The sequence below is a fragment of the Lutimonas vermicola genome (assembly GCF_038433205.1).
In the GTDB taxonomy this organism is placed as follows: domain Bacteria; phylum Bacteroidota; class Bacteroidia; order Flavobacteriales; family Flavobacteriaceae; genus Lutimonas; species Lutimonas vermicola.
In genome coordinates, this window is sequence record NZ_JBCDNA010000001.1 from 519044 (window position 1) to 980416 (window position 461373).

General features: G+C 37.8%; 401 protein-coding genes, 5 tRNA genes, 3 pseudogenes and 1 riboswitch (2 of these 410 only partly in view). Of the genes and pseudogenes, 195 read left to right on the forward strand and 214 right to left on the reverse strand.

The annotated features are described in order from the left end of the window. The 3 genes from AABB81_RS02365 to AABB81_RS02375 all read left to right on the forward strand — a co-directional run. On the forward strand, positions 1–159 hold the final stretch of the coding sequence (locus tag AABB81_RS02365; RefSeq protein WP_342158341.1) for a hypothetical protein. The gene continues 240 nt to the left of window position 1, outside the view; 159 of the gene's 399 nt are visible here — the last part of the coding sequence; the start codon falls outside the window, past its left edge; it ends in the stop codon at positions 157–159. Between the two features lie 86 nt (positions 160–245). After that, positions 246–398: a hypothetical protein gene (locus AABB81_RS02370; protein WP_342158342.1), complete on the forward strand. Its 153-nt coding sequence runs from the start codon at positions 246–248 to the stop codon at positions 396–398. A gap of 124 nt (positions 399–522) precedes the next feature. Further along, positions 523–1143 carry a TetR/AcrR family transcriptional regulator gene (locus tag AABB81_RS02375; protein ID WP_342158343.1) on the forward strand — a complete coding sequence of 207 codons (621 nt, stop codon included), beginning with the start codon at positions 523–525 and terminating at the stop codon, positions 1141–1143. Here AABB81_RS02375 and AABB81_RS02380 read toward each other — a convergent pair whose 3' ends face one another. Then, positions 1144–2388, reverse strand: a complete 1245-nt coding sequence (locus tag AABB81_RS02380) for a mechanosensitive ion channel family protein (RefSeq protein ID WP_342158344.1) — start codon at positions 2386–2388, stop codon at positions 1144–1146. Positions 2389–2464: 76 nt separating this feature from the next. Between AABB81_RS02380 and AABB81_RS02385 the strand changes: the two genes are divergently transcribed. Continuing rightward, a complete protein-coding gene (locus AABB81_RS02385; protein ID WP_342158345.1) occupies positions 2465–3319 on the forward strand; it encodes an ATP cone domain-containing protein in 855 nt (284 codons plus the stop codon). 563 nt (positions 3320–3882) lie between these two features. Next, the gene (locus AABB81_RS02390) at positions 3883–4269 is read left to right on the forward strand and encodes a DUF423 domain-containing protein (protein WP_342158346.1); all 387 of its coding nucleotides are present in this window, start codon (positions 3883–3885) and stop codon (positions 4267–4269) included. Here AABB81_RS02390 and AABB81_RS02395 read toward each other — a convergent pair. After that, complete coding sequence (locus AABB81_RS02395) at positions 4240–5496, reverse strand: glycosyltransferase (RefSeq protein ID WP_342158347.1); 1257 nt, start codon at positions 5494–5496, stop codon at positions 4240–4242. The genes AABB81_RS02390 and AABB81_RS02395 overlap by 30 nt on opposite strands. Before the next feature lie 287 nt (positions 5497–5783). Between AABB81_RS02395 and AABB81_RS02400 the strand changes: the two genes are divergently transcribed. Beyond that, entirely contained in the window at positions 5784–6458 is a 675-nt protein-coding gene (locus AABB81_RS02400) for a DUF2461 domain-containing protein (protein WP_342158348.1), read from the forward strand. On the opposite strand, the gene AABB81_RS02405 is transcribed toward AABB81_RS02400, so the two are convergent. From AABB81_RS02405 to AABB81_RS02415, 3 genes are all read right to left on the reverse strand, one after another. Then, positions 6455–8758 (reverse strand): type IA DNA topoisomerase, encoded by a 2304-nt coding sequence (locus AABB81_RS02405; protein ID WP_342158349.1) that lies wholly within the window; start codon positions 8756–8758, stop codon positions 6455–6457. The genes AABB81_RS02400 and AABB81_RS02405 overlap by 4 nt on opposite strands. Before the next feature lie 131 nt (positions 8759–8889). Beyond that, positions 8890–9324: a hypothetical protein gene (locus tag AABB81_RS02410; RefSeq protein WP_342158350.1), complete on the reverse strand. Its 435-nt coding sequence runs from the start codon at positions 9322–9324 to the stop codon at positions 8890–8892. 656 nt (positions 9325–9980) lie between these two features. Next, a complete protein-coding gene (locus tag AABB81_RS02415) occupies positions 9981–10433 on the reverse strand; it encodes a histidine triad nucleotide-binding protein (protein ID WP_342158351.1) in 453 nt (150 codons plus the stop codon). Positions 10434–10491: 58 nt separating this feature from the next. Here AABB81_RS02415 and AABB81_RS02420 point away from each other — a divergent pair, with 58 nt between their 5' ends. The 23 genes from AABB81_RS02420 to AABB81_RS02525 all read left to right on the forward strand — a co-directional run bounded on the left by AABB81_RS02420 (position 10492) and on the right by AABB81_RS02525 (position 33241). Then, on the forward strand, positions 10492–10989 hold the full coding sequence (locus AABB81_RS02420) for a nuclear transport factor 2 family protein (protein WP_342158352.1): 498 nt from the start codon (positions 10492–10494) through the stop codon (positions 10987–10989). Positions 10990–11516: 527 nt separating this feature from the next. Next, complete coding sequence (locus AABB81_RS02425; RefSeq protein WP_342158354.1) at positions 11517–11738, forward strand: hypothetical protein; 222 nt, start codon at positions 11517–11519, stop codon at positions 11736–11738. A gap of 4 nt (positions 11739–11742) precedes the next feature. Further along, entirely contained in the window at positions 11743–12240 is a 498-nt protein-coding gene (locus tag AABB81_RS02430) for a glutathione peroxidase (RefSeq protein WP_342158355.1), read from the forward strand. 53 nt (positions 12241–12293) lie between these two features. Beyond that, the gene (locus AABB81_RS02435; RefSeq protein WP_342158356.1) at positions 12294–12782 is read left to right on the forward strand and encodes an SRPBCC family protein; all 489 of its coding nucleotides are present in this window, start codon (positions 12294–12296) and stop codon (positions 12780–12782) included. Further along, the gene (locus AABB81_RS02440) at positions 12779–13312 is read left to right on the forward strand and encodes a CIA30 family protein (protein ID WP_342158358.1); all 534 of its coding nucleotides are present in this window, start codon (positions 12779–12781) and stop codon (positions 13310–13312) included. The genes AABB81_RS02435 and AABB81_RS02440 overlap by 4 nt, the downstream gene beginning before the upstream one ends. An 81-nt stretch (positions 13313–13393) precedes the next feature. Continuing rightward, the gene (locus AABB81_RS02445) at positions 13394–14158 is read left to right on the forward strand and encodes an SDR family NAD(P)-dependent oxidoreductase (RefSeq protein WP_342158360.1); all 765 of its coding nucleotides are present in this window, start codon (positions 13394–13396) and stop codon (positions 14156–14158) included. Positions 14159–14509: 351 nt separating this feature from the next. Continuing rightward, positions 14510–14611 carry a T9SS type B sorting domain-containing protein gene (locus AABB81_RS16060; protein ID WP_425287319.1) on the forward strand — a complete coding sequence of 34 codons (102 nt, stop codon included), beginning with the start codon at positions 14510–14512 and terminating at the stop codon, positions 14609–14611. A gap of 11 nt (positions 14612–14622) precedes the next feature. Beyond that, the gene (locus AABB81_RS02450) at positions 14623–15588 is read left to right on the forward strand and encodes a PorP/SprF family type IX secretion system membrane protein (RefSeq protein ID WP_342158361.1); all 966 of its coding nucleotides are present in this window, start codon (positions 14623–14625) and stop codon (positions 15586–15588) included. A gap of 131 nt (positions 15589–15719) precedes the next feature. Next, on the forward strand, positions 15720–16811 hold the full coding sequence (locus tag AABB81_RS02455) for a DUF7486 family protein (protein WP_342158362.1): 1092 nt from the start codon (positions 15720–15722) through the stop codon (positions 16809–16811). Positions 16812–17015: 204 nt separating this feature from the next. Beyond that, positions 17016–17972 carry an aldo/keto reductase gene (locus AABB81_RS02460; RefSeq protein ID WP_342159635.1) on the forward strand — a complete coding sequence of 319 codons (957 nt, stop codon included), beginning with the start codon at positions 17016–17018 and terminating at the stop codon, positions 17970–17972. A 621-nt stretch (positions 17973–18593) separates the two neighbouring features. After that, a complete protein-coding gene (locus tag AABB81_RS02465) occupies positions 18594–19715 on the forward strand; it encodes a vWA domain-containing protein (protein WP_342158363.1) in 1122 nt (373 codons plus the stop codon). Between the two features lies 1 nt (position 19716). After that, a complete protein-coding gene (locus tag AABB81_RS02470; protein WP_342158365.1) occupies positions 19717–21177 on the forward strand; it encodes an AAA family ATPase in 1461 nt (486 codons plus the stop codon). A gap of 89 nt (positions 21178–21266) precedes the next feature. Then, positions 21267–22370: an MBL fold metallo-hydrolase gene (locus AABB81_RS02475; protein ID WP_342158367.1), complete on the forward strand. Its 1104-nt coding sequence runs from the start codon at positions 21267–21269 to the stop codon at positions 22368–22370. A gap of 275 nt (positions 22371–22645) precedes the next feature. Continuing rightward, positions 22646–23125 (forward strand): Hsp20/alpha crystallin family protein, encoded by a 480-nt coding sequence (locus AABB81_RS02480; protein WP_342158369.1) that lies wholly within the window; start codon positions 22646–22648, stop codon positions 23123–23125. 550 nt (positions 23126–23675) lie between these two features. Further along, the gene (locus tag AABB81_RS02485) at positions 23676–24941 is read left to right on the forward strand and encodes an aminotransferase class V-fold PLP-dependent enzyme (RefSeq protein ID WP_342158371.1); all 1266 of its coding nucleotides are present in this window, start codon (positions 23676–23678) and stop codon (positions 24939–24941) included. A gap of 51 nt (positions 24942–24992) precedes the next feature. Next, complete coding sequence (locus tag AABB81_RS02490; protein ID WP_342158372.1) at positions 24993–25250, forward strand: VF530 family protein; 258 nt, start codon at positions 24993–24995, stop codon at positions 25248–25250. A 280-nt stretch (positions 25251–25530) separates the two neighbouring features. Continuing rightward, positions 25531–25800 carry a hypothetical protein gene (locus AABB81_RS02495; RefSeq protein WP_342158373.1) on the forward strand — a complete coding sequence of 90 codons (270 nt, stop codon included), beginning with the start codon at positions 25531–25533 and terminating at the stop codon, positions 25798–25800. Between the two features lie 7 nt (positions 25801–25807). Beyond that, positions 25808–26764: an aldo/keto reductase gene (locus AABB81_RS02500; protein WP_342158374.1), complete on the forward strand. Its 957-nt coding sequence runs from the start codon at positions 25808–25810 to the stop codon at positions 26762–26764. Positions 26765–26818: 54 nt separating this feature from the next. Beyond that, a complete protein-coding gene (locus AABB81_RS02505; RefSeq protein WP_342158375.1) occupies positions 26819–28039 on the forward strand; it encodes a sulfite oxidase in 1221 nt (406 codons plus the stop codon). A gap of 4 nt (positions 28040–28043) precedes the next feature. Beyond that, the gene (locus AABB81_RS02510; protein WP_342158377.1) at positions 28044–28505 is read left to right on the forward strand and encodes a monoheme cytochrome C; all 462 of its coding nucleotides are present in this window, start codon (positions 28044–28046) and stop codon (positions 28503–28505) included. A gap of 673 nt (positions 28506–29178) precedes the next feature. Then, entirely contained in the window at positions 29179–30519 is a 1341-nt protein-coding gene (locus tag AABB81_RS02515; protein WP_342158379.1) for a DEAD/DEAH box helicase, read from the forward strand. A 9-nt stretch (positions 30520–30528) separates the two neighbouring features. Beyond that, positions 30529–31839, forward strand: coding sequence for a DEAD/DEAH box helicase (locus AABB81_RS02520; RefSeq protein WP_342158382.1), 1311 nt, complete (start codon positions 30529–30531; stop codon positions 31837–31839). A 160-nt stretch (positions 31840–31999) separates the two neighbouring features. Beyond that, positions 32000–33241, forward strand: a complete 1242-nt coding sequence (locus AABB81_RS02525) for an alpha/beta hydrolase-fold protein (protein WP_342158385.1) — start codon at positions 32000–32002, stop codon at positions 33239–33241. Between the two features lie 7 nt (positions 33242–33248). Here AABB81_RS02525 and AABB81_RS02530 read toward each other — a convergent pair whose 3' ends face one another. Both AABB81_RS02530 and AABB81_RS02535 read right to left on the reverse strand, forming a co-directional pair. Continuing rightward, positions 33249–34328, reverse strand: a complete 1080-nt coding sequence (locus AABB81_RS02530) for a DUF1295 domain-containing protein (RefSeq protein ID WP_342158387.1) — start codon at positions 34326–34328, stop codon at positions 33249–33251. Continuing rightward, positions 34325–35107 carry an SDR family NAD(P)-dependent oxidoreductase gene (locus AABB81_RS02535; protein ID WP_342158388.1) on the reverse strand — a complete coding sequence of 261 codons (783 nt, stop codon included), beginning with the start codon at positions 35105–35107 and terminating at the stop codon, positions 34325–34327. The genes AABB81_RS02530 and AABB81_RS02535 overlap by 4 nt, the downstream gene beginning before the upstream one ends. Positions 35108–35432: 325 nt before the next feature. Between AABB81_RS02535 and AABB81_RS02540 the strand changes: the two genes are divergently transcribed. Then, positions 35433–36899 carry a circularly permuted type 2 ATP-grasp protein gene (locus AABB81_RS02540; protein ID WP_342158389.1) on the forward strand — a complete coding sequence of 489 codons (1467 nt, stop codon included), beginning with the start codon at positions 35433–35435 and terminating at the stop codon, positions 36897–36899. A 6-nt stretch (positions 36900–36905) separates the two neighbouring features. After that, positions 36906–37901 carry an alpha-E domain-containing protein gene (locus AABB81_RS02545; protein WP_342158390.1) on the forward strand — a complete coding sequence of 332 codons (996 nt, stop codon included), beginning with the start codon at positions 36906–36908 and terminating at the stop codon, positions 37899–37901. Between the two features lie 17 nt (positions 37902–37918). Here AABB81_RS02545 and AABB81_RS02550 read toward each other — a convergent pair whose 3' ends face one another. The 6 genes from AABB81_RS02550 to AABB81_RS02575 form a co-directional block, all read right to left on the reverse strand. After that, positions 37919–38821, reverse strand: coding sequence for a transglutaminase family protein (locus tag AABB81_RS02550; protein WP_342158391.1), 903 nt, complete (start codon positions 38819–38821; stop codon positions 37919–37921). A gap of 1 nt (position 38822) precedes the next feature. Further along, entirely contained in the window at positions 38823–41375 is a 2553-nt protein-coding gene (locus AABB81_RS02555; RefSeq protein ID WP_342158393.1) for a circularly permuted type 2 ATP-grasp protein, read from the reverse strand. Between the two features lie 10 nt (positions 41376–41385). Next, a complete protein-coding gene (locus AABB81_RS02560; protein ID WP_342158395.1) occupies positions 41386–44721 on the reverse strand; it encodes a transglutaminase family protein in 3336 nt (1111 codons plus the stop codon). A gap of 528 nt (positions 44722–45249) precedes the next feature. Next, on the reverse strand, positions 45250–45813 hold the full coding sequence (locus AABB81_RS02565) for a pseudouridine synthase (protein WP_342158397.1): 564 nt from the start codon (positions 45811–45813) through the stop codon (positions 45250–45252). A gap of 10 nt (positions 45814–45823) precedes the next feature. Next, positions 45824–48028, reverse strand: a complete 2205-nt coding sequence (locus AABB81_RS02570) for an APC family permease (RefSeq protein WP_342158398.1) — start codon at positions 48026–48028, stop codon at positions 45824–45826. Positions 48029–48294: 266 nt separating this feature from the next. Next, entirely contained in the window at positions 48295–48816 is a 522-nt protein-coding gene (locus tag AABB81_RS02575) for a 5' nucleotidase, NT5C type (RefSeq protein ID WP_342158399.1), read from the reverse strand. Positions 48817–49024: 208 nt separating this feature from the next. Between AABB81_RS02575 and AABB81_RS02580 the strand changes: the two genes are divergently transcribed. The 7 genes from AABB81_RS02580 to AABB81_RS02610 all read left to right on the forward strand — a co-directional run bounded on the left by AABB81_RS02580 (position 49025) and on the right by AABB81_RS02610 (position 57893). After that, positions 49025–49927, forward strand: a complete 903-nt coding sequence (locus AABB81_RS02580; RefSeq protein WP_342158400.1) for an EamA family transporter — start codon at positions 49025–49027, stop codon at positions 49925–49927. Between the two features lie 218 nt (positions 49928–50145). Further along, positions 50146–50559 carry an archease gene (locus AABB81_RS02585; protein WP_342158401.1) on the forward strand — a complete coding sequence of 138 codons (414 nt, stop codon included), beginning with the start codon at positions 50146–50148 and terminating at the stop codon, positions 50557–50559. Further along, on the forward strand, positions 50559–52010 hold the full coding sequence (locus AABB81_RS02590; protein WP_342158402.1) for an RtcB family protein: 1452 nt from the start codon (positions 50559–50561) through the stop codon (positions 52008–52010). The genes AABB81_RS02585 and AABB81_RS02590 overlap by 1 nt, the downstream gene beginning before the upstream one ends. A gap of 244 nt (positions 52011–52254) precedes the next feature. After that, positions 52255–53517: a cation:proton antiporter gene (locus AABB81_RS02595; RefSeq protein ID WP_342158403.1), complete on the forward strand. Its 1263-nt coding sequence runs from the start codon at positions 52255–52257 to the stop codon at positions 53515–53517. 71 nt (positions 53518–53588) lie between these two features. After that, positions 53589–54890 carry an MFS transporter gene (locus tag AABB81_RS02600; protein ID WP_342158404.1) on the forward strand — a complete coding sequence of 434 codons (1302 nt, stop codon included), beginning with the start codon at positions 53589–53591 and terminating at the stop codon, positions 54888–54890. 107 nt (positions 54891–54997) lie between these two features. Continuing rightward, positions 54998–55453, forward strand: a complete 456-nt coding sequence (locus AABB81_RS02605; protein ID WP_342158405.1) for a cold-shock protein — start codon at positions 54998–55000, stop codon at positions 55451–55453. A gap of 262 nt (positions 55454–55715) precedes the next feature. Beyond that, a complete protein-coding gene (locus AABB81_RS02610) occupies positions 55716–57893 on the forward strand; it encodes a DUF5916 domain-containing protein (RefSeq protein WP_342158406.1) in 2178 nt (725 codons plus the stop codon). A 23-nt stretch (positions 57894–57916) separates the two neighbouring features. Here the strand turns inward: AABB81_RS02610 and AABB81_RS02615 are convergent, their stop codons facing one another. Then, a complete protein-coding gene (locus AABB81_RS02615) occupies positions 57917–60109 on the reverse strand; it encodes an amino acid permease (protein ID WP_342158407.1) in 2193 nt (730 codons plus the stop codon). A 264-nt stretch (positions 60110–60373) separates the two neighbouring features. On the opposite strand from AABB81_RS02615, the gene AABB81_RS02620 reads away from it, so the two are divergent. Then, positions 60374–60739 (forward strand): dihydroorotase, encoded by a 366-nt coding sequence (locus tag AABB81_RS02620; protein WP_342158408.1) that lies wholly within the window; start codon positions 60374–60376, stop codon positions 60737–60739. Between the two features lie 75 nt (positions 60740–60814). Here AABB81_RS02620 and AABB81_RS02625 read toward each other — a convergent pair whose 3' ends face one another. Beyond that, positions 60815–61639, reverse strand: coding sequence for a DUF1853 family protein (locus tag AABB81_RS02625; RefSeq protein WP_342158409.1), 825 nt, complete (start codon positions 61637–61639; stop codon positions 60815–60817). Between the two features lie 525 nt (positions 61640–62164). On the opposite strand from AABB81_RS02625, the gene AABB81_RS02630 reads away from it, so the two are divergent. The 7 genes from AABB81_RS02630 to AABB81_RS02660 all read left to right on the forward strand — a co-directional run bounded on the left by AABB81_RS02630 (position 62165) and on the right by AABB81_RS02660 (position 71263). After that, positions 62165–63127, forward strand: a complete 963-nt coding sequence (locus tag AABB81_RS02630; RefSeq protein WP_342158410.1) for a fatty acid desaturase family protein — start codon at positions 62165–62167, stop codon at positions 63125–63127. A 74-nt stretch (positions 63128–63201) separates the two neighbouring features. Next, positions 63202–63393, forward strand: coding sequence for a cold-shock protein (locus tag AABB81_RS02635; protein WP_342159637.1), 192 nt, complete (start codon positions 63202–63204; stop codon positions 63391–63393). 175 nt (positions 63394–63568) lie between these two features. Continuing rightward, the gene (locus AABB81_RS02640) at positions 63569–64396 is read left to right on the forward strand and encodes an FKBP-type peptidyl-prolyl cis-trans isomerase (protein WP_342158411.1); all 828 of its coding nucleotides are present in this window, start codon (positions 63569–63571) and stop codon (positions 64394–64396) included. Between the two features lie 129 nt (positions 64397–64525). Continuing rightward, entirely contained in the window at positions 64526–66178 is a 1653-nt protein-coding gene (locus tag AABB81_RS02645) for a M28 family peptidase (protein ID WP_342158412.1), read from the forward strand. A gap of 106 nt (positions 66179–66284) precedes the next feature. Then, the gene (locus AABB81_RS02650; RefSeq protein WP_342159639.1) at positions 66285–67340 is read left to right on the forward strand and encodes an NAD(P)-dependent alcohol dehydrogenase; all 1056 of its coding nucleotides are present in this window, start codon (positions 66285–66287) and stop codon (positions 67338–67340) included. Between the two features lie 1337 nt (positions 67341–68677). After that, the gene (locus tag AABB81_RS02655; protein ID WP_342158413.1) at positions 68678–69952 is read left to right on the forward strand and encodes an alpha/beta hydrolase family protein; all 1275 of its coding nucleotides are present in this window, start codon (positions 68678–68680) and stop codon (positions 69950–69952) included. 84 nt (positions 69953–70036) lie between these two features. Continuing rightward, a complete protein-coding gene (locus AABB81_RS02660) occupies positions 70037–71263 on the forward strand; it encodes a multidrug effflux MFS transporter (protein WP_342158414.1) in 1227 nt (408 codons plus the stop codon). An 18-nt stretch (positions 71264–71281) separates the two neighbouring features. Here AABB81_RS02660 and AABB81_RS02665 read toward each other — a convergent pair whose 3' ends face one another. Continuing rightward, positions 71282–71464 carry a CPXCG motif-containing cysteine-rich protein gene (locus AABB81_RS02665; RefSeq protein ID WP_342158415.1) on the reverse strand — a complete coding sequence of 61 codons (183 nt, stop codon included), beginning with the start codon at positions 71462–71464 and terminating at the stop codon, positions 71282–71284. On the opposite strand from AABB81_RS02665, the gene AABB81_RS02670 reads away from it, so the two are divergent. Genes AABB81_RS02670 through AABB81_RS02680 form a run of 3 tightly spaced genes read left to right on the forward strand, consistent with a single transcriptional unit; the run spans position 71465 to position 73773 of the window. Next, positions 71465–72973: an exonuclease domain-containing protein gene (locus AABB81_RS02670; RefSeq protein ID WP_342158416.1), complete on the forward strand. Its 1509-nt coding sequence runs from the start codon at positions 71465–71467 to the stop codon at positions 72971–72973. 15 nt (positions 72974–72988) lie between these two features. Continuing rightward, entirely contained in the window at positions 72989–73588 is a 600-nt protein-coding gene (locus AABB81_RS02675) for an SOS response-associated peptidase (protein WP_342158417.1), read from the forward strand. Positions 73589–73599: 11 nt separating this feature from the next. After that, the gene (locus AABB81_RS02680; protein WP_342158418.1) at positions 73600–73773 is read left to right on the forward strand and encodes a hypothetical protein; all 174 of its coding nucleotides are present in this window, start codon (positions 73600–73602) and stop codon (positions 73771–73773) included. Positions 73774–73931: 158 nt separating this feature from the next. Here AABB81_RS02680 and AABB81_RS02685 read toward each other — a convergent pair whose 3' ends face one another. The 8 genes from AABB81_RS02685 to AABB81_RS02720 form a co-directional block, all read right to left on the reverse strand. Beyond that, positions 73932–74528 carry a 3-keto-disaccharide hydrolase gene (locus tag AABB81_RS02685; protein ID WP_342158419.1) on the reverse strand — a complete coding sequence of 199 codons (597 nt, stop codon included), beginning with the start codon at positions 74526–74528 and terminating at the stop codon, positions 73932–73934. A 279-nt stretch (positions 74529–74807) separates the two neighbouring features. Beyond that, complete coding sequence (locus AABB81_RS02690) at positions 74808–75566, reverse strand: sulfite exporter TauE/SafE family protein (RefSeq protein ID WP_342158420.1); 759 nt, start codon at positions 75564–75566, stop codon at positions 74808–74810. A 59-nt stretch (positions 75567–75625) separates the two neighbouring features. Then, complete coding sequence (locus AABB81_RS02695) at positions 75626–76240, reverse strand: nucleotidyltransferase family protein (protein WP_342158422.1); 615 nt, start codon at positions 76238–76240, stop codon at positions 75626–75628. Between the two features lie 171 nt (positions 76241–76411). Continuing rightward, complete coding sequence (locus AABB81_RS02700) at positions 76412–77083, reverse strand: YiaD family glycine zipper/OmpA-like lipoprotein (protein WP_342158423.1); 672 nt, start codon at positions 77081–77083, stop codon at positions 76412–76414. A gap of 14 nt (positions 77084–77097) precedes the next feature. Then, on the reverse strand, positions 77098–77604 hold the full coding sequence (locus tag AABB81_RS02705) for a lipocalin family protein (protein WP_342158425.1): 507 nt from the start codon (positions 77602–77604) through the stop codon (positions 77098–77100). Between the two features lie 66 nt (positions 77605–77670). After that, positions 77671–79650: an alpha-ketoacid dehydrogenase subunit alpha/beta gene (locus tag AABB81_RS02710; protein WP_342159641.1), complete on the reverse strand. Its 1980-nt coding sequence runs from the start codon at positions 79648–79650 to the stop codon at positions 77671–77673. 138 nt (positions 79651–79788) lie between these two features. Next, positions 79789–80274, reverse strand: a complete 486-nt coding sequence (locus AABB81_RS02715) for an Lrp/AsnC family transcriptional regulator (RefSeq protein ID WP_342158426.1) — start codon at positions 80272–80274, stop codon at positions 79789–79791. Positions 80275–80367: 93 nt separating this feature from the next. Further along, on the reverse strand, positions 80368–81486 hold the full coding sequence (locus tag AABB81_RS02720) for a M14 family zinc carboxypeptidase (RefSeq protein WP_342158427.1): 1119 nt from the start codon (positions 81484–81486) through the stop codon (positions 80368–80370). A gap of 287 nt (positions 81487–81773) precedes the next feature. Between AABB81_RS02720 and AABB81_RS02725 the strand changes: the two genes are divergently transcribed. Next, positions 81774–82166, forward strand: coding sequence for a helix-turn-helix domain-containing protein (locus AABB81_RS02725; RefSeq protein WP_342158429.1), 393 nt, complete (start codon positions 81774–81776; stop codon positions 82164–82166). A 57-nt stretch (positions 82167–82223) separates the two neighbouring features. Here AABB81_RS02725 and AABB81_RS02730 read toward each other — a convergent pair whose 3' ends face one another. The 5 genes from AABB81_RS02730 to AABB81_RS02750 all read right to left on the reverse strand — a co-directional run bounded on the left by AABB81_RS02730 (position 82224) and on the right by AABB81_RS02750 (position 86881). Further along, positions 82224–84677 carry a M1 family metallopeptidase gene (locus AABB81_RS02730; RefSeq protein WP_342158431.1) on the reverse strand — a complete coding sequence of 818 codons (2454 nt, stop codon included), beginning with the start codon at positions 84675–84677 and terminating at the stop codon, positions 82224–82226. A gap of 128 nt (positions 84678–84805) precedes the next feature. Continuing rightward, positions 84806–85366, reverse strand: coding sequence for a DUF4252 domain-containing protein (locus AABB81_RS02735; RefSeq protein WP_342158433.1), 561 nt, complete (start codon positions 85364–85366; stop codon positions 84806–84808). Positions 85367–85377: 11 nt separating this feature from the next. Then, entirely contained in the window at positions 85378–85899 is a 522-nt protein-coding gene (locus tag AABB81_RS02740) for a DUF4252 domain-containing protein (RefSeq protein ID WP_342158435.1), read from the reverse strand. Positions 85900–85926: 27 nt separating this feature from the next. After that, positions 85927–86385, reverse strand: coding sequence for a hypothetical protein (locus tag AABB81_RS02745; protein WP_342158436.1), 459 nt, complete (start codon positions 86383–86385; stop codon positions 85927–85929). Next, positions 86372–86881, reverse strand: a complete 510-nt coding sequence (locus AABB81_RS02750; RefSeq protein ID WP_342158437.1) for an RNA polymerase sigma factor — start codon at positions 86879–86881, stop codon at positions 86372–86374. The genes AABB81_RS02745 and AABB81_RS02750 overlap by 14 nt, the downstream gene beginning before the upstream one ends. A gap of 138 nt (positions 86882–87019) precedes the next feature. Between AABB81_RS02750 and AABB81_RS02755 the strand changes: the two genes are divergently transcribed. From AABB81_RS02755 to AABB81_RS02770, 4 genes are read left to right on the forward strand one after another with little or no spacing between them, the layout of a single operon-like run. Continuing rightward, a complete protein-coding gene (locus AABB81_RS02755; protein ID WP_342158438.1) occupies positions 87020–88543 on the forward strand; it encodes a S41 family peptidase in 1524 nt (507 codons plus the stop codon). 15 nt (positions 88544–88558) lie between these two features. Next, the gene (locus AABB81_RS02760; protein ID WP_342158439.1) at positions 88559–88936 is read left to right on the forward strand and encodes an RNA-binding S4 domain-containing protein; all 378 of its coding nucleotides are present in this window, start codon (positions 88559–88561) and stop codon (positions 88934–88936) included. Next, positions 88914–89510, forward strand: a complete 597-nt coding sequence (locus tag AABB81_RS02765) for a methyltransferase (RefSeq protein WP_342158440.1) — start codon at positions 88914–88916, stop codon at positions 89508–89510. Before AABB81_RS02760 ends, AABB81_RS02765 begins: the two co-directional genes overlap by 23 nt. Before the next feature lie 6 nt (positions 89511–89516). Further along, a complete protein-coding gene (locus tag AABB81_RS02770) occupies positions 89517–90014 on the forward strand; it encodes a phosphoribosyltransferase family protein (protein WP_342158441.1) in 498 nt (165 codons plus the stop codon). Here AABB81_RS02770 and AABB81_RS02775 read toward each other — a convergent pair whose 3' ends face one another. After that, positions 90015–90530: a shikimate kinase gene (locus AABB81_RS02775; RefSeq protein ID WP_342158443.1), complete on the reverse strand. Its 516-nt coding sequence runs from the start codon at positions 90528–90530 to the stop codon at positions 90015–90017. It abuts the gene before it with no gap. Positions 90531–90640: 110 nt separating this feature from the next. Here AABB81_RS02775 and AABB81_RS02780 point away from each other — a divergent pair. The 3 genes from AABB81_RS02780 to AABB81_RS02790 all read left to right on the forward strand — a co-directional run bounded on the left by AABB81_RS02780 (position 90641) and on the right by AABB81_RS02790 (position 92809). Continuing rightward, positions 90641–90716: transfer RNA gene (locus AABB81_RS02780), tRNA-Lys, on the forward strand. A 60-nt stretch (positions 90717–90776) separates the two neighbouring features. Continuing rightward, positions 90777–90862 (forward strand) — tRNA-Leu (locus AABB81_RS02785). A gap of 186 nt (positions 90863–91048) precedes the next feature. Continuing rightward, positions 91049–92809 (forward strand): hypothetical protein, encoded by a 1761-nt coding sequence (locus tag AABB81_RS02790; protein WP_342158444.1) that lies wholly within the window; start codon positions 91049–91051, stop codon positions 92807–92809. Between the two features lie 193 nt (positions 92810–93002). Here the strand turns inward: AABB81_RS02790 and AABB81_RS02795 are convergent, their stop codons facing one another. The 8 genes from AABB81_RS02795 to AABB81_RS02830 all read right to left on the reverse strand — a co-directional run bounded on the left by AABB81_RS02795 (position 93003) and on the right by AABB81_RS02830 (position 99041). Beyond that, positions 93003–93236 (reverse strand): hypothetical protein, encoded by a 234-nt coding sequence (locus tag AABB81_RS02795; protein WP_342158445.1) that lies wholly within the window; start codon positions 93234–93236, stop codon positions 93003–93005. Between the two features lie 233 nt (positions 93237–93469). Continuing rightward, positions 93470–93820 (reverse strand): hypothetical protein, encoded by a 351-nt coding sequence (locus tag AABB81_RS02800; protein ID WP_342158446.1) that lies wholly within the window; start codon positions 93818–93820, stop codon positions 93470–93472. A 518-nt stretch (positions 93821–94338) separates the two neighbouring features. Then, complete coding sequence (locus AABB81_RS02805) at positions 94339–94479, reverse strand: hypothetical protein (protein ID WP_342158448.1); 141 nt, start codon at positions 94477–94479, stop codon at positions 94339–94341. 171 nt (positions 94480–94650) lie between these two features. Continuing rightward, a complete protein-coding gene (locus AABB81_RS02810) occupies positions 94651–94854 on the reverse strand; it encodes a hypothetical protein (RefSeq protein ID WP_342158449.1) in 204 nt (67 codons plus the stop codon). Positions 94855–95099: 245 nt separating this feature from the next. After that, a complete protein-coding gene (locus AABB81_RS02815) occupies positions 95100–95363 on the reverse strand; it encodes a hypothetical protein (protein WP_342158450.1) in 264 nt (87 codons plus the stop codon). 136 nt (positions 95364–95499) lie between these two features. Beyond that, a complete protein-coding gene (locus AABB81_RS02820; protein WP_342158451.1) occupies positions 95500–95913 on the reverse strand; it encodes a hypothetical protein in 414 nt (137 codons plus the stop codon). 88 nt (positions 95914–96001) lie between these two features. Further along, positions 96002–97015: a pirin family protein gene (locus AABB81_RS02825; RefSeq protein ID WP_342158452.1), complete on the reverse strand. Its 1014-nt coding sequence runs from the start codon at positions 97013–97015 to the stop codon at positions 96002–96004. 76 nt (positions 97016–97091) lie between these two features. Continuing rightward, positions 97092–99041 (reverse strand): CHRD domain-containing protein, encoded by a 1950-nt coding sequence (locus AABB81_RS02830; protein ID WP_342158453.1) that lies wholly within the window; start codon positions 99039–99041, stop codon positions 97092–97094. A gap of 761 nt (positions 99042–99802) precedes the next feature. Between AABB81_RS02830 and AABB81_RS02835 the strand changes: the two genes are divergently transcribed. Continuing rightward, complete coding sequence (locus AABB81_RS02835; protein ID WP_342158454.1) at positions 99803–100012, forward strand: hypothetical protein; 210 nt, start codon at positions 99803–99805, stop codon at positions 100010–100012. A gap of 113 nt (positions 100013–100125) precedes the next feature. Here AABB81_RS02835 and AABB81_RS02840 read toward each other — a convergent pair whose 3' ends face one another. Next, positions 100126–100431 (reverse strand): hypothetical protein, encoded by a 306-nt coding sequence (locus AABB81_RS02840; RefSeq protein ID WP_342158456.1) that lies wholly within the window; start codon positions 100429–100431, stop codon positions 100126–100128. Positions 100432–100644: 213 nt separating this feature from the next. On the opposite strand from AABB81_RS02840, the gene AABB81_RS02845 reads away from it, so the two are divergent. After that, positions 100645–100718, forward strand: a tRNA-Arg gene (locus AABB81_RS02845). A gap of 66 nt (positions 100719–100784) precedes the next feature. Here the strand turns inward: AABB81_RS02845 and AABB81_RS02850 are convergent. From AABB81_RS02850 to AABB81_RS02860, 3 genes are all read right to left on the reverse strand, one after another. After that, positions 100785–101033, reverse strand: a complete 249-nt coding sequence (locus tag AABB81_RS02850) for a hypothetical protein (RefSeq protein WP_342158458.1) — start codon at positions 101031–101033, stop codon at positions 100785–100787. Between the two features lie 362 nt (positions 101034–101395). Further along, a complete protein-coding gene (locus tag AABB81_RS02855) occupies positions 101396–101587 on the reverse strand; it encodes a hypothetical protein (protein WP_342158460.1) in 192 nt (63 codons plus the stop codon). Between the two features lie 459 nt (positions 101588–102046). Beyond that, positions 102047–103057, reverse strand: a complete 1011-nt coding sequence (locus AABB81_RS02860; protein ID WP_342158461.1) for a DUF3500 domain-containing protein — start codon at positions 103055–103057, stop codon at positions 102047–102049. 486 nt (positions 103058–103543) lie between these two features. Between AABB81_RS02860 and AABB81_RS02865 the strand changes: the two genes are divergently transcribed. From AABB81_RS02865 to AABB81_RS02880, 4 genes are all read left to right on the forward strand, one after another. Continuing rightward, positions 103544–105019 carry an alpha/beta fold hydrolase gene (locus AABB81_RS02865; protein ID WP_342158463.1) on the forward strand — a complete coding sequence of 492 codons (1476 nt, stop codon included), beginning with the start codon at positions 103544–103546 and terminating at the stop codon, positions 105017–105019. Between the two features lie 714 nt (positions 105020–105733). Continuing rightward, complete coding sequence (locus AABB81_RS02870; RefSeq protein ID WP_342158465.1) at positions 105734–106444, forward strand: DUF6090 family protein; 711 nt, start codon at positions 105734–105736, stop codon at positions 106442–106444. A gap of 675 nt (positions 106445–107119) precedes the next feature. After that, positions 107120–107584, forward strand: coding sequence for a cupin domain-containing protein (locus AABB81_RS02875; RefSeq protein ID WP_342158467.1), 465 nt, complete (start codon positions 107120–107122; stop codon positions 107582–107584). A gap of 537 nt (positions 107585–108121) precedes the next feature. Further along, positions 108122–108847: a DUF6090 family protein gene (locus tag AABB81_RS02880; RefSeq protein WP_342158468.1), complete on the forward strand. Its 726-nt coding sequence runs from the start codon at positions 108122–108124 to the stop codon at positions 108845–108847. A 155-nt stretch (positions 108848–109002) separates the two neighbouring features. Here the strand turns inward: AABB81_RS02880 and AABB81_RS02885 are convergent, their stop codons facing one another. Next, positions 109003–109206, reverse strand: a complete 204-nt coding sequence (locus AABB81_RS02885) for a hypothetical protein (protein WP_342158469.1) — start codon at positions 109204–109206, stop codon at positions 109003–109005. Between the two features lie 139 nt (positions 109207–109345). On the opposite strand from AABB81_RS02885, the gene AABB81_RS02890 reads away from it, so the two are divergent. The 5 genes from AABB81_RS02890 to AABB81_RS02910 all read left to right on the forward strand — a co-directional run bounded on the left by AABB81_RS02890 (position 109346) and on the right by AABB81_RS02910 (position 114469). Next, positions 109346–110059: a DUF6090 family protein gene (locus tag AABB81_RS02890; protein ID WP_342158471.1), complete on the forward strand. Its 714-nt coding sequence runs from the start codon at positions 109346–109348 to the stop codon at positions 110057–110059. 445 nt (positions 110060–110504) lie between these two features. Beyond that, positions 110505–111179 carry a DUF6090 family protein gene (locus AABB81_RS02895; protein WP_342158473.1) on the forward strand — a complete coding sequence of 225 codons (675 nt, stop codon included), beginning with the start codon at positions 110505–110507 and terminating at the stop codon, positions 111177–111179. A gap of 29 nt (positions 111180–111208) precedes the next feature. Continuing rightward, positions 111209–111907 carry a DUF6090 family protein gene (locus AABB81_RS02900; protein ID WP_342158475.1) on the forward strand — a complete coding sequence of 233 codons (699 nt, stop codon included), beginning with the start codon at positions 111209–111211 and terminating at the stop codon, positions 111905–111907. A 421-nt stretch (positions 111908–112328) separates the two neighbouring features. Next, complete coding sequence (locus AABB81_RS02905; RefSeq protein WP_342158476.1) at positions 112329–113069, forward strand: DUF6090 family protein; 741 nt, start codon at positions 112329–112331, stop codon at positions 113067–113069. Between the two features lie 800 nt (positions 113070–113869). Further along, on the forward strand, positions 113870–114469 hold the full coding sequence (locus AABB81_RS02910; RefSeq protein WP_342158478.1) for a c-type cytochrome: 600 nt from the start codon (positions 113870–113872) through the stop codon (positions 114467–114469). A 476-nt stretch (positions 114470–114945) separates the two neighbouring features. Here the strand turns inward: AABB81_RS02910 and AABB81_RS02915 are convergent, their stop codons facing one another. From AABB81_RS02915 to AABB81_RS02930, 4 genes are all read right to left on the reverse strand, one after another. After that, the gene (locus AABB81_RS02915) at positions 114946–115302 is read right to left on the reverse strand and encodes a hypothetical protein (RefSeq protein WP_342158480.1); all 357 of its coding nucleotides are present in this window, start codon (positions 115300–115302) and stop codon (positions 114946–114948) included. Between the two features lie 59 nt (positions 115303–115361). After that, a riboswitch (SAM-I-IV-variant riboswitch) is annotated at positions 115362–115453 on the reverse strand. Between the two features lie 344 nt (positions 115454–115797). Continuing rightward, positions 115798–116262, reverse strand: a complete 465-nt coding sequence (locus tag AABB81_RS02920; protein WP_342158482.1) for a 5' nucleotidase, NT5C type — start codon at positions 116260–116262, stop codon at positions 115798–115800. Then, positions 116263–116556, reverse strand: coding sequence for a hypothetical protein (locus tag AABB81_RS02925; protein ID WP_342158484.1), 294 nt, complete (start codon positions 116554–116556; stop codon positions 116263–116265). 65 nt (positions 116557–116621) lie between these two features. Then, a complete protein-coding gene (locus tag AABB81_RS02930) occupies positions 116622–117533 on the reverse strand; it encodes a helix-turn-helix transcriptional regulator (protein WP_342158486.1) in 912 nt (303 codons plus the stop codon). 93 nt (positions 117534–117626) lie between these two features. Between AABB81_RS02930 and AABB81_RS02935 the strand changes: the two genes are divergently transcribed. From AABB81_RS02935 to AABB81_RS02965, 7 genes are all read left to right on the forward strand, one after another. Next, positions 117627–117947 carry an HIRAN domain-containing protein gene (locus AABB81_RS02935; protein ID WP_342158488.1) on the forward strand — a complete coding sequence of 107 codons (321 nt, stop codon included), beginning with the start codon at positions 117627–117629 and terminating at the stop codon, positions 117945–117947. Between the two features lie 153 nt (positions 117948–118100). Continuing rightward, positions 118101–118319: a hypothetical protein gene (locus tag AABB81_RS02940; RefSeq protein WP_342158490.1), complete on the forward strand. Its 219-nt coding sequence runs from the start codon at positions 118101–118103 to the stop codon at positions 118317–118319. Next, positions 118319–118807: a 5' nucleotidase, NT5C type gene (locus AABB81_RS02945; protein WP_342158492.1), complete on the forward strand. Its 489-nt coding sequence runs from the start codon at positions 118319–118321 to the stop codon at positions 118805–118807. The genes AABB81_RS02940 and AABB81_RS02945 overlap by 1 nt, the downstream gene beginning before the upstream one ends. A gap of 12 nt (positions 118808–118819) precedes the next feature. Beyond that, on the forward strand, positions 118820–119779 hold the full coding sequence (locus AABB81_RS02950; RefSeq protein WP_342158494.1) for a hypothetical protein: 960 nt from the start codon (positions 118820–118822) through the stop codon (positions 119777–119779). Between the two features lie 70 nt (positions 119780–119849). Beyond that, entirely contained in the window at positions 119850–121823 is a 1974-nt protein-coding gene (locus AABB81_RS02955) for a DUF2779 domain-containing protein (RefSeq protein ID WP_342158496.1), read from the forward strand. A gap of 129 nt (positions 121824–121952) precedes the next feature. Continuing rightward, the gene (locus AABB81_RS02960; RefSeq protein ID WP_342158498.1) at positions 121953–122168 is read left to right on the forward strand and encodes a hypothetical protein; all 216 of its coding nucleotides are present in this window, start codon (positions 121953–121955) and stop codon (positions 122166–122168) included. Between the two features lie 38 nt (positions 122169–122206). Further along, positions 122207–122638: a very short patch repair endonuclease gene (locus AABB81_RS02965; protein WP_342158500.1), complete on the forward strand. Its 432-nt coding sequence runs from the start codon at positions 122207–122209 to the stop codon at positions 122636–122638. 37 nt (positions 122639–122675) lie between these two features. On the opposite strand, the gene AABB81_RS02970 is transcribed toward AABB81_RS02965, so the two are convergent. The 7 genes and pseudogenes from AABB81_RS02970 to AABB81_RS03000 all read right to left on the reverse strand — a co-directional run bounded on the left by AABB81_RS02970 (position 122676) and on the right by AABB81_RS03000 (position 131260). Next, on the reverse strand, positions 122676–124466 hold the full coding sequence (locus tag AABB81_RS02970; RefSeq protein ID WP_342158503.1) for an McrB family protein: 1791 nt from the start codon (positions 124464–124466) through the stop codon (positions 122676–122678). Then, positions 124456–125898 (reverse strand): McrC family protein, encoded by a 1443-nt coding sequence (locus AABB81_RS02975; protein ID WP_342158505.1) that lies wholly within the window; start codon positions 125896–125898, stop codon positions 124456–124458. Before AABB81_RS02975 ends, AABB81_RS02970 begins: the two co-directional genes overlap by 11 nt. Further along, positions 125895–127595 carry an McrB family protein gene (locus AABB81_RS02980; RefSeq protein WP_342158507.1) on the reverse strand — a complete coding sequence of 567 codons (1701 nt, stop codon included), beginning with the start codon at positions 127593–127595 and terminating at the stop codon, positions 125895–125897. The genes AABB81_RS02975 and AABB81_RS02980 overlap by 4 nt, the downstream gene beginning before the upstream one ends. Positions 127596–127607: 12 nt before the next feature. After that, complete coding sequence (locus AABB81_RS02985) at positions 127608–128306, reverse strand: HNH endonuclease (protein ID WP_342158509.1); 699 nt, start codon at positions 128304–128306, stop codon at positions 127608–127610. Positions 128307–128316: 10 nt separating this feature from the next. Further along, positions 128317–129840 carry a DNA cytosine methyltransferase gene (locus AABB81_RS02990; protein ID WP_342158511.1) on the reverse strand — a complete coding sequence of 508 codons (1524 nt, stop codon included), beginning with the start codon at positions 129838–129840 and terminating at the stop codon, positions 128317–128319. Positions 129841–129845: 5 nt separating this feature from the next. Next, positions 129846–131048 (reverse strand): DNA cytosine methyltransferase, encoded by a 1203-nt coding sequence (locus AABB81_RS02995; protein ID WP_342158513.1) that lies wholly within the window; start codon positions 131046–131048, stop codon positions 129846–129848. Continuing rightward, positions 131041–131260 (reverse strand): annotated as a pseudogene (locus AABB81_RS03000) (helix-turn-helix domain-containing protein). The gene AABB81_RS02995 and the pseudogene AABB81_RS03000 overlap by 8 nt, the downstream one beginning before the upstream one ends. A gap of 317 nt (positions 131261–131577) precedes the next feature. On the opposite strand from AABB81_RS03000, the gene AABB81_RS03005 reads away from it, so the two are divergent. Both AABB81_RS03005 and AABB81_RS03010 read left to right on the forward strand, forming a co-directional pair. Next, complete coding sequence (locus AABB81_RS03005) at positions 131578–131769, forward strand: hypothetical protein (RefSeq protein ID WP_342158515.1); 192 nt, start codon at positions 131578–131580, stop codon at positions 131767–131769. Positions 131770–131827: 58 nt separating this feature from the next. Next, on the forward strand, positions 131828–132247 hold the full coding sequence (locus AABB81_RS03010) for a very short patch repair endonuclease (RefSeq protein WP_342158517.1): 420 nt from the start codon (positions 131828–131830) through the stop codon (positions 132245–132247). Here AABB81_RS03010 and AABB81_RS16065 read toward each other — a convergent pair. The 13 genes and pseudogenes from AABB81_RS16065 to AABB81_RS03075 all read right to left on the reverse strand — a co-directional run bounded on the left by AABB81_RS16065 (position 132204) and on the right by AABB81_RS03075 (position 152293). Further along, a pseudogene (locus tag AABB81_RS16065) lies at positions 132204–132926 on the reverse strand (DNA cytosine methyltransferase). The gene AABB81_RS03010 and the pseudogene AABB81_RS16065 sit on opposite strands and share 44 nt — an antisense overlap. Beyond that, positions 132905–133495 (reverse strand): DNA cytosine methyltransferase, encoded by a 591-nt coding sequence (locus tag AABB81_RS03020; RefSeq protein WP_342158521.1) that lies wholly within the window; start codon positions 133493–133495, stop codon positions 132905–132907. Before AABB81_RS03020 ends, AABB81_RS16065 begins: the two are co-directional and overlap by 22 nt. After that, entirely contained in the window at positions 133485–134969 is a 1485-nt protein-coding gene (locus AABB81_RS03025) for a DNA cytosine methyltransferase (protein ID WP_342158522.1), read from the reverse strand. Before AABB81_RS03025 ends, AABB81_RS03020 begins: the two co-directional genes overlap by 11 nt. Before the next feature lie 152 nt (positions 134970–135121). Further along, the gene (locus AABB81_RS03030; RefSeq protein ID WP_342158524.1) at positions 135122–137491 is read right to left on the reverse strand and encodes an AIPR family protein; all 2370 of its coding nucleotides are present in this window, start codon (positions 137489–137491) and stop codon (positions 135122–135124) included. Then, positions 137472–138479 carry a PD-(D/E)XK motif protein gene (locus AABB81_RS03035; RefSeq protein WP_342158525.1) on the reverse strand — a complete coding sequence of 336 codons (1008 nt, stop codon included), beginning with the start codon at positions 138477–138479 and terminating at the stop codon, positions 137472–137474. Before AABB81_RS03035 ends, AABB81_RS03030 begins: the two co-directional genes overlap by 20 nt. Beyond that, positions 138463–141219 carry a Z1 domain-containing protein gene (locus AABB81_RS03040; protein ID WP_342158527.1) on the reverse strand — a complete coding sequence of 919 codons (2757 nt, stop codon included), beginning with the start codon at positions 141217–141219 and terminating at the stop codon, positions 138463–138465. The genes AABB81_RS03035 and AABB81_RS03040 overlap by 17 nt, the downstream gene beginning before the upstream one ends. 4 nt (positions 141220–141223) lie before the next feature. After that, a complete protein-coding gene (locus AABB81_RS03045; RefSeq protein ID WP_342158529.1) occupies positions 141224–142705 on the reverse strand; it encodes an ATP-binding protein in 1482 nt (493 codons plus the stop codon). Between the two features lie 146 nt (positions 142706–142851). Beyond that, entirely contained in the window at positions 142852–143991 is a 1140-nt protein-coding gene (locus tag AABB81_RS03050; RefSeq protein ID WP_342158531.1) for an HIRAN domain-containing protein, read from the reverse strand. Between the two features lie 341 nt (positions 143992–144332). Continuing rightward, the gene (locus tag AABB81_RS03055) at positions 144333–145610 is read right to left on the reverse strand and encodes a DUF2130 domain-containing protein (RefSeq protein ID WP_342158533.1); all 1278 of its coding nucleotides are present in this window, start codon (positions 145608–145610) and stop codon (positions 144333–144335) included. A 254-nt stretch (positions 145611–145864) separates the two neighbouring features. Continuing rightward, the gene (locus AABB81_RS03060; RefSeq protein ID WP_342158535.1) at positions 145865–147274 is read right to left on the reverse strand and encodes a hypothetical protein; all 1410 of its coding nucleotides are present in this window, start codon (positions 147272–147274) and stop codon (positions 145865–145867) included. Between the two features lie 11 nt (positions 147275–147285). Next, the gene (locus AABB81_RS03065; RefSeq protein ID WP_342158536.1) at positions 147286–148422 is read right to left on the reverse strand and encodes a 3'-5' exonuclease; all 1137 of its coding nucleotides are present in this window, start codon (positions 148420–148422) and stop codon (positions 147286–147288) included. A 5-nt stretch (positions 148423–148427) separates the two neighbouring features. Then, a complete protein-coding gene (locus AABB81_RS03070; RefSeq protein ID WP_342158538.1) occupies positions 148428–150872 on the reverse strand; it encodes an Hsp70 family protein in 2445 nt (814 codons plus the stop codon). An 803-nt stretch (positions 150873–151675) separates the two neighbouring features. Beyond that, positions 151676–152293, reverse strand: a complete 618-nt coding sequence (locus tag AABB81_RS03075) for a hypothetical protein (RefSeq protein WP_342158540.1) — start codon at positions 152291–152293, stop codon at positions 151676–151678. Positions 152294–152657: 364 nt separating this feature from the next. On the opposite strand from AABB81_RS03075, the gene AABB81_RS03080 reads away from it, so the two are divergent. The 4 genes from AABB81_RS03080 (at position 152658) to AABB81_RS03095 (ending at position 155811) form a co-directional block, all read left to right on the forward strand. Then, positions 152658–153035: a hypothetical protein gene (locus AABB81_RS03080; RefSeq protein ID WP_342158542.1), complete on the forward strand. Its 378-nt coding sequence runs from the start codon at positions 152658–152660 to the stop codon at positions 153033–153035. Between the two features lie 71 nt (positions 153036–153106). Continuing rightward, positions 153107–153457 carry a hypothetical protein gene (locus AABB81_RS03085; RefSeq protein ID WP_342158544.1) on the forward strand — a complete coding sequence of 117 codons (351 nt, stop codon included), beginning with the start codon at positions 153107–153109 and terminating at the stop codon, positions 153455–153457. A gap of 10 nt (positions 153458–153467) precedes the next feature. Then, positions 153468–155288, forward strand: a complete 1821-nt coding sequence (locus AABB81_RS03090) for an adenylate/guanylate cyclase domain-containing protein (protein ID WP_342158546.1) — start codon at positions 153468–153470, stop codon at positions 155286–155288. A 370-nt stretch (positions 155289–155658) separates the two neighbouring features. Beyond that, positions 155659–155811, forward strand: coding sequence for a hypothetical protein (locus AABB81_RS03095; protein ID WP_342158548.1), 153 nt, complete (start codon positions 155659–155661; stop codon positions 155809–155811). A 166-nt stretch (positions 155812–155977) separates the two neighbouring features. On the opposite strand, the gene AABB81_RS03100 is transcribed toward AABB81_RS03095, so the two are convergent. Next, entirely contained in the window at positions 155978–156808 is an 831-nt protein-coding gene (locus AABB81_RS03100) for a DUF6597 domain-containing transcriptional factor (RefSeq protein WP_342158550.1), read from the reverse strand. Between the two features lie 39 nt (positions 156809–156847). Then, positions 156848–157588, reverse strand: coding sequence for an oxygen-binding di-iron domain-containing protein (locus AABB81_RS03105; protein WP_342158552.1), 741 nt, complete (start codon positions 157586–157588; stop codon positions 156848–156850). 727 nt (positions 157589–158315) lie between these two features. On the opposite strand from AABB81_RS03105, the gene AABB81_RS03110 reads away from it, so the two are divergent. Next, entirely contained in the window at positions 158316–159779 is a 1464-nt protein-coding gene (locus tag AABB81_RS03110; RefSeq protein ID WP_342158554.1) for an InlB B-repeat-containing protein, read from the forward strand. A 667-nt stretch (positions 159780–160446) separates the two neighbouring features. Continuing rightward, positions 160447–161355 (forward strand): hypothetical protein, encoded by a 909-nt coding sequence (locus tag AABB81_RS03115; RefSeq protein ID WP_342158556.1) that lies wholly within the window; start codon positions 160447–160449, stop codon positions 161353–161355. 671 nt (positions 161356–162026) lie between these two features. Here the strand turns inward: AABB81_RS03115 and AABB81_RS03120 are convergent. Both AABB81_RS03120 and AABB81_RS03125 read right to left on the reverse strand, forming a co-directional pair. Then, positions 162027–162854, reverse strand: a complete 828-nt coding sequence (locus AABB81_RS03120; RefSeq protein ID WP_342158558.1) for a hypothetical protein — start codon at positions 162852–162854, stop codon at positions 162027–162029. An 11-nt stretch (positions 162855–162865) separates the two neighbouring features. Then, on the reverse strand, positions 162866–163402 hold the full coding sequence (locus AABB81_RS03125) for a helix-turn-helix transcriptional regulator (RefSeq protein WP_342158560.1): 537 nt from the start codon (positions 163400–163402) through the stop codon (positions 162866–162868). Positions 163403–163624: 222 nt separating this feature from the next. On the opposite strand from AABB81_RS03125, the gene AABB81_RS03130 reads away from it, so the two are divergent. Then, entirely contained in the window at positions 163625–164155 is a 531-nt protein-coding gene (locus AABB81_RS03130; RefSeq protein WP_342158562.1) for a hypothetical protein, read from the forward strand. Between the two features lie 82 nt (positions 164156–164237). Here the strand turns inward: AABB81_RS03130 and AABB81_RS03135 are convergent, their stop codons facing one another. Then, positions 164238–166913 (reverse strand): zinc-dependent metalloprotease family protein, encoded by a 2676-nt coding sequence (locus AABB81_RS03135; RefSeq protein WP_342158564.1) that lies wholly within the window; start codon positions 166911–166913, stop codon positions 164238–164240. 810 nt (positions 166914–167723) lie between these two features. Between AABB81_RS03135 and AABB81_RS03140 the strand changes: the two genes are divergently transcribed. Both AABB81_RS03140 and AABB81_RS03145 read left to right on the forward strand, forming a co-directional pair. Continuing rightward, positions 167724–168602, forward strand: coding sequence for a universal stress protein (locus AABB81_RS03140; RefSeq protein WP_342158566.1), 879 nt, complete (start codon positions 167724–167726; stop codon positions 168600–168602). 671 nt (positions 168603–169273) lie between these two features. Continuing rightward, positions 169274–169477, forward strand: a complete 204-nt coding sequence (locus AABB81_RS03145) for a hypothetical protein (protein WP_342158568.1) — start codon at positions 169274–169276, stop codon at positions 169475–169477. 156 nt (positions 169478–169633) lie between these two features. On the opposite strand, the gene AABB81_RS03150 is transcribed toward AABB81_RS03145, so the two are convergent. After that, positions 169634–170713 (reverse strand): serine hydrolase domain-containing protein, encoded by a 1080-nt coding sequence (locus AABB81_RS03150; RefSeq protein ID WP_342158570.1) that lies wholly within the window; start codon positions 170711–170713, stop codon positions 169634–169636. Between the two features lie 493 nt (positions 170714–171206). On the opposite strand from AABB81_RS03150, the gene AABB81_RS03155 reads away from it, so the two are divergent. Continuing rightward, positions 171207–171473 (forward strand): hypothetical protein, encoded by a 267-nt coding sequence (locus tag AABB81_RS03155; protein ID WP_342158571.1) that lies wholly within the window; start codon positions 171207–171209, stop codon positions 171471–171473. A 41-nt stretch (positions 171474–171514) separates the two neighbouring features. On the opposite strand, the gene AABB81_RS03160 is transcribed toward AABB81_RS03155, so the two are convergent. The 4 genes from AABB81_RS03160 to AABB81_RS03175 all read right to left on the reverse strand — a co-directional run bounded on the left by AABB81_RS03160 (position 171515) and on the right by AABB81_RS03175 (position 174549). Next, positions 171515–171664 carry a hypothetical protein gene (locus tag AABB81_RS03160; RefSeq protein ID WP_342158573.1) on the reverse strand — a complete coding sequence of 50 codons (150 nt, stop codon included), beginning with the start codon at positions 171662–171664 and terminating at the stop codon, positions 171515–171517. A gap of 619 nt (positions 171665–172283) precedes the next feature. Next, a complete protein-coding gene (locus AABB81_RS03165) occupies positions 172284–173603 on the reverse strand; it encodes a hypothetical protein (protein WP_342158575.1) in 1320 nt (439 codons plus the stop codon). 204 nt (positions 173604–173807) lie between these two features. Next, on the reverse strand, positions 173808–174131 hold the full coding sequence (locus tag AABB81_RS03170; protein ID WP_342158576.1) for a hypothetical protein: 324 nt from the start codon (positions 174129–174131) through the stop codon (positions 173808–173810). A 67-nt stretch (positions 174132–174198) separates the two neighbouring features. After that, a complete protein-coding gene (locus AABB81_RS03175) occupies positions 174199–174549 on the reverse strand; it encodes a hypothetical protein (RefSeq protein WP_342158578.1) in 351 nt (116 codons plus the stop codon). 61 nt (positions 174550–174610) lie between these two features. Here AABB81_RS03175 and AABB81_RS03180 point away from each other — a divergent pair, with 61 nt between their 5' ends. Beyond that, a complete protein-coding gene (locus tag AABB81_RS03180) occupies positions 174611–174787 on the forward strand; it encodes a hypothetical protein (RefSeq protein WP_342158580.1) in 177 nt (58 codons plus the stop codon). Between the two features lie 221 nt (positions 174788–175008). Beyond that, positions 175009–176982: a multicopper oxidase domain-containing protein gene (locus tag AABB81_RS03185; protein ID WP_342158582.1), complete on the forward strand. Its 1974-nt coding sequence runs from the start codon at positions 175009–175011 to the stop codon at positions 176980–176982. Positions 176983–177133: 151 nt separating this feature from the next. Here AABB81_RS03185 and AABB81_RS03190 read toward each other — a convergent pair whose 3' ends face one another. Continuing rightward, positions 177134–178012 carry a PPK2 family polyphosphate kinase gene (locus AABB81_RS03190; RefSeq protein ID WP_342158584.1) on the reverse strand — a complete coding sequence of 293 codons (879 nt, stop codon included), beginning with the start codon at positions 178010–178012 and terminating at the stop codon, positions 177134–177136. 222 nt (positions 178013–178234) lie between these two features. On the opposite strand from AABB81_RS03190, the gene AABB81_RS03195 reads away from it, so the two are divergent. Then, the gene (locus tag AABB81_RS03195; protein WP_342158586.1) at positions 178235–179296 is read left to right on the forward strand and encodes a glycoside hydrolase family 53 protein; all 1062 of its coding nucleotides are present in this window, start codon (positions 178235–178237) and stop codon (positions 179294–179296) included. A 1146-nt stretch (positions 179297–180442) separates the two neighbouring features. Continuing rightward, entirely contained in the window at positions 180443–181513 is a 1071-nt protein-coding gene (locus AABB81_RS03200) for a flavin monoamine oxidase family protein (RefSeq protein WP_342158588.1), read from the forward strand. A gap of 49 nt (positions 181514–181562) precedes the next feature. Here the strand turns inward: AABB81_RS03200 and AABB81_RS03205 are convergent, their stop codons facing one another. The 4 genes from AABB81_RS03205 to AABB81_RS03220 form a co-directional block, all read right to left on the reverse strand. Continuing rightward, positions 181563–183098, reverse strand: a complete 1536-nt coding sequence (locus tag AABB81_RS03205; RefSeq protein ID WP_342158590.1) for a serine hydrolase — start codon at positions 183096–183098, stop codon at positions 181563–181565. 77 nt (positions 183099–183175) lie between these two features. Further along, complete coding sequence (locus AABB81_RS03210) at positions 183176–183976, reverse strand: aldose 1-epimerase (protein WP_342158592.1); 801 nt, start codon at positions 183974–183976, stop codon at positions 183176–183178. Positions 183977–184176: 200 nt separating this feature from the next. Continuing rightward, a complete protein-coding gene (locus tag AABB81_RS03215) occupies positions 184177–184986 on the reverse strand; it encodes a Cof-type HAD-IIB family hydrolase (RefSeq protein WP_342158594.1) in 810 nt (269 codons plus the stop codon). 96 nt (positions 184987–185082) lie between these two features. Beyond that, positions 185083–185466, reverse strand: coding sequence for a (deoxy)nucleoside triphosphate pyrophosphohydrolase (locus tag AABB81_RS03220; RefSeq protein WP_342158596.1), 384 nt, complete (start codon positions 185464–185466; stop codon positions 185083–185085). A 290-nt stretch (positions 185467–185756) separates the two neighbouring features. On the opposite strand from AABB81_RS03220, the gene AABB81_RS03225 reads away from it, so the two are divergent. From AABB81_RS03225 to glgP, 6 genes are all read left to right on the forward strand, one after another. Continuing rightward, positions 185757–186170 carry an HYC_CC_PP family protein gene (locus AABB81_RS03225; protein WP_342158598.1) on the forward strand — a complete coding sequence of 138 codons (414 nt, stop codon included), beginning with the start codon at positions 185757–185759 and terminating at the stop codon, positions 186168–186170. A gap of 107 nt (positions 186171–186277) precedes the next feature. Further along, complete coding sequence (locus AABB81_RS03230; RefSeq protein WP_342158600.1) at positions 186278–189991, forward strand: efflux RND transporter permease subunit; 3714 nt, start codon at positions 186278–186280, stop codon at positions 189989–189991. Then, the gene (locus AABB81_RS03235; RefSeq protein ID WP_342158602.1) at positions 189988–191205 is read left to right on the forward strand and encodes a TolC family protein; all 1218 of its coding nucleotides are present in this window, start codon (positions 189988–189990) and stop codon (positions 191203–191205) included. The genes AABB81_RS03230 and AABB81_RS03235 overlap by 4 nt, the downstream gene beginning before the upstream one ends. A gap of 4 nt (positions 191206–191209) precedes the next feature. Further along, complete coding sequence (locus AABB81_RS03240; RefSeq protein WP_342158604.1) at positions 191210–193705, forward strand: heavy metal translocating P-type ATPase; 2496 nt, start codon at positions 191210–191212, stop codon at positions 193703–193705. A 10-nt stretch (positions 193706–193715) separates the two neighbouring features. Continuing rightward, a complete protein-coding gene (locus tag AABB81_RS03245) occupies positions 193716–195488 on the forward strand; it encodes an efflux RND transporter periplasmic adaptor subunit (RefSeq protein ID WP_342158605.1) in 1773 nt (590 codons plus the stop codon). A gap of 1645 nt (positions 195489–197133) precedes the next feature. Beyond that, on the forward strand, positions 197134–198789 hold the full coding sequence (gene glgP, locus AABB81_RS03250; RefSeq protein WP_342158607.1) for an alpha-glucan family phosphorylase: 1656 nt from the start codon (positions 197134–197136) through the stop codon (positions 198787–198789). A gap of 118 nt (positions 198790–198907) precedes the next feature. Here the strand turns inward: glgP and AABB81_RS03255 are convergent, their stop codons facing one another. From AABB81_RS03255 to AABB81_RS03270, 4 genes are all read right to left on the reverse strand, one after another. Beyond that, the gene (locus AABB81_RS03255) at positions 198908–201670 is read right to left on the reverse strand and encodes an nSTAND1 domain-containing NTPase (RefSeq protein WP_342158608.1); all 2763 of its coding nucleotides are present in this window, start codon (positions 201668–201670) and stop codon (positions 198908–198910) included. A gap of 13 nt (positions 201671–201683) precedes the next feature. Beyond that, on the reverse strand, positions 201684–203510 hold the full coding sequence (locus tag AABB81_RS03260; RefSeq protein ID WP_342158610.1) for a hypothetical protein: 1827 nt from the start codon (positions 203508–203510) through the stop codon (positions 201684–201686). 18 nt (positions 203511–203528) lie between these two features. Further along, positions 203529–204341, reverse strand: a complete 813-nt coding sequence (locus AABB81_RS03265; protein WP_342158611.1) for a gasdermin — start codon at positions 204339–204341, stop codon at positions 203529–203531. A gap of 65 nt (positions 204342–204406) precedes the next feature. After that, the gene (locus tag AABB81_RS03270) at positions 204407–206458 is read right to left on the reverse strand and encodes a caspase family protein (protein ID WP_342158612.1); all 2052 of its coding nucleotides are present in this window, start codon (positions 206456–206458) and stop codon (positions 204407–204409) included. Positions 206459–207504: 1046 nt separating this feature from the next. Here AABB81_RS03270 and AABB81_RS03275 point away from each other — a divergent pair. Continuing rightward, positions 207505–208380 carry a helix-turn-helix domain-containing protein gene (locus AABB81_RS03275; RefSeq protein WP_342158614.1) on the forward strand — a complete coding sequence of 292 codons (876 nt, stop codon included), beginning with the start codon at positions 207505–207507 and terminating at the stop codon, positions 208378–208380. A 147-nt stretch (positions 208381–208527) separates the two neighbouring features. On the opposite strand, the gene AABB81_RS03280 is transcribed toward AABB81_RS03275, so the two are convergent. Next, positions 208528–208662 carry a hypothetical protein gene (locus AABB81_RS03280; RefSeq protein WP_342158616.1) on the reverse strand — a complete coding sequence of 45 codons (135 nt, stop codon included), beginning with the start codon at positions 208660–208662 and terminating at the stop codon, positions 208528–208530. A gap of 186 nt (positions 208663–208848) precedes the next feature. Between AABB81_RS03280 and lacZ the strand changes: the two genes are divergently transcribed. Then, positions 208849–212034, forward strand: a complete 3186-nt coding sequence (gene lacZ, locus AABB81_RS03285; protein WP_342158618.1) for a beta-galactosidase, LacZ type — start codon at positions 208849–208851, stop codon at positions 212032–212034. Between the two features lie 101 nt (positions 212035–212135). Continuing rightward, positions 212136–213065: a ketopantoate reductase family protein gene (locus AABB81_RS03290; protein WP_342158619.1), complete on the forward strand. Its 930-nt coding sequence runs from the start codon at positions 212136–212138 to the stop codon at positions 213063–213065. A 93-nt stretch (positions 213066–213158) separates the two neighbouring features. Here AABB81_RS03290 and AABB81_RS03295 read toward each other — a convergent pair whose 3' ends face one another. Next, positions 213159–213686: a hypothetical protein gene (locus AABB81_RS03295; RefSeq protein WP_342158620.1), complete on the reverse strand. Its 528-nt coding sequence runs from the start codon at positions 213684–213686 to the stop codon at positions 213159–213161. A gap of 19 nt (positions 213687–213705) precedes the next feature. Next, positions 213706–214059 (reverse strand): 4Fe-4S dicluster domain-containing protein, encoded by a 354-nt coding sequence (locus AABB81_RS03300; RefSeq protein ID WP_342158621.1) that lies wholly within the window; start codon positions 214057–214059, stop codon positions 213706–213708. Positions 214060–214120: 61 nt separating this feature from the next. Here AABB81_RS03300 and AABB81_RS03305 point away from each other — a divergent pair, with 61 nt between their 5' ends. Continuing rightward, complete coding sequence (locus AABB81_RS03305) at positions 214121–215179, forward strand: acyl-CoA reductase (RefSeq protein ID WP_342158622.1); 1059 nt, start codon at positions 214121–214123, stop codon at positions 215177–215179. Positions 215180–215189: 10 nt separating this feature from the next. Here the strand turns inward: AABB81_RS03305 and folE are convergent, their stop codons facing one another. Both folE and hisS read right to left on the reverse strand, forming a co-directional pair. Beyond that, positions 215190–215879 carry a GTP cyclohydrolase I FolE gene (gene folE, locus AABB81_RS03310; RefSeq protein WP_342158623.1) on the reverse strand — a complete coding sequence of 230 codons (690 nt, stop codon included), beginning with the start codon at positions 215877–215879 and terminating at the stop codon, positions 215190–215192. Positions 215880–215931: 52 nt separating this feature from the next. Next, the gene (hisS, locus tag AABB81_RS03315) at positions 215932–217296 is read right to left on the reverse strand and encodes a histidine--tRNA ligase (protein WP_342158625.1); all 1365 of its coding nucleotides are present in this window, start codon (positions 217294–217296) and stop codon (positions 215932–215934) included. Between the two features lie 138 nt (positions 217297–217434). On the opposite strand from hisS, the gene AABB81_RS03320 reads away from it, so the two are divergent. Then, positions 217435–218832, forward strand: coding sequence for a M20/M25/M40 family metallo-hydrolase (locus AABB81_RS03320; protein WP_342158626.1), 1398 nt, complete (start codon positions 217435–217437; stop codon positions 218830–218832). A gap of 38 nt (positions 218833–218870) precedes the next feature. Here AABB81_RS03320 and yidC read toward each other — a convergent pair whose 3' ends face one another. After that, on the reverse strand, positions 218871–220784 hold the full coding sequence (gene yidC / locus AABB81_RS03325; RefSeq protein ID WP_342158627.1) for a membrane protein insertase YidC: 1914 nt from the start codon (positions 220782–220784) through the stop codon (positions 218871–218873). A gap of 252 nt (positions 220785–221036) precedes the next feature. Continuing rightward, positions 221037–221681: a rhomboid family intramembrane serine protease gene (locus AABB81_RS03330; protein WP_342158629.1), complete on the reverse strand. Its 645-nt coding sequence runs from the start codon at positions 221679–221681 to the stop codon at positions 221037–221039. Between the two features lie 152 nt (positions 221682–221833). On the opposite strand from AABB81_RS03330, the gene AABB81_RS03335 reads away from it, so the two are divergent. After that, complete coding sequence (locus tag AABB81_RS03335) at positions 221834–222721, forward strand: lysophospholipid acyltransferase family protein (protein WP_342158631.1); 888 nt, start codon at positions 221834–221836, stop codon at positions 222719–222721. A 91-nt stretch (positions 222722–222812) separates the two neighbouring features. Then, positions 222813–223712 (forward strand): lysophospholipid acyltransferase family protein, encoded by a 900-nt coding sequence (locus tag AABB81_RS03340; RefSeq protein WP_342158632.1) that lies wholly within the window; start codon positions 222813–222815, stop codon positions 223710–223712. Between the two features lie 3 nt (positions 223713–223715). Here AABB81_RS03340 and AABB81_RS03345 read toward each other — a convergent pair whose 3' ends face one another. From AABB81_RS03345 to AABB81_RS03390, 10 genes and pseudogenes are all read right to left on the reverse strand, one after another. After that, positions 223716–224264 (reverse strand): DUF1697 domain-containing protein, encoded by a 549-nt coding sequence (locus AABB81_RS03345; protein ID WP_342158634.1) that lies wholly within the window; start codon positions 224262–224264, stop codon positions 223716–223718. Between the two features lie 4 nt (positions 224265–224268). After that, entirely contained in the window at positions 224269–225744 is a 1476-nt protein-coding gene (locus AABB81_RS03350; RefSeq protein WP_342158635.1) for an aminotransferase class V-fold PLP-dependent enzyme, read from the reverse strand. Between the two features lie 19 nt (positions 225745–225763). Next, a complete protein-coding gene (gene glmM, locus AABB81_RS03355) occupies positions 225764–227155 on the reverse strand; it encodes a phosphoglucosamine mutase (protein WP_342158636.1) in 1392 nt (463 codons plus the stop codon). A gap of 115 nt (positions 227156–227270) precedes the next feature. Further along, positions 227271–229121 (reverse strand): 30S ribosomal protein S1, encoded by a 1851-nt coding sequence (rpsA, locus tag AABB81_RS03360; RefSeq protein ID WP_425287332.1) that lies wholly within the window; start codon positions 229119–229121, stop codon positions 227271–227273. Between the two features lie 108 nt (positions 229122–229229). Beyond that, positions 229230–229541: pseudogene (locus tag AABB81_RS03365) on the reverse strand (DUF2853 family protein); the annotation flags it as partial. Between the two features lie 217 nt (positions 229542–229758). Next, positions 229759–230712, reverse strand: a complete 954-nt coding sequence (locus AABB81_RS03370) for an AAA family ATPase (RefSeq protein ID WP_342158637.1) — start codon at positions 230710–230712, stop codon at positions 229759–229761. 5 nt (positions 230713–230717) lie between these two features. Continuing rightward, positions 230718–232061: a peptidylprolyl isomerase gene (locus AABB81_RS03375; RefSeq protein ID WP_342158638.1), complete on the reverse strand. Its 1344-nt coding sequence runs from the start codon at positions 232059–232061 to the stop codon at positions 230718–230720. 1 nt (position 232062) lies between these two features. Continuing rightward, on the reverse strand, positions 232063–232896 hold the full coding sequence (locus AABB81_RS03380) for a hypothetical protein (RefSeq protein ID WP_342158639.1): 834 nt from the start codon (positions 232894–232896) through the stop codon (positions 232063–232065). After that, the gene (locus AABB81_RS03385) at positions 232893–234785 is read right to left on the reverse strand and encodes a peptidylprolyl isomerase (protein WP_342158640.1); all 1893 of its coding nucleotides are present in this window, start codon (positions 234783–234785) and stop codon (positions 232893–232895) included. Before AABB81_RS03385 ends, AABB81_RS03380 begins: the two co-directional genes overlap by 4 nt. A gap of 82 nt (positions 234786–234867) precedes the next feature. Then, the gene (locus tag AABB81_RS03390) at positions 234868–235149 is read right to left on the reverse strand and encodes a DUF493 family protein (RefSeq protein ID WP_342158641.1); all 282 of its coding nucleotides are present in this window, start codon (positions 235147–235149) and stop codon (positions 234868–234870) included. A gap of 86 nt (positions 235150–235235) precedes the next feature. Between AABB81_RS03390 and AABB81_RS03395 the strand changes: the two genes are divergently transcribed. The 5 genes from AABB81_RS03395 to AABB81_RS03415 all read left to right on the forward strand — a co-directional run bounded on the left by AABB81_RS03395 (position 235236) and on the right by AABB81_RS03415 (position 239735). Continuing rightward, entirely contained in the window at positions 235236–235769 is a 534-nt protein-coding gene (locus AABB81_RS03395; protein WP_342158643.1) for an AAA family ATPase, read from the forward strand. A 6-nt stretch (positions 235770–235775) separates the two neighbouring features. Continuing rightward, positions 235776–237677: a RecQ family ATP-dependent DNA helicase gene (locus AABB81_RS03400; protein ID WP_342158644.1), complete on the forward strand. Its 1902-nt coding sequence runs from the start codon at positions 235776–235778 to the stop codon at positions 237675–237677. Continuing rightward, entirely contained in the window at positions 237674–238618 is a 945-nt protein-coding gene (fmt, locus tag AABB81_RS03405) for a methionyl-tRNA formyltransferase (protein WP_342158645.1), read from the forward strand. The genes AABB81_RS03400 and fmt overlap by 4 nt, the downstream gene beginning before the upstream one ends. 191 nt (positions 238619–238809) lie before the next feature. Next, complete coding sequence (locus AABB81_RS03410) at positions 238810–239082, forward strand: HU family DNA-binding protein (RefSeq protein WP_342158646.1); 273 nt, start codon at positions 238810–238812, stop codon at positions 239080–239082. A 95-nt stretch (positions 239083–239177) separates the two neighbouring features. Continuing rightward, positions 239178–239735 carry a YqgE/AlgH family protein gene (locus AABB81_RS03415; protein WP_342158647.1) on the forward strand — a complete coding sequence of 186 codons (558 nt, stop codon included), beginning with the start codon at positions 239178–239180 and terminating at the stop codon, positions 239733–239735. Between the two features lies 1 nt (position 239736). Here AABB81_RS03415 and AABB81_RS03420 read toward each other — a convergent pair whose 3' ends face one another. After that, a complete protein-coding gene (locus AABB81_RS03420; RefSeq protein WP_342158648.1) occupies positions 239737–240564 on the reverse strand; it encodes an aminotransferase class IV in 828 nt (275 codons plus the stop codon). Positions 240565–240638: 74 nt separating this feature from the next. Continuing rightward, complete coding sequence (locus AABB81_RS03425) at positions 240639–241022, reverse strand: START-like domain-containing protein (RefSeq protein WP_342158649.1); 384 nt, start codon at positions 241020–241022, stop codon at positions 240639–240641. A 160-nt stretch (positions 241023–241182) separates the two neighbouring features. On the opposite strand from AABB81_RS03425, the gene AABB81_RS03430 reads away from it, so the two are divergent. Then, positions 241183–241256 (forward strand) — tRNA-Met (locus AABB81_RS03430). A gap of 76 nt (positions 241257–241332) precedes the next feature. On the opposite strand, the gene AABB81_RS03435 is transcribed toward AABB81_RS03430, so the two are convergent. Then, positions 241333–241767, reverse strand: coding sequence for a GNAT family N-acetyltransferase (locus tag AABB81_RS03435; protein ID WP_342158650.1), 435 nt, complete (start codon positions 241765–241767; stop codon positions 241333–241335). Next, positions 241764–242924, reverse strand: a complete 1161-nt coding sequence (locus AABB81_RS03440; RefSeq protein WP_342158651.1) for a THUMP domain-containing class I SAM-dependent RNA methyltransferase — start codon at positions 242922–242924, stop codon at positions 241764–241766. The genes AABB81_RS03435 and AABB81_RS03440 overlap by 4 nt, the downstream gene beginning before the upstream one ends. Before the next feature lie 106 nt (positions 242925–243030). On the opposite strand from AABB81_RS03440, the gene AABB81_RS03445 reads away from it, so the two are divergent. Both AABB81_RS03445 and AABB81_RS03450 read left to right on the forward strand, forming a co-directional pair. Next, positions 243031–243759 carry a class I SAM-dependent methyltransferase gene (locus AABB81_RS03445; RefSeq protein ID WP_342158652.1) on the forward strand — a complete coding sequence of 243 codons (729 nt, stop codon included), beginning with the start codon at positions 243031–243033 and terminating at the stop codon, positions 243757–243759. Further along, complete coding sequence (locus AABB81_RS03450; protein ID WP_342158653.1) at positions 243756–244430, forward strand: ZIP family metal transporter; 675 nt, start codon at positions 243756–243758, stop codon at positions 244428–244430. The genes AABB81_RS03445 and AABB81_RS03450 overlap by 4 nt, the downstream gene beginning before the upstream one ends. Before the next feature lies 1 nt (position 244431). Here the strand turns inward: AABB81_RS03450 and ppk2 are convergent, their stop codons facing one another. Further along, positions 244432–245253, reverse strand: coding sequence for a polyphosphate kinase 2 (ppk2, locus tag AABB81_RS03455; protein WP_342158654.1), 822 nt, complete (start codon positions 245251–245253; stop codon positions 244432–244434). Positions 245254–245281: 28 nt separating this feature from the next. Further along, positions 245282–247480, reverse strand: a complete 2199-nt coding sequence (locus tag AABB81_RS03460; RefSeq protein WP_342158655.1) for a RecQ family ATP-dependent DNA helicase — start codon at positions 247478–247480, stop codon at positions 245282–245284. Between the two features lie 153 nt (positions 247481–247633). Between AABB81_RS03460 and AABB81_RS03465 the strand changes: the two genes are divergently transcribed. From AABB81_RS03465 to lptB, 4 genes are all read left to right on the forward strand, one after another. Then, entirely contained in the window at positions 247634–248596 is a 963-nt protein-coding gene (locus tag AABB81_RS03465; protein ID WP_425287333.1) for a KpsF/GutQ family sugar-phosphate isomerase, read from the forward strand. A 56-nt stretch (positions 248597–248652) separates the two neighbouring features. Further along, on the forward strand, positions 248653–249480 hold the full coding sequence (tatC, locus tag AABB81_RS03470) for a twin-arginine translocase subunit TatC (protein WP_342158659.1): 828 nt from the start codon (positions 248653–248655) through the stop codon (positions 249478–249480). A gap of 204 nt (positions 249481–249684) precedes the next feature. Continuing rightward, positions 249685–250005 carry a YdeI/OmpD-associated family protein gene (locus AABB81_RS03475; protein ID WP_342158661.1) on the forward strand — a complete coding sequence of 107 codons (321 nt, stop codon included), beginning with the start codon at positions 249685–249687 and terminating at the stop codon, positions 250003–250005. Beyond that, on the forward strand, positions 250002–250748 hold the full coding sequence (gene lptB, locus AABB81_RS03480) for an LPS export ABC transporter ATP-binding protein (RefSeq protein WP_342158662.1): 747 nt from the start codon (positions 250002–250004) through the stop codon (positions 250746–250748). The genes AABB81_RS03475 and lptB overlap by 4 nt, the downstream gene beginning before the upstream one ends. An 87-nt stretch (positions 250749–250835) precedes the next feature. Here the strand turns inward: lptB and AABB81_RS03485 are convergent, their stop codons facing one another. The 3 genes from AABB81_RS03485 to AABB81_RS03495 all read right to left on the reverse strand — a co-directional run bounded on the left by AABB81_RS03485 (position 250836) and on the right by AABB81_RS03495 (position 255461). Next, positions 250836–251141, reverse strand: coding sequence for a hypothetical protein (locus AABB81_RS03485; protein WP_342158663.1), 306 nt, complete (start codon positions 251139–251141; stop codon positions 250836–250838). Positions 251142–251324: 183 nt separating this feature from the next. Then, positions 251325–252263 (reverse strand): PorP/SprF family type IX secretion system membrane protein, encoded by a 939-nt coding sequence (locus tag AABB81_RS03490; RefSeq protein ID WP_342158664.1) that lies wholly within the window; start codon positions 252261–252263, stop codon positions 251325–251327. A 6-nt stretch (positions 252264–252269) separates the two neighbouring features. Further along, positions 252270–255461: a T9SS type B sorting domain-containing protein gene (locus AABB81_RS03495; protein ID WP_342158665.1), complete on the reverse strand. Its 3192-nt coding sequence runs from the start codon at positions 255459–255461 to the stop codon at positions 252270–252272. 314 nt (positions 255462–255775) lie between these two features. Here AABB81_RS03495 and AABB81_RS03500 point away from each other — a divergent pair, with 314 nt between their 5' ends. Then, positions 255776–256327 (forward strand): lipid-binding SYLF domain-containing protein, encoded by a 552-nt coding sequence (locus tag AABB81_RS03500; RefSeq protein WP_342158666.1) that lies wholly within the window; start codon positions 255776–255778, stop codon positions 256325–256327. Positions 256328–256378: 51 nt separating this feature from the next. On the opposite strand, the gene AABB81_RS03505 is transcribed toward AABB81_RS03500, so the two are convergent. Next, positions 256379–257131 carry a CDP-alcohol phosphatidyltransferase family protein gene (locus AABB81_RS03505; protein ID WP_342158667.1) on the reverse strand — a complete coding sequence of 251 codons (753 nt, stop codon included), beginning with the start codon at positions 257129–257131 and terminating at the stop codon, positions 256379–256381. Between the two features lie 144 nt (positions 257132–257275). Between AABB81_RS03505 and AABB81_RS03510 the strand changes: the two genes are divergently transcribed. Continuing rightward, positions 257276–259132 carry a DNA topoisomerase IV subunit B gene (locus tag AABB81_RS03510; protein WP_342158668.1) on the forward strand — a complete coding sequence of 619 codons (1857 nt, stop codon included), beginning with the start codon at positions 257276–257278 and terminating at the stop codon, positions 259130–259132. Positions 259133–259157: 25 nt separating this feature from the next. Further along, positions 259158–261794, forward strand: a complete 2637-nt coding sequence (locus AABB81_RS03515) for a DNA gyrase/topoisomerase IV subunit A (RefSeq protein WP_342158669.1) — start codon at positions 259158–259160, stop codon at positions 261792–261794. Here AABB81_RS03515 and AABB81_RS03520 read toward each other — a convergent pair. Further along, on the reverse strand, positions 261791–262369 hold the full coding sequence (locus AABB81_RS03520) for a non-canonical purine NTP diphosphatase (RefSeq protein WP_342158670.1): 579 nt from the start codon (positions 262367–262369) through the stop codon (positions 261791–261793). The genes AABB81_RS03515 and AABB81_RS03520 overlap by 4 nt on opposite strands. Before the next feature lie 67 nt (positions 262370–262436). Here AABB81_RS03520 and AABB81_RS03525 point away from each other — a divergent pair, with 67 nt between their 5' ends. The 3 genes from AABB81_RS03525 (at position 262437) to AABB81_RS03535 (ending at position 263251) form a co-directional block, all read left to right on the forward strand. Then, positions 262437–262697: a DUF3604 domain-containing protein gene (locus AABB81_RS03525; protein ID WP_342159644.1), complete on the forward strand. Its 261-nt coding sequence runs from the start codon at positions 262437–262439 to the stop codon at positions 262695–262697. Beyond that, positions 262670–262813 carry a hypothetical protein gene (locus AABB81_RS03530; protein WP_342158671.1) on the forward strand — a complete coding sequence of 48 codons (144 nt, stop codon included), beginning with the start codon at positions 262670–262672 and terminating at the stop codon, positions 262811–262813. The genes AABB81_RS03525 and AABB81_RS03530 overlap by 28 nt, the downstream gene beginning before the upstream one ends. Before the next feature lie 75 nt (positions 262814–262888). Continuing rightward, on the forward strand, positions 262889–263251 hold the full coding sequence (locus tag AABB81_RS03535) for a hypothetical protein (protein WP_342158672.1): 363 nt from the start codon (positions 262889–262891) through the stop codon (positions 263249–263251). A gap of 55 nt (positions 263252–263306) precedes the next feature. Here the strand turns inward: AABB81_RS03535 and AABB81_RS03540 are convergent, their stop codons facing one another. From AABB81_RS03540 to rlmH, 4 genes are all read right to left on the reverse strand, one after another. Further along, the gene (locus AABB81_RS03540) at positions 263307–263765 is read right to left on the reverse strand and encodes a hypothetical protein (RefSeq protein ID WP_342158673.1); all 459 of its coding nucleotides are present in this window, start codon (positions 263763–263765) and stop codon (positions 263307–263309) included. A gap of 15 nt (positions 263766–263780) precedes the next feature. Then, positions 263781–264596 (reverse strand): class I SAM-dependent methyltransferase, encoded by an 816-nt coding sequence (locus tag AABB81_RS03545; RefSeq protein WP_342158674.1) that lies wholly within the window; start codon positions 264594–264596, stop codon positions 263781–263783. Between the two features lie 80 nt (positions 264597–264676). Next, positions 264677–265561 (reverse strand): DUF808 domain-containing protein, encoded by an 885-nt coding sequence (locus tag AABB81_RS03550; protein WP_342158675.1) that lies wholly within the window; start codon positions 265559–265561, stop codon positions 264677–264679. Between the two features lie 40 nt (positions 265562–265601). Beyond that, complete coding sequence (gene rlmH, locus AABB81_RS03555; RefSeq protein WP_342158676.1) at positions 265602–266075, reverse strand: 23S rRNA (pseudouridine(1915)-N(3))-methyltransferase RlmH; 474 nt, start codon at positions 266073–266075, stop codon at positions 265602–265604. A gap of 59 nt (positions 266076–266134) precedes the next feature. Here rlmH and nadC point away from each other — a divergent pair, with 59 nt between their 5' ends. Continuing rightward, positions 266135–266992, forward strand: a complete 858-nt coding sequence (gene nadC, locus AABB81_RS03560) for a carboxylating nicotinate-nucleotide diphosphorylase (protein ID WP_342158677.1) — start codon at positions 266135–266137, stop codon at positions 266990–266992. A gap of 8 nt (positions 266993–267000) precedes the next feature. Here the strand turns inward: nadC and AABB81_RS03565 are convergent, their stop codons facing one another. From AABB81_RS03565 to AABB81_RS03580, 4 genes are all read right to left on the reverse strand, one after another. Further along, positions 267001–267840: a sulfurtransferase gene (locus tag AABB81_RS03565; protein WP_342158678.1), complete on the reverse strand. Its 840-nt coding sequence runs from the start codon at positions 267838–267840 to the stop codon at positions 267001–267003. Positions 267841–267861: 21 nt separating this feature from the next. Then, a complete protein-coding gene (locus AABB81_RS03570; protein WP_425287321.1) occupies positions 267862–268512 on the reverse strand; it encodes a protein-L-isoaspartate(D-aspartate) O-methyltransferase in 651 nt (216 codons plus the stop codon). 152 nt (positions 268513–268664) lie between these two features. Further along, positions 268665–268985 (reverse strand): CCC motif membrane protein, encoded by a 321-nt coding sequence (locus tag AABB81_RS03575; RefSeq protein ID WP_342158680.1) that lies wholly within the window; start codon positions 268983–268985, stop codon positions 268665–268667. A gap of 1 nt (position 268986) precedes the next feature. Beyond that, complete coding sequence (locus AABB81_RS03580; RefSeq protein WP_342159649.1) at positions 268987–269244, reverse strand: DUF2752 domain-containing protein; 258 nt, start codon at positions 269242–269244, stop codon at positions 268987–268989. Positions 269245–269335: 91 nt separating this feature from the next. Here AABB81_RS03580 and AABB81_RS03585 point away from each other — a divergent pair, with 91 nt between their 5' ends. After that, the gene (locus tag AABB81_RS03585; RefSeq protein WP_342158681.1) at positions 269336–269875 is read left to right on the forward strand and encodes a Smr/MutS family protein; all 540 of its coding nucleotides are present in this window, start codon (positions 269336–269338) and stop codon (positions 269873–269875) included. 5 nt (positions 269876–269880) lie between these two features. Here the strand turns inward: AABB81_RS03585 and AABB81_RS03590 are convergent, their stop codons facing one another. Further along, positions 269881–270399: a hypothetical protein gene (locus tag AABB81_RS03590; protein WP_342158683.1), complete on the reverse strand. Its 519-nt coding sequence runs from the start codon at positions 270397–270399 to the stop codon at positions 269881–269883. Between the two features lie 112 nt (positions 270400–270511). Between AABB81_RS03590 and AABB81_RS03595 the strand changes: the two genes are divergently transcribed. Beyond that, positions 270512–271648: a cysteine desulfurase family protein gene (locus AABB81_RS03595; protein WP_342158684.1), complete on the forward strand. Its 1137-nt coding sequence runs from the start codon at positions 270512–270514 to the stop codon at positions 271646–271648. Positions 271649–271709: 61 nt separating this feature from the next. On the opposite strand, the gene AABB81_RS03600 is transcribed toward AABB81_RS03595, so the two are convergent. Then, a complete protein-coding gene (locus tag AABB81_RS03600; protein ID WP_342158685.1) occupies positions 271710–272546 on the reverse strand; it encodes an FKBP-type peptidyl-prolyl cis-trans isomerase in 837 nt (278 codons plus the stop codon). A gap of 117 nt (positions 272547–272663) precedes the next feature. After that, positions 272664–274433, reverse strand: coding sequence for a translational GTPase TypA (typA, locus tag AABB81_RS03605; RefSeq protein WP_342158686.1), 1770 nt, complete (start codon positions 274431–274433; stop codon positions 272664–272666). 181 nt (positions 274434–274614) lie between these two features. Between typA and AABB81_RS03610 the strand changes: the two genes are divergently transcribed. Further along, positions 274615–275430: a Cof-type HAD-IIB family hydrolase gene (locus AABB81_RS03610; protein WP_342158687.1), complete on the forward strand. Its 816-nt coding sequence runs from the start codon at positions 274615–274617 to the stop codon at positions 275428–275430. On the opposite strand, the gene AABB81_RS03615 is transcribed toward AABB81_RS03610, so the two are convergent. The 10 genes from AABB81_RS03615 to AABB81_RS03660 all read right to left on the reverse strand — a co-directional run bounded on the left by AABB81_RS03615 (position 275431) and on the right by AABB81_RS03660 (position 284013). Continuing rightward, entirely contained in the window at positions 275431–275850 is a 420-nt protein-coding gene (locus tag AABB81_RS03615; RefSeq protein WP_342158689.1) for an acyl-CoA thioesterase, read from the reverse strand. A 5-nt stretch (positions 275851–275855) separates the two neighbouring features. Then, complete coding sequence (gene hisIE / locus AABB81_RS03620; protein ID WP_342158691.1) at positions 275856–276449, reverse strand: bifunctional phosphoribosyl-AMP cyclohydrolase/phosphoribosyl-ATP diphosphatase HisIE; 594 nt, start codon at positions 276447–276449, stop codon at positions 275856–275858. Then, positions 276446–277201, reverse strand: a complete 756-nt coding sequence (gene hisF / locus AABB81_RS03625) for an imidazole glycerol phosphate synthase subunit HisF (RefSeq protein WP_342158692.1) — start codon at positions 277199–277201, stop codon at positions 276446–276448. Before hisF ends, hisIE begins: the two co-directional genes overlap by 4 nt. Before the next feature lie 19 nt (positions 277202–277220). Continuing rightward, entirely contained in the window at positions 277221–277949 is a 729-nt protein-coding gene (gene hisA / locus AABB81_RS03630; protein ID WP_342158693.1) for a 1-(5-phosphoribosyl)-5-[(5-phosphoribosylamino)methylideneamino]imidazole-4-carboxamide isomerase, read from the reverse strand. Between the two features lies 1 nt (position 277950). Continuing rightward, the gene (hisH, locus tag AABB81_RS03635; RefSeq protein ID WP_342158694.1) at positions 277951–278535 is read right to left on the reverse strand and encodes an imidazole glycerol phosphate synthase subunit HisH; all 585 of its coding nucleotides are present in this window, start codon (positions 278533–278535) and stop codon (positions 277951–277953) included. A gap of 1 nt (position 278536) precedes the next feature. Next, on the reverse strand, positions 278537–279670 hold the full coding sequence (hisB, locus tag AABB81_RS03640) for a bifunctional histidinol-phosphatase/imidazoleglycerol-phosphate dehydratase HisB (protein ID WP_342158695.1): 1134 nt from the start codon (positions 279668–279670) through the stop codon (positions 278537–278539). Continuing rightward, positions 279667–280737, reverse strand: a complete 1071-nt coding sequence (hisC, locus tag AABB81_RS03645; RefSeq protein ID WP_342158696.1) for a histidinol-phosphate transaminase — start codon at positions 280735–280737, stop codon at positions 279667–279669. The genes hisB and hisC overlap by 4 nt, the downstream gene beginning before the upstream one ends. 5 nt (positions 280738–280742) lie before the next feature. Continuing rightward, positions 280743–282041, reverse strand: coding sequence for a histidinol dehydrogenase (hisD, locus tag AABB81_RS03650; RefSeq protein ID WP_342158697.1), 1299 nt, complete (start codon positions 282039–282041; stop codon positions 280743–280745). A 9-nt stretch (positions 282042–282050) separates the two neighbouring features. Beyond that, a complete protein-coding gene (gene hisG / locus AABB81_RS03655) occupies positions 282051–282911 on the reverse strand; it encodes an ATP phosphoribosyltransferase (RefSeq protein WP_342158698.1) in 861 nt (286 codons plus the stop codon). A 220-nt stretch (positions 282912–283131) separates the two neighbouring features. Continuing rightward, complete coding sequence (locus tag AABB81_RS03660) at positions 283132–284013, reverse strand: patatin-like phospholipase family protein (RefSeq protein ID WP_342158699.1); 882 nt, start codon at positions 284011–284013, stop codon at positions 283132–283134. Positions 284014–284134: 121 nt separating this feature from the next. Between AABB81_RS03660 and AABB81_RS03665 the strand changes: the two genes are divergently transcribed. From AABB81_RS03665 to lysA, 5 genes are all read left to right on the forward strand, one after another. Then, positions 284135–285121 (forward strand): sialidase family protein, encoded by a 987-nt coding sequence (locus AABB81_RS03665; protein WP_342158701.1) that lies wholly within the window; start codon positions 284135–284137, stop codon positions 285119–285121. Between the two features lies 1 nt (position 285122). After that, positions 285123–285683: a hypothetical protein gene (locus AABB81_RS03670; protein ID WP_342158703.1), complete on the forward strand. Its 561-nt coding sequence runs from the start codon at positions 285123–285125 to the stop codon at positions 285681–285683. Between the two features lie 77 nt (positions 285684–285760). Beyond that, the gene (locus tag AABB81_RS03675) at positions 285761–286975 is read left to right on the forward strand and encodes a hypothetical protein (RefSeq protein ID WP_342158705.1); all 1215 of its coding nucleotides are present in this window, start codon (positions 285761–285763) and stop codon (positions 286973–286975) included. 93 nt (positions 286976–287068) lie between these two features. Next, on the forward strand, positions 287069–288298 hold the full coding sequence (gene pepT / locus AABB81_RS03680; protein ID WP_342158706.1) for a peptidase T: 1230 nt from the start codon (positions 287069–287071) through the stop codon (positions 288296–288298). Between the two features lie 100 nt (positions 288299–288398). Then, positions 288399–289610: a diaminopimelate decarboxylase gene (lysA, locus tag AABB81_RS03685; RefSeq protein ID WP_342158707.1), complete on the forward strand. Its 1212-nt coding sequence runs from the start codon at positions 288399–288401 to the stop codon at positions 289608–289610. Between the two features lie 29 nt (positions 289611–289639). On the opposite strand, the gene AABB81_RS03690 is transcribed toward lysA, so the two are convergent. From AABB81_RS03690 to AABB81_RS03700, 3 genes are all read right to left on the reverse strand, one after another. Next, the gene (locus AABB81_RS03690; RefSeq protein WP_342158708.1) at positions 289640–290833 is read right to left on the reverse strand and encodes a serine hydrolase domain-containing protein; all 1194 of its coding nucleotides are present in this window, start codon (positions 290831–290833) and stop codon (positions 289640–289642) included. Positions 290834–291286: 453 nt separating this feature from the next. Beyond that, entirely contained in the window at positions 291287–292777 is a 1491-nt protein-coding gene (locus AABB81_RS03695; protein ID WP_342158709.1) for a S10 family peptidase, read from the reverse strand. Between the two features lie 33 nt (positions 292778–292810). Beyond that, the gene (locus tag AABB81_RS03700; protein WP_342158710.1) at positions 292811–294868 is read right to left on the reverse strand and encodes an HD family phosphohydrolase; all 2058 of its coding nucleotides are present in this window, start codon (positions 294866–294868) and stop codon (positions 292811–292813) included. A gap of 267 nt (positions 294869–295135) precedes the next feature. Here AABB81_RS03700 and AABB81_RS03705 point away from each other — a divergent pair, with 267 nt between their 5' ends. Genes AABB81_RS03705 through AABB81_RS03715 form a run of 3 tightly spaced genes read left to right on the forward strand, consistent with a single transcriptional unit; the run spans position 295136 to position 298035 of the window. Continuing rightward, positions 295136–296311, forward strand: a complete 1176-nt coding sequence (locus AABB81_RS03705) for an acetyl-CoA C-acyltransferase (protein WP_342158711.1) — start codon at positions 295136–295138, stop codon at positions 296309–296311. A 32-nt stretch (positions 296312–296343) separates the two neighbouring features. Further along, the gene (locus AABB81_RS03710) at positions 296344–297114 is read left to right on the forward strand and encodes a C40 family peptidase (RefSeq protein ID WP_342158712.1); all 771 of its coding nucleotides are present in this window, start codon (positions 296344–296346) and stop codon (positions 297112–297114) included. A 45-nt stretch (positions 297115–297159) separates the two neighbouring features. Next, the gene (locus AABB81_RS03715; RefSeq protein ID WP_342158713.1) at positions 297160–298035 is read left to right on the forward strand and encodes a hypothetical protein; all 876 of its coding nucleotides are present in this window, start codon (positions 297160–297162) and stop codon (positions 298033–298035) included. 84 nt (positions 298036–298119) lie between these two features. Here AABB81_RS03715 and AABB81_RS03720 read toward each other — a convergent pair whose 3' ends face one another. Then, positions 298120–299385, reverse strand: coding sequence for a tetratricopeptide repeat protein (locus AABB81_RS03720; protein WP_342158714.1), 1266 nt, complete (start codon positions 299383–299385; stop codon positions 298120–298122). A gap of 45 nt (positions 299386–299430) precedes the next feature. After that, positions 299431–301959 (reverse strand): DNA gyrase subunit A, encoded by a 2529-nt coding sequence (gyrA, locus tag AABB81_RS03725; RefSeq protein WP_342158715.1) that lies wholly within the window; start codon positions 301957–301959, stop codon positions 299431–299433. Between the two features lie 224 nt (positions 301960–302183). Here gyrA and AABB81_RS03730 point away from each other — a divergent pair, with 224 nt between their 5' ends. Continuing rightward, the gene (locus AABB81_RS03730; RefSeq protein WP_342158717.1) at positions 302184–304718 is read left to right on the forward strand and encodes an ATP-dependent Clp protease ATP-binding subunit; all 2535 of its coding nucleotides are present in this window, start codon (positions 302184–302186) and stop codon (positions 304716–304718) included. Between the two features lie 54 nt (positions 304719–304772). On the opposite strand, the gene AABB81_RS03735 is transcribed toward AABB81_RS03730, so the two are convergent. Further along, complete coding sequence (locus tag AABB81_RS03735) at positions 304773–305345, reverse strand: HdeD family acid-resistance protein (RefSeq protein ID WP_342158718.1); 573 nt, start codon at positions 305343–305345, stop codon at positions 304773–304775. Positions 305346–305770: 425 nt separating this feature from the next. Here AABB81_RS03735 and thrA point away from each other — a divergent pair, with 425 nt between their 5' ends. The 4 genes from thrA to AABB81_RS03755 all read left to right on the forward strand — a co-directional run bounded on the left by thrA (position 305771) and on the right by AABB81_RS03755 (position 312165). Next, positions 305771–308215 carry a bifunctional aspartate kinase/homoserine dehydrogenase I gene (thrA, locus tag AABB81_RS03740; protein WP_342158720.1) on the forward strand — a complete coding sequence of 815 codons (2445 nt, stop codon included), beginning with the start codon at positions 305771–305773 and terminating at the stop codon, positions 308213–308215. 8 nt (positions 308216–308223) lie between these two features. Beyond that, complete coding sequence (locus AABB81_RS03745) at positions 308224–309165, forward strand: homoserine kinase (RefSeq protein ID WP_342158721.1); 942 nt, start codon at positions 308224–308226, stop codon at positions 309163–309165. After that, positions 309165–310460, forward strand: coding sequence for a threonine synthase (thrC, locus tag AABB81_RS03750; protein ID WP_342158722.1), 1296 nt, complete (start codon positions 309165–309167; stop codon positions 310458–310460). The genes AABB81_RS03745 and thrC overlap by 1 nt, the downstream gene beginning before the upstream one ends. Before the next feature lie 82 nt (positions 310461–310542). Further along, the gene (locus AABB81_RS03755; protein ID WP_342158723.1) at positions 310543–312165 is read left to right on the forward strand and encodes a M1 family metallopeptidase; all 1623 of its coding nucleotides are present in this window, start codon (positions 310543–310545) and stop codon (positions 312163–312165) included. A 7-nt stretch (positions 312166–312172) separates the two neighbouring features. On the opposite strand, the gene AABB81_RS03760 is transcribed toward AABB81_RS03755, so the two are convergent. Next, positions 312173–313639, reverse strand: coding sequence for an aminopeptidase P family protein (locus tag AABB81_RS03760; RefSeq protein ID WP_342158725.1), 1467 nt, complete (start codon positions 313637–313639; stop codon positions 312173–312175). Positions 313640–313760: 121 nt separating this feature from the next. On the opposite strand from AABB81_RS03760, the gene gcvT reads away from it, so the two are divergent. Together gcvT and AABB81_RS03770 are read left to right on the forward strand one after the other, a co-directional pair. Further along, the gene (gene gcvT / locus AABB81_RS03765; RefSeq protein WP_342158726.1) at positions 313761–314843 is read left to right on the forward strand and encodes a glycine cleavage system aminomethyltransferase GcvT; all 1083 of its coding nucleotides are present in this window, start codon (positions 313761–313763) and stop codon (positions 314841–314843) included. A gap of 22 nt (positions 314844–314865) precedes the next feature. Then, on the forward strand, positions 314866–315525 hold the full coding sequence (locus AABB81_RS03770) for an ion channel (RefSeq protein ID WP_342158728.1): 660 nt from the start codon (positions 314866–314868) through the stop codon (positions 315523–315525). Between the two features lie 78 nt (positions 315526–315603). On the opposite strand, the gene AABB81_RS03775 is transcribed toward AABB81_RS03770, so the two are convergent. Beyond that, the gene (locus AABB81_RS03775) at positions 315604–316170 is read right to left on the reverse strand and encodes a 1-acyl-sn-glycerol-3-phosphate acyltransferase (RefSeq protein WP_342158729.1); all 567 of its coding nucleotides are present in this window, start codon (positions 316168–316170) and stop codon (positions 315604–315606) included. A gap of 60 nt (positions 316171–316230) precedes the next feature. Between AABB81_RS03775 and AABB81_RS03780 the strand changes: the two genes are divergently transcribed. The 7 genes from AABB81_RS03780 to AABB81_RS03810 all read left to right on the forward strand — a co-directional run bounded on the left by AABB81_RS03780 (position 316231) and on the right by AABB81_RS03810 (position 323971). Then, entirely contained in the window at positions 316231–316776 is a 546-nt protein-coding gene (locus tag AABB81_RS03780) for a DsrE family protein (protein ID WP_342158730.1), read from the forward strand. Positions 316777–316782: 6 nt separating this feature from the next. Continuing rightward, entirely contained in the window at positions 316783–318099 is a 1317-nt protein-coding gene (gene rmuC / locus AABB81_RS03785) for a DNA recombination protein RmuC (protein WP_342158731.1), read from the forward strand. Between the two features lie 65 nt (positions 318100–318164). Then, entirely contained in the window at positions 318165–319151 is a 987-nt protein-coding gene (locus tag AABB81_RS03790; RefSeq protein ID WP_342158732.1) for a TonB-dependent receptor, read from the forward strand. Further along, the gene (locus AABB81_RS03795; RefSeq protein WP_342158733.1) at positions 319148–320227 is read left to right on the forward strand and encodes a DUF3179 domain-containing protein; all 1080 of its coding nucleotides are present in this window, start codon (positions 319148–319150) and stop codon (positions 320225–320227) included. The genes AABB81_RS03790 and AABB81_RS03795 overlap by 4 nt, the downstream gene beginning before the upstream one ends. A 51-nt stretch (positions 320228–320278) precedes the next feature. Continuing rightward, entirely contained in the window at positions 320279–321250 is a 972-nt protein-coding gene (locus tag AABB81_RS03800) for a YheT family hydrolase (RefSeq protein ID WP_342158734.1), read from the forward strand. 133 nt (positions 321251–321383) lie between these two features. After that, the gene (locus AABB81_RS03805) at positions 321384–322424 is read left to right on the forward strand and encodes a putative type IX sorting system protein PorV2 (protein WP_342158735.1); all 1041 of its coding nucleotides are present in this window, start codon (positions 321384–321386) and stop codon (positions 322422–322424) included. Between the two features lie 374 nt (positions 322425–322798). Continuing rightward, on the forward strand, positions 322799–323971 hold the full coding sequence (locus AABB81_RS03810; RefSeq protein WP_342158737.1) for a lipoprotein N-acyltransferase Lnb domain-containing protein: 1173 nt from the start codon (positions 322799–322801) through the stop codon (positions 323969–323971). A 91-nt stretch (positions 323972–324062) separates the two neighbouring features. On the opposite strand, the gene AABB81_RS03815 is transcribed toward AABB81_RS03810, so the two are convergent. After that, positions 324063–325973, reverse strand: coding sequence for a polysaccharide biosynthesis protein (locus AABB81_RS03815; protein WP_342158738.1), 1911 nt, complete (start codon positions 325971–325973; stop codon positions 324063–324065). Between the two features lie 170 nt (positions 325974–326143). Between AABB81_RS03815 and AABB81_RS03820 the strand changes: the two genes are divergently transcribed. Next, positions 326144–326551 carry a four helix bundle protein gene (locus tag AABB81_RS03820; RefSeq protein WP_342158739.1) on the forward strand — a complete coding sequence of 136 codons (408 nt, stop codon included), beginning with the start codon at positions 326144–326146 and terminating at the stop codon, positions 326549–326551. 49 nt (positions 326552–326600) lie between these two features. Here the strand turns inward: AABB81_RS03820 and wecB are convergent, their stop codons facing one another. Then, the gene (gene wecB, locus AABB81_RS03825; RefSeq protein ID WP_342158741.1) at positions 326601–327677 is read right to left on the reverse strand and encodes a non-hydrolyzing UDP-N-acetylglucosamine 2-epimerase; all 1077 of its coding nucleotides are present in this window, start codon (positions 327675–327677) and stop codon (positions 326601–326603) included. A gap of 110 nt (positions 327678–327787) precedes the next feature. On the opposite strand from wecB, the gene AABB81_RS03830 reads away from it, so the two are divergent. Beyond that, complete coding sequence (locus tag AABB81_RS03830; protein WP_342158742.1) at positions 327788–328162, forward strand: four helix bundle protein; 375 nt, start codon at positions 327788–327790, stop codon at positions 328160–328162. A 23-nt stretch (positions 328163–328185) separates the two neighbouring features. Here the strand turns inward: AABB81_RS03830 and AABB81_RS03835 are convergent, their stop codons facing one another. From AABB81_RS03835 to AABB81_RS03940, 22 genes are all read right to left on the reverse strand, one after another. Further along, entirely contained in the window at positions 328186–329313 is a 1128-nt protein-coding gene (locus tag AABB81_RS03835; RefSeq protein ID WP_342158743.1) for a DegT/DnrJ/EryC1/StrS family aminotransferase, read from the reverse strand. 25 nt (positions 329314–329338) lie between these two features. Then, positions 329339–329935 carry an acetyltransferase gene (locus AABB81_RS03840; protein ID WP_342158745.1) on the reverse strand — a complete coding sequence of 199 codons (597 nt, stop codon included), beginning with the start codon at positions 329933–329935 and terminating at the stop codon, positions 329339–329341. A 26-nt stretch (positions 329936–329961) separates the two neighbouring features. Beyond that, on the reverse strand, positions 329962–330567 hold the full coding sequence (locus tag AABB81_RS03845) for a sugar transferase (protein WP_342158746.1): 606 nt from the start codon (positions 330565–330567) through the stop codon (positions 329962–329964). Continuing rightward, positions 330560–331813 (reverse strand): glycosyltransferase family 4 protein, encoded by a 1254-nt coding sequence (locus AABB81_RS03850; protein WP_342158748.1) that lies wholly within the window; start codon positions 331811–331813, stop codon positions 330560–330562. Before AABB81_RS03850 ends, AABB81_RS03845 begins: the two co-directional genes overlap by 8 nt. Next, positions 331810–333612: a heparinase II/III domain-containing protein gene (locus tag AABB81_RS03855; protein WP_342158749.1), complete on the reverse strand. Its 1803-nt coding sequence runs from the start codon at positions 333610–333612 to the stop codon at positions 331810–331812. The genes AABB81_RS03850 and AABB81_RS03855 overlap by 4 nt, the downstream gene beginning before the upstream one ends. 119 nt (positions 333613–333731) lie before the next feature. Next, the gene (locus AABB81_RS03860; RefSeq protein ID WP_342158751.1) at positions 333732–335846 is read right to left on the reverse strand and encodes a bi-domain-containing oxidoreductase; all 2115 of its coding nucleotides are present in this window, start codon (positions 335844–335846) and stop codon (positions 333732–333734) included. A 3-nt stretch (positions 335847–335849) separates the two neighbouring features. Then, a complete protein-coding gene (locus tag AABB81_RS03865; protein ID WP_342158752.1) occupies positions 335850–336320 on the reverse strand; it encodes an acyltransferase in 471 nt (156 codons plus the stop codon). Further along, positions 336304–337440, reverse strand: a complete 1137-nt coding sequence (locus tag AABB81_RS03870; RefSeq protein WP_342158753.1) for a glycosyltransferase family 4 protein — start codon at positions 337438–337440, stop codon at positions 336304–336306. The genes AABB81_RS03865 and AABB81_RS03870 overlap by 17 nt, the downstream gene beginning before the upstream one ends. Before the next feature lie 71 nt (positions 337441–337511). After that, positions 337512–338753 (reverse strand): glycosyltransferase family 4 protein, encoded by a 1242-nt coding sequence (locus AABB81_RS03875; protein ID WP_342158754.1) that lies wholly within the window; start codon positions 338751–338753, stop codon positions 337512–337514. Next, a complete protein-coding gene (locus AABB81_RS03880) occupies positions 338740–339864 on the reverse strand; it encodes an O-antigen ligase family protein (RefSeq protein ID WP_342158756.1) in 1125 nt (374 codons plus the stop codon). The genes AABB81_RS03875 and AABB81_RS03880 overlap by 14 nt, the downstream gene beginning before the upstream one ends. A gap of 157 nt (positions 339865–340021) precedes the next feature. Continuing rightward, positions 340022–340969: a glycosyltransferase family 2 protein gene (locus AABB81_RS03885; RefSeq protein WP_342158757.1), complete on the reverse strand. Its 948-nt coding sequence runs from the start codon at positions 340967–340969 to the stop codon at positions 340022–340024. A 12-nt stretch (positions 340970–340981) separates the two neighbouring features. Next, positions 340982–341920 carry a sulfotransferase family protein gene (locus AABB81_RS03890; RefSeq protein ID WP_342158758.1) on the reverse strand — a complete coding sequence of 313 codons (939 nt, stop codon included), beginning with the start codon at positions 341918–341920 and terminating at the stop codon, positions 340982–340984. A 26-nt stretch (positions 341921–341946) separates the two neighbouring features. Then, positions 341947–342789, reverse strand: coding sequence for a glycosyltransferase (locus tag AABB81_RS03895; RefSeq protein ID WP_342158759.1), 843 nt, complete (start codon positions 342787–342789; stop codon positions 341947–341949). A gap of 47 nt (positions 342790–342836) precedes the next feature. After that, positions 342837–344009 carry a glycosyltransferase family 4 protein gene (locus tag AABB81_RS03900; RefSeq protein WP_342158761.1) on the reverse strand — a complete coding sequence of 391 codons (1173 nt, stop codon included), beginning with the start codon at positions 344007–344009 and terminating at the stop codon, positions 342837–342839. Between the two features lie 307 nt (positions 344010–344316). Then, on the reverse strand, positions 344317–345747 hold the full coding sequence (locus AABB81_RS03905; RefSeq protein ID WP_342158762.1) for an oligosaccharide flippase family protein: 1431 nt from the start codon (positions 345745–345747) through the stop codon (positions 344317–344319). A gap of 430 nt (positions 345748–346177) precedes the next feature. Beyond that, positions 346178–346933 carry a class I SAM-dependent methyltransferase gene (locus tag AABB81_RS03910; protein ID WP_342158764.1) on the reverse strand — a complete coding sequence of 252 codons (756 nt, stop codon included), beginning with the start codon at positions 346931–346933 and terminating at the stop codon, positions 346178–346180. A 7-nt stretch (positions 346934–346940) separates the two neighbouring features. Then, positions 346941–347585 carry a hypothetical protein gene (locus AABB81_RS03915; protein WP_342158765.1) on the reverse strand — a complete coding sequence of 215 codons (645 nt, stop codon included), beginning with the start codon at positions 347583–347585 and terminating at the stop codon, positions 346941–346943. Between the two features lie 742 nt (positions 347586–348327). After that, positions 348328–349650 carry a GntP family permease gene (locus AABB81_RS03920; protein ID WP_342158766.1) on the reverse strand — a complete coding sequence of 441 codons (1323 nt, stop codon included), beginning with the start codon at positions 349648–349650 and terminating at the stop codon, positions 348328–348330. 128 nt (positions 349651–349778) lie between these two features. After that, positions 349779–350912, reverse strand: coding sequence for a glycerate kinase (locus tag AABB81_RS03925; RefSeq protein WP_342158768.1), 1134 nt, complete (start codon positions 350910–350912; stop codon positions 349779–349781). A gap of 8 nt (positions 350913–350920) precedes the next feature. Then, entirely contained in the window at positions 350921–351598 is a 678-nt protein-coding gene (locus AABB81_RS03930; protein ID WP_342158769.1) for a response regulator, read from the reverse strand. Continuing rightward, a complete protein-coding gene (locus AABB81_RS03935; RefSeq protein WP_342158770.1) occupies positions 351564–353633 on the reverse strand; it encodes a tetratricopeptide repeat-containing sensor histidine kinase in 2070 nt (689 codons plus the stop codon). Before AABB81_RS03935 ends, AABB81_RS03930 begins: the two co-directional genes overlap by 35 nt. A gap of 63 nt (positions 353634–353696) precedes the next feature. Next, entirely contained in the window at positions 353697–353840 is a 144-nt protein-coding gene (locus AABB81_RS03940) for a hypothetical protein (RefSeq protein ID WP_342158771.1), read from the reverse strand. 269 nt (positions 353841–354109) lie between these two features. Here AABB81_RS03940 and AABB81_RS03945 point away from each other — a divergent pair, with 269 nt between their 5' ends. Next, complete coding sequence (locus AABB81_RS03945; protein WP_342158772.1) at positions 354110–354775, forward strand: hypothetical protein; 666 nt, start codon at positions 354110–354112, stop codon at positions 354773–354775. A gap of 162 nt (positions 354776–354937) precedes the next feature. Here AABB81_RS03945 and AABB81_RS03950 read toward each other — a convergent pair whose 3' ends face one another. Genes AABB81_RS03950 through AABB81_RS03965 form a run of 4 tightly spaced genes read right to left on the reverse strand, consistent with a single transcriptional unit; the run spans position 354938 to position 358923 of the window. Next, positions 354938–356044: a DUF3419 family protein gene (locus AABB81_RS03950; RefSeq protein WP_342158773.1), complete on the reverse strand. Its 1107-nt coding sequence runs from the start codon at positions 356042–356044 to the stop codon at positions 354938–354940. 21 nt (positions 356045–356065) lie between these two features. After that, positions 356066–357130 (reverse strand): hypothetical protein, encoded by a 1065-nt coding sequence (locus tag AABB81_RS03955; RefSeq protein ID WP_342158775.1) that lies wholly within the window; start codon positions 357128–357130, stop codon positions 356066–356068. Further along, positions 357106–357843 (reverse strand): long-chain fatty aldehyde decarbonylase, encoded by a 738-nt coding sequence (locus AABB81_RS03960; protein ID WP_342158776.1) that lies wholly within the window; start codon positions 357841–357843, stop codon positions 357106–357108. Before AABB81_RS03960 ends, AABB81_RS03955 begins: the two co-directional genes overlap by 25 nt. Positions 357844–357870: 27 nt before the next feature. Further along, entirely contained in the window at positions 357871–358923 is a 1053-nt protein-coding gene (locus AABB81_RS03965) for a GNAT family N-acetyltransferase (RefSeq protein ID WP_342158778.1), read from the reverse strand. Between the two features lie 294 nt (positions 358924–359217). On the opposite strand from AABB81_RS03965, the gene AABB81_RS03970 reads away from it, so the two are divergent. Next, positions 359218–360591: an MBL fold metallo-hydrolase RNA specificity domain-containing protein gene (locus AABB81_RS03970; protein WP_342158780.1), complete on the forward strand. Its 1374-nt coding sequence runs from the start codon at positions 359218–359220 to the stop codon at positions 360589–360591. 58 nt (positions 360592–360649) lie between these two features. Here AABB81_RS03970 and AABB81_RS03975 read toward each other — a convergent pair whose 3' ends face one another. Further along, on the reverse strand, positions 360650–361903 hold the full coding sequence (locus tag AABB81_RS03975; RefSeq protein ID WP_342158781.1) for an NAD(P)/FAD-dependent oxidoreductase: 1254 nt from the start codon (positions 361901–361903) through the stop codon (positions 360650–360652). 125 nt (positions 361904–362028) lie between these two features. On the opposite strand from AABB81_RS03975, the gene AABB81_RS03980 reads away from it, so the two are divergent. After that, a complete protein-coding gene (locus AABB81_RS03980) occupies positions 362029–362553 on the forward strand; it encodes a glutathione peroxidase (protein ID WP_342158782.1) in 525 nt (174 codons plus the stop codon). A 434-nt stretch (positions 362554–362987) separates the two neighbouring features. On the opposite strand, the gene AABB81_RS03985 is transcribed toward AABB81_RS03980, so the two are convergent. The 11 genes from AABB81_RS03985 to AABB81_RS04035 all read right to left on the reverse strand — a co-directional run bounded on the left by AABB81_RS03985 (position 362988) and on the right by AABB81_RS04035 (position 372812). Then, entirely contained in the window at positions 362988–364475 is a 1488-nt protein-coding gene (locus tag AABB81_RS03985; protein WP_342158783.1) for a cryptochrome/photolyase family protein, read from the reverse strand. 3 nt (positions 364476–364478) lie between these two features. Beyond that, positions 364479–364607, reverse strand: coding sequence for a DUF2256 domain-containing protein (locus tag AABB81_RS03990; protein WP_342158785.1), 129 nt, complete (start codon positions 364605–364607; stop codon positions 364479–364481). 36 nt (positions 364608–364643) lie between these two features. After that, the gene (locus AABB81_RS03995) at positions 364644–365810 is read right to left on the reverse strand and encodes an FAD-binding domain-containing protein (protein ID WP_342158786.1); all 1167 of its coding nucleotides are present in this window, start codon (positions 365808–365810) and stop codon (positions 364644–364646) included. Then, positions 365762–366049, reverse strand: coding sequence for a TIGR03643 family protein (locus AABB81_RS04000; RefSeq protein ID WP_425287323.1), 288 nt, complete (start codon positions 366047–366049; stop codon positions 365762–365764). Before AABB81_RS04000 ends, AABB81_RS03995 begins: the two co-directional genes overlap by 49 nt. Beyond that, a complete protein-coding gene (locus AABB81_RS04005; protein ID WP_342158787.1) occupies positions 366046–366447 on the reverse strand; it encodes a DUF2452 domain-containing protein in 402 nt (133 codons plus the stop codon). Before AABB81_RS04005 ends, AABB81_RS04000 begins: the two co-directional genes overlap by 4 nt. 12 nt (positions 366448–366459) lie before the next feature. Then, positions 366460–366624: a Lacal_2735 family protein gene (locus AABB81_RS04010; protein WP_342158789.1), complete on the reverse strand. Its 165-nt coding sequence runs from the start codon at positions 366622–366624 to the stop codon at positions 366460–366462. Positions 366625–366797: 173 nt separating this feature from the next. Then, entirely contained in the window at positions 366798–367325 is a 528-nt protein-coding gene (locus tag AABB81_RS04015) for a hypothetical protein (protein ID WP_342158791.1), read from the reverse strand. Positions 367326–367592: 267 nt separating this feature from the next. Beyond that, on the reverse strand, positions 367593–368246 hold the full coding sequence (gene fsa, locus AABB81_RS04020) for a fructose-6-phosphate aldolase (RefSeq protein ID WP_342158793.1): 654 nt from the start codon (positions 368244–368246) through the stop codon (positions 367593–367595). After that, complete coding sequence (locus AABB81_RS04025; protein WP_342158794.1) at positions 368243–370291, reverse strand: transketolase family protein; 2049 nt, start codon at positions 370289–370291, stop codon at positions 368243–368245. The genes fsa and AABB81_RS04025 overlap by 4 nt, the downstream gene beginning before the upstream one ends. 885 nt (positions 370292–371176) lie before the next feature. Further along, positions 371177–372346, reverse strand: a complete 1170-nt coding sequence (locus AABB81_RS04030) for a baeRF7 domain-containing protein (RefSeq protein WP_342158795.1) — start codon at positions 372344–372346, stop codon at positions 371177–371179. Positions 372347–372365: 19 nt separating this feature from the next. After that, entirely contained in the window at positions 372366–372812 is a 447-nt protein-coding gene (locus AABB81_RS04035; RefSeq protein WP_342158797.1) for a DUF2267 domain-containing protein, read from the reverse strand. Between the two features lie 264 nt (positions 372813–373076). Here AABB81_RS04035 and AABB81_RS04040 point away from each other — a divergent pair, with 264 nt between their 5' ends. Together AABB81_RS04040 and AABB81_RS04045 are read left to right on the forward strand one after the other, a co-directional pair. Continuing rightward, a complete protein-coding gene (locus AABB81_RS04040) occupies positions 373077–373844 on the forward strand; it encodes an exodeoxyribonuclease III (protein ID WP_342158798.1) in 768 nt (255 codons plus the stop codon). A 63-nt stretch (positions 373845–373907) separates the two neighbouring features. Next, entirely contained in the window at positions 373908–375851 is a 1944-nt protein-coding gene (locus tag AABB81_RS04045) for an erythromycin esterase family protein (protein WP_342158800.1), read from the forward strand. A gap of 28 nt (positions 375852–375879) precedes the next feature. On the opposite strand, the gene AABB81_RS04050 is transcribed toward AABB81_RS04045, so the two are convergent. From AABB81_RS04050 to AABB81_RS04065, 4 genes are all read right to left on the reverse strand, one after another. Next, a complete protein-coding gene (locus AABB81_RS04050; RefSeq protein WP_342158802.1) occupies positions 375880–376512 on the reverse strand; it encodes a phosphoribosyltransferase in 633 nt (210 codons plus the stop codon). A 15-nt stretch (positions 376513–376527) separates the two neighbouring features. Continuing rightward, positions 376528–377172, reverse strand: coding sequence for a dienelactone hydrolase family protein (locus AABB81_RS04055; RefSeq protein WP_342158803.1), 645 nt, complete (start codon positions 377170–377172; stop codon positions 376528–376530). A gap of 5 nt (positions 377173–377177) precedes the next feature. Beyond that, on the reverse strand, positions 377178–377528 hold the full coding sequence (locus AABB81_RS04060; RefSeq protein ID WP_342158804.1) for a hypothetical protein: 351 nt from the start codon (positions 377526–377528) through the stop codon (positions 377178–377180). Between the two features lie 72 nt (positions 377529–377600). Continuing rightward, the gene (locus AABB81_RS04065) at positions 377601–378008 is read right to left on the reverse strand and encodes a hypothetical protein (RefSeq protein WP_342158806.1); all 408 of its coding nucleotides are present in this window, start codon (positions 378006–378008) and stop codon (positions 377601–377603) included. A 157-nt stretch (positions 378009–378165) separates the two neighbouring features. Between AABB81_RS04065 and AABB81_RS04070 the strand changes: the two genes are divergently transcribed. Then, positions 378166–378834 (forward strand): BON domain-containing protein, encoded by a 669-nt coding sequence (locus AABB81_RS04070; protein ID WP_342158807.1) that lies wholly within the window; start codon positions 378166–378168, stop codon positions 378832–378834. A gap of 81 nt (positions 378835–378915) precedes the next feature. Further along, positions 378916–379815: a non-homologous end-joining DNA ligase gene (gene ligD / locus AABB81_RS04075; protein WP_342158808.1), complete on the forward strand. Its 900-nt coding sequence runs from the start codon at positions 378916–378918 to the stop codon at positions 379813–379815. A 222-nt stretch (positions 379816–380037) separates the two neighbouring features. Here the strand turns inward: ligD and AABB81_RS04080 are convergent, their stop codons facing one another. Beyond that, on the reverse strand, positions 380038–380241 hold the full coding sequence (locus tag AABB81_RS04080; RefSeq protein WP_342158809.1) for a dodecin family protein: 204 nt from the start codon (positions 380239–380241) through the stop codon (positions 380038–380040). Positions 380242–380613: 372 nt separating this feature from the next. On the opposite strand from AABB81_RS04080, the gene AABB81_RS04085 reads away from it, so the two are divergent. From AABB81_RS04085 to AABB81_RS04100, 4 genes are all read left to right on the forward strand, one after another. Beyond that, the gene (locus AABB81_RS04085) at positions 380614–380997 is read left to right on the forward strand and encodes a hypothetical protein (RefSeq protein WP_342158810.1); all 384 of its coding nucleotides are present in this window, start codon (positions 380614–380616) and stop codon (positions 380995–380997) included. Between the two features lie 196 nt (positions 380998–381193). Beyond that, a complete protein-coding gene (locus AABB81_RS04090) occupies positions 381194–382138 on the forward strand; it encodes a sodium:calcium antiporter (protein WP_342159651.1) in 945 nt (314 codons plus the stop codon). A 217-nt stretch (positions 382139–382355) separates the two neighbouring features. After that, complete coding sequence (locus tag AABB81_RS04095) at positions 382356–382850, forward strand: DoxX family membrane protein (RefSeq protein ID WP_342158812.1); 495 nt, start codon at positions 382356–382358, stop codon at positions 382848–382850. Then, positions 382847–384439 (forward strand): Gfo/Idh/MocA family protein, encoded by a 1593-nt coding sequence (locus AABB81_RS04100; protein WP_342158813.1) that lies wholly within the window; start codon positions 382847–382849, stop codon positions 384437–384439. The genes AABB81_RS04095 and AABB81_RS04100 overlap by 4 nt, the downstream gene beginning before the upstream one ends. 293 nt (positions 384440–384732) lie before the next feature. Here AABB81_RS04100 and AABB81_RS04105 read toward each other — a convergent pair. Then, a tRNA-Ser gene (locus tag AABB81_RS04105) sits at positions 384733–384817 on the reverse strand. Positions 384818–384949: 132 nt separating this feature from the next. Between AABB81_RS04105 and AABB81_RS04110 the strand changes: the two genes are divergently transcribed. Continuing rightward, a complete protein-coding gene (locus tag AABB81_RS04110) occupies positions 384950–385702 on the forward strand; it encodes a sulfite exporter TauE/SafE family protein (protein WP_342158814.1) in 753 nt (250 codons plus the stop codon). Here the strand turns inward: AABB81_RS04110 and AABB81_RS04115 are convergent. Beyond that, positions 385692–385964 (reverse strand): acylphosphatase, encoded by a 273-nt coding sequence (locus tag AABB81_RS04115; protein WP_342158815.1) that lies wholly within the window; start codon positions 385962–385964, stop codon positions 385692–385694. The genes AABB81_RS04110 and AABB81_RS04115 overlap by 11 nt on opposite strands. Positions 385965–386174: 210 nt before the next feature. On the opposite strand from AABB81_RS04115, the gene aroC reads away from it, so the two are divergent. After that, positions 386175–387239 (forward strand): chorismate synthase, encoded by a 1065-nt coding sequence (aroC, locus tag AABB81_RS04120; RefSeq protein ID WP_342158816.1) that lies wholly within the window; start codon positions 386175–386177, stop codon positions 387237–387239. On the opposite strand, the gene AABB81_RS04125 is transcribed toward aroC, so the two are convergent. Continuing rightward, positions 387234–387977, reverse strand: coding sequence for a lipopolysaccharide kinase InaA family protein (locus AABB81_RS04125; protein WP_342158817.1), 744 nt, complete (start codon positions 387975–387977; stop codon positions 387234–387236). The genes aroC and AABB81_RS04125 overlap by 6 nt on opposite strands. A gap of 1607 nt (positions 387978–389584) precedes the next feature. Continuing rightward, entirely contained in the window at positions 389585–390400 is an 816-nt protein-coding gene (locus AABB81_RS04130; RefSeq protein WP_342158819.1) for a hypothetical protein, read from the reverse strand. A gap of 171 nt (positions 390401–390571) precedes the next feature. On the opposite strand from AABB81_RS04130, the gene AABB81_RS04135 reads away from it, so the two are divergent. The 3 genes from AABB81_RS04135 (at position 390572) to AABB81_RS04145 (ending at position 392974) form a co-directional block, all read left to right on the forward strand. Next, a complete protein-coding gene (locus AABB81_RS04135; protein WP_342158820.1) occupies positions 390572–391504 on the forward strand; it encodes a peptidylprolyl isomerase in 933 nt (310 codons plus the stop codon). A 99-nt stretch (positions 391505–391603) separates the two neighbouring features. Next, positions 391604–392428, forward strand: a complete 825-nt coding sequence (locus AABB81_RS04140) for a hypothetical protein (RefSeq protein WP_342158822.1) — start codon at positions 391604–391606, stop codon at positions 392426–392428. Between the two features lie 3 nt (positions 392429–392431). After that, a complete protein-coding gene (locus AABB81_RS04145; protein ID WP_342158823.1) occupies positions 392432–392974 on the forward strand; it encodes a YfiT family bacillithiol transferase in 543 nt (180 codons plus the stop codon). Between the two features lie 15 nt (positions 392975–392989). Here AABB81_RS04145 and AABB81_RS04150 read toward each other — a convergent pair whose 3' ends face one another. Further along, positions 392990–393544, reverse strand: coding sequence for a thioredoxin family protein (locus tag AABB81_RS04150; RefSeq protein WP_342158824.1), 555 nt, complete (start codon positions 393542–393544; stop codon positions 392990–392992). A 136-nt stretch (positions 393545–393680) separates the two neighbouring features. Between AABB81_RS04150 and AABB81_RS04155 the strand changes: the two genes are divergently transcribed. From AABB81_RS04155 to AABB81_RS04170, 4 genes are all read left to right on the forward strand, one after another. Continuing rightward, the gene (locus AABB81_RS04155) at positions 393681–394139 is read left to right on the forward strand and encodes an Mpo1 family 2-hydroxy fatty acid dioxygenase (protein WP_342158825.1); all 459 of its coding nucleotides are present in this window, start codon (positions 393681–393683) and stop codon (positions 394137–394139) included. Then, positions 394139–394477, forward strand: coding sequence for a tRNA-binding protein (locus AABB81_RS04160; protein ID WP_342158826.1), 339 nt, complete (start codon positions 394139–394141; stop codon positions 394475–394477). The genes AABB81_RS04155 and AABB81_RS04160 overlap by 1 nt, the downstream gene beginning before the upstream one ends. A 31-nt stretch (positions 394478–394508) precedes the next feature. Further along, positions 394509–397421, forward strand: coding sequence for an FAD-binding and (Fe-S)-binding domain-containing protein (locus AABB81_RS04165; RefSeq protein ID WP_342158827.1), 2913 nt, complete (start codon positions 394509–394511; stop codon positions 397419–397421). Between the two features lie 169 nt (positions 397422–397590). Continuing rightward, entirely contained in the window at positions 397591–398220 is a 630-nt protein-coding gene (locus tag AABB81_RS04170; protein ID WP_342158828.1) for a tRNA (guanine-N1)-methyltransferase, read from the forward strand. 280 nt (positions 398221–398500) lie between these two features. On the opposite strand, the gene AABB81_RS04175 is transcribed toward AABB81_RS04170, so the two are convergent. The 7 genes from AABB81_RS04175 to AABB81_RS04205 form a co-directional block, all read right to left on the reverse strand. After that, on the reverse strand, positions 398501–399130 hold the full coding sequence (locus AABB81_RS04175) for a WbqC family protein (protein WP_342158829.1): 630 nt from the start codon (positions 399128–399130) through the stop codon (positions 398501–398503). Positions 399131–399147: 17 nt separating this feature from the next. Further along, positions 399148–400692 carry a signal peptidase I gene (gene lepB / locus AABB81_RS04180; RefSeq protein WP_342158830.1) on the reverse strand — a complete coding sequence of 515 codons (1545 nt, stop codon included), beginning with the start codon at positions 400690–400692 and terminating at the stop codon, positions 399148–399150. Positions 400693–400781: 89 nt separating this feature from the next. After that, a complete protein-coding gene (gene dapB, locus AABB81_RS04185; RefSeq protein WP_342158831.1) occupies positions 400782–401480 on the reverse strand; it encodes a 4-hydroxy-tetrahydrodipicolinate reductase in 699 nt (232 codons plus the stop codon). A gap of 20 nt (positions 401481–401500) precedes the next feature. Next, a complete protein-coding gene (locus AABB81_RS04190) occupies positions 401501–402088 on the reverse strand; it encodes a DUF5683 domain-containing protein (protein WP_342158833.1) in 588 nt (195 codons plus the stop codon). Further along, positions 402089–402985 carry a ParB/RepB/Spo0J family partition protein gene (locus AABB81_RS04195; protein ID WP_342158834.1) on the reverse strand — a complete coding sequence of 299 codons (897 nt, stop codon included), beginning with the start codon at positions 402983–402985 and terminating at the stop codon, positions 402089–402091. Continuing rightward, the gene (locus AABB81_RS04200) at positions 402969–403751 is read right to left on the reverse strand and encodes a ParA family protein (RefSeq protein WP_342158835.1); all 783 of its coding nucleotides are present in this window, start codon (positions 403749–403751) and stop codon (positions 402969–402971) included. The genes AABB81_RS04195 and AABB81_RS04200 overlap by 17 nt, the downstream gene beginning before the upstream one ends. Positions 403752–403931: 180 nt before the next feature. Continuing rightward, the gene (locus AABB81_RS04205; protein ID WP_342158836.1) at positions 403932–404813 is read right to left on the reverse strand and encodes an SDR family oxidoreductase; all 882 of its coding nucleotides are present in this window, start codon (positions 404811–404813) and stop codon (positions 403932–403934) included. Positions 404814–404971: 158 nt separating this feature from the next. On the opposite strand from AABB81_RS04205, the gene rpmH reads away from it, so the two are divergent. Both rpmH and carB read left to right on the forward strand, forming a co-directional pair. After that, positions 404972–405130: a 50S ribosomal protein L34 gene (rpmH, locus tag AABB81_RS04210; protein WP_342158837.1), complete on the forward strand. Its 159-nt coding sequence runs from the start codon at positions 404972–404974 to the stop codon at positions 405128–405130. A 139-nt stretch (positions 405131–405269) separates the two neighbouring features. Continuing rightward, entirely contained in the window at positions 405270–408119 is a 2850-nt protein-coding gene (carB, locus tag AABB81_RS04215; RefSeq protein ID WP_342158838.1) for a carbamoyl-phosphate synthase large subunit, read from the forward strand. A 70-nt stretch (positions 408120–408189) separates the two neighbouring features. On the opposite strand, the gene AABB81_RS04220 is transcribed toward carB, so the two are convergent. Further along, the gene (locus AABB81_RS04220) at positions 408190–409095 is read right to left on the reverse strand and encodes a DMT family transporter (protein WP_342158839.1); all 906 of its coding nucleotides are present in this window, start codon (positions 409093–409095) and stop codon (positions 408190–408192) included. Positions 409096–409207: 112 nt separating this feature from the next. Between AABB81_RS04220 and AABB81_RS04225 the strand changes: the two genes are divergently transcribed. Further along, complete coding sequence (locus AABB81_RS04225) at positions 409208–410380, forward strand: GlmU family protein (protein ID WP_342158840.1); 1173 nt, start codon at positions 409208–409210, stop codon at positions 410378–410380. 3 nt (positions 410381–410383) lie between these two features. Continuing rightward, positions 410384–411067: an SIR2 family NAD-dependent protein deacylase gene (locus AABB81_RS04230; RefSeq protein ID WP_342158841.1), complete on the forward strand. Its 684-nt coding sequence runs from the start codon at positions 410384–410386 to the stop codon at positions 411065–411067. Here the strand turns inward: AABB81_RS04230 and AABB81_RS04235 are convergent, their stop codons facing one another. Further along, positions 411068–411541 (reverse strand): DUF6495 family protein, encoded by a 474-nt coding sequence (locus tag AABB81_RS04235; protein WP_342158842.1) that lies wholly within the window; start codon positions 411539–411541, stop codon positions 411068–411070. 133 nt (positions 411542–411674) lie between these two features. On the opposite strand from AABB81_RS04235, the gene rpsF reads away from it, so the two are divergent. The 5 genes from rpsF to AABB81_RS04260 all read left to right on the forward strand — a co-directional run bounded on the left by rpsF (position 411675) and on the right by AABB81_RS04260 (position 417147). Next, positions 411675–412022, forward strand: a complete 348-nt coding sequence (gene rpsF, locus AABB81_RS04240) for a 30S ribosomal protein S6 (RefSeq protein WP_342158843.1) — start codon at positions 411675–411677, stop codon at positions 412020–412022. Then, complete coding sequence (rpsR, locus tag AABB81_RS04245) at positions 412022–412318, forward strand: 30S ribosomal protein S18 (protein WP_224926970.1); 297 nt, start codon at positions 412022–412024, stop codon at positions 412316–412318. Before rpsF ends, rpsR begins: the two co-directional genes overlap by 1 nt. A 13-nt stretch (positions 412319–412331) precedes the next feature. Continuing rightward, positions 412332–412784: a 50S ribosomal protein L9 gene (gene rplI / locus AABB81_RS04250; RefSeq protein ID WP_342158846.1), complete on the forward strand. Its 453-nt coding sequence runs from the start codon at positions 412332–412334 to the stop codon at positions 412782–412784. 105 nt (positions 412785–412889) lie between these two features. Continuing rightward, positions 412890–416030, forward strand: a complete 3141-nt coding sequence (locus tag AABB81_RS04255) for a TonB-dependent receptor (RefSeq protein WP_342158847.1) — start codon at positions 412890–412892, stop codon at positions 416028–416030. 205 nt (positions 416031–416235) lie between these two features. After that, the gene (locus AABB81_RS04260) at positions 416236–417147 is read left to right on the forward strand and encodes a sterol desaturase family protein (RefSeq protein ID WP_342158849.1); all 912 of its coding nucleotides are present in this window, start codon (positions 416236–416238) and stop codon (positions 417145–417147) included. 173 nt (positions 417148–417320) lie between these two features. On the opposite strand, the gene priA is transcribed toward AABB81_RS04260, so the two are convergent. The 3 genes from priA to AABB81_RS04275 form a co-directional block, all read right to left on the reverse strand. Next, positions 417321–419744 (reverse strand): replication restart helicase PriA, encoded by a 2424-nt coding sequence (gene priA / locus AABB81_RS04265; protein ID WP_342158851.1) that lies wholly within the window; start codon positions 419742–419744, stop codon positions 417321–417323. A 219-nt stretch (positions 419745–419963) separates the two neighbouring features. After that, positions 419964–420563, reverse strand: a complete 600-nt coding sequence (locus AABB81_RS04270) for a glutathione peroxidase (RefSeq protein WP_342159652.1) — start codon at positions 420561–420563, stop codon at positions 419964–419966. Positions 420564–420565: 2 nt separating this feature from the next. Further along, positions 420566–423766, reverse strand: a complete 3201-nt coding sequence (locus tag AABB81_RS04275; RefSeq protein WP_342158853.1) for a cytochrome c biogenesis protein CcsA — start codon at positions 423764–423766, stop codon at positions 420566–420568. Positions 423767–424090: 324 nt separating this feature from the next. Between AABB81_RS04275 and AABB81_RS04280 the strand changes: the two genes are divergently transcribed. Both AABB81_RS04280 and AABB81_RS04285 read left to right on the forward strand, forming a co-directional pair. Then, entirely contained in the window at positions 424091–426550 is a 2460-nt protein-coding gene (locus AABB81_RS04280; RefSeq protein WP_342158855.1) for a PKD domain-containing protein, read from the forward strand. Between the two features lie 4 nt (positions 426551–426554). After that, positions 426555–431240: a cytochrome c3 family protein gene (locus AABB81_RS04285; RefSeq protein ID WP_342158857.1), complete on the forward strand. Its 4686-nt coding sequence runs from the start codon at positions 426555–426557 to the stop codon at positions 431238–431240. A gap of 210 nt (positions 431241–431450) precedes the next feature. On the opposite strand, the gene AABB81_RS04290 is transcribed toward AABB81_RS04285, so the two are convergent. Then, entirely contained in the window at positions 431451–434453 is a 3003-nt protein-coding gene (locus tag AABB81_RS04290) for an MFS transporter (protein WP_342158858.1), read from the reverse strand. Positions 434454–434572: 119 nt separating this feature from the next. Between AABB81_RS04290 and ccsA the strand changes: the two genes are divergently transcribed. Then, the gene (gene ccsA / locus AABB81_RS04295) at positions 434573–437416 is read left to right on the forward strand and encodes a cytochrome c biogenesis protein CcsA (protein WP_342158859.1); all 2844 of its coding nucleotides are present in this window, start codon (positions 434573–434575) and stop codon (positions 437414–437416) included. 363 nt (positions 437417–437779) lie between these two features. Here the strand turns inward: ccsA and AABB81_RS04300 are convergent, their stop codons facing one another. Next, on the reverse strand, positions 437780–440956 hold the full coding sequence (locus AABB81_RS04300; protein ID WP_342158860.1) for a cytochrome c biogenesis protein CcsA: 3177 nt from the start codon (positions 440954–440956) through the stop codon (positions 437780–437782). Between the two features lie 135 nt (positions 440957–441091). Here AABB81_RS04300 and AABB81_RS04305 point away from each other — a divergent pair, with 135 nt between their 5' ends. Both AABB81_RS04305 and AABB81_RS04310 read left to right on the forward strand, forming a co-directional pair. Next, positions 441092–441814, forward strand: coding sequence for an OB-fold nucleic acid binding domain-containing protein (locus AABB81_RS04305; RefSeq protein WP_342158862.1), 723 nt, complete (start codon positions 441092–441094; stop codon positions 441812–441814). A 10-nt stretch (positions 441815–441824) separates the two neighbouring features. Beyond that, positions 441825–442538: a hypothetical protein gene (locus AABB81_RS04310; RefSeq protein WP_342158864.1), complete on the forward strand. Its 714-nt coding sequence runs from the start codon at positions 441825–441827 to the stop codon at positions 442536–442538. 137 nt (positions 442539–442675) lie between these two features. On the opposite strand, the gene AABB81_RS04315 is transcribed toward AABB81_RS04310, so the two are convergent. The 7 genes from AABB81_RS04315 to AABB81_RS04345 all read right to left on the reverse strand — a co-directional run bounded on the left by AABB81_RS04315 (position 442676) and on the right by AABB81_RS04345 (position 451792). Then, positions 442676–443764: a cytochrome c3 family protein gene (locus tag AABB81_RS04315; RefSeq protein ID WP_342158866.1), complete on the reverse strand. Its 1089-nt coding sequence runs from the start codon at positions 443762–443764 to the stop codon at positions 442676–442678. A gap of 22 nt (positions 443765–443786) precedes the next feature. Continuing rightward, complete coding sequence (locus tag AABB81_RS04320) at positions 443787–445751, reverse strand: hypothetical protein (protein ID WP_342158867.1); 1965 nt, start codon at positions 445749–445751, stop codon at positions 443787–443789. Beyond that, positions 445748–446596, reverse strand: a complete 849-nt coding sequence (locus tag AABB81_RS04325; RefSeq protein WP_342158868.1) for a cytochrome c3 family protein — start codon at positions 446594–446596, stop codon at positions 445748–445750. The genes AABB81_RS04320 and AABB81_RS04325 overlap by 4 nt, the downstream gene beginning before the upstream one ends. Positions 446597–446673: 77 nt before the next feature. Continuing rightward, positions 446674–447759, reverse strand: a complete 1086-nt coding sequence (locus tag AABB81_RS04330) for an NHL repeat-containing protein (protein WP_342158869.1) — start codon at positions 447757–447759, stop codon at positions 446674–446676. 199 nt (positions 447760–447958) lie between these two features. After that, positions 447959–448522, reverse strand: a complete 564-nt coding sequence (locus AABB81_RS04335) for a cytochrome c3 family protein (protein WP_342158871.1) — start codon at positions 448520–448522, stop codon at positions 447959–447961. Positions 448523–449072: 550 nt separating this feature from the next. After that, the gene (locus AABB81_RS04340; protein WP_342158873.1) at positions 449073–450767 is read right to left on the reverse strand and encodes a cytochrome c3 family protein; all 1695 of its coding nucleotides are present in this window, start codon (positions 450765–450767) and stop codon (positions 449073–449075) included. Then, positions 450764–451792, reverse strand: a complete 1029-nt coding sequence (locus AABB81_RS04345; RefSeq protein ID WP_342158875.1) for a 6-bladed beta-propeller — start codon at positions 451790–451792, stop codon at positions 450764–450766. The genes AABB81_RS04340 and AABB81_RS04345 overlap by 4 nt, the downstream gene beginning before the upstream one ends. Before the next feature lie 362 nt (positions 451793–452154). Between AABB81_RS04345 and AABB81_RS04350 the strand changes: the two genes are divergently transcribed. The 11 genes from AABB81_RS04350 to AABB81_RS04400 form a co-directional block, all read left to right on the forward strand. Continuing rightward, the gene (locus AABB81_RS04350) at positions 452155–452769 is read left to right on the forward strand and encodes a hypothetical protein (protein ID WP_342158876.1); all 615 of its coding nucleotides are present in this window, start codon (positions 452155–452157) and stop codon (positions 452767–452769) included. Positions 452770–453206: 437 nt separating this feature from the next. Further along, entirely contained in the window at positions 453207–454115 is a 909-nt protein-coding gene (locus AABB81_RS04355) for a 4Fe-4S dicluster domain-containing protein (RefSeq protein WP_342158877.1), read from the forward strand. A gap of 2 nt (positions 454116–454117) precedes the next feature. Next, positions 454118–455473: an NrfD/PsrC family molybdoenzyme membrane anchor subunit gene (nrfD, locus tag AABB81_RS04360; RefSeq protein ID WP_342158878.1), complete on the forward strand. Its 1356-nt coding sequence runs from the start codon at positions 454118–454120 to the stop codon at positions 455471–455473. Continuing rightward, complete coding sequence (locus AABB81_RS04365; RefSeq protein ID WP_342158879.1) at positions 455460–456029, forward strand: hypothetical protein; 570 nt, start codon at positions 455460–455462, stop codon at positions 456027–456029. Before nrfD ends, AABB81_RS04365 begins: the two co-directional genes overlap by 14 nt. Positions 456030–456061: 32 nt before the next feature. After that, the gene (locus AABB81_RS04370) at positions 456062–456475 is read left to right on the forward strand and encodes a c-type cytochrome (protein WP_342158880.1); all 414 of its coding nucleotides are present in this window, start codon (positions 456062–456064) and stop codon (positions 456473–456475) included. A 46-nt stretch (positions 456476–456521) separates the two neighbouring features. Further along, the gene (locus tag AABB81_RS04375; protein ID WP_342158882.1) at positions 456522–456830 is read left to right on the forward strand and encodes a DUF6787 family protein; all 309 of its coding nucleotides are present in this window, start codon (positions 456522–456524) and stop codon (positions 456828–456830) included. Positions 456831–457354: 524 nt separating this feature from the next. After that, positions 457355–458413 (forward strand): hypothetical protein, encoded by a 1059-nt coding sequence (locus AABB81_RS04380; RefSeq protein WP_342158884.1) that lies wholly within the window; start codon positions 457355–457357, stop codon positions 458411–458413. A gap of 82 nt (positions 458414–458495) precedes the next feature. Further along, positions 458496–458873 (forward strand): hypothetical protein, encoded by a 378-nt coding sequence (locus tag AABB81_RS04385; protein WP_342158885.1) that lies wholly within the window; start codon positions 458496–458498, stop codon positions 458871–458873. A 17-nt stretch (positions 458874–458890) separates the two neighbouring features. Beyond that, complete coding sequence (locus AABB81_RS04390) at positions 458891–459796, forward strand: DUF5777 family beta-barrel protein (RefSeq protein ID WP_342158886.1); 906 nt, start codon at positions 458891–458893, stop codon at positions 459794–459796. 138 nt (positions 459797–459934) lie between these two features. Next, positions 459935–461080, forward strand: coding sequence for a multiheme c-type cytochrome (locus AABB81_RS04395; RefSeq protein ID WP_342158887.1), 1146 nt, complete (start codon positions 459935–459937; stop codon positions 461078–461080). 83 nt (positions 461081–461163) lie between these two features. Next, positions 461164–461373, forward strand: partial view of a hypothetical protein gene (locus AABB81_RS04400; protein ID WP_342158888.1) — the 5' portion only. It continues 171 nt past the right edge of the window; the window shows 210 of its 381 coding nt (coding positions 1–210); it begins with the start codon at positions 461164–461166; the stop codon falls past the right edge of the window.

The following is a 461373-nucleotide window of genomic DNA, read 5'->3' on the forward strand; positions in this document are numbered from 1 at the left end:
TTAGCATGCGACTCAGGGCATCTTTTTGTATTTCAACTTGAACAGCCGGTATTTCTTTTTACAGAAATACCAAATGCAGAAAAAAGAGATTTTTATTACTATAATTTTTATTCTTTCATGGAAAACTCAGATATTTTCCAACCTCCCCAACAGACATAATTGATTGATCATTTATGATCTGCCCTTTATTTCAAAAAGGCAGCATGAAGCCATTTGGTATGCTTTTTAAACCAATTCATTTCTTTATGTATTCAATAATAGACGCTTGTGAATTTAAAAAAGTACCCGTTTCTGTCGGGTTAACCGATAACGACATGATCATGCTCCTTCATGATGAGGATTTTGATGATGTTGCCATGTATCTTGCGGGTGCAAATCAATTGATGGAGGTTTATTAAAGGGCAGAGGCAAAATGCTCCATGTTATATGCAAGTTAAGTTTTAAAGGTATCCGGGCTTCTTCAAGCTCAGAATTTGGGCGTATTGAATATTTTTTTACATTTATCAAGTAATACATATACATATGAACAGTTTTTCCCCCAACCAAATGAAGGCCATAGAGGCCGCGATTATCGAGTTCCAGGACAATGGTTTCAGAGGCACCAGTATGAGCTCCATTGCCAAGGCAGCCGGTATCAGCAAAAAAGAGTTAAAAACCTATTTTGAAAACAAAGACGAAATCTTTAAGTATGTTTTTCTCGAACTATATGGACGAATTTCGCCTCAACTGCAGGATATTATGGATGGCGACATGACCGTGATAGAAAAAATCAGGCATTTCATCCATAACTATGTGTCTTTTATCAATGATTATAAATTCCTTCCTTTAGGTTTGATTCGTAAATCAAAATCAAAGACCGATTTTGCAAAGGAATTCATAGTGAATTTGAGAATGCCTGATCCAACAATTTTTTATTATCAGATTGAGAATGAAATTGAAAAAGGGCGCATTAGAAAGATTAACCCTAAGCAGTTAATGATCAATATTTTTGCATTGAGCGTGTTTCCTCATGTAGCCTCTCCATTAATGAAAGACTTTATTAATGCAGGAAATGATGAATTTGAATTGATTAAAATAAAAGGAGCTACCCAAGTGGCCAATTTTATTATTGACGCCATTCAAATTCCTCAAAATATAAGCTGATTAGTCCGAAGTTTTGAATTCACTGATCAATTCGAATACTTCCAGGTCAAAGTAGGGAACCGCTGCTATGATGTAATCAAATATATCTGCCATGATGTATTCATAATTTTCCCATCTTTTATCTTTGCTAAAAGCATAGATTTCAAGTGGGATCCCTTGAGGTGTTGGTGCAAGTTGCCTTGTCATGATCATCATATTTTTATTGATGGCTGAATGATGTTCAATATACGTTTCTATAAATTTTCTAAAAACCCCTATATTGGTCAGGTTCCTGCCATTGATCAAAAGGTCTTTATTCACATTATTTTGTTCATTGTATTTGTCAATATCAGCAGCTCTTTTGTCTATATAATCTGAAATTAATTCTATTTTTTTAAGAGCTTCTACCTTTTCTTTGTTTAAATATTTTATACTGCTTTGTTTAATGATTACAGCCCTTTTAATCCTGCGACCTCCCGAATCTTCCATGCCTCTCCAGTTTTTAAAAGAATCGGATATTAAGGCATAGGTAGGAATCGTGGTGATGGTCTTGTCAAAATTCTGAACTTTTACAGTGGCAAGATTGATTTCAATAACATTTCCATCTGCACCAAATTTTTCAAAAGTGATCCAATCTCCATTTTGCACCATATCATTTATTGAAACCTGCAGGCTCGCTACAAAACCCATGATGGTATCTCTGAATATCAATAATATAACCGCTGAAGCTGCACCAAGTGTCGTGATGAATTTAAAGAATGGGATACCTGTGACAATTGCGAAAGCCGAAAGTAATCCGATTGACCAAACAACAATCAGAACCACCTGTACATAACTGTTGATAGGTTTGTCTTTTAGTTCATCTTTTGTGTTTAGATAGTCCCTTACAGCTTTTATAAAACTCCTGATGATCCAAATGGTTATGAGTATACTCAGCACCAGGAGCCCTTTGACAATTATATTCTCCAAATAGTCAAAATCAGCCAAGGCAATCGGCGTGAATTCAAGAGCAATAAGCAAAGGAATTATATGGGCCACATTTCTCGGTACTTTATTTATAACCAAAAAATCGTCAAAGCGGGTTTTTGTCTTTTCAGAAAACCTTGTAAAGAGATTGAGCAAAAATTTTCTGATCAGCAAATCAGCAATAACGATAACGATCAGCATAACAAGAAGCAGCGCGGCCATATTTAGGTATTTGGCCCCGGCTTCAGATACGCCCAGTTGTAAAAAATATCGATAGAAGAAATGTGAAATGTCGGTCATATGATTTTATCAAAAATTGAGGTGCAAAAATACGACGAAACACTTGAATAAAGAAATAGTTTGTTATATTAGGTGTATGAAGCGTTCGGTCAAAATAAGAAAGTATTCGGGTGAACTTGTAGACTTTGATGAAAGCAAGCTTATTTTGTCTTTGAAGAATGCAAAAGCCGACGATGCCTTGGCCAGTAAAATCGTTCAGAAAGTGAAAAGCGAACTGTATTCGGGAATGACCACCAAGGAGATTTACAGCAAAGCTTTTAAAATATTAAAAAGCCAAAGAAGGCCCAGTGCTGCCAGGTACAGGCTAAAAAAAGCTCTTATGGATTTAGGGCCGTCCGGGTTTCCTTTTGAAAAATACATCGGACATATATTTGGCCAAAACGGGTATGCAACACAGGTTGGTATTGTTATTCAGGGTAACTGTATAGCCCATGAAGTTGATATTCTGGCTTCTAAAAAGGATAAGTGTTATATTGTTGAGTGTAAATACCATAATGCACAAGGGAAGCCCAATGATATAAAAATCCCTTTATATATTCACTCCCGGTTTAACGATATTCGCAGGAAACTTGAACAGGATGAGCCAGATAAAAAAACAAATTATCAGGGGTGGATTTTTACCAATACAAGATTTACCCTTGATGCCATCACCTATGCAAAATGCAGTGGTTTAAACCTTGTAAGTTGGGATTATCCCGAAAATCAGAGTTTAAAATACAGAATAAATAAATCAAAATTGTTTCCAATAACGGCGCTAACGTCAATTACCAAAAGAGAGAAAGAGGCCTTTTTAGAACAGGGGATTGTTTTGTGTAAAGATATTTATGAGACCCCTGATTTATTGGATAAACATGGTTTCTCAAAAATGCGCTCCAAAAAGATATTGGACGATATTGCAGACTTGTGTGAGAATGATGCCGAAGTTCATTAATTTAGTATGTTTTCATCAGCATAATGAAATATGCAGGAGCGATGCATTCTATAAGAAACAAACTCCATATGAAATGAATGACAAATCCATAAACTGAAAAAGTTTTTAATGTCCATAATGCCTGTGTTCTGACCATCTGATTCTTTTTGCATTTTTAAACTTTGAAAATTGAACATACCTTCTTTCTTCTGTTGCCAATGTGTTGATATCTGATTTCATAATCCTGTAATTTGATGGTTTCTACTATAAAGACGTTGGCAATGCTTTATCTGTTACGATATAATTACCATATTAACTGTATTTTAACGAAAAACGCAAACAAATTCTAAATAAAATAATTATAAGTTAAATCTATTCAAATAGAATTGAAAATATTTATACCATTATTTAATCGTTTCATGTTTAAATATTTGATATTTTCAATGTATTGGTATATAAATGGTTACAGGATAAAATTTTATGCCTTTTTCAACGTTCTTTTTTACATCAAGGGGCAGATAGTAATGTGAAGTCACAGTAAAATATTAAGCGTCTGCCTCAATGGGAAACTATAATTTAAAACAATGATGATGATTCTGATCGTAAAATTATTCGGTGCCGTTTTTGGTTTTTTTGGTGTAATATTCGGAGCTTTTGGGGCGCATCGGCTAAAACGTATATTACCACCGGAGGTCTTGCATAGTTTTGAAACCGGAGTCAAATACCAGTTAATTCATGCCGTAGTCTTGCTTTTTTTGGGATTTCATTTTGATTTCATTGATTTTACAGAAAGAATGATTGCTTCTTGTATGATTATTGGAGTGCTTTTATTTTCTTTTAGTATTTATGGTCTGTGTTATGCTAAGGCCAAAAGGTTAAATCTAAAATTTCTCGGTCCCATCACTCCCGTAGGCGGCTTATTATTGATGAGTGGCTGGGGATTACTTATTTACTATATTATTGTTGGTTAGGTTTTTTAGTTCTATCCATTTTGAAAGGTACTTTGTGCTTTTCATCGTATGATGAGAAAGCATATTTCCAATAAAGTTTGATGCCCTGTGAGCCTGGAGTTTATTTGACAATTCTTCCAATTTAAATGCAAGGCGCCTTTCAAAGCTGTCTTTATCAAAATTTTGACTGATTAGATCGAAGCCCTTTTTTTGGGCATTATCCCATAGCAGTTTATCCTGATAAAGCAGGACCGCCTTTGAGGCATAAGCCCCGGGTTGATCTTCAATAAAACCATTCCATTCTTCAGATGCAGACATGCCTTCTGAACCTATTGACGTCGTGACGCTGGGCGTGCCATAAATCATGGCGTCAAGAAGCTTTCCTTTTTGACCGGCTCCAAATCTAAGAGGAGCCAGGCAGATTCTGTAATTGACAAAAGCCTCCCTTTTATGCTCTATCCATCCTTTGATCAAAAATCCGGTATTCTTATTGTTTAATTGCGTAATGGCCTCACTGGCATAGGCACCGTAAATGTGCAGTTCTGCCTGGGGCAATTCATTTCTGATCAGGGGCCAGATTTCACTTTGTAAATAAAAAACGGCATCGAGGTTCGGTTTATGCTTGAAATTTCCTATACACATAAAATTCAAGCGTTGATCATAACCGGGAATGGGATGCATATTAACATCTTTTTCAATGCCTTTTAAAAAGGGAAGGTATAAAAGCAATGATTCAGGAATGTTGAATACATTTTGCAATAAGTCCACTTCAAATTTTGAAATAATCAGGGAAAGATCGGATCGAAATATACTCGCTATTTCCCTTTTGGCTGTATCATTTTGGATGAATTTCATCCAATCATCGCTTCCCTGCTTTATCGCCATTTCTCTAGATTTTCTGAGAAAATGAAGGTCTTCTGTGTCTAATATCCTGATGGCACCGGGACAGGTTTGCTGTACCCTCCAGCCGTATTGTTCTTCAGTTAAAAACCGATCAAAAATTACCATTCCCGGATTCAGTTTCTTGAGATCAGCATCAAAACTGCTACTGTTGAGTTCAATGTCAATACACGACACAGGCAATTCAGAAAAGTCATATGACAAATCACTTCTTGAAGCTGCTGATGCAAAGCTAAGTTCATAGCCTTGTTTTAATAAAAAATCAATAAGCTCAATCATTCTGGACCCCGCAGCAGTTGCCAGGGGTTCGGGCCATATAAGACCAATGATCAATACTTTGTTGTTCATTTTTTATGTTTCTTAGATAGTTTAAAGATAAGCCAGTCTTGTGGCCTGACAAACTTATTTGAAAAGATTTACCAGGTCCTGTTATCACTTTAACTGAGTATCAGTGTACGCTTTGATTGAGTCAAAAAAACATGTACACACCATTGTGTTATTCAGAATATCAAAATAGCGAAAACATCAATTCTAGTTTTTGAGCACAGCATTGACAACCGAAAGGTTTATAAAGTATTTGCCCAATTCGTTTCTTCGTCTAATTTAATATCTTTACAAGAGATAAATCTAAAGATATGCCGCTCAACGAAGAGATACTTTCATTTTTAAAAGAACTCAGGAAGAACAACAATCGAGATTGGTTTAACACCCATAAACCAAGGTTCCAGGCAATACAGTCAGAGGCTAAAGGATTTTACGAGGAAATCAAACAAGGCATGATGCAGTTTGATGAAATAGAAAATTTCAAAATGTTCAGAATTTACAGGGATGTTAGGTTCTCTAAAGATAAAACTCCGTATAAGCCTCATTTTGCAGGGTCATTCAGCCGTACCGGAAAAAGGTTAAGAGGCGGGTATTACTTGAGAATCAGGCCAGGGGAATCTTTTTTGGCAGGAGGGTTCTGGGCACCAAATAAAGAGGACCTGTTCAGGATAAGAAAAGAGTTTGAGATAAGCGACGTGGAAATCAGAGAAATACTGGAAGCACCTGATTTTAAAAAATATTTTGGCGGACAATTGGAAGGTGATGAATTAAAGACCGCGCCAAAGGGGTTTCAAAAAGATGATCCTGCCATTGACCTGATTAGAAAAAAAGGATTCATTGCAGTTAGGAAATTTTCTGACAGTGAAGTTTTATCTCCTGATTTCTTAAAGGAGGTCCTCAAATCCTTTAAAGCGCTACGACCCTTTTTTGATTATATGAGTGAAGTGCTTACCACCGATCTGAACGGGGTTTCCACGATTGATTAAACCGCTTCTTTCTCCGAAAGAATCTGATAAACAAGTATGGGGGTCAATGGTTTACCCAAGGCCAATTTTCGTAATTTATCAAATGGAAACAGAAAATCACATCCATTTTTATAATGACTGCAGCCATAGGCGGTTTTGCCTTTTAGAAGCACTCCAGTTTTACATTTTGGACACTTTTTCTGAGGCTTGTCTTGTTTTATTTTAACTGTATTGGCACCTCTCAGCATCAGGCCAAATTCTTGATCAAAACACAATTTTCCATTTACTTTTTGCCCCTCTTTTAAAAAGCCCTTCAAATGAACTGTCTCTGATTTTTTGAGTAACCTGAGGTATTGGTTTTCAGATATTTTTTTGCCCATATACCTGAATGGCAGTAAAAACTTACAGCCATTTGTAAAATTGCTGCAACCATATGCCTTTGCTCCCTTAACAAGGGTTCCTTCGGCGCATTTTGGACAGATATGGCCAATGAGCGGGGAATCCGAATTTTTAGGATTTGATGTCTGTTCAGAAGGGCTGTCATGGCTGAGTGAAATAGATCGTGACCTCGTATCTGATCTTACTTCATAGACCAATTGATCAACCATTGCTTTCATCTGTTTGATAAAAGCGCCGGCAGGATATTCACCTCTTTCTATTTCTTTTAATTTCTTTTCCCAGTTTCCCGTGAGTTCAGCCGATTTCAGCAGTTGATTCTCAATCGTTTTGATGAGTTCAATCCCCGTAGTGGTCGGAAGAATTTGCTTTTTGTTCCTAAGGATATAGTTTCTCCTAAAAAGGGTCTCAATAATGCTTGCCCTGGTTGAGGGTCTTCCTATTCCGTTTTCTTTCATCAAATCGCGCAATTCATCATTATCAATATCTTTGCCTGCAGTCTCCATCGATCGTAATAAACTGGCCTCGGTAAATTGATTTGGAGGTTTGGTTTCCTTTTCGAGAAATGAAGGAGTATGATCTCCTTTTTCACCTTTTGCGAATTCGGGAAGCAAAGAATCTTTTGAATCAGTTTCCTGGTCTGTCAGTTGAAACACCGTTCTCCAACCCTGATTCAAAATCTGTTTACCACTGGTTTTAAAGGAATATGTATCTACCTCTCCTGTTACGTGCGTATGAGCTACCTCACAATCAGGATAGAAAGAGGCTATAAACCGTCGTGTGATGATGTCATAGACTCTTTGCTGTTCTGAAGAAAGATGCATTTCTGTACCCGTGGGGATCATGGCATGATGATCAGTAACTTTTTTATCATTAAAAACCTTTGAAGATTTTTTGATTTTTTTGCCTAAGACCGGTTCACATAGCTCCTTGTATTTGGTCAATTGATTCAGTATCCCGGTAATCTTTGGATAAATGTCATTTGACAAAAATGTTGTATCGACCCTGGGATATGTGATCATTTTCTGTTCATATAACTTTTGAGCAATGTTCAGGGTCTGTTCAGCTGTAAAGCCAAACTTTGTATTGCAGTAGACTTGTAAGCCGGTAAGGTCAAAAAGCTTTGGAGCATATTCCTTCCCCTTTTTTTTATCGATAGAAACTACTTCAAAAGGCCGGTTTTTCACTTTTTCGGCCACAGTTGTTCCATCTTCCTTTTTGAGAAATCTACCTTCTTCATATCTGAATACAGTGTCTCTATAGGTTGTTTGTAACTCCCAATAGGGTTGAGGCCTAAAGTTTAAAATAGCCAGATAACGTTCGACAACCATAGCAAGGGTTGGAGTTTGAACCCTTCCGACCGACAGCACCTGTCTTTCTTTTCCATATTTTAAGGTATAAAGCCTTGTCGCATTCATTCCGAGTAACCAATCGCCAATGGCCCTTGAAAAGCCCGCATGGAACAACTGATCATAATCGGCAGCGGGTTTCAGCTTTTCAAATCCTTGCTTGATGGCCTCTTCAGTAAGGGATGAAATCCAAAGGCGCTGAGATTTACCTCTGTACCCTGCTTCCATCATCACCCAGCGTTGTATCAATTCTCCCTCCTGACCTGCATCCCCGCAATTGATTACCACTTCTGCTTTGTCGAACAGGCTTTTGATGACCTTGAATTGTTTTTGGATTCCGGCATCCTTATTCAATTTTATGCTGAATTTCTCAGGAAGCATAGGAAGGTTATTCAGATCCCACCTCTTCCAGTAAGGCTTATAATCATTGGGCTCGAATAAAGTACATAAATGGCCAAAAGTGTAGGTAACTGCATAGCCGTTTCCTTCAAAATATCCATCACGTTTAGTGTTGGCTTTCAACACTTTCGCTATTTCTCTTGCTACACTTGGTTTTTCAGCAATGCAAACTTTCATTTGAATCATTTAACAGGCCTGCAAATTATAAAAATGAAAGGGAATATCATCAATGAAAACACATATTTAAAGTCATAGAAAAAGCTTATTCAATTTGAATAAGCGTTTGGGACATGTCACTGTTTTACTAATCAACTTAATATACCCTGAGCTTGTGTCTTTCTTGAATACCATACCAAAAAAGCACCAACAACAATGACCATGACGGTCATAATTAAGCCCATTGGACCATAAACTTCAATCGCATTGCTCATTAAAAGGTTATAGGTCATTTGTGCCAGTATGCTCACAAACGAAATAATAAACACCGGGATGGCAAGTTTTTTTCTAAGCAAAAGCAATATACAACCAAGGGATCCTCCAAACACGGCCAATGCAAATGCCGCGGTAACCCAGGCAGGAATGTTTTCATAAAGAACCTGCTCTTCGGGAGGCAGGGCAAAAAGTTCTTCCGCTGTCATATAAGCGATTGTTAAATACTCATAGACACCCATCAGATTCCAAATGAGCGCCACAATACCGATAATCCAGAAAGATGTTGTGGGTTTATTTTTTGATTCAGTCATGATGATTATAGTTTGGTTTATACTATTAAATATAGATAATAAATTTAAAATGAGTAGAATAGAGCTCAGAAAAACCAATTAATTGTAAAAAAAAAACCTACTCAATCATAGAATAGGTTTTACTAAGGCGGTATGTTATTTTTATAATCCATAATGTCTGTGCTCTGACCATTTAACTCTTTTTGTATACTTGCAATTACCAAAATACAAATGCTCCCTGGCCTGTGTGGTTGATATGTTATAATTTGTTGTCATGGTATTTTGTTTGTAGTATTAGACTTTGATTTTGTGATTAATGACCGAAATTTCTATACTCTGACCATTTAATTCTTTTTGTGTTTCTGAAATTAGAAAAAGTAACATATTTTCTTGATTCGGATTCTGTCGGTGTGCTTAAAAAAGTTTTCATAATTGTTGTTTTTAATTGGTTTATACTATATAGACGCCTCAGATGTATTATTTGTTACAGTACTATGTTATGCCGAGTACTATATTAACAATAATTTAACATTGAAGACCCCCTTTTATAGGATTGGAAGAGGAGTTCTGCTTTGCTGTTGTTAAAAAATATGAAATGGGGCAACAACAAAGATCATGGGCATTTTCAGCTTGAATCGACCTGGGCAGATGTAGTGATTATTGGGTAAAATTATAAATTAATATATACGATCGACCATCGGGCCCAGCTTGTTGCCTCCCAATAAATGCATGTGAATATGGAAAACCGATTGTCCTGCATCTTCGTTTACATTTATCGATAATCTGTAACCCGATTCAGCAATGCCGTTATTCTTTGCAAGCTTAGCTGCGAGCAAAATCATTTTTCCTAGTAGGAGGGTGTCTGTTTCGTCTGCGTCATTGATCGTGTGAATTTCTTTTTTGGGAACAATCAATAAATGAACCTTTGCTTGTTCCTTCAATGGAACAAAGGCAATAATTTCCTGGTCTTCATAAACAATCGTTGCCGGAAGTTCTCTGTTGATAATTTTGATAAAGGGTGACCCTTCTTTAATTTTTCTTGCTTTTTCCTTTTGATAGGATGATGATTGGCCCATGACCAGCAAAGGAGACAAAAGGAGCAGAAAACAAAATCGTTTGAGTAATTTCATCGTATTGATATTTGGTTAACTTTGAATCAAGACTAAGGTAAACTTTAAATGAATCATTATGAAAATCGCAAGAATATTTTTTATCAGCCTTATGTTGATGCACTATTCGACATGTATGTATGCGCAAAATAAACAGGCAAGTGAAGACAGCCATGCAGTTCAACTTGTGATTGATAAGCTTTTTGATGGGATGAGGGAAGGCGACAGTGCCAAAGTGGCTTCAGTTTTTGGTGAAGAAGTGAAGATGTATACTTCCTTTATCGATAAGGACGGCACGAAGAAAATCAGAAAAGGAACCCTGAAACCATTTTTAAAGGCTATCGGAACACCTCATGATGAAATATGGGATGAAAAGATATGGGATACCAAAATCACTATTGAAGGCGGAATTGCCCAGGTTTGGACGGATTATGCTTTTTATGTTGGTACAGAGTTTAGCCATTGTGGTGTGGATGCCTTTCATCTGATAAAAAACCCTGAGAACCAATGGAAAATAGTCCACCTCATGGATACCAGAAGAAAAGAGGATTGCCAGGTTAAAAGCATTGGCCAATAGTTGCGAGTCGATACTGTAAAACAAATTCAATATTTTTTGAAGATACAAGGCCAATTCCTTAGCTCATAATTTCGATCGAATTCAGACAAATAATAAAAAAGATTTCATCAATGCGCATTTTGGAAGAAGTTTCAGCCTTTAGAAGAGTCTATTTCTGCGCGGATTCCCTTATTTTTTGACGCATATTGTTTTGTCCTTTGGTTAAATTAATGTTAAATGTGGCTCCTAAGGTTAACAATATCAAAAGATCCCAGTCTATATTTATGAATCATCACATTGGGAGTTTTTTGTTAATATGGTAAGAACCCGTGGCCTTTCTGGTCCATGGGTTCTTCGGTTTTTGGCTTGCCGGACCTGTTTCATAGATAAATTCTATCAGGTCATAAGTATTTCCGATGATTTTGGTAGGATAATTGCATATTCTATAAGTATATTTAAATTGCAGAGTTGGCGGAATGTTTTTAAACCGTTTTAATGTTGACAAATGCCTAATAAAAATAAATAAATATAAACTTAACCCCCAAATTATGGAAATTATCACACAAGCCCTGGAATTTGAAAACCGGAAGTTGTCGTTAAAATCCACAAACGACAGAATTTTAGCATCAAGAGAAGTCAAGTCATTAATATTAAGTCTCAATGAGATTTATAAAGTCAATAAGGACCAAAGTATAATGGATCTTATGAAGAGGCTTACAGCGATAAAGAGAAAAGTGGAATCGCGATTAAGGACCCGCGTCACTATTTGATAGAGTGGTATATATTGTGAAGGAGATCCCAAAAAATTTATACGACATTCAGTTAAAAACCCTTCAAGGTGATGTATTTGATTGGAACAGTTGCAAAGGCAAAAAAGTTCTTATTGTAAATACTGCCTCTGAATGTGGTTTTACGAAACAATACAAAGAACTTCAGGAACTTTATGAATTATATAAGGATAAGCTGGAAATCATTGGGGTACCTTGTAATCAATTTGGGAAGCAAGAACCTGGTGATGCTAAAGAGATTCAGGAATTTTGTGAATTGAATTTTGGAGTTACCTTTCCTCTAACGGAAAAACTCAGAGTTAAAGGGGATGACAAGCATCCGCTGTATGCCTGGCTAACTTCTAAAAAGCATAACGGGGTGAAGAGTTCGTCCGTAAAATGGAATTTTCAGAAGTATTTACTTGATGAGAATGGAAATTTAATTGATTTTTTCTATTCGATTACAAAACCGATGAGTAAGAAGATCGTGAATAAACTTAGCTGATTTGTATAGTTAATACCTGTTGATCATAAAACCAATAAATTTCTATCATTGATATGAATTTCGAGAAGCAAGGTCAGATTTACCAGTTATCGGCTACGATACAAGTACCCATTGATATCGATGAAGCTTGGGAGTTTTTGTCAGATCCATCGAATCTAAAGGTGATTACGCCTGATTATATGGGATTTCATATTTTATCAGCAACTGAGCCGGTTATGTACTCCGGACAGATTATAAGTTATACGGTTTCTCCTTTGTTGGGCGTGAAACTGAATTGGGTTACAGAAATTACCCATGTTGATGACAAAAAATATTTTGTGGATGAACAAAGAATAGGTCCGTATGCAATGTGGCATCATAAACACTTTTTAAAAGAAATTGAAAACGGGACTGAAATAAGGGATGTGGTGCACTACAAACTACCTCTACCACTGATTGCAAACCGTTTTCATTCCATTTTGGTTAAACCGAAGTTGAAAGAGATTTTTAAATACAGAAGCAAGGCATTGGTTTCTATGTTCGGCAAATACCATAAATCATGAGCAAATTTATTTTATTATTGATCCTTATTCAAACATCCATGCAAGAAAAGATGACCATTTTTGATTTTTCACAGGAAACAAGTTCTAGCGGATGGTATGTTGTAAATGATGGTGTGATGGGAGGTCTGTCGAAAGGCCAATTCAGTAGAGAGAATGATATGGCTGTTTTTAAAGGAGATGTGTCAACCGATAATAACGGAGGTTTCACCATGATTCAAAATCAATTTGAAACAATTAAAACAAATAAATTCAAAGCTTTTACGATCAGGCTCAAAGGCGATGGTAAAGACTATCAGTTCAGGGTTAGATCAGATAAGAATCAACAGCATTCTTACGTTTATCAGTTTTCGACTACAGGTGAGTGGCAGGAAATATCTGTTCCATTTTCAAGCCTTGCCCCGCGCTTTAGAGGCAGGTCACTAGAAATGCCAAATTTTGATGGGGCCAAAATAGAAGAAATAGCTTTTTTGATTGGCAATAAAAAAAAGGAATCTTTTAAACTACTCCTTGACCGTGTTTCAGTAGAATAACAATTCAACTATATAGTTCTTGTTTTCTGGAACACCCTGATTTTCAACTTTCACATACCGAAATTTCTGTATATTTATGAGATGATTCATATCGACCTTAAAGATCAAAATATTCTCGTAACAGGAGCATCCGATGGCATTGGAAGGGAAATCGCACTTTATCTTATGCAAATGGGAGCAAAGGTAGCAGTGCACTATTCTCGCAACAAAAATGCCGCCCAGGCTTTGATTGACCAGTTCCCTGATTCCGGTTCACGTATGTATCAGTCGGATTTTTCCAAACCCTTGGAAATTGAAGGATTTTGGAACGAAGTATTAAATGATTTTGAGCGCATTGATTCCATTGTGCTCAATGCAGGTGTTTTTTTAAAGCAACCATCTGAAGCTTCTCTAAAAGATTGGTATACGATTTGGCAGGAAACGATGCATGTCAATTTGGATGCACCGGCCTTACTTACTAAGATGGGGATAGACCATTTTAGGAAACAACAGGGAGGAAGGTTCATTTATATGGCAAGCAGAGCTGTTTTTAGAGGTGAAACTGAAGAATACATGGGCTATGCTGCCTCAAAAGGTGGATTGGTATCTCTGGCAAGAAGTGTTGCCCGGTCATTCGGAAAATTGAATATCAAATCATTTATCATAGCCCCCGGATTTGTTAAAACAAAAATGGCTGAACAATTTATCGCTGATTATGGAGAGCAAGCAGTCTTAAACGAATTAGCCTTAAACAAAATGACTGTTCCCAAAGATATTAGTCCCTTAGTGGCTTTGATGTGCAGTGGAGGCATGGACCATACCACAGGTGCTACGATAGATCTCAATGCCGGGAGTCATATTCGATAAATTCCCGGTTTTTACAATTATTTTTAATGGTGAATGCAATAATCTTCCTGAAGAAAAATCAAAATATTATCAGATTATTGATCTAAATCAGTACTTTTAAACGTGTTATAATTGCTTTGAAAATGAAACTCTCCAGATATGTCTCGGTTCTTTCTTGGTCCAAAAAGGTATTGAATTAGCTCAGATCAAGGTCTTGGGTGTACAAATTAATTTTATGCTAACAGAGTACTTAGTTGTAATCCTTTGGAATTACAAAGGATTTTATTCCAATTGGGGTCAAATATTTGTATTTACGATAAATTCGGTAAATTGGTCGGCCAATTGGTTGGGGCGAGCTAAGGTTGGTATGGATTGTTTAATGGAAAACCTTTGCCTTGGTCAGATTATTGGTATAGCGTACAACTTGAAGACGGTAGGATTCACACAGGTCATTTTAGTTTAATCAGAAGATAGGAATTAAGTTTATGAAAAAAATAATGATTGTAATTTTGATCATTTTTGCCGGTCATGAAACGTTGGCTCAGGAGACCTTCCCTATCTATTCTGATTATTTATCAGATAATGTATATTTAGTGCATCCTGCGGCTGCAGGCATAGGAAATTGCGGAAAGATAAGGTTGACATACCGCCAACAATGGGTTGGGGTTGAGGATGCACCTTCTTTGCAAACCTTAAATTTTCATACGCGTCTTACAGATAAAATGGCGGTTGGTGCCATTCTGTTCAATGATGAAAATGGATACCATTCTCAGCAGGGCTTTTTAACAACATATGCCTATCATATAAATTTCGGCAGGGAAGATGCCATGAATCAGCTTTCATTTGGGCTGTCGTTTATGTATAGTCAAAATTCGATCAATCAGACTGATTTTATAATACCGGATCCAGGTATCTCCCAGGGTGTTGAATCTACAGGCTACTACAACGCTGATTTTGGACTCGGATATCACTATATGGACTCCTTTGCTTATTTTACAGTTAAAAACCTTTTGTTAACCCCAAGAGATCTCGTGAATAACAGATTTGAATCAGATAATCTAAGACGATATTTATTGACCCTTGGATATTATCTGGGCAGAGGGAAAAGTTTACAGTTTGAACCTTCAGTGATGTTGCAGTTTATTGAATACACCGGCGAAACCTTTGCTGACCTGAATTTAAAAGCCTACAAAAACATTGGAGAGAAAAGTCAGATCTGGGCAGCATTGTCTTATCGACAAAATTTTGATTCGAACCTTGAGAGTTTTAAAATGATAACACCCATTATCGGGATCAATCACAAACGGTTTATGTTCTCTTATACCTATTCAAGCCAAATAGGTGACATAGTCTTAGAAAATGGAGGAAGCCATCAGGTCACATTGGGTTATAATGTTTTTTGTAAAAAACCAAGGGCTACGGCTTGCCCGAATCTGAATTCTACATATTAATTCTATAGGTTTTAATGATAAAAGTCATGTCTTCTTTTTTATGAAGGGGCTACATTTATAGATGGTACCACATTTGGCTTCATTTTAAATTGGAGTGCCGCTAGTTTCGATTATCATTAATTATATATAACATGTCTTATTTCAATTATTTAAGATCAGCCCACAAATTGGCGCTGATCATCGTTTTCGGTGGATTATTAAATTTCGGTTTCACATTGTCAAATTCGGATGTAATTATTCAAACTCCTAAAACTGATCAGGTTGACGGGGAGGTTATCTGGCATGTTAAGGCCATACACCCCGAAGGCTACTTTTTAGATATAAAGGCCATGGACCAACAAGGGAATAAATATGATGTTAAAGCCATTCAGGACGCTGATCAGACAAAACTGTTGGATATTAAGGTTTTGATAAGGGGGGATAAAATTCCAGTAAAAATTCTTCAAAGTGATGGCCGTTTTATGCCGGTTAAAGCGATAACAAAAACCGGTGAAATTTTAGATATTAAAGCGTTTAATGCCAAAGGAGAAGAGCTGGATGTTAGAGGGATTGGTCATTCCGGAAATATCATCCATATCAAAGCGATAACCAAAAACAAGGAATTTTATGGTGTTAAGGCTATTTCTCCTGCGGGTCAGTTGAATGATGTAAAAGGGGTTAAAGTAACAAAAAATGCTGTTGAAGCCAGTGTAAACGGAGTTCTGATTCATGCACATGTAAAGGCGATAAGTCAGACAGGTTGTTCAGGAGACAGTTTTATATGGCACATCAAAGCCATTCATCCCGAAGGCCGGACACTTGATGTAAAAGCTGTTGATCAGCAAGGGAATATATATGACGTAAAGGCAATTCAAAATTCTAATCAAAGAAGTATACTTGATATTAAAGCATTTATAGGTGACGCCTTGCAGCTTCCTGTAAAGGTTGTACTGAATAAGGATTCAAAAAAAGAAATAAAGGCGATTGGGGAAGATGGTATGCTTTACGACATCATGGCCATTGATAAAAATGGAGATAAACTTGATGTTATCGCCAGCAACAGGTCGGGCAACTTGATCGATATTAAAGCCGTTCAGAAAAACGGAGATCTTTATGGGATCAAGGCATTTTCATCTGAAGGTGAACTGAATGATGTAAAAGGAGTCAAAATGTTTATAGAGGATGTTGAAATGGAAATTAATAAAATAAAAATCTATGCGCATATCAAAGCACTGCCCCAGTAATACAGTTTTTTTGGTTTCGTTAGACTGACATAAAAGGCCCTTTCATTTTTTGCGATTTGAAAGGGTTTTATTGATGTGTGTAAAGATTATAATTCTTATTTTTACTCATGACAATAAAAAAATATAAGGGATATACTTATTGGAATCTCTACAACACATAACCCAATATAAATTATGGATAAGGATCAAAGCAGGTATGAAAAGATGACATATAACAGATGTGGGAAAAGCGGTCTGCTTTTACCTAAAATTTCCCTTGGATTATGGCATAATTTTGCCGGAGTTGACGTTTATGAAAATTCCAAGGAAATGGTGCTAAAGTCATTTGATATGGGTATTACCCATTTTGATCTTGCAAATAATTACGGCCCGCCTCCTGGTTCGGCCGAAGAGACTTTTGGCAAAATTCTTCGCAAAGAACTTTCTGCATACAGGGATCAGATGATCATTACGTCGAAAGCAGGGTATTTGATGTGGCCCGGGCCCTACGGAGAATGGGGATCACGAAAATACCTGATCTCAAGTTGCGATCAAAGCCTAAAGCGCATGGGACTCGACTATGTAGATATTTTTTACAGTCACAGGCCTGATCCTGACACGCCGCTTGAGGAAACTATGATGGCTTTGGATCAGATTGTGAGATCCGGGAAAGCTTTATATGTAGGTATTTCTAATTATGACCCAAAACAATCACAGGAAGCTTTTGACATACTCAGGGCATTGGGAACGCCTTGTATCGTGCACCAACCTTCATACAGCATGTTTAATCGCTGGGTTGAAGATGGATTATTGGATGTGCTTGAAGAGAATGGCGTTGGTTCGGTTGTATTCAGCCCCTTGTTTCAAGGATTGCTGACAGATAAATATTTGAATGGTATTCCCAAAGATTCCAGAGCCGCTAAATCACATGGATTTTTGCAAAGTTCGCAAATCACTCCGGAAAAAATTGAAAAAATAAAAGCCTTAAACCTAATAGCTCAAGACAGGGGGCAAAAAATGTCACAACTTGCACTGAGCTGGGTCTTGAGAGATCCTCGGGTTACAAGCGTCATTATTGGGGCCAGCAAGGTAGCTCAAATAAAAGATGCAGTTGCCATTGTCGATCACCCTGATTTTTCTCAACAGGAACTGGAAAAAATCGAAAAAATCCTTCAATCCTGATCAAATATTTATGAGAGATCACGGTTTATAGTTTTGTTCATTTGACCTGTCACGCAGGTCATGTGGCCTGTCAAGCCACTCTAATTCAGGTACTGTTAATAAGCGTGTTCCGGCTAATTAAAAGGGTTAATGGATACTATCCGTTATATAATAAAATGGAGTTGATTTCATAGGGTTCAAGGCAACCAATTTCTGTGAATCCGCCAAAAAAATCTTAAAATCGTTTTTTGTATGCTTTATTATATTTTTACCTGATTTGGAGTAAAACTGTCAGATATGCCTATTTTAAATCACCGTAGAAGAGCCCCCATTCTTAATTAGTCTAAGCAGGCATCTTCTTATATACAAGTTTTAAAGTGTCAGGAAGCTGTTGGATCAAGGCAGCTTTATAAGTCCGTATATGAAATTACAAGGATTAATCCGTATCTTTGTGAGACTATCAAGAAAAGGGATTAAAAGTTTATTCAGAGTTAAGGCTCTGATATATAGGGTTTTAATCTATTCCAAATCATATATAAAAGAAATGTCAGAATACTGCAAAGCGTGGTTTTTAGTAACATTTTTTATAAGTTGATAAAGTAGGTCAAGTTTAATTGCTCAGAGAAACAGAGAAATTATTATATGAAAAGAAAGAAAAACAGCGTAGGTTTTCAATTTGAATTGTTTCAGGAGGAAACGAAAAGCCCTTTTGACAAACTATTTGATATATTCAAAGAGTTGATTACGCATACTTCGGGAGATTTTGACGAAGCGATGGATTGGCTGGAACAACTGGACCAAGAGTATCAGTTAACAGATGAAAACTACACTTTGGATGATTTTGTAGAAGACCTCAAAGAGAAAGGTTATATAAGGGAAGAAGCGAAGTCAGATGGAACCTTTGATAAAAAAATAACCGCTAAAACTGAAAGGGCAATTCGAAAAAATGCCTTAAACCAGATTTTCGGGCAAATAAGAAAGAAAGGTGCGGGTCATCACAAAACCAATAGCAGCGGTTTAGGAGATGAACATACGGGAGACCTGAGGGAATTTAGATTTGGTGATGCTCTGGAAAACATAAATATTACCGAAAGTTTAAAAAATGCCCAGGTGAATCATGGTTTCGGAAATTTTGAACTTACTGAAAATGACCTGATTGTAGAAGATACGCATCACAAAGCTCAAATGAGCACTGTCCTGATGATTGATATAAGCCATAGCATGATTTTGTATGGGGAAGACAGGATTACCCCGGCAAAAAAAGTTGCAATGGCCCTGGCCGAATTGATTACTACAAGATATCCCAAAGATACCCTTGATATATTGGTTTTTGGCAATGATGCCTGGCCTATTCAACTCAAGGATCTTCCATACTTGCAGGTTGGGCCCTATCATACCAATACTGTAGCAGGTCTCCAATTGGCTTTGGATTTATTGAGAAGGAAAAGAAACACAAATAAACAGATTTTTATGATTACCGATGGCAAGCCAAGTTGTGTCAGGATGCCTGATGGGAGCTATTATAAAAACAGCAATGGCCTCGATGATTTCATCGTGGATAAATGTTATCAAATGGCTGCTCAGGCCAGGAAGTTGCATACGCCTATTACTACTTTTATGATTGCCCGGGATTCTTATTTACAGACCTTCGTGGATGAGTTTACCCGTTCAAACAGAGGTAAGGCTTTTTACACAGGCTTAGATGGATTAGGTGAAATGATATTTCACGATTACGAAAACAACAGAAAAAAAAGAATACGATAATATGGATGTTAGCATAAAAACTTTAGGAGACCTTAGAAAACAAGGATATCAAAGCAGGAGTATCAAATCTGAACTAAGAGAGAATCTCATTGAGAATATTCAAAAAGGTGAAGCTTCCTTTACCGGGATACACGGTTATGATGAAACTGTCATTCCCCAGTTGGAAAGGGCCATACTCTCTCAGCACAATATTAACCTTTTGGGTTTAAGAGGGCAGGCAAAAACGAGGTTGGCAAGACTAATGGTACAGCTTCTGGACGAATATATACCTGTGATTGCTGGCTCTGAGATCAATGATGACCCCTTGATGCCTATCAGTAACTTTGGAAAAGAGCAGGTCGCCTTATTAGGTGATAAGACTCCCATCTCATGGATTCACAGGGACAAAAGGTTTTATGAAAAACTCGCAACTCCTGATGTGACCATTTCTGATTTAATCGGTGACATTGATCCGATCAAAGCGGCGAATTTAAAATTGAGTTATGCTGATGAAAGGGTCATTCATTTTGGGATGATTCCTCGAGCTAACCGTAGTATTTTTGTAATTAATGAATTACCAGATCTTCAATCCAGAATTCAGGTAGCACTATTTAACATACTGGAAGAAGGCGATATACAGATAAGGGGATTTCAGCTGAGATTGCCTTTGGACCTGCAATTTGTCTTTACAGCAAACCCTGAAGATTACACCAACAGAGGGAGTATTGTGACACCGCTGAAAGACAGGATTGGATCTCAAATTTTAACCCATTATCCTGATTCAATTAAAGTCGCGAAAACCATTACGGCCCAGGAAGCGAAACTTCAGGATAACCGGGTTTGCGAGATCCACATTCCCGAACTGGCTAAGGATTTGGTGGAACAAATCGGTTTTGAGGCAAGAGACAGTGAATTTGTAGATAGTAAAAGTGGTATAAGTGCAAGAATGAGTATTACTGCCTATGAGAATCTTTTGAGCACTGCAGAACATAGATGCATTGCTTCCGGATCGGGCTCAACAAGCATTCGTTTTGCCGACATACTTGGGATGATTCCTTCGATTATTGGCAAAGTTGAACTCGTTTATGAAGGAGAGCAGGAGGGTGCGGCTTTTGTTGCGGAAAAATTGATTGGTTCTGCATCGAAAACATTGTTTGATACTTATTTTCCGGCGATCAAAAAATTAAAGCACGAAGATGATAAAGACGTTTATGACGACGTGTTACAGTGGTTCTTTGAGCAAAGCGCTTTTGAATTGATGGATGACGGGACCGAAAAGGAATACAGCGAGGCCCTGAATAGCATTGGTGCCCTTGATAATCTGCTTACAACCTTTATGCCTGAAGCTAAAGCCAAAGACAAGCTTTTTATCAAAGAGTTCGTTCTTTGGGCGCTTGTAGAATACAAAAAACTGAATAAAAAGAGAATTGTAAAAGGTTTTGAATTCAAGGATTCTTACGGGGCTTATTTATCTAATTTATAAATTAACCGAATCCAATCACCTGTAATGAGGTACCATAAACTGCATTTGATCATTTTTTTACAATCCTTTAACAGGAATTACATCTTGCTATGATTTCTTCTGTTTTATTGTTGATATTGGGATTTGGCGTTCCATTTGGCTATTATTATTTAAAAAAGAACCCGCAATTTGGAGGTAAACTGACGAAGGACGAAAAGCTGCGCCTGCAACAATCTGAACACTGGAAAAATGGCATATTCCAGAATCTGTCAAAGACGACCATGGACATGAGTTTGGCATCTTTACCCAAACTGATTCGGGAAAGCATGCAAGGCAGAAAAACCAGAATCCCAAAAGAAGCTATACCGATTATACCCTTTGATGCTCATAAGTTTAAGCCGGATGGTGTTCCCAAGTTTGTTTGGTACGGACATTCTGTACTTTTGCTTCAGATCGACAATAAAAACCTACTTATAGACCCCATGTTTGGGTCGGATGCTTCGCCTGTGGGCCCGATCAGGACAAAAAGATTTTCAAAAGACAGTTTACATATAATAAATAAACTTCCTCCAATTGATGCGATTTTGATGACTCATGATCACTATGACCATCTCGATTTTGGAAGTATGCGCCTGCTGAAACAAAAAGCTGATCGTTTTCTGGTACCACTCGGAGTAGGAAGGCATTTGGAACATTGGGGCGTAGACAAAAACAAGATCACTGAAATTGATTGGTGGCAAGAAATAAAGCTTTTTGATTTACAACTTGTATTGACACCATCGAGGCATTTTTCGGGCAGAGGAGCCTGGGACAGGGCAAAGTCTTTATGGGGTGGCTGGGTGATTAAAAGTGCGAAACACAGTGTGTACTGGAGTGGAGACGGTGGCTATGATGACCATTTCAAAGAGGTTGGAGAGAGATTTGGTCCCTTTGACTGGGGTTTTATGGAATGCGGACAGTATAATGAAAGGTGGCATCAGATTCATATGTACCCTGAAGAGGCTGTGCAGGCTGCCTTAGATGCAAAAGTAGCATATGCTATTCCCGTGCATTGGGGTGCATTTAGCCTCGCTTTGCATCATTGGAAGGAACCCGTAGCCAGATTTATAACAGAAGCCGGTAAAAAGGATCAACCTTATTTAACACCAGAACCGGGCGAAATTGTGAGTATAACCACCGAGAAGACCAGTTCATGGTGGGAGCCTTTGAATTGATCATTTCGATAACTGACTATGCTTCTAATCAAAAACTTGTCGTTTTTTCGTTTCTACGATATTTGTTTCTTCAAAGAAAACACAAAACTTATTTCGGTATCCAATTACTGCATTTTAAATGCCATTTTGACATTCAAAACAACATAAAAGCGACATAATGTCAATATTTTGTGTGAAACTCATGGATTTTGAAGAAAAATAGCTTTTGGTATTCGAGTTGCTATAAAGTTATCAAACGTTAAGACAAAAGTTTAACCTATAAAATAGAATAAAAAATGAGCAATCTAGTGTTAACCAAAAATGGAAACATCGTTAGAAGTATTCAACCTGGTTTAGGGAACTTTCCGGCATGGACTTCTTTTATAGATGATTTGTTTAAAGAGGAATCAGGCTATATTAAGAATGCGGATTTTAATAAAGGAATCACTTTACCAAAAGTAAACATCAAGGAATCTGTTGATTCCTATACTTTGGAAATGGCCGTTCCCGGATTTAAAAAATCTGATTTTGTGATTGATTTGGAAAACGAAAATCTGACCATTTCAGCTGATATTAAGACCGAAGAGGAGGAAACAAAAGAGGATTATACCAGAAAAGAGTTTGGTTATTCATCTTTTAAAAGAACTTTTATACTTCCTGAAACGGTTGAAGAGGACAAGATAGAAGCTGCATATACTGATGGTATTTTGAGCTTGAACATTCCAAAAAAGGAAGAGGCAAAACCCAAGCCTGCCAGAACGATTAAGATATCGTAATTCTTATAAAAGAACATGAAAAAGGCCATCAGATAATTTCTGATGGCTTTTTTTGTGTTTTCTTGGAGTCGTGTTGTTTATCCCTTCTGCAATGGGAGCATTTTCCTGGTATTCCAAAGAAGGTTTAAGCCGAAAAAGAATCCCTGTATCACATCAAATTTACAACTCGTCTCAAATTATCTACAGTTCGGCCAGTCTGAATTTCCCAGGACGTCTTCCCGGCATTAATTTGTGGTATAATATTTAAATACATATATCATGAAAACAGTAATCAATAACGGTACGGCAAACGAAACAAGGTATGTGCATTTTTCTGCTTTTAGCGAAAGTAAAAGAATCAGATGGTCAAATTAGAGAAATTACGGATATTAAAAACCATGACCCAATGAATAGAAAAATGAATTAATGATTTTATCAAAAATCAAGTCTGTGGAAAAAAAATTATTCCACCGTAAAAAGCCTTAACAGTGTTGTTAAGGGTTTTTTTATGATTGGATGTTGATTCTTTAGCCCATTGATATTTGATCAGATTATTTTCTATCTTTAAACAATGGACAAAAGGGCTTTTTTAAAACAACTCTCCCTATTAGGTGTTGGAACGTCGCTCTCATTGATGGAAGGGCTCGCCAAGAATTTTGATGCGGTTTCGCATATAACACCCGTCGAATTGGCTTCAAATGAAAATTTTTGGGAAAGTATTCGCAAGGGATACCTGTTAAATAAGGATTATATCAATTTAGAGAATGGCTATTATTGTATGATGCCCCAAGAGAGTTTTAATGATTATCTCGAAAATGTGAGGACCGTCAATTTTTTGGCATCAAGGTATATGAGGACGGTTCAGCCTGACAATCAAAATACAGCCAGACAGCAACTTGCAGATTTGGCAGGCTGCTCTTTTGATGAAGTCGTAATTACACGTAACACAACAGAATCGTTGGATTTGGTCATCGCAGGCCGGGATTGGAAAAAAGGGGATGAGGCTATATTTGCTGAACAGGATTACGGCGCAATGATGGATATGTTCAGGTTGATGGAAGAGCGCCATGGAATCGTGTCAAAAGTAGTTTCGATACCGAATCATCCCAAGAATGACAAGGAGATTGTTGAGTTATATGCCAATCAGATCACCCACAAGACAAAGATGTTGATGGTCAGCCATGTTGTGAATATAACCGGTCAGGTATTGCCGGTCAAAAAGATTTGTGATATGGCTCATAAAAAGGGTGTTGAAGTCATGGTCGATGGGGCACATGCCTTTGCCCATCTGGATTTTAAGATCCCGGATTTGAATTGTGATTATTATGGAACCAGTTTGCACAAATGGCTGAGTGTTCCTTTAGGTGCCGGATTATTGTATGTAAAAAAAGATAAAATCAAGAATTTATGGCCCCTGTTTGCCGAAACAGCATTGCCAAGGGATGATATAGACAGGTTGAACCACAGGGGCACAACTCCGGTTCACGTGGAACTTGCTATTCCCAAGGCTATTGACATCTATAAAATGATCGGTGGGGAAAGAAAAGAGAAACGACTAAAATATCTAAAAGAATACTGGACAGCAAAAGTAAAAAGCATACCTGGTATCATCATAAACACTCCTTTTGAACCTCAACGATCCTGTGCCATTGCGAATGTCGGCATCAAGGATATGCATTCAAAAGAAATGGCAAATACCTTGTTTGAGGTATACAATATCTGGGTTGTTGCCATTGATCGTCCAGGTGTTCATGGTTGCAGAATAACCCCGAATGTGTTTACATCAACAGATGAACTTGATATATTTGTAAAAGCTTTGACAGAAATGGCCGGCTAAACTCCCGGAGACGGTTACATTCTATTCACCCGGTAAGAAATCGCATAAATAATGAATGATAAAAGTTATTCTAAAAACGAACAGCCCAACAATCCTATGCATGGGGTAAAATTAATCACAGTTCTGGAAGAATTGGTAGGTCACTATGGTTGGAAAGATCTTTCATTGAAAGTCAACATCAATTGTTTTAAAAAGGACCCTTCGATAAATTCCAGCCTTAAGTTTTTAAGAAAAACGCAATGGGCCAGAGATAAGGTGGAGCGGCTTTATCTTGAATTAGAGGAATCAAAGAATATTAATAAGGATTAAATAACAAGCATGGATGGATTGGATATAGTAATGGTCATAGCAATAATACTGTTTGCACGACTGGGGGTAAGGCTTGTAACGGGCTATATAAAATCCAAAAAGAATGATAAAGATGAGTCTGGATAAATGTATTAAAATATATTAATTCACTGATTAAGATAGGTTTATCTGTATGTAAAAACCCTTGCGCTAAACTTTAGAAGACGGGGTCTTTAATAAACTAGCGCTATAATATTTGGAAGAGAAATAGTATATTTAGACTCATATAAAATCAACAATTATGGGTATAGCAGAGAACATCAAGCGCTTTTTTAAAGCAAAGGAGAACAAAGAGCCGGCAGGAGATGCTCCAGAAGGTGTTTGTCCTAATTGCTGGGGCAGACAAGAATGGGAGGGGAATTATTACAAATTGATGAAAGCCAAAAATATTACACCCGAGCACAATACGTATAACAGTTTTATCAATGAAATCGCTTCTAAATTAGATAAGATTACCCTGAAAGAAGACAGTTATGAATGTACAACCTGCCACGTGAAGCAAAAAAAATAAACCCGGGTTGAAAACATCAAAAATCGGTTTAGGCCTTGCTGCCCTGGGGCGTCCTCAATATATCAATCTGAGGCAAGTCATTGATGATGATAAGTCTCAGGAGTATTACAGAAATAATGCGAATCAAATGTTGGATTTTGCCTATGAGCAGGGAGTCCGTCATTTTGATACGGCACCGTCTTATGGCAAGGGAGAATTGTTTTTACAGCAATGGTACGGGCAAAATTCTTATAAAGATTTGATGTTCAGTACAAAATGGGGCTATACCTATGTGGCTAATTGGGATCTGGGATACAAAGAACCCCATGAGATTAAGGAGCATAGCCTAAAGAAGCTTCAAGCTCAATGGACTGTGTCAAAACACCTGTTACCGGCATTGAAAATATACCAGATACATTCTGCTACTTTTGAAAGTGGTGTACTCGAAAATTCTCAGGTATTGGATGAGCTTTTTAGAATTAAAAAGGAAACAGGCTTAAAAATGGGTATATCGACCAGTGGAGATCGTCAGCCTGAATTACTGGAATTCGCATCACGCATAAGAATTGAGAACGAGCTTCTTTTTGATAGTTTTCAAGTAACGTTTAATATTTTGGAAACAAGCACCAATATCGCTTTAAAAAAGCTGATTGAAGGAGGAAGAACAGTTATTGTAAAGGAGGCCCTGGCCAACGGCAGGATGTTTAGAAATGACCATTATAAGCATTACGAAGAGTTGTATACTTGTCTGGAGCGTTTGTCTGAAAAGTATCAGGTATCGGTCGATGCCATTGCCTTAAGATTCATTATTGACTATCTTCAACCTGAAGTTGTTTTGAGTGGAGCTTCAAATGTCAAGCAACTAACTGAAAACCTGAAAGCATTAAACTTTGAACTGAATCATCAGGAACTGGCATCTTTGAAAAAGTTTGCCGTTGATTCGAAGTCTTATTGGAACGAAAGAAAGCATCTGCAATGGAATTAAAGCTTGATTATAAAAATAGATAAAGAGCTATGTTGGATATAAATTTGTTATGATATGAAGAGAAGATCATTTTTAAAAAAAGCAGGTTATGGCACCTTGGGATCCATCGCGGGAATACCTGTTGTTTTTGCCTCAAACATACCAAAAGGGTATGAACTTATTGCCTTTCAGGATCCGGATCCTTTCAAAATGTTTGGCCTTAACAGTTCAATGGTCGTTTTAAATAATAAACCATATAATATTGAAGCTCAGGCACATTTGCTGGATGATAAAGTTACGCCAAACGACAAGATGTTTATCCGTAACAACGGTCTTATGCCAAAAGAAATTAATGCCGATGACTGGGTACTGACTATTGATGGTGAGTCGGTGAACGAAGTGAAATCATATTCTTTAGCTGAGCTCAAATCGAAATTCAAGGCCTATACCTATCAGCTTACATTGGAATGCGGTGGGAACGGAAGAAGTGAATTTGACCCACCGGCCAAAGGTAATCAATGGACCGTAGGAGCCGTACATTGTGCCAGGTGGACCGGGCTCAGGCTAAAGGACCTGCTGGCAGATGCAGGGCTAAAGGATGATGCTGTTTATATTGGCTACCATGCGACGGATATACATTTAAGCGGAGACGCAAATAAGGAACCGATCAGCAGAGGGGTTCCGGTGCACAAGGCGCATCAAAATGAAACGCTGCTCGCTTATTTAATGAATGATAAACCCATACCACCGGTACATGGTTATCCCTTGCGTTTGATAGCTGGTGGCTGGCCGGCCTCGGCCTCAGGCAAATGGATCAACAGGATCAGTGTGAGAAACATAGAGCATGACGGAACTAAAATGAAAGGCAGCTCATACAGGGTTCCTAAATACCCTGTTTCCCCGGGCCAGGAGGTTGCAGATAGTGACATGAAGATTATCGAATCCATGCCCGTTAAATCTTTAATTACTTTTCCTAAATCGGGGGCAGTATTTAACAAGTCAACAATATTACAAATTAGGGGTCATGCCTGGGCCGGGGAATTAGAAGTGGTCAAAATGGAATATTCTATTGATTTTGGATCGACCTGGAATCCATGTTCTCTTGAAAAACCAGTAAACAGGTTGGCATGGCAGCATTTTGACGCAGAGATCACGTTTCCCGAAATGGGTTATTATGAAGTTTGGGCAAGGGCCACTGATGCTGAAGGAACAGCTCAGCCCATGCTCGTTCCGGGTTGGAACCCAAAAGGCTATTTAAACAATGCATGTCATCGTATAGCGGTTAAGGTACTATAAGAGAATGGGAAGTAATAAAAAATATTTTATTGACAGCAATCCAAAGAGGTGGAAACCATTTGGCTTTATTTTTATTGCCATCCTTGTTGTTGTGTTTTTAATTGTCTCTTCAGTACATTTTTTTTCAGATAAAACCCCGGAGCAGGTCCCGGATCCTAAGCAAGAGCCTGATAATGAAATTGTAGATGGTATCCACTTGCGAACCGGCTTAAAGGAAGGTGATGGATTATCAACCGTTATCACCCATTGTACCGCCTGTCATTCGGCACAATTAATTATTCAAAACAGAATGAACAAAGAAAGGTGGAATGCTACCATAAGATGGATGCAGGAAACCCAAAATTTGTGGGACCTGGGAGCTAATCAAGATGTGATTGTCGATTATTTGGTGAAAAACTATCCTGTATATAGTAAGGGCAGGCGTGAGAATCTTAAAAATATTGAGTGGTATGATTTGTCTGACTGATTTATTCGAGGCATCTACCGGCTTGAACCTGATGTTATTGCCAATACGCATCAAAGATTAGGAGCACTTATTTAATGCCTGATTATAGAAAAAATGAACTTTTTTTTATTGAGGATTGACATTCTGTTTTTTGATCAAGCTATAAAAAACAAGTTTTAATATTGTTAATTACTTACCTGGCCAGGAGCGTATTGAATCATGGCAAGAATTTGGTTAGGCTGTAAAACCTTTATTTATATAGATTTATACTATTTAAGTATCAAAAAATAAAATGAATAAAACGTGTTTATATCGATTTTAATAAAAAGTAAAAATAAATGTTATTTATATTAATATTTATATTATTTTTGCACGCTCAATTAAAATTGAAACTATGAAAGTCAATACAACAAAGAAAATAGTAAGTTCTAAAGAAGGTGTTCAGACAGTTCTCTTTAGCGATTCGAAGGCAATCAATTGGAATGTCAAACGAAGATTCAGATAATAAGTTAAACTCGAGGCTCCTTTTAAGGAGCCTTTTTTTATCATAATAGTTATAAGTATTATTCCAGGTTGTAAAAACTTATCAATACTTCAACCCTTGACCTTACGTTAAAAAGGCTTCAGTAAAAATCTTTATCCGTGCTTTGTCAATTGAAGGATCAGGGTGACTATCTTTGCAAAAAATAATTTTATGTCAAAACAATTTTCCCAATTGGGAATCATTGAACCTCTTATAAGGAGTCTGACTGATTCTAAAATTTCAATTCCAACTGATATTCAACAGAAAAGCATCCCTTTGTTTTTAGAGGAAAAAAATGATTTAGTTGGATTGGCTAAAACGGGAACAGGTAAAACGGCAGCCTTTGGTTTACCATTGCTTCAGCTTGTAGATCAGGATCAGTCCCATATCCAGGGTGTAATTCTTGCTCCTACAAGAGAACTTGGACAACAGATATTCAATAACCTGGTCTCTTTTGCCAAATACCTCCCGGAGATCTCAATTGCTTCTGTTTGTGGCGGTGTTCCAATTAAACCACAAATAGAACGATTAAGCCAGACCACACATATAATCGTTGCAACACCGGGCAGATTAATTGATCTGATTCAAAGAAAGGCTGTAAACATCAAACACACCGGTTATTTGGTATTGGATGAAGCGGATGAAATGCTCAGTGCTTTAAAAGATGGTTTAGACCTTATTATTGAAGAACTGCCAAAAAACAGAAGAACTTTTTTGTTTACGGCAACCATGCCAGGGGCCATTAAACAGTTGATCCAGAATTATATGTCAAAACATGTCATGCAGATAGAGGCTGATATGGAAACTGTTGGCCATCAAGGGATCGATCATCAATTTGTAGTGGTACAACCCATAGAGAAACTGGACGTACTGATGCATTTCTTGAATTCAAAATTAGGGCAAAGAGGCATTATATTTTGTAAAACAAAAGCAGCTGTGAATAAGCTGGCAAAGAATCTGGCTATACATAAATTTTCATCGGGAGCACTGCATGGAAGCTTGTCTCAAGGCATCAGGGACCGAATCATGGCGCAATTCAGAGAAGGGCATATAGATATACTTGTTGCCACGGATCTTGCTGCAAGAGGTATTGATGTAAAGGAAATTTCATACGTGGTCAATTATCATCTGCCGGATGTTTATGAAACCTATGTACACCGGAGTGGCCGAACCGCAAGGGCAGGGGCCAAGGGGATTTCACTTACTGTGCTGCAAGAAGAAGAGCTCTTTGAAATCGCAGATTTTGAAAAGGAACTGGGTATTATATTTAAGAGAATGGCCAAGGCAGATGCTAAAAGCCTTGAAGAAAATAATGCCCTGCTGTGGGCAAAGAAAATATTCAAGACCAAACCTAATCATGAGTTTTCTCCTGAAGTTAAAAAGCAGGTTCATACGATTTTTCATCATTTAACAAAAGAGGAACTGGTAGAGAAAGCGCTGGCCCATTATTTAGCTCAAAGCAAATCGGCCCAAGGCCCGGTAAAAAAATCCAAAAAGAAAAATACCCGTTAAATCAAAGCAATGTCAGATACCATTAGAGAACAGGAAGCCATTTTGAACAAGTTGAATATACATCAACTCAACCCAATGCAGGAGGAGGCAATCCCAACAATAGAGCGGGTAAAAAACACGATTTTATTGTCGCCGACAGGAACGGGTAAAACCCTTGCTTTCCTGTTACCCATTATCAATAACCTGGATATCACCTGCAAAGAAATTCAAGCACTTATCCTGGTGCCCTCCAGAGAGCTTGCGATTCAAATAGAACAGGTCATCAGGAACATGGGTTCAGGATATAAAGTAAATGCTGTTTATGGTGGCAGGCCGATTTCAAAGGATAAGATAGAATTAAAACACACTCCGGCTATTCTTGTAGGGACACCCGGAAGGGTAGAGGATCACTTCAGAAGTGACCGTTTCTCCAGGGAACATATTCAGACCCTTGTTTTGGATGAGTTTGACAAGAGCCTTGAAACCGGGTTCGAATCGCAGATGAAAGCTATTATTAAGCAACTGCCCAACGTAAAGAAACGAATTTTAACTTCGGCTACACAGGGGATAGAAGTACCTGAATTCGTAGGCCTGCATAGACCTACCGTAATTAGTTATCTAGAAGATGCCTCCACGAAGCTTTTGGTAAAAAATATCATTTCGCCTTCAAAAAATAAGTTGAACAGCCTTTTATCTCTTCTGCATTATATCGGGAATCAACCTGGAATCGTTTTTTGCAACCTTAGAGAGAGTGTCGAAGAAGTAAGTGGGTTTTTGCATAAAAATAATATCAGTCATGGATGTTTTAGCGGGGGAATGGAACAAAGGGATCGGGAGCGCAGCCTTATAAAATTCAGAAATGGGACCTATCAGCTCATCGTGGCAACAGATCTTGCTGCAAGAGGCATAGATATTCCTGAACTGAAGTATATCATTCATTATGAGTTGCCAAGAACGCCCCAGGAATTTACTCACAGAAATGGTCGTACTGCAAGAGTCAATGCTAAAGGAACAGCTTATATCCTGAGTTGGGAAAAGGAATACCAACCTGATTTTATCAAAGATGTGGCTATCGAAAACATTGATGGTGTTGGGAAGCGAAAAGCACAGTTCTGGCAAACTCTGTTTATCTCAGGGGGCAGAAAAGACAAGATTTCGAAAGGAGATGTCGCAGGATTATTCTTTAAGCAAGGAAACCTTAGCAAGGATCAATTGGGGGTGATTGAATTGAAACAGGATTGCACTTTTGTAGCGGTACCTCTCAGCCTGGCTGAAGATCTGGTTGCACAACTCAACAATAGCCGGCTTAAAAAGAAAAAAGTCAGGATTAGCATTGTTTAAAGTCGGGTCGTTTTACCTTCGACTATTTGAATATGAGCATTATGCTGCTCTTTATTTCTTAGTGAATACTAAAAGCCGTTAATTATTTTTTGAAAAAACATTTTTAGGAATGAAATTTGCTATTTGTTCACTTTATCCATAAAAAACCAAACTTTTAGTTATGTTAAAAAAGATACCCAGGCTGCTGTTGATATTGATGTTGTTGGGAGTGCATCAAAATTCATGGTCTCAGGCGAATTTCAAAGTTCAGATAGGTCAAATAGATAGCCTGTATTCGGAGGTTCTTCAAGAATCGAGGGAAATTTACATTCAATTGCCCGAATCTTTTAATCCTCAAAGTGATGTTAAATACCCTGTCGCCTATATCATAGATGGAGATGTTATGCTCAATGCGCTGCATACAGTTCACAGTTATTACAGTGGTGGGTTTATACCTGAAATGATTCTTATAGGTATTTCGAATGCTGAGAACAGAACCAGGGACCTGACTACATCAGAACTTTCTGAAAGAAGGGAACAGGTTTACAGCGAGGAAAATGGAGGAGCAGAGAAGTTTACTCAATTCATTGAATCAGAATTATTCCCGTTTGTTGAAAATAATTACCCTGCCACCAATTACAGAACCCTGATTGGGCATTCCTACGGAGGCCTTTTTACCGTGAACACCCTATTAAAACATCCTGATTTATTTGCAAATTATCTTGCTATAGATCCAAGTATGGATTGGGATGACCAGAAATTACTCAAGGAGTCTCAAGAAATATTAAGTCAAAAAAGTTTTAACGGAAAGTCTTTGTTTGTATCACTGGGAGGCCAATTACACATGGCTGACACCGATATTACCATAGATAATGTCATGAAAGATACTACTGAATTTACACTGTTCGCAAGGTCCAATATAGAATTGTCGAATATCGTAAACTACAATAAACACAACGGCCTTGGTTTTTATTGGAAGTTTTATCCAAATGATTTACACGGAACCATTCCCTTGCCTTCGATCATGGATGGCTTGATTGAAGTTTTTAGCTGGTATCAAATGGAAGATATCAATAAATTCAACGATCCTGAAACACCAAAAGAGGTTTTATATGATATTATAAAACGCCGCGAAACAAAACTAAAAGCCCACTTTGGTTATGCGGTAGCTCCATACCCCGATTTTTTATTCAATATGAGTGGATATATGAGCATGGATATGGGATATCCTGAAAAAGCACTTATGTATTTTCAATTGAATACTGAATACTACCCTGACGATGCCAATACCTATGACTCACTGGCGGATTATTACGAGGCTCAAAACGATACAGGCAATGCCCTGAAAAACGTTTTAAAAGCCTATGAATTATCCGGTTCAGACTACCATAAAAAGCGTTTGGAGCAATTAAGAGCCAGGTAAACTCTTTTTAATACAGGAATGGAATGACCCTGTATTTTACTTTTTGGGTGTAGGCTTGCCAAAGCTCACCATATTTTTCAGCACACCTTTTATCATCATCTATTTGTCTGGGAAGCAAAAGGGCAACATAATATATAGGGTAAAGCCATACCCAAATTACTTCGGGATACCCAACACTTAAAGCGATGGCAGTACCCATTAAAATTTCTCCCAAATAGTTAATATGACGGCTGAGTCCCCAAAAACCATTTACCAGCAGGGTTTTGTTGCCATCTGAAATCATTTTGGGTTTAATGCCTAAAAACACCTTCTCAGGGGCTGTCTTAAACACATATTTTTGCATATTGGCACCACGAGCGAGCGACCAGCCCAGTAAAAAAAGCAAGGCATAACAAACGAGCAGCCACAAAGGTGTGTTGGGATCAGGTAAATTCACAGTGGCCCATATGGCGATCAAATAGAAGTAGGGATAAAAGGCAAGGCATCCCCAGCCCAATTTGAAACCTACCCGTTCTGCAAAAAAATCATAGGTGTATAAATGGACTTTTTCAAAACTCAAATAGTCAACTATAAAATAAGTCAGCATAGCAGCACTTAATATCAGGCCAGCAGGTACGGATCCGAATTCTGAATAACGATGGGCAATAAAACTCAGGATATTCAATTCAAGCATCACTGCACCTATAAGGTACAACCACATTTTTGCATCGATTCTTCCATTTTTGAACTGCGGGTTTTCCAGACGTCCTAAAAAGATGTCAGATACCAAAGACTTGCCGGTTGAAGCATATGGGAGTACAATCGACAAAGAAAAAACAAGCCCAAAAAAAACGGCGCCTGCCAAACTAAACCATCTGACCTCATAGAGCCAGTCGTAGGCAACGAGTTCAAAATGACCGGCTGCCAACCATAAAATGACTGTGCTGAGCAATACCAGTCGGCCATTTAATTTATAGCTTAATAATTTGCCGGTTGTTGAGTGCCGCACATAGCCTGTAACCCATTTTCCGGGAAGAAAATAATGCAGTAAAGTGATTAATGCATAAATGATCCATGGAGTAAAGAAGCCGAGTATTTGTGTTTTCATGATAAATCTTTTGTGTTTTTATCCATAATTGAAATGGCCCATTTTCTGGGAAATATCCTATTCATAAAGAACTGAGCCAGTTTATTTGTCATACCGGGAATTGTTGTGGGGCCCTTGCCGAGTGCATTTAATGTATCTTCCGCCACTTGTTTTGCCGATAATGTACCCGGAGCATCTTTTGTGTTCTGGGCATTTTTGTAACCTGGTGTAGAAATGGCACCTGCACATGAGGCAAGTACATCTATGTCATGTTTCTTTAATTCATTCCATAAGCCTTCTGCCAGAATGGAGTTAAAGGCCTTTGATGCTGCATAAGTAGCAATTTTCGGACTGCCCTGCGTTCCGGCCAGGGATGACATCAGCACGATACCGCCTTTTTTTCTATCAATCATTTGTTTTGATACAAGTTTTGAAAGCAACAGTGGTGCTTTTACGTTGACATCGACAATTTGTTCAAGGCTTTCTTCTGAAATATTTTCAAAATACCCGATAGGGGCGTACGCTGCATTGTAGACCAGTAACCCGATAGCTTTGCCGTGTAGACGATGTGTTTTTTTTACTGCAACAAAATCCGACAAATCCAGGGTATAAACTTGTATCTCTACACGATAAATTTCCTTGAGTTTGCGTGCCAGGGCCTCCAATTTATCCAGTCGCCTTGCAATTAAAATCAGGTTGAGGCCGCGTTTTGCCAAAGCTTCTGCGAAAGCCGCGCCTAAACCTTCGGATGCTCCAGCAACCATTGCCCATGAACCGTATTTTGCTTTGAAATCAGCCATTGTTTAACACGTGAATATAATAATTTGACTGATTACAATTAGTAATATTATGGTTTTCTTTAATGAACTTTGTTAAAGCATACAATTATCAGATGGTATGGGCAAAGTGATTCTGCAATCAATATTGAAATTATTGATACTATATATGAAAATATCTTAGATTTTTAAATTTAGTATATTTAACTCAAAATCAGATTGTATGTTGCAATTACAAAATTATGCTAATGGATTCTGAAGGGTAAATTATTTATTGTAAAATGGAGTTTTTGTAATACATAATTTATCATTTTAACTAAAAACATATATATTTACTAAAAAATTAAAATTGAAAAAAAATAATAAGTTCCCTATATTTTCTTCCTATGAATTAGATTCAAGGTTCTATGATGAATTGTTTGACGCTAATCAAGAAGTAAGAGAAATTTATAAAACCTTGTATAAATTATTTGGAGAGTATTCAATAGATGAATTTGACCGATTGAATAACCAGGCAAAGGATTCTTTTTTTAATTTGGGAATTACTTTTCAGGTGTATGGTGAAGATAAAGTTCAGGAAAAAATATTTCCTTTTGATTTATTTCCCCGAATAATATCTCACAAGGAATGGGATATTATCGAAAAAGGGGTTTTGCAAAGAAGTAAGGCACTTAACATTTTTTTATGGGATGTCTATCACGATCAAAAAATTATTAAAGACGGCATTGTACCGTTGGACCTGATCAGTTCATCCGTTAATTTTTTACAAGAAATGGTAAATCTGGACCCTCCTGAAAGCATTTATAACCATATCTCGGGTACAGATTTGATAAAACACAAAGACGGAAATTATTATGTATTAGAAGACAATATAAGATGTCCGTCAGGCGTGAGTTATGTGATGGGAAACAGAACGGCGGTTAAGCATGCTCTCTATGGGGTTTTCAATAAATATAAGGCGCATACAGTTGTTGATTACGGTGCCAATTTGTTGGATATCATGGAGTCGGTCAAGCCAAAGGGAGTTGATTCCCCGGTTTGCGTTATTATTACTCCGGGGGTATATAATTCTGCCTATTATGAGCATTCATTCTTAGCGAAACAAATGGGTGTCGAACTTGTTGAAGGCCGAGATTTGTTTGTTGAAAAGGATTTTGTGTACAAAAGAACGATTTACGGACCGGAAAGGGTAGATGTGATCTACAGAAGGGTTGATGATTTATTTATTGATCCTCTGGTGTTTAAATCAGATTCTCTTTTAGGTGTCCCGGGCTTGTTTTCGGTATATAAAAAAGGAAATGTCTGCCTGGTGAATGCCCCTGGAACAGGTGTCGCCGATGATAAGGCAGTGTACACATACATGCCCGATATCATAAAATATTATTTAGGCGAAGCTCCAATTCTCAGTAATGTGCACACCTATCATTGTAGTCGTAAAAAAGAGTTGGATTACGTTTTGCAAAATGTTGATAAATTAGTGATCAAACCAGTTGATGAATCAGGTGGTTATGGTATTTCTATAGGAAACAAACTCAGTAAAGAGGAAATCGAAAAAGTCAAACAAGTTGTAAAAGAAAACCCTCGAAAGTATATTGCCCAACCCATCATGTCATTATCGACCCACCCAACGTATATTGAAGAAAATGAATCTTTTGATGCACGTCATGTTGATCTTAGGACCTTTACGCTGCTGGGAAAAGACAAGGACTACGTTTTAAAGGGAGGGCTTTCGCGAGTGGCACTTAAAAAAGGAAACTTAGTGGTTAATTCATCTCAAGGTGGAGGGTCAAAAGACACCTGGGTTTTAAAAAAATAAAAATTTATGTTAGCAAGGGTAGCCAATAATTTATTTTGGATGGGACGTTATATTGAACGTTCCGAACATCTGGCCAGATATTTAAACGTCAACTATTTTTCATCACTGGATGCTCCGGATGAGCTGTCTCAGTCTCGACAATTTGTATTGCGGTCTATTTTATATATGGCTGATAATGAAATAATTGAAAGTGAACTGGATTTGCAGGAACAGGTAGTGCTATTTGATGTCGGCTTGAATCCCGAAAAGCCTAACTCAATTATTAACATATTCAAATATGCACATGAAAATGCAAGAAGCTCACGGGATTTGATTTCAACGGAGTTGTTTGAGACAATCAACAGAATAAATCACAGAATTAAAAATTATTCGGTAGAGAGCTTTGTAAAAAATGGTTTATATGATTTCACCTTGATGATCACAAAGTCAACGGCTGAGATTAGAAGTAAAATAAAAGGAACCCTTTTGCACGATGAAGTTTATGCGATTATCATGCTGGGTGTTTATCTTGAAAGGGTCCTGCAGGTTACAAGAATTATAAATTCCAAATACAGTGATGTTTTAGCCGAGCAAAAAAGCAATCCTGATTTGATAGGAAACAGCTTTCAATGGTCAACCCTGTTAAAATGTGTCTCATCCTATGATATGATGAGACGCTATTATAAAAAGACACCTTCTAAAGTTACAACGCTGGAGTTCTTAATACTGAATTCAAAATGCCCGAGATCGATCAAAAATTGTTTGAACAGAATTTATTATTATATGTCTATCATTACGAAGCATCACCTTGTTGCCAATAACTCGGCTGCATTTTTAATCGGAAAAATAAAATCTGAATTTGAGTATAAATTGATTGAAGACATAGATGATCATCTTGAAGAATTTATTACAGAATTGATTCATAAATTGGCTGTGATTGCCGAAAAACTTGAAGAAGATTATTTTAACGTCCATCAGACACTCTCGTCAAGTTCTGGTAAAATTGCAGAAGCGAATCAATAGGTTTTTTCGTTACGCTGTTACAATGATTTTAATAAAGCAGGGCGAATGTCCACAGAAACTTCCATCTCGTTTTTACCTGTGCTGTAAATAACTCCTTTCAGGGGGGCCACATCATAATAATCTCTGCCATGCGCAACTACAATGTGCTGGTTTTTTGGTATATGATTGTTTGTTGGGTCAAAATCAATCCAGCCAAATGTGGGGATGAAAACCGAGAACCAGGCATGAGAAGCATCCGTACCGACTAATTTCTCCATGCCTTCGGGAGGAATTGTTTCTATATAACCGCTTACATAGCGTGCCGGTAATCCCATAGATCTTATACATGCAATTGCAATTTGAGCAAAATCCTGACACACGCCTTTTTTTTCGAGCATTACCTCATTCAGTGGCGTTGCTATATTTGTAAATCCGGAAACAAAATCAAAATCTTCAAAAATGCGCTGCATCAGTTCAAAAGAGGCTTCGAACATAGAGCGGCCGGGTCGAAATGATTTACGGGCATATTTTTTAATCTCCCCTGAATAATTTGAGATTAAAGGCGATTCTAAAACAAATTGTCTTGCGTTTAATACATCGAGATCAATTCCCTTCATTAATTCAATGGCATCTTTTATCGCTACTTGTTTAGCTCTTTTTAAATCATCAGGGTCATGCTGCAAATGGTAGTCCCGATCAATTCTGCTTTTGGCCTTGACAATTAATTCTTTATGATGCTTCTGAATTGAAAACCTGGTGATCGTATTGTGAAAAAAATCTTCACGATCGGACAGGTCTGTGGGTATTGGGCTGATATCCAATTCATAATCAATCAGTATTTGGCCAGGAAATGATTTTGGCTTTAAGGTGGCTATATTATGACAAAATGAAACCCCGTATTCGTAGGTGTATTTTGTTATATGTTCGATATCAAAAATCATGTTATCTCCTAATTTTTTGATTGACCAATTGTCTTTGCTGATAGGAATGATTAAAATAAGTATCCGAAATCGCCAGGGAAGTGGCGTGTAATAAATCACTCAATTCTGATAATAATTCTTCTAATTTCAAACGCATCTTAGTATTTTGGTCAACTGCTGTCAGTTCAGCAAGCTGCACGTCCTCAATTTTCTTCAGGGCTTCAAATATAGTCCTTTTACATGCTGTCAGGTCATCGGAATTCCTGACCGGCAACAAATCAATATCTTTTTTTAACCTCTTGATTTGATAGGTTAGTGACCTGGCATATTCTTTGTCAAACAAAATAAGGTTTAGCACATTTTCAAGACTTAAAAATGACCGGTAACTATAGCGATAAATATTAAGACTTTCATGACTGTTTAACAGGGATTCCAAAATATCGTATTCTAAATCTTCTTCATATTGTACGATGACAAGAGACCTGAACTTTGCTATGGTCATCATTGCCTGTTCCATCTGCAAACCAATAAAATACAATAAGAGTCCCTGCTTAACAAGCACACTTTCTTCAATTAAAGCCATGAATGCAATGAGCCTGGTTAATATTCTGTCAAAAAACTTGGTATGAATTACAATGGAATAATTATCCAGTGATTCATAATCGGTCCAGACTTTTTGGATACTCTCAAATACCCGCCACATATCTCTGGACCACAAATTACGAAGTGAATAGAATGAATTACTAAAACTTGACAAGGTTTGAGCGAATGACCCGCTTTTGTTGGTATCGAAGATAACCGCTTCAATTTCTTTCAAAGGGTTTTTCATCGCTTTACCATCCTTATCATCCATGAATCCCGGAAAAGTAGAAGTGATGTTTGTGATTGACTTGAAAAGAATCTTTAAATTTTCAGACTGAGACTCACTATCATTGTATTGCACATTATTCATTTGGTTCATCACCATCCTCATGTATCTTGCAGTCACAATGGTCCGCCCTAAATAACGACCCGACCAAAATAAATTTTCTGCTGTATTACTGGGTACATCCTCAAGTCCATAAGACTGATTTGACGATGACTTCTGCCATGAATAATGCTGTATATTATGCTGTGCTTTATCGCTTACTACCCAAAAATCTTTACTGGTTCCGCCCCGTTGATTGGAAACGATTAATTCTTCCCGATTGGCTGCAACCCTTACCAAACCACCGGGCATCACACTGTATCCATTATCTTTCGCAATCGAGAAAGACCGGCAAACGATATTTCGCGGTTCCAATTGACCCTTGACAAAATTTGGTGCAGATGAAAAATGTATTCTTTCCTGTGCAACAAATTTATACGGATGGGTCAAAATTTCAAGTTTCAGTTCGTTCATTTCTTTTTTACTAAGAAATTCACAAAAAAAGATTCGTTCCCTGTTCGGACGATCTATTTTTTTGATCACTAAAGACGGCAGATGTGTTAAAACATAATTTCTTTCCTTTTCCTGTCCACACCACCACGATGCAATTTGAGGCAACAAAAGGTCTTCATTAAGAAAATGCTTGCAGATGTTGTTCATAAACGGAATTAAGGCAGGATTCTCAAGAATACCACTGCCGACAGGATTTACGATAGTTACATTTTGAAGCCTCACTACTTCCATTAAACCCGCAATTCCGAGATAGGAGTCTTCCCTTAACTCGAGAGGGTCAACAAATACGTCATCAACCCTTCTTAAGATGACATCAACCTGTTTTAAGCCGATGAGTGATTTCATCCATAACTTTCCATATCTAACAATCAAATCATTTCCCTTAACCAAAGGTAATCCCAGGAAAGAGGAGAGGTAGGAATGTTCAAAATATGTTTCATTAAGCGGCCCGGGGGTTAAAATAACAATAGTCGGGTTTTCTTTATTATCAGGGGCAGCATGAAGCAACAACCTGTTCAAATCCCTGAAGAACTGCGAAGGTTGCTTTACATTGATTTCATTGAAAAATTCGGGAACAGTCCTGCTTATCGAGAATCTGTTTTCCAAGGCATAACCCATACCTGATGGCGCCTGTGTACGATCGTTGACTACCCACATTTGGCCATCAGGGCCCCTTGCCAAATCAGCCGCATAAATTAATAATTGTTTGGAAGTTTTATATTGAATTTGATCACAGGGCCTCAAAAATCCCCTATGGGCATAAATCACCTCAGGAGGAATAATCCCCTTGCTTAACAACTCGCGTTTTCCATACACATCCTTTAAAACCAGGTTTAAAACCTCTGAACGTTGCTGAATCCCTTTTTCAATGGTATTCCACTCATTTTGATGGATTATAAATGGAATGATGTTCAAATTCCAAGGACGGTTTAAACCTTTTGGATCGTTGTAAACATTATAGGTAACCCCATTCTCTTCAAGCAACCAGTCTATATCTGCCTGCTTGGAAATCAAATCCTTGCTGCCAATGGCTCTTAAGTTGCCTAACAGCGTTTCCCATTCGGGTTTTATTTTTGATTCATCAGTGAGCAATTCTTCATAATTACTAAAATCCAATAAATAATTATGAAATAAAGTATTTGTTTTAACTGACATTAATGTTGTCTTATTTTTTTCTTAAATCAAGCGTGTTTGGAAATTCATTATTCACAGGAATCACCTTGTATCTAAATTTTTTACTGCTTCCTTTTTCAGAAACGCTGCGGCTTATATCTTCAATATTTTCTGTAAGGCTTTCTTCAATCACTTCAATTTCGCCCTGGGTATGTCCAAATTCCCAGAACCGGTTAATTCTCCTCGATTCTGCCTCATAGCTGTTTACAGGATATGTTTCATATGATCTCCCACCCGGATGTGCCACGTGATAAACGCAGCCGCCTATAGATCTTCTGTTCCATTTGTCAACAATATCAAAGGTCAGGGGAGTATCTACACCAATGGTCGGATGCAGGGCCGAATGAGGGTCCCAGGCTTTATATCTTATTCCCGCAACAAACTCTCCTTTTGTCGCCGTCTCTTTCAATTGAACTTTTACTCCGTTGCAAGTTAGCACATATCTTTCATTTGTGAAATTGCTAACCTTTACCTGAATACGTTCCAAAGATGAATCGACGTACCTTGCAGTTCCTCCGCCGGACATTTCCTCTCCCAAAACATTCCACGGTTCTATGGCAGCCCTCAGCTCTAAATGTATATTATTGATCGTGACCATTCCGTGAAGCGGGAACCTGAACTCAAAAAATGGATCAAACCAGTCTTCTTTAAATCTATAGCCGGCTTTATTGAGTTGCTTAACAATATCCTTTATATCTTCTCTAACAAAATGTTCAATTAAAAATTTATCGTGTAATTCTGTTCCCCAGCGCACCAGATCATGTTCATAAGGTTTTTTCCAAAACCAGGCCACTAAGGTTCTAACCAGTAGCATTTGCATTAAGCTCATTTTTGGATGCGGTGGCATATCAAAGGCCCGGAGTTCTAAAATCCCCAAGCGCCCTGAGGAAGAGTCAGGGGAATATAATTTGTCGATGCAAAATTCGGCCCTGTGCGTATTTCCCGTAAGATCTGTTAATAAATGCCTGAAAAGCCTGTCTGTAAGCCAAAATGGAACTTCACCATCCTTTGGGATCTGATCAAAAGCAATTTCAAGCTCATATAGATTTTCTAAACGGGCTTCATCAATTCTTGGAGCCTGACTCGTCGGCCCAACAAAAGAGCCTGAAAATAAATAAGACAGGCCAGGGTGATGCTGCCAAAACGTCAATAAACTTCTCAACAAACTCGGTTTTCTAAGCAATGGGCTGTCTTTTGGAGAAATTCCTCCCAGCGTTACATGATTGCCTCCACCGGTACCTGTATGTTTGCCGTCGAGCATGAATTTTTCAGTTCCCAATCTCGATTCTTTCGCATGGCCGTACAATTTGAATGTATTCTCGGTTAATTCTGTCCAGTTCTTTGCAGGGTGCACGTTCACTTCAATGACACCAGGGTCGGGTGTTATTTTCAACGAATCCAAACGATTGTCTTTAGGGGGTTCATATCCTTCCAGAATAACAGGAATTTTTAATTCCTTTGCAGCGGCTTCGATGGATGCTGTTACATCTAAAAATGCTTCAGCCGAATCTAAAGGCGGAAGAAAAATATAGAGGATTCCATCTCTTATTTCGGTACAAATTGCTGTCCTTACAAAATATTTTGGTTTATCGGTATCCGGCCCATTGTCAAGATAATCCCTGTACCTTTTTGACACCAGTCTTTTAAAGCTGGGCAATGCCTTTTTTTTAGCAAAAAGATCTGGCTCATAAACCGGAAAAACATCGTATTCAGGGTTTGAAACAAGTGATTCCAAAGGCAATCGAAAACCGATAGGAGAGGTGCCGGGTGTTAAAAAGACATGATTGCGTCTAAACTTCCATTCGCTGCTAAACCATTTGTTTTGAGTATAGTTCAAAGGGAGTACATAACCCGAAGGTATTGATGTTCCCTTTTCAAGAATTTCTGTTAATTTTTCCTGGATGAGAGAATCTGTTTCATCTTTTGAAGGGTCTATGTCAACAGGAAGTTTACCTGCTTCCCACAAAAGGTAAAAAGCATCTTCATACGTTGGCATGATATGATCAGTTGCAACATTCAGGTATTTTGTTAAAACCTGGAGAAATTTTAAATCAGAGTTCTCAGGAACTTTGGGATGGTCATTAAAAGTCGCCAAAAGCGATTTATCGTGCCAAATTATTTTACCGTCCTTGCGCCAGCAAATTTCAATTGACCATCTCGGAAGTGGTTCTCCGGGATACCATTTTCCCTGAGCGTAATGCAAAACACCACCCTTTCCAAATTCATTGAGTAACCTGCCGGAAAGATCTTTTGCCAGTGCTCTTTTATGTTCTCCGTCGGCGGCGGTATTCCACTCGGGTGATTCCATATTATCAATGGATACAAAAGTGGGTTCGCCTCCCATCGTAAGCCTGACGTCTCCTTTGTCCAATTCTTTTTCGACTTTGAATCCAAGTTTGTAAATATCCCTCCATTGTTTATCGGTATATGGCTTGGTTACCCTGGGTGATTCAAAAATGCGCTTGACGGAATTTTCATAAAAGAATTCGGTTTCACAAACATCTGTTAAACCTTCAACAGGGGCTGCACTTTCATAAGAAGGAGTGCATGCCAGAGGAATATGCCCTTCTCCTGCCAGCAAGCCGGAAGTGGCGTCAAAACCAATCCAACCCGCACCTGGCAAATATACTTCAACCCAGGCATGCAGATCAGTAAAGTCTTCTTCAGGCCCCGATGGTCCATCCAAAGATTTTTCATCCGATTTTAATTGAACCAAATAACCTGAAACAAAACGTGCCCCAAAACCAAGATGGCGCAACACCTGAACAAAGAGCCATGCAAAGTCACGGCAAGAACCATTTTTTTGTTTTAAAGACGCTTCACAGGACTGAACACCCGGTTCCATCCGAATATTATAACTCAGGTATTCATATATTTTTCTATTGAGGTCAATTAAAAAATAGATTGTTTTCCGGGGTGTGGTATCAATATCTTTTAAAAAATCCTGTAATAAAGGTCCCGACTCATCGATTTCCAAATAGGGTTGCAACTCTTTTTTAATGGTTTCCTTATATGTAAATGGATATTCCTCAGCATATTCTTCAACAAAGAAGTCAAATGGGTTGATGGTTTTTAAATCAGCTATGATTTCCACATCAATAGACAACTCTTTCGTTTTTTCAGGAAATACCAGGCGGGCCAAATAATTGCCAAAGGGATCCTGTTGCCAATTAAAAAATTGATTTTCCGGTTTTATCTTTATACTGTATGCTTCTATCGGAGTTCGGCTATGCGGAGCAGGCCTAAGCCTAAAAATATGGGGAGACAGCGATACGGACCGATCATATTTATAAACTGTTTTATGCGAGATTACTATTTTTAATGCCATACCTGATGTTTGCTAATACTTTTTGTTTGAAAATGATTTATCTGCCTGCTTCAGTGCCCGCTGAAACCTAAATATCCAACTGTTCCTATTTCATACAATAATACGATAAGAATCAATATTATTATATTTAAATTTTCAAGCTATCCCCAATCTTAGTCAATGTCAACCAACAGGAGAACGCATTAAAAAAGTTATTCGAAACAATACAACAAAAATACCATTTTATTAAAGATAATGTTTTAGATTTTATTATGCATTGTCATTTCTGGCAAAGAAATCCTGTTTTAACTTTAATATTTTAAAATGGATGATCAGGGCAGGGCGGCTTATATCATAATTCGAGTTTATTCTGAAAAGGTTAAGTTGCCATGAAACGCCATATTTATCCAGACACATCCGAATTTTTTGCCAAAGTCATAATCCCCTGAACCTGCGTAATTTTCAAAAGGAACCATAATCTGCCCTCCATTTGAAGAAAGTTAATCGAACAAAATTACTGCCAACAAAGAAATTTAAAAAAGTATATCGCTATATATCCGTTATTCTTTGAACCGCTCCGGGAGCCATATCGCCGAGGTCAATAGCTCCAATTCTCACCCTGATCAGGCGCAGCGTTGGGTACCCAACGACTGCAGTCATTTTTCTTACCTGCCTGAATTTCCCTTCTGTTATGATCATTTTGATCCATGAGCCGGGTCTGTGCCTTTCTAAGCGTATGGCCGGATGAGCAGCCGGTAATTCGGGTTCGGATTGCAAGAGATAAACTTTACAAGGCTTTGTACGGTAACGAGTTCCTTTGAATCCAATTTCGACACCCTTGCTCAGTATGTCAATATCCTTTTGACCTATCAATCCGTCAAGCTGCACCAGGTATTCCTTTTCAATGCCGGAGCGATTGATCCTGTCACTGAGTTTGCCATCTGTCGTCATCAGCAAAAGGCCCTCTGATTTTTTATCCAGCCTGCCTATTGGCATTATGCCAGGAGCAAAATCATGGAGTTCGCCGAGAAATGATTTACTTCGTATTTCTTTGGGGTCATTTGACTTCAGCTGACTCAGCATCCCGTAAGGCTTGTTGACTTTATAGTGCATATGGCTTGTATCAGGCAATTTCACTTTGAAAATCCTCCGAATTAACAAAATCCAGATCTAACACATTAAAATTATTAGCTGCTTTAACCAAAAGGGTAGAACCTATGGCCTCAAACAGGTGGTTGGTTTTTAATACAAATTCTGCCTGCTTCTCTATTTGAAAATTTGGTATACCTACGAGTGTCAGGTCCGTTGTTGCTGACTCTTCCTTAATAATGTCATAAAATGCTCTCTGTTCAACAGCATTGTTGATGATTTTGATAACCACATTTACACGCAAGTCATCCACAAGTTCCGAAATTTTATGCTCTATTACAGACACTTCTACATTGTTGTTGTTTACAAAAAGAACCCTGATATGAGGATTGTCCCATCTGGGAGAAGCGATGATAAATCTTGCTATGTTTAGCATCATCTCTGCATTTTTACTATCTGTTTCACGCCACCAAAGGTCGACGGTATCATAGTTGCCAAACTTGTTTTTTAAGTCAAAATCAAGATACAAGAGGTTGTAGTCGAGATGCAGCAGGGTTTGAGTCATTTTAGAATATTCCTTGGAGTTTTCCAGTCCTTTTGGCCAACCCATCATAATGGTATTGGGTTCAACTCCTGAAAATCCAAAAGTCGATGCGATATTGGTAATACCATCATAAATATTACTCACTTTTAACTGTCTTCCGAATATTCCCAGTTCTTTAAAATCCTCATTCACCACGACTTGTTCGGTTCTTTTAAGAGGCTTGTCATCCTTCTTGTCAACAATCAGTTTGAAATTGGTGACCATTCCGGTTCTCCCCGAAACAGTTTTGCACAACTCCAATAAATAATGCTGATGATCACTTTGCCCGCTGAAAAGTATGATATTAGGGTTCCAATTTGAATGTTCATCTATTTGGGCATCAATTTTCTTGAGTCCTTTATTGACAATATTTTCCCATACGCTTCGCCATACATCGTTGGACTGAAGTTTTACCTCCTTGCGCTGCAAGCCAAAATACAAGGCTCCAATAACAGCTAAAGACCCAAGCATGGCAGTGGTGTCCAATTTGAACATCACCGCAAAACAGGCAATAAAGCCCAATAAACCGATCCATCGCTTGATCTTAAAAGAAGGTTGAAAATCAGGGTTGGCCCAGCTTTCGAGGAAGTAACAAATATTGATAAAACCATAAGCCGTTAAATAGAACATGGATACCAGTCTGGCAATGACATCAAGTTCACCTATTAAAATCCCGATCTCAGCAATAACAAAAACAAGCAAGAGCGCATTTACGGGTTCGTTATTGATCCCTTTTCCCTTACCAAAAATCTTTGGGGTTACCAGGTCCTGTGACATGGCCTGCAATATCCTCGGGCCTCCAAGTATACCTCCTATAGCAGAGGAGAGGGTGGCTCCCCAAATTCCGGCCACTACCGCCGGGGCGAACAAAGCGATTTTCATTAATATATTGTAATCGGTTTTTAGCAATTCAGGATCTACTGTAAAAGCCAAAAAAATAGCCAGTGACAGATAAACCAGCAAGCCTACACCGATAGCCATAAGTGTGCCCATGGGTATCGACTTTTTAGAATCCTTAAGATCCCCGCTCATCGCTATCCCGGCTGTAAAACCGGTGACTGCGGGAAAAAATATAGCAAAAACAACTTCCAGTGGAACCGAATTTTCAGAAGGAATCAGGTTGACCGATTCGGGGGCAAATTCAGTGGTCCCTAAAAAAATAGACAATATGGATAAGATGATGGCAGCCAGTATAAAAAATTGGGCCTTTAAGGCGACCGAAGTACTGATGAGTGCCAAAATGGTGAGCGAAAGCAAGGCAAAACTGGCTGTGATCCTAAAATCATTGATGGTCATGCCCAGGTCAAAATATTCATTAAAACTTTCTGAAAACCCAATGAGATAAAGGGAAATCGAAAAGGCAGTTCCCACAAAAATAGCAATCCCTATGGAACCTCCTATGGGTATGCCCATACTGCGTGATAAAACATAATAGATACCTCCGGCACCAATTTTTTTATCCGTGGCTACCGATGAAACGCTTAAGCCAGTGGTAACCGCTATCACATGGGCGATAAATATGATCGCAATAGTGCCAAAAAGCCCTGAATTACCAACGACCCATCCCAGGCGCATATACATGATCACCCCTAAAATGGTTAAAATGGATGGGGTAAACACCCCCGCAAAAGTTCCAAACTTCTTTGTTGCAGACATAAATAAAAAATGCTAACAGCTTATAATAAGCGGGTCAATATAACCAATCTTTTTTTATTAGGGCAGGGCTAGAGATTTGAAATTACTCTATTGGCCGATCAATCTTTGGGATATTCATCACGGCTTTCCAAGCGATAAAGGGATTACTGGAAAAAGGCGCTTTAAAAACTTTGATTGATAAAAGTTGTCTTATGGAAGAAGTTTCCAAAGAACATCAATTTCAAGATACCCGACATAAAAATAGAAACGTTGTTTTGATTAACAGTTTATAATAATTTTTTCGCTATTTCGTGCCAGCTGCTTATTCGTTCATAGCCGTTTTCATGAACATTGTGAGGAGAGTTGAACAAAAGGGTGTCACCGTCGAATTTATCTAAATTAAGCGTGCGGTCATCGATAAGCAGATCTCCTTTTAAAATAAATTTATGACCGCACATAATACGGTATTCCCAGCCAATAAAAGGGAAATACTCATCAAGCCAGTCACTTTTTTCACGCAGGGAATTCGGAAATTGAGTTGCTGCCGTTGCGATATATACCTCATGCTTTAAAGAGAGGTCTTTTAATACCGAAATACTGTCTTTTATGGGTTCTAGACTTCGAAAGAAGCCATCGGTACGGGCATGTTTCCGTATACTGTCCTGATGCATTTCAGGTACATTTTGCCAGACTTCACCGCTTTCAAAATGTGCCAGCGACAGGGATTTTTTGAATTCTTCATTATACATTTCAATATGCTTGCCATACGTATCAGCAATCACATCATCCATATCCACAAATATAATCATTGTTTATTTTTTTTGAAAAATAAGCCAATAAATGAAAATTTCCAACCATTGGTTTAAAAATTTAAAGGCTTTTACAGGAATTCCATCATCTTTCTAAAACAGTGAACATATACAGTTTGCCATTAAAAGAAGTTAAGAAATAGCTGCAGGTCGATAGGAAGCCTTAATTCTGGAATTATTGATTACTTTCGACAAAAAAACCAAAGCCTTGAAAAAGCCAAATTTCAGAGTACTCATCCTGTTGGCATTCTTTGCCATTTATGTGATCTGGGGGTCTACTTACCTGCTTAATAAAATCCTGGTCAGTGAAGTCGCACCGCTTTATTTGGCCTCAATTCGATTTATAATTGCAGGTTTTTTAATATTTCTTATCGCTAAAGTATTAAAATATGACATAACTGTTTCCCGAAGACAGTTTATCAATACCGTGATTGCGGGGTTCTTCTTTCTGAGTTACGGAAATGGCGTTTTTGTCTGGGCGCTAAAATATGTTGACAGCGGCTTTGCAGCGCTTTTAGCGGCCACGCAGCCATTGTTTATTGTATTGTTATTGCGGGTTCTCTACGGGCAGAAGGTCCTGCCAAAAGCAATCATTGGAATAGTTTTAGGGATTTTTGGGATGATACTCCTTGTGAACCAGCAGGAGTTGAATTTTTATGAAAACAGTGTTATCGGAATTTTAATGATATTCACGTGTATTTTAAGTTGGAGTTACGGAAGTGTTTTTGTCTCAAAAAATGAACTCCCGGTCAATCATTTTGTGAGTACGGGTTATCAGATGATTACGGCGGGATTCTCATTGCTTCTCGGGAGTTTGATAGCGGGAGAAACCTGGATCCCACCTTATCAATGGAGTGGATCTTCTCAAATAGCCATGCTGCTTTTAATCTTATTTGGCAGTATTGTGGCCTTTACTTCATTTAATTATTTACTCAAGGTTGTCTCTCCTGAGAAAGTAGCGACCTCAGCTTACGTGAACCCGGTGATTGCACTGATTCTCGGTTGGTATTTTCTGGATGAGGGCATCACAATTCAATCTGTTGTCGCTGCCATTATCCTATTGACCGGCGTGTATTTTATCAACAGGCAAAAGCGTCTGTTCAAGAAATAAATTTAATACCCGGCAGGTTTCGCGCATTCAAAAAATCGCTTAAAAATTCACAATTATAAAACAAATCAAACCAGGAATTTGTGACTGATGCGAGAAATGTTCTGCGATAACAGGAAAACCTTTGATTAAGGTCATTGCGGATGTAGAAGTATACGTATAACTTTACTTGATCATTTCAGGGATACGCATTATCCCGGCTCAATTAAAGTATCAGTTAAATGAAAATAAAATACCTTCCACATACAGCAGACATCAGAATGTTGATCGAGGGGGAGACATTGCAGGAACTCTTTTTGGCCGGTTTGAAGGGAATGAACCATATCCTGAAGGAAGGCATCTGCAAGGATGTCAATGCTTTTGATTCCACTGCAAACATCAGAACTATTTCAAATGACCAGACCAACCTGCTGGTGGATTTCCTTTCTGACGCATTGACACATAGCTATATAAATAAATCGCTGTATTGTCAAATGAAGGTGCTGCACTTCAGTTCGTTTGAAATCAGTGCAGAACTTTACGGGCAATCGATAAATGAATTTGATGAAGAAATCAAGGCAGTGACCTACCATGAAGCCCGTATAAGGAAAAACAGTAAAAACCTTTGGGAAACCATAATCATATTCGATATCTGATGAAAAAAGTAAAGAAAGACGACATCGTCAAACTGACGGATTATCTTTGGGAAATTCCAACATCCTTTAGAAATGACATGATTGTTCCGGCCAGGATCATCGCGTTTGAGCCTTTGCTCGATGCCATCATTGAAGACAGGTCACTTAACCAACTTGTCAATGTAGCCACCTTGTCTGGCATTCAAAACGCTTCACTCGTTATGCCTGATGTCCACGAAGGCTATGGCTTCCCAATCGGTGGAGTCGCAGCAACACTGCTTCCAGACGGGGTTATTTCGCCGGGAGGAATTGGCTATGACATCAACTGCGGGGTAAGGCTGCTGATGTCCCAATTGAACTATGATGACATTAAAGACAGGGTAGAGGCACTTTCAAAAGAGATATATGCCAAGGTTCCTTCCGGGATGGGCAAAGGAGGTAAAATAGAACTTACTGCCGATCAAATGGATCAGGTACTTACACAAGGTGCAGAATGGGCCATAGACAACGGTTATGGAATTCATGAGGACCTGAACTTCATCGAAAACAGGGGGAAATTAGAACCTGCGGACCCAGAAATGGTTTCAGACATGGCTAAAAAAAGAGGAACAGATCAATTGGGCACCATAGGGTCGGGAAATCATTTTGTGGAAGTAGATTATGTAGAGGAACTCTATGACCAAACTGTTGCAAATGCATTCGGCTTAAAAAAAGGTCAGGTCGTGATACTGATTCATACCGGTTCCAGGGGCCTGGGGCATCAGGTAGCTACCGATTATATCAGAATCATGATGCAGGCCATGACAAAATATGAGATCATGGTTCCTGACAAAGAACTTGCCTGTGTTCCTTTTAATTCTGACGAAGGACAGCAATATTTCAAAGCCATGTGCGCAGCGGCAAATTATGCCTGGTGCAACCGGGAGATTGTTTCCTGGGAAGCGAGGACGGCATGGCAAAATATTTTTGGAGAAAAGGCAGGAAATTTAAACTTGCTATATGATGTAGCACATAATATTGCCAAAATAGAAACCTATACGATCAAAGGCTACAAAAAGGATGTCGTTATACATCGCAAAGGAGCGACAAGAGCATTTGGACCTGGGTTTAAGGAGTTGCCCCAGAAGTATCTCGAGGCTGGCCAACCGGTAATTATTCCAGGCAGTATGGGAACATATTCATATATACTTGCAGGAGCTGCAAAAAGCAGGGAATTGACTTTTGGTTCTTGCTGTCATGGGGCCGGAAGACAAATGTCAAGGACTGCCGCCAAAAAGCAGGTTAACGCCCCGGTATTAAAACAAAAATTAAGGGAAAAGGACATATTTTTAGAAGCCGGGTCGTATAGGGGAATCGCAGAAGAAGCTCCCATAGCTTACAAGGATATAAACCTCGTTGTAGAAACAGTACAAGCTTCAGGAATTGCAAAAAAAGTAGCTAAATTAAGGCCAGTGGCTGTGATAAAAGGATGATCCTTATCAAAACTCCGCTGTGAGAAGCATAATTTCTAACCAATGTTTAAGACAATTAATGTAATGCACGTTTTTTTGCAAATCCAAGTAATCATAAAAGTGGATATTCATTCTGTCTTTTAAAAAAGGATCAGGGAATTGTATCGAGATTTTTATTGCAGACTTTTGTTGACTGTTTTTAAAAAAAATGGCTTATACAATTCAAAGGATTCATCTATCTTGCATTTGGAATAAAATTTAAACCATGGATTACTTTTTTATTATTGCTATACTTGTTAGTATTTCAGCTGTTTTTGGTTATATCAATGTAAGGTATTTAAAGTTGCCCAACACCATTGGCCTTATGCTGATTACCATCTTGTTCACGCTTGGCGTATTTGCCTTGAGCTATTACAATTCAGCCTTATTGGATGCCGAAAGATACATCATTACCCATATTGATTTTAAAGAAGTTCTTTTAGATATTATGCTGAGTTTTTTGCTCTTCGCAGGGGCTTTGCATACAAACTTCGCTCAATTGAGGGTACAGCGCTGGCCCGTTTTTGTATTTTCCACGGCCGGGGTATTGTTGTCAACTTTTTTAGTAGGGTTTTCTATGTTTTACCTTTTGCCATTGATAGGGATGGAGATAAAACTTATATATTGCTTGTTATTCGGGGCCTTGATCTCTCCAACAGATCCAATAGCGGTTTTGAGTATATTAAAGCAGGCGGGTGCCCCTAAAAAACTTGAAACCAAAATTGTAGGTGAATCTTTATTTAACGATGGCGTAGGCGTTGTTGTTTTTTTAACCATTTATAACGTGGCTCGATTTGGAAGTGATAAAGTAGAAGCCATGGATATTATCACTTTGTTTAGCCAAGAGGTTTTTGGCGGTGTTTTTCTTGGACTTGTTTTAGGCTGGGTTACCTATAAGTTAATGAAATCAATTGATGATTACGATATTGAAGTCATTATTACCCTTGCCACGGTTATGGGTGGTACCGTGCTTGCGCATAAATTTCATTTATCGGCACCCTTAGCCATGGTAACGGCGGGCCTGGTGGTTGGAAATGATACGGTTAGAAATTCTGCCATGTCAAAAATTACCGAAAGTTATGTCGATAAATTCTGGGAATTGATAGATATCCTGTTGAACACGGTTTTGTTTGTTTTAATAGGGATGGAGATGTTGGTGCTTTCGTTTGAATTAAATTATTTTATAGCAGGAATCATCGCCGTACCCGTGGTGCTGATCTGCAGGTATTTATCCTTGATCCTGCCCGTGAAATTTTTTGAGAAGCGGCTCGACTTTGTTCCGAGAACAAACCTGATCATGACCTGGGGAGGTTTACGTGGAGGAATTTCAATAGCCCTGGCCCTGGGACTTACTCAAGAGATGCATCGTGATCTGTTTTTGGTCATTACCTACATCGTTGTTGTCTTTTCAATCCTTGTACAGGGGCTTACAGTTGGCCATTTAGTAAAAAAAGTCACAAAAAACCTTGATCCTGTTTACCTCGATTGATTCTTTAAAGTATGAATATTTAGCAGGTTCATGCCTTGAAATCCTTTACATTTGAATGCTTAAAACCTGAGATGTCAAATTCAAATAAGTTTTCTTTAATTAATCCGGCGAAAGCCCCGTTTTTCTATGGCTACGTTGTCTTATTCATAGGCAGTATAGGCGTGCTTGCCAGTATTCCCGGCCAGACTGTGGGCGTATCGGTATTTACAGATCCTGTTAAGGATGCTTTAGGGCTGAGCAGAAATCAGTTTAGCAACGCTTATATGATTGGAACGTTGCTCAGTGCTTTTTTTGTTGCAAAGGCAGGTGTGCTATTCGACGCTTACGGAGCCCGGTATGTAGCTTTTTTTGCGAGTTTTTTTCTAGGGGTATCCCTGCTGTTGCTCTCTGTTTCTGTCGAAATAAGTGAAGGCCTTCAATCCATTTTAAGCCTAAACTCCTTTATGGTGCCTTTTGTGGTGATGACTATTCTGTTTTTCTTTATCAGGTTTTGTGGTCAGGGAGTTTTAACCATGGCATCCCGCAATATGATCATGATTTGGTTTGATAAAAACAGGGGCAAGGTCAATTCGATAAGCAGTATAACAGTTTCATTGGGGTTTTCAAGTTCCCCGATTTTTATCAATAAACTTATCGATGATCACGGTTGGGAAATGAGCTGGCAAATTTTGGCTGTCTGCTTATTCATTTTTAGTTTTTTGGTGATCCAATTGTACCGAAACAGACCCGAAGATTTTAACTTAAAACCCGATGGGGTACACAAGAAACGCAGATCCATAAAAACTGAAAAAGCTGAATCAAATTTCAGTTTGGAACAGGCAAAAAAAACACGGGCGTTCTGGATGTTTGGTTTGGCATTGGCATTCAATAGTTTTTTTATAACGGGATTTACCTTTCACGTAGTATCTATTTTTGCAAGCCAGGATTATTCCAAATCACAGGCTATTGCGGTTTTTTTACCTATCTCGGTTATCGCAATAACAGTGTCTACTTTATGTAATATTCTAAGTGATTATATCAGTCATAAAATCTATCTCTACATCATGTTGGCAAGCGGAGTCTTAGCTTCTTTGGGACTGTTGTTTCTGTCTCAAACATTTGGTGTTTATATGTTAATGGCCGGTTTGGGTATATTTGGCGGCTTGTTTGCTGTAGTCAATGCCGTAACCTGGCCAAGGTTTTTTGGCAGGAAACACCTCGGAGCAATAACTGGAAAGGTCATGAGTTTTTTAGTTATCGGAAGCGCCGTTGCACCAAGTTTGTTCAGCTATTGTTTTACCAGCCTGGGGTCATATCGTTATATTAGTTATGTGACATTAGCTTTCCTTTTATTCCTGCTTATAGGGTCGTATAAAGTTAAAAATCCGCAATAAAAAGACTTTTTTTATCTCATTTAAGTTGCAAATTCTAAAATAATCTGTCAAAAAGCCTTAAAAAGTGATATCTTTGGGAAATAATTATAAAACATCTTACATTACGAATGGCAAAATCACAACAAACATTTAATAAAAGTGAAAAGGAGAAAAAGCGTTTAAAGAAACGTGAAGATAAGAGAAAAAAAATGGAAGCTCGCAAGGCTGAAGCAAAGGAAAGTGGAAAAAAGGGAATTGAATTTGCATACGTAGATCACAACGGCCATTTAACCGATACGCCTCCGGATCCTTCAAAAAAGATTAAAGTTGATGCCAAAAGTATTGAAATAAGTATTCCAAAAGCTGAAGAAGGGGAAGAAGTTGATCCTGTAAGAAAAGGTTCAGTTTCATTTTTTGATTCATCCAAGGGCTTTGGGTTTATCATTGATACAGAAAACAATGAAAAATATTTTTGTCATGTGAGCGGTTTAATTGATGAAATTGCCGAAAATGACAAAGTTTCCTTCGAACTTGAAAGAGGCATGAAAGGCATGAATGCTGTAAAGGTTACCTTACTTAAATAAGTTCTATCCTTTACCTATTTCGAGCACTGAATCATCATATTATTAGATCATTGTATCCATTTATAATAGCATCTCAATATGCCTTTAAATAATGGAAAAAATACTTCATAATCTTGATGTTGATGTCAAATTGAATTTACTATATTTATACTAAATTCAATTTGTATATATGTATAGTTTCTATACAAACGGCTGTTCAAATGCCTGTAAGAAGTTCACGAAACAAAATCAACCTTTTAAGACATATTTTCGCTTCTCAATTTTGGAGAAGATATTTTTCCTGCTGTTTGTATCGGTCTTTTTTTGGCCGGCACTGGCACAAAAAAAGAATGCAGCATATCGATTGCATATCCGGGAGACCAATTCGCCGGTTACCGTAGATGGCGTCATAGATGAAGCTGCATGGAAAGAAACAGATGTAGCCAGGGATTTCTTTATGGTTTTGCCTGAAGATACAGGCAAGGCCAATCAGCTTTCTGAGGTAAGAATGACCTATGATGCCAAAAACATTTATTTGGCGGCTACTTTTTATACTACAATTCCTGATGCTTATGTTGTTGAATCCCTGAGGCGTGATTTTTCTTTCGGCAAAAATGATAATTTTTTAATTTTTATAGACCCGTTTAACAATCAAACCACGGGATTTTCTTTCGGGGCGAATGCGGCAGGCGCACAATGGGATGGTACGATGAACAATGGTAGTTCGGTAGACCTTAACTGGGATAGTAAATGGATCTCCGAAGTAAAACGAGACAAGGATAAATGGGTATTGGAAATGGCTGTGCCTTTTAAATCCATTCGGTACAAAAAAGGAGTTATGGAATGGGGTATCAATTTTAGCAGGTTGGATCTTACATCAAGCGAAAAATCGAGCTGGACACCCGTTCCAAGACAATTTCCGACAGCTGCTTTAGCTTATGCAGGCGTATTGGTATGGGATAAAGCGCCACCGGTAACAGGTGTTAATTTTTCTTTAATACCCTATGTACTGGGAAGTGTAAACGGTAGCAATATCGACGGAAACAAGACAGATTATGAAACCAAAATTGGTGGGGATGTAAAATTTGCACTGTCTTCATCGCTTAACCTGGACCTGACGATAAATCCCGATTTTTCTCAGGTTGAAGTGGATCAACAAATTGTTAATTTAGATCGTTTCGAATTGTTTTACCCTGAAAAACGACAATTCTTTTTAGAAAATGCCGATTTGTTTGCCAATTTTGGTTATGCCACAATCCGTCCTTTCTTTTCAAGGAGAATAGGGCTGGAAATACCCATAAATGCGGGGGTGAGGCTTAGCGGTAATTTAAATGAAAATTGGCGCATGGGCCTTATGGATATGCAGACGGCCAGTAACAAAGATACCGGTTTACCGAGTCAGAATTTCGCAGCGGTTTCTTTCCAGAGAAAAGTATTTAGCCAGTCGAGTATCGGGCTTTTATTTGTAAATAAAGAATCGACAAAATACCCAGAGGACACTGATGAATTTTATGATCTGTATCCCAAGTATAACCGGAATCTGGGTTTGGAATATAATTTAGCTTCCTACAATAATTTATGGACAGGAAAGGCTTTTGTTTTTAAGTCATTTTCACCGGATGACACCGGAAATGGATTTACCCAGGCAGCCAATCTTGCGTATAAAACCCAAAACTGGAATTTCGGTATTCAGGAGGAATACGTCGGAGAAGACTACAGGGCAGAAGTAGGCTTTGTTCCTCGTAATAATTATTTTAAAATTAACCCTTTCCTGGGTTATTTGTTTTACCCAAAAAAGAACAATACGATTTTAAGTCATGGTCCAAAATGGACCAGTATTTATTACTTTGATGAGGACTTTAAGAATACAGACTATTTAAATTTACTTCAATATTATTTAAATTTCAGAAACAGGAGTTCTTTTACAATGACCTTAATTGACGAATATGTGGAGCTGCTCGAGCCATTTGATCCAACCGGCACGGGTAAACCCGAACTTCCTGCCGGTTCAAAGCACCATTGGAATGCCTTGAGGATGAATTACAACTCAAAACCTCAAAGTTTATTTACCTATAGTGTAGGAACCCGTGTTGGTGCCTATTATCAAAACGGTTCCTGGTTTAGCCTTAATAATGAATTGGGATACAGGTTTCAACCCTATGTGAGTCTTAGCTCAGTAGTAAGTTATAATAATATTAGCATGCCGGCACCATGGAACACAACCGAATTTTGGCTTGTTGGCGCAAAAGCAGACATTACTTTTACCAACAAATTGTTTTTTGCAACGCTTTTCCAATACAATGAACAGACCAAGAATTTTAATTTAAATTCACGTTTCCAATGGCGTTATAAGCCCGCATCAGACCTTTTTATCGTTTATACGTATAACGATTTGCAGCCACCTTTGTCGCAGACCACACAGTCACTTACCATTAAACTGGTGTATTGGTTCAATAAATAAACGAACTATGTTACTTTGGTTTTTTATGCTAAAATACTCTCATGTCCTGAGTCTCTAACAAAAAGGCAGGAACTGCTTGTCTTTACTGACATTTCTTTGACGAATTCAAATTTGAGGTCTTCATCCATCCCAAATATATTCAGGTCAGCGGTTGGCGCCTTTTTTACGACTTCATAGAAGTCACCAACAAATACCTCTCTTAAGGTTTTCGGCAAGCGCGCAAGATTGGTCAATGTCTTCAAAAAATCCTTGGCGTTTTCTTCCTCTTCAGGATCATTTACCACCGTAATCAACCTGATACGCGCCCCCCAATTCATTTTGAGTTTATAGGCCACAAGAATTGACAAATCCAGGTTTCCTATGTCCCAACCTAAATTCCAATTGCCTTTTCTGTCACTCACCCAAACATTAATCGTATTCCGCTGGCCTAATAAGGCCGTAGGGTGCGATAAATATAAAAGCACTCCAATCTCCAATCGAATGGATTCCTTCATTACCGGTCTTAATTCGTTTTCATAGTCGTCGTGATCCTGCATATTCAAAAAAACAATATTGGGCTTAAAAAAAGCACCTTGCAGGGCCTGGCTCCCGTAGTTTATTCCTTTAGCAAATTCATCCGTATGAATCACTGAAGAAGATGAAAAGACTTCCTTTTGTCTAAAAGCGGCCGAAATGCCTTCTAATTCCTCTGCTAAAGTACTTGTTTCAGAAAATGGCTCAATACCCAGCAATTTAATTGAACCTTTTGGCTTTGCAATATTTCGCAAGAATTCAAAACTGCCTTTTAAGCCGCTAACATCCCTCACGGGGACCATTAAATTGGCTTTCCAGGCACGCTGTTGCATTTTTTTCATGCCCCAGGTATGTTTGGCGGCCCATTCGGCAAACGAAACAAAAAGGCCGGAACGGACATCTTCAAAAGGGGTTTCAAGATTTTGCCTGGACAAATACCAATACACCATCAGAACGATCATGATAGAGATCAAACTAACAGAAGGGTTGATAATAAACATGGCAAAGACTGAAGATAAAAGCCCGAACCAGGGTACCCATTTATGAATTTTAAAGACCGGCCGATAGCTTATTAATCCCAGGTTCTGCTCAATGATAACCACAATATTGATCATGGCATAAGTAATCAAAAAGAACAGTGTCACCAATGGGGCCACAGCATTGATATTTCTCAGCAGTAAGGTCAAAAAAATCAAGATTCCCGTCACCAGCATCGCATTTCTGGGCTGACCGTTTTTACTTTGCCCGTGTAAAAAATTAGAATAGGGCAGGACCTTGTGTTCGCCCATGGCAAACAGGATCCTGGACGATCCCACAATCGAGGCAAGGGCCGAAGAAAAAGTGGCGCCCAATATCCCTGCAATGATCATAGGCCCGTAATAGGCCTTATCAACCATGATATAGTAGTCATTGAGTAATTCACTTTCTGATGCACTTCTGGCAATCCAGAAGGCCAGGAGCATATAAATAACAAAACTTACCCCAATCGCCCAAAGCGTCCCGCTGGGGATACTTCGCTTTGGGTGTTCCAGTTCCCCGGACATATTTGCACCTGCCATGATGCCTGTGGCGGCCGGAAAGAATACGGCAAACACGACCCAAAAATTACTGCCGGTAAATCCGTTTTCAATGGAACCCTTGAAAGATCCCCACCTCAAAGCCTCGCTTGTAGGGATTTGCATAGAGCCATTATAAGCCGCAGCAACAATTGAAATCAATGATAATACAATAATACCCATAATGATGAACTGGGTTTTAATGGCCAGGTTTGCACTGATGTACGCAATGGTAAAAAGAACTGTAAACACAATGATATCAACTAAAAACGCATTATGGTCAGGGAAAATACCTAACCATCCCTCTCTGAAACCAAAAATATACATCGTGACAGCCAAACCTTGTGAAATATACCTGGGGATTCCCAGGCTTCCCCCAACTTCCAGGCCCAGTGCCTGTGAAACAATGGCATAGGCACCGCCTGCCCCTATGCGTATATTCGTGGTTATGGCCGACATGGAAAGCGCCGTACAAAGCGTGATCAAAAACGAAATTACAATGATCAACCAGGCTCCGAGAAGCCCCGCATTACCTACTACCCAACCCAGGCGAAGGTACATGATAACACCCAGTATGGTAAGCAGGGTAGGCGTAAAAACACCTCCAAAGGTTCCGAATTTTTTTATTGATTTTGGTTCGTTATTCATGGTCAGGACCTGGCTAATTTGTAGTATGAATTTACTAATTTAAATGAATAAATTTTTTTTAATTCAACTTGAACCATATTATTTAAAAAAACCGAAACAGTGATCTTGCATATGCTTGTTGTTTTTATATGCGAAATAGCTTTATCTTTCATGAGTTAGATTACTACCCTGAAATCGCTTTTTTACAGTAATATTTTCTCGTTTACTATTGATAATTTCCTTCTTATTAATTATATTTATAACAGCATTAACGTAAATCTTTTTATGATGAAGACTAAAATTTTATTAGCTCTTTTAATGAGTTTTTTTTCGGCTGTAGTATATTCCCAAAGTGCTGATTCAGGCATTCATGTTGGAGATGTTTTTACTTTAGGAGAAGTTCCTGACAATAAGTATACATCCATTGATTTCCCCAGAACCAACTTTATTATAAAAAAAGGAGGGATTGCTAATTACAAGAATATGATAGGGGAAAAGGTAGAAGTTACAGCAATAAAAGAAAAAAAGGATGGAACTGCAGTGGCAACCATTAAATTAGCGTCTGAAAAGTTCTTTTTTAACAGTCACAAATATGTAACTGCAGATATTAATGAAGCCCTTAGAAAAAAGGAATTATTAAGGATTAACTAAGGAATTTTACGAGTTTTACATAGAGTCATTTCTTTTTTAGGGTTCTTGAAACAGGCCATATTTTTTTATTTTACATCAAGTGGATGAAGTCCACCAAACAACGAAAAACTTTTGAATGTTGCCATTTGGAAATTTTATCCAGCACAGAGGGGCTTTTTTTTCATTGAGGATGGGTGCTATATTTTTTATAAATTGATCATAGCTGATCCAATCTACCTTTGTATGCACTTCTAATAACCAATCGACTTTAACCGGAATGTGGAACTTACAAAGTGAAAACTGTTGGGTTTCGGAATAATGAATGTAAAATCCTTTTAAGCATTGACTGTTGACCAAGTCGAAATTGACATTTGTTCGGTAGGGTGCAAATAACTGGGCTTTAAAAAGAACCCTTTGAAGCACGTCATCTGAATGTATACGCAAACGATCTAAAAAGGGTTTTGCATGTTCATTATAAAGTACAGGTAATTGTTTATCCCTTAATTTATTGAGTTTTTGAACTAACGTATCTTTCCTGTTTGGACCCGTCCAATGGTCTATTTCACTGTTGCCAAGGTTAGCGTCAAACAGGTAAAATTTGTAAATGATTTCCAAATGAATCGGAATGTCATCCTGCTGCAGCAGGCAGTCTATTTCACCAATCGTTATTTTTTCGTTCTGTATCTGAAAATTTTCCAAAAGAATTTTAATGTTCTCGTGTTGTTGTAATTCATCAATTACAAATTGTTCTACGCGTTTTCCTAAAAGTAAATTTTCTGAAATGGTTTTATTAAAACGATGCACAAGCAGGCCGGGGAGTTCCAGTTGAGCTAAGCCATAAATCCTTTGCTTTTGCCAAAGTAAGGGAGTATTGAGATAACCTTGATACTGTAGTTGGATATGCTTAGACGTTGATTCCATGAATTGCTAAAGTATGTGATTTGCAGTACTTGTCAGAATATCTGCTAAAAATAAAGTTCAGAAATATTCAGCTATATTTTATTATGACCCCCTGTAAACTGGTATATAATTTGATCTTCAATTCTTTAACAAATAATTAAAAATACCAAAGCTTATTTAGTCTACCTTTGTAGGGTTAAGTATTTTTAGACAGCTTTCTTTTTTTAGTTGGGTTTAATTGTAATCAAACCGTTTGCTTTCTTCATTTTTTTAATGGTATTGTTAGATGCTCAATCGTTCGTATTGATAATAGAGCTGCATTTCAACAACAAACATGTGGGTAAACATACATAGTCTCTTGATGGAGTTTTATGCTATTGCCTTAGAGGAACAATCAAAATATATAATTACATCGATAATCCAAAATTTTCAAGATCCATTCATCCCGACTTTTCAAAAACGCTGAGAAACAGGGTAAATGTTTATTTTAAAACCAATAATAAGAGTCGAAATGCCAACTCAAATATGGTTGTAAAGACGGTTTTTATGATGACCTTATTTTTTGCACCCTTAATGATTCTTTCTTCGGGTATTGTAACATCGACTTTTCTTCTTTTCTCCTTGTATATTACAAGTGGACTGGGAATGGCAGGAATAGGCATGGGTGTTATGCATGATGCCATTCACGGTTCTTATTCAAAAAACAAAAAAACCAATAAACTTTTAGGCTATACATTAAATTTAATTGGAGCCAATGCAGATGTTTGGAAAATCCAGCACAATGTATTACATCATACCTATACCAATATTGATAAGGCCGATGATGATATAAGCCCCCCTTTGGTGTTGCGGTTTTCACCTCATGCCAAACATTATTGGATGCACCGGTTCCAACATATTTATATTTGGTTCTTTTATGGTATGTCAACGGTATCATGGATAACCTCCAAAGATTTTGTGCGCCTGAAAAGATATAAGGATATGGGTTTTTTAAGCGAAAAACACGCGTATCAAAAAGCCTTGGTTAAGATGACCGCCTGGAAAATGTTTTATTATAGTTATGCCCTGGTGTTACCGCTGGTGATGCTGCCTCAAAAATGGTCATTAATTGTATTGGCATTTTTAAGCATGCATGTTGTTACCGGACTTTTGATAAGCGTAGTATTCCAGATAGCACATATTATGCCTGCAAATAAATTTCCAATGCCCGACGAAAAGGGTATGATGAATGAAAATTGGTATGGACATCAATTTGCAACGACAACCAATTTCTCGCCAAAGAGTAAATTGTTATTTTGGCTGATAGGGGGTTTAAATTATCAAGTTGAACACCATGTGCTTCCTGATGTGTGCCACGTGCATTATAAAAGTTTAACCAACATAGTAGCCGATACGGCGAGAGAATTCGGTATGCCTTATCACGTAAAAAAAAGTATGGCCCACGCCATCATAGATCATATCAAGATGCTTCGTGTGCTGGGTAAAAAGCCAATAATCAGCAATTTATAAAAAGAAATAAAAAAACAGAAATAATGATAAAACAATTTATACATAAATTAATCAACACAAAAAAAGTAAATATTATGAAAGAAGGTACAGTAAAATTTTTCAACAGTTCAAAAGGATTTGGTTTTATTAAAATCAATGATTCAGAGGAAGAAATTTTTGTTCATACATCAAATCTAAATGAAGATATCAGAGAAGACGACAAAGTAAAGTTTGACGTAGAAAAAGGCGAAAAGGGTTTAAGCGCCGTTAACGTGAGCGTGATATAAATCAACGCAATCCTGTATAAAGAAAACCATCAGCAATGATGGTTTTTTTTGTTTTAGATACTTTATCCCTAAACGAAAAAGAGGTTGATATCGTCCATGCTTTTTAACACATTTTTAAATGAATAAGAGATGTAATTAGGTATATTTGCCGCCGTAATTATAAAAAAACTATCAAATGAAATCATTATTTATCACCTTATTCGTTGTTCTTTTCATTTCATGTAACGATGACGACTCCGCTCCGAAAGATTTCAGAGCAGCAAATGAGCAGGAAATAGTCGATTATATCGCAAACAATGGTTTAGATGCTACAAGATCAAATACAGGCCTGTATTATATTATTGATGAAGAAGGAGAAGGAGCAGAGATCACAGCTTCATCAGATGTTTCTGTAAGGTATAAAGGGTATTATACCAACGGAACCATCCTTGACCAAAATACTGATAACGGTATATCGATCAATCTGCAGCAGGTTATCCCGGGTTGGACAGAGGGTCTTCAGTATTTTCGAGAAGGTGGTAGTGGCATGCTGCTGATCCCTTCTCATTTAGCTTATGGCAGTAACAACTACAATGGGGTACCTGGTGGATCGGTTCTTATATTTGATATTGAAGTGATTGACTGGGATGTAGAAAACAAGGAGGAAATTCTTGATTATGCCTCATCTAACAATTTAAACGCCACAGAATCTGATACGGGATTATTTTATGTTATTGATGAACCCGGAACCGGTGCTCAACCGCTAGAAAGTTCAAACGTAACGGTGGCTTATAAAGGATATTTTACCGATGATACTGTTTTCGACGAAAGTGATGCTGACGGAATCTCCTTTAACTTAAATGGGGTAATTCCCGGTTGGACAGAAGGAATACAGTATTTTAAAGAAGGTGGCAGTGGTATATTATTGGTGCCGTCATCATTAGCCTATGGGAGGTTTGGCAGTCAATCCATTCCAGGTGGTGCCGTACTGATTTTTGACGTCAATTTAAAATCGGTCAATTAAGAGCAGGAAAATTCCGGTTTTTAAGTTTGTGTTTTTTTGAAAATCTCAGTTGTTAACACTTAGTTATTGTTTTTAACTCAGGGTTTTATGTTATTCTCTATATTTAAGGCAAGATTTAAAACCCAAACCATGATTTTATCAAGAAAAAACACTTGCCTGATTTTTTGCCTGGGCCTTCTTTTTTTTACTGGTTGCGAAAAAAAAGAAACTGTATTAAGCGATCAAAATTTAGCCAAATTTTCAGAATCAGTGCAAGCTGAGGATATCAGGTACCATATTGCTGTACTTGCTAATGACAGCCTCAAAGGAAGACTTCCGGGCACTCCTGAATACGATATAGCGATGGCATATGTGGCTGATCGATATAAAGAGCTGGGAATTACACCCTTTGGAAACAAGGAGGGAAGCACGTATTATCAAACATTGATATTACGAAACTCTACAATTGACACTGCACAATCTTTTATGATTTCAAATGGCAAGGATAGTCTGCAAGTGGGTACAGATTATTTTTTTCTTGGAAATGCCAATGAAAAAGAAAGTGAATTTTCAGGAGATCTTGTCATGGCCGGGTTTGCCATACAAGCACCTGAATATGGCTTTAACGACTTTGAAAACCTTGACGTAAAAGGAAAAATTGCGGTCGTGTTTCTCGGTGGACCCAGTACTTTACCTGCCAGTGAAAGAGCTTATCTTAGCAATACAGTGACGAAAATACAAACACTGGATCGATTGGGGGCAGAAGGTGTTTTGTTTGTAATGCCAGGCGATAGCAATCGTTTTAAAGGTATTTACGACAGGATGTCGCAGCGAGGTATCCATAGTGTTTTAATGCCTGACGGGAAGGCATTGGGAAGGTCTGATTTTGGGGATCATTTAAAATTTGGCGGATTTGTTAGTGAGTCTTTTTTATCAGAACTCACAGGGATCAGCGATGAAAACTGGAAAAATTACAGAGAAAATGCTGCTGCACTGGATCAGCCGTCTGCAAATGTTCAATTAAGCGGTAAAGTCGTATCAAAGTTCATAGAATTTGATAGCGCCAATGTTCTGGGGCTGTTAGAAGGAGGGGAGTTAAAAGATGAATATATTGTTCATACGGCCCATTTAGATCATATCGGTATTGGTAAAGCCATTGATGGTGATTCTATATATAACGGTGCTCACGATAATGCTTCAGGAATAAGTGCGATGATTGAAATTGCCCGTTTGTACAGTAATTTGCCTTCAAAACCAAAACGTTCGGTGATTTTTGCGGCTGTTACCGCCGAAGAAATGGGCTTATTGGGGTCAAAGTACCTTGCTGTAAACCCACCGGTTGATCAACAAAAAATCATAGCCAATGTCAATACCGATATGCCCACTTTAATTGCACCCATATTGTCGGTAGAACCCCTGGGAGCGGAGCAAAGCAGTATTATGGAAGTTGTTGAAAGGTCGACACAGCAGTTAAATTTAAGCATAGATCCCGACCATGCCCCTGAGGAAGTCAGGTTTGTACGAAGCGATAATTTGAATTTTGTCTTAGAAGGCATTCCTGCCTTACGCATGAAATATGGCTTAAAAACAGAAAGTTCAGAAACGGGCCTGGATTCTGTGATCAAGGCGTTTACAAAACTGCATTATCATAAACCTTCAGACGAATTAAACGATGAAACGTTTAATTTTGATGCTGCAAAAACCTATGTAAGACTGCAGTTTATGAACAGTTACCTGATCAATGTCGCAGCCGAAAAACCATCCTGGAATGAAGACTCCTTTTTTAAGAAATTTGAGAAATAAAATTTGAATTTCTGCCTTTATTTTGACATTATTTGATTTTTTGATTTAGTTTTTGTAAATTTTACATCACTAATTAATTATTCTAAACAATCTAAACATAAATATGATGGATACCAAAACAGTAAAAGCATACGGAACAGAATCTGCACAAGCCGATTTAAAACAATTCAACATTAACAGGCGTCTGGTTACGGCAAATGATATAGAGATCGATATTCTTTATTGCGGTGTCTGTCATTCCGATTTGCATTTTGCTCGCAACGACTGGGGCATGACGCAATATCCCGTGGTACCCGGTCATGAAATTGTAGGCAGGGTAACCAACGTAGGCTCTGGGGTCACAAAGTATAAATTAGGGGAATTGGTCGCTGTTGGATGTTTAGTCGATTCATGCAGAACCTGCCAGAACTGTAAAGATGATTTAGAACAATATTGTCCGGAGTGGGTTGGTACTTATGGGGGTTTTGACAAACATTTAAATTCCCCGACACATGGTGGTTATTCAGAAACCATTGTTGTAGATGAAGCATTTGTATTGCGAGTGCCTGAAAATCTTGATCAGGCAGGTATCGCGCCAGTTTTATGTGCAGGAATAACAACCTGGTCACCATTGAAGCACTGGAATGTTGGAAAGGACAGTAAGGTAGCCGTTGTTGGCTTAGGAGGTTTGGGTCATATGGCCATTAAATTGGCTCATGCACTTGGTGCACACGTCACCTTGTTTTCAAGATCAGCCGGAAAGATAGAAGACGCCAAAGCTTTAGGTGCGGATGAGGTCATTATATCCACCAAGGAAGATCAAATGGAAAAAGCCATGGGTCGTTTTGATGTCATTATTGATACAGTTCCCTATGCGCATGACCTGAATCCTTATGTCAATACCTTAAACACAGACGGAACCCTGGTTGTCGTAGGGTATCTCGGACCCCTTGATCCGATGCTGATGACTGTACCCATGATCATGGGGCGTAAGTCGGTTGCAGGATCATTGATTGGAGGAATTGCAGAGACTCAGGAATTACTGGATTTCTGTGGAAAACACAACATTACTTCGGATGTTGAAGTGATCAATATTCAGGATATTAATGAAGCCTATGAACGGATGCTTAAAAGTGATGTGCATTATCGGTTCGTCATCGATATGAAATCCCTAAAACAATGATGCATCCAGGCCTCTGGAGATGAATTAGTTAAAGGTATTTGGCTATTTACCTGTAATTGTGAACGAAATGCAATTTAATGCCTTTTTGTTGCTATGGCTTTGATATGGCAATGTGTGAGGGTGTGCGCATTTTTTGATAAACACTTAAAAAATGGTAAAACTGCGGAGCCGGTAAAAATTGCTGACCAATACGACTTATTGGAAATGACGGTTTATAAAGGAGGTTCTGGAAATCAATAAATCGAACCTGCCTCCAGAAAGACAGGCTTGTTAGATTGCACACATTCAAGCATTGTAGCATTTTGAAAAATGAATATCGATTTAAACCCGACATCAATTGAAATGGCAGAACTTTCAAAATAAATACTTAGTAAGATTGGGAAGTTCCGCAGAGACGCTCAAGGAAATCACCCAACCGCACTTTGTATTTATAAAGAAAGGGCTGTTAATTCAATTGCAGTCTTGATTTTTCTATCTTTTGTATCAAGACAAAAGATAAAAATTAGATTAAAATATAAATGTTGATTGGACTAAACTTTCCAAGCGGTAAAGAAATTTAAATTATTCACTCATTAGCTCCGCTGAACCCCTGCTTGCCGGCAGGCAGGTTCGATTTCAAGCATTGAAGCATTATGCTTTTGAATATCGAATGTCGAACAGGGAACTCTGAATTTCGAATTGTTCTACCAACTATAATGTTTCTGAGGATTGAGTCACTGCACGTCAGCAATACTACAATTGTTCTATAAAATTCAACAGCTGAGATTTGAATTCATTCATGCACTCACGAATTCAAGTATTCCTAAATTATTTTTTTCATCTCGCATTTCACCTTTAACATAATATCATCGCCGATATGGAGCTGAAGCTACCATATCTGATATTATGTCAAATAGCGCCTTTCAGTCGCTATACGGGAAATACTACAATTGTTCTATGGGATTTGATTCTAATAATCCTAATTAAATTTCATATTCCGTATTTACTCACTCATTAATATTGTTTTAAGTGTTCGTGAATCTTCAATTGGCTAATAATTGAAATCGATTAAAGAATTCGTTAATCTCAGAATTCTCTTTAACATAAAATCGTCAACGTTCTGTTCCTGAAGGAGACAGAACTGATTTTATGTCAAATAGCGCCTTTCAGTCGCTATACGGGAAATACTACAATTGTTCTATAATTAATATTATGTTAAATAGCATTTATGAGAATAGCTCCTATCCTTGTTTAAATCACCTTGTTTTAATCGTTCACTATTGGCTATGTTCATTAATATTAAAAGAAAGTGTTACATTTAAAAAGTACGGACGTCGTATAGACAACTCTTTTGCACTATGAAAAATATATCACTGTTAATCGCATTACTTTGTTTTCAACTCGGTTTTATGCAACAAACTGATCCTGCAGGAATATATCGTGGGCAATTTCAACATGGGAATTTTCAGTCGGATATTGAAATTGATCTGAGTTTGGTTAATGATCAGTATCAGATAAAATTCAATAGTTTCAGTCAAAATGCTTTTGGAATCCCCGCCGGAGATATTAAAATATCCGGTGAAACCCTGGAATTTGCATTACAAAGCGATTATTATCGCTATGATTTCTCTTTAGCTAATTTGGGCGGGTCTCGTTTGACAGGCACTTTAAAGGTCGATGATAAACAATACGATATTCAACTGGATAAAAATGGCCGCGATCTTTCAAAAACCATTGAATCTAAGGATATTAGGTTCAGGTCACAAGGCTTACTTCTTTACGGGACCATCTATTACCCTGTAAAACCTAATGGCAAGGCCATTTATCTGGTCACTTCGTCCGGTGGGCAGGATCGAAGTTCCTCCAGAGCTGAGGCCATTTTGTTCTCGCAAAAAGGTTATATCAGCTTTCATATAGATAAACGCGGTACCGGTATTTCAGACGGTAACTGGCAATTAGCCAATATCCCTGAACTATGTGAGGACGACCTGCATGCCATTGAATTCCTGCATCAATCAGAAAAGATTGAATATACTGATATAGGCATAAAAGGAAGTAGCCAGGGTGGCGCAAAGGTGCCCTATTTATTAAAAAAACAGCCTCAACTGGCTTTTGGTATCGTGGTAAGTTGCCCGGCATCTACCCTTTTGGAAAGTGATCTCAATTTCTGGAGAAACAGGAATATCGAGGCCATTGGCATCAAAGATGTCGACGCTGCTATGAGTATGCAAAATACTGTATTTCAATATATCGCGGGCAATATATCTAAACAATCACTTGAAGAAGATATTGAAAAGAATTCAAGTCAAAACTGGTTCAATAAAGTATGGGTTCCTGAGTTGGATCAGGTTGATTTTGATGCAAAACTAAATTATTCACCACTTCCCTACTTTAAGGATAATACATCAGCCATGCTGATCATTGAAGGAACAAACGACGGGATTATCCCGGCTCAAAGTTTAAAGACCATCAAAAAAACCATTGGCAGAAAAGGAAACAGGAAAAATAAATTTGTCGCGCTTAAAGGAGCCGACCATTCAATGATGTTTAAAGGAAAATCTGATTTTCCTTATTGGTCCTCACTTCATCCTGATTATATGGAATCCATGTTAAAATGGATCGGGAAACTATGATGCATGATCACTCGTGTAATTGAATTCATCTGATGTTTCTCTGTCCTGATATGGCGAACCATTAATTTGACGTATTTTTGCCGGATGAAAATCCAGAAACCTTCCCAGTTCGAATTCGTTACTTTAATGGCTTCTTTAATGTCAATCGTGGCCCTGGCCATTGACGCTTTGCTCCCGGCCCTCGAATATATTGGATTTTCAATTGGCACAACCGAATCAAGCGATACACAATTATTGATTACCATGATCTTTCTAGGTCTTGGTATTGGCCCGCTGTTATTCGGCCCTATTTCGGACAGTCTTGGCAGAAAACCTATTGTTTACATGGGTTTTGCTGTTTTTATAGTGGCCAGTTTGATCTGTATTTACTCCGAGAGCCTCTTTTGGATGGTGATGGGCCGTATTCTGCAAGGCGTTGGATTATCAGCACCCAGAACCATTAGTATCGCCATGGTTAGAGATAGTTACAGCGGCGATTATATGGCAAGAATCATGTCGTTTATTACGGTGGTATTCATCCTGGTGCCTATTGTGGCACCGGCAATGGGAAAATTTGTACTGGATCATTATAACTGGCAGGCCATATTCTATATACAGCTGATATTTAGTATTTTGGTTTCTATTTGGTTTTGGAAAAGACAACCTGAAACCCTCCCCGAGGAAAAACGCGTCAAATTCTCAGGGCATATTTTCGCTGATGGCTTAAAGGAGTTGATCAAACATAAAAGAACCATTGGGTATACCCTGGTTTCAGGCTTTGTTACCGGGTCTTTTATGGTGTATCTGAGTGCTTCTCAGCAAATATTTCACAGCCAGTACGGTCTAAAAGAAGAGTTTCCTTTTATTTTTGCCGGCCTTGCCATTTCCATAGGATCGGCTACTTTTCTCAATGGAACACTGGTGGTCAGGTACGGTATGGAACGCATTATCAATTTGTCGATTTTATCTTTTTTTGGAATCTCCCTGCTGTATTTGATCCTTTTCTACAATACATCCAACCCTAACGTGATTGTTCTTCTGGCCTTTTTTGCCATGCAGTTTTTTTCAATTGGTTTTCTTTTTGGAAACCTGAGGGCAATGGCCATGGAGCCTATTGGTCATATTGCAGGCATAGGTGCTGCCATTACAGGATTTATATCTACGATGATGGCAGTTCCGATAAGCATCTATATCGGCAAATTTGTCGATCAAAGAGCACTCCCTCTTTTTATAGGTTTTTTAATATGCAGTTTCTTGTCCATTCTCGTTATTGTGTACCTGAGGATTGACGCCAAAAGGCAGCGACAAAAATTGATCAGTAAATTGTCTTAAAAACAATCGATGCCTCCTTTACTGTCCCAGATCCCTCGCCTCAAAATAAGATAGATCCCCATCATTGAAGGCCACATTGATCTCTATCGGATTGCAGCATACTTCGCAATCTTCAACCAGTTGCTGATTCAAAACTGAAGTATCCAACAAGATCGAAATCTGTTCCCAGCAATAAGGACATTGAAAAAAATGTTCTTCCATGTGAATTATCTTTATAAGAATTTCTCAATATCTAAAATAAGTAAAAATTTCTTTCTTATTTTAGGAGGAAATTATTTTACCTGCCTTAAGACACCTGATTTTATGGAGATCAATCGCTTAAAATTCGCCATCATTGATGTTGAGACAACCGGTATGGGGGTCCAGGGCAACCGTATTACCGAAATTGCCATTCTGGTTCATGACGGAACAAAGGTGATCGATGAATTTCATAGCCTGGTGAACCCCGAAACTGCCATTCCATTTGCCATCACCAGGTTGACGGGGATCAATGATCAAATGGTTGCTCATGCGCCAAAGTTCTATGAAATTGCCAAAGATGTTATTGAAATCACCAATGATTGTGTTTTTGTGGCGCATAATGTTAATTTCGATTACAATGTGATCCATAAAGAATTCGCTGATCTTGGTTTTCCGTTCAGGAGAAAAAAACTGTGTACCGTTCGCCTCTCCCGAAAATTGATACCGGGCCTTCCCTCCTACAGTTTGGGTAAATTGTGTTCTTCGATAGGCATACCCTTACATGACCGGCATCGCGCCATGGGAGATACCAGGGCAACGGCCTTGCTTTTCGAGAGGTTGATGGAGCTTGATCATGAGCTAAACGTATTTGCTTCTTTTTTAAAAATTGGTTCTCGCCAGGCTACCTTGCCACCGGGATTGCCAAAAGACGTGTTTGACCAACTTCCTGAGCAAACGGGTGTGTACTATTTTCGCGATCAGCAGGACGAGATCATTTATATAGGTAAAGCGCTGAATATCAAAAAAAGGGTGCTTAGTCATTTTTATGATAAAAAGAACCGTGAAGTAGCCATGTGTCAGCAAACCGTAAATATTACCTTTGAAATAACCGGAAGTGAGCTTTTGGCACTCTTACTGGAATCATCAGAGATCAAAAAACACTATCCTGTCTATAACAGGGCGCAAAGAAGGAACAATGAAGGCTTCGCCATTTTTAGTTATGAAGACCGCTCAGGACTGTTGCACCTGGCCTGGAACAATTTAAAAAGTGTTCCGGCTCCAATCATGAAATTTTACAATACCACTGAGTGCAGGCTCTTTATGGAAAAGCTTTGTGAACAATTTGACCTGTGCCCGAAATATTGTCATTTGCAGTCAAATGTAAATGCATGTTTTCATTATCAGATCAAAAAGTGCAAGGGTATATGCCGGGGTGAGGAATCATCGGAAAGTTATAATCAAAGGGTCAACGAAGCCATCAGGTATATGAGCCATGACAGCAAAACCTATGTGATCAGTCAAAAAGGGAGGACTCAACATGAGAAATCATTTGTGCTCATTGAAAACGGTATTTACCAGGGTTTTGGATATATTGACCAGGAGCAGCAAATATGCAGTTTATCGGAACTCAGGGAATTTCTAATCCTGAAAAAAGATAACAGGGATATACAAAGAATCCTTAGAGGGTTTAGAAATAAAAATGAGAGTAAATTCTCGGTGTTGGAAGAAGAATCGGGCTTTGTAATTTAATATCACATAAGACTCATGTGTTACCAGACTAAGATCACTAAAAAGAAGGAAGAGATGCAGCGTCACTTTGACGCAGGCATAAAGGGGCTTGACGAGTTTGAACCCTCTGAAGTCATCAAAGCTTTTGATTTTCCTAAAACACCTGTCATTACCGATGAAGACGAACATTTAATCCAATTGTATCAGTGGGGGCTCATACCCTATTGGGCTGATGCTTCCTGGAACAGGAATTACACCTTAAATGCCAGGATCGAAACCCTTGACAGCAAACCTTCATTTAAGAATATAACAGCTAACAGGTGTTTGATCCTGATCAACGGTTTTTACGAATGGCAGCATGTCGGGAATTCAAAAATAAAATACGAAATTGGTTTTAATAATGAGCTTTTTGCGCTGGCGGGTTTATATGATCACTGGGCCGACACCAAAACATATACTGTGGTAACCACCGAAGCAAAGGGGGTTATGAGAGAAATTCACAACAGCAAGTTAAGGATGCCTGTAGCCTTGTATACCCAGCACGAAATGCGGGCCTGGCTGCACAATCAGGAAGTGGTTCCTAGATATGATTTCACAACAAATCCCGGTTTATACCAGCAGCAAACCTTATTTTAAACAGCAATACCATGAAAAAAACACACCTGTTATACTTTGCCATTTTGGTGAGCAGCATTCTTTTGATCATCAATATCTCGGCACTTGATTTTAATGATCTTCAAAAAGGTCCTTATACCGGAATCATTGGCAACACGCTTTTGATATTGGTAATGATCGTAACGCTCAGGGATATGAAGGTTTGAACCTGTCTCTCTGCAGGTATAGGGATGGGGAAATTTTTGAAGGCCAAGGGACTGAGTAAAATAATAAGGCTCTTACAGCATTATTATTTAAATAAAAAACCCTCGCAGTTAAGTACTGCGAGGGTTTTGATTAAAAATAATTCAAAATTACTACAAAATTACAATTCTTTTATTTCAATGTTTTTCCATTTCACTTTGATACCCCCTCCGGAATGAATTTGAAGGGCGATGGAACCTTCTCCGGCACCAATTTTATCGTCTGTGATTGTAACCATTTCAACCCCGTTTAAATAAGATGTTAAAGTATCTCCGTTTACCACGATTTTCATCTTGTTCCATTCCCCTTCCTTTAAAACTTCTTCCTTGGCAGCCTCAGGTTTGATCAACCAGCCTCTTCCGTAAGACTCATAAACACCACCGGTGTGCAACCCTTTTGGAGCAACCTCTACTTGCCAACCACTCACTTTTACACCTTCGATGGTTGATCTGATAAAGACGCCACTGTTCCCGTCTGCTTCTTGTAAAAATTCAAGATTTAGTTCAAAATTTTTATAGTGCTTTTCGGTCGCCAAATAACCATATTCTTGATCAGGGCCACTTTCACATACCAATAATCCATCTTCAACATACCACTTTTCGGTTCCATAGGCCTTCCAGCCGGAAAGGTCTTTTCCATTGAATAAATTCGTTTGCGCTGATACTGCAGGTCCGATACCCACACAAATCAACAACAAGATCATACTCACTTTTTTCATCTTTTTATTTATTTAAATTAATTATTATGTTTCAGGTATTTCATCCTGATGTGTTTACGCTGTGATTTTCTAAAAACCATCCTCTTTTTCTGTTCAGCACGGCTAGAAACATGGTTTAAAATTACTCATAAACTGTTTCCTGAAAAATTAAATTCGCCCTACAACATATATAGTGATACAAAGGTATTGACTCATGATATAAACGAACCGAAACCAGCGTTAAAGCGCAAGCCAAATTGATAAAATGTTTCAGGCTTGCTTCTGCTGGAAAATAACATGTTATTTCAATAAAATGATCAAGGCGCCTGCCGCAGTTACGATCAATACCAATTTTCTGTAAAGATCATTATTGATCAGCTTTACCAAACGGATCCCCAGAAAAAACCCAATGAGAATTGCCGGCGACAGGATAAGGTTCAATGTTAAGGTTTCTGCATTGACTGTTTTCCAAACCAGGATGTGAAAAGGAAGTTTAAAAACATTGATGATAAAGAACAACCAGGCGGCGGTTCCAATAAATTCATTTTTTGGCAGCCTCATGGCCAGAAAGTAAATGCTGGCAAAGGAGCCGGCAAGGTTACCAATCATGGATGTGATCCCGGATAGCAGCCCCATAGAACCTGCAAAGGCCCAGTGTTTAGGGATGCCAAAGGTCTTTGTCCGGTCCATCCAGATCATGACCACGACAGTCAGTAATATAAAAACCGCCATGACTTGTTTAAAAATCGCTTCAGATATATCATTGCCCCACCATACGCCCAGCAATACCCCAACGGCCATCATAGGCAACAGCTTTTTTAAAAAATACCATTGTGTGTGCCGGTGGTAATAAATCACGGCAAAAATATCTGCTGTGATCATCATGGGCATGAGGATCCCGGTTGATGCCTTGCTGCCAAAAACCAAAGCCATTAGGGTCACAATAATAACACCCAGGCCTTTGATTCCTGATTTTCCCATACCCAGCAACAGCGTAGCCATTAGTGCCAGGCCAAGGTCAAGACCAGTAATTTCGAAGTTATCCAGAATTGTCAGCAAGCTTTTGGAGATTTGTTTCGCAAAGTAATCAAATAAAATTGAAGACAGGTTTCCTGTGATTATTTTCCATGGGTACTGTAAAATCTCTCATACCTCTCTTTTGTATCAAGATCAATGTCACCATAGGGGGCATCCATTCGAATTAGCTGGTCAAGATGCTTTTTAATGATAGATTTGGCCCCGGTGTCTCCCTGTAAAGATTGGAGTTCCCCGAAATATGCGCTTCCAAAAACTGTCGGGACGCCAAGGTCGTTTTTGTAACAACTTGCAATAATTCTTTTATTATTTATACAACTGTTAATAAGCTTATTATAATGATCTAAGTCAATTAAAGGTTGGTCAGCAACAGCAAGGAGTACCCCGTCATACACAAGTTGGTTTTTCCCTATAAAATCGATGGCTTTTGAGATGGACGACCCCATTCCCCTGGTCCAGTCATCATTGCGGATCAACCTTATATTTGTGGTATCAATATTTTTTAAAATCTCAGTTTCATAAGCCCCAAGCACCAGAAACAGGTCGCAGGCATCTGACTGCCTGAGTTGGCTGAGAACATGGCCTAAAAGAGTTGAACCTTGCCATGGCAACAATTGCTTGATTGCCTCCATTCGCTTAGAGTCCCCTGCTGCCAACACAACAGCTGCCACTTTCGGATTAAATATGTTGGCACTCATTTCAAAGTTTTCTGTTTACAGGCTTCTAAAATTCCTTTATTGGGAGAAATTAATCTCTTACATATAAAACATACCTTTATAACATAGCCATCAGTGGGCATCACAGGCCATTAATTTGGGTTCGCGCGAATAATATTAAGGTAGTTTGTATTTCTTAAAAAATTACTGCAATTAGTTAGCCTGTGCTTTTGCATCCTCAATCATTTGTTCATTGGCAGCAACACCTATCTCGACCCGTCTGTTCTTAGCCTGACCTTCTTTTGTGTTATTTTCAAACCTTGGACGCGTTTCTCCAAAGGCTTTCACCATAAAACGATTTGCCGAAACACCTTTAGCTTTTAAATAAGACGCTACCGCATCCGCCCTTCTTTTAGAGAGTTTCATGTTGTAATTATCATCTCCGGTACTGTCAGTATGCCCCTCAATCATGAGCTCGGTATCCGGGAATTCTATAAACACTTCAGCTACTGCATCCAGGTTTTTTTTCGCTTCAGCTGTAAGATCCGCGCTGTCAAAGGCAAAATTAACGCCACTTTTGTCATCAAAAATGATCTGAATTCCTTCACCAACACGTTTTACTTCTGCTCCGGGCACTGCAGCTTCTATTTTATCGGCTTGCTTGTCCATTTGGTTTCCAATCAATGCACCGGCTCCGCCTCCAATAGCTGCGCCGATAAGCGCTCCGCCAATGTCACCCCCAATAAGGCCCCCGACCAGGGCTCCTGTAGCGGCTCCTATTCCCGCACCTCTCTGGGTTTTGTTTGAATTTTGAATTGCAGTACAACTCAGGTTTAAAGACAGGATCACTGCCAGTGATAATCCATATAATTTTAATGTTTTCATCGTGTATCTGGGTTTTATAAGCTGAAATCTTCTGAAACTTTTGTATACGTGAGCACGACATCAAATTCATTCCCTTCATAGGTTGTCTCAATACGCATGGTCATTGTGTTTTCTTCTAAAGAATCTATGGTTGACCTGTAGCCGCGATTTGCCGCATCAATCGGTTTGTTTTTTTCATCTACATACTTAAATTGAAACTGATAGGTCCCGTCTCCCGGTTCGTAAAAAGACCAGTGAATCCTCGTTGATACGGCCTCACATTGAGAGCCGCCGGGAAGCGTATACTTTCCCGAGCCGTTATTTGGGATAAACACCCATTCACTTTCTTTAAAACAGGCAGAATCAGCCATATCAAAGAGATTGGCTTTATACAAACCTTTTTCGCCAACAAACCTTATGTTGGTCACTTTCCAGGTGCCTTTAAGCGTTTTTTTGCTCGGTTTTGCCTCGGTATTCGATTGGGTGGATCCACATGAAGCCATAAAAAGAATCACAAAGGAGAAGAATAATAGTTTTTTCATGAGTCGGGGTTTAAAGTTAAGCTTACGAATTTACGAAATATATCTCTTCAATCAATATCTAAGTACTCAGTAATCCAGTAAATCCTTAAGGGCAGTTTCAAACCTTTTATCCGGCAAATAAATATCCTCAAGGTTCTTGGCAAAAGGTATGGGCATCATTGGAGCAGCTACCCTGATCACCGGGGCATCCAAATATTCAAAGCAGTTTTCACTGATCAAGGCTGATATATCTGAAGCAACACCGCCAAAAATCGAATCTTCCTGCAGTATAATCACCTTACCGGTTTTTTTAACAGACGCATAGATACATGCCTCATCCAGGGGCTGCAAGGTTCTTAAATCGATAAGATCGGCCACCACATCAAGCTTTTCTATAGCAGACAGCGCCCAGTGGATTCCGGCTCCATAACTAATAATCGTCACCTCATCACCCTGCTTAATCAGAGCTGCCTGACCCAGGGGAATGGTGTAATAATCATCAGGAACATCCTGGTAAACAGACCGGTAAAGTTGTTTATGCTCAAAAAACAAAATAGGATTTGGATCTTCTATCGAGGCACAAAGCAGCCCTTTGGCGTCATAAGGGAAAGCCGGATACACAACTTTTAAACCCGGGGTTTTGGTAAACCATGCTTCATTGGTCTGGCTGTGAAAAGGACCTGCCTGTACGCCTGCCCCACAGGGCATCCGCAAGACAACATCAGCTTCCTGCCCCCAGCGATAATAAGATTTAGCCAATAAATTGACCACCGGATTGAATCCGGAGCTTACAAAATCGCCAAACTGTAATTCGACTACCGATTTTATCTTCTTGACTGAAAGCCCATAGGCCGCTTCTATCACAGAAGACTCGCATATAGGGGTATTCCTTACCCTTTCTTTCCCGAAGGCATCCATAAAACCTTCCGTGATTTTAAAAACACCACCATAAGATGCGATATCCTGACCCATGATGACCAGTTCCTCAAATCGTTCCATGCTTTGATACAGGCCTTTTGAAATCGCATCGACCAATCTGATTTTTGAAGTTTTATTTCCTGGCCTTAACTCTTGTATTTCAAATGGTTTAAATACATCATCTAATTCTTTATTTAAAGAGGATGTTACCGCTTCTTCTTTAAAGACAGCTGCCAAATTTGTATCTATTTCGCGGCTAAAGAGCTGTTTAAAATCAACTTCATCGGCCTCTGATAAAATATTGATTGATTTGAGATACGCTTGAAAATTTTCTATTGGATCTTTTAGCGACCATTGATTCAGAATCTCTTTTGGAACATATTTTGTACCACTCGCCTCTTCATGGCCCCTTATCCTGAAAGTTTTAAATTCAAGCAGTACCGGCCGTGGATTGGCCCTGAGGCTCATGGCCAATTCCCTTACTTTACCATATACTTCAACAATGTTATTACCATCAATAATATGGCTTTCCATGCCGTAGCCCACACCTTTATCGGCAATGTGTTCGCACTTAAATTGCTCATGAGCAGGTGTTGACAAGCCATAGCCATTATTTTCAATACAAAAAAGAACCGGTAATTGCCATACGGCAGCTATATTAAGGGCCTCGTGAAAATCACCTTCACTGGTAGCTCCCTCTCCCGAAAACACAGCGGTAACCTTTCTTTCCCCTCTGAGTTTATGACCAAGGGCAATCCCGTTGGCAACACCAAGCTGGGGCCCTAAATGAGAGATCATTCCTACAATCTTATACTCTTGTGTTCCAAAATGAAAGGATCTGTCCCTTCCTTTTGTAAACCCTCCCTTTTTACCTTGCCACTGCGAAAAAAGCCTGTGAAGCGGAATGTTCCGGGACGTAAACACACTGAGGTTCCTGTGCATGGGCAAAATATATTCATCTTCGTGCAGCGCGAGGGTCACCCCTGTGGAGATAGCTTCCTGACCAATTCCCGAAAACCATTTTGAAATTTTACCCTGTCGCAAAAGAATGAGCATTTTCTCCTCAATCATTCGAGATTTGAGCATTGCTTTATAAAGATCAAGAAGTTGCGACGCCTCTAGTTTGGGTCTGCTGTAGTCAAATCTCATAGAAAAAGATATCTGGGTCCTGTCAACCAAAATTACACCCAAATATCGAATATTTTATGATGAATCAACCATAATAAATAAAAAATCCTCCTCATTACATACATAATGAAGAGGATGTTTTTTACACTGTTTCTTTCTTTAGAAAGCGATCTCCTTGAAGATCTGGTGCATCAACCTTTTTTTGTCGTTGATCACCTCTTCCAATGAAATAGAAGTTTCAGTTCTTTTGATACCTTCAATCCTGTCAAGCCTGAATATAATTTCCTTGGCATGCATGGTGTCTTTCGCTCTGATTTTGCAAAAAATTGAGAATTTACCAGTAGTCAGATGCGCCACTGTTACCTCTGCTATTTTTCTAACTTCTTCTATAACAGATTGTGTCGTTGAAGAATTTTCCAAAAACAATCCAACATATGCTATAAACGTATAGCCCATTTTGTTATAGTCAACACTTAGAGTTGATCCTTTTATCACCCCTTCATCTTCCATCTTTTTCACCCTTACATGAATCGTCCCGGCAGAAACCAAAAGATTCTTTGCTATATCCGTAAAAGGTGTTCTGGCATTTTCTATCAAGGCTTCTAAAATTTGATGATCAAGCTCATCCAATTTGAATTTTGACATAAGTATTTTATTTGTTTAATTTGCAAATATGATAAATAAATGTGAAATAAATACCAATCTTATTAAAAAATGTGTCCTTTTAATGGACTATATTTAATTTAATTTGTTTTTAACCCAATTCTCCACATCATTTTGATCAGTAAAATCAAGGCCTTTACCGTCTAATATCTTATCGGCACTATAAGCACTTAAATCGGTAAGTTTATCGACGCTTGGAACAAACCGGACCTTGCCATGCTCGAGTTTTTCAATAAAAAGAATACCTATGTCTGCATCTTTATCATCAACCTTTACGTTTTTTATAATGATATCGAGGTATTTTTTTTCATTATCAGGGATATCAAAATACTTATGATGATCAATTTTTTCTTCCCGGGTGGATATATATCGCATACCTTCAAGTAAAGCCATAAAAGTAGCGCGCCTGGCTTCCTTCCTTTTATAATCGCCTTTGCTATGACCAGATTCTATCAATATCGTGTTGTGGCCCATTTTTTGAAAATTATCCCCTGTGGCGGTAGGATAGAATTCATCAGTATAGCGGCCAATACTTCCGGGAATCAATTGCTGTAGGAATTCATTCATGGCTGCAATTACCCGCATGGTCTCCTGCCTTCCTGCTGTTAATGTGCGCCGGTCATCTACCGAAGGCGCAAGAAAAGACAATGTAGCAGGCCGGTTTTCAGGTCCTACGCTAAAGATGGTCCTCTGATCATGAAGGTTAAAGCAGTATTCAGGGTTTACGGCTTTCAGCACTTTTTGAAGCAAACGGCTTTCAATTGCCCTTTTCTCAATAACATCCCGGTTAAGGTCAATGCCCTGGGCATTGATACGGGTGTATGCTTCTGCCCCATCAGGATTCAACATAGGAATGCAATGTATCGTGCATTCCTGCAATATATGTGAAGAGAGCCAACTCAGCGTTCCGGGATCAGAAAAGAATTTGATCAGGTCAAGCAAGGCCCTCGTGCCGGTACTTTCATTGCCATGCATCTGGGTCCAGAGAAGTAGATTCGTTTTCCCTTCGCCGAAGACCAGGGTATAGATATCACGTCGCTCAAAAGATTCACCAATTTTTTTTACCTTAAACCCGTCGCTCAAGCCTGCGAGATAGGGTTGCATCTGCCTTAAAGTAAGATAGCGCTCTTCGAGCCTTTTCTCGTGATGTATCCTGTACCAGGAACTTAATTCCTTAATGTCAATCTTTTTCATTTTACAAATGTAAACAAATAGTTATTTACAATTGTAAACACAACATTCAGCAGAGTTAATTACAAATGTAAACATAAAAGCCTGGAAGCTGCCAATGGTTTACTACAGCGGATAAAAAATATTTATTTTATATTTTTTATCTATATATAATATTGTTATTCTGTACTATATAACTTATTACTTAAATTATATATTTAATTATTTTAACAAGAAAAACTATAATTGATGCTCTGTTTTTGCACATGGCAGCCAGATTATTTACATTTGTAATCTTAAATAAGTTTACAATGATAAACAATTCTCAATTTGCTTCCAGGCTTACTACGATCATGACTTATTATCAATTGTCGGCTTCCGGGTTTGCAGATAAAATCCAGGTACCCCGATCGAGTATTTCCCATTTATTATCGGGTAGAAATAAACCGAGTTTGGATTTTGTCCTAAAGGTGATCAAAGAGTTTAAAGAAGTCGAGTTGTACTGGTTGTTAAATGGAAAGGGGACTTTTCCTGCCTCCACCTCGCCTGCTCCCGACAAAGGGCAAATAGATGAAAGAAAAGGCGGCGATACACCGGACAGCGCAATTACGGCTCACCACAGAACAATTGATCGATCTAAAAAGGCATTGGAAAAAATCGTTTTCTTTTATACAGATGGTACTTTTAAAGAATACATGGCATAAAAAAATCCTGAAAAGCAATTTTTCAGGATTTTAGTTTCTTTATCAGGATCGGCCTGCTTACTCCAGTTTGGTGATCCCGTCTTGAACAATTTTAGACAAGGCATCCTTATTTTCATAGGCTGACTGGCTTTTCACCTCAAGCACCTGCTGTAATACCTGCTTTGCAATTCTATCGGCTCCGTACTGTTTGTATTGAATCCCGAATTGCACAAATGAATCAACCAGGTTCTGCGTGGCCTCCTCGTTCGAACTGGCAGCTACCCACTGAAACCCTTCTTTATATGTATTTTGTTTATCCCTGTCTTCTGTAAAAAACATTCCTTCCATAAGATTGTCTGCAACAAATGGGATTTCCGATTCCGTTTGATCCATAATGTAAACAGGGATCAAGGCATCCTTAAGGCTCTTTTTAATCAGTTCATCATTGACAGAGGCCGCATATTGCATGGCAGCAACTTTATCGACAGCATACAAGGCCTGCAGGGAGCTTACCTTGATCGCATTTGAATTGCTGCTTAAACCATCTTTATACAACTCAGTGTATTCCGCTCCTTCCAGCTTGGATAATTTAGAGATGGCTTTAGCCCTGACCAAAGTTTTTTCATCCTCAGATGCAAGCTTTTCGATAGATTTAATCGCCTTTTTCGCATTGGCATTGCTGAGCTCGATCTTGTCAATAGCCATGATCCTCAGGCCATAAAAAGAGTCGTTTAAAGCATTTTGCAGGGTGGCATAGGCCAATTCATTTTCCTGCATACCAACCAGCCCTTCTATGGCTTCCCTTCTGTCTTCATATTTTTTACCAACTTTATAAAGGTGTGCAAGGTTTTCAAGTGATTTGTCGTCCTTGATCTCTGCCAGCAATGTCCTGTCGGCATCAACATTGACCAGATCAGGTTTATTCCCGTATTTAAACGAAAAAGACTTGCTTTTTTCATCTACCCATACCTCGTATCGTTTGGCTGTTTCTCCTTCAAAAACCTCAATGGCAAGAGGAAATTGAAAAAGGTTTTCCTGGGTTTGCTCAATCTGAACAGTTACGATCTTGGCTTCTTCACTGTAAACATAGGTTACGTCCAGTTTTGGGTGGCCATTGCTAAAATACCATTGGTTAAAAAACCAATTCAAATCCTTGCCACTCACTTCTTCGAAAGCCAATCTCAATTGATGAGCTTCTCCAGTGCCATACTTATGATCATTCAGGTATTGTTTTATACCTGCTTTAAAAGCTTCATCCCCCAAATAGTTTCTTAACATATGTAAGATGGTACCTCCCTTATTATAGGAAACAGCATCAAACATATCTTCTCTTGAATTGTAATGAAACCTGACAAGATCCTTTAATTCGTTGTCCGGAGACAAATAACCTGCTATTTGCACGTGCCTGTGGGCATCTGCATAATCTTTGCCGTATTTGTATTCAAACCAAAGGTATTCACTATAGTTGGCAAAAGATTCATTAACCGTAAGGTTGCTCCAGCTTTCAGCAGTAACCAGGTCTCCGAACCAATGGTGAAAAAGTTCATGTGCAATTGTGCTCTCCCAGCTGTTTTTATCAACCAGCTCACCTGTAGTTTGATAAGCCATTTCCTGATGTATAACGGCAGTCGTATTCTCCATGGCTCCGCTTACATAATCCCTGCCTATGATCTGTGCGTATTTTGACCAGGGATAAACCACCCCTGTATAGTCAGAAAAGAAATCCATCATCTCAGGGGTAAGCCCGAATATGCCCTTGGCATAAGGCTCATATTGTTTTTCTACATAATAGTCAACGGCAATGTCTTTCCATTTGTCTTGAACCACGCTGTACTCCCCTACACCCATAAAAAAGAGGTAAGGCGCGTGTTTCTTGTCAAACTTCCAGTAATCAGTACGCGAACCGTCACTGTTTTTCTTCTGCTCCTTTAAAATACCGTTCGAAAGTGTAACATATTGATCCGGCACGGTCATATAGATCTCCTGGGATGTTTTTTGATTCGGGCTGTCTATGGTCGGGAACCAACAGCTGTTCGCTTCAGTTTCTCCCTGTGTCCAGATCTGTGTGGGTTTCTTTGGATCGGTATCCAGAGGGTCCACAAAGTACAAACCTTTCGCATCTTTGATCGCTATACTACCCTGCTGGGTTACTTCTTCGGGCCTGGCAGTGTATTTGATATAAACAGTATACTCATCTCCTTTTGCATAGGTATTCCCTAATGAGATCCTGAGTTTATTCCCGTCATAGTCATATGTAAGATCTTTTCCGTTGGAAGTAACCTTATGAATAAGCATGGCCTTCGCATCGAGTTCCAAATCACTTACATGATAAAAATGCGGTGTCAAGGTGATCCAGGCCTCTCCGGGCATCTGGGATTTTTCAAAGTCAAAGCTCACCTTTAACTTGGTGTGAACAAGGTCGTTAATCTTTTCCCGTTCGGCTCTGTATTGTGTGTTGATGGTTTCTGTTTCCTGCGCAATACCTGCACCCAGGCTTAGAAAAAGGCATAGCAATAGTAATTTGAAGTTCATAGACTGTTTAAAATTAATGGATTGAGCGACAAATATAATTGAATTAAAGGTAAATTGCTCGTTAAAGAATGGTTAAAAAAAGGCCACTTTAGTTACTAAAGTGGCCTTTTAATATCTTTTGATCGGGATTAATCCATATCAATATCACCGAACAGGTCAGCTAATTGTGACAGGGCATCACCGGCTCCTTCTTTATCGATGTTCTTAAAATCCTCAGCCATTTTCATGATCTTTTCGGGCTGCATCTTATTTCCAAGCACCCTGGCAAGTGCAAATCCTTTGCTGTTGTCTGAAGCGAACAAAATAAACTCATCGATGGCATCGTCACTACCCTGATAATTGATCACAATATTGATGTTATCGTGTTTCATGCGCATCAATTCATTGTAGTTATCGCTTTTAAGAATCTCCTTTACCTGCGCATATTCTGTTTTAAAAGCTTCTTTGTTGGATTCAGTGATCTTAAAGGCAAGCACATTAAGTTTCTTGATGGTAGCCATAGTGGCCTTTGTTTCCTCAGAAGCCGCATCTCCAACTTTTAGCAGGCTGGCGGGCAGGTCAATGGCGATAAAATTATCGTTCTCCTGCTTTTCTACATAATATTGCTGAACCGTGGGTTGTTTGTTGCACGCTGCAAAAAGCAGGGAGGCAAAAAACAGTATTGAGAGTGTTTTGATTGTGTTTTTCATCGTGTCGTGTTTTATTTTTTACTGGCTTTTTCCAAGTGTTCTCCTCCCGGAAGATCCATTTTATCTGTTAATTTGGCAATCTGATTCAGGTCTATATCTCCTGTCAAAGAAATGATCACAGACTCTTTGGAGGTATTGTCACTGTCTTTTACAAACATAAACAGTTCGCTTACAAAATCTTCTGTTTTCCCTTCCTTAACGTAAATGGTCACGTTGCTGTCGCCATCTTTTACCCGCATCAATTCCTCGAGGTTGGCTGTTTTTAAGTAATTTTTAGCAGCGGCTTCCATTTGCTTTGCTACTTCCATGCTTTCAGTGGCAAAGACCTTTAAAGACTCAATGTTCTTGATCAATTGCATGTATTCATCATCCGATTCAGAACCTATCTTGCTCATTAAAGAAAAGGCCTTTTGCGTTACGACAACCGAGGTTACGCCTTCGATGTCTTCAAACTTGTCGAATTGTGATTGTGCGCTGGCTATCCATCCTGACATAACCATCACTGTTACTAAAATAATTCTATTGATTTTCATGTTCTTATTGTTTATTAGACTTGTTTATTAATTAAATATTTTCTTCTGTGTACTCTCAAAGGTTCTTAGCTGGGCCATTGCTTCAGTTCCTCTGTTAAAATTATCCAGTTGCGCGATGGCACCCGTACCTTTATTTAAGCTGCTTGAAATCAGCTCAAGCGCCTTCTGTGTTTCCATATAGGCCAGCCTGGCTTCTTGCTTTTCGGTTTCGTTTTGTTGGTAAACACCATAGATTCCTATGAAGAAAACCAGCATTGCCGCTATGGACAACCATTTGATGCTTATTGTTTTTTTAGTTAATTGAATACTTCTTGTAGAAGTCTCCAGGGAACTGTCAGCAAAGAAATTAAACATCTCCTTGTATTCGCTTAAATGAGCCGGAACTTCCTCTTGGGAAAAGTACTCCTTTAAGACTGCTTCTTCCTTGATTGAGGTTTTTGCCTCAAAATACTTTTCAAGTAATTTTTCGATTTTAGCCAATTCCATAATTCTGTTTTTTAATAAAATTTTCCCTTAATGTTTTCCTTCCCCTCGACAGGGCTACCCTAATCGCTGTAGGTTCCATCTTCATGATCTTGCCTATTTCATCGTATTCGTAATTTTCGACATCCCTAAGCTGAATGATCATTCTTTGTTTTTCAGGCAAGTCATTCATCAAACCTTTCATGATACTTGCGCTGTCTCTGTATTCTATCTTTGTTTCAAGCTCACCCGATTCGTCCTTGTAATTACTGTGAACCAGCGTGAGGTTTGAAGCTCTTTTTGACTTTAACTGGTCGAGACAGTAATTTTTGGTCATCATCATGGCATACGCCTCAACATTATTATAGTTTTCGATCTTACTTTTATTCTTCCAAAGCTTGAAATAGAGTTCCTGGGTCGCATCTTCCGCTTCATCCGTCGACACCAACAGCCTCTTTGCTAATCGAAAGACCTTGTCTTTAAAAGGTAAAACCGTTTCTAGAAATTCTTTTTGGTTCATTGATTCTAAATAAAAAAGCAATTTATCAAATCTGCTACACCTATAACACGAGCTGGCATGTATTTTGTTACATTCATTTTAAAAAAAAGTAAAAAAAGCAGTATTTTTACGACTTATAGAAAAGAAAAAAGAAAAAAAATGATAAAAGATTTCTCAAAATGGGCCTTCCTCCTGGCCTTTTTAGTATTTGTAAGCTGTAGTGATTCCAACGATATACCGGATAATCCGAATCCGGGAACACAAACAACTCTTAAAGACCCGGTTAATAATTTTATCTGGAAAGGGATGAATTCCTGGTATAACTGGCAGTTGGATGTGCCAAACCTCGCTGATTCCAAAGACGATATTCAGGAAGACTATATCAATTTCTTAAATGGTTATACTGATTACAGAAATCTGATGTATTCGTTAAGTTACCGGCATATTTCATTAGTAGGAGCGGCAAATGCCGTCGACCGGTTTTCCTGGTTTGTTGACGATTATGAGGTTCAGGCGAATGCATTCCAAGGCATCAGTACCCGTTTCGGCTTTACGCAAAGAACCATACAGATAAACGAGGCCGGAGATATTGTGATCGCCATATTATTGGTTGAAAATGACTCTCCTGCGGCCCGGGCCGGAATGAAAAGAGGCGACATTGTAAATGCCATCAATGGAATTATATTAAACACCGGAACTGTAGACGCCGCATTTGCCGGTCTTTCGAATGAAACCGTTACCCTTTCTTTTGTTTCAGAAAATGACGGGGTGCTTACCCAGTTAGACGACAAAACCATGACTAGAGCTGTAGTTACTGCTAACCCGGTTCATGTTCAGAAAATTTTCAATGATATTGGTGGAAAAAAAGTAGGATACCTGCTGTATAACAGCTTTGACGACTCCTGGAATGATGAATTAAATGAAGCCTTTGCTATTTTTAAAGCTGAAGGCATCAATGAATTGGTTCTAGATTTTAGATTCAATGGTGGGGGTTCAGGTTTAGCCACAAACTATCTGGCGAGTATGATTTATGGTCAAGGGGGTACCGGACTATTTTATGAAACAAAATTTAACGCAAAGCATTCTCAGTATAATTCAGGAGAATTTTTTCAGAATGATCTCATCATTCAGAACTCGAATTTAGACGTCATAGGAGAAGAACCGGTCAACAGGCTCAATACGCTGGATCGTTTGTATGTCTTGACTTCAGGCAGTACGGCATCTGCCAGCGAACTGATCATCAATGGCTTAAAACCCTATATGTCGACTGTAAAATTGATCGGAACGACAACTTATGGAAAGAATGTCGGGTCCATCACCTTATATGACTCACCTGATACAGATTTTCTGAGTAAGGATGAGGCAAATACGGCCCATAAATATGCCATGCAGCCTATTTGTATCCAGGTATTTAATAAAAATGGGGAAAGTGATTATACCCAGGGCTTTCAGCCGGATATAGAAGTAGATGATACCTATAACTGGAATGCTATTTTGCCTTTTGGCGACAGAAATGAAGCCCTTTTAAAAGTGGCCCTGGATGACATCAGCGGGATCGCTGCCAAACAGACCTTATCTAAATATCAGCTGCAGGCCAGGGAAATCAAAATGACTTTGCCGGAGGATAGATATGATTCTGAAATGTATTTTGATCATCTCATCAAAAAGCAATTAAAACCTTAGATATTTACCTAAACTATGCGCATAGACAAGTACTTATGGTGTACCCGTTATTATAAAACGAGAAGTATAGCGACCGAGGCTTGTAAAAAAGGGCACATCAAACTTGATGGCGCTAATGTAAAACCTTCAAAGGAGGTGTTTTCGGGCGAGAAACTGACCATACGCAAAGACCAGATCAATTACGAGATCCTGGTACTGGATGTACCCAAAAGTCGCGTGGGGGCAAAATTAGTCGACCTGTACAGAAAAGACGTGACCCCTGAGGAAGCTTTTCAAAATCAGGATTTACTAAAATATTCAAAGGAGTATTATCGCAAAAAAGGAACGGGCAGGCCTACCAAAAAGGATCGCCGCGACATAGACACCTATCATGATGAAGATCCCGAAATATGACGAAGCTTTTTGGAGCGAAAAATACCAGGCCGGTGAAACGGGCTGGGACCTGGGACGAGTCTCTCCTCCTATTAAAGAATATATAGACCAACTAAACGATAAAAGCATATCGATTTTGATCCCCGGTGCAGGCAATGCCTATGAGGCTGCCTATCTCTTTAAGCAGGGTTTTCAAAATATTACGGTGCTCGACCTGGCTAAAAAACCTCTTGAGAATTTAAAAAAGAGGGTTCCTGATTTTCCGGGGCATCAGTTGGTGCATGAAAACTTTTTTGAGCATACGGGGCAGTATGACCTCATCATTGAACAAACTTTTTTTTGTGCATTAGATCCTTCTTTAAGAGTTGATTATATTGACAAAATGAAATCATTACTTAAAGACAATGGGAAGCTAGTAGGCTTGTTGTTTGACTTTCGCCTCACCGACGAAGGGCCTCCCTTTGGGGGCAGTACAGATGCCTATACCATAGATTTTCAAAAGCGATTTAAGCTAAAGACCCTGGCTCCCTGTTATAATTCCATAAAACCTAGACTTGGGAGGGAACTTTTTATTAATTTTGTGAAGACAAACTGATCCCAGATGCAAAAAACCATTATCCTAAACAATGAGCAGATCCGCCACAAAACAAAGCGGATTGCTTATCAGATTTATGAATCAAACATCAATGAAAGCGAGGTTATCATTGCCGGAATAAATGGTAACGGATATATTTTGGCTCAAAAGATCAAAGAAGAACTCACTGAGATCTCTCCGATCAAAGTGACGCTTTGTGAAGTCATCATGGATAAAAAGAAACCCCGAAATCCAGTGACAACCAGCCTTCCGGTTACTGAATACAAAAATAAGTCGCTGGTTCTGGTCGACGATGTGCTTAATTCAGGCACCACCCTGATTTATGCAGCGAAGTTATTTCTCGAGGTTCCGTTAAAAAGGTTTAAAACTGTGGTTTTGGTAAACAGGAACCACAAAAAATATCCAATCAAAGCCGATTTTAAAGGTATTTCCCTGTCTACATCCATGCAGGAACACATCTATGTGGAATTCAAAGGAAAAGAGGCTCAGGCAATCTTAGATTAGCTAGCGCTGAATTATTTCAAGCAATTCATGGACCAGCTCAGTGACCGATTTGTTGTCCACAGGTAAAATAACTGTTGCCTGCTCATAAAAATTCCTTCTTTCAAACAGGTGCTTGGCCACAAATTCGTTCAATTGTTCTTCGTCTAAAGAAGCAATCAGGGGGCGTTGGACCTTTTCGTTTCGCAGTCTTTGGCAGATGGTTGGAATACTTGCCTTGAGATAAAATGAGCGGGATGCTTCTTTGATCACCTCCATATTGTCTCCATAACAAGGTGTACCGCCACCCAGGGCAAGCACCACGTCGTTTTCGTCAGCAAGCAATTGTTTTAGGTATTTACTTTCCTGCAGCCTGAAGTAGATCTCTCCTTTGGCCTCGAAAATCTCTTTTATCGAAAGTTTTTCCCTGGCTGTGATATAATCATCCAAATCTGTAAAGGGCAGACCGAGTTCCATGGCAAGCTGCCTGGCTACCGTTGATTTACCACTGCCCATATATCCAATGAGTACGATCTTCATAAATTACTGATTAATAGTGTTGTAAATTGTCGGCAAATATCTTTATTTTTTTTTTAATGAAAAGGCTTGTATAATTAATAATTGAATGTATCTTTGCCACCGAATTATTTGACCTGGTAGCTCAGTTGGTAGAGCATCTCCCTTTTAAGGAGAGGGTCCTGGGTTCGAGCCCCAGCCAGGTCACCAAATATTCTAAATTTTATCCCGCTGTGGCGGGATTTTTTTTTAGATTTGTACCTCTACAATGCACATGTGGTGAAATTGGTAGACACGCCAGCTTGAGGGGCTGGTGTTCGCTTTAGAACGTGCTGGTTCGAGTCCAGTCATGTGCACTTTAACTTATCTGACCTTGGCTGCATCAAGTAAATTCATATTTGATTTTTGATCGCTTCGTAACCGTCAGTAAAATTATCCTTTCATAATCTTTCCAATTCTTTTTAGCCGATTACAAAATTGGTGCATCCTATCAACTAAAAAGTTGAAACTTTAGCTTACCTTTAAGTTAAATATTGTTCGGGATGAAATTTTTCGAAGAGCTAAAACGCCGGAATGTCTTTAAAGAAACATTGGCATATCTGGTTGTTTCATGGCTTTTGATACAAGTGGCCACTAGTATTTTGCCAATATTCAATGCTCCTGATTGGGTCTTAAAATCACTGACGTTCTTTTTGGCAATGGGGCTACCGGTATGGGTGTTTTTTTCGTGGGCCTATCAGGTAACCCCTGAAGGGTTAAAAAAAACGGGCAGCAAGGCACATGATCAAACTATCGCTTCAGCCACCAATAAGCGATTGAATATTATTATCCTGATTACCCTTTTTATTGCTATAGCGGTGTCTTTTTTAAACAAAACAGGCCCTGAGCCTCCTTCCATAGTTGTTGAGAATACTAAATTGATATCTGAAAATACGATTGCCGTTTTGCCGTTTTCAGATTACAGCCCGGGTAAAGACCAGGCATGGTTTACTGATGGTATGACAGATGCCCTGATTACTGAACTATCAAAAATCAGTTCCTTAATTGTACGACCGCGAACCTCCGTGATGCAATACAAAGGCGCGACCAAAACCATCCACGAAATCGCCAGTGAACTGAATGTAAAACACGTTATCGAGGGTTCTGCAGTTAAGTTAAAAGACAGCATCAGGATTACCGCCAGATTGATCAGTGCAACGGATCAGAATTTATGGGCCAATAATTACGATGCTGAAATGAAAGATGTACTGCTCCTTCATCATACTATTGCCCGGGCGATCACCAAAGAAATCAATATTGCCATTAGCCCGGCTGATTCAGCAAGGTTTAAAGTGCCGCTACTGGTTAATCCGGGAGCACTTGAAGCTGATTTAAAAGGCGTTAAACTTGCCGAAGAAAGCAGCACTATAGAGCAATTAAAAGAAGCCGTTAGCTACTTTAAACGTGCAATACAAATTGATTCGACCTATGCTGATGCATATGCCCACCTCAGTGCGGCATATTCAGATTACCCCTATTTTTGCGAAAACACACCTATGGAGGCACTTAAGCTTTCTGAAATCCCAAACAAAAAGGCTCTTGTGTTTAATCCGGAATTGCCAATGGCCTATCTGAATAAATTTCATTCCTTGTATTTTGTTCAATGGAACTGGAACGAAGCTCTTGATATTTTATCAAAAGCTGAATCCCTGGCCAGAAATGATCTTAATGTTTTACGTTATTTTGTGTATTATTACGTTCTTTCAGGAAAATTTTCAAAAGCTTTTGAAGCCATTGAAAAAATTGGACAAATAAGCCCAAACGAGCCTATGTTTTGGACGGGGAAATTATTCGTACAGTTTCATAGCCGTGATCTGGAAGGTGCGATTGGTACGGCTGAACAGGGATTGAAACTTTTCCCATCGGATAATCACTTGAAAGAATTGAAAATGTGGTCGCTCTCGCTTAGCGGAAGGCATAAAGAAGCCGTTGAAGTAGCAAGAAACATGATGGCTGATGAAAGTAGGTTAAATCCAACTCACCGGGGAGAGATTGGCTCTGTTTTTGCCAGAGCCGGCTTAAGGAATGAGGCCTTGCAACAACTTGAAATTATTCAAAACCTTCAGTTAAATTACATAGATCCGGTATCATTAGGCTTGTTATACTTGGGTCTAGGAGATCATGATATGGCAATGGAATATTTTGAAAAAGGTTACGAAATCCATTCCGGCTGGATGCCATTCTTGAAAAGGGCACCTCCTTTTGACGCCATACGGGGTGATGAGCGTTTTCAAAAACTGATTCAGGATTTAAAATTTCCGTAAAATATTGTCTTTTCCAATCATTAAACCCTTACCTGTATTTATTAATTACATTAAGCTAAACTCATTCTAAAGTCAATTTATCATTGAGTTGCAATGGTTGTGCCATATTTCGGGCTTGGGCATTTTGAAGGGTTTCAGTGGGTGAACCTGCTAGAGGTTAAGGTGAAAAAAACTATTCGTGAGATTGAATCCTTCAACTCTTTTTTTGAAGAAAAGCGTTGTATAACAAAAATAATGCGGCCCCTGCCATACTTCCCAGCACGGTATAGATCAGATCAAATTTATCTTTGTCGCCTCCAAACAAAGGGTCAATATATTCTTTTGCAAGACCGATTAAAAAGGCCAGGAACACGCCAAAAAAAACAGATTTTAATTTGTTGTTTGTTTTCTCATGGGCCAAATAAGAGATCAAACCGCCAATGAGCAAGCCAACAATGAAATGTTCAAAATATCCAGTTGCTGAAATTTGAACATAGCCTTCAACGCGGTGAATAAATTCAAATATGTTTCTTATTGTTTCGATGTGTCAAATATAGGCTAATATTACCTGTTATTTAAAAGGCCGGGGCTGAACTTTAACAATCCCAAGTAACACAAAACCCGGCTTATAGAAATCTATAGCCGGGCTGTAATTCATAAAAATAATGCGCCTAAAATATTTTATTGAAAATCAGCGTCGTTTTCACCTTCTCCAATCGGTTCTTTCCCGGTTCTTATATATCCAAGTTTTGACTTTTCAGAATAACTAAAATAAATGGGTTTTTCATTTCTTAAAATGTCAATAATGCTGTCATACATCGATAGCTGGTATCGCAAGTAGACTAATTTGGAATTTACATCGTAATAATTATCGGGCAGGCTTTTGTTATCAGGATAGAAACTTGCCTGCAAAACATAATCGTCATCATGATAACATTTTATGATAATTCTTGGGTAAATAAGGTTATTTCCGGTACGTCCTGCTTGAAAGTGAACCCAATAATGGTTTATTTCGCTAACTACTAATTTCATTGTGTCTAGGTTTAGATTAAATAATAAGTGACAAGTTAAAGATTATTTTACAAAATATAAATAGTTTTTGAAAAATGGGCATAATTTTTATTTAAAGAAGTCATCGTCAGTAGTCAATGCCCGGGAAAAGAAAAACCCAAATAAAATTTATTCGGGTTGTAAAATGTTCCTATTCGTTAAAGAGTTCAATCCTGGAAGGTCAACCTTCTACCACAGTGTTTACATCATTGATTAAGAGAAACGGAAGTGATATGATTAGGATAAGTGATAGGAATATTGCGGCTATTAGCTCAAAAATATGTTTCATGTTATTTGTTATTGTTGCCTCAAAGGTATGGATAAAATACAAATAATAAGCTGATTAATGTCAGATAATGAGTTAGTTACTCAAATAACCGTGTTTTTTCACTCAGATACTGCCCTAAATGTCTGATTCCTGCTTCCTAAAAATTAATTATGAGATAAAAACCAAAACAAAAAATCCAACCCTCATTTAAATATTTAATAAGCAGCGTATTTTAAACCCATAAAATCACCAAAGATCCGGATATGGCTATAAGTGTAATAAAGATTTCAAGATACTCTTTGCCCTTAATAAATTTCATGATTTTTGAAGTTAGTCCGCTGTTTGATTCGTAATTTGAAAGTGATGCCCCCATGATTTAAATTTTTTAAGGTATAAAAATACTGTTCCTTTCTAAAAAGAATTATGATAAAAATCAGCGAATCAGTACGATAAAATAGCTGATGCTTTTTGGAGAAATAGTAACCTTTAAGAGGGTTATATATCAATTAAAACAAATAGGCCACTTCTTTTGGGGCTCTCTTTTTTAAAGGAAATACAACGCTGGCGCCAATGACACCTCCAAGAACGGTGTTTCCAAAATCCTGAACTGAACGCTCACGGACAAAGGGTCAATCAACTCTTTGGCCAGGCCAATGACCGTTGCTACACCGGTTCCTATGGTCCAGGATTTAAATTTGTTGTTGGTTTTTTTATATATAAAATAAGACGTAACGCCTCCGATGGCCATTCCTGCTATGATATGCTCAGGATATCATTTATTGGCATCTTGTACATGGGAAGTACAAAAACATAAAACAACAATCATCAGCATTACATTCTTCATCTTTCAGGTGTCTCTATGTATTAAAAATACAAAACAATTCCCGGTACGCTATTTTTCAGGGTTGACTAATTCACTGTTGATGAAAAAAATCAGTGCAAAGGGGCCGGGCAATTGATCAAGGCCAGCCGGATGCATATTGACGCTCAACACTAGGATCTCGACAGGCGGTACATTTCCTTTAAAAGTTCATTGGGCTTTAAATTACCTGTAAGCTCTGTGAGTACTGAATCATGTTTAAAGATGAGAACATCATACTTAAAGTATTGCCCCGTTTCTTTTTCTTTGATCCTTTTGATTCCCTGAATCACGCCTTCTATAAAGACAATATTCATCATCCGCCTGAACTGATCGGCGCTTAAATTGGGCTGCCCGTTGTCTTTGGTCACAACTGAAAAATAATTAGCGTAATTCATCCCTTCAAAATTATGCAATCATAGCGCAAGGTGTTGATCAGGTTTGTACCATTTTTTAAAAAAAATATTTAGATCCAAACACAAAAAAACCAGGTGAATTCCCACCTGGTGTCTATATAAAATACCTTTATCCAATTTATTCTGCAGGGAATGCCATTACACTTATCTTTCTATGGCTTTGGTTTTGCATAAGATCCCATGAGCCGTTTTTTGACATTTTGTAAAATACTTCAATAGTATGTTCACCGGCCGGAATTTCAGTCTTTCCATGAAGGTTGACGCCAACGGCCCTGTTAGTCCCTCTTGGGTTCGGTACATGATATTGCACCAGCGGCTCTCCGTTGACTTCAATTTTATAATACAGGGAACCTTTATGGCCCTTTAGTTCCTTCTCTTTTGACGTACCTGAAAATTCTAAAGATGCTGCGATAAAAATGGCACTTTTTGTTTTCTCATTGATCTTTAGGCTCATTGGATGTGACAGCCTGGTCCAGGTATTGGTCGGTTCGGCTTCTACCCTGCTATTCCATGATTTACTGTATTGTTTCATATCCCTCCATTGAAATTTATTGAGGGATAAAGTTAAAAGGACTACAGCGTTTATTTAGTGACAAAAGTCATGGAGCAGGCCATGCGTATTATTTTTCTACCACGGTTCCGTCGGCAAAACGAGCGAAACGCCCTCGGGTTTCCGGATGCACATGATCATAGCTTGGCCATGGCCAACCACCAAATTGTGTGGCCTGAAAAACATTCATGGTATTTTGAATTTCCTGAGCCGTATTCATCACAAACGGCCCGTGTTGCACCACAGGCTCTCCGATGGGCCTTCCCTGCAGCAGCAGCAAATAACTCTCATGATCACCATTTTCAACGAGCCCTCCCAGTTCAGGGTCCAGTCGAACGGCACAATAATTAGGCACATCCTTGCCTCCGACTTTGATCGAAGCTCCTTTATACAAATAAAGCCTTCTGTTAACCCCTTTTGAAGCCTTTGGAAGGTTCCAGCTTGCATTGGCTTCCATTCTGATGGTCCAGATGGCGACTTCATTTTTAGGATCAGCTGCCCATGAATCGGGAGCGGGATCCAAAGCTTTTACGTTTTCAACCTCACCGGCAATCACATCGATTTCGGTAGTAAGTCCTTGATCGTCTTTGTGTTTGTATACAGGTATGTCTTCTTTCCACAGCATGGCAAAATGAGGATCTGCCATTTTCTTGGCTTTTGGAAGGTTCAGCCAGATCTGAAATAATTCAAAAGGGTTATCGGCCTCCTTATTCAACAAAGGGAACATTTCGGAGTGCTGCACTCCTTTTCCGGCCGTCATCCATTGAACATCGCCGTTTCCAAACCGGCCCGCTGCTCCGATAGAATCTGAATGGTCAACCATACCCTTTCTGGCAATGGTAACCGTTTCAAAACCTCTGTGCGGATGCGCAGGGAAACCGGGTACGGTTTGCCCGTGATACATCCTGAAACCATCCTTTACATTAAAATCATTCCCAATGTTACGGCCTTCCAAAGACACGTCAGGGCCCATTTGATCGTTGCCCGGCGGGTAAAAATCTTCATGGTGAACACAAAAAAGAAAAGGATCGCTTGTTTCCCATGGGAATCCAAGAGGTGTGATCTGTATAACAGGATTGTTCATAGTATGCTATTTTAAGTGTAAAGATAAATAAAAAAACCCCGGAATTACCGAGGCTTTTTTGCGTTAATCAGGGGGATTAGTCAATAATTGTAAGTGTTCCTACCATACTTGCATGAAACTCGCAGATATAATATAAGGTATCAGGCGCATCCATGGGTACGGTAAATGTTATTGTTCCGGTGGCAGCTCCATTGTTGGTCACACCATTATCATAACTGTCATCTGTTCCCAGGGTCGCTGTTGTTTTTATGAGAAAAGGATGACCGGGAGCATTGACATTAAACGTGTAGGTCTGACCTCTTTTAAAAGTAAAATCGGGATTTGATTCATTGTCCAGGCCTTCTCCTGTAAAAAGATAGGCTGAATTGCCACTGTTTCCAACTGCATAGGTAACTGCTCCAGCGTCTCCGCCTCCGTCTTCACCGAAGTTAGATCCTATATTGCCTTGTGCCACTATAGTCGCCAGATTCCCGGCACTTAAGTGTACATTGATATATCCGTCAAAAGATTCAATAGTATCATATCCAAACGATGTTCCATCGTCCAGTTGCGCTACATGCGTCAAACTCATTCCTGTATCTCCGTTTACCGGGTTAAATGAAAAGGCTATTCCTCCTCCTTCAGCGACTGAGTTGTTATGAATATGAGCCGGGTGAACGCCACCTGCAGGGGTATTCATGACATTGAGCATAGCCAGGGCTTCACCGCTCTTTCTTTCATAGAAGGTCACAGACCCTGATATACCCTGAACATCTTTTTCGCCTAAGTCATACATGATGGACATTCCAGTTAATTCATTCTGGCCAATATCACCCTGGGCCACAATAACATCAAGGTCTGCAGGACTTAGATGCACATTGATGTATCCATCAAAATCAAGGAGTGCTTCGTAACTGATGGCCGTACCATCATCAAGAGCTGCTATATTGGTGTAACTCATTCCTGAAGTTCCGTCAACCGGGGTAAAACTTACCGCGATTCCTCCACCCTCTGCTGCCGAATTATTATGGATATGTGCAGGATGAACTCCGTTTTCAGGCGTATTGGTCAACACGAGTTTTGCAAGTGTTTCTCCGTTATTCCTCTTGTAGAAATATACCATGCCAGAAATTCCCAGGGCATCTTTCTCCCCTAACATATACATCATTTCAGTTCCGGACAAGGCATTCCCGCCTATATCACCTTGAGCCACTATAGTTGCCAATTCTTCTGCACTCAGATGTACATTCACATAGCCATTAAACTCTATCAAATCTTCATAAGAAATTGAAGATCCATCATCCAGTTGATCTATATGGGTTTTACTTGTACCTGTTGTTCCATCCACAGGGTTAAGGGAAACTGCTATATTTCCTCCTTCCAAGGCGTTGCCATTATGAATGTGTGCAGGGTGTATTCCTTCTGCCGGTGTATTTTCTAATTGAATAACCGATAATGCTTCACCGCTTACCCGTTCATAGAACGTGATTGTACCTTGAATTCCAGGTGCCATTTTTTCATTTAATTCATATGTTGAAGAGACTCCTGTAAGTACGTTTATACCTATGTCACCCTGGGCCACTACTGTCCAAAACAATTCTCCTTCATCACGGTGGACATTAATAGCTCCGTCTATCGCAATCAGGCTATCGTATGTTACGGCAGTTCCGTCATCTAAAGCTGTAATGGTGATACTGCTTTTTCCCGTTGAACCATCTACCGGTCCCAGTGTTAATACAATTTCTCCGTCCTCTGCCGCAGAATTCACGTGAATGTGCGCCGGGAGTTGTTCACCTGAGGGCGCATTCGAAAGATCCAGATCAATAGTAACCGAATTATCTTCGTTTTCTGTAAACGTTGCGGTTCCTGAAATTCCATCTTCTGAAGATGATTCGAGGTCGTACATCATTATACGTCCTTCAAATTCAGGTAAATCAGGAGTAATTGGCGGATCGATCATCATATCGTCATCGTCATTACTACAGGCCGTTAAAGTCGTAAGGGAAATAAGTAGGATCAACAACCGGGATTTTGCTAAAATGTTCATTATATTTTTATTTAAAATTATTTTTATGTTTAAAAAAACATGTTAGGGGATTTATGGGATATCCCCAAACATGCTTCAAATTTCAATTCAACTAAAGGCGCCTGACAACTCATTCTTGTAAAAATCAAACCAAAACCAAAATTATGAAGCGATTATAACCATTCTGACAGCCCGTCTAAAGACTTCAAACAATTACAACAAACAACATGTAAAGAACAGGTTATCAAACACATTTAATTAAATCTGTACAAATGTCTAATGGCAATCTAAATTACCTTTGCACGTTTTAGACTGAGCGTTTTACCATTATGGTATAACTTAAACTCCATTCTGAAAAAACATCTCAAATCCATTACTTTAATTATTGTTCAACAAATATACATATATACTTGAACAAAACAAACATTTTAAGCAAAATGTTTAATCTTTTTTAATATTTATTAAACATAAAGGCTTTTGGACATGTACATGTGGAAGATAAATACCAAAGAAAAAGCCCGAATGAAACTAATCATCCGGGCTTTCTGGTCTAATTTTTAACTTTGTAAAAATGAACTTTAAAAATTTCCCCTCAAAAATCTTTAAAGTACTCAAAGGTATCCTTATCAAGAATTAAAATCCATGATATATGTCATTCAGTAAAGGAAAAAAACAATCATTTTAGAGACATGACACTTATGAACAGTAGTTTGTGAACAACTAAGTTCAGGGATGTATACGATAAAAGGTAATATTTACGTTATTACATGAAACAAGATACTATGTCTAAAAATTCACACTTCCGCATTCTGGCAGGAATTATCCTTATAACAAGTATACTTTCTGTCATGGGTTACATACAAGGTTTTGAAATTGTAACTTTTTCGCTTCTGGGCATTGCCGGGGTTTATTTTTCGTTTTTCTTTATTAAATATGTCTACGCTCAAAAAGATTATCCTGTAATTCCTAATAAGGACCAACAGGAACTCTAATAGCTCTTTTTTTTTAAATTCACGAGATGGCTTAAGAGGCTTGTCTCTCCTACTCTTTAAATGTATATGAATTAGCAGCAGTTGTACGTTTAGATAAATGACCTATTTTAGGGTCATTCAATCCTATCGAGGTAATCATAACGTATGGGAACCAAATTCATATCAAAGATAACGGTACGAAATTCGCCTTTTGTATTGTACTTGACCATCACGACATTATAATTCATCTGAGGTTTCATTTCATGGCTCAATTCAAGTGCTTTCCATTTCTTTAAGGTTTTTACTTCCACGATATCAACTTCAGCATTTTCAAGTTTAATAAGGACTTCTTCAGCTTTTTTTTCGGTAATTCGAATCTGGGAGACCAGCGATAGTGGAATAAATAAAAAGCTTACCAGCAATAATAGCGGCTTGATCATAATGAGGGGGGTTTATGATTCACATTATAAAGATAATGATTTTTCAAGGTATAATTATGCCCGGGTTTACCAAAAAGAATTCCCAGGCTTTATCTGAAAAAATTATAACATAATAGTTTGTTTTATTTGGAATGTCAGTTTATATTTGCACCCGCTTAATATCAGCAGTTATTTGTGTTCAAGTACCAATGGTTTTAAGTAAAAATCAAAAATGGTCGCGTAGCTCAGCTGGATAGAGCATCTGCCTTCTAAGCAGACGGTCACAGGTTCGAATCCTGTCGCGATCACAGATGAATGATCTAAAAGCCCTGCAATATGCAGGGCTTTTATTGTTTGGACCAACCGTCAAAACTTCAGTTTTGTAAGGGAGGGCCAAACAATAAAAGAGAACCGACGACAGGAGGATCGGCTTTTAGATCATTCTCAAAATGGAGGGCATTCAGGATCACGGAGTAATCCCTGTTGTTTGAAGTGAGAAGGGAGAAGGAAAAGACGGATAAGGGCTTTTCATTCTCAAAATGGATAGCATTCAGGATCACGGCAGTAATCCCTGTTGTTTCAAGTGAGAAGTGAGAAGTAAAAGACGGATGAGGCCTTTTCATTCTCAAAATGGATAGCATTCAGGATCACGTTAGTAATCCTATTGCATATATGATTTGAGATTGAAGATTTGAGATTTGAGAAGTCTTACATCCGTTGAATCTTCGATTTCATGCATTATGGCATTCAAGCATTCACGCATTAGCTCCGCTGAATCTTCGATTTCACGCATTCAGGCATTGTAGCATTGTAGCATTGAATATAGAATACCACTCCTTCCGGCATGGCAGTTCAAACAAGGAATGTCGAATTTCGAATTGATCTGCTAAGGACAATACCTTTATGTGCAGGTACTGCTCGCCGGCAATAACACATTAAGCAACAGAAGTCATCTCACTAAAGGAAGTAAAGCAGGAAAGCTGTATCAGGCTATAAGGACGCATTCTTCGCAGTCTTTGACCTCACCGTAATAGGTTTCACGGTATTTGTGAAGGGTTTTCAATGGAAGACCAATGAGATAGAGTTTTATGTAGGTTACCTGGGTGGTAAGTTTTCCCATCGTTGAACTGTATCGTTTTTCGGTTTTTGTTATTCTTTTAACTTTCAATAATTTCATATCGTTATTAATAATTTAGGTCATAACATAAAATATTCTTGACTAAATACAAGATTAGCATGTTAAGGTTTTGTTAAAGCTTTGATTGTTCTTATCATTTGCTTGGATTAACTAATTAGATATTTGTGGCGTATCGTATTTGAATATCGAATAGCACACCTACCGGCGTGGCAGGTCGAACAAGGAATGTTGAAGTAGGGTTTTGATTTGAGATATAAGATTGGAGATTTGAGATTTAAGAAGCATTCATGCATTAGCTCCGCTGAATCTTCGATTTCAAGCATTGTAGCATTGATTATCGAATACCACTCCTAACGGCGTGGCAGGTCGAATACCACTTCTGCCGGTGCGGCAGGTTCGATTTGAAGCATTGTAGCATTGTAGCATTGCAGCATTGAAGCATTGAAGCATTGTAGCATTTGAATATCGAATGCTTCAATACTTAAATCACCTCTTTTACTAATGACTCTTATCCAGATAGTGCTCTTTGATAAGGTCTTTGCCAAAATCACCATCAAAATCGCGCCAAACGGTATGGATATGATTTGCGTTGCCCACGGTATTGTCAAACTCGATCAAAAAGGTTTGGCCCTGGATACGGTAATAATGCCCTTTTCCTAATTCTGTAGCGCCGGCCCAGCCGAAGCGGATCTCATCAAAGTCTTCTTTTTCTATCTGTTCCATTCGCTCCCTGGCAAGGGGCTCAGGCATGGTAGAGAGGTATTCATATACCAGTTTTTTTAAGTGTTCCTGCTGTACTTTGTTTAGTTCCCTCATGGCTATTCCAACCGGCATTAACGGGCCTACTTCGGTAGAATTGGAAGTCACGATTTCAAAATAGGACCGGGTACTGAAAATCGTTTTTACTCTTTGTTCCGAACTCATCGAATTGATGAGTTCGATCCCCATATCATCTTCCGCAGCAAGCGTTCGTTGGCCCTTTCGGCTTCCTGAAGGTATAACGGCCGGATTTGCCCCTAAGAAACGCGGTGTCATGCTCACCTCATTGCCTGATATCGTAAAATTAAGTGACAGGTGATGGCCCTCGAATGACCAGGCCCATAGTTTATCTTGAAGAGGATCGCCGTAAATGGCCACAAAATACTTTTCCGGATCCCTCATTTTTTTATCCTGCCCCATTTCAGCCAACACATTTTCAAGGTCAATAATGCCCATGACCTTTTTAAAACCAGCATCACTCAGGTGTTGTTTTAACATGGTAAAAGCATGCTCTTTCTGCTTTTGATTGAGCTCTTTGAGCATGATCCCGGCTCGCGGCCACATGCTTCCCGGCAAAAAGTGCCATATATCCCTTGACAGGTCATCAAAAGGAAGTTGAACTTTTTTGACTTGTTCTGTATCGAGTGATTTGAGAAAATCTTCTACCGGTGACTTTTTAATGTGATTAAAAGCTGTTGCCACAATTACCAATACGGTTATCATGGCGAGGGTTTCTTTTTTTATTTTCATGTACTATTATTAATTATATAAATACCTATGATGCCTCAAATTACTACAAAATATTAGATTATGAGGTGATCCTGGATGAAAGTGGTGTTTTTGTTTCCAAACAGGGGTGGTTTTTTATCTAAAGGTTTATTCATTTATGATTATGGGCATATTAATTATTGCAGCATTTGAATATCGAATGTCGAACTCTGAATATCGAAGTGGAGTTTTGATTGGACCTGCCCGCCGCAGGTAGGGATCGGAGATTGTTTATTTTTGAAGTATTAACTACGCTGAATCCCTGACTGCCGGCTGTCTGGTTAGATTTCTCGCATCTGGGAATGAATAAGGGCTTTCCTTTTTATCGTAATATCATTCTTTATCCATAAAATCCAGTGTTTTTTTGAAACCTTATCTCCTCTAAAGACGTCATAAAGGATCATTGCAGGATATGTGTTTATTACCAAAACTTTCTGCATGTATTACTGTCATTAAAAACCAAATATCATGAAAAAGTATTTATTGATTCTGGCTTTTGCAATTGCTTTTATGGCGAATGGTCAGGAGATTCGTAAAACAGGACAGTTTACAAAAGAAACGAGTCCCTTTGAGGTAACCAAAAAGCTTGAAAGTATGGGAAAATTTATTTTCGGCCGTATGAAGGTGCCTGAAAGAGCTGAAGTTCCTGAAGGTAAAACGGTTGACCTTGCCATTGGAATATTTAAGAGTCGGAATGCCCCCGCAAAGGATCCGTTGGTGCTTTGTGCAGGAGGCCCTGGACTTTCTTATCTCGACGATTTTGTACCCGGGTTTGCCGGTGAACTTGGCGATCTTTTTCTCGAGGATCGCGACGTAGTGATCGTGGAATCACGTGGCTTAAAATATTCTGATCCTTTCCTTATCATTCCTGATATAAAGGCCTTGCAACTCTCTCTTTTAGACAAAAATATTTCGGCAGATGAGACCATTGACCTGTATCTGGATATTTTAAAAAAAGCGTATGATCGTTTTACTGTTCAGGGGATCGATCTTTCTGCGGTCAATTCTAAAGAGATCGCCAATGAGATCGCTTATGTAATGACCCAATTGGGATATGATAAATTCGCGATGTTTGGAAGTTCCTATGGTTCTGAAGTAGTTCAGAACATGTTGATGTATCATCCAAAACGCGTGTCGAGTGCAGTGCTCAATGGAGTTGTTGATATCTACCGTTCTGGTTACGATATGCATTCCGGAATGGTTGAGGCCCTGGAGGAAGCTTTCAGTGCAGTGGACAATAGTCCGGTGCTTACCGCCGCCTATCCTGACCTCAAAGAAAGGTTTCTTAACAAGGTATCGGAACTCAATGTGAGGCCGGATACATTAAATTTGATGTATGGGCCAACGGGTGAGGAATATAAGGTCTTGCTCAATGGTGACAGGATAGCGCTTTGGCTGTTTTACCAGATGTACTTCAATACCCAATTGCCGAAATCACTTGACAGGATAAGCCGGGGTGACTATACCGAGATCATCAGCAATCCGGGCCTGATCTTTCCTATACCTGAATTCAGCACGGGTTTGTCTCTTAGCGTTTTTCTATCAGGAACCTATGATGTTAAGCCAGAGCATATAATGGAGGGCTCAGAATACGAAGAGCTGATCAAGGGTGCAAGCTTGTCAACATTCGGGCCTTATTTTTATAAAGAGGCCATAAAAGTATGGCCGGTGCAGCAAAGAAGTTCACCACAGAAATTTTACAGCCAGGCACCCTTGCTCTTACTCGGTGGGAAATTTGACCATTTGTGTAAACCTTCGTACGCCACTCAGTTAGCCGAGGAGCAGGGCAACGCCACTTTGTTCCTGTTTGATGATGTGGTGCATTCACCTGTCGACAAAGGGCCTTGTGCCATAATGATGATGAAAGAGTTCTACGACGATCCGTCAAAAGTTCCGGATAATTCGTGTATGCAGGCTTTTAGCCACGAGTATCAGGTCCCTTAATTAATTTTATACAAACCCGGATGATACGTCATCCGGGTTGTTTGTTTTTAACCTTATAAGGATTACTGTTCTTGAATTGCCCATCGCCTTTGGGGTTCCATAATGCTGCCTTCAAATAAAGGTCAACCGGACCTTATCATTTTAATGCTGTAATATTAATACATGAATGAATGCTTGAAATCGCAGATTCAGTGGAACTAATGCGAGGTTTTGTTCTACGTTTTTGATTTGAAAGAGGAATTCGTAAAATATTCTTCTTTACTCTTTTGTCTTGAAACAAAAGAGCCAAAAATTCAAGACTCCCATTCTTTAGTTAAATTACTAATCCTCGCAGCCATCCATTGCGAACTCGTCCTATCGTCCTCAAACAGCGCAATTCCAAAATGTCTGCTTGCGGTTGTAATTTTAAACTAAAATCATGGAGGTCAACCTCAATTTGAAATTCGAAATTCAAAGTTCCTTGTTCGAAATTCAATATTCAAAACCACTTCTTAAATCTGAAATCTGAAATCTCCAATCTTAAATCAACATTCTTCAATCTTCTATCAAGAGCCAAATCGACATTCAGAGTTCCCTGTTCGAAATTCGATATTCAAAACCACTTCTTAAATCTCAAATCTCCAATCTCCAATCTCCAGTCATGTAAAAGTTCCTTATATTTAACATTCAACTAACGACTAAATGATAAATTTTTTTAGACGAATCAGAAAAAAAATGGCAGATGATAATAAACCAATGAAATATGCCAGATATGCCATTGGTGAAATAGTACTTGTGGTGATCGGGATATTGATTGCCTTGCAGATCAATACCTGGAATGAGGAGCGGAAGACAAAAATCATTGAAATTAAGACCTTAAAAGAAATTCGTGCTAATCTGAAGCTGGATTTAGTTGAAATCAACAGTGATATTGCCATTATGGACTCTATCAGCAATGACGGGGAAGCAGTTATCGATTATTTAAAAACCCGTAACGAACCTTCTACTTCCTTTAAGTACGATGTTCAGGTATCAAGAGTAAACCCTCATTTTGACCCAAACCGGGGAGGTTATTCTCTTTTAAATTCAAAAGGCATTGATATCATTTCAAATGACAGTTTGCGAGGATCGATTTCAAAATTGTATGAATCAAGTTATCCCTATTATGCCAAGTATGAAAATGAACGTATTTTGAAGTTAAATATGATTATACTCCCTAAATATGTCGACTATTTTTCGTTTCAAATGACAGGAAAGAATTTCTTTAAATCAATAGCAGAAATATCACAAAAAGACTTTTTAGAATTAAAAAATGATGCCTCGTTTATGCATGTTTTAAACCTGGCCATCAATGAAAATAAAATGGTTCAAGACCGAGCCCAAAGAACCGCAGGTTATATCAATGATCTTATAAATCAGATCGATGAGGAATTGGGAGATGATTAGGGTTTTGTTCTAGTTTTATTTTTGAAATGAGAATTTGTGAAATATTCTTCTTTACTCTTTTACTCATCCATTTTCTATTTGTATTAAGGAATTCGTGAATTCGCTGTCGCTTCATTTGTATTGAAACAAAAGAGCCAAAAATTCAAGACTCCCATTCTTTAGTTAAATTACTAATCCTCGCAGCCATCCATTGCGAACTCGTCCTATCGTCCTCAAACAGCGCAATTCCAAAATGCCTGCTTGCGGTTGTAATTTTAAACTAAAATCATGGAGGTCAACCCCACTTCGACATTCAGAGTTCCCTGTTCGACATTCGATATTCAAAGGCATAATTCTGCAATGGCTTCAAAAATTCTTTACGCGCTTTTCAAACTACACTGACGTAAAAGCTTCGATCTAATCAACAATTTCGTAGGCGAGTTCACTTCTTAAATCTGAAATCTGAAATCTCCAATCTGAAATCTGAAATCTCCAATCTTAAATCTCAAATCAAAATCCCACTTCGACATTCAAAATTCCCTGTTCGACATTCGATATTCAACTACTTCCATGCCTGCATGCTGCCTCGATAAGTATTTAACCTTATTCATCTGGGATTTCATACCATTCGTCCTTGTTGGTTTTTAAAACTATCGTCATAAGCGTACATTTGATCAAAAATAAAATCTATCCAAAATGAAACTAACCAAACTTTTATGTATGACACTTGTATTGTTCTTTGCAATCACAAGCGTAAGTTGCGAACAAAAACCTAAAGAGGCGCCGGCTCCACCTGAAGCCCCTGCTGCTCCGGAAGCAACGGAAGCTTCAGAACCCTATGCAGTTGATGAGGCGATGAACCCATTGAATGTTTACAGGGACAAGACCAAAGTATTCGCTGACTCCTTAAATGTACAGATGTATGAATTAATTTTAGAGCCGGGGGATTCATTAGGCCTTCACTCGCATCTTGATCATACCATTTATGTGCTTGAAGGAGGAACCGGAACCATATGGGTTGGCGGAGAAGAGAAACGTGAAGTTAGCTTTGTTGCGGGTCAGGGATGGCTTAGCGGACCGCTTACAGATGCCGCCAAGAATACGGGCGATACCAGAATAAGGGTTCTTATTACAGAGGTCTTCAGGCCTAGAATGCAGTAAATTTGCTTTAATAATTTAATGGCATAAGTTGTAACAAAATTGCAGCTTATGCCTTTTTTTTTATATTAAAACCGCGAATCTTCTATTGTAAGGTTGATTTTGATTCTCTGCAGGTAAGCTAATGCTTCAAAAATCTTAAATCAACAATCTCTGCATGCCAGTCCAATCTTCAATCAATATTTCTTTACTCTTTTGTCTTGAAACAAAAGAGCCAAAAATTCAAGACTCCCATTCTTTAGTTAAATTACTAATCCTCGCAGCCATCCATTGCGAACTCGTCCTATCGTCCTCAAACAGCGCAATTCCAAAATGCCTGCTTGCGGTTGTAATTTTAAACTAAAATCATGGAGGTCAACCCTCAATTCGACAGCATTTTATACATCAGCTATCTTTACGAAGGGAAATCGAACCTGCCACAACGCTTACATAAAACATTGAAGCATTGTAGCATTGTAGCATTACATAAATATCTTTCCTTATATTTATCACCCAACGAACAACCAAATGATTCCCGTATTTAGAAAACTCCGTAAAAAAATGGCTGATGATAACAAACCTATGAAATATGCCCGCTATGCGATTGGTGAAATTGTACTTGTTGTAATCGGGATATTGATTGCCTTGCAGATCAATACCTGGAATCAATCAAGACTTCAAGTGAAAAAGGAGATAGAAATCCTTAAATCCTTTCATAGTCAGTTCCAGGATGATCTGGCTGAGTTTGAACAAAGCCTCTCCTTTTATAGAGGGGCAAAAAATTCGATTGAGATTATCCTTGATCATATTGAAAATGATTTGCCCTACCATGATTCTCTAAAAAACCATTTCTTTAAATCGACTCGGTTTTATGGTGATTCAGATTTAGACAACAATATTTTTGAAACCTTAAAATCTATTGGTGTAGACCTGATCTCTAATACAGATATCAGAAAAAGAATCGTTCAGTTATATGAAGATGATGATGAATGGATAAATAATTTTGAAAAAGCTTACCGGGATTTTTTGTTTAACGCAAGTGAAAACATATTTAATACTCGATTTAGAGATTTCTGGAATGGAGATTATAGGGATTTAACCTTCCAGGGAGAAATGATTCCTTTGGATTATGAACGATTAAAAACAGATCAGGAATATTTGTATTTCATCAGAACCCAAAAACATCATATCGGATGGTTGATAGAAAAACCTATAGAATCGTCTAAATCAAAAGTATTGGCTTTATCAGAAGATTTGGAGAAAGAAATAGAAAGATTGGGGAAATGAATTGATTTGTTGATGTAGAAAAATCCGCAAAATATTCTTTTTTGTCCTTTTACTCATCCATTTTCTATTTGTATTAAGGAATTCGTGAATTCGCTGTCGCTTCATTTGCCTTGATGCAAAAGAACGAAACCGAAGAATGAGGTTCACGAACACCTTTAAAAATAATAATGAATAGTGAGTAAAAGATCAAGGCTGATTTTGTTTTTCTGTGCATCTCTCTGATAATTTTTACTCCACCATAGCCCAAGCCGCTTCGCTTCCGGAGCTATTGCTTCTCCCCTTCTAAAATTATCAGGATGCAAGACGAAAAACAAAATAGGCTGTTTCCATCCAATGAACAATTTCGTTGGGGAGTTCACTTCTTAAATCTGAAATCTGAAATCTCCAATCCCTGCCTGCCGGCAGGCAGGTCAAATCTCAAATCATTTAAAAGTTTCTTATATTTATCACCCAACGAACAACCAAATGATTCCCGTATTTAGAAAAATCAGAAAAAAAATGGCAGATGATAACAAGCCCTGGAAATATGTGAGATACGCTATTGGTGAAATAGTACTTGTTGTAATCGGGATACTCATTGCTCTTCAGGTTAATAATTGGAATGAAAAAAGAAAATTCGATAAGGAAGGAATTGAAATAAAGCAAGAATTATATGACGAATTTTCAGATAACAGAGTCGTTCTTGCAGAGAGGATCAAATCACTGGAATCTGCCAATGAACATATAGAAGCTTTATTCTATTATATGGACAGCCCCATTGAAATTGTGCAAACAGTTAATATGGACAGTATCATTGGATTCTCTTTAAAATACGGAAACTTTAACCCGTCAAATAGTACTATTCAAGAATTAATCGGTTCGGGAAGGCTAAATTTAATTTCTAACAAATCACTTAAAAAGAACCTTTATCAATGGTTACAATTGTTAAAGGATGCTGATGAAGATTTTAAAAATCAGGATCAGCAAGCGTCAACGTTGCTCATTCCCTATTTATACAAAAGGGTTTCTATGAGAAACATAAATCATTATGGCGGGATTCGCACGGATCAAAAATCAACACTTTTTACCGGTGACTATGATGTCATATTTAACGACCTTGAATTTGAAAATTTATACGAGGGTAAATTATTTTGGAACCGCACGCTGTTAAATCATTACAAGAATTTAGATACTTTGGCGAGTGAGATTATGAAGCAGTCGAATGGGTTGTAAATGGTTCTTGTATTTAGAAAAATTCGTGAAATATTCTTCTTTACTCTTTTGTCTTGATAACATTCTTTTGCTCATTTTTTTACTCATCCCCATACTATTGGTTCAAGTATTCGTGATGTGCTTCGCACCATTCACTCCCGCAACTGCATGCATGTTCTCCCTTTCAGGTCGAACGCACTTCCGTTGCTTCGCTCATTATTGCTGGCGTGCAGTGCCCCTATTTAATCAACAATTTCGTTGGGGAGTTCACTTCTTAAATCTGAAATCTGAAATCTCCAATCTTCAATCAAAACCCTAATCGACATTCAAAGTTCCCTGTTCGACATTCGATATTCAATTTTAAAAATGCTCAAATGCGCAAATGCATTAGATCATAATCTTTCCTTATATTTATCACGCAACGAAGAACCCAATGATTCCCATATATAGAAAAATCCGTAAAAAAATGGCAGATGATAACAAGCCCTGGAAATATGCACGCTATGCTATTGGTGAAATCGTACTTGTTGTGATCGGGATTTTGATTGCCTTGCAGATCAATACATGGAATGAAGAGCGGAAAAACAAAAAATGGGAACAACAATTCCTTAACGATCTGAGAAATGAACTTCAAAATGACCGTCAGCAATTAACCGAAGTAGTTGAATTTCAAAAAACAAAAAAAGAAGCATCTGCTGAGATCATGGAAATTCTAAAGGTTCCAAACCCTTCAAAAAAACCATTGATCGATTCCCTTTTCCATTATATCATCTCAGGAAACCGGACTTTCTTTCCTACCTCAGGAGTATATGATTCTGGTCTTTCTGCGGGGAAAATTGAAAACCTTCAAAATGATGACTTGAAATACATGATTATGAATTTGTATAATCATTATTATAAAAGATTGGTCTACAATGGTGAAATCTATGATCAAAGAGTGGAGAAAATAGCATGGGAGCGAAAAGAGTATTTTGACAAGAATGCGCAAAAAATCCGTTCCTGGGATCAGATAACTTCATTGAAATTCTATACTCACATTGAATTTCTTGATACAGAAACCGGCGTTTATGTGACCTTAGCTGATTCGAATCTGCAAGAAATCAACAATATTATAGCGCTAATCAACAATGAAATACAATGATTCCATTCTTCAGAAAAATCAGAAAAAAAATGGCAGATGATAACAGGCCCTGGAAATATGCAAGATACGCTATTGGTGAAATCGTACTTGTGGTAATAGGGATCTTGATTGCCTTGCAGATCAATACCTGGAAAGAAGAACAGAAAGCTAAAAGGGTAGAATTCGTCATGCTTACCGAGTTAAAAAAAAATATTGAAGCAGATATACAGGAAATGGATAGTACTTTAATAAGTGTCAATCATCGCATCAGATCTTCTAAAATTATTTTAAAAAGTTTCTCAAACGATAACAGCTATCACGACTCTCTCAATTCTCATTTTGGATGGACTATGGTATATGACAACATGTACTTTCATACAGGTGCCTATGAATCTTTAAAATCTTCCGGAAGTCAATTAATTAATGATGAATCCTTACGATTTGAGATCAGTAATTATTACGATTATTCTATTAATCGCTTGAAATATAGTTTAAGGGAGATCAGGGATGATTTTTATAATTATATGCTCGGTTATTTACGAAAGGAATTTACATTTTTTACCAATTCTGGTCCAACAGCTCATCCACGAGATTTTGAAGCCTTAAAAGAAAATGAAACCTTCGGTTTATCATTGGGTATTTATTTAGATGTTCAGGTTCAACTTAGAGATAACCTTAAAAGAACACTAAAACCGTCAAGGGAATTATTGGAAAAGATTGATGCAAGGATTGAAAGAATAGATTCTTAATATGATCTTTTTCTTTAGAACAATTCGTAAGATATTATATTCTGTTCCTTTTTTGCTCCTCCAAAAAAGAACCAAAAAAGGAGGTTGCTTTTACGAGGTGTTTTTTAGTCTTTTCTATCGAACGCCTAAAAACCGTTTAAAAAGCGCTAAATTTTTTCCAAGGCTTCAAAAATTCTTAACGCGCTTTTTAACATACACTGACGTAAAAGCCTCAGTCAAATTAATAATTTTGGTTTGGCAGAAAAATTCGAAATTCAGAGTTCGACATTCGACATTCGATATTCAATTTTAAAAATGCCACAACGCTTACATAAAACATTGAAGCATTGAAGCATTGTAGCATTACATAAATATCTTTCCTTATATTTATCACGCAACCAACAAATCAATGATTCCATTCTTCAGAAAAATCAGAAAAAAAATGGCAGATGATAATAAGCCTTTGAAATATGCCCGCTATGCGATTGGTGAAATCGTACTTGTGGTGATTGGCATATTGATTGCCTTGCAGATCAATACCTGGAACAATGACCGGATAGAAAAGCGCCAGGAACAATCTGTGCTAAAGGGCCTGCATAAGACTTTTTCAAATAATCTTGAAAATCTCAACTTTGTCATGGCTACTTCCCAGGTAGCTTTTGATTCAAGTAAAAAGTTATTGTCTTTGATCGGGCCCAATGCTTCAGGCTATACGAATGCTGAATTGGATAGTTTGATCGGCAATATGATCAATTACAGCACCTATGACCCGTCTACGGGTACATTGGATGAAATTATCAATTCAGGTAAACTCGACATCATTCAAAACCAGGAATTAAAAGCGAATATCTCAGACTGGTCGGGTATGCTGAACGATGCCAAAAAAGATATTAAAATTGCCAATGACCATAGCTTTAATGTGCTTGTGATCTATTTAAATGACAAGATCAACCTTAAAAATGTGCCCGTTCCCAAAAGGATCAGCGAAAAGACCCGGTTGAACATTACAGAAACCTCCCTTTTTCCAACCAATTATGAGGTTTTTATGAGGTCCAAGGAATTTGAAAACCTGGTTGATTTTCATGCATTGAATATCATCTATTTAATGAGTGAATATATAAATATCAAGGAATATCTAGAGCTTAATTTGCTGTTGCTGGAGGGGGAGATTCAGGGGAGTTAATGGGGTGATATATTGTTTTTTTTGTTTTTAAAGAAATGTTCGTGAAATATTCTTCTTTACTCTTTTGTCTTGAAACAAATGAAGCGATAGCGAATTCACGAATTCCTTAATACAAATAGAAAATGGATGAGTAAAAGAGCCAAAAATTCAAGGCTGATTTTGATTTTCTGTGCATCTCTCTGATAATTTTTACTCCACCATAGCCCAAGCCGCTGCGCTTTGAGGGCTATTGCTTCTCCCCTGCCAAAATTATCAGGATGCAAGACGAAAAACAAAATAGGCCGTTTACGATTTAATCATTGATTTGAGTTTAAGACAAAAACTTCAAAATTCAGAGTTCCTTGTTCGACATTCGATATTCAATGCTACAATGATGCAATGCTACAATGCTTGAAATCGAACCTGCCTGACGGCGGACAGTGATTCAGCGGAGCTAATGCATGAATACTTCTTAAATCTCAAATCTCCAATCTTAAATCTCAAATCATTTAAAAGTTCCTTGTTCGACATTCGATATTCAAAAACCACTTCTTAAATCTCAAATCTCCAATCTGAAATCTGAAATCCTGTTCGACCTGCCACGCCGGTAGGAGTGGTATTCAAAAGCACTTCTGAAATCTCAAATCAAAACTCTCCAATCTGAAATCTCAAATCAAAACCCAACTCCCCCCTCCCTGTTTGATTCGGTAAAAAATAAGCAGGCTTGGGACAATTATCCGGCCTTTTCGTCCTATTCTATGCATGACTCCCTCCTATTTATGCTAAATTAGAGCTTATCAAAACTATTTAAATTCATCAATATGAAAGCTAAAACTCACCTGTTTACTATGGCTCTTGTCGCCTTTTTACCCTTATTGATTTTATCCTGTAAAAAGGAGCCTTCAACTGCTCCTGAAGTAGTTGCTGAAAGTCCTGAGCCCTCTGAAGAAGATGTCATTGCTCATGGAGAATATCTTGTGGGTATCATGGGATGTCATGACTGTCATTCACCAAAAAGGATGGGAGAAATGGGTCCGGAGATCATTCCCGAACTCATGTTGTCTGGTTATCCTTCAGACAGGCCCGTTGTAAAATTTGACAATGAATTGATCAAACAAGGTTTCCCTATGCTATATCCTGATCTTACCGGTGCCGCCGGACCCTGGGGAGTGTCTTTTGCGGGTAATTTGACCCCGCATGAAACTGGGATCGGAAACTGGACCGAAGCGCAATTTAAAAGAGCGCTGACCCAAGGAAAATCGAAAGGTATGGAAAATGGCCGTATGCTGTTACCGCCAATGCCATGGCCAGGTTTTTCCATTTTAAAGGATGAAGACGTTCATGCCATATATACTTATTTAAAAAGCATAAACCCGGTTGAAAATGTGGTTCCTGCGCCTGTGAGTCCGGAGAATATGTGAAATAATATGTTTTATTCATTTTTTTTGCTCCTCCAAAAAAAACGAACCAAAAAAAAGGAGGTAGCTTTTACGAGGTGTTTTTTAGGCTTTTCTATCGAACGCCTAAAAACCGTTTAAAAAGCGCTAAATTTTTTCCAAGGCTTCAAAAATTTATAACGCGCTTTTTAACATACACTGACGTAAAAGCCTCAGTCAAATTAATAATTTTGGTTTGGCAGAACAATTCGAAATTCAATATTCCCTGTTCGATATTCAAAAACCCACTTCTTATATCTCAAATCTTCAATCTTAAATCTCAAATCATTTAAAAGTTCCCTGTTCGACCTGCCACGCCGACAGGAGTGGAATTCGACATTCAAAAACCACTTCTTAAATCTTAAATCTGAAATCTCCAATCTCAAATCAACATTCTCCAATCTGAAATCAAAACCCCACTTCAACCTGCCACGCCAACAGGAATGGTATTAAATCTCAAATCAACAAATCCTCTCCACCCTATACCCCTTGGGTTCATTCTTATCAGGAATGATGTTCCATAACCCGTTATTCGGATTGATGTCTGGCGGATCTGTAATGGTTTTGATGACTTTTCCTTCGAGTTTGATCTTAGATTTGATTGACATACTTCCCTTATCCCCTATTTCAGAATAGTCAAACTCCCTTTTATCCAATTGTTTATGGAGCGCTCCAAGATAACTTGCTCTGGCGGTTCCCCAGCCACAGTTTCCTGCTTCTGCATTAAAAGCTTCAATGATTTCCTGATCGGTTTTTTGATCGAATTGCTCCATGTACTTTTCATACAATTGGATGGGTAATGGTTTTTCGTTTTTCATGATATAAAGTTTTAATCATTAGACTTATATCATTAGGAGCACAAAAAGCAATTGGAATGTTTTGGTAACATTTTTCCTTTGTTAAGGCTCATTGTAAAAGCACCGTGGTGTTACACTCGGTTGCTGTCTGTTAGGACTCTTAATGATGGGGTAAAGATAGTTTGTTTTTTCTTTTTAGAAATATGTATAATTTATTTTGTTTTTAGTCGATTGGGAAATTCGTAAGATATTCTTCTCTGTCCTTTTGCCTTGATGCAAAAGAACGAAAAGATCAAGGCTGATTTTGTTTTTCTGTGCATCTCTCTGATAATTTTTACTCCGCCATAGCCCAAGCCGCTGCGCTTTGAGAGCTATTGCTTCGTCCTTGCTAAAATTATCAGGATGCAAGACGAAAAACAAAATAGGCCAATTCGATCCAATCAATAATTCCGTTGAGGAGTTCACTTCTTATATCTCAAATCTCCAATCCCTGCCTGCCGGCAGGCAGGTTAAATCTTAAATCAACTTAATCCCTTCTTTTCTTACCAGATAGTCCACAACTTCTTTCCAGGATTTAAAGTTGCCGTCTTCTCCAAAATGGATATGTTCTCCTTCAAATTGATCAACTCCTCTTTTGGTTCTGTCATCGATGATATAATCGCCTTTATTTAAGTTCTTGTGATGAGAAAGGATCAATTTCTTATAAGCGATTTCAGGTAAATGCTCTTTGATCCATACTAATTTATCTCTCCATGCTGAGGGGTTTTCCCAGGGAGCCGTTGACAGAATATACAGGTCAAAATGCTGATGCAAAAAGGTTACAGCCTCAATGGCGCCTGGCATAGGGTCCATTAGTGAAAATATACCCGGGATTTCATCTTTGTCTTTTTCAAATTGCTTTAACAGCGCCGGATCCACTCTAGTCAAGGCAGAACGAAAGTCAACCAGGACATTGTCCATATCGATATATAGTATCTTCATTTAAGTGTATTTACATATTTCATTTGCGTATTCTTCGGCAAAATCACGAGGAGAAAAAGTCTTGCCGTCTGGTGGTTCGTTAGGAAAAATAACTGGCTCTTCACCGTACATCATATAACTTCCCATAAGATCATCTACCTTTGATCCGAATCTGCATTCGCCTGAAAGAAATTCTCTGATGATTTTTTTTGCCTCATTCACAGCTTCTTCATAGGTGTCATAACTGCCATGTTTATAGGCTGAAGATTCGTCCCAATGATGGTTGTTGTCAAATACTTTTACGTAGAATTTCATAGATCTTTTATTTAACTCCTATAATATAACATGTATAACCGCCATTCCATGTCGTTGTTCGATCTTTATTCGTTGTATTTTCTCAACGCACTATGTAATATGCGCTTAATTTTAGTCACCAGCCATTCAGGTTCTAAAACCGTTACAAGGCTCCCGTGCATCAATATATTTTGAATCAGTTCAAAATTGGGTTTGACTTTGATTTCAATCCTCACTTCTTCTTTGTTGTCAAGGAGTATTTTTTGTGAGCGGTGTAATTTTAGAGACTTGATATATTTGCCTTGCTGTGGATCAAAGGACAGTATCACCGGCTGCAGTTCTTTATCACTGATCTCTACCCCTATCACCTGCTCAAAGATTTTATGCGGGTCTTTATTGGGATCGCGTACAAAGGTTTCGGTCGTGATGTTTAAATTCTTGATGCGGTCGATGCCGAATTTCCAAAAGTCATCTTCACCGTGGGCTATGCCCACCACATACCACCTGTTGAGTGATTCCCTGAGCCCGTAAGGCTTGATGCTGTACCGGGTAATATCCCCGGTCTGGTAACTCAAATGATCAAAAGTGATCACGCTTTGATCCCTGATGGCCTGAAGTACCGGTTTCAGGATATGTATCCCTCTCAGGTTTCCGATACTGTCGAACGAAATATGGCGCAGGTTGTTCTTTCCTTCTTCCAGGTTGTTGACCAAAAGATCAGCCGTGTTGACGATCTCCAAAAAGTGCACAAATGATTCGATGTCTTCCAAAAGGCTTTCTTCATAATCAATATAATAGCCATTGTGTTTGCGGTCATAGGGTATCTCGATCAGGAATTCATTGCGAATAGTCTGCAAGTCGCGTTGCAGGGTTCTTTTGGTGATCCTGATATCGTGCTGGTCAAGCGTTTCGTTGATTTCTTCAAATGACGTAAAGGCTTTGCTTTTTAACTTTTCAATGATAAACTGATAACGTCTGAACTGCAGGTATTTTGACATGGTAAGTGATTGAATTTTAAAGTTAATCATTAAAGCGACATGTCCTGACGTTGTGGGAGATTATTTTACACATGAACTTAAAATCCCCTTAGTATGAAAAAGATACATTTTCTGCATTGCCATTTGGCCGGATTCAGTTTTTACGATGGCGTGCTTGCCTTCGAGAAACTCAAAATCGGCACAGAATTACAATTGAAACAGGACCCTACCAACCATTATGACAAGTATGCGGTTGAAATCTATTACAAAGAACACAAGCTCGGTTTTATCCCCAGGGGCATGAACAAATCGATCGCCAAACTCTTAATGGTAGGCATCAACTGTTTTGAAGCCCGCGTACAATGGGTTGATGGCGAAGCCCATCCGGAGAATCAGGTAGGGCTTATAATTTACGTGGTGGGAAAAGAAGCTTAGAAAAAGAATCCTATTTTAAATCGTGAACGAACAAGTTTATGTTTTAAAAAATACCCTCATAAGGGTATATAATACTTTGATGAATATCATCTATACTTAATTACATTTTAATATCTTTAAACGGTATGCAACTAATTATAATCCCTATAACATATGATAAAATTAGAAATAAATGACAGTACCCTAAGGTACTTACGAAAACAACATAAAGACTGGTCAGACGCTAAAATAAAGGAAGAAGCCCAAAAGATCTTCGACAAGTATGTTGAAGATAATAAAGAGCGGTTGGAAGAAGAAGCAAAGAAAGATAAAGAAGCTTTCGACAAATCTGTTGACATGGAATTTACCAAGCTTTTGATGAATCAAAATTAATGAAAGAGGCAAACAAGAAAATTGTATTTATTGATATGGACGGTGTGCTTGTCGATTTTGGGCAGGCAATTAAGGATATGCATAAAACTTATCCTGAGTACAAATCTAAATATAAAGAAAAGCCCGATTTAATTCCTGGGATCTTTAAAGATCCTAAACCCATAACAGGTGCTATAGAATCAGTGCAGCAATTGGCAGCAAGTAGAAAATATGATCTATATATATCTACTACTGCAACCTGGGAAAATCCAGAGGCAGCCATGCATAAAAGACTTTGGGTTGAAAAATATTTTGATCAACTATTTAAAAAGAAAATGATCATCACACACCGAAAAGATCTGTTACTGGGTGATTATTTAATCGATGATCGAACAGCAAATGGTGCGGCTGATTTTAAAGGTGAGTTGCTTTCTTTTGGATGGGCTTATGAAAAGCAGGCATGGAATGATTATAGGACCTGGAGTGACATTTTAAAAAGGTTAATGTGAAAAAACAAATTTATGGATTCTGACAATAAATCTTATTTGATTAAACGTAATTCTATTTTTACTAATAGTAAGGTTATAAAAAAGTTCAACTCTTCTAAAAAAGGTTACTCGGATATAAGAATAGATCACAGAAATTATTTTCCGCTTTCTAATAAATTAAAAAAGGGGGATATTTTGTACGTTGCTGAAACTGGAGGTGGTATTTATGCAAAAGGAAAAGTTCTTGAGGAACCAAAAGAAGAAGTCTTTGATAATATTGAACAAGTTTTGGATTTTTGTCAAAATAGAAATCGACCCGCATATTGGATGCCACAAATAATTAATTTTCATGAAAAATTAAAAGCTAAGTCAAATACAAAACTTAGATTCATTGAGTATTTTATTGAACAAGAGTTGTTAGATATGGTAATTCCATTTAATGGACCATTAAAAGAATATAAAAAAGGGCGCAATACATTTATTGAACTTAAAGAAAGAGATCTTTTATTTTTAAAAAATCCTGATTATAGATTGGATAAACTAACTACTCTTAATCCTAAGATACCATCTGATTTACGTTTAAAGGTCTACTTATTTATGAACAAAAAATATTCGATTGGTCACATGGTAGATATTGATCATTTTGTACCAAAAAGTGTTGGTGGCCCAGGGAATATTATAGAGAATCTTGTCCCCATTGGATTAAGTTTAAATAGATATAAAAGTGATTCAATACCAAGAGGTTTTTTTCAAATAGCGAGAGATGAATTTCCTGAAATGAAGAAATCAATTGATAAAATATTAAAAGATACTAGTTTGTTCATAAAAAACTCAAAATTCTCCAATTCTAAAGAAATTGCAACAAAAATAACTGCCTTGATAAATAAAAAAGACATTAAAGATTCTAGAAATTTCTACTTTAAAGTTTTATCATCGTTTCATAATGATTATGCAATGTTAATTGATGAATATAATCTTAACGAAAATCTATAGACTTCAATTCAAATATTACAGAAGAAATATAAATGGATTATTTATCCCATAATTAACTTACATCATCCAAATGAAAAGAACCCTTCGATGCTTGACAAAATCACGATTCAAATTAGGCCTGGAATGTCCTAATAAATTATATTATACACGTAAGAAGGAATATGCCAACCAAAAAAATGAAGATCCTTTTTTAAAAGCCCTGGCCGAAGGTGGTTTTCAAGTAGAAGAATTGGCGAGAATGCATTATCCTGACGGTGTTCTAATCGAAGGAAACGATGGTGATTATCACGATCTTCAAAAGAGAACGCAAGAATTACTACAAAGAGATAAAGTCACCATATTTGAAGCTGCTTTTTTAATTGATGGCTTATTTATCAGAACAGATATTTTGGTAAAAAAAGGCAATGATATAGAACTTATTGAGGTTAAATCTAAATCATACGACCCTTTTGACGAGAATCTATTTATAGGAAAAAAAGGAGGCATGGTGAAACCCTGGAAACCTTATTTATTTGATGTGGCCTTCCAAAAGCATGTCATTCAATTGTGCTACCCTGACTGGAGCATTACAGCCTTTTTAATGATGGCCAATAAAAGAAAAACGGCTTCTATTGATGGTTTAAATCAGCTGTTTAGAATAACCAAAACGGCGCAAAACAGAACCGGAATTGACAAACGGGTAGATTCACTTGATGAGATTGGTGATTCTGTTTTAGGAACGATTTCAATTGACGGCATTCTTGATGGGATTTATAATAATAAGTTTAAGTATCATGATAGCCTGACATTTCTGGAATCTATTAACGAGCTCAATAAAGCCTATCAAAATGATGTCTATTTTAATTGGCCCACCAGTTTTTCAACATGTAAAGCCTGCGAATTTAAATCAAGTCCTGAAGATGATGAAAAAGGCCTGAAATCTGGTTTTAAAGAATGTTTTACCAAACAACACCAATGGGGGAAAAATGAATTTGCCAAACCCAACACATTTGACATCTGGGATTTTCGAAAAGGTGGTGCTTTATTAGATGAAGGCATTCTTTTCAAAGAAGACCTGACAACGGAAAATATTGGTTATATAGAGCAAGCCGGTCAACTATCCAGAACGGAAAGGCAATGGATCCAAATTGAAAAGGACCTAGACAATGATGCTTCCAGTTTTATAGATACAGATGGCTTACAACAGGAAATCGGATCCTGGAATTTTCCATTGCATTTTATTGATTTTGAAACCAGTACCGTTGCCCTACCCTTTAACAAAGGCAGGCATCCTTATGAGCAAATTGCGTTTCAATTTTCTCATCATATCTATCATGAAGACGGCACAATTGAACATGCCTCTGAATACATCAATGACCAAGCCGGCGTCTTTCCAAATTTTGATTTTCTTAGGGCTTTAAAAAAGGTTTTAAGTAAAGATCAAGGCACTATATTTAGATATGCTACGCATGAGAATACCATCTTGAATGCCATTTACACCCAACTTTCAACCTCACAGGAAGCAGACAAAGATGCGCTTATGGCATTTATTCAGGAAATCTCTCATTCCAAAAAAGACAGCGCTAATGTTTGGAGAGGCGAAAGAGATATGGTAGATCTGTTAGTAGTCATTAAAAAATATTATTATAACCCCCACACAAAGGGTTCTAATTCAATCAAAGCAGTTTTACCTGCTGTTTTACACTCAAGTAGTTTTCTTCAAGACAAATATGCCAATCCTATTGGCAATATCAATATCAGCAGCAAGAATTTTAAAGACGATCATGTTTGGTTAAGAACAGAAAATAATAAGGTTGTAAACCCTTATAAAATGCTACCTAAAGTATTTGATAACTGGACAGAAGAAGAAATAGAGATGTCACTTTCCGAAATTGAGGATATTGATAATGGTGGCGCTGCCTTAACGGCTTATGGCAAACTTCAATATACGGATATGAGTGCAGAGGAACGTAAAGAATTATCAAGCGCTTTGTTGAAATATTGTGAACTGGATACGTTGGCTATGGTCATGATTTATGAGTATTTTAAAAAACTTATTGAATAATTAATGCATGCTATATAATCTTTAATTATCTTTAAAATATAACAAGAATCTATAGAGTTTCTATTTTTAGAACACCAACAGAGTTTACTCAACCACTGTGGTTCAATGATTCGGCAAATCAGCAAAATTATGAGTTTTAAAAGGCCTTTTGAACACTTGTCAATTCACGAATTGTATCAGAAATTAAAACGCGTTATTGATTATTTTGAATCGGGTAATGAAATCACTGATCATTATCTGGATTTGTATTTGATTCTTAAAAAAAGGATTGAGTACTTGGAAAAAAACCTTCCTAAGAATGAATTAACAATTGAAGAGAAATGGAAAAGGATGTATGAGGAGTGATAATATTTAATCGGAGATTATAGTTAACTTTGAATATCATGGCAGATGTTCATAACAAAGAGACCCGAAGTTATAATATGAACAGAATTAAAGGTAAAGACACTAAACCTGAAATTCCGATCAGGAAACATTTGTTTTCAAAAGGGTTTCGCTTTCGTTTACATGATAAAAATCTTTTAGGAAAACCAGATATTGTTTTAAAAAAATACAAAACCGTAATTTTTGTTAATGGATTTTTCTGGCATGGCCACAGAAATTGCAAATATGCAGTTATACCAAAAACAAGAACTGAGTGGTGGAAAGAGAAAATTAAAAATACTAAATCCAGGGATTCTCTGCATCAATCTGAAATAGAAAAATCAGGGTGGAACTTTATTATAATATGGGAATGTGATCTGAATAAAATGAATATGTCTGGTACTCTGAGTAATCTTACTTCTCTATTGAGGAATAAAACCTCAGAAAAGTAATTGGTCAAGTATCTTGAAACCTACGGGATACAAGTAACTACTCAATTCTAAGCGTTCCATCAAATTCATTTTTAAATGTCTCTAATTTTACCGTTTTTAAACATTTATTAAGAAGCTCCTTAACTTTATTGAAATCATTCATATAGTATTCAAGTAAAAGAGGAATGATTGAATGATTCATGATTTCAAAAATGTCGTTAAAAGTTTTATCCATAAAGTAGGAATGACCTAAAGTGAAATCAGCTCCCCTCTCAAAGTCTCCATCAGGTTCGATAATCTTAGAATTGATAGCTGCCATGACATCTTTTAATTTAACATCTTCAACCAAAGATAAATCCGGGTATTTAGGAATGAACCTAAAACGTCTTCTTAACGCGATATCTAAGGCCGCAATGGACTTGTCAGCAGTATTCATAGTGCCAATAATATAGAGGTTTTCTGGTACACCAAAATTTCTCGAAAACCCCCATTCTTCAGTAAGGTCATCTTCAGGCGAAGGAGCGTTAGGAAGCATTAAACGCATTCCTTTATCTTGGACTTTTGAAATTCGTTTATCGTCTTCAATCAATGTGATAAGTTCTCCAAACACTCTTGATATATTAGCCCTGTTAATTTCATCTATTACAATTACGAAATTATCATCGGGATTGTTTAAGGCATTTTCACATGCTATATAAAAAATACCTTTTTTTCTTTTAAACTTTAATTTTTCGTTTGATAAATCAGGAGCGATTCCTAACACAAAATCCTCATAACTATAGCTTTGATGAAATGTTACAAAATAAATCCGTTTATACTTACCATCATTTCCAAAAGAGATCTTCATTAATTCACTGAACTTATTCTCAAAAACTTTCCGCTCTTTCTTACTGTCAGTATCGTAATCTTTGGGGTCATTATTATTGATTATACTCAATGCAAAATTTACCATATTATAGGTCTTTCCGGTCCCAGGAGGCCCATATAAAATTTGATTTTTAGGTTTTATAGCCGCAGATATCAAAGGTTTATCAAATGAATCTTCAGGCATGTTGAAAAGATCATCAAAATTGAATAAATCAGGATTCTTAAACTTGAAAAATTCATTACTCAGCCATTTTCTTTTATCCTCCTTTTCTGCAGTACTTTTATTAATTAAATTTTCTTCCTTTATTTTGTCAAATACAATGATTTGTAAAATCCCATAATATACGTCAGTATAAAGGTTTCGTGGTATTCCAGTAATTTGTCTTATGAATCTACAATAACTATCATAATCGTCGTACTTTATATCAAAGCAATAATTAAAGACCCTCCGATGTGCTGGGTAATACATAGGGAAATTGTAAGGATCCTGAATGTTTTTAACCATCGCATATATATAAACAAAATGAGCATAATCAGTGTACTCTTTTGGGAAATTTAATTTTTTAAAAGCGTTCAATGATGTGGATTCAATAATTTTATTGAATAAGTCTGCAACATTCATAACCTTGTTATTAAACGTTGTCTGCTTTCCGGATCTAAAATGCATAACCCGGTTTGAGTGTCCTCCAATATTAGTGATTGCAAGAAGCTTTATAAGTTCGTCCAACAGAGCTGTATCATCCACCGTGAAAATATCATTTTTTTTGATTCTATTAATTAAATCACAAATGCCATCGTAATTTTCTATACTTTTCTTATTTGAATGAATTTTTTTTTCTATCGAATATGAATTATTATTTTTAACAAAGTCATATACTTTATTAAATAATTCAGGATAACTGGTTTTGATTTCCTCAAATGTTCTTGGTGTACTTTTTGCAATATCTCTTACCTTATTTAAAAAATCTTGTTTAGCTCCCATGGTTTTCGAATATTGATATTATTTTTGACTTTAACTCTTCTGTCAGTTTTTCAAAACATCTTGTCAATGAAAAATTGCGGTATTGTTCACTACTTAGATTTTGCCAGTCTTTAAGAATAATGTTAATCTGTTCAGCTCTCAATAAGATTTCTTTACCATCTGCCAGCTTGTCTTTCATTATATATTTTTCGGACTTTTCCTTTTTATATTTTAGATATAAAGGATAAAAAAGAATGATTTTATCAATCTTAAAACGGGTTGCATAGGCAAGCATCTGATAGAGATCTCCTTCTTTAATTCCGTCTTTTGTTAAATTCTTGTATTTCGTATCCGTAATAAATTCTTCATGATTAAATCTGATGATTCCATCTGGTAATAGGGAAGCTGAATAATTTTCTTTTCCATCAACATCAGTAAATAGAAAGTTCGACTTAAATGTATCCTCGCCAATGTATTTAGTTGCGCTTGGATTTATTTTCGTTAAACGCTCAATATGCTTTTTAATAAACCCATAAACGAAGTCCTGATACAAGTCATCTGTTTTTAGTAAAAAAGCAAAGACCTGAAGAGTTTCCTTGTTCCTATTAATGATGCTCCCGGCAAGAAAAAGTTTACAATAGTCGAGTATGGTTTGCATATGTCCAAAGAAGGAATTGAAACGAATTGACTCACAATCTCTTGCCTCATAATATTTATCCTCTACATCATCCAAAATTAATATAATGGCTGTAAGGTATTTTTTAGTTTCTTTTACTTTTGTTAGCAATAAAAGTAATCTGCATACATATTTTATTATTCTATTAAATTGGTTATCAACTTCAAGAGAATTGAAACGACAATCAAGTTTATGATGCCTTCCTTTGGAAAAATTCCCCATGAGGTACTTTTTAAAATCAAGACTCCCTCTCATATAATTCAGCTCTGATTCCTGATCCTCAAAGGAATGGTAAGTGCTAACGGATAATACCTCAAGAGCATGTTTTGCGAACAAGTAAATTAAAGCCTCTAAAAAATCATTATTCCTTTGATGAATATCATTCCTAAGATTTGGAAATTTAAATTTATTCGAATAACTAAGCCACCATAAAATATGTGTATGAATTGAATTAATAGAAGCTTCACTAAGTTCTTGATACTCTTGTTCCTGATCAAATATTTTAGGTAATAGATGAATTCTTTTTTTCTTCCAGTTCACAACACCAACATAATTGTTGGACTTGGCAAAAAGCTTTTCCTTTTGACTTACGCCTCTTGTAACTTCAATAAATTTCTGATCAGTCTTCTTTTCAGATACTCCTCTCCAGTTTTCTGTATTCCTATTTTTCCATACAGTGTCCAAAAATTTCTCAAAGGATGAAATCTCTTTGTCATTTAATTTCAATTCACGTGCAGCACCGTGTTCATAAAGTTCTATGGAAGATTCATCTTTCAATTTTGAGAGTTGTTAGGTGTTATACTTAAAGTTCCATCAAACTCATCTTTTGTTACCTCTAATTTTTGTGATTTTAAACATTTATTGAGAAGCTCCTGTACTTTGATAAAGTCATTCATGTAATATTCAAGTAAAAGAGGAATGATAGAATAATCCATAATTTCTTTTACTTCTGCGAATGATTTATTCATAAAATAGGAATGGCCTAAAGTGAAATCAGCTCCCCTCTCAAAATCTCCATCAGGTTTAATGATTTCAGAATTAATAGCTGACATTATATCATTCAGTTTATCATCTTTTACAAGTGATAAGTCAGGATATTTAGCTATGAATCTGAATCTTCTTCTTAACGCTATATCTAATGCTGCTATTGATTTGTCAGCAGTATTCATAGTGCCAACAATGTAGAGGTTTTCTGGCACTCCAAAGTTTCTTGAAAACTCCCATTCATTGGTGGGATCATCTTCTGGTGAAGGAGCGTTAGGAAGCATTAAACGCATTCCTCTATCTTGAACTTTTGAAATTCGTTTATCGTCTTCAATCAATGTGATAAGTTCTCCAAACACTCTTGATATATTAGCCCTATTAATTTCATCTATTACCATTACGAAATTATCATCAGGATTGTTTAATGCATTTTCACATGCTATATAAAAGATACCTTTTTTTCTTTTAAACTTTAATTTTTCGTTTGATAAATCAGGAGCGATTCCTAACACAAAATCCTCATAACTGTAGCTTTGATGAAATGTTACAAAATAAATCTGGTTTTTAGTTTGGCCCCCACCAATTTCCTGTTCCATCAATTCACGAAACTTATTCTCAAAAACTTCACGCTCTTTTTTAATGTCTGTACTGTAATATTCTGTCTCCTTTTCATTAACAATTCCCAAGGAAAAGTTTACCATATTATAGGTTTTTCCAGTTCCAGGTGGTCCAAATAAAATTTGGTTTTTTGGATGAGCAAATAATTCAGGATTCTGATCTTCTGAAGTCTGGATGTTTGTTACGTTAGTTTTTGATAATAATTCTTTTAGAAATTTTATGTAGTTCTTACTTCCTAATATTGCGCTTGGCATTCTCCTACTTTTAGAAAGACTGAAGGTAAAGAAACTACCATTTTTAATTTTAAGATTTGAAGAGAGCTGTTTAATTAATTGAGGTATTTCATTAGAATTTAGCTTAAATACATACTTTTTAAATTCTTCAAAATATTTTCCTTCATACTCAGTGAGTGCCTCGATTAATTTATCCCTATCAGATCGGAATGAATTTTTAAAATAATTATGCTGACTACCATTCTTTTTAATAAACCAGTCTGCAAAGTCCTCTTTCAGATTGATTTCATTATTGGCCTTAATTACATCAATATAATACTTTGGCTGGTGATCAGAAACAGAATCGTCTCTTTCAACATGGACAAAATCATTAACTTCTGCTTTTTTTAGCTTAAAATAATTGGCCATTCGACTTAATCGAACTTCATTGTTTTTTTTGTGGCCATTTTGCTTCACATAAAAATCAAAGGTTTTTTTTAAATTTTTATCGTAAAAGTTGTAAACCTTTGGGTATCCATCTGTAAAGAAAACTTTAGAATCTACTTCTTTAGATGGCGTTGTAAAACCACCTCCCAAATGTGATTTTGTTTTTCCTATATCAGTAGGTGTGAGTGTTTTTTTAAATTCTTTTTTTTCCATAATAAATATATTTTATCCCAAGATTCCTTTTATTTCCTTAATTGAATAAGGAGGTTTTCTCTTATGAATCATTGCATGGCAATTAGGACAAACTGGAATTAAGTCGTTAATCGGATCGACTTCATATGATTCTCCTATTTCTGATATAGGTTTAATATGATGAACATGGATAAATCCCTTTCCAATATCACCATATTCATCACTGAAATCAAATTCACACGCTGAGCAAAATGCTCCATAATGGTCAATGCATTCATCTCTTGCTTTCGTATTACGCTCATATTTATTTACTAAGACAGTCATTTTGGTGCCTTCACTGTAACTATTTTGAACATCATCATTTACTTCATCTGGCAATAAAGTATTAATAGGATAAGGGATGGGTATTCCTTTTTTTTTTAAATCAATTTCATATTTTATTGAAACTCCAGAAATTATTTTATTAATAATTACTTCGTCATCCACAACTGCATTTTTATCGTCAAAATAATTGCCAAATTGAGTTAAACGATATTCCCCATTGGCAGCATGGGAAAATGGAAAGTCATAAAGTATATCAGTATTTTTGTCAATAAATGTAATATTTTTAGGTGGATGACCAAAAAAGGTTGGAGGATCTGCTTTTTTTGGAACTGTTATATATTTATCATGCATACCTGCCTCACCTAGATTAGAAGCGTATAGCCTTTTAACAAAAGATGTCTGACTCATAATTATATTTTTAAATGAATTTTTTAATGACTTTAGCAATACTTCTTGCCATTATAGGTGGCACAGCATTTCCAATTTGCATATATGTTTTTAAATAAGCACCTAAAAAAACATAATCATCCGGAAAAGACTGTATTCTTGCTGCTTCTCGTGGAGTAATGCTTCTAACTTGTCTTGGATGAATATGAGAATGGCAATCCATTTTTAAATGAGCTGTAATAGTTCTTGAAGGTTTATCTTCAACTAGTTTAAAATATTTATCCTTAAAAATGTGATTGCGGTGTTTGTAAGGCATAACATGCTTAATCTTTTCGCTAGTACCGTCTTCACCTTGTTCCAGAGTACTATAGATTTCATAATTAATTTCGTTGGTATATCTAGCCTTATGATTGAAAACGTAATCAATTTTTCTGCCTTGATTAATCAATTTTAAATAAGAATTTTCATTCCCTTCAAATCTATTTACATCCACTTTTTTACCGGTAATTTCATCATCAACTTCTGTCATATTTTTAATACGAGGGGCTTCAAGCTCCTTAATATACTGTAAAGCATCTCTTAAAACATGGCCTTGATTATCTTGATAACTCTTTTCAATTTCTTTGAATATATCTGATGGCGTTATATTTTTTGTCTTGGATATATCGTCCCTGATAGCAATAAATATCAACCGCTGTCTTTTTTGTGCAACACCAAAATCATTCGATACTAATACTTTGCAAGCAACGCTATAAGAATATGTTTTATTACCTATGTTAGCTTTGATACTTTCGTAATCTTCAACCACTTGTTCAGCATATGGAAGCATACCTTTAACATTCTCCATTACCACAAACTTGGGTGCTATTTTTTTTACTGCTTTTAAGTAATACTTATACAATTCATTTCTTGAATCATCAATTATTCTTTGTTGATTCGCAGTACTAAATCCCTGACAAGGTGGTCCACCAATAACAACATCTATTTCTTTATTAATGTAATCTTCTATATGATCAACTATATTTCTGATATCTCCTAAAATGACTCTGTCCTCTTGTACTTCAGGATGATTATATTTGAATGTTTCAATGCAAACATCTTCATAGTCATTTGCCAAATCAACTTGATACCCTTCCTGGCTAAACCCAAGACTTAATCCGCCAGCACCGCAGAAGAAATCAATAGTTTTAGGACCAGTTTTTTTTTTGGCTTTTTCTTGAGTTATTTTCCTCTTAACAGGGTCTAATTTGTTCAATAAATCACCGATCAATTTTTTGTGTTTAATGTTGTAGTTGATCGCTGTAATGAATTCGCTACAAAGAGGTGCTTTTAGAACTTTTAGTAATTGATTTTGTTCATATTCCGAATTTGATTCAATTATTTCAAGCTCTTGTAGTCTTTTAATAGTGTCATCTGACACATCTGAATTTACTGAAGAATCAACGAGATTATTCTTTTGAGCAAAAACATTTAAAAGTTTAATGAACAGATTAACTTTTTCAATGAAAAACTTCCTTTCTCTAGTGTTTTCTATTTTGTTTATATACTGAAACATCTTACTTATTTTCCTAAAACTTTTTTAATACTCTTTGCTATTGCCTCTGCCATTAATGGTGGAACCGCATTTCCAATTTGCTTATATTGTTGGGTTCGTGAACCTTCAAAAACAAAGTCATCTGGAAAAGATTGTAATCTGGCTGCTTCACGAGGAGTTATTGTTCTTTCTTGTTTATGATCAGGGTGTATAAACTGATTACCGTCTTTATATAAATGAGCAATAATTGTTCGAGCAGGTTTGTCCCAGAATTGAACCACATAACTATTATTAAAAACTCTTTGTTTGATATGATTTAAAGATGGCTTTTTTTCTAGCAGCTCTTTGAATGTCCATTTGTTTTTGCTCATAGCCAAATATCTTTTACGGTCCTTTTCATTATGAGTTCTGGCAACATGGTCTAATAATACCTCATCGTCCTTTGATCTGACTTTAGACAAATAGTCATTCCAAGATTCTACTTTGTGCTTAATTATCTTTTTACCTTCTCCCGGCTTCATTGCAGGAAGATCGGATATCGCTTCTTTTACCGTCACATATTTTTGCTTATTAACTCTTTCTTTCTCAACTGATAATGGGTTGAAATGAGTTTTTATTATCCCTTCATAAATTTGTTCTGGTTTAATTTTTATTCCTTTTTTTACTCCAATTAGTATGACCCTTTTCCTTATTTGAGGCACTCCATAGTCACAAGAGTTTAAAACCATTTTCGCTGGGTCTTTGATTAGATTATATTCTTTACCAAGTCTTTTTAAAATGACATTAACTGTTTTCTCTTTTCCAAGCTTTGCACTTAACAAACCAGTAACATTTTCAAAGACAAATATTTTAGGTTTAAAATGATTTAATATCTTCTCATAACTTTCAAAAAGATAATTTCTTGGGTCATCTTGCATGCCGTTATCATCTTTGGCTCTTCCAAGTGAGGAGAAGCTCTGACATGGTGGTCCACCGATCAATAAATCAACATTTCTGTTTTTGATCTCATTCTCTATTTTTACTATTATGTCATCATCTGTGATGTCATTTTCCAGTACACTAATCTCATCTTCAGCATAACCATAATTTTTCATTCTGATTCGAAGGCTTTCACATGCATAATGATCATATTCAACGTGAGTTAGGCTTTTAAATCCTTGTTTATAAAAGCCTTCACTCAATCCGCCACAACCTGCAAACAGGTCAATAAATGTTAATTTCTTACTCATGTTCAACTAAAAGTTCTTTTGCACTGATATTTAATATTTCAGCAATTTTATATAAGTCTTCAACACTTAGCTGTCTTCCCTTTTTAATCATAGGAGTTTACCATATTAAAGCTTTTCCTTAGTTATTCAGCAAGCCAGATATGTTTGATACCTTTTTCTTCTAAAACCTCTTTTATTCGGTTCGTTAATACTAGTAATACAAGTTCTTTTATGAAATTCGAATATCTCAAAATATGAGATATAAATTTTTAAATCAAAACGTTTTTATCAACAAACTTGTTATAATCATAATACCGCTTCAAAAACCCAATATTCATTCTCCTTTACTCCCCTAAATTAAACTTTATTTATTACTTCATCTCTGAAACTGCTAGTCTATTTATTTCGATTTATAAACAAAGAACGTACCCTTAACTACAATTACTTATGTTTGAAACTTAACAAGAATCTTCAGAGTTTCTGCTTTGCAGAACACCAACAGAGTTTACTGAACCACTGTGGTTGAATGATTTGGAAAATCAGCAAAATTATGAGTTTCAAAAGATCATTTGAAGACATTTCAATTCAGGAATTATTCCAAAAACTAAGAAGCATTATTGATTATTTTGAATCAGGTTATGAAATCACTGATGATTATCCGTATATGTATTTGATTCTTAAAAAAAGGATTAAACATCTTGAAAAAATCTACCTAAAGATGAATTATATTGAAGATCAGTGAAAAAGGATCTATAATTAGTGAGTCAATTAACCCAGAATTATAGCTAACTTTGATTATCATGACTGATGTTCATAGCAAGGAGACTCGAAGTTTTAACATGAGCAGAATAAAAGGCAAAAATACCAAGCCTGAAATTCTGGTTAGAAGACATCTGTTTTCAAAAGGATTTCGCTTTCGGTTGCATGATAAAAATCTTCCTGGAAAGCCGGATATCGTTTTAAAAAAATATAAAACCGTAATTTTTGTTAACGGTTGTTTCTGGCATGGCCATAAGAACTGCAAATATGCTGTTATCCCTAAAACAAGAACTGAATGGTGGAAAGATAAAATAAATAAAACAATATCAAGAGATTCTTATAATCATAGCACTGTAATAAAAGATGGTTGGAATGTGGTCATAATATGGGAATGTCACTTAAAACCCGATAGAATAACTAAGACGCTAGAAGATCTTGTACTTGAGCTTCATTCTTTGTGAAAAGTGAAGCAATGCCTGTTGCAATCCTTTCAGCCATTAAAGGAGGCACTGCATTACCTATCATTCTATAATTAGGGCCCATTGACTCATTAAATTCAAAGTCTTCGGGAAATGACTGAATTAATGCCGCTTCCGCAACACTGATTGATCGTGCCTGTTCTATATCAGGATGAATGAACAAAAGACCATCTCTATCCAAATGAGCCACAATTGTATGTGAAGGCTGATCCCATTCCAAATTTCTATATTTATTGTGAATTGAATTTTTACCAATTACTTGGTTATAAAAACCTATTCTGTCCTCACTACTTCTTTTATTCATTCCATTAATTAACCACTTTCTAAAAATACCAATGTCCCTTTTATTGTGAAATCGAGGAATATGCTAAGTTTTTAAAATTTCACTTTTAAAAACAGGAAAATGTGAGACTTTTCTTTTATTAATTATTTGGATATTATTTGAAGGTTTAAAATCAGGTAGATGACCAATTACATGCCTCATAGTTTTAACCTCGCATGATTTTAGGTTATTGATCTCATTGTAAATGTCTTCCAGCTTAATATTAGAATTTTTATTATCCCTGTTTATTCCAATTATAATAACTCTTTTCCTGTTTTGAGCAACGTTAAAATCACGAGCATTAAATAATGCTGTTTTTAATTTTTTTGGTACAAGTATATATCATATCGACAATTATCAAATGCTTCAAAGATCCGATCTGTGACTTTCCTCCCACCCGGAGCAGCACTGAGCATACCTTCAACATTTTCAAATACAAAAACAGATGGTCTAAATTCATCAACTACTTTTATAAAGCTTTCAAATAAATAATTTCTATAATCATCTTTTACTAACTTGTTACTATGAGACCTCCGAGCCATCGAATAAGCTTGACAAGGAGGTCCACCAACCACTAAATCTACTTTAGTGTTTCTTACCAGCCCTTTAAGTCCATTTTTTATTATACTAGCATGATTAGTTTCGCTAAAACTATTCAGAGATAAATCACTCCAATTACCGTTAAGGAGTTCATCAGTTCTCTGTATATCGAAATGTATAACTCTTTTTAACGCTGTATTTTTTGAGTGATTCCATTTTTTCTCAAGTCTTGATCTTAAAGTTCTTACCATTGGAAGTTCCCATTCAACATGTGCAAGTCCTTTGTATTTTCCAGATTTAAGGAACCCTTCAGTCAGGCCACCGCAACTAGTAAACAAATCAATTATAGTAAGTTTTTTATTTTTCATTCTCATTTATTCTATCAAGTACTGATTTGAAATTTTCAGCGATTAAAGAAGCCATTAAAGGTGGGACTGCGTTGCCAATCTGTTTAAATTGATTTCGTGTGGTCCCTGTGAAAAAGTACCAGTCAGGAAACGATTGAATTCTTGCTGCCTCTCTTGGAGTTATACTTCTAGGAATATTACCCGGATGAACATAAGAATTCCCATCTAATTCAAGATGAGCAATAATTGTTTTTGAAACACTTTCTGCGTCAAGTTTAAAATACTTATCTACGAATCCTTTTACCCTCCTATTTCCTTTTGCATCGATTTCCACTCCGTAAATTACTTTTGAAAGCGCTTTTTTATTTTCGGGATCATTTAAATACTTCCCAGGTACAAGATTTTTAAAAATAAATAAATCTCTTTCATTATGATATCTCGATTTATGATTATAAAGCCGCTCCGGAAATTCTAACCTTTCTTTGTAAGTATTTATTAATCTTACATAGGATTGGCTGTCTTTTTCGCCAAGAAGCTCTTTATAAGGTCCATCAGACATGTTCTTTCCAAAGCAATTTATGTTAGAAAAAGATAATTCTTTTTCTTCAGAATAATTATTTGGTTTAGGATTGGCTTTAATTTGTGGCAAGTCTAAAATAACTTCTTTAAGTTTTATGGCCTCTTTCTTAGCGTTAATAATTTCTTCAAAAATTCCTTCCACTGCAATTCCATATTTTTCAGAAAGGTCTTTTCTCAACCCAATAAAGAAAATACGCTCACGGTTCTGTGCAAGACCAAAATCTTTGGCGTTTAATATCGCGGATGAAGTTTCATAATTATTTTCACCTCCTGTATCGCGCAATGATTTTTCAATAAGATCTCTGTAACCAGATGCTGATGCCAGCCCCTTTACATTTTCAATTAGTATCAGCTTAGGGGATAATTTTTCAGCAAATTTTAAATAATGCTTAAACAACTGATTTCTAGGATCATCTATAAACCCCTTGGTGCGTTCTTCCAAACTGGCCTTTTTTGATCGTCCAATCATTGAAAACCCCTGACAAGGAGGCCCTCCAACTAAGACATCAACATGATTAATTCCTGCAAGTATTTTCCTTATCCCTTTATTATCTTTTACAGATGGTGCCTTCTTACGAAGTTCCAACTCAATTCCAGTTTCTATAACCATATGCCCCTGCATATCATAACTCACATCACCATTACCAAGATGTTTATATAGTTCCTTGATATCACCAAGAATAACTCTTTCCTCATTTGTATCAGGATGTGTTTTCAAAAGATTCTTCTTTAAGGTATTTAATGCGGGCTCAGCTATGTCATTAGCCATTTCCAAATGAAAGCCTTTATTACCAAAGCCAATTGTAAGTCCTCCAGCACCGGCAAATAAATCAATGTAAGTGTAATTTTTCATAAAGTGGTTAAAAGTAAATGCATTCCTATAATCAGAAAAATAAAAACGGTTATAATTCCCCATAATAATGAGAAATATTTTTCAAAAGTATTTTATTAAAGCATAATTACATTAATTGGTAATAATGAAGCGAAATTATCTGAAATCATTGAATGAAAATGACAGGAACTCTCTAATTATTTAAATGAAATTATTGGCTTGAAATTATAAATACACTAGACTTTTACAAATTTTTTGACCTTATCCAATGCCTTATCCACAATCTGTAATCTGTTTAAATCAATTGTCTCCTTTTTCCTTAATTTAGTCTGAATAGCCTTAATCGTGCTTATTTCCTTATAATTAAGTTTTTGGGTCTTTTCCCCTATCGCTATAACTATTTTCCATGATTCACTATCCATATCTTTTAATCTGTTAATAATCTTTGTTGCATCCTCTAAAACGATATCAGTTTCATAACTCAATTTCTTAACGTCTTCAAAACTTACATTTCTTTCCTGCAATACTTGAATAATTTTCACCCCTTTTTTAACTTCAATATCAGATAAAGCACCCTGGCTCTTTATTTTTCCACTTATGTTTGCGGCAAAATTTATTTGGGGTTTTGTAAGACAATTAACTTTTGAAGTATATAACCTTAATCCATCCCAGAACTTAAGGCCCAACGAAGTTATCCTCTCTATATTATTATATTTTTCCATTTCCTCAACTTCATCTGAATCAGAATCATATCTTGATTTATAATCTTTGTCAGAAATTAAATATTTTTTCACCACATCTAGATCTAATGGATGTTGTTTTAATTTTCTGAGTTGTTTCCATGTGTCTTCCTTCTTCGCGGCTTCACTAATTAAAGCAGTGTCTAAAGACATGAAAAATTCATACACAAATTTCAAAAGTTTCTTTAATTCACGCTGTAAATCTTCGTGAATAAACTGTTGCTTCCATATCTTTTCAAGATTTATTTTATTATTTGTAACGTCATGAAAATAGGCAAGGGAATAACTGACAGTGTGTGATTTAATATTTGTATCACCAATCGGGTTCTGATTCTTTCTTCCAAATAATTTATCTGTGGTTCTAAAGAGAATTGCATTCGCCACAATATCTTCCCAATAGACCCGTCCAGGCTGTTTCTTGCCAAACTGTTTTTTGATACTTTCCATGAAAATATTATAGTTTTTCTGAGAACCCTTGGATACATGATAAGGCATCTTGTCCCACAAGTTGGAATATTTTGCAATTTCAGATTTTATGATCATCTGATTTTTAGGATACTTAAGTTTGAACGCTTTCTTCTTACCTAATGTCGGCTCTTTATTTTCAGCTTCTCTATACTGCCCTTTTACGCGTTCGAAAAACCATATACTTTGTTTATTTCTGTCTCCGGAATCTATGGCATATGTTGTTCTTGACAAATCTTCTAATCGTTGCAAAAATGGATTATTTGAAGTAAGATCAAGTTCTGAAACCTTATTCTGACTATTCGCAAACCTTGAAATATTTGGTACCGTTTCATTTTTTTTTATTTCATCCTTTATTACAGTTAGCTTCATCTGAACAAAGACTTTTGACAAATCCGCTTCCTTATATTTTTTATCTGTATGAAAAAGAGATGCTGTTGTTTGACCGCCGTTCACAATCTGAAAATCTTTTACAGATGTAATTACTTTCTTACCATCGATAATTTCAGTCTGAACTTCAAGAGATGTTGCTGCAAGACCATTATTATAAGGAAGAAACAAATGTGGCTCAAAACGAATTGTATCTCTTATTCCTCTGTTTATTTTTCCAGTCGCCTGTAGAAACGCGCGAACATTACTTTCAAGTAGCCTTGTTCCATAATTTCTATATAACCCAGAAAGAATCGTCCCTGGAACTATCGCAAGATAGCATTCATACAGATCATTTTTAGATGGCATTTCAAGACATGGAATAACCTCTCCCATTGTTTCACGAAAATCTATTTCAATTGGTTCTCTGTTTCCCTTGGATTCAGATAATCTATGCAGACGTTCAATATCCCAGATATTAAAATTGATTAATATCTCTTCAAGATTCTTGAATTTATGGTTTTGAGGTGGATCATGTGGGATATCTCCGTTACTCAATACAAAAATATTGACCCTGATAATATCATTACGGTTCTTTTTTAATGTTTCTGCAAGTCCATAAGCTTCTGAGGAAGGTTCTAAATCTTCCAAATGCCCTTTCAGCGCAGCATTTACAAATTTTGAAGCCTGACCTATAAGCCTTTCAAATTCAATTTTAGGCAAACGATATAATTCATTTGTGTCTCTGAAGTAAGAAATAAAAATATCAATGTTCTCGTAACCTTCTTCAATCGCATAACCATTAATTTTATACTCAATATTTTCAAATCGGTTCTCTTTGATAAATGGACATAATCTTATTCCTTCTGTTTCACCTGCATCCGCAAGTGTTTCCATAACAAATTCCGTAAATTTATTTTCCTTGGAATCTCCAACTTCATCTGAGTAAACCAATGATTGAACTTCATGATAAAGGTTCTTTATAAAAACCTCGAGTTCAAAATTTACATTTTTACTTATTGATTTTCTCATTTAAAAAATTATTTTTTAGAAATTGAGTTTCAATTAAAAAATTCACACAACTGTCAAGGGAAATTTCATAAGAAATTTTTGATATTCCTTCAGATACCTTAGATGAAGTAATTTTTGGAAAATTTTCGCTTATTTCAAAAACCATTTCTTCCATCACTTTATATCCTGTCGTATTATAATTATCAATCATTTCTTCTGAAATACCTGCTTTTTTTAATCTTTTGTTAAATATTATCAAGAGCTCATAACTATCTTTGAAATGATCCTGAATATTAATAATTAAATTTTGAAGACTGTAATTTTTATCAGGGACTTCATTCAGATGATAAAAAACAAGGAAAAGTCTGTCCAGACCTTTTACATCAAGCTGACGTTCATTTGAAATTTTAATAACGGGAACATTGGCAATTGATGTCTTAACTTCCACTGCATCAGAATTATGATAAAAATCCTGATTTGTGCCACTTGGTCCCTCCCAAGCTCTTATCGTTTCTTCCATGTCATTACCTGATTCGATCATTTCCTTAATAAAAAGTAATTCCCCAAACAAGCCTCTTTGTCGCTCTGGAGAAAGAATATTATTTGAATATTTTCCAAACAATTTCTTCCAGTATCTTATTCTTGACGAAATTATACCAATTGCTTCTTGAGAAGAACTAACCTCTTTTATATGATTAACAATATCTTCTGTAAATACAACAAAAATATCCATCAGATCAATATCGAGAAGTATAATAGTAAGCTCTTTCTTTTTACCTGATGAAGCTAGTATTTGAACTTCAACACCTGTAAATCGTTTGAGATCATTACTACCAATTTCAATAGAAAATGGAATTTCCATTGAAAAAAATATCGCTCCTGAAACTGAAACAGTCCCTATATAGCATTTTAAATTCAAAATATCCTCAATCGGATCTTTGATAACGTCATTCCTGAGGGAGGCTGACTGACGGCTCCATATTTTTTTAATATCAAACATTGTCTTCATCTAAATCATCATCATTTTGCGTTTCTTCAAAATCATCCAAAAACGGTCTTGCTGCAAACTCAACCTTGTCTTCATTTTCAATTTTTGGAAATATTATTGCCCAGCCGATTAATGGAATATTATCATCAAGAGTCTTTTCCTCTTTCGTGTCAAGCGGATATATTACAAGTAAAGATTTCCCGGCTTCAGCTCTTATTTGTTTAAGTTGTTCTTCTTCATACTCGCGTTTTCCTATATCAAGATCAATAGTTTTGTCATCAACACCCAATATATTATTACGTGATATGGTATAGGTTTCCCTTCCAAACTTGTTAGTGTTTGTTCTTTTCGGAAGGCCACCTGGAATTTCTTCAACACCACAGTTAAAATAAAACGGATTTTCAGCCAGTGAATTTAATGCCACCGCAACGGTCCATTTTTCTAAATTACCGTGTCTGTTTTGTTTTCTAATATAGCCATTCAAAACATCAGCTCTGGCTTTTGGAAGATCGGTTCTAAATCCGGTTAAAAAATCAATGATTAATTCAGAATCAATTTCTTTCCAAATTAGCCTATTAAGCTTCCTGGATTTTGCCGTAAACATTTTTTCAGGGCCGCCCATTCTAATTAAAAGATTCCTGAAATTGTTAAAATTTGCCGTAACTGTTTGTTGATTCTTTAATAACTGATAAGTCTGAATGATCTGCCCAGAAAAACCTACTTGTATTTTTTCATGCTCCTTCATTTTACCAGCACCTGTAATGCTGAGCATTCCTGAATGAGTTCTTATTTTAAGTCGATAATCAACAGGCTTCTTATTTTCTGCTGACATATTATCAAAATCAGTTTTCATTTCTTCTGAAGCGAGCGTTATATGCTGATACCAGTTAATCAGTTGTTCGGTTGTGAAGAGTCTGCACAGATCTGCATAGCCCGGTCTATAACCAAACCACCTTCCCATCTGCATCAGAGAATCATATAATCGGGAAGCTCTTAAATAATAACTTATGGAAAGGCCTTCCAATGTAATTCCTCTCGACAACCGATTACCTCCAACAGCAATAACAGAGAGTCCGTTTTCATAATTGTCATACTTAATATCTTCTATATTATGATATTCAAGAGATCTGGTGCTTTTTGTTCCATGAACTGCTCTGACGTCAATTTTCATAACTGCATCTATCAAAGTTTTTTTAACTTCTTCCCATGAATGTTGTGTGATTTTTCTGTCTGTATAATTTAAATTTTTTAAGACATTATCTGTTGTAGGAACAAAATCATTTTCATATAATTCCTGCAACTCTTTTAAAACACGACCTTGTCCTGATCGAATCTGGAGTTTATAATCTCTGACTATTTCATTTACGAGCCAGGCTATTCTGTCAATCCATGCAACATAAAGTGCCACATGAATAAGCATGGAATTATGCTTATTCTCCTGCTTACGCAATCTCCTTACCGCACAAGTAATTATAAAGGATTTAATTGCTTTTTTCAGGGTTTCCGGGATATCTTCCGGAAGATTCTCTTTATTATTTTTATTTATTCTTTTGGGAATGTGTGGCTCCTGATCTTCAGCAGGTCTGATAATATCCAATCCTTCATACTCTTCTCCAGTCTCGTTATTTACATATCCAAATACTTGTGTCGCCCCAATATAATTAGAAGGGGGAGGAATATTAACTATAAAGTCCCTTGGGAAAAGGTCCTCCCCGACCTTTAATTTAATATCTTTTACCATAGATTCAAGGTTTTCGCTCCAGGAAGAAGGAATAAAAACATTTGCATAAGGAGTAGCCGTATATCCAATGAAGGTGTTTTGATTAAAAAGATTTAATAAGGTTCTTATGAGCCTGTTAATAGTTCTTACATCAATTTCATTTCCCGAATTTACTGAAGCATTATCAGCTTCATCATCAATTACAAGCAAAGGAACATCAAAAACTTTAGCGTCCCCGTTTTCATCTTCCTTTGCAAACTGATATAACCATAAGATTAGATTTTCAAGTATACTTTTATTTTTCTTTATTACTAGTACAGTTGGGCTTTGACCACTAATGGGCACATTCAACCGGGTAGCAATATTCCGATTAAAGTCTCCTTTATCATCAGAAGAAGTAAAGGAATAGATTTGAGTCTCCGCTTTTATATGACCAACGCCGGTCTTTATGTTTCTTTGTCTAAGTATAAAATCCGAACTGTCTCGTCCAATAAACCCGTCATCAATTCGATTCTGTGTTTGTGCTCTAAGGCTATTATGAATACCTGCGATCACAATAATGAGTCTGTATCCTGCATCAGTGGCTTTATTAATTAACCCTGTATAATTCGCGGTTTTCCCAGATTGGACATTACCAACAACCATCCCCCTTCTATCCCATCTTCCTTTTATTTTTGGATTTACACATTTATCAAGAATCTTGTCTGTGAGATCATCGAGATCATTTATAGGGAAAGAAGGATCTTCATTTGTTTTATATATTTTATATCTGCTCCATAAATCAAAATTGATTTTAGATTTTTCATTATACAGCCATGGTTTTACATCTTCCGCAACTAAAAGTGTAGCTTCTTTTGAATAAATTTCAAAATCATCTTCCAACTTAGTTAATAACTCATCTCTATCAATAAGGTCAAAACCGGGCATAAGAAATATATTTTCTACCTCCGTAGAAATTATTTCATTTGTCACTAACTTTCTATCATACCTCTGTAGTAAAACATGGGCTATATTCCTGGCACTATCAAATATATTATTCACTATCTTAATTTAAATGTTCAATGAGTTGGGGAAACTCATTAAAAGGTTGGATATTCAAAATCTGTTTTATCGCAAGGTCTTTGCTTATACCTGAAATTTTTAAAGATTCAAACATTCTTGAGGCCAGTTGAATTGTAGCTGAATCAAGCTCCTTATTAAGATCTCTTAATTCAAGACTTTCTGGCTTTTCACTATAATTTTGTATAATGGCTTCTACCGGGGTAGTATCTCCTATTAATTTTAAAATAGAATTAATATGTTTTTTGGTAATGAACTCTTCTTCCAATGACTTCTTAATAACCGGATGTTCCTTATTTATATAATAATTCACTGCCCCGTCTCTATTCTTTGATGCCTTCCAAACGGAGTGGAAATGGATCCCGGTCAGGGAATCATCTAACAGAATTCTATTACCTCTGAATTTATAGATTTTGGCCGCCGACTGTCTGGTCATCCTACCTAGTCTCATCAAGTCTCTCCTTACCCTTATTGATGGTGAGGCTGTCGCCTTCTTTATATCGATTTTCCATTCATGGTCTAGTTCATTAGAAATATCAATTAGAACACGGGCATTTTTATAATGTTCATTTTTTGAAAACAATCCCAGCCAATCACCATAAAGCAATAATCTTTCATTTCGATAAATATAAAAGCCCTGATATTTGTACCAATCCTGTGTTTTTACTTTAGCCCTTGTTTCAGAATCTATTTTTGATATGTGAGGAAGAACATAACATTTGACATGTACGGAGGTATTGTCCAAAAATTCATCACCAATTAGCTGAGAACCATCTTCATTCTTCATAAAAGGGTCCCAAGGATCAATTAAATTACCGTTAACCCATATTTTGAGCTTCTTTTTTTCAATATATCTGTGAAAAACCAGGCTTAAATGGTCTTCCATTAAAGAGAATTCTTCCATGAATACTGTCCTCGCTGCTTCATTTTCAGTGTGTGAATTTCCTGCAAGCCGGTCCAATTTTTCCCACAACACCATTGTTCCATTGTCTCGCTGTGAAATAGAGTCAAGATGCCTCTTTTCAGAAATAAAATCAAGCAGGGTCCATTTACCCGTCTCATTAACAAAATCCAGATCCCAACACCTTTTAAGGATTGAAAACCCGTCTCTTTTTGTCGCTACAGTCAATGCTTTACATTGTGAGAAAGAAGAAGTCTTTAATCCAAGGCCAAATCTACCTAAATCTGAAATTTCACGTTCATCATTTGGATTTTTACTTCCTGGAGTCATTGCCTCAATCAACTTAGAGGTATCCATACCCACACCATCATCTTCAATCTTTACCCACGAATCAGATCCTTTCCATTCATAAGAAATCCATATATTTTGAGCTTTCGCTGAAATACTATTATCAATAATATCAGCTACAGCCGTTTGAAGATTATAGCCAAATGCTCTAAAAGTATTTATCATCGCACTTGCCTTTGGAGGAGTCTCCTCAGAGATAAAATCAGTTAAATCATGCATCTTTTAAAAAATATAAGTTTTCAACATTTGTACACGTGAATTTTTCTAATTATTTATTTTATAATAACATACTTCGAAAGTTTAATAGCTTTTACATAAATATTTCTTTTTAAGAGAGATTAGATTTAAATTCATTCCCAGCAATGCTAATTATACTTTTGTAGATATAAAATATCTCTTTTCTGATCCTTTTTAAAAGAAACCAATACAGTTAATTTATTAGAGTTTCTATAAAAATATAATCTACCATCATCTCTCTGTCCTGTATTAAAATGAACTTCCCACCATTTATCCAAAGTCGTGATTTTCTTGCCTTTGAATTGGTGGTCCGTATTTATTTTGATTATTTTATCAATTGGATTTGTAAAGTCTTCAATCTCACTTTCAAGAATATCCAGAGATCCGTCCAGGAATTCTACATCAGGTAATACGACCTCTATTATATTTCTAAATTGATTGGAATAACGGTTTAATATCCTTTTTGATTTCTCCTCTCGCTTTTCAAGACTTTTAACCTTTTTGTCTAAACGCTGATTTACAGTTTTTAGAGCATCTATTTCTTCTTCCTGTAACTCAACATATTCATGTTCAACTATTTTTTTATACTTCTCCTCTAAAACCGGAAAATTGTCTCTAAGTAATTTTTCGATTAAAACTGTATCTATACTTTTTTCCAGAAGTATAAACCACGAATACATTTTACCATCATTTCCCGGACGATAACTAATTCCAGTTCGCTTATAGTCAATCTTATTTTTATCGAATAGACTTATAATCTTATCAAGTGTAAAATCTTCACATTCTAACAAAAGATAAAAATTTTCGTTTTCACTTGTTGTGAATAAAAACTCAATTTCTTCTTTATTGAAATGCAGTTCATTATAAATAGATGATTCTATATTTAAGGTTATTTTAACGCCATAGATATCATTTGTGACATCACATTTTAATCCAGCTATAACTGCCTCAGGTTTGATAGCCTTTGAATCAATTAACGGAGCTAAAATTGCTGCCCGATATCTTCCAACATAGCCCAAAGAACTACCATCCATTCTTTGAACATGAATGGCATTTTGATCAATTAAATTTTCGGATTCTCTTCTAAGTTTGACATTTTCACGTAGATGACACTTCAATACTGCTTGATTTCGAGACTCATAGTTTAAACCAGCTGTCCACATACTTATTGCATGAGAATCAGGTTTTGACAAATCTTTATCTTTTAAAATAACGTCTTCATTCTTTTTAAAAAATGAATTAATTTTATTTAAAAATGACAACTTCATTCAACTAGTGGCTAATATTTTGATGCAATTAATTATTGTGTTTTTTTATTTATTCAATTTATTTAATCTTTTCTAAGATCTTAAACATACCATAGTTTCGTCTCAAAATCCATGAGATATATCATCTAACTCATATCAATTTCTTAACAAATCAAAACCCTTAAAAACTTCTCATAGCAATTATTGAAGTTGTCTTGTTCAATTTTAGAATGTGAATATGGCAATTTAATTCAACAATAACAATACCCTCGTGAGGGTATTGTTATATTTCACCGAATAAAATTTATAATAAATTGAAGAAGTGGGTGTACTGGAAATCGTAAAGCAATCAATGGTTTGTTTTATTCCGCCTTATCCGTAAGCCCATCAAATTTTGCTTTCATGGTAGGGTTTCCGTGGGTTAATTTTTTAATCGTTAAATCATCTGCTTTGTTATTAGCAAGGCGTAAGTTGTTTTCCGACGATAATAATGCTTCTTTTGTTTTTTGAAGATGAATTATAGTTTTGTCAATTTCATCAATAGCTGTTTTAAATTTACGACTGGCTAAATCATAATTTCTGGCAAACCCTTCTTTAAATGAGTTTATTTTATCTTCAAAGTTGGTAATATCCACGTTTTGACTTCTTATCAAACTTAGTTCTGCTTTATATTCCATGGAGTTCATTGCAGCATTACGAAGAAGCGTAATGATGGGAATAAAAAACTGTGGGCGAACTACGTACATTTTATCAAACCTGTAAGAAACATCAACGATCCCGGTATTATAATATTCGTTATCCGACTCCAAAAGCGAGACTAAAACCGCATATTCACAGCCCTTTTCTTTTCGGTCTTTGTCGAGTTTTGCAAAGAAATCCTCGTTCCTCTTTTTTGTCGCAGTTTCATCATTTTCGTTTTTCATTTCAAACATAATTGAAATGATTTCATTACCCGGTCCATCAGTTTCTTTATAAATATAATCACCTTTAGTTCCACCCCTTGAATCATTGTCTTTTTCAAAACAGGCATTTTGAAAAGCTGTTGCCCTGAGCTTATTAAATTCAATTTCGCAATGTTGTTCTAAACTTTCTCCAAGCATTTTAGTTGAGAGTTTGAGCTTCATGTCTTTACGAAAAGCAATTTCGTCATCTTTCATTTGGATGATATCATCTTTTGTCTTTAGCTGAGCAATAAATTTTTCGTTTAACGATTTTTCAAGTAACTGTTTTTCGATTTCTTTGTTTTCTAAACTGTTAGAAAGGGAATCGCGTTCTTTTTCGATTGCTTTGATCGCTTCTGACACAGAGAGTTTTTTCTCAAGCTCAGCATTCTGAAGTTTTGACTTCATTTCAGAGATCTCAGATTCTTTCTTTGCTAATTGCACAGCAAGTTCACGTTCAATCCTAGCATTCAATTCAGTTATTTCTTTATCTTTTTTTGCAAGATCTTCTTGTAATGAATTTTTAAGATTAGCTTCAGCCAGCTTAATAGCACTTTGCTTATCCTTTTCAGCCAGGTCTAATCGACTTTTCAATTCTTCTTCAAATTGATGATCTCGAACCTGCTTCAGGATATCAGCAAATCCAGCTTCATCAACTTTAAAAGCTTTTTTACAGTTTGGGCAAATTATTTCGTTCATGTTTTGTTTATATTAAATTTACAACGGTTAGTATGTAAAAAGTAGGCGATTTCGAAGCACTAAACTTTCGGTTGAACACAAAGTTTGACACGAGCCAAAACCCTTGATTTTACTACTGTCTCGCCTATTTTTTTATATACATTGTTATGCCCTTTTTTCATTTTCACGTTCTGGTTGTAGCGTTGGCAAAGACATACTCTTTTGCAATTTTTGGCTTGTGTGTCGGCTGGTGTGAATTGCAAATGTGTATGGCTTTAAGCGTTGGCAAATAAGTCATTTTCTGTTTTTCGGCTAATTATATACTTCTTTCCTTTTGCTTCAATGCTAATTCTATCGGAAAACTTCTCTTTTATTATTTGAACTACATCATCCTTTTTAGAAATATTCTTTTCAACTGATAATGGCGATAATATTTTCTTTAATTCATTAAGCCTATCAGTTTTAATTTCAAAAGAGCCTTTTTCCTCATCCAGTATTCTTAAAAGTATATCTAATATCTGTTTTTGTACACCAGAATAGTCAGATGTAGAAGACTTGACTTGTTCTTCTAAAACTTTCTCTTTTTCAGTTACTACTTTTCCGATAATTTCATTTTTATCTTTTTCCTCACTTAATTTAAATTGTTCTGTCTTATCATGTTTTTTGCAAACATTAATTTCTTCTTGTGGAGGCTTCACTTTTTTCTTAAATATTTTTAAGTCAACCCGATCGTATAAATCATCATAGAATTTTTTATATCCAAAAAATGAACCAGTCAAATAAATTGCAAGATTTAATTCATTGATGAATTTCTTATCCGTTCTTATTTCGTGAATTAACCTGCCTGTTGCTGAATCCTTAATTGTGTCACGTTCAGCTAGGTCATTCTTAAATTTTAAAAATATTGCGGAAGCGAAGTATTGCCTTAAACCGTTAGATGTTAATTGCTCGGTAAATTTCGTTACGTCATTGGAATCAGATATAATTTGGGCAATTTGAACAAATGATTTTTCAGATAATGCTTGTTTGTTATTCTCTAGAAATGAATGGAAACTACTGCCTTTGAACGAAGTCTTACCTTTTGAATGAGCGAATATTTCTCCAATGTCATAAAAATACCCTAAATCTGAATTAGGGAAAAATTCATAACGGTCGTATGCTAATAAATGAATAAAAAAATCATCTTTAAACTCACTAGATTTAATTGCATTAATTCTTTTATGGTATGATGATTCAACTAATTCCTTTTTAAGTAATGGTTCATAATCACTTTTGACTTTGCATAGAATCCAGAAAGCCTTAGAACCTCTATATCTTTCTTGAATATCGATTTCCTCTTCTACTTTATGAACAATGTTTTCAAATCGAGCATCTTTAAAATCCAGTTTATCATCAAACTTCATTTCAAATGAATTCTTGGCAGCCTTTGTTAGAGGAATGACTTCTGTTACATATTTTATTTCTAACCAAATGTTGTCAATTAAAACATTTTCAAAACTTATTATTAAATATTCTTCATCACCCACAAAATAGGGCATAGACAGAAATTTATCATAAATTTTTGAGTTGATTTCTTCGGCATTTCTATTTACTGTATTTACTATCTTATTAGAAATCAATGGGATTTTACCGAAGCGATAAAGCGAAGTGAATTCTTGTTTAGTTAAAATATATAAATTGTCCATTTTCAAATTATTTAGAAATCAAAATCAATATCTGTGTTTGCAGATTGATTTGAAGTTTTTAGGTCAATTCTCTGACAAGTTGATTCGAATTTTGAAACCAATCTGTGCAGATAACCTGAGTAAGTAATAAATAGATTCATTTTACTCCGAGTAATCGCAACCATAAATAAAGTTTCTTCATCTCTTCTGGAAATGCTTGTATCATCAGAAAGAAACGGAAGAAACACATTGTCAAAGTCCATTCCTTTAGCACTATGGTAAGTCATTAAAATGGTGTTTCTATTTCGTTCTGCATTTTGAAATGAACCATATCCATTTCCTACGTACTCTATTTTCAAACCTTGATTGCGAAAGTGGTTGTTCAATGAATTGTAGTCGGGTTTGCCCCAATTGTTTTCTTGTAAAGCCCAAGTAGTTTTACCATTCTGTCTTAAAAGACGATTCGCAAAATCAATTATGCAATCATGTTTAGGAAGTAATACTGCTGCAGAATACCCTTCTGAAGTTGCGTTTGATGATTGTTCCCAAACATATTTTACCTCTTCGTTTTCATCATAACCTTCACCCAACCTTACGCTAACATCTTTTTTAGTCATATCTCTACGTGAGCCAAATATATCCATGTTTGGCAAAAGGTTGGAAACTGCCTTCATTATAGACCTTGTAAGTCTATAAATTCTCGTAAGGACAAAAGGTCTAGCATTGATAATATTTCCAATTTCTGTAGTTGTAACTGTGTTTTCGTAAATTGACTGATTAGAATCACCCGCAACATATACATGTTGGCTTCTTTGCTTCATTTGACTGAGCACATCAGCAGGTAAATCTTGAACTTCATCACAAAATATATAGTCATAACTTCCATGCCCTTTTTTGAATTGATGATAAGTCATAACTGGTATTGACGGCATTCCAAGTTCTGCCATTCCTGTTTTAAACATATCAATTAGTGAGTGAGTGTAAACTACCACACATACGTTTGCATTAGGATTACTATCCATTTTCTTTCTCAAAGCATGAATTAGCATGACGGACTTACCACTTCCTGCAAATCCTTTTATCCAAATGTTTCCTCTTGAGTTAATTTCTTTATCGACAAAATCTTTTTGGTCATCATCCAGTTTGTCATATTTTATCATCCAAGCCATATCTGTTAGTATTTTTGAAGCCCTTCTTCTTGTTTGAATTGCGTTAAATTATCAGAGTTGTACATTTTATCTAAATTTTCTTTTGGTTCGCATTCATCAATGTGTTCGGCATAATCTTTTTTACCTAATGCCCTGGCACAAGATGAGAACCAACTATAATCCCATTTTTCCATTTTATTACTTTCAAACTTTTGTTTCCATCTATCAAATGCCTCTTGTAAAAGTTTTTCGCCATCTTTCTTTTTACCAGCTTTTATATATTCCTGACCTAAACTATATGCAGATGGATTATGTGTTGGATTAGTTTCTTGTGCTTTTTCTAGGTATTCTTGATATTTTTTCTTGTCTGTAAGTTTGTATTGCATAGCTATGTTAAAAGCTGTTGTCGAAGATGGTTCTTTGGACATTGCTCTTTCATAAAACATAATAGCTTTATCCTTCTTTCCTGCATTGCTGTAATGCAACCCTATATTGTTAAGATTTCCTTTTCCTGGAAACATTTCTTCAATTTGTTCTAATGTTTCGGCAGCTTTAAAATCCATTCCAATTTTTTTGTATGCTTTGTGCAAGGTTTGTAATGCAGATAAAGATGGCTCACCACCGTTTCGCTCACATTCTAGATTAAAATCTCTTTCAGCTTTATATTTTATTCTTTCCTCCGTAGTCATTTCTTTATTGGCAAATGGGCTTAGAGGTTCTACCATTATTTTTTTACTCCCAGCTGATGCTCTTATTAAAAGCATTTTATCTGCATTGATTTCAATTTCTAATTTTACGGATGTTGATTTTGGAAAACCACCTGATTCTGGATTGAATAACTTAATGTTGTACAAAAGTTTGTTTTTACTGCCTACACAAATAGGTAGTTCAATTACTTCTTGTCCTTCTTTTTGTGGTGAAAGATTTTCAATTATTTTAATGTCTGATGGAATAACTGTACCAGCTTCTACGATTGAATCTACTATTTCCCTAAATCCATCTTTGGTAATTAGCATTATAGGTTCACTAGTAATGGGTTGAATTATATTTTTTCCAAAACCATTATAAATTAAAGAATGGATTGCTGCACCTGAAGAAACGTGGGCTTGTAAATCATTTGGTATTAAAATATCAGATTCGGGAAAATAACTACTAACAGCTTTTTGAATAAATGGATTCTTTGAGCTACCACCGATAAATAGAACGTAATCAATATCTGCACTAGAAAGATTAGCCTTTTTTAAGGCTGTTTTTATTGGCGTAAAAACACTTACAAATTCAACTTCCTTCTCAATTCTCTTGGTTGGTAGATTGCTATTTTCTTTTGTAAATACGGAATTAATACCAGCAAATTCTTTATAACTCAATTTGGGTTCTTCAATGGATAGGATTCCTTTTCTAGTTTCGATTTCAATTTTTTTACCTAAAGAAATATAGTCTTTTGTTAAAGCCAATTCGGATAGAACTTTGGTTGTGGTTTGCAATGAAATATTATCGCTTAGTTTTATTTTTAGTCGCTCTGCTGCTGCAAGTAATTTTGGAATGATTAATTCATTTAATTCTCTAGTTCTGAAATCTTCAGAACTAAGTCCTGTTCCTTCTAATAATTGATGTAATAATACATCTACAGCAATTAACTTGTCTATGTCGTTTCCTCCAAGTTTTTCAAACCGTGAGATTGCAATATTTTTGGAATATATTCCATTATTATCTTTCCCTAATTCAAGTATTGAAATGTCGCATGTTCCAGCTCCAAAGTCGAATACAAGTACATTTGGAAAATAATCTTGTGGAATTTTAAGATGTTTTCCTTCAACTGAAGATTTGGATACATAACTTAAAAATGCAGCATTTGGCTCATCAATAAGCGATTGTTTGTTTATCATGAAACCATTGCTTTCCAAACTGTCGACCAAGTCTCTTCGCTGGTTGGCCTCAAAAGAAGCTGGAATGCTGACAGCATACTGAATATTTGATGATAAAGAGTGAGTGTTTATATAACGCTCAATTTGAACTTTTAAATATTTGAAAAATATTTTTGAAACGTCTGTTGGATTTAGAATTGTTAGTTTATTGTGATTTTTACCAAGTTCACTATTTGGATACTTACAACCAACATCCTCTCCAAGTTCCATTTTAAATGAATGCCAAAGATTTTTTCCTTGTCTTAATTTGAACTTTAGTTGTGCTGCACCTTCGCCAACTATAAGGTTGTTATTGTACCAAGCAATGACAGAAGGAACTTTATAAGATGAAAAAATTGCACCATCTGATAGTTTTTGATTCAATTCAATAGGTTTTACAATCAGCGGTTCTTTATCATCTCCTAAAACTGCGATACTCACAACAGTCGTAGATGTCCCAAAATCTATTCCGACAAAAGTTGTGTTCTGAATTGTTGCATTTTTTTCTGATAGTTTTCCAGTAGTTAAAATTGGAAGCAAATTATTAATTGTTAATTCTGTACTCATAATTTATCTAGTTCTATCGAGCGTTGGCAAAAAACAGCTCTTTTGGTTTTTTCTGCGTTGGCTTTCATGTCGGCAAAAACCAAATGTGCTGTTTGTGCGGCTGTTTTTTTTTTAATTGGGCATTACACTTTTTATCACATAAATTCTCACTTAATACAAGCTCACTAAAAGTGATAAAAGGCAATTTCATTTTTCTATCTCTAAAAATACCCAAATCCCCCTCCCCAAACCATGAGTTATATCGCATCTCCCATACCCAACTCAGGGTATTTTCATAATCATTGGAACTTCTCATAGCAATTGTTGAAGTGTTCTTGTTTAATTTTCAAGCTGTTAATATAGGTTTTTTGTTAAACATAAGGTATACCCTTATGAGGGTATTTTTTAATTGAATATCGAATTCCCCGCCTGCCGGCGTGATAGGATGAAGTAGGGTTTTGATTTTGAGATTGGAGATTTCAGATTTAAGATTTAACCTGCCTGCCGGCAGGCAGGGATTTAAGATTTGAGATATAAGAAGTATTAATGCATTCAAGCATTGTAGCATTGAATATCGAATGTCGAACAAGGAACTCTGAATTTCGAAGTTTTTGTCTGAAACTCAAATCAATGATTAAATCGTAAACGGCCTATTTTGTTTTTCGTCTTGCATCCTGATAATTTTAGCATGGAAGAAGCAATAGCTCCGGAAGCGCAGCGGCTTGGGCTATGGTGGAGTAAAAATTATCAGAGAGATGCACAGAAAAACAAAATCAGCCTTGATTTTTTGGTTCTTTTGCATCAAGGCAAAAGGACAAGACAAATCACTCCATCCCCACTTCCAACAAACTATCCACAAACCTATCCGTTTCCCTGATAAAATCAGGGCCTATCCTTTTTTGATGTAAAGAAAAAATATACTCGATCGAATCTCCCTTGAATTCGTATTTACCCCGCTTATAATAGGATCCTTTCCATGCTGCGGGATCGTTGATCCTTAAGTTCTTTCGTGCAGCCATGGTCCTGTCCAGGTGGATCGTGTTGGTATCCACCTTGAGTTCCTTTCCAAAAAGGCCTTTTCTGTTAAATGTTGCGATTGAATTTTCTTTAGCATCAAAGATGACCAGTATATAATCCTGATCCGTATTGAAATTGACATCGGTATAACTTTCCTGATAGGAAAACAGCAGAAAAACACCAATCCCAAGTATGAGTTCTCCCAGCATCAATGTTGAATAAGCTACCCTTTTGATCAAAAGCCTGTCAAGGATATATAGGACGATTAAAAATATGGTGATCGGAATTACAATGACCGCATATAAGGGATCAATAGTAACAGCAACGTATAAGGAATGAAGGGATATCAATATACCTAAAAAGGTAATGATGGTTAACAAAGTAATCGGGTAAACTAAGTTTTTAAGTACGGTCTTGAATTTCACGAGTGAATGCAATTAGCTACCTCTAAAAATACCCATATCTCCCCGCCCAAACCATGAGATATATCAGGCCCTCCAAAACCATGTCATTTGAGGTATAAATACCCTTTTAAAGCCAAAACAACCCTTCTACCGAAGGATGGATAAGGTGAGATATTATAATACAGTGGATAATGGTGGATTGATTGGAGAATGGAGAGTTTTGATTTAAGATTTCAGATTGGAGATTTGAGATTTAAGAAGTGGTTTTTGAATGTCGAATGTCGAACAGGGAACTTTGAATTTCGATTAGGCTCTTGATTTGAGATTTCAGATTTAAGAAGTGAACTCCCCAACGAAATTATTGATTCGATCGAAACGGCCTATTTTGTTTTTCGTATTGCATCCTGATAATTTTAGCCTGGACGAAGCAATAGCTCCGGAAGCGCAGCGGCTTGGGCTATGGTGGAGTAAAAATTATCAGAGAGATGCACAGAAAAACAAAATCAGCCTTGAATTTTTGGCTCTTTTGTTTCAAGACAAAAGAGTAAAGAAGAATATTTTACGAATTTTTCTTTCAAGAAAAAAACAAAAAACCTTAATTACAGCATTAGCTCCGCTAAACCCCTGTCTGCCGGCAGGCAGATGGCGATTTCCCATACTAATCCACCAGCCTTACAGCCTGAACCGAATCCGAATTCACAAAGAATTTAGTTTGATAATTATAATAGGCCCTTCGGATAGAAAAACCATCTCTTCGTCCTAGTTCGTTTGATTGGATTCAAAAATAGAAGTACATTAACTCTAATTAAATTATAAATCTTTCAAATTTAACTCATGACAACAATCAATGTTAGTACAGATTCGTCTGGAAATGTTACCTTATCGAATAATGGAAATGCCACTTCTCCCCGCAAGGGTGAAGTTCAATGGAATGTTACAGGATCCTTACTTAAAACTATAGCTATAAGGCCTTTTATTCAGCCAAATACAAATCAAACTGACATTTGGAGTACGCCGCCAGCCCCTTTCCCTAATAATAATCCGCCTGATAATGTATCTATCAATTGGCAGGGAACAGTATTTGACAATGATGGCGAAGAGTACTATTATTTAGATTGGACAAAAAAAGATAATTCAACTGGTACAATTGACCCTAAAATAACTGTAAGGGCTACCAATCGTTAAAAGGAATGATATGTTTCTGAAGAGAAAAGCCTATTATCTGATAATAGGCTTATTTTGTGTTTTTATCAATTCATCTGTAGCGCAGGACCAACGAGTAGCTGACAGTCTAAAAATTATATATGATCAAGATGTATTGAAAGATTCAGCTAAATTGGAATTACTTTCACAAATTACTTTTAATGAGTTGAATGATTTCAACCTATCCTTAAAATATGCTGAAGAACTTATTGACCTTTCGAAATCAGCCAAAAATGACAAATATTTATTTGACGGTTACTATGCAAGTGGAAACACCTATAAATCAATCGGAGAATTAGACATTGCCCTTACTAAATTCTTTAGTAGTGTAAAAATAGCTAACAAAATAAATCACCCTGAAAGAGAGGGGATTGCCTATATGGCTATTGCAGATGTTTATTCAATTATGGGGGATTTTACTAATTCTGAAAACTATTATTCAAAGGCCATAGCAAAATTAAGGCAAAAAGCAAAATACTCAAATTTATTGGCAGCTGCTCTGTTAAATGCCGGAGATGATGCTTTTCTTAACAACCAGTTTGATAAGGCCCTGGGCTATTTTGAAGAAGCAGGAATTATATATGAAAGAATTGATTCGAAAATAGGCATGGCTTATAATTTGGGAAATATTGGAATGGTTTATGCCAAGCAGGGTGAAGACAATTTGGCTGAACAAAATATCAACGAAGCCATAGTAATTTTGGAAGAAATAAAGGACTATGCTCCCGTTTCGGTATACCTCAATTACATGTCTGATATCTATGCTAAAAAGCAAGACTGGCCGCAAGCATTTTCTTATGCAGAAAGAAGCCTTGACCTGGCTATGCAATATGGCCTTAAAGATCAGATTAGTAAGGCATATTTGCAGATTTCTGAACTCAATGAGTTGCGAGGAATGGCTGAAGAGTCATTAAAGAACTATAAAAATCATATCGTTTACCGGGATAGTGTGACCAATATTTCCTCTATTCAGGCAATGGCTAACCAAAGAACCAATTATGAAGTGTCACAAAAACAAATCGAAGTTGACCTGCTTGACCAACAGAGAAAAAACCAACAACTGATCTCCCTGGCTTCCGGAATAAGTCTTTTACTCATAATCGTTGTCGCCATTGGCTTATATCGCAGAAATAATTTTATTAATAAAGCCAAACTTCTCGTTGAAAATGAAAAGAAAAGATCAGATTTACTTTTGCTGAATATTCTGCCTGAACAAACAGCTGAAGAACTTAAGGATAATGGCAAGGTTCAAGCCAAACGCTTTGATTCAGTAAGTGTTATGTTTACCGATTTTCAAGGCTTTACGGCCTATTCTGATAAACTATCTCCTGAAGAGCTGGTCGATAGCATAGATTTCTATTATTCAAAATTCGACGATATCATTGAAAAACATGGTCTCGAGAAGATCAAAACCGTGGGAGATGCCTATATGTGTGCCGGAGGACTACCCTTTCCTACTGAGGATCACCCTGGTAAAATGATTGAGGCCGCTCTTGAAATCGCTGAGTTTGTACATGAATCAAAAAAGATAGATCCTGAAGCCATGACCCGATTCGACATCCGCATCGGGATCAACACAGGGCCCGTTGTAGCTGGTATAGTGGGTAAAAAGAAATTTGCCTATGATATTTGGGGAGATACAGTGAATATTGCCTCACGTATGGAATCAAATTCAGAACCCGGTAAGATCAACATTTCAGATAATACCTACCAACTCATCAAAGATCAATACGAATGCACCTACCGAGGGGAGATTGAAGCAAAGAATAAAGGAATGATGAAAATGTATTTTGTAAAAAGATTGTTGATGTGAGAAGTGGTTTTTGAATGTCGAATATCGAACAGGGAACGTTGAAATGATTTGAGATTTCAGATTGGAGAATGTTGATTTGAGATTTAACTTGCCTGCCGGCAGGCAGGGATTGGAGATTTCAGATTTAAGAAGTGGTTTTTGAATGTCGAATATCGAACAGGGAACTTTGAATGTCGATTAGGGTTTTGATTTAAGATTTCAGATTGAAGATTTGAGATTTAAGAAGTGAACTCGCCTACGAAATTATTGATTAGATGGAAACGGCCTATTTTGTTTTTCGTCTTGCATCCTGATAATTTTAGCAAGGACGAAGCAATAGCTCTCAAAGCACAGCGGCTTGGGCTATGGTGGAGTAAAAATTATCAGAGAGATGCACAGAAAAACAAAATCAGCCTTGATCTTTTGGTTCTTTTGGATCAAGCCAAAAGGTCAGAGAAGAAATTATTTTACGAATTCTAGTTTCACCTCCATTGACTCTAATGAATCCCTGGCTGCCGTCGTTACAGGTCGAACAGGGTTTTGATTGGAGCTTGGAGAGTTTTGATTGGAGATTGGAGATTTGAGATTTAAGATTTAAGAAGTATTAGCTCCGCTGAATCTTCGATTTCACGCATTCAAGCATTTTAGCATTGTAGCATTGTAGCATTGTAGCATTGTAGCATTGTAGCATTGAAAATCGAAGTTTCTTTTTAACCATCATAAAACCCTAAACTTGAATTACCTATCAAAAGGCCTCTTTTCCCTTTAAAAATACTTGGTTTTATACCGGCTATTGTTTTAAAGTCATGTATAAAATGTGCCTGATCATAATAGCCGCAGTAATATGCTACATCGGTTAAATCCATTTTTTTATATCCGTTCAAACAACGTATTACTTCATTGATTCTGGTGATTCTAAAGTAATGTTTGGGGCTGATACCGACCTTGTTTTTAAATTCTCGTTCTAATTGACGTTTACTAATATAAAGTTGATTGGCCAGCTCATCTATTTTGATCACATTTGAATTTCGGATGAGTTCAGCGGCCTGGTTAATATAACTCATGTCTATCTTATTGCTCTGAAGATTCCTTAGCAAATAACCTTCAGCACGTTTGATCATATTGAGAACATTTTTCTCTTCTTTTATCCTGTGGCTGAAATCACGAAATTCCTGACCTATGACCATAGACATATCTTCAAATCGTTCCTTAAATTCTGATGCCGGTACGCCAAAGACATTATAGATGCCTTCAGGTTTAAATCGAATAGCAAATACATCTACATGATTTTTAAATTGTATCTCATACGGATTGGTAAAAAGTCCGATGATCATATAATCTGGTGTTTGAGACCATTGGTCATCTTTTTGCAGGTCGCAGTGTAAATCATTGAGGTGGAAAATCAATTCCAAACAACCATTTGGAATCAATTGCATGGATATGCGCTGGGTAGCATTTACATTAAAACTGCCTTCCCAATACAATTCAACAAATGGCTGGAGACGCTCGCACGGACTATATTCAATAACTTGATTACTCATTATTCCTTCTAATCTTATTCTAAAGATAGCAGATTTAAACTAACTCTTAGCTTTTTCCTGGGTATCATAGATTTCTTTCATGATGTAATTTAGATCCAATAAAGCCTGGCTGCAGTTACCCACAAATGATGAGCCATGCATAGTAGCAAGGGTTTTTGGCTTCAGATCTGCCAATGAGCTTAGAATCTTTGCTGTATTGTGTGTATAGGGTGTATATTCCATCAAAGGTCCTTGTTCATATTCGAGCATGGATTTTTTGTGAGAACCCAAAATATCTTTATCTGTTATATCGATTACATTTCCATTCTGATGAAATAAGTCTGAGCAAAGCAGTGTTCCGTTAGTCTCTTCAAAAAGTACTCCAGCATCCCATCCATGGGGTAAATGTGGTGTTCTGATAAAACGATAATTATGCTTCCCAGTATTCAAAATAGCATTACTAGCCATGGCATGTGCGGGTCTGATTGAAAAATCTCCCATATTTACAATGGCTCCAACTTCACTGCAAACAGGTTTTGCATTGGGTGCTACCTGAAGCCAATCATTGAGCGCTCCACACTCATCAACCTCAAAATGACTAAAACCGATCCACATGATCTTTGAAGGGTCAATTAGTTTACTCACGGCTTCAAACACTACCGGAAACATTTGTCTCATTCCTGCGTGATAGAGCATTGGCTCATCATCTTTAATTAGAAAATGGTTGAACTGTAAATTAAATTCTTTGACATAAACTGAAATTCGAAACACATCTGGGGCAATTTCTGAAACATTGATCATACTAGACTTTTTAATAGTTAATATATACTTCGCTATCTATATTATATGGTACAAGGTACTACTATTCAATTGCTTGTGATTGTAAAAAAGCGACATTAAGATGATTCATGCATGATCATTGTAACATTGTAGCATTGATTTAAGATTGGAGAGTTTTGATTTCAGATTTCAGATTTGAGATTTGAGAAGTATTGGCTCCGCTGAATCCCTGTCTGCCGGCAGGCTGGTTCGATTTCACGCATTCAAGCATTCAAGCATTGAATATCGAATATCGAACAAGGAACTTTGAATGTCGATTAGGCTCTTGATTTCAGATTTCAGATTTAAGAAGTGAACTCGCCTACGAAATTATTGATTAGATCGAATCGGCCTATTTTGTTTTTCGTCTTGCATCCTTATAATTTTAGCAAGGACGAAGCAATAGCTCTCAAAGCGCAGCGGCTTGGGCTATGGTGGAGTAAAAATTATCAGAGAGATGCACAGAAAAACAAAATCAGCCTTGAATTTTTGGCTCTTTTGTTTCAAGACAAAAGAGTAAAGAAGAATATTTTACGAATTTTTCTTTCAAAACAAAAAAACAAATAAACTTGATCAATATCACTATTAAAACTGATACGCATCATTGCCAAATCACAAACCTCACACTAACTTCATGTCTCTATAATCATACCATTCTTTTTGCTTATCAGATCATTTATGAATAAGAATGGTCGCTAAATCATGTGGTATGAAAAATCTAATGCATTTAAAATTAACAATTTACGCTTTACTATTTGTAGTGCTGACAACCTGTAGTGATGACGATCCGGTTTACTATCAGCTTACTACTCAGGTGACTCCTGACCAAGCAGGAACCATTGCCCCTGCTTCAGGAATGTTTTATGAAGGAACCGAAATTGAACTCAAGGCGACCCCCAACGCGGAGTATGTTTTTAAAAACTGGACCGGGGATGCCAGTGGTGATGACAACCCTTTGAAAATAATCATTCTTGAAGACAAAAACATCACGGCTGTTTTTGAAAAAGTAAATTATGCATTAACGATAGATATTATTGGAGAAGGAACCGTAAATCAGGAACTTGTCCTGGCTAAATCTTCCTCTACAGATTATGAATCCGGGGCAACCGTTGAGCTCACAGCAGTTCCTGATGATCAGTGGAAGTTTGTGGAATGGAGCGGAGACCATACAGGCAGCGAAAACCCCATTCAGCTGACCATGGATAAAGCCATGAGCATCACAGCGAAATTCGAAAAGGTATCGTATGCCTTGACCATAGAGACGGTAGGAAACGGAACGGTAAATGAAGAAATCATTCAGGCAAAATCGACTACTGATTATGATTCCGGAACAACGGTTCAGCTCACTGCCATACCTGACGCCGGCTGGATGTTTGTTGGATGGAGTGGTGACCATACTGCTACCCAAAACCCGATTCAGATAACGATGGATCAAGCCATGAGCATCACAGCGAAATTCGAAATAAATATGTCAATTCCAATATCCATTTGGGTATTTGGAAGTGGCTCTGTGGAAAAAGAATGGGTCGGAGATCCTGCATTGGGCAATTCAGACATAAGACTTACTGCATATGCGAAAGAAGGATCCTATTTTGTCTATTTGCATGGAATCTTTGATAACGCATTAGGGGATTTTCTTACTACTAAAAACCCGATAGTATTTGATTTAAATGACGCTTTAATGTTTCAGAATGCAGATCACCTTTTTCTTTATGCAATTTTTAAGGAAGGAGTCGCAGACAAAACCTACATACCGGATGATCATTTTGAACAGGCCCTTATTGATCTCGGATACGATGATCAATTGGATGATTACGTGTCAACCCAGGTAATCAGCAGGATTGAAGAATTGGATGTGTCAAACCTAAACATCCAGGATCTCAGTGGTATTGAAGATTTTTTGAGTTTACAAATGCTTACTTGTAATCAAAACAAATTAAAGAATATAAACCTATCGAACAACCATCATTTATACAAATTATTTCTACAAGACAATGAACTTTCTGATCTTGACCTTTCAGCCTTGAATAGTATTTTGTTCTTAGACATTAGAAACAACCCGTTGACTTGTGTACAGTTGAATGAAACGCTACTTGAACAAATAGAAAATCCCGGCTTAGCGATCTGGATGAGAGATGAAGACGTAGAATTTTCTCTGGACTGTGGTTACTAAAATGTAAAGGTTGTATGTTATTGTAGCATTTTTGGAAACAAATACCACGCCCAACGGCGTGGCAGGATGAAGTAGGGTTTTGATTTCAGATTTCAGATTTCAGATTGGAGATTTCAGGTTTCAGATTTCAGATTTAAGAAGTGAAGTCGCCTACGAAATTATTGATTAGATGGAAACGGCCTATTTTGTTTTTCGTCTTGCATCCTGATAATTTTAGGATGGAAGAAGCTACATGTTGATTGAAGATTTGAGAATGTAGATTTCAGATATAAGAAGTGAACTCCCCTACGAAATTATTGATTAGATCGAAGCTTTTACGGCAGTGTATGTTAAAAAGCGCGTTAAGAATTTTTGAAGCCTTGGAAAAAATTTAGCGCTTTTTAAACGGTTTTTAGGCGTTCGATAGAAAAGCCTAAAAAACACCTCGTAAAAGCAACCTCCTTTTTTGGTTCTTTTTTGGAGGAGCAACTGCGAAGCACATCACGAATACTTAAACCAATAGTATGGGGGTGAGTAAAAAAGGAACAGAAGAAATTATTTCACGATTTTTCATTAAAAACAAAAGAACAAATAAACTTAATTAAAGCATTGTAGCATTAAACCCCCAAACTTGTAACCAATCCACTCCTTCTGTTGTCCAATTACAAATACTACTAAAAAATCAAAAATGAAATACCCTAAATACCTGTTAACGGCCCTGTTAATAATACCTGCTTTATGCTTCGCCCAGGCAGAACAGCAATTCAATGGGGTCAATATGAAGGAATCCCTGTCAACAGTACAAACCAAACTCAAAGACATCGCAGCTGCTTCGAAAGTGATTACGGTGCAACATACTGTTTTTCCTTTGGCAAAAGACAAAGAGCAGCACCTGGTTTGTTCGGATGTCAAAACCGCAACCGGTACCATCAGCAAGGCGGTATTTACTTTTGCAGATAACCAGCTCACCAATATTGAAGCCCGGGGGAATGTGCAGCAAAGTCTTGCCGCCAAGCTAAAAGATACCGCCATCAATTATATGGACTACGAAATCTACCAAAAGCAAAAGTTATTTATCAATCCCAAAAAAGATATCGCCTGGATCTTGACAGATGAGGCCCTGTTTTCGCATTTATTCACCTGGGAAAACCCAGTTCTGGATACGGCAGAAGGTTTGGCCCTGCCCAATACCGGATTGGTCCCGGCATTCTTACAAATGGGTGCCACTTTTGAGGAACTGGAATCCTCTCTTGAAGCGAATAGCACCTTTACCCTCAAAGAAGCATTAGACGGATCTGACCCCAATGCACAATACCAGATCAACTGTTTTGGCGTCAATTACCTGGGCTTCCCCAGAAAAGCCGAAGCACGTTTTGGGGATGACAAACTTAACGTGGTATGGATCCTGTTGGGAAAAGCAGAAGAAGACAGGGTAAGACATGCCCTTATCAAACAATACGGCCCGGCCATTTATAAGGATGACGTTTGGGAAGTATTTCACAACTGGCAGGTAGCCCTTAGAAAAGACAAACCCGAAATACTGCTTATGGAACAGGAAATTAGCCTTGATTATAAGAAGAGCTATTTTAAACAATAGCATGAATTTGAGATTTGAGAACGTTGATTGGAGATTTCAGATTTAAGAAGTATTCATGTATTGATGCATTAGCTCCGCTGAATCTTCGATTTCATGCATTGTAGCATTGTAGCATTGTACCATTGAATACCGAATTTCGAACAGGGAACTTTGAATGTCGATTAGGCTCTTGATTGAAGATTTAAGATTGGAGAGTTTTGATTTGAGATTTCAGATTGGAGATTTGAGATTTCAGAAGCGGTTTTTGAATATCGAATGTCGAACAGGAAACTTTGAATGTCGAATTGTTCTGCCAAACCAAAATTATTAATTTGACTGAGGCTTTTACGTCAGTGTAGTTTGAAAAGCGCGTCAAAATTTTTGAAGCCTTGGAAAAAATTTAGCGCTTTTTAAACGGTTTCTAGGCGTTCGATAGAAAAGCCTAAAAAACACCTCGTAAAAGCAACCTCCTTTTTTGGTTAGTTCGCCTTATTTGTTATTTGATAAATTGGAGCTCATGAATCTCCTTCCGTCGATTTCGTTTTTTGGAGGAGCAAAAAAGGAACAGAAGAAATTATTTCACGATTTTTCATTAAAAACAAAAGAACAAATAAACTTAATTAAAGCATTTCAGCATTGAAGCATTTGAACATCTAATATCACTGCCGGCGAAGCAGGTCGAACAGGGAGAACTACTCTATTGGTGCATGGTCGCTTTTATTCAACAATTCCTGACCCAGCAAATAAGCCAAAGTCATCCCATAGAGAAAATTAGATATCCCCACCTCTATTCCATGCACCAATCTTATATTTGCGGGCATAAACTCACTGGGCGGGATCAACGGTGCGATGCCTCCAATAACTGAAAACACCAGTCCTATGATCAGGGCCTTTTTGAATTGTGGCAACTTTAAGGTTCGCAGCATCAAGATGGCTACAAGCACAAATAAGAGTCCTCTTGGAAACTGGGTTAAGATCATCACATCCGCCGCTGGCAGTTTCCCTTCATAAAAAGACATAAGGTCAGGATATGTGGCTTGTAAGATCATTCCGGCACCAATATAAAATATCAAATAAATAAAAATTCCCAGTACGCTCCTCCAGATCCAGCTGAATACAGATCGCCCTTTGAATCGCAGTGATTCTGAGCTTCCCTCCCACTTATTGAGGACCAGCACAAATAATGGCGCAAAAATAGCCACTATAAACAGGCCTTGAAACATTTCTTTGGTGGTCTCTGCCCGGTCGGTTACGTTAAAAATATATGCTTCAATTAATAAGTTGAAGTGGCCAATGATATAATAAATAAAAAATACCGAAAGCACCAGTTTCAACCCTCTTAAACTTGAATAGGACACATAAAGGCCCAATAGGATTACAATTAAGATAGCAGAAACAACACCCCATAAATTGATAGAGCCAAGGGAGTTTCTTGACAAAAACAATGCATCAAACACAAGGTATAAAACAAGTATTATTATTGATGCCAGCAACAATTTTATATAATAATTAAGTTTCATGATAATTTATTTTAGGTTAATGCTGAGATTGTATTTTTACACCATTTTAAGGTGGTTTTGTTCGACTCAATACCGTGTTCAAAGGCGAGCCTGCCATGCAAAGGCATCTTGTTTGATTCTTTGCCGTAAAAAGTTTGAAGATCTTGAATATATGTTTCCAACAAGTCGTGAAAAGAACGAAGAAAGATAATTTTCTGTTCTTTGTTGATCAGGTTCTCCATAAATGCAAACCGAAGTAAAAGTTCATCTATTTTCTTTTCGACTTCTTTTTTTTCAATGGGTTTTATCAACCATTCTTTAAGCCTTAAAAGCCCCTTTTGAGTAATTTGAATTCTTGTTTTTCCCGTATCTGGCTGTAAAATTTTTTTTGCCAGTTCAAATTTCTCCAACCTTTTGATGGCAGGATAAATCGTTCCGGGGCTATTGCTGTAATTGCCCATTGCTGTTTCCTCAAACACCTTTCGAATACCATAACCTGATAAAGGCTGGTCATAAATCAATCCGAGTATGGCAAAATCTAATAGCGTTGGTTTTATATCTTTTTTCATAATAGTACGATTCGTACTACGAATATAGTACGAATCGTACTAAAAAACAAATTTATTTTTATACATCCTTGTTTTTGTTGCTTACACAAGCAAAACGGACCACCTAGCACCTGAAACAAGGCCTTCAAAAAATCAAAATCAACAATAGCAATGACCCAGATCAATGTAAAGATCCTGCCCGGGTTCTACCTTTAAGGCTATAGAACGTTTAAATCAACAGTCATGAACACACTAAAGCATTTCGTATCGCGGTTTTTTATCCTGTTTGCATTGTTAGGCTTGCTGATCTCGCACAACAGCTGTGTTCCGGACCAAAAAGACAAAGGCCTGTTTTGGTCTCAGGGCTTCCTTGAAAAATATGATGGAACCACATGGAAGCTTATTGAAGAGGAGATGCGCATTTATGTAAGGCTTAATGACGACATCGACAAGGACCTGGAACTATGGATGTCTGATCTGGAATTGGCAAAACTTATGACCCGTAAAGAATGTTTTTATCACAGTCATGAGACGCTGAACACCGAAGAAGTAGAAGTTCTCGAAATTTCGGAAAACAAACTGGTATTCACCTATCTTGATGATGAAACCTATACCTTTAGCATGGACGGAGAACGCCTGAAAGTGGAGTTTGAAACCCTGGACAATGTCAAAAAAACCGTCTATTTTTCAAAGACCACCGAAGATGTTGATGACCTGGATATTTGCCCTGAAGAAAAAAGCAAAGATGCTTTTGATTGGAAGTTTTTGAAATAATTACCCTATTAGCCGTGCTGAATCCCTGCCTGCCGGCAGGCTGGTTCGATTTCACGCATTCACCCATTCAAGCATTTCAGCATTACCGCACCAAAACCCTCTCCATAACAAACCCATCACCATTAACAACCTTTAGAAAATAAAGACCTGCTTTTAGCTGCGCAGTTTGTATGCGTTCTTTGAATTTTAAAGAATTGCTTTGATAAGACTTTTGCAATACGATTCTGCCCAAGGCATCATATAACAATACATCTACCCTATCTGATATTAGATCAAAGCTGAGTTGAAAACTCTCATCAGCCGGATTTGGGTATAGATTAAAGCCTTTTAAATTGAATTCTTTGGCACTGAGCACTTCTTCGTAACTGCAAACCCTCATGCCCCAATTGACCAAGTGACCAATGTCAGCTGGTCCTGAATCAATTAGTTTTAATTTCCATGGACCTAAAGTACTTTCACCGGCAAAGGAGCTCAAAAGCTCGGAGGCTTTGATCAGTCCGCTAATTCCCGGAGCCGAACTACTGCATCTGATCCCTTCTCCTGCATCGCTAAAGACCGCTTGTATATTGTCGCCATAACCAAAACAAGCTTCTTTAATTAATAGGATTTTTGTTCCCTGAGGACTTTCAATTTCCAAGCTTAAATCCCATATAAATGGATGTTCTATATCAACGGTTATACTGATCTCTTCTATGTTCAAATCTGCTTCGATATCAAGTGTTGAAACAATCCCCTGAAGGTCATTGTCAGGAATCATCATTGGCACATCTGAACTTGCTGTATATTCACAGAAACGATTGTCCTCTCCTATTGAAAAAGGCTTTTGATTCAGGGCAAAGAAAAAATTGTCAACTGCCTCGACCATCAGGTAACAAGACCCGGCAGTAAAATAAGGCACCTTTATGCTTTCCGAGCCATCATTATCCGTATCAGCTACAAGCGTGGTTGGAAAAGTAAGGCCTCCGTCTGTGGACAATAAAATATTGACTTTTGAAACATCCACCCCATTGGCATCAGTGCCGGCTACATCCCATGCTACTAATTGATCTGAATTTTGTTCCCAAATCAATCCTGCAGTGTTTTGTGAAGTCACCACAAACGGCCCTGCAGCGTCTGATACACTAACTTTAAGCTGATCAATAGCCACTTGCCCGCCCTCAGGATTGTTATCCCTAACGGTCACACTAAAATTCAGTTCTCTTGCCACCGTTGGGGTGACTTCCCAGGTTGTCGATAAAGCACCATTTCTGAGTTCTTTCAGAGCGGGTAAATACCTGGTATTGCTCTGCTCAGGAGGATATGACCTGTACAAAGCGCCAATTCTGTCATTCTCCGTTGGCGGAACCCTGTTTATTTGATTGTCAATTTGTTCCCAACAATAACTAAGAGGATCTCCATCAGCATCCTGACCCTCTCCAACCAATTTAAAGGCAGTGCCCTTTGGGATGATAAAATCAGCTCCAGCATCAGCAGTGGGTGCATGAATATTATCCTTGAGCTCAGTCATTTGTGCACAGCTTTCACCTACTCCTGAAATATGGTTCCAGATCTCTTGTATACTTATCGAATGAAAATACAGATCACTGCGCAACTGTACATTTTGCGGCGCACATAAACCTGCATAGGCCATAATGGTAGAACCACTTCCGGGCTCAACTGCAGTCGGATCATTTCGATTGATACCACCACAATCTAATGAGTCTCCGTTAAAGGTATGGTTTGCCCCAAACTGATGGCCCAACTCATGGGCTACATAATCAAAATAAAAAGCATCCCCTGTGGGATGAACTGTTCCTGATGCCCCTTGAGCTTTAACTGATGTGACACAAACTGAAGGATTTTTTGCTCTACCTCCTTCTTCCATTGTACCCATGACATGGCCTATATCATAGCCTCCAGAACCAATAATTTGGTTACATATGTTTTGGTTTTGATTCAACATATTGGAAATATTGTCTTCAGTATAAGGACTGTTGTCATTAAAAAAAATAAGTAGATGATTATTTTCGACCAACTGAAGTCGCACGGCCAGATCCTTTTCAAATAAATAATTAATACGGGTCATCGCAGTGGTTATAGAAGCCATTACAATCTCTATTTGCTCTTGTCTGGTTTTGTCCTGGGCATTCTCAGCCTCAATATGGTACTGGGTATATTCTCCAGTAACTGCCATAGCCAATCGATAGGTGCGTAACTTGCTGTCATAGCTTTTAAGCGTCGCCATTCCTTTATTTAAGGCTGATTCAACTTGCTGAATTTCACAATTAAATCCTTGTTTTACTCCCGTGATATCGCCTCTCTTATACACCTGATAAAACTTATTATTAGCTTGATTTTGAAGCTTTAATGGGTCTATATACTGAACCTTTCCTTGATAATCAGTAATCATGGCATGAAGTCCGAGTTCATTGATACTAAAATTGATCTTTAGGGAAGGATCATCAACCCCTCGACCTGAGTAGGATTTATTATTCGGAAATTTTTCAGCCAATGCCGGATGCATGACAGCTGTCTCGTGTACCCAAAAAGAAACTAATTCACCACTCTTAAGAGGAAACTGAACTTGAGTCTCAGATTTTAGACTACTGCTTTGATCTTCCAACCCAGAGTAGAGTTTATTCTTTAAACTGCCCAGTTTCAATTCAAAGGCCTGATACTCTTTTTTGACTTCAAAGTCCTTTTGAACCTCCAATTCTGATAGGCTCATAGTTGTTTTGGTCCATAGGTCTCTATCCTGCGCCATCAAAGAACCAGACATCAATATGTATATCAAAAAAATAAATGCGAAGTAATTTTTTACCATATATATACTTTACTATTTCCTTTTCATTTTTAAGACCTTTAAAGTAGTAAATATGGAACAACTAGCAAATACCTTGGGGAGGTAATTGTAATAATGACTCCTTGATTTAAGTTTTTATTCTAGCATTGTAGCATTGAATATCGAATATCGAACAGGGAACTTTGAATTTCGATTAGGATTTTGATTGAAGATTGGAGAATGTTGATTTCAGATTTCAGATTGGAGATTTGAGATTTGAGAAGTATTCATGCATTGATGCATTCAAGCATTGTAGCATTGTAGCATTGTAGCATTGAATATCGAATATCGAACAAGGAACTCTGAATTTCGAAGCTTTTGTCTTAAACTCAAATCAATGATTAAATCGTAAACGGCCTATTTTATTTTTCGTCTTGCCTCCTGATAATTTTAGCCTGGACGAGGCAATAGCTCTCAAAGCGTAGCGGCTTGGTCTATGGTGGAGTAAAAATTATCAGAGAGATGCACAGAAAAAGAAAATCAGCCTTGATCTTTTCGTTCTTTTGGATCAAGCCAAATGAAGCGACAGCGAATTCACGAATTCCTTAATACAAATAGAAAATGAATGAGTAAAAGGATAAAGAAGAATATTTTACGAATTCTCATATCAAAACAAAAACGTAAAATAAAAACCCAGCATTTAATCATGCTCTATTGCTCAAAATCAATCATTTCATTGACTAACGTCAATGTTCACGGTTTACTCTTTTATTATATTTCACCCAAGTAACCTTAAAAGACATCAGGATGAAAAAAATACTATTTGCCACCGACTTTTCAAGCAATGCCAACAAGGCGTTTAGTTTTGCGTTGAACATGGCAGAAAAGCATAAGGCTGATCTGATCATGGTCCACGTTTTTAACTTAAAAGCCGTCTGGACATATCCGTATACAGGTGATCCCATTGAGATGAAAGCACAGGCCGCAAAAAGCTGGGAACGAAGCCTGAAAGAGTTTTTTGAACATTATGATAGCAAGGTTAAGGCCAGCTATTTCGCTGTTGAAAATCATACTGTTGTTCAAGGGATTCTTTCGGTCATTGAAAAACAGAAGCCTCAATTGGTGGTTACCGGAACCAGGGGGAAAAGCACTGTTAAAGAACTATTGCTGGGCAGTACGACTAAGGCCCTGGTAAAAAAGTCGCCAGTTCCGGTTTTGGCCGTTCCCAATTATGCCGAATTAAAGGACTACGATAAGGTTTTATATACCTCCGATTTTCGAGAGGTCGACCTAAAAGCCCTTCAGGACCTTGTTGACCTGGTCGGCCCCTTTGAACCAGAGATAAAAGTCTTGCACATGAGCACCGATAATGAGTTCGAACATCTTGAAAAACTGGAATGGCTCAAAGAGCTGATCAATGACAATGTAACCTATCCTGCCATTTCATGTGACCTGATTTTGTGTGATGATACTTTTACCTCCCTCAACAGGTATATGAGCGAGAACGATTTTGACCTGCTTGTCATGCTTGAAAAAGAACGCGGCGGCATTGTTGATAAAATGTTCCATCAGAGCCTTGTCAATAAAATGGAATTCCGGACCTGGATTCCGCTGCTGAGCTACAATGAGCATTATTTAAGCCAAACAGGCCGCGAGGATGTTAAAAAAGGTAGTGTGAAGCAGTGATTTTATACATTGATTGAAGATTGGAGAATGTTGATTTGAGATTTCAGATTGGAGAATGTTGATTTGAGATTTCAGATTTCAGATTTGAGATTTAAGAAGTGAACTCCCCAACGAAATTGTTGATTGGAGGAAAACGGCCTATTTTGTTTTTCGTCTTGCATCTTGATAATTTTAGCATGGGAGAAGCTACATGTTAATTGGAGATTTCAGATTTCAGATTTCAGATTTAAGAAGTGAACTACCCTACGAAATTATTGATTGGATCGAAGCTTTTAAGTCAGTGTATGTTAAAAAGCGCGTTAAGGATTTTTGAAGCCTTGGAAAAAATTTAGCGCTTTTTAAACGGTTTTTAGGCGTTCGATAGAAAAGCCTAAAAAACACCTCGTAAAAGCAACCTCCTTTTTTTGGTTCTTTTTTTGGAGGAGCAAAAAAAGGAACAGAAGAAATTATTTCACGATTTTTCATTAAAAACCAAAGAGCTAAAAAACTTAATTAAAGCATTGAATCATTAGCTTCGCTGAATCTTCGATTTCACGCATTCAAGCATTGTAGCATTGTAGCATTGTAGCATTGAACATCGAATATCGAACAAGGAACTCTGAATTTCGAATTGGCTCTTGATTTGAGATTGGAGAATGTTGATTTGAGATTTCAGATTTCAGATTTAAGAAGTGAACTCCCCAACGAAATTATTGATTGGATGGAAACGGCCTATTTTGTTTTTCGTCTTGCATCCTGATAATTTTAGCCCGGACGAAGCAATAGCTCTCAAAGCGCAGCGGCTTGGGCTATGGTGGAGTAAAAATTATCAGAGAGATGCACAGAAAAAGAAAATCAGCCTTGATCTTTTAGTTCTTTTGGATCAAGCCAAATGAAGCGACAGCGAATTCACGAATTCCTTAATACAAATAGAAAATGAATGAGTAAAAGAGTAAAGAAGAATATTTTACGAATTGCTCTTTCAAAACAAAAACCCAGAATAAAACCCATTATAAACTCCGTTGAATCCCACCCTACAGACAGGTCAGATTTCAATCCTTTGCGACCAACTCGGCGATTTGCCTTGTAACCTTCGTTGGAGAATTACAATCGCAGTTGGTCAATCCGATGACATAAATATCTGAATCGGGAAGGTAAACCCCCATTGATTTGAAACCAAAAATGGAGCCTCCGTGTTCCCGGCTTAGCATACCGTCATTTGTCTTAAGATGCCAGCCATAGCCGTAATTGATAGGCTCTCCATTGTTCAAGCTATAATTTATAAAAGCCTTTTCAGTTGTTTCCTCACTGATTAAAACATTGTTTTTTATCGCCTCCTGCCATAGAAACATATCATCAACCGATGACATTAATGAACCCGAAGCATAAGGTATTGTAAAACTTATGTGCCGGGTGTTTATATACCCATCTCTCTGACTATATCCTGAAGCCCTGCGTTGAATGACCTTTTTGTGACTTGCATACTGAGATGACGTCATCCCCAGTCTTTTGAAAATGTGTTCCTCGATAAACTCAGCATAAGCCTGTCTGGATACGCTTTCAATGATATAGCCTAAAATGACATAGCCTGAATTGTTGTATTTAAAAGCCTCGCCAGGAGCAAAATCCATGGTTTCGTTTTTAAAGAAATCGATGAGCTCCAAAGGGGTCAGGTCCTTGTTTGCAATGTCATTGAGCCCCTTCATGCTGGTAAAGCTTTTAATTCCGGAAGTATGTGTCAACAAATGGTGCAGGGTTATTTTATGCCCCTGCGTGGGATAGTCGGGAATATATTTGGTGATCTCATCATCTACCTGCAATTTCCCCTGATCCGCGAGCATGAGGATGGCAATCGCGGTAAACTGCTTGGTCATGGAACCTATTTCAAAAACATTGTCTGTTTTCATGGGAACACCCTGTTCAAGGTTTGCAAGGCCAAAGGCTTTTTTGTAAATAATTTCTCCGTTTCTGGCAATCAAAAAGTCAGCACCGGGCACATCCGGCGCATATTTTTCCAGCAATAAACTATCTATTTTCAATTCTGCATCTTGTGCATAGCCTGAAAACGAAATAGTAAGTGAGAGAACGGTTATTACTGCTAAAAGGTATTTTAAATAAAGTGGCTTTGTCATTTTTTTATATTAATAAATGGTTTCACCGTTTGACAACAAAGCACAAGCATTGGTTACAAATGAAGCCTCATTGCTCTTTCTTTTGCAAAAACCTTGGGAACAATGAATATCGAATGAGGAACAGGGAATGTCGAAGTAGGGTTTTGATTTGACCTGCCTGCCGGCAGGCAGGGATTTAAGATTGGAGAACGTTGATTTGAGATTTCAGATTTCAGATTTAAGAAGCGGTTTTTGAATATCGAATGTCGAACAAGGAACTCTGAATTTCGAAGTTGGGTTTTGATTTGAGAATTGAGATTGGAGAATGTTGATTTGAGAAGTATTCATGCATTGATGCATTAGCTCCGCTGAATCTTCGATTTCAAGCATTGTAGCATTGTAGCATTGAATATCGAATTTCGAACAAGGAACTCTGAAATTCGAAGTTAGTTTCTGATTGAAGATTAGAGAGTTTTGATTTAAGATTTCAGATTGGAGATTTGAGATTTAAGAAGTGAACTCCCCAACGAAATTATTGATTGGATGGAAACGGCCTATTTTGTTTTTCGTCTTGCATCCTGATAATTTTAGCAAGGACGAAGCAATAGCTCTCAAAGCGCAGCGGCTTGGGCTATGGTGGAGTAAAAATTATCAGAGAGATGCACAGAAAAAGAAAATCAGCCTTGATTTTTTGGTTCTTTTGCATCAAGGCAAAAGGACAGAGAATAATGTTTTACGAATTATTGTTTCAAGAAAAAAGAGTAAAGAAATATTGATTTGAAGATTTTTGAAACATTCCTGCATTCAAACATTACAAAACCATTACCTGTAATTCTCCATAAACTCATCCAGTGTCAATGCCGGTTTTAGGTTTCTCGCCAAATAATGCTCCTGATAAATCTTGTAACTTCGTTTGGCAAAACTACTGACCTTTTTGGTCGAATCTAGATCATCTTGTAATTGTGTTTTCATAACAGAAGTTTTTAGAGAGGTTAACTTTTCTTAAGGCTTACATATCAAGGTATTATTCAATATTACAAAAATTATGGTAGCTGACCAAAATTTTTATAAAAATCAAACTGCTTGACAATTCTCAAAATGGATTTTAAAAGGTTCATCAAATAAATTTGAGATATATTACACTTTTTGCAACCTAAGCAGCTTTTCCATGAAAAGAACTATCCTTGTCCTCTTGCTTGTTGATTCTGATATAAGGACAGCTATGCCCTGAAATTGTTGGTGCGATCAGGAAAAAAGAACTCAATAGTGCCTTAGAAGTATTCAAATTCTATAGTGATCATTCTTGCAGGCAAATAAAAAACCGGCCGAAGAAAACTACAGCCGGTTTTTCAGAGGGGAAAAGTAACTTTTAGATCATCAGAGGGGAAAAGTAACTTATTTTGTTCAAATCTACATTTGATTTCCAACACTCAAAATGACCTGGGTCAATATAATCTATGATTGTGGTCAATAAATGCATTTTTTTTTTTGATCAATGCAATACCGAATGGAAAAACAGGCTCTAAAAGTTACGGTTTTTTTAGTGAACCATGAGTCATTAAAGTTTATACAAATGAATCTGCCTGTATCATTACTCCTTCCAAAAAGGAATATAATCAGTTGGCTTAAAAATAAGCGTGTCTTTCCCGTTCAGGCTTTCGTAAAACAACACGTCAATGCGTAAGCTGTGTTCTCCCCTGCTCAAAGAGCCAACGTCCAAAATGGTCCCAAGGCCTTGATTTTTTCTTTGCAGATGATCATAAAACCTGTAGTTCACGTTTTGAATCAGGCTGTCGTCCACAAAAAGACGAAATCTTTGGCTATGACAATCCAAAGCTTTGGCGGCATTCATAGTGTCGCGTGCCATATCCCTTTTGCCCAGGAAAAAAACACCCTTTTTAGCGGGTACCAGATCAGGGCACAACAATTTGATGACTTGGTCATCGGTACGACCATTATAGGGTAAAAACAATTCTATAAATCCATTGGTAACGAATTTTGAACCTATGCTGGCAGAAAATATAAGGGTGCTTCCATCCCATGTATCATCATAATAGTCATTACCAAGGGTTTCGGGATCACGGCGCTCGGGCAGGTAAGAGTGGGTTTCAAAACTCATTGATGATATCATCGTAAAAATCAGCATATAAGGAATTAAAAACAGTACTACTTTGCGTCCGTATCTGTTGTCTATGAGGTTGTAGTACAATGGCCTGTACACAAATGATAAAGTAATGATGCTAAAAAACCTATAGACGGGATAATACAATGTTGCAATGCGCTTTCGTTTTTTGATCCATCCCAATGTTATAAAATCCAGACAATAGACAATTCCTCCGATGAGGTACAAAATGAACACCGGGATCAACAGTACCAGCCATCCATTATGTAAATATCTCTCTGTATACTCTATGGAAAGCGCCATAAAAATAATGCCGATGACAAACAGTCCTGTCGAAATAAGAATAAAAATGATCAAAAAAGTAAAACCAAAAACAATACTGCAAAGTTGTTCAAGTCGCTCAATATAAGAATCAAAACTAACAATCTTTTTTTTGAGAAAATGGTCAAACTTAGGGCTGAAATTTAGTTTCTTAAAATCAATTTCATTCGAAACATAGCGTATGCCTATGGTACTGATCCACAAACCCCTTAATAAAACATGTAAGACCAAATTGATCATCAAAACGTACCAGGCGCCGAGAATAATCTGAAACGGAAGGATAAGTGTTTGGAAATAATCGTTCCCCGTGGTCAGCAGATAAATTTGATATTCGAAACTGCCAAGGTCATCAAAAGCACTGGCCAACAGGAATATTGCGAAACCGGAAATCAGCAATTCCAGCTGCCAGCTTTCCTGTTGCAGAATTTCCAGCCATTTTACAAATGATTTGTTTTTGTGATTATCCATTGGCTCTATTGGCATTGTTCCTCTAAGGTACACATTTTAGGATACTTAAAGGTGGCCATGGTCCGTTATTAACCCACAAACATTTGTAAACATTTATACAGCGGAAGAAAAAGGTTTTATAAAATCGACGCATCGAATCTACCACGATGCCGAAAGGCCTTCTAGCATATCTTTTGGCGTGTTAAAAAAATGATCAAAGCTATTTTAATTACCCTTTTGACGTTTTGAAACAACGAGCCAGTAATATATCACAATGGTATAAAAGATACCTCCGAAACCCATAAGCAGCGCCAGTGCCGGAGAGAATAGCAAAACGATAACAGCGGTAAAATAATAGAGCCCTACGCCTTGAATGCACTTTTTGAGCCGGCGTCGTTCCTCCTCTTCGTTTGGCCATAATCGGCTGCCTCTGAAGAAATTCTTATAGGCAGGATGAATAAATTTTTCTGTCAGGATAGCGAACCACAGGATCAGCGTAATGATCACTAAAATCGTACTCCCAACATCGGTAAACAGTAGTATGTTCATAACAGATACAACACGGAAAATTGCGTGCCCGTATATAAAACTCTAAATATCAGGATTTAGTATGAATTCAATAAATTAATATAAAATCGAATAGCACAGCCTGCAATTTATATTTCGATTCGGTACTTTCAGGATCGCCTATCCCTGCATTTAATTTTTTGGTTTCCATTTCACTTGCGAATTCCTCAGGAAGATCGATCCAGCCCTTTTCCTGGTAAATTCTTAGCATATTGCTTCTAAAATGGTACACATTGATATTGTCATGATCCAGGTCGATAAAAAAGTCATAGGCATTGCTAGGGCAATCATGCTGTTTGCAACCGCTCATATGAACAATATTGTCGGCGATCTGAACAGGCGTCTCTGTGTTATAGTTTAAAAGCAGTGCTATATAATTAAACCTGTCGAGCTGTTGCAAACGATCGGCCAGTACTTTATTTTCAAAGAGTTTCTCCTGAGCTGCATATTTTCAGTTAAAGGTGACTAAAAAACCCAGAGGTACATCCGGGACTTCCATTCCAGGCTCCTCTTTTGCCGCTGGTGGTGCCATTTCCTCCTTTTGCTGTACTTCAGGCTCAGATGGCAGTTCTGTTTTGATCTTGTTACAACCTGCAATGAGTATTATAAAAACTGCTAAAAGGGTTGTTTTTTTATGAGCTATTGTTTTGATACAGCTCAGCCTAAAGATAAGGATTAAATTAAAAATTGGTAGAGAAATGATATATAGACACCTGGCATACAATTCATGGACTCATCATATGATTTTCAGGTCCGGGTAAAAATTCCTGCTATTCGGACAGTTTAAAAGGACGTTCGTCCTAATTCCTTTTTCCATGAGAACAGGTTTAAATATATTTATTAAAAAATCAGCACCGTGATGTCATATATAAAAAATAGTGTAAAACTCCTCTTATTACTTCTTATGATAAGCTGTCAAGAGGAAAACCGTCAACAAGCATATAATCTGGATTTTATAAGAAGTAGAAATGTGAATTGCGGAACCCCAAAAGCGTCACTTGCAAGTATTTTTCCTTTCACCTCTTTCAAAGACACGCTCAATACCATAGATCATCCGCGTTACCTTGAAGCCGGTAAACCTACAGGCCTGGATCGTATTCTCCCAAATGATAATCGTGTTCCTGCCGGGGAATTGAGTAACAATAACCTGCAACTCGACCTTGAAGTGAAATGGGGAGATTTCAGAATGGAAACACCAGACAGGCCGGGCGTTAAACTGGTAGCCATTGGAGAAGTTGGAAAACCGGCTACAATACCTTCTCCTCTTGTGAGGATAAAAAAGGGTAGTATTATAAATGCCACGATTCACAACACGCTTAAAGATTCTACCATCACCCTTTATGGTTTTCAAAAAAGACCCTATACTGTCAAAGACAGTTTGTTTATTCTTCCCGGAGAAACCGGAAAAGTAAGCTTTGAAGCCGGAGAACCGGGTACTTATATGTACTGGATTCAATTGGGAAAGGGAAACAAAAAGGAGTTTTTTGGCGAAGAATCAGAACAACTTGCCGGTGCATTTGTTGTAGATCCGGAAGAAGGTTCTCCATCAGACAGGATCTTTGTGATCAATGCTTTCAGTAATAAGCATAAACAAAAAGACGGTAAGGATTTATGGGTGGAATCATTAACTATTAATGGTCTTTCCTGGCCCTTTACCGAAAGGATAGAACCCGAGGTGGGTGACATACTGCAATGGAAGGTAATCAATGCTTCGAACAGGAACCACCCTATGCATTTACATGGTTTTTATTTTGATGTCCTGGAACGGGGAAATGTTCAAAGCACAAGTATTTTGGATAAAGAACAAATACCCAAAGTGGTCACCGAAACCATGAGAGGAAAAACCACCATGCAAATGCGCTGGGAAGTAATGCGGCCCGGGAATTGGTTGTTTCATTGTCATTTGTCTTTTCATGTGTCTTCTGACATCCGTTTGCCTGATGCTGAAAAGCTTGATCCTGAAGGAACTCATCAGCACATGGCAGGTCTTGTTATTGGAATCAAAGTAAAAGATGGTGCTTCTGACCTTTTTTCAAAAGGGGCTCCAAAAAACCTAAATTTATATGCAACCAAATCGACTGACCAGTTCAGTACCTATAAATTTTCTGATCAAAATACAGATAAAGCCTTTACACCCGGCGACCTTCTGGTGCTAAATCAATATCAAACTACGAATATAACAGTCAAGAACACAACGGATGAACCCACTTCAGTGCATTGGCACGGGCTTGAAATAGACAGTTGGTCAGACGGGGTACCCAACTGGAGTTCTTCTGACGGACGCACTTCCCCGGAAATTGAGCCCGGTGATTCATTTTCCTACAAACTGTCTGCGATGCGCCCCGGAACCTTTGTCTATCACAGTCACCTGGATGATATCAAACAGCTCACAAAGGGTCTGTATGGCCCGATGATCGTTATTGGCGAGAACGAAGTATACCACCCTGAATTAGATCATTTTTATATGATGGGATGGAAAACCAGCTTTCCCGGAAAGCCGGAAGACCTGGATCTTAACGGATGGGAGGAAGTTCCCGATCAGCTGGCAAAAATTGGTGAAACGCACAGGCTGCGGCTCATCAATATCGCACCGGCCGGGAATGGTTGGGTAAGAATGACCAAAGATGACGAGATCGTTCCTATCAAAGCCATGGCCAAAGACGGAGCAGAATTTCCCCTGCCCCAGCAAATCGAGCTTGATGTATCGCCAAGGTTATTTGTTGGAGAAACAGCCGATTACAGTTTTACCCCGACCGAGCCCGGCGTATATACTTTTAAGGTTAATTATATGATGGCCCGCTGGGAACAGACCTGGATCGTAACTGAACAATAATAAATTCCGGTATTACATCCTTTTCAAACAATGATCAAAAATTTAAAACGTCCTACACTCTTTTAGGCGTAAGGGCCAAAAAAGCATTGTTTATCCTGTTGCTGATTATTGGGATCAATTTGGTAAGCTAAGCCATTATGGAGCCTTCTGTTTAATCTTTGTTTAACTGTTTTATGTATTCCTCCAAATTGGCCTTGATCTCAGGATCCAAATCCGGTTCCCTGATCTCCTTATACGTTTTCAGGGTGTCAAATAGAATTCGGGCCACAAGATAACGCGCGCTGGCTTTATCGTCTGCAGGGATGGTATACCAGGGTGCATGGGGTTTTGAAGTATGGTTAATGGCTTCCTGATAGCAATGTTGGTACTGATCCCATAGCTTTCTCTCTTTAAGGTCACCCGGAGAAAACTTCCAGTACTTCTTTTCCTTGATCAGCCTTCTTAACAGGCGGTTCTTTTGTTCCCCTTTAGACAAATGCAAAAAGAATTTAAAAATGATGGTACCATTTTTGGCGATATGATCTTCAAAATTATTAATTTGATCGAAGCGCTCTTGCCAGAAATTTTCTTTGATATCTTCAACCGATTCAATTCCCGGAATATTTTCGCTCATGATGTAACCCGGGTGTACCCTGGTAACCAAAACATTTTCATAATGGGTACGGTTAAAGATCCCGAATTTTCCTTTGGCAGGAAGGGCTATATAATGACGCCATAAATAGTCATGTGCCAACTCGAGCGGGGTGGGTACTTTAAAACTATGCACCACTATCCCCCGGGTATTGAAATCTTTGAACACTTCCCTGATCAAACTGTCTTTACCGGCAGTATCCATACCCTGGATGCAAATAAGCACTGCGTATTTTCCATGGGCATAAAGAGTATCCTGAAGCTTGCCCAATTTTTTTCTCACGTGTCTCAGCTCTTTTTCAACTGATTTTTCGTCAGTTTCAAGATGCAGCAAGGTGGGCCTGTTGATTAATTCAATTTGGGATTTGACTTTATAATCGTCTATTGTAATACTTTTCATGTGGATATCTGTTGTGACCTTACAGGATCAATGTAAATATAAGGATTATATCCTTTTTGAATTTTGTATCATTAAATAAAGCTTGTCTTGTGATCATAGTGAACGATTTTATTTTTTGATTTGACAGCATTAATAAAAGTAATTTGTACATTTATTCTGTAACACGGGTTAGATCCTTTATTGCCGATCAATTCAAAACAAAAATTTCTAAAAAAAAGAATCATGAGAAATTCACAAAAGCAGTTCGTTTTAAGGGGCACGATCATCAAAATTTGTTTTATTTTCTTAATGACCTTGCCTGTACATGCACAAAATTATATGGTAGGGGCCGATTTATCTTTTTTGAAAGAAGCTGAAGACAATGGCTTTTTATTCAAAGAAAACGGGCAAAGCAAACCTGGTTTGGAGCTGTTTAAGGAGCATGGCTATACCTGGGTGCGTTTACGATTGTTTCACAGCCCGACAACCTTGCCAAATAGCCTTGAATACACCCTGGAAATGGCGAAGGAAGCAAAAAAGCAGGGTTTTAAATTTTTGCTCGATTATCATTATTCGGATACATGGGCAGATCCTGCACAGCAGTCTATTCCAAAAGACTGGGAGGGGAAATCCCAGCCGGAATTGGAAGAAGCCGTATATGAATACACAAGGACCACAATGATGGCATTTCGGGATGCAGGAGTTTTTCCGGATATGGTACAGGTTGGCAATGAGATCAGCAATGGCATGTTGTGGCCAAATGGAAAATTACCTGAGAATTGGGATAATTTTGCTGCTTTGGTTCAAGCCGGCATCAATGGTGTTTATGCAAGTTGCGGCAACAACCCCTGCCCTGAAATAATGATTCATATTGATAAAGGCGGGGATCTGGATTACACAAAGTACTTCTATGACAAAATTGATTCCTATCATATACAGTTTGACCTTATCGGACAATCCTATTATCCATGGTGGCACGGCAGTTTGCTGGATCTGCGAGAGTGTTTGAACTTTACCGCCGAAACATATAAAAAAGATGTTATCCTGGTCGAAGTAGCCTATAACTACAGTCCTCAGGAATACATTGGCAAAAATGCACCCTTTCCTGAAAGCCCCGAGGGTCAAAAAGAATTCTTGGAGGAAGTAAATCGAATTATTTTGAATATACCCAACAACAGAGGAAAAGGCATATTCTGGTGGGAAGCTGCTGCTCCCAACAAGGGGTTCTCATCCAGGACTTTTTTCCGAAACGATGGCAATGCCTTACCGGTTATAAGCGTATTTGATAAGTTTAGCAGGCATTAAATGCAGTGGTTGTGGGAATGTGGTAATGCTACAATGCTACAATGCTACAATGCTATAATGCTTGAAATCGAAGATTCAGCGGAGCTAATGCATCAATGCATAAATACTTCTCAAATCTCAAATCTGAAATCTCCAATCTTAAATCTCAAATTAACATGTTGCTTCGTTCATTATTGCTTACGTGCAGTGACTCAATCTTAAGAAACATTATAATTGGCAGAACAATTCGAAATTCAGAGTTCCTTGTTCGAAATTCGATATTCGATATTCAAATGCTACAATGCTTCAATGCTACAATGCGTGAAATCGAAGATTCAGCGGAGCTAATGCATCAATGCATGAATACTTCTTAAATCTGAAATCTGAAATCTCCAATCTTAAATCTCAAATTAACATGTTGCTTCGTTCATTATTGCTTATGTGCAGTGACTCAATCTTCAGAAACATTATAATTGGCAGAACAATTCGATATTCAGAGTTCCTTGTTCGAAATTCGATATTCGATATTCAAATGCTACAATGCTTCAATGCTACAATGCTTCAGTGCTACAATGGCTTCAAAAATTCTTTACGAGCTTTTTAACATATACTTGCTTAAAAGCTTCGATCTAAGGGATATTATGTTGGAAAATTAATGTGACATTTGACCGGCCGGCCTATTTTGTTTTTCGTCTTGCATCCTAATAATTTTAGCAAGGGAAAAGCAATAGTCCTCGAAGTGAAACGGCTTGGGCTATGGGGGCGTAAAAATTATTAGAGAGATGCACAGAAAAACAAAATCAGCCTTGATCTTTTGGTTCTTTTGTATCAAGACAAAAGGACAAAGAAATATACTATTCAATAATGGAACTAATGTAAAATTTTATAGTCAACATTTATAACGATTGTATAACAATTCGAAAATCAGCAGAGTGATTGCTTCATTACTTCAATAATGAATAGAAAGAAAAGAAAAAATTTAAACTCATGGTTCTACCACTAAGCTTCGAGGGGAAAAGACAAAGGTTCGAACCATTCGTTTAAATGATGCTTTAAAAACGAGTGAGTTAGTGATTTATTGTTATCGCATGTTTAGGGGTTTTATACTTTTGTGTGTACAGCACAAGAATTTTATTGATCGTATCTTTATCGTCCAGTATAAGAAACATGAAACATACAGAAGCAGACATTTTGATTATTGGGGCCGGCCTTAGCGGTTTATCCCTGGCGCATTATTTAAGGGAGCATAAGGTTTCGACGATTGTACTGGAGGGCAGACCGCGTATAGGGGGAAGAATACTTACAACATACAAGAATGAGACTCCTTTGGAACTGGGTGCAACCTGGCTGAGTTTACAGCATACTGAACTCAGGCAATTGCTCAAGCAATTGAATCTGGAGACCTTTGAACAGGAGCTTGGAAAAACTGCTTTCTTTGAACCCAACGCCAGCAACCCGCATCAGGTAGTTGCATTACCGCATAATCAGGAACCCAGTTTCAGAATCAAAGGAGGCAGCTCATCGTTGATCAGGGCCCTTCAGGACTCCCTTGATTCAAATCAAATTAAACTTGATCACAGGGTAAGCAAAATCATTGAGGAACCTGATGCACTGCGGGTGTTAACCCGGCAGGAAAATTTTAAAGCAAAGGCTGTGATATCAACCCTTCCTCCTTTTTTATTTACTTCAAGTATTGATATGCAACCTGCACTCCCTCAACATTTTACAGATATTTCATCCCGTACACACACCTGGATGGGAGAGTCGATCAAAATCGGGCTTTCCTATGCACAACCCTTCTGGAAAGAAGACGGGTTAAGCGGGACGATTTTTAGCAACCCGGGTCCTATTCCTGAAATGTACGACCACTCCAATTTCGAAAATTCAAGGTTTGCATTAAAAGGGTTTTTGAATGGGGCCTGCTTCTCCCTTTCAAAAGAGGAAAGGCTGGAGATGGTATTGAATCAACTTGAAAAGTACTACGGATCAAAGGTGAGGGCTTATATGAATTATCAGGAAATGGCCTGGCAAAATGAAGTATTCACCTATGCCCCGTATAAGGAGCATATATTCCCCCACCAAAATAACGGACATGAAGCGTTTCGACAGCCTTATTTAACAAACAGGCTCTTTATTTCGGGCAGTGAAACATCCAGGCATTTTCCGGGATATATGGAAGGAGCAGTTCGAAGTTCTTTGCGGGTGCTGCACCAACTAAAAACCTTTCAGCATATTTGATGATCCGCCAATGAATTCCTGTGTTTTAAGATAGCATACAGAATGTTATTTATTCAATCTTCCTGGGTTTGAGCTCTTCGAAAAAGAAGTCATCATTAGGAACATCAAAGTCAAAACCAAGCACCTCTTTTTTTTCATTACTGTTGAACCTGATAGTCCCAAAGCTAAACCAGGCATGATCTTCATCCCAATTGATCAGGTAGGTATCGTAGTTCCAATGGGTTAAAGTAGCTGATAACAGAGGGTGGTGCTCAAATACGAGTTTGAGTTTGTTATCTATCTTAAGGATGCTGATCTGACCTACAAGGTCAGAGTGGTAATCCCCTGAGATCTCCATCTCAGAAAGTGACGGTTTGGTGTGCAACTCCCTTTGCGCTATCCTGTCTGAAATCCGGGTATCATTAGCCTTGTACGTATTTGCCCGATCTAAATAATAAGAAGACCAATCTTTGGTTTCTTCACCTAAATACTGATCCAAACCGTAATAAGTAGCAGCCATTATAGGGCTGTTGGTTCCGTTGGTAAGCACAACAATCCCAAGGTTTTCTTCAGGGATCATGGTTACGGCAGTAATCATGCCGTCATAGCCTCCGGTATGGCTTACACGCATTTTTCCGTGGTAATCCCCAAGGCTCCATCCAAGTCCGTATCCTCTAAAATGACTTCCATAGGGATTGGGTTTTGTATGATCAACAACAAAGTTGTTATGAGGGGTCCACACTGTATTTCTTGTTGCTGCCGTAAGAAGGGTATCTGCGCCGTGAATACCATTGTTCATGTTAAAAATCATCCATTTGGAAATATCGGCTACGCTTGAGATAAGCCCACCGGTTGCAGCGACTTCTTCCCAATCGGTCCAGTCAATCGCTATATTCTTGTCTTCCTTACGCATATGAGGCATAGCGTAGTTGCCCTTTCTTTCTAAATCACTGAGTGAATAAATACTGCGGTTCATCCCCAGGGGTTTTAAAATTCTTTCCTCAACATTTTCACCCCAGGTTTTCCCTGTTACGGTCCTGATCAGTTCTCCTGCTGTAATATACATCAGGTTCGAATAACCGTATCCGGCTCTGAACTCATAGGCTTGAGGCACGTATTTAATATTTTTGATCATCGCTTCGGCAGTCTGGTCTGATTTATACCAGATATTGTCACCGCTAAATGTTCCCAGCCCTATCCTGTGGCTCAGCAGGTCTCTAATAGTGGTATGCTCACTTACCCAATCGTCATAAACGGCAAAATAAGGCAGGTATTTCTGCACTTTGTCATCCCAATCAAGTTTTCCCTCCTGGACCAGCATCCCGATAACGGCTGAGGTAAAGGCTTTGGAATTAGAGGCAATCGCATAGAGCGTAAATTGATCCGGACCATCCTCTTTGCCTACTTCTTTTACGCCGTAATTTCCAATAAAAACCAACTCACCGTCTTTTACGATTCCAATGGATGCAGAAGGCAGGTCCCAGTCTTTAACCATTTTATCGTAATAAGCATCGAGGCTGTCAAGATTTACACTTGCTTTTGTTTGTGCAAAGGAGGTGTTCGTAACAAGAAGTAAAAGGGCAATAAGGCATTTAAAGGTTTTCATGGTAACTTAATTATTGATGGTTTTGGATTGTAGCAATTTAGGAAAAATGTAAGCGTAATAAAAATAGCAATCAATGATTATCGGTAAGGTTTTATCAACACTTCAAAAACATCCATATCCGAACATTTCCTGAACAGGTTTTCTCCCAGTGCTTTTTCCCCTGTATACGGATAGGCTGTAATAGGTTCAATGCAGACCATGTTCGGAACTTCTGTCCACAGCATAAAGTTGTTGAATCCCTTTGTGGTTATTTTGATGTGATAACCTTCTTTTTTGATCAGGGATAATTCGTCGGTATTTAATGCAGGAAAAGCAATCGAACCTACGTCCAAAATATCCTGAAGGCTTATTTGTTTGGATCCCGATTCAAATATTTCTGTATGCTGCCCCGAAAGCTTAAAAGCAGGGTGGTAACCCAGCATAAAAGGCATGCCTGGTTCCCCTTTAATTTCAAACAGGATCGTTAAGGCATCGTCTGACAATCTGAATTTCTTTCTAAACTCAAAACTATAGGGCCAGGATAAGCTTTCTTTTGGAGATTTTTCAGGATACTTTGAGTTCTTAACAGTTGTGTTTTTGACGTATTTTTTCTCAAAGTCCAATGAGTCAACAGTTTGATTTGATACCCTGTAGCTCAATTCCCTCAACAAACCGTGTTGATCCTGTATCGCACCGCCTCTGGGGGTATTCACGATAAAATCATTAGCTTCTGTGGGTCCGATAATGGGAAACATCTCGGTATCGGCATTGCGCCATCCCCTGTCTCCTTTTTGATGGATCAATTCTTCCCCGTCTTTACTGTAACTGATGAGCTCTCCCTGGTCAACCACTACGGTTGATTCTTTATCCGGGCTGGTAATGACTAGTTGTGAAGACATGATGCATGCGTTTAGAATACATACAAAGATAGCATTGAAAAACCTTCTTTTTCAATTTTGCAGGCGCTAATTGTTGAAATTTACAACAAGAGATCTCGATTGCCCTTTAAACCATTTTTTTAGGGATGGCACAAAGTCAACACAAAACTCCTGGGACAGGGAATTGACCTTTCTTTGCCCTTTTTCATCACAAAATAAAACTAGGAACTAAGCGCTCCTTCCAAAAACAAGGCCACCCCGTCGTCAATATTTCTCGCTGTTTTATGGTCGGCCACATCTTTGGCTTCGGTAATGGCATTTTCAACCGCAACCCCTACTCCTACCGCGCTTAACATGTCAACATCATTGTAGTTATCGCCAAAGGCCATCACGTTGTGAAGTCCCAGGTCAGGATAATGAAGATCCAGCAAGGTTTCTAAAGATGTTTTTTTGGTTATGCTTTTGGGAGAGATTTCCAGATAGGTAGGTTTCGATCTGTAACCTACAATCTGTTCCTTATAATTATTTTCGATAAAAGCAACAAGCCTATCCAGTTCTGCGGGATCTCCCATACACATGATCTTATGCGCCCCTTTACCTTCTTTCTTCCATTGATCAAGTGTCATTTCTATGGCCTGGGTAACCGGTATGACCTTGGTATTAAAGCTTTCGCGATTGGCCCAGAAATCCATTCCGGGAACGTACCATTCTCTTCCGTGATACAAACTGCTGTGGATTTGAGTCCCTGAACAGAAATCAACCAGGGCCCTAATGACATCCATATTGATCTCAGTACTGTGCAGGACATCGTCTCCATCTATGATCAAACCTCCGTTATAACAGATCAACGGAAGATGTGTAATGTCTAACTCCTGCTGCAAATGCTGCATGGCCTGAGGCATTCTGGACGAGATTAAAATAAAAGGTATCGGAGAAAGGTCCTTGATCACTTCAATGCTCTTTTCGGATAATTCCCTGTCTTTATTCAATAAGGTTCCGTCGATATCAGAACAGATCAATTTTGTTTGCATAAAATATAATTAAGTGGAGCTTATAATTGGAAGTCTTTAATGTTATAAGGCGCTTGAAATTTTTTGCAAATATAGGGTATAGAATCGTATTGATCTTTATAAAATTGTCCGTAATTTATCCACAAGCTCCCGGTCGGCTTCGGCGAGTTCATAATCACTTATTTCCTCTAAGCTCAGCCAGGCAATTTGATCGTGATCATTGAGTTCAAAATCACCCTCAGTGACCACTGATTCAAAAGCCATAAGCTCAATTTTAAAATCTTTATAATCATGAGTAATGGTAACCAAATGCTTCAGGGTTTCGGTTTTGACCTTGAACTCTTCATATAATTCCCGTTCTACTGCCTGCTCAGGAGTTTCATACAGGTCTATTTTACCCCCGGGGAATTCCCATTTCCCTCCATGAACCTTGTGTTTGGCCCTTCGGGCAAGGAGGAATTTATTTTCCTTTTTTATTATAGCGGCTACTACCTGTGTCATCTTTTTCTTTGAAATTTAATCTTTATAATAAAAATAACAAAACTTGTCTTAATCCCGGAAAAAAATCAATACTATTTTGAATGCCGGTTCCCTGCCCCAAAGCCAAGCTCTCACAAATCAGGATCCAGGATTTTGAAAAGGTTCCCTTATAGTGGGTTTTCATGATTCCCTGCCTGGTTTTTGGATGCTCAATATCTTTATTTAAAATACGTTATACATATAATGCATGGACCTTGATTTTAATTTAAATCATTGCATGTATCTAAATTTATTGTAATTTTGTTTGACGTATGAAACAAGTGATCCATAAAGTAACTGCGATAAGTATGGCCTTGGTGGTTTTAATTTCCACCATGTCCTTTACCATGCATATGCACTATTGTGGAGAAACTTTAGTCGATAGCAGTTATTTTACCGAAGCTGAAAGCTGTGGGATGGAAGCGTCTCAAAATCAGTCATCTTCAGACTGTGAAGTAGTCAAAACAAATTGCTGTACCGACAAACAGCTTACCCTTGAAGGCCAGGATGAATTAAAGTTGGTCAATGAGCTTCATCTTGATCAGCAGGTTTTTTTAGCCACTTTGGTCATTACGTATATTGATCAGTTCGAAACCTGTGAAGAAAGGCCTTCAGCGGACAAGGACTATCACCCCCCACCTCTTGTTAAAGCCATATACAAGCTTGATGAGGTATACCTCATTTGATTTTTAAACAATCAGACTGTTTGATCTTGCTGAATTGATTTGGTAGGGTCATTTGATGTATCCGATGTTTTACACATCCTTGTCTCATTGTTTAAATACCATAACTTATGCTAAACAAAAGCATTAAATTTTTAATCGAAAACAAACTTGTTGCTTTGTTACTCCTCCTGCTATTTACAGGTTGGGGTATTGTACATGCTCCCTTTCAATGGGATACCGGTTTTTTGCCGAGCCATCCGGTTGCAGTGGATGCTATCCCTGATATTGGGGAAAACCAGCAAATCGTTTTTACCAAATGGGAAGGCAGGTCGCCCCAGGATATCGATGACCAGATCACCTATCCCCTTACCACTTCTTTGCTAGGGATACCCGGCGTAAAAACGATACGCAGCAATTCCATGTTCGGGTTTTCAAGTATCTACATTATTTTTGAAGAAGATATTGAATTTTACTGGAGTCGAAGCCGCATTCTTGAAAAGCTGAATTCCTTGCCAGCCGGATTGCTTCCCGAGGAAGTAAGTCCTTCATTGGGCCCCGATGCCACAGGGCTTGGGCAGATATTCTGGTATACCCTCGAAGGCAGGGACAAAGAAGGAAATACAACAGGGGGCTGGGATCTTCATGAACTCAGAAGTATTCAGGATTACTATGTTAAAAATGCACTTTCATCTGCAGGCGGGGTGTCTGAAGTAGCCTCAATTGGAGGTTATATACAGGAGTATCAGGTAGATGTAAACCCTGAATTAATGCGTCAATACAATATTAGCCTGGCAGATGTGGTCAGTGCCGTAAAAGAAAGCAATAAAGATATCGGTGCCCAAACGCTTGAGATCAACAATGTGGAATACCTTGTCAGGGGGCTGGGCTATATCAAATCAGTGACAGATATTGAAAATGCTGTAGTGAGTTCCAAAAATTATACCGCCCTGCGTATCAAAGATATTGCCAGGGTTGCCCTGGGCCCGGCAGCAAGAAGGGGGATCCTTGATAAGGAAGGCGCTGAAGTCGTTGGTGGGGTCGTAGTGGCCGGTTACGGGGCGAATCCTCTTGACGTGATCAATCATGTAAAGGATAAAATTGCCGAACTCAGTCCCGGTTTACCTTCAAAGGTACTTCAGGATGGCAGGACTTCACAGGTAACGATTGTTCCTTTTTACGATCGTACTGAATTGATATACGAAACACTGGGAACGCTTAATGAGGCACTGAGCCTGGAAATTCTAATCACTATCCTGGTGATCGTTATCATGGTATTTAACCTGAGGGCATCGATACTGATCTCCGGTTTGTTGCCCATAGCTGTTTTAATGGTTTTTATTGCGATGAAACTATTTGGGGTGGACGCAAATATTGTCGCCTTGTCGGGAATTGCCATCGCCATCGGAACCATGGTTGACGTCGGTGTCATCCTGTCGGAAAATATGATCAGGCATTTGGAACAGAACCACTCCGATAAACCCATTAACACAGTAATATATGAAGCGACAAAAGAAGTTTCAGGGGCTATTTTAACGGCAGTCCTCACGACAATCATCAGTTTTATACCGGTCTTTACGATGATTGGGGCCGAAGGAAAACTGTTCAGGCCGCTGGCTTTTACAAAAACCTTTGCCCTTGTGGCTTCATTGCTTGTTGCCTTGTTTTTAATACCGCCTTTCGCCGCTTTTTTGTTCAAAAAAAAGAATATCCATAAAACCGGTAATTACCTGTTGCAGGCGATCCTTGGACTGATTGGCGTATTTGCGCTTGTACAAGGTTACTGGCTGGGATCCATTTTAATCGGTTTTGCGCTGATCACAACAGGCAGGTTGCAAGAGAAAATTTCAGAAAAAAACTCCAATCTAGCCAAGATACTGATGGTCGTCTTGGCGATCATTTTATTGCTGACCGAATACTGGAGGCCTTTGGGTGTGGATCAGAACTTTTTCGCTAACTTTTTGTTTGTTTCTTTGATCTGCCTGGGTCTGTTGGCTGTTTTTACTATTTTCAAAAGTTACTATACCAGCCTGCTATCCTGGGCACTCGGCCATAAACTTATTTTTCTTTCACTTCCTTTACTGATTGTTTTGGCAGGGTTTGTCATCATGAAAAATACCGGAAAAGAATTTATGCCTTCCCTGAATGAAGGATCGTTTTTGCTCATGCCTACGTCTATGCCTCATGCAGGGGTGGAAGAAAATAAAAAAGTATTGCAACAACTTGATATGGCTGTAGCCGGCATACCAGAAATATTAACAGTTGTCGGCAAAGCCGGAAGAATTGAATCGGCCCTTGACCCTGCCCCAATGTCAATGTATGAAAACATCATACAGTATAAACCTGAATTTATATTGAATGAGCAAAAGAAGCGACGACGCTTTAAGGTCAATAGCGAAGGGGCCTTTGCTTTAAAAGCAGGTGGCTTTGCAGCCAATCCCAATAATTTTAAGGGCCCTGCTGTTTTGAACCGCGAGATTAGCTATAAACAGCTGATACCGGATAAAAACGGCGCTTTCTACAGAAACTGGAGGCCTGAGATCAAATCACCTGACGATATCTGGAACGAAATCGTGAAAGTGACCCGGTTACCCGGGGTAACTTCTGCCCCAAAATTACAACCGATTCAAACGCGACTGGTCATGCTTCAAACCGGAATGAGGGCTCCGATGGGCATCAAAGTAAAGGGTCAGGACCTGGAACAAATTCAGGCATTTGGAATGGCTTTGGAAAGTATTTTAAAAGAAGCAGAAGGTGTTAAAACAGAAGCTGTTTTTGCCGATCGAATTGTTGGCAAACCTTATTTACTTATTGACATTAACCGGGAAAGGATCGCCAGGTACGGCATCAGCATTGACAAGGTACAGAATGTGCTCAAAATAGCCCTGGGTGGCATGGCATTGACACAAACGGTTGAAGGACGTGAACGCTATACGGTCAGGGTTAGGTATCCACGTGAATTAAGAGAAAACCCTGCCGATCTGGAACATGTCTACATCCCTGTAGAAAAAGGAAACCCGATACCTTTGAGCGAACTCGCCAGTATTCGCTATGAACAAGGGCCCCAGGTGATCAAAAGTGAGGATACTTTTCTGATTGGTTATGTCTTGTTTGACAAGATGGAAGGGTTTGCTGAGGTCAGCGTGATTGAAAATGCCCAGAGGCGGATCAAGGAAAAAATCGACAGCGGGGCATTAGTTGTTCCTAAAGGTGTGAATTATCAATTTACAGGGACCTATGAAAATCAGGTCAGGGCCGAAAAAACACTTTCTGTGGTCGTGCCTCTGGCCCTGTTGCTGATATTTTTGATCCTCTATTTTCAATTCAGGTCTGTAAGCACATCTCTAATGGTGTTTTCGGGGATCGCTGTTGCCTTCGCCGGTGGATTTATCCTGATCTGGTTATACGGCCAGCCATGGTTCCTGAATTTTAGCTTCCTGGGTCAAAACCTTCGAGAGCTTTTTCAAATGCACAGCATTAACCTCAGTGTTGCCGTTTGGGTAGGATTTATTGCCTTGTTCGGTATCGCAACGGATGACGGCGTCGTCATGGCCACCTATTTAAAACAGACCTTTGAGAAAAACAAACCTGCGAATAAAAATGAGATCAGGGCTTCGATCATAGAGGCAGGCTCAAAACGGATCAGGCCCTGTTTGATGACAACGGCAACCACAATCCTGGCCTTATTGCCGGTTTTAACATCTACCGGTCGAGGAAGTGATATCATGATCCCGATGGCCATACCTGGTTTTGGCGGCATGCTTATCGCGCTGATTACGCTTTTTGTCGTGCCTGTGCTGTATAGTATAAAGGCTGAGTTTCAATCTAAAAATAACAGATCATGAAAAATATTTTATGGATACTTTGTGTACTTAGTATACAAAATGGCCTTTGGGCGCAGGATCTCGAAACACTGATCAGCCTGGGTTTAGAAAACAATCCTGAGATCAAGCAATACCATATACAATATGAGATCGCCAATGAAAAGGTCAATGAAGTCAATACAATCCCAAATACGGAATTTAGTTATGGCTATTTTATCAGTGAACCTGAAACCCGGACCGGTGCCCAGAAAATGAAGTTTTCTTTAAAACAGATGATTCCCTGGTTTGGGTCGATAACAGCAAGGGAAAACTATATCAATTCCATGTCGGATGCAAAATATGAGGAAATTGCAGTTGCACAGCGAAAATTGATCGTCTCTATCTCCAATGCCTATTATAACATGTACGATTTACAGTCTAAAGATCTTGTTATTCAACAGAATATTGACTTGCTGAAAGTCTATGAAACGATGGCATTAAACGCCGTAGAAACCGGAAAGGCATCTGCTGTTAGCGTGCTTCGTTTACAGATGAGAAAAAATGATTTAACAGAACTTAAAGGAGTATTGCATCAAAAATACCTGTCTCAGCAAGCTGCTTTAAACAGCCTTCTGAACAGGGATCTCTCTGTGGCTGTTGTTTTGATTGATGATCTGCCCATGCCGGAGCATGACTTTGATGTGATGGCCTCTGACCTTGAGATGCATCCGGAATTGCTGAAATACGACAAGCTATACGCCTCTGTAGTGCAATCTGAACTGTTGAATCAAAAAGAAAAAAGCCCTATGATCGGATTTGGAATTGACTATATCCCGGTTGAGAAAAGACCCGATATGGATTTTGCCGATAATGGCAAAGATATATTTATGCCCATGGTTTCTTTGTCGATCCCTATCTTTAATAAGAAATACAAGTCAAACAGTAAACAAAACGAACTAAAGCAACTTGAAATAGATGCTCAAAAACAGTCTCAGTTCAATAAACTTCAGCAGCTGATGGATGAAGCAATAAACGAACGCATGGCCTCACGCCTTAGTTATGACACACAACTCAAAAATCTTGAACAGGCCGAAAACGCAAAAAGCATACTCCTCAAAAGTTATGAATCAGGCAACATTGATTTTAACGATGTGCTTGATATTCAGGAACTGCAATTGAAGTTTCAAATGGGGCTGATCAATGCCATTAGAAACTATTACAGACAAACAACAATGATTAATTATCTAAGCAAGTAAAAAAATGAAACATATATATAGTATTGAGGGAATGACCTGCAATGGTTGCCGCACCCATGTTGAAAAATCCCTTTCTGAAATAGATGGGGTGGAAAAGGTAAGCGTTGATCTTGAAAAAGCGGAGGCTGTCATTGAAATGAAAGGCCATATTCCCTTGGATATCTTTAAGGAGGCTTTGGCACATGACGGAGGTCGGTATAGCATTGATCTTCCCGGGATGGTTTCAACAAACGGGACTGCCAAAATAAAACTCCCCAAAGGAAAAGGAACAGGCACTTTTTATTGCCCCATGCATTGTGAAGGTGAAAAAACCTATGACCGGGCTGGTGACTGTCCGGTTTGCGGGATGGATCTTGTGGAAGAAATACAACTGAATCCTGCAGACGACATCAAATACACATGTCCGATGCATCCTGAAATAATACAAGATCAGCCCGGTAGCTGCCCCATTTGCGGTATGGACCTTATTCCGATTGAGCCCGATATAAGTACAGAGGAAAAAAACTATCTGAAATTACTAAGGAAATTCTGGTTATCTGTTGCCTTTACCTTACCTATATTCCTGATTGCGATGTCGGAGATGATCCCTGAAAACCCTCTTTTTAATCTTTTTGATCAGAAATACTGGAACTGGATTCAAATGCTGCTGTCATTGCCTGTTGTATTTTATACCACCCGGATGTTTTTTGAAAGAGCCTACAGGTCGATAAAAACCTGGAACCTGAATATGTTTACCCTCATCGGGATAGGTGCCGGAGTGGCCTGGATCTTTAGTGTGTTCGCTTTGCTTTTCCCTGATCTGTTCCCTGTACAGTTTAAAACAGAAACAGGAACGGTTCATGTGTATTTTGAAGCGGCTACCGTCATCCTTACTTTAGTTTTATTAGGACAGGTGCTTGAAGCAAGGGCCCATAGCAAGACCAACACCGCTGTAAAGGAACTCTTAAAACTGGCACCCAATACGGCATATCTTGTTGAGAACGGCATGGAAAAAGTGGTCGGTCTTGATCAGATAAAATTACAGGATATCCTGCGTGTAAAACCCGGAGATAAAATTCCGGTCGATGGATCAATTACAGAAGGATCGACGACCATCGATGAGTCTATGGTTACAGGGGAACCGATTCCTGTTGCTAAAACCACAGGGGATTATGTCAATAGCGGCACGATCAACGGCAACCAGTCTTTTTTAATGAGGGCTGAAAAAATTGGAGCTGATACCCTCCTCTCACAGATCATCAAAATGGTGAATGAAGCCAGCCGAAGCAGGGCGCCCATTCAAAATTTGGCAGATAAGGTTTCGGCTTATTTTGTGCCTCTTGTCGTGGCCATTTCAATAGTTACTTTTGCCGTTTGGGCATTATGGGGCCCTGAACCTGTTTATGTATTTGCCCTAATCAATGCCATTGCCGTACTCATTATAGCCTGTCCCTGCGCACTTGGGCTGGCGACTCCGATGTCTGTCATGGTGGGTGTTGGACGCGGGGCACAGAATGGCATCCTGATCAAAAATGCTGAAGCCCTTGAGAAAATGGATAAAATAGACACCTTGATTATAGATAAAACCGGAACAATTACCCAGGGGAAACCATCCGTAGAACATATAGCTGCTTTTGATAATGGCCATGACGATGATATTTTACAGCTTATGGCTTCATTAAACCAAATGAGTGAGCATCCCCTGGCAGAAGCTATTGTTAGTTTTGCTAAGAAAAAGAAACTAAAGCTGTTTCCAGTTGACGATTTTAAGGCCGTTACAGGAAAAGGGGCTCAGGGTATGATCAATGGAAAACATATAGCGATTGGCAATGATAAAATGATGGCAGCAGCAGGCGCCTCCCTGTCTGAACTACAGCAAAAAGCTGCGTCACAATTTCAAAACCAGGGTAAAACAGTTTCATACATCAGTATAGATGGCGTTGCAAAGGGCTATGTAGTGATCAGTGATGCGATTAAAGATACAAGTGCACAAGCCATTAAAGAACTTCAGGATCATGGAATAGCAGTTATGATGTTAACAGGTGATAATAAACATACGGCTAAATATGTGGCAGATACCTTGCAATTGTCGTCTTATCGCGCTGCCTGCCTGCCTGAAGACAAACTCAAAGAAATCGAAAAATTACAAAGCCAGGGACATATAGTGGCCATGGCCGGGGATGGTATTAATGATGCACCTGCATTAGCGAAAAGCGATGTAGGCATCGCCATGGGTACAGGAACGGATGTGGCTATAGAAAGTGCTTCCATTACCCTGATCAAAGGGGACCTTCAGGGGATTGTAAAGGCCAAAAACCTGAGCCACGAGGTCATGAAGAACATCAAACAAAACCTGTTCTTTGCCTTGGTGTACAATAGCATTGGAGTGCCGGTTGCTGCCGGTGTGCTCTACCCCTTCTTTGGTATATTATTGTCTCCCATGATTGCGGCACTTGCCATGAGTTTTAGCTCTGTTTCTGTGATTGCCAATGCCTTAAGATTGAAAAATGTAAAGATTTAAAAAAATGAATATGAAAAAATATATAGCTTATTTCGCAATATTGATTATTGGCTTGATATTAGGAGTGGTTCTCTCCGGAAATTTTAAAGAGGACGAAACACACAGCCATGAAAAAGTAGCTGCTGAAACACAAATGTGGACCTGCTCCATGCATCCTCAAATCATGCAGCCCGAACCCGGCAATTGTCCGATCTGTGGAATGGAACTGATTCCGGCCATAAGTGGTGACGAAGGACTTACGGCAGACCAATTCAAGCTCAGTAAAAATGCCCTGGCACTTGCCAATGTGCAGACTTCGATCGTTGGCGATGCCGACGACACGGCAAACAGCATAAAATTATCGGGGACAATTGTTGAAAACGAAGAAACAAATGCGGTTCAGGTTAGTTATTTTTCGGGAAGGATCGAAAAACTCAATGTCAGTGCAACAGGTACCCAGGTTCGAAAAGGTCAATTATTGGCCAGTATCTATTCACCCGACCTGATGGCTGCCCAACAAGAGTTGATTACGGCTTTCTCGTTAAAAGATAGCCAACCGGGTTTATACGAGGCCGTGAGAAACAAATTAAAGTTATGGAAGCTCAGTGATGCCCAGATCAACCAGATTGAATCATCAAAAAAAGTCAAGGAAAATATTGAGGTTTATGCCACAGTATCCGGAACGGTGCTCGAAAAACTGGTTGAACAGGGTGACTATGTAAAACAAGGACAGGCTTTGTTTAAGATAGCCGATCTGACTTCAGTCTGGGCCGTCTTTGATGTTTATGAAAATCAAATAGAAATGTTTCAAAAAGGACAGGAGATAACCATTCTGACACAGGCTTATCCGGGAAAATCATATAAAGCCAAGGTTTCTTTTATAGATCCGATACTCGATCAAACTTCCAGGACCCTGAAGCTAAGAGCGGTTTTGCCGAATACACAAAACCTTTTCAAACCCGGTATGTTTGTCGAGGGTAATATTGATGGTATATCTTCAAATACCAAAAATCAATTGACTATCCCTGCAAGTGCCGTCCTCTGGACAGGAGAGCGATCTGTGGTATACATAAAGACAAATCCAGGCGAACCTGTCTTTGAAATGAGGGAAATCAAAATGGGCAGGAATTTTGGCAGCTATTACGAGGTGCTCCAGGGCCTGAATGCCGGTGATGAAATAGTGACAAACGGGGCCTTTACCATCGATGCGGCCGCCCAGTTAAAAGGAAAGAAATCGATGATGAATAAAGAAGGGTCTGCAGCGGTACCTGAACATAAGGAACATGGACAGCTGCAGGTCAATGTTCAAAATACGGGCACAGGTGAAAGCCCTGCTCATAAAAGAGTCGAAGTTTCAAATGACTTTAAAAAACAGTTACAATCGGTCTTCAATGAGTATATAGGCATCAAAGAAGCCCTGGTGGAGGATGATGTGAATAGTGTAAAACAACATAGTTCGCTTCTGTTACAAAACCTGGACAAAGTAGATATGAAATTACTCTCAGACCCAGGGTCGCATCAGCATTGGATGACAGCAGAAAATGAAATGCGTCAGGCTGCCGATGCCATTGCAGCTTCAGGCGGCATTAAAGAACAAAGACATCACTTTAAAGAATTATCGGCTGCCATAACCAGCGCCGTCCAGATGTATGGTATCGGCCAGGTTGTTTATAATCAGTTTTGCCCCATGGCAGATGATAATAAAGGGGCTTATTGGTTGAGCAATGATAAAAATGTCCTGAATCCTTATTTTGGAAGTGCGATGCTGGCCTGTGGCAGCGTAAAGCAGGTTATTCAAGAATAAGGGAGACAGAAAAAGTGAGAAGGGAGAAGGGAGAAGGAATTTTGATTTGACCTGCCTGCCGGCAGGCAGGGATTGGAGATTTCAGATTTCAGATTTAAGAAGTATTCATGCATTGATGCATTAGCTCCGCTGAATCTTCGATTTCACGCATTGTAGCATTGTAGCATTGAATATCGAACAGGGAATTCTGAATTTCGAATTGTTCTACCAAGTATAATGTTTATTTGTATCGAGGCACTGCACGTAAGCAATAATGAACGAAGCAACGGAAGTGAGTTCGACCTAAAAGGTAAAATATCGAACAAGGAATTTTGAATTTCGAATGTCGATTTGAAAATTGACCTTCCTAACGAAATTATTGATTAGATCTGAGCGGCCTATTTTGTTTTTCGTTTTGCATCCTGATAATTTTAGCCTGGAAGAAGCTACATGTTAATTTGAGATTTAAGATTGGAGATTTGAGATTTAAGAAGTGGACTCCACTACGAAATTGTTGATTAGATAGGGGCACTGCACGTCAGCAATAATGAACGAAGCAACGGAAGTGCGTTCGACCTAAAAGGTAGAATATCGAACAAGGAATTTTGAATTTCGAATGTCGATTTGAAAATTGACCTTCCTAACGAAATTATTGATTAGATCTGAGCGGCCTATTTTGTTTTTCGTCTTGCATCCTGATAATTTTAGCCTGGACGAAGCAATAGCTCCCAAAGCGAAGCGGCTTGGGCTATGGTGGAGTAAAAATTATCAGAGAGATGGACAGAAAAACAAAATCAGCCTTGATCTTTTCGTTCTTTTGGATCAAGCCAAAAGGACAGAGAAGAATGTTTTACGAATTTTTCATTCAAAACCATAGAACTAAAAAACTTAATTCATGCATTGTAGCATTTGAATATCTAATACCACTCCAGCCGGCGTGGCAGGATGAAGTAGGCTATTGATTTAAGATTGGAGATTTCAGATTTAAGATTTAAGAAGTATTCATGCATTGATGCATTAACGCATTGTAGCATTGTAGCATTGAATACCACTCCTATCGGCGTGGCAGGTCGAAGTAGGATTTTGATTTGAGATTTAAGAAGTGAACTCCCCAACGAAATTGTTGATTGGATGGAAGCTTTTACGCAAGTGTATGTTAAAAAGTGCGTAAAGAATTTTTGAAGCCTTGGAAAACCCGCCTGCCGGCGAGGCAGGAATTTAGCACTTTTTAAACGGTTTTTAGGCGTTCGATAGAAAAGCCTAAAAAACACCTCGTAAAAGCAACCTCCTTTTTTGGTTAGTTCGCCTTATTTGTTATTTGATAAATAGGAGCTCATGAATCTCGTGCCTCGATTTATTCGTTTGCCTATTATCATATATTTTGGAACTCATGAATCTCCTTCCTCGATTTCGTTTTTTGGAGGAGCAACTGCGAAGCACATCACGAATACTTAAACAAATAGTATGGGGAGGAGCAAAAAAGGAACAGAAGAAATATTGATATGAAAATTTGAAGATTTTTGAAGTACTAACGCATCCACGCATTAGCTCCGCTGAATCTTCGATTTCAGGCATTGTCGCATTGTGACATTGAAGCATTTCAACAATTAAGGATTGCTTAATTACACCAATATTTATTACATTTGCCACTTAATTTTTTTTAAACATGGAAACACTTACAGAAAGTAAATACAGCACATGGTATCATCCTTACAAACCTGCTGCTGCCTATAATAAAAAAGTCGCCTATTTCAGTATGGAATTTGGTATTGATCAGGCGTTTAACATTTATTCAGGAGGCCTTGGTTTTTTAGCAGGTTCTCATATGAGATCTGGTTTTGAGCTAAAGCAAAACATGATCGGCATTGGGATGTTATGGAAATATGGCTACTATGATCAGGCGAGAAATGACGATCAGACCCTTAGGACCGATTTTAATGAAAAACACTTTGATTTTCTTGAAGATTCAGGTATTGAAGTAGAAGTTCAGCTGCATGACAATCCACATGTAAAGGTAAAGGCCTATGTGCTAAAACCTGAGATTTTTGGTACCGTTCCGATGTACTTTTTGAGCACCGATGTTGAAGGCAACGACCATCTATCGAGAACGATTACCAATCATTTATACGACGCCAACGAAGTTACACGTGTGTCTCAAAGCATCGTCTTGGGTATCGGAGGGGCGAAAGTAGTTGAAGCTTTAGGCGGATCGGAAGTTTATCACTTAAATGAAGGGCACGGACTGCCTGCTTTTTATTACCTTAGGGATCAGGGAGTAAAGAAGAACCAGATGGTATTTACAACACATACACCAGAAAAGGCCGGTAATGAAGAAAGAGATGCGCGTCATTTGAACAGGTGTGGCTTTTTTGGAAGATTCCTTTCTGAACAGGAATTACAGAAAGAAGCAGTCAATGGAGGTATGATCAATTATACGGTTTCTGCACTGAGAATGGCAAAAAAGGCCAATGCAGTATCAAAATTGCACGCCAAGGTTGCTAAGGATATGTGGAAGGATTATGAAGGCACCTGCCCTATTATCCCAATTACCAATGCCCAGAATCAAAATTTCTGGCAGGATAAAACCATTAAAAGGACCTGGGAAAGAAAACAGGAGAAGGCCTATAAGAAAAGAAAGTTGGAAGTAAAACAGGATTTTTTCAATGAGGTAGCCAAACAGACCAATAAAATATTCGACCCGAATGTCCTGACTTTTGTCTGGGCCAGGCGTTTTGCAGGATATAAAAGGGCAGATCTTTTGTTGCATGACCTGCAACGTTTTGAAAGACTAATCTCCAATGAAAAATATCCGGTACAGATTGTTTGGGCGGGTAAACCCTATCCTTATGACTTTTACGCTATCGATATTTTTAACCACCTGGTGAATTATACAAAGCAAAAATCTAACCTGGCCGTATTGGTGGGTTATGAGATTAATTTATCGAGAAAAATGAAATACGGTTCTGACGTTTGGTTAAATACGCCGCGAATTACAAGGGAAGCCTCAGGAACCAGTGGAATGACAGCTGCCATGAACGGGTCAGTAAACGTATCGATCAACGATGGCTGGATTCCTGAATTCCAAAAAAATGGTAAAAATTGTTTTGTGCTTCCTGAAGTAGATTACAGATTGCCTCACTGGGACCAGGATAAAATGGATGCAGACAATTTGTATGATTTGCTCGAGAACAAAGTAATCCCTATGTATTACGACGCACCTGAAAAATGGCAGGAAATCGTATTCAATGGTATGGATGATGTGATTCCTGATTTTACAAGCCGCAGAATGGCTGAGCAGTATTACAAGAAGTTGTTTAAGTAAAAAAGAGTTTTTTTACTAAAGTTTAAAACCGGAAATCAATTTAGATTCCCGGTTTTTTCTTGCTATAGAATGACTTGTTATTTTGATGTACTTCACGCTAACCGAATCTCATTCTCATCTAAGGAAGCGTTTTTGGGAAATTGTAATAATTTATTTTTTCATAAGCCTTAATATCATAAATCTCCGGGAATGTGGAATAATTATGCCATTTAATAGATTTATAAACTATGGTGTCTTTTAAAATTTCAGGCGGCAACAACCATTTTCTATAGGTTCCGTCTAAGGACCCTGAATAAACAAACTTCTTGTTTGCTGAAAACGCGACCGAAGTCACAGTTCTGGTGTGGCCTTTCAATTTTTTTATAAGTTTGCCTTTATCATTCCAAATGGCAATGGAATGATCTTTAGACCCTGTTACTATGAGTGTACCATCTTTTGAAAACGAACTACTCATGATAGTATCCTGTTCTAAACTAAAGGCCAGCTTAGATTCTTTCGGAAGTAAAACTCTGCTTGTATCTGCGAACCAAATGATGCCAATACCATTGTCTGTAGCTGTAAATATTTTATGCCTTCTCGGAGAAATAGCTATGGATACAACACTATCGCCCAATTGAATATTGCCTTTATCATATATGACAGGTTGTATTTTTAAACTATCATTATGCCTTATGGTTCCGTTTAAATTCCATTGCACTATTTTATCGTTGTTCAGGGCACTTAACATCTTATAACCAATGATCTCATAATTAATGGGTGCAATACTGTTTATCCTTAATGGCCTGCTATTATACCTTGAATTTAACACATCTATATTCAATGGTTTATAAGCTTTGTTGTTACCAATATACTCAGCCCTTCCATTGTTGTACAAAACCATTGCCTCAGAAGTGTCCAGAGGAAATACAATCTGAAGAATCGAGTCGTTTCTATTATTTATTTTCCTGACAATAGCTTCATCTCCACTCCAGATTCTAAACGCAGCATCCTCTTCATCATCTGTAAAAATCATATTTAAAGCCTGAGGTCCTGATAAGGTATAATCCTTTGCATGGTTATTTGTACGATCTGACGGAGTCGATTCAAAATCGAGAATCTTGTATAAGGCATGATTTTCTTTTAAAAGGCCTTCTCCGTGTTTTTGTATTGAATCTAAAGCATTCTGCCTGAGACTATCAATTTCTTCAAACTGTCCCTTGATATACTTGTTCAAAAACAAAATATTTGTACTCCATCCATAAGACCCGTTTTTCAAATCCTGATAAAGGTCTTCATTTTCCATTTTACTAAAATTATACATTGTTGTTCCATCCAACAATAAGGCCTTAGTAGGATCTGTAGCTTTTAGATTCGTTGCATCTTTTAGTTTTAAACCGGTTGACTCAATAATTCCTTTCAAAACTAATTTATCATTCAAAATTTCTTTCATTTTGAATTCCCGTTGCAAAAAGTAACCACCAATCAATAGTCCAATGATAATGACACCCAGCACACCAAAAATCAAACGCCTTTTATTTCGTTCTTTCTGCTTCAGTTTTTTCTTAATCTTTAGGATTTCCTTCTTACTGTCTTTGAGTAGCTGCTCTTCATCAGGACTTAAATCTGAGCCCAGTTTCTTTTCATAGGGTTCAATAAATAAAAGTTGCTTAGCCGTAAAGAATTCTTTAAAATCACCCTTTAAAGAGGCTTTACTTTTGATCAGTCTTTTTACTTCAAGCAATGAAATATCATCTTCGCTCCTCTTTTCTGTAATTCTTAAGGCAAGGGAATCATGGGCCAGTTCATACAAATCTTCTTCATCAGATTTTTTGATGATACGGCTTTTTGTGAATGCTTCAACCGAAGCATCAATCAGTTTTTTATTAACATTAGGTAAACGGTTGATCAATTCAATTTTTGAAATAGGTTCCTTGGTGCCTTCCAAGGTGCAAAAATTGGAAAGTATCGACCAAACCATTTCAGAAGTAACTTTGTTTTTCTTGGTGCTGAATTTACCGCTGATCTGTTTTACCTGTTCTTCTAAAAAATCTTTTAATACATCATCAATATCTCCAATTTTCTTAAGGTCATCCATCGATATTTCAGCATCTGTCTCATGCTTTTCATCACCCGTTTTGTTCATGTACAATTTATCCAGGAATACCTGAAGATAAGGCAATTGAATAGTCAAAGTTTTTTCCTTTCCCTTTAATTTCTCAAAAATTTCTTCGGTTATTTCCTCAATTTCGTCATCTTTAATTCTAACCAGGGAATCCTTATAGCTGTTGATTCCATGCATAACTTCACGGACCTTATCAATATTCATTGGCTCAACCCGGAGCTTTCTTCTCAAAAGTTGGGGTACCTCTTTTTCAAATTCATACAGGTAACCTAAATACTCTTCCCTGATACTCAGGATGATTTTGACCGGCCTTTTAATGGATAGGATTTCCTTTATGGCTTTGATAAACTGTTTCTGTTCTGATTTTGAGCCAAGTACATAGAGTTCCTCGAACTGGTCAAATATCAGGTAAATGGGCCTGAAAGAAGCCTTATAGACGGCCTCAATTTTAGCTGAAAGATCTTTAATCCCATCCTTATTCTTATCGTCATAGCTAAACATGCCATCGCTTTCACTGCACAGGGATTTGTCTAAGGCTGAAACGATATTCGTCCCCCTTCTGATATTGAGCGATAACCAGTCATACGAATTGAATTTATTCGCCAAACCACATTGTATCAAACTTGTTTTACCTGTACCTGATGTACCATAGACCACGAGGATCCTGGTTTTAAATATCATTTTGTATAAGGCATCAATTTCTGTTTTTCGACCGAAGAAAAAATCTTTATCTTCTTTTGTATAACTATCCAAAAACTTAAAAGGGTATTTCTTTCCCATGTATAGTATATATTTAAATATTAATTAAATCCTCCGCGATCATCTCATCTTCCTGAGGTTCAAACTTAAAGTTCGTGCCAAGCAATGTATTCATGGCTTCCTCAAACTGCTTCGTTACCAAATCTAAACGGATTTTTTTCTGAAGTCTGTTTTTCTTGTCCTCGTCTTCAATTTGTTCAACCGTTTTTGCTGCTGCAGCCTTGTAAAATATGGTTTTCTCCTCTTCACTCTTGAGCGAGTAGTAATTGATTCCACTTTTGCCATTACTCGACTGATAAAAATATAATTGAAAACCGGCAGCGTTGATAAGGGCATTAAAATCAAGTAAGAAAGGAAATAAATTGATAGCCTTATTCTTGTTCCTGAAGATTACAGAATAGGTCAAAGCCGGTGAGTTATCATATTTAAGAACACGAATAAGGTTTTCCGTTTCCTTTTTCTCCAAGATCGTAATGTCTTTAATATACTTTGCGGCTGAATTACGGGACTCTTCATATTCTATCCTTTTAATGGTGACTAATTTATAGTTTGCGAAAAAATTGAATCCAGTCAAGAAACCTGCCAATGCCATTTCCGCATTTCGACAATCACTGAGTTCGTATATTCCATTAACTGAATCTTCCAGGCTTTCAAGACTGCTGCAGGCTTTGTTAAATTTACTGTCTGAATCCAGGTACATTTTTACATCTCCCAAATGATCCTCTTCGATGGGAAAATCAAGTTTATTTGATTGGAAAATTTCGATCAATAGTTGAAATAAGTTGCGAAGCTCTACAAGTTTAAGATTTCGGTTTGCACAAAAGAAATCTCTTATCAAAGCCTTATCTGTGTCAATTTTTGGGTTTTTTGTTTTTTCGTCCCATAAAATTGATATAAAGAGGTAATTGATCAATTGCAATGAAATCCTGTATGTGCTAAAACAATGCGTCATATAATCTTCTGTTTTAGCTTTGGCGTCCGATTGTTTATCAGCACCAATAGCAAACAACCTCCTTAATTCAGATCCAATGACCCAGACAAAACTATCTTCAAGTACCCCTTGGGCATTTTTAAGATTTTCAGGCTTGAGCTCCCATTGATCTTCATTACCTGAGGCTACTTTTTTAAGAAATGCAGCTACACTGCTTTTTAACTTTATCTCATCTATGAGCTGCTTGGTCAATACCTGGTTAAACACATAGTTCTTTATATCAGGATCAATTTGATCAAAAAGATTCTTGTTTTCCTCACTTTCAGATGAAATAAAATAAAAATTGTCTTCCAGTTCCATTTCTTTTAAACTACCACCTCCCCTAACCGTGAAATCTATGCCATCAATTCCTTCTTTTGTATTTAAAAGATCGTTTATTTGAGTTTTTGTAAGCTCAAAAGCCTTGTGAATTTTAACATAATCATTCCAATTAGCGATTTTGGTCATTTTCTGGTAGAATTTTTCAGAAAATTTAGTAGCTAATCCGTCGTTGACAGGTTTATTGGTTCCTATACAAATTGGAACAATGTTTTTCAAATTTTCGAGCGTGCTTTCGGAGGCACAACCATTGATAAAGACACCTTTAAGATTTTTACAATTTTTTAAATGCTCAACTAAACTTGAAAAATTCCCGTCATTTAGTTGAATTCCGCCTTTGTCGTGATGCCCGCTAAAATGAAACCAGGTTAATATATCCTGCATTTCATCAATTTTATCCATTAGAGACTCCAATGAATTTCCTTCAAATATTTCATATTTAAAATCTTCTCCCATCTGAAGTTTGCCCATTATATTTTGAAAATGATCTTTTTCAATTTTTATGTGCTCTAAATCTTTATTAGGATCATCAAATACACCGATTACATACATAGTTTATAGCATTTTAATTTAAATATCATCAGAACTTATTTCAATAAGCAAGGCTCCTTGATCCATATCGTCATCAAGTAAATTTTGTTTTGTTGTATCAGGGCCAATACTACGTGCATTTTGGATCAACTCCCCTGCCACAATTTTTCCATCTACAATTTGGATCTCTTTACAGGAAAAGGCAAACGTTAAGGGATAATCCTTTTTAAAACTTATATCATTTGAGGCTTCTTGAGAGACCCTCACCTCTATCTTTGCATTGGCAATGGATTCTTCAATGGCCGGAAGCGATAAATTAACACCATTGTCACTTTTATCGTAAACGGATATGTTAAAATCTTTTGAAACGATTGCATCTATGATAATCGCCAATTTCGAATCAGGGCTCTTCAAGGAGATAAATTTTTCATTAATCCTGATCTCATTCTCTTCAAGAAACCTCCCTAACTCTACCTGATCAAAATAATTTCGACTTACGTTAGAAAATGACAGACTAAATTTATCATCTTTTTGAATTTCTCCCTCAATCGCACCCGGTGGCACACCAAAAGCACCCAAATAACTTTGCAGTAAATCTAAACCAAGACCTACTTTAACCTTCTTGCTTTTCTTCATTGAAAAACCTGCCAGCTCTTCGGTTCTTATTTCTACCGGATCTCCAAAATCTCCATCTATCAGTGATTTGAATTGGGTAAAATAACGCGCTTTTTTACTTGAATCTATTTCCAATATGGTTAAAGGTTGCATACCTGTTTGAGGGATTCTCAGTGGATTCGCATCAAAGAGGATTCTTAATTCATCCGTAAATTCATTTTTACAAAGGCGTGCCATAAGTTTTATTATAATTTATTTTACACATAAAATAACAGGTTTCTAATTTGTTATCAGCTTTATCATTACTCCATCGTCACATCATGCGCTTTATCATTTTCCAATTTTAATGCCTTTTTGGGGTAAAGCTTTTCAATAAAAGGGAATACCTGCTTATTCTTGATGTACCAGGAAAAATTTGATTCAAGTTCTCCGGAAATTTTATTCACTGAATCGTTTAAAAGTATGAGTTCAGCACTGTATATGGCATTCTTTACCGGATTCTCAATTTCTTCGATACTACCTCCCCCTCTTGATTCACCTCTATGGGTCAAAGGAGCCAAAAAACCATCCTGGCTCAATGAAGCGATCTCCTGTGTGATCTCTCCATAATTATTGACAAGAAATTTCAAATAGACCCTTTCTTCCTCCCAGTTATAGATTTCCTGATAAGGATCGATTTGCATATAATTTTTAAATATTTTTGACTTACCCGGTAAAATCTCAAAGGTCTTACCGTCAACTGCACTTATTTCATGCAATGAATGATAAGCTGCAAGAAGGGTTACATATATATTGTCGTTCGACTCATTGCTAACTTTTATGTCATATTTACTGCCTAAGCAGTTGCCGCTAATCCTACCCTGTGGCTTCATTTCAAAACAGCCATTGGTTACATCACGGTATTCGGTGTCATCAGTTTTTACTTCAATGCTGACCGGTATCTCTTGAAAATCATCCTGAATCTCGAGGTTTTTAAAATGGAACCAATTGCAAATTGTGGGCAAATTATTCTCAAAATAAGATATAAGACTATTTGTTTGCCCCTTATTTTTCACAAGATCAAATTGACGGTTCAGGGGCTGATACGTTGCATCAGGAAAGGAAAAGTAAAGCAACCCGTTGAATATATTCACATGATAATCGCACTGCCCTAAAACAGTTGAATAATCAATACTGTCATCTTTTTTTAAAATTGATTCGATCTGTTGAAAAAAAGTGTCAGGCCCATCAATATGATGAATTCCGAGAACAGGTTTCTTTTTATGAATCGTTTCCCTGATCACTGCATATATTTTTTTCCTGTCTATATTGACATGTTCTATGTCGCCCTGATCGATGACTGAATCAATTAAATTTACATCCTTTATTTTAAGGTCAGTGGTTTGGGATTTTGATGTTCGAATGGTTACTGTATCCCCGGTAGCTACCCCGTGCATCTTTCCTTTACTGAACATCCAGCCAGTTTTATCATTGTATTGAATAAAACTTTTACCCTTCTTCATTTTGTCTCCATTGAGTCGTAACCAGCTGGTAAGTTGGTCGTATTTTCGATCTCCTAAAATAGAAATGGTCGGCGTCTGTTTTTCATAAGTCGTACTTCTAACGTGTAATTCAATTTGCTTCAATAAATCAGCATAACTGATAGCGCTGTTGCTGCTTTCCAGTGTTTTTATGAGGCTGTTGGTAAAGGTTCCTCCTCCATTGTACTCCCATGCCCGTTCACTTGACAGACAAGCCGAAAGCGTTACAATATTGTTATCGGGAAATATTTGATTGAAATCCTTTGTTCTAAGTTCATCCGCTGTCGTTTGCTTGCTAAAAATAAAGTCCTTGTAATCTCTTTCGTCAAAAGGCCTTATCGAAGCAGCTTTCATTTTTCTGTCCTTTTCCATCGATCTTGTCATATCGCCTGAGTGACAACAATCAAAAACTGTCAAAATATGAGCCCCTTTTACACATTGGCCGAATATATAACGAAGCTCCTTATTGGCAAGTTTGTTATCTTCTTTTGGATTTTCAGGGGGATAGCAATAAAGGGTTTGAATAAGGCCATTATAATTATCGTAAAACAAGTCATTTGAAATCTCATTTACACCATGACCGCTAAAATAAAATAACAAGGTATCCTGTGATCCTAATTTTTTAACCTGTTTTTGTAACTGTTTGATGATGTTTTTTCGATTACCCTCTTCATCTGTTAAAACCATAGGATCAACTATTTCATCATAAAAAGAGTTGTTTAAATTGGTCAAATAATGCTCTATTTTTCTGACATCATTAACACATCCGGAGAGGTCTCCGGGTTTAGGATATTTGTCAACTCCCACCAGGAAGGAATACAGTTTACGGGGCATTTTGAGGGGATTTTAATTGTTTGTATATCTCTTAATTAGACCAAAAAGTCAACAATGAAACATCATCACAGTGACCTAAAATTAATAAAATCTTTCTCAAACAATTGATAATAGACTTGTCTAAATATATAAAAAAATATAGAAACGCAGTTAAAGCAACAATTTATGAAAAACAATAAACATTAAAAAAAGACTAATATCATAGATGCTTTTTACAAGATTCATTGATTTATACTTGGTACTTTCCAGAGAAGGCAGGCATTTAAAATAGGTTATATAAGCTAATAACGGCAGAAAAAAAAGATGTAAATATCATTGCCAATAAAAAAACCGTCACAACTTAAAACACGTTGACTGTTGTTAACTTTGTTTATCTCTTTTTTAGAATAATTACACAAAAAAACCTGACAGAAAGATCTGTCAGGCTAGGTTAGTTTCAAAACTTTTCCCCCGAGTATTTTGAAACGCATTTCGAAATTACAAAAATATTTCTATTCTGTTCAATTTACACAATAAAAATGTTTGAAAAATATGAACAAAATTTTTCAGATTGATAAACTCGCTATTTATCAAGGCATTAAGGGTTTGATAATCCAATACCTGCAGGCACTTTAATAGTGTTTAGATGAGAAAACAATAATAAAAAACGCCTGTTTATAAAAGGTAAAACTGTACTTTTCTGTTAATAAAAGTGCGAAATTTAACTCGTTTGATTTTATTTTAGATTGACGCTGACTATAGATGAGATCGTCTTGTCTAACTTTATCGAAGCTTGTTTAACTTATATAACTATATCCTGTAGCTCCCATGTTAGCTTACATAATAAAATTCAATTGTCAGTAATCTGCTGCTGTATACCTAAAGCTTATAGTGTCAAAATCAATTATGATTCAGTAAATGATACGACATTTGAATCTGCAAGCTACATTGGTGTATGTGAATTCAGGTAAAATAATAGTGGACTATGGCTTACAACCAATCTAAAAACAATCACCAGTATCAGCCTTCTTTTTATTTTCATTATTTTTATCCATTGATATGATCATATGAAACACTATTTTTCAATAGGTGAACTCTTAACCGATTATCGCAATGACAGGGATCTTTCTCAAATGGACCTGGCTGTGCTTATCAACGTCGATATTCGGACAATCCAGCGATGGGAGAAAGATATAACCCTAATTAAAGCTGACAAGGAAAGGGAAATTGCCGAAGTGACTTTACTGCCTTATCAGCTGATCAGAAATTTAAATGCAAACATCCCTATTCCGACTTTTTATGACTTTAGGATACGAAAATACTCACTGACTGAATTAAATAATGAATTACCTGATGCTCGTTGGTTTAAAGAAAGAGTGAAAGAATTCTCAAATAAAATTCGCACTATCGACCCTCGTAAGGATATGGAAATTCTAAGAAAGGACCTGCTTTTCCAAAAAAATAACCTGGAACCCATTTCCAGAAATACTTTGACACGGGCCATTGAACTTTTACCTGAATTGAATTTAATGATCATGGATGATTATGGAAATTATTCCGGGCATTCCATAGTATTACCGCTCAAATCGGCGACTTACGAAAAATTTAAGAAAAGGGAAATTTCAGATACTGACTTTACTATAGACGATTTGGCAAATTATAAAACACAGGAAAATCCTGTATTCTTTAATTATGATATCACTGCAGATTGCAACGACAATCTGTTTTATTTAGCACATGATTTTCTTAATTTTTTTAGAAATATCCCTCATGATTCTTATGAATACTGCTCATATACAATGAGATATGATTCATTTAAACTCAACGAACAACTAGGCTTAGAATTATTATGGAAGGGTGACGTTCAACGAGACGCACTGGGTCTGGAATACCATCCTCGCTTATACACCGGGAATTTTAAAGCTTACCTTTCGGAGGATTAATTTAAAAAAAAAGGCCTTCATGTACTTGCAGGCGCGGTTAAACAATACTTATACTAAATTCAAAATCTTTGAATATGGAAAAAAAGTCCGTTTTTCTTGTTAACTGAAGATGTACTCATTATTAATTTTTCTAAAATTTTTAGTTTTTCAGAGCTTAATGATCTCTTTCAGTTTTACTTCTTCACCTACATTCATTTTTTCACAGTTCAGATCGTACAAATAGTGGTAAAATTCTATATATTCTACCAATTGTTTATCAATTTGAAATATGTTGGGTTCCATAGTTCTGATGTTATACAACTTTTTCGGTTACAATAAAGTTAATGATAAATTATAAATCAATTTGGTTCCCGGCGCTTCTTTATTTGTCTTTACATCCCTATCTTTGATGAACATCCAAACTGTATCTCAATTTTACACTCGATAATCATTACTTATAAACCATAAGGTCCTAAGATCAGTTTACCTATGAGAATTTCAATGCTTTTTATCCTGGTAATCCTAGCAATATCTTGTTCTGACAAACATCCGCTTGAAGGCCAAAAAATTAAATCAAATGGTATTGAAGACTGGGAAAACCCCGAAGTATTTTCCAGGAATAAAGAAGAGCCGAGAGCCGCATTTGTTCCTTATAGCTCAAAGGAACAAGTACTTGTAAACAATTCAGGGGCCTCCCCTTTTTATACATCTCTAAATGGGAAATGGAAGTTTTATATTGCGGATAAACCATCCGACCGCCCTTCTTATTTTTTCAAAACAGATTACGATGATTCCAATTGGAAAAGTATTGATGTGCCATCGAACTGGGAGCTGCAGGGTTTCGGCTATCCCATTTATACCAATAAAAAATATCCGCACGAGAAAACACCACCTAAAATTCAATCGCATTACAACCCTGTGGGTTCATACAGAACTTCTTTTACAGTAGATTCAGAAATGATGGGCAACGACTTGTATTTGCACTTTGGAGCCGTAAGTTCTGCCATGAATATCTGGATCAACGGCGAAAAAGCGGGCTATAGCGAAGGCAGCAAAACCCCTGCCGAATTCTTGATCAATGAGTACATCAACGAAGGTGAGAACTTACTGGCCGTGGAGGTCTTTAAATGGTCTGATGCCAGTTATCTTGAGGACCAGGATTTCTGGAGGCTTTCCGGGATCACCAGGGATGTATTCCTTTTATCGCGAAGCAAAGACCATATTGTAGATTTTGAAGTCAAAGCAGGGTTGGCAAACAATTATACCACCGGAACATTTGAGCTTAAAGTGGACATTAAAAAAGACAGCAAGAAGGAACTAAACCTTGCCATCGAGTTAATAGCTGCTGACGGGGATAAAATAATTGACACTGAAAAAAGTGTTGTGTTGAAAGATGATAAAACCACCGTTATATTTTCTGATCAACTAAAAGATATTGAGACCTGGAGTGCAGAACAGCCGAATCTTTACCAATTGGTACTCCAGTTAAAAGACGATCAGGGTACAGTACTTGAAAGTATAGGGAATCAGGTAGGATTTAGAAGCATTGAGATCAAAAAAGGTCAATTTTTGGTCAATGGACAGTACGTGTACTTCAAAGGTGTCAATCTGCATGAACATCATGACAAAACGGGTCACTATATAGATGAAGCCACCATGATCAAAGATATCAGGACCATGAAAATGTATAATATCAACGCGGTCAGGACTTCTCATTATCCCCAACCCGAGCGCTTTTATGAGTTATGCAATCAATACGGTCTCTATATTGTAGATGAAGCCAATATTGAATCTCATGGTATGGGTGCCGTACACCAGGAAAGTTTTGATACAATTCAACATATAGCCTATCGGCCCGAATGGAAAGCTGCCCATATGGACAGGATCAAAAGTATGGTGGAAAGGGATAAGAATCACCCTTCTGTGATTATCTGGTCCATGGGGAACGAATGCGGTAACGGACCTGTTTTTTATGATGCTTACCACTGGATCAGACAACGTGACCCAAACAGGTATGTGTTGTTCGAACAGGCCGGTTTAAAACCGAATACAGATATTGTGGCTCCCATGTATGCCAGAATTGATCAACTGGAAGCCTATGCTTTAAAACATGAGGACAGGCCTTTTATACTTTGTGAATATGCACATGCAATGGGTAATAGTGTGGGGAATTTTAAAGAATACTGGGATATGATCAAAAAGCATCCGGTTCTTCAGGGTGGGTTTATTTGGGACTGGGTTGACCAGGGTCTGATCAAAACTTCTGATAAAGGAGTAGCATACTGGGCCTATGGCGGTGATTTTGGTCCTGCAGATGTGCCTTCTGATGGAAATTTCTGCCTGAATGGATTAGTTGACCCCGACCGAACTCCAAAGCCTTCATTGGAAGAAGTAAAAAAAGTACATCAGTTTATTGATTTCACTTTGACCCATGGTAATAAGGGACAGGTAAAGATCGCAAACAATTATCACTTCACAAATTTGGACGAATTCAAATTTGAATGGGAATTACTGGGCAATGGGATCAAAAAGGCTTCAGGAGCACTTCCGAATATTGACTTGAAACCAGGGCAAAATATTGACATATATATTTCTGAAGTTGATGATTTTGCTGAAACAGAAGAGCTTATTTTGACTATTGCTGCCTACAGTAGAAATGCTGATGGCTTGGTTCCTCGAGGGCATAAAGTGGCCTGGGAGCAATTCGTTTTACACTCACCAGAACCTGTCACCTTTGCCAATTCAGATAAAAAGGTGATTCTCGGTGAAAGTGAAACCAGTATCACCGTGAGTAGCAGTAGCATCAAACTTGTGTTCGATAAATCTGACGGTATCCTTAGTGAATTGGTGATCGACAACGAGAATTTACTTCATAAAGGAAAGGGGTTTACACCAAATTTTTGGAGGGCTCCGATTGACAATGATTTTGGAAATGACATGCATAAACGGACCAAAGACTGGCGTTATGTAAGCAAACACAGAAAACTTAGCCGGCTGACATCAGGTATGAACCAAGGAAACGCTGTTGTTAAAGTGGATTATGAACTTTTCAATGCAACTGAACAGAAAATAGCAGACTTCCATGTAAAATATACCATCAATGGAGAAGGGAACGTTTTGGTTGATTGTAATTTAAACAAGACTGATGGAAATTGGGCCGAAACCCCCAGGATTGGTTTAAACATTGAATTGATCGGTGAAATGGAAACGCTCAGCTGGTATGGCAGAGGGCCTTTTGAAAGCTATTGGGACAGGAAAACCGGTGCCCCCATTGGGATCTATTCCGGTTCGGTATCAGATCAATACTGGGCCTACCTTAGGCCACAGGAAAACGGCAATAAAACTGACGTGAGATGGATAAAACTAAGCAAACCGGTAAACGGCCATGGCCTTTTGATCAAGGGAATCCCTACTGTTGATTTTAGTGTTCATCATCAAATTATGGAAGACTTTGAATCACTTGAAAGAACAGACGGCAGGCATCGGGATGGCGACATCGTAAAGAACAGGCACACTATCGATGTACAAAACAGGAATCTGACGAGCCTTAATATTGATTACAGGCAAATGGGCGTTGGAGGTGATAACAGCTGGGGTGCCAGAACCCACCCTGAGTATTTGCTCAACGGAAAAAATTATACCTATTCATTTATAATGATTCCCATGATGAAATAATAGAATTTATCGAAAACACAATACAAGTGTATCACTGGCTTTACTGATGCACTTTTTCATGATATAATAATCTCTTACTTTTATAGACCTAAAACTAAACTATGAACATTGTAATCATCGGAGCAGGTGGCGTGGGAGGCTATTTTGGAGGCAAACTGGCCTTAGCGGGATATCCTACTACTTTTATTGCCAGAGGCAAAACACTTCAGGAGATCAAACAAAATGGCCTGCAGGTAAATAGTATCTTAGGGGATTTTCACGTCTATCCTCGTGTTACGGATAATTATGAAGCGGTCAAAGAGGCTGACCTGATTTTGTTATGCGTTAAATCCTGGCAAATTGATGCTATTGCCAGAGAAATAAATCCTTTACTGCCATCAAAAGCCACGGTGCTCCCCCTCCAAAATGGTGCGGATAATGCCGATCGATTATCATCTATCCTACCTCCCTCCTGCGTCATTGCAGGGTTATGTAGAATTGTTAGTAAAATTGAAAGTCCGGGAGTGATCAATCATTTTGGTTATGAACCGGAGATCGTGTTTGGAGAAGTTAACAATAAACCCAGTCTAAGACTTGAATTAATTAAGGTGGCATTCGATAAAGCCGGTTTCAAAAATCGAAGTTCCAACACGATTCAAAGGGATATCTGGCTAAAATTCCTGTTTATCGCCTCGATCAGCGCGATGGGAGCCTTGACCAGAAGTGTGCTCGGCGTGATGCGCGAAGACAAATTCTTACGTAAAAAATTAATCGAAACGGCGTCTGAAATTGTATCTGTGGGCAGTAATTTAGGCATAGACATCAATGAAAAGGACATTGAGAGTTGTTTTGAGATTATTGACCGAATCAATTATGATACAACGATGTCATTGCAAAGAGATATGATGGAAGGAAAACCAAGTGAACTGGATAATTTTAACGGATACATTGTGCGCCAAGGTGATATACTCGGCATTGAAACACCCGTTAATGATTTCATTTACTACAGTTTAAGGCCGATGGAAGAAAAAGTGCGAAGTGAAAGGTTCTGAAGCGCTCGCAGTTGAGGCGATCAGCTCCGAGGCGATCAGCTCCGAGGTGATCAGCTCCGAGGCGATGAGAAAACAGACAGTGAGTAAAAGAACCTATTCAAAGGACTTACCTGCCATGGGGTCAAAAATTCCTGAAAAAACAGCGTCAAAACTGTTGAGCACGTTAAGATTGGTATTGTTTCTTTTGATCAGGCCGTCCTTCCTGAGGATATACTGTTCAAGTGTACCCCTGGGGTTGCTTTGACGTATACCATTATAATAAACTTTTTCTATAAAATCGGGGAACACAATTTGTTTGACACTTACTCTAAAGCGACTTCCAATAAAATCAACCACAACAAAGGCCTCATAATCGTGCCGGGCATATTCCGGCAGGTTATCCGCATATAATCTATACTTGCTTGTCTTGGCAGACGTACCGAATTTCAAAATGTCAAGATCAGAAGTAAAGTCATTAGCCTTAAGCATCCTGCTTAATTCGGCCTTATCCTGGAGCCCATACCATTTTTGCCATACCAGTTTATACTCAATCACATAGAAATTACCCAAAGAATCCATCTTGTGAAACTGAGAAAACCCCTGGAAGGACAGAAATAAAAGTAAAAAAAGTATTTTTTTCATGTTTGCCACTATCCAGTTTCTAGGGTTCCTGATGCAAAAATTTCATTTTCGACAAAAGTTCCTCATCGGTTTCAACATGATCATCATCAGGGACACAACAATCCACGGGGCACACAGCCGCACATTGGGGTTCATCGTGAAAGCCTTTACATTCGGTGCATTTATCAGGTATGATATAATACACTTCATCGCTTACCGGTTCCTGCTCAGTTTCGGCATTCACTTCCTTGCCATTGGTTAAAATTACGTCTCCCTTCAACGCCGTGCCATCGGCATAACGCCATTCTTCAGCAGCTTCGTAAATCGCATTATTCGGGCATTCAGGTTCACATGCCCCACAATTGATACATTCGTCCGTTATAATTATTGCCATTGTTTTTTTAACTAAATTTGCGCACAAATATAATGTTTCCGCAACTATTATCCTATCACGCATGACTGTCGAAAAAAGAATTGAAGCCTTTACAAAACTTGGTGAGTTTTTATCTCAGTTTCAGCCTGACGGCATCGCACAAAACGATAAAGCAGTTCTGAATGAACTGTTTTTTGAGCCATTTAACATGCAGGTCAACCGTGCGTCAGAATTCAATGGATGGTTTACCAAAAACAATGTCCTGTTTGCTTTTTCAAAATGGTCTAATATACTAAATGACAAAAACTTAAGAAAATGGACTTCGTCTTATAATTTAAGTGAAATTAAACCTAAAAAAATTGGGGTAATCATGGCGGGAAATATACCTCTTGTTGGATTTCACGATTTTATGACGGTCCTGATTTCAGGTCATGAAATTATTGTTAAACAGTCGAGTTCTGATGCTCATTTTCTGCCCTTGATCGCTAAATACCTTGAATACGTAGCCCCTGAATTCAAGGGCCGTATCTCATTCACGGATGAAAGGATCAGAGATTTTGATGCAGTTATTGCGACAGGAAGCAATAATACAGCCAGGTATTTTGATTATTATTTTGGCAAATACCCGCACATCATCAGGAGGAACCGAAATTCAGTTGCCGTGCTCACGGGAAATGAATCCAAGGAGGATCTGGAGAAATTAGGGGAAGATATTTTCAGGTATTTTGGTTTGGGATGCAGGAGTGTTTCAAAACTGTTTGTGCCCAGGGGCTATGACTTTGACAATCTCTTTGAGGCGATATATAGTTATAGAGAAGTACTCAATTATGATAAATACGTTAATAATTACGATTATAACAAAGCGGTTTACCTGATGAGTCAATATCAATTACTGGAGAACGGATTTTTGATGCTAAAAGAAGATAACAGCTATGCCTCCCCCATTGCCACGCTCTTCTATGAATACTATGACGATAAAAAAACCTTAGGGCAAAAACTGCAGGCCGATAAGGAATCAATTCAATGCCTTGTGGGGAAATCAGGGGAATTGAAAATGGTTGATTTCGGAGAAACGCAAAACCCCCAATTATGGGATTATGCGGATGACGTCGATACAATGAAATTTTTACAAGACCTGTAGACTGATCAGCTTAATCAAATTTTGTATCTAACTGGATATAATCAAGTAATTCCCTTTTAACAGATTCTTCCTGGAATTTACCTCCAAATTCAGAAGTAACCGTGCTGCTGGCGATATCACTTACACCCCTCGAATTCACGCACAGGTGTTTAGCATCAATGATGCATGCCACATCCTTTGTGCCCAGAGCTTCCTGAAGGGCCTGAACGATCTGCATATTCAATCTTTCCTGAACCTGAGGCCGTTTGGCATAGTACTCAACAATCCTGTTCATTTTAGAAAGACCGATAACTTTTCCTTTTGAAATATAGGCTACGTGGGCCTTCCCGACAATAGGAAGCAGGTGATGTTCACAGGTTGAATACAAGGTGATGTTTTTTTCAACCAGCATTTCACCATATTTATAATTATTGTCAAAAGTTGACAATTTTGGTTTTCTTTCAGGGCTAAGACCCCCAAAGATTTCCTTAACAAACATCTTGGCTACTCTTAAGGGAGTTCCTTTTAGGCTGTCATCGCTGAGATCCATACCCAGTGTATGCAATATATGTGCAAAATCTTTTTGAATGAGTTCTATTTTTTCATTTTCAGACAAGGCAAAAGCATCCTCACGGATCGGGTTCTTTGCAGAACCTGAAATATGACCGTCACCTATTTCGTCAATGATTTCGTTTATTTTATCATTTCGTCCTTCAAACATATGCGTAGTTATTTAATGTGCAAAAATACAATATTGCTGCGAATTACATAATTTATAAACTGATTAGTCGTATTAATTCTTCCTGATTACAAGTATTTTGCTCTCCTGAATCCATACGCTTTAATTTAAAAGCTCCTTGTTTTATCTCTTCTTCACCGACCAAAACCACATAGGGAATCTGTTTGCTGTTTGCATAGTTCATTTGCTTTTTAAGCTTGGCTGCCGAAGGATACATCTCCGATCTTATTCCTTTATTTCTGAGTAATTTCATCGATTGCATGACATACTGGGCCTCTTGCTGACCAAAATTAACGAACATGACCTGAGGCCTGGGATTCGGTATCTCCTTAAAAAGTCCAAGTTCCTCCATCACCAGATAGATTCTGTCGAGGCCGAAGGAAATACCAACACCGCTAATATCTTTTAAGCCAAATATACCGGTAAGATCGTCATACCGGCCTCCACCTCCAATGGAACCCATGTTAACACCGGTTGCCTCCACCTCAAAAATGGCTCCCGTATAATAATTCAAACCTCTCGCGAGCGTAAGGTCAAGCTTTAATGAAGATGAAAGCAGGCCCAGATGAGCAACCTGTTCTATCACAAAAGACAATTCCTTTATTCCTTTTGAACCTTCTTCAGATTCGGATAATAATTCAGCCAGGGAAGCTAATTGTTCCTCATTACTGCCTTTTAAGTCAAAAAGAGGCATCAATCTGCTTAAAGCAACTTCAGGAATCTCCTTGGACCTCATTTCTTTTAAGACTCCTTCAATACCAATTTTATCAAGCTTGTCAAGGGCTACTGTAAAATCGATTAATTTATCTTTGGCTCCTATAAGCTCAGCTATACCAGATAGAATTTTTCTGTTGTTGATCTTTATAACCGCGCCTTTTAATCCCAATTCTGTAAATACCTTGTCATAGAGTTGCACGAATTCGACTTCCTGCCATAAACTATTACTGCCTATAACATCGGCATCACATTGAAAAAATTCTCTGAACCTTCCCTTCTGAGGCCTGTCTGCTCTCCAGACAGGTTGAATCTGGTAGCGCTTAAAAGGGAAAATAATCTCGTTCTGATGCTGCACCACATACCGGGCAAATGGCACCGTAAGGTCGTATCTAAGTGCCTTTTCAGAAATTTTACCTGTAAGTTTTACTGAATCTTTTTCTTTATATAGCAGGTCGTCGACCTTTCTCAGGTAATCGCCGGAATTCAGGATCTTAAAAATCAACCTGTCACCTTCTTCCCCGTATTTTCCCATCAAGGTAGCTGAATTTTCAAAAGAAGGGGTTTCTATCGGTTCAAAACCGAACAATTGAAAAGCACTTTTAACAGTTTCAAAAATATAATTCCTTTTTGCCAACTCAGCAGAAGAAAAATCTCTTGTCCCTTTAGGAATAGTAGGTTTCATTTTATTTTTTGATTAAATTCTTTTAATAAACGCATGTATTATACTTCGAATGGGTGCAAATATCCGAAAATATTTTCTTTAAATATCTTTTTGACCGCCCTATGCTAATCAAAAGAAGATTTTTATATTGCAGTATATATGAAATATGCCATAAGCTTTATTCTGATCTTTTCTCATATCTGCCTTTCTGCTCAATACAGGCAGGTTAAATCATTGGATGGAGAGCCGGTTAAGGTGGAAACAATTCTTCAGCAATACATTCAAATCCCCTCAGTAAGTGGTCAGGAAAAGATGGCAGGTGATTTTCTTAAAACGATATGTCGCAACAACGGCCTTTATATAGCTGAATTTGGAAATGAGGATGGTAATTACAACTTCGCGGCCTCGGTGTTTCCTCTGAGTTCGGGAAAACCAAATATTATCTTTCTCAATCATATAGATGTGGTTCCCGAAAGCAAAAGCGATGACAGGGATCCTTATTCGGGAGCAATTAAGGATGAGGTGGTCTATGGAAGAGGCGCCATTGATAATAAGGGTGCAGCGATCATGCAACTATACGGGATCCTCAAATTACTCAAAGAAGAAGATATCAGCAATAGTCCGTATAATATTAGCCTTTTAGCCGTTTCCTGTGAAGAAATACAATGTGCTGGAGGAGCTACCTACGTGATCGAGCAACATTTATCAGAATTAAACCCGGCAGTTATATTTGGTGAGGGGCCCTCAGAGTTAACATCCCTGATGGAAGGAGACTTTAAACAGCCTGTTTTTGGAATTTCGGTAGTTCACAAAAAACCTCTTTGGCTCGCATTGGAATTGGAATCAAAAACCGTCGGGCACGGCTCTATTACGCCCCTTACTTATGCAAACAAAGAATTAGTAGCCGCTCTGGAAAGAATTACAAAAAAGAAACCAAAAGCTATTTATAACGATGTCAATATCAAATTTTTAAAGGATATGGCAGCACATCATAAAGGTGCTAAAAAAATGGTATTGAAACACCCCCGGTTGTTCAGGCCGCTTCTTACAGGGCAGTTAAGATCGCATCCGGAATTATTCTCGCTTTTTACCAACACCATCACCTTGACCAATATCTATAGCAACAGTAAGGCGGTAAACAAACTTTCTTCTCTTGCCGGGGCACATCTGGACTGCCGGTTGCTGCCAGAGACCAATGAGCAGGAATTTCTGTACATGATCAAAAAGAGACTCAAGAATGACAATATTAAGGTCACGGTATTAAAAACATTGCCCGACAACCAAGCAAGTGATCCTGAAACGGTCTATTTTAAAAACCTTTCAGAGGCCATTAAAAATAAATATCCTAGCTCTATGACTATAGATATGATGATGCCAAACATAAATGATCTTGGTGCCTTCAGGGCCAAAGGAGTTCCTGCTTACGGAACCCTGCCCATTTTCTGTGATGTGGAAGAAATTCGAAGCGTTCATGGAAAAGATGAACACCTGCATCTGGATTCACTCTATAATGGAGCCGATGTATATTGTGACTTCCTGAAACGTATGACTCAGTGATGCAATCATCATGAAGCGCATCATTAAATCAACATTAATTATTTTTTCTTTACCTGCTGCTCCTGAGCCTGCTTCATAGCATCATCAAGACGCTGGCGGAAGGCGCTCTTTTTCTTTTCAGGTCGTTTTTTATTTTCCTGAATCTGGGCATGGATCTTATCTTCATCGATAATAAAATGCTTGATCACCAACATAATGACAATAGTAAGCAGGTTTGATACAAAATAGTACAAACTCAAACTACTCGCATAACTATTAAAGAAAAACATCATCATGATAGGTGAAAACCACATCATCATCTTCATCATTTTTTGCATATCAGGCATTCCTTCCTGTGTAGGTTGCTGCATGTTCATTTGCTGACTTTGAGTCATCTGCATATAGAAGAAAATGGCAACGGAAGCAAGTATTGGAAATAAACTGACGTGATCACCGTAAAATGGTATTTTAAAGGGTAAATGCAAAACTTCATCATAGGCTGACAAGTCATCCGCCCATAAAAAACCATGTTGCCTGATATCAATATTGGCAGGGAAAAACCTGAAAAGGGCAAAGAATACCGGCATTTGAATCAGAGCAGGTATACAGCCGCTTAATGGATTTACGCCTGCTTTTCGTTGAATAGCCATGGTTTCCTGCTGACGCTTCATCGCGTTTTCTTTTCCTTTGTGTTTTTCGTTGATCTCCTGCATTTCAGGCCTCAGTACTTTCATTTTTGCACTGGACAGGTATGATTTATAAACCACGGGCGACATAATGATCCTAACAACAATGGTCATTAAAATGATCACCACTCCATAGTTTCCAATAAACGAGCTTAAAAAGCCAAATACAGGGATGAATACATACTTGTTGATCCATCTGAATATACCCCATCCCAAACTGACAATCCTGTCTAGCTGCTTGCCCTTATACGAACTCAACACTTTGTAGTCTACAGGCCCGTAATACATGTTCATATTGTAATCCAGCTCTCCGTTTTTAGCCTGCAACGGGATATAAGCTTCATACTTTTTCGTGTAAACCGTATCTATATCCTCATCTTTTACAAGGTTCTTTGAAATAAGTTTAGCAGATTCAAACTTGTCTTCAGCCAATAAGACAGACGTAAAAAACTGCTGTTTAAATGCCACCCAATTTAGATTATCAACCTCTTCCTCATCCTCATCGCTCATGGCATTCATATACTCGAATTCTCCATTTTGCAAGTAACGAAGATCAGTATATTGATTTTCGTATTTGACGCTTTTTTCAGTTCGAAAACTCTTTAACTGCCATTCAAGGTTCATCAACTGTGAAGTGTTGATCGCCCTGTCCATCCCCTGACTTTTTATGGCAAAATCAAGCATGTAATCATCGGGTTTCAGTTCATATCTGAATTCCAGGTAATTATTGGCTGAAACCTTCAATTTCATAGACAATACCTGATGATACCCATTGGATGACAAACTGGGTTCAAAATACAAATCCTTGGTTTGAAGATTTCGATTGTCCTGAGTGGCAAAACTAAGGTTTAAAGAGGCATTTTGGTCCTTTATGATATATAGTGGCAATTTGTTAAAAGTCTTGTACTTCTTCATCAAGACTTCCACAATCTGCCCTCCTTTATTGGCTACGGTAATTTTTACCAGTTCATTCTCCAAAACAGTTTCGCCTCCCGAGGCCGAAGGCAGGCCTGCACTATAGGCAAATGCTCCCAACCTGTTTTGCGTTTGAGCAAAGGCAAGTGAATCAGAAGAGTTAACCGGTTCCTGGGCAGCTTGTTGTTCCACAACAACATCTGTGGGCTGCACTTCAGGGCTCAACTGGTCGATTGAATCCTGAACCTGTTCAGCTTTTTGTTTTGCTATTTGCTCAGGAGTAGGTTGATTCGTATAAAAATAATATATCATGATTGCGCCAAGCAGCACAAATCCTATCAGAGAATTAAGATCGAATTTTTTTTCTTCCATTTTTGGTTTTTTGTCCTGACATGCCCTATTCTGCCACTTTTAAGAGAATAGCAGGTTCCTGGCACAGGTTTTATAAATGTTCGGCAAATGTAGTAAAAACGAGGAAATTAAAATTTATAAACAGGTATAATTTACAATCAAAACGAAGCTTTATAAAATGCTTGGTTTCCATAAGAAAAATATACCCTGAGCAACACGGCTCAAACCAATCCGGATAAGCCTAAAGAAAGTTGAAGATAATCTTTAACTCATTTAATTCTTTTCGAGCTTGTCTTTAAATATAAACATCAGGATAATCGGCACTGCCAAAAGGATAACTATAAGTCTGTTATCCACCAAAATACTGGGATAAAATATAATCGACAATACATAACCTCCTATCGCCCCTCCTATATGAGAACTGTGACCAATATTTCCCCATTGCTTCTTCATTCCAAAAATGGAATACAATAAATACCCTACGCCAAAAACATAGGCTGGGATCGGAATGGGAATAAAAAACATATAAAGGTTCATGCCGGGATTCAGCATGATAGCAGCATACAGAACTCCCATTACCGCTCCGGATGCTCCCACCGCACTGTAATAAGGTTCTTTTTTATGAAAACTCAAGGCAAAAAGACTCCCTGCCAGTAATGATCCAAAGTATACTGCTAAAAACTTTGGAACTCCTATATATTTGATTACCGGATCTGCAAAAAAGTACAAGGTGAGCATGTTGAAGAACAGGTGGGACTGGTCAACATGCAAAAAACCGGATGACAATAACCGTATTTTTTCACCTTTGACAATAGGGCCAATTTGAAACTTATACCGTTCAAAGAAGCCTCTGTCATTAAATCCTTTAAAGGAAACAACCACATTGGCAACGATGATCAAGATTACTGCTACATTCATAAATGTTCTCTTTATTTTTCTTTCCTTTCAGGCGTTTCCTCTGAAACAGCTACGAATTTATCGATTAATGTTGAAACTAAAGTCCATACCATCAAATTTTTTAAGATCATTGAAAATAAAAAAATACGATATTTGCAGTTTAAAATCAAATCATGCAATTTATTGTTTTTATACTTGCCTACCCCTTGCTTTGGGTGATTTCAATACTTCCGATGCGCGCTCTTTATCTCATATCAGATATGAGTTATCTTTTTCTCTATTATATCATTGGATACCGTAAAAAAGTAGTTAGAAACAACTTAGAACTGTGCTTTCCAAAGAAAAACAAGCGTGAATTACGTGATTTAGAAAAAAAATCCTTTCGCCATTTTGTAGATGTGTTTATGGAATTCGTAAAATCGTTCAGCATCACTGAGAAAGAGCTGACTCAGAGATTAACACTCACTAATCCCGAAATTCTTGACAAGTATTTCGACGCGAATAAAAGTGTTGTATTTATTTCGGGCCACTATGCAAACTGGGAATGGGTGCCCTTCATTGTAGAGTCGAGATTGAACTATCACCTGAATGTTGTCTATAAAAAACTTGCCAATACCCATTTTGATAAACTGGTAAGGCGTACAAGAAAAAAATTTGGTGTATCAGTCTTTTCTACCAAAGATTTTTATCCTGAAATACTAAGGAATATAAAGAACAATAAAATAGGTGCCTATGGATTTATTGCAGACCAGTCACCTAAATGGAACAAGGTAAAATACTGGGGTAATTTTATGGATATTGAAATACCGGTTATTACAGGACCAGAGTCAATTGCAAAAAAACTTGACCTGCCCGTATTTTATTTTAAAACAGAGAGGATACGTCGAGGTGTCTATGAGTGTAGTTTTGTTCTACTTGAAGAAAACCCGAAACATGCCACCCCTTATGAACTGACTAACAAATCGACAAAAGAACTGGAAAAGCAGATAAGAAAGGCTCCTGAATTTTATTTTTGGACGCATAAACGATTTAAGCATATAGGAAAAAAACTGTCTGAATAAGCCGTTGAGCCTGCAGAGCTCAATACCTGTTTCTACTTTATTTTTTATTCTTAGTCGCTTGTCAAATATTTAAAATATATTTGCTCGTTATATGATACATTTTCTTGTTTATATCCTGGTTTATCCGCTGATCCTGCTTTTCTCAATCTTACCCTTCCGGATCTTGTATTTCGTTTCAGATACCTTATATCTCATCCTGTATCATGTCATTGGATATAGAAAAAAAGTAGTGATGAACAATCTGGAGATCGCGTTCCCGGAGAAGTCAAAAGAAGAGCTCACTGAAATCATGAAGAAGTTTTACCATCATTTTCTGGATATTTTTATGGAGATGATAAAGACCTTCAGTATCTCAAATGAAGAAATCCTCAAACGTTTTAAATTGACGAATCAGCAAGAAATGGATGAATTTATGGGCCGAAACAAGAATGTATTGCTCATGAGTTCTCATTATGCCAATTTCGAATGGTTGTTCAGTCTCAATCTCAGGGTTAAGCATCATGGTTTTGCAGCCTATAAAAAATTGAAGAACAAATATTTTAACAATTATATCGTGCGGTCGAGGAGCAGGTTTAACACCACCCTTATTCCTACAAAACAACTGATAGCAACTTTAGCCGAGAATGACAAAAACAAACTAAGCTGTATTTATGGCATGCTGGTTGATCAATCACCAAAACTGGGCAAAGCTTATCACTGGTCTACCTTTTTTGGAGTGGAAGTACCCGTAATCACCGGTACTGAAATGTTGGCGAAAAAATATGATTATGCCGTTATTAATATTGAAACAACAAAGGTAAAACGAGGTTTTTACGAGACAAAAATGGAGATTCTGACTGAAAATCCCAGAACCGTTCCCGACTTTGAAATCACTGATCTGTTTATGAAAAAACTGGAAGCAAAAATCAGAAAAGCACCTGAATTTTACTTTTGGACACATAAACGTTTTAAGCACATGCGGGTTCCTGAACATAAAAACACCCCTGATTAAATGCTATTCGAGTGCCTCCAGCAACTTGCAAAGGTTTTTCATGGTATTGTGATTCCGTGCCGTAGCCGGCAATTTTAATTTTTTTTCAAAAATACTGCCGTGCAGTTTGGACCTTCCGTATCCGTTGGGGTAATGGACATAGATCACCTCATCGTGTAAGCTCATTTTTTCCGGAAACTTCTGATCATTTTGAATCGCAGAAAATGATTCCACGTCCGGTTGTCCCATAAAGTGAATGTAATACAGCTGTTTTAAATCAATTCCGGCGATTTTTGCAAAAGGGTTATTTGAAAATAATTCTTGAAATTCCTTCTTAGCGATTACTTTTACTTTTAGATCAAAACCAAAAACTTCAAGCAGCTTGATTGCTATCATTTTTTCGAGGTCACTACTGCTTTTTATGTCAGATTCAAAAACCAAATTGCCACTTTGAAGATAGGTAGCGAGGTTTTTTAATCCGAGATTTGAAAGTGCACTTTTAAGGTCGGCCATTTTCATAGGATGGTGGCCGGAAACATTAATGCCTCTCAATAATGCAACATAAGCTTCCAAATTGCTAAGTTTCTATATTGAACCATTTATTTACGAGATCTTTTTCTCTTGAACGAAATGATTTATGTAAAAATTCATTGGTTTGCACATCGTAAGCATAATCCTCTGCCCAGGATTCAAAGTTGGCTGCCAGTTCCTTGATTGAATCGCATATATAGGCTACTTCGGCATCTGTTGTGGTTGGATGAACCGACATCCTGATCCATCCCGGCCTTTCAATGAGGCATCCCTGATCCATCTTCTGTAATAATTCATTGGACTGTTGCTGGTCTACATGTAACAAAAAATGGCCATAAGTACCGGCGCAGGAGCAACCTCCCCGCGTTTGTATTCCGAACCTGTCATTTAACAGTTTTACACCAAGGTTGTAGTGTAATTTGTCAATATAAAAAGAAAACACCCCCAATCGGTCATGATGCTGTGAGGCGAGTAAGGTCAGGTTTTCAATGGGTTCTAAAACTTCGAATACCTTTGCTATCAATTCTTCTTCCCTGTCATGAATATTTTGCACACCCATTTCTTCCTTGAGCTGTATGGCCAAAGCAGTTTTTATCGTTTGTAAAAATCCCGGTGTACCACCATCCTCCCGTGTTTCAATATCTTCAAGGTACCTGTGTTCGCCCCATGGGTTGGTCCAGTTTACCGTTCCTCCCCCCGGATTGTCGGGAATCATGTTCTTATACAGCGATTTATGAAAAATCAGCACCCCTGAAGTTCCGGGGCCGCCTAAAAACTTGTGCGGAGAGAAAAAGATGGCATCTAAATGCGCCTCCTGGTCTTCAGGATGCATGTCGATCTTTACATAAGCCGCCGAGCAGGCAAAATCCACAAAACAAACACCTCCGTTTCGGTGCATGATTCTCGCAATGCGATGATAATCAGGCTGAATTCCGGTAACATTCGAACAAGCCGTTACTGACGCGATCTTCAATGTTTTATGTCTGTATTTGTCTAGCAGCACCTGAAGATAATCGTAATCGACGAGCCCATCCTCGTCACAGGGAATGATTTCTACATCCGCAATGGTTTCCAGCCAACTGGTCTGATTGGAATGGTGTTCCATATGCGTAATAAAAACAACAGGCTTTTTTTGTTCAGGAATTGCATCGGTTAGTTCTCTAAAATTCTCAGAAATCTTAAGGCCTAAAATTCGCTGGAATTTATTGATGACTCCGGTCATCCCGGTACCTTCTGAGATTAAGGCACAATCCTTCCCTGCGTTGACATGTCTTTTGATGATCTCTCTGGCCTCATGGTAGGCAAGCGTCATTGCCGAACCCGAGAAAGTAGTTTCAGTATGGGTGTTGGCTACAAACGGGCCAAAGTCATTTAGCATTTTCTCTTCAATAGGCTTGTAGAGCCTTCCGCTGGCAGTCCAATCGGCATAGACCATCTTTTGTCTGCCATAAGGAGATTCAAAGGTCTCATCAATGCCTATGATCCCTTTGCGAAACTTCTCAAAATACTTTTCTAAACTCATTATTTATCTTTCTGCCAAACTAACCATTGGCAATTTCCTTTATTTCATTCATGATACGCTGTGCGAGATCATGGGCATCCTGCTGTGAGACACTCTCTGTATAGACCCTTATAATAGGCTCTGTATTTGATTTCCTCAAATGCACCCATTCTTTTTCAAAATCGATCTTTACCCCGTCAATGATGCTAATATTCTCGTTCTTATAAATTGAAGCCATACGTTTTAAAATACCATCAACATCGATCTGTGGCGTTAGTTCAATTTTGTTTTTACTCATAAAATAAGCCGGATAGGAATCTCTAAGGGTCCGGCAAGAGACCTTCAAATGAGCCAAATGACTTAAAAATAATGCCACTCCAACTAAAGCATCCCTTCCGTAATGGGCTGCAGGATAAATAACGCCTCCATTGCCTTCGCCCCCAATAATGGCTTTATTCTTTTTCATGAGTTCAACCACATTCACCTCCCCTACGGCGCTCGCTTCATAAATACCTCCGTGTTTTAGGGTCACATCCCTTAAAGCCCTGGAAGACGAGAGGTTGGAAACCGTATTACCCGGTGTTTTTGACAATACATAATCAGCACAGGCAACCAGGGTATATTCTTCACCAAACATGCTGCCATCTTCATTGACAATGGCCAGACGGTCAACATCGGGATCAACAACAATCCCAAGATCTGCTTTTTCGCGTACAACCCATTTCGATATTTCAGTCAAATGCTTTGGCAAAGGTTCAGGGTTATGCGGAAATTGACCGGTTGGCTCACAATACAAAGGGATGCATTCAACACCCAAGGCCTTGAGCAATTGAGGAATAAAGATTCCTCCTGTTGAATTCACGGCGTCTACAACTACTTTATACCCCGCATTTCTTATGGCCTCCACATCGACAAGATCCAGGTTTAACACTTCGTTGATATGCTTGCTGATAAAGTCTTTGTTTTTAACATAGCTTCCCAAATCGTCTACTTCAGCATATTGAAAATCCTGCGATGCGGCCAGTTCCAAAATTATATTTCCTTCTTCTCCATTTAAGAATTCCCCAGCCTCATTGAGCAATTTTAAAGCATTCCATTGTTTGGGATTATGTGAAGCGGTCACAATGATGCCTCCATCTGCCTTTTCAAGAGGAACGGCAACTTCTACTGTAGGTGTGGTTGACAATCCAAGATCCACAACATCGATTCCAAGGCCCACAAGGGTATTAGAAACCAGGCTACTGATCATTTTACCGGAAATCCTTGCGTCTCTTCCTATGACAACTTTGGTCTGCTTTTTTAAGCCGTTTCTTCTTAACAGCCATGTTCCATAGGCTGAAGCAAATTTTACGGTATCGAGTGGTGTTAAATTATTGTCGGTTTCACCGCCAATGGTTCCACGGATTCCCGAGATAGATTTTATTAAAGTCATTTGGTGTTTTTAAGAGATACAAATATACCTTTTACCTAAAATTAGACAACAAAAAAACCGTTCAAATTTTGGATACCAAAATAGGAACGGTTTAGTGTTTTAAAACAAAGTCAGCTTATTTCTTACCCGACTCCATTTTCTTTTTAAGATCAGCTAATCCTGAAATATCACCTAAAGTGGTTTTTTCAGCTTGTTCAGACTGCTTATGCGCTGCCTTCACATTTCTTTCTTCCTGTGCTCTGAATATAGCAGAGTGAGAAACGACCAATCTTCTGTACTCCTTATTGAATTCAAGAACCTTGAAATCAACAGTATCACCTTTGACAATCTTAGACCTGTCTTCCTTATCCATATGACGTCCCGGCACAAAAGCCTCAACACCATCTTCGAAGGTAACAATAGCACCTTTGTCATTTACTTCTTTAACCGTACCTGAGTGAACAGAGTCAATCGTGTACTTTTCTTCGTGCTTATCCCAAGGGTTTTCAGTAGTCTGTTTATGACCTAAATTTAATTTACGTCCTTCAACATCCAATTCAAGAACTTCAACATCAAGCTTGTCTCCTACTTTTACGAAGTCAGATGGGTGCTTGATTTTTTTAGTCCATGAAAGGTCTGAAATATAAACCAAACCGTCTATTCCTTCTTCAAGTTCTACAAAAACACCAAAATTGGTATAGTTTCTCACAGTACCGGTATGTTTAGAACCAACAGGATATTTTGTTGTGATATCAGTCCAGGGATCCGGTTGCAGTTGCTTGATACCAAGCGACATTTTTCTTTCTTCCCTATCAAGTGTAAGAATAACTGCTTCGACAATGTCTCCAACTTTCACAAAGTCCTGTGCGGATCTTAAATGAGTTGACCATGACATTTCAGAAACGTGAATCAATCCTTCAACACCTTCACTTACTTCTATAAAAGCTCCGTAATCAGCAATAATCGCTACTTTACCTTTAACTTTATCACCAACTTTCAGATTTTCATCCAAAGCTTCCCATGGATGTTTGCTCAATTGCTTCAATCCTAACTGAATTCTTGTTTTCTCATCATCGAAATCAAGGATAACAACATTCAGTTTCTGATCTAATTCAACGATCTCACTCGGGTGATTAATTCGGCTCCATGACAAGTCTGTAATGTGAACCAATCCATCTACTCCTCCAAGGTCAACAAATACACCGTAAGAAGTAATGTTTTTAACAACACCTTCAAGTACCTGTCCTTTTTCCAATTGACCGATAATCTCTTTTTTCTGTTCTGCAAGATCCGCCTCGATAAGCGCCTTGTGAGACACAACAATATTTTTGAATTCGTGGTTGATCTTCACAACTTTAAATTCCATGTTTTTGTCTACGAACTGATCGTAATCTCTAATTGGCTTCACATCGATTTGTGATCCTGGCAAGAAAGCTTCAATTCCGAAAACATCAACGATCATACCTCCTTTGGTTCTGCATTTCACATAACCGGTAACGATCTCCTGAGTTTCATGCGCCTTATTAACCCTCTCCCATGCTCTGATCACTCGTGCCTTTCTATGAGAAAGTACCAACTGACCTGTGCTGTCTTCAAGCTTGTCAACTTTAACTTCAACAGTATCCCCCTCCTTTAGATTTGGGTTATATCTGAATTCATTTAAAGAAATAACACCCTCAGATTTAGAGTTAATGTCAATAATTGCTTCACGATCGGTAATACGTACAACAGTACCGTCAATTACCTGACGTTCTTCAACAAACCCAACTGTGTTTTGCAAAGCCTTGTCAAACTCATCTAGCTGAGATTGGTCAACGGCCTCAATTCCTTCTTCATACATCTGCCAGTCAAAATCCTCTAAGAATTTTCCGGCATCAATTTTTACTTCAGCTTTATCAGCAACTGCTTCTGTGGTTTCCTTTACTTCTTCCACCTGCGCTTCAGTATTTTCTGTTACTTTTTCTTCAATCACTTCTTCTTTTTTTATTTCTTTACTTGCTTTTTTTGCCGTTTCAACTTCCTTTACTTCTTTTTCAGCAACCTCAACAGTTTTCTCTTCCTGAATAACTTCATATACTGCTTCAGACCCAGTCTCCTTTACCAACAGATAGTAAAATAAAGCCCGGTACTTCTTTTTGTTACTGGCACCCAATGTTTCAATCACTTTGGCAATTGCAGCATCCAATGTTTCATCGTCTTTTTCAAGACCCAGTTTTTTAATCAGGAAATTCTTTTTGATGGTTTCTAACTCAGCTTTGTTTGAAGACGAGACCAATTCTGCATCTTCTTTGTAGATAGAAGGCCCTAGTCCTTTGGTTACTGATCTTAAAAGCTCTGTGTTTAGTTCTATACCTAGCTTTTCGGCTGCGCCAGTGTACAGTTCAATTTTTTCTTGTAGTTTAGACATATTGTCTTATACTTTGTATCTTAAGTTTTACAGATTTATTCACGATTAAAACACTAAGAGAAATGAATATTCATTTAGCTACTCCTTTTGTAAATCTGATTTCGTTCAAAAGGCGTGCAAATATACAAACAAATTATTATTTTAACAATAGCTGATAAAAGATACTTTTTCTTTGTCAGGAACTTAAAAGTAAAAATCTGAATTTCAACAATTTAAGTTAAAGAAGTGAATTGATAATCTGAGTTTCATCGATTCCTTCAGCTTCCGCTTTGTAGTTTTTAACGATTCTGTGGTGCAAAATTCCATGGGCTACCGCCTGTACATCAGCGATATCGGGTGAATATTTTCCATGTATGGCAGCATAGGCCTTGGCTCCTAAAACCAGATTTTGAGAAGCACGGGGCCCTGCACCCCAATCGATATAATTTTTTATGATTTCAGGGGCATTTTCATGACCTGGCCTTGTTCTCGTTGCCAGTTTTACGGCATATTCCACAACATTGTCTGCAATGGGTATCCGTCTTATCAAATGCTGGTAGTCAATGATATCCTTATGTGAAAAAACGGGGTTTACCTTGATGTCTTCATCATTAGTCGTGTTTTTTGCCACGAACACTTCTTCTTCAAAGGTAGGATAATCAAGGTATATTGAAAACATAAACCGGTCAAGCTGGGCTTCAGGCAAAGGATAAGTCCCTTCCTGTTCTATAGGGTTCTGGGTTGCCAATACAAAAAACGGCAGTTCCAGGTCAAAGCTATGCCCTGCCACTGTCACTGATTTTTCCTGCATAGCTTCGAGAAGGGCTGCCTGTGTTTTAGGAGGTGTCCTGTTGATCTCATCAGCCAAAATAATATTGGCGAATATTGGTCCTTTTATAAATTTGAAATGCCTGTTTTCGTCAAGGATTTCACTTCCAAGTATATCTGAAGGCATCAGGTCTGGCGTGAATTGTATTCTTTTAAAGTTTAAGCCTAAAGCTTTTGCCACTGTATTTACCAGCAGCGTTTTTGCCAGCCCCGGCACGCCAATGAGCAAGGAGTGACCTCCGCAAAGAACCGAGAGCAACACGTGATCCACTGCGTCATGCTGGCCAACAATCACCTTTGCAATTTCCGCCTTTAAGAGCGCATAGTTTTCAACGAGGCTATTGATTTTTGCAACGTCCGACATGCTTTTTAGTTTTTAACCCAATTACTCTTGAAATCACACTCGGTATAAACATCGTTGATATTCACATAAGTGTCCATGATCTTTTCATTTGACCATTTTTCAATCGACTCTGATTTCTTTTTTTGCAGGGCCAGTTCCATAATCTTAACGTAGTCCTGTGCCAGATCCGCGGTATGCGCCTCTGTACGGCTTTTTAACAAAAGAATTTTATACATCTTTAGGCCTTGTCTGGTCTGATCTAAAAACACCTCACTGATCTCCCCTTCTTTTAAATTACTGACCTTAGCATACAATTCAGGATCCATTCTGGTCAGGTCAAAATGCGTGTCGCCTGAAACAGGATTCATAAGTACTCCTGCGCTTAACCTTGTGTCTTTGTCTTGTGAATATTTCAACACTGCTTCTTCAAAAGGAATTTCCAACTTTAGAATCTGTTCTCTATACAGATTTAAAGAATCCCTTATCGCTTGAGCAACTGCATCATCTGCTTTTGGCTGCATAAGGATATGATACACGTCTCTTTGTTTCCCTTTAATCTTCTCAACCATTAAGATATGGTATCCGAAATCAGATTTAAAAGGTTGAGAAATTTCTCCTTCCTCCATACTAAAAGCTGCTTCCTTAAACTCCTTTACAAACGGGCTATTTCTTTCAATCGAATAAAAACCGCTGTTTTGAGTAACTCCGGGATCATCAGAGTAAAGGATAGCTTTCATTTTAAAGTTCCCGCCTTCCTCGACCTCTTTTTTGATTTCCTTTAACCTTTCAATAGTCTTGTCAACTTCTTCCTGAGAGGGTTCTATATTTAGAACGATTTGAGACAATTCTATTTCCGCTCCGATTTCGGGTAAATTCCCTTCAGTTTCCAGACTGTTGAAATACCTTTTAACTTCTTCAGGAGTAATATCAATATCAGCGGTTAACTGCTGCTGCATTTTTTCGATCAGCAGGCCTTCCTTTTCAACCCTGTACAGCTCGTCTCTCAGTTCCTTCATATTATCAAAACCATAGAGCTCAAGCATTTTTTCGGGAGAACCCAGCTGTTGTGTAAAATAATCTGTCTTTCGTTGGACCTGTTGCTGTATTTCACCTTCATTTACAACAATACTATCAATTACCGCGTGATGTGCCAATAATTTTCTGTTCATGATCTGCTCCAGCATTTCACAGTCGGAAATTTCAATCTGACCACCACTTTGCTGAATCAGTTCCTGTTTAAAGGCATCTATTTCTGAATCCAGGACGATATTGTCTCCAACTACAGTGGCAACCCCGTCAATTTTTACTTTTTCCTGAGCTCCCATATGGATCCCGTAAGCTAAAAAAGCTATCATTAAAATTCTCTTCATCCTAATATTGTTCAAATTGTTTATTGTTAATCGCATCAATCATAATGGTCTTTTCTATGTCATTCATCAACTCCAATTTTCTTTTGTGCAAGATCATTTGCTTGATCGTTGGAACCACGTAATTCTTTGGTGCAATTTCATTCCTGTGACGTATGTCCTTAACAGCCAGCAAATATACTCCTAATGAATCTTCTTTTTGAATAATTTGGTTCTTTTTTATATTTTTTTCCTCCTTTAAAAAAGCAAGTTTTTTTTCAACATCCTTATAACTCACCCATATGCTGTCATTAAATGAAAACGAATAGAATTCCAGTTCTCTTTCAATCAGGATTTCAAGATCTTCCTGATCCTCTGATTTGAACAACTTGAGTATTTCTTTTCTATCATCCAGATCTTTGTTAAAATGTATGTATTTTAACTGCATCAAATCTTCATTAAGTCTGTACACATTTTTATTTGCCTCATAATATTCGTCGATATCCGCATCAGTGATCACTGTATCGAGTTCTTGCTGCAATAAAGCTTTTTTGTATTTGTCGATCAATAATTCCTTTTCATAATTCCTGACCAGTTCTTCTATTTCACCATTTTCATCCTCAACGTTTATTTTGGCCTTGTTCAACAGCAATTCTTTTGTGGCCCACATTTTAATGTAATTATTGCGGAACAGGATGCTGTCCTGAGCCGTGAGCCCGGTCGGTAAAGCCCTGCTCAAATCTTCCTTCGTCAAATATTTGTCATTCACCCTGGCAACGGCATTAACATCAGGGGCTTCTTGCTGACATGCCAAAAACCCTGTACTGATCATCATATATAGGAACAATCTAAAACTCATTGAGATGCCAGCCTTTTTTTAAGTTCTTTATAATTTCTTTGATTCACCTTTACTTGATACGCCTCATGCAGCTCCTTGACCCATTCCTTTTCAAGGTAATTCTGATAATCATTCATGACTTCACCGCGGGTTTCCTTTAAATCCTTCAATTCGGGTTCAAAAATCGTGTCAACATCAATGATGGTGAAATCCATTTTGCCTTCTTCAAAAATATCAGAAACCCCCATAGAAAAAACATATCCCTGGGGTAATTTAGCACTTCCTTCTTCCAGCTTTCCCTTGCTGAATAATACATGAATCGTGGCTCCTTCATTTACCGTGGATTTTATGCTGTCTGCAGGTATGTTCCGGAGCAACATATCCCTGACTAGCTGTGCTTTTTCAAGTCGTGTGCAACTTGCAATGGTGAGCTCAGCTCTTTTTTTCCACACATAGTTATTTCGGTTGGCCTCAAAGTAATTTACAAGTCCTGTTGAGTCTTTTTCAGATCTTTCCCAAACCTTTTTCTGAAGGAGTTCAAACAGTAACAATCCATCTTCATATTCCTTATAAGTCAAAGCAAATTCTTTATTGGTTTCGTCCAAATGATCCTTAAAATAATCAATAATCATCTTGTTGGTGAATTCCTCATAAAGATCCTCTTTGGTTCTTTTTTGAAATGTTTGGGCAAAAGTGTAAAAATCATCACCCGAATAAATTCTTTCTTCAACACTTAACAAGGTGTCCGTATTGTTTTTGAAATCAATTAATAAAGGATATTCCTGAAGTTTTGCTTTATAGGTGACGACCTTGTACTGAGCAGCAATTTTTTGAGCCAGGGATCGCTCAACATAACTGGATCGGCTTCCGTTTTTTACCTTTGATTCCAGTTTTGCATGAAGTTCATCATACGATCCGATCGGATACTTTTTTAACAATTTTAATATATGCCAGCCATAATCGCTTTCAAAAGGTTCAGAAAAATCTCCCTCCTGCTCCAACCCAAAAGCCACATTTTCAAATGATTCAATCATTCTTCCAGTTCCGAATCTTGGCAATACGCCCCCTTTTTGGGCCGAACTGATATCATCTGAATGATCTTTGGCAATCGTTGCAAAATCATCACCTTGTTCCAATTTATTATAAATGTCTGTGATTTTATCCTTCGAATTTCTAAGAACGGTGGTGTCATTTTTTACCATGATATGCGCTACCTGAACTTCCCCCGGCGACATTCTCCTGTCATTAACCTTTACTATATGATATCCGAACTGTGTTCTAAAGGGTGGGCTTATATCGCCAATTTTAGTAGTATACGCAGCATTTTCAAAGGCATAAACCATAGAAAAAGCTGAAAAATAACCTAGACCGCCATTGTTCATTTGAACTGAAGGATCTTCTGAATACAATTTTGCAATACTGTCAAAACCGGCCCCATTGACAATTTTATCACGTGCCTCCGTTATCCTCTGATAAGCTATTAAAGTATCTGCATAAGCAGCATCCGGCTCGAGCCTGATCAAGATATGGCTCGCGTTAACTTCTTCTTTAGTTCTGTCATAAGCTTCCCTGACTAAAACCTCAATAGCTTCAGGGTTTTGTAAATAGGGTTGCACCAGCTGCTCCCTGTACTTAGACAATTCAGAAACGTAAGACGAAACCGTATCGAGTTTTATGTCTCTGGCCTGCATCAGCTTTAACTTAAAATCCACGAACAACTCAAAATAATCATCAAAGTCCTTTCGCTCATCTTCAACTACAATATCTTTATTCTTTTCAAAGACCCTGATAAATTCCGAACTATAAACATCATTTCCATCAATGCTAAAAAGAACCTTTTCCTCATCCTGCCCACTAACGATTCCACTGATGAACATCGCAGACAGGATGATTACTTTTTTAATCATCATTTTCAATTGTTTCCTTAGTCTTTTTGAATTCTCTTGAATGGTCAAAAATATTTTTTATTTTTCAATTGCCTTGTTAAAAATATCACAAAGATATCACTCCTTCTATTTTTGATACCTCTTGATAAATAACGATTATTTCATCGGGTGAAGTCATTTTGACTAAAATAGTCAAGCTGACATATTTTCCTGTTTTTGAAGGTTTGGAATTGATTACAGCTCCCATGTTATCAAAGATATTTTCTATCTGTTTAAATTTTTCATCGGTACTGGGAATGATAAATTTATACATGTATTTGGTAGGGAACTCCGTCGTCTCTATCAGGCTTTTTTTTAATTTATCATAAAAATCAGACTCTTTACTCATGACTAAATATTTGATTTTAAAAGTGTTCAAATTTACAATTATTATTTTCTTAATTTTGGAATTGTTTAAAGAATAATTCTGATTCCTTGAAACAACAAAGAATAGTGATAACGGGAGGTCCCGGTACCGGAAAATCAACCATCATCGAGCAATTGCTGCAGATGAAGTTTACCTGTATGCCTGAGATTTCACGAAGCATTACAAAAAAAGCGCAGGAATCAGGCATCGATCAATTATTCCTTAAAGACCCTTTGCTGTTTAGTGAATTGTTACTTCAGGGAAGGGTTGAACAATACGAGACAGCTAAAACCCAGGCATACGAAAAAGTTTTTTTTGACAGAGGGATCCCTGATATCCAAGGGTATATGGATTATGCAGGCACAAATTATCCTGATGAATTTATTGATAAAAGCTTTAAATTCAGATACAGTCATGTGTTTATGTTACCTCCGTGGAAGGGGATTTACAAAACTGATAATGAACGTTACGAGTCCTTTGAGCAGTCACTCATTATTTATCAACATCTGATTGAGGCCTACAAGAAAATGAATTATGACATCATTACTGTTCCGGAAGGAAGTATATCAAAAAGAGTGAACTTTATTTTAAATTCACTTTAAAATCAAATGAGCAAGGCGATAGAACTTTTAAAAAAGCACTGGGGATTCAATTCTTTCAGGGAATCTCAGGAGGCGATCATAAAAGAGCTCCTGGATAAAAAAGATGCCTTTGTGCTGCTTCCGACAGGAGCCGGTAAATCTTTGTGTTACCAGTTGCCTGCTTTATTGTCTGATGGCGTATGCCTGGTCATATCTCCCTTGATTGCCCTGATGGAGGACCAGGTTAAAAGTTTAGAAGCAAAAGGCATAAAAGCTTTGATGCTGAGCTCCAAGCTCAACAGGCACGATACCATTGTTGCCTTTGACAACCTTCAATTCGGTAATTATAAGTTCCTGTACCTCTCTCCTGAGAAATTACAGTCTGAATTTATACAGGAAAAAATCAGTCAGTTACACGTAAACCTTATCGCTATTGACGAGGCGCATTGTATTTCTCAGTGGGGCCATGACTTTAGGCCTGCCTATTTAAAAATACCGGTATTGAATGAAATGCATCCTCATACCCCAAGAATAGCCTTGACGGCGACTGCAACTTCTTTGGTTAAAAGCGATATCATTGAAAATCTAAACCTAATACATGCCAAGGTTTTTTCAGGATCCTATTACAGGAAAAACCTGCAGATCAATATTGAAAAAACAGCAGATATAAGAGGAAGGATACTGAAGTTGGTTCAATCAGTCGATGAGCCCATTATTATTTATGTAAGCACTCGAAAAAGCACCTTAGAGTACCGGCAACTTTTGAATGCCAAACAAATCAATGCCACAGCTTATCATGGGGGCCTTACCTATAAACAGAAAACCAGTGCCCTTGATGAATGGAGCAATGAAAATTCGAAGGTAATGGTTGCTACCAATGCATTTGGCATGGGCATCGACAAGTCTAATGTGAGAATGATCATCCATGCCCACCTGCCCAACAGCATTGAAAATTTCATGCAGGAGATAGGCCGTGCGGGCCGTGACGGCAAAGATGCCAAAACCTATCTTCTTTACAATGAAAATACGATTTGGGAAAGCAAAAACATGATCCAAAAATCTACGGTGAGCCCTGAGTTTTGCAAGATGGTTTATGCGAAACTTAATGATTATTATCAAATCGCCAACGGAGAAATTCAAGAGAACCTCTTTAGTTTTGATCTGCAGGAATTTGCGGTAAGATATCAATTTAACCTCTCAGAGGTTTACCATGCTTTGAATCATTTACATCATGAAGATATCATCTTTTATGACCAAAACCCGAATAAATCATCGAGAATTAAAATCGTTGAGAATGCTTCCAAGCTTTATGAAATTCAGTCCGCTCAAAATCATCAAGGCAGGGTCCTGCAACTATTACTCAGGACCTATGGAGGTATTCACGAACAGTTCACCCCGATCAATGAAGGCTTACTTGCTGTAAAATCAGGGCTTGATAAGAAATACATTATCAAAGCTTTACATACGCTGGAAAAGGATAAAGCCATTATTTATGACAAGTCATCCAGTGTCTTTACATTGAGGTTTTTGGTTCCCAGAGAAGACAATTTTATCTTTAATACCATTAAAAAAAATATTCAACAACGCAACCAAATTAAAATAGAGAAATTGAAGGCCATACAACAAATGGTTTCCAATGATTTTATCTGCAGACAAATCCAACTGCTACGCTATTTTGGGGAAAAACTGGATCAACCATGCGGTGCATGTGATGTTTGCTTAAGAAAAAATTCGAATCAAACGGTTGATCACAAAGAATTGGCTGACAAGGTTTTGAGATTATTGGATCTATCGAAAGCTTTGGACATTAATGAAATAAGCACTGCGCTTTCCATTGATAAAAGAATGATCATAAAAACTCTGGAATTATTGGTGGAAAAAAGAAGCATAGATTTAAATTTGCAAAACAAATTCTATATTATTTCATGAAAGAACTTCGTATTATTTTTATGGGCACCCCCGATTTCGCTGTTGCCACTTTGAAGGCACTGGTAAAAGAGCATTACAACGTAGTAGCCGTGATTACTGCTCCTGATAAACCAGCAGGCAGGGGCAGAAAATTAAATCAATCTGCCGTAAAGAAGTACGCTATGTCAAACGGGCTGGAGGTTTTGCAACCCGCCAATTTAAAAGATCCTGAATTTTTAGAAAAACTCAAAAGTTATCATGCAGACATTCAGGTCGTCGTAGCATTTAGAATGTTGCCCAAACTCGTATGGGACATGCCGAAGCTTGGCACCTTTAACTTACATGCCAGTTTACTGCCAGACTACAGAGGTGCTGCCCCAATCAATTGGGCCATTATTAATGGTGAGCACAAAACCGGCGTGACAACTTTTTTTATAAATGAACAGATAGACACGGGCGCCATCATCAAACAGGAAGTTACAAACATCCCAAAAGATGCTACTGCCGGGGAACTACATGATATACTGATGGAACTGGGCAGCAGAACCGTGGTGGAAACATTACAAATGATTGAACAGGGCAAGGTGCAACCGATACATCAAAAAGAAGGGGAATTTAACCCCGCACCCAAACTAAATAAAGAAATTTGCAGGATTCAATGGAACAATCCTCTGGAAAAGGTATACAATCATATTCGCGGACTCAGCCCTTACCCCGGGGCCTGGACCATACTCGACAACGATGGACAGCAAACTGAGGTAAAGATCTATAAAGCAAATATGATTCCTGAACAACATCAACTGCTCCCGGGAAGTGTTGTGGCTGCAAAAAAGAACCTGCGCGTTGCCGTTGCAAATGGCTTTCTCGAAATCACAGATTTAAAGATGGCGGGGAAAAGAAGAATGGATGCAATCAGCTTGCTTAATGGATATGTATTTCACAGGGAATCTAAAATGTTCTAAACACAATACGTATAGGCACTTAGGGCATATTTTGATGTTTTTTTTTAGGTTTATCAACAAATTGAGCTTAATTATCAACAATATAGGGGTTTTTAAGTGGTAAAACTTGCGTAAACCCTTATAAAATCTATATTTGTTCTGCTATTGAAAGGCAAAAAATGAATATTTAACCAATTTTAAAATTTTTAATTATGAACAAATCAGATTTAATTGAAGCAATGGCTACTAATGCTGGGATCTCAAAGGCTGCTGCTGGAAAAGCTTTAGACGCTATGATGAAGAGCATAACGGGTGAACTAATGACTGGTGGTAGAGTATCATTGGTAGGTTTTGGTTCTTTCTCAGTTTCGGCAAGAGCTGCAAGAGACGGAAGAAATCCTCAAACTGGTGCAACTATCAAAATCCCTGCAAGAAAAGTAGTAAAATTCAAAGCAGGATCTGAATTAAAAGATTCAGTGAACTAATCAAGTTCTAAAAAATTATCATATTGAAACCCTCCATTTTTGGCGGGTTTTTTTATTAGCATATTTTTTGTACATTTAGTGACAACCAATTTAATATGACAACGTTAAAACCTACTAAAGGTAAATTACTTATTGCGGAGCCGTCCATTTTGATGGACAGTTCTTTTAACAGATCAGTCGTGTTACTTACTGAACACAATGATAACGGATCAGTTGGTTTTATTTTTAACAAACCTTCACCTTATAATATCAGTGATCTTATTCCCGATATCGATTCTTCCTTAAAAGTATACTTTGGAGGCCCGGTTTCGGAAGATAACCTCTATTTTGTGCATAAAGTCCCTGAGTTAATACCCGATAGCATTGAAATATCTGATGGTATTTTTTGGGGAGGTGATTTTGAAGCCATTCAGTCACTTTTAAAAGACGATATTTTATCGAAACACGATATCAGGTTCTTTCTCGGCTATTCAGGCTGGAGTCAAAGACAGTTGGAAGAAGAATTGCAAACTACTTCATGGCTTATCGTTGAAAATGAGTTTAATAATCTTTTTAAGATCAACCCCATTAGCTTCTGGAAGAATGAGCTGCTTAAATATGGCGGTATTTATCAGCTGTGGGCCAATGCCCCTAAAGATCCCGGTTTAAATTAATTTATACCTGAATAAATGAAGTAAAATACTTTATTAATTCTTTGGTTTTTTCCTTTGCATAACTCTTTTTTCGATAACGGTCAACAGACTGAATCTCCTGTATTGAATTCGTTAGAAATACCTCGTCCACTTTAAGTAGGTCAAATGGCGAGATACTCATCTCTTTAACCGTAAATGTATCGTGCTTCTCAATAGCCTCTATCAGTTTTTTTCTCATGATTCCGTTGATACAACCCGTGTCGAGGGATGGAGTCATTACCTCATTGCCTTTTATCAAAAATATATTGGCGTTCAGGGCTTCAACCAACTCTTTCTTTTCATTGATCAAAATACAATTTTGGTAATCGTTTTCCTTCGCGTATATACTGCCCAGGACATTGATCAACCGGTTATTTGTTTTAATGGTAGACAAAAGCCCTGATGCCAAAGGAAAATCCTTAAACAATTCTATCTCCACTGCTCCCTTGTATGTTTCTTTTAAAGGGTGCACTTCTATAAGAAAATCAACTTCATTTGTTCTGGGAGCATAGAGGCCCCCATCCTGCCTGAAAACATTTACCCTGATCCTGGCCTGTTGATTCAGTTTGTTTGCATCTAAAGTCAACCTGATCTGGTTTTCATAGTATTCAAGGGTGAAATTCATGGGAATTCTCATCCTAAGCATCCTCATTGATGACATGAGCCGAAAATAATGATCCTCTAAAAAATGTATTCTTCCATTGGCTGATTTTAAAGTGTCAAAAATTCCGTCGCCATATTTAAAAGCCCTGTTATCAAGGCTTAACTTAAAATTTTCCCTTGAAACCAAACTTCCGTTTTGATTGACCATATTATTTATATTTAAGAGGCAAAAATAAAAAAAGCCTTGATAAATCAAGGCTTTTCCATTTTATTTCAAGTCGATTATCCTCCGATAACGTGTTTTAATTCAGCAATTTGATTTTCCCAAAACATTTTAGAATCTTCCACTTCATCCTCCTCCGCAAAATCAATAACCAAAAGTGATACATCTTTAGTGAGATCATCCACTTCAATTCTCAATTCAAAATAAGAATCTTCATCCTCATCCTCTTCCCACTTAAACCTAATAAACACATCTGTTTTTTGGGCAAGCCGATCAGCAACTTCCTCAGAATCGTTCCACATAAAGGTATACTTCTTTCCTCTTGAATTTACATTATCTGCAAACCATTCTCCCATACTGTCGGGAGTTGAGATATACTGAAACAAAAAACTAGGAGAAGCATGTATAGGAAATTCTAAGTCTATTCGTACTTTGCTTGACATTCTTGATTTTTTTTATGTGGGCAATATATAGATTATCTATTTCTAAAAAAAATATTTTATTTAAATATTTTTGGCCTCTTTACTTGCCGCAAATGAATTTGTTTTTATATTTGCAAACTCAAATTTGATAAGCATTTTCAGCTTAACTGCAAAAGGTATTGGCGAGGTAGCTCAGATGGTTAGAGCGTCGGATTCATAACCCGGAGGTCTCGGGTTCAATTCCCGATCTCGCTACTAAAAAAAGACTGTGAATTACAGTCTTTTTTTGTTTCCGTCGGTTTTTGGTTTATATGAGATTACTGAGGGCTGTTTAAGCCAACTTTTTAAACATGACAAAATGAGGACCAACCTGAGGGACGTCAAAAACTTCTCCCCGTATTTCATATCCTAATTTTCTGTAAAAATCCAGGGCATTTACCCTGGCATTGCACCAAATTACCTCTGCACCTTTTGATGTAAGGAGTTTTTCGGCTTTTTTCATAAGCATTGTACCATATCCTTTTCCCTGAAAAGCCTTTGAGGTTCCCATGCCCCTTAGTTGATACTGAGTGCCTTTAAAATCATCTCTTGAAGATTTCATGAAACTCGCTATACAAACCAGCAGATCTGATTCGAAAAGGCCGAGGTGTACAGTATCGACCTTGTGATCTCCATCCATTTTATGGCTTAGGGTCATACCTTGCCTTAAGACAGTCTTTCTTAACTTATAGGTATCTTCCGCCTTTATTTTGCTGATTCTTGTCATGATTGTTTACTTGTCTTTCTGCTACCCGAATACATCTCATATTTTACAAATTTACATTCCAGTTTTCCATTGAAAACCTTGATTTTTCTTGAAGTTCTCAATCCCACATTTTTCAGGCCTTCTTCAAAATCCGAAGTGATCAACCAGGCAGAAGTGTCAGGATAATGCTGTTTTAGCGTATCCCCGATCTGTTTATAAAAAACGGGGACATTTACCTCCAGGCGCTCTCCGTAAGGAGGATTGAATACGACAATAACATTCCTATCAACGGGGCTTGTTTCTTCAAAGAAATTTTTTCTTTCAATCTTTATAAACTCTTCAAGAGAAGCATTCTCTACATTGCTTTGAGCCTTGCGAACTGCAGAAGGAGCCTTATCAAAACCGATAATCTTCTTATCGGTGTTTCTAATTTTCTTCAACAATGAGTCATGGATCAAAGCAAACAGCTCTTCATCAAAATCGGGCCATTTTTCAAAGGCAAATTCTGATCGGTTTATATTGGCCGGTATATTATTCGCAATCATTGCGGCTTCAATTAAGATCGTACCGCTACCGCACATAGGATCCACAAAATTTTGGGTTCCGTCATAACCTGTCAACAGGACCAGTCCGGCTGCTAAAACCTCGTTGATGGGGGCAATATTCGTATCGGTGCGATATCCCCTTTTATGCAGGGACTCCCCCGAGCTATCAAGGGAAACCGTACAGGTATTCTTCTGAATATGAATATCAAACTGAACATCGGGATGCTTAAGGTCAATGCTTGGCCGTTTTTGGTATTTTTTCCTGAAATAATCTACGATAGCATCTTTACTCCTCAAAGACACATAGTGTGAATTTGAAAATATTTCTGAATGCACAGAAGAGTGAATTGCTAAAGTGGCGTTCTCGTCTAAATACTTTTCCCAGGAAATCCTTGAAAGATTTTGATAAAGGTCGTCTTCTGTCCTCAAAGTAAATGTCTCAATGGGCACCAATATTCTTATTGCGGTTCTAAGCGCCAAATTGGCCTTATACATAAATCCTTTATCCCCTTTAAACTGAACATTCCTAACACCCTCCCTTACGTTCTGAGCGCCTAAATTGCGTAGTTCACGTGCCAATACCGATTCAAAGCCATACAGGCATTTGGCCAACATATCATAATTTTCATCCATACCACAAAAATACAGTAAAGAAATTAGTCAAAGAACATTTCTTTTAAAAACTAAAAGTTTACTTATCAATTGCTTAAATTTTCTATTTTTGTTTGATTTTAAAATTATGCAAAAAGAAAAAGAATGGTTTGAAAACTGGTTTGATACTTCTTTTTATCATATCCTTTATGACTACCGGAATGATGATGAAGCCAGATTGTTTATGAGTAATGTCGTAGGTTTTTTGAAGCTGTCTAAAGGAAGTAAGGTTCTTGATCTTCCCTGTGGCAAAGGCAGACATTCTTTATTTTTGAATGAACTGGGCTTTGAAACAACTGGAGCCGACCTGTCAGCAAACAGCATAGCATACGCCAAACAATTTGAAAAGCAGGGGCTTTCATTTGAAATTCATGACATGAGGAACCCCTTACATGCAAAATATGACGCCATTTTCAATCTTTTTACAAGTTTTGGATATTTCAACCAGGAAACAACGAATATCAAGGTTTTGAAAAATTTTAAAAATGCATTGCAACCCGGAGGTCATATTGTTGTCGATTTTTTAAATTTGGAAAAGGTAATTCAAGAGTTGGTCCCAAAGCAGCATTTTTCGAAAAAAGGGGTTGATTTTACTATAAGGAAACATGTTTCTGATGATTTTATCATTAAAGAAATCGATGTGGATTTTGAACAGAAAACCCATCATTTTATTGAAAAGGTTCAAGCCTTGAATCTTGAAAAGTTAAACTTTTTTGCCGCGTCTGCAGGTCTTGAAATTCAACATGTTTTTGGTGATTATAAACTCAATCCATACGATATCGAAAATTCTGACAGATTAATTCTAGTGATGCAATGATTTATATAGTCCTCATCGTACCCGTTATTGTCGGATTTGCTTTGGTACAGCTTCTTCAGCCGAACTCAAAGCACTTACAGTTATTTCTGTCTTTTAGTGGCGCCTATTTATTATCAGTTACCGTTTTGCATTTAATTCCTGAGGTTTTTACCCATCAGCAGCCTAATATAGGCCTGTTTATCCTGTTGGGAATCGTATTGCAAACCGGATTAGAATATCTTTCAAAGGGAGCTGAACACGGGCATATTCATGGTCATGATTTTAAAAACCGCATTCCATGGCTGTTGCTTGGAAGTTTGTGTTTACATGCCTTTCTCGAAGGAATGCCCTTAGGGCTGGGTGAAAATCAGAATTTATTGTATGCCATAGTCATTCATAAACTGCCCATTGCAATTATCCTGGCAGTTTTTCTCAAGAATTCCTCCTTGTCAAAGAGGTATGTGTTTCTGTTCCTTTTCCTCTTTGCGGTTATGAGTCCTCTCGGGAGTTGGGTTTCGGGGAATTTTTCTTTTTTTCACAGCTATGAAGATCAAATCAATGCTTTGATCATAGGCGTGTTTCTTCATATTTCAACGGCCATTCTTTTTGAAAGTTCTGAAAATCACAAATTTAATTTACAAAAATTCATCGCTATTCTTATAGGGTTTGGTCTTGCCTTTTTAAGTATATAGTCTAATACTTTTGAGGGACGATTGTCTGATTGGCGAATGGAGTTCTTATATACCCTTTGTCATCCTTTCGCGGAGGCAACACGATTTCTTCCCTTTCGACCTGCTTATAATCTATCTTGCTTAACAGATGGCTTATGCAATTTAGCCTGGCACTTTTTTTATTGTCGGCGGGTACCACATACCAGGGTGACTGTTTCGTGTCGGTATATTTAAACATCTCGTCCTTTGCCTTGCTGTACTCCAACCAATGTTCCCTTGACTTTAGGTCCATTGGGCTGAGTTTCCAGCCTTTCATCGGATCATTGATTCTCGATTTAAACCGCCTTTCCTGTTCTTCATCGGAAACTGAAAACCAATATTTAATCAATATGATTCCCGACCTGATCAACATTCTTTCAAATTCAGGACACGAACGCATAAACTCATTGTATTCAGTTTGATTACAGAATCCCATCACATGTTCTACTCCGGCGCGGTTGTACCAACTGCGGTCAAAGAGGATCATTTCACCGGCACTGGGCAAATGAGGCACATAACGTTGGAAATACCATTGGCTTTTTTCTTTGCTTGACGGTGTTCCCAGCGCTACTATCTTGCATACTCTTGGGTTAAGGCTTTGAGAAATCCTCTTAATGACACCCCCTTTTCCCGCGGCATCCCTTCCTTCGAAGATCACAACGACTTTCAAGCCCTGATGCTGTATCCAGTCTTGGAGCTTGACGAGTTCAATTTGAAGGTTTTGCAGTTCTTTCTCGTAAAATTTAGTACTTAACTTTTGGCTTTTCTTGTTATTGTTTTTTGAATTACCCGATTCGTCGATCATAAATAAAACTCTTCTTCTTTACATTTGATTAATTTGCTACTTCACTTATAAATTTGATCCTCATTAACCGTAATTCCTCATCGTCATAGTCTCCGTCAAATTCGTCAAGAGCCAATTGAATCTTGTCACTATCGGCCTCCATAAAATACTCTAATATTTCCTCTTGCTGATCCTCATCAAGTAACTCGTCAATACAATAATCAATATTAATTTTTGTTCCTGAATAAATGATTTGTTCCATCACTTTCACTAATTCAGGCATTTCCAGGCCTTTTGAATGAGCGATATCGGCAAGCGGTAATTTTTTATCGGTATTTTGAATGATATACAATTTTAAACCGGAATTGACCCCTGTACTTTTGACGATAAGATCATCGGGCCTAACGATGTCATGCTCCTTGACATAGTTGGCAATCAAATTAACAAATTCCTTTCCGAATTTCTTGGCCTTGCCATCACCTACCCCATGGACATTAGCCAGTTCTTTAAGATCTACAGGATATTTAAGGGTCATATCCTCCAAAGAGGGATCCTGAAAAACCACAAATGGCGGTACACCAAGCTTTTTTGCAACGCTCTTTCTCAGATCCTTTAACAGACCCATTAATTCTTCATCAACTGTTGATCCGGCTCCCTTTTGAATCGATACTATGTTCGCATCATTCTCTTCACTATACACGTGATCTTCAGTCATTAAAAAAGAATGCGGTTCCTTGATAAATTGTTTTCCTTTCTCAGAAAGCTTTAACACACCATATTGCTCAATTTCTTTTTTAAGCAATCCGGCAACAATCACCTGTCTGATCAAAGCCATCCAATGTTTCTCATCCTTATTTTTACCAACTCCAAATATCTTCTGCTGATGCGTTTTATGAGAAATCAGGAGGGCATTCTCCTTTCCTATAAGTGTATTGATAATCTCTTTGGACCTGTATTCCTCTTTTGTGTTTTTGACCACCTCGAGAAGCATCTTTACTTCGTCCATGGCCTCGGTTCTTTTTTTGGGGTTTCTTACATTATCGTCCATGTCGGCACCTTCACCATTCACCTCGTCAAATTCTTCTCCAAAATAATGCAGAAGAAATTTTCTTCTCGACATTGAAGTTTCGGCATAGGCCACGACTTCCTGCAGCAATGCATTTCCGATCTCCTGTTCGGCCACGGGTTTTCCGGATAAGAACTTCTCCAGCTTTTCTATGTCTTTGTAAGAATAATAAGCAAGGCAATAGCCTACACCTCCATCTCTTCCGGCTCTTCCGGTTTCCTGATAATAACTTTCCAGACTTTTAGGGATATCGTGATGAATCACAAATCTTACATCGGGCTTATCGATTCCCATACCGAATGCAATGGTGGCTACAACCACGTCAATATCTTCCATCAAAAACATATCCTGATGCCTTGCCCTGGTTTTGGCATCGAGGCCAGCATGATAGGGCACCGCTTTAATACCATTTACCTGAAGGATCTGGGCAATCTCTTCCACCTTTTTCCTGCTCAGGCAATAAATGATACCCGATTCTCCCTTATAATTATTGATAAACCTGATAATGTCCTTTTCGACTTCTGAGGTCTTGGGCCTTACTTCGTAAAACAAATTTGGCCTGTTAAATGAGGCTTTAAATGTTTTGGCATCACTGATTCCTAAATTTTTAAGTATATCCTCCTGAACCTTCTGGGTTGCCGTTGCGGTAAGACCAACGATCGGAAAATTGCCGATCTTGTGGATGATATTCCTTAAGTTACGGTATTCCGGTCTAAAATCATGCCCCCATTCAGAAATACAATGAGCCTCGTCAATAGCGAAAAAAGAAATTTTTTGTTTCTTTAAAAATTCAATGTTTTCTTCTTTGGTCAAGGATTCCGGAGCTACGTATAGCAATTTGGTGATTCCATTTTCTATATCACTTTTTACTCTGGCCACTTCGCCTTTGTTTAAAGACGAATTCAAAACATGGGCGATGCCGTAATCGGAAGATATCCCGCGTATGGCATCCACTTGATTCTTCATCAGGGCAATCAACGGGGACACTACAATAGCCGTACCATCTAAAATAAGCGCAGGCAATTGATAAATTAATGATTTTCCACCCCCGGTAGGCATGACAACAAAGGTGTTGTTTCCTTCAATAAGACTTTCAATCGCATCTTCCTGTAAACCTTTAAACTTACTGAATCCAAAATATTTCTTCAAATATTCCCGTAAGTTAATTTTTGTTACTTTCATCCTCTTATTAATCTATTTTTGAATATTTTTGCAACTTTAGCGCTAAAATTATTGAGGGGGAATTTTATGAAGGTAATTTAACAAATGTTTCCTTAAATTCAATCATACCATAAATATAATATATTATTTTTAAAAAATAAATACAAACACTTGATTAAGAATAAAAACATATTGCAAACAGCTAAAGAAACAATTCTTATTGAAGCTGAAGCAATAAAATCGCTGGCCGACCTCGTCAATGACGACTTTGAAAAAGCAGTGATGTGCATCTATAAATCTGAAGGCCGCGTGATTGTTACCGGTATCGGCAAAAGTGCCAATATAGCCTCTAAAATTGTGGCTACCATGAATTCGACGGGAACCCCTGCCGTATTCATGCATGCTGCAGATGCCATTCACGGGGACCTTGGAAATATTCAAAAAAATGATGTGGTTATCTGTATCTCCAAAAGCGGAAATACTCCGGAGATTAAAGTTTTATTGCCGCTGATAAAGAATTACGGAAACAAGATCATTGCCATTACAGGTAATGAGCAGTCTTTTTTAGGCGAAAATGCCGACTTTACATTAAGTTCTTTTGTTGAAAAAGAAGCCTGTCCTAATAACCTGGCGCCAACAACCAGTACTACGGCTCAATTGGTTATTGGAGATGCGCTTGCCATATGTCTGCTGAATTTAAAGGACTTTTCAAGCAAGGATTTTGCCAAATATCATCCCGGAGGTACCCTGGGGCGTAAGCTGTATTTACGGGTAAAGGAACTTGCCGACAACAATGAGGTCCCAAAAGTAGAAAAAGGCGCTCCGGTGAAAGATGTCATCATTGAAATATCAAAAAAAAGATTGGGTACCACTGCAGTTGTTGAAAATGGATTGATTCTGGGAATCATAACAGATGGTGACATCAGGAGGATGCTGGAAAACACAGTGGATATTAGCAATTTGGAGGCTAAAGACATCATGAGCAGCAACCCGATAATCGTTGAATCGGATACCATGGCAGTACATGCACTTGATATTATGCAAAAGAATAACATTACACAGATTTTAGTCACAGAAAAAGGGAAGTATTCGGGTGTAGTGCATTTTCATGATTTATTAAAAGAGGGAATTATCTAATTCAAAAGGGATTCATGCAAAATTTAAAGGCTCCGGCCTATTCAAAAAACTAAGTTATGAGTGAGGAAACCGAGGAAATGTCTTTTTTAGGACACTTGGAAGTATTAAGATGGACTTTGGTAAGATCTTCTTTAGCCATCATTGCTTTTGGAATGGTAGCCTTTATGATGAAAGATTTTATTTTCAATTCCATTTTACTGGCTCCAAAAGACCCTCAGTTTTTTACCTACAGGTTTTTGTGTACTGTTTCTAAAAGTTTTGGCACCGAAGGATTCTGTATTGACGAAATTCCTTTTATTGTTCAAAGCAGGACAATGGCGGGTCAATTTTCGGCTCATATCTGGACCTCAATTGCTTTTGGTTTCGTCATGGCCTTTCCTTATATCATATGGGAAGTTTGGAAATTTATTAAACCCGCACTTTACGAAGCTGAAAAGAAAAGCGCTAAAAGTTTTATCATCATCACTTCATTTCTTTTCTTTTTGGGGATTTTATTTGGTTATTATGTAATCACCCCACTGTCTATCAATTTTCTTGGGAGTTACCGCGTGGCTGAGGAAGTGAAAAACAATTTTGACCTGAGTTCATATACAGGCTTGCTTAAAGCTTCCTGTTTGTCTTCAGGGTTTATTTTTGAGCTCCCTGTGATTATCTATTTTCTTACAAAAATGGGTCTTGTGACACCTGAATTTCTCAGGACCTACCGCAAATACGCCTTGGTGCTTGTATTGATACTGGCAGCCGTTATTACGCCTCCGGATATTATTAGCCAGGTTATTGTTGCTATTCCTATGATCATTCTATATGAAGTAAGTATAAAAATCTCTAAATTTATCATCGAGAAGCAAAAGAAAGAAGAAGAGAAATCCCTGGTGAAGAAATAATTGATGGATAACGATGATAGCATAAGATCCTATATTACCAGGCAAGAAAAATTTAATGACTTGCTTATAGAACTGAGAAAAATTATCAGGAAATATCCTTTTGAAGAAACGTTGAAATGGGGAATGCCGACTTATGTATAGCTTAAAGGCAAGGAACATCTTTTACACGATGCTCAGAAAGGGAAGACAAAAGCCATGAGATAAATGCGTTTTAAAGATATTAGCGATATTAACGAGTCTGTGATTGGTCAGTATGCACAGGAGACAAACGGATTAGTCCTTGAAATAAGTAAGCCTGTGAAAAAAGTGCTGTTGCCGGGTGAATTGTCAAACTATCTAAAAGAACATTCATCTGTAGCAGATTCATTTTTCAGACTATCGCCAGAAAGACAGAAGGAATACGCGGAATATATTTCCAGCGCAAAAAGAGAATATACAAAATTTGAAAGGCTTAAGAGAATAACCCCTTTGATCGTCAAAGGAACAGGGCCAAATGACAAATATAAACGGGAACAGAAACTATGATCTTACGAGCAGATAACATAATGAAAATGTACGGGAACAGAAAAGTGGTAAAAAACATTTCCCTGGAGGTAAAGCAAGGTGAGATCATCGGTTTACTGGGGCCAAATGGTGCAGGTAAAACAACCTCGTTTTATATGATTGTTGGCATGATCAAACCCAATGAAGGAAAAATTTACCTTGATGACAATGAGATTACCCATGACTCTATGTACAAAAGGGCTCAAAAAGGGATAGGCTACCTTGCACAGGAAGCCTCTGTATTCAGAAAACTCTCTGTGGAAGATAATATCCTGTCGGTATTACAATTTACTGATCTGAGTAAATCAGATCAAAAAGAAAAACTTGAATCACTGATCGCCGAATTCAGCCTCGGGCACGTTCGAAAAAACAGAGGGGATCTTTTATCAGGAGGTGAAAGACGGAGAACCGAAATCGCAAGGGCGCTGGCATCTGATCCTAAGTTTATTTTACTCGACGAACCCTTTGCAGGTGTTGATCCTATTGCTGTTGAAGATATACAAAGTATCGTGGCACATTTAAAAGACAGAAATATTGGCATTTTAATCACAGATCACGATGTACAGGCTACACTCACCATAACAGACAAAACATACCTCATGTTTGAAGGAGGTATCCTTAAAGAGGGAACCCCTAAAGAATTAGCTGATGATGAATTGGTCAGGAAAGTATATTTGGGAGAGAGTTTTGAACTGAAAGAGAGAAAGAAAAAACTCAATTTGTAAAAAAACCCTATTACCAGAAGGTAATAGGGCATACATACAAACAAATCTGAAAAATTTATTAAAAATTTTCCCAGATGACTTTAAGCTTTAATGTTCACCTGTTTCTATTCCTATGATTTTACCGCTCTCACTAATCAACAAATAATGGGACCAGGTTCCTTTTTCTACTTTAAATCTATACACATTGAGATCCTTAATTTTTACATAAGTTACTTCATTAGAAATTTTGTAATTCGAATAATCTTTCAATGATTCCTTCACCTTTTTCGGCGTTTTCTCTTTTGTTGTTTTGTAAACTTCCTTTTCTGTCTTTTTACCCTCCTGAGCGAAACTACCCTGCACGCTAAAGAGCGCAAAGACAAAAAGCATGATAATGATTTTAAAACTTTTCATGTTAATGGTTTCTTTTTAATGTTATACAATTAATTAATGGGGAGTTGATCATTTTTGTTTCACGGAAGATCATCCAAATGTTGAAAAACTCAATATAACGAACAACAATAAAAACAATATTATCTTTACCTTTTTCATAGCTCCAAAATTTATATTCCTTTAAACAATTTTCTTTTTCTAGCACTACCATCTGGGACTTCCTCTGCGCGATTCAAAATCATATCCCAGTGTCAACATATGAGTCCCTCCATGATTTAACTCATTTGCTTCATTAATATTGTATTGAAATGCATAACCAACGTAAAATTCTTTCTTTTTTAGCCCTAAAAGAGGCACAACTGCCAGAGGCTCAAAGCTTTGGTCATTTATAAAACGGGTACTAAACCCGGCCCAATAATACCCGTCATCGGTGTTTTTCTTGGCCTTGACGTTGATATCTGATGTCGATCTGCTATCACTTTCAAAATATTTAAAATACAATGAAGGTTCAATTTCCCAATCTCCCTGGCTTAATTCAAATGTATATCCTGTATAGATATAATAATTCCTCAATTTCACCGGTTCGGATTCGTCAAATGCCTTGGTGTTTTTATTCAAAATATTTGCTGCATTAAAACTAAAATAGAACCCTTCCAGTTTGTAAAGAACTGCGGCGTCAAAGTTCGAATTATGCGATGAAATATCTGCTCCAATGTTAGGATCGTCATTCGGATTGTCAAAATCTGAAACATCAATTTTAAACTGTGTAAATTTGTAAGACAGTCCAAATGAAATATACTGTGCATTGGCAGCATTGATCGTGAGGTGATGCGCGAACGACAATTGCCCGCCAATTTGCGACGTATTCCCATTTTTATCAAGATAAATCACCCCTCCTAATCCTGAACGTTCCAAAATATGGGCGTCATACGACAAGGTCTGCGTATTTGGTGCATCACTCAATCCTACCCATTGGAAAGCACTGGTCAATCTCAATCGGTTCATTTCACTGTCTCCAGCATAAGCCGGAGAAATCAAAAACGGATTCTCCACTAAATATTGAGTATAGGGGGTCAACTTAAACTCTTGAGCGTTGGTCCACCCTGTAACAAACAATATGATAACTATGATTATTTTTTTCATAATATATTATCTAACTAAGCTGAAATTCCCTTTAAATTCTCTGTTGTCTGAAGATTCATTCAAACGAACTATGTACCAATAATCCCCACTTGGAAGAGGTTTACTTTTATAACTTCCATCCCAGCTACTGGTATTACCATCATAACTTGCTATCAATCTTTGGTATCTGTCAAATATCTTCACAGTTATTTTCGGATAGGTCTCAATATTAATTGGATACCAGGTATCATTGATGCCATCTCCCTGCGGCGTGAAAAAGTCTGGTATTTCGATATCAAGGAATTCTAAAAAGACCGTTTTTTCCTGAATACATCCTCGTTGGTCTTTAACGTAAAATTTATAATCCCTTGATTCCCTGATTGTATTAAGGTCCAGGGTGTTATTGGCCCCAAAATCATCATCAGAGTCAATACTGTACTCATAATCAGGTCTGCCACCACTTGCAACGATCGCATATTCATTGACGTCGGTCTCCACGATATCAAATGTAATCGGGGTATATTCCTCTATAACAACTTCAACGGGTATATCGGTACAACCATATTCCTTATGCGTCACAGAAACCATGTGTTTTCCCTTGGAGACGTTCTCAAAAATCCCTGATTCCTGGGTAAGATTGCCATCCAAAGTATAGGTTACATCATTCTGATAGATTGGGTCAACAGATGCAGTGATTATATTACTGGCTCCCTCACATGTAAAATCTGTATCTGCTTTTAATTCCAAATAGATCAATTGCTCTATTTCTACTGATTTTTGCGAAATACAAGTATGGAAAGGGTTTTCTTTCTTAACCCATAGGTCATATGTGCCTTTTTCCAATCCTGTAAAACTCGGGTTTGCTTTAAAATTAGTTCCATCCAGACTAAAGGTTACATTATAGCCCTGGTTATTGGTAAGGTCAATATTAACCCTTCCATCTTTTTCACCAACGCAAATTACATCCTCCAGTGAGATCCTGTATTCTATCTCAGGGTCGAATCCTACGTCAACACTGGTAACTGAAGTACAGCCATTGGCATCTCTAACTGTTATATCATAGCTTCCTTCTGTTGCTACAAAAAATTCATTTTCAAGCTGATAATTTTGCCCTCCGTCAATGCTGTAATCATATGGTGGTGTTCCTCCTGCTCCTAAAGCTTCAAGGCCTCCGTTCATGATCTCTCCATTACAGGTCGTAATATTGTATAATTTGGTTGAAGTTGATGTCAGCAAGGTAGGTTCACTGATCGAAAAAGTCGAAACATCAAAACAACCGTCGGCGTTGGTTGACCTTACTTCGTAATTACCAATATCCAAATTGGTAAAAACATGTGAGTTATTGGTTTTAACAATAGAGTTTACCACACTTCCATTTTGAAAAATTTCAAAAGTATAGGATGGAGAATCTTCGTTAATCGTGATTTCAACATTGCCATTACTGTCTTTACACAATGCATCCGAAGGGGTAACTGTTACATCAAGACCCAAAACAGTAACTGTTCTTATGGTCTCTGTACACCCTGTTCTTCTTTGAGTGGCTGTGTACACACCTGCACCTGTCACCGTAACGTCCTTGGTATTGCTAATGACATTTCCGGCTTCATCGGTCCATATATAAGTATCATAACCTTCATCTCCGGTAAACGACAGGGTATTGTTACAGAAAAACAGTTCACTGTCAAATGAACACGAACTGGTGTCAACAAACAGATCCATGGATCCAACGTTACCAAGTCCACAACCATTGATACCATTCAATCCCGGTTGTCCGGAAACATTTTGTCCTGATGTTTCACCATCATAATAAGACGATATACTGTTTTCCAACAGGTTTGTACAGGCATCGGAATAATCAAAACATTCGTTTGAAGCCGTTACCTGATAGCGAATACTATGAGATGTTGAAAGTGATTTACGTTCAACAAGTGAATTATCCACGTTAAATCTCAATTCTCTTGAAGCCTGGTTAAATGTGTACGTCACTCCGGCCGGAAGAACTATAGAGCTTTCATCCAGGGTCACGTTTATGGGTAATGTATTTAGTATATACGTATTTTGGGCATTATCGGTTCCTATATTTTGAAAATCTATATTATACCAGACAGTTGATCCCAGTGGTACCGGTGATTGATGTGTAATGCGGTTATTAGATGTGTCTTCAACGCTCGTGATCACCTGAAGATTAGGTTCTATGATATTAATGGCAAAAGTGTTTAAAAAGGTATAAATCCAGTCATTCCCATCATTACTGCTTACTCTAACGGTAGCTCCTGTTTCACCATTTCCAATTAAAGAGTTTCCTGGATTCAAATCTGTTAAATTTAATAATTTCTGATCCCATCCAAGGTTGTTAGTACTATTCAAATTTCGGTTCATAACGTGCTCACCGTCCTTAGTAATTTTACTGTTAAAAAAATTATTAATATCGTTTTCATTATCATAAAGTGCTGTAAATCCAGCATTACCATCAGATTTAAAAAGAAGTTGGTCCCCATACCAACCTAAATCACCTTCAAGAGCAACAACGCCAACTCTTCCTTCTACAGGACCAGAAGGCGGTGTTGTAAAACCTGAATATGAAAAGTCTACAACATCATTTGGTGCATCAGTTACGGCAGAAAACCCGTCAAACGTAGAAATATATTTTCTTGATTCCGTCGGATCTTCATATACAATTACCAAAGACCAACCTGCTGATAGGTTATAGCCTTGTGTTGAACTTACGTTAGCAACAAAGTATTCTCCTGACGGATTATTCAAATTACTTAGAAGACTTGTTACATCCTTATAATATATTCGATCTATGGCTACATCGGCCTGCAAGTCTTGGTAATTTCCACCTGGGACTTTAAATTTGACCTCTGAAGGAGATGGTGTCGCAGGTGAAAAATATGCTCCCCAATATAATCCGGCATAAACCACCCTGTTACACGTGTTTGTCGAAAAGGAGGCACTACTTGAGTTAAAAGTTGAGGCATCATTGTCAATATCAATAAAGACCATATCAATAAAGTTGTTTTGAGTATCTCCGTTGTAGGGAGTATCAACCGACTCTCCTAAAATTGAATTACCAATAATAGTAAGGTCACCGTTGATCCCGGCTGTCTCATACCTTTTTACAAAGGGTACGGTGGTTTGGGCTAACCCGGTGAAAGCCGTCATACAAAAAGCAAGAAATAAAAGCCTTAGGAAGTTGGTTTGACTATCTGTTTTCATAACATTTATTTAATTAAACGATAACGTTGAAAAAAATAATGACAAAACAGGGAGAAGATTTATATCATTATAACATAACAAACAGAATAACACCAAAAAGTCCAATAAATTGTATGCAGGTCGCAGTTTTTTCAACTCTGGACATGTGATTGGAACTTTAGTAAGCGGTTTTTTTTATGATTCTATTGATTTACAGATCTTTTCATTAATCGATATGGAGAAGTCTTTAAAGCCTTAAAAAAATAATTCTCAGTTGGCTTTTCTTCTTTAAAATGGTTAAATTTGATTAGTAATAACCCCCTAACTTATAATTTATGAAAACATTAAGTATTAAAAAACTCCGGGCCATAGCCTTAACTTTAATGATAAGTGCATCTATGGGCCTAAATGCTCAGGTTGGAGGCTGGAAAGCTGACCTGATCGAGAATTCTGAAAAAGCTTTAGCGACTATGATAGAAAGAGCTCCAAAACTTCAATCCTTCAAAGATAAATCTTACGGCTATGCCGTGTTTCCAAAAGTGACCAAAGGAGCTGTTGGTATTGGCGGTGCCGGTGGGCAAGGAATCGTTTTTAAAAATCACGTTCCAACCGGGCATTCTACTTTAAGCCAGGCGACCATTGGTTTTCAACTAGGTGGACAGCAATATATGGAAGTCATATTTTTTGAAAATGAAGAAGCTTATAAAAAATTCACCAATAAGAAAGTGAAATTTGATGGTCAGGCTTCTGCAGTGGCGATCACAGCAGGTGCCTCCGTTGACGTGGCCTTTAAGGGCGGAATGGCTGTTTTCACTCAAACAAGAGGTGGACTGATGTATGAAGCGTCTATTGGCGGTCAGCATTTCTCATTTAAACCTAAGGAATAATTAAATATATATAACTATTTAAAAAATAAGGGTTTATATGTATATATTCCCTTATTTTTTTATCCTGTTCTCAATAACCGATAACAATACATAGAATAAAATTGTCAATGGAATGGCTACTGTTTGTAAAGTAAGTAACATGACAAGTGTACCTATTAGGAAAATGTATTTCGATTCATTTCCTTTAAACCCATAATTTTTAAATTTTAAGGAGAAAAGAGGGATTTCTGCATTCATCATATAACAGCCTGCTATTGTTATGGCCAGCAGGACATAAAAATTTTGTAGTAATTGGTGGAAAAATAATTGATCCGAATAATAAAGTATCAACGGAAGAGAAACTACAAACATTGAAAACGCAGGAGTTGGTAAGCCTATAAATGAATTTGACTGCCTTTCATCAATATTAAAATTAGCCAGGCGGTAAGCGGCTGCTAAAGTGATCAACAGTCCGGTAAAAGGAAGAAAGTAATAATAAGTGTCCTGATAGTCACGCCAATCTCCAACTTCACAGCTTAACTCCATAAACCACTGTCCCTTAGTAGCATATAGCATCAGTTGAAACATAACGATTCCTGGAACAACACCTGAGGTCACTACGTCTGCAAGTGAATCCAATTGTTTTCCCAGTTCACCCTCTACATTAAATTTTCTCGCGAAAAAGCCATCAAAAAAATCAAAAAAGATTCCCAAAAACACGAAAAGGGCAGCCAAAACGAGCTCATCAGTTGCCGCCATGATAACGGCTATCATACCTGAAAACAAATTCATCAGTGTAAACAGGTTTGGTATGTGCTTTTTCATTCTTTATCAGGTTTATGCCAAGTAAAAATAATAAATTAATGCACATAACAACTCTTAATTACTGTGTTAATAAAAATTTGAACTACTATTTCATTTTAATGGTGTAATTACTACTTTAGCACGGCTACATAATCCGAAATCTTAATGTCAGACCAAACTTCATATACAGAAGACAATATTCGTTCCCTAGACTGGAAGGAACATATCAGAATGCGTCCCGGTATGTATATTGGAAAATTGGGAGATGGATCCGCTCCGGATGACGGTATTTATATCCTTATCAAAGAAGTGCTTGATAATTCTATTGATGAATATGTCATGGGAGCCGGCAAAACCATTGAGATTTCTGTAAAAAATAATCAGGTTTCCGTCCGGGATTTTGGAAGGGGCATTCCTTTGGGAAAGGTCGTCGACGTTGTTTCAAAAATGAATACAGGAGGAAAATACGACTCAAAAGCTTTTAAGAAATCCGTTGGCCTGAACGGGGTTGGAACCAAGGCGGTTAATGCATTGTCTTCTTATTTTAAAGTTCAGTCTATACGCGACAATCTCACGAAGATCGCTGAATTTGAACAAGGAAACCTTGTGAATGAGTCGGCTCAGGAAGCCTCCAGTTTGAGAAAGGGAACCAAAGTTTCCTTTGTTCCCGACAGGGAGATATTTCCACATTACAAATTCAGGAATGAATATGTAGTGAAAATGATCAAAAACTATGTATACCTCAATACAGGACTTACCATCATGTTTAACGGAGAAAAATACCGCTCTGAGCATGGTTTAAAAGACCTGCTAAATGAAAACATCTCCGAAGAATCCAAACTCTTTCCCATCATCCATTTGATGGAAGATGATATTGAAATTGCGCTTACCTATAGTAAATCTCAATATAGCGAAGAATACCACTCCTTTGTAAACGGTCAACATACCACCCAGGGAGGGACACATCAAAACGCTTTCAGAGAAGCCATCGTGAAGACGATCCGAGAATTTTTCGGGAAAAATTTTGACGCTTCTGATATTCGGAAATCGATTGTATGTGCCATCAGTATCAAGGTAATGGAACCTATTTTCGAGAGTCAGACCAAAACAAAATTAGGATCTACCGAAATGGGAGGGGATTTGCCTACGGTAAGAACCTTTATCAATGATTTTGTTAAAAGACGCCTGGATAATTATCTGCACAGAAATCCTGAGACCGCAGAACGTATACAGAGAAAAATCGTACAGGCTGAAAAGGAACGCAAGGAACTCTCAGGTATTAGAAAAATTGCAAGGGAAAGGGCTAAAAAAGCGAGCCTTCACAATAAGAAATTACGGGATTGCCGCATTCATTTAAGCGATATGAAGAAAAATAATCGCCTGGAAAGCACCTTGTTTATTACCGAGGGAGATTCTGCGAGTGGTTCGATTACAAAATCCAGGAATGTCAATACCCAGGCTGTGTTTAGTTTAAAAGGAAAACCCTTGAATTCATATGGTCTAAGTAAAAAAATCGTTTATGAAAATGAAGAATTCAACTTGCTTCAGGCCGCGCTTGACATAGAAGATGGAATTGAAAACCTGCGTTACAACAATATTGTTATTGCCACTGATGCCGATGTTGACGGTATGCATATCAGGTTATTACTGATCACATTTTTCCTTCAATTTTTCCCTGAAGTGATCAAGGAAGGGCATTTATATATTTTAGACACACCCCTTTTCAGGGTGAGGGACAAAAAGGAAACGCATTATTGCTATTCTGACAAAGAAAAACAAAAGGCCATGAATCAATTGCGCGGCAAACCTGAAGTAACCCGATTCAAGGGACTTGGAGAAATATCACCCAACGAATTTGTTCATTTTATCGGCAAAGACATCCGGCTCGACCCCGTCATGCTCAATAAGGAAACTTCAATTGAAAAATTGCTTGAATTTTACATGGGAAAAAACACTCCTGAAAGACAAAAATTCATTATCAACAACCTCAAGGTCGAATTGGACCTGATCGAGGAGGTATAAATTAATATCGGTACAGTAAACATCAATGGCTGAATACGAAGAGTTAGACGAAAATAAAGATCAAAACGAAGATACCATCACGAAAATTGGTGGGATGTACGAAGACTGGTTTCTGGATTATGCCTCTTATGTTATTCTCGAAAGAGCGGTTCCCGGCATCAATGATGGCTTTAAACCCGTTCAGAGAAGGATTATGCAATCCATGAAAGATCTTGATGACGGGCGTTATAATAAAGTGGCCAATCTAGTGGGCCATACTATGCAGTACCATCCTCATGGTGATGCAAGTATCGCCGATGCCATGGTACAGCTCGGGCAAAAGGAGTTATTGATCGACATGCAGGGGAACTGGGGAAATATTTTAACCGGAGACCGAGCAGCCGCTTCCAGGTATATTGAAGCCAGGTTGTCAAAATTTGCCTCGGCGGTTGTATTCAACCCGAAAACCACCAAATGGCAGGCTTCCTATGATGGAAGGAGAAAAGAACCCATTGATTTACCGGTAAAATTCCCGCTGTTACTCGCCCAGGGTGCTGAAGGAATCGCAGTAGGCCTCTCTACAAAGATCCTTCCTCACAATTTTCTTGAATTGATTCAGGCCTCTATCAAAATTTTAAAAGGCCAGAGTTTTTCCATATTCCCTGATTTTTTAACAGGTGGAATTGCGGATATAACGAATTATAATGAAGGTAAAAGAGGTGGCAAAGTCAGGGTCAGGGCTAAAATATCCCAAAAGGATAAAAACTCTCTTGTTATCACGGAGATTCCTTATGGCACTACGACGTCATCGCTTATTGATTCTATTTTAAAGGCCAATGAAAAAGGAAAGATCAAGATCAAAAAAATAGAAGATAATACAGCCAAGGATGTAGAGATATTGATACACCTGCCCGGTGGTGTTTCTCCCGACAAAACCATTGATGCGCTATATGCTTTTACCAGTTGTGAGGTATCCATTTCTCCTATTTGCTGTATCATAGAAAACAATAAACCTGTTTTTATTGGCGTAAAAGAAGCACTCAGGCATTCAACAAATCATACCCAGGACCTGTTGACTCAGGAACTTGAGATCCAATTGGCTGAATTGGAAGAACAATGGCATTTCTCGTCTTTGGAACGAATTTTTATAGAGAACAGAATCTATCGAGATATAGAGGAAGAAGAAACCTGGCAAGGTGTTTTAGATGCTATTGATGAAGGTTTAAAGCCTCATGTCAAGCACCTTAAAAGAGCCGTAACTGAAGAAGATATTGTCAGGCTTACTGAAATCAGGATCAAAAAAATATCAAAATTCGATATAGACAAGGCAAAGCAGTTTATTGAAGGTTTGGAAGAAAAGATTGCCCTTGTAAAAAAGGATTTGGCGAATATCGTTGAATATACCATTGATTACTTCAAAGACCTGAAAGACAGATTCGGCAAGGGTAAAGAACGAAAAACGGATATCAGGATTTTTGAAGATATCGTTGCGACCAAGGTAGTGATGAGGAATTCAAAATTATATGTAAACCGGGCTGAAGGTTTTGTGGGAACCTCCTTGAAAAAGGATGAATTTGTTGCTGATTGTGCGGATATAGACGATGTTATCGTTTTTCGAAGTGACGGAAAAATGATGGTCACCAAGGTTGACAGTAAAACCTTTGTGGGAAAAAATATCATTCATGCAGCAGTCTTTAAGAAAAAAGACAAAAGAACCATATACAATATGCTCTACAAGGATGGTAAATCAGGCTTTACCTATATGAAAAGATTCGCTGTTACCGCCATTACCAGAGATAAGGAATACGACCTTACCGCAGGATCCAAGGGGTCTAAGGTGCTCTATTTTACAGCAAACCCAAATGGGGAGGCTGAGATCATTACGATCAATTTAAGGGCCGTAGGGCTTATTAAAAAGCTTAAATGGGATGTTGACCTTGCAGAATTGGCCATTAAAGGAAGGGCGAGTCGCGGAAATATCGTAACCAAATATCCAATCAAAAAGATCGAATTAAAAGAAAAAGGGGTTTCGACCTTAAAACCAAGAAAGATCTGGTTCGATGAGACGGTCCAAAGGCTCAACGTTGATGAGCGTGGTGACCTCATTGGAGAATTCACTGCCGATGACAGGCTGCTGATCATCAATCAAAAAGGTGAAGTAAAAACGATTATCCCCAACCTCAATACACATTTTGAAAGCGATATGATCGTGCTCGAAAAATGGAACCCGAATAAACCGATATCAGTTGTATATTTTGACGGGGAAAGAGAACGTTATTATGTCAAGCGTTTTATGATAGAGCATCCCGACCGGGAAGAGAAATTTATTTCTGAGCATGCAGGTTCAAAACTGATGATTGTCGGCATGGATTACCGTCCGATGGCTGAAGTGATTTATTCAAAAAGAAGCCTCGAAAATGAAATTATAAACTTTGAAGAATTTATTGCGGTAAAAGGGATTAAAGCTCTTGGAAATCAATTGACCACAGAGAAAATAAAAGATATTAATTTGCTGGACCCGCTTCCTTATGAAGAACCTGTTCTCGAAGAAGTTGAACTCGTGGAAGAAGAAATTATTGAGGCGCCTGAAAATTCAGCCGGGGACACTTCAGGATCGGAAAATGATGAAGACGATGATGATGGTGAAGATGATGATGATGATGGGCAAATCACCTTATTTTAGACTTGATTTTTAAGGAATTCAACTAATTTTTTAACCGCCAAACCCCTGTGAGAAATGAGCCCCTTTTCATGAAGGTCCATTTCTGCAAAAGTTTTATCAAATCCCCTGGGCCGAAAAACCGGATCGTAACCAAATCCCTTGTTTCCTGAGACGGATGTTTCGATAAATCCATCACATATTCCCTCAAAAAAAAATTGCCTGCCACCCAGATACAAGGAAATTACTGTTCTAAATCGAGCTTTCCTGTTTTGAATACCCTGCATGGCACCTAATAATTTTTGCACATTATCGTTAAAAGTGGCCTCCTCTCCTGCATATCTCGCCGAATAAACACCCGGAGCACCATTAAGGGCTTCCACTTCCAGCCCAGTATCATCGCCAAAACAATCATATCCGTATAAATTTTTAACATGATCTGTTTTGATTTTGGCATTTCCTTCTAAAGTGGCAGCTGTTTCTTCAATTTCTTCATGACACCCAATATCCTCCAAGGTTAAAATTTCTATGTCCTTGGGCAATAGATCCTGTACCTCATTTAATTTATGTTTGTTGTTTGTGGCAAAAACAAGTTTCATGATTTATAATTTCTGATTGTATCAAAAGTAAGCATAAATTCATTCTTTTCTTTACTCAATTTATCCTCTGGAAGCTCCTTTTGGACAACTTCATACTAAAACTCCTTATAAGTTTGGGTTAATAGGCAGTACCGATTCTCACACCTCACTTGCTACTGCTGATGAAGATAATTTCTTCGGGAAGGCCGCCAATGTCGAGCCCGGGAAAGACAGATGGAATCATCCTTTACTCTATGAAAAAATTATTAAAAGAACCTTTGCTGCATTTTATGCTTTTGGGATTTTTGATTTTCGCTCTCTATGGAATCTTTTTATCAAATTATATTGAGCCCGGACTATCGCAAGAATCCAAAAAAAGACGCCGAACAAATACTTTCTGAGTTTGCCATTGGCTCCATTGCCGCATTTTGGAAGAGACAAAGAATCATGGCTTTTTGGGCTTAAACTTAATTTATGCTTGTCAATATACCTGTATTTCCTTAATTTTATAAGTAAATTCAATCTTTCAACACAGGCCTTATGAAAAATTCCATCTATTTTTCTGTGATCATTGGGTTTACTTTTTTAATCATTCGCTTTATAGGCCTGTTTCTGGAACTTAGTTATAATGACTTGTTTTTATACATAGGATTGGGTGTTTTATTGCTTATTACCCTGCCCATTGTACTTTTGGATCGATACCGGTATCACAAACAGAAAGAGATGATTATTAGGTCCTTCCAACACAAAAAGATAAACCGAAAAGGAAAAGAAACAAAAGAAACTGAGCCACACGATTACCCTTCTTTCAGGAAGCAAAAATCCGGCTTAACCTGGGGAGGAGGAAATATCCATGGTTCAAGTGCCAAACGCAGATCTAAAAGAGGTTTCTTGAGGCATTGAAGAGCTCTCATCGCCTCGGAGGTGAGCACCTCACCTCTCATCGCCTCACTTGCGATCACCTCAGTTCTAAATTCAATTGTTTTCCCTCCTCTTTTGCCTTATTGTCCAGCTTGGTTCCATAAGCAATTCCTATTGCCATGCCCAGGGGTAAACCAAGCCCTATTAAAGAATGATTCCCGGAGCCTGATCCCAAAGCACCTCCCACTGCAACGCCCAGGGCTATTCCAATTCCTAAATATCTGTTTCTGTAATGATTTTTTGCCACGAGTTGCAACTCTTTCTCAACCAGTTTTAGAATGCTTAGTCTGGACTTTCTCAATTGAATGTTTAGTTCCTTTTCTGAAGCGGAGATTGAATTTATCTTATGAATATGATTATTGATTGTATCTATAATTGCATCCGGTAACTCTTTATTATTCAATTCCTTGATGAGCAAATCAAATTGAAGAAATTTTTTATGCAGTTTTTTGTTTTGAATGAGATCAGGTCGAGTAATTAATTCGTGAATATTCATTTCGGTTCCCTTAGTTTAACTATTTATTGATCTTGTGGCCTTTATCGCAAAAACCATCGGTATTTTGTTTTCCAAATTCTTTATCCTGTATTTATTGGGTTCATACTCAACAGTCTCCTTAAAACAATCATAAGGTGAATAATCATATTCATCAAATAAATCAATACTGAGGCCATTTTTAATAAGGCTGTTTATAATGTCACTCAGACTGTGATTCCACACGATGCATTCCTGGCTTATCTGAGCCTCTCTGTTGGCATAAGTTCCATCTTCAGTTTCAACAATGGCCCCAGAATTAAAATAATTATATTCGATTATTTCAAAATCATCGTCAAACATCCAGACTACCGGGTGAAATTCTACAAATACAAAATGACCCCTTGGCTTTAAAAACCGGGAAACAATTCTCGCCCATTTATCCAGATCAGGCAACCAACCGATAACTCCATAACTTGTATAAACAATATCAAACTGCTCCTCTAAATGGTTGGGCAAATCGAAAATATCACAACATATGAAACTTACATCAACTTCACATTTTTCTGCAAATTCTTTAGCCTTTCGGATAGCTTTATCCGATAAATCCACGCCTGTTACGATTGCACCTTCCCTGGCAAGCGAGATCGTATCTTGCCCGAAATGACATTGAAGATGTAAAATACGTTTATCCTTTATGTCTCCTAAAAGTCCAATTTCAATAGAATTCAACGACGATTTTCCTGATAGAAAACCATTCATATCATAAAATTCAGAACTTATATGAGCATCTACCCTATTGTTCCAGGACTGCCTGTTAATTTCTTTATAATTCTTTTCAGGTTGAGATTTCATTGACTATATGTATTCAAAATAAAAGGTCTTTTAAACTCCCAATATGTCTGTATTTTTCACAAAGTAACGCATTACAAAATCTATCCATCGACCACCATGGTCTTTATTTTTTTAAAGCCTTCCACTAAAATGAAGGCCACAAACCCTACAATTAAACCCATCAACAATTCAGCAATTATAGAAGGTAAGGCATGGAAAAAATCATGAATTTCTGGAATATTATGGACAAACATTCCTCCTCCTACAAGCAGCATGGCAATGGTTCCCACAACAGCCAGTAACTTTATCAATTTGGGAAGCGAATAAACCAAACCCTTACCCAAAATCACAAAGGAAGATTTTACAAATTGACTTTTACCCCTGGCTATTTGTATAAACCTCATGCCCATATCATCCATGCGCACCATCAAAGCCACAATTCCATAAACCCCGATTGTGGCAAATATTGCCACAATCGAAACCACCAAAATTTGCTCTAAAACAGGCTCACTTGTTACCGTTCCTAACGCGATCATGATGATCTCCAAAGACAAAATAAAATCAGTAATAATGGTAGATTTAATCTTATCCTTCTCAATAATTAACAAGGCCTCTTCGCTGACTACCTGAACCTTTTTCTTCTCCTTGTGCTTTTTATAAAAAAAAGTGTGTACGATTTTCTCAACACCCTCAAAACTCAAATAAACACCTCCAATCAATAAAATTGGCACAATCAGTTGCGGAGCGTAGGCACTGAGTAAAAAGGCAAAAGGCAAAATGATTAATTTATTCAGAAAGGAACCTTTTGTGATGGCCCATAACACAGGTAGCTCCCTTGAAGCCCTGAAACTGGAAGCTTTTTCGGCGCCTACTGCCAGATCATCCCCAAGAACACCTGCGGTTTTCCTGGTCGCAAATTTAGCCATCAAGGCTACATCATCCATCAAGGCCGCGATATCATCCAAGATTGCAAAAATTCCGGTCATTGAAGTTTTATTATATTTTTAATGCAATTTAAATATACTATTATTCGTGATGGTAGGGCTCATTTCTCAGAATAGTAAAAGCCCTGTAAATTTGCTCCACCACAAATAACCTGATCATCTGATGCGAAAAAGTCATTTTTGAAAAAGACAGTTTCCCCTGAGCCTTTTTATACACGGTCTCTGAGAAACCATAAGGACCACCGATGACCAGGACCAATTGCTTAACCCCGGCATTCATCTTTTTCTGCATAAACTTTGAAAAACCCATGGAGTCATAGCTTTCTCCTTTGTCATCCAGGAGTATCAACTGGTCTGAACCACTTATACTGCTTAGTATCAACTCTCCTTCACGATCTTTTTGTTCCGTTTCAGATAAGTTTTTAGCATTTTTAAGATCCGGGATAATTTCCAATTCAAATTTGATATAATGCTTTAAACGACTCTGGTATTTCTGTACCAAAAGCTGGAGGTTTTTGTCGTCTGTTTTACCAATGGCCAATAACTTGATTTTCATTAAAGTGATTGTTTCGGTAAATATAAAGACTTATTTTTGCAATGCTAAAATCTATTCCAATGATCAGTAAAATTCAAATGGCTAAAGAGCTGGAAGGTATTATAAAAAATGGAATTCGCGAAGATATTGGAGAAGGTGACCACAGTTCTCTTGCCTGCATCCCGAAAGATGCAAGGGGCAAGGCCAAACTTTTGGTAAAAGAGGAAGGCATCATTGCAGGAGTTGAATTTGCTAAAATGATCTTTAAGGAAATAGATCAAGACCTTGAGGTGGAAACTTTTCTTGTCGATGGTGACAAGGTTTATGTTGGGGATATTGTTTTCTTTGTTACCGGTAGCTCACAGTCAATTCTAAAAGCTGAAAGGCTTGTTTTAAATGCCATGCAGCGTATGAGTGCCATTGCCACAAAAACTAAAAAATTCGTCGATATTTTAAAGGGAACGAAAACTAAGGTACTGGATACGAGAAAAACAACTCCCGGGATTCGCGCCATTGAAAAATGGGCAGTTAAAATAGGCGGTGGTGTGAATCACAGGTTTGCTTTATACGATATGATCATGTTAAAGGATAACCATATCGATTTTGCGGGTGGAGTTGACAAAGCCATCAAAAAAACCAAGGACTACTTAAAAGAAAACAATTTAGATCTTAAGATTATCGTTGAAGCAAGAAGCCTCGATGAGATCAAACTCATTTTAAACCACCAGGGCATTCACAGGATACTTATTGACAATTTTAGTTATGAAGAGACTGAACAGGCAGTAAAATTGATTGCTGGGCAGTGTGAAACCGAATCATCAGGCAGTATCACTTTGAAAACTGCAAGAATATATGCCGAATGTGGCGTTGATTATATCTCTTCGGGTGCGCTTACACATTCTGTAAGTAATATGGACCTCAGCCTTAAGGCCATTTAAAGACAAAGTTACTTCTCGATTGGAAGTTCATGCATACTTCCCCATTCTGTCCAAGAACCATCGTAAACAGACAGATGTGTGTATCCGGAGAGTTCGGCCCCGAGAGCCAAAACACAGGCCGTAATTCCTGAGCCACAGGAAAATGTCAAATTTTTGTTTTCAGTCACCGTTGATACAAAAAGTCTTTTAAGCTCTTTGCCATCAAGCATCCTGCCATCCGTTAAAAGATCTGTATACGGAAGGCTTATTGACTTGGGAATATGTCCGCTGCGCAAACCTTCCCTGGGTTCCTCTACCATGCCTTTGTAACGATTCTCAGCTCGTGCATCAATCACCAGTTCGTTGTCGTCTTTAAGGGTTTGAAGCACATCTATATGGCTTTTGAAAAAACCCTCTTTGTACATCCCTTTAAAATCTCCCGTCTCATAAGCTTGATCACTCTTTGGTTCAAGGACCAAACCAGCCTCTTCCCAGGCTTTTAAACCACCATTGAGAACAGCCACATTATCGTGTCCCATGGATCGAAACATCCACCATGCCCTGGCACTTGAATAGATACCGTGTTCATCATATATCACGATGGCACTTTTTTTACATATACCCAGACCTCTTGCCTCCTGGTTAAAGGCCTCCTGACCGGGCCAGGTATTCGGATAAGGAGCTGAAGTATCACTAAAAACATTCTTAATATCAAAGAAACGAGCTCCGGGAATCCTTTCGTTTTGTTCCTTATTCACATCACCCGCTACTGCTTTGGGTAAAGTAGCATTTAATATCACTAAATTCTCGGCCTGAAGATGGCCGTTAAGCCATGATGCTTCAATTAAAGGTTTTTCGATCTTAATCATACTTTTGCACAAATGCTTTACTTATGAATTCTTTTCCTTCAACATAGGAACAAACCGAAAATCACCATATTCCAACTTCTCGAATTTCTGCTCCCCGGTTCTTGTAAAAACCGTCATCACCTGCACATTATCACCCACGGGAATAACCATCTTTCCTCCTATTTTTAACTGACCCAATAAAGCTTTAGGAACATAAGGTGCTCCGGCAGTAACAATAATACCATCAAAGGGAGCATGTTCCGGAAGTCCTGCATAACCGTCGCCATGCACCAGTTTTTTAGGAACATATCCTACCTTAGGCAGGAATTTTTTTGCCTTGGTATACAATTCCTTTTGCCTTTCTATACTGTATACCTCTGCTTTTAATTCGATCAAAACCGCTGTTTGATATCCGGACCCTGTTCCAATTTCAAGAATTTTATCGCCTGATTCCACTTCTAACAATTCTGTTTGAAATGCTACTGTATAAGGTTGTGAAATGGTTTGGTCGGCACCAATTGGAAATGGTTTGTCCTGATAAGCAAAATCTATAAATCCCGAATCCATAAATAAATGCCTGGGCACTTTTGACAAGGCATTGAGGACCATTTTATCTTTGATCCCCTTTTTTCGAATTGTTTCAACCAACTGGTTTCGCAATCCCTTATGCCTGTTCGAATCATTTATAATCATAGCGTAAAAATAGATAAATATTTGACTTAAAGAAATTGACTTTCATGTTTTTTTAAGAAAACTTTCAAAATATATTTTAGTTTTATTAACTACTCTATTTCAAGTTTTTAGATTATATTATATCATTAATTACTATAACTATTATTTCCCAATCAATACTCCCCTGTCATGTTGTTAAACTCCTCAAACAAAATCTGGTATTCACCCGTTGAAAAAATATAAATATGCCAGATCATCGAAATAACCCCGATGACAATTCCAATTATAGAAGTAGTTTTTCCTGTTTTAGCATTATTGATCCCATCAAATATTTCGGGATCATCCTCGTGAATACTGATGGCTTTGTTAGCATTAACAAGTCCAATAATCCCGAGGATAACCCCAATCACACCCCAGCAACAGCAAGCTGTTATGATTGAACTGATCCCCAATATCAGGGCACTTTGAGAATAGGGTAATTTTTCTTTATACATATTAGATTAATTTAAGAATATAGTTTACAACTATGATGACAATGTTTAAAATGAACAGCCATTTTAGAATACTATGCCCTTTTGAAAAATTAAATCTCAGGTGAAGACCTAAAAAAATCATCATTAAGAACAAAGTATAAATAGCCGGATATAATAAAAACGCATGTTGAAAATCGCCTTTTAACACAAGTACAACGGATCTTTGAAAACCGCAGCCAAGACATTCCATTCCCATCTCCTTCCATTGACAGGAAAGCATATGATCTTCAAGAAATGAAATAAAACCCACCTTTTATTAAGAATTTGAACGGCGAACCAAAATTACAACAATTCCCTATATATTTGTGTCTATGAAATTAAAAAACCGTTTTAATATAGGAGATCAGGTGAGTGTCATTAACGATACAATGACAGGAAATATCGTTGGTATAGATCAGGATACCATTGAGATTGAATGTACAGATGGGTTTTTATACACGTTCAATGCTGCTGAACTCATATTGAGAAAAGAATGGGTCCCCATTATCAAACATGACATGAAGGATGAGGTAAAGGAGTCTAAAAGCAGCCCGAAGAAAAGTTTTAGATCAAGAAAGGGAACCGTGGTTAAGGAAGTTGATTTACACATTCACGAACTTGTTGATTATGAGAAAGGCATGAGCAATTACGATAAATTGTCCTTGCAACTGAGAACTGCCCAAGATGAATTGGAAAGAGCGATTTCAAAAAACCATCAAAAGATTATTTTTATACATGGACGCGGAGAAGGTGTCTTAAAAACTGAGCTTAGGGGGCTACTGGCGAAATATCCGGTTATATTTCATGACGCCTCATATACTGAATACGGACAGGGCGCAACGGAAGTACTAATCTTTCAAAATAAAATATAAACAGGCTAAGATGCCGGGCCGGTTTGGACCGTCCCGAATAAAAAAGTCTCATCAAGTTTGAGTTCCTGATCATCTACAACGAGCACTACATCGATAAGCACGATATAATGCTGCCAACCCGTGATATTCAATCCTTCAGCATCATATACCGGTTGATTTTCAACCACTATGCTTCCTGAAGTGCCCCTCCAGTCTTTAACGACCTCAGGGGTAACCGGAGGCACGGCAGCACAGAAATAATCATCCGTGACCTGTTCACTAAAAAGTCTATAGGTAACCGTAAAATCGCCCGTTTCTGTTACTCTGACCGGAGCCACTATATCCTCGTCTTTTCTGATTTGCTGATTTGTTAAAGTAACGATAAGCGCCTCTCGCTGTTCACCTGTACTCAGGCGGTACAAAGTATATTGTGTGGTTCCGCATATATTGACCTCATCTTCAAATTCAAAACTTGAAATATCCAGGTCACCATCATTACACGAAAATCCTGCAACTAACGCAAAAAACAAAATTACCTTCTTCATCTCACTTAGATCAAATAACTCATTAAACTTCCTGACACATAGAGCCACAAAAGTAAAGGTTTTATAACCATTATAAAACTTAAGTACTAAGAAAAATAATTACTTTTGTAATATGAAAAAAATCTATTTCGACAACGCTGCAACAACCCCAATCGACAAAGATGTGGTAACAGTTATGACTGAGCACATGCTCAATAATTTTGGAAATCCTTCTTCATCTCATGAATTTGGCAGAAAAGCTAAAGTGATTGTTGAAACTGCACGCAAGTATATCGCATCTGTGTTCAATTGCTCTCCTTCTGAGGTCATTTTTACGGCAGGAGGAAGTGAAGCTGACAACCTTATTTTGTTCAATGCCGTTAAGAACCTTGGAGTAGAACACATCATTAGCTCGCCTATTGAGCACCATGCCGTACTGCATACTATTGAAGCACTTCGCAGGGATTTTGGTATTGAAGTAACGAATTTATCCATTGACCGGTATGGAGAAATAGATGATAAGGAACTGAGACAGCACTTGCAAAACTCCAGGAAGAAAACCCTGGTCAGCCTGATGCAGGTAAATAACGAATTGGGGAATATCCTGGATGTAGATAAGGTTTGCAGGATTTGTCATGAAACGGGAGCTTTGTTTCACTCAGACACCGTTCAGGGCATCGGCCACGTTCCCCTCGATTTAAAAACAACTCCAATTGATTTTATCACAGCAAGTGCTCATAAATTCCACGGACCAAAAGGTGTTGGCTTTGCCATCGTCAGGAAAGGCCTTAGCATTGAGCCCATGCTATATGGGGGAGAACAGGAAATGGGATCCCGGGCAGGAACAGAGAACACACATAGTATTGTCGGACTTCACAAGGCCCTGTCTTTGGCCATTGATCATTTTACTCAGGATAAAGCTTATATTTTGGAGATAAAAAAATACTTTATTGAACAACTTACCAGTAGAATTCCAGGAATTTCCTTTAATGGGCTTTCAGCTGACCTGGATCGTTCTGCATTTCATATCCTGAGTGTTCGGTTTCCGGTTGAAAAACCCATGCTTTTGTTTAACCTGGACCTTAAAAGAATCGCTGCCTCTGGCGGAAGTGCCTGCCAAAGCGGAAGCAGCAAAGGATCGCATGTATTATCGGCAATTCTCAATGAGGAGGCATCCAGGCAAACTTCAGTAAGGTTTTCCTTCAGTAAATTCAACACAAAGGATGAGGTTGATCAGGCCATTCATGAGATCTCAGAAATACTCGCTTGATAACAAACAAAAAAGGTTGTGAAAATTCACAACCTTTTTTTATATCTATTGACAATACCTATTAACTATCAGCATCCAGATAGTTTGGTATCCCGTCTCCATCAGTATCATCATTGGTTGGGTCACCATCGCCATTGGTATCTTCCTCCCAGGTAACCGTGCCGTCGCTGTCATCATCGATATCGAGGTAATCAGGGATTAAATCACCGTCTGTATCGTCATTGGTTGCATCACCGTCACCGTCCACATCTTCGTCATTGTTTGAAACGAAGTCGCCATCTGTGTCAGAAATGACAACTTTTCCCATATCAAGAAAATAATATATCGGCGTATTAGACGGAATGGATACAGATCCGGAATTCCCATATGCCAGACCTGATGGCATAAAGAAAAAACCATTTCCGGTATTTTCATAACCAAAAGATTCATCCGGGTAGTTTACTTTTTCACCTTCTTTAAAATAAGTTGCTCCATAACGAAACCCCGGAATCGTTTGGGGCAAATTAAACCATGATTTTGAAGCTGTATAACTGGTGTTTTCATCAAACTTGGTGCTGTCTAACATAAAACCCCTGTAAAGTATTTGAACAGAATCATTTCTCGAAGGACTAATTCCAATACCCTCCTGATCCACGTAATAATAAATCTTATAATTGATGTCATTATAAACAACAGCATCTGTAGACACAATATCATACAGAGGTGTTTCTCCGTTCATAATGGTATCAATCTGCTTTTCTTCAGTATAATAATGCGACTGCAGGAACTCTATTAAAACAGCATCATCAATAAGTGCCTGTGCCACAGGATCATGGGGTTCTTCTTTTGGATCGTCATCGTTATTACAAGCAACAATAGCCATCCCAAGAAAGAAGAGGAATACATATTTCAATTTCATTTTCATCATTTTGACGGGCAATTTACAATTTTAAAACTTTTATAGAAAAGGACCATTTAATTTTTAACAAATTATTAATTCATCTTAATCTATTACAATCAAATCCCAAATTATACATTATCTGAATTCGATTTTTCTCATTCTAAGACTGAGAGGCGTGATCTCGAGATATTCATCATCCCTGATATACTCCATGCATTCCTCCAAAGAAAAGTCTACTTTAGGGAATATCTTGGCACTTTCATCAGTTCCTGATTTCCTTACGTTAGTCAGTTTTTTCCCTTTGATCAGGTTGACGCCCATATCTTCTTGTCGGCTGTTTTCGCCAACTACCTGTCCTTTATAGATTTCCTCATTTGGATCAATAAAGAACTTTCCTCTGTCTTGCAACCTGTCGATGGCATAAGCCGTGGCTTTTCCTGGCTCAGAAGATACAATCGCACCATTATTGACTTCGCTAAACTCCCCTTTAAAAGCATCATAACCTCTTAACCTGTGATTGATGATAGCTTCCCCTTGGGTAGCAGTCAAAATTTTATTTCTTAAACCGATCAGCCCTCTGGAAGGGATGTCGAATTCTAAGTGCTGTAAATCTCCTTTGGGCTCCATGATGTGAAGATCCCCTTTTCTCATTGTTACCAAATTAACGGCCTTGCTAGCCACCGCTTCAGGAACATCAATGACCAAAGTCTCATAAGGTTCACTTTTAACCCCATCAATATCTTTGATGATGACCTTTGGTCTTCCCACCTGAAGTTCGTAACCTTCTCTTCGCATTGTTTCAATCAGCACAGAAAGGTGTAATATACCCCTTCCAAAAACGATGAACTTATCTTCGCTTTCGGTCTCTTCAACTCTTAATGCCAGGTTTTTTTCTGTTTCCTTAAACAACCTGTCTCTAAGGTGGCGTGACGTTACATATTTACCTTCTTTACCGAAAAATGGTGAATTATTGATGGTAAATAACATACTCATGGTAGGCTTGTCTACTTCAATCCTTGGCAAGGCTTCAGGGTTTTCCAAATCAGCGATTGTATCACCGATATCGAAACCTTCAAGCCCTGTAATCGCACAAATATCACCACTTCTTACCTTGTCAGTCTTGGCTCTTCCCAAACCTTCAAAAGTATGTAATTCTTTAATTCTTACTTTTTTTGACGAGCCATCGGCTTTACAAAGCATATAATCCTTTCCTGCTTCCAAATCACCTCTAAAAACCCTTCCAATAGCAATTCTTCCTGTAAAGGCCGAGAAATCAAGTGAAGTGATTTGCATTTGAGGAGTTCCTTCTCTGTAAGGCGCCTCCGGAATATTTGCTATAATAGCATCCAATAAAGCAATAATATTATCAGTTTCCTCCTCCCAGGAAGTGTTCATCCATCCGTTTTTGGCAGAACCATAAATCGTATTGAATTCCAACTGATCTTCTGTTGCATCAAGGGCAAACATCAGATCAAATACTTTTTCGTGAACCAAATCTGGGGTACAGTTTGGCTTGTCTACCTTGTTTACCACAACGATAGGCATCAATCCCAACTCTAATGCCTTGCTTAAAACAAATCTTGTCTGAGGCATAGGCCCTTCAAAGGCATCCACCAGAAGCAATACGCCATCGGCCATTTTCAAAACCCTTTCCACCTCACCACCAAAATCGGCGTGACCGGGCGTGTCGATCACATTGATCTTGACACCTTTGTAATTTATCGAAACATTTTTCGATAAAATGGTAATTCCCCTTTCTCGCTCAAGGTCATTACTATCCAGGAGGAGGTCAGTACGTACCTTCCTGTCATCAAGTATTTTGGCCTGATCGATGATCTTATCAACTAAGGTAGTCTTACCGTGGTCAACGTGGGCGATAATAGCTATATTTCTGATTGATTGCATATGTGTTTTTTTGAAAGTGCAAAAGTAATCCTTTATTTTGATTGTCAGTTCATTTAAATGAATAATAATTCATTTGAAATAGCTTCTTAATACTTGATAAGTTTCTTGATAAAAAATCGTTATTGAACATTGAAAATGAATGGATAGCATTATTTTTACCAACTAATTTTCAACGAGAACTATGGATCTTTCTAAGGTTAAAATGGTGGTTACTGATATGGATGGAACCCTGCTGAATTCAAAAAGCGAAGTCAGCGGCCAGTTTTTTAAATTATACGAAGCGCTTAAACCCCATCAAATTCATTTCGTAGCTGCCAGTGGAAGACAATACAGCAGTATCCACCAGAAGTTAAGTGCCATAGCCCAAGAGATCACGATCGTAGCCGAAAACGGAGGATTTATTAAACATGGTGACATCGAGCTGGGATCAATACTGCTCTCTCCTGAACACGTCAAACTATTGATCCCGGTATTAAGGGAAGTTCAAGGGCTTTATACCGTCCTTTGCGGAAAAAAATCAGCCTATATTGAACAGGATGAAGCCAAATTCAAAAATATCCTTCAGGAATACTATACTAAATTTGATGTGGTGGATAATTTGATGGATTTGCCTGATGATGATTTTTTTAAGGTGGCCATTTATCATTTCGAAAGTTCTGAAACCTATATTTATCCTGTGGTAAAACATCTTGAAGGAATTTTACAAATCAAAGTATCAGGGACCAATTGGGTAGACATTGCTGATCCGGGTGCCAACAAAGGTGAGGCAGTTAAAATACTGCAACATAAATATGGAATCACCAAGGAGGAAACCATGGTTTTTGGCGATTTTAACAACGACCTTGAAATGATTGATCAGGCATTTTTTAGCTATGCCATGGCAAATGCGCATGACAATGTAAAGAAGGCAGCCAGATTTATGACAAAAAGCAACAATGAAGCAGGTGTGGAGGAGATTTTGCAGCAACTCGTCAAAGCAAAAGACGCTAAAAATTAATCAGCTGGGCCGGCCCGGATGTATCAGGTTGAGTATATCGCTTTTTATTCTGGTGGGCCTTAGGGTTTTTGCATCTATCAGGCACCATGTTGAAGCTGCTTTTAAAAGAAGCGTATCTTCTTTGTAAATTGATACATGCCGAACCGATTTTACACCTTTTGATTCCCCTACCCATGTAACCAGGGTAAGCTCATCATGCAAAACAGCCTGATTCATATAATCCAGTTCATGCCGCAGGACCACCCAAAAATACTTATCCTTTAATTCATTTTGAGAAAGCAGGTTCCAATGTTTTTCGGATATATCATTGACCCATTGTAAATACACCACATTGTTTACATGCGACAAGTTGTCAATATGGGCTTCCTTCACCTTTAACTTGTAGGAATATGAGACACTATGTTCAGGGCTGTATTCCATGGGCTCTATTTGTGCCTGCCTAGGAGCACTTTTTCCACATCTTTTAACGTGTATCCTTTAGCTTGCAGTAAAATTAAATAATGAAATAAAAGATCTGCGGATTCATCCAAAAATAATTTTTCATCGTTATCCTTGGCTTCTATGACCACCTCTACAGCCTCCTCTCCTACTTTCTGTGCGATCTTATTGATTCCTTTTTTAAACAAGGAGGCCACATAAGATGCTTCCGACGGCTCTTTTCTTCTTTTTTCAATCACGCCTTCAAGGGTGCTTAGAAAACCGAATTGTGATTCATTGGATTCAGCCCAGCAGGTATCGGTTCCTTTATGACAGGTTGGACCCTGAGGCCTGACACTGATCAACAGGGAGTCTTTGTCACAATCATTTTTAATATCAACCAGAGAAAGAAAATTTTCGCTTTCTTCTCCCTTTGTCCATAACCGCTGTTTGCTTCTGCTGTAAAAAGTCACCTTCTTAGTTTCAAGGGTCTTCTCATAAGCTTCCTGATTCATATAGCCCAGCATTAAAACATTTTTAGTCTGCACGTCTTGTATGATGGCCGGAACCAACCCTGTCACTTTATCAAATTTTATAGTCATAATCTTACATTTACCCCATTGTTGTTAAGTTCAATTTTAAGATCCCTTATTTCGATCTCCTTATAGTGAAAAACACTTGCCGCCAAGGCCGCATCCGCTTTTCCAAGGACAAAAGTATCACAAAAATGCTGAATAGTTCCTGCACCGCCACTTGCTATAACAGGTACCTTGACCATTTCGGATATTTTCTTTAAGGTCTCGTTAGCGAAACCATTTTTGGTGCCGTCGTGATCCATGGAAGTAAAAAGAATCTCCCCTGCCCCCAACGAAACAGCTTCTTTGATCCAGTCAAAGAGATCGAGCTCAGTTTGAACCCGGCCCCCAACAAGAAATACTTTCCACTGTTGATCAATCAATTTTGCATCTACGGCCAATACAATGCACTGACTGCCAAATTTATTGGCGAGTTCCCTGATCAATTCAGGGTTCTTAACAGCTGAAGAGTTAATCGACACTTTATCGGCTCCTGCTCGCAATAACATATTTACATCTTCAATACTTGAAATTCCTCCTCCTACAGTGAATGGTATATTTACTTTTCTGGCTACCTTTTCAACTAATTTTACAAGGGTTTTACGTTTTTCCTTCGTGGCGGTAATATCCAGGAAAACCAATTCGTCTGCGCCTTCTCTTGAATATCTGTCGGCCAGTTCCACAGGATCCCCGGCATCCTGCAACCCGACAAAATTAACGCCTTTTACGGTTCGTCCATCTTTTATATCCAAACAAGGTATGATTCGTTTGCTAACCATTTAGTACTTCTTTATTGAATTAGGTTGATGATAAAATAAATTGTTCCAATTGCGCCATGCTGATCCTTTGTTCATAGATAGCCTTGCCGATAATGGTTCCTTCACAACCCATATTGGCCAGCTGACCTAATTCGTCGAAATGTGATATCCCACCTGAAGCGATCAGGCTGATGCCGGGTACTTGTGCCAGAATCCTGCTGTAAAGCTTGAAGGATGGCCCCTGAAGCATTCCATCTTTTGAAATATCCGTGCAGATCACGTATTTGATCCCTTCCTGCTGATAGGTATTGATAAAAGGTATGACTTCTTCTTCAGAAGATTCAATCCAGCCCGAAATAGCGATTTTCTCATTGAGGGTATCTGCCCCCAGAATAATCTTGTCGGAGCCATAAGCTTTTAACCAGCCTTTAAAAACCTCAGGCTTCTTAACGGCAATGCTGCCTCCTGTGATTTGTCTGGCACCACTGCCAAAAGCAATTTTCAAATCCTGATCAGACTTGAGCCCCCCGCCAAAATCTATTTCCAAATTGGTTTTGGAGGCAATTTGCTCAAGGACCTTATAGTTCACAATGTGCTGGCTTTTAGCGCCATCCAGGTCAACCAGATGCAAATGACGTATCCCAACTCCTTCAAAGGCTTTAGCCACCTCCAAAGGGTTTTCATTATAGATCTTTTTTGTGGCATAGTCTCCTTTTGAGAGCCGTACACATTTGCCTTCGATGATATCAATTGCCGGGATTATTCTCATGCTAAACCGCGTTTATAAAATTCTTCAATATTTGTTCTCCAATGTCTCCGCTCTTTTCGGGATGAAACTGACAGGCATAAAAATTATCCTTATGAATGGCTCCTGCGTATTTGATACCGTAGTCGGTATTTGCAATAGAGTATTCGTTTATCGGTACATAATAACTGTGCACATAATAAACATACGCCGCTTCACTTACCTGATCAAATAAATGCCCTTTTAGATCAACAATCTGATTCCAGCCAATATGGGGTACCTTTAAATCAACATTGAATTTTTTGACCACTACCGGAAATATCCCAAGGCAGTCGGTATCATTTTCCTCGGAGTGCTCACACATAAGCTGCATTCCCAAACATATTCCCAACACGGGTTGTTTTAACAAGGGGATCACTTTATCCAGGCCGAATTTTTTAATCTCACGCATGGCGCTCTGTGCCTCTCCCACGCCAGGGAAAATCACCTTATCAGCTTTTTGAATGGCATTCAGGTCGTTTGTGCACATCGCAGTATAGCCTAATCTTTCAAGCGCAAACTGGACAGACTTGACATTTCCGGCTCCGTAATCAATAATAACAATGTTCATCTTACAACAATCCTTTAGTGCTTGGCAATATCATCTTTTCCGGGTCTCTTTTTAAAGCAGCCTTGATCGCCTTGGCAAAAGCCTTAAAAATAGCTTCTATCTTATGGTGCTCATTTTGCCCTTCTGCTTTGATATTTAAATTGGCTTTGGCTCCGTCTGTAAAGGATTTAAAAAAGTGATAGAACATTTCAGTGGGCATGTCACCTATTTTTTCCCTTTTAAATTCCGCTTCCCATACCAGCCAGTTCCTACCTCCAAAATCTATAGCGACCTGGGCCAGGCAATCGTCCATGGGCAAGGTAAATCCATAGCGTTCCATACCCCTTTTATCCTGAAGTGCAAGGGCAAAGGCTTCTCCAAGTGCTATGGCGGTGTCCTCCATGGTATGGTGTTCATCCACTTCAAGATCACCCTTTACGCTTATCTCCAGGTCCATATTGCCATGTCGGGCAATCTGGTCCAGCATATGGTCAAAGAACCCCAATCCTGTCTTGATACTGCTCTTTCCTGTTCCATCAAGATTCAACTTGACAAAAATATCAGTCTCTTTGGTTTTTCTCAAAATCTCAGCCGTTCGCGCTTTCAATTTAAGAAATTCGTAAATTTCCTTCCAGCTTTCAGTTTCCAGAGCGATAAAACTCATGATTTCACGATCCGAGACCAAAGTTTCCCCTTCCCCAAGATTTGTGTGGTTGTTGACAAAAATACCCTTGGCATTAAGGTTCTTTGCCAGTTCCATATCGGTCATTCTGTCGCCTATTACAAAAGAATTTTCCAAGTCATAGCTTTCTGAGAAGTACGCTCCTAGCAATCCGGTTTGTGGTTTTCGGTTTGGCGAATTGTCTTTTGGAAAACTTCTGTCAATGAATTGTTTTTCAAAATAAACACCTTCACCGGCAAACGTATCCATAATAAAATTGTGGACAGGATAAAATGTGTTTTCCGGAAAAGATGGCGTACCCAATCCGTCCTGGTTGGTCACCATGACCAATTCATAATCAAGTTCAGTGGCTATTTTTGATAAATAGAACAAAGCCATTGGATAGAATTCTAGTTTTTCAAAACTGTCGATCTGTTCATCTTCAGGTTCTCTAATCATCGTACCATCTCTGTCTATAAATAATACTCTTTTCATGAGTTCAAGTTTTTATTTGTGTCCAAATACAGAAGGCTTTTCATCAATCTTGTGTTCTCCTTTGAAGTCCCTACCGTAATCCTAAGGCAGTTTTCACATAAGGGCTCTTTGCTGCGGTTTCTAATGATCAATTCTCTTCCAATAAGCTGCTGATACCTTTTATCGGCGTCATCCACCTTGACCAAAATAAAATTACTGTCCGAAGGATAAATTTTTTCAACAAATCCGATCTTGAGTAAATCATTTGCCAGCTGTTCCCTGTTGCTTACTATTTGAAGAATCTGCTGCTCCCTTACTTTTTTATTTTCCAGGTACTTCAAGGCAGTGGTTTGTGTTAACACATTGACATTATAAGGCATTTTTACCTTTTTTAGCAGATCGATAATCCTGCTGTCTGCATAGCAAACCCCCAGCCTGATGCCGGCAAGTCCGAAGGCTTTTGAAAAGGTTTGGCTTACAATTAAATTATTGTATTGATCAAGCTTAGTGATCCAGCTTTGTTCTTGAGCAAAATCTATGTATGCCTCGTCAATAACCACTATTACTCCCAGCTCCAGCAAGGCTTTTATATCAGCTGCCTTCATAAGGTTTCCTGTAGGGTTGTTTGGCGAACAGATAAAAATCGCTTTGGTAGAATCGTCCATGGCTTTGGTGATCGCTGCGACATCGAGTTGAAAATCAGTTGTTAAAGACACTTCCCTGCACCCAATATTGTTTAGGTTTGACAATACTTTAAACATCCCGAATGTAGGCGTGTTTATAATGATATTATCTTTCCCGGGCTCAAAAAAAACGCGGAAAATCATGTCGAGAACTTCATCGCTTCCATTGCCCAGCAAGATGTTCTCCACGGGTATATTCTTAATCTCTGAAATTTTTTGTTTTAGCAGTAACTGATTCGGGTCAGGGTAGCGATTCAGGCCATTGTCATATGGATTCTCATTGGCATCCAGATAAATCAATTCACGGTCAAAGTCTTTGAATTCATCCTTTGCCGAAGCATAAGGTTTTAATTCCCTTACCGATCCCCTTGCCATCTCTAATATGTTGATTTTCTCCCTTGACATAACCCTTAGTTTTTTGTGTTGTCACTGATGCTGTCCAACCGTAAAGTCACTGCATTTTTATGCGCAAAGAGGCCTTCTGCCTCAGCCATAAGCTCAATAGCGGTTCCGATTTGTACAAGGCCTTCTTTAGAGATTTCCTGAAAACTGACCGTTTTTTGAAAGGCCTCCAGGTTTACACCACTAAAATTCCTGGCATAACCATTTGTGGGCAAGGTATGATTTGTGCCTGATGCATAATCTCCTGCACTTTCAGGGCTGTAGTTTCCTACAAATACTGAGCCGGCATTTTTAATCATGGGTATAATCCTGGCGTTATCAGTTGTACTCAGAATAAGGTGCTCTGGTGCATATAAATTGATCAGGTCAATGGCATCTTTTTCAGAGCTGCAATAAATCAATTTTGAATTTTCGATGGCCTTTGTTGCAATATCTTTTCTCGGAAGTTTCTTTAATTGCTCATCCAGTTCCTTCTCAATCTCTCCTAACTTCTCCATAGACCTGCAAACCAATACAACCTGACTATCAACGCCGTGTTCGGCCTGAGAAAGCAAATCGGCAGCCATAAAGCTTGCATTTGCGCTGTCATCGGCATATACGAGCAACTCACTCGGACCGGCAGGTAAATCAATGGTGACACCAAATTTCATTGCCATCTGTTTTGCTACTGTAACATATTGATTACCGGGCCCAAATATTTTATAGACCTGTGGTATCGATTCAGTGCCAAATGTCATGGCGGCTATGGCCTGTATCCCTCCGACTTTGAATATTTTCTTGATACCGCACAAATCAGCCGTATAGAGCACAGCAGGATGAATGTTTCCTTCTGCATCGCAAGGCGTGCACATCACTACTTCTTCGCATCCGGCAATGTTAGCGGGAACTGCGAGCATCAGAATTGTCGAAAATAATGGCGCTGTACCTCCCGGAATATACAAACCAACTTTTTCAATCGCTCTTTTCTCCTGCCAGCAGATGACCCCTTTGGCCGTTTCAATCTTTTTAGGAAGCACTTGCTGTGAGGCGTGAAAGGCCTCTATATTTGATTTGGCAAGTTCTATGGCATTTTTAAGTTCCACACTCAAAGTGTCCTTTGCATGGTCAATTGCCGATTGATCCACCTCTAGCCGAGATAAGTCAGCCTTATCAAACTCCTTTGTGTATTTTTTAACTGCAAGGTCACCCTCATCCGCAATTTCCGTGAAAATCTTTGCTACAAGGGGTTCAAGAGAAGCATAGCTTTGCGTAGGCCTTTTTAAAATAGCTGCCCAGGTTTCTTTATCAGGATCAAGTATTTTTTTCATGTTGCCGGTTTAAATGACCATTTTTTCTATTGGTGCTACCAGAATTCCTTCGGCGCCAAGTTGCTGTAACTCATCTATGACTTCCCAAAATTTATTCTTTTCAATCACCGTGTGTATTGAACTCCATCCCTCTTCTGCCAAAGGAAGTACCGTCGGACTTCGCATACCCGGCAAGATCGAAATAACTTCCTCGATCTTATCATTGGGAACATTCATCAAAATATACTTAAAATTTCGAGCCTTCAACACTGATTGCAGCCTAAACCGCAGCTTGTCCAAGGTTTCCTTTTTCTTTGCACTGATCAAAGGCGAGACCGCCAAAACAGCTTCCGATTTGGCAATGACTTCAACTTCCTTTAAGTTATTCTTAAATAATGTACTCCCGCTGCTTACGATATCGCAAATCGCATCAGCCAAACCAATATTTGGTGCGATCTCAACGGACCCTGATATGTTGTGAAGTTCTGCTTCTATACCCTTTTCCTTGAGAAATAAATTCAAGGTATTTGGATAAGAAGTTGCGATCTTCTTATGATTCAGATCATGAATATTATTATACTCGAATGTTTTTGGTACCGCAAGCGAAACCCTGCATTTTGAAAAAGAAAGCCTTTCGAGGATGTCTATGCGTCCGCTGTCTTTTTCGACCAGTAAATTCTCACCTATGATGGCTATATCCACCACCCCATCGATTAAATACTGAGGGATGTCACTGTTTCTCAAATAAAGGATCTCCATGGGGAAATTAGATACAGTCGCTCTTAATTGATCCAAGCCATTACTGACCGATATCCCGCATTCTTTCAATATTTTCAGGGAATCTTCATTGAGCCTTCCCGATTTCTGAATGGCAATTTTTAATCTTTCCATTGTTATAAATTGTGTCTAAGCATCAAAATAGGTCATAAAAAAACCCGCCTGAATGCTCAAACGGGTTCAAATATTTTGACTTTAAATCACAACATCTTCAGCTCGCCTGAGTGCAAGTATAAAAATGATGGTGATGTAAAGTGATTGTTCTCATTTTGTTAAAATATGCAACAAAAGTAAACATATATTTTAAAAATACCATAACGAACCTGAAAATAATTTAGTTTTCCCTTTCTGCCGCATATATAAATCCTTCAGTCCACCATTTCTTCATTTTCTCCTTTTGAAAAACCAAGGTATTCGATGTTAAAATTGAAGGTGTGTAATACAAATTGAGTTTTACATGATGATCCTGTGCTTCAAGTATTCCTATAGAAATATTGTATTTTTCTATGTGAATCTGCATATAATTAAAAAGATTTGTAATCAGGCTAAAAGGATTTTTCGAAGGCATTCTGTTGAGTTGAGAAACCTCGGTTTCTAAAATGATGGCATCTATTTCGGTTGCTCCCCTGTATATCGCCTCTTTTATGGGCACCATGTTGGCAAATCCGCCATCAGCATATTCATAATTGTTCTTCACCATTAAACTCATAAATGGGACAAAATTGCTTGAAGCCCAAATAAAATCTCTGAAATCATCAAATGACTCTTCATCCAGGCTCTTGAACTCCACCCGGTTCAGGGTTAAATTTGATACTGTTACCAATAGTTTCTTGCCTGATTCCTTTACTTCCTGCAAATAAGAATTTTTGACATTTTTAGCGATCATATCCTTCAAATGATAGCTTTCACCGAAAGTCTTACTTCCGCTTAAAAAATTTCTGATCGTATTGAAATGATTAATGCTTACAGTGGTATGTCCTTTATATTTTTTTATTTTAAAAGGGCAATTGCTAAAAATCGTCTTCTGGTCTACATTTGAATAAATGTCTTTAAGTTCTGCTACTTTACCTAAGGCAAGATGCGTCAGCATCAAACTTCCCGTGGAAGTACCCAGGAAAAGGTCATAATTATTTTTCTTTTCTTCAATTAGATACTGTGCTATACCACCGGCAAATGCACCTTTACTTCCACCTCCAGAGATCACCAATGCCTTCATTTATTTTATTTTAGTATAGCCTGATAAATATAAAAAAATTACTTTTGAAAAATCTAAGCCTAAACTTATGATTAATTTTTGGAAACTACTTGTATTGATTTGCCTGTTACCCAACCCAACAATGTCACAGCAAAAACCAAGTATTGAGTTTCATAAGTCGTTCAAGCTACCTCATATCAGTATAAGAGCCATCGAGGTTACTCAGGATAATACAGTCTGGTTTGCAGGCTCAAAGGGGCGATATGGACGAATTATCAATGACCAGCTGGAATTAGACTCCATAAGCCATGAAGGAGTTTATCCTGAATTCAGGTCGATTGGATATAACGGGGAATTTGTATTCCTGTTAAGCATAGAAGACCCGGCCTTGTTGTACAAAATTGATCCCAAACAATCCTTGGACCAAATTGAACTCGTGTATAAAGAGGAGGATCCGAAAGTTTTTTATGATTCACTTACATTTTTTGACAACCAAAATGGAATCGCAATGGGTGACCCCACCGAAGACTGTTTATCAGTGATCAAAACATCTGACGGAGGTAAGAATTGGGAGAAACTTGGCTGTGATAAACTTCCCGGAATTACCGATGGGGAAGCTGCATTTGCTGCGAGCAACACCAATATTGCCACCTTTGGAAAAACGGCCTGGATCGTAACAGGAGGGGCTAAAGCAAGAGTTTTTAAAAGCGATGACCTTGGACAAAGCTGGCAGGTGAATAAGACGCCAATGGTTCAAGGCGGAAAAATGACCGGAATTTTTACCACTGATTTTTATGACGGCCAAAGAGGCATTATCATGGGGGGAAATTGGGAAGACAAAAAGAATGGTCGGGCCACCAAGGCAATTACCGCAGATGGAGGCGAATCCTGGAACCTGGTTGCCCAAAATGAGTTGCCTGGATATATAAGTTGTGTCCAATACGTTCCTGAAGGAGATGCGAAAAAAATTCTGGCTATTTCAAGCGAAGGGATATTTTATTCTGAAGATGCCGGAATATCATGGATAAGGATAGAGACAAAAGGATTCTATAGCCTTAGATTTGTCAATGACCAAACGGCATGGCTCTCCACATATGAAGAAATTGCAAAGATCAAATTACATGACTGATATGAAACACCTACCTGCCTTAATTTCTATACTATTTTTAATGATAGGTTGCCAGAACAGTAAATTCGAAAAGGAATTTGACTGCGACACGCCTATGAAATATACCCAGACAAAAACGTATAAAGACATATTGAAACATTTTGAAATTGATGTTCCAAAAAACTGGAAAACAGAACTTTATTATGATGAATATCAATCATCACTTTATACTGCAGATACCACTAAAGAATTACGTGAAACCTTTATTCTTGATATCGCCTGGCATCAGGGAGAATTGGTTTTAAACAAAGATTTTGAGGTAAGGGTCGCTCAAAATGCTTCGAGGAATTTAAATCTTGTCCCTGTTAAATCAGGATTCGGAGATTACCTTGGACACCCTGCTTATTACCATATCGCCACAGGAAAAAGCGAGGATCTCAGCTGGCATTATCTTGAAATTTTTGTTCAGCATAAAGTAGATGAATACTATACTTTTACTGCAAAAATATATGGTAATGAATTTGTAAATGAAAGGATCTGTTCTTCCTTTAGTATTTTCGGGGATTTAATTTTTCTTGATTAAAATATCCCTCCCTTTTTTACGTTTTATTATCGCTATGAGTCGTTTTATTCTCTCCTACTAATAATAAAACAATTGTTATGAAAAAGAAAACTAGCCTTATTGCTGGTTTGGTATTGCTGTTCCTTGTTATTTTTTCATGTGAACAAGAAGACCAAATTGGTGCTTTCAAATCAACAGATTCAGGAAATTCAGCTACTAAAAGTACAAATGATCCGATCAACTTACTCCTTGACAGGGAGGATGTTGAGGATTTGGATTGTGACGAAACCATAAAAAGAGATCTTATGGCTGGTCAGCATATCTATGTTGGAGATGTACTCATCAGAAAAGAAAATGATGAGTTAGTTGTTACCTATGACCTGACATCAACTGATTGGTCATTAAAAGAATCACATGTCTTTATAGGCGACATTAATGACGCTCCCTTTACGAACAATGGAAACCCTAAAATTGGTCATTTTCCGCACCATGAGGATCACGGCCTCGTCAAAGAATATTCTTATCGAATGAATCTGGATGGTTTAAATGATTGCTTTTCAGTGATTTCACACGCTGTAGTGGTTCTAATGGAAGATGACAGTGAAACTGCCAATGAAACAGCATTCGGATTTGGAGACAATGTATTTGACGGAAATCGTTGGGGATGGTATTTGGATGTTTGCAAAACAGATTGCGAATCCAATGAAGAGGGTGAAGAATTTGAAGAGGAAGATGAGGAAGAAGCATCAGCCGTAACAACCGTTGAAGTAGAGGTTGACGAAGGTAATGCAACTTATGATAATGATCCGGCAGGGTCAGGAAATGACAGGATTGATGATTATGGTTGCATGGATGCTTATGCATTTGATCAAAATAATCAAGGTAATTCTATATGTTTTTATGAGGATTTCAGTAGTTGGGGCTGGAGTAATTATACAGGAGTCAACCCGGATCATAATGAACCTGTAGGAATCACCTATACCTACCCAATCTTTGCAAGTGCCTTTCAATGTGATATCACCAACAGTATTGAAATAGGTTCAATAAAAATTCATGTTTCAGGAGGTGATGGAAGGCTGGTGGCAAACGTAACTGTTTCTTTGACGAATACTCAATTAGTGATTAAAGAATTTAATTTTTTCGTAGGTGAATCTGCCTATCCTTTAGATCAAAGCGGACAAGAATCCATTGACCCTCAAGATTTTGATATTTCACTCAGTGGTTTAAATACGTCATCATATAGCGTGAACAATATAGAATGGTACGATGCCAGCTATTTTATCAGTCATATAAAAGTCTGTCCAAAACCCTGATTAGAAACATAAAAAGTAAAAAGATCGTTGTAATAACGATCTTTTTTTTATCATTCTGGTTTAGAATAATTATTTTTGGACAAACTTTAGAAAATGCAAAACATTACCGAAAGATTCTTAAAATATGTGAGCTTTGACACCCAGTCGGATGCAAACAGTTCAACGACTCCAAGCACCGAAAAACAATGGGAAATTGCCAGGTATTTAACTGAAGAACTTAAACGGATTGGCATGGAAGATGTCAGCCTGGATGAGCATGCATATATCATGGCAACCCTCCCTTCGAATGTTGATCATCAGGTTCCTGTTATTGGCTTTATTGCCCATTTTGACACTAGTCCTGATTATACAGCGACGGATGTTAAACCACAACTTCACAGAGATTATGACGGGGAAGATATCGTATTGAATAAAGAGGAAAATATTATCTTGTCTCCCTCCTACTTTGAGGATCTCTTGATGTATAAAGGGCAGACGCTGATAACCACTGATGGCACGACCCTTTTAGGTGCTGATGATAAAGCCGGCATCACTGAAATTGTGACTGCCATGGAATACCTGATCCAGCACCCTGAAATTAAACATGGAAAGATCAGGGTCGGTTTTACGCCGGATGAGGAAATTGGCAAAGGTGCACATAAGTTTGATGTTGATAAGTTTGGAGCAGAATGGGCCTACACCATGGATGGAAGCCAGGTTGGAGAGCTGGAATATGAAAATTTCAACGCTGCCGGAGCGGTAGTTACGGTACATGGAAAAATAGTGCATCCGGGTTATGCCAAAGGAAAAATGATCAACTCAATGTTGATCGCTACAAAATTTATCAATGCCTTGCCCGCAAACGAAATCCCTCAGGAAACCGAAGGTTATGAAGGTTTTTTCCATCTCTCGGAGATCAGTGGATCTGTGGAAAAAACAAAGCTGGAATATATCATCAGAGATCATGATCTCGGCCTTTTTCAGCAAAGAAAGAAGCAAATGCTCAAAGCAGCTCAAAACATAAATGAGTCGCTGGGTTCTGAAGCCATTGAAATTGACATCAAAGATCAGTACTTTAATATGCGCGAAAAGGTGGAACCTGTGATGCATATTGTTGATATAGCTGAACAGGCCATGAAAGACCTGGATATCAAGCCTTTGATTAAAGCGATTAGAGGGGGGACCGATGGTTCACAGTTGTCGTATAAAGGATTGCCCTGCCCGAATATTTTTGCAGGGGGACATAATTTTCACGGCCGTTATGAATACATTCCGGTCGAATCAATGGTTAAGGCGACTCAGGTTATTGTTAAAATAGCCCAATTAACTGCCAAAAAAGTATAAAACACTAAAATTTCACGTAAAAGTGTTATCTGTTATTATTTATTAAAAATTTTGATAATGATGTCAGTATACTACTTTTGCCCACTTAAATGTTATTACTATGACCAACGAGTTTTTGATCTCGCTCACTAAAAAATATGAAAGCCCTTTGTATGTATATGATGCTGAAAAGATCATTTCCCAATACAACAAACTTACAAATGCATTTGCATCAGTTAAAAATTTGAAGATCAACTATGCGGTAAAAGCACTATCCAATCTAAGCATTTTAAAAGTTTTTAAATCACTCAATGCAGGCCTGGACACCGTTTCGGTGCAGGAAGTGCAATTGGGATTAAAAGCAGGCTTCGATCCCAAGGACATTATATTTACCCCTAATGGCGTATCTCTTGATGAAATTGAGCAGGCGATGGATCTTGGCGTTCAAATCAACATAGATAATATTTCCATATTGGAGCAGTTTGGACAAAAGCATCCGGAGGTCCCTGTTTGCATCAGGATGAACCCTCATGTGATGGCTGGAGGCAATCAAAAAATCTCTGTAGGCCATATCGATTCCAAATTCGGAATATCCATTCATCAGCTGCCTCATATCCTTAGGGTGGTAGAAAATACAGGTATGCTCATAACCGGGGTGCATATGCATACGGGATCAGACATTTATGATATCGATGCCTTTTTACGCGCCACCGAAATACTCTTTAATGTTGCCTTGTCTTTTCCTGATCTGGAATATATAGATTTTGGCAGTGGTTTTAAAGTACCCTATAAAGAAGGAGATATTCAAACCGATATCGATGAACTGGGAGAGAAACTATCCAAAAGGTTCAATGCATTTTGCACAGAATACGGCAGGAATCTTACCCTTATGTTCGAGCCCGGAAAATTTCTCGTCAGCGAAGCCGGTCAGTTTCTGGCACAGGTCAATGTTGTAAAACAGACAACATCAACAGTTTTCGCCAGTGTAGACAGCGGCTTAAACCACCTGATACGACCGATGTTTTACGATTCTTATCACCATATAGAAAATATTTCAAATCCTGAAGGAAAGAAAAGGTTTTATACCGTAGTGGGATATATCTGTGAAACAGACACTTTTGGAACCAATCGTCAAATTTGTGAAATCAAAGAGGGCGATATCCTAAGTTTTAAAAATGCAGGTGCATATTGCTATTCCATGGCTTCCAACTACAACTCACGATACAGACCGGCTGAAGTGATGGTGTACAAGGGCAAAGATTATCTGATCAGAGAAAGAGAAACGATTGAAGACATCATCAACAAACAGGTACTGGTGACAATTGATCTGTAAATACTCGAGGTCTAATCTCGGAATTGGCATCAATTATTTGACGGATCAAAACTACTGTCAACAATCTGTTTTACTTTTTCATTCAGCGTTTTCATGGAATTATAATTGGAATGCTCAAGGGTAATTACCACCAGCTCATCATCAGGATATTGCATGAGGGAAGAACTGAATCCATTCCATTTTCCGTTGTGATAGACCACTTTACTGTTCTCATCTTCTTTGATCCTAAACCCAAAACCATAAGGAACTTTTCTGTTGTACCTGGTTTCACCTCTGGTATACATCAGGTCCAGTGTTTTTTTCGAAATGATCTTACCCGAATTTAATCCTTCGATCCATTTGAACATATCTTCTGTAGTTGAATACACATTTTTATCTCCTACAATGGCATCGTTGACCGTACCCCCTATTTTAGCGTGCCACCTTCTTCTGTAGATTCTGAAACCATCAAGTTGACCTTCTTTGATCGAATCCATTTCATACCTGTAAACAAAGGTGTTTTTCATATGAAGTGGTGTAAAGATTTTATCGTCAACAAAATCCCCAAAATTTTTATTGGTAACCTTTTCAACTATTGAAGCCAATACAAAATAGCCCGTATTCGAGTAATCAAAATTTGCTCCAGGGCTAAAAAACCTTTGAACGTCATGCTTACTGAGCATATCCATCATCTCTTTGTTGGAAGGAGCGTGTTCTTTTTTCCATTTATGTTCGGCGAGCCAAAAGTATTTGGGTAAACCTGAAGTATGGTTCATCAATTGTCTTACGGTAACTTCCTTATAAGGAAAATCAGGAAAGAACTTGATGACCTGATCATCAAGATCCAGTTTTCCATCTTCATACAAGATAAGAATTGATGCAGCTGTAAACTGTTTGCTAACCGACGCAAGTTGAAATACCGAATGATCGTCGATCATTGATTTTTTCTTAAAGTCGGCATATCCATAGTGATTCTTAAAAATCACCTTGCCCTTTTGAGCTATAATCACACTTCCGTGAAAATCATGCCTTTTATTGAAACGGTTAAAGAGTGAATCGAGTCTTTGATTCACTTTATGAGTAGTTGCCTCCGGGTAAAACTCCAGTGGCATATCCTTGTTCAAAGTTTCTTCAGTGTTGACATCTCCATAGCTTTTATCCTTTACAGAAGTCGAAACACTGAAACTATTTAACACAAAGAAAATAATAAGCAGGAAATACTTAATATTAACACTCCTTTTCATATAAATTTGTTATTGTTCTTTTTAAAGACTCGAAAAATATAAAAAATCATCTACACTGCAAAATAACAGTGGTTTATTTTTCGCGCCTCATTATTTTAATTGACTGTCCCCTAAGACTTTGACCCGTAATATATTTATCTTTCCAGGCTAGAAAATCAAGACAGCGTCATTTAACGTGATTTTAAACGTAAAAAACTTCGTTTTATTGAGTAAAGAGGTTTTACTGACCTACATATGAACTGATTAGCCCTTTGCGCCTTCCTTTTCTGGAAATGGTCTTCATCCTTCTATTTTAAATTTGATCCATTGGTTTATTTGCTCTTCCAGGATAGTAAGAGGAATACAACCTGATTGTAACATAATGTGATGAAATTCCCTGTTGTCAAAAGATTTACCAGGCTTCTGTTCTGCCCTGCTTTTCAAGAAGTCAAAAAAAGTTTACCTGTTTGACTTTTATTGATATTTAGCTGAATTTCCTTTAGGCAATGATCTTTCAATAAAGTCTCTAAGATCATTATTAGCTGTTTGGAGATCTTCTTTTCTGAGATACATCATATGGCCGCTTCTGTAACCTTTAAATTGCATCCTGTTTTGCATAAGGCCACTGGGATCCAATTGCCACATCGTGTATTTGGCGTTAAAGTATGTGGTCGCACCGTCATAATAACCCGATTGAAACAAAACATTCAAATAAGGGTTTTCTGCCATAGCCTTTCTCAAATTTTCTCGGGTATTATTGTCTCTCGTATCCCATGGGTGCACATCGCCAAACATATTGTACTTGACATCAGTCTTAAAATTCAGGTGTTGTCTGATATAATAGTTGATAGCCGGGGTGAATGAATGAAGCCATGATGTCAATTCGGCACTGTAATCAGGTTTGACTCCTGCAAGTGTTTTGTCTATCCCTAAATATCTGGAATCAAGCCTTCCTATAGTATGTCCTTGTTTATCTCTTAACAATTCCTTCCAAAAGAAATTTGTTGGAACATCCAGGTTGTGACGTATTATGGATTCGCTGGATAACCCGGAGTAATAAGACATGGTCTTGGCTACTTTTTCCTTATCAGAAATCGACAAAGCCCCTCCTTTAGCCAAAGCAGGCATTAAAGAATTCAACGCATACTCTTCAGCCTCAGGCAGTACATCAAGCAAATCTTTTTCCTGAAGTTCTGCGGCCAACATTTTATGATACCATGCAGCAGCCGTAAAATACGGGAGCTTCAAAGCTGAGGCTATAGCCGGATCAGATTTAAAATAATTATAATCAGCAGGTGATACCAAGATAACACCGTTTAAATACATCCATTGTGCTTCCTGAAGTTCCAGCGCCAAACCCGAAACTCTTGTACCTCCATAGCTTTCCCCAATTAAAAATTTAGGTGACAACCATCTGTCATGTCTGTTGACAAAAGTATTTAACCAGCCTGCCAGATACTTAATATCTGCATTGATCCCAAAAAATGTTTCCTTCTTAACTTCTTCTCCACTTACAGGAATTGTTCTGGAATAACCTGTATTAACAGGGTTTACATAAACAATATCAGCAACATCAAGAACTGAGTACTCGTTATCTCTGATCCCATAGGGTTGTTGTGGATATCCCTCATCATCGATTTTTAAAACCTTTGGCCCCGTATAGGCAATATGCATCCAGACCGAAGCCGATCCCGGACCGCCATTAAATGAAATAACCAATGGCCGATCAGCCATTTTACCTGAATTGTTTCTTTTATAATAGGTGTAAAATAAAGTAGCTATGGCTTTGCCGCTTTCATCCCATACCGGTTGTGTTCCGGTAGTTGCCGTATAGCTTATTTTTTGTCCTTTAATTATTGACGAATGGTTGGTGACGACAATTGTATCCAAAGGTATTTTAATATCTTGTCCAAAACTGATCTGAAACGCAAAGACAAAAACAAGAAAAAATTTAGGTAATTTCATTTGATTTAAACTATAAAATTTAATTCGTGATCACTATTCGGGATACTCAATACGAAGGTGATAAATATTGTTTAATTTCTTTTTGATCACTTTTTTAATCGTTTGAATCTCCTTAAATGTGATATCAGAATTCATGTACTGCCCCTTGCTCATCTGTCCGTTGATAATTTTCTCCACCAAGTCATCAATCAATATGGCAGTAGGATCCTTAATGCTCTTGGATGCAGCTTCACAGGCATCACACATCATTAAGATTGCCGTTTCCTTGGAAAACGGGATCGGTCCCGGATAGGTATAATCTTTAGGATCCACCTGGTCAGGCGTAATGTCATTTTGCTTTCTGTAAAAATAGTAGACCATGGTTGTGCCATGGTGGGTCCTGATAAAATCAATAATCCTGTCAGGTAACCTGTTCTTTTTAGCTATTTCAATGCCCTTTAGCACATGGTCAATTATGATTGTTGCAGAATCATTCGGTGGCAATTCATTATGGGGATTAACGCTGGTTGTTTGATTTTCGATAAAATACATAGGGTTTACCATCTTTCCTATGTCGTGATACAGGGCTCCTGTTCTCACCAGCATGGCATTGGCTCCTATCTCATTGGCCGAAGCCTCTGCAAGATTGGCCACCTGCATAGAATGCTGAAAAGTTCCGGGTGCTTTTTCATTGAGTTCACGCAACAATTTTGAATTGGTGTTTGACAATTCCAATAATGACACATCCGACACCAGGTTGAAGGTTTTTTCATAAATCAGGATCAAAAACAAAGATAAAAACGAAAGAACTCCATTCAAGGCGAACAGCACAAAATACCCCCATTTAAGCTCCTGGGCATTTCCCTCCTGAATAATGGAAAAAGCCAAATATGACAACATATAAACCCCGGTAATCTTAATGATGGAAAAAAACAAATTCGCCCTTCGGTGAAGCTCTGATACGGTGAGGATGGTTACAATACCTGCTATGATCTGAAGAAATATAAATTCAAAACTATTGGGCACGATAAAACCAAGAATCAAGACCGTAACAACATGGGCAAACAAACCCAGACGCGCATCAAAAAAGGCTTTAAAAATGATAGGCAAAATAATGACCGGTACAACGTAGATATAATTCACCCAATACTTCTGCACTATGGTGACCAAAAACACGATCAGGAGGATATTGAAAAAGATAAACGTAAGTTTTGTATTGTTTTCCCAAATGCTTTTTCGATAACGATGCAAAAACAACATCAGCATGAGCAATACCAAAGCCACAAGTATGGTATATCCAAAAACAATCCAGTTATAATTGGACTTGCTCCAAAGTTGAGAATCGTATTCACTTTTCAGCGAAATAAGAATCTCGTATTTTGAGCCTTCAACTACATCTCCTTTTGCGATAATGCGTTCGTTTTCTGTGACCAGTCCCTTATTGACCGTAATCCCTTTTATTTCTTCATCAATCACTTTTTGAGTGAATTCCTCATCATAAAAAATATTGGGCTCTAAAATATCAAAGAACAGTGTCGTAAAACTCTGTTCAAGTTTTTCATATCTGGTGTTTTCAAAATATTTTTGAATAGCAGGAACCAGCATCTCTGTAGTAAAAAGATTGTCTGAAAGAATATCTTCCGCTTCATTTCCCCTTCTTAAGGTAATGATCGTGTTTTTTAAGACTTTATCGTTGTCGGATTTATTGAGAAAGCCTGTTTTATATACAATTTCAAGAAATTTTAGCCCAAATGTCTTAATGCGACTCTTCCCCAATCCTGACGCAGCTGAATCCTCCTGAATCATCAGAATCTTTGAATTATATTGCTCTTCTACTTCTTTGACGACATCCTCATCGATCGTAAAAAACAACTTTTTATTCGCCTCAATTTCCTCAATTTCTTTCTGAATATCTTCATCCGTTTTTAGAATAGCGAAGTCAAAAGGGGCATAGAGGTTTTCGTATTGCCATGGTTTCCCTTTCTGGATATTGTATTTAAACTGTCCTCCTTTAGGGAACAGGTATACAATGGTTACGGTTGTGACTATAAAAAGAATTATTTTATAGACAAGGGCGTGATTTTGATAATATTTATTGAGAAAATCCTTCATGCAATTCAATTACGATTTCAAATGTAAAAAATAATACTTCAAAACTGGCTTATTTCACCAACTTATCTAAAGTCGTTCAGCTTTCTTCCAGAAAGAATTGAATTTGAATCAAATGATTCGCCTTTCACATGTTAATTCCTTCATACCAAAACCTCGTTTTCTTTGGCGCTCAACTCTATAATCTCACCAAATTTATTTACTTTCGCATATAGGCACATTAATCTGATTTGACAACATAAGTCAAGTTTCCATAAATAAAAATTCATTATGAAAGAAGTTGTGATTGTTTCGGCTGTAAGAACCCCAATTGGCAGTTTTCTTGGAAGTCTTTCAGAAGTTCCGGCAAGTAAACTTGGTGCTGCTGCAATCAAGGCGGCCCTTGAAAAAATAGATCTTGATCCTTCAAAAGTTGACGAGGTTTTCATGGGTAATGTTGTTCAGGCGGGTGTGGGTCAGGCACCAGCGAAGCAAGCGGCTCTTTATGCAGGAATTCCCGACAATGTTCCTTGTACCACAGTGAACAAAGTTTGTTCTTCAGGGATGAAAGCAATTGCTTTTGCTGCTCAGGCCATAAAATGCGGAGATGCGGATGTTGTTGTAGCAGGAGGAATGGAAAATATGAGCCTGATCCCACATTACATGCATGGGCGGAAGGGACAGAAATTCGGCAATATCCAAATGGAAGACGGCCTGTTAAAAGACGGCCTTGTAAATGTTTATGATGGAAAACACATGGGTAATTGCGGAGATGCCTGTGCCGTGAGATATGAGTTTAGCAGAGAAGATCAGGATGCCTTTGCCATCACATCTTATGAACGATCTGCCGCTGCCTGGAAATCAGGGAAATTCGACAATGAGGTCATCCCAGTTGAAATTCCCCAAAGAAGAGGTGAACCATTGACAATAAAAGAAGACGAAGAATATAAAAATATTAAAATTGAAAAGGTCCCTAATTTAAGGCCGGCCTTTAATAAGGACGGCACTGTGACCGCTGCAAATGCATCTACACTTAATGATGCTGCGGCTGCCCTTGTGATCATGAGCCGAGAGAAAGCCATTGAGCTGGGCATTAAGCCATTGGCCGTCATCAATGGATATGCTGATGCTTCGCAAGAGCCGGAATGGTTTACCACGGCTCCGGCCAAAGCCTTGCCCAAAGCATTGTCTCATGCCAATATCAAAGCTGAAGATGTTGATTTTTATGAATTAAATGAAGCTTTTTCAGTGGTAGGACTTGCCAACATAAAACTGCTTAATCTTGATGCAGCAAAGGTAAATGTGCACGGGGGTGCCGTGTCTCTGGGTCATCCATTAGGATGTTCAGGAGCCAGAATCATAGTGACATTGATCAATGTACTCAAACAAAATAATGGTAAGATTGGAGCCGCGGGAATTTGTAACGGAGGTGGAGGCGCCAGTGCAATGGTTATCACCCTGGTTTAATATTTCTATTCAAGTATCTCTAATAAGTTTTCATGGAATTCGGAATCTGCCATTTAAATTGTATCGCCCTTAGAAAAGAACCCTCTGATCAAAGTGAAATGGTTAGCCAGCTGCTTTTTGGAGAAACCTTTGAAGTATTGCTTGCAGAAGGAGACTGGATCCAGGTTCATTTGGATTATGATTTTTATGAAGGATGGGTCAGCAGCAAACAGATCAAAGAATTAGACGGAGAAGTCTATCACAGGATATCGAAAAAGAGCCCTTGTTTTTCGGATGAGATGGTCACTTTTATCACGAATCAAGATGATCAGTTCCAACTCATAACCCTGGGTGCTGTTTTACCTGAATATAAAAAAGGCTCGTTTTACCTCGATGAATTCCATTACGATTTTGACGGTGAGGTCATCAACGGTAAAATGCCTAAGTCAAATCTGGTTCGTACGGCATATAAATTTTTGAATGCACCCTTTCTATGGGGTGGAAGGACTCCTTTTGGGGTAGATTGTTCGGGTTTTACACAAATGGTGTATAAAATCAATGGATATCAATTATTCAGAGATGCACATCAACAGGCGAGCCAGGGTGAAGTATTGAGCTTTATTGAAGAATGTGAACCGGGTGATTTGGCTTTTTTTGACAATGAGGAAGGTGAGATCATTCATGCCGGGATCATATTGGACAATAACTACATCATTCATTGCCATGGAAAAGTCAGGATAGACCGTATTGATTCAAGCGGCATCTACAATGTTGATACAAATAGGCATACCCACAAGTTACGGGTTATGAAACAATTATTTTAAAATCAATCACAGGCTCGATCAAAGCCTTCAAGTTAGATTATAGTTATGGATATACGGAAACGTACCCTTTTTATCATTTCGGCTTCTTTGATCGCAATCTTTATTGCATGGAAAGCTTATTTAAACTATTCGAATAAATTCGTTTCAGTCTCACCCGGTTTAAGCGAAATTTCGGGAATTGAATTCGATAAAGAGGGAAATCTTTGGGCGATCAATGACAGTGGTAACAGCACAGAGATCCATCAAATTGATTCATTGGGTAACGTCAACAGGTCCATCAAAATCACAAATGCGAAAAATATAGATTGGGAAGATCTTACACAGGACGATTTTGGTCATTTCTTTATCGGGGATTTTGGCAACAACAATAACGAAAGGCGCGACCTGACCGTTTATAAAATTGAAAACCCTATCGATATCAAAACCGCTGAAACCGAAGCTGAGATCATTCGGTTTAAATTTTTTGATCAGGATCTTAAAAACACAAGCGACAGTATTAAAAATTTTGATTTGGAGGCCTTTGTATTTTATAAAGGACGCCTGTATATGTTCACCAAGAACAGAACCAAACCCTTTGATGGTTTTACGAATCTTTATCGAATGGAAGACTATGCTTCCAACCAAAAGGCAAAAAAAGTAAGCCGTTTTAAAACCTGCCAGGCAGGAAAATACCAATGCTGGATTACCAGTGCCGCCTTGAGCCCTGACCGCAAAAAGCTGGCATTGCTTGGGTCCAATAAAATTTGGATTTTTAAAAACTGGAAGGAAGATGATTTTTTTTCAGGAGAGCTTAAAGAAATTGACCTGGGTCTTATCACCCAAAAGGAAGCCATCACGTTTTTAAATGACTCATTGCTTGTGATTGCCGATGAAAACTACAAAGGCATTGGAGGAAATATCTATACCTACACCATTGATTAGCATCAGGCTGTCATATAAGTAGAAATCAAAAAAAAAAGCTATCGGTCATAAGACCAATAGCTTTCACTATAAAGTGCAACACTTTTATTTCAAAGCATCGTATTGTGCTTTCATGGCCTGAAACTTCTCATCCATTTCAGTATTCTCATATAAGCTCATCAACGTTCTGATGGTATCAATATCATCAGGTCTGAGTTCCAGCGCTTTTTCGTAATAAGGAATAACAGTTTTGTATAAATCCACTTGTTTGGCCTTCACTGCATCATACTTATCAAAGTCATTAAGGTTTTTGTTCATTTCCTCTACCAAAGCTTTGTCCTTTTCTAAATGGGCTGAACCTAAATTGATATAGGCATCGACATAATTCGGATCAAGCTCAATACATTTGGTATAGTATTCTTTGGCTTTTTCAAAATCACCCTGCTCACCTGTAATTACTCCAAGGTTGAAGTAAAGCGCAGCATTTGTTGGGTCTAATTCAAGTGCTTGATTCATCAATGCGGCAAATTCATCTTTATTGCCCAATTTGATCTGAAGGTTGGCTTCTGTCAAAATAAGGTTTACATCGTCAGGAGCGACTTCTCTCGCTTCTTTCACCGCTGCAATCGCCTTTTCAGTGTCCCCCATTTCCACATGTACAAAAGCTATATTCTTAACTATTGTTGGCTGCTTGGATTCTGAAGTGTTGACCAAAGGGTCGCTGTGGGTTCCTGCTTTCACCATCAGATCCATATTGGTTTTACCGCCCATATTTTCTCTTTCTCCCGAATCGACGTTAATAGCAGTATATTCTGTGGTTATACCTGTATATCCCAAGTCTTTCAAAGAAGTGAAATAGTCAAGGGCCAGAGGATAATCTTTATCTAAATACGCAGCATTTGCAGCATATTCCAAAAAGACTGTATCCGTCTTACTCAAATGATAGACTTCATACAATTCAGTCTTGGCTGCCGTATAGTCTTTGTTTTGATATGACTGAATTCCTTTGGCAGAAATTTCGGAAATCAAAGTGTTCATCGTTGGTCGAGCCAATTCTGAATACTTTGAAGAACCCATTTTATCTTCTTCCTCAAAAAGTGCATTAAATGATTCTGCTGCAATGTTAAAGTTCTCTATACTTGGGTCAGTTTTTGCCAAACCGGCGTATGACTCACCTTTTAAATAATAAAACTTGGCTTTCGTTTTATCATCTGCACCGGCAATTAAAGCTTCTGCTTTACCTATGTCAACAATAGCTGCTGCATAATCATTTTTCTTTACTGCTTTTTCAGCAGCTTTCAATTCATCTTTTTGAGCATAAGTTATTGTACATATAAATAATGCCACCAACAACAAGATTTGATTTTTCATTTTAAAACTAACTTAAATTATTATTGATTTACTGAGCGTGCAAAATTAATCATTTTGATCATTATTTTCATGATTTTCATCAGTTTTTATTTCATTGTCAGGTGCTTCGATCTCATCATCATGATCATCTTCATCATCCTCACTTTGAACTTTGGCCACTGCTGCAATCGAATCATTTTCTTTGATGTTGATCAGTTTTACTCCCTGAGTTGCTCTTCCCATGACTCTCAGATCAGACACACCAATTCTAATGGTGATCCCAGATTTATTGATGATCATCAAATCATCCTCATCGGTCACGTTTTTAATTGCGACCAATTCACCGGTCTTCTCAGTAATATTAATGGTTTTGACGCCTTTTCCTCCTCTGTTGGTAATTCTGTAATCATCCAGTTTGGATCGCTTGCCATAGCCCTTTTCAGAAACCACCAGAATATCAGAATCATTATCAGGAATGGATACCATTCCAACAACTTCATCCTTATCGTCTCTCAGAGTAATTCCCCTTACACCAGAAGCATTCCTTCCCATTGGACGGGTTTTACCTTCTTCAAAACGAATGGATTTACCTGATTTGGCAGCAATCATGATTTGACTTTCGCCATTGGTAAGTTTGGCTTCAAGCAATTCATCTCCTTCCTTGATCGTTATGGCATTAATCCCATTTGTTCTTGGTCGGGAATACTGCTCCAGTGACGTTTTCTTGGTTTGCCCTTTCTTAGTCACCATGACTACATAATTACTGTTTACATATTCCTCATCTTTCAAATCCTGCGTGACTACAAAAGCTTTAACCTTATCGTCGTTTTCAATATTGACAAGGTTTTGAATAGCCCTGCCCTTCGACGTTTTGTTGCCTTCCGGGATTTCGTAAACGCGCATCCAAAAAACTTTTCCTTTTCTTGTAAAGAATAACATGTATTGGTGATTGGTAGCTACAAAAAGGTGTTCGAGAAAATCTTCGCTCCGTGTTGCCACGCCTTTTTGGCCCCTGCCTCCCCGGTTCTGTGTTTTGTATTCAGAAAGATCAGTACGTTTGATATAGCCTGCATGGGAGATCGTAACAACAACCTGTGAATTAGGAATCATATCTTCGATGTTCAGTTCCCCGCCAGCATATTCTATAACAGACCTTCTTTCATCTCCATATTTTTCCTTGACCTCCAGTAATTCTTCTTTGATGATTTCCATTCTCCTGGACTCACTTGATAAAATATCCTTGAGATCTATGATCAATTTCATGATATCTTCAAACTCGGCTCTTAATTTATCCTGCTCCAGACCGGTCAATTGTCTCAACCTCATTTCGACAATCGCCTTGGCTTGAATTTCGGTCAATTCAAACCGTTCAATCAATTTATCCCTGGCTTCATCTGCATTACTTGACCCACGGATCAATTTGATTACTTCGTCAATATTGTCACTGGCAATGATGAGTCCTTCAAGAATATGAGCCCTTGCCTCCGCTTTTTTCAATTCAAATTCAGTACGCCTGACGACGACTTCATGCCTGTGATTTACAAAATGTACAATCAGGTCCTTCAGGTTTAAAACCTCCGGCTTACCTTTTACCAGGGCAATATTATTTACACTAAAAGAAGTTTGAAGCGCCGTGTATTTATACAACTTATTCAATACGATATTTGGAATCGCATCTCTTTTTAACACATATACCAGTCTTCTCCCTTTTCTGCTCGTTTCATCCCTGATGGAAGCAATCCCGTCAATTTTATGATCATTGATCAAGTCAACCGTTTTCTTTAACAGGTCAGAACCATTTACCTGATAAGGTAATTCAGTTACCACGATGCATTCTCTGCCATTTACTTCTTCAAAATTTGCTTTAGCCCGCATCATAACGCGCCCTCGGCCTGTTAAAAAAGCCTGCTTTACTCCCTCATAGCCATAAATGATACCACCGGTAGGAAAATCGGGTGCTTTAATATGCTGGATCAATTCCTCAATCTCTATGTCATTATTTTCAATATAAGCCACTGTTCCATCAACAACTTCACTCAGGTTATGAGGGGCCATATTCGTTGCCATACCCACTGCGATACCCGAAGCTCCGTTAACCAGCAAACTCGGTATTCTTGTCGGGAGCACAGTTGGCTCCTGTAAGGTATCATCAAAATTCAACCTGTGGTCTACAGTATCCTTTTCTATGTCGGCAAGCATATCTTCAGAGATCTTTCTCATCCGAACTTCTGTATAACGCATCGCAGCGGGGCTGTCACCATCAGGAGAACCGAAATTTCCTTGCCCGTCTACCATTTCATAACGCATACTCCAGTCCTGGGCCATTCTTACCATCGCATCGTAAACTGATGTATCACCATGGGGATGGTATTTACCTAAAACCTCTCCCACCACTCTCGCTGATTTCTTGTGGGCTCCTGTCGCTTTAATTCCCAATTCATGCATTCCAAATAAAACCCTTCTGTGAACTGGTTTTAAACCGTCACGAACATCGGGCAAGGCTCTCGAAACAATTACAGACATTGAATAATCAATGTATGCTGATTTCATTTCCTCCTCAATATTAATTGGAATTATTTTGTCGTGTTCCGCCATTTTCTATATCCGTTTTTAATCGTGTTTTTTTAGCTGGAGCAATATACAATTATTCTTATTTTTAGGGAGCCCACGGCTCCTTTTTATTAAGATTAGTTATTAACAATAGTGCTTAATTATTTGACTGAATTTTAGTAACTTAGTATGAAGTTAAAAGTTGCTAATAACTTTTGTAATGAATTAGTTAAAATTTCTAGTAAATTTACATCATAAACAACAAGCATATGGACGATAATTTTTCACCAAAAGTAAAGGATGTGATTGCCTATAGTAAAGAGGAAGCCTTGAGGTTGGGCCATGATTTTATAGGCACTGAACACTTGATGCTTGGTATTTTACGCAAAGGAAAAGGCGAAGCCTATGATATATTAAACACCTTCGAACTCAATTTTTCTGCTTTACGAAAGAAAATAGAATCGCTTCACGAAAGCGGTTCAGCGGTTGCTGAGGTCAATGACAAAAAAAGCCTTCATCTCACGAAACAAGCGGAAAAAGCATTAAAAACAACCTTTCTGGAAGCCAAATTATACAAAAGCGATGCCATCAGCACGGCACATTTATTACTTTGCATTTTAAGAAATGAAAATGACCCAACAACCAAGGTCTTGCATAACTTTGATGTTTTCTATGAAGACGTGAAAGAGGTTTTTCAGGAATTATTTGCGGGATCCAAGGAAGATGATATCACTGAAAGCCCGGTGGCAGAAACGCCTCCTGAAGATTTTAACGAACCCCAGAAAAATCCCTACCAGGGATCAAAAGGCAAGGTCGTGAAAAAATCAAAAACACCGGTGCTGGACAATTTCGGAAGGGATTTGACCCTTCTTGCAGAAAACGGCAAACTCGATCCCGTGGTGGGCAGAAAGCTTGAGATAGAGCGTATCTCTCAGATCTTAAGCCGAAGGAAAAAGAACAACCCTATTTTAATCGGAGAACCCGGAGTTGGTAAATCAGCAATAGCCGAAGGCTTAGCACTAAGGATTATCCAGAAAAAAGTTTCAAGGATTTTATTCAATAAACGAATTGTATCCCTTGATCTGGCAAGCCTCGTTGCCGGAACAAAATACAGGGGACAGTTCGAGGAACGCATGAAAGCCCTGATGAATGAATTGGAAAAAAATGATGACATCATCCTGTTTATTGATGAGATTCATACCATTGTCGGAGCCGGAGGAGCTACAGGGTCTTTGGATGCTTCCAATATGTTCAAACCCGCTCTTGCAAGAGGTGATATACAATGTATTGGCGCAACCACTCTTGATGAATTCAGACAAAACATAGAGAAGGACGGAGCCCTGGAACGCAGATTTCAAAAGGTCATCGTAGAACCTACCAGCGTTGAGGAAACCATACAGATACTGGAAAATATCAAAAATAAGTACGAGGACCATCACAACGTAGAATTTACCCCTGAAGCAATTAAGGCCTGTGTAACCCTTACAAACAGATATATGACAGACAGGTATCTGCCGGACAAGGCCATTGATGCTTTGGATGAAGCGGGTTCCAGAATCCATATTACCAATATTGTGGTTCCTAAAACAGTACTCGAACTCGAGAAAAAACTGGAAGAAATCCGGGAACATAAAAATGACGTTGTAAAGAGTCAGAAATACGAAGAAGCAGCCAAGTTACGCGACGACGAAAAGCGCATCGAAAAGGAACTTGAGATTGCTCAGGCCAACTGGGAAGAGGAATCTAAACTTCATAAAGAAACGGTCACTGAAGATAACGTAGCAGAGGTGGTTAGCATGATGACCGGTATTCCCGTAAACAGGATCGCAGAAGCTGAGAGCAAGCGACTCAAAGACCTTCCTGATCTTATAAAAGGAAAAGTAATTGGCCAGGACGAAGCCGTGAGCAAAGTTGTTAAAGCGATTCAAAGAAATCGCGTAGGGTTGAAAGATCCTAACAAACCTATCGGCTCATTTATCTTCCTGGGTCAAACAGGTGTTGGTAAAACACAGCTCGCCAAAATACTGGCAACCGAATTGTTTGACTCACAGGATGCACTTGTACGAATTGACATGAGTGAATACATGGAAAAGTTTGCTATTTCAAGATTGATAGGAGCGCCTCCAGGTTACGTGGGATATGAAGAAGGAGGACAACTTACTGAAAAAATAAGACGCAAGCCTTATGCAGTTGTGCTTTTGGACGAAATTGAAAAAGCCCATCCGGATGTGTTCAATATGTTGCTTCAGATCCTTGATGATGGCTATATAACAGATAGTTTAGGCAGAAAAATAGATTTCCGCCACACCATTATCATCATGACCTCAAATATTGGCTCAAGACAGTTGAAAGATTTTGGACAGGGTGTCGGATTTGGTACAAGCGCGAAAAAAACCCAGGCAGACGCGAATGCAAAAAGCGTTATTGAAAAGGCATTAAAAAAGAGCTTTGCCCCTGAATTTCTAAATAGAATAGATGACGTGATCATTTTTAATGCCCTTGAAAGGGAAGACATTCATGCAATCATCGATATTGAGTTGGGAAAATTATTGTCTCGTATTTCAGGTTTGGGTTATCAGCTTAAACTTAGTGATGACGCCAAAGACTATATTGTAGACAAAGGTTTTGACAGACAGTATGGTGCGCGCCCTCTTAAGCGAGCTATCCAAAAATACATTGAGGATGCCCTTGCGGAAGAAATTGTAAATGCCAACCTGAATGAGAATGATACAATCTATATGGACCTTGATAAGGAGAATAAAAAACTCACCATTAAAATTGAAAAAACAAAAGAATCCAAATAAAACTAAAAGGGTGGCTCAAGAGCCACCCTTTTTTATATATCAGGATAATTTTGTTTATAAATCCTGAACGTTTGTTTTTAACTTCCTCAGTTTAAAAGCCAATGCAATATTCGCAACTCCAAAGAGCACAAGCGTAAAGGCAAGTGTATAGACCAGATAACTGGCACCTATCAAAGGGTTAATTATCGACATCATGGCAAAGATGACAATTAATATTCCAAAGGTAAGGATCCATCCCCAGCCTTTATCTCCAATGGCCTTGATCTTAAAGGAAACAGAGATCATATTAAAACCCCTGAACAATAACCAAAACCCAATAAACAAAGAGAAAAGAACCACGGTTAACCCCGGATACTTAAGCAGGATAAAACCAATGATCACATCCAGGACACCTCCTGCAAGGTAAAGACCGAAATTATCGATATCATCTTTGTTTGTTAAGGCAAAAAAGACACTAAAAAGACCACTGACAAAAATAAGAGCACTGAACAAAGTCGCCAGGCCAATAAAACTCTCAACAGGAGTGCTGAACATCCAGTAAGCACTAATGAGAAGTAAGATCCCAAGGATTAAGAATACCCACCAATTCTTGATGGTTCCAGAAACTTTTGAAATAAGATTTGACATAATTAATTTTTTAAGGTTCCGTTAAAGATACTTGAATATCACATAAATAAAAAACCATGGCACCGATTTGCCTCTACAATAGAGCCAAATTCTCCAAATAGGCCTTTTTTTTACCTAAAACTTAATAAGAGATTGCTCTGAATCGTATCAAATTTGTAAGCAATACTTTTATAAACCCCATTTTCTCAAATTATTTGTAATATTCTTTAACAATTAAAAAAAGTGCTATATATTTGTCGACATGCAAAAAATAGTTGACATAAACTCTTCCTTTCGCAGTCTCACATCAACTGCTACGTTCACTATTTTCACCCTATAGGGGTTGTTATTCATATATTTCTACGTCAGCGACAGGTCATTTTACAAGAAGTAAATAAAGGGTCTGTCAAATTAAAAATACATTTTTAGCTTATAAAATAAATACAATGATCGTATCAAAATTTGGGGGAACTTCAGTTGGTTCTGCCGAAAACATAAAAAAAGTAATTCATATTGTCCAGAAAAAAAGTCAGAAAACTGCCGTTGTGGTTTCGGCCCTTGGAGGCATTACCAATTTATTGATCAAAGCTTCTGACCTGGCATTGAAAAATAATGAAAGTTACCAGGAAATTGTGGATCAAATCGAGCAAAGGCATTTCAGTACAATAGAGGGCCTGTTGCATCATGACAACCAAACAGTCTGCAAAGCTGAAGTGGCCAAAAGACTGAACAACCTTAAAGAGGTACTTCACGGTGTGGCCTTGCTGAATGACCTTTCCAACAAAACATCAGCCAGGATTATCGGTTTAGGTGAACTCCTTTCTTCTTTTATCATTTATCACGCCATGCTTCAGGAGAAGTTGAACGTAAAACTGATCGATAGCAGAGACATTATTAAAACAAATGATCATTACCTGAACGCTCAGGTTCATTTTACCGAAACCTATGACCTGATCAGCAAGAGCCTAAGCAGTAAAGACAATAATATTTTCCTGCTTCCCGGGTTTATAGCTTCCAACAAAAATGGAGAAACCACAACGCTTGGAAGGGGTGGTTCAGATTTTACTGCTGCCATTGTCGCCAATGCGATATCCGCCAGCACCCTCGAGATATGGACCGATGTCAGTGGTATGTACACTGCAAACCCACAATTGGTAAAACAGGCCTATCCTATTGAGGAAATTTCATTCCAGGAAGCCATGGAATTGTCGCATTTTGGTGCTAAAGTTCTTTATCCGCCTACCATACAGCCTGTATTGGACAAAAGGATCCCGATTCTGATCAAAAACACCCTGGCTCCTGAGGACAAGGGAACGCTGATCACCGAAAAATCTTTGGTCACAGGCTCAATAGTCAAAGGAATCAGTCATATCGAAGACATCGCATTATTGACCCTTGAAGGCAATGGAATGGTTGGTGTTCCCGGGATTTCCAAAAGGCTTTTTGGGGCCCTGGCCGAAAATCAGATCAACGTAAAATTCATTACGCAGGCTTCCAGTGAGCATTCTATTTGTATCGCAATTGATATAAGTGAAAGTGAACTGGCCAAAAGAGCAGTCGATGATGAATTTGAATATGAAATCATTCAACACAAGATCAATCCTCTTATCATTGAAGATGAGCTTGCTATTATAGCCCTCGTGGGTGACAATATGAAATCTCACCAGGGGATCAGCGGAAAAATGTTTTCAGAACTGGGAACAAACAACGTCAATATCAGGGCCATTGCACAGGGATCAACAGAAAAGAACATTTCTGCCGTTATACGTAAAAAAGATGTAAAGAAAGCGCTTAACACGCTTCATGCGGCTTTTTTTGAGGATCAGATCAAACAAATCAATCTGTTCGTCGTGGGAATTGGAAATGTTGGCAGTAAATTATTAGATCAAATTTTATCACAGTACAGTTATTTATTAGAAAAGCTGCATTTACAATTAAGGGTTGTAGCAATAGCCAATTCAAGAAAAATGTTGTTTCGAGCTGAGGGTATTGACCTCAATGTCTGGCAGGAACAATTGGACAGCCAGGGAGTGGTTTCGGATATGAAAACATTTATGACAGAAATGAATGCACTGAATTTACGAAACAGTGTATTTGTTGATAATACAGCCAATCATAAGGTTCCCGGCTTCTATGCCGAATGTTTGTCGAGCAGTGTTGCCGTAGTGGCCTGTAACAAGATCGCCTGTTCCTCAAATTATGACAACTACAGACAATTGAAATATTTATCGAGAAAATACAAGGCCCCTTTCTTGTTTGAGACCAATGTGGGCGCAGGCCTTCCTGTGATAGACACCCTGAACAATCTCATTGCCTCGGGTGACAGGATCACCGAAATACAAGCGGTTCTGTCGGGTAGTTTGAATTTTATATTCAACCATTTCGATGCTGAGCACTCATTTTATGAAGTTGTCAAACAAGCAGGTATCGAAGGCTATACCGAACCGGATCCGAGAATTGACCTGAGCGGCGTCGACGTGATGAGAAAAATTCTGATCCTGATGCGTGAAAGCGGCATGCCATGCGAATTGGAGGATATAAAAAACGATTCCTTTCTCCCGAAAGCGTCACTTGAAGCAGGATCGGTTGCAGATTTTATGGAAACATTAAAATCAGGAGCCGGACATTTTGAAGCGCTGAGGAAAGAAGCGGAGGAGCTAAACTGCAGATTGAAGTATTTGGCCAGCTTTAAAAACGGCAGTGCAAAAGTTGGACTGCAGCATATCCCTAAAGACCATCCTTTTTACAATTTGGACGGGAAAGACAATATTGTGCTTTTTTACACGGACCGATACAAAGACCAACCCTTGATCATCAAGGGCGCAGGCGCAGGCGCAGCAGTAACTGCCTCAGGTATTTTCGGAGATATCATAAGAACCGGCAATAAATAATCGAAACCATGGAATTAAAAGAAATAGAAATCTTTGCCCCGGCAACCATAGCTAATATTTCATGTGGTTTTGACGTTATGGGATGCTGTTTGGATGCTATTGGTGATATCATGATCCTGAGAAAAACTCAAGAAAAAGGCATTCGGATCTCCAAGATCATAGGGGGAGAACTTCCTATGGATCCTGAACAAAATGTAGCAGGTGTAGCCATCATTGCCTTACTTAAAGCATGTGAGGTGCAACCCGACTTTGGTTTTGATATTGAAATTCATAAAAAAATTAAGCCGGGAAGCGGCATTGGCAGCAGTGCAGCAAGTGCAGCAGGTGCTGTTTTTGCGGCAAACGAACTTTTGGGAAGGCCTTTTACGAAGCACCAATTGATTCCATTTGCTGCCGAAGGCGAACGAGCAGCCTGCGGGTCGCCAATAGCCGACAACGTTGCTCCTGCCCTGCTCGGAGGCTTTACGCTTGTCAAATCAACCGATCCGATTAAGGTCATTGAACTACCCTCTATAAAAGGGCTCTATGCCACGATCATTCATCCTCAGATCGAGATTAAGACATCCCTTTCAAGAGATATTTTACCTCAAAACATCAGCTTAAATAATGCAGTAAAACAGTGGGCAAATGTAGGCGCATTTGTACATGCCCTTCATATGAATGACCATGAATTATTTGCTGATTCGCTAAAAGACTATATCGTAGAACCCCACAGGTCCAAATTGATTCCCAAGTTTAACGAGGTCATAAAAGCATCGGTTGGGGCCGGAGCACTGGGGGGAGGAATATCCGGGTCAGGACCTTCTATCTTTACCTTCAGTAAAGATATCCATATCGCTAAAAATGTGGATCATGCAATAAATGAAGTATACAGTAAAACAGAGATACCTTTCTATTTATACACCTCCAGGATTAATGATAAAGGAGTTAAAATTTTAAAGCAACAATAATGCAATTCTACAGTTTAAACCATCAATCACCGAAAGTCAGTTTCAAAGATGCTGTAATCAAGGGTATTGCACCCGACAAAGGTTTGTATTTTCCATCGAGTATCCGTGCGATTGACAATGATGTTTTTACACATATTGATTCTTTCACCAACGAAGAACTTGCTTTTGAAATGATTCGTCAGTTTGTTGGTGAAGATATTCCTGATCTTGAACTGAAAAAAATCATCAAAGACACGCTTTGTTTTGATTTTCCATTGGTTCCTATCGAAAAAAATATATTCAGCCTTGAACTTTTTCATGGCCCCACTATGGCTTTTAAGGATGTCGGGGGAAGGTTTATGGCACGATGTTTATCCTACTTCAACAAAGAGAACAGTAACGAAGTGACCGTCCTTGTTGCCACCTCAGGTGATACGGGCGGAGCTGTTGCCAGTGGATTTTTGGGAGTCAAAGGGGTCAGTGTTGTAATTCTATACCCCAGTGGCAAAGTAAGTGAGGTACAGGAAAAACAGCTGACCACCATGGGGCAGAATATTCGAGCACTTGAAGTAGACGGCACCTTTGACGATTGTCAGGCTATGGTCAAAGAAGCCTTTATGGATAAGGATATCATTGAAAAAATTCAACTCACCTCTGCCAATTCGATCAACGTAGCCAGATGGCTGCCACAAATGTTCTATTTTGCATTTGCCTATAAACAACTTAAGGATCGTTCAAAAAAACTGGTCTTTTCAACCCCCAGCGGGAATTTTGGCAATATCTGTGCGGGTATTATGGCGCAGCAGCTTGGTCTGCCTGTAAGTCATTTTATCGCTTCGACCAACGCCAACAAGGTGGTTCCCAATTTTATGGAAGACGGGAAGTATCGTCCCTTACCCTCTGTCGCTACCATTTCTAATGCGATGGATGTCGGTGACCCCAGTAATTTTATTCGTATCAGGGAAATCTATGGAGATGATTTTGACCTGATCAAAAAGAACCTTTCCTCTTTTTCATTTTCGGATGAACTCACAAAAGCAGCCATGGAAAAAGTGTATCATGAATCTGGCTATGTGATGGACCCTCATGGAGCAGTTGGATATCTTGGGCTCAAACAATACATGAAAAATCACCAGGATACTCAGGGTATTTTTCTGGAAACGGCTCATCCTGTTAAATTCCTTGAAGTAGTTGAACCCGTTATCGGCAAACACATTGAGTTCCCCGAGCAGATCAAAAACATCATGGACAGAACCAAAGAAGCAGGTTTTATCTCAAATTATCAACAGCTTAAAGATTATTTACTGACGGGGTAAATAAATGTAATGAGAAATGCAGCTATGCTTCCTGCTTACAATCTGATTAAATTCTTATATTTATATCGTAAAATCCTGTGAAATGAAGTCTTTCTGGTTTCTTGTACTTTGCCTTCTGCCAATATCTCTTTTAGGACAGGATTTTAACCGAAAGGACAGCCTAAGAGGGAGCATTACCAAAGAACGGGCCTGGTGGGATCTGTTGCATTACAACATAGACGTGACCGTCGACATAGATCATAAGTCATTATCCGGAAGCAACACAATCAAATACCGCGTTATAGACAATGCTTCAGAACTCCATATTGATCTTCAGGAACCCATGAAGATCAAGAGCATCAGGCAGGAAGGCAAATTTCTGGTCTACAAAAAAGAGTTTTCGGCCTATTTTATAAAATTGATCAAACCTCAGCCAAAGGGCAGTATACAAGAAATAACCGTAGATTTTGAAGGCGTTCCTCCTGAATCAGCAAACCCGCCATGGGATGGAGGTTTTGTATGGCAAAAAGATAAAAATCAAAATCCATTTGTCGCCAATGCGAATCAGGAAACTGGTTCCAGTATCTGGCTTCCGTCTAAAGACATTCCTTATGATGAACCGGACGACGGAATGCAAATAAAAGTCACAACCGCTTCGGGATTGGTGAGCGTATCAAACGGCAGGCTGCTCGACAAGGTCTCGAATGCAGACGGAACAGATAGTTATATATGGAAAGTAACCAATCCTATCAACGGTTACTGCATCAATATGAACATTGCTGATTACGTTCATTTTGAAGAAACATATACGGGAGAAATGGGGCCTTTGGATCTTGATTACTATGTGCTGAGTTACAATTTGGAAAAAGCAAAGGAGCAATTTAAACAGGTCCCAAAAATGCTCGAAGCCTTTGAGTATTGGTTTGGGCCCTACCCGTTTTATAAGGACGGCTATAAATTGGTTGAGACACCGTACCTTGGGATGGAGCATCAAAGTTCTGTAACCTATGGCAATAAATATCAAAATGGCTATCTTGGAAGGGATCTCAGCGACACGGGCGAGGGATTAAAGTTTGATTTTATCATCATTCATGAATCGGGACACGAGTGGTTTGCCAACAGCCTGACAAATTATGACGTGGCTGATATGTGGATACACGAAGGCTTTACAACATACAGTGAAGTCTTGTATTTAGACTACCACTTTGGTACAGCATCAGGGAATACATATTTAATTGGCTTTAGACAAAGAATATCCAATACAAGCCCGGTAACAGGGGTGTATGGGGTCAATCAGCGTGGTTCGGGCGACATGTACAGTAAGGGAGCAGCAATGATCCATACGCTGAGGCAGGTTATGAATGATGACGATAAATTCAGATCCCTGTTAAGGGGAATCAATAAGACTTTTTATCACAAAACCCTTAGCAGCAAGCAATTGGAAAAGTATATTATGGACCAGACCTCATTAGATCTAAGCGGGTTTTTCGATCAGTATTTAAGATCTACTGAAATTCCTTTAATCCAATGTGAAAAGAAAAATGGCAGCTTCAGGTATCGTTACAAAAAAACCGTCAAAGGCTTTAAGATCCCTGTTCGGTTTTACGTTGATAAAAAAGAAGTCTGGCTTTCACCTTCCGAAGAATGGCAGCACTACAATTTACCATCCAAAAATTCAGATATACATATTGACCCTAACTTTTACATCAAGGTATCAATAAAATAAATTGGTTTTATTCTTCTGCATCAAGATCCGGGAGTTGAAATTTATCGAAGATACTTTCCTCGGCCATCATTTTTTCAATGTCTTCTGATTTTCTTGGTGCAAGCGCCGAATAATTAACCGGGCCATTTTTAGTCACCAATACATCATCTTCAATTCGAACAGCAATCCCCCACCATTTTTCGTCACATTTGCTTCCTTCAGGAATATAAATCCCCGGTTCAACCGTAAGGATCATATTTTCTTTAAAAGATCCCCTGTTATTTAAATCATGTACATCCAGGCCTATATGATGTGAAGTCCCATGCGGGAAATAGGTATAACCGTGGTGCAAAGAATCTGTGATCCCCAAGGCTAATAATCCCTTATAGATCACATCCCTGGCTACCATATCTACTTTTTTATAATCATTGCCTATCACCATGGAAGCAATTCCGGCTTCCTGGGCATCATATACGAGATCGTAAATAATCTTTTGTTCTTTAGTAAATTTGCCGTTTGCAGGGATAGTTCTGGTTACATCTGCCGTGTAGCCACGATATTCAGCTCCCAGATCCATCAAAACGAGTTCATTTCCAACATTCAGCTTATTGTTATCAACATAGTGTAAGACACAACCGTTGTTTCCGGCCCCAACGATAGAAGGATAACCTTCGTATTCTGAACCGTATTTTTTAAAAACCATTTCGTGAATGCCCTGGGTTTCAGTTTCAGACATACCCGGATGCATGGCTTTCATTACTTCGATCTGACCCACACATGAAATCTCAACAGCCTTTTTAATCAGCTTTAATTCTTCCTTGGATTTGATCTCACGAAGGCCTGCCATCAAGGTACGCAATGATTTAGTATCGACAATTGACTGGGCTGCTGCAGATTCGGCGTCAATTTTGTTTTCTGCAGGCATGGGAATCGTGTTAATGCTTGATTTAAACTGCTCAATGAGTGCATACAAATTAGGCTGTTCACGTCCTTTCTTTCTCACATCATCTTCAAATTCTTTAAACATGACCTTGTCAAATTTTGAAAAATCTATGGGATCATCGATAAAAGCCTGTCCTCCGTAAACGTTTGAAAAACCAAGTTGTTCCTTAGCTCCTTTTACCCCTGTTCCTTCTCCATTATATATCTTATAGCGCGCTCCTCTCTCATAAACATAAAGCGTTTCATTAAATGTTTTATCTCCTTGTTGCTGATTTTCAGAAAATATCACCAGAACAGAATGAGGTTCCTTTAATCCTGTTAAATAATAAAAATTAGGATCTTGATGGTATACAAAGTCAACATCATTTGCCCTGTTCCTGATGGCATTGGAAAAAAAGACGGCAACACTGTTCTCTGGCATTGAACTTCTAAGGGCCTCCCGCCTTGATTTATGAAAATCAGCAGACAGATAATCAGTTGGGACATCTGATTGGGCCATAAGGTTGATTACAAAAAACAGCAGCACAATGTTCAGGATTAATTTGGTTTTCATAGGGGTATTTTTTAATGGAGAAAGATATAAAAATTTCAGGTAACTTAATTCGGGCTAATTCGGGCCAATTATCATTCTCTTTTTGTACAGATTTTATAAATTAGCATAAATTTTGAGAAACATGAAGCATACTGCCTTAACACACATACACGAGTCGCTTGGAGCCAAGATGGTGCCCTTTGCCGGTTATCTTATGCCCGTTCAATACGAAGGGATCAATATAGAACATGAAACTGTTAGAAAAGGAGTTGGCGTTTTTGATGTTTCTCATATGGGAGAATTTTTGATCGAGGGAGAAAACGCTTTGGAGCTTATACAAAAAATCAGCTCAAATGATGCTGCAAAACTTGAAATAGAAGATGCCCAGTATAGTTGTATGCCAAATGATCAGGGTGGTATCGTCGACGATATGATTGTTTACCGGGTTGAAGAACAGAGGTATCTGCTTGTTGTCAATGCCTCGAATATTGAGAAAGACTGGAAATGGATCAGCGCTCATAACAGCCACAACGCGAGTATGAGAAATATTTCTGATGATTATTCGCTTTTGGCCATTCAAGGACCAAAGGCAATTGACGCCATGCAGTCTCTTAGCTCCGTTGACCTTTCTGAGATTGCATTTTACAAGTTTAAAGTGGCTGATTTTGCCGGGATAGAACATGTCATTATCTCTGCTACCGGGTACACCGGAAGTGGTGGTTTTGAAATCTATTGCAAAAACAGCGAGGTGGAGCAGATTTGGAAAAAGGTTTTTGAAGCGGGTGCAGACTATGGTATCAAACCTATTGGTTTGGCGGCAAGAGATACCCTTAGGCTCGAAATGGGATATTGCCTCTATGGAAATGATATTGATGATACCACCTCTCCAATTGAAGCCGGATTGGGATGGATCACTAAATTCTCAAAAGATTTTGTGAACGCCAAAGCGCTTTTAAAACAAAAGGAAGAAGGAGTTCATCGCAGATTGAGGGCCTTTGAATTGCAAACCAAGGGAATTCCAAGACAGGGCTACGATATTATTGACGAGACAGGCAACAAGATTGGCTCTGTCACTTCGGGAACAATGAGTCCCAGCTTAAAAAAAGGAATAGGAATGGGTTATGTCGATACGGCTCACTCAAAATTTGGAAGCCAAATATATATTCAGATCAGGAATAAAGCAATTCCGGCTCAAATCGTGAAGTTGCCTTTTTATAAAGGTTAGAAAAGTATGTCATACGTTCACCATGGAAGACTCTAGACTTAAATTCATCAAATTTGTGGATGCTCGTAGGATCCATGTTTTGATGGCGTCTATTTTTCTACTGGTCTTTATTCCCCCGTTTTTTAGTGATTTCTCAAATTTTAATGAGGCTTTTATAAAAGTTGATTTTTTGATCATCGTTATTATCAGTTATTTAATCATACGTAAAATCAAAACTTCAAGATATGTTGGATATGTTACTCTGCTTCTTATTGTTGCTGATGCTTTTTTAGACATGAGTGTCCTTAACTATTTGGCGCAGATAGGTATTTCTTATCTGATTATACACGCCTTTATCTTGGTATTAAAAGAAGCCATATCATTAAAGGGAGATACAAAAAACCTGATCCTGGTCTCCATAACAGGATATATGATCATTGGCCTTATAGGAGGTTTTCTTGCAGCAGGACTTGAATATATATTTCCTGATTCATTTTACCATACGACGGGAATGGCTTTGGAACTGTATAATTTTATATACTATAGTTATGTGACCATGACCACACTTGGTTACGGGGATATTATACCCGTCAGCGAAAAATCCCAGGCCCTGGCCCTGATGCTTGTGATTTCAGGCCAGTTGTTCTTAAGCGTGATCATAGGTATTAATATTGCAAAATTCATACAAAAGAAAATGAAATAAGCCATCACCTCGGAGCTGAGGGTATCGGAAGTGAGGGTATCGGAAGTGATCGCCTCAGCTCCGAGGTGATGAGAACCATTAATCAATATTGAGGTGGAAATTCGGATCAAACTGTTCGGGATTCTTTCCTTTTACATCCTTGAAATAATTATGAAAATATTCAAAATCAACTTTTTGATCTCCAGTTACATAATACGGTTTATCAATTAATATTTTTTTATTTTCAAAATCTAATGTCGCCATTACTATGGGTACTTTTGCACCGATCGCAACATGATAGAAACCTGTTTTCCATTTGGAGACTTTTTTTCTTGTCCCCTCAGGGGAAATAGCGAAAATGAATTTTTCTTTTTCATTAAAAATATCGATGATAGACTGAACCATATTTTGGGTCGCGGATCTGTTCACCGGAGTTCCTCCCATGGCTCTGAAAATAAATCCAAATGGGGGTTTAAACAATGTATGTTTACCAATAAAATTAATATCCATACCCTTGGCAAACTTAGACAGAACGGCAACTGGAAAATCCCAATTGGAGGTATGAGGAGCCGCAATGATGATATATTTCTTGATATCAGTAGGAAAATCATTGGGGACTTTCCAGCCTAGAATATTGAATAATATAAATTTAGAAATCCTTTGCATACCAATAAATTTGGTTATTTTTTTCGTAATATCGTAATTAATTCCAACATACGGCTTTATATGAAATATTTTCTATTTATTATTGTTGCAAATATTTCTGTAACAATTGGTTACAGTCAAAAACAGAAAACCAAAACAGGCCCGGTATTTGAAGATTTTGGAGCGGTTTTTACGATAGATAATGCTGACCTTTTGCTGGATGAAGACAAGATGTACAAAGTGATTTTTGACGTCTACACGGATGAAAAAAAAGCAGGTCATATGAATTCTTTAATCAATACGGTGGCCCGGTTTATGAATATGCACGCTCAAAACGGATTGCATGAAGATCACATGGAAATCATCGTTGTACTTCACGGTGCGGCCACAAAAAACGCACTCTCTGAAAAAGCCTTTAAAAAAGAATTCAAAACCAAACATCCCAACGAAGCACTGATCGAGGCCTTGACAGATAAAAAGGTAAAGATCTATGTTTGCGGGCAATCAATGAAAAGCAAAGGCTATGAGGCCAAAGATATTTCTGAGGACGTTCAAATCTCTCTTTCTGCCCTCACTGTCTTGGTAAAATATCAATCAGAAGGTTATCAACTCATTAATTTCAATTAAAAACTTATGTCAGATTCTGTGTTCTATGTAATAGTTGCAGTGGTTATTATACTTGCAGTGGTGCTTACCTATATCTTCAGCAAACTGAAATTCGAAAAAACGGTTTCTGCTTTGGAAGAAAGAATTGCTTCCCTGACAAGCGAAAAGACCGAAAAAGAAAACGGAATCGGTCAAATGGAACTGCAGCTTGAAAAGTTGAGGTCTGAAATTCAGCAGTTGCATATGGATATCGTTAAAAAAGAAGCTGCACTGGAACACGCTGATGAAAAATTAAAGGGGCAGCAGGAAGATGTCGCTAAATTACAGGAAAAGTTTTCTAAAGATTTTGAGATCCTGGCCAGTAAGATCCTTGAAGACAAATCGAGTAAATTTACAGAAAAAAACAAGGAGAATATGGAACAGATCCTGAATCCGCTTCAGGAAAAGATCAAATCCTTTGAAAAGAAAGTTGAGGATACACACAAGGAAAGCATTGAAAAACAATCGGCCTTGCGTCAACAAATTTTTGGTTTAAAGGAACTCAATGAGCAAATGAGCAAGGATGCCGTGAATCTTACCAGGGCATTAAAGGGAGATTCGAAAAAGCAGGGTGACTGGGGAGAATTACAATTGGAAACCATCCTTGAAAAAGCAGGGCTGCAAAAGGATATTCACTTTTCAACACAAGACGGGTACAGGGATGAAGATGAGCGTTTAAAAAAACCCGATCTGATCATCAACCTGCCTGATAACAAACATTTGATCATTGACTCAAAGGTGTCACTAACGGGCTATGAAAAGTTTTTCAATGCAGAAAGCGACATAGAAGAAAAAAGCGGACTAAAAAACCACGTACTCAGTATACAGAAGCATATCAAAGAACTGGGAACAAAAAATTATACTGACCTCTATGGAATCAACAGCCCTGACTATGTGATTATGTTCGTTCCTATTGAACCGGCTTTAATGATCGCCTTACAGCAGGATCAGGACCTTTACTTGCAGGCCCTTGATAAAAATGTTGTGATGGTCTCTACTTCTACTCTTTTAGCAACCTTAACCACTGTGGCTTCGATCTGGAAACAGGAGGATCAAAAACGGAATGTGATTGAAATTGCCAGGCAGGCAGGAGCTTTATATGACAAGTTCGAAGGTTTGGCTCAGGATCTGATCAAGGTGGGCAAACAACTGAATGCTTCACAGGATGGGTATAAGGCCGCCATGAATAAACTTACCGAAGGTAAAGGCAATCTCATTTCAAGAGTTGAAAACTTAAAGGCACTAGGCGCCAAAACCAAGAAGTCGCTTCCTTCCAATTTGCTCGAAAGAGCAAAAGAAGAATAGTTTTAACATAAAAGTGTTGTAAGTAAGTATTTTTATTGACGACCGAATAGGAAATAAAATTTTTCATGTATAAATTTTTATTTCTTGCGATGGCACTGGTTTCTTCATCTTTTGGCTTATTTGCGCAAACCTGTTGTTCAGGTGGAATTCCCATATCCAACAGCATTGGTTTACCGATTGAAAATCAAGGCTCATGGCAATTCAGCTTAAGCTATGACTATAATAACCTAAATACGCTGAACAGTGGAAGTGATCGCCTGGATGATGATTCAAGATTAAGAATCACGCAGTCCCTTTTATTCAATACGGGCTATACGTTCACAAATAACCTTTCAGTTGAATTATTACTGACCTATGTCAATCAAAAAAGGGAAATCTCCCAATTTGGCAATGTGAATTCAGATGAGACCTATGGCATAGGTGATGGTGTCTTGCTTTTTAAATACAATATCAATCATTTATTTTCCTCAAACAGTACCTTAAGGTTAGGTGCAGGGCCAAAAATTCCTATTGGGGCAACTGATTTGACGAATGATGCCGGAATATTACTGAACGCAGACCTGCAGCCCGGAAGTGGCGCCTGGGACTTGATTATGTGGTCAAGCTATCTGCACAGTTTTTCTTTTCGCCCCTCGGGGACCTTCTCGCTAACTGCATTATACAGATATACCGGAACCAATGACAACTACTTTAACAATACAACGACATACACATTTGGTAACGAGTTTCAGGGATTTATCAACTATACAGATCAATTTTTGCTTTTTAAAACTTTAATAAATCCCGGGGTAAGCCTGAAATACCGATGGGCAGGTAAAGATGAGATTGGTGAATCCTCATTAGAAAGTACCGGTGGAAAATGGGTCACTGTTGTGCCAAGCCTGAATGTGAGAATCAGTAAAAAACTTCTTTTTATCAGCAAGGCAGAAATCCCTGTATACAATTATGTCGAGGGAACCCAGTTAACGCCAACGTTTCGATTTACGGCAGGCTTGTTTTTAACCTTGAGTAAAAAAAAGAATGAATTATTGAACTTAAATAAACAGATATGAAATACGTGAATGCAATACTTTGTCTTATACTATTTACATCCCTTGCTTGTTCTGGTGACTCAAATGACATACAGAATGACATTCCTGATACCGGAGGTGCACAACCGGTTGATGAAAGCATCTGGCTAATTGACAAACGATTGGTGGTCGATGGAGGACCGGGAAAAGACGGAATTCCGGCTTTAACCAATCCTGAAACAATAAGTGCTGAAAGTATCGCCTATCTGCAAGACCAAGATCTGGTTATCGGAATAACCAATGGTACAAATCAGATTGCAGTACCTCATAAAATACTGGACTGGCATGAAATCATCAATATGGATAACTTTGGAACAACCCTGGCCATTGTATATTGCCCCTTAACAGGTACCGGAATTGGCTGGAATACCACAATTAATGGTCAGACCACAACTTTTGGAGTTTCAGGTTTACTCTATAAAAACAACATTATTCCCTATGACAGGGCAACCGACAGCAACTGGTCTCAGTTGGAGCTGCAATGCATCAACGGTGAATTGGCAGGTACGATTCCCGAAACAACAGTATTTCCTGAATTGACCTGGGGCCTCTGGAAAAAGTTGTTCCCCGATTCAAGAGTTGTCAGCACCAATACAGGGTTTAGCAGGCAGTACAGTATTTACCCTTATGGAGACTACAAATCAAATAACGACAGGTTTATCTACCCAATACCTCCTCTTACAAACAATATACCTTCTAAAGAAAGGGTCTATACCATCTATTCGGGAGATAAAGCAAAAGTATACCGGTTTCAAAATTTTGAAAATGGAAAAATCATAAAGGATGCATTCGATGGCAGAGACTATATCTTGATAGGGAATTCAGAATTTATTATGTCGTTTGAGTTAAATGAAACAAACAAGGACCTTGACTTTTCTTATGAATTCAATAATACGGAAGTGATTATGAAAGATGAGCAAAACAACGTTTGGAGTATTTTTGGCAAAGCAGTATCCGGCCCCAAAAAAGGTCAGTTCTTAAAAACGTCTCATACAGCTATGATGGGTTATTATTTTTCGGTGGAATCTTTTTATCCCGAAGCTGAATTTTATAACTGATGCTAATATTTTTTTTACTGGGATTTAAAAAATATATTTGAGAAAAAAAAGATGGCTCTGGTTGATGCTTCCTCCTATTCTCCCGGTTTTGCTTTTCAAAGCAGGCATTTGAATACGATCTACCGAACTCTTTTTCACAGGATAGAAGTAAGTTACCAAAGGGAAAGAATGGAGACCAGTGATGGTGATTTTATGGATCTGGATTTTTTAAAAGCGGGCTCAAAAAAACTCGTGATCATCATTCACGGGCTCGAAGGCAGTTCCGACTCAAAATATGTAACCGCAATGGCCCGGATTTCAAATGAGTACGGCTTTGACGCCGTCGCCGTTAACTTAAGAGGCTGCAGTGGTGAGACCAACCGTCTGCTCAGTTCTTATCACAGTGGTAAAACGGATGACCTGGCCGAGATCCTGGGTTACCTGGAAAAAAATCACCTTTACGAGTCATTTCATATAGTAGGTTATAGCCTCGGGGGAAACCTCTTATTGAAATATATGGGAGAAGAGAGGAGTAACTATCCGGCAAAATTAAAAACAGCTGTCGGCGTTTCAGTTCCTTGTGACCTGAAAGGGTCCTCAGAATCCATAGCGGAATTTTGGAACATGTTATATATGCAACAATTCTTAGCATCTTTAAAAAAGAAAACAAGAATCAAATTTGAGCAATTCCCTTCCAACGGCCTTAACCAGGAGGCCATCCTAAGCGCAAAAAACTTTCTTGATTTTGATAATTATTTCACGGCTCCCGTGAACGGTTTTAAGGATGCCAACGATTATTGGAAAAAGAATAGCTGTAATCAATTTTTGCAGGGCATAAGGGTTCCAAGCCTTTTGATAACGGCTTATGATGATCCTTTTTTATCTGCTTCCTGTATCCCCTTAAAAGAAGCGAAAGGCAACAAATATTTTCATTTGGAAGTCACTACATACGGAGGGCACGTGGGCTATAACTCAACTTTTGAAAATGGCAGTGGATTCTGGCTCGAAAAACGGATTATAGATTTTTTCAAGGAGATTGATTAGATTATAAGAATACCTGTTATTTCTTTGTTTCATTGATTCATTTTTTTATTGTTTCAATATATCATTGTATCATTGTACCATTGTTTATCCTGTCATATTTTATAATGTGAAGAAAGCGTTATTTTTCCTTTTTATGATATCAAACCTTATTCAGGGCCAGGCTTTTAGAAGCTTTTCCAATGAGTTTCTGAATCTGGGAGTTGATGCGGCAGCTTTTGGGATGGGTAAAGCAGTAATTGCTTCAAGCGCTGATGTGAACTCTATCTACTGGAACCCTGCCGGGCTTACCAAAGTGGAAGATATTCAGGGCGCCTTGATGCATGCCGAATATTTTCAGGGAATAGGTAAATATGATTACGCCGCCTTTGCAAAACCTATCAATGATGAGAGCACATTTGCCGTATCATTTATCAGGTTTGGAGTGGATGACATATTGAATACTACTGAATTGATCGATAGTCAGGGAAATATAAATTATGACAATATCAGTCTTTTTTCAGCCGTCGACTATGCATTTAATGTTGCCTATGCACGTCGCTTGCCGGTCCAGGGACTGGACATTGGCATAAATTCAAAGATCGTTCATCGGAAAATAGGTGACTTTGCGTCTTCATGGGGCTTCGGACTTGATGCAGCCTTGCAATTTCAAACAGAATCCGAGTGGAAATTTGGCATGATGGTTCGCGACATTACCACTACATTCAACGCCTGGACCATAGATGAGGAAGAGTTCGAAAAAATTCAAAATGCAATTCCGGGTGAAAACCAGGCAGCTCCCGAAAAACTTGAACTCACAAAACCCAAAGTGCAATTTGGGGTATCAAAATCGTTTGAAGTATTTCGTGATTTTAACATGCTTACAGAGATTGACTTGAATATGAGGTTTTCTCAAACCAATGATATCCTGTCAACTTCTTTTCTAAGTATCGACCCCGGAGTTGGTCTGCAATTCGATTATTTAAAAATGGCTTTTCTACGTGTCGGTGTTAATAATTTTCAGAATTTCACCGATTTTGACGGAGGCAGCACAACTTCAATGGAACCTAATTTTGGGGTTGGTTTCAGGTACAAAGGCATTCAGATTGACTATGCATTGGCCAATATAGGCGCTGCAAGCGGAACCTTGTATTCGAATGTTTTTTCTGTGAAGGTTGATATTGGGTATTTTAGGTAAAGTGTTTCGTCCTTTTGCCTTGATGCAAAAGAACCAAAAGATCAAGGCTGCAAAAAAATAATAAATGCTTTCTTCTTATATGTCAAGTGCGGTTGGGTGATTTCCTCGCATCCGCTTCGGAACTTCCCAATCTTACTAGGCATATAATTTGAAATCAATCATTCTTTTTTTAAGGCCGAACCATTACATGTTCATATTAGAACGGACAATACTTTGTTATTCGTAGTTCCCTGTTCGATATTCGATATTCGATATTCGATATTAAAACATATATCTCCTAATAGAATTGACCTCCACCTTCAATTCATTCATGCATTGAACAATGTCATTGAGTAAAATAAAATGTTACTTTTGCTTTATTAAATTTTCAGGTCTTGAAAAAACTCATCTTTATATTTTTTATAAGTACTTTTAGCTTTGCGCAGCATATCAATCTCTCCCCTACGGCTGAAATAAGCGTTATCACTTGTGGGCCGGGAACAGATGAACTCTATGCAAGTTTCGGGCACAGTGCCTTTAGGATATTGGACCTGAATAATAAGATTGACAGGGTATACAATTACGGGACCTTTGATTTCGATACACCAAATTTCTACGTCAAATTTGCTCAGGGCAAACTCTTATATCAGTTAAGGGCCTATAATTTTGGAAATTTTTTAAGGGGATACCATCAGGAAAACCGATGGGTCAAAGGGCAGGTGCTTGACTTAAGCCAGGAACAGGTGCAACAAGTGTTCGATTTTCTTGAAGAGAATGCCAAACCGGAAAACAGATCCTATAAGTACGACTTCTTTTATGACAATTGTTCCACCAAATTATATGATGTGCTGGAACAGGTTCTGGGAGAAAACTTGTTGTTTAAAAGTGATTTTGATAAAGCCAATTTTTCCCATCGTGACCTTATCGAATTGTATATGGGGCATCAGCCGTGGGCAGATTTTGGAATTGACCTGGCTCTTGGTGCAGACATAGACAGGCAGGCAAGCTCTAAAGAATATATGTTTTTACCGGATTATGTGTTTGAGTCTTTTACAAAGGTAGAGATCAAAAAAGATGGTTCTTTTAAACCCATTGTTAAAAGAACTGAAGAGATATTGTTAAGCTATGGGGAAGCACATAAACAAAGTATGCTAACGCCAATGCTTTTATTTTCGATTTGTTCTCTGGTGATCTTATGGATTACCTACAAAGATTTTAAAAGAAAAAGCCGAACAAAACTATTGGATACTTTTATTTTTTCCATAACGGGAGTTCTGGGAATTGTACTGCTGTTACTTTGGTTCGCCACAGACCATTCAGCTACGGCCAATAACTTTAATGTACTATGGGCCTTTGCTCCCAACCTTGTATTTGTATTTCTGATGAATAAAAACAGCAAAATGAGTACCTATTATATGTTTACATTACTGATGCTGCTAGATGTTATGGTACTCTTATGGATTTTTAAAGTACAGGTATTTCATTATGCATTGATTCCCCTGCTGGTGGGATTGTATGCGAGGTATATTTATTTGTGGTTTTACTTTCGAGGAGTTGGCAAAGAATAACAAAACGATAATCTTAATCTCGGAGAACCTTAAACGATTTCGCGCAGGTAGCGCAGACTTCTAATTTATCTGAGTGAACCTAAAAAAACCACTAACTGATCTTTAAGGTTTTTACTTTTACTTCTTTACCATCGAGAATCTCGTACTCTGAATTATTTGATCTGTATTCAGGGACAATGCCTTTGATCTTTTTAACGATCTCAATATGATCAATGTTCAATTCATCAACTAAATTCTCGATCTTGGATTTGATCTCATCCATGTTCATATTTTCAGTTCTTGCAATCAGGATCTTTTCATTATAGGTAGGGATGGTATTCTCTTCTGTTGACAGCAACTCCTCATATAACTTTTCACCCGGTCTAAGACCTGAAATATGAATATCAATGTCTTCGGGATAGCGACGACCACTTAAATGGATCATTTTTTTAGCCAAATCAAATATCTTGACAGATTCACCCATGTCAAACACATAAATCTCCCCTCCATTACCCATCACACCTGCCTCAAGCACCAAACGGCAGGCTTCAGGAATCGTCATAAAAAATCTGGTAATATCCTTATGTGTAACCGTCAGCGGGCCACCGTTTTCAATTTGTCGCTTAAATAATGGTATGACCGATCCGTTGGAGCCCAAAACGTTTCCAAATCGTGTGGTCACAAATTTTGTTTTTCCCTGCACATTTAAACAGTTGGCATACATTTCTGCCACACGCTTGGTGGCCCCCATTACATTGGTCGGATTTACTGCCTTGTCTGTAGACACCATGATAAACTTTTGCACTTTATGCGAAATTGCAAATTTCATCAATAAACTCGATCCATATACATTGACGCGGACTGCTTCATAGGGATTGTTTTCCATAAGCGGCACGTGTTTATAAGCAGCGGCATGGAATATCAAATCGATTTCGTAGGTATTAAACACAGATCTTATCCTGTCTTCATTTCTTATATCGGCAAGCTCCACAGAAAAATTCTGCACTTCCTTTCTGAGAAAACTTTGCTGCAAGTCATACAAATCAGATTCAGCCTGATCCAGTAAAATCAAATGTTTATAATTATACTTGCTGATCTGACTTGCTATCTCACTCCCGATTGAACCTGCCGCACCTGTAACAAGTATGACTCTATCATCCAACTCTTTTCTCATAACCGGATTGTCAATCTTTATTGGAGTACGGTCCAAAAGATCTTCTATTCTGACATCTTTGATCTGCCCTGCGTTCAATTCACCGTCAATCCATTGTTGAACCGGGGGAACCATCTTAATGGTTGCCGACAAAGCGGTTAAGCTATCGACCCGCCCGAATAGTTCGAAAGGTTTGATATTCTGAATGGACACTATAATTTCCTGAATATCATGCTTCTTGATAAAAACCTCATCGATGCTATTCGGATCATAAATTTTGATACGGTTGAACTGTTTCCCGATTTTCAGTCTGGAATCATCCAGGAAGCCAACCACCTTATATTTACTGTTTGAGCTGTTACCAAGAGCCGTATAGGTTAATAGCCCCGAATCTCCCGCTCCGTAGATCAAAACATTTTTCGGTTTTTTATAATTCGAAGCAATTTTATCAAACAAATATTTAAAAATAAACCTACTGGCTATTAAAACCACGATGTTTAACAGGTAATGAATGGAAATGATTGATAAAGGAATTGAATAAATGGAAGTGACACCATAATTTCTTGTCACAAGGGCAATGGCAAAAAGGATGGCAGCTACAATTGTTGAGGCCCAGAAAACATTAATGGCGTCTTTTGTTCCTGTATGCCTGACAATCCCTTTAAAAGATCCAACGGCTACAAACCCGACTAATGAAACCAGGCCTACCAGCGGCAACTGTTGAAGAAAGTCATGCGGACCGAATTCAAGCGAAAAATTAAACCTGATAAGATAGGCGAAAAAGAAAGCCTGCATACTCAACGAAAGATCAATCATCAAGACAATCCAACGGGAAGTATATGTTGCGTTGTTAAACAAAGATTTGATCATGGGGGTTAGCTAAAGTTGTTTGTACAGGGCAAATATAAGTAACAATTTTCATTCATTGAATTTGGGGAGGAGAGAATTTGGCGGGAAATGGGGAGGAGGGCTAAGGACTAAGGACTAAGGACTAAGGACTAAGGACTAAGGACTAAGGACTAAGGAAAAATAAAATTCATATGTTGACATTCCAAAATGAGGTGAATAAATCATTAGATATTATCAAAATTTTGAAATACAAACATAAATTGTCGGATAGATTCTTAAGCTTTGCTGTTGCAGTTATCAAAATGACTCGCATTTTGCCTAAAAATCCTGAGTTCAAAATTATTCGGTATCAGTTGATCAAAAGTTCAACTTCATCCGGAGCCAACTATAAAGAAGCACAATCCGCTTCTTCCTTGTCTGACTTTCGGCATAAGATCAATATATCATTAAAAGAAATTTCTGAAACAACATATTGGCTTGAGATTCTATTATTGATTCTGGATGCCAATCAAATTGATACAGAATTAATTAGGCTTAAAACAGAATCCAGACAATTGGAAAGAATACTGGGAAGTATATTCCAGAAAACAAAGAAGTAATTTTTATCTGTATTAAAAAAACTAGTCCTTAATAGTTAAAACTTAGTCCTTATAACTCAAGCAAATCCTCCACGATCCTCTCGGCTGTCTTACCATCCCATAAATAAGGAATATCTCCCGCTTTCCATTCGCTTTTATGAAGTTTCTCCATATAAGGAGCTACGTTATCAGGGTTGGTCCCAACGAGTTCATTGGTTCCTATGGTAATGGTTTCCGGGCGTTCTGTATTATCTCGTAAGGTCATACAAGGCACCTTCATGACAGTGGTTTCTTCGGTTATACCTCCGGAGTCTGTCACTACCGCAAAGGAATGTTTTACCAAATAATTGAATTCCAAATAGCCCAAAGGCTCTATCATATGCAGGTTATCTGCATGGATGCCTATCCCTTTGAGCATTTTAGCGGTGCGGGGATGCACCGGAAAGACAATCGGCATGCCGTGTGAACCTTTTACGATCTCATCGATCAGGTTTTTTAACTGGGCCTCTTCGTCAACATTTGCAGGGCGATGCAGGGTCATCACAAAATATCCCTTTTCCTTAAGATCGTGTTCATCCCATGCAGCCGGTTTGATAAAGCGCGGCATATTTTTTAAAAGTGTATCGATCATGGTATTACCCACATATCTGATCTTAGCATCTTCGTGGCCCAATTGTCTTAAATTTTCATTCGCTACTTCACTGGTCGTATAAAACACATCAGTGATCGAATCTGTAACCATTCGGTTTATTTCTTCAGGCATGGTCAAATCATGAGACCTTATACCACCCTCCACATGGATCACACCAAGATTTAATTTTTTGGCCGCTATACTGCAAGCCATCGTAGAGGTAACGTCACCCACGCATAACATCCAGTCGCAAGGTTCTTTTAATAACAAGGCTTCATAACGTTCCATGATCCTGCCGGTTTGCTCTGCCTGTGTTCCGGAGCCGACCTCAAGGTTAACATCAGGCTCAGGAATCCCCAATTGTTCAAAAAAATTACCAGACATTTTCTTATCATAATGCTGACCTGTATGGATCAAACGATATTGTATTTTATCCGATACTTTCTCTAAGGCTTCTATAATGGGAGCAATCTTCATAAAGTTTGGTCTGGCTCCTGCGATGATGTCTAGTTTCATTTGTTTAAGTTTTAAGGACTAAGGCTTAAGTTTTAAGGCTTATATAATTTATTAAATATTAATGTTAACAATTCAGTCATAAATTTATCAATGAACACTAACATAGAATTATGCACTATAAAAACGATTTATCTCATCGATTATTACATTTTTCAGCTGATGTAATTCAAATGTCCAAAAGTCTTCCAAAGTCACAAGAGTTTGAAATAATAAAGTACCAATTAATCAAAAGTGCTACATCAGTTGGTGCTAATTATCAAGAATCCCAATCCGCTTCCTCTTTAGCTGATTTTAGGAACAAGATTCGGATTTCTTTAAAAGAAATTTCAGAAACTTCATATTGGATTCAACTCGTCAAGCTGATTCAGGAAAAATCAAATAATAATTTGAATGCAATACCTATATTACAAGAATCAAAGGAATTAGAAAAAATACTAGGAAGAATAAATCAAAAAATCAGGAAAAAACAAAATATAAAACACTAGAATATTAAAAATAATTTTAAGCCTTAAAACTTAAGCCTTAAAACTTCCTTTATCTCCTCCACCACCCTAGCCAAATCCTTCTCACTCAAATTCGACCCACTAGGCAAACAGAGTCCTCTTTGAAATAAATCTTCAGAAGTACCATCAACATAGGAAGGAAATCCCTCAAATACAGGTTGTAAATGCATGGGTTTCCACAAGGGGCGCGACTCTATGTTTTCTTTGTCAAGGGCCAGCCTGATTCTTTCTCTCGTCTCGTAACTGTCGGTAAGAATAGTCGTCAGCCATCGATTGGCAAAAAAGCCTTCAGGTTCTTCTACAAATGAAATATTCGAAAATTCAGCTAGTTCATTTTTATAGAATTCAAAATTCTGTCGTCTTGCTGCTACCCTGTCATCCAACACTTCCATCTGCCCTCTTCCGATTCCGGCAACGATATTACTCATTCTGTAATTATAGCCAATTTGAGAATGCTGGTAGTGTGGTGCATCATCACGTGCCTGAGTGGCCAAAAAAGTAGCTTGTTTGCAAAAGTCAGGGTTATTGGAAACCAGCGCCCCTCCTCCTGAAGTGGTAATGATCTTGTTCCCGTTAAAAGAGAATACGCCCAGTTCGCCAAAAGTACCCATGGCCTTACCATAATATTTGGCTCCAATGGCTTCTGCCGCATCTTCAATGACCGGGATTTTATACTGTGAAGCAATCGCCATGATTTCATCCATTTTTGACGGCATGCCATATAAATGAACCAAAATAATGGCTTTTGGTTTTTTACCTTTGGATATCCTGTCTTTGATCGCCGTTTCCAACAAGGCAGGACTCATGTTCCAGGTATCTTTTTCTGAGTCTATCAGAATGGGGATGGCGTTTTGGTAGCGTATTGGATTTACCGTAGCGGAAAAAGTAAAGGAGGAAACCAGGACTTCATCACCAGATTGAACATCCAGCATGATTAGTCCTAAATGGATTGCAGCGGTTCCGGAAATTAACGCCGAACATGCAGCTACTCCTGTATATTTACAGATATCTGCCTCAAGCCCATTGACATTGGGCCCCAAAGGAGCAACCCAATTCGTATCAAAGGCTTCTTTTACGTATTTTTGTTCTTCTCCTGTAAGATGGGGAGAGGAAAGCCAGATTTTTTGATTCATGAACATTAAATATTAAGGACTAAAATTAATTATTTGATTTTATGATTCTCCCTGGGTTTCCAACAACGGTGGCACCATCAGGAATATCCGAAATCACAACGGCTCCGGCACCAATAGTGCACCATTTACCGATCTTTAAATTTGGAATGACTACAGCTCCGGCCCCTATTTGAGTTCCTTCACCTAATTCAATACCTCCACAAAGAGTAGCATTAGGAGAAATATGTACAAAGTCTTTCAATGTACAATCATGATCCACTGTAGCCGATGTATTGATAATACAATGCTTACCGATTATTGATGATGCGTTAATAATCACCCCGGCCATGACCACCGAACCTACATCAATAACAGATGTTTTATCAACAACCGCATTGGGATGAATTGCATTCCCATAAAAAAAGTCATTTCTATCCACCATTTTCTTTCTTGTCCTGTTGTCTCCTACTGAAATAATAAAGGTTTCATTTGTACTCCTTTGATCATCCAACTGTGAAACCCGATGACCATTTAACGATGTGATGTTTTTATTGTCATCCAAAATTGCTGTTACCTCAACCTTATTGGCCTGACAAATATCGAGTATTACTTTAGCGTGCCCGCTTGCTCCGTATAAAATCATGTGATGAACTAAATTAAAATCATTGGTCAATCATTTCCCTTAAATGCTTCCATCGTGGCCTGACCTTTGGCACTGATCCCTTCTGATTTAAATACTTTAAAGATGGTCATAAAAATAATCTTCAAATCTAAGAAAAATGACAAATTATCAACGTACCATATATCATAGTCAAATTTTTTTTTCCAGGATATTGTGTTTCTCCCATTTACCTGGGCCCAGCCTGTGATTCCTGGCCTCACCTCATGCCTTCTTTTCTGATGCTGATCATACAAAGGTAGGTATTGTATCAATAAGGGCCTTGGGCCGATCAGGCTCATGTCACCTTTAATTACATTCAATAATTGAGGAATTTCATCTAAAGAAGTTTTTCTAACAAAATGTCCAACTTTAGTCAGTCTCTGATCATCAGGTAATAAAGTTCCATTCGCATCCATTTGATCTGTCATGGTTTTAAACTTGATGATCTTAAAAATCTTTTCGCTTTTTCCAGGTCTTGATTGAAAGAAAAAAGGTTTACCATGGTTTGCAAAGAACAATAGAATGGTTACTATCAGGAATATTGGGCTAAGAACAAGAAATCCTATAAGGGACAGTATTAAGTCTATAATTCTTTTAAGGTTATTCTTATACATTATTCTTATCGAATATTTCTTGAATATTTTCTACATATTGCTTCGCCAACAAGGTGCGATCAAAGTGCTTTCTTGCATAGTGATAACCGTTTTCTCCTAAGGAGGCCAGTTCTGATTTATTTGCTATGGCCTCCTTAATCCCTCTTACAATATCATCTGTGTTTTCAGGTTCCACATAAATACCGCAATTTGCCTTTTCCACCAATGCTCTTGAGACGCCGTCGATAGCCAATAATACCGGCTTTTTACATGACATATAATCAAAAGTCTTGTTAGAGTAAATGGTTTTAAATGTATCTACTTTTTTCAAGACAGAAGCGCCCATATCTGAAGCCAAGATGTACTTGAAAACTTCCTCCTTTGGAACAGGATCAACAAACCTGACGTTCTGTAAGTTTCTTGAATCAGCATCTGCAACCAATTGCTCCTTCTGCATACCCGAGCCGATCAATTGTATGAGCACATTGGTATCTTTTAATCTCTCAGCTGCATCCAGTAATTGAACCAAATGATTCGCTACCCCATGGGCCCCTACATAGGTGATAACAAATTTGTTTTCAAGCTGATGATCTTTCCTGAATGTAATAGTATCAAAGCTATCAACTAATTTCTTTGCAAGCGAGAAATCTGCAGCATTTGGTATAAAAATCACCTTATCTTTTGGTACCCCTTTTTCTTTGATCAATTTATCCCTGAAAGCGGGTGTTAAGACGTTGATCAAGCTGGCTTTTTTGTATATAAAACTTTCAAACCAATAGGCAAATTTTATAATGGTTTTATTCTGTAATACGCCTGTGTCAATTGCAGATTCCGGCCATAGGTCCCTAATTTCAAAAACAAAAGGCAATTTTTTGAACATAGATAGCATATAGGCCGTGATCCCTACAAATAAGGGAGGTGACGTAACAATAATAACATCATATTTCTTATGAACCTTAAACAGCCCAGCCCAGATACTTGAAAAAACAAAAGAGAAATAAGCCCATAATCTCCCCAAAAAATTGATATTATATGCCTCTGAAACATGACAACGAATTACATTCACATGATCATAAAAATTCAAATCCTTATAAAAATACTTTCCTTTATACTTATCCGGTTTTAAGCCTGAACTATAATGAACCATCCCTGCTAAAACAGTGACTTCATGCCCTTGTTCAGCCCAAACCTGTGTCATTTCATTAAAGCGAGAGCCGCCCCCATCTCCTTTTTCTAAAAAGTATTGATGTATCAATAATATTCTCATTCGCTTATATGAATAACAGTGTTAATTTTTGATGCTTTAGTCTCAAAAGTAAAACGAATGGACTTTTCCTTTATTCCATAATAATGTGAAACCCATTTTTCTTCGATCAAAGGCTCCAAAACCAGGCCCCCGTCTGATTTGGCGATTATATTTATTTTATCCTGACATGCAGGATTGACATGCCAATATTGATACAGAGAAACATTATCTATATTATTAATGGAATCATTTATGGTCCATTCCAGTTTATCCTTATTTTTAGAAATCACTCTTTGATGGCGAATATCTTTACCCAACTCTTTAAATCCGGTTATTTCACCTTTGAAAATAAATTTTCCGCTTGATTTTTTGAGAATGCCTTTTGCTCTATTGATCCAATTGTGCCAGATAAACCTGCTGCCTTTCAACATTTGATCCTTATTGGCAACACTAATTGTATTATGGCCCTCGACACCCATAAAATAACCGGTAAGTTCGCTAGTAGTATTGTATTTGTATGTTCCCGTATCCCATACATAATTGATTCCCTTAACCCAAATATCCAAATGGAGGTTGTCCGATTGGGCCGGCCTGTCTTTATAGGCCCCGCATCGAATCATGGTTTTAGATTTTTCTTCATTTATCAAATAATACCCTGCGGTATCAAATGATTCTATCTCTTTTATTTTAAGTGATACATTTTCGGCAGAATTAATCCCATACCAATAATAACTTTCTGTTTCATAAGCAACTTCATTGTTTAAAACGGCTCTTAAATCATCCAGCTGAGGCCTGTAATCACGGTAGTCAGCCTCCGTTAATTTAAAAAATAAGGCCCCGTCATTGGAGCCATAATTTGGTAAAAATCCATTTTCTGTATTCAAACAGGTATCTAAAAAATGTAAAGACTTTATAGCCTTATCTTTGACCAAATCATTAAAAGCATCTTTATGAATTTCTGACAGTCTGATTCCCCAGGTTAAAAGCTGAACAACCACTCTGTGGTAATTCATTGAATATTGCAAATAGGTCCCATCCTCATAAATTTGATAGGAGATTTCCTCTTCAAACCATTTTTTTCCTTCTTTGCTCCACTTCTGGGTCTCAGGTATAAATGGAAATAACTTATTTGATACATACAACATTAACGTTTCAGTGAGAGCATGATTATTTCTCACCGCTATTCTTGAAAAATTAATGTTTTTATACACATGGTCCAATTGCCAATAAATGGAATTCATTATTTTTTCAAACCTCTGCTTTGTCAAGGAACTTGAATTCTTGTAAAAATATAGCGCAAAGGTCCAGTTTAAAATTCTCAGGCTAATCTCCTGAGAACATTTATAATTCGGGCCCTGATTAATTGGGTTCTTGTCAATAAAACTTTCTATCTGACCAAAAACAAATTCGGCATTGTCTTTTTCAAAATGGTAATCATACCTGATGATATCATATAAAAAAGAAAACCTGGCCTTTTCCCAAACGTATTTGATGTCACCTGCTTCACCGGAAAGATCCTGAACCTGAGAAAAATGTTGAGAAATGTCATATTGATAGCCCGTTTCCGGATTGGTAATCCAATCATAATCTTTACCCAGCTCGAATTTTAATTGGCTAAAAAAAGTAAATGTTCCGTTTAAAATTTCGTCATATGCTTGCTTGAGCCTGAGAGGTTTTACCTTAGGCAGCATTATTTCAGACCTGTCTGCAAAGAAAAACAGAGGTGTTTGCTCCTTCCAATTATCAAGAGAGGTGAAATATTTAAAATCCGGATTTACAGAAAACTGCTTTTTTATGATCCCAAGTTTTGATTTAATCATAAACATGGCTCGAAACAGCACATAGCGCGAGCCCATGTTTTTTGTAAGATTAAGAAACTTTTGAAAATTATTCAACGAAAGTATTACTTATATTCTGGCTTTTTCAGGTATGAAATATACTAGACCTCTACCCAACTGTTTGATTTCAAGCTTTCAATTGCTGCAAAACTTGCTTTGGTTACATTGATAAGCTCTTCATAGGGAATCAAGCTTATTCCCTTTCCCGAATTTGCCGAAGAAACCAATCGACCAAATTGATTTTTATGTCCCTTATCCAGTTTTGTTTTCAATTTAGAAAATCCTTTAAAACCATATCCTGTAGTTTTGATAAAGTTGTCCATCACCAAAGTGCGGTCCTGGGAATATACTTCCAAACGTTCTTTGGAATAAGATTTAGCTCCATTTGAAAAATAATTGATAACACCAGTAGATCCATTCTCAAGTTTAACTAGTATAGAAGCATTATCTGTATTTTCTTTAGGGTTTACATCCATTGCATTCATACATACAGCCTTGATCCTGCTTCCTGTAAGAAAAACTATCAAATCCATATAATGACAGGCCTCGCCAATAATCCTGCCTCCACCAACGACCATATCATGTACCCAAACATTAGATGGAATGGATCCGGCATTCATGGTAGCAATGATATTCATTTGTGAACTTCCCAACAAATCTTTCATTTTTTCTATATGAGGAGAAAAGCGACGATTAAAACCAACCATCAAACTTCCTTTACTTTTCTCATAAGCAGTTTCAATAGTACTTAGCTCTTCCAAATTCAAGGATAGGGGTTTCTCAACAAAAACATGCTTGTTGTGTTGAAGTGCCTCGATAACCATAGAAGCGTGAAGGTTATGGCGCGTTGTGATCATGACCAAATCCAGCTTTTCATCTTTTAGAACTTCGTTATAGTCAGTACTACTTTTTGCAATACCGTGTTTTTGAGCGAGTGCAGTTCCATTTACTCCACCCGAAGAAACTATATACTTAAGATGAGCATCTGTATTTTTCAGCGCCGGTAACATAGTCATTTTTGTAAAATTTCCGGCTCCTATAATTGCTATGTTTCCTGTTGATACAGCTAATTTCTTATCGTCTACGATGATAGAATGATCAGGTTTATTGTCTTCTTTATATTTTAAAATAGAGGCAATGGATTTTGAGGAGCCTATGTCACCATAAATTTGTTGGTAGTTTTCTAGATCCACTATTTCAGTGATCAGATCTTGTACTTGTATTTTTTGACTAGCAATAGCATTTAAAACCGTCTCAAAATTTCGTTTTTCGGTCCACCTCACAAAAGCTAAAGGATAATCCCTTCCTTTTTGCTCATAATCATCATCATATCTACCCGGGCCATAAGAACAGGAAACCTGAAAGCTCAATTCCCTTTCATAAAACTCGGCCCTCGATATATTTAAGCCGACAACACCAACCAATACGATTCTGCCTCTTTTGCGGCTCATATTTGCCGCATCAGAAATAATTGCATTGCTCTTTGCCGAGGCAGTTATGATGACAGCATCTGCCCCAACTCCATTTGTCTGATTTACAACATATTTAACCGGGTCGTTCCCTTTTGAAGGATTAAACGCTAAAATTCCCTTTTCTTTTGCCAAATTAATTTTGGTATCATCAAGGTCATATCCTATTACTTTGCAACCGTTGGCTACAAGCATCTGAGCAGTAAGTAACCCAATCAAGCCCAATCCAATTACCACAACGGTTTCCCCAAAAGTAGGATTGACCAATCTAATTCCTTGTAATCCAATGGATCCAATAACTGTAAATACGGCTTCTTCATCGGAAACGTTTTCGGGAATATGCGCAACTAAATTTTGAGGGATGCAAACAAATTCGGCGTGTTGTCCGTTTGAAGCAACACGATCTCCAATTTTAAAATCTATCACTCCTTCTCCAACTTCAATAACTTTTCCAACATTGCAGTAACCCAATGGTAATGGCTGCTCCAGTTTGTTAAATACTGTTTCAAGAGTAGGCATCAATCCCTCTGCCTTGATCTTATCCAATACCATTTTAACCTTATCTGGTTGTTGGCGCGCCTTGGTAATCAAATTGGCCTTACCAAATTCAACCAGCATACGTTCTGTGCCCAAAGAGACTAAAGATCTGGTGGTTTGGATTAATACTTCTCCTTTTTTTACAACTGGTGTCGGCAGCTCTGCTAATTCGGTTTTACCAGTTTTAAAGGATTGGAGGATTTGTTTCATTCTTTATAATTTTCTTTTGCGAATCTCTATTGCAGGATTGCCACCAACAATAGTGTTTTTTGAAATATCTTTTGTCACAACTGATCCAGCTGCAATTACAGATCCTTCACCGATTTTTACTCCTTGTAATACAATTGCACCATGGCCAATCCATACGTTATTCTCAACAATTGTAGTCTTGAATACATCTTTACCAGATTTATTAAAAGTTGTCGTTACATTGTCAAACTTATGATCTCCTCCCACAAATGACACGAAAGATGCCAACATAACATCATCTCCGATAATCAAATTAGAAGCTAAATGACAATAATTTCCCATAAAAAAGGAATCACCTATCACAATGTTATTTTTCCTAGAGACAGTGCAACCTCTTCCACATTTAAAATTAGACCCCACTTTAAATTTATCATTGAATGGGGTCAATAATTGTAATTTTAAAAAATGAAATGATCTTTTAACTAAGGATAGCATTTTTAATATTTTTGATATAATTGTCCGTATTATAATTTCTAAGAATCAATTTTTTTGATTCAAGCCCAAAACTTTTACTCATTTCTTTGTTATTATAAAATTTTATAATGTATTCTGCTAAGGAATTTGGATTTAACTCTTCATCTATTATCCCATTTTTCACTGTAACTAAATCAACTTCGCTACCGTCCCCAATTGAACAAATAACAGGCAGCCCATAACACATAGCTTCAGATACTGCTAATCCACCAAGGCCAGGTAACACAAAAATGTCACTAGAACTAAAAAATATATAGCTATCATTAACCCTATTTCCCAAAAACTCAACATTATCTAATTCTAATTGCTTTGATAAATTTTTCAAGTCATTTGAATATGTGCCATCCCCAACAATTAATAAACCAATATTTAATGCAGAATCTTCAATAATTTTTTGTGCATACAATAGTTTAGCAATATCCTTTTCCTTTGTTAAGGCACCAACAAAAAGTACTACAAAATCATAATCATTGTGATATTTATCATAATTATTTGATAAATCGTTACTATCCAGAAACCTTAATATTCTATCAGTATCTACCACATTAACTGCTACAAATATTTTTTCTGATTTTACACCTATACTTTCAAAATACTCCAGCCCTCTTGAGCTATAAGAAATAATAGAATCTGAATGTCTTTCAATAAATTGAATCAAGTAATCTATTTTTGACCTTTTGTTATCATACTTCCTGTTTTTTAATTTTCCTAAACTCCACCAAATAAACTTTTTATTAAATAATTTGGCATAAATAAATCCTTGAATGGAGTTGAACAAGTTTGATGCACCTTCCGAAATAATTACATCAGGATTCTCAATTATGAGTTGAAAAAACAGTAAAGGACTTATTGGCATCAAAATCTGTCCATTACTAGATTTTAAATTTAGGCGAAAAGAAGGAAGTTTCTTTAAATTAAATTTTTGCGCATCTTTTGTGGAAATCAACTTTGTTCCTGGATAATCTGGACCATGCCAAACAGAGACAGAAATATTCGGATCATTGTTGAGTTTTTCAAAAATAGGAGCCCTCCATTGTTGGATTACTCTATATAAAACAAGTACCTTCTTTTCCTTGATCATAATATTTTAAACTAAACCATCTTATTTAAAAAATGAAATATATGATAATTTGATTCGATTGTCTAAACTTGTTATTTACTAAGTTGAAACAAAATAAACATTTTTAATGAAAGATATAATTCTTTCAAACGCTCCTTAAATAATAATGATTTAAAAATAAACCTATGCCATCTAAAAAATAAATTAAATTTCCTAAAAGATTTATTTTCAAAAATAAGAGGTTTAGAAAACACTCTTTCCATTTTTTCAATCCATACCTTTGCAGATAACTTTGACTCATATAATATTTTGCTGTTTGTATAAATATCATAATAGTCCTCATGATTGCAAATTATATCTTCTATTAAATTAAAATAATAATCTTCCTTATTCTCGGGTAAAATAAAACCATTTATTCCATGATCAATTAACTCTGAAGATGCATGTTTTGAATCTGAAACAATTGGAATAACAGTTCCAGAAATTGCCTCCATCAAGGAAATTGGACAGCCCTCCTTTAGTGAAGGTAAAAGAAATATATTCGATTTTTTTATGATGCTTATTGCTTTTTCTCTTTCAATCTTTTTTGTAAAAATGATTCGATCATCTGGCTCAATCATATCCTGTATAAATTTGCGCCCAAATATTTCTCCTCCAGGTAATTGAGTATTTCCTAACCAATAAAATTCAAATGATAATAATGATTTTTGTAATTGCCTGACCAATTTAAAAACCAATAATGGGTTTTTGTGTAAACTTGCTCCTCCTGGATAAGTAATAATCAGGGGTTTATTCGCTTCTTTATTTTTCAACATTAAATTACTAAAAATGTTTTCATCCTCATAAAAATTATATATTACTTCAATAAGGCCACTTTTATTAATTTGATAAAACTTCTTTAAAAAAATCTTTCCCTGTTCAGATAGCGCTATTATTGAATTATAATGACGCCAATTATAACCTGCAGTAATTCCTAATTGTCCATCAACAAAATGACTTATTGATATTTTAATTGTTTTATAATTAATGAAAGGAATCATCAATGAGAGTATTCTAGAATTACTGTTAATGATTATATCAGGTTCTATTTTATTAATAATTTCTAAAAATAATTTTGCATTATTATATGAAAGATCTCTGGAGGGCAAACAATAATGTCTTGTCATTAATGGCCCTAATTCCTCATTAACAATATCAGATGAGACAACATAAATACTGAATTTCTTTTTAAATAATCTACAAAAATCTACAGCATATGAAGATATTCCTCCTCCCTCCAAATTTATTGTAGAAGTTGCTAACAAAATCTTTTTCTTAGGATTAAGTATTTCCATAGTTTTTTCTTGGCAAATGAACGATTATCATAAAGAATATCATTCCATAAGTTGTTAAATAAAAAACATAAAAATTATTATATAAAATGAAAATTGAAAAAAAAAGAATATTGAGTTTTAAAATATTTTTATTCTTGCTGTATATATTTTTAAAGTAGACTCGTAATGAATTTAAAAAAGGTGTTATTAATAAAATTAAAAGGATTATTAATCCGATAATTCCTAAATTCGCTGCAGCTTCCGTAAAAGAATTATGTGAAAAACTTCCTTTGTGAAAACTATAAAGTGCATATTGACCAGGTCCAACTCCGGTAAAAGCATTATTTTGAAATACATTAAATGCATCTTTAATTAGATCTTGTCTTGAATCACCATATTGAACTGCTTCATCTACACGATACTTTAAATATGAATTTTTATAAAACTCAAATAATTTTGTTAATGCAACAAGTGTCAATCCAACGGTGACTGTTACTTTCAACAATGGGTTTATTTTGTAACCATCAAAAATAAAAACCCAATAAATCACTCCAGTCAGTGAAGTAAATAACAACCCAGAACGCGACGATGTCAAAAATGAAACATAAATCCCTAAACCAATAGTAATGAAAGAAAGAATAACCAAAATGGGTTTTCTTTTTATTTCGATTAAATAAAACAAAGCCATGTTCGCAAAAAACGAGAAATATGAATAAGCATTGGCATTAAGATCAAAACGTCCTCTGTAAATATATTCACCGGAAGATATATCAATATCATAATTTCCAGTCATGAGAAAATAAACAATTATGTAATATGATATAATAAATGCCCATAAGAAAGATGTAATATAATCATAACTTTTATTGGATAAAATTTCTATTGTAATCAAAATACTTAAATAGACGCCCAATATCTTTAACAATGTTTTTATTGCCATTTCAAAATCTACTGGCAAAATAATAATTAGAAATGCAGACCAGATAATTAATAAGCTAAAAATGATCGAATAAAAATTTGTTAATGAATAACTTTTAAATCTATTAGTATATAAAGCATAAATAAAAGTAATAGGCATTAAACCATATGTAACCAAACTCTGGTAATCAAAAATTTCGCTTAATCCGGCCAATGATAGAATTATAGAAAAAATTAGTACCTTTAAAATGACAACGCTTGACTTACTCAATTAATTAAATATTAAAAAAATGTTTGTTTTTTAAGAGTCATAAAAAAAATAAATTTTCTTATTTCAATAAAATTGTTTCTACCACTGGACAAATATTATTTTATAAAGGATTCCTTGGGTATATTAATTTTCTCAAATAAAGTCTAATTTCACTTAAATGTTTAAATGGAAGAAAAGAAATTACCAACCATTGGGCAAATAATAAATTATTTGAAAAAACTCTTCTAAATTGAAGTATATTTTTTCTTACTTCACTGTTCTTATTCAATCTCAAATGCCTTTTACATTCTTGAACTAGTTTTGCTTCTACATATTTTTTCAACTTAAAATTATTTGGTTGAAATTGAATATTAAAAACCAATTTCTCAATAAATTCTTTATTAAAATCAATCAAATCAGACATTACTCTTTGTTCCGCCTCTCTACGATAAATCGCAGTAGGAACTGAACAAAACACCAATTTGTGATCAAGACACAATCGAAACCACATTTCTAAATCAGGACCAAATTTTAAATTTTCATCAAATAGATTATTAAAATCGAGTACTTCTTTTCTAATACATGCAGTATTGGAAGTAACGAAAGATCTATTTTTACAAATCACATAATAATCATTGACAATAAATGAATCTGTAGAAATTGGGAAAGCAGATTTTAATTCTTCTTTCAATTTAAAGGAATCATATGAATTCGTGGCAAAAAAATTGAATGTGGGGAACTCCTCAATAAGATCTCTCAAAATTTTCAAATGATTCTCCAAATACTCATCATCTCCATCTAAAAAACAAACAAACTCACCCTTCGCCTTTTTAATGCCTGCATTTCTTGCACTTGATTCACCTCCATTGTCTTTATCAATTACAACAATTTTTTCCGAACATATAGATCGTACCACATCCAAACTCTTATCAATTGAGCCATCATTGACAACAATTAATTCAAAATTCTGAAAGGATTGATTGAGTACGCTATCAATCGCTCTTTTAATATATTTTTCCTTGTTATACAGAGGAATAATTACAGAGAATTTTGGTGACATTGAATTCATTACAGAAAAATATTAATTATCCAATACTGACAATACTTGAGATGAAGAAATCCTGGGTCTTGACTCCATATTATAAATACGATCCAAATTGAACTTTTTTAAAATCAACAAAGCCTTTAATTTCTGATCATTTGTAAGTGACTTTTGCCAGGAATCAATATTATTACCACCTGTCCTAACTTTACTATTAGCTCTTGTTACTTCTGAAGGTTTTTGAATCTTTCTAAGTACTTTATTTGAAATTTTCAGATCCAAATAATGAAATAGACTAGTAGCCACCACTTCAGAATTTTCATACATATCTTCATAAAAAATAACAATAGCATCATCTTTTGACAATTGTTTTAAAGGTACCATATTTTCAATACACCACATGATCATTTGGCGTTCGAAAGGATCTTGATTAGTTTCTATAAAATTCAAATAATCTTTTAAATAATCTTCAACTAATTCTGTTTGATTTAAAAAATCAGTAACATGATCTTGCCAGCCCAGTTTCATTCTCGAATTGACTACTGCACAAGGATGACGCATCAAATAAATAATTTTGATTTCAGGGAAACACTCTTTGATCCATTTAAGCATCAAATTGGTTCTTATATCTTTAATTAGTCTTTTTTTTGGTAAAAATTTCTTATTGAACTTGTCTACCCATTTGTTCCTGACTTTTCCATTTAATATCAATCCGGTTGGTTTGGTGAATTTATCTTCTTTATTATTTGGTCTTAAAAAGAGGCGATTCGACCAATCTTTTATCAAAATAGTTTTTTGATTATGGAATGGCTCAAACATGACGCGATAATCATTATTACCATTCAATATATTCTGAACCCATGTAGTTCCACTTCTGGCTGAACCTGCTAAAAATACAGTACTTGAAAGCTCAGCACGATCGAAATGCAACTGACCCCATGACTCTTTAAATACTTTTATAAATTTTCTTGCAATCAATTTATATGAAATTATGCTCTTCTCAATTATTTGGATAAAAATGGAAAATAACAAAGAACTAAATATTTATATCGGATCCGCCAAAACCTTAAAGGTACCATGTAAACAAATTGTCTAAGAGATATTCTTCTTTTTCTTAAAAGCATTAAAAGATACAATTGATAACGTCTCTGTTTTTCTGTCATAATTCCTTTGTGCTTCAAATAAAAGGAATAGGCCCCAAGAAACCTTCTTGGAGAAGTTGTAATACGACCCATTTCATGCTCCATATGAATTATCGATAATGGCTCTTGTATGCAAATCCCATTTCCGAATACTTTCACAATTCGAAGCCAGAAATCATAATCTTGATATGCAGTCAAAGACTCATCAAAACCTCCTATTTGCAAAGCATAAAATCTTAATGTCAGCATTTGATTTCCACCGCCTAAAGGATAATAATATAAAAGATCCTCAAGCTTAACAATCCTTTTGGGAATAATTGCTTTTTTTCTATCTATTTTTTGCTCAAAATACCCTGTGGCCACCATTGAATAATCTGCCTTGAAATTCTTCAACATAACTTCAATTTTATCTGGTAACATTTCATCGTCATCATCGAGGAATGTCACAAACTTTCCTGTTGCATTAAGGATGCCAAGGTTTCTAGAAGAAGGAGCCCCTTTAGGAATTGCATTTCTATAGTATCTTAATCGAGGTTCTTCTTTTATCAAATTAACCATGAATTCATCAGTTCCATCACTTGAAGCATCATTTACAACAATTATTTCAAGGCAATTATATGATTGAGCTAATAACGATTCGATTGCTCGTGTTAGCAGATTCTTTCTATTATGTGTTGGAATGATAATGCTTACCTTTTCAATCATATATTATTAAATAATAGTATCGAACCTGCTTTGTCAAAATTAATTTACTACACATTAATAACTTTTTCATTAAATAAGGAATAGTATTTCTCTGTTATTATTTTAGTTTTAAAAGATCTAATTTTTTCTAATGACAATTTAGTCATTCGACAAAATTTTTCGCAGTCAATACTATTTAAAACTTCTAACAATTCCAATTTATTTGGGTTTATAAAAAGCGCTTCCTTAGAACTAAAATATCCATCTGCACCGGTTCCTTTGGATCCAATAATTAGTAGATTCCTAGCGGCTGCCTCAAAATACACTCTTCCAAAAGTTTCTCTTTCACTTAAAAGAATAAAAATATCATTTTTGTCAAGAACTGATCTGACATCATCTTGATTTAAAAAACCGTGAAAATGAACATATGATGCCAGACCATATTCATTGACCAAATATTTCAACCTCTCTTCCTCTGGTCCTTCTCCAATAATATCAAAATTAAAACTATTATTTTCATTTTTTAATGAATTAAGGGCATCAAGGATAATGTCAATGTTTTTTAAGGATAGAAGTCGCGCCACAGTTACGATTCTAAGTTTCGACGGTAACACTTTTTTTTCAACAACATCTTTAAACCAAAAATCATCCAATCCATGAGGAATAAGGCTAATTTCATGGTGTTTTTTAACATTACCATGCATTGAATAGCTTGGTGTCGAAAGGTTTTGAGCATTTTCGAGGATTTTTGTTACCCATTTTTTTTCATATACATAACTATAAACTCCTCTTAATGTAATTATATAAGGTGTCCCATACTTTTTATATAGTTTATATGCATAAAAACCATCTGTGATATTATGCGCATGAATTATATCAGGTTTATAATCTTTATATAGATTGTATAAATCCTTTTGATGAAATACGAACTGAATTCTAAAAGCCCACATACTCTTTTCCAAGCTAGAGTATAATCCTTTTAAAGGAATAAATGACCTGAAAAACCGAATCTTAATATTATATTTCTCGTCGGTATATGCCTTATTAGTAACTATCTGATAATTACGACGAACTCCTGTTGTTAAATCTGAAAGAAATTTAGGAATATAAAAGCATGGATATACAAAAATTGATTCAATATTATATGCAGATTTTAAATCGGAATAAATCTTTAACGTAATATCATTTTCTGAAACCAACCCTTTGATTGGTAGGAATTTACATATGTTTAAAACTTTCATTCAATTTAAAATTTATTCTATTATTAAACCAAATTAACAAGGTTTTACATAATTTTCAATGCGTATCAATTTTACTAGTTTTAGCATTAGAATATTCATTTGCCAAAAATAAAGTATTTATTAATTTTAATTTTATACGGTTCACAATTAATAAGCTTTCTAATTCAACTTCTTTAAATAAATCTTAAAAGAGAGTTTATAATCTAAACGTAATCCATCTTAGGAAAAAATATTTATATATAATACTTGAATCACAAATACTAATTTTGAATTTTAAAAATACTGTTGTTTAGGAAATTCTACATAATTATCGATTAAATACTTTATGTTTTTTCGAAATAATATTAATCATTACCTTTAAAAGTGAAAATGAATCTATAATTAAATGAATGGTTAGTAAAATTAAAATGAGGATCGTAAATCGATAATCTATATTTTTATATAAAAAAATCCAAAGTATTAGAGCAAAAAATATTTTTGGTAACCAAAATTTCAGGACAATACTTCTATTAATATTTAATGTCATAATAAACACATAAATCATGTTTATTGGCAAGACTAGTGTTATATAGCAAAGCGTATAATACTGAGCAATTGCAAGCATAGATATAGAACTTCCGTACAAAACACTCAATACAATTAAAGTAGCCGACAACAACCCCCATATCATGAATTCTTTATCTTTTCCATTCAAAAGTACCATATGACCAACCGTTGTTTGCAGTACTTGAAGAAATATCAAAATACCAAAATAGGGTAATATTTCACCCACTTGAGTCCATTGATTTCCATAAACAAAAGTAATTAATTCCGTTGGAAACAAAATAAAAATAAATACGAGAGGAACAGGAACGAAACTTAGAATCTTTAAAATATTCATATATTCTTTTTTCCAATTACCATCAATATTAATTTTTTCTTTCATTGATGGAAATAGAACAGACGAAAAAACCCCTCTAATTAAATTTAGTGGCAATTGCAATAGACCATAGGCCTTGGAATAAATCCCTAAACTCGATGTACCATAGATTTTCCCAATTAATAAGTTATCGAAATTACGAGACCAATAATTAACTACATTAAAAACAGTGACTCCTTTTAAAATTGACATATTCATTCTGAAAGATACAATAATCACTTTTTTATTTACAATACTTGGAATAAAACCAGAAAACTTGAAATAAAGAAATATTTTAAGAATATTACCAATCATCATAGGAATTAACAACGACCAATATTTAAAATCCATCAAGGCCAAAGCAATAACACATACCGCCGTAAAAATGCTTGCAGCCATTTCTATTTTACCTATCGTTGCAAATTGTAAGTTTTTCCTTAAAAGAGCGCTTGAAACAAGCGAAAAGTTTGATAAAGATGTGTTTAATCCTATGAATAGCACTATATTTATTAATCTGTCATCTTCATAAAAAATTGCTACTGGATATGCTAACAAACAAATTATTGCACCAACTAATATAGATAAACCAATAAGCAAATTGGATGTTCCATTCCAAAAAGAGTATTTGTAATCAGATCTTATTACCGCCATTGAAAGTCCATTATCCTTAAAAATTAGGAAAAAACCCGTTATTACAGTCACAATGGCTACAATACCAAAATCCTCCGGAGTCAACAATCTTGCTGTGATCATTGAAATGAAAAACAATATTAACGTGCTTGAATATTTGTATCCTCCAACAACAATTAAATTCCGGAGAAGTTTTTTATAGAAAGACATTTTTTCGCTTATTAAAAATTCCAATAATCCAGGCGTTTTTTACTTTATGCTAGATTTTTATTAATTTCCTCTTTCAAACTATCATAAATTTTTTGTTTATCTTTTTCCGAAATACTTGTCTTCTAATGATTTTTTTTATGACTTTTAAATATATATTCCCAATTTCAGAGAATCTCTCATAGAGATTGCATACCAGCTAGACTAATGACATAAATTTCTTGATTCATCGGTTCTTATATTTTCTTCATTATCGTGCTGAAAAAGTTTTTCTAGTTCTATCAATTAATTCATAAAAGGATTTTATGAATGATCTTGTAAATCATCTTGAATTAGAATAACATCTTAGGCCCACTCAAAATTTATCCCACTCAACATTTATTCCTGAAAAAACTGAACTCCATTATAAAAGAATATAATGACTTATAAGTCATTATATTCTTTTATAATATTCGTTTACTCTGTACTTATGTCCTTGAAAAAATGGTTGTGTTATAAAACCATCTCCTTTCACCAAAATAGAGTAAACTGTATAATTAAATAATTTACATTGAAGTCTTTCTTGCCAGCTTAAAGAAATTTTATACTCTTTTTCTCTAAATGTATCATCAAGAAATATAACATATTCTTCCGAAAGTAAGTTGTTGTTGGTTAAAAAAGGGATAGCACCGTCACGAGCTGTTTTATCTACTGTTGTACTTGGAGCATCCACTAAAACAAGATCAAATTGATAATTCTTTCTGCATAAAAATTCCGAAACAATTTTATCATCATACCAATAGCCATAATTTCCTTCCTTTAAGGATGCTGTTTTAAATGTAACAAGGTGTTCACATTCAATTTTTTTTAAATTTTCCTTTATTACTTGTTGCCATTTTTCATCTTCATCCAAAGATAATAATGTAGAGTCTAAATTATTATCTTTAATCACTTTCGCAAGATATAAAGTTGAAATTCCAGAACCTATCTCTAAAATTTGAGATCTATCGTTTATGATAATCTCATTGATCACATGCAGCAAAGTCGTCGGAGACAATGAATAACTGGATTTAGGAAAGAATCCTAAATTTATTTTTGATAATTCTATTGAAGCAATAGAATCATCTAACTTTAACAGTTCCAAAAATTGATTTTTCTTAGAATCTCTCAACATGTTTATAAGTTTCCTAAAAGGGTCTAAAACATTCATAAAATTTTTATTTTTTTATTTTCAAAAATTTAAAGATCGAATTCAAATTACTATTCCGTCTCGAAATTTTATTCTTATTGAGAACAACATTTTCATTCTCTGTTGAAAGTGAAGGGTTATATTTTACATTGAACTCATCTAATGCTTTATTTATATCTCCTTTGGCTCCAATTGAATTCCAGAAAAATTCAAAGTCCTCTTTTATAGTTGATACATTAATCTCTAACACTTTTGATTTATCTTTTAGAAATAACCCAATATTGGCATTTGTAATATTAACATAATCCTTACATACATTTAATTTTTCTCTCTTTGTTAAATTTTCGATTTGTAAGAAATTAATTGCGTATGCATATGCTTTTATGATACTGTGCTTGTTTTGCCATCTTTTATTGAAACTCGAGGCTGTTTCACTACTATTACGGAGCAAATGTACATAAAAAGCACTGTTGCCATATTTTTGATCTAAGGACCCTAAAAAAAATGAAAGCCTATTATCAACTTCAATATGATTATCAGGATAATTTAATCTTTCATGGCTGATTTTGTCTCTTAAACTTTCATGTCCAAAAGAATAATTTTCAATATGACTGCATGCTTTTGAAAATGTAGTTGAAGCAGTTCTTCCTGTAGATAGTACAAAAATATTCATTCTTTAAAGATAATTATAGTTTATAAATATACTTTGGTATAATGGATCCCATTTACTCAAATTCAATTCTACGGATTGTATATAGTATATTTTTAATCCTGGAAGCTAACTTTTATTGTATACAAAAAATCACAGCTCCGCCCTTATCACTCCCATTTCCACTTATGGGAAATGGCAAAATCATTGATCAAAATGACCGTGAGTGATTTTAGAAATCTATTTAGAAAATGGCTTTAAGCCAAATTCAGACTTCTTTTTTTAAGCAGAAACCTTTCTGTTTTTTTCAACCCCCAAATATAATTTATTAATACAGTTATAAGGCTTAAAACGGCTGAATTTTATCAAGAAATTATCACGGCATTAACAATCGTGTATTCAAGGCATTAGTTATAGTATAGACAGATAGAGCGCTGATTTATATAGATAAATGCAGAAGTGAGAAGGTAGAAGTGAGAAGTAAAGTTCAAGAGAGATTAAAAAAATCCCTAATAATTGAATCTAAAATCCCGAACTCTTAATTCTAAGGCCCAAAATTGACATTCTAAGGACTCCCATAATTATTCGCTTATATTACTATTTTATATTGTAACGGCAACAGTAGAATCGCTATTTAATAAATAAGTTCAACCACTTCTGCCTTCTCCCTTCTCACCTGCCTGCCGGCAGGCAGGCTTCTCACTTCTCACTTCTCACTTCTTACTTCACACTTCTACCTTCTCCCTTCTCCCTTCTCACTTCTCCCCTACAACAAAACCACTCCCAACCCTAAAACTATCAACACCCCAACAAGCCCCTGCAACAACGTGGCCACAGTCTGACTTTTAAGCGCAGTTTTGGTATCCATTTCGGTAAACTGAGCTACCACCCAGAAAAAACTGTCATTGATATGAGAAACGGTCATGGCTCCTGCCCCGATGGAGAGCACAGCAAGAGCCCTTCCCATAGCAGAATCCAATCCAAAACTCTCAAGTACTGGGGCAACTATTGCGGCAGTGGTGATGATGGCAACCGTCGAAGAACCTTGTGCCGTTTTTAAAACCGCTGCAATGATAAAAGGCAATAGCAAACCAAGTTCCATGTCTGAAAAACTCTCCCCAATAAAATCTCCTATTCCGGTTGCTCTCAAAATGGCCCCAAAAGCACCCCCTGCCCCTGTGATCAAGATGATGACCCCGGCCTGTTTGAGACCTTCACCTACCCAATGCGTATGGGTATCCTGAATCTTTTTATCCTTTAATTGAAAAGCCAAAGCAACTCCAATAAACAAAGCAATCATCGGATTACCTATAAAATGGAGGAAATCGGCAAAATTACCTTCACCAAAAGGAAACGTAGGATACGTTGCGATAGAATTTAAAGCAATGAGAAGTATAGGCACCAGGATCGGTGCAAATGACATGCTGGTTTTCGGGAGCCTGGCAGTAATTGTCTTGTCCGTTTGTGTATCTTCAACAGGCTTGCCAATTTTATTTCCAATGAATCTCCCCCAGAACATCCCGGTCAAAGCCACGGGGACCGCCACCACAAAACCCAGCATGATCACCAATCCTATGTCGGCGTCTAAAGCTGCCGCAGCTGCTAGCGGGCCTGGAGTTGGAGGGATAAAAACATGGGTCGCATATAAACCCGCAGCCAGGGAAACCCCTAAAACAACCAATGGGATTTTCGATCTTTTACTAATGGCCTTCATCAGGGAAGACAAAATGATAAAACCCGAATCACAATAAACCGGTATGGAAACAATAAAGCCCGTTAGGTTCATCGCCAGGGGAGCGTTTTTCTTACCAACAAGTTTGATCACCCAATTCGCCAGGGCCATGGCCCCGCCACTTCTTTCAAGATAGACCCCGATGATGGTCCCAAAAGCAATAATAATGCCTATGCTACCCAGCGTCTTACCAAAACCATTCATTAGGGTTTGGGTTACTTCAGCTTCATCTAATCCCCCAACGAAACCCATGACGATCCCGGCAAAAAGTAAACTTAAAAATGGATGGATATTGAATTTCGAGGAGGCAACGATCATCAAAATCACAACAATAACAAGGGAAATTAGAATCAGCATGGGGTGAAGGGTTAAGTTTTAAGGATTAAGGACTAGGTATTAAGTTTTTGGTAATCGATTTATATCATTCCTGCATTGTAGCATTTCAGCATTGTAGCATTGTAGCATTTCAGCATTAAAGCATTTCATCACATATCCTCCTGCAACCTCAAGGCAAAATCTTTGGCCATTTTACTCAAATACACCCTTCCATTTTCCATGGCGTCTTCCAAATTCATGGCTTCGAGCATTACAGATGACGAATATCTAATCCCCATCGTAGAAAGGGCATCCTGAGGCAAGGTGATCCTACCACAAAAAGCAGCGACAGGTATGTTTTGCAATTGTGCTGCTTCCACTACCCCTTTCACCGCTTTACCCAATAAGGTTTGGAAATCCAGTTTTCCTTCTCCTGTAATCAGCCAGTCAGCACCAGCTATCCTTTTGTCAAATTGAATCATTTTCTTGATCAATTCGATCCCGGATTTCAATTCTCCATTTAAAAAATAAATTGCCCCGGCTCCCATTCCTCCCGCTGCCCCGGTTCCGTAAATATCGTGTATATCCTGATTAAAAACCTTTATAAGTAACTTGCTAAAATCCTGAAGCCCCTGATCAAGGAAAGCTATTTCTTTCTCCGATGCTCCTTTTTGAGGGCCGTATATATAAGCCGCCCCTTCTTCTCCATAAAGGGGGTTGATAACGTCACAGGCCACTTCAAAATCTATTTGCATGATCCGCGGATCAACATTCTCGGTTCGGATCTCTTTGACCAGGGATAAATTTTTCCCGATGGGTTTTACTTCCTTACCATCTGCGTCTAAAAACTGATAGCCCAAGGCGGCAGCCATACCCATTCCACAGTCGTTGGTTGCACTTCCGCCAATGCCTAATATGATCCGTTCTGCTCCCGCATCCATTGCAGCGGTAATCAACTCTCCGGTTCCATAAGTAGTCGTATTCATACAGTTCTGGTCTTCTTTTGCCAACAACCTTAAGCCGGAAGCTTCGGCCATTTCTACAAAAGCTATTTTATAATCCTCATTATACAAATAAGATGCCTGTATTTTTCTAAATAAGGGGTCGTTGACCACTATCGTTTTTTTGCCATGAGGTACCTGAGTCTCAAGCGCAGCAAGTGTGCCGTCTCCCCCATCCGCGACAGGTGCTTCTATGATCTCCACATCGGGCAATACTTCCCAGATGGCTTCTTTGACCACCCAGCAAAACTCTATCCCCGTAAGGGAACCCCTGAATTTATCCGGTGCAATGATTATTTTCATGATCTTATTTAAATAAAACCTAATTCTCTGGCTTTCATGATCAGGGCTTTGTCACCCTGGTCCTCAACGTCAAATACTTCTTTTAAGATTCTTTTTCTTTTTTCGATGCCTGCTATAGACAAAGGTACAATCTTTGGAAGATCTTTCATCCTGGTACCAAGGGATAATTCATATAAAATTTGCCGATCAATCTTATCAATTTTGATTTCTGTAAACATTTGCTTCCTGTGCAGGCTGGAAACCGTATTGCTGTAATGAACACCTCCCTGCATGATTTTTTGGATGGCATTGACCAATTCTTTGGTGTCAAGATCATTTTTAATGAGAAAACCTTCTGGGTTCAAGCTTTTAAAAATATTCTGAATACGGTAATTGTCATTAAATGTTGTTGCCACTATAATTTTAGCGAGAGGGTGGTTCTTCCTGATCATCTCGCCAAGATCCTCACCTGATAGTACTTTTCTGTCTTTTGAAGAAGGTAAGCGTATATCTAGAAAAACCAAATCCCAGCCTCCTTCGATCAATGTATTTTTAATCTTCTCTCTAGCCGTATCACAATCTCCTGCTGATTCAATTCTCATGTTCAATTGTTCGTTCTCAGTCATCACTTCCTGCAAAGCTTTTATATACTGCTCGCAAATCAAAGGATGATCATCTATGATCAGTACTTTTTGTTGTTGCTTCATGGTATAAGGTTTTGGTTGGTATACTTACTATAATTTTGGTTCCTTTGTGAACAGATGAATTGATACTGATATCAGCTCCAATGCTTTTTGCCCTGGACTTCATGTTTTTCAGGCCAATTCCTTTACTTTTTGTATTAGTATCAAAACCTTTGCCGTCGTCAACAAAAAACAATTCCACCACTTTGTTCTTTCTCTTTAAGCTTACCTTTACATTTTTGCATTCTGCATATTTAATGATATTATGGATGACCTCTTGGGCCGTTCTGTATAAATTGATCTTTATTTTTTCGTCAACCAGATTCCAGGCTATTGAGCTGTCTCCTTCAAATTCATACCTAAATCTTCCAATGCCGCTTTGCTCTTCCAGCAGCTCCGACAGTAATTTTGGAAAATCTTTTTTAGAAGACAATGTATCATTTTTCAGGTCATGCGATAAACTTCTGATTTCCTTTTCCACTGATTGTAACTCCTGTAAAAATTCATCGTAGCGTTTTGATTCGTCTTTGTTTCCGGCAACCTTTAAAAATCCCAAACCGATTCGTACTGAAAATAACCTGGCCAATGCCCCGTCATGTAAATCTTCAGAAATCCTTATCCTTTCCTGAATCCTTCCCATTTCTTCACGGTTTTGTTGTTTTAGCATTAAATCATAGATCTCTTCATTGGCATCTTGCTGTTGCCGCTCCAGTATCAAAGCTCGGTTCCTTGATCTTTGGCGGTACCAAAAAAATAGCAAACTTAAACTTGCCAAAGCCAGGATACTCGTTAGTGAGATCCATATATTCTGCTTTTTGAGCTCCTCATTGGCGGCGATATAGCCATCCGTTTCGAACTGAATACGGGTGAATTTGTCCCTCACCTTTCTTTCTTCCGTTAACAGGCTATCATTCAAGTATATATAATCATTCATATACCTTGTCGCATGAGACGGATCCGCTTTAGACAAAAGCACAAGGCTTGATAAAATATCCCGGTTTAAACCTAAATTAACTGCGATGTCATGAGCTTGTTCCACATGTTTTAAGGCAGTTACACTGTCTTGATGTTTAAGATAGTATTCTGCTAAATGTAATTCACTTATAACAACCCCAGCTTCATTCCCCAAAGAATCACGAAGAGCCTTAGCTGTTTGAAAATCTTGCAAAACATACTGATCATCACCCATAAGAAATCTGCTATAAGCTTGATTATCTATTAGTTTTGTGTAAAGATCAGTATGCTTCGATTTAAGATATCGATTTTCCAAAGCTCTGTCCAATGTTTCAATTGATTTTTTGTAATTTTTTTGTTTTTGGTAAACAAGACTGAGGTTGTTGAGTAGACTCTCTTTTTGAACTCCTTTTAAATTTGTCTTATTCAAATAATCAATGGCAACGTTATAATGATTCAATGCCGATTCGAAACTTCCAATTTCCTTATCCAAAAGTAGAAGACGATTATAACATAAATATAAATTACGATTTCTATTTAACTTTTTAAAGCCTTCAATAGCTGAAATTACAAAGATTTCGCTTTGAATATAATTTCTAACTCTGAATTGTATAAATGACATATTATACTCCATTTTTGAGCTATAATATTCATGTTTTAAGGATTTATATATTCTCTGCGCCTGAGAGTATTCATAGAATGCACTATCCAATACTTCATTAGTACTAAATAAATTCCCCTTATTCCAATGATACTCAGCAATCGCCTGAATATCATTCTTTTTTATAGCAAATTGAAAAACAAGATCATTAGTCAAGGAAAACAAAGAATCTTCATTTAAATCATAATATATGTCCGTAATTTTTAATAATTTTTTGATCTTGGAAGAATCGTTCTTTTCTTGAAGTACTAGATTCCTTGCATCTGACAAATTTCGGAGTCGGTTATCTTTCATTAAATTGACATCCTTTGCAGAATTAATCAATTGATCAACCTCGTCAACTACTCCAATTTCTTTATCATTTGATTCAGTTTGATCATTTTTGCATGAAAAAAAGAAAATTACAAGAAAAACTAATAAAAAATTATAGAATTTGTATTTCATGTTTGCGGTTATGATCAGTAATTGGCTATTTCTAGATAATCATGAATTAGTCCATATCTATGCTCAATCTCTTTTACTATCCAACTCTTGATCGCCTGTGTTAAACTCTTCTTGATAAACCTTAGCTTCTACATCCTCATCTTCGGTACATTGGACACTCGTAAAAAGCAATGCTAAAAGCACAAATAAAAGACCTGTTTTTTTCATTGTTATCTGATTTAGAGCTTAAAAGATACTAAAAGATCATAAAATGGTCAATACTGCCATCAAATTTCTATTTCATACTGAGCAAAGATCTTTGTACATCAATTAAGAATAAACCCTACTATGAGTAAGGAAAACCAAACTTATAGCAAGGTATTTCTTTAGAACCTGACTCCTGATAAATAGTCCTTACTCATAGTAGGGTTTTTCCTTACTCAAATCTTTTTTAAAGTAATTAACTTCACATTTTCAGCTACTTACCTATATAATATATGGAAATAAAAAGATTCAGAAACAAATACAACTTAGAGCTCATTCCCACTTCCCATGAGAATATCATCCTGGGTAATCTGGTTTGGGATCCGATTATAGGCAAACCTAAATTTGAGCATCCCGGGATGTCTGAACATATTTACAATGCTTTTCTTGATGCCGGAATCATTTCCCGGGAAAACTGGTTAAAAGGAATCAGGGACCTTAATAAGGAAAAAATCAAATATGCACATCTCGCCGACAGGGTCATCAATATGGAAGTCAATGTTGTCTCCACCCTCCAAAACCCTGTAATCAATGAACTGGAAGAGCGCTTTGAACTCAAAAACATCAGTAAATTCCATTTTGGCCATTTACAGGTCAAAACTATGTCAAATCTCAACAGGGTTCGTATTGATAACCATTTGGAAGTATTAAAAAAAGACAATTGGAAAACCTATGACGGAAAAATCAGGCGGGTCTATATGATCACTGAACTGTATTATGGCAGTATCCAATTAATTCTGAACAAAGAATTTAAAACAGAACTCGAAGGCAGCCTGGATCAGGCAAAGCTAAACGTATTGGAAACAGTTGAATTTGACAAATCCATTGAATACACCTTTGATCACAATAAAGTACCCTTTGCCATGAGGCTTGAAAAGGTGAGGCAGTTTCAAGGGTAAGGGAGAAGGGTGAAGGGAGAAGTGAGAAGTTTTGCTCCACATTATCAGTCCGACTAAACATTCACGCATTCTTGAATTCTTGAATTCATGCATTAGCTTCACTGAATCTTTGATTTCGAGCATTCTTTCATTCAAGCATTGCAACATTAAAACAAATGAAAACTACTTTTCAATGCTATATGCAGCAACCTTGCCATAAACAAATGAACGATCGTTTTCCTGCAAAAACTCGCTCAATTCTTTGTTTTTTACGATTCGCTCTTTAAGATTCTCCGGTACTTCCCTGGGAATCATTAGATTTCTAAAAATTACTCTAGCATCTGGCTTTGCAGTTCTATAAACCGCATTAAAAAGCCTGTTCGTTTCATCTTCGCTCATTAATTCACAAATATTGGAAAGCGCAAAGCAGTCAATACTCGCATCATCAATAGTATCTATCCAGCCCTGTGCATCGGAGGTAACTACTTCAATATTGTCTATTCTCGATTTAATGACTTTATAATGCTCTCTTTTTAAATAATCAGGAACTTCGTCTGTATTTGCATAGAGCCCTTTTACATACAGAGAGAGAAAATAGTTGCCTTTTATGGGTAAGTTTCTAAATGCCTTTCGCGCGCGTTTATAGAAACTTTCAGCAAATGAGGCGCTTCCGTCATCAAAATGAAAATAGTCAGATGAAAGACCCTTTCTTGCCAAAATGTGTTTGTTGAATAAAATTTTATAGATAGCTTTATACTGCCTCGTATCCCAAACTTCATCATAAAAGGCTTCCTGCTCTTTAATGTCTTTTGGCTTAAACAATCCATCGATCCTGGCCTGGCCTTGTATTAATTTCAGGAACCTACCGGCAAATTTTACAAATCGATCATATTTTCCATTCATAATAAATCCATTTTCAAGCAGGCCCTTTTTACTTTCCCAAAACGAAAGGGATTCCTCACTAAGCTGTGGCTTTATTTTTTCAAATAATTCAAGCCTGTTTTGACAATCCACCAAACCCGAAAACCCAATAAAATCCTCATATTCTAAAGATTTAATCGCAGCCATTTTTAATGCCAACAAAAAGGATTGTGCAGCATTGATATCGATAGCATAAATCTTAGCGGGGTTAAATTGTAAAAAACCCAATACATTGCAGGCCCCTGAAGTAATGGCAACAAGAACTTCATCCTTTTTAATTTTCAGTGCTTTATGGTCACATTCGGGGTCTTCCCAGCTTTGCGTGAACACCAATTTGGAAAGTTGCACCTGGTCTTTATTTTTTTTCATGATATCATTTTTTAGTCTTGATTACAACAGGCCCTTTGAATTATAAAAGGGCGCAAGTTCGATCCCGTGTTTTCTGCTCCAATGGTACATCTTATCTATTTTTTCTTTGGTAATATTTCCTCTTCCTGTTGAATAATTTTCCATGATCCCCTCGAAAGCCATAAGAATAACTTCAATGATGCATCCATGCCCCAAAAAAGGAGCCGGGTAATAATAAAAATGAGCAGTATAATCTGGAATAAAGGTATAGCCATTTGTGAGCTGTCCCATTCCTCCGTGAAAAAGAAAAACATCTGTGTGTTGTTCCAGTTTGTCTTCTAAATTTTTTGGATAGCCAGCATCACATATAATAGCTGCTTTTTTCAAATTACTGATTTTTATGCCCTGTGAACTTGCAACACTTATAATAATATCAGCTTCTGCTGCCAAATCATCCAAATCGATAGAATATTTTATATCATAGCCTTCACGCTTTAGCTGATCAGCATAATTTTCAAGACGAATTCTGTTTCTTGCACATAGTAACAATTGCTTTACAGTACCTTTTAAATAATTGCTACATGCCATACCAATATCTCCTGTGGCGCCTATAATAAGAACCTTGCATTCGTTTAAAACCAATTGGTGTTCTTTAGCTGCCTTTTCAACACCTTTTAATACATAAGATGTGGTTAATGTGTTTCCGGTGGTAAGCACCATGTTATAACTTTCGAAATCCTTAAAATTGCCTTCTAACAGAATAGAAGTAAACCCGCCTAAAATAACCATTTTGGCTTTCAATGTATGCGCTGCTTCAATGGCATTCTTTACCTTTTGGATGTTACTCCGAAGATGTTGGGCCTCAAGTTGGTCAGGCTCTATAAAAGTTTCGATATAAACACCGTTTATTTCCTTTCCTGTAGGAGATTTTACACGCATTTTAAAAATCCCTCTTGGGGGAATATACCCATAGATACCCTTGATTTTTTCAATTGACAATTCCTCGAGATCAGTCGTTCTCATCGCATTGATAAAGGATTGGATATTCGGCCAGTTATCCTGATGACCTATCACTGCAAAATCTAAGCTGGTAGTTTGGCTATCCATACAATTGATTTTTCTCCGGGAATTCCTATGGTGTCAAGAGCTTTGGCATACAAAGCCAGGGCATTACCTCTTAAGCTATTAGCTTCCAATCCAACGTGATGTAAAGAATTTTTCATGCATTCTCCATTACATACTCCACAATGGCCGCTTAAGTCTGTCGTGGCGGAAAATTCAGATAAAATTGTCATACAGTTAAAATGAATTTCTTCAAATTTGGCTGTAAATTCATCCGGGTTTTTGCGCATTTCTGCCTGTAATAATTCAATTGAATGCTCCATATGCTCTTTTTCTTCTTCTGCGATTGATAAAAAAAGGTCTTTGGATTCACCCCCTAAAGCATTTCCTGCATCTTGATACATAGAAATCGCAAATGCTTCCAGCATTACTTCCTGAATAATGATACAAGCTATAAAATCATTCTTTTCGGCATATTGAAGAAATTGAGTCCGTACTCTTCGCCAATATTCACCCTTAAGGTTAATCGTAATGTTCAGCCCTGCTTTTTTTGCATAGGCCAAAAAGCCTTCCGCATGTGATCGCTCACTATTTGCGTGTTCCACGGCTTCCATTTTTTCATAGGGATCATCAACAGTATCCGCCAAAGAAGCAAAATTGCTCATTCCTATCAGCTCTCCTGTAATCGCCTGAGAATAAATATCAGAAATGACATTAAATACCTCGATACTTTTAAATGTTTGATTAAGTGTTTTCATGTTTCTTTGGTTTTAGAGATGAATATATTAAACTGTTGAAAAATCTTTAAATGGAACCCCTTTTTTAATCAACTGCATTAATCCCTGACTGTTTTTTAAGCTAACAAGCATGCCAACCGAGTAAAATGTAATTTTAAAAAATCCTGGTAAGTATTTTGCTAAAGGATCATTTTCATGTAATCCAAAAGAAACAAAGGCATATGTTTTTTTATAAACTTCATGCTTTGCTCTATAAATAAGTTCTTTGATCAAATCTGCATCGTAACTCGAAACCGCCAAATATTTCAAATAGAGCATCTTGATGGGTTCATTTTGTTTTGGAAGTTTTGTCGTTTCGGTCAATGGACGAATTGTATTGATAGCCGAAATGAAAAGCTTCAAGTACCAGGGCATTTTAAGAACCAGATGTTGTTTCATATTTGAAGTATCCAATAAACACATGACTGCTATAATAGCTTCATTAGACCGGACACAGAAAATTGAAGTTTCTTTTAAATGATCTTTTGATATGACGTTTGCCAATTCATGTTTGCTGTAAAATTCATTCAGGAAATCCAGTATTTCAACTGTCGCTGTAGTAACTTCAATATTGTATTTTTTATGTTCTCCTTTCTTTTTCGCGCCTATAAATTGAACTATTTTAAAGGTTCCAATAGTGTCAAAGTCAGGATAATTCCTCCTTTCACTGAAGAAAACAAAGGGTCTCTTATTTCCTTTTGCCACATTTAAAAAAGCGAAATCTGCATTTTCAGATTCCAAATATTTAGTTACCTCATTGGTGAGCTGCAAACCTATTCCCTGATTTCGATGCGTTTTAGCTACTTTAAAATCACTGATATAATAAAGCGGATAAATCCCTTTTTGTATATAAACATCCTCTTGCGTAACACAAATAGATCCTACTATATTTTTATGCTCCTCGGCAATATACACTTTGCTCTTACCCCTTAATTCGACCAAATTAAAGAACGAAGGGTCCCTGTCTGTTCGAAGTCCTATGGTACCAGCCATGTCTGCGTCATTGGTAAGCCTCAAAAGCTGAGCATTATCTTCGAGAGTTGCGATGCGATACTTTATCATTATAATTGGTTTATTCTTATCGATTCGGATGTCACTGCGCAACAAAGAACCATAACATAAAGTTAAATCAAATCTAAATTTTATGGCTAAAAACATGTCCTAAAATATTCTTATCGTAAGAATTGGGACATATTTAAGGGTCATGTATTCTTAAGGTAGTCGAATTGACTTTTGAATTCCCTCATTATCGCATTCAAGCATTCCTGCATTCAAGCATTAAAACAAACCCAAAACTCTAGCTATTTGAAGGTTAATTGCTTAACTTAGTGTAATACTTTTTTAAGCCTGTTGATCATGGAGACAGAAAAAATAAATATCCACTTTTTAGGGGCTGCCGGAACCGTGACCGGTTCAAAATATCTTTTGGAAACTACCGACAAAAAAATTTTAATAGACTGCGGGCTTTTTCAGGGACTCAAGGAACTCCGTTTAAAGAACTGGGAATATCCCCCGGTAAAAGCGTCTGATATTGACGCTGTCCTGTTAACCCATGGACACCTTGATCACACCGGATATTTACCGAGATTGGTAAAACAGGGGTTTAATGGTTCAATCTATGGAACCAATCCAACCTTAGACATTGCTGCGATCATATTGAATGACAGTGCCAGGATTCAGGAACAGGAAGCAGAACGTGCCAACAAAGAAGGGTATTCTAAACATCATCCTGCCAAACCTTTATACGATTTGGCTGATGTTGAAATTACGCTTCCACATTTCAAAAGGATTCCGCCGGCAAGGTGGATTTCACTTTATGAAGGGATGAAAGTGAGGTTTTCTTATAATGGCCATATCCTGGGAGCCACTTTCATAGAATTAGAGGTAAACGGCAAACGATTTGTTTTCTCCGGGGATATTGGCAGGACAAATGACCTTCTTTTATATCCACCATTAAAACCAAAAAAAGCCGATATACTTTTTATTGAATCTACCTACGGGGGCAGGATTCATCCTGATGAATCAGAGGCTATCCCTGTCATAGAAAAACTTGTGAATGAAACTGTTGCAAAAGGCGGCAGTTTATTTATTCCCAGTTTTTCTGTTGAACGGGCCCAATTGCTGATGTTGATTTTTTACAGGTTGATCAAGGAAAACAGAATACCAAGAATTCCAATGATTATGGATAGTCCCATGGGATCGGATGTATTAGAGCTGTTTCATCGTACAAGGGACTGGCACAGGTTAGGCGAGATCGAGTGCTTTGAAATGTGTTCAAAATTTTCAGTGGTTCAGAGTTTTCGCGAAACATTGCTTATCCGCGAGAATAGGGATCCTAAAATTGTCATTGCAGGGAGCGGTATGCTTACAGGAGGCAGGATCTTAAATTACTTGGAAGTGCAAGCCGAAAACCCAATAAACACCCTTCTTTTTGTAGGTTATCAGGCTGAAGGCACACGCGGGCGAAAATTACTTGATGGTGAAAAAGGATTTAAGGCCTATGGAAAATGGGTTCCTTTTAATATGCGAATAGAGGTGATTGAAGGGCTTTCAGCCCATGCCGATCACACTGAACTTTTAGATTGGTTAAAGGAACTTAAGAATAAGCCTGACCGGATTTTTATTGTTCACGGAGAAAGAGAAGCCACGGAAGCTCTGCAACTTGGCATCAAAGAAACCTTTAACTGGGAGGCTGAACTACCTGAATTGTACAGCATTAAAACGGTATAACTCTCAATGCTATAAAGCAAATACAGACGGGATGAATTTTTTTGTTTAACAGAGTCAATTATTGACGGACACTGTTTAACGTTTGAATCACACCGAGAGCAGCTCTTTCCCCTGCAATCATGGCAGCATTGAGTGAGCCATTTAGTTGCGTATCGCCGGCGAGAAAAATAGTGCTTGTTAAACGCGTTTCAGAAGGAAGCATTTCATACTGTACATGATCAAGCCTGGGCAAGGCCCTTGAAATCTTGAATTGCTTTAAAAATATACAGGAATCAATGTCGCAAAACTGCTGTAATTCCTTTCGAACCCGAGCAATAAGCTCAGTATCAGATAAGTCGTGATTTTTGACTATAGTTACCGATAGGAGTTCTTTTTCAGGTGTTTGACCGGTTTCCAGGCTCGTATGGTAAAATATATTATTGATAAGTGCATCAGTATCTGCTATAAGGCCAATTAATGGTTTCTTTATGATCCTCTTGCTTGTTTCAAAATATAACGTATCGCAAGATTTCCATGCGATGGCTTGTTTGCTTAAATTTTGAATAAGCCCGCTTGCTTCTGTTGCTACAATGGTAAAATCCGTTTTAAGTTTTTCACCGTTTTTAAGTGTTATTTCCTGATCCTTGACTGAAGCCACCGGTGAATTAAATTTAAAAATGGTAGTCTTTAAATTTTGAGCAAGTTGTTTTGGAATGGCTTCAATCCCCGTTTTTGGAAGTGCTGCATAACCCTCCCCAAACATTTTATACACGAACTCAAACATTCTGCTCGATGTCTCGAGATCGGGTTCTAAAAAGATGCCGCTAAAAAAGGGTTTGAAAAATTGTTGAATCATTTCGTCCGAAAAGCCAACATCCTGCAGGTAAGCCAGGGTCGTTTTCTCCTTTTCAGAGAAAATGTCAGATAAGGCTTTGTTTTTTAACCTCTTATTGAGTTTCAGTATATTCAGTTTGTCTTCCAAAGTTCCAATTCCTGAAAACAGGGTTGAAAACAGCAAAGAAAAATCTCTCAACGGATCTCCAATGACAGTCTGTTTGCCCGATTTAAAAATCGCGGCACCTGGCACAAACCTTTGCAAGTCCAGGGCCTTAAAATCCAAGTACTTTTGTGCTGCAGGATATGCTGTTAAAAGTACTTGAAAGCCATGGTCCAATTGATAACCATTGATCAGATCAGTTTTAACGCGCCCTCCCACTCTGTCAGAAGCTTCTATAACAACAGGCAAATACCCATGATCTTCTAGAACTTTTGCGGCAATTAAACCACTGATACCAGCACCGATGATATGTATTTTATGATCCTCTGTATTCATAAGCACCAATTTAAGCAAAAGATATTTTTTTGTCGTTAATGTAAGGGTTTAAATTTTTGTTTAATAATATTATTTTAAAATTGAACAAAAATTAGATATCTTTACCAAAGTTAAAAAACAAAGACATGAAAACAATTGATAAAGCCAAAATAGTAACGCGTAAATCGAATGATACAAAAAAACCATCAGTTTATGATATTGCTATCAATTCTTTACAAGGACAACCGATCTCTTTACATGAATTTCAAGGAAAGAAAATACTTTTTGTCAATGTTGCTTCAGAATGTGGATTTACAAAACAATATAAAGACCTCCAGGCTTTAAATGATCAATATCAAAACAGTTTAGTAATTATTGGATCACCATGTAACCAATTTGGCAAACAAGAGCCTGGTGATGCTTTGCAGATTCAAAACTTTTGTGAGTTGAATTTTGGTGTTAAATTTTTACTCACTGAAAAGATTGATGTTAAAGGTAGTAAGCAGCATAATTTATATAAATGGCTTACAAACAGAAGCTTAAATAATGAAAAGAATTCAAGTGTTAAATGGAATTTTCAAAAATATTTAGTTGATGAAAAAGGACGTTTAATTGATTATTATTTTTCAATTACGAATCCTATGAGCTCCAAAATAACTAAGCATCTGTAATGTCTATAACGATTCTGCGACTTTTAATCGATTTTGGATTAGTTGTGTTGATTTGGATTGTCCAACGCATTGTATATCCTAGTTTTCTTTATTATAAGCCTAATGATCTAATCAAGTGGCACAGAGCATATACTTCTCGTTTTACTTTTATAGTGATGCCACTGATGCTTGGTCAATTAGGTATTTCTATTTATCAACTGATCATTAAAATTGATCTTTATACAGTGTTGAGCTTGATTATTATAATTCTGATATGGGTATCTACTTTCCTGCAGTTTGTACCTATTCATACTGAAATTCACAAAGGGAAAGTCAGTCAAAAATTGTTGGATACACTAATAAAAAAGAATTGGATCAGAACTTTTCTGTGGACGGTATTATTTCTGTATAGTATGCTTGTCACTTATATATAATATGAATGCTTCAGCTTTTTTTTACGGCTCACTTAGGGTTGTCAAGTATAATTCTCCATTTTTAAGATGCTTTTGACGTTTCTCATCAGGCATTTTGTCAAACATGCGCACCAGCATACCCAACCTCGGGTTTTGCATAAAAAAATCCCGGTGTACATGCATAAACCGCCAAAACAATCCATCCCATACAGCCTGCCATTCTCCTTTCTTAAAATTACTCATTTTCATTACATAATTGCTACCACTGATGTATGGCTTGGAAGCCATTAATCCGCCATCGGCGTATTGGCTCATCCCATAGACGTTAGGAACCATCACCCAGTCATAGGCATCAATAAACAACTCCATAAACCAGCGATAAACTTCGTCAGGATCAAACTCACACAGCATCATGAAATTACCTAATACCATCAACCGTTCAATATGATGACAATATCCTGTTTTCAATACCTTCTTAATGGTGATATCGACAGGATCTATCCCTGTTGTACCGTTATAAAAAGAAGCCGGGATTTTCTTTGAAAAACGCCAAAAGTTCCCGGTGCGCTGGTCTGACCCCCTTGTAGTGTACATACCTCTTATAAATTCCCGCCACCCAATTATCTGCCTTACGAAACCTTCGGTTGAATTAATAGGAACATCGTGCTTTTCTGCATAAACCAAACAACGATCAACAATTTCCTGAGGTGTTATTAGGCCTGTATTTAACATGGGTGTTAAAACGCTGTGATGTAAAAATGAATTTTCTGCAAGTATCGCATCTTCATAAGGGCCAAACTCCATAAACCTGTGCTCAAAAAACTGATCCAGCCATTGATCCGTTGTTTGGTGATCAGTCGGGTATAAAGGGTTGTCCGTAAGGTTGCCCAAATGCTGAGAAAAGTGGGCTTGAACATAGTCTCCTGCTTCTTCATAACAGGCGTCAGTATCCGGAAACTGAATATGAGGTGGATTTTTTTTTGCCGGATACTTTTTGCGGTTGTCACTATCATAAGTCCATTTTCCGCCCGCAGGATTTCCTTCTGAGGATAACAAAATATTGCGTTTCTTTCTTTCTTCTATATAAAAACCAGTCTGATGGTATTTTTTTTTATCGCTTCTAAAAAAATGCAACAAATCATCATTTGAATTGAGAAACATGGGGGAACTCAATTTTTCAATAAGGATATCATGTGCTGAGCATGAGGCTTCTGTCCTCTTCTCCAGCCAGCAATCTGTGGGGTCTATATAGCTGATTTTTTGAATTTCCTGCTGCTTCAATTCGGCAATAAGCATCCTGATATCTGATCTTTGTTCTATAGCTTCAACATAGCATACTTCAAAACCCATAGACCCTAAATAACTTTCATAAGATTTCATAGAAGCCCTGTGAAATGCTATTTTTTGCTTGTGAAAAGGGTATTGTTTAAAAAATAAAAACTCCTCTATCAGGTAGACTATAGCCTGGTTATGTATCCAGGATGGATCCCGAAACAGCTGATGAGGAAATATAAGGTGGGCTGTTTTCATTGCTTATTTATTTCTTCGGCATCGCTCGCTGCAATACCTTACTTCCTCCCAATTTGATGCCCATTTTTTGCGCCATGTAAAAGGACGCTCACAGACGATGCAAATTTTTTCAGGAAGGTGTTGTTTTTTCATTTTCGTGTATTCCTTTTATTATTCAGGAGTAATCGCTTAAGCATACAGTTGTTTTTTACATTGCTTCCAAAAAGAAAAAAACGACGGATAGTAACCCTGCACGGGAAACATCCAGTCTCTTTGTTCTTCGACGCCTTGATAATGCTTGTTTAAAGGATGTTCCTTAAAATAAATATTTTTTACGTGATGATATGTTGTTAACTCTTTAAATTCTCCCACGAAGATTTGAATATGATCCACATTCAAACTAAGGTTGAACATAAAATCAATGCTCTTGGCAGATACCGGGTATTCCTTAAAATGAGATGGTTCTAAAAGCAAAATTCTGTTTACCGATTCATCTTTCTTCCAGGCCGGATCCAAATTATAGAAATTATAGATGCAAGTCGGAAGATTATGATCTATGCTGATCTTATTCTTTTCGGGTAAAGGCGTACTTAAAGATAAGTCTACTGTTTCCTTCAAAGTTTCCGGTATGCTCAATTGTGAAAAGGCCTCATAGGGTAAGTCGAGGAAAGTATTTTTTTGATTGGTAAAACAATACTTGTTTATATTCTCCTGATTGGCATAATATTTTTTGTGGCTATTCGCTCCGGCAACCCACTGCCAACTCAAGGCATTGCTTGCCCAGTCTGCATCAAGCAGGTGATAATACATCCATTTTGCAGGAACCTTCCAATGGCTTTGGGCCACATTACAGGCCAGGGATGCTATATACATTCTTAAATGATTGTGCACATAACCACTTTTATAAAAGTCCCTGATGGCCTTATCTATAGCCTCTATACCCGTCTGGGCATCTATAATCCCTTTTGAAACATAGTGATTGGCTACCGGGCCTTGTTTGTTTTTAAGATCTGTATTTATGGTGTCTCCCTTCGCTTTCCATATTTGCTGCCAGTAATCGCGCCAGGCCAGTTCCTGTATGAATTTTTCAATATTGACTGGTTCATATCCCTTTTTCAATAACTGAGAAAGAACAAACTGAGTTGAAATCAGGCCTCTTGAAATATAGGGAGACAGATAAGAAACAGACCCATTAAGGTAATTCCTGTCACTGCCGTACTTCACAGGATCAATTTGATCTAAACGTTGAAGCACTTCATCAAGTGATGTGGGAAACCATGTTAAGTCATTTTTTAAAAGCATACCATTTATCTCTTGCTGATCTTGTTCCCTGATATCGCTTTTTGCCTGGAACATTTAAAGCGAGTCATCTCAGGATTTCGCTTTTTTAAATGCTTTTGGCTTACCCCGCTATTTACGCGTTTTCTCCAACGCTTAAAGCTGCTTTCTTTGAGGGTTGCCCTCATGAACTTAATGACCTCCTTTTCGGGCAGGCCAAATTGAAATAGTAATGCTTCAAAAGGCGTACGGTCTTCCCAGGCCATTTCTATGATACGGTCTAATTGTCTTGGACTGAATTCTTTGGCGCTCATCATACCTTTTCCCAAATTTGATCGGCATTCAAATAGAAACTTCCAACAGCGTCAAAATTGCATTCGTGTGGTGCTATAATAGATAGAAACGTTTCTCCGTTCTCTCTTTTGTACAAATGATAAACATCGCCGATAACCGGTTCAAAAGTAAATTTTGCATTGAAAATAAGCTTGTTATATTCAAACTCCTCCATCATTTGCTCATAGGCTGCCTTCAATTCTAAATACTTGGCCCGAACTTTATGGTTTACGTTACTGATGCTCCTGTTCTTCCAGGCAATCGTGTCGGTCGTTGTAATAACAGGTGCTCCAACAGCTGTCGCATACGGCTTTATAGCCGCATCATATTGTTGCGTTTCAGGGTTAAACACTACATTGTCAGGTTTCTTTTCCTCTGTCATTTTTTGGTACGTTTAGCTCAATTTTTCAAGCTGATCCATGATTTGGTTCGCTTCGAATGTTTTTTGATCACTCATCTTCCTGTTCGTGCCAGACAGCTGATAGGCTTCTTTTGACAGTTTTTCATACTGTTCCTGTAATTTTTCCTTCTCCGTTTTCTTTTTAAATAATCCAAACATAATGCTTCCTCTTTTTTAATTTCTAAAAGTTTATTTCAAATGCCTTTAACATAGCATATGGATACAAAGATACAATAATGTTTAACTTTTTTTAATATTTGTTAAACATTTTGTGTTGGAGATTCAATTTTATTAAATTTAAATCTGAAAATTATACATAAGAGTATCTAGAATCAACTGCGTTCCATGATCATTTCCAAAATGCCTAAATCCTCAATGCCATTATCATCAAAGTCGAACTCGACCTGACCTCTTAAGGTAAGGATGTTATTCACTAAAGAGATAAAAAAGGAAACCTCTTCGGGGTCATCATCAAACCTCAAAGCCAGCCATTGTCCATCAAACCCTAACTTACCGGTAGAAACTTCATCAGGTTCTCCTGGATATTTCCAGGTAAATGTAAAATTTCCATTAGGTTGAATAACCAATGTTACTGTGGCTCCATCAGCCAACAGGTCTATATTTTCCGGAGCACTAAAAGAGGCACTTGTAGCTATCCAGCTCCCTGCAATATCCGAAATGGTGAGGTTTGTGCCGGTATTTGAGAAACCGTCATCATCATCATCGCCGCAAGAAGCAAATGTTACCAGTAGCGCGATGACCGCTGTTAATAAAAAGAGGAATTTATTCTTTCCAATATAATTTTTAAAAAAATAGAACTTGCCAGCAGGCAACGGAGAATTTATATCGCTGAGTCTCATAACAGTGAATTTTAAAATTACGAGTTAATTTCGCTATTTTATGTATTATTCACACTGACAGCAATCAATGAATCCCTTGATTCAGGTCATTCCAAACCATCATGCAATTATTTATGAATTTGCAAAGCTGAACCCCTGAGTCTAAGCTATAAAATAAGGTTATACAATGAGTTGATCAGAAGACTTATATCAACCGCAATGAACAATAAACTGGTGTCTGAAAATCACTTCAGACACCAGCGTATTTATAAGTGATGAAGATGTACATTAATTGCCTTTATTGAAATCGGCTAAAAACTGTGCCAAACCAATGTCGGTCAAAGGGTGTTTTAACAAACCTTTTATGGCAGACAAAGGACCCGTCATCACATCTGCCCCTATCTTGGCGCAATCAATAATGTGCATTGTATGCCGCACTGAAGCTGCTAAAATTTGTGTTTCAAACCCATAGTTGTCATAAATTTGCCTAATTTCGGAAATCAAGCCTAAACCATCTGTCGAAACATCATCTAACCTGCCAATAAAAGGTGACATATACGTCGCTCCGGCCTTAGCCGCCAACAATGCCTGGCCCGCAGAAAACACAAGTGTTACATTGGTTTTGATTCCTTTATCCGAAAAGAATTTACAGGCTTTGATACCATCGGCAATCAAAGGTAATTTTACCACAATCTGAGGATGAAGGGCAGATAATGCCTCGCCTTCTTTAACCATGCCCTCAAAATCTGTAGCTATAACTTCTGCAGAAACATCGCCTTCAACAATATTGCATATATCGACGTAATGTTTTAAAATGTTTTCTGCTCCTGTTATACCCTCCTTTGCCATCAATGACGGGTTGGTGGTAACACCATCCAACACCCCTAAAGCCTGTGCTTCTGCTATATCGTCAAGATTTGCCGTATCTATAAAAAATTTCATTTATCTGTTTTTATTGTTTTTAAATATGCCAATACTTCTTTGCTTACTTTTTCTCCGGTAAAACCTAATTTATCATCAAGTACTTTTGCCGGAGCAGAATACCCGAAATGATCCAATCCAAATACCTTTCCATTCGCTCCAACCAGTCCTTCCAAATTAACCGGTAATCCAGCTGTTAACCCAAAGAGTGGTATATTATTAGGGATAATACTATCCTGATACGCTTTAGTTTGCTGTCTAAACAAACCTTCGGAAATCACTGAAGCAATATTCACTTTTATATTTTCCTCGGCTTCCAGTATCTCAGCAGCTTCCATCAAAGTGGTCACTTCAGAACCATTGGCAATCAATACCACATCCGGGTTCTCAACTTCTTTAACCAAATAACCTCCTTTTTCTGCTCCTAAAGCTTCTTTATATCTCGAAACTTCAGCAGCCGGTAAATCTTTGACTCCTTGTCTGGAGAGAATTAAACCCGTTGGAGAATTTGTATTTTCAAGAGCCATTTTCCAGGCCACACTGGTTTCTGCAGAATCCGCAGGACGCAAGGCCAGGAAACTCTGGTTACCACTGTGATTTTTTAATTTTTCCAACAAACGAATTTGCGCTTCCTGTTCTACCGGTTGGTGGGTTGGTCCGTCTTCCCCTACTCTAAAAGCATCATGCGTCCAAACAAACTTTACAGCTAATTCCTGAATGCCGCTTAAGCGAATAGCGGGTTTCATATAATCCGAGAACACAAAAAACGTTGCTACGACCGGAATTATTCCACCGTGCAAGGCCATCCCGTTTGCGACACATGCCATGGTCAATTCGGCAACACCTGCCTGTAAAAAAGATCCGCTAAAATCACCCTTTTTAAGTGCATGGGTTTTCTTTAAAAAGCCATCTGTTTTATCACTGTTTGACAAATCTGCAGATGACACGATCATGTTCTCGACATTTTCAGCCAAATAACCCAAGACACCTGAAGACGCAGCCCTTGTTGCCAATCCTGCTTTATGGCTTATTAATTCAAAATCCAGTTCAGGAAGTTCTCCCGACAAGAAGGAATCCAATTTATTGGATAAGGCTTCATTGTCTTTTCTCCAGGCACTTATAAGTGCTTTCTTTTTGGTGGCCTGAGCCGTTTTTTCTTTGATTATATTTGTATAAAATGTATTGACATCATCAAAAATATCAAAAGGTTTTTCAGGACTTGCTCCTAAATTCAATAAGGTCTTTTCATAATCCGCCCCCGTGTGTCCAATGGGTTGGCCATGCAATTCACAATGGCCTTCAAACGCACTCCCGTCAGCAGCAACCGCTCCTTTACCGATAACTGTTTTACCAATAATCAGGGTGGGTCTTTCTGTTTCGTTATTGGCATCGGTTAAGGCCTTTCTTATCTCATCGTGGTTATGTCCGTCAATAGTTATGACTTTCCACCCCCATGCTTTGTATTTCATGGCAGTGTCTTCTGAAGTTACTTCATCTGTTGACGTAGACAACTGTATATCATTAGAATCAAAAAACATGATAAAATTACTTAATCCCAAATGACCGGCAATTCTGCCCGCTCCCTGCGATATCTCTTCCTGAACGCCACCATCAGATATAAAACCATAAATTTTATGATTCATCCAATCGCCAAATCTGGCTTGTAAAAACTTAGCAGCTATGGCCGCACCAACTCCCATGGTATGGCCCTGGCCAAGAGGTCCGGAAGTGTTTTCTATTCCTCTGGCAACATCAACCTCCGGATGACCAGGGGTATTTGATTTCCACTGCCTGAAATTGGCAATATCGTCTTTTGAATAATTTCCTAAAAGATAGTATTGTGCATACATTAAACTCGACAAATGACCTGCATCCATAAAAAAACGATCCCTGAAGGCCCATGTCATGTCTGAAGGATCGTAATTAAAAAATTCTGAATAGAGAATGTGCATAAAATCCGCCCCGCCCATAGGGCCACCCGGATGTCCTGAATTTGCTTTTTCCACCATGGCTACTGCCAATGCTCTGATGTTATCTGCCGACTGTTGATCTATCTTTTTGTTCATTGTTTTTTTTTTAAGGGGATAAAGATCTAATTTTATTCTTTATTAGCACAAAGATTTTGAATTTCTTCCAAAGTTTTTCTTTTTTTTTTCAGGAGCAGATTTCCATAAAAAATTGAATCCAATGCATCAGAAAAAATACCCCCTGAACAATCATAAGAAACTATTGCATAAGTTTGTTCTGTATAAATATCGCTTGATTTTATTTTTTTCTATTCCATTATGTTTAGCCTGGTTTGAATGTAAAACAAATCAGCCATAGAAATGTCTGTACAGGTTTTACATTAAAAACTGAAGAAATAAAAGGTAAATACAGCATAAAAAAGAGCAACATGTAAAATTTTTTAAAAAAATATTGCAAACTGACCTGGGTCATTGTTCAATTCTGATACATCACTTAATTTTACACCATAATCTTTAAAAGTTCTTTGATTCAATTGTTTTTTAAAAACATAAAAATATTGGTCTGCCTTGCTGAAAAATGCTGCAGATCATGAAGGTTTTAGGATGTTGTAAAGCTGATGACAGTTTTAGTATAATTTTAGAGATAAGGTTATATGAAAAATTGGTGAAAGTTAGATGACAAATTTAAAATCTTCAGGAAACAGGAGGCTTCGGCTTCCTGTTTCTATTATCATACTTATTGACATAGAATGTATGTATCTGTAAGTCTGAATGAAGCGTTTAATGTTATGGTTTAATCATTTTAAATTTTGATTTTATTTTAGAGGTAAAATAAAATTGATCATATTTATTCTAAAGTTAAAGTATAAAATAGACGCTTCACATGGAACAGGGAAGTTGACGCTTCCCTGTTCCTATTTTTAGGCTTTACTAAAACTTTAGAATCTTAGCTTATCTTCTTTTAAGTGTATAACTAACAAGCCCTCAATACCTGAAGATTGCACTAAGTGGCTGTTCCTGAACCGGCATGTCATTGGGTTCGAGCTCATACACTTTTCCCTTTTGCATAAAGGTATGCATAGCGGCAAAGTTTAATAAGGAAACATTGGTTAATTTTTTCGACTCATCAAAGCGTACAGTGTCATTTTCTTTGTTATAAAGACCAAAAAGGTCAGGGCCTTTTCTTACGAATAATGTGTCTATTTTACCTTTTAATGCAGCAGGAATAATTTCAGACGGGGTATATGAAATTTTTGAGGTATGGTACAATTCTGTAAATAAATTCAATTTGGATTTTTCAATTTCCTGGAAGTGTTCTTTCATCAGTTCCCAGGATTGTTGGTGCATCTCCTTCTTATCCCTGAATTCAGGATCTCCTCCTAAGTATTTCTCAAATAGGTTAGGGTATGAATTTGCTTCTTTATAAATCGAATGTAATGGGGCCGAACAAGCCAATACCAAAGGAGCTTTTTTATCTGAAATTAGCTGGTTTATTCCTTTGTCAATCGCTCTAAAAAAAACTATCATTTCTTCATAACGATCGTCTTTTCCCTCTCCGTGACCATGAAAAGATCCTGCACGATGCGTCGCCTGGCCACTTCTGAATTGCAGCATTTTAGACTTGTAATCAAATCCAACAGCCTTCTCAAGTTGGTCAGGTGCAATATCTTCAATTGAAAGCTCTTTACAGCTGTATCTCGAGCATTTGTAAAGCTTTACATAATCTCCACTTAATTCTAATAAGTAATATACGCCGTCATTATGATACATCGGCAATAATGGTTTTAAATAAAAATGATCAGCAACATAAGTGCGAGATTCAAACGCTATGGGGAGGAGATAATAATTCAATCCATCCTTATTTAGAAAAACAGCCAACCCGTCAGCAGGATTTCTCCATAAATCTACTTCTGAAATTAGGTCTGTGATGGGTTTTAAATAGTTGTTTATTTCTTCTTCGTCTAATGCATATTTGACCAAATCGCTATGTGCTTCATTGATACAGCGCCTTAAATTAGCTTGTGCAAGGTGTTCATTTTGCTCTTTGCCTGTTTTATACATGGGTACATATATTGAAACCGAGTGCGAGCTTCTTTTTGAAGCCAGAGCTTCAAATGCTTTTTTTGAAATCGGAGGATGCTGAGAAGTATTCATAACTGTTACATTGAAATTTTTAAATCATTATTTTATGATAAACTATGGCTTTAAGGTCTTTAGGGAGGGATGATTTTATGTCATTTAATTCGCCCGAAGAAATATACCTGCTCAGCAATAAAAATGTGGTATGTATATATTGTATTGCGAGTTCATAAGAGCTAAAATCATGCATTGAAGTAATCCCGTCAAAATCTCTGATTAAATCAACAAATTCGTTCATATTCTTAACCTTTTTCGTTTTTCGTTTAGACCAGCCGTTTACATAGACTGCCTTTAAAAACATAGGTAATTGGGCTAATAATTGTAAGGATTCCTCTGTTGGGATCACTTCTCTCAAACCGTGTAATATAGAAGATAGTATACGACCGGCTTTATCGCTGTCTCCGTCAAGCATTAATTCTTTGTCATACTCTTTTAGGAATTCGTTTGCTTCTGCTGCAAATTGGTTAAAATTTAGTGCCATAACAATACTTTTATCAGTTAAAATCCATGCGTGTTTTTTACATAATAATTCCGAGTCCGATTTCATAAAAAAATATGATATGCAATGAAACCAGTATTTCGGATCATCAGTCAAAGTATGATTATTTATAAATTTATGCAATGATCTGCGTCATCGTTGCCAAGTTTATTTAGGATTTGGGCCTGGACCGGATAAATATTGTTTGATCCTGATTAAGGTGATTTTTTGTTACTATATTTAAGCATGTTTTTAAAAAATACGTGAATGACGACAATTGTTTCATGGAATGTAAACGGCATCAGGGCCGTCGTAAAAAAGGGCTTTTTTGAATCTGTAAAAAAGATAAATCCCGAAATACTGTGCCTGCAGGAAACCAAAGCACAAGACAAGGAGGTCATCAAAGCCATAGCTTCATTAACCGGTTATCATATCCATGTTAATTCTGCAGAAAAAAAAGGGTATTCGGGTGTTGCCACACTTTCTAAAACTAAACCACTTGCAATCACCAAGGATATGGGTATCGCTGAACACGATAATGAAGGCCGGATAATTTGCACCGAATATCCGGGTTTTTATTTGGTTAATGTCTATGTCCCAAATTCAGGACAGCGTTTGGAAAGGCTCGATTACAGAAAAAAATGGGATGCGGCTTTTCTAAACTATTTAAAAAATCTGGAAAAGAAAAAGCCGGTAATCATTGCCGGTGATTTAAACGTCGCACATCAGGCTATTGACTTAAAAAACGACAAAGCCAATTATAACAAAACAGCAGGTTATACTCAAATAGAAATAGATGGCATGAATAACTTAACAGGATCTGGTTTTATAGATAGCTTCAGGCACTTTCACCCTGACGAGGTAGCTTATACCTATTGGAGTTATCGTTTTAAAGCAAGGGAACGAAATACAGGATGGCGCATTGACTATTTTTTAATCACAAAGTCTATCATTGAAAAAGTACAAAAAGCTACAATTCTTTCAGAATATTATGGATCGGACCATTGTCCAATTATTCTTGAAATTGAGGTGTAAATGATCCTCATCATTTTAAAAATGAATTGATCTTACTACATTTAATTCTTGATAAAATGAGTTATGAAGAATAATATGACGATTGCTCAATTCAAAAAAAAGGGTATAACAAATCCTTTATTATTAAAAGCTTTTCAGGATATCCCTTTATCACTTCTTAGTTCTAACGAATCGCATTGGTTTAAAAATCAGGAGGCCAGTACCGGGGAAATACTTGAAAATATAGAGCCAAGGATCATGGTGCTTGCACAAATGATAGAGCACTTAAACATTGATAAAGGAGAGAAAATACTAGTGATCGGAGTTGATTCGGTTTATATTTTAGCCGCTCTTTCTAAAATCTACAGAGAAGTAGCTGTTGTCGAAACCAATGATGTTAGCGCAAAATGGATCACAGAATCACTAATTAATTTGGGAGTGAATAATGTAAGTATTAAGATTGATCATCAAAAAACAGGATGGAAAGAAAAAGCACCATTTGATGCTATTTTAATAGCGTATGAATATGAAGAAGTTTCGCAAACACTCAAAGAACAGTTAAAAACAGGCGGAAAATTATTAATACCCATTGGACCTGATTGGGCCCATTCCATATTTGAAATTATACAAAGAGTTTCTGACACCAATTATAAGGTAGAAAAATTAAGGGATAATTTCTTTATACCCAATGCCAAAATTTTACCTGAAATAGGGTCAAAAAATTTCCCAAACAGTGAAATTATTAAAGAAATAAAAGCTCATGCCATTCCTTTTAGCTCAGTTAAAGACTATCCAATAGAAGGCCTTATCGATAGAATTGGCGATGCAAAAGTTGTTTTGCTGGGTGAAGCATCACATGGAACATCAGAATTTTATGCAACTCGCCAGGAAATTTCAAAAGCTTTAATTGAGCAAAGAGGTTTTAATTTTATTTGTGCCGAAGCAGATTGGAGCGATGCGGAACATATAAATAATTATGTTCGAAATAAACCTACACAAAAAGACTGGCTTCCATTTACGCGCTTTCCTCAATGGATGTGGAAAAATAAAGAAGTACTGGATTTTGTCGAATGGCAGAAAGCTTATAATGAGCGTCATCATAACAAGACAGGATTCTACGGATTGGATTTATATGGATTGGAAAACTCCATACATCTGGTCATTGATTATTTAGAAAAAGTAGACGCCAATTTAGCCAGCCTTGCAAAATCGCGCTATGCTTGTATCACACCATTTATGTCAGATCCTGCTATTTATGGTAAAATGGTATTGAGTAAACAAATGGCCAGCTGCGAAAATGAGATTTTGAAAATGCTCTTTGACTTGCTAAAAAACAAAAACAAATTAAACCATTCCCCTGAATATTTTTATGCTTATCAAAATGCCAATGTGGTTGTAGATGCAGAGCGGTATTATAAAGCAATGTACTATGGCAGTGCTGAATCATGGAATCTTAGAGACTTTCATATGTTCCACACTTTAAAATCACTTCTATCCTATTTTGGTGCCGATACAAAGGCAATAGTTTGGGCACATAATTCGCACATTGGCAATGCGCTTTCAACAGAAATGTATGCCAGAGGAGAAATAAACATAGGTCATTTGTGCAAAGAGTACTTTAGAGATAAAGCATACCATATTGGTTTTGGAACACACACGGGATCCGTTGCTGCTGCCCATAATTGGGGAGAAAAAATGGAAGTAATGAAGGTAAAACCTTCTCTGCATGATAGTTACGAAAACTTATGTCATCAAACTAAAATTCCTTCATTTACCCTTCCTTTGCGAAAAGACCCCAAAAGGGTAAAATTGAGAGAAGTTTTAAATACGCCACAACTGGAACGTGCCATTGGTGTAATGTATCGACCCAAAACAGAACGGATGAGTCACTATTTTCGTGCTGTTTTGCCTTCTCAATTTGACGAATATATATGGTTCGACGAATCACAGGCTGTAACTCCCCTTACTGCCACAACTATAAACCCCAAGCTTTTGGTGAATCACCCCTTCGGGTTGATTGATCAATAAAAAGCAAAAATTTCCTGCTGTACGGGCATCAGACCTTTTGATTTGCTTTATTCAATAATTGTTTGACTTCAGCGTCATCTACCTGATCAAAATTTTCATAAAACTGCCCTACTGCCCTAAAATTACCGGGAACCAAAGGACAAATAACCTCATCTACAAATGTTGAATCCTTTAACTTCCTAATGGAATCAGGCGGAGCCACAGGTATGGCCACGACAATTTTGTCGGGTTTTTCATCATAAAGCATTTTTATTATAGACAGTATAGTATTCCCGGTCGCTATACCGTCATCAACAATGATCAGGGTTTTATTTTTTAACAGCAACGGTTTTCCGTCCCCATAGTAATCAAGGTAACGTTGATGAAGTTTATCCCTAATCTTTTTTGTTTCCTCTTCAATATAATCCGGCGAGATATCAGTGGCCGCCTCACTTAAAATACGGCTTTTTAAGGTTACAGCCCCAATTGCATATTCCTTGTGTAAAGGATGTCCGATTTTTTTTGAGAGCACAACTTCCAGAGGTAATTTTAAGTACCGGCTAATAATAAAACCCAATGGTATTCCCCCTCGCGGTATTGCCAAAACAACCGCATCCTTCTTAGTGTATTTTTCTAATTCTTTGGCTAATAGAAAACCCGCTTCATTTCTATCTTTATACATCTCAATTCAATTCTATCATTTTAAGTATTTATCAAACCAATTAGAGGACAATTCAGCTACTTCTTCCAATTTTCCCGGTTCTGAAAATAAATGAGTTGCACCTTTAATAATTTCCATTTTTTTAATGCCAGCCAGTGAATTATAAGCTTTATTGTTTAATTCAATGACGATGTCGTCATTACCTCCTACAATCAAAAGTGTCGGCGCTTTTATTTTGTGCAGCACTGGCATCGAAAGATCCGGTCTGCCTCCCCTCGAAACAATTGCCTTAATATCATTTTCAAGGCGTGCAGCTGCACATAAAGCGGAGGCCGCACCTGTGCTAGCACCAAAATAACCTGCAGGCATGCCTTCCAGCTCCTTGTCTTGTTGTATCCATTGGGTGACGTTTATCAATCGTTCAGTAAGCAGGTCAATATCGAATCTATTTTCATAAATACGATCTTCCTGTTCTGTTAACAAATCAAAAAGCAAGGATGAAAACCCATCATTTTGAAGAAATTCAGCTACATAGTTATTCCTGCTGCTTAAGCGGCTGCTTCCACTTCCATGTGAAAAAATGACCAATCCTTTTTGATCATCGGCAATTCTTAATCTTCCATTAAGTTGTACATCCATTAATGGGATAACGATTTCTTTATACGCTACTGATGTTTTCATGTCAATTAATCCAAATATTTTTTCAACAATTTAATTTGCCATTTCCCAACAGATGAAAGATCTGGACTGGCATTGAGCAAGACGAGTCCGTATGCCAGTTTAGACAATTTGCAATCATTAATGATTTCTTTGTTTTTATCGGTAAAAACAGGTATAAAATGTTTCTGGATTTCTAAGCCTGAAGACTTTCCTATTTTAATGGCTTTTAGAACAGCCTCAGAAATTTGATTTGGTGATAACCCTTTTTTTAATAAGTCACTCGCCAGGTGATTTAAATGTATATAATAATAAAAGTCCAGGAAGTTATTGATGGCATCAGGTTTATTGTATTTGTTTTGATAAATTAATAATTCCATTTAATAAGTCTTTAAAACTGACCGCTGATAAACGATTTGGCACATCACATCAATAGTCAGTATGGTTAGTTGCTAAAGATTTTTTACATATTCAAAAACTACTTTTTTGAAGGTTTTGAAATCACTGCTAAACGTATCCATTCTGGCAGTCAGCATCCGGTGTTTTTCCCGGTAATCTGCATCTGCTAATCCTTGTTCGCCTTTTACCAATCTGGATAGTAATTTCTCGTGTTCGAGAATATCATCTTCAATAGCTTCAAAAAGGTCAGTGTGAATTTTATCCAAACTTTTGAGCATAACAGAATAGTTCTGCTCACTATCGCTTAGAGATTCTTTTCTTTTTAATAAATTTTCAAAGAATCGTACCTCGTCTTTCCAAAAATAAATGGTATCCAGCCATTCCTGGCTTTCAAAATGTAAAACGTCCAATCCTGCTCCTAGGAGTAATTTCGCTTTTGGGTTTGAAGTCATTGTTTTCATGATTCTAATTTTCACAATTCCCTATAAAGTTGCAAATACATAATGTTATATAAAATGATGAAGGTCAATCAGAATATTGACCTGCATCATTTCGAATACAGCAAGACTCCATTAATTTTGTGGGATAAAGGAATATTCAAATAAAAAAATAAAAATTATGAAAACAGATTTTCAAATTAAAGAAGATGTACTGGATGAATTGGCATGGCAACCTAATATTGATGAAACTCAAATTGGTGTTATTGTTGAAAAGGGAGTTGTAACGCTCAGTGGTATAGTGAACAGCTATACAAAAAAACTGGATGCGGAAAAAGCTGTTAAACGCGTTGAAGGAGTAAAAGCTGTAGCTCTTGATATTGAAGTAAAATATGGTACCGATTTCAAAAAAACCGATAAAGAGATCGCTAAAGCCATCGTTGAGGCCTTTGAATGGAACTCTGCAGTTCCCGCAGACGATGTTAAGGTAAAAGTTGAAAATGGCTGGGTTTACCTTACAGGTGAAGTACAATGGAATTACCAAAAAAATGCTGCAAAAAATGCTGTTGAAAACCTATTGGGTGTCATAGGTGTAAGGAACCTGATCACGTTAAAAGATAACATAGAACCTGCAGACATAAAAGATCGAATTAAAAAAGCATTTCAACGAATGGCTACCCTTGAGGCAGATGGCATAACTCTTGAAACCCATGGGAACACAGTTACACTAAGAGGTAAAGTACATTCTATCAAAGAAAAAGAAGATGCCGAAACCGCTGCGTACAACGCACCCGGCGTGTATGATGTAAAAAACAGACTTGAGGTAGAGTATTTTTCAGAATACGCCTAAAAATTCTGAATGCTAAACTGTTAAATAGCCTTGATATTTTATCAGGGCTATTTGTTTAAAACCCGATTGTAAAAAAGTCAAATGCAAACAGGCAATCACAAGCTGCAAATTTCAAAAAAAGAGAAGGTATTATTCCCTAAAAGCGGTATTACAAAAAATGATATTGTTTTATATTACGATGCAATGGCAGATCATATTTTGCCCTTCTTAAAGAACCGTCCTTTGACTATGCAACGATTTCCACATGGAATCGGCCAGCAAGGTTTCTTTCAAAAAAATGCTTCAGAATATTTTCCCGATTGGATACAAACCGTAAAAGTTAAAAAAGTTGATGGTTGGTTAAACCAGGTGGTCTGCAATACAAAAGAAACGCTGATATATCTTGTAAATCAATATACCCTCACATTTCATGTTGCCTTGAGTACCGTTAATTCGATAAACAAGCCCGACAAGATGATTTTTGATCTGGATCCTCCAAAAGGAGATTTTCAGTTGGCTGTTGACGGGGCTAAAACCATAAGGCAACTTTTAGAAGAAAAACTTAAACTAAAGACCTATATCATGACCTCAGGGTCAAAAGGCTTACATGTTGCCGTGCCTCTAAAATGCCATGAGAATTTTGATGAAGTACGTCAATTTGCCAGGCAAATATCAGAATACATTGCCGATAAAAATCCGGAAAAGTACACAACGGCCATAAGGAAAAACCAACGTAAGAGTAGGCTTTACATTGATTTTCTTCGCAACTCTTATATGCAAACCAGTGTGTCTCCATTTTCTATAAGAGCCATCATGGGTGCCCCTGTGGCGACGCCTTTGCAATGGACAGAATTAAACCAAAGGGGCATGTCGGCCCAAACCTATACCATGCATAATATCTTTAAAAGGCTGGAGCAGGTAGAAAATCCATGGAGGGATTTTAATAAAAATGCCAAAAGCATTCTTAGTGCCAAAAAGAGATTGCTTGAACTTGTTAATTGACCTTGACCGGAATTGCACCCATTTAAATTACCTTTCGATCATGAACAGAAGATCTGATGTGCCAATCGAACAAAGGGTGCCTGAGCTGCTCTAAGATCCTGGTCTCTTTGCAGATAAAATAGAAAAGAGTATCCAAAAGGAAAATCAGGGGTTCACAGATCCTTCAGAATACTCTTTATACAAGCTAACTAAACATAACTTACTATTGGTCTTCTGTTTTTGTTAATCCAATATGCCAAAACACACTTTTGTGTTTACCCTATATTCTGTAACCTTATTATTCTTTACGGTTACCTGCATGTCTTTAACGTACACAGATTTAATATCTTTAACTGTTTTCGAGGCTTCGTTTACCACGTTTTTAACAGCATCTTCAAAACTTACCGTAGAATTCCCTAATACTTCAATGACTTTTAATACTGACATCACATTTCTATTTAATATTAATACTTCTACTAATGTAGTATCCATAGTTTTTTTAGGCAATGATCTGGATCAATGGCCAAAAATTAAAATCCTACCCAAGGACCTACTTTAATACTAAACCCTTCAGTAATATGATTTTTAGCCATTAAGGAAATGTTTAAATCATTAAGTTTGATTTTCTATAAACTAAAGGTTTTTAATTAAATTTCAATCCTGTCATATTAGGTCGTAAGAGCATACTTTCATCATGGTATTTTTAAATATCATGATATTCCTCATATAAAAATTAATACCAAGTATTTAATTTAGGGGCTAAACTGTATCCAAACGACAATTCGGTTTTCGGGAATATTATTATAAAGAAAGTTCATCATGCTTTTTAAAAAATCAAGAATAAACAGATGGGAGGTTTTTACCTGCAGGTTATATGAGGTTCTTCCCGAAGCATCGTTCATTGAGGATATCCCGCGACATCCCATTATAAATTTCACTATTGCACATAAACAATTCAAAATTTATAGTTTAGAGAACTATTTGAAGAGAACAAAATTTTGTACTGAATTTTGTACGTATCTTGAAATATCAGGGATAGACAATACTGAAATTGGTATTTTAAAGAAAAGCATTCGTGAAAATCTGAATTGCGATGTCATTACAAAGAAAAAAAGTATTATTGTAAATATATCTAAAACTCGTAAACTTGATAAGCTCATAAAGTTTATTGAAGAACAAAAAAAGGACAGTTTTATAGTTTAATTTTCAATTAAACGTAAATTGCAAAAAATAGTCAACAATACTTTTGGAGAAGAAATTTAAAAAAAATAATATTTTACCAATACTTTCAAAAAAGGGGAACATTAAATATTTTGTTTCGGTTTTTATGATTTTGGCAGCCTATTTTTGTTATCTGTACATAAAGGGCCCAGTGCAAATCGTTTCCTTGATTTTTGCAATGCTTGGTATTTTGATCATGTTTAATATACCTTCAAAATGGGTGGAGGATAGCTTTTCAAAAATTTCTTATAAATTCAAAATTTCTTCGGCTATTGCCGGAGGTTTTTTTTTGGCAATAGCAAGTTCTGCCCCTGAATTTTTTACCGCAACTTCAGGAGTCTTATACTATAGGATCTTTAGTATAGGGTTTGATACTTTAATTTGGTCAGCCATTTTTAACTTATGCATTATTATTGGCGTGGGCACATATTTTAAGAATCCCTTACTTATTAGAAGAAGTATCCTGGTTAGGGATATGCCATTTTTAGGAATTGCAATTTTTATTTTATTGATTTTAGCATTGGATGGGGTTTACTCAACTGTAGATTTTATATTACTGATTGTTGTTTATTTAGTCTATTTATCATTTTTATATTTCGATAAATCCAAGTCATATCCAGATACTAAAACCAATTTTTCCAGGAAGGAGATAATTTTAAAATTGTCTTTTGGCCTTATTCTGATTGCCCTTTTAGCGCATTCCATGGTATCAATTGGTCAGGAAACCATAAAACTATTTGAACAATTTTATGGCTTTGCACTCCCTGTCGGCGTGTTGGCTTGCACAATCTATGGTCCGGGAACTTCAATTGCCGATTTGTTTATGTCAATAGCAGCAATTAGAAAAGGCAATTATACGGCTGCTGTCGTAAATGGAATAAGTTCCAACACTTTTGATTTAACCATTTGTATTGGCATACCCGGCTTGGCCTATACTTTTTTAACAGGGAAAGAAATTCTTATTAATTTGAACTCTTCATTGCTAATCATATCAATGCTTTCAATAAGCTTTGTGTTGGTGTACTTTATTTTGAGAGATGGAAAAGTTACAAAAAGAAAAGGAACAATTTTACTAGTTTATTTCTTGAGCTGCATGATTGTATATTTAATTCAAATATTTTGATAATTTAGAAACTGCTGCCAGGTTCGTTCTAGCAATAGCATCCGTTAGAAGGGCTTTAAATTCAAGATCATCATTTGCTCTATCAGGCTTAAAATAATCAGATAAATTTTTAACCTTTTTTTAACTTGGTAAGCGAGTGTGGATCGATACCATATGACTAAAATCATAGATATTCCTTACTGACGGCTTTAGCTTTGTTTCTCATAAGAGAACTTATATGACTATACCGAAAAAAACATGGGAACTAAAAGACAGCGTAGTTCTATTGCGAATTCTCATAGGCTGGCACTTCTTATATGAAGGAATTATAAAACTGTATAATCCTGATTGGACTTCATATGGTTACCTGGTTTCGGCAAAAGGGCCATTTAAACCTATTTTCACGGCCTTAACCGACCAAACGATGATCGGCTGGGTAGATGGCTTGAATATAGCTGCTCTCATCATAGTAGGTTTAACGCTTACACTCGGATTTTTCGAAAAAACAGGTGCTTTTATTGCAATGGGTTTACTCGCTTTGTATTATCTCGCACATCCTTCATTTCCATGGCTCGCAGAAGTTAACGTAGAAGGGAGCTACTGGTTTGTAAACAAAAATTTAATTGAATTCGCTGCCTGTCTGGTACTCTTTCAATTTCCAACAGCCCGGTATTTTGGTCTGGAACGTCTCTTTAGACATAAGAAAAAAACACTTAAAACTGCGAAACTATGAAATGGACAAGAAGAGATATCATAAAGGGTTTAGGTGGTTTACCCATTGCTGGAGCTATCTGGTGGGCAGGCGCCTCCAGCAGTGTGCAAAGCAGTGAGGAGCGCAATAAATTATTAAAACAGTTAAATATAGAACCTTCCTTGCCCAGGATACTGCCATCTGTAGACGGTTCACCTGTCAGAGTCGGAATCATCGGGTTTGGTATCCGTGGTGAGCAATTGTGTCGATCCCTCGGATTTGCCACAAAGGGGTGGTTAGACAATATGCAAAAGGCAGCAGAAAAAAACCCTAATCATTCAGCTTTATCCGATTTTAAAAGTCAGGAAAAATTAAACGTAAGGCTGGTTGCTGTCTGTGATGTGTTCGATGTTCGGGCGCAAGAAGTAATAGATTCTTTTTCTTCAAAAGAACAACCCGTAAAACGCTACAGAACGTACCGGGAAATGATACGCAGTGGTGATGTAGAGGCGGTCATTATAGCAACCCCTGACCACTGGCATGCTCCAATGGCTATTGATGCTTTAGAACACAATGTACACGTATATGTCGAAAAGCCCATGACCCATACCATTGAAGAGACCTATCGCTTGAGGGAAGCAGCTCAAAAATCGAAAGCTCGCCTGATGGTCGGGCATCAGCACCGGCAGACCTTGAGTTTTCAAACTGCCAAAGATGTGGTTACTAAAAATACTTTAGGCCATATTTCTATGATACAGACCAATACGAATAGAAACGACGACAATGGAGCATGGAATTATGACATTGATAAAGATGCCAATGAACAAACCATTGATTGGGAACAGTTTTTAGGATCAGCTCCCAAAATACCCTTTAATAAAAATCATTTTTTCAGATGGCGAAAATGGTGGGCCTATGGCTCTGGTTTATCAGGTGACTTGTTAACCCATGATTACGACCGCTTGAATTGTGTATTAAATATGGGGATTCCAAAATCAATTTCGGCTTCAGGCGGTATTTATACCCATATCGACGGGCGAAATGTACCTGACGTACTACAGGCAAATATGGAGTTTCCCGACTATAGCATTGGTGATAGCCAAGCAAAAGATAAGGAGAAAGGAATGACATTTATATATAGTGCTACCCTAGGTAATAGCTTTAGCAGGCCCACGATTTTAATGGGTCATGATGCTACCATGGAACTAGGCAATCGTTTAACCGTTTGGCCCGACGGAGGTTCAACCAAATATGCTGAGCTGCTTGAGGCGAATGCCATGAAGCCATCGGTACCTATTTTTCAATACGATCCAGCTGCCAATGTACCGGATGCAATTTCATCTGCTACTTCGCAATATTTTGCGGATAAGGGCTTGATGTGGACCTATATTGATGGTGTTCGGGTTGATTCTACTTTTTTACACTTGAGAGAGTGGCTTAGTGGAATTCGAAATGGCACCGAATTAAGTTGTGGCATCAAAGAAGGTTTTGAAGAAGCCATTACGGCTCATATGACAGGACTCTCGTGGAAACTAGGTCGGCGTATCGATTGGGATCATGAAACAGAAACGATCAAGCCTATTGAACATATTGATTTTGATGCCGTTTTGCTTGGCAGTACGAACTACTAAAATATTATATCATTGTTGAATTAGGGATTATTTAGGTTCCTACCTGAAATAAATCTCAGTAACTTTAACAAAGAAGCACGGCTTCGAAATTCAATATTCGATATTCGATATTCGATATTCTAATAAAGAGGATTAACTCCGTTGATCCCAGAGGGGGGTCCTGTGCGATTGTTAAAACCCAAAAACAAGCTGCGCTTGTTGGGTTTTTTGTTTTCAAATCACTTACGAAAGTGAACTTTCGACGCTTTTGAAAACAAAAAACCCACAACTTTCGTTGTGGGTTTTAACTTTCGCGGAGAAAGAGGGATTCGAACCCCCGGAGGTGTGACCCTCGCTGGTTTTCAAGACCAGTGCATTCGACCACTCTGCCATTTCTCCATGAGTGTATTCGATTGCTCAAATGCGAGCGCAAATATAATGCGCTTTTTTGTTTTACTAAAACATTTTGTATTTTTTTTATCGAATTTTAGTTTCCGTTAATTATAGTACATTTATCGCCAAATGTTACCTATGGAATTGGAATTGATTTTTCTGGTACTCATCGGTTTTGTGGCCGGAGTCATCAATATATTAGCCGGAGGAGGCTCTTTGTTAACCCTCCCGATGCTTATCTTTTTAGGCCTGCCTCCAAGTATTGCCAACGGAACCAACAGGGTAGCCATTTTTATTCAAAACATATTTTCAATTTCAGGTTTTAGAAGTAAGGGTGTCAACACTTTTCCTCATAGTATCTATTTCGGAATTTCAGCTATGCTTGGCGCCATTATCGGTGCACAAATTGCTGTTGATATCAGCGGGGAATTATTTAACAAGATACTCGCTGTGATTATGCTGTTCGTCGTAACTTATCTGGTACTGAATAGAAGAACCAACTATGAAGATCTTATTGAAAGGGTTACTGGTAAATACTTGTGGATCAGCTTAATTCTATTCTTCTTTATCGGTATCTATGGTGGGTTCATCCAGGCAGGTACCGGCTTTCTAATCCTTCTGGTGCTCTCTGGAGTCAATCATTTTTCCCTGGTAAAGAGCAATGCGGTCAAAGTTGTGGTCGCCTTTATATATACCATCTCAGCTTTAGCTATTTTTATATATAATGACCAGGTAAACTGGAAATATGGCCTCGTACTTTCAGTTGGTAACGCACTTGGCGGATGGTTTGCAAGTAGGTGGTCGGTTAAAAAAGGTGACGGACTCATTAAGGTATTTCTCGTCATCATGGTCTCCGTTATGGCCATTAAACTCTGGTTTTTTACCGACTAATGTCAAACCGGGCATAATGCCTCAAGGAACCTTCCTCCCACCTCACTTCCCTTACATTTGAAAGGGGTGACCCCTTATAAAGCCATTGTACAAAAGATTGCAAATCTTCCTCCTTTCCTTCAGCTTCAATATACACGGAGCCATCCAACTCATTTTTCACTATTCCAACTAAACCCTTAGCCACAGCGGCTTCCATGGTATATTTTCTAAACCAAACCCCCTGAACTTTTCCTGTAACCTGAATATGATAGTTTTTTACCATACTTTAAAAATAGTTTAAAGTTTCGAATTTCTATCTGAGGCGCTCGGAAGTGAGCGCCTCACTTCCGAGCGCCTCAGAGTTCATTAAAAACCTAAATTTAAAACTTAAGTCATAATACTTAATGCTTAATTCGTAAAACTTCTACATTCTCACTTCTCACTTCTCCCTTAAAATATTATCTTTGCTTTTCGAATTTTTGATCCCGACCCTATGAGTAATTCTTTTGGCAAGCTGTTTACATTAACGACCTTTGGGGAGTCACACGGCCCGGCCATTGGGGGAGTGATCGATGGATGTCCCGCAGGTATAGACTTAGACCTTGAAGCTGTGCAATCTCAACTCGATCGCAGGAAGCCTGGTCAATCCAAAATCACTACACAGAGAAAGGAGCCTGATCAAGTCGAATTTTTGTCCGGTATTTTTGAAGGAAAGACAACCGGAACATCCATTGGCTTCCAGATTCAAAATACGAATCAGAAAAGCAAAGACTATTCTCACAATGTAGATGTTTATCGCCCGTCTCATGCTGATTATACCTATGATCAGAAATATGGTGTCAGGGACCATCGCGGAGGAGGAAGAAGTTCTGCCCGGGAAACAGCTAACTGGATTGTAGGGGGCGCCGTCGCAAAGGAAATCATAAAAGGCATAAAGATCACCGCATTTACCTCGTCCGTTGGTGAAATTTTTATAGACAAACCATATCAGGAGCTTGATTTTTCTCAAATAGAGCAAAATATGGTGCGCTGTGCAGATCCGGTTACAGCCGAAAAAATGATTGAACATATTGGTGAGATTAAAAAGCAAGGCGATACTGTTGGAGGTACCATCACTTGTGTGATTCAAAATGTACCTATTGGCCTTGGTGAACCAATTTTCGACAAACTTCATGCTGCGATGGGTCACGCGATGTTATCGATCAATGCCGTTAAAGGTTTTGAATATGGCAGCGGGTTTTGCGGAGCGAGAATGAAAGGCAGCGATCACAATGACCTTTTCAACCAGGATGGAAGTACCCAGACAAATCTTTCCGGTGGCATACAGGGAGGCATTTCGAATGGGATGGATATCTATTTTAGGGTTGCTTTCAAACCGGTAGCAACACTGATCCAGAAACAGGACACGATAGATGCGAAAGGAAATAAAGTAGAAATGCAGGGACGCGGCAGGCATGATCCGTGTGTAGTTCCAAGAGCTGTTCCAATTGTTGAGGCCCTCAGCGCCATGGTAATGGCTGATTTCTACCTACTGTCAAAGGCAAAAAGCGGATTATAGCCTGATTCTTTTTTTCCACCTGGCTTTTCGGAGGGAAAACTCTTTGAATTTTTGGCAGGAAAGTTTGATGTCCTCAACGACTTTCTTTTCTTCAAGGTGCATTAATGATGCGTATTTCTTGCCTATAATTTCCATCATTTCGGTGGTTAACGACAACCTGTTAAAATTATCGATCCTTGCCTGGTAATTCATTTTTTCAAACTTCATCCTGTTGAGGTCAATGAGATAGAAGTCATACTGACCTTTACCTTTTCTGCATATAATCGTGTTCCCCTTAGAATGATCAAAATGGTGTATATCATTCTCATGAAGCTTAAAGGTGAACTCAGTAAATTGGTTCAGAATATTGATCCGATCTGGAAATTGCTCTTCAAAAAGGTCACTAAAAGCAAAATCGTAGCTTAAATTTTTAGAGACGTAATAACTGTTCTTTAAACCTACGGGGTCAGAATACTCAACATAAGCAATTGGTTCAGGCGTTAAAACACCCTTTTTGAGAAGGATTTCCGCATGTTCAAAAGACCTTCTTGCTTTGGATTTTCGAACATATTTATATGCAAAACGGTTCACCAGATGCGGTATTTGAAACGATTTAACATTCCACTTATCACCGTCTACCTCAAATACTTTTATCGTATTTCTCTTTTCCCAATAGGTTTTTCCAGCCTGACCGAAAGAATCAATGATCTCCTGTACTTTATTTTTACTAAAAGAAGCGGCAACCTTTATATTCATCATGATGTTTATCCAAAATTCACTTTTGGCGGGCTTCCGTTGAAAATGATATTTTGGGAATTTATTAGCGGTAAAAGTAATAATTATGCATCACTTAAAATAAAAAATTAAATCCGGCGTTTAATCTTAGGTTGGAATTTAAATAAATGCCAACACGTTGCCCTCAATTAACAATTTTCTCCCAACAAAGTATCGTGCGATTACATTCGCATTATACATGTAGAAACATCTGAGCACCTGCAGAAATAAAGTGTCCGGATTAAAAATTGTCTATGAATACATTGAGTCTAACTATACCTTGCTATTTCAATACTGAAATACCTTTCTCCCCTATTTTATTGAGTAAAAATATCAGACTTATCTCCTTAAGGCCCGTAAGCTGGAGTTTAAGTCTTTTTTCGTTAAACACGGCTTTGACCTGATTCAGGCAAAGCCCCTAAAGATCCCTTTTTTTTGGACCGCTACTGGAAGATAAAAATTTCATAGCGGTCTTTTGTTTTAGCAATGCTACAATGCTGAAATGCTGCAATGCTACAATGCTTGAATGCTTGAAACCGAAGCTTCAGCGAAATTAATGTGTGAATAATTTATTAATTCAATTTTCAAATCGACTCATTTTCAATTTTTCAAATCAATATTTCTATTCATTTTTTTTTGCTCCTCCAAAAAAAACGAATCAAAAAAAAGGAGGTTGCTTTTACGAGGTGTTTTTTAGGCTTTTCTATCGAACACCTAAAAACCGTTTAAAAAGCGCTAAATTTTTTCCAAGGCTTCAAAAATTCTTAACGCGCTTTTTAATCTACACTTGCGTAAAAGCTTCGGTCAAATTAATAATTTTGGTTTAGCAGAACACTTCGACATTCAAAATTCCTTGTTTGACATTCGATATTCATTTTTGAAAATGCTTCAATGCTTCAATGCTTGAAATAGAACCAGCTTGCCGGCAGGCAGGGATTCAGCGGAGCTAATGTGTGAATAATTCAAAATCTACAATCTGAAATCTCAAATCTGAAATCTGAAATCTTCAATCAATGCTACAATGCTACTACAATGCTTTAAATCTCAAATCATCATTCCTTGCCATCCCTGAAGGCAGGTCCAACCTCCAATTAAGTTTCTTTGTCCTCCGGATCGATAGACAAAATTTTATTCTCTGATTCTCCTTTTTATCTTTTGTCTTGATACAAAAGATAGAAAAAATCAAGACTGCAATTGAACTAACAGCCCTTTCTTTATAAATACAAAGTGCGGTTGGTTGATTTCCTTGAGCGTCTCTGCGGAACTTCCCAATCTTACTAAGTATTTATTTTGAAAGTTCTGCCATTTCAATTGAGGTCGGGTTTAAATCAATATCGTATTTTCAATGCACATTGCTGAAATGCTGAAATGCTAAAATGCTGAAATGCTTGAATGCTTCAATGCTTGAAACCGAACCAGCCTGCCGGCAGGCAGGGATTCAGCGAAGCTAATGCGTAAATTTTTCTGCTTTTTAATCAAACAGGATCATATAAAAAAGTAAAATCAAACAGGACATTATAATCAAGTCATAAAAAAAGACCGCTCGTTTGCACAAGCAGTCTTTCTCTTATAAACCTAATATGTTCTATTAATTATTTTTTCAATGCCTTGTATGAACCTACATTTGTTTCTTCCTGAACCCTGAACATACCATTTACATTCGAAAATTCTGAGAGGTTGTACATGATAGAATCAGTTGAGAGTTCAATGTTTTTTAAATGATCCGAAAAATCCTGAAGTGATTCTTCCCCATTGAGTTCATCATTGCTGTCTAACACCAAAACATTGTCTGGAATATTTAAGACATTGATGGCGCTAACCGCCTCTTCATATACATTGCTTTCTTCTGACGACTCCAGCAGGGCATAATGATCAATACCAAGTCCTTGGGTTGATTCCTGTCCTTCATCATTGTAAACAAATCTCACCTGAAATTCATCATTGATAAAATCGCTTACTTCGAGAGAGACAAACTCATTCATTCCTGTATTCTTAGGTGATGAAGTATCCTGAAAATAAACTTCTCTCCATTTCCTGCCGTCAAATACTTCTATTGAAAATTCACCTTTTTCATCTTCCACCTGTAAATTATAGGTTACCTGAATCTGAGCCTTCTTGACTTTCGAAAGGTCAACCAACGGCGTTGTCAAACTGGTTTTATCGTTTAATTTTTCTCCGAGACTGTTATCATTGAAAAGAGCAGCACCGGTAGTAAATTCCGATTCTATTGTGGGTCCGCTATGAGGCATAACACCCGTATATCCAAATTGCCAGTTTGTGGCATTGGAGTTGATTTCATAGATCCAACCATCAGGAATTTCTGATGCGTTGAAGCTTTCTTGTTGAATTTGTGCGGTAATCGTTAGATTTAAAAACAATACAACGATCATTAATCCGATTTTTTTCATGGCAATCACTTTTCTATTACAATAAATATAACGTCACAAAGTCATTATTATTTTATGCCCTGTCCATGAATAAATGCTAATATTTCCTTAAAAATTTTCAATAAAACCTTTTAGATTGTCTCATTTCCTTATGAATCAATTATCTTTGCAGGAATTTTAAAAAAACAAAACATGAACGACGGTTTATACACAAAGATAAAAAGTTCAAAAGGAGATATTCTTTTAAAGCTCGAATTTCAAAAAACCCCGGGAACTGTAGGTAATTTTGTAGCACTTGCAGAAGGGAACATGGAAAATTCTGCTAAGCCGCAAGGGCAGAAATATTACGATGGATTAAAATTTCACAGGGTGATTCCTGATTTTATGGTTCAGGGAGGATGTCCTCAAGGTACGGGTACAGGTAATCCGGGTTATAGCTTTGAAGATGAATTCCATGCTGATTTGAAACATGACAAGCCAGGAATTCTTTCTATGGCAAATGCAGGCCCCGGCACCAATGGAAGCCAGTTTTTTATTACTCATGTGCCAACACCATGGTTAGACAACAAGCACACGGTATTTGGTGAAGTGATAGAAGGGCAGGATGTTGTTGATGCCATTGCCCAGGATGATATCCTGGAATCAGTAGAGATCATCAGGGTTGGAGCAGATGCAGAAGCGTTCAATGCGATTGAAGCTTTTAGATCTTTTGAAGGTGCGAGAGAACAGCGAATTGCTGAAGCCAAAGCAAAAATGGATGCCGAGTTGGATAAAATTGCCGCAGGTTTTGAAAAAACCGATTCTGGTCTGAGATATAAGGTTCTTCAAAAAGGAAATGGTGCAGAAGCCACCAAAGGCAAAAACATATCTGTACATTACAAAGGGCAGCTCACTGACGGAACGGTTTTCGATTCTTCTTATCAACGTAAACAGCCCATTGACTTTCAAGTAGGTGTTGGTCAGGTCATTAAAGGCTGGGATGAAGGATTGCAATTGTTACAAGTTGGAGATAAGGCACGATTAGTGATTCCATCACATCTGGCTTATGGCTCACAAGGTGCCGGAGGTGTAATTCCACCGGATGCTACACTTATTTTTGACGTTGAATTAATGGACGTTAAATAATAGCAAATACTATATATTCAAAGCACCTGAATTAATTACTCAGGTGCTTTTTTTTTGTGAACATTTTGTTGTAATTTTAATTAAACCAGAACGCCCCTCATGAAATACATTATTTTAATAGTGCTTCTTTTAGGAATCAGGGCAACTACCTTGTCACAGGAGGTAGAAAAACACCCTTTATTAGATAATAAATTCTATTTGGAAGCAGGTGTTTTTTTTCCATCAAAAGATATCAAACTTGGTGCTGATGCTTCTTCACCCGATGATGAAATTAATTTTGGAGAGACCTTCGGCTTCAATAATAATCAGGCGACTTCTTTTTTTAATTTTGAATGGCGCTGGAATAAAAAATGGAGGGTGACTGCAGAGACTTTTGGGGTAAACAATGCAGCCAAGGCAACCCTGGATTCAACCTATGTTTTTGACGATGTAACTTTTGAGAAAGGCAGCTTTGTAAGAGGAGGAATTGAATTTTCTTTATACAGGGTATTTGTGGGGAGAACAATCTCTTCAGGGCCAAAGCACTCCTTAGGAGCGGGCTTAGGTGTTCATGCCTTTAATGTAGGTGCCTTTATTGAAGGTAATATCAAATCAGATAATGAGCAAATAGATGGTACTTTTCAAAAAAGAAAAGTTAGTGCATTGATTCCTTTGCCCAACATTGGTGCCTGGTATCATTGGGCCCCAAATACAAAATGGGCCCTTATTGCCCGTGCTGATTGGTTTGGCATTAGTATTGACAAATACTCTGGTGGCCTTTGGAACATTGCCCCGGGGGTACGCTATCAAATCGTAAAAAACTTTGGCCTTGGTGTGGATTACCGCTTTTTATTGTTTAATGCCAAGGTAACCGAAGATAATTGGAAAGGTAGCTTCGATATGAACTTTTCAGGTCCGTCCATAACGCTTCATGGTAATTTTTGACCCATGGGAATTGATCCGATTGAACGCCTAAAATACCCAATTGGTAAAGCTGAAATTCCTGAGATTATTTCAGAAAGTGATATCAAAGAATGGATCGGTATTTTAGCTGCGCTTCCCAAAAAAATGAGATCAATTACCCAAAATTTAAGTGATGAACAGCTTGATACGCCCTATAGACCCGATGGCTGGACCATAAGACAAGTAGTACATCATGTGGTTGACAGTCATTCTCATAGTTATATCAGATTCAAATGGGCCCTTACTGAAGAAAAACCGCTGATCAAGGCCTATCATGAAGAACTATGGGCCGAACTACACGATTACAATGCTCCTATTGAACTGTCTTTACAATCATTGGAAAGCCTTCATGCCAAATTGGTCTATCTATTAAATGGACTTTCAGAAAAGGATTTGAAAAGAACCTTTATTCATCCTGAAACCCAACAAGAAGTCTCTCTGAAAAAAAATATAGGCATTTATGCCTGGCACAGCCAGCACCACTATGCTCATATTGAAAACCTGCTCAAAAGAAAGGGCTGGTTATAAACAATTCTTACAACCTTATTTCCACTTGATATTACAACCCATACTTGGTTTCTGATTTTCTACTATACCTTTTTGATGAACTAAATGATCCAGAGCGTTTCTCAGATCTGAACCTGTTAAGGGTAAATCATTTCCAGGTCTTGAATCGTCTATCTGCCCCCTGTAAACCAAATTCAGGTTTTCATCAAACAAATAAGTATCCGGCGTACAGGCTGCGTCATAGGCTTTGGCCACTTCCTGTGTTTTATCATACAGATATGGAAAAGGGTATCCAACATCAAGGGCCTTTTTTTTCATCAGCTCAGGACCATCCTGAGGATAATGCTCTACATCGTTCGATGAAATAGCAATAAAAGAAATTCCTTTTGATCTGTATTCATTGGCAATTCTAACCAGTTCTTTGTTCACATGAATCACAAATGGGCAATGATTACAGATAAAAAACAGTACGGTACCATTGACTCCTTTCAATTGTGCCAGGGACAATTTTTTACCAGAAACAGTATCAAATAATTCAAAATCAGCAGCCTTTGATCCAAGGGGGAGCATATTGGAGGGTGTATTTGCCATAACTCACAATTTATTTCTATATTTACTTCAAAGCATACCCAAAAGTAAGATTTTTAACACAATTATATTTAGGTTTCTCGGAAACATGATATGGTTTTTGCCGATGCCGTAGTCTCAATTTATTAATTTTTTTAATATGAAAACGATACAACAATGGTATGATGATTATGCAGTAAGCCATCAGAACAAAACCAACCAAAAGATTCATTATATCTGCGTTCCTGCGATTTTCTTTAGCATTGTGGGAATGATCATGAGCATACCCTCAGGTTTTCTTCAAAGAACTTTAAATATTTCCAATCCCATGATTGGAAACTGGGCTTCAGTTTTGTTGATGCTGTTACTGTTATTTTACCTGCGATTGTCGTTTGCGCTGTTTTTAAGGATGCTTGGTTTTTCTGTGCTTTGCGTTATGGGCAACTATTACCTCTCACAAATTGCACCCCTTTTTATGACATCTTTGATTATTTTTATAGCGGCCTGGATCGGTCAGTTCTACGGTCATAAAATAGAAGGGAAAAAACCTTCATTTTTTAAAGATTTGCAATTTCTGCTTATTGGACCGGCCTGGGTATTTGAAAAACTTTCCAGATAATGAATGAGTCCAATATAACATTCGAGGATTTTCAAAAGGTCGACATACGCGTTGGCACCATTATCGAAGTGTTGGATTTCCCCAAAGCCCGGGTTCCTGCCTACCAGCTAAAAATTGATTTCGGCGCTCTGGGAATTAAGAAATCAAGTGCTCAGATTACGACTTTGTATTCGAAAGATAAATTACTCAACAAGCAGGTAATTGCCGTCATCAATTTTAAACCCAAACAAATAGCAAATTTCAAAAGCGAATGCCTCGTTTTAGGTATTCAAAAAGGTAAAGATGTAGTACTTTTACATTCAGGTGATTCGGTAAAAAACGGCACTCAGGTAGTTTAAAATTCTAATTTCAATTGTTATCGCTTACAGCATGTCTATACTTAAAGAATTGCAGGAACTTTCGCAAACCCTTCATGGAGAACTTCATTTTGACGACTTGCACAAAAATATTTACGCCACAGATGCCTCTGTTTACCGAAAAATACCACTGGCGGTAGCCTATCCAAAAGACAAAGAAGATTTAAAAAAACTTATTTTGTTCGCGCCAAAACACAAAGTGTCTCTGGTTCCAAGGACGGCAGGCACCTCTTTGGCCGGGCAATGCGTTGGTGAGGGGATTATCGTTGATACTTCAAAATATTTCACCCGTATACTTGCCTTTGATGAAAGGAACAAAACAGTTCGGGTTGAACCCGGAGTCGTTCGGGATGAATTGAATGCGTTTTTAAAGCCCTTCGGTTTATTTTTCGGGCCTAATACGTCTACGTCAAATCGGTGCATGATGGGAGGCATGGTCGGCAATAATTCCTCGGGCACGACCTCCATACAATACGGAGTAACCAGAGACAAGGTACTCGAAATGAATACCATTTTATCAGATGGTTCCGAGTCATTTTTTGGACCTCAATCGGCTCAGGATTTTAAAGAAAACCTCAAGGGAAACTCCCTTAAAAGCAAGGTTTATAATTTATTATATAATGAATTATCGAATAAGGAAACAAGGGAAGAAATTGAAAGGGAATTTCCTAAACCCAGTATCCACCGGCGAAATAATGGTTATGCTATTGACGCCATTTTAAACAACGAGGTTTTTTCAGAAAATCAGGACCCCATCAACCTGTCAAAATTGCTTTGTGGCAGCGAAGGCACACTTGCATTTACTACAGACATGACGCTGTCACTCGATAAACTTCCTCCGGAGCACAACATGCTGGTGGCTGCTCATTTTTTAAGTATCCAGGAAAGCCTTGAAGCAGTTGTAGTAGCCATGGAGCACAATCTCTACACCTGTGAATTAATGGATAAAACCATACTGGATTGTACAAAAAACAATCGGGAACAGCTTTTAAACAGGTTTTTTGTTGAAGGAGACCCTGAGGCTATTTTAATGCTCGAGGTTGCAAGTGAAGATGCAGTGAAAACTAAAGAACTGGCTGAAAAATTAATTGCTGACCTTAAAAAAAATAAGTTTGGATACACCTATCCCATCCTTAAAGGTACAGATATTGAAAAGGCCAGTACCCTTAGGAAGGCCGGATTGGGTTTATTAGGGAATATCGTTGGCGACAACAAAGCTGTGGCTTGTATTGAAGACACGGCAGTGGAAGTTAGCGATTTGCCTCAATATATTGCCGAATTTACTGAGATGATGAAGGAGTATGATCAGAAAGCCGTGTATTATGCCCATGCAGGAGCGGGAGAATTGCACTTACGCCCCATATTAAATCTCAAACGAGCAGAAGACATTCATTTATTCAGGAAAATTACCACCAAAGTAGCGCAACTGGTTAAAGAATACAAAGGGTCGATGAGTGGTGAACATGGGGATGGTATTGTAAGGTCAGAGTTTCTTAGCCTGATGCTTGGCGAAAAAAATTATGAGCTGATGCGAAAAATCAAACAGGTATTTGATCCACAGCACATCCTAAATCCGGGAAAAATAATCGATTCTTGGCCTATGGATAAGTCTTTAAGGTATGTTCCCGATCGCGAAGAGCCCATTATTGACACAATTCAGGATTTTTCCGATTCGCAAGGCATACTCAGAGCTGCCGAAAAATGCAACGGATCGGGTGATTGCAGAAAACCCGTTTTTGCCGGTGGCACCATGTGCCCCAGTTACAGGGCCACCAAAAATGAAAAGGACACAACCAGGGCCAGGGCCAATACACTCAGGGAATTTTTAACCAACAGTGAGAAAGCCAACCGCTTTGATCATGAAGAATTAAAAGAAGTTTTTGATCTCTGCCTGAGCTGCAAGGCCTGCTCAAGTGAATGCCCCAGCAATGTAGATGTAGCAGCTTTAAAAGCTGAGTTTCTTTATCAGTACCAGAAGGAGAATGGTATATCATTCAGAACCCGTTTGTTCGCTGAAAATGTGAAATACAATAAACTGGGATCCATGGCACCTTCACTCACCAACATGTTGCTCCAAACCAATGTAGCCAAACGTATCATGGGAGTCGCCCTGAAAAGAAGTATTCCGAAACTGGCTCAGGTGACCACAAGAAAATGGTACAGAAAAAACAAAGATCGCTTCAGCGGACAAAATTATCCGAATGGCCAATTGTATTTATTTCTTGACGAATTCACTGATTACTATGACGCTGCTATAGGAAGAGATGCCATAGAGGCCCTTTCAAAACTTGGATATCAGGTAATCATAACAGATCACCACGAAAGCGGAAGAAGTTTTATTTCAAAAGGACTGCTGGACCAGGCCAAGGAACTGGCACATCAAAATGTTGAATTTTTCAAAGACAAAGTTACCATAGATACACCCCTGGTTGGCATAGAACCTTCGGCCCTCCTTACATTCAGAGACGAGTACCTAAGGCTTACAGGTAACAGTGAATCGGCCAAGGAGATCGCTGCATGTACTTTTACCATTGAAGAATTTATAACACGTGAAATTGAAAAAGGTCATATTACACAAAAACAGTTTACCGACAAGTCTAAAAAAATAAAGGTTCACGGCCATTGTCAGCAAAAAGCACTTTCAAATATGACAGCAACCTTCACGATGCTGAATTTTCCCAAAAATTACGAAGTGACCCTTATGAATACGGGATGTTGCGGTATGGCAGGCTCTTTTGGTTATGAAAAAGAACATTATGACCTAAGTATGCAGGTAGGAGAAGACACGCTGTTTCCCAAAGTTCGAAGCAGTCATAAAAAGGTTGAAATCGTTGCTGCAGGAACAAGCTGCAGACATCAGATCAAGGATGGTACGGAAAGGATTGCAAAGCATCCGATCAGCCTGCTTAGAGAAGCTTTAAAATAATTTTGCAGACATGGTAAATTTAATTAATTTTAAAGCCCTCTTAAAATTTAATAGAGAACGGTTATAATAATGTCATCCTGTCTGTAATCTTTGCATTACTGACGAAGGATTTTTACGCACTAGACTGTATATCAAATTATTATAATTTTATTAATCAAATAACATTGAAATGAAAAAATTCATTACTGTTTTATCTTTCACCTTTGTATTAGCTTTTAGTTCTGCCGTTTTTGGGCAGGTTGAAGAACAAACCGGGCCAAAACCTTCTTTAGACAATGGTACAATTGAAAGCCAATTTGATTATTTATACAGAAAATCAAGTTCCTATCAAGAGTATAAAGTTGTTAAGAAAACTTTTTATCAAAAGATCAAAGGCAACGTATTGGATTCTATGCAAGCGTTAAAAAAGGATCTTGGGGATACTAAAAAACTAGTTGAAGTCCAGGCAAGTGAAATCAAAAGCCTCAAGGCTGACCTTTTAACCACAAATAATAATTTGACGTCAGTAACCAAGGAAAAAGACAATATCAAGTTTTTGGGAATTCCAATGACAAAATCCTCTTACAACAGTTTACTGTGGACTATTATTTTTAGTTTAGTGGCCCTGTTGTTGTTCTTTATTTTCAGGTTTAGGTCAAGTAATGCCATCACTGTGCAGGCAAGAGATCTGTTAAGTGATACAGAAAAAGAGTTTGAAGCATACAAAGCCAAGGCCCTTGAAAGAGAGCAAAAAGTGAGACGTGAGCTTCAGGACGAACTCAACAAGCAAAAATACGCTGCTAAAAAAGGAAAAAAGTAAGCTAACTTCTAGAAAATCATATAAAAAGCCTGGTAGATGATCTACCAGGCTTTTTTTATGTCCATTTCCTTCTCTCAAGATGGAAGGCCTTTAATTGTCATCGTATAAAAAGACTTCTCACTTCTCACTTCTCACTTCTCACTTCTCACTTCTCACTTCTCACTTCTCACTTCTCACTTCTTACATCTCACTTCTTACATCTCACTTCTTACATCTCACTTCTTACATCTCACTTCTTAATTCTTACTTGCCTGCGGCAAGCAGACTTCTCACTTCTCCCCTATTTCCCCAGCAAACCCTGATGCTCCTCTAAATACTGTAGCCCCGAAGTACCTTCATTAAATAACAGGTCCAAAATGCTTAAATTGGCAATAAACCCGTGTTTTTTATCAAAAACCTGGGTATACGAATTGAATTCGTAGACAGGTTCGTGCTTGGCATCTGCGAGTTGCCTCAGGTCAAGCAAAGAGCCAGGCATGGGTTCATAAGTTTTTGTATACGATATGTTATTTTCCATTTCCAAACATTCACTCATCACTTCATGCGCATGTAAATTCAAATCCAGTAAAAATATATGGTCCTTTTCAAAAACCTTTAAAAGATCATCTTCGTAATACTCAAAATAAGGAGAGGAACGATACGAGGATTCCAAAGACTTTATAAAAATCTTTTTCCATGCAAAACTGGTATCGATTTTTACGTCTTTTGTTTTTTGCCTTATGCCTGATTCCGAATGGACAATCGGTACGGTCAACAATTGCCTGCCATTCGCTCCGTATATATAACACCTGTTTCTATAGGTTTGCTTTTGGAAATTATCCTGTCGCTCAAAAATAACATCAGTATGGCCGGCAAATGCCACATATTGTATGATCGGGGCAAAAAAAGTGGGGTGTAATAATAAAGCCATGAGCGTAAAATCAGCAATTAGGCAGCCTTTTTCCTTTTGCGGTACCAGTTAAAACCGTAAAGAACCACCATCAGACCAACAAATGGAAAGAAATAAGAAACCGGTTTTCCGCTGCCGCCAACAGTTGTAAACAATCTTTCCCATCTAACCTTGTCAATTCCCTGTCCGTCTGAATCCCAGCTAAACCAGATAAAAACAGGTTTTCCCACCACATGGTCGTAAGGTACAAAACCCCAATATCGGGAATCTTCTGAGTTATGCCTGTTATCTCCCATCATCCAGTAATAATCTTGTTTAAACGTATAACTATTCGCCGGCTCAGTACTTTCATTCAGGTATATCTGTCCGTTGTCAACCCTAAGGCTGTTCTTTTCATATTCAACAATGATCCTTTTATAAAAAGGTAAGCTTTCCATAGTAAGCGCTACCGTTTTACCGGCTTCTGGTATATAAATTGGCCCAAAATTATCCTTGTTCCAGTTCAGTGATTTCACATTTGGAAAAACATCCTCACCTTCTCCCTTGGGGGATAACCTTTTTTGAAGCCTTTTTACCGTTGGATTCTTACTGATCAGTTCTGCATCCTCATCCGCAAGGTTCAATATATAATTACCATCCTGGAGCCTGCCCCCTTCCCTTACGTGATATCGACTTCTCAAACTTTTAACGCTAAGGGCTTTACCATCTGTATCGGTTTCATAAAAGAATTGTAATCTTGCCCTGTCAGGCAATTGATTCTTCTCACCATTAATATAAACATAGCCATCTCTGATCTCCAGGGAGTCTCCTGCAATACCGACACATCTCTTTACATAATTTGACTTCTTGTCTATCGGTTTTCTGATCTTCCTGGTTGTTTTTTTAAAAAACTGTTCTACCGTGTCAACGGGCCAGCTGAATACAACAATATCGTTTCGTTTGATCTTTTGAAGAGCCGGTAACCTCAGGTAAGGCAATTGCGGGAAATTCAAATAACTTTTGGTTTTAATAATGGGCAATGTATCATGTACCATCGGGGCTGCCACCGTAGTCATCGGAACCCTGGCACCGTAATGGAACTTACTGACAAATAGAAAATCACCTATCAGCAATGACTTTTCCAAAGATGACGTAGGAATCGTATAAGGCTGCATAAAATAAGTATGTACCAGCGTGGCGGCAATAACAGCAAAAGCTATGGAACTCACCCATTCACCGGCAGCTGTCCTTGGCTTTAAACTTCGATTCTCAACGTAACTTACGTCTTCCATGTAATTTATATAATAAATATAAAATCCAAGGCTTAAGATCACCAACAAACTGTCTTTGGTGGTGTTTTTACCAAAACTTCTGATGGTTTCCACCCAAACTATAGGAAACATAAGCAGGTTGATAATTGGAATAAACAAAAGGATTACCCACCATTTTGGCCTGTTTATGATCTTCATCAAAACCACTGCATTATAAACCGGAACCAAAGCCTCCCAAGATTTCCTTCCTGCTTTAATGTATAATTTCCAGTTACCCAGAAAATGAACGACTTGTAAGAGCAATATAAATAGTAACCATTGAATTAAGGTCATAATTGTTTTTTTATTAAATTGTTAATCTTATTTATTAGTATTCCACTCTTCAAATTTGTTACTTTTTTTGAAAAGTAATTCTTAAAATCTCATAAACCCAAAACATCTTTCATATTAAAAATGCCTTTTCTATTCTGAAGCCATTCAGCAGCAACTACGGCGCCAAGGGCAAAACCTGTCCTGTTAAAAGCTTCGTGTTTTATCTCAATGGCATCTATAGAAGAAGTATACGATACAGCATGGGTTCCCGGGACCTCTCCCTCTCTTTTTACCTTGATAAAGAGCTTGTCAGTATCATTTTCATCTAGTGTCCAGTTCGTTTTCACCGATTGCTCAAGTACATCATTCGCAAGTGAAATTGCCGTTCCACTTGGTGCATCGAGTTTGTGGATATGATGGGTTTCCTCCATGGCCACCTTATATCCCTTGATATTCTTCATTAATTTGGCCAGATGGGCATTTAAATTAAAGAATACGTTTACGCCAATGCTAAAGTTGGAGGAATATATAAACGAGCCTTTATGATCTTCACAATATCCTTTGATTTCTTCAAACCTTTCAAGCCACCCTGTAGTGCCCGAAACTACCGCTACCCCACTATCGATACATGCTTTGATATTATCAAACGCTGCGGTAGGATGGCTGAAGTCTATCGCGGTATCAGCGATGCCCAGATCAACCTCAAGTGGCTCAAGATCTTTTCTGATGACGATTTCATGACCCCTTTCAAGGGCGACCTTTTCAATGGCCTTTCCCATCCTCCCATAACCTAATAATGCAATCTTCATTTTTTCCAGGTAATATCTTGTTAAAAGTCGAATTTTAGATTCAATCCCGCTATCGGTTCATTATTGACCGGATTCACATATAGTGATGGTCTCCATGATAAATTTCTATTAAAAGCCCTATCATCCAAATGCGCATCAACATTAGCTTCAATAATGTTTAAGGCGTAAAGGCCCAATGTGATAAAAACCGCCAGATCCTTGTTCTTTTTTAAAATATCCTGCGCACGGATAAGGCCATCCTCACTAATATTCGGTTGTCCTCCGGTACCATCAAATTCATCAGGCCTCCCGGATATCCTTAATTTATAGGCTGTTCGGTACCTTTCATATTCCTGCTGGTTATCTACTATAAAATATACTCCTGTGCCCAGGGCTGCATAAACGATCGGGATTTTCCAATACTTTTTATTATAAGCCTGGCCCAGCCCGGGCAATACAGCTGAGTAAAAAGCTGCTCTTGCAGGTGAAAGCGGGTCGATCATTTGCGACTCAAGAGTTGGTACCCCTTCTTCAATTTTTTCTTCCTTCTGCTTATTTTTCTTCTGAGCATAAAAAGGATTCCAACAAAAAATGCAAATAATTAAACTGTAAATAATTTTTTGCAGCATTTACTCAAGTAATTTTTTGATGCGTACGAAATCTTCCTCTGAATGGAATGGAATGATAATTTTTCCTTTTTCCTTACCTGAAACTTTTATATCTACTTTATGACCAAGATAGGCGCTGATTTGCTTGATTCCCTCAATCAGGTACTCTGGGATTTCTTTTTTTTCTGCAGGAGGAGCCTCAACGGCTTTACCTTCCTTTACATTTTTGACAAGTTGTTCCGTTTGTCGCACAGAAAGCTTATCCTTAATGATCTTTTGATATATTTCAAGCTGTATTTCGGGTTCATGGATATTGATCAGTGCCCGTCCATGTCCCATGCTTAAGAAACCATCGCGAATTCCTGTCTGAATAATCGGATCAAGTTTTAGCAATCTTAAAAAATTGGTCACGGTTGACCTGTTCTTGCCCACCCTGATACTCAATTGTTCCTGAGTTAGTTTAACCTCCTCGATCAATTGCCTGTAAGAAAGGGCAACCTCGATCGGATCAAGGTCTTTCCTTTGTATATTTTCAACCAGGGCCATCTCGAGCATTTCCTGATCGTTTGCAATGCGAACATAAGCAGGAATCGATGTGGACCCAATCATTTTAGATGCCCTGTAGCGTCTTTCACCAGAAACAAGCTGGAATTTATTTCCTTCAAGTTTTCTGACCGTAATGGGTTGTATGACACCTAATTCCCGAATAGAACCTGCCAGTTCTTTCAAAGATTCTTCATTAAAATTTGTTCTTGGCTGAAACGGGTTTACATCAATGGCTTCGAGCTCTATCTCCAGGATATTCCCAACAAGTTTTTCAGCATTTTTGTCCTGAATCGAAGTGATATCTTCTTTTGTATCACTCAATAAAGCTGATAATCCTCTTCCTAATGCCTGTTTCTTAGTTGCTTTCGCCATTATTACTGTTGTTTTTTATAATTTCATGAGCCAAATTAATATAATTTACGGCTCCCCTGCTTGTGGCATCATAAGAAATAATGCTTTCTCCATAACTTGGAGCTTCTCCAAGCCTGATATTCCGCTGAATGATGGTCTTAAATACCATATTGTGAAAATGCTTCTTCACTTCTGCCACCACCTGGTTCGATAGCCTTAAACGCGAATCGTACATGGTCAACAGCAAACCTTCAATTTCCAAATCAGGATTATGGATTTTTTGTATGCTTTTGATCGTATTCAATAGTTTGCCCAAACCTTCCAATGCGTAATACTCGCATTGTATCGGGATAATCACAGAATCGGATGCCGTTAATGCATTAAGTGTAATAAGGCCCAAAGACGGCGCACAGTCAATAATGATATAATCATAATCTTCTTTGATCTCATAAAGAGCCGCTTTAAGCATAGACTCCCTTTTTTCTTTGTCGACCAGTTCTATCTCAATAGCGACAAGGTCAATATGAGCGGGAATAATATCCACATTTGGTGAATTGGTCTTAATTATAGCCTCTCTTGCACTTATGGTGTGTTCAAGAACCTGATAGGTTCCATTTTCGACACCTTCAACTTCAATTCCCAATCCGGAGGTGGCGTTTGCCTGAGGATCAGCATCCACGAGCAATACCTTTTGCTCCAATACCCCGAGTGCTGCTGCCAGGTTAACCGTTGTAGTGGTCTTGCCAACTCCCCCTTTTTGATTAGCAATTGCTATAATTTTTCCCATTCAATAATTGAATTTAAATCGCTGTAAAAATACAATTATTTACGAGCTTATGAAACGAAGTTTTTAACATAAAACCCCTGCTTATTCACAAGTTGGGATTGCCTCAAAAATACATGGTGCATCAAGGGGTTGAAACGTTAAGAATTAACTGAAGTCCGTCCAGAATAAAAGTGAAGGTATTTATTTATTTTTTTTGCTTCGGATCATCATTTCAAGCATATCCCACATTTCTTCAGGAATTTTTTCAAGCATATTAAATTCTCCTGCTCCCTTTAACCATTCACCACCATCGATTGTAATCACTTCACCATTAACAAATGCAGAGAAATCAGATAAAAGGTAAGCGGCCAAATTAGCGAGTTCCTGATGTTCGCCCAACCTTCCCAAAGGAATTTTCTTTTTCATATCAAATTCATCCTTTAGCTCACCCGGCAATAACCTGTCCCAGGCACCTTTGGTCGGAAAAGGACCCGGTGCAATGGCATTGGTTCTTATACCGTATTTGGCCCATTCAACAGCCAAAGACCTGGTCATGGCCAAAACACCAGCTTTCGCAGTGGCGGAAGGAACAACATAGGCAGAGCCTGTCCAGGCATAGGTAGTGACAATATTGAGGACCATGGATCTTTTTTGTTTGATATCAATCCAGTGTTTGCCCAATGCCAGCGTACAGTTTTTGGAGCCTTTTAAAACGATATCTATTATGGTGTCAAAAGCATTCGCTGATAAACGCTCAGTGGGGCTGATAAAATTACCTGCTGCATTATTGACCAGGGCGTCAACCTTGCCAAATTTTTCAAGGGCAGCAGCCAGCATAGCTTCCACCTCATCATAATGCCTCACATCGCAGGATACCGGAAGAACTGTCCCACCTGTTTTTTCTTCAAGTTCCTTGGCAGTTGTTAACAACTTATCCATATTGCGCGAACTGATCACTACATGGGCTCCAAGTTGAAGGAAATAGGTTGTCATGGCTTTTCCCAATCCACTGCCACCACCAGTTACAATAATTACTTCACCTTTTAGGGCATTGTCCCTCAACATTGGTTTACTATAATCCATAGTCTTAATTTTTAAGTAAAAATACACTTTTAAATTGTTAAAAAGTCTTGGGTTTTTTTGTTTTTTTTATTTCTCGCTTGTCAGAACTAAAAACCTTTGTATATTTGCCGGACTTTTAGAGAAAAAAGGACTGTACCCAATTATTAAGATATTTAGAAATGAAAAGAACGTTCCAGCCATCGAATAGAAAGAAAAAAAACAAACACGGGTTTCGTGAAAGAATGTCCAGTGTGAATGGAAGAAAAATCCTGGCGAGAAGAAGAGCAAAAGGAAGAGCTAAACTTTCAGTCTCATCAGAGTTTGATCATAAAAAATAATATGTTGAAACAGATATATACCAAAGGTGTTACTTTAATTAGTAACACCTTTTTTTATACCTAAGTTTTTACAAATCAAAATTTACCCGATAATTAATTATATTTCAATATTTTAGCTGACTCAAAAAAATAAAAAAAAATGCCAAAAAACAATTCCATAAAATCGATTTTAATTATAGGTTCAGGTCCAATTATCATAGGCCAGGCATGTGAATTTGATTACTCAGGCACACAGGCAATCAGATCAATACGCGAAGAAGGCATCGAAGTTGTGTTGATCAATTCCAATCCTGCCACCATCATGACTGATCCTCAAATGGCAGATCATATTTACCTCAAGCCCTTAACCACAAAATCAATTATTGAGATTCTTAAAAAACACGATATCGATGCCGTATTACCCACGATGGGTGGTCAAACTGCATTGAACTTGTGTATTGAGGCAGATGAAAAAGGAATTTGGGAAGATTTTGGGGTCGAACTTATCGGGGTTGACATCAATGCCATTAACATTACAGAAGATCGCGAACAATTTCGCGAGCTCATGCTGAAAATAGGCATTGGCATGGCACCTCAGGCAACTGCGACTTCTTTTCTAAAAGGAAAAGAAATAGCCCAGGAATTTGGTTTCCCGCTCGTGATCAGGGCCTCATACACCTTAGGTGGCGCAGGCGCTTCTATTGTGCATAAAAAGGAAGATTTTGATGAACTTTTGAGCCGTGGCCTCGAAATTTCACCGATTCACGAAGTGATGATCGATAAAGCATTAATTGGCTGGAAAGAATATGAATTGGAATTGCTTCGCGATAAAAATGACAATGTAGTTATTATCTGTGCTATTGAAAATATGGACCCGATGGGTATCCACACCGGCGATTCCATTACCGTGGCACCGGCCATGACCTTAAGCGATACCACCTACCAGAGGATGCGTGATATGGCGATACACATGATGCGTTCCATCGGAGATTTTGCAGGAGGCTGTAATGTTCAATTCGCTGTGAGTCCCGATGAAAAAGAAGATATCATCGCCATTGAGATCAACCCCAGGGTATCGCGCTCGTCAGCTCTTGCCTCAAAAGCAACAGGGTACCCTATTGCTAAAATAGCTTCAAAACTTGCTATAGGCTACAGCCTCGATGAATTGGAGAACCAGATCACAAAAACAACTTCTGCGCTTTTTGAACCCACACTAGACTATGTAATCGTAAAAATCCCGCGATGGAACTTCGATAAATTTGAAGGTTCAGACAGAACGCTGGGCCTTCAGATGAAATCAGTCGGGGAAGTAATGGGCATAGGCAGATGCTTTCAGGAAGCACTCCACAAAGCATGCCAGTCTTTGGAGGTCAGCCGCAACGGAATAGGAGCCGATGGCAAGGGAGTAAAAGATTATGCCACCATCATTTCAAAATTGCAAAATGCAAGCTGGGACAGGGTTTTTGTGATTTATGATGCCATACAAATGGGAATTCCCCTGAAGAGAATCCACGAGATCACAAAAATTGACATGTGGTTCCTGAAACAATATGAAGGCCTGTATTTTCTTGAAAATGAAATAACCTCCTACAATTCTCTGGAAGCACTTCCAAAGGAATTACTGCTTGAAGCCAAGCAGAAAGGCTTTGCAGACAGACAGATTGCCCATATGATTGGTTGTTGGGAAAGCGAGGTGCATAAAAAACGCAGGGAACTGAATATCAACAGGGTTTATAAATTGGTTGATACCTGTGCCGCTGAATTTAAAGCCGAAACACCTTACTACTACTCTACTTTTGAAAGCAATATGATCGTTGACGGAAAAGCGTATTCCGAAAACGAAAGCGTCGTGAGTGATAAAAAAAAGGTTGTTGTTTTAGGGTCCGGACCCAACAGGATTGGTCAGGGTATTGAGTTTGATTATTGCTGTGTGCACGGGGTTTTGGCTGCAAAAGAATGTGGCTATGAAACGATCATGATCAACTGCAACCCCGAGACTGTTTCTACCGACTTCGATATTGCGGACAAACTGTATTTTGAACCTGTATTCTGGGAGCATATATGGGATATCATTCAACTGGAAAAACCTGAGGGCGTCATCGTTCAGCTCGGAGGGCAAACTGCCCTTAAATTGGCTGAAAAGCTAAGTAAATATGGGGTTAAAATCATCGGGACCAGTTTTGAGGCACTCGATCTCGCCGAAGACAGAGGGCATTTCTCAGAACTATTGACCAAATTAGAAATACCTTTTCCAAGGTTTGGAACCGCAACCTCCGCTGATGAAGCTGCTGCAATTGCAGATGAACTTGACTTTCCTATACTGGTAAGACCAAGTTATGTTTTAGGAGGACAGGGCATGAAGATCGTTATCAACAAGGATGATCTTGAAAATCACGTGATTGACATCCTGAGAAAGATCCCGAACAATGTGCTGTTGCTCGATCATTATCTTGACGGGGCGATTGAAGCCGAAGCGGATGCCATTTGTGACGGAGAAAACGTTTATATCATTGGTATTATGGAGCATATTGAACCTTGCGGGGTGCACTCAGGGGATTCAAATGCGACTTTGCCTCCTTTTAATCTGGGAGAATTTGTGATGCAGCAGATTAAGGACCACACTAAAAAGATCGCCTTGGCGCTTGAAACCAAAGGGCTGATCAATATTCAGTTTGCCATAAAAGACGATATCGTCTATATCATTGAAGCAAATCCAAGAGCATCGAGAACGGTACCATTTATTTCAAAGGCCTATAACGAACCTTATGTCAACTTTGCCACAAAGGTTATGCTGGGAGAAAACAAGGTAACGGATTTTGATTTTAATCCTCAGTTGGAAGGTTTCGCCATCAAACAACCCGTGTTTTCATTCAATAAATTCCCTAACGTAAACAAAAACCTGGGCCCTGAAATGAAATCTACCGGCGAAAGCATTCTTTTTATCGAAAGTCTAAAAGACGATGAGTTCTATGAATTGTACTCAAGAAGAAAGATGTATTTAAGCAAGTAAACCGAAGCATATTTCAAATAGTAAATGCCCCTCATATTCTGAGGGGCATTTTTTATGCTGTTTCTATCCCTTAGCCCGCAGCCTTTCTGTTGGCAATAAATATCCCTGATAAAATCAACAAGCCACTGATCAAATGAACGGGCATTATTTTTTCGTTCAAGAAAATATAAGCAAGAATACCGCTGAATATCGGAATGGTATAATATATCATACTCGCTTTTGAGGGCCCTAAAAGATCTACGGATCGGTTCCATAAAAAATAGGCCACTACAGATGCAAAAATCCCTATGTACAGAATTGAATATATCGTAACCTGATCATATAAACCCGAATCTGATCCATTTAAGCTAAACAAATAGAAAGGAGAGAGAAAGATCAATCCGATGAGAAAAGTGCTTCCCAAAAAACTTTGCGGCCTTATTTCCAGGGGCCTTGATTTGACCAAAAGGCTGTAAATGGCAAATATGAGGGAGGCAAGCAGCATCCAAACATCACCGATGGCGAATGACATGCTAAACAATGAATTTAGATTTCCTTTAGAAACCAGCAGGATCACGCCAAAAATGATCACCATAACACCTCCTGTTTTTGATACGGTAATTGGCTCCTTTAAAAATATCCTGGCCAGTATTATGGTGAAAACAGGAAATGTTATGGAAATTAACGAGAGGTTTAAAGCAGAAGTTGTCTGACCCGCTATATAAATCAGCGTATTAAAGACCGAAACCCCTAAAATTGAAGTGACCACTAAATATCCCGCATGCTGCCTGAGCAACTTTCTTTGAGTATACACAGATTTGATAATTATCGGAAAAACAACTATGGTCGCTACCGTCCATCTCCAAAAAGCCAGGCTCACCGGGGGTATTTTATCATTGAGTCCGCGGGCGATCAAAAAATTTCCTGACCAGATGATTGTTGCTAATGCAGCATATACAAATCCAATCCATTGTCCTTGCTTTAAATTGATGTTCACTTATTTTTTTATTTCATCCAAAATAAGCATAATATTTTCAACGTTATTGTTGTGACTTTATAAACAAGAGGCATAAAGTGAAAAAACTTATATTTGCTCAAAAAATTGACTGATGAATTATATTTTATTTGATGGTGCATACAGGGATAATTTGCTTCCCCTCACCTATACAAAACCTGTAGCTGATCTGAGAATAGGTATACTGACCATCAGGGAAAAATGGGAAAAATATCTAGGCTCTACAACTACCACTGTAACCGAAGATTATCTGGCTAACAAATTCCCTATGGTTGAAATGGAGGAAAATGTCATGATCAACGGATCGGTTTTGCCAAATAAAGAACTCGTTGAGCTGATCAAAGAAATCAAACCAAATGAGGCGGTATTTAAAGAAGGTGAATTGATTGCTTTTTATGCCAGAGAACAGCAAGAAGTAGACTTTGATAGTTATAAACTCCTTGAATTTGACCAGCCTTTAATCCAGATCAAACATAATTGGGACCTTTTTACGAATAACGGAGTGGCCCTGGAAGAAGATTTCGATTTAATAACCAAAGACAGGGTCTCTGCCCCTATACCAGATACCGTTCACTGTATCAACAAGGATCGTATATTTTTAGAAGAAGATGTCGATATAGAAATTGGGGTTTTAAACGCAAAAAACGGAGCTATCTATATCGGTAAACATGCAGAAGTTCAGGAAGGTGCCATGATCAGGGGGCCCTTTGCAATGGGGGAACATTCAGTCGTTAAAATGGGTACTAAAGTTTACGGCCCAACAACATTGGGCCCGAAAAGCAAAATTGGAGGTGAGGTGAACAATGCGATTCTTTCGGGATATTGCAGCAAAGGTCATGATGGGTATCTGGGAAATGCAGTAATTGGTGAGTGGTGTAATATTGGAGCTGACACCAATAATTCAAACCTTAAGAACAACTATGCCAATGTAAAAATCTGGGAGTATTCATCAGAAAAATTTGTGGATTCCGGTCTGCAATTTTGCGGATTGATTATGGGTGACCATTCTAAATGTGGGATCAACACGATGTTCAACACGGGCACCGTGATAGGTGTAAGTGCAAATATTTACGGAAGTAATTTCCCTCGAAATTTCATTCCTTCATTCTCCTGGGGCGGTGCAGCGGGTTTCATAACCTATAGTTTAAAGAAGGCATACGAAACAACTGAATTAGTGATGGACAGGAAGCATGAAGATTTTACTGAAGAAGATAAAAACATCATGAATCATATATTTGAGATCAGTGCCAAATACAGGGCCAAATAAGCGATGAAAAAAATTGTTGTACTTACCGGGGCAGGCATGAGTGCCGAAAGCGGCATCAAAACTTTCAGGGATGCCGGCGGCCTTTGGGAAGGGCATGATGTCATGTCGGTTGCATCACCGGAGGGATGGCATAAAAACAAGGAACTGGTACTTGATTTTTACAATCAAAGACGCAGGCAATTATCCCAGGTAAAACCCAACAAAGCCCATGAATTAATTGCAGAACTCGAAAAGTCATATGAAGTCAGTATTGTGACCCAAAACATAGATGATCTTCACGAAAGAGCCGGAAGTACTCACGTGCTTCATTTACATGGTGAGCTGCTTAAGGTAAGGAGTACACAAAATGAGCAGCTGGTATATCAATGGGAAAAAGACTTGTTGCATGGAGATCTTTGCGAATCAGGAAGTCAATTGAGGCCTCATATTGTTTGGTTTGGGGAAGCCGTCCCGATGTTAGACAAGGCCATCGAGATTACCGCGTCAGCCGACCTGCTGCTGATCATTGGAACCTCCATGCAGGTATACCCGGCAGCCAGCCTGATCCATTATATTACTGATACGACTCCTGTCTTTTTTATTGACCCCAAACCCGCGATTCATGCATCTGCTCTTGAAAACCTAACCATAATCGAAGAAAAAGCAGTAAGCGGGATGGAAAAATTTATAGAATTATTACCCTTCTGATCAGGCGACCAGCATTTTAAAAATGGCCTCAAACAATTTGCCGTCAGAAACCACACTCCCTTTTTGAATCAGGTCAAAGATTTCTGTATTGCGCTCCTGGCTATACTTTTTTTCGCCTTTGAGGTATTCAATCCGAGGATCCTTTGAATTGTCAATCAACCATTCAAAATCCTTTGATTCCAAAAGATTGATCCCTTCTTTCTTTACCTTCACAACGATACGCTGTATATTTTCTTTGCCACATTTAAAAAGGTTTAATGCGTCTTTAGAAAAATGCTCAAGATAATTCGCTTTATCGATTACTTTTTCCCAGACAAAATCACTAAAAACTTCCATTTCCTTGTCTGCCAGTTCAGGTTTTTCTTTTTTGATCCTGGTCCATTCTTTCACGTCAATACTTTGAGCAGCGAGAAAAACAGCAAATTCTTCATTGAGTTCCTCAAACTGTTCTTTGGTAAGTTTCGTATATTTCATCTTATCTGTCAACTATAAATCAACCCTCTGTTCCTGAGAATGGATTAATTATTTTAAAGATGCAAAAGTAATCAAAAACAAAAATAATATTGTATATTTGCACGCTTAAAAATTAACAATTAATAGTATAAATATGAATCATTACGAAACTGTTTTCATTTTGAATCCCGTTTTATCTGATACTCAGGTAAAGGAAACAGTAAAGAAGTTTGAAGACTACTTGGTTTCTAAAGGTGCCGAAATGATTTGGAAAGAAGATTGGGGCTTGAAAAAACTTGCCTATCCAATCCAAAAGAAAAAAACCGGATTTTATCATTTATTCGAATTCAAATGTCCCGGAGAAGAAATCTCTGCGTACGAACTTGAATTTAGAAGAGATGACAGCATCATGAGGTATCTTACTGTAAAGTTAGATAAGCACGCGGCTGCCTGGGCGGAGAAAAGAAAAGAAAGAGTTAAACCAAGTAAGGCTAAAAAATAATGGCAACATTAGAACAACAAGCGAAAGGCGGAAGTAAAGGAGAGATAAGATATCTTACTCCTTTAGAGATAGATACTAAGGTAAAAGTTAAGTACTGTCGTTTTAAGAAGAACGGTATCAAATATATTGATTATAAAGATGCTGACTTTTTGATGTACTTAGTGAACGAACAAGGTAAAATTTTACCTCGTAGGTTAACCGGGACTTCGTTGAAATACCAACGTAAAGTTTCTCAGGCAATTAAAAGAGCGCGTCATTTGGCTTTAATGCCATATGTAGGTGATATGTTAAAATAATAAACCGGATAGTATGGAATTGATATTAAAACAAGACGTAGCTAATTTAGGATTTAAAGATGATGTTGTAACTGTGAAGAATGGTTATGGACGTAACTTCCTGATCCCACAAGGACAAGCTGTATTGGCTACTGCTTCGGCTAAGAAGGTTTTAGCTGAAACATTAAAGCAAAGAGCTTATAAAGAGCAGAACGTAGTTAAAGAAGCGAATAAAACTGCTGAGGCTTTAAAAGCCATGGAATTGAAACTTACTGCCAAAACTGGTGAAGGTGATAAATTATTCGGATCGATCAGCAATGCAAATATAGCTGAGGCACTTGCCGCTGAAGGTCAGGAAATTGAGAAGAAATTCATTACTGTTGCTGGAGGTTTGGTAAAGAGATTAGGAAAATACAATGCCTCTGTTAGATTGCACAGAGACGTGATTGTTGAACTTCCTTTTGAAGTGGTTTCAGAAAAGAATTAACGAAGTTTTTATTAACAATTGGTTGGTAAATATTATGAGCCTGTTCTTTATGGAACAGGCTTTTTTTATATACATTCGTGGTGTAAAACTTATTAAATTAGAATCATGAAAAAAAATTCCTATTTTACTCTTTTATTGATCTTTATGCTGACCCTGGCAGGACATGCACAGATAACAACATCTTCTATATCGGGTGTTGTTTATGACGACACAAATGCAGCACTTCCGGCTGCCACGGTAGTCGCCATTCATACGCCAACCGGGACCAAATACGGGAGCACAACGAATTTTGACGGGAACGTCGACATTCGAAATATGCGCGTAGGAGGACCTTACACGATTACCATAAGCTATGTGGGTTATAAAACGGAAGAATTAACTGGGGTCTTCTTAACTTTAGGGGCATCATATGATTTTGTAAGCACCTTGCAACAAGATACTCAGGAGCTGCAGGAAGTAATAATAACTACCTCTTCTGACAATACATTCAGTAAAGGAAGAACAGGTGCAGAAACAAGTGTTGGCAGGAAAGAACTAACCACCCTTCCTACTATTTCAAGAAGTACGAAAGATTTTACTCGTTTAGAGCCCTCGGCAAGCGGAGATTCATTTGGTGGCCGAAACGACCAGTTCAATAACTTTTCACTGGATGGCTCAATTTTTAATAACCCCTTTGGTTTGGATGCTGCAACGCCTGGAGGTCAAACAGATGCAACTCCGATTTCTTTGGATGCCATCGATCAGATTTCAGTTTCAATTGCGCCTTATAACGTTACTTTATCCGGATTTACCGGAGCATCTGTAAATGCCGTTACCAAAAGTGGAACGAATGAATTTCACGGAACTGCATATGGTTTCTACCGTAACGAAAACATGACAGGTAGCAGGGTAAAAGGCGACAAAATCGCTACACCTAAACTGGAGCAAAAACAATACGGTTTCAGCATCGGCGGCCCACTTGTAAAAAACAAATTATTTTTCTTTGCCAATTTTGAAAAAGATGAAAGAACAGACCTGGGACAAAATTGGTTGCCCTTCAGGGGTACGGGTGCCGTAAATGAATCAAGAGTCATTGAACAGGACCTGATTGATGTCCAAAATAGTTTATCAGGTATTGGTTACGATACAGGGTCATATGAAGGCTTCATACACAATTCAGGATCAACAAAGGGAATTGTCAAATTCGATTGGAACATCAATGACAACCACAGGCTTGCTTTTATTTACAACTTTTTAAACGCCTCAAAAGATAAACCGGCTCACCCAACTGCGATCAACAGAAGAGGACCGGACTTCAATACCATGCAGTTTGAAAATTCGGGATACACCATTAATAACAATATCCAATCATTTTTAGTTGAACTGAATTCAAATTTTACCGACAACATCTCCAATAAGTTCCAAATGGGGTATACTTATTTTGATGACTATCGTGATCCTTTTTCTTCACCTGCTCCGGTAATCAACATAACAAAAGATGGATCACCTTATATCATTGCCGGTCATGAGCCTTTTTCAATCAACAACCGTTTGGATCAAAGGGTTTTTCAATTGACTGATAACCTGACATACGTAAAAAACAACCACGTTTTCACGGTAGGAATAACTTTTGAAAAATTTATGTTTAAAAATTCCTTTAACTTAAAAGGATATGGATTTGATGTGTTTGGAAGCGTTGACATTAATGACTTTGATGCCAATAATTATCAAGAAGCGTTGAACAATGCCGTAGCTACATATGATGCAAAAGGAAGTTTGGAAGACGGAGTAGACGGGGGATGGAATTTAGCCGAAATGAACTTCGGTCAGTTTGCCTTTTACGGTCAGGATGAATGGAGTGTAAACGACGACTTTACTCTAACACTTGGAATACGATTCGACAAACCACTTTATTTTAATACGTCAGAACTGACTCAAAAATTCATCGACACTGAAAATTCAGAATTTTACAACCCAAGTATCGAATATTTTGACCCTGTGACGGGAGAAAAAACGCTTTTTGATTCTACAAAAATGCCTAGCGATAAAATTCTGTTCTCACCCAGAGTTGGTTTCAACTGGGATGTTAATGGGGACAATACCTTTAAATTGCGAGGTGGTACAGGGATATTTACAGGAAGGCTTCCATTTGTTTGGTTAGGAAATCAGGTAAGTGGGATAGATCAATTCTTTTACCAGGTTGTTGATACTGACTTTGAATGGCCACAAGTTTGGAGAAGCAGTCTGGGTATGGATTATATGTTTGAAAACGGGCTGACCCTTGTGGCCGACCTGTCTTATACCAAAGATTTGAATGCCATTCACGTTCAAAACTGGGGACTCAACAAACCTACTGCTACTTTGTCCGGGGTTGACAACAGACCGGTGTACGGAGATGGAGATGTTTCAACCTGGGTAGCTCCATGGGGTAGCACAGAACGCGGGAATGCCTATGTGCTGACCAATTCAGATAAAGGAAGGGTTATCAATGCCTCATTGAAATTACAAAAGCAGTTCAAAAATAACTTTTTCTTAAGTGGTGCTTATAACTATTTGGATTCCAAAGATGTCAACTCCATAGAAGCTGAAATTACAGGGGATGCGTTTAATTTTAACCCTGCCATCAATAATGTCAACAATGATAACCTGGCTTATTCTAAATATGGTAGCAGGCACAGATTCATTGGTGTGATCAGCAAAAAATGGAATTATGGAAATGACAAATGGGCAACCACCATTTCTTCTTTCCTTGAATATAAAGAAGGCGGAAGGTTTTCTTACACATACGGAGGAGACATCAACAATGATTTTTCATCTGTCAACGATTTGATCTATGTGCCTACCTCGTCTGAGGTTTCAAATATGAATTTCATACAAGCTGATATGGGAGCAAAATATGACGCCTTTATTTCACAAGATGATTACTTAAAGAACCGAAGAGGTCAATATGCTGAAAGATATGGAGCATTTTCGCCCTGGGTTAGTAGAATAGATTTAAAAATATTACAGGATTATAACTTTTTTATCAGTGATAAAAAACAAACCATTCAATTCAGTATTGATATTTTAAATTTTGGTAATATGCTAAATTCTGATTGGGGTGTTATTCAACAACCAAATTCAGTGCAGCCACTTGGTGTTTCAGTAGATCCTGTGACCAAGGTGCCAACTTATTCTTATGATGGCAATCTTACCAAGACTTTTGGATATGACTCCAGCATAGATTCCAGATGGCAAATGCAACTTGGTTTGAGATATATCTTCTAATCTCTTTAAACGATAAAAAAAAGACCGGATTGACATGTCAATCCGGTCTTTTTTTTTATTTATGGGCTTCACCCACTCATTTCTGAGGCGATCGGAGCTGAGGCGATCACTTGCGATCGCCTCAGCTCCGATCGCCTCAGAAATTAAAAATGGTTTTTTTGTTATTCAATTTAATTATTGTAAAATTGGATGACCTAACAAAGTGATGGATAACAGCCTGAACATACCGGATTTACCAAATCTCATACATTATGCCATTCCGTTTTTTATACTGACCTTGATTATCGAAATCATCATTACCAGTAAAAAGCAAATGGCTGCATATACTTTTAAAGATGCTGCTGCTTCTATTACAATGGGTTTGGGAAATGTTTTAATCGGATTGCTTGCTAAAGCTTTGGTATTATCGGTATTGACCTTTGCCTATATGAACATAAGGGTTTTTACAATACCATTTACCTGGTGGGCCTGGATACTGGTTTTTCTTGCTGATGATTTTTGTTATTACTGGTTTCACAGGATCAGTCATGAAAATAGGTTTTTTTGGGCCTCGCATGTAGTGCATCATTCATCTAAAAGATACAATTTAAGTACGGCACTCAGACAAACCTGGTCGGGCAGTTTTACGTCATTTGTATTCTGGTTGCCCATGGCTGTATTGGGCTTTCATCCGGTGATGATACTGGCCCAAATGTCAATAAGTCTGTTATACCAATACTGGATCCATACCGAACTCATTGATAAAATGCCAGGATGGTTTGAGACCGTTTTTAATACGCCTTCACATCACAGGGTACATCATGCCACCAATCCTCAGTACCTTGACCGCAATCATGCCGGCATACTGATTATCTGGGATAAAATGTTTGGGACCTTTGAAGCGGAAGTCGAAAAACCGATTTATGGGCTCGTAAAGAATATAGACACCTATAACCCGATAAAAATTGCCTTTATTGAGTGGTACCTGATGTTTAAAGATGCCCTTGAATCAAAAACCACCGTCTCTAATAAATTGAAGTACTTTATCAAACCACCCGGCTGGAAACACGACGGCAGCGGACTGGTATCCTCAGACCTTCGGCAGGAATGGGAAAATAAGAATGGCAATAATCACTAAAATATTAGAGCATTGCAGATTGGAGATTTCAGATTGGAGATTTCAGATTTGAGATTTGAGATTTGAGATTTTCAATAATTCTCACATTCCCACATTAGCTTCGCTGAATCCCTGCCTGCCGGCAGGCTGGTTCGATTTCAAGCATTTCAGCATTGTAGCATTGCAGCATTGTCTCAATAACAATCCACATCAACAATCACCTGTACGGCCCTAAAGTCGGGAATTGCCATAAACGAATCTCTGATCCTTTGAATCTGACCCTTCGATTGTTTTAAGGAAACCTTGGCCGGGAGTTTTATCAGTATTGTTTTGATATATTTATTTCTGATCCTTCCGATGGACGGGCTGGTAGGGCCTAAAACCTGATCTCCGAAACTATTGACCAGAGATTTCCCCATCCAGGCGGCTGCTGTATCCACTTTAACAAAATCCTTGTGTTTTAACACGATACGTACGAGCCTGACAAATGGCGGATAACTAAACTGATGCCTTTCATTCATTTGATCTTGGTACATCGCCGCATAATCATGGGTGGTAACCTGCTGAAGAATCTGATGATAAGGATTAAAACTCTGAATGGCCACCTTGCCCCTTTTCTGATCGCGCCCTGCCCTGCCCGACACCTGTACCATCAATTGATAAGTGCGCTCATGCGCCCTGAAATCAGGAAAATTCAAAAGATTGTCTGCATTCAAGACCCCCACAAGGCTGACGTTTTTAAAATCCAGGCCCTTGGTTAGCATTTGTGTTCCCACTAAAATATCGATCTCCTGATCATGAAAAGATCGCAGGAGCTTCTGGTAACCGTATTTTCCCCTGGTGGTGTCAAGATCCATTCTCGCAATTTTCGCCTCCGGAAACAACTCCTTTAGCTCCAGTTCTATCTGCTCGGTACCAAAACCCTTGGTATCCAGGGTTGGATTCTCACAGGCCGGGCAGGTCTTTGGCAGAGGTTGTTGGTGGCCGCAATAATGGCAACGTAGTTCATTGTTGAATTTGTGATAGGTAAGACTTACATCACAATTAGGGCACTGGGGTGCCACCCCGCAGGTGCTGCATTCTACAACAGGTGAAAAGCCCCTTCTGTTCTGAAAAAGGATAACCTGCTCCTTTTCACCCAGGGCTTGTTCTATCAACAAAAACAAGCGGTCCGAAAAATGGCCTTTCATTCTTTTTTTCCTGTGCTTCTCTTTGATATCCACCAATTCGATTTCAGGCAGCATGACATTTCCAAAGCGTGTGTCGAGTTTTATATAACCGTATTTTCCTTGTTTGGCATTATAATATGTTTCAACAGAAGGCGTGGCACTTCCCAGCAGCACTTTAGCTCCATGCAGATGTCCCAGCATCACAGCAGTATCACGCGCGTGATACCTGGGGCTGGGTTCAAACTGTTTATAGGAGGTTTCATGCTCCTCATCAACAATCACCAAGCCCAAATTGCTAAAGGGCAGCAAAACTGAAGAACGAGCGCCCAAAACGATCTGTGCCTTATCAGATTTGACGAGTAAATTGTTCCAAACCTCAACTCTTTCATCCACTGAGTATCTTGAATGAAAGACCGAGATTTTATCTCCGAAAAAATGTTCCAGCCTGCTGATGATATGCGTGGTCAAAGCGATCTCCGGCAACAAATAAAGCACTTGCTTTCCCTGCGCAAGCGTTTCGGAAATCAGGTGGGTATATATCTCTGTCTTTCCACTTGATGTAATACCGTGCAGAAGACACACTTCTTTTTGATCAAAGACTCCCTTAATTTCTTTAAAAGCAACTAATTGGGGTGCATTCAATTCGTGAATAGGCTTTATATCCGTTTGAAATGAAACCCTGTCTTCTCTTACTTTTATAATATCAAATACCTTTTTCTCAACCAGGGCCTTTATAATAGCAGTGCTGCTATTGCTTTTCCTGATCAACTCCTGCATCAAAACCGGTTCTTCTGAACCGCTTTTTAATTGAAAAAAACCAAGCATTACCTCCCTTTGTTTTGGCGCCCGGCTCAGGTCATCCAAAAGCTGATGCAAACGCTCATCTGTTGTGTATGAATCATGCAACTGAAGATACTTGACAAATTTAGGTTTATATTGCTCGTAGATCTCTTCCTTAACATCAACGGCATCTTTCGAAAGAAGCCCGTTTATAACCGACAGTATGCCCTTTCTGTCGAGTATCTTTGCAATGTCATGGATTTTTAATTTTGATTGCTGCTCCAAAGCCTCCCAAATAAGGTATTCATCATCTGTTAAGATGGATACGTCTTCAAAAGAATTATTCTTGAGCACCAGGGTCTCGCTCTCCAATAAAAAAGCTTTTGGAAGGGCAGCTCTTAATACATCGCCAAGAGAACACATATAATAAGAAGCGATCCATTGCCATTGTTGTAATTGAATCTGTGTAATGATTGGTGCATCATCAAGAATTTGAAAGATCTCCTTGGCCTCATAGGCCTTGGGCTCTTCAGAATGCTTTTCATAAACAATAGCGGTATAGATCTTGGACTTTCCAAAAGGAACCGCCACGCGAGTACCTACCTTGATAAAGTCAGCTTCCGCAGCTGTAATACGATAGGTAAACAGTTTCTGAAGCGGTATGGGCAATATGACATTTATAAAATTAATAATCGTTGATTTTACGCATGAATTCTAATCTGGCTCAATGATGACGCTAAAGCATATGCCCTTGAAATCTCAGGAAACATCGCTTCTGGCAGTCATACGAAACTAAAATGTTTATTGGTATTGTACAAGTAATGTGCATAAAAAAACACCTTCAACAAATTGAAGGTGTTTAACATTGGGGAAATTGAAATTACTGTATTAGTTGGTTTCGATCCAGTTGACGATCGAAGGGTCTGTAGGCAGGGTTTTGGGTTCAACAACCATCTCAAGTTCACCCTGCTCATTGATTAAATATTTTTGAAAATTCCAGGCTACTTCAGAATCCTGAAGGCCGTTCTTCTCTTTTTCGGTTAAAAAGTGGTATACCTCATGCATATCCCCTCCTTTCACAGAGATCTTTGACATCATCGGAAAAGTAACTCCGTAATTCTCCTTGCAAAAAGAAGCAATTTGCGCATCTGATCCAGGTTCCTGACCGCCAAAGTTATTGGCAGGAAATCCAACAATCACAAAATTTTTGTCCTTATAAGTGTCATATAATTTCTGCAAATGCTCATATTGAGGCGTTAATCCACATTCAGAAGCGGTATTGACCACCATGACCTTTTTCCCTTTCAGGTTTGAAAAATCAAACGGATCTCCGTACAAATCGGTCACCTCAAATTGGTATATATTTTCTACTGCCTGATCTTTAGTTTCTTCCATTGTAGCTTTTGTTTGAGCAACGTCTGATTTCTCATTTTTGCAACTTGCCATCAACACCACTAAAAGAAATATCGACAAAATGATTTGCTTCATCATTATTTTTTATTTTTCTTTTTGTAAAATTTCTTAAACTTAAAGTAAGCCAATATACTCAAAATTACTGATACACCCAACCATCCCCAAATCTGGTTCGGGACAGCTGCTGATTCTCCTGCTGCATACGAATGCAAACCTGAAAGCAAATGGTTAACCCCCAAATAAGTCATCAGGATCGAAGCGAAGGCAAAAACGGACATCAGGTTAAAAGTGTATTTGCTTTTTAAACCCGGGATAAGTCTCATGTGTAACACAAATGAATAAATAATGATACTGATCAGGGCCCATGTTTCTTTCGGGTCCCATCCCCAATATCTTCCCCAGCTCTCATTGGCCCAGATACCGCCCAGAAAATTACCAATGGTCAACATGATCAAACCAATGGTCAAAGACATTTCATTGATGGTAGTGATCTCGTTGATCGCCAGGTTCATTTTCTTTTTATTCTTTTTATTGGTAAAAATATAAAGGATAAGCGATAACATACCAAGTACCATTCCAATGGTAAACGGCCCGTAACTTGCCACGATGATCGCTACGTGCACCATCAGCCAGTAAGAATCAAGAACCGGCACCAGGTTTCCTATAGAAGGATCCATCCAATTCCAATGTGCAACCATAAGCAGCATTGAGGTTACAAAAGTAGTTGCTGCCAAAGTAAGAGGAGATCTTTTTCCAAAAATAATACCGAACAGCATGGTGGCCCAAGATACATAGATCATGGATTCATAGCCATTGCTCCAGGGAGCATGCCCAGAAATATACCACCTGATACCCAAACCAACGGTATGGTAGGCAAACAGTAAAAGGATGATCCCCATACAAATCTTGATCAGGGTACGTATGAGCTTCTTATCGTTGAAAATATTGATGATCACCACTATAAACATCAGTAAACTGGCAAACATATAATAGGTAAACAACGATTTAAAAATATCGTATTCGTTATAGAATAATTCCAGTTCTACTTTTCGTTCAGACGGTACAACTTCGGCGCCGTATTTTCTCTGGAATTTGTGCATGCTTTCCAAATATTCCTCTGCTGTCGAATAATCCGTTGATTGTGCAGCCGCTACAACTTCACGACTGTATAAAGGAAGTATATTACTCACATATAAGGAATCCTCACCTTTAAAACCAGCATTCCTTACTTCAACAAAGGAGAACCATTTGTTGTTTTTGTCTTCAGGTAGCGGAAAAAATTTAAATATAGTACCTCCCAGGGCCCCAAACAGTAAGTTGGCGCGTCCGTCTATATTTAAGACACTCTCTTCGTATTTATCCTTGATCTTTTTCTTATGTGCCTTGGCTACCTCGTCGGTAAGCTTATACTCTCCTTTTTCGCTAAACAGGTCAGAGAATCGGGCGTATTTTTGATCATGTGGAATTCCAATCAGGTCACGTACCTTGGTATTTTCTCTTTTAATATATATAAAAGGCACAAAATACCAGGCTCTTGGGTTGGTCAGCATAGACACCACTACCTGGTTCGCATCCATATCTTTATAAGAATCCTTTTTACTCACTTTCCGCAACAGTTCTGAAGCAAAGGTGTTCACAGGTTTCATTCTCCCACCTGCATCCTGAATCACCAGCTTTCCAAATTCTCTGGCATGTGACTTGCTAGCCGTTTGCGCTGCTATAACAGAATCTATCGTTTTATATTGTTGATCGTGCGAAGCATGAGATGCATGATCAGATTGCCCGTATGACAATCCGGTAACAAGCAGTAAAACGGAGACCAAATTGGCTTTCTTTTTCTTTACTTTATTCAAATTTTTTCTAAGAAACGCAAATCTTGTGTTCTTATCAAAAACGATCCAGATCAGTCCAAAGAACAAAAGGAAATAACCCAGGTAAGAGGTCCAGGTTCCGACCTGGTCGTAATTAACCGATAAAAAGGTCTGTTCTATTTCTCCCTGATCGTTATAGCTCGATTGGAAAAACCGGTAGCCCTTATGGTCAAGAACATGGTTCATAAAGATTCTAAAATCAAATTCCTCTTCCCCGTCAATTACTGTAATCTCGCTTGCATATGATTTGGGGCTCATGGATCCGGGATAGCGTTCCAATTGAAAATCCCTCAATTTTATTGAAAATGGTAACTGAAATTGTTTTGAACCATATTTGAGCCTAAAATTCAATCCATCTTGAGAAAACACTTTCGGGGCCGAAATCTGTAAGGCACCTCCAAACAATTGAATGTTTTGCTTTGTGTTTTTCGTAACTACCTCTACTTCAAGCATATCCCTGGGGTGTTCATCTTTATTTCCTGAAACTAATGTCATTTTTCCCTTAACAGGAGGCTCGGGAATAACAAACTGGTTTCCGCTTAACTGATAAAGAGACCTCAGGTTAAAGACCTGTACCGAATCCTTGACCACTTTCCCCTGGGTCTGGCTTGCCATGATCATATATTCGCCTTCATTCGGGGTTTGAATCCTTAAGGTGTCATTTTCTGTAAAAATATTCGTTGCGCCTTCTGTTGGGTTCTCAAACGAGAACAAGGCATTGTGCATGTTTATGGTCTGTCCGGCTTTGATATAATGTTCGTGCCTTCCTCCCCCGCCAGACTCAACAATTTTTAAATAGTTTTCACCCTCTTCATTGGGCTGAAACTCTTCATAGGCATTCGGGATATAATTGACATAATTGATCTCAATCGGGTCTCCCTTAAAATCAGTCTTGATAGAAAAATCATTACCACCTCTTAACCAGTTCAGGAATTTTGAGGTATTGTACATAAAATTACTGCTGTTGCCATAGGTAGAAGCAAATAGATAATGTTTGTATATAGGCTTCTTTTGTTCATTGCCATCGTCTATATGCATATCTACAAAGGTCTTCTCAGACAGCATCTTATTGGTGGTTTCACCCTCGTAAATGGGCATGACACCCTCATAACTTACGTACCGGGTTATGCCAGCACCAAGAATAATAACCACAAAGGCCAGGTGAAACATCAATACAGGCAATTTGCTCCGTTTTAAAAGATCGTACTTTTTGATGTTCCCTATAAAATTTACCATAAGCAGCAACATGACAAGTTCAAACCACCATGCATTGTATACAAGGGCTTTTGCGGTTTGGGTACCATAGTCATTCTCGATAAATGTGGAGATAGCCATAGCAGCTGCAAAAATCAAAAACAAGATACCTGTAAGGCGGGTGGAAAATAAAATCGTAGTAATTTTTTTCATTTTAATTTTTGAGATAAAATTGGTCTGCGAAGATAATCAATTAAAATGTTTTATTACCAATTTGCCTTCTGTAGATACAGGCTCAAAATTCAGGGATAGACAAGTGCCAGATAAAAGGCCATACAGCTATTTTTTAGTCACATTTTTTTAAAAATTTAACCAGAGTTTTTTCTTTTATTTTAAGCTTTTTAGGAGCCAAATTACACCTGATATTTGTCATAGTCTAATAATGTAACTCAAGTTACCTTTGTATAATATCTATAATTATACCAAATGTTGTTGTCTCTAAAAAAAATACTGTCTTATACATTATTTTTTATATGTATGGTTCATTTGAATGCACAGTATACAACCGGTGACTTTAGTTCAACAAACTTGATAAGTGATGGACTGAATGCACCAGGAAGAATGGCGATTGACTCTAATGATGACATTTATGTTATTGATGCGAGAAAAAAGAATATTGTTAAATATGATGTTCAAGGAAATTCTTTGGGTACAATTAACACTGAATTAGTACCATTATCTTTAGCTATTAATGATAAAGATCAATTATATGTAGGAGATCAAACAACAGGTGCGATCTACACAATAGCTTCCAATGGATCCAAAGCAGAATTTCACACAGGATTAAGTTTTCCTGCTTCCATGGTATTTGGATTGGACAACATTCTCTATGTAATTGACAGCCAGCAAAAAAAGGTGGTTGGCCTGAATGTTTCCGGTGAGGTGGTCAATGAGTTTACTTATAGTACATTTACTTTTCCAACCGGAATTGCATTTGACAAACAAAACAATCACATCATTGTTTCTGAACACGGGGGTATTGGTGACGATGTTCAAACTTGTGGAGGAGGATCTATGTCCTGGGGAACCAAGGGCCCTTTAACGACCATTTATATTTTTGACACTGAAGGAAATTTAATTAACGACTTTGGTTGTTTTGGTACAAAAAATGGCCTTTTTCATAGAATCCAGGGAATTACTGTTGGAGCCTGTGGCAATATATACGCAGTTGATCCCTATCTGGGACGTGTAAGTGTATTTGATGATAATGGAAATTATATCACCCAGTTTGGGCAGCAAGGTGGTAGCATGGGTGATTTTAATTTACCTATGGATATTGTTTTTACCTCCCATAACGAGGCAATTGTTTCTTCAATGAATAAAGGGAACTTAGATGTGTTTTCAATCAGCAGTGTTTTACCAACAGCTACAATTACAAGTACCGATCAAACTATTTGCGCTAATTCTGAAGCAACCGTCACCATCAATCTTACCGGAAACGGGCCTTGGACATTCAACTATACTGTTGATGGAATAAATCCTGTTGAAATTTCAACAGATCAACCTGTTTATAATCTTTCCGTTTCTGATGCAGGACTTTATGAGGTATCATCACTTGTGGATAAGGATGGTATTGCAGGTACCTGTTTTACCGGAGCAACGAACATAAAGGTAGAAGAGCTCCCCACTGCGACATTTTTAGCACCGGAAATATCAATATGCAGCCCTGTTGAAACAGGAGTCGATGTGCAATTTACAGGATTAGCACCTTGGACTTTTACCTACACTATCGACGGATTAAACCCTGTTGAAATTACGACATCCGAAAGTTTGTATTCGATTCCAGCAGAACAATCTGGAAGCTATGAAATCATATCGCTTACCGATGCAGGATGTTCCGGAATCAATCTTACAGAAAACACTAATGTTACAGTAAATTCATTACCAACAGCAACAATTACCAATGAAGCGGATAATGTCTTAATTAACCCAGGGGAATTTGCATACATTTCAATTGCATTTACCGGAACTGCACCTTACACCTTCACATACTCACATGGATCTGACATAGTTGAAGAGTTTACAATTACAACCAATGCAAATCCTTATATCTTACCAGTTTCTGAAAAGGGGGTATATGAAGTCTTAAACATTTCAGATCAAAATTGCTCGAATATGGATTGGCAAGGATATTTTGAGGTTTTATATTATACTTTGCCCAATGCCACTATTGAAACTACATCGATTTGCGCAAATGAATCTGACGGAATTCAAATTTATTTTACAGGACCTCTTCCTTGGACCTTTACCTATACCATTGATGGTTTAAACCCTGCAGAAATAACCACTTCAAATAACCCTTATCTGCTAGCACCATCATCTGAAGGAGTCTACGAATTGGTAAGTTTTTATGATTCTGAAGGTACAATGGGAACTGTTTCAGGTTCGGCAACGGTGTATCCAATGGCAACAGCAGATTATTCTTATGAAGTCACAAATTATGACGTGCACTTTATCAATAACTCTCTAAATGCAGACTCACATTATTGGGATTTTGGAGATGGTAATATTTCTACTGAAGAAAGCCCGACCCACACCTATGATAGTTCTGGATATTATTCAGTGGTCTATACGGCGACTAATGATAAATGTGGAACTTCAGAGTTTACAGAAACGATCGAAGTAATAGGAAATGTTCTTTCCTTTGATGATAATTTTAAAGATAAATCCATTGCTTTTTATCCAAACCCTTCAAATGGTGCATTTACAATAAAAATAACTCCTCCAAATCCAATAGTCTCTGATATTAGCATTGCCATCACGAGCGCACAAGGACAAACAATTTATACTGAAGTTTTTAATCCAATCTTTGCAGTTTCATACGAAGGCAGTATTTATAAAGAAATACATTTAAATTATTTTACAAAAGGAATTTATATAGTTAATGTAGAGTCAAATAATTTTGCAGGGAATGCGAAACTTATATTAAAGGATTAGCGATATGAAAAAAAGACAAAACAACATATTGAAATCTGTAATATTTTCTGTCATAGTCCTGATATTTCTATTTTCATTTCAAAGTTCCTATAGTCAGCAGACTATTCCGATCACAGATCCTGCGACCACTCAAGTAACAATTCCCGCTGGTGCTACCAACATTATTGTTGAAGTCTGGGGTGCTGGTGGTAGTGGTGGTGGATCAAGAAAAAATGCAGCCTCTGGTGGTGGTGGTGGTGGAGCTTATAGCAGATCCATAAATGGTTTTAGTCCGGGAACTTATGACGTCCAGATTGGACAAGGAGCACCCGCTGCAGCAGCGAATGTTGACGGTACTGCAGGAGGAAATACCTGGTTTATAAATGCATCAACCGTATTTGCCGATGGTGGTGGTGGTGGTCTGTCTGATGGTACTCCCGGCGCAGGAGGTAATTCTCCAATTGGAGATGATACTACTATTTCTGGAGGTAATGGAGTTGCCGGTTCTGGTTCTCAAGGTGGTGCTGGTGGAGATGGAGCAAATGGTGGTGCTGGTGGTGCCGGTGGAAATGCAACTTCCGGTTCGAATGGATCTCCCCCTGGTGGTGGTGGTGGTGGTGGTGCTGACAGGAGTGCAACTGGTGGTGCCGGAGCAAATGGTCAAATGATCATTACCTATACTTTAGCTGCAACTTGTAACCTTTCAGATGCAGGCTTAACAAATATTCAATGTTATCATAACGGTACGCCTTCGATTCCTGGAGATGATACCTTCACTTTTGATTTAAACCCAACCGGAACCAATCTGGGCGCTACATATAATATTACTGGAGATGTGACCCAATCGGGAATTTCATACGGTGTCACAAATTTCGGACCCTATCCAATTTCAGGAGGAAATCTAAACATCACCATAACAGATGTTGATGATGGATCCTGTACGTTCGTTGAAATAGTTCCCGCTCCAGCCCCTTGTTCGACACCTCCTTGTAACATAACTGATCAAGGGTTAACAAATATTCAATGTAATAATAACGGTACACCTGCGAATCCTGAAGATGACACCTTCACTTTTGATTTAAACCCAATCGGAACCGACTTGGGTGCCAGTTACACTATTGATGGTGGTGCATCTGGCAGCTACGGATCAGCGACTACATTCGGACCTTATAATATTTCAGATGGAGATCTAAGTATTACCATAACTGACATCTCCACAGAATGTTCTTTTGGACCCTTCCCAGTAAACGCTCCGGCGACTTGTTCTTCAGACTGTAACTTGGAAAGCTCTGGATTAACCGCTATTTTTTGTGATAACCTGACAACTTTAAGCGATGAAACTGATGATACTTTTTCTTTTAAATTAAACCCAACCGGATCCTATTTAGGGGCAACCTACAGTGTTAGTGGAGATGTAATACAATCTGGAATTCCCTATGGTACAGAAACAACTTTTTCAGGCTTTCTCATTTCAGCCGGTGACCTTAATATCACGATCACAGATGATGCAACAGGAACATGTCAATTAATTGAAACAGTACCTGCTCCTAATCCGTGTTCCTTAAATCATTCTTCTTATAACTGTACTTCCTGCCATATTACACATAATGCTCCTGGATCAAATTTAACCAATCGAGAATTTAATGCACTTCTATGTCAAAGCTGTCATGTTTCTGCTGGGGCAGCAAGTGCTATGCCTTTAGTAAATGCAAATAAGGCAACCCCAAATGTGAGTGGAAATTCTCATTCATGGGATGTTCCTGCTGATAATCCAACTTATCAAACAGATCCACCGACCAATAATGAAATGGCAATCCGTCTTCCAGATGGTAATATTGTATGCTCCACATGTCATAATCAGCATAATCAAGGAAATGCAGGCAATCCCTTTTTAAGAGTCGACAATACTGGGGATGCTATGTGTAAAGATTGTCACATTCAGAGAGATGTACAACGTTTTCAGGATGGCGGAGACAAAGGTAGTCACCCGGTAGGCATAATTTATAGTGGTACAGGTAGTGTAAAAACAACACCAACGGGCTCCATAAAAACTGTAGGAGGTAAAGTTGAATGTTCCAGTTGTCATGGTGTTCATGATGTTTTAGATAATGGTACGGCATCAGGGGGACTTACTAACGATGGAAATTTATTGAGAACTACCAACGATGTTAACCTATGTTTGGATTGCCATAATTATATTGGACATTCTGGTTATGATTGTTTGGATTGTCACGAAGTACACAATACCGTCGATGGTACCATAGGAAGCAATATTATGATGATTAGAGATAACATTGACACTCCTGGGGGTAATAGACCGGTGGTATTTCTTAACAGATCAGGTCCTGATTCTTTTGTAAATACAACAGGTTCCCGAGACGGAATTTGCGTTGTTTGTCATGAAAGTTTAAGTCATGATAATTATAATGATGATATTTTAGTAAACCATGACGATGCTTCCGATAAAGCGGGTCAAACATGTACTAGCTGTCATCTTCATAATGATGTAGTAACTAATAGTTTTACGCAACCAACTGGGCCACAATCTTGTGTAAGTTGCCACTCATCAGCGCAATCAGGTGGTAGAGGCGGTGTACCACAAATTGTAGGTGCTGGTGGTGAATTTGATAATTCATTAATTTCCAGACACACCACTTCAACTGTTGGTACCGACCCACTTTCTCAAGAATGTGAAGCCTGTCATTATGAAGCTGCAGGAGATCACCCAACATCGCAAATGATGTTAGAAGATTCTGAAAACCTCAATACAGTATGGTCTGGTACCGATACCGATGTATATTGTGTTGGTTGTCATGATGGATCATCCAATTATCCGAGTTTATTCCCGGATTTGGATACAGATCCTAAATACAATAAATCCTCATATATTACTACACCACATGATACAGGTGATAACGGCTGCATGGCATGCCACGAAAGACACGGATCTCAATATACAAAACTGACAAAACAAGCTACGAACTATGAAAATTGCTTTGCTTGTCATGATGGAGGTGTTGCAAGTACAAATATAAGTGCGGTTAATATTGCAATTCCGGGCACAAGTGGAAATCAACACGCCTTCACGGGTGGTTCGACCACTGTAAATGCAGGTTCAGGATTTTATCAATCCAATGCTCCTACCCTACCAGCAATAACGGCAAGGCTGGACGAAGGAAATATCGTATGCTCTACTTGTCATGACCCCCATAATGATTCAAACGGAAAATTTCTGGTAAACCCGAATTCCGGAGATGAGATGTGTAAAGATTGCCACCAGGCGAGAGACCTCGGACGATATACAGATGATATTGTTAATAATATAGGAAGCCATCCGGTAGGGCTGGCTTACGTACCGGGTGGTAATTATGTAGATCCTGCTCCTACATTGAGTGCTACTCAGGTTGGATTGAAAAATGGAAACATCGAGTGTTCGAGTTGCCATGGTGTTCATAACGCTACAACCACAGATGGGAACTTGCTGCGAGAAACAATGTCAAGTGCCACTTGTAAAGAATGCCATGATTACCAACCACATCAGGGATTTGACTGTTTAGATTGCCATCAGGTGCATAACTCGACGAACATCATGCTATTGAGAAGTACTGTAAATGGCTCCCCGGTAACATTTAGCGCACAGACAGGCCCCAATTCATTTTCAGATGGCGATGGCAATCCTAATGGTATTTGTGAGGTATGTCATATCTCAACAGACCCACTTGGACTTACTTTTCATACGAGCGATGTTGATGACGGTGTAAATCACAATGATGGAGCAAATTGTACAGGATGTCATCCTCATAATGGTTACCCTCCTGAACCAGCTCCCCAAGTATTAACCTCATTCCCAATGGGTAGTTGTCACGATTGTCATGAAAAGACTTCGCCTACTGACCCTCAACTATTCCCGCAAACAGGAGCACATCAGGTACATGCCGAAAAATACCGATACGCTTGTTCAACATGTCACTATCAGCATGGTGATGGAGGTGCTCTGGAAGGAGCCCATTCAAATAATTCGGTCGATATTAATTTTGATCCTAATGGAATGGCCTATAGAAATGGACAAGATGGAAATACGCCAATCTGGGATTCCGGAACCAAAACATGTGATAATATTTATTGTCACAGTAACGGCATTACGGCACAGAGAACTGAAGGTGGCACGCCCTTAATTACCTGGACCGGAGGAGTGCCTATTTTAGGTGATGTAATGACCTATCAGACAACGCCTGCTTGGGATGTTACACCGGGAACAGGAATAAATACTTGCTATTCATGTCATAATGGCGAAGGAAATATGACAGGTGATTATAAGATTACAGCTTTGGCCGGGGCAGTGACTTCTGCTGTTCCAAGTACCTATCCACTTTCAGGACAACACCAAAAATCAAATCATCAAACTAATAGTCAGGAATTAAAAGATTCTCCAACTAAAGCGGACTCATGGCCTGGTGTTCAATGTTTCTGGTGCCATAATGTTGGTAATAAACAAATTACGCCTACATCTGGTGAGGACGGCATTAATAACTATCAAGGTACCTATGGTTTTGCCGGCGCGAATGGAGACATCCCAATGGAATTGCATAACGATGGTGAAACATGGTTTTACCCATATAATGTATCGGCTCATGCTGAGGGAACCTTTGTAAATGAAATAACAGGCAGGAGTTATCCTTCACATTGTGGATCAGTGACTTGCTGGGAGTAATCATATACGATTCATAAATTAAAAAACGGAACTCAAAAGGCCTCATTAATTAATCAGAATTTTGAATGTTATTTTAAAGCAAGTAATTGTAAGATTTCCTTTTTACCCTAAAAAAGCGCTATCTAGAAATCTAAACTCAAAATGATGGATATTTTAATATTTAATTGCCATTCACTATAGATTATCAGGAAATTAATCATTGAAATAAAATTAATTAATTTTGTTACATTGGGCAATCAAGAATTGAAACAATAACTTAGATTGGGGGTCTTCTGTCAAGTTGTTACTATTGGTGTACCAAACCCTCTGCGCTTTCTCCAGTTCATTTTGAACTATGTGCCCTAGCATAATCGTCGAAATGACATATTCTTTAGGATATCCTTTAAGTCCTTCACTGGTATTATTCAATAGTGATTCACCTAATTCAATCATAGTTTTTGCATCTTTGTGAACGGCCGCTCTAAACAGGGAGGCCCATTTTAGTTCTTCACTAGCCATAGTGGCATCTTCATATATCCCAATTGATTCCCATACCAGTTCCATTTCATGTGGAGTTAAGTATGGAGCCATTCGAATCGTTGAATAAAAGAACGAGGTAAATCGATTCTTATTAATTACACCACCTTTATCTTGGCCAAAAGAATTTTTAACCAATCTTGCTTCATCTCTTAAATTTTGTGGCAAATAATTATAATTTAGATTAAAATTATCGTGTAAATAAAAGTCTCTCAATGATATAGCTTCATTTGCACTAACACTCTGGTTATAGAAATAAGGGGTAGCAGTTATATTTGTAATATTCCATGGAAAAAACTCCATATTAAGCATTGAAATAACAGGATGAAATTGATGTGTAAAGTTGTATAATTCCGTTGCTTTTGACTTAAGAAATCGAGTTCGAGTAGCATTTTGATCTAATACCGGATAATAGTCGGAGTTGGCTGGTATAGTAAAGCTGGCTAAAAAAGGATCCATTGTTTTTTTATTACCAAAAAGACGAAATTCGATATCCTGAACTGTGTTAACACTTACATGGTTCAACGCTTTTTCAATTGAAGGCATTGATATTAATGTACTGTCTAAAGGAGGAAGTAGTCCGTTTTTTTTGGCAACAATTAAACATTCATCATGGTTCAATGCATACACTTCGAAATCAGAAAAATTTTGAGAAACTGCCTTTAAAACAGACGAAACTAAATTGATGTCCAAATCGTATAATTGTAGCCATTGTGCGAAAACACCATCATCATTGAGATGTGAATTAATCATTTTATAAAATTCTTCAGAAAATAACCCTGAAACCCCGCTCACCCATGGGTTTGAAGGTTCCGAAAGAATAATATCATATTTTTTTTGATGAGATGCGAAAAAACTCTTGGCATCATCAATTATTATAGTACTTCTGGGATCTGAAAAGACTACTTCTGATTGAGCTCCTAATAATTTCGCCGCGTTTACCATTTCCTTTTCTATCTCTATCGTATGAATGCTTTGAATAAGCGGGTTCGCAAGTACTGATTTTGTTGTAATTCCTGCCCCTAAACCAATGTTTACAACATGCTCTGCTTTTGGATTCAACGCCATCGGAATCACAGCCAATTGAATCATAGTAGACTCATCTATTGTTCCTAAAGGTCTTTCATCTTTATATATTGTTGCATCTGTTTTGCCATTAGTTCTTACACTTAACATTCCATCAAGTGCTTTATGTTCTATAACAGAAATGGAGGCGGTTTTTCCGTCTTCATGAAAAAGAACATTATTCTCCTCACTGCTAAAAAGTGAATCACGCCCTCTAAAAACTCCTGACCCCATTTTTAGCGTGTCTAGTTCTACAAAAAACATAATGCCACAAAGAGAAATTACTCCTATGGAAGCCATGATTACTTTTCGATTGAATTTATTTCGTACTTGTGAAAAGGCAAAAAGTAAAAAAATACCTAATGCAATGTCAATTCCGGCACCTAAACTAATCAACCCTTTTAATCCCAAGTAAGGCATCCCAATATGAACAGCGATAAATATACCAATAATTGCCCCGATTGTGTTCCATGCATACACGGAGCCAATGCTCCTTTCACCTCGAACACCTAAAAGAATGGTAGTAATAATAGGTAATGTCATTCCCGCACAAAAAGTGGTTGGAAACATAATGAGAAGTGCAATACCGTTACTTGAAAGGTTAAACAATAAATAACCATTAGCATCTTTATCCAAATTCTCTAAAAGCCATTGCATCAGGTTAAACGTATTTCCATAAATCAACAAGGTAGATAATGCCATCACCCCCATAATGATCTGAATATAACCCAAATAGGCAATTGGATTGGACATTTTATCTATGCGTTTTCGTATCCAAAGACCACCAAAAGCCAATCCAAAGATAAACGCACTCAGCATCAATTCGAATGCATGAGTGGATGTTCCTAATACCATATTAAGCATTCGAATCCAACCAATTTCATAGATAAAAGAAGCCATACCCGTAAATGAAGACACTCCTAATAAAACAAAAAGCAAAATCGATTTATTCTGCCCTCTCTCTTTTTTTTCTTCACTGGGTTGAATCGGGAGTTGGATATATTCTCTGTTTCTTCTAATAAGAACAATTATTGCGGCTACAATAAGAACATTCAATAAACCTGCTATTTTAATGGTTCCAGGTAATCCAAATTCTTTTACAAAATAAAACCCACTGATTAGAACGCCAATGGCTGCGCCAAGACTATTGGAAAAATAAAGCAGGCTTATGGTTTTACCTGGTGATTCAGGGAAAACACGAAGGATGGCCGCACTCATCAATGGAAAGGTTGCTCCCAATAAAATCGATTGGGGTAAAATAAGTAAAGCTGCTGATACCCACTTATACAAATTTATTGCCAATGGTGTATCTAAATTTTGAAAAACGGAGTTAAATGAAATCTCCAAGAATGAAGTGAAACTTTCGTGAAAAATAAGCGCTAAAACACCTATAATACCCTCTGCTATAGCATAGGCTAAAAACAATTTTCGCCATTTTATGGAATAAAAGCTGGTCAAATAAGATCCAATGGCCATACCTCCCATAAAAATAGTAAGCACCAAGGTCTGAGCATAAGCCGCATGCCCCAAAAACAGCTTTAAATAATGTGTCCAAATAGATTCGTAGATCAGACCAGTAAATCCGGATACGAAAAAAATAAAGAGAAAAATAATTTGGTGCCTATTTTTCATTTTAATAATTAAACAACAAAAGAACTAATTAATTTTGTGATTGAAGAAACAATTCTTTTGAAATTTACTATTTTTGACTGTACCTTATTACTAATAACTGGACTTTAGAGAATATTTTTATGAGAGAATTCTGGAATTTTCTTTTTTCTTCGAAATTCTCCATGTTACTTCTATTCGTATTCATCATTGTTATTGCTTCAGCTACATTTATAGAGAATTCATACGATACTACAACGGTAAGGCTGCTTATTTTCAATACCTGGTGGTTTGAACTGCTTATATTCATATTAGCCATGTTATATCTGGTAAATATGTATAGAAAAAACCTATTTCGAAAAGAAAAAATTCCGCAGCTTGTTTTTCATTTATCATTCATCATCATCCTTTTAGGGGCTGGCATAACCCGTTATTTTGGGTTTGAAGCTTATATGCATATTGGAGAAAATGAAAAGGTATCTACCATCTACTCTAAAGAACCTTATCTTCAAATCAGAACAATTGGCGGCGAAATTCAATATGCAAGTGATCGTCCTTTGTATTTCTCTCAGATTCAAAAAAATGATTTTCAGCTAAACTTTAGCTTACCTAATCAAATCGTAATAAAATACCTCGATTATATTCATAGTGCTAAACTAGTGTCTACCGAGGGTAGTGAAGAAATAAATTATGTCCCAGAAGAATCAGATCAGAAAAGTCCGGATGTTCTGGTCGTAGCGGTAATATCAAATGGCAAGGCCTATAAGGCGCATCTTATTTATGATACCACAAAATATATTCAGAAATTTCAGGAATTCAACTTCGACGGTTTAGCCATAGAAATGACCTATGGCCCCAAACCCTTTGAAATGCCTTTTTCACTGCAGTTGGAACGCTTTACTTTAGGTAAATATCCGGGATCAGATTTCCCGTCTTCTTCTGAAAGTGAAGTCCTTTTAATCGATGACAGGGTGAATGCAAGAGAACCTCATCTGATTTATAAGAACAATGTACTTGACTACAACGGCTATCGTTTTTTCCAAACTTCGTATGACGATGATGAAAAGGGAACTATTCTTTCTGTGAACTACGATTATTACGGAACGCACATTACGTATCTGGGTTATATATTAATGGTACTGGGAGTACTCCTGATCTTCTTTTCAAAACGATCGCATTATGCCCAATTAGATCATAAAATAAAGGAAATAAGAGCGAAAAGAAAAGCACTAATTTTGGGGATTTTATGCATATTCGGGGCTTCTGATTTTTGTTATTCGCAAGCTGACAATTACAACCCGATAGCTTGGGAACACAGCGACAAGTTTGGACATTTGATGGTACAAACCTATGATGGTCGTTTTTCATCTGTATACTCTTTAGCCACAGATATTTTGCATAAGCTTTCGGGTAAGAATAGTTTTACTACTAAAAAAGGTAAAAAACTGGATGTTATGCAAATCTTTTTAGGTATGCATGTGGATTCAGAATATTGGAAAGAACAAAAATTTATACGCATTAGGAACAAGGAACTAAGGGAAATGATTGGTGTTTCAGGAAAGTTTGCCTCCTTTAATCAAATTGACCACCCAGACCTGGCTGTTCAACTGCGTACTTTAGCACAAAATGCCTTTCAAAAAAAGGCCTCCGAGCAGACTAATTTTGATAAGGAATTATTAAAGGTTGTTGAAAGAATGAATGTTTTTGTTATGAGCACAAAAGGTACATTTTTACGGTTATTTCCTGTGCAAACAGCCATTAATAACAAATGGGTCAGCTATAGAGATAGCCTTGCAATGACGCCTATAACTGGTGATTTAATAAAAATCAATGAAGAATTGCAGTTGCCTGTACTTAATGGTAATAATTTAATGAAGACTTACTTTGTTTCAACGGTCAATGGCAGAAAAATAAATGATTACTCATTCTCCAACAAAATAATTGAACATATTAATACCCTGCAAAGAACACTAACATCTGCTGAAATAGTACCTTCTGAAACCACTATAAAATTAGAAGTAATTTACACGAAAACCCGCGTTTTTGATTACCTAAAATACATATTTGCCTTGCTAAGTATTGTTCTTTTAACCCTGTCATTTATCGAAAATTTCGCAGAGAAGCCTGGGAAAAAAATTCTAACCGCCATAAGAGTCACAGTTGCAATTTTTATAGCTGCTTTCCTGTTTCAGTCTGCCGGAATTGGACTTAGGTGGTATTTAAGTTCCCATGCACCATGGTCTAACGGATATGAAGTATTGTTGTTTGTTGCCTGGAGTGCTGTTTTAGGAGGATTTTATATGCTTAGATATTCGACGATAACCTTGGCTTTAACAGGGCTGACTGCAAGTCTTTTGCTAATGGTAGCAGGGCTGAGTTATTACGATCCTCAACTCACTAATTTAACTCCGGTATTGAAATCTTACTGGCTCATCATACATGTTGGAATAATTACAATAGGATACAGCTTTTTAGCAATAAGCTTTATGACAGGATTATTTAATATCATTCTGCAGATAATTACTCCCGAAAAAAAAATCAGGCTTTATACTTTGGGTATTCAGGAATCTACTTATCTCAACGAAAAAATAATGACTATTGGTATGTTTTTAACGCTTATTGGAACATTTATTGGAGGCGTATGGGCAAACGAATCATGGGGCCGTTACTGGGGATGGGACCCAAAAGAAACCTGGTCATTGATTATTGTATTAATTTACAGTGTTGTTCTGCATTTCAAATACATCCCTCAAATGAAATCAGCTTTGATATTTAATATTGGTTCGGTAATTTCCTTTGGAAGTGTTTTAATGACTTTTGTGGGCGTGAATTATTATTTCACGAAGGGTTTACATAGTTATGCTTCAGATGATGCTCCTGTTTTCCCGTTTTGGGCCTGGGTGGGCATTATTGGAATATTTTTGTTGATCGTATCGGCGATCTTCAAAGAGAATGTACATACAAAAATGCAGCAAAAACAACAGTAATTCTTCCATACAGGACGCACTGTTTCATTGCCGGAGCCAGATTCGTTTTTTTCATGATTAACAGAAGCCTGACTATCATATTTGTAAGCAAATAAGATATTATAAAGGCCTAATTTTAAAGGATATAAAACGATGTAAATTATTGTGCCAATGTTTACATAACCAGAAAAATTACTCAAATATTTTCAAAATTGACCTTCCGGATTCGGAAGGTCTTTTTTTTTGTTTTCATGATAAGCGCATCCCTTTTAAACGAAGTGATAAATCCATAAGATGTATCCCTGCCGCATGCCTGAAATCAAAGAACCCTGACCAGTTAAATGGTCAGGGTTCTTTTAAACCTGTATTAGGGTTTGCGTAATATCATTCTATTGCGTATTTTTTATTCTTTCGCTGTTTTATTCCGGCGGCAACAATAAATGCTACCAAACCTAAGATGGTAATCCAGGCCCACATTGGGAATACCGGAGTTTCTCCGCTTGCATAGGAGTGCATTCCTTTTGTAAAGTAATAATTTACGCCAATAAAGGTCATCAGTACGGAACCAAAACCAAATATGGCTGCAACATTAAATATGAATTCTCCTTTCATTTTTGGGGCCAGTCTCAAGTGCAAAATAATTGTATACACGATCGTTATGATCAGGGCCCAGGTCTCTTTGGCATCCCATCCCCAGTAACGGCCCCATGATTCGTTGGCCCAAACCCCTCCGAGAAAAGTTCCTATAGTGGCCAGCAGCAAACCAATGGTCAGGTTCATTTCATTGATATGGGTCAGCTCTTTTGAGATCAATGATAGGCGGGTAGCATTTTTAGGGTTTTTGACGAGGTAAATACCCATATTGAACAAGCCAAGCACAAAACCAAGACCCAAGAAGCCATAACTGATCGTTAAGGTGGCCACGTGTATGATAAGCCAGTAAGATTTCAATACCGGCTGCAGGTTGGTCAGTTGCGGATCATAACTGCTGTGTCCTGCCGTCATTAAGGTGAAGAAGGCCAGCAACGCCGTAGCAGCCAAAGTGATCTTGGAATAACGCATAAAACTGAAACCTGCAAGCAAACTTGACCATGACACCAAAACCAGGGCCTCATAACCGTTGCTCCAAGGGGCATGACCTGAAAGATACCATCGCATGATCATTCCGTAAGTGTGATATACAAAGGCCACAGCCAGGAAAGCTATTGCCACGTTCAGCACAAGGCTGAGTATCCTGTTCTTCTTAGCCCTAAGATTGTCCATAAAAGTGAGTATTAACAGAATGACACTTAACAAGGCATATACATTTTTAAGATTATTAAAAATATTGGATTTGTTATAACTGATCTCCCTTTCAATTTTCGTCTCACTCGGAACGAGGTCAGTCAGGCTGCTCTGTCTTTGAATGCTCTTGATATATCCCAGAATTTTATCGGCTCTGCCGTAATCTGCTGTTTTTGTAGCCTTTGACACTTCAAACATATAGGCGCGCATGATATTGTGATAGTCAAGCACTGGCAATTTCAGGTCGTCATTGATGATGCGCAGGCTTCCGGTAATGGGTTGTTTCGCCAACGGATCATCCCAGCTTACCCATTTGTTGTTATCTGAATTCTGTACGGGGAAAATATCGAGCATACTGCCCTGCATAGTCATCATAAAAACCTCGATCCTTTCATTGAGCCTGATCAGCTCCTTGTCAAACTTGTTTCTTTCTACTTCTGCTTTTCGAAAGGCCGATTCAGAAAAATCCTTGAGTTTGAATTCATTATTTTGATCAAAGAAATCTTTAAACGAGGCATATTTTCCTTTGATTCCAATAATGTCGGCTACTGATTTTTCCCGCACATAAATAATCTTCTGGGTCTTCCAGAATTCGGCATTAAGTGCAATATCAAAAAACACCTGCATCAGGGTCATCTCTCCCCGACGTCCGGGGATGTCAAATTTGTCCTTTCTTGAAATTTTGTGCATTACGTCGACGGCAAGGGTATGCACAGGTGCAAATCGTCCGTCATAGGTTTGAACAATGAGTTCTCCAAACTGATCTGCATGTGTTTCACTCACTGAATAAGGATTGATCTCATGCTGGTGGTTTTCCTGTGCAACAAGGCTTCCCGTCATTAAAAATCCGATCAGCAGAACGGCCAGTGCCTTTCTTTTTTCTCTCAGGTGCCTTATTTTGCCCATTAATTCCCAGTATCTCGAGTTTTTATTGAACAAGGTCCAGACAAAACCGATGATCAACAAGGCATAGCCGACATAGGTCACCATGGTACCTGCAAAATCGTGATTCACAGAGAGAATGGTCCCTTTTTCATCCTGGTCATAAGAAGACTGAAAAAAACGGTACCCCCCATAATCCAATACATTGTTCATAAAGATCCTGTGGTCCTTTCTAAGGCCTTTATTCGGATCTATCAGGGTGACTTCACTCGCGTAAGAAGAAGGGCTCATAGACCCAGCATAACGGTCCAGTTCAAACTTGTTGAGCTGTAAAGAAAACGGCAACTCTATTTTCTTTGAGCCATAGGCAAGATTCAGGTCCAGACCCTCGATTGTAACAGGCTGGTACGCTTCAATATAGCCGGGGCCTCCTAAAACAGCAACCTCCTTTGACAGGCCATTGAATGTCACGTCAAGCAGTAAGGCATTGGGCGCCCTATTATCATCTTTGCTTCTGACATATTTTATTTTAGCATTTTTGAGCAATTTGGTCATCACCACGGCAATGCCTGATCCCTGAGGTTCATAAAGTTTCTTGGTCTCGAACTTTACCTGTCCCATTGCAGGGTATTCTTCAACAGTCATCGCAGGCATGGCAGTTACTTTCATCGGTTCCGGATAATTGACAAACAGGTTTCCATTGTCGCCTGTAATGCGCAAAGCATAAGGATTCGACGGGTTATTGAAGGATATTGGGAATTCATGTGTCGATTTGATCTCGCCATCTCTCAGTACGATTTCATCTTTATGGCCCTGAATGCTGATGGTCAGGTAGATTACGCTGATGTCTCCGTCTTCTGCCTCTTCAAAAGTTTCTACCGCATTTTTAATATGATCCTTGAAGGCGATCTTCAGGTTTCCCTTTTCACCGATCTCCAGTGACTCCTCAAAACTGTTGTCGGTTTTAGCACCCAGCAAAAGCGGTTTTTCCCAATTGAATTCCTCCCCGCCTTCAGATGCCTTAGCACTCAGAAAGGCCTGGTCAGTAAAAATATAATCAGATGACCCGCCTTCACGAATGTGCATTTTACCTTCATATCCTATATAACGGGTTATGGCAGCACCAACAATAATAATGATAAAGGCCGCATGAAAAATTAACCCTGATAATTTCTTTCGGGTCAAAAAATGATACCTTTTTATGGTGCCAAAGAAGTTAAGGATCATTAAGACCATGACCAATTCAAACCAAAAGGCATTGTATACCCAGACCTTTGCAGTGACGGTGTCATATTCATTTTCTATAAAGGTGGCTGCCGCCAAAGCAATTGCGTAAATCACCAGCAGGCCAAGTGTCGTTCTTGGGGAAAATATTATTTTTAGTAGTTTTTTCATGGTATCTGAATTGTGAATTTCTTATGATACAAAAGTAACATTCACATTTAAATTTTGACCTGATTTTAATCAGGTCTGTAAAGACATTTATTAACTATTTTTGTTGGATAATCATTAAACTAAAAAAATCAGAACATGAAAATTTTACTAAACTTATCTATTTTGTTCCTGTTATTTATATCATGTAATAAAGGGTCAAAAAACGATCGTACCAATGATTCAGAAATTCACCAAGCCATTGTGCAGGAAGTATTGCACGTAAGAGAATACACTTATTTAAGGGTACTTGAAAACGGCCAGGAAAAATGGATCGCAGCGCCGATAACCACTGCTGAAACCGGCAAGACCTATTATTATGGTAAGACGATGGAAATGAAGAATTTTGAAAGCAAGGACCTGAATAAAACTTTTCCAACTATTTATTTTGTAGAAAAGATAAGCGAGACGGAAGCCGATGCAAAATTGCCGGTGATATATGAAGCTCCTGTGGCTGATCCGCATATGTCAAACCCTGAAGCCATCAAACCCGTGATTGAAAAAGCGAGCGTACAAGTTGAAAACAAAGGGGATGCCATCAGTTTGGCAGACTTGTTTAAAAACAAGGAAAGCTATCAGAACAAAATGGTTACCATAAAAGGAGAGGTCACTAAATTCAATCCTGCGATCATGAAAACCAATTGGATACATCTTCAGGATGGTACTGATTTCAACGGTGAATTCGATCTTACTGCAACGACCAGTGCAGAATTAAAAGTAGGTGATGTTGTTACCTTAAAAGGAAAAGTTACCCTCAACAAAGATTTTGGTGCCGGATATTTTTATGCCATTATTTTGGAGGATGCTCAAATATTGAATTAAAAAAATACAAATGAAAAACTTAAAAAAATTATTTGCCATAGGACTGCTCCTGTTTTCCATTCATGTCCTGGCGCAGGACCCGCATTCAGAAAGTGGCTTAAAAAAAGTTATCGTGCAGGAAATTTTGCAGGTAGAATCCTATACTTACTTAAATGTGCTTGAAGAAGGCGCGAAAAAATGGCTGGCAGTTCCAAAAATGGAGGCTGACTTAGGAGGAGTATATTACATTAAGGAAGGCATGGAAATGCGTGATTTCGAAAGCAAGGAATTAGAGAGAAAATTTGATACCATCTATTTTTTAAGATATATCACCAATGCTGACTTTGCAGTTGCTGAAGAAGGACTGGCTGATCCAAATGCTGTCTCCCTGGATAAGGCATCTGCAAAGCAACCAACCCTTGACCAGCTGAATCTTGTAATGGATTCTGTTGCAGGCGGGGTTCGTATTGGCGACTTGTTTAAAAACAAAGATCTGTATGCAGGTAAAAAAATAAAGATCAAAGGAGAGGTGACCAAGTTCAGCCCACAGATCATGGCAAAAAACTGGGTTCATTTTCAGGATGGAACAAATTTTGAGGGAGCTTATGACCTGATGGTAACCACCCAGGAAACCCTCAAAGTGGGAGACCAGGTTGTATTTGAAGGGGTTATATCCTTAGACCAGGATTTCGGTGCGGGTTATGCTTATAAGGTCATTATGGAGGAGGCCGTTGTAGTCAAATAAGAAGGGTTTAAAAGTTTAAAGGCCTTATGCAGAACACTGTTTCATAAATTGAGCACCATTTACAGCTTGTAGATAAACATAAAAAGACCGATACTTAAGTACCGGTCTTTTTTACAACTATTTATTATGAATGTTTTTTATTCGACGGCTACCACCGGAACCCTTGAATAACTTCTTTCTTTATGACAGCCTGTGGCACAGGTACCACCATTCTCATTGTCTATATAATTAAGCGGCATGTCCCAACGCCCGAATTTTACCGTTGTACCAATCAGTTTGGTATTGTTGGCCGCATGAATATCATGACAGGTGGTGCAATTACGTCCCTTTTCTTTGTTGACATGCACATAATGCAAATTGCGGTCACCGGTTCTGAATTGTGTTACAGTAGTCGTTTTTTCCTCTTTCAAAAGATTCGGGTTATGGCAGTCAAAGCACAGGGTAAAATTCTCTGGTATGCCTTTGGCATAGCTCCCGATGGTGAAATTTTCGGTCAGCAATAATTTTCTGTCCGAAAAATGCGGGTTATGGCAAGAGGTGCATTTCTTTTTTAGTGCCTTGTGCTCATAGGAGCTTTCAGCTAAGTGCTGACCTATATTTGTCAATATGGTGCCGTCTTCTTTTTTAATGCTCTTGTTGTGACAATTTAAACACAATTGCCTGCTTTTATCCAGCAATAACTTTTTTTGCTTTGAAGCATGCGGGGTATGGCACTGGGTACAGGCATCGCCTTCAAAAGAGGCTGTATGCAAGGTTTTGGCCATACCCTGTTTGTCTTTAAACTCGGTATGGCAGGTAAAACAAAGTTCAGGGGCCCTTGCTTTTAAAAATTTGGGATCTTCAGAGCTGTGTACCTCATGGCATGTGGCACATTCTCCTTTTTTTAAGGGTTCATGTTTATACCTCAGATCGTGCTCTTCCTGTAATTCTGTATGGCAGGAGTAGCAAAGCTCTGCGCCCTCTGCGTAATAATTAAAACCCACTACCCCTTCTTGCGGGTGCTTTTTCCCGTTGGTCTCATGACAGCTGCTGCAGGCGGTAGCGGCGGGGCCGTGCAAAATACTCTTGTTAACAACTGTCTTATGGCATTCCACACAGGCGTTATCTGCTCCGGTTTGTGCTACAAGAGGCGGCCCGATAAACAATACGAGCAGGCATATATACCTGACAATCCAAAACCTGTAAAGGTCTCTGTTGCTTTTCCATAAATTTTTTAAAGTTTTCATAATAAACAGTTGTTAATTAAGATTAAAAATTTCTCTGAAGTTTTATATACGTATTTACATATTTTGATGCAAAATCCTGCAAAGGAACATGTCTTTCATAATAATTTGCCCCGAATGACAGTTCCAGCTTTTTCCAACGCTGCTTTAATTCAGTTCTTCCAGATGCCAGCAGATAATCCTGAATATCTCCCTGTTGTGATGAAAAACTCAAATTAAAAAACAATCTTGTGTTCCGACTTATATTATACATAATATCTGATGAGAATGTCATCAACAAATTGGTATCTCCTTCTCTAAAATAAAGGACATAGTCATTGATCATGCCGGTAAATTTATAATTCAACTTTCGGCCAATATTACCCGTGGCACTGACATAATAATTCCAAAGTTTATGCGGTAATACCGAACCATCAATATCTTCATAAAAAATACCTGCTCCAAACATTTTATAGCGCATATGCAACCCTATTTTGTACTGCTTGAATTCATTGAGTCCGAGATTATCAATATTGCCTGAAAGTGCCGTATATTTTCTAAACGAATTCATATAGTTCAGCCTGATCAACTCATCAAAAAAAGTAAGGTTGATATCCAAAAAACTGCCCGGGCTCTCGTATTCATAAGAACCCAATTGCAAGGCACTATAATCAACAAACACACTGGTATTGTTGGGAATGGCACCTCCTATCAATCGCTGAATCTCAACATTCACTCCTCTTTCAACCAATAAATAATCAATGTTTTCCTGATAAAAAACAGTATTGGTCACATCTTTTACCAGTACGGTTTCGAGAAGCACATTTGGATTGTTCAGAATATTGATCTGCCCATCACGAAGCAATTGATTTTCGTTAAAAACATTGATGACACTTAAGGTATCCTGACTCTTTCTAAGCTGATTTTCAAATGCATACTTATATCTGACATCAAGCTTTCCTTTGATGGGCTTGATCTGTTTATTGTAATTGACATTTAAGCTCAGCACGGTGTTTGTAAGACTGAAATCTTCCTTCTGATCAAGATCGTTATAATTCATGTCTACACCGATAGTAAAACTTTCGTAAAGACTATACGCAAGTCCTCCTGAATATCTTAATTCATTGATGAGCTCCTCATTTCTTTTGCCCCACCTATAAGCAAATGTACTACCAAAATGGAAGTTCTTGGCTAAAGGGATATTAATTGATTCAGTAAGCGCGGCATTTTTGGTTTCAAAAGTACCTGACTGATTCTGGATAGATATTCTGGACCTTAAAGGAATGCTCTTTTTTCTGTTTAAAAATAAGCTGTTTGAAAGATAAGCATTCATCAGGTTGTTACTGTTTGAAAAAAGGTTTTTTGATTCAGATAAGGTATTTTGAAGGTTAAAGAATAATTCGTTCCAGTCATTTTTAAAAAATGATTTGTTTACTTTTGCCCTGAAGCCAGTAGATGCTGTAACTAATTCTCTGTCGGTTAAATTATCAAGTTCCCTGTCTGTTCTGTGTTCAAAATTTGCATTTATCTTATAATCTTTCTCATATTTAAAATCAAGTCCATACCTGTTTGTCGCAATATCCCGGTCATAAAACCGGTCTTCACCGCGTTTTTCATCATGCCTGAGGTAGGCATTCAGATTATAATCCAGGGTTTGGAAAAAACGGGCCAGAATATTATACTGAGCCGTAGAAAGGTTGTTTAAATAGTCGGGCATTAGTGAAGAAACCACCTCCCCGAACTGTGGCTGGTAACCGCCGGAAATGCTCAGTGTCAAAAAATTGGGATGGTAAACATAGCTTTGTGTGGCCAGGAATCCACCCACTCCATAATGGTAACCATAATGAAAGCCTTGTTCGTCTTCAAAAAAAGTATTATTAAACTGACCGTTTACGTTTATATTACCAGAGTATGACATAAGTTTAAAAGGTGTTATTTTATAACTCCTGTTTTGAGCGTTGAACTCAATAGCAGCCAGGAAAAGTAACAATATGATGATGGGCTTTCTCATTTCAGTCGAGGGGGATTGATTAAAAGAAATGATTCGTTTCCACCATGCGGGTCATGGCATTTTATACAATCCTGTTGCTTTGCAGTAAGATGGTAGGCTTCGCTATAAATATCCTTAGCACTATGACAATCCAGGCACAGTTCTTTGCCTTGGGCCACCAGTAATTTTGATTTTTTTGAATCATGTGATTCATGACAAACACCACATGATCCTGCAGACACAGGGCCATGAAGGATGGGTTTATTTTCAGTTATGCTGTTGTGGCATTTAAAACAGGCATCTTTATTTAAAAACATCCTCGTTTGCCCCCCGTGCGGGTTATGGCAACTGATACAGCTCTCTTCGGCTATATCCTTATGGAACTTATTGGCCGACACGTCATCTATGTCATGACACTGTAAACAAAGATTCTGTTCTTTGCTGTACAGCAGCTGTTTATTGTCTGACTTATGAGGATCATGACATTTGACACACTGCCCAAAGCCAACAGGTCCATGAGTCACTTTATATTGTCGTTTATACCCATTATGGCAATGAAAACACAATTCCTGCAAGGGCAACTTTGCTTTGGTCCTGTTCTTTTCATCATGACATTCAAAACATTTTCTTTCCTTGTAGGGAGGATGGATGCTTCCTTTGATGGGGGCAAGCACCTTCTGCACCATTTGAATTCCTGTTAGTGTATCCTTTTCAACTGCAAACACAGTATCTTTAATGACTACCGCATAAGGATCCGGCACCCCGTCGAAAAAAAAACTTTTCACCTTATAACTGTCGGAAGTTGAACAGCCCGAAAAAAACAGCAGCATACCTAACAAAACAAATATGGAATAATCTTTATTCATGCTGTCTGGAGATCTATCATCGCGCCTTGGATGGCCACGCAGGGAAAGTGAATAACTGATCTCTGTTTTAAAAATTGTTATTTCAATTCAATGCGCCCATAGGCCATCAAATTTTTTCCACCGGTTTGATTTACCACATAAACCACATATTTTAACCGGTATCTGGAATCCACAAACTGCTTAAAATAATCGTTGTTATTATAATCAATAGCCATTGAGGTCGGAAACATGATTCCCGGTGCCCATTTATCTTCTTCTATTTGATAAGGGAAACCAAAGGATAGTAATGCCTGCCCCTCTCGATTAAACACCTGAACGAGTCGTGTGGTGGAATCAACCACCAGAATATTGCCTTCGCGATCAACGGCTATACTTTTTGGCCTGTTGAATAATCCGTAACCATTGCCCTGACCTCCAAAACTTTTGACAAGATTAGCTTCATGGTCATATACCTTTACTTTATAGGCACCGGCATCAAGAATATAGACAAACTCATCATCCAGGTCAAAATCCATGGGCATGTATACAAAATCATCATTTTCAACGATCACATCTTTTTTAGGGATCTGGTCTATCCATTGATGCGTCTCTTTGCTGTAAATGTTGATTCTTTTTGTAGCTAAATCACTGATATAGATCCTATCTCCTTTTATCCTGATCCTGGAAGGCCTTTCGTTTTCGGGAACCTTAAAATCATATTTTAATTTTCCTTTGTTATCAAAGACCATAATGGTTGCAGTTTTTGAATCCAGTATATACCTGTCGTCATTGGTATCTACAAAAGCAGATAAAACAAAAGTAAGGTCCTTGTGAAAAGGTTTGAACTGGGTAAATGATTCAGTTTCCAGATCAATGATATTAAGACCTTTTAAACCGATATCTGCCACATATATTTTTGATTTTTCTACAGTTATTCCATAAGGCTTGCTCATAAATTCAAGTTTAGAGGCCCCTATAACAGATTCCTCGAATCTGGATTGTTTTTCAATATCCTTGTTGGTGGAGATCCCTTTTAGGTATTGAAAATGGGCAGTATCAGCATTTTTGGGGTAGAATATTTTATCAGCTGCATTGCTCTTTTGATCCGGCTGTAATTTTGGGGAACAAGAAGAGAAAACAGCAAAAACAGTTATCAAATACAGTAATGGATGTATGATTTTCATGTGTAAAAATATTAGGTTAAAAGTGTACTTTTATATCCTTACAAAATTAGCTTAAAACTTATAATTAAAACATGATAAACGTCAGCTACAATAATTTGTAAACCACTTATAAACAACACTATATGTTAAAAAAAATATATTTTATATAAAATAAAAAAGGCGGTATAAATACCGCCTTTTTCTAATTCATACACAATCATTATTTAACATGACAAGTCAAGCAAAGCGCACTGTCATCATTCGTTACTCTTAATAATTTCGAAATAACGGCAGGCTGGTGCATACTATGACAAGAAGCACATTCTACTGTATTACCAGCACCATAGAGGTAACCACCAGCAGCAATTAAAACAGCTGGATCAACCATTTGCTGAAGTCCAGCATCTGTTGCATTTGCAGGATAGGTAACTGAAATTGGATGGTCATTAGACAAGTCCAATTCAAAGTTGGCATAAGAATCCGCAGCTTGCATTGCAAGAGCTCCTGTGGCTCCACCATAAGCATCTAAATTAGCGGTACCATCATGGCATCCCAGGCATAAGGCTGAGGCACCTGAAGGAGCAGTAATTGTACCTTCAATAGTACCTCCCTCAGGATACGTAGTAAACGCTGCTCCATTAGCAGCGGTGTGATCCCATAAAGGAAGCTCAGTTGTTGCGTTGTGAGGTGTATGACACACGGCACAAACTCCATTACCGTCTCCTGGAAGCGTGGACTTAGCAAAGGTATAAGGAACCCCTTGGTCACCACCGGTACCATCCATAAAGTTATGTGCAGCATTTTTGTCTGCTCCACCTAATTCTTTTGCAGTAAATTGTGAGTAAGCAAAAGTCACAAAAAAGACTGCTGTCAGTGTTAATATAAAATTTTTTGTTCTCATAAGGATTAATTTAAATTAAAAGTTTTTTTAAATATTTAAAATTATTATCATGTATAAATTTAAAAGGTAAAACGACCTTAAAACGATGATTTTTATCATGTTTTGTGACTTTGGTTACATTTATATGTGCTTTTTTAACATTTTTTTAATACTATTTTATAACTATTTGATTTGGTGGCTTTTAAAAATGACTATTGTTTATATCTTGAAAATCATATTAAAATTTAAGATAGCGTTAGATGTTGATTTGCAACTTTTTACATTATTTATATTGTGTCTAAATAAAGTCTGGTGTCTCAATTTTAGGAATATAAGAACACTTATGACTAAAAAAATAAATCGGACTAAATTGTCCTTTATTATTTAAAAGGAGGATGTTATGAAATGGTTTTTTGCGAGGTTGTAATCAAATTGAAAGAATAAACCTTATTCATCAATAATCATCCCCATCTGCACTATGGGTATAATTGACGACCCCCCTGGGGTCATGGCAGGTCATAAAACACTTTTTTTGATCAAGGTCGATCAGTTTTCCATTCACAGGGTTAGGCTGAATAACCGCCTGGTCAAAGTTAATGCCGTAAGCATTTTCTGTCAAATTGCCTCCCTCATAGCCATGTGGATCATGACAGGCATTACAGCCAATGGTTTCCATAAAATGACCTTCACTGATCTGGGTGTGTATATTGGTAACGGCATTTACCTCATGACATTCAAAGCACAGAGTGAAATTACTCTGGATCAACGAAGGCCAGGCCTTACCTAATAATGGGGTCTTGTCCATAATATAATTGGCCTTTAAAATTCGCGGGTAAATGGAACCGTGGGGCCCTGTTGGTGCATTCTCATCATCACTGGAATGGCAGGATGAACAGTAGATCATACTGCTCGCATTATAAGGACTTATAAGGCCTCGAGGATTGGTGTTTTTGCCTTGCTCCAAAACCGGGTGCATGGAAACATTATTAGGGTCAAAATCCAGCCTTGTATTGGAAGAACCCAGATAGCGCGTTGTATTTTGTTGTACCATGGGGTTGTCAGCATGGCAGCGAAAACAGATCTCATATTCAAAATTAGATGCATTGATTTCTGAACCGAATTTATCAACTCCTTTCACATTCAAATTGGCACCCTTTACAAAAGGTGCCTGGGCCTCTGTTCCATTTGCAGCATGTGCATTATGGCAATCCACACATTCCACGTGCTTGGTTTTATTGACATCTGACTCAACCGGATCGTGAATTCCAGAATAGGCATATACATCGTGCCTGTACGCTTTAGAAAACTCTGTTTGAATATTCGATTCTGTAACGTTACCATTATGGCAATCCAGGCAATTGTCCTCTTCAGGTAAATGCTTTAACAAGCGTTCTTTCCCGGCAGCATTATGCGTATCATGGCAATTGGAACATCCGTTTTCAGCCACATTCGCATAAGGAGAATCCATATGGGACCATGGATTTGGAGAAATACCATTCCATATTTTTCCTGCCGTCTTATGGTCACTGGTATCCCAATATTTCTTGTCATGACAGGTATAGCAGAGCTCAGAAAATTGGTTGGATTTTTTTAAAAAATTCCCTTCCAGGTTCTTATGAGAGTCATGGCATGATGTACATTGTAATTTATTGTTTTTATCCAAAACATGTAATGGCAATGTTGACGGCTGAATCAATTCTCCATCCGAAACGGCTACATTGGAATCATATGTAAAGGAAATAGGATGGTCATCCGACAGGTCCGTACCCAAATTACCCCTTTTGGTCATGGAATGAGAAAATGACATACTATTCGGGTTTTTATAAGTATTACCCATAGCAACAGTTCCGTCATGGCATGACAAACATAAAATGGAGGTTCCGTCGGGCTGACCCGGATTGGCATCCAGGGTCGAACTATCATATAAGGTGTAAACCGCACCTGACTGTTTACGGTTCCACATGGGCCCTTTCGGATTGGCAGTATGGTTGGTATGGCAAAATATGCAAACCCTGGAATCATCCATTGTTTTTACCCTGCCCTTTCCTGTAGCTGACAAGTTGTGCTTAGACTGGGAGACTCCCTGCCCCAGTACCCTGCCCGCAGGCAAAATAAATAAAATCAATATGAGGATCGCTATTTTATTCATTTTGTAAAAATCAATTCAAAAACCTGTATTCTTTTGTTATAACTGTCGGCCACATAAATGTGATCGTTCTGGTCAATAAAAATTCCGGAAGGCATCCAGAATTCACTTTGGTTCCTGCCCTGCTTACCAAACTGGTATAAATAATTTCCCTGCTGATCAAAGATCTGTACCCCGTGAAACAAAGCGTCCACGAGGTAAATATGACCATGGCTGTCTGTGGCTATTCCTTTAGGGCTTGCTATAAAACCAGTACCATTGCCATTTTCACCAAACATGGAAACAAAATTACCCTCTGCATCAAAGATCTGAATGCGGTAGTTCAGCGCATCCACAACATAGGCCTGGCCCTGTTTGTCTATCCAGATAGAAGTGGGATAATTGAACTCTCCGGGCCCACTGCCTCTTTGTCCGAAAGACCTGAGCTTATTTCCGCTGAGGTCAAGAATCGAAACCTGGTGAGCACCGGTTTCAACTACCCAGATTTCATGGGCCGATGCTGCGTAAGCTATCCCGGTAGGCTGCTGGAGTTTTAATTGTGGATGTAACGGCTTCAGTTTTTTCTGATCCTCATTCAAAACATAGATCATATTGAGTTTGGAATCTGTAAATAATAAATCTTTGTTAGGCATCATACAAGCAGCCACCAATGAAGGGAAAACACTGTCGCTTTTGCGCAGTAAGCGTGGAATTTCCAATTCCGACTCGTCAGTGAAGAAAATGGTTCCGTTTCCCTGGTCAAGTACAATATTTTCATTTCTATTCAACGGGATCACAGACATGGGTTTCTGAAAAGAGGTCAGTTCACCTTTTCCAAGTAACAAACGTTTGAGCCATCCCTTTTTTTCAACAGCCCTCTCAATATTCTTTTCAGGGATCTGTTTGATCCAACGCACCTGGTTCTGATCAAAAAAATCAAGTACATCCACATCAAGTGTGTCCTGCGCACTTATATTACCGGCATGAAACAAGAACACAGCCAGGCAACAATAATATGTTAAAGTTTGGATTAACTGCCTGATTATCATAATGTATTGATTCTTTATTGCCTTCATCAAAAAATAGATGCTTCTATAGCAAAATTAGCATATTAGGTTCAGCTGAATTATGACGATTATCATGTAAATCTGAGTACCCATGCCGCTGAAAACCCATGATATAAGAGAAAGATCAACGTGTCGCAATTGTCTTACATCCATTGCTTTGATTCATTTGTCAAAATAGGTATATATATATGGTGTACGGATTCATACCTCATCATACTTATTTCATCAATAAAGCTTTCCTGTAAAATCGTTGTTCCTTGTAGTTCGAGACCGGAACAAATTATATGACATAAGACATATTTATTGCTTTGATTATTTATTAGTTTTGTTTTTTAATATTGTTCATGATGAAATCTAATATGCGCCTTCTTATTTTATTATTCCTGTCATTTCAGTCATTGGCCTACAGCCAAAGTCAATCCCTGCAATTATCACCAACTTCTGAGTCGCCCAAAGTTGATGGTATGGTTTCACTGAAAGAATGGCAAGGTTCTTTAAAGCTGGAGATGAAGAGAACCCCAAAATGGAAAGTCGGTATTCAGGTTACCTATGATAAAGAAAATATTTATGTGGCTTTTAGCAATCTTGCTTATCCTGAAATGCCTAAACTGAATGCAGAAGTAATGATCCAAACTGATTTGAGCACCAACGATTGGAGCGACAATACCTTTTGGTTTCATTCGTCGTACAGTAATTGTGAAGCTCAGGGAAAATATTATTACTGGGAATCCTGCTCTGATAATGCAACTGGATGGGAGGCAAATACCTTTCCCCTGGAAAAAGGTAAACCACATATGGAATTTAAGATTAGTTTTTCCAAACTTCAATTGGAATCTCCTGCTCCCGGAACAAAAATAAGGCTTGCCTTTAAGCTAAGTGATGCCAAAGAATTTCACACCTACTGGCCTTCTGATGCCTCCATACAAAAACCAGCAACCTGGGGTGTTGTCATTTTTTAAATAAAAAAATCTTTTTTGTTTTTTTATTTAAAAAGCACCTCGTTTTGATTTCAAACCTGATCCTTTAGGCCGTCTTAATATTTATTGAGAAATAGTTGTCTTTACAAGGCGCAGCAATCAAATCCTGTTTTAAAACTGATGTTTTAATCCAAACAATCACATGCATTTTCAGCTGTATTATTCTTTCTCTGTTGATTGAGAACATTGAATTGTAACCTAAGTCACAATTCTATGATTAAAGTCATAAAATCTGTGATTTTAACTTTTTAGCTTTGAATCGTTTTAAGTTGCTAAGTTCTTTTGAAATTATGTTTTAAGATAAATCATTGATGAAACGAGAAAATGACTGGAAACCGATGTTTTGATCCTAAATAAATTCACTTGTACGTGCATCACAAAGAAACGATAATCTAAATTCTTACATATACTTTAAGCTTATGGATGATAAAAATTCCAAAATAGACTCTAGAAGACTTTTTTTAAAAAAACTATCTGCCGGCGGGGTCATGGCGGCCTCTGGTCTGGGTATGCTATCACTTGATTCCTGTAAGGAAACTTCTAAAGAAAAAACAACGGTAATGACCCCGGAAGGGAAGCTGGTACAGATTCCAAATTCAGAAATTCATGAATTAGAGCACGGTCATCCTGCGGCTAATCCTACCGAGGCGCGCATAGGAATTCCGGGAAAAAAATATGTCATGGTAGTCGATCTGGCCAAATGTAAAAATGCAAGGAAATGCGTAGCCGCATGCGACAAGCATCATAAATTAACCCCGGAAAGGCCTTATATCAAGGTTCTCAAAATGCAGGACAACGAAAAATCATCACCTTACTGGATGCCAAAAACATGTTTTCATTGTGATAATCCTCCATGTGTAAAAGTTTGCCCGGTTGGTGCAACCTATAAACGAACCGATGGTATCGTCCTGATAGATAATGAGCGTTGCATTGGATGCCGTTTTTGTATGGCAGCCTGTCCGTATTCAGCACGGGTTTTTAACTGGGGTGAGCCGCCAGTTGCAGATCAAAATGAAGACTATTCACCTGAAACGAGCATGCCGAGCAAAATAGGAACTGTAGCAAAATGTGATTTCTGCCCTGAAATGTGTCGCAACGACAAACTTCCCCATTGCGTCACAGCATGCCCTAACGGGGTGGTTTATTTTGGAAATGAGTTAGATGACTCAGTCACCAATGGAGAAGAAACAGTCAGGTTGTCAACACTGCTCAAGAAAAAAGCCGGATATCGCTATCTAGAGGATCTGGGCACAAATCCACGTGTTTATTATTTACCTCCTGTTAACAGGTTATTCCCATTCGAAAAAACCACTCAAGAAAATAGTTAATCATGAAAAAAATAGACATAACAAAGCAAAAATATGCATCTCCCAGGGAAAAGGACCTGTTGAAACATGTTGTTGAAACCTCCTGGCGATACAAACTTTGGATGGGTTTTCTTCTCGTCATAATTCTGATCGGAATGTACGCCTATTACCGTCAGGTGCGTTACGGGCTTATCGTCACTGCCATGAGGGATTTTACCTCCTGGGGAATTTATATCTCCAATTTTGTGTTTTTCGTTGCCGTAAGCCTTGTAGGATCTTTGTTTAGCTGCATTCTTAAACTAAATAAGAACTACTGGTCAAAACCCCTGGTCAGGATTTCAGAGGTAATTGCCGTTTCTGCCATCATGTGTGCGGCGGTGATCATCATCATAGATATGGGTCGCCCGGACAGGTTTTTTTATGTAATAAAATACATGAGAATTCAATCTCCGATCATCTGGGATGTTATTATCATTTCAACTTATCTCATTCTAAGCATCCTCTTGTTGTATATTTCGATTCTTCCCGATATAGCCATCTGCCGTGATCGTTTGACAGAAGTGGCAAACTGGAAAAAGAAAATGTACAAATTTTTATCCATCAACTGGATTAATCATCCTAAGCAAAAAGCAAAACTTGAAAGAATGAGCAAAATGCTGGCCATTGTGGTGCTGCCTATCGCATTTGCCATTCACACGGTTACTTCATGGTTATTTGCCACAACATGGCGGCCTGGATGGGACAGCACCAATTTGGGCCCTTATTTTGTTTCAGGCGCGTTTATGGCAGGTGCCGCGGTAATTATCGTCGCTATGTATATTATCAGAAAACAATTGAAATTACAAGCTTATATAACAAACTCCCATTTTGATAAAATGGGCAAGTTACTGGTATTGTTATCACTTGTTTATTTATACTTCAATATTAACGAATATTTAGGCCCTGCCTTTAAAATGGTTGGGGTTGAAGGAGAACATATAACCGAATTGTTTGTGGGTCACTACGCGCCTATGTATTGGCTTGTTCAAATCGGAGGACTGATTCTTCCTATTTTATTGTTGATGTTCAAATGGTTCCGCAGGCCGGTCCCTATTTTAATCATTTCAATCTGTGTTATTTTAGGAGCCTGGTTCAAAAGGTTTCTTATTGTAATCCCTTCTTTACAGCATCCCTACCTTCCAATTCAGGATGTTGATGAATCTTATCTCACTTATCACCCTACCTGGGAAGAATGGGCCATTACTTTTGCCTCTTTTGCCTCTTTGCTCTTCTTTATCACAGTACTCATGAAAATATTTCCGGTACTGCCTGTTGAAGAAGAAGAACTTGTTGCCGAAACCGTTGTTGAATCCAATATTTTACAAAATGAAAACCAATAAAAAAACATACCATCTTAAGACAGCAATACTCTTGCTCATAAGCATGTTCTTGTTCAATTTTTCTTCTGTTTACGGACAGGAAACCATGAAAAACGCCAAGGTTTCCCTTTCATTTTCAGAAGAGGATGGAGCCAAAAAGGTCACCGCGCTTGCTGTTGAAGAAGATGGCACGCCGATTGAAGATCTTGAACTGAGTTTTTATGTTCAAAGAACTTTCAGCTTGCTTCCAATCGGAGGTTTCTTTAATACAACAGATGAAAATGGAGAAGTTGCAGTTGATTTTCCGGATGACTTGCCCGGAGACTCGATAGGCAAGGTAAAAATCGTTGTGAAAATATTAGAATCAGACCTGTATAATGACCTTACGGTGGATGAGGGCAAAAATTGGGGTGTAATAACCACTGTAAATGATTCAGAGGAAGAAAGGACCTTATGGGCCGCATCGGCTAATGCTCCATGGCCTTTGATATTTGCCACAAGTGCGATGATCATAGGTATATGGATCGTGTTCTGGTTCATTATCAGTGAACTGTATAAAGTTAGTAAAATCAAATAATCTTAATTATATATAAATAAAACTCAATCATTATGAAAAATCAATTTTTAATTGTTAGTACCATTGTTATAGCAAGTTTTGCTTTAGTTTCAATGACTGTAAAGGATTTCGAAATTCAGGATCCCTGGGAAGTTCCTGCCAAATATGAAAAAATGCAAAACCCGCACGTTGGAGATGCTGACGCAGATCAGGTCGGAAGAATGCTTTATAAAGAACATTGCGCTTCATGTCATGGTACTAAAGGAGAAGGAGATGGTAAAAAAGCCGATACAGTAGATACTGAAGTACCTGATTTTACCGATGGCACCTTATCGGAACAATCTGATGGAAGCTTGTATTATAAAACCTTTATAGGGCGCGATGACATGCCAGGTTTTCAGGAAAAAATTTCAGATGAAAAACAACAGTGGCTTATCGTAAATTACATAAGAACTTTAGGAAGTTGATTACTTCTTTTCATGAATTTTATTCATCTCAAAAAATAGTAAAAAAATGGATAAACTAAAACAACGCTGGGGGATTGAATCTAACTTTCAGATACTGGTTATTTTTACAGTATTTGCCATAAATGGCTCTTTTGCCGTCTATATTGCAGATCCAATTACCAGTTTTCTTGGAATTTCTTTAGAAACCATGACGCCTTTATTGTTTTGGCCGATTCGAATTTTCCTTATTTTTGTTGTTTATCAGATCACTTTGGTTATTGTAGGGACGATTTTCGGGCAAAAAAAATTCTTTTGGAACATGGAAAAAAAGATGCTGAAACGTTTGGGATTCAGGCGGTTTTTTTTGACGAAGTAAATTCACTGAAAGTTTGAGCAGGTAATTTGAAGCAATAGTGCCAATCAAGAAATTTGATCAGGATCTTATCATTATGACTGATAAGAATGACGGTTTCTTTTTTGAAATACCATTTTCGATTAAGCATGTATGGGCTTGTTTAAAAACTATCTTTAGATGGAAGCTCATACCTGTGAACAACCTGTGAACAAAGGTTTAAGTACAGCTGCATAATTCAATGTAGCTGTATTTTTTTATTGACTCTCAGTATATTACCTTTTATGGAGAGCAGATTCTCGCAACAATTTTGTTTCCCCAGCACCAGGCAAACCTCCATTTCGATTTTTATTAAGATTTTTGTAACAAATATTACTCAATTTGGTTTCAAATTTTTGTTTTTAAGGGCTATTAGAACCTTATAAATCCTATACTACTGTATTACAAGCTTTTAAAATTTAACAACTGTGATAAATATCATGTTTATTATTACTGATGGCACTTACTTTTACACTTAATTAAAGATTAACATATAATTATCAAATACCATGAAAAATTCCAAGTTTATAAATCTCTTATTAATTGTAGCGACAAGTTTACTTCTTGTTAATTGTACAACAGATCCAATACCAGGCCCGGCCGGAGAAGACGGAATAGATGGTATTGATGGGGTAGATGGAATCACGGGGACCACAGAATGTGCCTCCTGTCATAACATTAGTACCTCCGAAGCTGTACACGCTTCTTATCTTTATTCAGGTCATGCCGCAGGAGGCGCTGTTGGTTATGCGGGTAAAAGAGGAAGTGATAAAGGTAGTTGTACTCAATGTCACTCAAATGAAGGGTATATCGATTATGTAGAAACCGGTACAGTTCAACTTTCGGTGGCTTATGAAAATGCTACTCCAATTTCATGTACGGGATGTCACAATAAACACTCATCCTTTGACTTTGAAAATGACGGCTTTGACGCTGCCCTAAGATTAATAGATCCTGTTACCTTAATCACCGATGCTTCCGTCATTATTGATTTTCCGGACAGAAGTAATAATTGTGTCTTGTGCCACCAACCAAGGAGAACAGGTCCTGAAGACAACGGTTTGGGCCTTTACGAAGTAACCAGTACGCATTGGGGACCGCATCATGGGCCACAGTCAACCTTGCTTGAAGGAATCCAGGGAATTGAAATTACTGGTGGCCTTGATTATCCTGACAAAGGCACCGCAGGCCACAGAACCGGTACTTCCTGTACCAAGTGTCACATGGGTGAAACGGAACCTAATGCTGCTAAAGGACTGCATACATTTAAACCTACGCGAACAGATTGTGCAACATGTCATCAAAACGGTATACCTGATAAAGTTGATGGGTTAGCAGAAAATATGGCGACCTTACTAGCCATTCTTGAGGCTGAAGGAATACTGGAATCAAAGATAAATGATGGACATCTGTCAGTTCACCCTGTTGTAGGAACCTTCCCTATACTCACAGCTGAAGCAGCATGGAATTATTTATTTCTCTATGAAGATGCCAGTAATGGTATACACAACCCAAAATACGCTAAAGCGTTGATTCAAAATTCACTTGATGCGTTATCAGCCGATTAAATGATACTTAGCTAAAAATGCAGATGCCCGCATCTGCATTTTTAGAATATGCATTTAATGATCAATTTTAAAAACTTCACAAATGAAAAACACAATTAAAATATTGATATTGATGGCTATGGGCTTATTCCTCGGTTCCTGTTATAATGACACCTTTCCTGAAGAAGAAGGTCCCGCCCCTACAGATGTGTCCTATTCCGAAAAAATCCAACCGTTGTGGAATACCGACTGTACCAGCTGTCACCCGAGTCTTGCACAGCCTGATCTTTCAAGCAACAACTCCTATAACAGTTTGATCAACGGTGGGTTTGTAATTCCCGGAAATGCAGATGACAGCGTACTCTATCAATCCTTATTGGGAAGCAATGGAGTGTCGTTGATGCCTACTTCAGGACAATGGCCCATTTCACAAATCAAACTTGTTGAATCCTGGATCAATGAAGGAGCAAAAGATAATTAACCATTAAGAATATAGACATGAAAAATTATATATATATACTCATTGTTCTTCTTATACTTCCCTTTACAGTGATGGCACAAGACAGCGATGAAGTAACCCAGGATACCATCGTAAAGGAAAAGCTTGAAAGAGCAGCCTTTGAAAGCTCCTATATTATTGAAAATCCGACAAATGTAGTACTCAATAAAAATGCCATGGAAATCCAAATGAACCACAGGTTCGGCATTATAGATAACTGGAATGACCTTGGTGGCATCTGGGGTGCAGCAAACATTCGTCTTGGTGTGGCTTATGGTGTTCACGAAAGAGTGACTTTAGGTTTTGGTACAACTAAAAACAGAAGATACCAGGATTTCAGCGCCAAAGTGGCAATTTTAAGACAAACCAGATCAAATACGATGCCTATAAGTTTGACCTATTTTGGAAATATGGCCTACGATGCCAGAGAACAGACCTCAACCAATGCTCCTCCAATAAATTATCACCAGGACCGGTTGTCATACTTCCATCAACTTATCGTAGTGAGAAGGTTCAGCCCAAATTTCTCACTGCAATTCGCTCCAAGTCTTTCGCACTATAATGCGGTTTATGATGGAATGTCAAACACCAGGATATCAGTGGCCTTTGGAGGTCGTTATAAAATATCGCCAAACACTTCGATTTTGTTTGACTACAGCCAGCCTCTTACTCAATTTGATACCGATAAAGATCCGGGGGTAGCGATTGGTGCCAATCCAAGGTTTACGAATCATCCCGGAATGAGCTTAGGTTTTGAATTTGGTACTTCAGGTCACGCGTTCCAGCTTTTTATTACGAATTATTCGGGTATAGTCCCTCAAGATAATTATGTCTGGAATAAAAATGATTTCTTCGATGGAAAATTCATGTTAGGATTTAACATCACAAGAATCTATAACTTTTAAATAAAAAAATTTTAGGAACCCAGGATGTTAATAACATAAGGAAAAAAATTATTTTTAATTCATTGATTATTTCTCTATCTTTATTCACTTCAAACAATATTGAGATATATAATTACTAACTTTTAATCTTCAAACCTTATGAAACATTTAAAATCTCTGGGTTTCTTTTTGCTCATTTTTTCCAGCTTTTTTTTAATTCAATGTACTACTGACCCTATTCCAGGCCCTGACGGGGAAGACGGAATAGATGGTATTGATGGGGTTGACGGAGTCTCAGGAACCGCCGAATGTGCCGCATGCCATAACGTGGGGAAATCTGAAGAAGTGCACGCTTCTTATTTGTTCTCCGGACATTATAATGAGAATATGGATCATGATTTGGAAAATGATGGTATCAACGAGCCTCTTTCACAATACGGGAATAGAGCTTATACTCCGAATGGTTCTCTCTCTTGTGCAAGCTGCCATACCAGTGACGGGTACATAGACATTGTGGAAACAGGTTCTACCTTATTTAGTGGTTTCCAAAATAATGATGATGGTGGTTATCCGCTTTATGATGGCACCCAAACAATTACATGTAATACCTGCCATAACAAACACACCAGCTTTAACTTTGAAGAGGACGGAAAAGATTATGCGCTTAGAGTAATTGATCCTGTGACTCTATTAGCGGATAACTCGGTGACCATAGACTATGGTCCAGACAATAAAACCAGTCATACCTGTGCTACCTGTCACCAGCCAAGGTCAACATTTGACGGTGCTATAAATGCTGATGGTACAGTTGATGTAGGTAGTCGATTCGGACCTCACTACGGAGCGCAAACCACACTTCTTGAAGGAATTCAGGGAGCAGAACTTGCCGGATATGAGTACCGCAGCACTGACGGGACTGCAGCCCACAGAGCCGGATCCAGCTGTACCGAGTGCCATATGGGAAAATCTTCGGGTAACAACGTTGGTCTCCACACCAAGAAACCCACTGAAACCACCTGCCTTAATTGTCACAAAGATGGCAGTCCTTCTAAGGAGTTCTTGAAGGCAGACTTCGATGCCTTGGAGGACCTGCTTATAGCTAAAGGAATAATTGAAATTGTCATTGATGAAGATACAGGAGATGAGGAATTGGTTATTATCTCAAATAAAAATATGGATCTGATTCCCGCAGCGGCGCTTTGGAACTACAAAATGATCTATTATGACCATAGCCATGGCGTTCATAACCCGAAATACGCCAAGGATCTCATTCAGAATTCTATTGACGCTTTAAACGCCAATTAAATGATACTGAAGCTAAAAATGCAGATGCCCGCATCTGCATTTTTAGAATATGCATTTAATGATCAATTTTAAAAACTTCACACATGAAAAATACAGTTAAAATATTGATATTGATGGCTATGGGCTTATTCCTCGGTTCCTGTTATAATGACACCTTTCCTGAAGAAGAAGAAGGTCCCGCCCCTACAGATGTGTCCTATTCCGAAAAAATTCAACCGTTGTGGAATACCGACTGTACCAGCTGTCACCCGAGTATTGCACAGCCTGATCTTTCAAGCAACAACTCCTATAAC

Excerpts from the sequence above, each read along its gene's own strand:
- AABB81_RS02370 (WP_342158342.1), top strand. The coding sequence starts at position 246 with ATGTATTCAATAATAGACGCTTGTGAATTTAAAAAAGTACCCGTTTCT.
- AABB81_RS02375 (WP_342158343.1), top strand. The coding sequence starts at position 523 with ATGAACAGTTTTTCCCCCAACCAAATGAAGGCCATAGAGGCCGCGATT.
- AABB81_RS02380 (WP_342158344.1), bottom strand. The coding sequence starts at position 2,388 with ATGACCGACATTTCACATTTCTTCTATCGATATTTTTTACAACTGGGC.
- AABB81_RS02385 (WP_342158345.1), top strand. The coding sequence starts at position 2,465 with ATGAAGCGTTCGGTCAAAATAAGAAAGTATTCGGGTGAACTTGTAGAC.
- AABB81_RS02390 (WP_342158346.1), top strand. The coding sequence starts at position 3,883 with ATGATGATGATTCTGATCGTAAAATTATTCGGTGCCGTTTTTGGTTTT.
- AABB81_RS02395 (WP_342158347.1), bottom strand. The coding sequence starts at position 5,496 with ATGAACAACAAAGTATTGATCATTGGTCTTATATGGCCCGAACCCCTG.
- AABB81_RS02400 (WP_342158348.1), top strand. The coding sequence starts at position 5,784 with ATGCCGCTCAACGAAGAGATACTTTCATTTTTAAAAGAACTCAGGAAG.
- AABB81_RS02405 (WP_342158349.1), bottom strand. The coding sequence starts at position 8,758 with ATGAAAGTTTGCATTGCTGAAAAACCAAGTGTAGCAAGAGAAATAGCG.
- AABB81_RS02410 (WP_342158350.1), bottom strand. The coding sequence starts at position 9,324 with ATGACTGAATCAAAAAATAAACCCACAACATCTTTCTGGATTATCGGT.
- AABB81_RS02415 (WP_342158351.1), bottom strand. The coding sequence starts at position 10,433 with ATGAAATTACTCAAACGATTTTGTTTTCTGCTCCTTTTGTCTCCTTTG.
- AABB81_RS02420 (WP_342158352.1), top strand. The coding sequence starts at position 10,492 with ATGAAAATCGCAAGAATATTTTTTATCAGCCTTATGTTGATGCACTAT.
- AABB81_RS02425 (WP_342158354.1), top strand. The coding sequence starts at position 11,517 with ATGGAAATTATCACACAAGCCCTGGAATTTGAAAACCGGAAGTTGTCG.
- AABB81_RS02435 (WP_342158356.1), top strand. The coding sequence starts at position 12,294 with ATGAATTTCGAGAAGCAAGGTCAGATTTACCAGTTATCGGCTACGATA.
- AABB81_RS02440 (WP_342158358.1), top strand. The coding sequence starts at position 12,779 with ATGAGCAAATTTATTTTATTATTGATCCTTATTCAAACATCCATGCAA.
- AABB81_RS02445 (WP_342158360.1), top strand. The coding sequence starts at position 13,394 with ATGATTCATATCGACCTTAAAGATCAAAATATTCTCGTAACAGGAGCA.
- AABB81_RS02450 (WP_342158361.1), top strand. The coding sequence starts at position 14,623 with ATGAAAAAAATAATGATTGTAATTTTGATCATTTTTGCCGGTCATGAA.
- AABB81_RS02455 (WP_342158362.1), top strand. The coding sequence starts at position 15,720 with ATGTCTTATTTCAATTATTTAAGATCAGCCCACAAATTGGCGCTGATC.
- AABB81_RS02460 (WP_342159635.1), top strand. The coding sequence starts at position 17,016 with ATGACATATAACAGATGTGGGAAAAGCGGTCTGCTTTTACCTAAAATT.
- AABB81_RS02465 (WP_342158363.1), top strand. The coding sequence starts at position 18,594 with ATGAAAAGAAAGAAAAACAGCGTAGGTTTTCAATTTGAATTGTTTCAG.
- AABB81_RS02470 (WP_342158365.1), top strand. The coding sequence starts at position 19,717 with ATGGATGTTAGCATAAAAACTTTAGGAGACCTTAGAAAACAAGGATAT.
- AABB81_RS02475 (WP_342158367.1), top strand. The coding sequence starts at position 21,267 with ATGATTTCTTCTGTTTTATTGTTGATATTGGGATTTGGCGTTCCATTT.
- AABB81_RS02480 (WP_342158369.1), top strand. The coding sequence starts at position 22,646 with ATGAGCAATCTAGTGTTAACCAAAAATGGAAACATCGTTAGAAGTATT.
- AABB81_RS02485 (WP_342158371.1), top strand. The coding sequence starts at position 23,676 with ATGGACAAAAGGGCTTTTTTAAAACAACTCTCCCTATTAGGTGTTGGA.
- AABB81_RS02490 (WP_342158372.1), top strand. The coding sequence starts at position 24,993 with ATGAATGATAAAAGTTATTCTAAAAACGAACAGCCCAACAATCCTATG.
- AABB81_RS02495 (WP_342158373.1), top strand. The coding sequence starts at position 25,531 with ATGGGTATAGCAGAGAACATCAAGCGCTTTTTTAAAGCAAAGGAGAAC.
- AABB81_RS02505 (WP_342158375.1), top strand. The coding sequence starts at position 26,819 with ATGAAGAGAAGATCATTTTTAAAAAAAGCAGGTTATGGCACCTTGGGA.
- AABB81_RS02510 (WP_342158377.1), top strand. The coding sequence starts at position 28,044 with ATGGGAAGTAATAAAAAATATTTTATTGACAGCAATCCAAAGAGGTGG.
- AABB81_RS02515 (WP_342158379.1), top strand. The coding sequence starts at position 29,179 with ATGTCAAAACAATTTTCCCAATTGGGAATCATTGAACCTCTTATAAGG.
- AABB81_RS02520 (WP_342158382.1), top strand. The coding sequence starts at position 30,529 with ATGTCAGATACCATTAGAGAACAGGAAGCCATTTTGAACAAGTTGAAT.
- AABB81_RS02525 (WP_342158385.1), top strand. The coding sequence starts at position 32,000 with ATGTTAAAAAAGATACCCAGGCTGCTGTTGATATTGATGTTGTTGGGA.
- AABB81_RS02530 (WP_342158387.1), bottom strand. The coding sequence starts at position 34,328 with ATGAAAACACAAATACTCGGCTTCTTTACTCCATGGATCATTTATGCA.
- AABB81_RS02535 (WP_342158388.1), bottom strand. The coding sequence starts at position 35,107 with ATGGCTGATTTCAAAGCAAAATACGGTTCATGGGCAATGGTTGCTGGA.
- AABB81_RS02545 (WP_342158390.1), top strand. The coding sequence starts at position 36,906 with ATGTTAGCAAGGGTAGCCAATAATTTATTTTGGATGGGACGTTATATT.
- AABB81_RS02550 (WP_342158391.1), bottom strand. The coding sequence starts at position 38,821 with ATGATTTTTGATATCGAACATATAACAAAATACACCTACGAATACGGG.
- AABB81_RS02555 (WP_342158393.1), bottom strand. The coding sequence starts at position 41,375 with ATGTCAGTTAAAACAAATACTTTATTTCATAATTATTTATTGGATTTT.
- AABB81_RS02560 (WP_342158395.1), bottom strand. The coding sequence starts at position 44,721 with ATGGCATTAAAAATAGTAATCTCGCATAAAACAGTTTATAAATATGAT.
- AABB81_RS02565 (WP_342158397.1), bottom strand. The coding sequence starts at position 45,813 with ATGCACTATAAAGTCAACAAGCCTTACGGGATGCTGAGTCAGCTGAAG.
- AABB81_RS02570 (WP_342158398.1), bottom strand. The coding sequence starts at position 48,028 with ATGTCTGCAACAAAGAAGTTTGGAACTTTTGCGGGGGTGTTTACCCCA.
- AABB81_RS02575 (WP_342158399.1), bottom strand. The coding sequence starts at position 48,816 with ATGATTATATTTGTGGATATGGATGATGTGATTGCTGATACGTATGGC.
- AABB81_RS02585 (WP_342158401.1), top strand. The coding sequence starts at position 50,146 with ATGAAAATAAAATACCTTCCACATACAGCAGACATCAGAATGTTGATC.
- AABB81_RS02590 (WP_342158402.1), top strand. The coding sequence starts at position 50,559 with ATGAAAAAAGTAAAGAAAGACGACATCGTCAAACTGACGGATTATCTT.
- AABB81_RS02595 (WP_342158403.1), top strand. The coding sequence starts at position 52,255 with ATGGATTACTTTTTTATTATTGCTATACTTGTTAGTATTTCAGCTGTT.
- AABB81_RS02600 (WP_342158404.1), top strand. The coding sequence starts at position 53,589 with ATGTCAAATTCAAATAAGTTTTCTTTAATTAATCCGGCGAAAGCCCCG.
- AABB81_RS02605 (WP_342158405.1), top strand. The coding sequence starts at position 54,998 with ATGGCAAAATCACAACAAACATTTAATAAAAGTGAAAAGGAGAAAAAG.
- AABB81_RS02615 (WP_342158407.1), bottom strand. The coding sequence starts at position 60,109 with ATGAATAACGAACCAAAATCAATAAAAAAATTCGGAACCTTTGGAGGT.
- AABB81_RS02620 (WP_342158408.1), top strand. The coding sequence starts at position 60,374 with ATGATGAAGACTAAAATTTTATTAGCTCTTTTAATGAGTTTTTTTTCG.
- AABB81_RS02625 (WP_342158409.1), bottom strand. The coding sequence starts at position 61,639 with ATGGAATCAACGTCTAAGCATATCCAACTACAGTATCAAGGTTATCTC.
- AABB81_RS02630 (WP_342158410.1), top strand. The coding sequence starts at position 62,165 with ATGATGACCTTATTTTTTGCACCCTTAATGATTCTTTCTTCGGGTATT.
- AABB81_RS02635 (WP_342159637.1), top strand. The coding sequence starts at position 63,202 with ATGAAAGAAGGTACAGTAAAATTTTTCAACAGTTCAAAAGGATTTGGT.
- AABB81_RS02640 (WP_342158411.1), top strand. The coding sequence starts at position 63,569 with ATGAAATCATTATTTATCACCTTATTCGTTGTTCTTTTCATTTCATGT.
- AABB81_RS02645 (WP_342158412.1), top strand. The coding sequence starts at position 64,526 with ATGATTTTATCAAGAAAAAACACTTGCCTGATTTTTTGCCTGGGCCTT.
- AABB81_RS02650 (WP_342159639.1), top strand. The coding sequence starts at position 66,285 with ATGGATACCAAAACAGTAAAAGCATACGGAACAGAATCTGCACAAGCC.
- AABB81_RS02655 (WP_342158413.1), top strand. The coding sequence starts at position 68,678 with ATGAAAAATATATCACTGTTAATCGCATTACTTTGTTTTCAACTCGGT.
- AABB81_RS02660 (WP_342158414.1), top strand. The coding sequence starts at position 70,037 with ATGAAAATCCAGAAACCTTCCCAGTTCGAATTCGTTACTTTAATGGCT.
- AABB81_RS02665 (WP_342158415.1), bottom strand. The coding sequence starts at position 71,464 with ATGGAAGAACATTTTTTTCAATGTCCTTATTGCTGGGAACAGATTTCG.
- AABB81_RS02675 (WP_342158417.1), top strand. The coding sequence starts at position 72,989 with ATGTGTTACCAGACTAAGATCACTAAAAAGAAGGAAGAGATGCAGCGT.
- AABB81_RS02680 (WP_342158418.1), top strand. The coding sequence starts at position 73,600 with ATGAAAAAAACACACCTGTTATACTTTGCCATTTTGGTGAGCAGCATT.
- AABB81_RS02685 (WP_342158419.1), bottom strand. The coding sequence starts at position 74,528 with ATGAAAAAAGTGAGTATGATCTTGTTGTTGATTTGTGTGGGTATCGGA.
- AABB81_RS02695 (WP_342158422.1), bottom strand. The coding sequence starts at position 76,240 with ATGAGTGCCAACATATTTAATCCGAAAGTGGCAGCTGTTGTGTTGGCA.
- AABB81_RS02700 (WP_342158423.1), bottom strand. The coding sequence starts at position 77,083 with ATGAAAACATTAAAATTATATGGATTATCACTGGCAGTGATCCTGTCT.
- AABB81_RS02705 (WP_342158425.1), bottom strand. The coding sequence starts at position 77,604 with ATGAAAAAACTATTATTCTTCTCCTTTGTGATTCTTTTTATGGCTTCA.
- AABB81_RS02710 (WP_342159641.1), bottom strand. The coding sequence starts at position 79,650 with ATGAGATTTGACTACAGCAGACCCAAACTAGAGGCGTCGCAACTTCTT.
- AABB81_RS02715 (WP_342158426.1), bottom strand. The coding sequence starts at position 80,274 with ATGTCAAAATTCAAATTGGATGAGCTTGATCATCAAATTTTAGAAGCC.
- AABB81_RS02720 (WP_342158427.1), bottom strand. The coding sequence starts at position 81,486 with ATGAAAAAGATTGACATTAAGGAATTAAGTTCCTGGTACAGGATACAT.
- AABB81_RS02725 (WP_342158429.1), top strand. The coding sequence starts at position 81,774 with ATGATAAACAATTCTCAATTTGCTTCCAGGCTTACTACGATCATGACT.
- AABB81_RS02730 (WP_342158431.1), bottom strand. The coding sequence starts at position 84,677 with ATGAACTTCAAATTACTATTGCTATGCCTTTTTCTAAGCCTGGGTGCA.
- AABB81_RS02735 (WP_342158433.1), bottom strand. The coding sequence starts at position 85,366 with ATGAAAAACACAATCAAAACACTCTCAATACTGTTTTTTGCCTCCCTG.
- AABB81_RS02740 (WP_342158435.1), bottom strand. The coding sequence starts at position 85,899 with ATGAAAATCAATAGAATTATTTTAGTAACAGTGATGGTTATGTCAGGA.
- AABB81_RS02745 (WP_342158436.1), bottom strand. The coding sequence starts at position 86,385 with ATGGAATTGGCTAAAATCGAAAAATTACTTGAAAAGTATTTTGAGGCA.
- AABB81_RS02750 (WP_342158437.1), bottom strand. The coding sequence starts at position 86,881 with ATGAACCAAAAAGAATTTCTAGAAACGGTTTTACCTTTTAAAGACAAG.
- AABB81_RS02755 (WP_342158438.1), top strand. The coding sequence starts at position 87,020 with ATGATAAAAGATTTCTCAAAATGGGCCTTCCTCCTGGCCTTTTTAGTA.
- AABB81_RS02760 (WP_342158439.1), top strand. The coding sequence starts at position 88,559 with ATGCGCATAGACAAGTACTTATGGTGTACCCGTTATTATAAAACGAGA.
- AABB81_RS02765 (WP_342158440.1), top strand. The coding sequence starts at position 88,914 with ATGATGAAGATCCCGAAATATGACGAAGCTTTTTGGAGCGAAAAATAC.
- AABB81_RS02770 (WP_342158441.1), top strand. The coding sequence starts at position 89,517 with ATGCAAAAAACCATTATCCTAAACAATGAGCAGATCCGCCACAAAACA.
- AABB81_RS02775 (WP_342158443.1), bottom strand. The coding sequence starts at position 90,530 with ATGAAGATCGTACTCATTGGATATATGGGCAGTGGTAAATCAACGGTA.
- AABB81_RS02790 (WP_342158444.1), top strand. The coding sequence starts at position 91,049 with ATGAAATTTTTCGAAGAGCTAAAACGCCGGAATGTCTTTAAAGAAACA.
- AABB81_RS02800 (WP_342158446.1), bottom strand. The coding sequence starts at position 93,820 with ATGAAATTAGTAGTTAGCGAAATAAACCATTATTGGGTTCACTTTCAA.
- AABB81_RS02805 (WP_342158448.1), bottom strand. The coding sequence starts at position 94,479 with ATGGGGGCATCACTTTCAAATTACGAATCAAACAGCGGACTAACTTCA.
- AABB81_RS02810 (WP_342158449.1), bottom strand. The coding sequence starts at position 94,854 with ATGGCCATCGGAGGCGTTACGTCTTATTTTATATATAAAAAAACCAAC.
- AABB81_RS02815 (WP_342158450.1), bottom strand. The coding sequence starts at position 95,363 with ATGAATTACGCTAATTATTTTTCAGTTGTGACCAAAGACAACGGGCAG.
- AABB81_RS02820 (WP_342158451.1), bottom strand. The coding sequence starts at position 95,913 with ATGAAACAATACAGTAAATCATGGAATAGCAGGGTAGAAGCCGAACCG.
- AABB81_RS02825 (WP_342158452.1), bottom strand. The coding sequence starts at position 97,015 with ATGAACAATCCTGTTATACAGATCACACCTCTTGGATTCCCATGGGAA.
- AABB81_RS02830 (WP_342158453.1), bottom strand. The coding sequence starts at position 99,041 with ATGAACATTTTAGCAAAATCCCGGTTGTTGATCCTACTTATTTCCCTT.
- AABB81_RS02835 (WP_342158454.1), top strand. The coding sequence starts at position 99,803 with ATGTCTAAAAATTCACACTTCCGCATTCTGGCAGGAATTATCCTTATA.
- AABB81_RS02840 (WP_342158456.1), bottom strand. The coding sequence starts at position 100,431 with ATGATCAAGCCGCTATTATTGCTGGTAAGCTTTTTATTTATTCCACTA.
- AABB81_RS02850 (WP_342158458.1), bottom strand. The coding sequence starts at position 101,033 with ATGAAAAGGCCTCATCCGTCTTTTACTTCTCACTTCTCACTTGAAACA.
- AABB81_RS02855 (WP_342158460.1), bottom strand. The coding sequence starts at position 101,587 with ATGAAATTATTGAAAGTTAAAAGAATAACAAAAACCGAAAAACGATAC.
- AABB81_RS02860 (WP_342158461.1), bottom strand. The coding sequence starts at position 103,057 with ATGAAAATAAAAAAAGAAACCCTCGCCATGATAACCGTATTGGTAATT.
- AABB81_RS02865 (WP_342158463.1), top strand. The coding sequence starts at position 103,544 with ATGAAAAAGTATTTATTGATTCTGGCTTTTGCAATTGCTTTTATGGCG.
- AABB81_RS02870 (WP_342158465.1), top strand. The coding sequence starts at position 105,734 with ATGGCAGATGATAATAAACCAATGAAATATGCCAGATATGCCATTGGT.
- AABB81_RS02875 (WP_342158467.1), top strand. The coding sequence starts at position 107,120 with ATGAAACTAACCAAACTTTTATGTATGACACTTGTATTGTTCTTTGCA.
- AABB81_RS02880 (WP_342158468.1), top strand. The coding sequence starts at position 108,122 with ATGGCTGATGATAACAAACCTATGAAATATGCCCGCTATGCGATTGGT.
- AABB81_RS02890 (WP_342158471.1), top strand. The coding sequence starts at position 109,346 with ATGGCAGATGATAACAAGCCCTGGAAATATGTGAGATACGCTATTGGT.
- AABB81_RS02895 (WP_342158473.1), top strand. The coding sequence starts at position 110,505 with ATGGCAGATGATAACAAGCCCTGGAAATATGCACGCTATGCTATTGGT.
- AABB81_RS02900 (WP_342158475.1), top strand. The coding sequence starts at position 111,209 with ATGGCAGATGATAACAGGCCCTGGAAATATGCAAGATACGCTATTGGT.
- AABB81_RS02905 (WP_342158476.1), top strand. The coding sequence starts at position 112,329 with ATGGCAGATGATAATAAGCCTTTGAAATATGCCCGCTATGCGATTGGT.
- AABB81_RS02910 (WP_342158478.1), top strand. The coding sequence starts at position 113,870 with ATGAAAGCTAAAACTCACCTGTTTACTATGGCTCTTGTCGCCTTTTTA.
- AABB81_RS02915 (WP_342158480.1), bottom strand. The coding sequence starts at position 115,302 with ATGAAAAACGAAAAACCATTACCCATCCAATTGTATGAAAAGTACATG.
- AABB81_RS02920 (WP_342158482.1), bottom strand. The coding sequence starts at position 116,262 with ATGAAGATACTATATATCGATATGGACAATGTCCTGGTTGACTTTCGT.
- AABB81_RS02925 (WP_342158484.1), bottom strand. The coding sequence starts at position 116,556 with ATGAAATTCTACGTAAAAGTATTTGACAACAACCATCATTGGGACGAA.
- AABB81_RS02930 (WP_342158486.1), bottom strand. The coding sequence starts at position 117,533 with ATGTCAAAATACCTGCAGTTCAGACGTTATCAGTTTATCATTGAAAAG.
- AABB81_RS02935 (WP_342158488.1), top strand. The coding sequence starts at position 117,627 with ATGAAAAAGATACATTTTCTGCATTGCCATTTGGCCGGATTCAGTTTT.
- AABB81_RS02940 (WP_342158490.1), top strand. The coding sequence starts at position 118,101 with ATGATAAAATTAGAAATAAATGACAGTACCCTAAGGTACTTACGAAAA.
- AABB81_RS02945 (WP_342158492.1), top strand. The coding sequence starts at position 118,319 with ATGAAAGAGGCAAACAAGAAAATTGTATTTATTGATATGGACGGTGTG.
- AABB81_RS02950 (WP_342158494.1), top strand. The coding sequence starts at position 118,820 with ATGGATTCTGACAATAAATCTTATTTGATTAAACGTAATTCTATTTTT.
- AABB81_RS02955 (WP_342158496.1), top strand. The coding sequence starts at position 119,850 with ATGAAAAGAACCCTTCGATGCTTGACAAAATCACGATTCAAATTAGGC.
- AABB81_RS02960 (WP_342158498.1), top strand. The coding sequence starts at position 121,953 with ATGAGTTTTAAAAGGCCTTTTGAACACTTGTCAATTCACGAATTGTAT.
- AABB81_RS02965 (WP_342158500.1), top strand. The coding sequence starts at position 122,207 with ATGGCAGATGTTCATAACAAAGAGACCCGAAGTTATAATATGAACAGA.
- AABB81_RS02970 (WP_342158503.1), bottom strand. The coding sequence starts at position 124,466 with ATGGGAGCTAAACAAGATTTTTTAAATAAGGTAAGAGATATTGCAAAA.
- AABB81_RS02980 (WP_342158507.1), bottom strand. The coding sequence starts at position 127,595 with ATGGAAAAAAAAGAATTTAAAAAAACACTCACACCTACTGATATAGGA.
- AABB81_RS02985 (WP_342158509.1), bottom strand. The coding sequence starts at position 128,306 with ATGAGTCAGACATCTTTTGTTAAAAGGCTATACGCTTCTAATCTAGGT.
- AABB81_RS02990 (WP_342158511.1), bottom strand. The coding sequence starts at position 129,840 with ATGTTTCAGTATATAAACAAAATAGAAAACACTAGAGAAAGGAAGTTT.
- AABB81_RS02995 (WP_342158513.1), bottom strand. The coding sequence starts at position 131,048 with ATGAGTAAGAAATTAACATTTATTGACCTGTTTGCAGGTTGTGGCGGA.
- AABB81_RS03005 (WP_342158515.1), top strand. The coding sequence starts at position 131,578 with ATGAGTTTCAAAAGATCATTTGAAGACATTTCAATTCAGGAATTATTC.
- AABB81_RS03010 (WP_342158517.1), top strand. The coding sequence starts at position 131,828 with ATGACTGATGTTCATAGCAAGGAGACTCGAAGTTTTAACATGAGCAGA.
- AABB81_RS03020 (WP_342158521.1), bottom strand. The coding sequence starts at position 133,495 with ATGAAAAATAAAAAACTTACTATAATTGATTTGTTTACTAGTTGCGGT.
- AABB81_RS03025 (WP_342158522.1), bottom strand. The coding sequence starts at position 134,969 with ATGGGGAATTATAACCGTTTTTATTTTTCTGATTATAGGAATGCATTT.
- AABB81_RS03030 (WP_342158524.1), bottom strand. The coding sequence starts at position 137,491 with ATGAGAAAATCAATAAGTAAAAATGTAAATTTTGAACTCGAGGTTTTT.
- AABB81_RS03035 (WP_342158525.1), bottom strand. The coding sequence starts at position 138,479 with ATGAAGACAATGTTTGATATTAAAAAAATATGGAGCCGTCAGTCAGCC.
- AABB81_RS03045 (WP_342158529.1), bottom strand. The coding sequence starts at position 142,705 with ATGCATGATTTAACTGATTTTATCTCTGAGGAGACTCCTCCAAAGGCA.
- AABB81_RS03050 (WP_342158531.1), bottom strand. The coding sequence starts at position 143,991 with ATGAAGTTGTCATTTTTAAATAAAATTAATTCATTTTTTAAAAAGAAT.
- AABB81_RS03055 (WP_342158533.1), bottom strand. The coding sequence starts at position 145,610 with ATGAACGAAATAATTTGCCCAAACTGTAAAAAAGCTTTTAAAGTTGAT.
- AABB81_RS03060 (WP_342158535.1), bottom strand. The coding sequence starts at position 147,274 with ATGGACAATTTATATATTTTAACTAAACAAGAATTCACTTCGCTTTAT.
- AABB81_RS03065 (WP_342158536.1), bottom strand. The coding sequence starts at position 148,422 with ATGGCTTGGATGATAAAATATGACAAACTGGATGATGACCAAAAAGAT.
- AABB81_RS03070 (WP_342158538.1), bottom strand. The coding sequence starts at position 150,872 with ATGAGTACAGAATTAACAATTAATAATTTGCTTCCAATTTTAACTACT.
- AABB81_RS03085 (WP_342158544.1), top strand. The coding sequence starts at position 153,107 with ATGACAACAATCAATGTTAGTACAGATTCGTCTGGAAATGTTACCTTA.
- AABB81_RS03090 (WP_342158546.1), top strand. The coding sequence starts at position 153,468 with ATGTTTCTGAAGAGAAAAGCCTATTATCTGATAATAGGCTTATTTTGT.
- AABB81_RS03095 (WP_342158548.1), top strand. The coding sequence starts at position 155,659 with ATGCACAGAAAAACAAAATCAGCCTTGATCTTTTGGTTCTTTTGGATC.
- AABB81_RS03100 (WP_342158550.1), bottom strand. The coding sequence starts at position 156,808 with ATGAGTAATCAAGTTATTGAATATAGTCCGTGCGAGCGTCTCCAGCCA.
- AABB81_RS03105 (WP_342158552.1), bottom strand. The coding sequence starts at position 157,588 with ATGATCAATGTTTCAGAAATTGCCCCAGATGTGTTTCGAATTTCAGTT.
- AABB81_RS03110 (WP_342158554.1), top strand. The coding sequence starts at position 158,316 with ATGAAAAATCTAATGCATTTAAAATTAACAATTTACGCTTTACTATTT.
- AABB81_RS03115 (WP_342158556.1), top strand. The coding sequence starts at position 160,447 with ATGAAATACCCTAAATACCTGTTAACGGCCCTGTTAATAATACCTGCT.
- AABB81_RS03120 (WP_342158558.1), bottom strand. The coding sequence starts at position 162,854 with ATGAAACTTAATTATTATATAAAATTGTTGCTGGCATCAATAATAATA.
- AABB81_RS03125 (WP_342158560.1), bottom strand. The coding sequence starts at position 163,402 with ATGAAAAAAGATATAAAACCAACGCTATTAGATTTTGCCATACTCGGA.
- AABB81_RS03130 (WP_342158562.1), top strand. The coding sequence starts at position 163,625 with ATGAACACACTAAAGCATTTCGTATCGCGGTTTTTTATCCTGTTTGCA.
- AABB81_RS03135 (WP_342158564.1), bottom strand. The coding sequence starts at position 166,913 with ATGTCTGGTTCTTTGATGGCGCAGGATAGAGACCTATGGACCAAAACA.
- AABB81_RS03140 (WP_342158566.1), top strand. The coding sequence starts at position 167,724 with ATGAAAAAAATACTATTTGCCACCGACTTTTCAAGCAATGCCAACAAG.
- AABB81_RS03150 (WP_342158570.1), bottom strand. The coding sequence starts at position 170,713 with ATGACAAAGCCACTTTATTTAAAATACCTTTTAGCAGTAATAACCGTT.
- AABB81_RS03160 (WP_342158573.1), bottom strand. The coding sequence starts at position 171,664 with ATGAAAACACAATTACAAGATGATCTAGATTCGACCAAAAAGGTCAGT.
- AABB81_RS03165 (WP_342158575.1), bottom strand. The coding sequence starts at position 173,603 with ATGGATAATCACAAAAACAAATCATTTGTAAAATGGCTGGAAATTCTG.
- AABB81_RS03170 (WP_342158576.1), bottom strand. The coding sequence starts at position 174,131 with ATGAACATACTACTGTTTACCGATGTTGGGAGTACGATTTTAGTGATC.
- AABB81_RS03185 (WP_342158582.1), top strand. The coding sequence starts at position 175,009 with ATGTCATATATAAAAAATAGTGTAAAACTCCTCTTATTACTTCTTATG.
- AABB81_RS03190 (WP_342158584.1), bottom strand. The coding sequence starts at position 178,012 with ATGAAAAGTATTACAATAGACGATTATAAAGTCAAATCCCAAATTGAA.
- AABB81_RS03195 (WP_342158586.1), top strand. The coding sequence starts at position 178,235 with ATGAGAAATTCACAAAAGCAGTTCGTTTTAAGGGGCACGATCATCAAA.
- AABB81_RS03200 (WP_342158588.1), top strand. The coding sequence starts at position 180,443 with ATGAAACATACAGAAGCAGACATTTTGATTATTGGGGCCGGCCTTAGC.
- AABB81_RS03205 (WP_342158590.1), bottom strand. The coding sequence starts at position 183,098 with ATGAAAACCTTTAAATGCCTTATTGCCCTTTTACTTCTTGTTACGAAC.
- AABB81_RS03210 (WP_342158592.1), bottom strand. The coding sequence starts at position 183,976 with ATGTCTTCACAACTAGTCATTACCAGCCCGGATAAAGAATCAACCGTA.
- AABB81_RS03215 (WP_342158594.1), bottom strand. The coding sequence starts at position 184,986 with ATGCAAACAAAATTGATCTGTTCTGATATCGACGGAACCTTATTGAAT.
- AABB81_RS03220 (WP_342158596.1), bottom strand. The coding sequence starts at position 185,466 with ATGACACAGGTAGTAGCCGCTATAATAAAAAAGGAAAATAAATTCCTC.
- AABB81_RS03225 (WP_342158598.1), top strand. The coding sequence starts at position 185,757 with ATGAAACAAGTGATCCATAAAGTAACTGCGATAAGTATGGCCTTGGTG.
- AABB81_RS03230 (WP_342158600.1), top strand. The coding sequence starts at position 186,278 with ATGCTAAACAAAAGCATTAAATTTTTAATCGAAAACAAACTTGTTGCT.
- AABB81_RS03235 (WP_342158602.1), top strand. The coding sequence starts at position 189,988 with ATGAAAAATATTTTATGGATACTTTGTGTACTTAGTATACAAAATGGC.
- AABB81_RS03240 (WP_342158604.1), top strand. The coding sequence starts at position 191,210 with ATGAAACATATATATAGTATTGAGGGAATGACCTGCAATGGTTGCCGC.
- AABB81_RS03245 (WP_342158605.1), top strand. The coding sequence starts at position 193,716 with ATGAAAAAATATATAGCTTATTTCGCAATATTGATTATTGGCTTGATA.
- glgP (WP_342158607.1), top strand. The coding sequence starts at position 197,134 with ATGGAAACACTTACAGAAAGTAAATACAGCACATGGTATCATCCTTAC.
- AABB81_RS03255 (WP_342158608.1), bottom strand. The coding sequence starts at position 201,670 with ATGGGAAAGAAATACCCTTTTAAGTTTTTGGATAGTTATACAAAAGAA.
- AABB81_RS03260 (WP_342158610.1), bottom strand. The coding sequence starts at position 203,510 with ATGTATGTAATCGGTGTATTTGATGATCCTAATAAAGATTTAGAGCAC.
- AABB81_RS03265 (WP_342158611.1), bottom strand. The coding sequence starts at position 204,341 with ATGGCACGCCTTTGTAAAAATGAATTTACGGATGAATTAAGAATCCTC.
- AABB81_RS03270 (WP_342158612.1), bottom strand. The coding sequence starts at position 206,458 with ATGCCCCGTAAACTGTATTCCTTCCTGGTGGGAGTTGACAAATATCCT.
- AABB81_RS03275 (WP_342158614.1), top strand. The coding sequence starts at position 207,505 with ATGAAACACTATTTTTCAATAGGTGAACTCTTAACCGATTATCGCAAT.
- AABB81_RS03280 (WP_342158616.1), bottom strand. The coding sequence starts at position 208,662 with ATGGAACCCAACATATTTCAAATTGATAAACAATTGGTAGAATATATA.
- lacZ (WP_342158618.1), top strand. The coding sequence starts at position 208,849 with ATGAGAATTTCAATGCTTTTTATCCTGGTAATCCTAGCAATATCTTGT.
- AABB81_RS03290 (WP_342158619.1), top strand. The coding sequence starts at position 212,136 with ATGAACATTGTAATCATCGGAGCAGGTGGCGTGGGAGGCTATTTTGGA.
- AABB81_RS03295 (WP_342158620.1), bottom strand. The coding sequence starts at position 213,686 with ATGAAAAAAATACTTTTTTTACTTTTATTTCTGTCCTTCCAGGGGTTT.
- AABB81_RS03300 (WP_342158621.1), bottom strand. The coding sequence starts at position 214,059 with ATGGCAATAATTATAACGGACGAATGTATCAATTGTGGGGCATGTGAA.
- AABB81_RS03305 (WP_342158622.1), top strand. The coding sequence starts at position 214,121 with ATGACTGTCGAAAAAAGAATTGAAGCCTTTACAAAACTTGGTGAGTTT.
- folE (WP_342158623.1), bottom strand. The coding sequence starts at position 215,879 with ATGTTTGAAGGACGAAATGATAAAATAAACGAAATCATTGACGAAATA.
- hisS (WP_342158625.1), bottom strand. The coding sequence starts at position 217,296 with ATGAAACCTACTATTCCTAAAGGGACAAGAGATTTTTCTTCTGCTGAG.
- AABB81_RS03320 (WP_342158626.1), top strand. The coding sequence starts at position 217,435 with ATGAAATATGCCATAAGCTTTATTCTGATCTTTTCTCATATCTGCCTT.
- yidC (WP_342158627.1), bottom strand. The coding sequence starts at position 220,784 with ATGGAAGAAAAAAAATTCGATCTTAATTCTCTGATAGGATTTGTGCTG.
- AABB81_RS03330 (WP_342158629.1), bottom strand. The coding sequence starts at position 221,681 with ATGAATGTAGCAGTAATCTTGATCATCGTTGCCAATGTGGTTGTTTCC.
- AABB81_RS03335 (WP_342158631.1), top strand. The coding sequence starts at position 221,834 with ATGCAATTTATTGTTTTTATACTTGCCTACCCCTTGCTTTGGGTGATT.
- AABB81_RS03340 (WP_342158632.1), top strand. The coding sequence starts at position 222,813 with ATGATACATTTTCTTGTTTATATCCTGGTTTATCCGCTGATCCTGCTT.
- AABB81_RS03350 (WP_342158635.1), bottom strand. The coding sequence starts at position 225,744 with ATGAGTTTAGAAAAGTATTTTGAGAAGTTTCGCAAAGGGATCATAGGC.
- glmM (WP_342158636.1), bottom strand. The coding sequence starts at position 227,155 with ATGACTTTAATAAAATCTATCTCGGGAATCCGTGGAACCATTGGCGGT.
- AABB81_RS03370 (WP_342158637.1), bottom strand. The coding sequence starts at position 230,712 with ATGTCGGACGTTGCAAAAATCAATAGCCTCGTTGAAAACTATGCGCTC.
- AABB81_RS03375 (WP_342158638.1), bottom strand. The coding sequence starts at position 232,061 with ATGAAGAGAATTTTAATGATAGCTTTTTTAGCTTACGGGATCCATATG.
- AABB81_RS03380 (WP_342158639.1), bottom strand. The coding sequence starts at position 232,896 with ATGAGTTTTAGATTGTTCCTATATATGATGATCAGTACAGGGTTTTTG.
- AABB81_RS03385 (WP_342158640.1), bottom strand. The coding sequence starts at position 234,785 with ATGATGATTAAAAAAGTAATCATCCTGTCTGCGATGTTCATCAGTGGA.
- AABB81_RS03390 (WP_342158641.1), bottom strand. The coding sequence starts at position 235,149 with ATGAGTAAAGAGTCTGATTTTTATGATAAATTAAAAAAAAGCCTGATA.
- AABB81_RS03400 (WP_342158644.1), top strand. The coding sequence starts at position 235,776 with ATGAGCAAGGCGATAGAACTTTTAAAAAAGCACTGGGGATTCAATTCT.
- fmt (WP_342158645.1), top strand. The coding sequence starts at position 237,674 with ATGAAAGAACTTCGTATTATTTTTATGGGCACCCCCGATTTCGCTGTT.
- AABB81_RS03410 (WP_342158646.1), top strand. The coding sequence starts at position 238,810 with ATGAACAAATCAGATTTAATTGAAGCAATGGCTACTAATGCTGGGATC.
- AABB81_RS03415 (WP_342158647.1), top strand. The coding sequence starts at position 239,178 with ATGACAACGTTAAAACCTACTAAAGGTAAATTACTTATTGCGGAGCCG.
- AABB81_RS03420 (WP_342158648.1), bottom strand. The coding sequence starts at position 240,564 with ATGGTCAATCAAAACGGAAGTTTGGTTTCAAGGGAAAATTTTAAGTTA.
- AABB81_RS03425 (WP_342158649.1), bottom strand. The coding sequence starts at position 241,022 with ATGTCAAGCAAAGTACGAATAGACTTAGAATTTCCTATACATGCTTCT.
- AABB81_RS03435 (WP_342158650.1), bottom strand. The coding sequence starts at position 241,767 with ATGACAAGAATCAGCAAAATAAAGGCGGAAGATACCTATAAGTTAAGA.
- AABB81_RS03440 (WP_342158651.1), bottom strand. The coding sequence starts at position 242,924 with ATGGATGAAAATTATGATATGTTGGCCAAATGCCTGTATGGCTTTGAA.
- AABB81_RS03445 (WP_342158652.1), top strand. The coding sequence starts at position 243,031 with ATGCAAAAAGAAAAAGAATGGTTTGAAAACTGGTTTGATACTTCTTTT.
- AABB81_RS03450 (WP_342158653.1), top strand. The coding sequence starts at position 243,756 with ATGATTTATATAGTCCTCATCGTACCCGTTATTGTCGGATTTGCTTTG.
- ppk2 (WP_342158654.1), bottom strand. The coding sequence starts at position 245,253 with ATGATCGACGAATCGGGTAATTCAAAAAACAATAACAAGAAAAGCCAA.
- AABB81_RS03460 (WP_342158655.1), bottom strand. The coding sequence starts at position 247,480 with ATGAAAGTAACAAAAATTAACTTACGGGAATATTTGAAGAAATATTTT.
- tatC (WP_342158659.1), top strand. The coding sequence starts at position 248,653 with ATGAGTGAGGAAACCGAGGAAATGTCTTTTTTAGGACACTTGGAAGTA.
- AABB81_RS03475 (WP_342158661.1), top strand. The coding sequence starts at position 249,685 with ATGCGTTTTAAAGATATTAGCGATATTAACGAGTCTGTGATTGGTCAG.
- lptB (WP_342158662.1), top strand. The coding sequence starts at position 250,002 with ATGATCTTACGAGCAGATAACATAATGAAAATGTACGGGAACAGAAAA.
- AABB81_RS03485 (WP_342158663.1), bottom strand. The coding sequence starts at position 251,141 with ATGAAAAGTTTTAAAATCATTATCATGCTTTTTGTCTTTGCGCTCTTT.
- AABB81_RS03490 (WP_342158664.1), bottom strand. The coding sequence starts at position 252,263 with ATGAAAAAAATAATCATAGTTATCATATTGTTTGTTACAGGGTGGACC.
- AABB81_RS03495 (WP_342158665.1), bottom strand. The coding sequence starts at position 255,461 with ATGAAAACAGATAGTCAAACCAACTTCCTAAGGCTTTTATTTCTTGCT.
- AABB81_RS03500 (WP_342158666.1), top strand. The coding sequence starts at position 255,776 with ATGAAAACATTAAGTATTAAAAAACTCCGGGCCATAGCCTTAACTTTA.
- AABB81_RS03505 (WP_342158667.1), bottom strand. The coding sequence starts at position 257,131 with ATGAAAAAGCACATACCAAACCTGTTTACACTGATGAATTTGTTTTCA.
- AABB81_RS03510 (WP_342158668.1), top strand. The coding sequence starts at position 257,276 with ATGTCAGACCAAACTTCATATACAGAAGACAATATTCGTTCCCTAGAC.
- AABB81_RS03515 (WP_342158669.1), top strand. The coding sequence starts at position 259,158 with ATGGCTGAATACGAAGAGTTAGACGAAAATAAAGATCAAAACGAAGAT.
- AABB81_RS03520 (WP_342158670.1), bottom strand. The coding sequence starts at position 262,369 with ATGAAACTTGTTTTTGCCACAAACAACAAACATAAATTAAATGAGGTA.
- AABB81_RS03530 (WP_342158671.1), top strand. The coding sequence starts at position 262,670 with ATGGAATCTTTTTATCAAATTATATTGAGCCCGGACTATCGCAAGAAT.
- AABB81_RS03535 (WP_342158672.1), top strand. The coding sequence starts at position 262,889 with ATGAAAAATTCCATCTATTTTTCTGTGATCATTGGGTTTACTTTTTTA.
- AABB81_RS03540 (WP_342158673.1), bottom strand. The coding sequence starts at position 263,765 with ATGAATATTCACGAATTAATTACTCGACCTGATCTCATTCAAAACAAA.
- AABB81_RS03545 (WP_342158674.1), bottom strand. The coding sequence starts at position 264,596 with ATGAAATCTCAACCTGAAAAGAATTATAAAGAAATTAACAGGCAGTCC.
- AABB81_RS03550 (WP_342158675.1), bottom strand. The coding sequence starts at position 265,561 with ATGACCGGAATTTTTGCAATCTTGGATGATATCGCGGCCTTGATGGAT.
- rlmH (WP_342158676.1), bottom strand. The coding sequence starts at position 266,075 with ATGAAAATCAAGTTATTGGCCATTGGTAAAACAGACGACAAAAACCTC.
- nadC (WP_342158677.1), top strand. The coding sequence starts at position 266,135 with ATGATCAGTAAAATTCAAATGGCTAAAGAGCTGGAAGGTATTATAAAA.
- AABB81_RS03565 (WP_342158678.1), bottom strand. The coding sequence starts at position 267,840 with ATGATTAAGATCGAAAAACCTTTAATTGAAGCATCATGGCTTAACGGC.
- AABB81_RS03570 (WP_425287321.1), bottom strand. The coding sequence starts at position 268,512 with ATGATTATAAATGATTCGAACAGGCATAAGGGATTGCGAAACCAGTTG.
- AABB81_RS03575 (WP_342158680.1), bottom strand. The coding sequence starts at position 268,985 with ATGTATAAAGAAAAATTACCCTATTCTCAAAGTGCCCTGATATTGGGG.
- AABB81_RS03580 (WP_342159649.1), bottom strand. The coding sequence starts at position 269,244 with ATGCTTTCCTGTCAATGGAAGGAGATGGGAATGGAATGTCTTGGCTGC.
- AABB81_RS03585 (WP_342158681.1), top strand. The coding sequence starts at position 269,336 with ATGAAATTAAAAAACCGTTTTAATATAGGAGATCAGGTGAGTGTCATT.
- AABB81_RS03590 (WP_342158683.1), bottom strand. The coding sequence starts at position 270,399 with ATGAAGAAGGTAATTTTGTTTTTTGCGTTAGTTGCAGGATTTTCGTGT.
- AABB81_RS03595 (WP_342158684.1), top strand. The coding sequence starts at position 270,512 with ATGAAAAAAATCTATTTCGACAACGCTGCAACAACCCCAATCGACAAA.
- AABB81_RS03600 (WP_342158685.1), bottom strand. The coding sequence starts at position 272,546 with ATGAAATTGAAATATGTATTCCTCTTCTTTCTTGGGATGGCTATTGTT.
- typA (WP_342158686.1), bottom strand. The coding sequence starts at position 274,433 with ATGCAATCAATCAGAAATATAGCTATTATCGCCCACGTTGACCACGGT.
- AABB81_RS03610 (WP_342158687.1), top strand. The coding sequence starts at position 274,615 with ATGGATCTTTCTAAGGTTAAAATGGTGGTTACTGATATGGATGGAACC.
- AABB81_RS03615 (WP_342158689.1), bottom strand. The coding sequence starts at position 275,850 with ATGGAATACAGCCCTGAACATAGTGTCTCATATTCCTACAAGTTAAAG.
- hisIE (WP_342158691.1), bottom strand. The coding sequence starts at position 276,449 with ATGACTATAAAATTTGATAAAGTGACAGGGTTGGTTCCGGCCATCATA.
- hisF (WP_342158692.1), bottom strand. The coding sequence starts at position 277,201 with ATGGTTAGCAAACGAATCATACCTTGTTTGGATATAAAAGATGGACGA.
- hisA (WP_342158693.1), bottom strand. The coding sequence starts at position 277,949 with ATGAGAATAATCCCGGCAATTGATATCATCGAAGGCAAATGTGTACGG.
- hisH (WP_342158694.1), bottom strand. The coding sequence starts at position 278,535 with ATGAACATTGTTATTATTGATTACGGAGCCGGAAATGTCAAGTCTGTC.
- hisB (WP_342158695.1), bottom strand. The coding sequence starts at position 279,670 with ATGAAAAGAGTATTATTTATAGACAGAGATGGTACGATGATTAGAGAA.
- hisC (WP_342158696.1), bottom strand. The coding sequence starts at position 280,737 with ATGTCAAGGGAGAAAATCAACATATTAGAGATGGCAAGGGGATCGGTA.
- hisD (WP_342158697.1), bottom strand. The coding sequence starts at position 282,041 with ATGAAAAAAATACTTGATCCTGATAAAGAAACCTGGGCAGCTATTTTA.
- hisG (WP_342158698.1), bottom strand. The coding sequence starts at position 282,911 with ATGGAAAGATTAAAAATTGCCATTCAGAAATCGGGAAGGCTCAATGAA.
- AABB81_RS03660 (WP_342158699.1), bottom strand. The coding sequence starts at position 284,013 with ATGAAGGCATTGGTGATCTCTGGAGGTGGAAGTAAAGGTGCATTTGCC.
- AABB81_RS03665 (WP_342158701.1), top strand. The coding sequence starts at position 284,135 with ATGTCACAGCAAAAACCAAGTATTGAGTTTCATAAGTCGTTCAAGCTA.
- AABB81_RS03670 (WP_342158703.1), top strand. The coding sequence starts at position 285,123 with ATGAAACACCTACCTGCCTTAATTTCTATACTATTTTTAATGATAGGT.
- AABB81_RS03675 (WP_342158705.1), top strand. The coding sequence starts at position 285,761 with ATGAAAAAGAAAACTAGCCTTATTGCTGGTTTGGTATTGCTGTTCCTT.
- pepT (WP_342158706.1), top strand. The coding sequence starts at position 287,069 with ATGCAAAACATTACCGAAAGATTCTTAAAATATGTGAGCTTTGACACC.
- lysA (WP_342158707.1), top strand. The coding sequence starts at position 288,399 with ATGACCAACGAGTTTTTGATCTCGCTCACTAAAAAATATGAAAGCCCT.
- AABB81_RS03690 (WP_342158708.1), bottom strand. The coding sequence starts at position 290,833 with ATGAAAAGGAGTGTTAATATTAAGTATTTCCTGCTTATTATTTTCTTT.
- AABB81_RS03695 (WP_342158709.1), bottom strand. The coding sequence starts at position 292,777 with ATGAAATTACCTAAATTTTTTCTTGTTTTTGTCTTTGCGTTTCAGATC.
- AABB81_RS03700 (WP_342158710.1), bottom strand. The coding sequence starts at position 294,868 with ATGAAGGATTTTCTCAATAAATATTATCAAAATCACGCCCTTGTCTAT.
- AABB81_RS03705 (WP_342158711.1), top strand. The coding sequence starts at position 295,136 with ATGAAAGAAGTTGTGATTGTTTCGGCTGTAAGAACCCCAATTGGCAGT.
- AABB81_RS03710 (WP_342158712.1), top strand. The coding sequence starts at position 296,344 with ATGGAATTCGGAATCTGCCATTTAAATTGTATCGCCCTTAGAAAAGAA.
- AABB81_RS03715 (WP_342158713.1), top strand. The coding sequence starts at position 297,160 with ATGGATATACGGAAACGTACCCTTTTTATCATTTCGGCTTCTTTGATC.
- AABB81_RS03720 (WP_342158714.1), bottom strand. The coding sequence starts at position 299,385 with ATGAAAAATCAAATCTTGTTGTTGGTGGCATTATTTATATGTACAATA.
- gyrA (WP_342158715.1), bottom strand. The coding sequence starts at position 301,959 with ATGGCGGAACACGACAAAATAATTCCAATTAATATTGAGGAGGAAATG.
- AABB81_RS03730 (WP_342158717.1), top strand. The coding sequence starts at position 302,184 with ATGGACGATAATTTTTCACCAAAAGTAAAGGATGTGATTGCCTATAGT.
- AABB81_RS03735 (WP_342158718.1), bottom strand. The coding sequence starts at position 305,345 with ATGTCAAATCTTATTTCAAAAGTTTCTGGAACCATCAAGAATTGGTGG.
- thrA (WP_342158720.1), top strand. The coding sequence starts at position 305,771 with ATGATCGTATCAAAATTTGGGGGAACTTCAGTTGGTTCTGCCGAAAAC.
- AABB81_RS03745 (WP_342158721.1), top strand. The coding sequence starts at position 308,224 with ATGGAATTAAAAGAAATAGAAATCTTTGCCCCGGCAACCATAGCTAAT.
- thrC (WP_342158722.1), top strand. The coding sequence starts at position 309,165 with ATGCAATTCTACAGTTTAAACCATCAATCACCGAAAGTCAGTTTCAAA.
- AABB81_RS03755 (WP_342158723.1), top strand. The coding sequence starts at position 310,543 with ATGAAGTCTTTCTGGTTTCTTGTACTTTGCCTTCTGCCAATATCTCTT.
- AABB81_RS03760 (WP_342158725.1), bottom strand. The coding sequence starts at position 313,639 with ATGAAAACCAAATTAATCCTGAACATTGTGCTGCTGTTTTTTGTAATC.
- gcvT (WP_342158726.1), top strand. The coding sequence starts at position 313,761 with ATGAAGCATACTGCCTTAACACACATACACGAGTCGCTTGGAGCCAAG.
- AABB81_RS03770 (WP_342158728.1), top strand. The coding sequence starts at position 314,866 with ATGGAAGACTCTAGACTTAAATTCATCAAATTTGTGGATGCTCGTAGG.
- AABB81_RS03775 (WP_342158729.1), bottom strand. The coding sequence starts at position 316,170 with ATGCAAAGGATTTCTAAATTTATATTATTCAATATTCTAGGCTGGAAA.
- AABB81_RS03780 (WP_342158730.1), top strand. The coding sequence starts at position 316,231 with ATGAAATATTTTCTATTTATTATTGTTGCAAATATTTCTGTAACAATT.
- rmuC (WP_342158731.1), top strand. The coding sequence starts at position 316,783 with ATGTCAGATTCTGTGTTCTATGTAATAGTTGCAGTGGTTATTATACTT.
- AABB81_RS03790 (WP_342158732.1), top strand. The coding sequence starts at position 318,165 with ATGTATAAATTTTTATTTCTTGCGATGGCACTGGTTTCTTCATCTTTT.
- AABB81_RS03795 (WP_342158733.1), top strand. The coding sequence starts at position 319,148 with ATGAAATACGTGAATGCAATACTTTGTCTTATACTATTTACATCCCTT.
- AABB81_RS03800 (WP_342158734.1), top strand. The coding sequence starts at position 320,279 with ATGGCTCTGGTTGATGCTTCCTCCTATTCTCCCGGTTTTGCTTTTCAA.
- AABB81_RS03805 (WP_342158735.1), top strand. The coding sequence starts at position 321,384 with ATGATATCAAACCTTATTCAGGGCCAGGCTTTTAGAAGCTTTTCCAAT.
- AABB81_RS03815 (WP_342158738.1), bottom strand. The coding sequence starts at position 325,973 with ATGATCAAATCTTTGTTTAACAACGCAACATATACTTCCCGTTGGATT.
- AABB81_RS03820 (WP_342158739.1), top strand. The coding sequence starts at position 326,144 with ATGTTGACATTCCAAAATGAGGTGAATAAATCATTAGATATTATCAAA.
- wecB (WP_342158741.1), bottom strand. The coding sequence starts at position 327,677 with ATGAAACTAGACATCATCGCAGGAGCCAGACCAAACTTTATGAAGATT.
- AABB81_RS03830 (WP_342158742.1), top strand. The coding sequence starts at position 327,788 with ATGCACTATAAAAACGATTTATCTCATCGATTATTACATTTTTCAGCT.
- AABB81_RS03835 (WP_342158743.1), bottom strand. The coding sequence starts at position 329,313 with ATGAATCAAAAAATCTGGCTTTCCTCTCCCCATCTTACAGGAGAAGAA.
- AABB81_RS03840 (WP_342158745.1), bottom strand. The coding sequence starts at position 329,935 with ATGATTTTATACGGAGCAAGCGGGCACGCTAAAGTAATACTCGATATT.
- AABB81_RS03845 (WP_342158746.1), bottom strand. The coding sequence starts at position 330,567 with ATGTATAAGAATAACCTTAAAAGAATTATAGACTTAATACTGTCCCTT.
- AABB81_RS03850 (WP_342158748.1), bottom strand. The coding sequence starts at position 331,813 with ATGAGAATATTATTGATACATCAATACTTTTTAGAAAAAGGAGATGGG.
- AABB81_RS03855 (WP_342158749.1), bottom strand. The coding sequence starts at position 333,612 with ATGATTAAATCAAAACTTGGGATCATAAAAAAGCAGTTTTCTGTAAAT.
- AABB81_RS03860 (WP_342158751.1), bottom strand. The coding sequence starts at position 335,846 with ATGAAACAAATCCTCCAATCCTTTAAAACTGGTAAAACCGAATTAGCA.
- AABB81_RS03865 (WP_342158752.1), bottom strand. The coding sequence starts at position 336,320 with ATGCTATCCTTAGTTAAAAGATCATTTCATTTTTTAAAATTACAATTA.
- AABB81_RS03870 (WP_342158753.1), bottom strand. The coding sequence starts at position 337,440 with ATGATCAAGGAAAAGAAGGTACTTGTTTTATATAGAGTAATCCAACAA.
- AABB81_RS03875 (WP_342158754.1), bottom strand. The coding sequence starts at position 338,753 with ATGGAAATACTTAATCCTAAGAAAAAGATTTTGTTAGCAACTTCTACA.
- AABB81_RS03885 (WP_342158757.1), bottom strand. The coding sequence starts at position 340,969 with ATGAATTCAATGTCACCAAAATTCTCTGTAATTATTCCTCTGTATAAC.
- AABB81_RS03895 (WP_342158759.1), bottom strand. The coding sequence starts at position 342,789 with ATGATTGAAAAGGTAAGCATTATCATTCCAACACATAATAGAAAGAAT.
- AABB81_RS03900 (WP_342158761.1), bottom strand. The coding sequence starts at position 344,009 with ATGAAAGTTTTAAACATATGTAAATTCCTACCAATCAAAGGGTTGGTT.
- AABB81_RS03905 (WP_342158762.1), bottom strand. The coding sequence starts at position 345,747 with ATGTCTTTCTATAAAAAACTTCTCCGGAATTTAATTGTTGTTGGAGGA.
- AABB81_RS03910 (WP_342158764.1), bottom strand. The coding sequence starts at position 346,933 with ATGAATGTTTTAGACCCTTTTAGGAAACTTATAAACATGTTGAGAGAT.
- AABB81_RS03915 (WP_342158765.1), bottom strand. The coding sequence starts at position 347,585 with ATGAATATTTTTGTACTATCTACAGGAAGAACTGCTTCAACTACATTT.
- AABB81_RS03920 (WP_342158766.1), bottom strand. The coding sequence starts at position 349,650 with ATGCTGATTCTAATTTCCCTTGTTATTGTTGTGATTTTGATGATCGTT.
- AABB81_RS03925 (WP_342158768.1), bottom strand. The coding sequence starts at position 350,912 with ATGAAAATAATCATTGCACCGGATAAATTCAGGGGTTCCCTTACGGGG.
- AABB81_RS03930 (WP_342158769.1), bottom strand. The coding sequence starts at position 351,598 with ATGAAGCAACAACAAAAAGTACTGATCATAGATGATCATCCTTTGATT.
- AABB81_RS03935 (WP_342158770.1), bottom strand. The coding sequence starts at position 353,633 with ATGAAATACAAATTCTATAATTTTTTATTAGTTTTTCTTGTAATTTTC.
- AABB81_RS03940 (WP_342158771.1), bottom strand. The coding sequence starts at position 353,840 with ATGAAAAAAACAGGTCTTTTATTTGTGCTTTTAGCATTGCTTTTTACG.
- AABB81_RS03945 (WP_342158772.1), top strand. The coding sequence starts at position 354,110 with ATGGAAATAAAAAGATTCAGAAACAAATACAACTTAGAGCTCATTCCC.
- AABB81_RS03950 (WP_342158773.1), bottom strand. The coding sequence starts at position 356,044 with ATGAAAAAAAATAAAGACCAGGTGCAACTTTCCAAATTGGTGTTCACG.
- AABB81_RS03955 (WP_342158775.1), bottom strand. The coding sequence starts at position 357,130 with ATGGATAGCCAAACTACCAGCTTAGATTTTGCAGTGATAGGTCATCAG.
- AABB81_RS03960 (WP_342158776.1), bottom strand. The coding sequence starts at position 357,843 with ATGAAAACACTTAATCAAACATTTAAAAGTATCGAGGTATTTAATGTC.
- AABB81_RS03965 (WP_342158778.1), bottom strand. The coding sequence starts at position 358,923 with ATGATAAAGTATCGCATCGCAACTCTCGAAGATAATGCTCAGCTTTTG.
- AABB81_RS03970 (WP_342158780.1), top strand. The coding sequence starts at position 359,218 with ATGGAGACAGAAAAAATAAATATCCACTTTTTAGGGGCTGCCGGAACC.
- AABB81_RS03975 (WP_342158781.1), bottom strand. The coding sequence starts at position 361,903 with ATGAATACAGAGGATCATAAAATACATATCATCGGTGCTGGTATCAGT.
- AABB81_RS03980 (WP_342158782.1), top strand. The coding sequence starts at position 362,029 with ATGAAAACAATTGATAAAGCCAAAATAGTAACGCGTAAATCGAATGAT.
- AABB81_RS03985 (WP_342158783.1), bottom strand. The coding sequence starts at position 364,475 with ATGAAAACAGCCCACCTTATATTTCCTCATCAGCTGTTTCGGGATCCA.
- AABB81_RS03990 (WP_342158785.1), bottom strand. The coding sequence starts at position 364,607 with ATGAAAAAACAACACCTTCCTGAAAAAATTTGCATCGTCTGTGAGCGT.
- AABB81_RS03995 (WP_342158786.1), bottom strand. The coding sequence starts at position 365,810 with ATGTTCCAGGCAAAAAGCGATATCAGGGAACAAGATCAGCAAGAGATA.
- AABB81_RS04000 (WP_425287323.1), bottom strand. The coding sequence starts at position 366,049 with ATGATGAGCGCCAAAGAATTCAGTCCAAGACAATTAGACCGTATCATA.
- AABB81_RS04005 (WP_342158787.1), bottom strand. The coding sequence starts at position 366,447 with ATGACAGAGGAAAAGAAACCTGACAATGTAGTGTTTAACCCTGAAACG.
- AABB81_RS04010 (WP_342158789.1), bottom strand. The coding sequence starts at position 366,624 with ATGTTTGGATTATTTAAAAAGAAAACGGAGAAGGAAAAATTACAGGAA.
- AABB81_RS04015 (WP_342158791.1), bottom strand. The coding sequence starts at position 367,325 with ATGAGACTCAGCGATATAAATTCTCCGTTGCCTGCTGGCAAGTTCTAT.
- fsa (WP_342158793.1), bottom strand. The coding sequence starts at position 368,246 with ATGAAATTTTTTATAGATACGGCAAATCTTGACGATATAGCAGAAGCA.
- AABB81_RS04025 (WP_342158794.1), bottom strand. The coding sequence starts at position 370,291 with ATGAACAAAAAGATAGATCAACAGTCGGCAGATAACATCAGAGCATTG.
- AABB81_RS04030 (WP_342158795.1), bottom strand. The coding sequence starts at position 372,346 with ATGAATACTTCTCAGCATCCTCCGATTTCAAAAAAAGCATTTGAAGCT.
- AABB81_RS04035 (WP_342158797.1), bottom strand. The coding sequence starts at position 372,812 with ATGGCACTAAATTTTAACCAATTTGCAGCAGAAGCAAACGAATTCCTA.
- AABB81_RS04040 (WP_342158798.1), top strand. The coding sequence starts at position 373,077 with ATGACGACAATTGTTTCATGGAATGTAAACGGCATCAGGGCCGTCGTA.
- AABB81_RS04045 (WP_342158800.1), top strand. The coding sequence starts at position 373,908 with ATGAAGAATAATATGACGATTGCTCAATTCAAAAAAAAGGGTATAACA.
- AABB81_RS04050 (WP_342158802.1), bottom strand. The coding sequence starts at position 376,512 with ATGTATAAAGATAGAAATGAAGCGGGTTTTCTATTAGCCAAAGAATTA.
- AABB81_RS04055 (WP_342158803.1), bottom strand. The coding sequence starts at position 377,172 with ATGAAAACATCAGTAGCGTATAAAGAAATCGTTATCCCATTAATGGAT.
- AABB81_RS04060 (WP_342158804.1), bottom strand. The coding sequence starts at position 377,528 with ATGGAATTATTAATTTATCAAAACAAATACAATAAACCTGATGCCATC.
- AABB81_RS04065 (WP_342158806.1), bottom strand. The coding sequence starts at position 378,008 with ATGAAAACAATGACTTCAAACCCAAAAGCGAAATTACTCCTAGGAGCA.
- AABB81_RS04070 (WP_342158807.1), top strand. The coding sequence starts at position 378,166 with ATGAAAACAGATTTTCAAATTAAAGAAGATGTACTGGATGAATTGGCA.
- ligD (WP_342158808.1), top strand. The coding sequence starts at position 378,916 with ATGCAAACAGGCAATCACAAGCTGCAAATTTCAAAAAAAGAGAAGGTA.
- AABB81_RS04080 (WP_342158809.1), bottom strand. The coding sequence starts at position 380,241 with ATGTCAGTATTAAAAGTCATTGAAGTATTAGGGAATTCTACGGTAAGT.
- AABB81_RS04085 (WP_342158810.1), top strand. The coding sequence starts at position 380,614 with ATGCTTTTTAAAAAATCAAGAATAAACAGATGGGAGGTTTTTACCTGC.
- AABB81_RS04090 (WP_342159651.1), top strand. The coding sequence starts at position 381,194 with ATGCTTGGTATTTTGATCATGTTTAATATACCTTCAAAATGGGTGGAG.
- AABB81_RS04095 (WP_342158812.1), top strand. The coding sequence starts at position 382,356 with ATGACTATACCGAAAAAAACATGGGAACTAAAAGACAGCGTAGTTCTA.
- AABB81_RS04100 (WP_342158813.1), top strand. The coding sequence starts at position 382,847 with ATGAAATGGACAAGAAGAGATATCATAAAGGGTTTAGGTGGTTTACCC.
- AABB81_RS04110 (WP_342158814.1), top strand. The coding sequence starts at position 384,950 with ATGGAATTGGAATTGATTTTTCTGGTACTCATCGGTTTTGTGGCCGGA.
- AABB81_RS04115 (WP_342158815.1), bottom strand. The coding sequence starts at position 385,964 with ATGGTAAAAAACTATCATATTCAGGTTACAGGAAAAGTTCAGGGGGTT.
- aroC (WP_342158816.1), top strand. The coding sequence starts at position 386,175 with ATGAGTAATTCTTTTGGCAAGCTGTTTACATTAACGACCTTTGGGGAG.
- AABB81_RS04125 (WP_342158817.1), bottom strand. The coding sequence starts at position 387,977 with ATGATGAATATAAAGGTTGCCGCTTCTTTTAGTAAAAATAAAGTACAG.
- AABB81_RS04130 (WP_342158819.1), bottom strand. The coding sequence starts at position 390,400 with ATGAAAAAAATCGGATTAATGATCGTTGTATTGTTTTTAAATCTAACG.
- AABB81_RS04135 (WP_342158820.1), top strand. The coding sequence starts at position 390,572 with ATGAACGACGGTTTATACACAAAGATAAAAAGTTCAAAAGGAGATATT.
- AABB81_RS04140 (WP_342158822.1), top strand. The coding sequence starts at position 391,604 with ATGAAATACATTATTTTAATAGTGCTTCTTTTAGGAATCAGGGCAACT.
- AABB81_RS04145 (WP_342158823.1), top strand. The coding sequence starts at position 392,432 with ATGGGAATTGATCCGATTGAACGCCTAAAATACCCAATTGGTAAAGCT.
- AABB81_RS04150 (WP_342158824.1), bottom strand. The coding sequence starts at position 393,544 with ATGGCAAATACACCCTCCAATATGCTCCCCCTTGGATCAAAGGCTGCT.
- AABB81_RS04155 (WP_342158825.1), top strand. The coding sequence starts at position 393,681 with ATGAAAACGATACAACAATGGTATGATGATTATGCAGTAAGCCATCAG.
- AABB81_RS04160 (WP_342158826.1), top strand. The coding sequence starts at position 394,139 with ATGAATGAGTCCAATATAACATTCGAGGATTTTCAAAAGGTCGACATA.
- AABB81_RS04165 (WP_342158827.1), top strand. The coding sequence starts at position 394,509 with ATGTCTATACTTAAAGAATTGCAGGAACTTTCGCAAACCCTTCATGGA.
- AABB81_RS04170 (WP_342158828.1), top strand. The coding sequence starts at position 397,591 with ATGAAAAAATTCATTACTGTTTTATCTTTCACCTTTGTATTAGCTTTT.
- AABB81_RS04175 (WP_342158829.1), bottom strand. The coding sequence starts at position 399,130 with ATGGCTTTATTATTACACCCCACTTTTTTTGCCCCGATCATACAATAT.
- lepB (WP_342158830.1), bottom strand. The coding sequence starts at position 400,692 with ATGACCTTAATTCAATGGTTACTATTTATATTGCTCTTACAAGTCGTT.
- dapB (WP_342158831.1), bottom strand. The coding sequence starts at position 401,480 with ATGAAGATTGCATTATTAGGTTATGGGAGGATGGGAAAGGCCATTGAA.
- AABB81_RS04190 (WP_342158833.1), bottom strand. The coding sequence starts at position 402,088 with ATGCTGCAAAAAATTATTTACAGTTTAATTATTTGCATTTTTTGTTGG.
- AABB81_RS04195 (WP_342158834.1), bottom strand. The coding sequence starts at position 402,985 with ATGGCGAAAGCAACTAAGAAACAGGCATTAGGAAGAGGATTATCAGCT.
- AABB81_RS04200 (WP_342158835.1), bottom strand. The coding sequence starts at position 403,751 with ATGGGAAAAATTATAGCAATTGCTAATCAAAAAGGGGGAGTTGGCAAG.
- AABB81_RS04205 (WP_342158836.1), bottom strand. The coding sequence starts at position 404,813 with ATGGATTATAGTAAACCAATGTTGAGGGACAATGCCCTAAAAGGTGAA.
- rpmH (WP_342158837.1), top strand. The coding sequence starts at position 404,972 with ATGAAAAGAACGTTCCAGCCATCGAATAGAAAGAAAAAAAACAAACAC.
- carB (WP_342158838.1), top strand. The coding sequence starts at position 405,270 with ATGCCAAAAAACAATTCCATAAAATCGATTTTAATTATAGGTTCAGGT.
- AABB81_RS04225 (WP_342158840.1), top strand. The coding sequence starts at position 409,208 with ATGAATTATATTTTATTTGATGGTGCATACAGGGATAATTTGCTTCCC.
- AABB81_RS04230 (WP_342158841.1), top strand. The coding sequence starts at position 410,384 with ATGAAAAAAATTGTTGTACTTACCGGGGCAGGCATGAGTGCCGAAAGC.
- AABB81_RS04235 (WP_342158842.1), bottom strand. The coding sequence starts at position 411,541 with ATGAAATATACGAAACTTACCAAAGAACAGTTTGAGGAACTCAATGAA.
- rpsF (WP_342158843.1), top strand. The coding sequence starts at position 411,675 with ATGAATCATTACGAAACTGTTTTCATTTTGAATCCCGTTTTATCTGAT.
- rpsR (WP_224926970.1), top strand. The coding sequence starts at position 412,022 with ATGGCAACATTAGAACAACAAGCGAAAGGCGGAAGTAAAGGAGAGATA.
- rplI (WP_342158846.1), top strand. The coding sequence starts at position 412,332 with ATGGAATTGATATTAAAACAAGACGTAGCTAATTTAGGATTTAAAGAT.
- AABB81_RS04255 (WP_342158847.1), top strand. The coding sequence starts at position 412,890 with ATGAAAAAAAATTCCTATTTTACTCTTTTATTGATCTTTATGCTGACC.
- AABB81_RS04260 (WP_342158849.1), top strand. The coding sequence starts at position 416,236 with ATGGATAACAGCCTGAACATACCGGATTTACCAAATCTCATACATTAT.
- AABB81_RS04270 (WP_342159652.1), bottom strand. The coding sequence starts at position 420,563 with ATGAAGCAAATCATTTTGTCGATATTTCTTTTAGTGGTGTTGATGGCA.
- AABB81_RS04275 (WP_342158853.1), bottom strand. The coding sequence starts at position 423,766 with ATGAAAAAAATTACTACGATTTTATTTTCCACCCGCCTTACAGGTATC.
- AABB81_RS04280 (WP_342158855.1), top strand. The coding sequence starts at position 424,091 with ATGGTTCATTTGAATGCACAGTATACAACCGGTGACTTTAGTTCAACA.
- AABB81_RS04285 (WP_342158857.1), top strand. The coding sequence starts at position 426,555 with ATGAAAAAAAGACAAAACAACATATTGAAATCTGTAATATTTTCTGTC.
- AABB81_RS04290 (WP_342158858.1), bottom strand. The coding sequence starts at position 434,453 with ATGAAAAATAGGCACCAAATTATTTTTCTCTTTATTTTTTTCGTATCC.
- ccsA (WP_342158859.1), top strand. The coding sequence starts at position 434,573 with ATGAGAGAATTCTGGAATTTTCTTTTTTCTTCGAAATTCTCCATGTTA.
- AABB81_RS04300 (WP_342158860.1), bottom strand. The coding sequence starts at position 440,956 with ATGAAAAAACTACTAAAAATAATATTTTCCCCAAGAACGACACTTGGC.
- AABB81_RS04305 (WP_342158862.1), top strand. The coding sequence starts at position 441,092 with ATGAAAATTTTACTAAACTTATCTATTTTGTTCCTGTTATTTATATCA.
- AABB81_RS04310 (WP_342158864.1), top strand. The coding sequence starts at position 441,825 with ATGAAAAACTTAAAAAAATTATTTGCCATAGGACTGCTCCTGTTTTCC.
- AABB81_RS04315 (WP_342158866.1), bottom strand. The coding sequence starts at position 443,764 with ATGAAAACTTTAAAAAATTTATGGAAAAGCAACAGAGACCTTTACAGG.
- AABB81_RS04320 (WP_342158867.1), bottom strand. The coding sequence starts at position 445,751 with ATGAGAAAGCCCATCATCATATTGTTACTTTTCCTGGCTGCTATTGAG.
- AABB81_RS04325 (WP_342158868.1), bottom strand. The coding sequence starts at position 446,596 with ATGAATAAAGATTATTCCATATTTGTTTTGTTAGGTATGCTGCTGTTT.
- AABB81_RS04330 (WP_342158869.1), bottom strand. The coding sequence starts at position 447,759 with ATGAAAATCATACATCCATTACTGTATTTGATAACTGTTTTTGCTGTT.
- AABB81_RS04335 (WP_342158871.1), bottom strand. The coding sequence starts at position 448,522 with ATGGATGGTACCGGTGGTGACCAAGGGGTTCCTTATACCTTTGCTAAG.
- AABB81_RS04340 (WP_342158873.1), bottom strand. The coding sequence starts at position 450,767 with ATGAATAAAATAGCGATCCTCATATTGATTTTATTTATTTTGCCTGCG.
- AABB81_RS04345 (WP_342158875.1), bottom strand. The coding sequence starts at position 451,792 with ATGATAATCAGGCAGTTAATCCAAACTTTAACATATTATTGTTGCCTG.
- AABB81_RS04350 (WP_342158876.1), top strand. The coding sequence starts at position 452,155 with ATGATGAAATCTAATATGCGCCTTCTTATTTTATTATTCCTGTCATTT.
- AABB81_RS04355 (WP_342158877.1), top strand. The coding sequence starts at position 453,207 with ATGGATGATAAAAATTCCAAAATAGACTCTAGAAGACTTTTTTTAAAA.
- nrfD (WP_342158878.1), top strand. The coding sequence starts at position 454,118 with ATGAAAAAAATAGACATAACAAAGCAAAAATATGCATCTCCCAGGGAA.
- AABB81_RS04365 (WP_342158879.1), top strand. The coding sequence starts at position 455,460 with ATGAAAACCAATAAAAAAACATACCATCTTAAGACAGCAATACTCTTG.
- AABB81_RS04370 (WP_342158880.1), top strand. The coding sequence starts at position 456,062 with ATGAAAAATCAATTTTTAATTGTTAGTACCATTGTTATAGCAAGTTTT.
- AABB81_RS04375 (WP_342158882.1), top strand. The coding sequence starts at position 456,522 with ATGGATAAACTAAAACAACGCTGGGGGATTGAATCTAACTTTCAGATA.
- AABB81_RS04380 (WP_342158884.1), top strand. The coding sequence starts at position 457,355 with ATGAAAAATTCCAAGTTTATAAATCTCTTATTAATTGTAGCGACAAGT.
- AABB81_RS04385 (WP_342158885.1), top strand. The coding sequence starts at position 458,496 with ATGAAAAACACAATTAAAATATTGATATTGATGGCTATGGGCTTATTC.
- AABB81_RS04390 (WP_342158886.1), top strand. The coding sequence starts at position 458,891 with ATGAAAAATTATATATATATACTCATTGTTCTTCTTATACTTCCCTTT.
- AABB81_RS04395 (WP_342158887.1), top strand. The coding sequence starts at position 459,935 with ATGAAACATTTAAAATCTCTGGGTTTCTTTTTGCTCATTTTTTCCAGC.